Raw genomic sequence first — 461373 nt, forward strand, 5'->3', positions numbered from 1 at the left:
TCTTCCGCTGCGCCTGCGGCCTCGGCACCTGCCGCCAAGCCTGCGGTGAGCGCACTGGAGGCAGCTGCCGCTGCAGCGCGTGCCCAGGCACCGGCTACGGACATCAAGTTCTGCGCGATTGACGATCCAGGCTGCGAAGCATGTCAATAAACACCCCCTGAGGCGCTACACGCCTTCCCCCTCTCTCTACGCGCTGCGCGCTACGGGAGGGGGACGACACCTTCGCTGCGGGGCGGCCCTTGCTCGGTGTCTCTGGGTTGGATTGCGCCAGTTTTTAGTGGCGCTTATTAAATAGATAAATCAGAAGGCTGGATGTCGATCTCGCACCCAGCTTTTCCCTTCAAGGAATAACTCATGCTGAGCTTTGACGACGACACCTTTGCCTCTTCCGCGACCAGCGCAGAAGCCGGTGCATCCACCAGCACCCACAAGCGCGTGAATGCTGCTGACAAGCGCATCATCAACGCCAAGACCGACGTGAACCAGCTGGTTCCGTTCAAGTACAAATGGGCCTGGGAAAAGTATCTGGCCACCTGCGCCAACCACTGGATGCCGCAGGAAGTGAACATGACCCGCGACATCGCGCTGTGGAAGGACCCTAACGGTCTGACCGAAGACGAGCGCCGCATCGTCAAGCGCAATCTGGGCTTCTTTGTGACCGCCGATTCGCTGGCCGCCAACAACATCGTGCTGGGCACCTACCGCCACATCACAGCGCCCGAGTGCCGTCAGTTCCTGCTGCGCCAGGCGTTTGAAGAAGCCATCCACACCCACGCCTACCAGTACATCGTGGAATCTCTGGGCCTGGATGAATCGGAAATTTTCAACGCCTATAACGAAGTCCAGTCCATCCGCGACAAGGACGAGTTCCTGATCCCCTTCATCGAAGCGATCATGGACCCCAACTTCCACACCGGCACCCCCGAAACCGACCAGACGCTGCTGAAATCGCTGATCGTTTTTGCCTGCCTGATGGAAGGTCTTTTCTTCTACGTGGGCTTCACGCAGATTCTGGCGCTGGGCCGCCAGAACAAGATGACGGGCGCTGCCGAGCAGTACCAGTACATCCTGCGCGACGAGTCCATGCACTGCAACTTCGGCATCGATCTGATCAATCAGCTCAAGCTCGAAAATCCACATCTGTGGACCGCCGAATTCAAGCAGGAAATCACAGAGCTTTTCCAGAAAGCCGTTGAACTCGAATACCGCTATGCCGAAGACACCATGCCACGCGGCGTGCTGGGTATGAACGCTTCGATGTTCAAGGGCTATCTGCGCTATATCGCCAACCGCCGCGCCACCCAGATTGGCCTCGAAGAACTTTTCCCTGGTGAAGAAAATCCCTTCCCATGGATGAGCGAAATGATCGATTTGAAGAAAGAACGTAACTTCTTTGAGACACGAGTGATCGAGTATCAGACCGGAGGCGCACTTTCTTGGGATTAATTGCTTCTAAGCAGGCACAATGCGAGTCATGACTTGCTTCACTTCATTGCTACAAAAAACTGAGATTTTTGGCGTGAAGCAAATTTGTGTTCCTAGCGATGCGTAACTCCACATCGCTTTGAATCGCCCGGCCACAAAAAGCCGGGCGCTTTATGCAAATCAACGAAGGAGAAAATGATGGCAACTGCGAAGAAGACGGCCGCCAAGGCCACAACCGAGAAAAAGACACCTGCCAAAAAGGCGGCCGCACCTAAGGCTGAAGCCGTGAAGAAGGCAGCAACAACCAAGGCAGCGGCCCCCAAGGCTGCTGCAAAGACAGCGACCAAGGCTGCTCCCGCCAAGAAGGCTGCAGCTCCCAAGGCCGCTGCAAAGACAACAGCCAAGGCTGCTGCGCCTGCCAAGAAGGCTGCTGCAACCAAGGCAACAACTGCCAAGGCTGCTGCGCCCAAGAAGGCTGCAACTGCTGCCAAGGCCGCTCCTGCCAAGAAGGCTGCAACAACCGCCAAGGCTGCAGCTCCCAAGAAGGCTGCAACTGCGGCCAAGGCCGCCCCCGCCAAGAAGGCTGCTGCAACCAAGGCAACAACTGCCAAGGCCGCTGCACCCAAGAAGGCTGCAACTGCTGCCAAGGCCGCTCCTGCCAAGAAGGCTGCTGCACCTAAGAAGGCTGCAACAACCGCCAAGGCTGCCGCTCCTAAGAAGGCTGCAACTGCTGCCAAGGCCGCTCCCGCCAAGAAGGCTGCAGCACCTAGGAAGGCCGCAACAACTGCCAAGGCTGCCGCGCCCAAGAAGGCTGCAACTGCTGCCAAGGCTGCTCCTGCCAAGAAGGCTGCTGCACCTAAGGCAACAACTGCCAAGGCTGCTGCACCCAAGAAGGCTGCAACTGCTGCCAAGGCTGCTCCCGCCAAGAAAGCTGCTGCACCCAAGGCCGCTGCTCCCAAGGCTGCTGCGCCTGCCAAGAAGGCTGCAGCTCCCAAGAAGACTGCTGCGAAAAAGGCTGCCGCTCCTGCACCTGCACCAGCTGCTGCTGAAGCCGCTGCACCCGTGGCACAAACTCGCCTGGCACCTCAAGCCGCGTGGCCCTTCCCTACTGGCAACAAGCCCTGATCAGTTCGCTGACCAGCAAGCCATAAAAAAGCCCGGCCTCTTGAAAAAGAGGTCGGGCTTTTTTCATCTGCACCACATCAGCGGCGCAGGCATTTCAGGCAATCAGGGCTGAAAGTTCAGCGCATAGTTTTGCGGGCCACGATGAGCGATTTTGAGCGCGCCCATGCGATTGCCCAGCTCGGCGCAGCGCACCAGATCCCAGCCACGCTCCAGACCAAACAGGAACGCGCCGCGCCATGCGTCGCCACAGCCTGTGGGGTCCACCACGGCAGCAGGCTTTACGGGTGCAACCAGCGTCTTCTCGCCTTGTTGCCAGACTTCGCAGCCCTCAGCCCCCAGCGTCACGATCAAGCCCTTCACCTGCTGCGAGATCTGCGCAAAGCTCAGGCCTGTGCGCTCGCTGAGCATCTTGCCTTCATAGTCGTTCACCGCAACCCAGTCGGCTTGCTCAATGAATGCCTTGAGTTCCTCGCCGTTGAACATGGGCAGGCCTTGACCCGGGTCAAAAACAAAGGGAATGCCAGCAGCCTTGAATTGCGCCGCATGCTCAATCATGGCCTGACGACCATCGGGCGCCACAATGCCCACCTTGATTTCGCCAGCCATATCGGCCGTGATCTGGTTCTCATGCGCCTGCATCATGGCGCCAGGGTGGAAGGCCGTGATCTGGTTGTTATCACGGTCCGTCATGATCATGCACTGGGCCGTGTGCGTGCTCTGCAGCTGACCCACATGGCGAGTCTCAATACCCAGATCCTTGAAGCGCTGCACATAGTCAGCACCATCGCTGCCCACCATGGCCATGGGCTGTGCATCACCACCCAGCAGCTTCAGGCTGTAGGCAATATTGCCAGCGCAGCCGCCAAAATCGCGGCGCAGCGTGGGCACCAGAAATGACACATTGAGGATGTGCAGCTGGTCAGGAAGAATCTGGTCCGAAAAACGACCTTCAAAGGTCATGATGTTGTCGAACGCCAGCGATCCGCAGATCAAAGCAGCCATGATGTTGTTCTCTTTCTGTGAGGGATTAAGGGTAGAAGACCAGCGCGCGGTAACCCGCAACAGGCGCAGACAACTCCTGCACCTGCACTGGCACATTCACACTCCACTCCTGACGGGGCTGCAACTGCTCGGGCGCACCCAGAGGCTTGAGGTCCACAACGCGCCGCAGCAGCGGCTTGTCCTGTGCATCCGTCAGCGTCAGCTCGGCCACGGGGGTGGCCACCGGCGCATCGGAGCGGTTTTCCAGTGTCAGGCTCCACTGATATTCATGGGCATCGGCCAGTTGCTTGAAACCCGAGCCGCTGATCACCACATCGGCAATCTCACGGCGGGGCTGCAATTCACAGCCAACGGCCTTGCAAGCCTTGGTCAGCGCGGGAGCCAGGGCCGGGTATTCGGCTGCCAGCGTATCGCGCTGCTGCCATGCATGCTGAGCCAGCAGCCCGCCCGCAGCAACCACTGAACCCAGCACCAGTGCCACGCGCACGCCTGTGGATTGCCAGAAAGCCTGCCGGCGCGCCTGACGCACAAAGCCCGGCTCATCGGCAACTGGCAGTGGCTCATGCAACTCAGCACGTTCTTCATCAACAGGCTGGGCCGCATTGACCTCACTGCGAACGGCATCCACATCGGTGGAAAGCAAATGCTGGTCAGAGACGATTTCCACATCGCCGATTTCCGGCGGCTCAGAATCTGTAGTGCCCGGCTCTGCCGCTGCAGGTTCCGCGGCGACTTTATCCACCGCGTCCTCTGCACTGCTTTCAGCCTGCGGCAGCTCTTCGCTCACCTCATCCACCGCCGCTGCAGACGATGCAGACTGAACCTCGGCCTCAGCCACCAGCGGCTTGGCCTGATCAACGAACGATGGCTCAGGCGATTCTGCGTGAGCAGGCGTCTCAGCGCTCGCATCTTCAGCGACTGACTCCACAGGTTCAGGTACAGACTCAGGTGCAAGCTCTGGCTCAGGTGCCGCTTCAACCTCCGTCACAGGAGGTGAAACAGCGTCGGATTCATGCACAGCCGGCGTCACCGATTCATCATCAAATTGGCTTCCAGCGCTTTTTAAATCAGCGTCTGCAGCTTCTGAATCAGGAGCATCCGCGCGTTCAGGCTCAGCCAGCTCGGCAGGTTTGACCGGTTCATCGGTCTGGGCCTGCTCCATCGCAGACTGCAGCAAATCGTCGGATACGGTCTGCAAATCTTCAGAAGCGTCGAACACGCTCTGGCACATCCCGCAGCGCACCCAGCCCTGCGAAATACGCAGCTGGTCGGCAACCACTTTGAAGCGGGTTCCACAGGAAGGACAACGGGTGACTTGGCTCATCGGTTTGCAATTGTAGGCAGGCGCCGGGCTGATGTGCCTGCCAGTGTGACGATCAGGCTGCGCGCTGGGCAGTCATCAGAATCCAGCCGTCTTCGCTATCGGCCACTTCCAGCTTCACGTAGGGCGCATAAGCCTCTTTCAGCTCATCGGCCTGACGCTCCAGAATACCGGCCAGCACCAGATTGCCGCCCGCCTGCACATGGCCGCACAGCAGCGGGGCCAGTACCTTCAAAGGCGTGGCCAGGATGTTGGCCAGCACGGTCTGATATGCGCCAGTAGCCGCTTCGGGCAGGCCCGCGTTGACTTCCACATGGTTGGCGCTGGTGTTGTAGTTGGTGGACTCCACCGCTGCCGGGTCAATATCCACGGCATCAATCTGGGGCGCGCCGAACTTGGCGGCACCGATGGCCAGAATGCCCGAGCCGCAACCGTAGTCCAGCGTGCGGCCCAGTGCACCCTTGGACTGGCGTGCAATCCAGCGCAGGCACATGCGGGTTGTGGGGTGGGTGCCGGTGCCAAAGGCCAGACCCGGGTCCAGGCGGATGCTGACCTTGGCCTGCTCGGGCAGTTCATGCCAGGTAGGCACAATCCAGAATTCGGGGGTGATGTCCACAGGCTCGAACTGCGACTGCGTCAGGCGCACCCAGTCCTGCTCGGGCACGGGTTTGACGGCCAGAATCTTGCAGCCTTCAAAGAATTCCTGAGGTTGCAGCAAGTCACGCGCTTCGGTCGCAGCCGCTTCGCTGGGGAACAGCGCGATCACGCGGCTGCGGTTCCAGCCTTCCTTGGGAGCGGGCATACCTGGCTCGCCAAACAGCGCCTGCTCGGCATCGGTCTGGGCATCGGCATCTTCGACGGACACGCTCAGTGCATCCAGTGCATCCAGCGCATCGCTCATGGTTTCGACCCGATCTTCGGGGCACATCAGGCTCAGCTCAAACATGGCCCATCCTTTCTATCACCGCTCTGCGCTCGATCGTCATGCTCTGGCATGGCAAAAAACACAGAGAAGTTGTACTTTCCTGAAAAACGAAAATGCTGGCCTCCGTTTCCAGAGGCCAGCATGGAGCTCAGAGCAGCAAGGCTCCTGATCTCATCGCTTGTTGGTGTTGCGATGCGTCAGCCACTCTTCCAGATAGTGGATGTTGGTGCCGCCTTCCATGAACTTGGAATCGACCATCAAATCCTGGTGCAGAGGGATATTGGTGTTGATGCCTTCCACCACCGTCTCCAGCAGGGCGGTACGCATGCGGGCCATGGCCTGCTCACGGGTGTCGCCGTACGTGATGATCTTGCCGATCATGGAGTCGTAGTTGGGGGGCACAAAGTAGTTGTTGTACACATGGGTATCCACGCGCACGCCTGGACCACCTGGCGCATGCCACATGGAGATGCGGCCTGGCGAGGGGATGAACTTGTACGGATCTTCCGCGTTCACACGGCACTCGATGGCGTGACCCTTGAACTCAATCTGGCGCTGCGTGAACGGCAGCTTTTCGCCAGAGGCGATCATGATCTGGGTGCGCACGATGTCGATGCCCGTGATCAGCTCGGTGATGGGGTGCTCCACCTGCACGCGGGTGTTCATTTCAATGAAATAGAACTCGCCGTTTTCGTACAGAAACTCGAAAGTACCCGCACCGCGATAACCGATCTTCTTGCAGGCAGCAGCGCAGCGATCGCCGATCTTCTCGATCAGGCGGCGTGGAATGCCAGGAGCCGGAGCTTCCTCGATCACCTTCTGGTGGCGGCGCTGCATGGAGCAGTCACGCTCACCCAGATACACGGCGTTCTTGTGCGTATCGGCCAGGATCTGAATTTCCACGTGACGTGGGTTTTGCAGATACTTTTCCATGTACACAGCAGGATTGCCAAAGGCAGCTGCCGCTTCGGCCTTGGTCATCTGCACCGCATTGACCAGTGCAGCCTCGGTGTGCACCACACGCATGCCACGACCACCGCCGCCGCCCGATGCCTTGATGATCACCGGGTAGCCAATCGTCTTGGCAATGCGCTTGATGAGTGCGGGATCGTCAGGCAACTCGCCGTCCGAGCCAGGCACGCAAGGCACGCCCGCCTTGATCATGGCTTGCTTGGCCGAAACCTTGTCACCCATGGTGCGGATGTTCTCGGGAGTCGGGCCGATGAAGGTGAAACCGCTCTTTTCCACGCGCTCGGCGAAGTCGGCGTTCTCAGACAGAAAGCCGTAACCGGGGTGAATCGCCTCTGCGTCCGTCACTTCTGCAGCCGAGATGATGGCTGGCATATTGAGGTAGGACAGAGGAGAAGGAGCCGGGCCAATACACACGGCCTCGTCGGCCAGCTTGACGTACTTGGCATCACGGTCGGCTTCGGAATACACCATCACCGCCTTGATACCCAGCTCACGGCAAGCGCGCTGGATGCGCAGGGCGATTTCGCCCCGATTGGCAACCAAAATTTTCTTAAACATGAAGTTCCTCGCAGCTTGGTGCCTGTGCCGCAGCACAGACCACTGCCAATGACTCAGTCGCGCAGCCAGTGGCTGACGCACCTCGGCGTTGCACTGCAAAAGGCAAGCAACGCCTCATGACCTGTTACTCGATCACGAACAGAGGCTGGCCGTATTCCACAGCCTGGCCGTTTTCGCCCAGAACGCGAACAATGGTGCCGCTCTTGTCGGCTTCGATCTCGTTGAGGATCTTCATGGCTTCAACGATGCAGATGGTGTCGCCTTCCTTGACCTGGCTGCCCACATCCACGAAAGCCTTGGCGCCGGGGCTGGAAGCACGGTAGAAAGTGCCAACCATTGGCGACTTGACCACATGGCCTTCGATCGCGGCAGCAGCAGGTGCGGCGGCGGGCACTGCGGCGGCCGCAGGTGCGGCAGCCACGGGTGCAGCCATTACAGGGGCAGCCTGAATGGGAGCTGCAACGTACTGCTGCACCACACCTTCGCTCTTGACAATACGGACCTTGCCCTCTGCTTCGGTGATCTCCAGTTCCGAAACATTCGATTCGGACACGAGATCAATAAGGGTCTTGAGTTTTCGCAAATCCATGGGAGCTCCAGCGACGTATTTCTAAACAGGGCGCGAATTTACCTCAAATTCGGCCTTCTGCGTGCATTGGCGCATATTTTTCAATAACGTCGCCATGGAATTTGCTTACCTACACTTTTCTTACAGCAAGAGCAAGGCTCATTCGCTCTATTTGCTCCAACTTGCCAGATCTTCACTGGAAAGCTCACCTATTTTACGTTGTCGCACTTGACCCTTGGCATCGAAGAGAACGGTGAATGGCAGCCCCCCTTGCAGATTACCCAGGGTGCGTGATAGCACCAATCCCCCTTGATTTACAAGGGCAACGGGGAACTGCACAGGCTGACGCTGCAGAAACCGCTGAACCGCTTCCGTCTTGTCCACCGCCAGACCAACCACCTGTATACCCTGAGCCCCTTGCCGCGCTGCAAATTCACTGAGCATGGGCAATTCCTTGATACAGGGCGGGCACCAGGTTGCCCAGAAATTCACCAGCAATGGCCTACCCTTTAAGTCCGCCATTGCGAAGGATTTGCCATCTGGCGTTTCAAAGACTTGTGACCACAACTGTGTCTCTGTGTCCGGCCCCATCGCCTTGGGCTGGCTGCGCCACCAGGCCACACCTGCGCCAGCAGCAACTGCCGCAACAGCCACCCCGCCCGTAAGCCAGGCGCGGCGAGAGCTACCCTGACGTTTTGCTTGCGAGTTTGGAATTTCAGTCATCGCCGCGCTCCTCCAGCAACTTGCGCAGTGCCTTGGCGTCGCCACGCGGGCTGCGCCCCTGGCTGTCAGGCTTCATGGCGCCGCGCATATCGTCATGGTAGTAAATCATCAAATGCACACCCACGGTTTCATTGAGGGGCTTGCACAGGGAGTGAATGGACAGCGCCTCTACCGGCTTGCCCTGAAAACCCGTCACCGTACTGGGTTCGTACTGCACCTGGTTATTGATAAGCGCAATTTCTGCGGATTTGGGGTCATCGCAAAACAGCTGCAGATAGATATCCGAGAGCCGGGTGGCTGTGCCGCGCCAGACGGCACCCGCCAGATACGGGCGAAACTCCTGCAGCCTGTCCATCCAGACCAGTGCCAGCTCGCGCAGGGCCTGCAGCTCCTGCGGCTGGGTATCTGCGCAGAACAGCTCTATATATTCACGAATCGCCTCTTCCAGCTGATCGTTGTCTGGCAGCGCAGTACGGCCGGGCAGGCCCAGCTGGCGCACAGCCCGCTGCTTGGCCGGGCCCCATTCCAGCCCTTCTTCCACCACGATGCGAGCTGCCGTCTGAGCGATTTCTGCAGTCACGTTATCAAAACTCATAGCGCACTTCCATTGGGCCGGCGCAGTGTGCGCCAGGAGCCATGCGGTCATTGTGACCCAGATGACCGCAAGACCTTTTCCTATTCCTCACAAGCCAAGCAGTCTGCCCGCAAATTTCATAGCAGTCAGCGCACTATTGGCATCAGACCTCCATAAATTTCACATCAATCCGATGCGTAACAAGCGCAAACAGCTATCAATTTGATAAGAAATGTGACGCCCCATGCACCTGCAGCGCATACCTCGCTCCCAGGTCATGCCTGCAACCGTAGAATCCCGAGCCATGCACATACATATCCTGGGCATTTGCGGCACCTTCATGGGAGGTCTGGCCGCCTTGGCACGTGAAGCGGGGCACAAAGTCACCGGCTGCGACGCAGGCGTCTATCCGCCAATGAGCGATCAGCTGCGCCAGCTCGGCATCGAGCTGATTGAGGGCTACGGCGCCGACCAGATCGCGCTGCAGCCTGATATGTATGTGATCGGCAATGTGGTCAGCCGCAAGCGCCTGCCCGATGGAACGCCCAAGTTCCCGCTGATGGAAGCCATTCTGGACACCGGCGCGGCTTACACCAGCGGCCCACAGTGGCTGGCCGAGCATGTTTTACGCGGCCGCCATGTACTGGCCGTAGCGGGTACCCACGGCAAGACCACCACCACATCCATGCTGACCTGGGTGCTGGAATGCGCCGGCCTGCAGCCGGGTTTCCTGGTGGGCGGCGTGCCGCTGGACTTTGGCGTCTCTGCCCGCCTGGGCGCTGCCAAGCGCCCCACCCGTGGCCCCGGCCCCGTGGGCGATGAGCCTGTGTTTGTGATCGAAGCCGATGAATACGACACGGCTTTCTTCGACAAGCGCAGCAAATTCGTGCACTACCGCCCCCGTACGGCCGTGCTCAACAACCTCGAATTCGATCACGCCGATATCTTTGATGATCTGGCCGCTATCGAGCGCCAATTCCATCACCTGATTCGCACCGTGCCATCCACCGGCCGCGTGGTCAGCAATGGCCTGGAAGAAAGTCTGACCCGCGTGCTGGGCCAGGGCTGCTGGAGCGAAGTGCGCAATTTCGGCTCTGCAGTCAGTGATTTCAGCGCAGAAGGTGACCCCAGCGACTTTGCCGTGCTGCACTATGGCAAAAAAGTGGGCCAGCTCACATGGTCGCTGACGGGCGTGCACAACCAGCTCAACGCCCTGGCGGCCATTGCCGCCGCCGACCACCTGGGCGTCAGCGCCGAAGTGGCCTGCGAAGCCCTGTCGCGCTTTCAGAACGTGAAGCGCCGCATGGAACTGCGCGGCACCGTGAACGGCATCGATGTCTATGACGACTTTGCCCACCACCCCACAGCCATCCGCACCACGCTGGACGGCCTGCGCCGCAAAATCGGCCCCGAAGCCCGCATCCTGGCGGTCTTCGAGCCGCGCAGCAACACCATGAAGCTTGGCACCATGAAAAGCCAGCTGCCCTGGTCGCTGGAAAGCGCCGACCTCGCCTTCTGCCACACCGCAGGCCTGGACTGGGACGCCGCAGAAGCCCTGCAGCCCATGGCCGAGCATGCCAAAGTGGCTGACAACATCGACACCCTGATCCAGCAAGTCACCGCCGCCGCCCGCCCCGGCGACACCATCGTCTGCATGAGCAACGGCGGCTTTGGCGGCATACACGCCAAGCTGCTCGAAGCGCTGAAATAAAGCCAGAGCCCACACCAGAAACAAAAAATGCCCGCTAAAAGCGGGCATTTTTCTGAAACCTGGCGCACTCCATGCGAGAGGTGCCAAGCAAGAGCCGCCTCACGGCGAAGGCACCGTCCCCCTCCGCGAAGCAGAGAGGGGGAAGCCGCAAAGCGGCTCAGGGGGTGCTCAATAACTTATCGACATCGCCGGCACATCCACCCGAATCAAGGGCTTGGACAGCACAGCCTGCGCTGCCACCGCATAGGTGTTGCGCCAGTCTTCGTTATCAAACAGCTTGGTGCGGTTCTGCGCTTCACGCGCCACCACCACCAGCTTGTCGGCCAGCAGCACCTTGCCAGTAGCACGCAGGGGCTCGCAGTCCAGCGATACAAACTGCTGATCCAGCCAGCGGCGCCCTTCATCCGAGCTAACAGGTGTCAGCGCCTGGGTGTCCACTCGGTACTCACGATCGCCATCCAACACGACGATTACTTCATTACGCATAGATCTCCTCTCACTTCCCGGCGCTTGTGCCGCCAGTCGTTGTCATAGCCACAGCTTAAACGCGGCTGCGGGAGCTGAAAACGCAGCAAGCTGACTGCATGCAAGCGACCTGGGTCGCAATCGTGCGCATCATTGGCTCGCTAGACATCACAGCGGTTACAAAGAAACAGTCTGCTGCGCTCTCAATAAAATTCAAAACTGATAGCTAAGACCACTTATATATCACTGACATGGGGATGAAACAGCATATTTCAAGAACGTGATAACAAGCCGTAACTCCATGGTTACCCTTGAAATACCCCTGACTGAACTTATCTGACTGTTAATGCATATGCGCCTGACACCGTCAGGCTACCGGAGCCCATCAACATGACCGCCAACCCCATTCACCTAGAACTGCGTGACCATCTGCAGCAACTGGAGGCTGAACTACAAGTGCAAAAACTGTGGTCTGCCACTGCCCCGGACCCCAAGGCGCTGGAATCCACCATCCCATTCATGTTTGACACGCTCAAGATCCATGAATGGCTGCAGTGGGTTTACATCCCGCGCCTGCACGCGGTGATTGATGCCAATGGAGTGCTGCCTCACCAAAGCCACGTCTTCCCATTGGCCGAGCATGAATGGGAAAAGCGCACCGACTTTGACAAGCGCCATCTGCTGCGCCTTATCAACCGTATTGACGCCACGCTCAACGGCTGCGCAATGACGCCCGATACGCCGCCAGAAGAAAAGCACTGAACACGCTTTTGCCCCGTTCAGCAAAAAAGCCACGAGACGCAAGTTTCGTGGCCTTTTTTATCAGCGCTTATGCAGCTTGTGCCGTGGCACTTTGCATTCAGGCAGTGACTTCTGCTTCTTTTTTAGTAGCAGCTGCTGCTTCACGGCGCTTGAGAACAGCCTGCGACAGCTCTTCCAGCGTGGTCAGGGAATCATCCCAGCCCAGGCAGGCATCGGTAATGCTCTGGCCATAGGTCAGGTTGCAGACTTCGTCCTTGCCGGGGGTGAACTTCTGGGCACCGCCGACCAGGTGGCCTTCGATCATCACGCCGAACACGCTGTTGGAGCCACCGGCGATCTGGCCTGCGATGTCGCGTGCCACATCCTTCTGGCGCTCATGCTGCTTGCTGCTGTTGGCGTGGCTGCAGTCCACCATCAGGGTCGGCGTCAGGCCTGCGGCTTCCAGGTCCTTGCAGGCGGCAGCCACATGGTCGGCATCATAGTTAGGGGTCTTGCCGCCGCGCAGAATCACGTGGCAGTCCTGGTTACCGCCGGTGTGCACGATGGCGACCTGGCCGTTCTTGTGCACCGACAGGAAGTGGTGACCACGGCTGGCCGACTGGATCGCGTCGGTGGCAATGCGGATATTGCCGTCTGTACCGTTCTTGAAGCCGATGGGCGCCGAGATGCCCGAAGCCAGCTCGCGGTGCACCTGGCTCTCTGTCGTGCGGGCGCCAATCGCGCCCCAGCTGATCAGGTCGCCGATGTACTGGGGCGAGATAACGTCCAGGAACTCGCTGGCAGCAGGCACGCCCATGCGGTTGATGTCGATCAGCAACTGGCGTGCAATGCGCAGGCCTTCGTCAATGCGGTAGCTCTGGTCCAGGTAGGGGTCGTTGATCAGCCCCTTCCAGCCCACCGTGGTGCGAGGCTTTTCGAAGTACACGCGCATCACCACTTCCAGCGTGTCCTTGTACTGCTCACGCACTGCGGCCAGGCGGCGGGCGTAGTCCAGCGCTGCTGCAGGATCGTGAATCGAGCAAGGGCCGACGATAACCAGCAGACGATCATCCTGCGCACGCATGATGTTGTGAATGCTGCGGCGGGTATCGCTGATCAAGGTCTCCACAGCGGTGCCGCGGATGGGGAAGAAGCGAATGAGATGCTCTGGAGGGGGTAACACTGTGATTTCCTTGATACGTGCGTCGTCGGTCTGGCCTGTCTTGGGAGAACCGGGGCGATACCAGGAATCGGTGGAGGAAGTGTTCAGAGCAGTCATGGCAATCTTTCGTGAGAGTCGTTGATCGTTGGAAACCGGGGGTGCTGAAACGTCAGGGCCAAAAAAAAAACCGCCGGGCTTTGCAGCTTCGGCGGTTCTTTGGGAGGTGTTTGCAGGGTGCGCGCTATTACCTCTCAGCCGCCGGGGGCGAGAACCAAAAGTAAAAGAAATAGGCGCGTTGCGTTTGCATGTCTTTCAATGTAGCACAGCTCTTTTGCAATGCAACATCAACCACTGGCACAGCAGTCTTACCCTCCAGCCCCTTTCCCTCTGAAACAGGCTCATTTTTCAAAAAACCAATCACGCAATATTTATGCAAATTTCTTGTTTTTTTAGAATTTTATTGATTTAAACAAGTTTCAAGCAAGACTTAGTGCAATTTTCAATCAACTCCGCCGATTTCAAGGCAAACGCCCAAAAAGGCTTCAAAAACCCTTTCCAGATGCCTCTCCAGCGCAATGAGCCGACCCAAAAATGACAAAACCCCGGTCTGCCATGCAGAGCGGGGTTGAGGGTGGGGTTGAGAGTGACAGCGGGCAAACCCACTGAAACCGCTAAATCAGGCAGTACCGCCCACGGTCAGGCCGTCGATACGCAATGTGGGCTGACCCACGCCGACCGGCACGCTCTGGCCTTCCTTGCCGCAGGTGCCTACGCCCGAGTCCAGACGCATGTCGTTGCCGATCATGCTGATGTGCTTGAGCGATTCCGGGCCGCTGCCAATGATAGTCGCGCCCTTGACGGGGTACTGAATCTTGCCGTTTTCCACCCAGTAGGCTTCGCTGGCAGAGAACACAAACTTGCCGCTGGTGATATCCACCTGACCACCACCGAAGTTGGTGGCATACAGGCCCTTCTTGATGGAGCCGATGATTTCCTGCGGGTCCTTGTCGCCACCCAGCATGTAGGTGTTAGTCATGCGCGGCATGGGGATGTGCGCATAGCTTTCGCGGCGACCATTGCCCGTGGGCTTGACGCCCATGAGGCGGGCATTCATCGAATCCTGGATGTAGCCCTTGAGAATACCGTCCTCAATCAGCACATTGCTCTGGCTGGCATGGCCTTCGTCGTCCACGTTCAAGGAACCACGGCGGTCGGCAATCGTGCCGTCATCCAGCACGGTGACGCCCTTGGCAGCCACGCGCTGGCCGATGCGGCCGCTGAAGGCGCTGGAGCCCTTGCGATTGAAGTCACCTTCCAGACCGTGGCCCACGGCTTCGTGGAACAGCACGCCGGGCCAGCCCGAACCCAGCACCACGGTCATCACGCCAGCAGGTGCAGGACGCGATTCGAGGTTGACCAGGGCGGCGTGCACAGCTTCGTCCACATACTGAGTGATCTGCTCGTCACTGAAATAAGCCAGTCCGAAACGGCCACCACCACCAGAGGAGCCCACTTCGCGGCGGCCCTTTTGCTCGGCAATCACCGTCACCGACAGGCGCACCAGCGGGCGCACGTCGGCGGCCAGCGTGCCGTCGGCACGGGCGACCAGCACCACGTCGTATTCGCTGGCAAGGCCTGCCATGACCTGCACCACGCGCGGGTCCTTGGCGCGGGCCAGCTTTTCAACCTTGCCCAGCAGCTCAACCTTGGCGGTGCTGTCCAATGTGCTGATGGGGTCCAGACCGGGGTACAGAGAGCGGCTGGCGGCAATCTTGGGCGCACCAGCCTTGACTTTGCGTGTCTGCGATGCGGCCGAGATGGAGCGCACAGTGCGAGCGGCATCCAGCAGTGACGCTTCGGAAATATCGTCGGAATAGGCAAAAGCCGTTTTCTCGCCGCTGACGGCGCGCACGCCGACGCCCTGGTCGATGGAAAAGGAGCCGGTTTTGACAATGCCCTCTTCCAGGCTCCAGCCTTCGGCGCGGGTGTACTGGAAGTAGAGATCGGCGTCATCCACCTGGTGCGAGCGAATTTCCGCCAGTGCACGGGTCAGATGGGACTCGTCCAGGCCAAAAGGCTCAAGCAGCAATTGACGGGCCGTGGCCAGACGTTCGATGGTGGGTTCGCGGGAGATCATGGAATGCATTGTAGGCAGGCTTGCATGTCCTCGCGGATGGCAGGATGCCCTGACAAAAAAGAAAGAGCGGAATGCCACCCCACCAGGCTGGACAACATTCCGCTCCATTCACTCGCTTCACTGACCCGGTTTCTGCACCGCCCGCATGCCGTGCAGAAGCCGCCTTGGGTCTTGCCGCTCCCGCTTGATCGGTCTTGTGACCCACCCAGAGCCGTTTGTAAACCCTGTTTACAAGAGTGGCAAGAGGCCGCGCCAGGGGCTGACAATTTTCCATGATCGACCCGGGCGCAGACTTTAAGGAAAAAAGGCTTCAAGCGCTTATGCATCAAGTGCTTGCAGCTTCTTTATCAATAGCATCGCATATTTTGCGGGTCTTCACCCATGGGGTATGTGCCCATCCCCGCCCGGTAATTGCCGCTGCGCCTTGGAAACAGACATCAGCACACCCAGTGACAGGCCCAGCGTCACCATGGCCGTGCCGCCATAGCTGATGAAGGGCAAGGGCACGCCGACCACGGGCAGGATGCCGCTGACCATGCCCATGTTCACAAAGGCATAGGTGAAGAAAATCATGGAGACCGCTGCGGCCATCAAGCGGCCAAACAGCGAGTTGGCATGCATGGCAATGGCCAGACCGCGCCAGACCAGAAACAGGAAGCAGACGATGATGAAGAGGTTGCCCACCAGGCCGAACTCTTCGGAATAGGCGGCAAAGATGAAGTCGGTCGTGCGCTCTGGGATGAATTCCAGATGGGTTTGCGTACCTGCCATGAAGCCCTTGCCCCAGACGCCGCCCGAGCCAATGGCGATCATGCCCTGAATGATGTGAAAGCCCTTGCCCAGGGGGTCACGGGTGGGGTCCAGCAGCGTGCAGACCCGGGTGCGCTGGTAGTCGTGCAAAAAGTACCAGCTCACGCCATCGGCACACAGCTGCGGCTCATACCAGATGATGAGAAACACACCAATCACACCCAGCACCACGGGTGGCACGATGAGCTTCCAGGGCAGGCCCGCAAAGAAGATGACGGACAGCCCTGCAGCCATCACCAGCAGCGAGGTGCCAAGGTCAGGCTGCTTCATGATGAGCCCCACGGGCAGCATGAGCAGCACAAAGGCAATGACAAAATCCGAAGCGCGCAAATTGCCTTCACGGCGCTGGAACCACCAGGCCAGCATCAGCGGCGTAGCGATCTTGAGCAACTCGGACGGCTGAATCACCACCCCCACATTCACCCAGCGCGTGGCCCCCTTCTTGGTGATGCCGAACAGCGCCACCGCCACCAGCAAGGCCACGCCCAGCGTGTAAAGCGGCACAGCCACCTTCATCAGCTGCTGGGGGTGAATCTGGGCAATCACAAACAGCAGCCCCGCCGCAATCAGCATGTTCCGGGCATGGTCCGTAAAGCGGGTGCCGTGGTCAAAACCCGAGGAATACATGGCCAGCAGCCCCGCACTGGCCAGCAGCAGGACAAACAGGAGCAGCAGGAAATCAAAGCCGCGAAACAGCGGAACAATGCGCTGCAGCAGCGATGGCTTGTCGAATTCGGTGGTGGACATGGGCCGCAATTATCGTGGGAGCGCGCCACCGTGCGCATTACAGGGTTGAGCTTTGCTGACGGCGCACAGCCGTTACACCCTGGGCAAGCCTTCATAGGTCTTCTACGCTGCTAGGCTAGGCCTTGTCAGCCGCACAATGGGCTGCACATCCCCCGAAGGGCTTTCCCAAGGGCTGAAGACTGCTAACTAGATAGAGGAGATTGCCGCCATGACAACCACCCACCTGCTGTATCTGCACGGTTTTCGCTCCTCCCCGCAGTCCAACAAGGCCCGCATTCTGGGTGACCATATTGCCGCCACTCACCCCCGCGTGCGCTGGTGGTGCCCGCAACTGCCGCCATCGCCCCGCGAAGCCACGGCCCTGATTGCCGAAGGCATTGCCAGCTGGCCACGCCAGACCATGGCCGTGGTGGGCTCCTCGCTGGGCGGCTATTACGCCAGCTGGGTGGCGCAACTGGCCCGCTGCAAGAGCGTGATGATCAACCCGGCCGTGAACCCCGCCCGAGACCTGGAGCGTCATATCGGCGAGCAAAGCAACTGGCACGACCCGGAAGACGTCTTTTTCTTTCGCCCCGAATACATCGACGAGCTGCGCCTGCTGGACACCCGAAGCCTGACGGCAGCGGCGCCAGAGATGGTCCTGATTGCACAGGGCGATGAAGTGCTGGACTGGCAGGAAATGAGTGACCGCTACCCCCACGCGCTGCAGCTGCTGCAGGAAGGCGGCGACCACGCCCTGTCGAATTTCCCAGAATATCTGGACCGAATCGACGAATTTCTGGCCCTGGCTTGAGCTGCACCATGAACTCTGTCGGCGACGGATTGCCCTCTCGTGGGAAAATGCGCGGTTATGCACGCACTGTTTGAAGAAGCCGGCAAATTTCTGGCCGGTCGCATCCTCTCTGAAGCCGAATCCTCGGCACAGGTCGAACTGGACTCCGGCAAACGAGTCAAGGTCAAGGCCGCCAATATCCTGCTCAAGTTCGAGAAACCTGCCCCTGCCGAGCTGATGGCTCAGGCACAGGCGCAGGCCGCCGAGATCGAGCTGGACCTGGCCTGGGAATTTGCGCCTGATGAGGAATTCGGCTTTGCCGACCTGGCGCGTGACTATTTTTCTGAATCGGCCACGCTGGCTCAGCAGGCCGGTGCGCTGTTTTGCCTGTATGACGCACCGCACTACTTCCGCCGTGCGGGCAAGGGTCGCTTCAAAAAGGCACCTGCAGAAATCCTGCAGCAAGCCCTGGCCGCGATTGAAAAGAAAAAGCTGATTCAGGCACAGATCGACGGCTGGGCCGAAGAGCTGGGCCGCGGCGAATGCCCGCAGGCCATTCGCGAACAGCTCTACAAGATTCTGTTCAAGCCCGACAAGAACGCGCCCGAATACAAGGCCGTGGTCGAGGCCAGCCGCGCCACCAAAATGGCCCCGCTGGAGCTGCTGCACCGCGCAGGCGCCATCGACTCGGCCTACCAGTTCCACTGGAAGCGCTTTCTGTTCGACAACTTCCCCAAGGGCACGGGCTTCCCGGCCCTGCAGGCACCCCAGCCCCCGGCAGACCTGCCGCTGGCCGATGTGCAAGCCTTCTCTATCGACGATTCGGCCACGACCGAAATCGACGATGCGCTGTCTGTGACCGGACTGGGCACGGGCACCGTCACCGTGGGCATCCACATTGCCGCCCCCGGCCTGGCCATCACGCCCGGTGGCGAGCTGGACAAGCTGGGCCGCGCCCGCCTGTCCACGGTTTACATGCCGGGCTACAAGATCACCATGCTGCCCGACGATGTGGTGCACATCTACACGCTGGACGAAGGCCGCGCCAACCCCGCCGTGTCGCTGTATGTGCAGATCAACGAGGAGACGCTGGAGACCATCTCCAGCGAAACCCGTCTGGAGCGCGTGCCTGTGGAAGTCAACTTCCGCTACGACAAGCTCGACCACATCGTGACCGAAGAATGGCTGGCCGACCCCGCAATTGAGGTTGAAAACACGCCAGAGTCCTTGCTGAATAAGCGCAAGGAGCTCACCTTTTTGCAGCGCTGGTCCAAGTTCCTCAAGGCCAACCGCGAAGTGGTGCGTGGCAAGCCCGAGAACTTCAACCGCCCGGACTACAACTTCCGCCTTGTTGGCAACGACGGCGCCGAGCCCAATGGCAGCGAACAGGTGCAGATCACCGTGCGCAAGCGCGGCGCGCCACTGGATCTGATCGTGGCCGAGGCCGCCATTGTGGCCAACAGCACCTGGGGCCTGATGCTGGCCGAGCACGGCGTGCCCGGCATTTACCGCAGCCAGGCCAGCCTGGCGCCGGGCGTCAAGGTGCGCATGTCCACTAAGGCCCTGCCCCACGCCGGCATTGGCGTCAAAGCCTATTCCTGGGCCACCTCGCCACTGCGCCGCTATGTGGACCTGGTCAACCAGTGGCAGATCATTGCCTGCGCCCGCCATGGCAAGACCGCAGCCCTGGCTGCCCCGTTCAAGCCCAAGGATGCCGAGCTGTTCGGCATCATCAGCAGCTTTGACGGTGCCTACAGCGCCTACAACGGTTATCAGGCCGGCATGGAGCGCTTCTGGACGCTGAAGTACCTGGAGCAGAACGGCATTACCGAGCTGACAGCGAGCGTATTCAAGGAAGGCCCCAATGGCTCCTTCCTCGTGCGCGCCGACAATCTGCCGCTGGTGCTGCCGGTGCTGGGTGCGCAGAATCTGCCACGCGGCGCGCATGTGCGCATCAAGCTGGGCGAGATTGACGAAATCTCGCTGGATATCTCGGGCACGCTGATTGAGCGACTGGATACCGAAGCCCAAGCGCAGGTCGAAGGCGACGACAGCGGCGAAGACGATGATGACGACGCCGTGGCCGGCCCCATCTCCATTGCCGTGGACATGAATGACGCCGAAGCCCCTGCCGCCGACAAAGCACAGTCCTGATTCACATAGTTCCGTTCAAGCGCTGCCGTGAAACTGCCATCCTCACTTCAACGACTGAGCACGCTGCAACTGGCGCTGGGCGTCTCCATCGCCGTCCACGCCGTGCTGCTGACCGTCAAGTTCGTGGACCCGGAGCGCTTTGAGCGCGTGTTCCAGGACACGCCGCTGGAGGTCATCCTCGTCAACGCCCGCGCCAACGAAACGCCGGACAAGGCCCAGGCCATTGCCCAGACGGCGCTGGCCGGTGGCGGTGATGCCGACAAGGGCCGGGCGACCAGCCCCATGCCCTACTCGGCCCTTACCGCCGTGGGTGACGACTTCGAGGAAAAACAGCGCCAGATTGACGCCATGCAGCAGCAGCAGACGCAGTTGCTGACCCAGCTGCGCCAGCAGGTTGCAGCGCTGCCGCCGCTGGACCCGCGCCTGTCTTCAGATGCACAGGCCAAGGAGGCGCAGGAAGAAAAGCGCTTGCAGCTCATCAAGCTGCTGGCCGAGATTGAAAAGCGCATCAACGAAGAAAATGCTCGCCCCAAAAAACGCTACATCAGCCCCGCCACCAAGGAGGCGGTGTATGCCGTTTACTACGATGCGCTGCGGCGCAAAGTGGAAGACAAGGGCACGGAAAACTTCCCCGAAAACAAGGGCAAGAAGCTGTACGGCGAGCTGGTCATGATCCTGACCGTGAACCACGATGGCCGCGTGCTCTCCACCGAAATCGTGCAAGGCTCGGGCAACCGCATGCTGGACACCCGCGCCGAAGCCATTGCCCGCTCCGCCGGCCCCTACGGCCACTTTGGCCCGGCCATGCGCGCCAAGGCCGACCAGATTGCCGTGGTCTCGCGCTTCCGGTTTACGCGGGAGCAGACTTTGGAAACGGATGTGAGGTGATGGCGTGCACCCCCTGAGCGGCTGCGCCGCTTCCCCCTCTCTGGCTTTGCTTCGCAATGCCGGAGGGGGACAACACCATCGCTGCGGGGCGGCCCTTGCTCGGTGTTTCTTTGTTGGGTCGCGCCAGTTTTAGGGGCGCGGCCTGCCCAAGCTTTTCAATATGACAACGACTCTTGATTCCTACTGCGTTACAGGCAACCCTGTGGCCCATAGCCGATCGCCCTGGATTCATGCGCGCTTTGCCGAGCTGACGGGTCAGCCAGTGCAATATGACCGTGCGCTGGTGCCGCTGGACGGCTTTGCCGACTTTGTGCGCGACTTTGCGGCGCAAGGTGGCAAGGGCTGCAATGTGACCGTGCCTTTCAAGCTGCAGGCCGCCGAGCTGGCCACCAGCGCCAGCGAGCGTGTGCGACTGGCCGGTGCGGCCAACACCCTGGTCTTCAGCGACAGCGGCATTCATGCCGACAACACCGACGGTCTGGGCATCGTGGCCGATATCACCCGCAATGCTGGTGTGACGATTACCGGGCGCGATGTGCTGCTGCTGGGTGCGGGTGGCGCTGCTTCGGGCGCACTGGGTTCGCTGCTGGAGCAAAAGCCACGCCGTTTGGTCGTTACCAACCGCACGCATGCCAAAGCACAAGCGCTGGTGGAGCAACATGCCAGCATTGCCGCGCTACATAAAGTAGAGCTGATAGCGCTTGAAAGACAAGCACTGGAGGCCGATTTAACCCAGTGTTTCGACATCGTCATCAACGCCACGGCCAGCAGCCTGGCAGGCGCGGATGTGCCTGCCCCCGCCAGTGTGCTGCACGCACGCAGTCTGGCCTACGACATGATGTACGGCCCTGCCGCCCAAGCCTTTCTGGACTGGGCCAGCAGCCATGGCGCACTGGCGCGTGATGGGCTGGGCATGCTGGTTGAGCAGGCCGCAGAATCCTTTGCCCTGTGGCGCGGTGTGCGTCCGCCGTCCGCACAGGTTCTGGCCGAACTGCGCGAAGTGCTGAAAACCGAATCCGCCCACTGAACGCCGACCACCACCATGAAAGCTTTTGGCCGTCTGTTGCTGCTGGTGCTCTGTGCCGGGCTGCTGCTGCAACTATTTTTTGTAGCACGCATCGCAGTCATGGTGTGGGCTAACCCTGAATCCACCACTTATCAGCGCTCCGAAGCCTGGCAGCTTGCGCATAGCGAAGACGGCCTGCGCTGGCGCCAGCAGTGGGTGGACTACGGACAGATCTCCAGCAACCTTCCGCGCGCAGTGATTGCCTCAGAGGACGCTGGCTTCATGGAACACCACGGTGTGCAGTGGGATGCCATCCAGAAGGCTTACCAGCGCAACGCCAAGGCTGAAGCCAAAGCTGAGCAGAGCGACAACGGAAAGCCTGCCAAGGTCTATGGCGGCTCCACCATCACCCAGCAACTGGCCAAGAACCTGCTGCTTTCGGGCGAGCGCAATTTCCTGCGCAAGGGTCAGGAACTGGTACTGGCCCAGTTGCTGGAGCTGATGCTGGACAAGCGGCGCATTCTGGAAATCTATCTGAACAACGTGGAATGGGGCCAAGGCGTTTTTGGCGCCGAGGCTGCGGCCCAGCATTACTTTCGCAAAAGCGCCGCACAACTCAATGCCAGCGAAGCCGCCCGGCTAGCCGCCATGCTGCCCGCCCCCAAGCGCTTTGAAAAAATGACCCAGTCGCGCTACCTGGCTGCACGCACACGCACCATCACGCGCTATATCCCGATGATTACGCCCCCCTGAGGCATTTCAGGCGCCTTGCGTCTTTTCCCCAGGCCAGTCACCTTCGCCAAGCCAGCCATGACCGGCTGGCCTAGGGTCTGCCTAGACATGGATAATCCACAGCCATGCGTATTCTCGGAATCGACCCCGGCCTGCAGACCACGGGCTTTGGCGTCATCGACATGGACGGTCAACGGCTGTCCTATGTGGCCAGCGGCACCATCCGCACCAACAAGATGGAACTGGGCGACCTGCCAGGCCGCCTCAAAGTGCTGTTTGACGGCATCTCCGAAGTCGCAGCCCGCTACCAGCCCGAGGTGGCCTCGGTGGAAATCGTCTTCGTCAACGTCAACCCGCAATCCACCCTGCTGCTGGGCCAGGCCCGCGGCGCAGCGCTGACCGCACTGGTCAACGCCAATCTGAGCGTTTCGGAATACACCGCCCTGCAGATGAAAAAAGCCGTGGTTGGCCATGGCCGTGCGGCCAAGAGCCAGATTCAGGAAATGGTCAAGCGCCTGCTGCAGCTGCCCGGCCTGCCCGGCCCCGATGCCGCCGATGCACTGGGCCTGGCCATCACCCACGCCCATGCATCCGCCGCCATGAACCTGATGGCCAAATCCACCGAACTGCACCGCAAGCAACACGCCATGTACCGGGGCGGACGGGTGTATTGAGCTGCAACCGCTTCAACGGCACCGATATGTATGATGAATCAAGCATTCATTCATATGATGATTGAACCCAAAAACACCGCCATGCCCCCACCCAGCACCAGCAGCAACAAGGTTCACAACCAGACCGTTGACGCCATTGGCCAACTGATTGTTGCCCCACCCTTCGGCCCCAACAGCACCCTGCCCAACGAGGAAGAACTCTGCGCCCGCTTCGCCGTCAGCCGCACCGCCATCCGCGAAGCCATCAAGGTACTGGGCGCCAAGGGTCTGCTTGAAGCTCGCCCCAGAGCCGGCACCAAAGTTCGCCCCTTTGAGCAGTGGAGCCTGTTTGACCCCGATGTGCTGCGCTGGATCAACCAGAACAACCTGGGGCAGAGCCTTATCCCCCACCTCACCACCATGCGCGAGATCGTGGAACCCGCTGCCGCAGCCATTGCCGCCAGAATCCACACCCCCGAGCAGCTCAAGCAAATTGCACAAGCCTTTGCACACATGGAGCAAGCCACCAACCTGCAGCAATGGGTGGAAGCAGACCTGCAATTTCACGAAAGCATCCTCAACGCCACCGGCAACCCGCTGATTGCCTCCCTAGGTGGAATGATCGCTTCCGCACTGGAAACACTACTGGCCATCAATGCCCAGCAAGCGCGCAAATTCAACGAAGCCCTGCCGCAACACCGCAAGGTGTTTGAAGCCATTCAAGCTGGAAACAGCGACGACGCCCAGCTATGGATGCGCGCCCTTCTTGCCGACACTCGCGCCCTGCTTCCCCACAAAACCTAGAGTTAACCCCTAGTTTCAAGCAAGCCAATTTGTATGATGATTAAAGAAAGCGCTTTCCTATGGAAGCGCTTATTCACTTTAAGAATCTCTGGCTTGCTTTATGACTTCGCCTCTTGCTTCGGATGCACACCTGATTGGCCTCGACTGGGGCACCACATCCCTGCGCGCTTTTCTATTTGATGCAGCAGGCCGGGTTGTAGATCAGCGCCAGTCCCCCCACGGCATCACTCACCTGCCCTCAGAAGGCCCCGCAGGTTTTGCCCAGGCACTGGCGGATATTGCCCAGGACTGGCTGATTGCGAACCCGCAGGCCCCGCTGATCGCTTGCGGCATGGTTGGCAGCGCTCAGGGCTGGAAAGAGGCCCCCTATGTGCAGGTGCCCGCAGAGCCCACACAGCTCACCCAGCTGATGGCCCGCATTCATGTGGATGAAAACGCCAGCCATATGAGCGAGTCTCAGCAGGCTGCACTGCGTGGCAGAACCCTGCATATCCTGCCCGGTTTGATTGAGCGCGGCGAGTTTCCCGCTCTGCCCAATGTGATGCGCGGCGAAGAAACGCAGATTTTTGGTGCGCTGCTGGACAACACCCCGCCAGATCAGTTGCTGGTGCTGCTGCCCGGCACCCACAGCAAGTGGGTACAGGTGCAGCACCAGAAAATCACCCATTTCGACACCTTCATGACCGGCGAAGTGTTTGCCGCATTGCGCTCCAGCACCATCCTCGGGCGAACCATGGAGCCTGCTGCAGACTTTCAGGCTGCGGCCTTTGCCCAAGGCCTGCAAGTCGCACGCTCGCCCAGCGGCAAACGCGGCGTTCTGAGCACCATTTTCAGCACTCGCACTCTGGGGCTTGAAAAGCAGTTGCAGCCCACCGAGCAGGCCGATTATTTGTCTGGCCTGCTGATCGGGCACGAGGTGGAGGCCGCGCAGCAGATACAGCGCCAGTCAGACATGGCGCACGCCCCCATCTGGCTGATTGGCGAGCCCCATCTGTGCAAACGCTACACCCTGGCCCTTGAGGCCTTTGGTGTCACGAACTACCGCATTCTTGAACAGGCCACACAGCAAGGCCTGTGGCATCTGGCAATCGCCCAGCGCTTGATCCAGCACCCCGCCCATTGAACCGACTTCCAAGGACTACCCTCATGACCGAAAGCCAAGCCTCCAACCGCCTCAAGGGCATGATTGCCATCCTGCGCGGCCTGGGTCCGCAGGAATGCCTCGGCGTCACACAGGCTCTGTATGACGAGGGGTTTCGCCTGATCGAGATTCCGCTGAACTCGCCCGAGCCTCTCAAGAGCATTGAGATGGTGCGCAAGAGCCTGCCTGCCGACTGCCTGATTGGTGCGGGCACCGTGCTGACGCCCAAGGCGGCAGAGCAAGTCAAGGCCGCCGGCGGCGAGCTGATTGTGATGCCCCATGGCGACACCGCAGTGATCCGCCGCGCCAAAGAATTGGGCATGCTCTGCGCCCCCGGCGTAGCCACACCAACCGAGGCGTTCGCGGCGCTGGATGCCGGAGCTGACGCACTCAAGCTGTTCCCCGCCGAGCAACTGGGCCCCAAGGTACTCAAAGCATGGCGTGCCGTGCTGCCGCGAGAGTTGGGCCTGCTGCCTGTGGGCGGCATCACTCCAGACAATATGGACATATTCCTCCAGGCAGGAGCCAGTGGTTTCGGTCTGGGGTCTGCACTGTACAAGCCCGGCCAGAGCGCCGACGACACCCGCGTCAATGCACGCAAGTTCCAGCAGGCCTGGAAGCAATTGACACAAGCCCTCTGATTTTTTAGAGCGCCCCCATCCACCCCGTCTTGCTGCACGTTTGCGTGCAGTAAGGCCCCGCCGTTGCCTGAAAAACGCACAGCCGCTGTTTGCCTTACCAAGGAGCCACCAATATGAAAATCACCAAGCTCTCTACCTTTATCGTTCCACCACGCTGGTGCTTTCTGAAAATCGAGACAGACGAAGGCATCGTCGGCTGGGGCGAGCCCGTGGTGGAAGGCCGTGCGCACACCGTCGCTGCGGCGGTGGATGAGCTGTCTGACTATCTGATTGGTCAGGACCCTCGCAATGTGCAGGACCTGTGGAGCGTGATGTACCGCGCAGGCTTCTACCGCGGCGGCCCCATCATGATGAGCGCCATTGCTGGTGTCGATCAGGCGCTGTGGGATATCAAGGGCAAGGCTCTGGGCGTGCCCGTTTATGAACTGCTTGGCGGCCCGGTGCGCAACAAGATTCGCGTCTATTCCTGGATTGGTGGCGACCGCCCTGCCGATACCGCCGCCCAGGCCAAGGCTGCCGTGGCACGCGGCTTCTCTGCCGTGAAGATGAATGGCACGGAAGAGATGCAGTACATCGACACCCATGCCAAGGTCGCGCAGGCTGTCAGCAATGTAGCCACCATCCGAGAAGCGGTTGGCAACGATATCGGCATTGGCGTGGACTTCCATGGCCGCGTGCACAAGCCCATGGCCAAGGTGCTGATGCGCGAGCTGCGCGACATGAACCTGATGTTCATCGAAGAGCCTGTCCTCAGCGAATACCTGGAAGTCATCCCTGAACTGGCCGCCATTGGCGCAGCCCCCATTGCGCTGGGTGAACGCCTTTATTCGCGCTGGGACTTCAAGCGCGTGTTCGAGCAAGGCGGTGTGGACATCATCCAGCCCGACCCATCGCACGCGGGCGGCATCACGGAAACCATCAAGATCGCCGCCATGGCGGAAGCCCACGATGTGGCGCTGGCCCTGCACTGCCCGCTGGGCCCGATTGCGCTGGCCGCCAACCTGCAAATTGATGCCGTTGCCCACAACGCCTTCATTCAGGAGCAGAGCCTGGGCATTCATTACAACCAGGCCAATGACCTGCTGGACTATGTGCAGAACCGCGAAGCCTTCACCTATCACGAAGGCTTTGTCTCCATGCCCAAGGGCCCAGGACTGGGCATTGAAGTCAACGAGGCCTATGTGATGGAGCGCGCCAAGGAAGGCCACCGCTGGCGCAACCCCGTGTGGCGCCACGAAGACGGCAGCGTGGCCGAGTGGTAAGACGGCCACCTCTCCAATAGCGCAACAACAAACTGACGGAGACAAATCTCATGACCACCGCCGCACCCACAAGGCCTGCGGGCCAGCCGCGAGCCACACGCTCTCGCTACCTCATCATGGTGATGCTGTTCATCACCGTGGTCATCAACTACCTGGACCGCAGCAACCTCTCGATTGCACTGCCCGCACTCAGAGACGAGTTTCAGCTCAGCACCGTGCAGGAAGGCCTGATTCTCTCGGCCTTCGGCTGGACATATGCAGCCATGCAGATTCCCGGCGGCTGGCTGGTGGACCGCGTGGCTCCGCGCCTGCTGTATGCACTGGCGCTGATCTTCTGGTCTGCCGCCACCTTGCTCATGGGCTTTGGCACCAGCTTTGCCGTGCTGGTCGGGCTGCGCCTGCTGGTGGGTGCTGTAGAAGCACCGGCCTACCCCATCAACAACCGCGTGGTCACCGCCTGGTTCCCCGAGCGTGAACGCGCTACGGCCATTGGCTTCTACACCTCCGGCCAGTTTGTGGGTCTGGCGTTTCTTACACCTGTCCTTGCCTGGCTGCAACACAGCTTTGGCTGGCACATGGTGTTCGTGGTGACAGGCGCAGCAGGCATCATCTGGGGCGTGATCTGGTACCTGGTGTATCGCGAGCCGCGCGACTTCAAGGGCGCCAACGCCGCCGAGATTGCGCTTATCCAGGAAGGTGGCGGTCTGGTGGATCTGGGCGACCGCAAGCTCACACCCAAGCAGCCTTTTAACTGGGCTGATTTTGGACTGGTGCTGTCCAAGCGCAAGCTCTGGGGCGTCTATCTCGGCCAGTTCTGCCTGACTTCCACTCTGTGGTTCTTCCTGACCTGGTTCCCTACCTATCTGGTGAAGTACCGTGGCATGGATTACATCAAATCCGGCTTTCTGGCCTCGCTGCCCTTCCTCGCTGCTTTCATCGGCGTGCTGTGCTCCGGCTTCCTGTCAGACTGGATGATTCGCCGCGGTGCCAGCGTGGGAGCTGCCCGCAAGACGCCCATCATCACCGGCCTGCTGATCTCGACTGCCATGATTGGCGCCAACTACGCCGACTCCACCAACTGGGTGATCTTCTTCCTGGCCTTGGCCTTCTTTGGCAACGGTCTGGCATCCATTACCTGGTCTCTGGTGTCTGCGCTGGCCCCCACCCGGCTTCTGGGCCTGACAGGTGGCGTTTTCAACCTGATCGGCAATCTGTCGGCCATCGTGACACCGCTGATCATCGGCTTCCTGGTTCAGGGCGGCAGTTTTGCACCGGCCATCGCCTACGTCGCAGCACTGGCCTTGCTGGGCGCGCTGTCGTACATCCTGCTGGTTGGCAAGGTAGAACGAGTAACGGAAGACTAAAGCCCCCTCGCTCCACGAAAAAAGCCCTTGCTATTACGCAAGGGCTTTTTTCTTCATCAGCGCTTCAGAGCCAGCAAAGCGATGCCGCTAATACCTTCAGAAGCAGGACTTGCAAGCGTCGTGTCTGCTACTCTGCACTGGCATCAATACCCGCCACCCAGCACCAGAGAAGTAATCACACCCGTAGCGATAGCCACCAGAAGGTAGTCATTGCCATTCTGGATCCAGTGATAGCCCCGTGGAGGCGCTGACAGACGGTGGCCGCGCCAGTCGTTGACCACATAGTTGTACCCACGGTACTGCTGCGGCACGCGCGAGCCGCGAACCCAGTTATGGTCAGGGCCGGCACCGCGACGACCATCCTGGCGGTCATAGCGTGAGTCCTGCTGACGATCATTCCGGTCATTGCGATGGTTGTTGCGGTCATTCCGGTCATTGCGATGATCGTTGCGACCGCGATCGTCATGACGGCCTCCTTGGCGCGCATCATTCTGGCCATGGCCCGGAGGCGGTCCAGGTTGAGCGTAGGCAGCCAGGCTGCCCAGCCCCATACAGGCTGCAATGGATGCGGAAAGAATGCGGGTGCTCCAGCGAGATGTCATGGGATTTCCTCCTGATCAGTCCGGCAGGTAAAACACCTGCCTTGAACTGCATGATTACCGATCTGAAGCCCCGGGCAATGCAGGACAGCGCTGCTTTACCTTTGTTTTTCCCTCGCTTTACAAAGCAGATACATGCTTACAAAGCAACATCATTTTCATAGCAATCACCGCTTATTCTGCAAGCGCAAAAGCCAGTTTTATGGCTAAATAATGCGACCCACGAACATGACCGCAAAAAAGGCCAGGGCTGCAATCACCGTCCACTTGAACAGCAAAAAGCCAAAGCGCTTGTACTGCACCTTTCCGGTTCCCAGATAGAAGGCAAAGCTCAAGGCCGATGCCAGTATCAGCAGAGTGGCCAGCCAGCGAAAAATCAGCATTTTCCTGATCCCGTTACCAGGCCTGCGCGGGCCGCACAAAGCCCTGAGGCGCCTGGCGCTCGCTTTCAAAAGTCACTTCTTCCCAGGTCTCGGGCTGCTCCAGCATGGCGCGCAGCAGCTTGTTGTTCAGACCATGGCCAGAGCGGAAAGCACTGTAGGCGCCCAGAATGGGCTTGCCAATCAGGTACAGGTCGCCAATGGCGTCCAGAATCTTGTGCTTGGCGAACTCGTCGTCGTAACGCAGCCCGTCACTATTCAAGACTTTGTAGTCGTCCATGACGATGGCGTTATCCAGACCACCGCCCAGCGCCAGACCGTTGTTGCGCAGCATTTCCACATCCTTGGTAAAGCCAAAGGTGCGGGCACGGGCAATATCGCGGGTGTAGTTATCCAGACCCATGTCGAACTCCACGCACTGCCCTGTGGAGTCCACAGCCGGGTGGGCAAAGTCGATCTCAAAGCGCAGCTTGAAGCCGTGATAGGGGTCAAAGCGAGCCCACTTGAGGTTCTGGCCTTCGCCTTCACGCACCTCGATCGGGCTCTTGATGCGGATAAAGCGCTTGGGGGCCTTCTGCAGCTCAACACCCGCGCTCTGAAGCAGGAACACGAACGAAGAAGATGAGCCATCCAGAATCGGCACTTCCTCTGCGGTAATGTCCACATAGAGGTTGTCGATGCCCAAGCCTGCGATGGCGGACATCAGATGCTCAACCGTATGTACCTTGGCACCACCAGTGCCGATGGTCGAAGCCATGCGCGTATCGGTCACGGCTTCGGCGGAAATAGGAATATCCACAGGCTCAGGCAAATCCACCCGACGAAACACGATGCCGGTATCAGGCTGGGCAGGGCGCAGTGTCAACTCGACACGCTGGCCGCTGTGCAGACCCACGCCTACGGCACGGGAAATGGTCTTGATGGTGCGTTGCTGGAGCATGTCTCTATTTTAAATGGGACAACCCCGAGAAGGCATACACCGACTCAGGGTTGTCTTAATCACTGCGATACAGCGAACTGATGAAGGCCTCAGTGCTTAACGCGCCAGAGGGCTTTGCGGCTGACTCTCAAATACTGGCGCTGCCAAATATCAGAGATGCCGAGCAAGAGCCGCCTCGCGGCGAAGGCATCGTCCCCCTCCGGCGCAAAGCGCCAGAGAGGGGGAAGCGGCAAAGCCGCTCAGGGGGTGGCCGACAATCAGTCGGCTTGTTTTCTCAGGAAGGCGGGAATCTCCACATCATCCATGCCGCCAGAAGCCAGAGCGCTCACTCGCTCAGAAGCCTGAGTGCGGTTGGTGCGCCAGACGCTAGGCACATTGGTGTTGGCCGTGCCGTAGTCCACGCCAACGCCCGCGCCCAGAGGAGGCAGGCCGCCAATGGTCATATTGTCAGTACCGGTACGCAGACCACCCTGCACCACCTGGATGTTCTGGCGACGTGCGTTGGGGCGCGACAGGCCGGTGGCCACCACGGTCACACGGATTTCGTCACCCAGGCTGTCATCGTAGGCTGCGCCGTAGATCACGTGCGCATCAGGAGAAGCGTAAGCATTGATAGTGGACATGGCCAGACGCGACTCGGACAGCTTGAGGCTGCCCTTGGCGGCGGTCACCAGCACCAGCACGCCCTTGGCGCCGGACAGGTCAATACCTTCCAGCAGCGGACAGGCCACCGCTTGCTCGGCAGCGATACGGGCGCGGTCAGGGCCAGCAGCCTTGGCAGTGCCCATCATGGCCTTGCCGGGCTCGCCCATCACGGTGCGCACGTCTTCAAAGTCGACGTTCACATGGCCGTACTCGTTGATGATTTCGGCAATACCGCCCACGGCGTTCTTCAGAACATCGTTGGCATGGGCAAAAGCCTCATCCTGGGAGATATCGTCACCCAGCACGTCGAGCAGCTTTTCGTTGAGCACAACGATCAGCGAGTCCACATTGGCTTCCAGCTCGGCCAGGCCGTTGTCTGCGTTGGCCATGCGACGACCACCTTCCCACTCGAAAGGCTTGGTCACCACACCCACCGTCAGAATGCCCATCTCCTTGGCCACACGCGCAATCACAGGAGCTGCGCCAGTGCCGGTACCACCACCCATGCCGGCAGTGATGAAGAGCATGTGAGCTCCTTCAATCGCGGCACGGATGTCTTCCACAGCAACTTCAGCAGCTTCGCGCCCTTGATCAGGCTTGCTACCAGCACCCAGGCCGCTTTGACCCAGCTGAATGGTGCGATGCGCACGGCTGCGCAGCAGAGCTTGCGCGTCCGTATTGGCGGTGATGAACTCAACGCCCTGCACATTGCGTTCAATCATGTGGTCAACGGCATTGCCGCCGCCGCCGCCAACGCCGATCACCTTGATCTGCGTGCCTTGGTTGAACTCTTCAACTTCAATCATGTCAATGGGCATGGTGGTGCTCCTGTTCTTTAGTGGTGGTTTGTCGCTGCTGAGAAAAAGAAATCTGTGATTCGTGAGGCGGCCTCGGCCTTCGCCGCCTGAAACGCGCGAAGTCCATCATGGGTGGACCGGTGATGAACATGCGATGTGTACTCATGTCAGAAGTTCCCCACGATAAAGTCCTTGAACCGGCCAAAGGCGGTCTTCATGGAGCCGCTCTTCTGGGCCACTTTGTAGCCACGCATGCGTGCCAGGCGCGCTTCATCGAGCAGGCCCATCACGGTGGCGGCACGGGGCTGGGCGACCATATCGGCCAGCGCACCCGAATACTTGGGAAGACCACGGCGCACAGGCTTGAGGAAGATGTCCTCGCCCAGCTCGATCATTCCCGGCATGACAGCACTGCCGCCCGTGAGCACGATGCCCGAGGACAGCACTTCTTCGTAGCCAGACTCGCGGATGACCTGCTGCACCAGCGAGAAGATTTCTTCAACGCGGGGCTCGATCACGCCAGCCAGTGCCTGCTTGCTGATCATGCGGGGGCTGCGGTCACCCAGACCAGGCACTTCGACCTGGGCATCGGGGTCAGCCAGCAACTGCTTGGCATAGCCGCTTTCCACCTTGATGTCTTCGGCATCCTTGGTGGGCGTGCGCAGCGCCATGGCGATATCGCTGGTGATCAGGTCACCGGCGATGGGAATCACGGCGGTGTGGCGAATCGCGCCGCCGGTGAAGATGGCCACATCGGTCGCGCCGGCGCCGATATCGACCACCGCCACACCGAGTTCACGCTCGTCATCGGTCAGCACGGCCTGTGCCGAAGCCAGCGGATTGAGCAGCAACTGCTCCACTTCCAGACCGCAGCGGCGCACGCATTTGATGATGTTCTCAGCCGCGCTCTGGGCGCCGGTCACGATATGAATCTTGGCCTCAAGACGGATGCCGCTCATGCCAATGGGCTCGCGCACTTCCTGACCGTCGATCACGAATTCCTGCGCTTCCACCAGCAGCAGACGCTGGTCGGACGAGATATTGATGGCCTTGGCGGTTTCCATCACGCGGGCCATGTCCGTGGCGGAGACTTCCTTGTCCTTGATCGCAACCATGCCGCTGGAGTTCAGACCTCGGATATGGCTGCCCGTAATACCGGTGCACACGCGCTGAATCTTGCAGTCGGCCATCAACTCGGCTTCCTTCAAAGCCTGCTGAATGCTCTGCACTGTGGCATCGATATTCACGACCACGCCACGCTTCAAGCCGTTGCTGGGCGCAACACCCAGGCCCGCCAGCTTGAGTTCACCGTTGGACATGACCTCGGCCACCACCGCCATGACCTTGGCCGTGCCGATATCCAGCCCAACAATCACATCCTTGTATTCTCTTGCCATATCAGCATCCGCCCCCGGTAGGTTCTGTCTTGTCTTTGTGTGCGCCTTGCATAGGTCGTCCCCGTTCCTCTCTATCGCCGCGCCCGGGCAGGTGCTGCCGGTGCAGTGGAACCCGTGGTCACGCCCTTGAGTCGCAAGGCATAGCCGTCGTCGTAACGCAGGTCGGCCGACTCCAGAGCCTCCGCCGTGCGCTTGTATTGAGAAGTGATCTGAGGCAGCGTACGCACAAAGCGCTGCACGCGCAGCAGCACCTCGTCGGTGGTTCCACCGCCGAGCTTGACCTGCGCCTCGTTATCCAGCGTCATCTGCCAGCCACCGCGGTCATCCAGCGTCAGGTTGTCCAGGCTGACCTTGAGAGGCTCCAGCACGGGAGCCAGGGTGTGGTACATCTTCAGCACACGCTGAGCGGAGCCATCAGGGCCCTGCAGACGCGGCAGCCCTTCACGGTCGAGTTCTCCCAGGTTGGCCTCAAAGACCTCGCCGCTCTTGTCCACCAGACCGGTGCTGGTTTCCGGGCCCCAGAAGGCCTCGGCGACATGCTCCTTGAGCGCCACGCGCAGGCCATTCGGGTACTCGCGGCGCACCTGCGCCTCCTGCACCCAGGGCACTTGCTCGAATGCCTCCTGAGCCGCCTTGAGATCGACAGTAAAGAAATTGCCCTTGAGCACCGGCGCCACATTGGCACGCAGAGTCACGGCGTTGTTGTGCACCAGCTCGCCTTCCACCACGATACGGCCGATATTGAAGGCCGGAGTCCGCATCAGCCACCAGCCCACAGCCGCCACGCACGCAGCCAAGCACCCCATGAACATCACCGTTGCAGTGATGTTCATGAGCTTGACGTCGAACGGGACGTTGGCGGTGGGCAGATTACGGTTCATGACTGCTCCGCTGCTCCGTCCAGGGTGCTCATGGCCAGAATGCCAAGGCACAGGTTTTCGTAGCTCACGCCAGAGGCGCGCGCAGCCATGGGGACGAGAGAATGCCCTGTCATGCCGGGAGAGGTATTGATCTCCAGCAAGAAAGGCTTGCGATCACTGCCGCGAATCATGATGTCGGCACGCGCCCAGCCTCGGCAGCCCAGCGTGCGGAAGGCTTTTTCCACAATGCGCTGGATCTCGGCTTCTTCATCCGCAGGTAGACCGCTTGGGCAGTGGTACTGCGTGGTGTCGGTGAAGTACTTGTTCTGATAGTCGTAGTTGCCTTCAGGCGCCACGATGCGAATCACAGGCAGCGCACGAGCGCTGGCACCAGTGCCTAACACGGGGCAGGTGGTTTCGTCACCGGTGATGAATTCCTCGCACAGCACTTCTGCGTCGTACTTGGCAGCCAGTTCGTAGGCCTTGGCACATTCGTCAGCGTTCATGACCTTGGTCAGGCCAATGCTGGAGCCATCGCGTGCGGGCTTGACGATCATGGGCGCACCCAGTGCTGCAAAGGCTGCGCGGGTTTCATCGGCCGAAGCCACCATGCGCCAGTCAGGTGTGGGCAGTCCTTCAAAGCGCCAGATGCGCTTGGTCATGACCTTGTCCATGGCAATGCTGGAGGCCATCACACCGGATCCGGTATAGGGAATGTCCAGCAACTCCAGCGCGCCCTGCACTGTGCCATCTTCACCATAGCGGCCATGCAGCGCGATAAAGCAGCGATCAAAGCCTTGCACCTTGAGCTGGTCCAGACTTTGCTCTGCAGGATCGAACTTGTGCGCATCCACACCCTTGGACTGCAGTGCGGACAGCACACCGGCGCCGGACATCAGAGAGACCTCACGCTCGGACGAGCGGCCCCCCATCAGCACGGCAACCTTGCCCAGCGCCTTCACATCAATATCAGTGCCAAACTTGCTCATTGCGCTTGTCCTTTCTGCGCAGCCTGCTCACCATTCGAGAGCATCTCAACCAATTTACCGGGCACTGCACCAATGGAGCCAGCACCCATGCACAGCAGCACATCGCCCGCTTGTGCATTGCCCGCAATCGCTGCGGGCATATCGTTGATGTCTTCCACAAACACAGGTTCCACCTTGCCGGCCACGCGCAGCGCACGGGCCAGCGAACGGCCATCCGCCGCGACGATGGGTGACTCACCGGCCGCATAGACTTCGGTCAGCAGCACGGAATCTGCACTGCCGATGACTTTTACAAAGTCCTCAAAGCAATCACGCGTGCGGCTGTAACGGTGCGGCTGGAACGCCAGCACCAGGCGCTGACCCGGGAAAGCGCCACGGGCCGCAGCCAGCGTGGCCGCCATTTCCACGGGGTGGTGGCCGTAGTCGTCAATGACGGTGAACGTGCCGCCGTTGCTGGCAGGCAAGTCGCCATAGCGCTGGAAGCGCCGGCCCACGCCCTTGAAACCATCCAGAGCGCGCAGCAGCGCTTCGTCGGAAATTTCAAGCTCCATGGCCACTACGACGGCAGACAGGGCATTGAGCACGTTGTGCTCGCCCGGCAGGCTGAGCACCACATCCAGATCGGGGTAGACATGCTCACCCAGCTGACGCTTGACGGTAAAGCACATACGCCCAGCTTCGGCGCGCACATTGATGGCGCGCACCTGTGCATCTTCGGCAAAGCCGTAAGTGGTCACAGGACGAGCGACCTGGGGCAGGATTTCGCGGATGGCAGGGCTGTCGATACACAGAATGGCACGGCCATAGAAGGGCATGCGGTGCAGAAAATCGACGAAGGCCTGCTTGAGACGGCCGAAGTCATGGCCGTAAGTTTCCATGTGGTCGGCGTCGATATTGGTAACGACGGCCATCACAGGCAGCAGATTCAGGAAAGAGGCATCGGACTCATCAGCTTCAACCACGATGTAGTCGCCATGACCCAGCTTGGCATTCGCGCCTGCGCTGTTGAGCTTGCCACCAATCACAAAAGTCGGGTCCAGCCCGGCCTCTGCCAGCACGCTGGTGACCAGCGATGTGGTGGTGGTCTTGCCGTGCGCACCAGCAATGGCAATGCCCTGCTTGAAGCGCATCAACTCGGCCAGCATCAGTGCCCGGGGCACGACGGGAATTTTCTTTTCGCGTGCGGCAATGACTTCGGGGTTGTCGCCATGCACGGCGGTGGAGGTCACCACCGCATCAGCACCTGCAACGTTGTCGGCGGCATGGCCCACATATGTCTTGATACCCAGCCCCGCCAGGCGGCGCAGCGTGGTGCTGTCGGCCAGGTCAGAGCCCGAAATCACGTAGCCCAGGTTGTGCAGCACCTCTGCAATACCGCTCATGCCGGCGCCGCCAATGCCGACAAAGTGAATGTGATGAATGGCGTGTTTCATGCGGCCAACTCCTCACAAGCGGCGACCACCTTCTGGGTGGCATCGATTTTTTGCATTTTTTTCGCTAGTTCAGCGCGCTCCAACAGCGTCGCACGCTGCATATTTTGTAGCATTTCAGCCAACCCTTGGGGGCTCAAAGTACTTTGTGGCTGCAACCAGCCAGCACCGGCATCCACCAGGAAGCGCGCATTGGTGGTCTGGTGGTCATCCACCGCTGATGGGAAGGGCACATAGACCGCCGCAGCACCGACTGCTGCGATCTCTGTCACCGTGCTGGCACCAGCACGGCAGACGATGATGTCGGCCTCGGCAAAGGCTTTGGCCGTGTCTTCGATGAAAGGCGTCAATTCAGCCTGCACACCCGCAGCCTGATAGTTGGCACGCAAGGCATCAATCTGGGCAGTGCCGCTCTGGTGCGTCACCGAGGGGCGTTGATCTGCAGGAATCAGGGCCAGCGCCTTGGGCACGATCTCGTTCAAAGCCCTGGCGCCCAGACTGCCGCCCACCACCAGCAATTTCAGCGGACCGGAGCGCCCGGCAAAACGCTGGGCGGGAGCCGCCTGCTCGATAAAGGCCTGACGCAGTGGGTTACCCACCCATTCGCCCTTGGCAAACACATTGGGGAAGGCGGTAAACACGCGCTTGGCCACCTTGGCGACGACCTTGTTGGCCATGCCAGCCACAGAGTTCTGCTCGTGCAGCACCACGGGCACGCCCGACAGGCTGGCCATCAGACCGCCTGGAACGGTCAGATAACCGCCCAGACCAATGACCACATCCGGCTGCACACGCTTCATCACGGCACGCGCCTGAGAAAAAGCCTTGAGCAGCTTGAAAGGCAGCTGCAGCAGGGTCTTGGCGCCTTTGCCACGCACACCGCCAAACTCGATCAGCTCCAGTGCAAAGCCTTGCGGCGGAACGATGCGCGACTCCATGGAGCCTGGCGCACCCAGCCAGTGCACATTCCAGCCGCGCACGCGCAGCTCCTGGGCCACGGCCAGGCCGGGGAAGATATGGCCGCCAGTGCCGCCGGCCATCACCAGTGCGGTGCGTGGCTTGTTTTGCTGAACAGAAAGCGTCATGCGTGACCTCCCTTCATCAGCAGCTTGTTTTCATAATCGACTCGGAGCACCACAGCTATCGCAATCAAATTCATCAAAATGGCCGAACCGCCAAAACTCATTAACGGCAAAGTCAGGCCCTTGGTTGGCAAGGCACCCAGATTCACGCCCATATTGATAAAGGCCTGGAAGCCCATCCAGATCGCTACGCCCTCCGCCACCAGTCCGGCAAAGACCCGGTCCAGCGCGATGGCCTGGCGGCCGATCAGCATGATGCGGCGAGTCAGCCAGAAGAAAACTGCAGCGATCAGCAGCAGGCCCACCAGGCCGAACTCTTCACCGATCACCGCCAGCAAGAAGTCGGTATGCGCCTCAGGCAACCAGTGCAGCTTTTCCACACTTCGGCCCAGGCCCACACCAAAGATCTCGCCACGGCCAATCGCAATCAACGCGTGCGAGAGCTGGTAGCCCTTGCCCAGGGCGTGCTTTTCATCCCAGGGATCGAGATAGGCAAAAATGCGTTCACGACGCCATTCCGAGGTCGCAATAATCATTGCGAACGCCCCCACCACCAGCAGCGCGATGATGAAGAACATGCGCGCGTTCACGCCGCCCAGAAACAGAATGCCCATGGAGATCACCACGATCACCATGAAAGCACCCATGTCCGGCTCGGCAAGCAACAGCACCCCGACCACCACCACCGCAAGCCCCATGGGGAGGACGGCGCGGAAGAACCGCTCTTTGACTTCCATCTTGCGCACCATGTAGTCGGCGGCATAGATCAGCACAGAGAATTTCGCCAGCTCGGATGGCTGGAAATTCATGATGCCCAGCGACAGCCAGCGCCGGGCGCCATTGACCACGGTGCCCACGTGCGGAATCAGCACCGCCACCAGAAGCACGATGGAGACGATGAACATCTTGCGCGCCACGCGCTCCCAGACATTCATGGGCACCTGAAAAGCCAGCAGCGCCGCCACAAAAGCCATCCCGATCGACATGCTGTGGCGCAGCAGGAAGTGATAAGGCTCAATCTTGCCGAAACGGGGGTTATCCGGCATCGCAATCGAGGCCGAATACACCATGACCAGACTCCATGCCAGCAAACCGATGACCACCCAGATCAATGCCTGATCCAGCCCCAGCACACTGGCAGGGGTACGGGTGGGTCGGTCGTACTGCGGCCCGCCTACGCGCACGGGCAGCACATCAATGGGCTTGTCCTCCGCGCTGCGAAACAGCGAACGCATGCGTGTGGAGAGGCTGGTCATGAAGGAGGCTGTCATGCGCCCTCCTCCAGTTGCTGGCCGGCGTCGAGTGCCAGTTCACGCACCGCTTCCACAAACTGGTGAGCGCGGTCCGCATAGTCCTTGAACATGTCCATGCTTGCGCAGGCTGGCGAGAGCAGCACCGCATCATTGGCATGCGCCAGACGCGCTGCGTGCTGCACCGCTTCCTGCATGGAAGCGGCATCCACCAGCTTCACCCCGGTATCAGCCAACGCTTCTCGAATCTGCGGCGCATCCTGACCGATCAGCACAGCAGCGCGCACATAGCGCGAGACGGGGGCAGCCAGCGGCGCAAAGTCCTGCCCTTTGCCCAGGCCACCCAGGATCACCACGATGCGGTGATCGGGACCCAGTCCCATGAGGGCAGCGACCGTGGCGCCCACATTGGTGCCCTTGCTGTCGTCAAAGTATTCAACATCGCTGACGCGTCCTACCGGCTGCACGCGGTGCGGCTCGCCACGGTATTCGCGCAGCCCATAGAGCAGCGGTGCCAGAGAGCAGCCCACACCCGTAGCCAATGCCAGCGCCGACAAGGCGTTGATAGCGTTATGACGGCCGCGAATGCGCAGTGCATCTGCTGGCATCAGGCGGGTAATGTGAAGGTCATCCACATTCTTGCTCTTGCTGGTTTCATCGGCCTCATGGGCACGTACCAACCATGTCATGCCGTTGACAACTTCCAGGCCAAAGTCACCGGGCTGGCGCGGCATGTCTCCGCCAAAAGTGACATGGGGGCGCTGGAAAGTCTTGCCGCGCTTGCCGGGCACAGGAACCGGTGCTGGCAGCATGGCCATGACCACAGGGTCTTCGCGGTTCAGCACCATCAGGCCCTGCTCACCAAACACATGGGATTTGGCATCGGCATACGCCTTCATGCCACCATGCCAATCCAGATGGTCCTGAGTGATATTGAGCACTGTGGCCGCCGAAGGCTCAAAGCCGTGGCAGTCGTCCAACTGAAAACTGGACAGCTCCAGCACCCATGCCTGAGGCAAGGTTTGCGCATCAATGCGTTCAGACAAGGTATCAAGCAGCGAGGGGCCAATATTGCCAGCCACACCCACGCTCAAGCCCGCGTGCTCCAGCAGCTGACCGGTCAGCGAGGTCACTGTGGTCTTGCCATTCGTGCCGGTAATGCCCAGCACCTTGGGCGCATAGCCATGGGCTTCGCGCAGGCCTTTGAGGGCAAAGGCAAACAGATCCAGCTCACCACCTGTGGGCAAACCAATACTGCGTGCCGCATTGAAGACGGGAGCCACGCTGGCGGGGCTCAGGCCTGGAGAGCGATAAACGGAGCTCAGGCTTTGACCATCGACCAGGGCGGCGGTGAATTCACCCGCCACAAAGCGCACGCTGGGCAACTCTGCCTGCAATGCGGGCAGGAAAGGCGGTGCTTCACGGGTATCTGCCACTGTCACATCAGCACCTGCACGCACGCACCAGCGCGCCATGGCGATGCCAGAAATACCCAGACCCAGAATCAGCACTCGCTGACCCTGCAAATGCTGAGTCGCACCCTGAGGCCAGTGTGCAGGCACAGGCGGCAGCTCCACCACAGTCTCAAGCGGCTCTTCGGGCTGCTGCTCAGCAGCGGTCACCTCTGCATCCGCAGTATCAGAGACACTGGGGTCCGCAAAAATCTGCGCCACAAAGGCTGCAGCATCCTTGGCTGCGGTCAGGGTAGAAATATCCGGAATAGGCTCTGCACCCAGAGCCTTCGCCAGATCCACTGCTACAGCAGAATCTGTTGCTTGCTCTTCGACTGCTTCAATTTCAGAAGCAGTCACCGCTTGCTGTTCAACGACTTCAGCAGAATTTTCTTCTGAAACTGCGTGCACCGCTGCTTCAGACTCTTCCATCAGAGTCTGGGTCTTGGGCTGGAGGTCTTCGTCTTGCATGGCGATTACCTCAGCTTCAGAGTCGAAAGACCCAGCAGGCACAGCAGCATGGTGATGATCCAGAAACGAATCACGACCTGCGTTTCCTTCCAGCCACTCTTTTCAAAGTGGTGGTGCAGCGGCGCCATTTTCAGCAGACGGCGGCCTTCGCCGTAGCGCTTCTTGGTGTACTTGAAGTAAGTCACCTGCAGCATCACAGACACTGCCTCCGCCACAAAGATGCCGCCCATCACGGCCAGCACGATTTCCTGACGCACGATCACAGCAATCGTGCCCAGTGCCGCGCCCAGTGCCAGTGCGCCCACATCGCCCATGAAAACTTGCGCAGGGTGCGCGTTAAACCAGAGGAAGGCCAGACCTGCACCAGCAATAGCCCCGCAGAACACCATCAGCTCGCCCGTTCCGGGGATGCTGGGGAACAGCAGATATTTGGCATAGGTCGCGTTGCCCGTCACATAGGCAAAAATGCCCAGCGCGGTACCCACCATGATGACGGGCATGATGGCCAGTCCATCCAGGCCATCCGTCAAATTCACGGCATTGCTGGTGCCCACAATCACGATGTAGGTCAGGATGATGAAGCCCAGCATGCCCAGCGGATAGCTGATTTCCTTGAAGAAGGGAACAAGCAAGCCGGCCTTGGGCGGCAAGTCCATAGAAAAGCCAGACTGCACCCAGGAAATGAACAGCGCAAACACCTCAGAGTTGTTGTTCTCGGAAATGCAGAACACCAGATACAGCGCAGCCAGCAAACCAATGACGGATTGCCAGAAAAATTTCTCACCCGAGCGCATGCCCTCGGGATCTTTGTTCACAACCTTGCGCCAGTCATCTACCCAGCCAATGGCGCCAAAGCCCAGCGTGACCAGCAGCACAATCCAGACAAAGCGGTTGGACAGGTCAAACCACAGCAAGGTAGACACCGCAATCGAAAACAGAATCAGCACCCCGCCCATGGTGGGTGTGCCGCTTTTGACCAGGTGCGTTTCCATGCCATAACCGCGCACGGGCTGGCCGATCTTGAGTGCAGTCAGCATGCGAATGGCCTTGGGGCCCACCAGCAAACCAATCAACAGGGCAGTAAGCGCGGCCATCACGGCGCGCAGTGTTAGGTACTGAAAGACACGCAGAAAACCAAATTCCGGCGAGATACTCTGCAACCATTGAGCCAGCATCAGCAGCATGTGGAGGCCTCCCCGCAGTTGCCCTGTTTGCCATCTGCGCAGGCCTCAATGCTCTGCACTACTTGCTCCATCTTCATGAACCGCGAACCCTTGACCAACACACTACCTACCTTGGGTAAAACTGCGCACACCGCCTGCTGAAGGGCGGTCATGCTCTCAAAATGCTGAGCACCGCTGCCAAAGGCAGTCGCTGCAAACCTGCTCTGTTCGCCCAGAGCAAAGAAATGGGCAATACCCGCCTGTCTGGCCAGCTCACCGGCTTCGGCATGAAACTGCGGGCCGTTATCACCCACCTCGCCCATATCGCCCAGCACCAGCAACTGGGGTGCGGGCAGCTCGGCCAGCACCGCAATCGCAGCCGCAACCGAGTCAGGATTGGCGTTATAGGTATCGTCCACCACCGTAACGCTCTGAGCATTGACCTGCACAGCCAGCGCACGCGAGCGACCTGTCACCGGCTCAAAGGCCGACAAGCCCCTGGCAATCGCCACCAGAGATACGCCAGCCGCATGGGCACTGGCTGCTGCAGCCAGCGCATTGCGTACGTTGTGACGGCCTGCAATATGCAACTGCACGGAAGCTGCGCCCTGCAGCGTGTTCAGTTGCAGGCTCCAGGCACCGCTGTCCCAGCGCACATCGCTGGCAAAGACCTGAGCCCCATCGGCTGCCTCGCCAAACATCAGGCAAGTGCGACCGGCCGCCAGTTGCATCCACAGCGGCGTGTATTCATCACCTGCGGGAAAAATGGCCACGCCATCCTGAGGCAGAAAACCCAGTACCGAACCGTTTTCGCGGGCAACGGCCTCCACCGTTCCCATGAATTCCTGATGCTCACGCTGGGCGTTATTCACCAGTGCCACTGTGGGCTGACCGATGGCAGCCAGCTCGGCGATTTCGCCGGGGTGGTTCATGCCCATCTCCAGCACGGCAATGCGATGCTCGCCGCTCATGCGCAGCAGATTCAGCGGCATGCCGATGGAGTTGTTGAAATTGCCGCGCGTGGCCAGTGCTGCATCACCTGGCCCCCCCACATGGGCACGCAGGATGGAAGCAATCATCTGTGTCACAGTGGTCTTGCCATTGCTGCCGGTCACGGCAATCAGTGGCAAATCAAACTGCGCGCGCCATGCACGGGCCAGAGCGCCCAGTGCCAGCAAGGTATCGGGCACTTCAATGCCGGACATGCCTGCAGCCTCCAGCCCATGACTGGCGATAGCAGCAACAGCCCCGGCTGCCTGCGCCTGGGGCAGGAATTCATGGGCGTCAAAACGCTCGCCCTTGAGAGCCACAAACAAATCCCCGTTCTGCAGCGTGCGTGTATCCGTGTGCACGCGCGCCACCTCCAGCTTGCCGTTACCGACCAGCCTGGCTTGGGGGATATGCGTCTGGATCAGCTCCAGCGCTTTTTCCAAGGTCATCATGACCGCATCTTTCCTTCGCGAACTGACAGCGCCTTCTGCGCCTCGTCCATGTCGGAGAACGGATGGCGAACGCCCTTCGTCTCCTGATAATCTTCATGACCCTTGCCTGCAATCAGCACCACATCGCGGGCATCCGCACGGGCAATGGCTTCGGCAATCGCGGCTGCGCGGTCGGCCTGCACATGCAAGGCGTCGCCCTGCTTCATGCCAGCCAGAATCTGGTCGATGATGGTTTCGGGCACTTCGCTGCGTGGGTTGTCGCTGGTGACATACACGCAGTCCGAATAGGTCTGCGCGGCCTGGCCCATCAAAGGGCGCTTGCTGTTGTCACGGTCGCCGCCGCAGCCAAACACGCACCACAGCTTGCCGCCGCGCTGCTGCGCTGCGGGCTGCAAGGCACGCAGGGCTTTTTCCAGCGCATCGGGCGTATGTGCGTAGTCCACCGCAATCAGTGGCAGGTTGGCCTTGGCGATCTGCTGCATGCGGCCAGGAACAGGCTCCAGATGCGCGCAAGCTGCCACGGCCTCATCCAGTGTCAGCCCCAGGCTGCGCAATGCAGCCAGCACCCCCAGCAGATTGGAGACGTTGTACTGCCCGACCAGGCGTGTGTTCATGCGCAGGCTGTGACCCGCTTCCAGCACGGTGAAGCTCAGGCCCTGCTCACCCTGACTGATGTCCTTGGCCTGCAGACGTGCAGGGCCTTGAATGGAAACACTCCAGACATCCAGTTGCCTGGCTTGCAGCTTGGCCCAGAGCTTGGCGCCATGCGCGTCGTCAATATTGACCACCGCAGCCAGCAGCCCTGGCCAGTCAAACAGCTGAGCCTTGGCCTGCCAATAGGCTTCCATGCTGCCGTGATAGTCCAGATGGTCTTGCGTGAAATTGGTGAACAAGGCCACACGGATATGGCTACCGTCCAGACGGTTCTCGACAATGCCAATCGATGACGCTTCAATCGCACAGGCCGCAAGACCCCGATCGGCATAGCTGCGAAACTCACGCTGCAGCAGCACAGGGTCCGGCGTGGTCATGCCGGTGGATTCCAGTGCAGGTGGAACGCCCACACCCAGAGTGCCCACCAGCGCACAGCCCATGCGCTCATTCAGCTTCACTTTTGATAGTGCATGAGCCAGCCACCAGGCTGTAGTGGTTTTGCCGTTGGTGCCAGTAACCGCCAGCACGTCAATCTCGGTGCTTGGGTGGCTAAACCACTCATCGGCAATCAAGCCAGTTGCAGCCTTCAGACCCTTGAGGGCAGCGACTTTGTCGCTGTTCAGGCCAAACGCTTCCAGACCATCGGCCTCCACCAGCACGGCTGCAGCGCCCTGCTCCAGAGCCTTGGCGACATATGCGCGGCCATCGGTGGCGGCACCGGGCCAGGCAATAAAGGCATCGCCAGTCTTGACCTTGCGGCTGTCGGTCTGCAAGTCACCCTGCACGCGAGTACGCAGCCAGGCGACGGCCTCGGCTGCGTTGTTCAAAGTTTGAATAGGAGTGCTCATAGCACAGGCTCCTCAGGTGGTGCAGCCACAATCTGAGGCTTGACTTCCTTGTCGGGCTGAACGCCCATGAAACGCAATGTCTGCTGGACCACGTCCGCAAAAACAGGGCCTGCCACCGTACCGCCGTAGTAGGAGCCAGCAGTGGGCTCATCCACCATCACGGCCACGATGATGCGAGGCTTGTCGATGGGGGCGATGCCGGTGAACCACGCGCGGTACTTGCCCGCGGCATAGTGGCGCCCCACCTGCTTGCGGGCCGTACCCGACTTGCCGCCAATGGTGTAGCCCTCGGCCTGAGCCCTCTGGCCTGTACCGCCGGGCCCGGCAGCCAGGCGCAGCATGTGCAGCACGGCGGCGGCATTTTCCTTGGAGATCACACGCACACCCACGGGCGGCTCTGAGGTCTTCAAAATCGTGGACGGGATGACATTGCCGTCGTTAGAGAACACGGTATAGGAGCGCGCCATCTGGAACAGCGAAGCCGACAGGCCATAGCCGTAGGACATGGTGGCCTGCTCAATCGGCTTCCAGGTTTTCCAGGCACGCAGGCGGCCCGAGACCGCACCGGGGAACTGGATTTGCGGCTTTTGCCCAAAGCCCAGTGCACTGAAGTACTCCCACATTTCCTGCGGAGTCAGCTTTTGCGCCACCTTGGTCGCGCCCACGTTACTGGACTTCTGGATCACACCTTCCACCGTCAGCACGCCATAGTTATGGGTGTCGGTGATGGTGGCGCCGGTCACCGTATAGCGGCCGGGCGATGTATCAATAATGGTCGTGGGCTTGACGCGCTTGAGCTCCAGCGCCGCGGCCACGGTAATCGGCTTCATGGTGGAGCCTGGCTCAAAGGTGTCGGTCAGCGCACGGTTACGCAGCTGCTCGCCCGTCAGATTCTTGCGGTGGCCAGGGTCATAGCTGGGGTAGTTCGCCAGTGCCAGCAGTTCACCCGTATGGGCATCCATCACCACCACACTGCCAGCCTTGGCCTTTTGCTCCTGCACCTGCTGCTTGAGCTTCTGGTAGGCGTAGTACTGAACCTTGCTGTCGATGGACAGCTGAATATCCTGGCCGTCCTGCGGCGGCACCTCGTCGCCCACACCTTCCACCACGCGGCCCAGACGGTCCTTGATCACACGGCGTGAACCGGGCTTGCCCGCCAGATCCTTGTCAAACGCCAGCTCCATGCCTTCCTGGCCATGGTCTTCCACGTTGGTAAAACCAACAATGTGAGCTGCCGATTCACCCTCGGGGTACTGGCGCTTGTATTCCTTGCGGTTGTAAATGCCCTTGATATTGAGGGCAACGATCTGCTGACCGATATCCCAGTCGAGCTGACGCTTGACCCAGACAAAGCTCTTGTCCTCGTCATCGAGCTTGTCCAGCAGCGCTGGCAGCGGCATCTCCATCAGCTTGGCGACCTGCTTGAGCTTTTGCTGAACTTCTGGGTCCTTGAGATCCACGTCTTCAGGAATGGCCCAGATGCTGGCGGCGGGAACGCTGGAGGCCAGAATCAGGCCATTGCGGTCCAGCAGGCGACCGCGGTTGGCGGGCAGCTCCAGAGTTCGCGCAAAACGCACCAGCCCCTGGCGCTTGAAGAAATCATTGCCGAAGACCTGCACATAGGCCGCACGCGCACCCAGCCCGACAAAGCCCAGCGCCAGTGCCGCCACAATGAACTTGCTGCGCCACAGCGGCGTCTTGGACGCCAGCAGCGGACTGGTGGTGTAGAGCACGCTGCGTGTCATTGGGCAACTCCTGCGGGATTGCCGTCCTGCACATACTGCGTAATGGCCTGCGAAGCCTGCTTCATCTGCAGCTTGTCGCGCGCCAGCGTTTCAATGCGCTGCGGCGTCGCCTGGGCACGCTTTTCCACTTGCAGCCGCTGCTGGTCTGTTGCCAGGCGGCGCGCTTCGTTTTCCGCACGGTCAAGCTCGGTAAACAGTTTGCGCGATTCGTACTGAGTGCCCACCAGAAAGAGAGCGCTCATCATCACAGCCAGCAGCAGCAGCAGATTTATGCGCAGCATGGCAGGCCTTTCCCAGCCATGCTCAGCAAGGCATGGCTTTGCTTCATGCGGGCACCTCCGTGCGCTCAGCCACGCGCATCACGGCAGAGCGTGAACGCGCATTGCCATCCACTTCGGCAGCACTGGGCTTGATGCGCTCCAGCGCCTTCAGACGCATGGGTGTGGGCGCGGCAAACGGCGCACGGCGGTCATAGACCTCTTTGGAGTGCTTGGCAATGAATTGCTTGACGATGCGGTCTTCCAGCGAGTGAAAGCTGATGACCGCCAGACGCCCACCGGGCGCCAGCACACGCAGGCTGGCCTCTAGCGCTTGTTCAAGCTCCTGAAGCTCTGCATTGATGAAAATCCGAAAAGCCTGGAAGGTGCGTGTTGCCGGGTTTTGCCCAGCCTCGCGGGTCCGGACCTGGCCAGCCACGAGTTGGGCAAGCTCACCGGTGGTACGTAATGGCCCCTGGCTCTCGCGCCTAGCAACAATCGCCTTTGCAATGGGGCCAGCAAACCGTTCTTCGCCGTAGTCACGTATCACCTCCGCAATCTGATGCACTTCTGCATCTTCCAGCCACTCGGCTACGCTCTGCCCGCGCGTGGTGTCCATGCGCATATCGAGCGGCCCATCGAAACGGAAGCTGAAGCCTCGGTCAGGATTGTCGATCTGGGGAGAACTCACCCCCAGGTCCATCAACACACCCTGAATACTGCCTTCAGGCAAATCGCCGAGGTGACGAAACCCTTCATGCCGAATCGAAAAACGCGCATCGTTGATGCGCGCCGCTTCAGCGATTGCGTCCGGATCCTTGTCGAACGCAATCAGCCGGCCATCCGGCCCTAGTCGCTGCAAAATGAGCCGGGAATGTCCTCCGCGGCCGAACGTTGCATCCACCCAGTCACCCGCTGGCGGCTGGCTTGCGCCACCCAGCAAAGCGTCGACAGCTTCATCGAGCAGGACGGTGATATGTTGCAACGGCTGATTCACAAGCACGTCTCTTCCTAAAAAACAAAATCCTGGAAAGCTGCTGGCATTTCCTGCTGCATCGCTTCCACTTCACGCGCTTCATAAGTGGCTTTGTCCCAAAGCTCGAAGTGATCGCCCATGCCGAGCAACACCACTTCCTTGGTCAAACCCGCTCCCCCACGCAACTCGGGCGACACCAGCAAACGGCCAGTGCCATCCATCTCTGCATCCATGGCGTTACCCAGAAAAATCCGCTTCCACCACTGAGCACTCATGGGAAGCTGGGCGATGCGCTCGCGGAACTTCAGCCACTCGGGGCGGGGAAACAGCATCAGGCAGCCATGAGGGTGTTTGGTGAACGTCACCTGCCCCTCGGCCATGGACAACAGGGCGTCACGATGCCGGGTAGGCACTGAAAGCCTCCCCTTCCCATCGAGATTCAATGAAGACGCCCCTTGAAACACGGCCAGCTACTCCGGTCATCTGGAGCCACTCGCCTCCCGAAATTGGGCCGCGAGGGCAGTTTTCACCACTTAATTGCACTTTTTTGCACTGTATCAGCAATTTCGCAGCTCACCAAACCCGAAGGAACAATTATTTGCAATGAAATCAATCACTTAGAGCATTTCAAAAAGCCCCGTAAAAGCAAAATACCTTTCCTTTACAAGCACTTAGCAAAGTCTGTGCAAGTTACGCCTTAATAGAAAGCATCAATTGAAACCATTCAATTCAATGGAAAGAACGTATTTATCAAACGAACTTTTCCTACAAATACAAACTGCCCGCACAGGCGGGCAGTTCGCTGGAGAGCGCGCAAAAACTCAAAGAATGAAGCGCGACAGGTCTTCGTCCTTGCTCAGCACCTGCAGGCGCTGATCGACATAGTCTGCATCTATCACTACCGTCTGCCCGGAGAGCCTGGCGGCGTCAAAGCTGACTTCATCCAGCAAGCGCTCCATGACAGTAGACAGACGGCGGGCACCGATGTTTTCGGTACTTTCATTGACATCAAAGGCAATCGAGGCCAGCCGTGTAATACCTTCCGGCTTGAAATCCAGTGTCACGCCTTCTGTTTCCAGCAGTGCCTGGTACTGCTTGACCAAGGAGGCGTGAGTCTGCATGAGAATCGCCTCAAAGTCCTGCACCGAGAGCGAATCCAACTCCACCCGAATGGGGAAGCGGCCTTGCAGCTCAGGAATCAGATCGCTGGGCTTGGACAGGTGAAACGCGCCCGAAGCGATGAAGAGAATGTGATCGGTCTTCACCACACCGTACTTGGTGGAAACCGATGTACCTTCCACCAGCGGCAGCAGATCGCGCTGCACACCCTGACGGGAAACGTCGGAGCCGCTGGTTTCCTGGCGGGTGGCCACCTTGTCGATTTCGTCGATGAAGACAATGCCGTTTTGCTCGGCATTCGCTATGGCGCGGGTCTTGACGTCTTCGTCGTTGACCATCTTGGAAGCTTCCTCGTCGGTCAGCAGCTTCAGCGCCTCACCAATCTTGAGCTTGCGCGTCTTGCGCTTTTCCTGCCCCATGTGGCTGAACATGCCGCGCAGCTGCTCGGCCATCTCTTCCATGCCTTGCGGGCCCATGATCTGCATCTGGGGCAGTTGCTCGGCAATGTCGATTTCGATTTCCTTGTCGTCCAGCTGACCTTCGCGCAGTTTTTTGCGGAAAACCTGGCGCGCCGTGTTGTCAGCAGTGACTTCGCCGGTACGTGCCTGCGGCACCAGCACGTCAAGGATGCGATCCTCGGCGGCATCTTCGGCACGGGCACGCATTTTCTTCATGTCCGACTCTCGCGTCTGCTTGACAGCGACTTCGGCCAGGTCACGGATGATGGCGTCCACATCCTTGCCCACATAGCCCACTTCGGTGAACTTGGTGGCTTCGACCTTGATGAAAGGCGCATCCGCCAGCTTGGCCAGGCGGCGCGCAATTTCGGTCTTGCCCACACCTGTGGGGCCAATCATCAGAATATTCTTGGGCGTGATTTCGTGGCGCAGGCCTTCGGCTACCTGCTGACGGCGCCAGCGATTGCGCAGCGCAATGGCCACGGCGCGCTTGGCACCGTTCTGGCCAACAATGTGCTTGTCCAGTTCGGAGACGATCTCCTGGGGAGTCATGGCAGAGGACATGTGAATTCTCAGTCAAATTCGCCCCTAGCGCTTGAATATCAAGCGCTAGCAGCTATCAATTTCGATGATTGCAGCGCTTACAGCGTCTCAATCGTGTGATTCATATTGGTGTAGATGCAGAGCTCGCCAGCAATCGCCAGCGACTTACGCACCACCTCTTCGGCCGACAACTCGGTGTTGTTGATCAGCGCCTTGGCCGCTGAGTGCGCATACGCGCCGCCCGAACCAATGGCCACAATGCCCTGCTCCGGCTCCAGCACATCGCCGTTACCTGTGATGATGAGAGAGGTTGTGGCATCGGCCACGGCCAGCATGGCTTCGAGCTTGCGCAGCACGCGGTCGGTGCGCCACTCCTTGGTCAGTTCGATGGCCGCGCGGGTGAGATTGCCCTGGTGCTTTTCCAGCTTGGCTTCAAAGCGCTCAAACAGCGTGAAGGCATCAGCGGTAGCGCCCGCAAAGCCCGCCAGCACCTTGCCGTGATAGAGCTTGCGCACCTTGCGCGCTGTGCCCTTGATGACGATGTGACCCAATGTGACCTGACCATCACCACCGATGGCGACTTGCACGCCCTCGGGAGTCTGGCGGCGCACGCTCAAAATGGTGGTGCCGTGAAACTGTTCCATCTCTTGCAGATGGGGACACTAAAGCACAAGCTCAAGAGCACAAAAAAAGAAAATTTAGAGAAGATCGCCTCTCAAAAACTGGCGCAACCCATCTCAGAGACGCCAGGCAAGAGCCGCCTCGCGGCGATGGCGTCGTCCCCCTCCGCGAAGCAGAGAGGGGGAAGCGGCGCAGCCGCTCAGGGGGAGCTAGTCTCGTCGTGGTATCACCTGCGCATGCTCCTGAATGCCCACGACATTGAAGAACACCGCCACCAGTTGGTGCAACTGGCTGAACTGCAGCACATGCCCCAGCGATTGCATCTCGGCCGCCCAGTTCAGCACCGAACCTGCCGCGGCAAAGTCCATGCGCACCAGACGCGAGCAATCAATGGCAATGGCTTCGCCCAGCTTGGCCTTTTCCTGCACCTCGGCCAGCCAGGGAAGTGCATCGCCATCAATCACGCCTTGCAGAGCAAAGCGCGGGGCTTTTTCACGCCACAAAGCCTCTGGAGGGAGGGAGTCGGGGCCAAAAATTGAATTCTTATAGGCTTCAGTGGCTCTTTGCCCCTCTTGCAGGAACTGGCTGAGCGGCTCCACCCATGAGGGAGGAGAAAGCTCGTAAGTCACGCAGTAGTCCAGCGCAATCAGCTCGAAATCATCCTGCAAATGCATGAGACGCAGCAAGGCCAGGCGCAGATGCCACCAGTCCTGCCCCACATCGCCCTGACCGGACGGGCAGTGCTTGCCCATGACGGACAGAAGGCGTTCATGGCCAGCAAAGATCAGCTCGCCCTTTTCATTGCTCCACTGCTGCACGCTTGCCAGCATCAAGGGCAGCACTGCCGCCTCGATCTCTTCCAGCGCGCTCCAGTCCATGGTCCAGGGGCCAGGGCTGCGGGCCTTGCTTGCCAGCAGCGCCTTGAAGCTGGATTCACCCAGCGAGACAGGCGCCTGCCAGCGAAACCCAATCACTGCTGCAGCGCTGTCGCCAGCCGTATCGCGCAACTGGCCTGCTTCCTGCGGCATAGCAAACCATTGCGGTGCCGAGCGACCAAAACGCGAGGCAAAGTCCATGCCTGCATCGTCAAAACGATCCTGCCAGCCTGCTGCACGGTATAGATCCAGCAACGCCAGCCACAGCGGCAGCTGCGCTGGTGCATCCTGGCTGCGCCGCTCAATCAAGCCCTTGAGGCTCAGTTCCGCACCTTCCACATCGCCATTGGCAAACACGATGGCGGGCTCTTCCAGCGCAGCATCGTGCTCGAAGCGGATGAACGAAGGCGGCACCATACTGACCGATGCGGGGGCAGAGACTTCCGTGGGCGCAAAGCCCGGGGAAAAATCGGTATCGCCACGCATGCTGGTCAGCCCCGGAATTCCGGTGCCCGTAATCAGGGGGGGCTGCTGATGACCCGGCAGCTTCAAGTCGCTGGGCAAAGCATCGCTGAGCAAGGGAGGGGAGCTGCCAGGCGGTGGGGAGCGAAACGAGGACGGCAGCGCATTGCCGCCTTCCGGCAATTGCAGCGGCATGGTGGCGGCATCGGAGGCCTGTTTGCCACGCCACCACTGCTGCGCCATCTGCGCTTCGATCTCATCAATCTTCTTGATCGTGTCCGCGCGCTCTCCGTGCTCACCGCTGTGCACGGTCTGCATGAAGGACGTACCACCAACAGGAGCGGGCTGAGTCTGCCCGGCGCCCGGCTTGGCAGACTGCGCCAGTTGCGACTGGCGCAGCTTGCGCAGAGTGTCGAACTCACGTTTGCGCACAAAGTCGTTCTGGCGCTTGCGCTCCAGCATTTCCTTGAGCGCCTGCTTGCTGTACTGGCTCTCTTCGCTGTCCTGGCTCAGATGATCCAGCTCAGACCAATTGACCGTCGGGTGGCGCACAAAACGCACCACCTTGGACAACAAGCCACCAGATTTATTCTCTTCTTTTGCCATGGTCAACTACTTTGAAGCCAAGTGCACAGTCAGCGCTTGATGCAAATCAATCGCCGTACATCTTCTGTTTGAGTTCGCGGCGTTGTTGCGCTTCCAGCGACAGCGTAGCCGTGGGACGAGCCAGCAGGCGGCCAACGCCGATGGGCTCGCCCGTCTCGTCGCAGTAGCCGTAGTCGCCAGCATCAATGCGGGCGATGGACTGGTCGATCTTCTTGAGCAGCTTGCGCTCGCGGTCGCGGGTGCGCAGCTCCAGAGCGTGCTCTTCTTCGATGGTTGCACGGTCGGCAGGATCGGGCACCACCACGGTGTCTTCACGCAGGTTTTCCGCAGTTTCACCCGCGTTGACATGCATGTCGTTCTTGAGCGTCACCAGCTTGCGACGGAAGAATGCCAGCTGGGCATCATTCATATAGTCGTCATCAGACATGGCCAGCACGTCCGCATCGGTCAACTCCTCCACCGACTTGGTCTTCCAGGCATTGGCCAGCTTGGGATCCTTCTTGGTCGCAGCTTGCTTTGTGTTGGTCATAGCTTTCGTTTCGCTCTCGGTTGCCGCTTCGCTGGCCTGAATAGGGGCCAGCGGCGGAACTGTCGTTTTAGGCTGCCGCGCAGGAGGCTTTGCAGAACGTTGGTTTTGGGACGCTACAGATGCCTTGCGCGTTGCGCCAGTCACCAGCTCGGGGCTGCCCTCAGCTGCGTCCACCAAAGAGGTCTTGGCGCTGCTTTTAGCGCTGCGATTACGCGAAGCGGTCCCTGCAGCTTTGGTGGCTGCAGTCATGGGCTTGTTGGTTTTCACAGCGTTCACGTCCTGTCTCCTCACAGTACGGTGCACATTGCAGGGCTGGATTGCTCCAACCACCTCTTTAGGGGCGGCATTGTAGCCATGCAGCTTCCCCTGTCCCCTATGCGTTGTACATACCCCACAAAAGCGAGGTTGGTCTCTTCACCAAGAGTGGCAGTTTGCGAGAGTTATCGGACAAAAAAACGGCCTGCTTTGCAGGCCGTCAGTCATTGTCAGCAATGAGAAAGTCAGTGGGCAATTACACCAGACACTGATCCAGCCCCTGCTTGAAGATGTCCTGCGGCAGGTCGATGCCAATGAAGACCATCTTGCTCATTCGCTTTTCATCGGCTTCCCATTCGGGGCCCAGATCGCTGCCCATGAGCTGGTGCACGCCCTGGAAGATGACCTTGCGGCTGGTGCCCTTCATGTCGAGCACGCCCTTGTAGCGCAGCATCTTGGGGCCATAAATATTCACAATTGCGCCCAGGAAATCCTCCAGCTTGGCAGGGTCGAAGGCGCGCTCGGCGCGATAGACAAAGCTCTTTACATCATCGTCGTAGTGATGGTGGTGGGGGTGGTTGCAGTGCTCGCCATGCTCGTGGTCGTGGTGCTCATGACCGCAGTGTTCGTCGTGCTTGTGCTCATGGCCGTGATCGTGTGCGTGGTCATGATCGTGCTCGCACTTGCCGTGGTCGTGGTCGCAATGGCTGTGGTCGTGCTCATCTTCCTTGAGGAAGTCGGGGTCGATGTCCAGCTTGGCGTTCAGATTGAAGCCACGCAGGTCAAACACATCCTTGAGGGGCACATCGCCAAAGTGCACCGCCGTGATGGGTGCACGCGGGTTCATGTGCTTGAGGCGATGGATCAGCGCGTCTTTTTCAGCATCCGTCACCAAGTCGGTCTTGGACAGGAAGATCTGATCGGCAAAGCCCACCTGACGGCGCGCTTCCTGGCGGTCTTCCAGTTGCTGGTTGGCGTGCTTGGCATCCACCAGGGTGATGATGGAGTCGATCAGATAGGTCTCGGCAATCTCATCGTCCATGAAGAAGGTCTGAGCCACAGGGCCGGGGTCGGCCAAACCGGTGGTTTCGATGACGATGCGGTCAAAGTCCACCAGGCCCTTGCGGCGCTTGGCCGCCAGCAGTTGCAGGGCTTCGCGCAGGTCTTCACGGATGGTGCAGCAGATGCAGCCGTTGCTCATCTGCAGAATCTGCTCTTTGGATTCGGTCTTGAGAATGTCGGTGTCGATGTTTTCCTCACCGAACTCGTTCTCGATCACGGCAATCTTCATGCCGTGGGATTCGTGCAGCACGCGCTTGAGCAGCGTGGTTTTGCCCGAGCCCAGAAAGCCCGTGAGGATAGTGACTGGAATGAGAGCCATGCTTTGAAACCTCTTGCTGCGGTCTGTCGCCTGATGCGCCAGCCCTGAAAACATGCGCGGCGCCGTAGCACCGCCTTGGAACGTGGAGACGTTCCCATAACAGCTGGGGAGTGTAGCGGCGCTTTCAAGCGCTTATCGGCAGCAGGGCTGCCCGGAAAATCAATTCAAAACAGCCTGAACCCATTAAAGGTAAAACGCTGTCAGCTATCAAATCAGGAATTCTCTAATCTTCAGCATCTCGCCCCTGCCCGCGTTTGGAGGCTGGCTTGTCGCCGCCTTCCTGCCGCCGGGCACGCGGATGGGCGTTTTCATAGGCCTGGGCCAGATGCTGAAAGTCCAGCCGGGTATAGATCTGCGTGGTGGTGATGCTGGAGTGCCCCAGCAGCTCCTGCACCGCCCGCAAATCGCCACTGGACTGCAGCATGTGGCTGGCAAAGGAGTGGCGCAGCACATGCGGATGCACGCCTGATGCCAGGCCCGCCTGCTGCCCGCGCAGCTTAAGCCGCGCCCAGATGGACTGGGTGCTGAGCCGCTCTCCGCGGCGGCCAATGAACAGTGCGCTTTCCTGCTGTGCCTTGGCCTGCACCGCCCCTGCCAGAGCACTGCTGCGCTGGGCCAGCCATGCCTGCAGCGCCTGCACCGCCATGCGCCCCACGGGCACAATGCGGCGCTTGCTGCCCTTGCCCTGCACATGGGCATCGCCCGCTTCCAGATCTATCCAGCCATGCCCCAGCTGCAGGGTTTGCGAATCAGGCCGCACATCCAGGCCCGCCAGCTCGGCCGCACGCAGGCCACAGCTGTAGAGCAGCTCTGTCATGGCCGCATCCCGCGCTTCAATCCACGGATCGGCATCGGCGTTATGGAAGCTGGCCAGTTGCACAGCATCGTCCACCCCCAGCGCCTTGGGCAAGGGCTTGGGCGCCTTGGGGCCGCGCACGCCTTCCACCGGGTTGAAGGGCACCAGCTCCTGCTGCGCCGCCCAGCGAAAAAAGCTGCGCCAGCCAGAAAGAATCAGCGCAATACCGCGTGGGCTGCGTCCTGCGCTATGCATTTGCGCAGCAAAGCGGCGGATATGAGCGGGCTGCAGGCCCAGCAGCCCTTCTGCCCCCTGCTGCCCGGCCTGCTGGGCAAATTGCTGCAGCTTGATCAAGTCCAGCGCATACAGCGTGTGCGTGCGTTCGGCCAGCCGCTTTTGCACATGCACATGCTCCAGATAGCGGTGAGCCACTTCTGGCAGCTGTGCAAGCTGCTCCTCAAACGAGAGCTGCTCACCCTCTTGCGGCAAGCCCATGCGCGTGATTACCCGTGCGCCAGAGTCAGGGCAGGCAAGCGCATGCGCGACAGCGAGGCGCTGGCCAGCTCGGCAATGCGCGAGAGGAATTCCGTGCCCATCGTGGCATCAAAGCGATGCGCATCGGCGGAGCCCAGCACCAGCATGCCAAAGCTGTTGGAGGTGCTGTCCATGGCTCCGTCATGCAGGGTCAGCAGCGCCACAGACTGCACCGCGTTGGGGCTGGGCAACCAGTTGACGGGCTCAAACCCCATGTTCGGGCCGCAAAACGGCATGGTCAGCGATGCGGCAAAGGCCTTTGCATCCTCGCTCACACCCATGGTGTACACCGTGCCTGAATGCGCACCGGCCACATTCCACAGGCGCAGCGCGACCTGAGGCACATCGAAAATATGCTGCAGACTGGCCGTCAGCGCATGGGGTAGCTCGCGCAGGTCCTGCACCTTGACCAGCGCATGCGTCCACTGGTGAATCTTGTTGGCAATGGCCGCGTTCTCGCTGCCGTTGCGCATCATGTCCATGATGCGGTGCTCCAGCCCCTTGATCTTTTCGCGCAGCATCTCGGCCTGGCGCTCCTGCAGGCTCACGGCACGCGGGCCGTGACCGCTGACCAGGCGCGCGCCATTCAGCATCTCGGCATGACGCTCGAAAAACTCGGGGTTTTGCTGGAGGTAGTCGGCTATCGACTCTTCGGTCACTGCAATATCGGTCAAGCTGTTCATAGCGTCTCGGGTATGTCGATCTGGCCTTCAAAAACAAATTCTGCGGGGCCGGTCATGCGCACACGATCCTGCGCACCACCTGCCCATTCAATGGTCAGCAAGCCGCCGCGGGTGTGCACATCCACTCGTGAATCCAGCAGCCCCCAGCCAATGCCTGCCACCACAGCGGCGCAGGCACCTGTGCCGCAGGCCAGTGTCTCGCCCGCGCCGCGTTCATAGACGCGCAGCTTCACTTCGCCACGGTTGATGATCTGCATGAAACCGGCATTCACGCGCTGCGGAAAACGCGCATGGCGCTCAATCAGCGGGCCATGCAGCTCGACGGGGGCGGTGTTTACGTCCTCCACAGTCTGCACGGCATGGGGGTTGCCCATGGAAACAGGTGCTATCCATACAGTAGCAGCCTGCGCACCATCATCAAGGGCCAGAGGCCACTTTTGCGCAGATCCCAGCAATTCAGGCTGCAAGCTTTCGCTATTGAAAGGCACCTTGGCGGGGTTCAGCTCGGGCGCGCCCATATCGACGGTCACGCGGCCATTGCCATGAATTTCGGGGGCAATGACGCCCGACAGGGTCTGAACCTTGATCACGCGCTTGTCGGTCAGCCCCTTGTCATGCACATAGCGGGCAAAGCAGCGCGCGCCATTGCCGCACTGCTCCACCTCGCCACCGTCGGCGTTGTGAATCACATATTCAAAGTCCAGCCCTTCGGCTGGCGCCGGGCGCACAGTCAGAATCTGGTCGGCACCCACACCGAAATGGCGGTTGGCCAGATAACGGTACTGAGCGGCGCTCAACCCCAGGCGGCCCTGTGTTTCGTCGAGCACGACAAAGTCATTGCCCGCGCCCTGCATCTTGGTAAAGCGAATCTGCATGATGCCGGACATTATCGACGTATCCCGCACATCTGAGCAGCCTCATTACGCGGGCTGTGGCTGATTCAGCACCCTCTGCGTGCTGCTGCCGCACCTGTAGGCCTTGCCATTCCTCAGCGATAGAGTTTTTGCAGCAGGGCCATCAATTGCGCCTGCTCTTCAGCGCTGAGGTGGCTGAGCGAGGCCTGCTCGCTGGCCTTGAGCTGAGGCTCGGCCTGATCAACCAGCGCCCGCCCCTGCTCCGTCAGGTACAGGCCCATGGCGCGCCCGTCGTGCGGGTGGCGGCGGCGCTCCAGAAAGCCACGCCGCATCATGGCGTCGATCATGCCCACCATATTGGGCGGCAGCACATCAAGCTGCTGACACAGCTGGCGCGAGGTGATGCCGGGGTTGCTGCCCACTAGCGAGAGCAGGGAAAACTCCACGATCTTGAGATCAAAGCCTTCCATGCATTTGACGAACACCCCCACCAGCGACAGCGATGCGCGGCGTGCGTTGTAGCCCAGCAAGGACTCCAGAAAGCTGGCATTGACCTGCTCTACCGCAAAGACCTCGGCCTCCTGCGCGTCAGGCAGGACGCGCTTGCGGCGCGTAGTGGTGACTTTGGGGGCGGCGGTTCCGACAGGCTGACGAGCGGGCATGGAGGGCTTCAACTTCAGGAGCAAGAGATCGTTATCTTTGCTAGATTTTGCCGCTTTCGCGCGTTTTATGGGCAAAAATCGTCAATTCGCAGGTGTGAACGCCTGATTGCCGTGCACCAGTGACGCCTGCGTCCACTGCGCTTTCATCAGGTTCATGCGCCAGTCCATCTCGGGCAGGATGCGCTGCAGCACCTGCTTCAAAGGCCCCTGCCAGCGCGGTTGATCAGTGCCCGCTGTAGCTCCAATCTGCGCCCAGGCCCAGCCCATCAGCACCACGGCGATGCAGCGCAGATAGTCATCGGCCACACGCCAGGCCAGGGTATCGTCTTCCTTGCAGGCCTGCGCCAGCAGGGTGGTGAAGTAACGCAACTGCGCCAGGCAGCGCAGCACTTCGGCGTCCAGCTGGCGGCCTGCATCCAGACTCTTGCGCAAAAGCAGCAGCCACTGGCCCATGGACTGCCCTCCATCGGGCAGCACCTTGCGCACCAGCAGGTCAATGGCCTGAATTTCGTTCGTGCCCTCATAAATCATGGCCACACGCGAGTCACGCACGATTTGCTCAATGCCCCATTCGCGGATATAGCCGTGGCCGCCAAAGACCTGCAGGCAGGCGCTGGCACCTTCAAAAGCCTGCTGCGTCCATGCGGCCTTGAGCACGGGGGTGATGAGGCTACACCACTGCTGGGCCTGTTCACGCTCTCTGGCTGTTTCGGCGTGACGCGCCACGTCCAGATAGATGCCGGTCTGATAGGCCAGCACGCGGCCACCATCCACCCAGGCACGCTGCACATCCAGCGTGCGGGCAATGGCGGGATGTTCGATGATCAAATCCGCAGCATCGCCCGCGCCACGCGAGGCAGGCACTGCGCCCGGGGCGCGCATCTGGCGGCGCTCCAGCGCATAGGCATGGGCTTTTTGCCAGGCGGCATCCAGCAGGCCAATGCCTTGCAGCGCCACATGCAGGCGCGCCGCATTCATCATCACAAACATGGCGTTCAGGCCCGCACCGGGCTTGCCAATCAGCCAGCCTGTGGCGGCGTCAAAGCGCATCACGCAGGTGGGGCTGCCATGCAGGCCCATTTTTTCCTCGATGCGTTCGCAGACCACGGTGTTGCGCGCTCCATCCGGCAGCACCTTGGGCACCAGAAACAGCGACAAGCCCTTGGGGCCAGCCGGTGCACCGGGCAGGCGGGCCAGCACCAGATGAACAATGTTCTCGGTCAAGTCATGCTCGCCGCCCGAGATAAAAATCTTGCCGCCAGTGATCTGGTAGCGCTCGCCCAGCGCGGATTCACCCGCAGAAACAGCCTGCGTGCGCACCATACCCAGATCGCTGCCCGCATGCGCTTCCGTCAGGCACATGGTGGCCAGCCATTCGCCACTGGCAACTTTAGGCAGATAAGCCGCCTTCAGCGCATCGCTGCCATGGTGCTTGAGGCACTCATACGCACCATGCAGCAGGCCTGGCGCCATGGTCCAGCCATGGTTGGCCGCACTCAGCCATTCGTAGAGCACGCCTTCCAGCACCCAGGGCAGGCCCTGACCGCCATCTTCCTCAGCGCAAGCCAGTGCGGGCCAGCCTGCCTGCCAGAAGTCCTGGTAAGCCGCAGCAAAACCCGGCGGCACGGTCACCTTGCCTGCTGCAAACTGCGCGCCCACCTCATCGCCTTCACGCGACAGCGGAGCCACCACATCGCCCACCCACTTGCCCGCCTCGTCCAGCACCTGCTGCATCAAAGCCTTGTCGGTGGCGGCGTGCGCTGGCAAATGCTGCAGCTGCTCATCAGCCTTGAGCACATCGAAAAGAAGAAACGCGTTATCGGCACTGGTAGGCAAATAGGACATAAAAAAACCGCGACAGCAATCAAAGATAGGAGAAGGGGGCAACCGAATAAGCACTGACGTATGCCATCGGGGAATCGGGGGCGCCCAGCAAGGGCCGCCCCGCAGCGATGGCGCCGTCCCCCTCCCGCATTGCGAAGCAAAGCGAGAGAGGGGGAAGCCGCGAAGCGGCTCAGGGGGTGACTCGATCAACTCTCTGCAGTAAAGCCGATTTGCTTGACCAGCGGCCCCCAGCGCTCAAACTCTGCCTGCTGCGAGCGGGCCATTTCCTCTGGCGTGGAGCTGGTGGCAATCAGGCCCACCACACCCACGCTTTCCTTGAGCGCATCGCTCTTGAGCGCTGCTGTGATGGCCGCATGGGCACGCTGGCGCACCTCCAGTGGCGTCTTGGCGTTGGCGTAGAAGCCAAACCACTCTTCAGCCGTCAGGTCGGCAAAGCCCTGCTCGGAAAACGTGGGTACATTGGGCAGATAGGGGTTGCGCTGTGGGCCGCTGGTGGCCAGCACGCGCAGCTTGCCTGCCTTGTAGTAGCTCAGGAAGTCACCGCTTGGGCCCATGACGGCGGCAATCTGGCCACCGGCCAGATCAGACACCGCAGGCGCCGTGCCGCGATACGGCACATGGCTAAGCTTGATGCCCGAGCGCAGGCTGAGCAGCGAGCCCAGCAGGTGCGGCTGCGTACCCGCGCCGGGGCTGCCAAAGCTGGCCTTGTCGAGGTTGTTCTTGCACCAGGCCAGAAAGTCCTTGAGCGTCTTGACCTCGGCAGGCACAGCCGGGCCTACCGCCAGGCCGTGGTGCATGATGGCACCGATTGAAATCGGCTCGAAGTCCTTTGCCTGATAGGTCAGCTTGCTATAGATATGGGGGTAGATGGAGAAGGCCGACACCTGCGACAGCACGATGACCGAGCCATCACCCACAGCGTTGCGCAAGCTTTCCAGCGCGATACGGCCACCAGCGCCGGGCTTGTTTTCCACCACGCCCATGTTCTTGGTATAGCTGGTGCCACCCATTTTTTCGGCCACACGGCGAGCCACCGAGTCACCCGCGCTGCCTGCCGGGAAGCCGTACAGAATGCGCACCTGCTCCAGCGGGCCACCGCCCTGTGCGTAGGCGCTGCGGCTGGCGATGCCGCCGAAGGCAGCCAGCGCGGCACCAGCACTCAGGCTTTTGACGAAATTACGACGATCTTGCATGTTTGTCTCCTCTAGATTTTTTGAAATGCAGGCTACGGCCTGTCTTGAAATTCTCAGCCCCTGCCACCTGACCGGGGACTGAAGTGTGCACGCGATTCAGCCCTTGATTTCAGGAGTCGCCGGTAAAGCCGATTTGCTTGACCAATGCGCCCCAGCGCTCGTACTCAGCCTGCTGCGAGCGCGCCATTTCCTCGGGGGTTGAGCTGGTAGCAATCAGGCCCACCACCCCCAGACTTTCCTTGAGCGCATCGCTCTTGAGAGCCGTCGTGATCGCCGCATGGGCACGCTGGCGCACCTCTGCAGGTGTCTTGGCATTGGCATAGAAGCCAAACCACTCCTCAGCTGTCAGATCGGCAAAACCCTGCTCGGCAAACGTGGGAACACTCTGCAGATAGGGATTGCGCTGTGGGCCACTGGTGGCCAGTACACGCAGCTTGCCCGCCTTGTGATAACTCAGATAGTCGCCGCAAGGGCCCATGATGGCGGCAATCTGGCCGCCAGCCACGTCCGAGACCCCGGGCGCCATCCCCCGATACGGCGCATGGCTGAGCTTGACGCCCGAGCGCAGGCTCAGCAGCGCGCCCAGCAAATGGGGCTGGCTGCCTGCACCGGGGCTGCCAAAGCTGGCCTTATCGGGGTTGCTCTTGCACCATGCCAGAAAATCCTTGAGCGTCTTGACATCGGCAGGCACAGCAGGCCCTACGGCCAGACCGTGGTGCATGATGGCGCCAATCGAAATCGGCTCGAAGTCCTTGGCCTGATAGCTGAGCTTGCTATAGATATGGGGATAGATGGAAAAAGCCGAGACCTGTGACAGCGCAATCACCGAGCCATCGCTCGCGGCGTTGCGCAAGCTTTCCAGCGCGATGCGGCCACCGGCGCCGGGCTTGTTTTCCACCACGCCCATGTTCTTGGTGTAGCTGCTGCCTCCGATTTTTTCAGACACACGGCGCGCAACCGAATCTCCCGCGCTCCCCGCAGGGAAGCCGTACAGAATGCGCACCTGATCCAGCGGACCAGCGCCCTGTGCATAGGCGCTGCGGCTGGCGATGCCGCCGAACGCTGCCAGCGCAGCGCCAGCACTCAGGCTTTTGACGAAATTGCGACGACCTTGCATGACTTGTCTCCTCTTAGGAATAGGCGGACTCTGCGGTCCTGTGAAATCAATCAATACCTGTCTCAATCTTTGGCGCCGCCCCGGCTCTGGCACTCTCCAAGCCAGAGACACCAAGCAAGGGCCGCCCCGCAGCGATGGTGTCGTCCCCCTCAGGGGGAAGGCGCGGGGCCGCCCAGGCGGAGCGCCTCAGGGGGCACTCATCTAGGACTCATCCGCAGCGCCCCATCCAGACGAATCACTTCGCCATTGAGGTGATCGTTGTGCACGATATGTACGGCCAGATCGGCAAACTCCGAAGGCTTGCCCAGTCGCGACGGGAAGGGAATCGATGCTGCCAGCGACTGCTGCACAGGCTCAGGCAATTCCTGCATCAGTGGCGTGGCAAACAGCCCCGGCGCCACGGTGCAGACACGAATGCCGTGCTGGGCCAGGTCGCGTGCCATGGGCAGCGTCATGCCCACCAGCCCACCCTTGGATGCGCTGTACGCCTGCTGGCCCACCTGTCCATCAAACGCGGCCACCGATGCGGTGTAGAGAATCACGCCACGCGCACCGTCTTCCAGACCGGGCAGCTTGGCGCAACGTGCGGCAAACAGGCGGGTCATGTTGTAGCTGCCGATCAGGTTGACGCGAATCACGCGCTCAAAATCTTCCAGCGGCGCGGGCTCGCCATCACGGCCAATCACGCGCTTGGCCGTGCCAATGCCAGCCACATTCATCAAAATGCGCGCATCGCCGCCCCAGTGCGAGCGGATGGCATCCAGCGCCGCTGTCACGCTGGATGTGTCGCAGATATCGCATTCCAGCGCCAGCCCGCCAATGTCCGCAGCCACGGCTTTGGCCTTGTCCAGTTGGCGGTCCAGCACCGCCACTCTGGCGCCCGCAGCGGCCAGCGCCCGGGCCGTGGCCTCGCCCAGCCCGGAGGCGCCGCCGGTGACAATGGCAATCTGTTCCTGAACTTGCATTTCGCTATCCTTTTAAAAGCTTCTCGCGCTTATTGGTATTGCGCTTAGGCCAGATTTGGCTTCAAAACATGGGGCAGGTTTTCGGCATACAGCCCCTGCACCACATCGGCACGGTGCTGCAGCACGGCGCGCTGATTGATGGAGCCTTTGTCCGTCACCTCACCCAGATCCAGAGAAGGTGCGCGGGTGGATGCCACGGCACGCGCAATGCGTGTGGCGCTGCCGGTGGCGGTTTGCGCCAGCTGGTTGAGCACGGCTTGCAGATGCTGCTGCACAGGCGCGCTGTGCATGATCTGCTCCAGCGTGGCATCTGAGCCCAGGCCGCTGAGCGCAGCGCAGGCAGGCGTGCCAAAGATGATGGCGCCCACTTCCTTGCGGTCCAGACCGGTCACCACCACGTCCTGGATATAGGGCGCACCAGCGTGAATGATCCTGGCGCGCAGCGGCCCTACGTTGACAAAGGTGCCTGTGGCCAGCTTGAAGTCTTCGGCAATGCGGCCATCAAAACGCAGGCCCTGATGGTGGTCCTGCACATCACGCCACTGCACAGCATCACCAGTGCGGAAAAAGCCTTCTTCGTCAAAAGCCTCGGCCGTGGCCTCAGGTGCGCGCCAGTAGCCGGGCGTGACATTGGGGCCGCGATAACGCACTTCCAGCTTGCCATCGACAGGCGCCAGCTTCAGCTCCAGCCCCGGCACGGGCACCCCCAGATCGCCAGAGCGCACGTCGGTGCGGTTGATGAACAGGGCCGATGGCGAGGACTCCGTCATACCCAGGCCCGTGCCCATCACAATACGCTCGCCACATTCGACCTCCTGCGTGCGATGCAGGCTGTCCCACACCGGCTGCGCCAGCGAGGCCCCGGCATAGAAGAACATCTTGACCTTCTTGAGCAGGCTGGCGCGCAGCACGGCGTCCTCTTCCATGGCGCGGGCAATGTATTCAAAGCCCGTGGGCACGTTGAAGTACACGGTGGGCGAGATTTCGCGCAGATTGCGCAGCGTCTCAGCAATGCCTGCAGCGGTGGGCTTGCCTTCGTCGATATAGACCGTGCCGCCGTGGTACAGCGCCAGACCAATGTTCTTGTTGCCACCAAAAGTGTGGTTCCACGGCAGCCAGTCCACCAGCACGGGCGGGCCTTTGACCATATCGGGCATGGTCTGTGCAATCTGCTGCTGGTTGGCGCACCACATGCCATGGGTGTTGATGACGGCCTTGGGCAGCTTGGTCGAGCCCGAGGTAAACAGAAATTTGGTGATGGTGTCCGGCCCCGTGGCCTGCATGGCAGCATCGGCCTCGGGTGTGGGTTGCGTGGCCAGCAAATCGGCCATCAGCGTATGCGCTGTCGCATCCGCTGCACCTTTGCGATAGACCACTTCGCAGCCCGCAGGCAGAACGGCCCGCACAGCCTTGTCGTAGCGTGCGGCATCGCTGGCAAAGATCAGGCCAGGGGTCAGCGTATTCACCACATGGCGCAGCTTGGCGTAGTCGGAGCTGACCAGCGAGTACGCGGTCGAGGCCGAGCAGTAAGGCACACCGGCATACAGACAGCCCATGGCCAGCATGGCGTGGTCCAGATCGTTTTCGCTGAGGATGATGACTGGGCGCTCTGCCGACAGTTTTCTCTCCACCAGCGCCTGCGCAATGCTGCGTGCGGCGGCCAGCGTCTGGGCATAGCTGATGTGCTTCCAGTCGCCCGTGCTGCCATCGGCCAGGCGCACGCGCTGGGCGATAAAGGTTTGATCGGGCGTGGCCTGCGCCCAGTGCACCAGCCTGTCCGTCATGCGCTGCGCATGGGGGGCCAGATCCTGATCGGCGCGGGCGTAGAAAACGCCGCCCTCTCCCTCGCTCACCAGGATGTGGGCCACCCCAAATTCCAGCGCACGGTACCTGGGGCTTGTGCCCTCTTCTGTCTGCTCAACCCGCATGGCTGTGTCTGTCTCCTGCATGGTCTTTGTCTCCACCTCTTGGTTGTGATGCGCCAGGTTCAGTCTTTGCTGACTTTGGCGGCCCGCCCGGCCAGAAATTCCTGCAAGCGGAACTTGGCCTCGGGGGCGCTTTGCGCCACGGCGGCCATCAGGGCTTCGGTCATCAGGCCCTGATCGGCAGGCTGATCGGCGATGCGAGGCAGCGCATGCATCAGCGCGTAATTGGTCATGGGCGCGTTCTCGGCAATGCGCAGCGCCAGCTCTACCGCCTTGTCCAGCGCCTGACCTTCGGGCACCAGGTATTGCGACAGGCCAATGCGCTCGCCCTCTTCGGCCTTGTAAACACGGCCGGTGAACATCATGTCGGCCATGCGCGCAGCACCAATCAGGCGCGGAATGCGCACCGAGCCGCCACCGCCCACAAAAATGCCGCGAGAGCCTTCGGGCAGTGCATAGAAAGTGCTGCTGTCGGCCACGCGAATGTGGCAGGCGCTGGCCAGCTCCAGCCCGCCGCCCACCACGGCGCCGTGCAGGGCCGCCACCACGGGCACGGCACCAAACTGCACCTGGCGCAAGGCCTCGTGCCACATGCGCGAGTGCAGCACGCCCTGCGCGGCATCCCGCTCGCTCAGTTCGCTCAGGTCAAGCCCGGCGCAGAAATGCGGGCCGTCACCATCCACCACCGCTGCACGCACGCTGGCGGGCAGGTTCATGAACACATCGCGCAAGCCCAGCACCAGGCCGTCAGACAAGGCATTGCGCTTGGTGGCGCGCATCAGTCGAATGACCGCAACCTGCTGGGCATCACCACGAAATTCAACTGCAATTTCTTTATGAGTCATAACCATTCCTTTGCGCAATTATTGTTATTTCACATAACTAAAATCAAGCACTCAAACAAGGTTTGCGCTCAGTGCTTTCCCCAGTCTTTGTCATCTCTGCGCTGCACAAACACAGGCAGAACATGGATTGCAGGCCGCAACTTCGCATAATGCTGAGCATGAACCCACGTCCCAGCCAGCTCCTGAATCCGCAGCGCGAACCTGCCGCCGTGCGCGACGCCTCCACCATCTTGCTGCTGCGCGACTGCGCAGACGGCCAGGGCTACGAGATACTGATGACGCGCCGTGCCAATCAGGGCAACTTCGCCAATGCCTATGTATTCCCCGGTGGCGGGCTGGAAGCGCAGGATGCCGACCCTGCCAACCACGCACTGGCCCGCGTGCGCCAGACCATGCTGGACGCCGCAGGTGAAGCGGGCAAGACACGCATCACCCAGGCGCTGGCGGGCATTCGCGAGACGTTTGAAGAGCTGGGCATTCTTCTGGCCTATGACGAGACGGGTAACTCCGTCACACCCGCACAGGTGCAGCAGCTCGATCGCAAAGCCTCGCTGTACGAGCAATGCCGAGAACGCGGCTGGACGCTGGCCGTCGATCAGCTCTGGTATCTGGCGCACTGGACGGCAGCGCGTGATATTCCCAAGCGCTTTAACGTGCCATTTTTTGTGGCGCGCATGCCCGAAGGCCAGACCCCTGAGGCCGATGAAACCGAGCAGTTCGAGCCCACCTGGATTCGCCCGCAGGACGCGCTGCAGCGCTTTGCCGAAAAAAGCCTGTTCATCGTCTTCCCAACCGAGCGCACGCTGCAGCGCATGGTCGGCTACGCCAGCACGCAAGCTGTGATTGATGCTCTCAAAAGTGAGAAGCGCCTGTGGCGCAGCTGCCCGCGCACCGGCTACCTGAAAGGGGAAGACACCCGCCATATGGAAAGCGATATGGCGTATGGCGAGCTGGAAATGGTGCACCCCGATGGCCAGGCCGGACACCACCTGGACTGGCAGTTTGAAAAAGCCGTGCCTCTACGCAAAAACCTGATGCGCCTGACGGCCCCCAACCCCGGCATGATGACCGGCCCCGGCACCAATACCTATCTGATTGGCGATGCCAGCAGCGGCTATATCGTCATCGACCCCGGCCCGGACGAGCCCGTGCACCTGCAGCGCCTGCATGACGCCACGGACGGCGATATTCGCTACATCGTCTGCACCCACTCCCACCCCGACCATTCACCCGGCGCCGCGCCGCTGCAGGCGCTGGTCGTGCAGTCCGGCCATGCCAAGCCGCCCATCATGGGCCTGCCATCCGCCCCCACTGCGCGTGCCTACAGCCGCTTCAAACCAGAAGTGACGCTACAGGATGGAGAGCGCATTACGCTGACCAGTCAAGGGCCAGAAGGCGAAATCACGCATACCCTGCAAGCCATCTTCACCCCCGGCCATGCGGCCAACCATCTGTGCTTTTTGCTGGAAGAAGATGCGTTGCTGTTCAGCGGCGACCACATCCTCAACGGCAGCACCACCGTCATCAGCCCGCCTGACGGCAACATGATCGACTACATGGATTCGCTGGACCGGCTCACCGAGCTATGCGGTGAATTTGGCGTGAGCTACATCCTGCCCGCCCACGGCTATGTACTGGGATTTGCCCGCCAGCAGATTGCCAAGCTGAAAAGCCACCGTCTGGCCCGCGAAGCCAAGGTGCATGCCGCCATGCGCAGCAAACCCGACGGCAATATTCAGGACTGGGTGGCCATTGCCTATGCCGACACCCCGCCCGCGCTGTGGCCCGTGGCAGAACGATCACTGCTGGCCCATGTGGAGCGCATTCAGAAGCTGTGCCTGGGACGGTAGACTGGCGCTAGACCTGTAGGCCACTAGGACATGGCGGCGGGTTTAAGCTCTCGCCATGTCTGAATCTCTGCCTGAACAAGAAAGCATTCGCCTGGCCAAGCGCTTGGCGATGCAAGAACAATGCTCGCGCCGCGAGGCCGAACTCTATATCGAAGCGGGCAACGTCCAGGTGGACGGCAAAGTCGTGCTGGTGCCTGAGTCCCGCGTCACGCCCGATCAGGTCGTAACGCTGCGCAAGGGCGCCAAGCCCGAGGCCATTCCGCCCGTCACCATCCTGATGAACAAGCCAGCGGGCTACACCCAGGGCCCCGCCTATGGCCGCACCCGCAGCGCCCATTCGCTGCTCAATGAATCCACCAAGGCGGTGCTGGACACGCCCATGCCTCAGCTGGTGCTGGACCATCACTTCAAGAATCTGGAATCGTTTCTGACGATTCCCCTGCCCGCCAGCGGCCTCATCGTCTATACGCAGGACAAGCGCGTGGCACGCAAGCTGGCCGAAGAAGGCATGTGGCTGGAGCAGGAAATCATCGTCGGCGTGGAAGGCCAGATGGTGGAAGACGGCCTGGACATCCTGTACGAAGGCCTGCCCATTCCCGGTGGCAACGGCCACCGCCGCATGCCGCCCTGCCATGTGAGCTGGCAGAACGAAAGCCATCTGCGCTTTGCGCTCAAGGGCATTGCGCCTGAGGAGATTGAACGCATGTGCGCCGCCATCGGTCTGCAGGTGACCAGCATGCGCCGCCTGCGCATCGGCCGCGTGGCCATGGCCAAGGTGCCTGAAGGCCAGTGGCGTTATCTGATGCCCTGGGAACGCTTCTAAGCCATTTACTATCAAAAAAAGAGCTGCAGGTCATTGATTAACATAGACCTACAGCTCTTTTTCATGGGAATAAGTGTGAAGTGCGCCGATAAGCCGGATTCTGTGCACAACGGTTGCCCGCCATGTGACCGCCATTAATCTTGGCCATCAGTCGCCTGATGGCTCGGTGCTACCTACCCGCACACTCCGGGGGCCCCGTCAACGTGTGCCTACTTGGTATTGCTGCGCGTAGAGATTGCCCGTTTCACCCCCGGTGGTCTACCTTGCGGCACTCCCCCGGGACTCGTCTCTGTTGCTCTGATCCTCACCTCACGGTGGACAGCTGTTAGCTGCTACGCCGCCCTATGCAGTCCGGACGTTCCTCCAGTACGGCTTTTCAGCACTTGTACCAGCGGCGGTCTGGCGCACTTCACGGCGCGCATTATCCCGCGTTCACAAAGAGCTTGCACAGAACTCGCGCCGAAACTGCTCGGGCGGCAGGCCTGATTCACGCTGAAACATGGCAATAAAGGCCGATGGCGAGCTGTAACCCAGGTCATAGGCAATGCGCTGCACAGTGTGCCCAGCCTCCAGCGCATCGATGGCACGCAGGTATCGCATGCGCTGGCGCCACTCGCCCAGACTCATGCCCAGCTCGTTCTGGCAGTGGCGGGCCAGCGTGCGCTCGGTCATGTGCACGGTCTGCGCCCATTCGCTCAGACTGCGGTGATCGTCCGGGCTGGCCTGCATGGCGTCCAGCACCTGCACCAACGCCGGGTGCTGGGCCACGGGCAGAAAGCTCAGCTCCAGCGGCGTGGCGCACAGCTGGTCGTGCACCACCTGCGCCAGCCGCAGGTCTTGCGCCGTTTGCGGCACCTGCACGCCACGGCTGCCAAAGTCCAGCAAGATGGCTTTGATGATGCCGCCTATGGGCATGCAGCCTGCCACCGTGGGCAGTTGCCGGCACATCTCGGGGGCCAGATAGACAGAGCGGTACTGCACGGCATGGCGCAGATAGCAGCTATGCACCACGCCGGGCGGAATCCACACCCCGTGCTGGGGCGGGCACAGGATGTTGCCCGTGGGCACATCCATGCTCAGGCTGCCGTGCGATGCGTAATTCAGATGCCCCCAGCGGTGGCTGTGCGGCGGCGCCTCGCTGTGGGCACCGAATTCGTCATAGCGAAAGTAGTAGCTGCCCTGGACTTTTTCAGTATCCAGAATGGCAACTGGCTGGCGTTGGGCGGCGGGGGCACTGGCATTCATGGGTTTCGTCCGGCTTGCGCTATCAGATGTCTGAAATCAGATATGCACCTCAAAAGCGTCAGGCGCATGATAAATCCAGTCTAGGAGATGCATCATGGGTTCTTATTTACTGCCATTGGGCGCGGTTCTGATCTGGTCGGTCAACACCGTGGTCAGCAAGCTGGCGGCAGGCAGCATCAGCGCCGCCGAGATCGGCTTTTTTCGCTGGGCCGTGGCAGCCGCCCTGTTCACGCCTTTTGTGCTGCCCGGCATCTGGCGCCTGCGTGCGGCCATCAAACCGCTGCTGGGCCGCATCGTCATACTGGGCGTGCTGGGCATGGTCATCTACCAGAGCCTGGCCTACTACGCGGCGCACTACACCACGGCTACACATATGGGCATCATCGGCTCGCTCACGCCCATGATGGTGCTGGCCCTGGCCGTGTTTTTGCTGGGCCAGCCGCTGACGCGCGGCGGAGTCTGGGGCTCGCTGCTGGCGATTGTGGGTGTGGCGCTGGTGGTGTCTTCGGGTCAGCTCAGCCATCTGGCGTCCGAAGGCCTGAATCTGGGCGACGCCATGATGCTGCTGGCCATGCTGGCCTATGCCATCTACAACATCTTGCTCAAGCGCTGGCCCATGCCCGCCCTCAAGACCGTGCAGCTGCTGTACCTGCAGATTCTGGTGGCGGTGGTGGTGCAGTTGCCGCTGTATCTGTTCTCGCCCAAGACGGGGCTGAACGCCAGCAACCTGGGTCTGGTGGCCTACGCCGGCATCATGGCCTCGATTGCCGCGCCATTGCTGTGGATGAAAGCCGTGCAGACGCTGGGCCCGGGCCGCTCCAGCATGTTCTTCAACCTGATTCCGGTGTTCACCGCGCTGGTGGCCTTTGTCTGGCTGAACGAGCCACTGGCGCTCTATCACCTTGTGGGCGGTGTGATGACGGTTGCCGGCCTGCTGATGGCCGAGCTGTGGAAAACGCCGCTGCTGCGCCCCAGCGCCATGCAGCCCTCGCGGCCTAGCTCAGCAGATTGACGATGGAGTAACTCATCAGCGACAGCAGCCCCACCACGGCCACCAGCATGACCCAGGGGCCCCAGCGCTTTTCGCGTGCGGAAAAGCCCACCAGCAAAGTAACGCAGCTGATGGCCAGCAGCACCATGGTTGCATTGAAAGACAGCATGAACCCTCCCCCCTGAAAACTCGTTGCGTCCATTGTTCCCATCATTGGTGACACATTGGCAACTGTTCGCCCCGGTCTTGATCTGAGGCAAGAATATTCTTATTCCAACCAGGCAGATCAACTGCGCCACAATGGGTGTTTTGGGCCACTTATTACATCCGGCCCTTGTCCACGCCCGGAGGCTTCATGAAGTTCGACAACGTTCTGCAAACCATTGGCAACACGCCCGTCATTCACATCAATCGCCTGTTTGGCGACAACACCCAGGTGTGGATCAAGTCCGAGCGCGGTAACCCCGGCGGCTCCATCAAGGACCGCATTGCGCAGGCCATGGTGGAAGACGCGGAAAAGTCCGGCGCCCTCAAGCCCGGCGGCACCATCATCGAGCCCACCAGCGGCAACACCGGCGTGGGTCTGGCCTTGGTCGCGGCGGTCAAAGGCTACAAGCTGATTCTGGTCATGCCCGAGAGCATGAGCATTGAGCGCCGCCGCCTGATGCTGGCCTATGGCGCATCGTTTGACCTGACCCCCAAGGAAAAGGGCATGAAGGGCGCCATTGCCCGTGCCCAGGAACTGGCCGAGCAGACACCCGGCGCCTGGATTCCCCAGCAGTTTGAAAACCCCGCCAACGTGGCCGTGCACGCTGCCACCACCGCTCAGGAAATTCTGGCCGACTTCCCCGATGGACTGGACGCCTTCATCACCGGCGTGGGCACGGGCGGCCACCTGTCTGGCGTGGCCAAGGTGCTCAAGGCCAAGTTCCCCAACCTCAAGGTCTATGCGGTGGAGCCCAGCCAGTCGCCCGTGATCTCGGGCGGCGCCCCTGCGCCCCACCCCATTCAGGGCATTGGCGCTGGCTTTGTGCCCAAGAACTTGGACACCGGCTTGCTGGACGGCGTGATTCAGGTCGAAGCCGAACCCGCCCGCGAATACGCCCGCCGCATGGCGCGTGAAGAAGGTCTGCTGGTCGGTATCTCGTCCGGCGCCACGCTGGCGGCCATTGCACAAAAGCTGCCCGAGCTGCCTGCGGGCGCCAAGGTGCTGGGCTTTGCCTATGACACGGGCGAGCGTTACCTGTCCGTCGAAGGCTTCCTGCCCAACGCCTGATTGCCACCGCGCATGAAAAACGCCGCTGATTCAGCGGCGTTTTTTATTCAAATACTGCCAAAGCCCATCAGACACATGCGCTTTCAGCTATCAATTTCATTGCAAACCAATAGCAATCCAGGCCTACCAGGGGCAATCATCCAGCCGCACATATTCCTGTACCACCGTCAATTCAGACCCCGGCTTTTTGGCAGATACCTTGCCTGAGCCACTCTTGCTGCTGACCTGAAAACTGGTGTTGGAAAAGCGCCTGACTTCGATCAGCGTCGGCGCGGACTTCAGCAGGCTTTCCTCCACCGAAAGCTTCTGCCTTGAAGGCTGTGGCTGCGGGCAAATGACCTGCAGCACCGCCAGCTCATCGGTGTTGGCCTGCAGCACGCCCTTGCAGCTCATTCCGTCTTCCTGAGACAGAAAAGCACGCAAGTCCTCGGCCACGTTCTGAGAGCTCAGGCAGCCCTGATCTGGCTGCTGGCGCATTGCACCAGCCTTGGGTGCGGGCTCCATGCGGGTGCTGACCTGCCACAGCCCCGACTCAATGGATTGCAGCACCTTGAGTTGCTCCAAAGACGCGCCGCCGGTCGCCGCATCCGCCGTCTGCGCACACACAGCGCCTGCGCTGCAAAGTCCGGCGCCAAGCACAAGGGCAGGAAGAAGTCGCAAAGAGATGGTGAACATGCTGGAAGTCTAGGCCAGTGCGCTCTTGATCCGCGTCATCCTTTATCCAGCGCCACTGCAGCCAGCATGCGCACCACCTGCGCCATGCGCTGGTAGTCCAGCCGGTCCCAGGTATCGGTGCTCTGGTGGTAGTGCGGGTTGCGCATGAAAGAGGTGTCGGTAACCATGATGGCCGGGTAGCCCAGCCGCCAGTAATTGAGGTGATCGGAAAAATCCACACCCTGCACAAAGCGCGGCGAGTTCAGCGAATACACGCCCAGCGGCTGGCTTTCATCGCTGGATGCCCGCATCAGCGCCTTGGTGTGGCGCATGGCGCCAAAGTTTTTCATCTCGCCAATCAGCGCAATGAAGTTGGCCTGATCGGGGTAGAACCAGCCCAGCGGGGCCAGTGGATAACTCTGGCTGCCCGGCGCATCGCTGTAGTAGCCAATCATCTCCACCGACAGCATCAGGCGCACGGCGCGGCCACTGTCCTGCAGCGACTTGGCATGGCGATAGCTGCCCATATCGTCAGAGCGAAAGTTGGGCGGCTCCTCTAGCGTGTAGAACACCAGCTCCACGGGCTGCGTGGGCGGGCTGGCGGCAAGCACGCGGGCCAGTTCCAGCAGGCCTGCCACACCGCTGGCGTTATCGTCTGCGCCGGGGGTGTGGGTCTGCGGCGTCGGTTTTGCGCCTGCCGAAACGGCAGCGCCATGGTCGTGTTCAGTCAGTGCACTGTCGTAATGCGCGCCCATCACCAGCAGCGGCGCACTGCTGTCCACAGGGCCAAAGCGCACGATCAGGTTCTCATAGCTGCGGCCATCCACCTCAAAGCGCTGGCGCTCGGCCTTCAGGCCCGACTGAGCCAGCTCGGCAGCGATGTACTCCGCCGCTTTTTGCAGGGTCTCGGGCTGGTCAAAGCTGCGGCCCAGAAAATCCTCGCTCAGCGCCCGCACATGACTCTGCAGGCGCTGGGGCGATATCTGCAAGCTTGCAGGCATATCCAGCGGCACTTTCTTCGATGCCACTGGCTGGGCCAACACGCAGCCACTGATACCGGTCACAGCAGCCAGCGCACCCGTCAAAAGAGCCGCCCCCATCCATTTGCGGTATGTGCGCGCGGCGCTGCTGGGCGAGGATGTCGTACTGGGTTGAATCATTTGCGGCATGAAAGTAGTGTGTCCCGGTTCAAGAACCCATTGCATAAGCGGTCATCCGCGCAACTTTGCACCAACTGACGCCACTCCCCTACCATCGGCGCAACAAGTGCCACAAGCATGTACCGGGAGTATTGCCATCGTGTTCCGATTCTTTGAAAAACAGGTTCCCCCCTACCCTGCGCAGGAGCCCAGAGTTCCCCCCAAAGGCTTTTTTGCCTTTGTCTGGGCCTGCACCCAGGGCATGCGCGGCTGGATTGGGCTGATGACGCTGACATCGGCCCTGCTGGCCGTGTATGAAGCCGTGCTTTTTGCCATCATGGGCCGCGTGGTCGACTGGCTGGGCACGGTCACGCCCGCCACCTTCTGGGATGAGCAGCGCGGCATGCTGCTGGGCATTGCGGGCATTTTGCTGAGCAGCGTGCTGCTGCTGGCCCTGCACACCACCGTCATGCACCAGGTGCTGGCCATCAACTTTCCCATGCGGCTGCGCTGGGTGTTTCACAAGCTGATGCTGGGCCAGAGCATGTCGTTCTATGCCGACGAATTTGCCGGCCGCATCACCACCAAGATCATGCAGACCGCGCTGTCGGTGCGCGAAGTGGTCTTTATGGTGGTGGACGTGTTTGTGGGCGTGGGCGTCTACATGATCGGCATTCTGATTCTGGCCGCAAGCTTTGAATGGCGGCTGATGATTCCGTTTGCGCTCTGGTTCATTGCCTACACCGCTGCCTGTTTCTATTTTGTGCCGCGCCTGGGCAAGATCGGCAAGGAACAGGCCGATGCGCGATCGATGATGACCGGCCGCGTGACCGATGCGTACACCAACATCGCCACCGTCAAGCTGTTCGCCCACACCCGCCGCGAAGCCGAATATGCGCGCAACGCCATGGAGTCCTTCAAGGCCACGGGCTATGCACAGATGCGCCTGGTCAGCCTGTTTGAGATCACCAACCATTTGATGATTGCCCTGCTGCTGCTGGGCAGCGGCGGCACGGCTCTGTATCTGTGGACGCAAGGCCAGGCCAGCGCAGGCGTAGTGGCCGCCGTGATCGCCATGGCGCTGCGCCTGATGGGCTACTCGCACTGGGTGATGTGGCAGATGACAGGTCTGTTTGAAAACGTGGGCACCATTCAGGACGGCATCACCACGCTGACCAAGCCGCGCACCATCGTCGATGCGCCTGAAGCCAAGCCGCTGCAGATTACACAGGGCGGCATTGCCTTCGAGGATGTGAGCTTTGGCTATAAGGCTGATGGCAAAAAGGTGATGGACCACCTGAACCTGCACATCCGCCCCGGCGAGCGCATTGGCCTGATCGGCCGCTCGGGCGCGGGCAAGTCCACGCTGGTCAACCTGCTGCTGCGCTTTCACGAGGTGCAGGGCGGGCGCATCACCATCGACGGCCAGGACATCCGCAATGTCACGCAGGACAGCCTGCGCGGCGCCATCGGCATGGTGACGCAAGACACCTCGCTCTTGCACCGCTCCATGCGCGACAACATCCTCTATGGCCGCCCCGATGCCAGCGAAGAAGCCATGCGTGCCGCCGCCGACAAGGCCGAGGCCTCGGACTTCATCGCCACGCTGACCGACCTGAAAGGCCGCAGCGGCTACGACGCCCAGGTGGGCGAACGCGGCGTCAAGCTCTCGGGCGGCCAGCGTCAGCGCGTGGCCATTGCGCGTGTGATGCTCAAAGACGCGCCCATCTTGCTGCTGGACGAAGCCACCAGCGCGCTGGACAGCGAGGTGGAAGCCGCCATCCAGCAAAGCCTGGACGGGCTGATGCACGGCAAGACCGTGATCGCCATTGCCCACCGCCTCTCGACCATCGCCGCCATGGACCGCCTGATCGTGATGAACGAGGGCCATATCGTGGAAGAAGGCACGCACCAGCAACTGCTGGCCAAGGGCGGTATCTACGCCAAGCTGTGGGCCCACCAAAGCGGCGGCTTTCTGGCTGAACCCTCAGACCACTAACCATGAAATCGGGCTAAAGCCTAGATCCATCAATCGTAAGCAGCTATGACTATTGAACTACCCAAGCACGCCCAGCAACAGGCCATCACCTCCATCGAACGCTATTTCCGCGAGAACATGGACGAGCCCATTGGCAATATGCAATCGGGTGCGCTGCTGCAGTTCTTTCTGACCGAAATCGGCCCCAGCATCTACAACAAGGCCGTGGCCGATGTGCAGGAAAACCTGCAGGCCCGCCTGCAGGAGCTGGACTATGAAGTGGGCAAGGAAGAGTTTGGCTACTGGACAGCCAAGCGCACGGCTCGCCGCTAGGCACTTCCAATCTCCACTGAGCCATGACACCCAGCCACCGCCTGCAAGCTGCGCTGCAATCGCAATCGCCCGCACGGGCCGTTGCTGCGCTGGCCCGCGCACTGCGCGATGAAGGCATGCCCCAGGTCGCGCTCTACCGGCTGTACCTGGCCGCGCATGTGCGCAGCGATCTTTCCGAGCCGCAGCGCGATGCACTGGCCGACGCCATGGATCTGATCTGGGGCGGCGGCTGGGCCAAGGGCCATGCCTTGTTTGCGCAGACTCTGACGCAAGAGCGGCTCGACAGCGAATAAGAACAGCGCACGCGCCCTGTCAGCCCTTCTGTCTGACATACCATCACCGCATGCGTCTTCTTCACACCTCCGACTGGCATCTGGGCCAGCATTTCATGGGCCAGAGCCGCCAGGCCGAACACCAGGCGCTGATCGACTGGCTGCTGCAGCAGGTTCAAATCCATCAGGTTGATGCCGTGCTGATTGCCGGCGATGTGTTCGACACCGGCGCACCCGCCAGCTATGCGCGTGAGCTGTACAACCAGTTGATTGCACGCTTGCACCAGGCGGGCGTTGCCCTCCTGATTCTGGGCGGCAACCATGACTCGGTCAGCGTGCTGGACGAAAGCCGCGATCTGCTGCGCCATCTGGGCACGCAGGTGATTGCCTCCACTGGCGCACCGCAGCAGCATGCCGTCACCCTGGCGCTGCGCGGCTCCGGCCAGCCCGGCTGCATCGTCTGCGCCCTGCCCTTTATCCGCGCCCGCGATGTGCAGCAAAGTCAGGCGGGCCAGAGCGCACAAGACAAACAACAGGCGCTGCAAACCGCTATCCAGAACACTTATCAACAGGTCTATGCCGCCGCACAGGTTTTGCAGCAAGAGCTGCAAGCCACGCTGGGCCGCAAGCTGCCCATCATCGCCACCGGCCACCTGACCACCGTGGGCGCCAGCAGCAATGAATCGGTGCGCGAGATTTATGTGGGCTCGCTCGAAGCCTTTCCCACCAATGCCTTCCCGCCTGCCGACTACATCGCGCTGGGCCATATCCACCAGCCACAGAAAGTGGGTGGCTTTGACCATATTCGCTACAGCGGCTCGCCCATCGCCTTGGGTTTTGATGAGGCACGCCAGACCAAACAGGTGCTGCTGGTTGACCTGAACGAGAACGGGCTGCAGGCCATTGAGTCGCTGCCCGTTCCGGTCTTTCAAACGCTGGCGGCCGTGCGCTGCAGCCTGAAGGATTTGCCAGAAACTCTCAAAACCATAGCTACCAGCGCAAACCCAGAACGCGCTAGCTGGCTGGATGTCACGATTATTGAAGACGACTACTTGGCTGACCTGCCCGCCCGCGTGCAGGCGCTGGCCGATGGCTTGCCCGTGCAAGTGCTGCGCATCAAGCGCCAGCGCGGCACTGCTGCTGCACAACTGCAGAGCGAAGCCATGGAGTCGCTGGACGAGCTGACGCCGCAAGACGTGTTTGCACGCCGCCTGGCACTTGAAACGCTGGAGCCACCGCTGCAACAGGCGCTGACCGAGCGCTACCAGAGCGTGGTCGAATCGCTGAGCCACACCGAAAACATCTCTGGGGGGGCCGCATGAAAATCCTCAAGCTGCGCCTCAAGAATCTCAACTCGCTCAAGGGCGAATGGGAAGTCGATTTCAGCGCCCCCCCCTTTGCGGGCAACAGCCTGTTTGCCATCACTGGCCCCACAGGGGCGGGCAAATCCACGCTGCTCGATGCCATCTGCCTGGCGCTCTACCACCAGACGCCGCGCCTTTCCACCATCAGCGCCAGCAGCAACGATTTGATGACGCGGCACACCGCCGACTGTCTGGCCGAGGTGGAGTTCGAAGTCAAAGGCGTGACCTACCGCGCCTTCTGGAGCCAGCGCCGCGCCCGCGACAAGGCCAGCGGCACACTGCAGGCCCCCAAGGTAGAACTGGCGCGAGTGGCCGACGGCCATATCCTCAGCAACCACAGCAGTGAAAAGCTCAAGCAGATGGCCCAGATCACCGGGCTGGACTTTGCGCGCTTTACCAAATCCATGCTGCTGGCCCAAGGCGGCTTTGCGGCCTTTTTGCAAGCCAGCGCCAACGAACGCGCCGAGCTGCTGGAAGAACTCACCGGCACCGACATCTACAGCCAGATTTCTCAAACCGTGTTCGAACGCGCACGCGATGCACGCCAGGCGCTGGAGAAAAACAAGGCCCATGCCGATGGCATGCAGCTGCTGACCGAGCAAGAGCGCCAGCAACTGCAAACCGAAGCAGACCAGCTGCAAGCCCAGGTGGGCGAGATGCAAACCCGCCACAGCGCATTGCAAACGCTGCAGCGCTGGCAGGAGCAAACAGCGCAGGCCGAACAAGCGCAGTCACAAGCCCTGCACTCGCACACCCAAGCCCAGCAAGCGCTGCAGGCCGCTGCCCCTGAATTGCAGCGCCTGCAGGCCCACGCCCCGGCGCAAGCCATAGCCCCGCTGCATGAGCGCTGGCAGCAAGCGCAGACCCATTGCACGGCGGCAAATACGCAGCTCTCGCAATTGCAAACAGCGCTGCAACAAGCACGTGTGCAGCAGTGGCAGCTTCACCACCATGCCAGCAGTCTGGCAACACAATCGCTACAAAAAGCAGAGCTGCGTGCGCATGATCTGAAAGCGCAGCAGGCCGATTTAACCCAATGGCAACAACAAAATGCCGCCCATGCACAACTAGGCGAGCACCTGAGCGGCTGGCGCGAACAGTTGGAGCAAAGCCAGCAACAACAACTGCAGCTGCAGCGCGAACAGGCCGAGCTGGAGACAAGCCAGCAGCAAGCCCAGAAACTGCAGCAGCAAAACACTGCGCAAGCCACTGTGGTGCAGCAAGCGCAGGCCGCACTGCAACACACCCAGAGCGCTGCAGAGCAAGCGGCACAAACCCAGCACACGCTGCTGGCCGCCCATGGCGGCAGCCTGACCCAGTTGCGCACACACTGGCAAACTGCGCAGCAGCAAATGCAGGCCCTGCAGCAACTACAGCAGCACGCCAGCCAGCGCGATGCGCTGCAGCAGCAAGAGCAATCGCTGCGCACCGATCTGCAGGCCTGTAGCGAACGACTGCAGCAGCAAAGCACCGCACTTGTCAGCCTGCGCAGCCAGTACGCACAGCAAAGAGAAAAAGTCAGCGACAAACAAAAAATACTGGCGCAAGAGCAGCGCATTCAAAGCCTGGAAGCCCACCGCCACGCATTGCAAGCTGGTGAAGCCTGCCCGCTGTGCGGATCGCGGGAACACCCCGCCATCACCGCCTATGCCGCGCTGGATATCTCCGCAAGCGAAGCGGCGCTGCAAAGCGCCAGGGCCGAGCTCGAAGTGCTGGAGCAGCAAGGCAGCCAGCTCAAAGCCGATTACGCGGCCAGCACCACACAGCAGACCAGCCTGCAAAAGCAGCTGGACACGACAGCCGCCCACATCCAGCAATGGCAAACACGCTGGAACACATTACGACAAGCCTGCTCGGCCACACTGGCCGCTGATGCCTGGAGCCAGCCTGATGCACTGACGGCGCTGCAGCAGCAAAGTACGCAGCAGGCCCACACCCTGCAGCGGTTGCTGAACGACGCGGAAGCGGGTGAGCGCAGTGCACAAACCGCCAAAGATGCCGCCCAAGTTGCCGCGCAAAACCTGCAAAGCGCACAGCACCGGCAAGAGCGTGTGCAGCAAGTGCAGCACGACAATACGGCCTTGCAGCAGCGCCTGAGTCATGCCGTGCAAACGCTGCAAGACAGCACCGCTGCCGTAGATGCCCAGCTGCAGGCCGCCATAACGCAGGCTGGCTGGACGGTGCCCGATGCAGCGCACAGCAGCGCCTGGCTGCAGCAGCGCCAGCAAGACTGGCAGCAGTGGCAGCAGCACAGCACCGAGCAGCAGGCGCTAAGTCAGCAACTGCTGCTGCAGCAGCGCCAGGTAGAGCAAGCCACTCAAGACGCCCAGCACTGGCAGCAGGGCGCGGCACAGTTGCAGGCCATCGATGCCCCCGCGTCACCCTCGTCACCCTCGTCACCCACCTCCCCGCTGCCCGGCAATCTGGCCGAATGCGCTGCACAGCTTGATCGCACGGTGCAGCAACTGGCCAGCCTGCAAGGTCAGGCCCAGCAACTTGGCAACCAACTGGCCCAGTTGCAGCAAGCCAGCGCAAAAGCCCAAGCCGCCTGGAATGCCGCGCTGCAAGCCAGCCCGTTTGCCGATGTCACCGCTTTTACCCACGCCCTGCTTACAGCGGCCGAGCTGCAGCGCCTGTCCCAGCTCAGCGACCAGTTGCACCAAGCCGCGCAGCGCGCCAGCACCTTGCTGGCCGAAGCAACAGCGCACCACGCGCAATTGCAAGCACAGGCCTTGACGGATGAAGACCCCGCAGCCATCGCCCAGCAATTGCAATTACTGGAGGCCGAGCGCAGCACCACCACCGAGCAACTGGGTGCACAGCGGGCACGCCTGGCAGACGATGCGCAGCGCCGCACCGGCCAGCAGGCGCTGCTGGCCCAAATTGCCGCGCAGGAGCAGGACTGCGATCTTTGGCAGCGACTGGACAGCCTGATCGGATCAGCCAAAGGCGACAAATTCCGTAAATTTGCGCAGGGGCTGACGCTGGACCATTTGCTGCTGCTGGCCAACCGCCACCTCACGCGATTGCATGGCCGCTATCTGCTGCAGCGCAAGCCCACGGGCGAGCTGGAGCTGGACATTGTGGACAGCTGGCAGGGCGATGTGGCGCGTGACACGCGCACGCTGTCTGGGGGCGAGGCGTTTCTGGTCAGCCTGGCGCTGGCCCTGGCGCTGTCTGATCTGGTCAGCAGCAAAACCTCCATCGACTCGCTCTTCCTAGACGAAGGCTTTGGCACACTGGACGGCGACACGCTGGAAGTGGCTCTGGCCGCGCTCGATGCGCTCAACGCCAGCGGCAAGATGATTGGCATCATCAGCCATGTGGAAGCGCTCAAGGAGCGCATCCCCGCCCAGATTCGCGTGGAAAAAGGCGCGGGGGTCGGTTACTCAAGACTGGTGATCTGAACGCATCAGACGCCCGGTGGTGGTGGCGGCATCATGCCCGGACGCGGTGGGCGGCCACCCGGGCGTGGGCCACCGGGGCCGCCAGGCCCACCAGGCCCACCAGGAGGCATCGAGCCTTTGACCTGACACAGCTTGTCCTGCAGGTTGTTGCGCACCACCACGGTTTTACTGGCCAGCATGACGCCACCCACGTTCTGCACATCAAACAGATAAGGCGACTTGTCGGGCTCCTGCCCCACCACGTTGTCCACCGCCAGTTGCGTATCGGGCTGGCCTTTGTCCTTGTAAAACTGCGCCTGAGTGAAGATTTGCGCATTCAACGCATCGCTGAACAGCAACTGACTGGTCAGCCACGATGCAGCCCTGTCTGCTGGGTCATAACTGCCTTGCAAAATGCGAAAGTGCACATGCACGGCACGGCCCCGGTACCAACCGGGGTAGCAGCTATCAAAACGGGCAATACCGTCCTTGTCCGTGCGCTGGTAGCCACGGAAGAACTGCTTGTCCAGGTCCGCCTGGCTGTTGTTGCACATGCGTTGAATCTGCCCCGAATAGCCGCCTGTGTGGTTGGTGTGCCAGATTTCCACAATCGTGTCTGGTACGGGTTCGCAGCGTTCATTCACCACACGAATCTGCATGTGCACGGGAAGACCGTCCCAGCCATCGCTGACGTCAGATCGCTCGGGTGACAAGGTGTGGCAGGGGCCAATCGTCGCCTCACAGGTCAGGCGGCAACTGCCCGCCAGCCCCACTGCTGTAAACGGGTTCAGCCCGCGCACGGCAGCGGCAATGGCCTTGGTGCCGCCGCTGAGCCAGGGGCTTGCACCAGTGACACCGGTGGCACCGGTGGTGGCTGCTGCAGCCGCTGTTTCCGCCGACGTGGAGCAGCCCAGCAAAGGCAGGACGGGCAGCAGCCCAAGCATGGCGGCTGATTGCTGCAACCAGCTGCGGCGTGAAGCAGAGGTCAGACTTTGAGGTTCAATCAGTGGTGTGCGCATGGTGCGAGACCTTATTGCAGGTAATCCAGAAACTGCGCCCATGCTAACCACGCAGCCCAGCTGGCGGTGCGCTGTGCAGGCAACTTTACCCTTGCGAAACAAATCAGGCGCTTGCGCTTGATGGGAGAGCGCTGTGCGCTATGTTTTTTGAATTTTCCAAGCAAGCCCCAAGGTCACCCCCGCCGTACCTGGGCTGCCGGGCGGGCTTTGGCTTACCATCCAAGCCCTTGCTTGATAGGTACAAGCCATGATCCGGATCGCAGAACTCAAACTTCCCCTCTCGCAGGTTGAATACGACCCCGAGAACCACACCGAATTTCACCCCACGGAAAAGCTCACGCAACTGGCGGCAGAGCGTCTGGGGATTGCAGCGCAGGCCATTGCCAGCCTGCAGGTTTACAAGCGCAGCTTTGACGCACGCAAGAGCGAACTGCTGGCGGTCTATATCGCTGACATCACGCTGAGCAATGAAAAGCAGGAAGCGGCCCTGCTGGAAAAATTTGCCGACAACTCCCACGTCAACCCCACACCCGACCAGAGCTGGAAACCCATAGGCCAGGCCCCGGCGGATCTGGACGAGCGCCCCGTAGTGGTGGGCTTTGGCCCCTGCGGCATGTTTGCCGGCCTGGTGCTGGCCCAGATGGGTTTCAAGCCTATCGTGCTGGAGCGCGGCAAGACCGTGCGTGAGCGCACCAAGGACACCTGGCGCCTGTGGCGCAAGCGCGAGCTGACGCCCGAGTCCAATGTGCAGTATGGCGAAGGCGGTGCAGGCACTTTCTCGGATGGCAAGCTCTACAGCCAGATCAAGGACCCGCGCCATCTGGGCCGCAAGGTGCTGACCGAGTTCGTGACCTATGGCGCACCGCCCGAGATTCTGTACGCCGCCCACCCCCATATCGGCACCTTCAAGCTGGTCAAGCTGGTGGAAGGCATTCGTGAGGAAATCGTGCGTCTGGGTGGCGAGATCCGCTTCGAGCAGCGTGTGACCGATGTACAGATTGAGGAAGTGAACGGCCAGCGCCAGCTGACCAGCCTGCAGGTGCTGAACCAGGCCACGGGCGAGAGCTACACCCTGCCCACCCACCACGCGGTGATGGCACTGGGCCACAGCTCACGCGACACCTTTGCCATGTTTTATGAGCGCGGCGTGGCCATGGAGGCCAAGCCTTTCTCCGTGGGCTTTCGTATCGAGCACCCGCAAAGCGTGATTGACCGCGCCCGCTGGGGCAAGGATGCAGGCCACCCGCTACTGGGCGCCGCCGATTACAAGCTGGTGCACCATGCCAAGAATGGCCGCGCTGTTTACAGCTTTTGTATGTGCCCCGGCGGCACCGTGGTGGCCGCGACCAGCGAGCCAGAACGCGTGGTGACCAATGGCATGAGCCAGTATTCACGGGCCGAGCGCAATGCCAATGCAGGCATGGTCTGCGCCATCAGCCCCGAAGACTATCCGCAAGATGCCGAGAGCTTTGCCTGGGCCTTTGACGGCAAGACGCTGGGGGCCGAAAAGCTCAAAAAAGGTGAGCACCATCCGCTTTCTGGTGTTGTGCTGCAGCGCCAGCTGGAATCCAAAGCCTACCAACTGGGTGGCCAGAACTACAGTGCGCCCGGTCAGCTCGTGGGCGACTTTGTGGCAGGCAAGCCATCGACCGAATTTGGTGAAGTGCAGCCCTCCTACAAGCCCGGCATCAGCCTGGGCGATCTGCACCAGGCCCTGCCCGCCTATGCGATTGAAGCCATGCGCGAAGCCCTGCCCGCCTTTGGCAAAAAGATTCGCGGCTACGACATGAAGGACGCTGTGCTGACCGGTGTGGAAACCCGCACCTCATCGCCCGTCAAGATTGGCCGTGGCGCAGACTTCCAGAGCGATAACACACGCGGCCTGTACCCCGCCGGCGAAGGCGCAAGCTACGCGGGCGGCATTTTGTCGGCAGGTGTGGACGGCATCAAGGTCGGCGAAGCCGTGGCCTGCGCCATTCTGGGCGTTGCAGTTCCCGAATCGGGTTCACGCGGCTCGGGCGGCGCGCTGTAAACCGCTGCCTGCCTTTCCCCAAAGGCACGATGGCCCTTGCTGAGTGAAGGCTGCTGCAGACTGCCCTCACTCAGCCGCGTCGACTTCAAGCCTGCACTTTTTATGAACCACCGCTTCGTCAAAGCCACACGCCATCAGTTCATGCTCGCCGTATTGAGCATGGGCGTGGTGGTGCTGGCGTCCAACATCCTGGTTCAGTACACCATCAACGACTGGCTTACCTGGGGCGCCATCACCTACCCGTTTGCGTTTCTGGTCAGCGAGCTGGTCAACCGGCGCTTTGGCCCGGGCGAGGCCAGACATGTGGCCTGGTTTGGCTTTGCCGTGGCCGTTGCCGCCTCTGCGGTGCTGGCGCCTGCGCGCATTGCTGCGGCATCCGGCATGGCTTTTGTCTGCTCTCAGATGCTGGACATCTATGTGTTTGACAAACTGCGCCACAGCCGCTGGTGGCAGGCCCCGCTGATAGCCACCGTGCTGGCGGCCTGCCTTGATACCGCCGTGTTCTGGAGCATTGGATTTACCGGGGAAAACCTGCCCTGGGTCAGCCTGGCACTGGGTGATCTGGGCGTCAAACTGGTGCTGGGCATCTTCCTGCTGCTGCCCTTCCGCCTGTTGATGGGCCGCAGCAACAGTCTGCGCAGTTTTTAAAGCGTTGTCGTCTCATTCTGACAAGGCGTAAGCCTGCGCATGGCTACGCTGGTGGCTCTGCCGGAACGCCTTGCCATGATGAAATCTCTGCCCTCTTCCGTAAGCCACACCCTTGCCGCACTGGCGGTGCTCTGCACGCTGGCCCCTGCCGCCCATGCACAAGCCGCTGATGCGCCTGCCAGCGAAAAGCCGTCAGCACTTTCAGGCTGGATGTTTGGCTACGCCCCTTTCGACTGGCATTTTTCCGATGCCAAAAAGGAAAACGACTGGGAGCCCGACCAGCAAAAACATGCCTATGTGTGGCTGGTTCAGGCAGAAAAAGAGCTGGATGAGCGCCATATTGCAGGCTTTGCCTATTTCAAGAATTCATTCGGCCAGCCCAGCCAATATGCGTACTACGGCTGGCGTTTCAGGCCTTTTGACAGCATGCCGGGCCTGTTTTTCAAGCTCACCGGCGGCGTCATTCACGGCTACAAGTTTCCCTACAACAAGAAGATTCCGTTCAATAACAAACACGGCTGGGGGCTGACTGCCATCCCGGCCGTGGGTTATGACTTCAACAAGAACTGGGGCGGCCAGATCAATGTGCTGGGCAATGCGGGCGTGATGTTTCAGCTCAACTACACCGTGCGCTGACCGCGCGCCGCCCGTTTACGACTGGCTGCGCAGGCGAACATAGTCGGGCGCGCGCTTGTCCAGAAATGCGCCAATGCCTTCGCGCGATTCCTCGCTTCCCTGTGCCTCCACCATGTATTCGGCTTCCTGCTCCAGCTGCTGCTGCAGCGATTGATGCTGGGCCGAATGGCACAGGGTCTTGATGCGCGCCATGGCGTGCGCCGGACCTGTGGATAACTGCCCAGCCAGCGCCATGGCCGCCGCCAGTGCACCACCTGGCTCAGTCAGGCGGTTGACGCAGCCCAGCTGATGCATGCGCTCCCCGCTGACGCGCTCGCCCGTCAGGCACAGCTCGGTCAGAACCTGGCGCGAGACAAATTCAGACAGAAACGCCGTTGCGCCGCCATCAGGCGTCAGGCCCACTTTCACATAGGCCACCGAAAACACGGCATTGCGCGCCGCCACCAGCATGTCGCAGGCCATGGCCAGAGAAAGACCGGCACCGGCAGCCGCCCCCTCTACCGCGGCAATCACCGGCTTAGGGCAGTCTCGAATGGCGCGGATGAAGTGGTTGAGGTCTTCCAGCCGCTCGCGCCTTTGTGCAACAGACAGGTCACGGCGCTTGGCCAGCTGCCGCAGATCGCCGCCCGCACAAAAGTGCCCACCTTCACCAGTGAGGATGATGGCGGCAATCGACGCATCCGCAGCCGCATCGCGCAAGCCGTCCATCACCGCGTGGTAATACTCGGGCGACAGCGCATTGCGCGCATCCGGGTTGTTATTGGAAAGAATGAGAACCGCGCCATCGCGGCGTGTGATGAGTGCAGGATTCACAGCAAGCCTCCTGCAGACAATGTAGCGGCCAGCCCGCTCTGCGCCTAGCGGGGCAGCACGGGCTGGCCGATATTTCTGTCACATGTGCAGCATGTTCACACCTCGATCAGCGGCGCGGCCCCCAGTGGCCACCACCGCCACGCCAGCCACGGGGGCCGTGGTTCCAGCCACCGCCGTGCCATGCATAGCCCGGACGTGGCGGCATGGCCCAGCGACCGGGGCGCCAGTTGTAACGACCGCCACCCCAGCCCCAGGAGCCGCCGATCCAGACATAGGCGGGCGAAGGTGCCACAGGAATGATCTCTGTCTGCAGCGGAGGCGGCGCCATGGGCGCATAGACATCGCCTGCCACCATATCGCCGCCATAGCTTGCATAACCGGGATAAGGAGCCACCACGCAGCCAGTCAGCATGGCGGCAGCGCCACCCAGCACCAGGGCGGGCAGCATGCGGCGAGAAAAAGTTTGAGCGAGCAAGGACATCACAACTCCTGAAGTCTTGTCTCTACAACGCGAAAGCCCCGGCCAGTTGTTGACAGGGGCTTGTGAAGCGTGGGTAAAGACAGGCGGCTGTCGTTTACATATTCACCGCTCAGCGTGCGTTTTGCAGCGCAGCAATACGCTCTTCAATCGGAGGGTGGGTAGAAAACAGCTTGCCGATACCACCGGCAATGCCCATGGCTGCCACACTCTTGGGCAGCTCACCAGGATGCATGCCACCCAGACGGGCCAGCGCATTCACCATGGGCTGGCGGTTACCCATGAGCTGTGCCGCACCTGCGTCGGCACGGAATTCACGCTGACGCGAGAACCAGGCCACGATCATGGAGGCCAGGAAGCCCAGCAGCACATCCAGCACCAGAGTGGTAATCATGTAACCGATGCCGGGGCCGGAGCTGTTTTCATCGTTCTTGCGCAAAAAGCTGTCCACAGCGTAGCCAATCAGGCGCGACAGGAAGACCACAAAGGTGTTCATCACGCCCTGAATCAGGGTCATGGTCACCATGTCGCCATTGGCCACGTGAGCCACTTCGTGGCCAATCACGGCTTCCACTTCTTCGCGGGTCATGCCTTCGAGCAGGCCTGTGGACACTGCCACCAGAGCAGAATTTTTGAAAGCTCCCGTGGCAAAAGCATTGGGCTCGCCCTCATAGATGCCGACTTCGGGCATGCCAATGCCTGCTTTTTCAGCAAAGCCACGCACGGTGTTGACGATCCAGGCCTCATCGGCGTTGCGCGGCTCGTTGATGACCTGCACGCCCGAGGTCCACTTGGCCATGGGTTTGGAAATCAGCAGCGAGATGATGGCGCCGCCAAAACCCATGATGAAGGCAAAGCCCAGCAGGGCGCCCAGATTCAGGCCGTTGGCAGTGAGATAGCGGTTGACGCCCAGCAAACTGGCGACAATGCCCAACACCGCCACCACGGCGATATTGGTCAGAAGAAATAAGGCAATACGTTTCATCGAGGATGTTCTCCACACAGGGGGACAAAATGACCAAGACACCCTGATACACCGCCTGTGCTTGGCGAGTGCTGATCCAGCCAGGTCTCTTTCTGGCAGTACCTGTTGTTATGTTGCTTGTACGGTACGTGGGGCTCGGAAAACTAGAGAGTCATCATAGAAGGAAAAGTTCTGGTTTTCATGGCACCAGCCCGGGATTCCTAATATGGGAATAGGTAGATAGGGCTTGGATGCCAGATTGCAAGATGCGCCTTGAATCAAGGTGCTCAGCCATGCATCGGCTTCATCGTGCGACCTGGGCAGGGCCTGCGAATGCATCTGCTCCAGCGGCCAGCAAATGACATGAGCCGTAATCGCCTTGCGCGGCTGCACCAGCTTTTCCAGCAAAGCATGACCGATGGGCAGAAACTGTGCCTGCGCCCACAGCGCTCTATCCTGCACGAACAAATCCTGCCAGCGCTTTTCACGCAGTGCATCGCACAGCACTTGCGGCGCCAGCAGCAGGCCTCCGTTTTCATCCAGCACCGTGATGGCGTCCCGCAGCCGCCCGCGCTGCGCCCCTACGCCCTGGCGCGCAATCTCCGTGGCTTGCAGATGATTGAGCTGCTGCTTGAGCTGCGGCCAGTGCAGCCAGATGAGGCCATTGAAAAAGTCGTGCAGATTGTCACGCGTGGGTATGCAGCGCTGGGCGTGGATAAAGGCCTCATAGGCCATTCCCGGCGCCAGTTGCTGCTGATCGACAAAGCGCCAGCCCGGCAGCAGCCCGTGCGCCTTGGCTGTAGCCTGCAAAGCATTGGCCACGCTCGCGCCTTCCTGCACCCGTGCATGCGCCTGCTGCCCCAGATGCCGCACCGAAGTCAGCCACGGTGCATTCCAGTCCATCTGCCAGACCGCCTGCCAGGCCGCCTGCGACGCCCCGGCCTGTGCGCATGCTTCGCTCAATGCCCACCTTCATCGTGCACGGCGCGCAAATCACGAACGGCCACACGGGGCGATCCTTCATCGCGCAATTCAAAGGCCTGCGTGGCGGCCATCAGCCGGGTCAGCGATGCATAGCCGTAGTTGCGCGCATCGAACGAGAGCTTGTTGCCAATATGCGTGCCCACTGCCGCCACACGCGCCCAGCCTGCCTCATCCTGCGTGGCCTTCACAGCGTCGCGCAGCATGGCAATCAGCTGCTTATCCTCGCGCAGCAGGTGCGTGGGAACGCGCAGCGTGGTGCATGCCGGTATGGCCGCGCCCGTGCCACCAGCCACCTTGCCGTTGCCATTAGCGTTGGTAGCGCTGGCGGCACTACCGCCCTGCGGCGCCGCCGCCGCATTGCGCTGTGCTGCCTCGCCATCCTGCAGCTCACGGCGCTCGGCGCGGCTGGTAATGCCATCGCCCAGCTCCAGCAAGGCATCGAAATACAGAAAGCGCGAGCACGCGTTGACAAAGGCGCGGGGCGTTTGCGCAGCCCCAAAGCCATAGACCGCAGCCCCCTTGGCACGCAAATGCATGACCAGCGGGGTGAAGTCCGCGTCCGAGGAAACAATGCCGAATGCGTCCGGCTGCTCGGTATAGAGCAGCTCCATCGCATCCACCGTCATGGCCATGTCGGTGGCGTTTTTACCTTTGGAGTAATCAAACTGCTGCATGGGCCGCACGGCATATTCCAGCAGCTTGCTTTGCCAGCCGTGCAGACCGGGCTTGGTCCAGTTGCCATAGGCGCGGCGCACATTGATGAGGCCGAAGGTGGAAAGCTCGGTCAGGATCTCGTCGATCATCTCTGCGGGCGCATTGTCCGCATCAATCAGCAAGGCGATACGGGGCTGGGCATCGGTGGGCATGCAATCTCCTGAACATTTCAAGTGCACAAGACTAACCGAGCTGCCGCGCATCACAAAATAAAAAAGGGAGCAGCTTGCGCAACTCCCTTCTTGATTTCAGACACAAAGTACTTGCAACCAAAGCAAACACCAGCGCTATCAGCTCACTTTTTAATCCTGCATCTTCCAGGGCAGTGTTTCGCCAAAGCGCAGCGGCTTCAGTTGAGCGCCTTCGCCATATTCAAAGCTCACGGGCGGCATCCAGCTTTCCTTGACCAGAGTGATGGTGTCGGTATTGCGGGGCAGGCCATAGAAATCTGCGCCATTGAACGAGGCAAAGGCTTCGAGCTTGTCCAGCGCGCCAACGCCGTCGAACACTTCGGCATACATCTCGATAGCGGCATGGGCGCTGTAGCAGCCTGCGCAGCCGGTGGCTGCTTCCTTCAGGTGGGCAGCATGGGGGGCGCTGTCTGTACCCAGGAAGAACTTCTTGCTGCCGCTGGTCGCCGCCTGCACCAGGGCCAGACGGTGGGTTTCACGCTTCAGAACCGGCAGGCAGTAGAAATGCGGGCGCACACCGCCCAGGAAGATGGCGTTGCGGTTGAACAGCAAGTGCTGGGGCGTGATGGTGGCAGCCAGAAAGTCATCGGCGGCGGCCACGTATTCGGCGGCCTCCTTGGTCGTCACGTGTTCCATGACGATCTTCAGCGCGGGGAAATCCTTGCGCAGCGGCTTGAGCTGCTGCTCGATAAACACGGCTTCGCGGTCGAACAGGTCAATGCTCTGGTCGGTCACTTCACCGTGCACCAGCAGCACCAGGCCTTCACGCTGCATGGCTTCGAGTGTGGGGTAAATCTTGCGCAGATCCGTCACGCCATGGTCGCTGTTGGTGGTGGCACCAGCGGGATAGAGCTTGCAGGCCACCACGCCGGCGGCCTTGGCTCGCACGATCTCGTCAGGGCCCAGCTTGTCCGTCAGGTACAGCGTCATCAGCGGCTGAAACTTGCTGCCTGCCGGCACGGCAGACAGAATGCGCTCGCGGTAGGCGATGGCCATCTCTGCCGTTGTCACAGGCGGCTTGAGGTTGGGCATGATGATGGCACGGCCCATCTGGCGGGCGGTGTGAGGGACTACGCAGTGCATGGCATCGCCATCGCGCACGTGCAGGTGCCAGTCATCGGGGCGGGCGATCGTGAGGGTCTGAGTCATGACGGGTATTGTCCCATCAACCCCGATTACCCAGAACTGCCTTCAGTCACCCCAGCGGGCATTGTGCCTCGCACCCGCGCAGACAGCCTCGGCACTTTCCTGCACTGGCCCGCCGGTGCAAACTCCTGAAAAATGGCGGCAAGGAGGATGCCCCATGTCTATTCCTCAAACACAGGCTGCTGCTCAGTTGCAGACCGACTTTCTCAGCGCCAGCGATGCAGCCCGGCTGGTCATGCGCACAGGTATCACCCAGGTACTGCGCCTGATGAGTGAAGCCATAGAGGCTGATTTCATGCGCTGGCAGGACTTCGACAAAAGCGCTCGCACCGCCGCCCACTCGGCCAGTGGCGTGATCGAGCTGATGCCGGTGGCAGATGCGCAGGACTACGCCTTCAAATATGTCAACGGCCACCCGCACAATCCACAGCTGGGCTTGCCCACGGTGATGGCCTTTGGCGCGCTGGCCGATGTCGCCACCGGCATGCCGCGCTTTGTCAGCGAACTGACGCTGACCACCGCCCTGCGCACCGCCGCCACCTCAGCCATGGCCGCAAAGCACCTGGCCCGCAAGGACAGCCGCAGCATGGCGCTGATCGGCAATGGCTCACAAAGCGAATTTCAGGCGCTGGCTTTCATGGAGCTGCTGGATGTGCGCGAGCTGCGCCTGTTCGATATCGACCCCGCTGCATCGCAAAAGCTGCTGCGCAATCTGCAGCCGTTTCTGGCGCAGTTCGGTGCCAGCGTCAGCATTGCAGCCAGCGCGGCAGATGCAGTGAAAGACGCAGACATTGTGACCACCGCCACGGCTGACAAGACCCGCGCCACCATCATCCATGCGCCTCTGCTGCAGCCCGGAATGCATCTGAATGCCGTGGGCGGCGACTGCCCGGGCAAGACCGAGCTTGCCGCCGCCGTTCTGCACCGTGCCAGCGTCTTTGTGGAATACGAGCCGCAAACCCGCATGGAGGGGGAGTTGCAGCAAATGCCTGCAGACTTCGCCGTCACAGAGCTGTGGCGCGTGCTGCAAAAGCAAGCACCTGGCCGCACGAGCGCTGAGGAGATCACGCTGTTCGACTCCGTAGGCTTTGCACTGGAAGACTACTCGGCCCTGCGCACCATGCACCGCCTTGCGCGCCAGGCGGGCCTGCTGTCTCAGATTGAGCTGATACCCTCTCTGCCAGACCCCAAGGATTTGTTTGCCCTGCTGATGCAATCTCACCGCGCACAGGTCATTCAACTCTCTGGCCGCCAGACCGCCTGATGGAGATAGAGCAATGAAGACCCAATCGTCCCCACCTGTGTCCAAGCGCTTGACGCAAGCCACCCTGATCGGCCTGCCCACCGATGTCGGCGCCTCGCGTCTGGGCGCAGCCATGGGGCCTGACGCACTGCGCGTGGCCCAGCTGGCACCAGCGCTGGAGCGGCTTGGCGTGCGCGTCAACGATCTTGGCAATCTATCCGGGCCACCCAATCCGCGTGGTGCACGCGATATGCAGGGCCTGCGTAATCTGGCGGAGTGCCTGCGCTGGAATCAGATGGCGCACGATGCCGTGCTGCAGGTGCTGGAGCAAAACCGCCTGCCCATCATGCTGGGCGGTGACCATACGCTGGCCACAGGCTCCATCAGCGCCATTGCCAGACATTGCCGCACCACCGGCAAGCAATTGCGGGTGCTGTGGCTTGATGCCCATTCGGACTGCAACACGCCAGCAAGTTCCCCCACCGGCAATCTGCACGGCATGCCCGTCTCCAGCCTGTGCGGGCTGGGCCCGTCGGAACTGGCCTCTCTGTCGGGCAGTACACCCGCCCTTCCCGCATCTGCTTTTTGCCAGATTGGCCTGCGCAGCGTGGACGAAAGCGAAAAGCACATGATTCGCGAGCTGGGGCTTGAGGTCTATGACATGCGAGCCATTGACGAGCTGGGCATGCGCGAAGTCATGCGCCGTGCGCTGACTGGCCTGTTTGACGAAGACGGCAAGGATATTCACCTGCATCTGAGCTTTGATGTGGATTTTCTGGACCCCGACATTGCCCCCGGCACCGGAACCCCTGTACGCGGCGGCCCCACCTACCGCGAAGCGCAGCTGTGCATGGAAATGATTGCCGACACGGGGCGCCTGGCCTCACTCGATATTGTGGAACTGAACCCTGCGCTGGACATACGCAACCAGACCGCAGAGCTGGTGGTGGACCTAGTGCAAAGCCTGTTTGGGCAAAGTGTTTTGATACGTTCCCCCTGAGGCGCTTTGCGCCTTCCCCCAGAGGGGGACGACAGCATCGCTGCGGGGCGGCCCTTGCTTGCTGCCTCTGGGTTGTACCTCGCCGGTTTCAGGCATAAAAAAGGCGCTCTTTCGAGCGCCTTTTTTGGACAATCTACAGCATCAATGCTGCAGGATCTTGTTGAGGAATTCCTTGGTACGCGGCTGGCGGTTTTCGGGGTGGCCGAAGAACTCGTCCTTGCTGCAGTCTTCCAGAATCTTGCCACCCACGTCCATGAAGATCACGCGGCTGGCCACCTTGCGCGCGAAGCCCATTTCGTGGGTCACGCACATCATGGTCATGCCTTCGTGGGCCAGGCCCATCATCACATCCAGCACTTCGCCCACCATTTCGGGGTCCAGCGCCGATGTGGGCTCGTCAAACAGCATGACGATAGGATCCATGGACAGCGCACGCGCAATGGCCACGCGCTGCTGCTGACCGCCGGAGAGCTGACCGGGGAACTTGTCCTTGTGCGCCGTCAGGCCCACACGGTCCAGCATCTTCAGGCCACGGGTCTTGGCGTCTGCCGCACTGCGGCCCAGCACCTTCATCTGGGCAATGGTCAGGTTCTCTGTCACCGACAGATGAGGGAACAGCTCAAAGTGCTGGAACACCATGCCCACACGGCTGCGCAGCTTGGGCAGGTCAGTCTTGGGGTCGTGCACTGCCGTGCCGTCCACAAAAATCTCACCCTTCTGGAAGGGCTCCAGCGCGTTGATGGTCTTGATCAGCGTGGACTTGCCCGAGCCCGAAGGCCCGCACACCACCACCACTTCACCTTTGTTGATGTTGGTGGAGCAGTCGGACAGCACCTGAAAGCTGCCGTACCACTTGGAAACGTTCTTGAGTTCAATCATTGCAATTCCTCGATGGGAGCCGACTTAACGGATGATGGCTATCTTTTTATGCAGGCGCTTGACGGTCCAGGAGAGCGCAAAGCAGATCACAAAATAAATCGCAGCCGCTGCCAGGTAGGACTCAATCGGGCGACCCTCGTTCTTGCCTGCGAGCTCGAAGCCCTTGAGCATGTCATAGGCACCAATCGCATAAACCAGCGACGTATCCTGAAACAGAATAATGGTCTGCGTCAGCAGCACGGGCAGCATGTTGCGGAAAGCCTGAGGCAGTACCACCAGGCGCATGTTCTGGCCGTAAGTCATGCCCAGAGCCTGACCTGCAAAGACCTGACCGCGTGGGATGGACTGAATGCCAGCGCGCATGATTTCCGAGAAATACGCTGCTTCAAATGCCACAAAGGTAATGATGGCCGAGGTCTCCGCGCCGATGGGCTTGCCGATCAGCATGGGCATCAGCAGGAAGAACCACAGAATCACCATCACCAGCGGAATGGAGCGCATGCCGTTGACGTAGATGGTGGCAGGAACATCCAGCCACTTCTTGCCCGACAGACGCATCAGCGCCAGCAAAGTACCAAAGAAGATACCGCCCAGCGTGGCGATCACAGTCAGCGTGACACTGAAATAGAAGCCCTTCAGCACATAGTTGCTGAAAAGATCCCACGAGAAAAACGACCAGTCGAGGTTGAGATTCATATCAATGGCCTCCACCGCTGGCTGCAATCAGGCCCGGAACGCGAGAACGCTTTTCGATGACTGCCATGATGCGGTTGATGACGAAGGCGGAAATCACATACAGACCTGTGACGGCGAGATAGATCTCCACGCCGCGCGAGGTTTCTTCCTGCGCCTGCATGGCGAACATGGTCAGCTCGGCCACAGACACGGCAAACGCCACCGACGAGTTCTTGAACACGTTCATGGCTTCGCTGGTCAGCGGCGGGATGATGATGCGAAACGCCATGGGCAGCAGCACATAGCGATAGGTCTGAAAGGTTGTGAACCCCATGGCCATGCCCGCGTTGCGCTGACCACGTGGTAAAGCCTGAATGCCAGAGCGCACTTGCTCAGCGATACGGGCCGAGGTGAAAAAGCCGATTGCAAACACCACCAGCACAAAGCCCGGCAGGGACTTCATTGCAGGAATCACGGCTGGAATCACGTGATACCAGATGAAGACCTGAACCAGCAGCGGAATATTTCTGAACAGCTCAACCCAGGCGTTGCCCAGACGAACAATCCACGGACGATCAGGCAAGGTACGCAAAGTACCAATCACTGCGCCCAAAACCAGGGCGATGACCAGTGACAGCAGCGCCACCGAGACTGTCCAGCCCCATGCCGACATCATCCAGTCCAGATAGGTGATGTCGCCATTTTTTCCAAAACAGCTCTGCCCGACCTCTTGGGTAATGGTGTCCTGACAGAACACCTGCCAATCCCAACTCATACGAGCACCTCTTTCATTCTTGATTTAGAAGGGCAAACACTCACACCGGCCCTCGCCACAAAAAAGCCCCTTCAAACCGCTTGGCAGAAGGGGCGGTACACCTATAGAGCAGGATTACTTGACTTCGTAAGCTTCCATGGGCTTGTCATTGGGGTGTGCCCATGCATCCTTGGTCGCAGCCGACAGAGGCAGTCCCACCTTCACATTGTTAGGAGGGATGGGCTGCATGAACCACTTGTCGTACAGCTTGGACAGTGAGCCGTCCTTGATCTGACGTGTGATGGAGTCATCCACAGCCTTCTTGAAGGCAGGGTCGTCCTTGCGCATCATGCAGGCGATGGGTTCCACTGACAGCACTTCACCCACGATGTGGTAGTCCTTGGGAGCCTTGGACTTGGAGATGTTGGCCGCCAGAATGGAGCCGTCCATGATGAAGGCGTCGGCACGGCCGGTTTCCAGCATCAGGAAGCTGTCGGCGTGGTCCTTGCCCATGACTTCCTTGAAAGTCAGGCCATCGGCACGCTTGTTCTTGCGCAGTGTCTGCACAGACGTCGTACCTGTCGTGGTCACGATGGTCTTGCCGTTCAGGTCCTTGATGCCGTTGATGCCGGAGTTGGTGCGCGTAGCGATACGCACTTCTTCCACATAGGTGGTGAAGGCAAAGGCTGCGTCCTTTTGGCGAGCGGTATTGTTGGTGGTGGAGCCACACTCAATATCCACAGTGCCGTTTTGCACCAGAGGAATACGGTTTTGCGAAGTCAGGGGCTGGTACTTGACTTCCAGCTTGGTCAGGCCGAGCTGCTTCTGGATGTCGCGCAGAATCTGCTCGCCCATCTCGGTATGAAAGCCCACGTACTTGCCATTGCCCAGTGTGTAGCCAAGGCCCGAAGACTCGCGCACACCCAGCGTCACGCTGCCGGAAGACTTGATCTTGGCCAGAGTGTCATTGGCCTGAGCAAACACAGTGCCAGCGGCCAGTGCGGTAACGGCGATGGCCAACAATTGCTTTTTCATATCGATCTCCTATTGGTAAGGACCCAAAACGCTTGTCACTTAATTAACGCCCTGCCCCTTGTGAGGGTAGACAAGTTACGTCAAGAAATGTACTGCACCCATTGTGCAGCGCTAGCAGTGGCAGCAATGCAAACATTTCTAGGACTTTTCCCGTAGAAAAGTGAGCACGCAAGCACCTACTTACAGGCCAATGCAGACCTGAATACGCTGCACCTTAAATTGTGCAAGGTGCGAACTCTAATCCCTTCGAGATACGCCAAGCCAATGCCGATGACAAAAGGCCTTATGCACAACATGCATATTTAGAGGTAACCCTAGGCATAACATAAGGGTAATTACCTAGAAAATAGTAAAAACCCATCTATAGCGCCCGAAATATTAAAAAAGGGCCCTCAGGCCCCTTGGATAAAAAGCAACAAAGCAGCTGCTACACGGCCTTGATTTCAGCCCCCACAGTCTCGCCCTGTTCCTTGAGGAAGTTCCACAGCGCAGCTGCTCCGCCCTGCGGAGCATCATTGCTAGGCTTTTCGCGATAGGCGCGCACTTCCATGTCCATCTGAAAGCCTGGCATCCCTTCGGGGACGGCGCGCACCAGACGACCATTTTCCAGATCGCTGCGTACTGCGCTGTATGGCAAAAAGGCTACGCCGTGCCCTTCCAGCGCCATGGCCTTGAGGCCTTCGGCCATATCGGTTTCATACACACGTTCAAGGTGAACGGCCTCAGCCGACTCTTTGAGAATCAGTTCAGTCACACGGCCCAGATACGCGCCTGCGGCATAGCCGAGATACGGCAGTGGCTGGCCCTGGCGGCCTGGCAGCGTAAAAATCGGCTTTCCATCGGCGTCCGGCTTGGAATATGGTGCCAGCACCTCATGCCCCAGGCTCACCATTTCATAGCGAGAAGGGTCCAGCTGGAAAGGCTGAGAGGAGTGATAGTAGGCAATCAGCAGGTCACAGCCACCTTCAACCAGACGCATCACCGCATCGTGCACATTGAGCGCAAACAAACGGCTGCGGAAGGGGCCAAACTTCTCGTGCACCGCCGAAACCCAGTTCGGAAAGAAAGTGAACGCAAGAGTGTGCGGCACGGCAAAGCCCACCATGCCCTTGCCCGCACTGACGTGGGCGCGCAGCATGGTTCGCGTACTTTGCAGGGACTGCAGAATCTCCAGCGCCTGCTCGTACATGGTCTTGCCTGCTGGTGTCAGACGCGTCGGGTAAGAGCTTCTGTCGACCAGATCCGTTCCCGCCCAGGCCTCAAGCGCCTGGATGCGACGCGAGAACGCAGGCTGCGTGACGTGGCGCAGCTGGGCCGAGCGGCTGAAACTGCGGGTTTCAGCAAGGCTGACAAAATCTTCAAGCCATTTGGTTTCCATAGACCTCTATTATCCGCTGCCGCGCACCAAGGCTGTGCAACACCGGTCCGGGCGCCATCGCTACCCATGCCCGGATCAGGCCCAGACCTTAGGGTAATGCCTGCTACCGGACGTAAGCCCTGCGACATAGATACCTTGATAATGTCCACTTACATCTATCCGATGTGTTGACTCGCTCCATCCCATCCCGGTGCACAACACCGCGAAGGTCGAGGGACTACATAAGGGCGTTCACCTTGAAGTGCGCGCAGATCACGCCATCCCTGCGAACGGCCCTGACCCATGTGTGTTTTTCTGACTTCCCGCGTTCATGTCCTCCACTCCTCCCGAGACCGATGGTGCAGCCGATTCCGGCGTGCGCCCGGATGAGCCTCGCTCCCTGCGCATTGAAGACTGGCTGACGGTGATCATCATGGCGGCTCTCGCCCTGATCACCTTTGCCAATGTGCTGGTGCGCTATTTCACCAACTCTTCCTTTGCCTGGACCGAAGAGATCTCCGTCTTTCTGATGATCTTGCTGGCCCTGGTTGCAGGCTCTGCCGCTGTCGCGCGCAACCTGCATATCCGCATCGAATTTTTTGCCGATAGCGGCTCCAAAGAACGCCGCCGTGCACTGGCACGCTTTGGCTCGCTGATGATGGCCCTGCTGTTTGCCTTGATTGCTGTACTCAGCGTGCGCGTGGTCTGGGACGACTACCGCTTTGAAGAAACATCGCCCGGCATTGGCCTGCCGCAGTGGTGGTATTCCATCTGGCTGCCGGTTGTTTCCGCACTGATTACCTTGCGCGCTCTGGGCCTGTTCATTCGCCAGGGCAAGCCCGACGCCTTCAGCGAAGAGCCTGCCGAAAAAGACCATAGCAAGGAGCTCTCATGATCGCTACCTTGCTGTTTGTGGCCTTTCTGGGCCTGATGTTCATTGGCGTGCCCATTGGCGCCGCCCTGGGCTTGGCGGGTGCTGCAGCCATTGCACTGGCCAATGCCGACACCCAGTGGTTTGGCCTGCTGGCCGTGCCGCAAAACTTCTATGCAGGCCTTGGCAAATATCCGCTGCTGGCCATTCCCATGTTTGTGCTGGTCGGTTCCATTTTTGACCGCTCGGGCGTGGCGCTACGCCTCGTGAACTTTGCCGTCGCCATCGTGGGCCGTGGCCCGGGCATGCTGCCGCTGGTGGCCATTGCCGTGGCCATGTTCCTGGGTGGCATCTCTGGCTCCGGCCCGGCCAATGCGGCAGCCGTGGGCGGCGTGATGATTGCCGCCATGAGCCGTGCAGGCTACCCCAAGAGTTTCTCGGCCAGTGTGGTCGGCGCCGCTGCGGCAACCGACATTCTGATTCCGCCCTCAGTCGCCTTCATCATCTATTCGGTGCTGGTGCCGGGCGCCTCAGTGCCTGCGCTGTTTGCGGCAGGCATGATTCCCGGCATTCTGGCGGGCGTGGCACTCATCATTCCTGCAGTGTGGATGGCCCGCAAGCACAAGATGGGCGCGCTGGAAGCCTCCATGCCCCGCCCTCCTTTCTGGAAGAGCCTGAAGGAAGCCTCCTGGGGTCTGGCTGCACCGGTGCTGATTCTGGGCGGCATGCGCATGGGCTGGTTTACGCCCACCGAAGCCGCCGTGGTCGCCGTTTTCTACGGCTTGTTCGTCGGCATGGTGATTCACCGCACCATCGGCGTGCGCGACCTGTTCCCCATCCTGCGCGAAGCGGGCGAGCTGTCGGCGGTGATTCTGCTGGTGGTGTCGCTGGCTGGCATCTTTGCCTTCTCGCTGTCCACACTGGGCGTGATTGACCCGGTGGCCAACGCCATCGTGAACTCTGGCCTGGGTGAATATGGCGTGATGGCACTGCTGATCTTGCTGCTGATCACGGTGGGCATGTTCCTGGACGGCATCTCGATCTTCCTGATCTTTGTGCCGCTCTTGCTGCCCATCATGAATCACTACCAGTGGGACCCTGTCTGGTTCGGTGTGATCCTCACACTCAAGGTGGCACTGGGCCAGTTCACACCGCCACTGGCCGTGAACCTGATGGTCAGCTGCCGCATTGCGGGCGTGCGCATGGAGTCCACCGTGCGCTGGGTGGGCTGGATGCTGCTGTCCATGTTCGTGGTGATGATTCTGGTCATTGCATTCCCTCAGCTCGCTCTGTGGCTTCCCGCAAAAATGGGCTATTGATTCCAGCCATTGCGGCCTCACAGGCTGCAACGGCTGATTCCTGCTTTCCAGTTTTTCGTTTCTAAAAGGGAGACAAACCAAATGAAACTTCGTACCTTCCTCGCATCCGCAGTAGCCACCGCTGCCGCACTGGCTTTTGCATCGCCCATGGCCATGGCTGAGACCAAGTACAAGAGCGAATACCGCATGTCGCTGGTGCTGGGCACCGCCTTCCCCTGGGGCAAGGGCGGCGAGCTGTGGGCCGACAAGGTGCGCGAGCGCACCCAGGGCCGCATCAATATCAAGCTCTATCCCGGCACTTCGCTAGTGCAAGGTGACCAGACCCGTGAGTTCTCCGCATTGCGCCAGGGCGTGATCGACATGGCCGTGGGTTCGACCATCAACTGGTCGCCCCAGATCAAGTCGCTGAACCTGTTCTCCATGCCTTTCCTGTTCCCCAACTTCAAGGCCGTGGATGCGGTGACGCAGGGTGAAGTGGGCCAGGAAATCTTCAAGACCCTGGAAAAAGGCGGCGTGGTGCCACTGGCCTGGGGCGAGAACGGCTACCGCGAAATCTCCAACTCCAAGCACGCCATCAAGACGCCTGCCGACCTCAAGGGCATGAAGATCCGCGTCGTGGGCTCGCCCCTGTTCCTGGACACCTTCACTGCGCTGGGCGCCAACCCCACACAGATGAGCTGGGCAGATGCCCAACCAGCCATGGCCAGTGGCGCCGTGGACGGTCAGGAGAACCCCATCGGCGTGTACATGGCAGCCAAGCTGCAGTCCGTGGGCCAGAAGTACATGACCATGTGGGGCTATATGAACGACCCGCTGATCTTCGTGGTCAACAAGGACGTATGGGCCAGTTGGACGCCTGCTGACCAAGCCATCGTCAAGCAAGCCGCGCTGGATGCCGCCAAGGAAGAAATCGCCATTGCGCGCAAGGGTCTGATTGAAGCCGACAAGCCCCTGCTCAAAGACCTGGCAGGCCTGGGCGTGACCGTGACCACGCCCAACGCCGCCGAGCGCGAAGCCTTTGTGAAGGCCACCCGCCCTGTGTATGACAAGTGGAAGAGCCAGATCGGTGCACCGCTGGTGGAAAAGGCTGAGAAGGCTATTGCTGCGAGCCCAAAATAAGCTCCCCCTGAGCCGCTTTGCCTAGGCGGCCCCGCGGCTTCCCCCTCTCTCTTCGGGAGGGGGACGACACCCTCGCTGCGGGGCGGCCCTTGCTTGGTGTCTCTGGTCTGGGCCGCGCCAGTTTTGGTGCAGTGCAGACTAAAAAAATCCCCGCCCAGTTCGCTGTGGCGGGGATTTTTTCTTGCTATGAATTTCAAAGCTTGTTGCGCTTGATATGCAATGACTTCAACATCAAAACATACTCATTTCTTTATTTATCAAGCGCAAACAGCTACCTATTTTGTTGCACTCAGATGGGCGACACCAGCGGTTTGCCATCCAGACGGCAGCGCATATTGGCGATGAAACGGTCCACCGAGTTCTGCACCGCCTCGGGCGACCAGCCGCCCACATGGGGCGTCAGCACCACGGAGTCCAGATCCATCAGCTCTTGCGGCGGCAGCGGTTCGCTTTCGTAAACGTCCAGCCCGGCACCGGCCACTCGGCCTGCGCGCACGGCTTCGGCCAGCGCATGTGTGTCCACAACCGAGCCGCGAGCAATGTTCACCAGCACGCCTTTTTCGCCCAGCGCATTCAGCACTTCCGCGTTAATCAGGTGCTTGGTGCCCGTGCCTCCAGGCGTGGCTACCAGCAGCACATCGGCCCAGGTGGCCAGCGCCAGCAAGTCTTCAAAGTACTGATGGCTGACGCCCTCTTTGGGCTTGCGATTGTGATAACCAATGGGCATATCAAACGCCGCAGCGCGCTTGGCGATCTTGGCGCCAATCTGGCCCAGCCCCACGATGCCCAGTCGCTTGCCCGAAACATTGGGCGGCAGCGGCATGGCCGAGCGCCAGATGCCGGCACGCGTGGCCTTGTCCAGCTTGACGATGCCACGCACAGCGGCAATCAGCAGGCCCATGGCGTGGTCGGCCACGCATTCATCGTTGGTGCCAACGCCGTTGCCCACCGCAATGCCGTGCGCCTTGGCATAGGCCACGTCAATGTTCTCGTAGCCCGCCCCCATGGCGCAAACCAGAGAAAGCTTGGGCATGCGCTGCATCTGCGCAGCCGACAGACCCGTCGCACCAATGGTGCACACACATTGCACACGCGCACCGTGCTCGGCAATTGCGGCCTCGGCCTGATCGGCCTCGGGCGCGTAAATCACATCAAAGTCGGGAAAGCTCTGCTCCATCTGTTGCAGATGGGCAGGGACTTGCAGATTCAGAACTAACAGGGCTGGCTTCATGGCATACACAGTGCAGGGCCTTGACCCCGCGCACTCAGGGCAAAACGCCTATTTTGAGCATGTCGCGCCAGCCATGTGCAGACATGGTCAAGACACAAGCACACGGGCCTCACAGATCCAGCACCAGACGCCCGGACTTGGCGCGTGAGCAGCAGGGCAGAAACTGGTCATTGGCCGCCTGCTCTTCCTCGGTCAGATACATATCGCGGTGGTCCGGCTGGCCAGAGATCACGCGTGTCAGACAGGTGCCGCAAACGCCTTGCTCGCACGATGTCTGCACACAGACGCCAATGGATTCCAGCGCCTGCACCACCGTCTGCTCCGGGGTGACCCGCACGACTTTTCCGGTGCTGGCCACTTCCACTTCAAAGCTTGCATCGTCCGCACGGTGCTCCACTTCACCGGCAAAGAATTCGTAGTGCAACTGCTCCTGAGGCCAGCCTACGGCCCTGGCGGCCTCCAGCACGGCATCCATAAAGCCTTTGGGCCCGCAGACATACAGATGCACGCCGGGCTGCACAGGCTGCAAAAGCGCTGGCAAATTCAGAGCGGGCTTTCCTGTCTCCCCATCCACATGCAGCCTCAGTTGCTGCGCCCAGCTGGCGGCAGCAATCTCGTCAACAAAAGCCATGCGCTCACGGCTGCGGGCGCAGTAGTGCAGCTCGAACTCGGCCTGCTCACGCGCCAGTTGGCGGGCCATCGCCAGAATGGGGGTGATGCCAATCCCGCCCGCCAGCAACAAATGCTTTTGCACACCTTCTTGCAGTGCGAAGTGGTTGCGCGGCGCACTGATGGTGATTTGCTGCCCCGCCTGCAACTGCTCATGCACGGCGGCAGAACCGCCACGCGAAGCCTGCTCTCGCAACACGGCAATGACATAGCGATCTTGCTCAGCACTGTCATTGCTCAGCGAATACTGGCGCACCAGACCGCCGGGCAAATGCACGTCGATATGCGCCCCCGCACTGAAAGCAGGAAGTATCTGCCCCGGCAAGGCGCGCAGCTCCAGGCTGCAGATGTCCTGCGCTTCGGTCTGCTTGCGTGCAATCTGCACATTCATCGTGATGTTGTCGTTCATGCGAATCTCTTATTTGAAGAAAAGCTCAGGCACCGCGCACATGGCCAGCGGGCCATGCACTTATGTCCTGGAAGTGGGCGAGGCAATGCGGTGCAGGCTGACCACTACGGCCGCCAGCACAAACGCAATGCCATAACCCACATAAAGCTGGCTGGGCGACCAGGCGGCATCCAGCAAGCTGCCAGCCACCAGCGGCGAAACGATGGCGCCAATACGGCCAATGCCAATGCCCCAGCCCACGCCTGTGGCCCGCACATCACTGCCATAAACCATGGGGGCGATGGCATACAGGCCTGCCACGCAGCCGTTGGAGAACATGCCTATGCAAAATGCCAGGCTGTACGACATCCACAGCTGCTTGGAACCCGCAACCAGCACACACAGCAGCGCGGCAGTGATGAGCATGAAGACGGCCAGCGCCTTGTGAATGGCAAAGCGCGATGCCAGCAAGCCCAGCACCATGGCTCCCTGAATGCCCCCCAGACTCAGCAGCACACCCGTGGTCACCCCTTGCTCGGCCGTCAGACCCGTTGCGGCCAGCAGCTTGGGAGTCCAGCTCATGACGAAGTAGAAGCCGAACATCACGATGAAAAACGAAAGCCAGACCAGCACCGTGGGGCGGCGCAAATCCGCAGAGAACAGTTGCAGCGGGCCACGCTTGGCCGCCGCCGCCTGACTCTTGGGCTCGGGCAAAGATTTCAGTGGCTCCATTCCCAGACGGCGCAGCAAGACGTTCAAGCGGGACAGCGCAGACTTGGGACGACGGCCTTGCAAAAAGTCCAGCGATTCGGGCAAGGCGAACCAGCACACCACCATCACGACCAGTGTGCAAACACCGCCAAACATGAATACCGAGCGCCAGCCCTGGTGCCCCAGCAGCCACACAGCAATGCTGCCGCCAATGCTGGCACCCAGCGCATACCCGGTGGACTGCAAAGTCACCGCCAGACTGCGCCAGCGCAGCGATGCGTACTCGCTGGCAATCACATTGCTACAGGCCAGAATGCCGCCCACTCCCAGACCCGTAACGGCGCGCAGAACGCCCAGTTGAGCTGGCGTCTGGCTCCAGGCTGAGGCGATCATGCCCAGACCCGAAATGGCCAGACAAGCCAGAATCAGCGGACGACGCCCCAGCTTGTCAGCCCAGGGGGCCAGCAACAGTGAACCGGCAGCCATGCCAAACAGTCCAGCACTGAGCAAAAAGCCCAACTCGGAGCCGCTGAGCTTCCAGTGCGCAGACACCGCCGACGCCGTGAACGCCATCACCAGAACATCAAAGCCGTCGATCATGTTGAGCGCCATGCAGACGCCTACGACAGACCATTGAAAGACCGTCATGGGCCTTTGGTCGATTTCAGTGCGCAGGTCCTGGCTCATGCAGACACCTTTGGGTCAAGGCCTGGATTCTGGCTCCATGGAAAGTCAGTGTTCATGGTTGTCTCCGATGTTTTTATGAAGGCTCCGGGCAGGCTTGCGCCCACCCAGCAAGCCGAATGAATTTCAGATTTGAGAAGTAGCAGCCGCCGCAGCGGCACAGAAACGCTTCAGGCGGCGAACGCGATAGCGCCACCTGAAGCCATCTGCGCAAGATTCGCCACAAATGGCGAATCGCGCAGAGGCATGGCGAGATCAGGCAATGGCTGCTACGGGCGGCTGTACAGGCGCCTGCTCCTGCGCAATCAGCCGCTCAATCACGCGACGCGACTGCACACCACCAGCGTCGATATTGAGCTTGAGCAACTGGCGCTCAGGGTAGTCCGCCAGATTGCGCTGCTGCAGCTCCAGCATTTCCAGGTCTTCACTGAAGATCTTGTGCTGGCCCTGCTTGATGGCCTCGGTCACCGATGCATCACCGGGGTTGAACTTGCGAGCCATGCCCCAGAAGTACCACATGCTGCCATCGGTTTCTGGCGTGATGAAGTCCACCACCATGCTGTAGACCTTGTGCTCATCCGCCGCGTCGTATCCGCCCTTTCCGGCATGCGCCACCCCCACTTCAATCAGCACATGACTGGGGGGCGTGAAGCGGCAGATCTGCCAGCGATCCACCAGAACATCGTCGGCCAGACCATTGCAGCGAAGCGCCATTTTCCAAAATGGAGGAGCTTCGATGCTTTCCATGAAGCGGCTGGTGACCACCTCGCTGTCGCCGATGACTTCGGTCTTGCATGGCGTCTCGTCAATTTCGGTCTGGCCGATGCTGGTCGAGTGCACATAGGTCTCATGGGTCAGGTCCATGAGGTTGTCGATCATCAGGCGATAGTCGGCCTTGATGTGAAACAGCCCGCCGTCATAGGCCCATTCTGGGTTGTCATGCCACTGCAGATTCGGGATCAATGCCAGGTCTGCGGCTTCTTTATCGCCAGGCCAGACCCAGATAAAGCCATAGCGCTCCTCCACGGGGTAGCTCTTGATTGCAGGAAAACCACGCACGCGCTGGCCCGGCATGGCAATGGTCTTGCCGTCGCAGCCCATCTCCAGGCCGTGGTAGCCACAAACCAGCTTGCCTTCGCACACACGGCCCAAAGACAAAGGGGCACCACGGTGCGGACAGAAATCCTCCACCGCTGCAATCCTGTTCTCCAGCGCACGGTAGAAAACCATGCGTTCACCGCAGATCTGACGGCCCAGCGGCTTGTCTGTCACTTCAGCGGAACTGGCAGCGACATACCAGGTATTGCGCGGGTAAATCTGCTCTTGGGTGTTTGGCGTGTTCATCGTGGGTCTCTCCTTGTCTTTATGTCTGTCTATTTGTCTGTCTTTTGGCGCAAAAGCACAGGCTGCAACTACAACAGTGCGCCCCATCACTGCTAATGGCTGGCGCGAATCAGCTGCGCACCGGGAATGCGCGTGGTTTCTGGTGAGCGCATGGCTTCGCGCAGATTGCGCCGCGCAATGCGTGAGTGTTCTTTCATCAGTGCCTCAGCACGGGCACCTTCACGATGCTCAATGGCATCGATCACTTCTCGATGCTGCTCCTGCGCCAGGATCAAACTGCGCAGGGCACGCGGAGACTCAGAGTCCGCGACGACAAACCCCGAAGGGGAAGCAAATGGCAGGCGTTTGACGCGATCCAGCTCACGCTGCATGAAGCTGCTGCCCGACATTTCCAGCAACACATCATGAAACTCGGAGTTCAGCGCCACATACTTCGAGAAGGCTTCATCGCCCCATTTCTGCGCATCCAGCACACGGTCAATGGCATCCAGGCAGCGCGAGGCGCGAGTCAACAATGCCTGCTCCACGCCACGCTCCGCAGCCATGCGCGCCGCCAGACCTTCCAGCGTTCCACGCAACTCAATAGCGTCAGAGACATCGGCCTCGGAAAGCACGCGCACCTTGTAGCCGCGACCACCCGCCGTTGCCTCCAGCATGCCCTCCTGCTCCAGACGCATCAGCGCCGCACGAATCGGTGTGCGCGAGATGCCCAGACGCTCAGCCAGCACCAGCTCGGAAATACGCTCACCAGCAGCCATCTCGCCCGCAAGAATCATCTCGCGCAGTTGCAGCTGCGCCTTGACGACTTGGGAGTGGTTTTCTTCTGCGGCTGGAGCCGGTGCAATGCTTCGTGACATGTCTCGTATTCCTGGGAATCAGCGATGTCGAAATGTATACATATAAATCAAAAAAATATCGTTTTTATATTTTTTAAAGGGTAAACACCTACATTGATGTATACATAACAAAGCTGAGACTGCATCAAAAAAGCCACCTCACGGTGGCTTCAAGGGCGCTTTCAAAACAACCAATACGCTCAATTCACAGCAGACTCTGCATCTACTTGATTGCGCTGCATATTCCACATGCTGGCGTAACGTCCACCGCCAGCCAGCAATTGTTCGTGCGTGCCGCGCTCGATGATGTGACCGGCCTCCATCACCAGAATTTCATGCGCTTCCACCACGGTGGATAAACGGTGCGCAATCACCAGCGAAGTCTTGCCCTGTGCAGCGCTGCGCAGCTCGTTCTGGATGGCGCGTTCGTTGGCGCTATCCAGGGCCGATGTGGCTTCATCAAAAATGAGAATTGGCGGATTTTTGAGCAAGGTACGCGCAATCGCTACGCGCTGCTTTTCACCGCCTGAGAGCTTGAGGCCACGCTCGCCCACGCGGGTTTCGTAGCCTTGCGGAGTGGCCGCGATGAAGTCGTGAATGCGTGCAGCCTTGGCTGCGGCGACGACCTGCTCGTGTGTTGCCCCGGGCTGGCCGTAGGCGATGTTGTATTCCACCGTGTCGTTGAACAGCACCGTGTCCTGCGGCACGATGCCCACGGCCTGGCGCACGCTCTCTTGCGTCACATCGCGAATGTCCTGACCGCCAATGCGAACATGGCCGCTCTGCACGTCATAGAAGCGAAACAGCAGCCGCGCCAGTGTGCTCTTGCCTGAACCAGAAGGGCCCACCACCGCCACCGTCTTGCCTGCGGGAATCGTGAAACTCACATCCTTCAGGATGGGGCGGGACGGGTCATACGCAAACTGCACGTTTTCAAAGCGCACTTCGGGCGACTGACCGCTGATCTGCAGCGGCTGGGCGCCGGAGGCATCGGCCACTTCGCGCTCCTTGTCCATCAAGGTGAACATGCGGTTCAGATCGGTCAGGCTCTGCTTGATTTCGCGGTAGATCACGCCCAGGAAATTGAGCGGGATGTAGAGCTGAATCATGAAGGCATTGATCATGACCAGATCGCCCAGCGTCAGCCGCCCATCCACCACGCCCTGCGTGGCACGCCACAGAATGGCTACCAGCGCCGTGCCGATGATGAGTTGCTGCCCGGTATTGAGCATGGACAGCGTGGTCTGGCTCTTGAGGCGCACGCGGCGCAGGTTTTCTAGGTTGACGTCGTAGCGCTCTGACTCGAATTTCTCGTTGTTGAAGTACTTGACGGTCTCGTAGTTCAGCAGTGAATCAATGGCCTTGGTGTGGGCAGCAGACTCCTGCGCATTAGCTTCGCGGCGAAAGCGCGTGCGCCATTCCGTTACCGTGACGGTGAAGGTGATGTAGAACGCCAGCGCAGCCAGCGTGATGATGGCAAACCACACATCAAAGCGCACAGCCAGAATGCCCAGCACCAGCGCCATTTCAATCAGCGTGGGCAGGATGGAATACAGCGAATACGAGATCAGGGATTCGGTACTGCGCACACCACGCTCGATGTCGCGGGTCATGCCCCCCGTCTGGCGCTCCAGATGAAAGCGCAGGCTCAGCGCATGCAGATGCTCAAACGTGGTCAACGCAATCGAGCGCGATGCGCCCTGCGTGGCTTTGGAAAAAACCAGGTCCCGCAGCTCCGTGAACATGGTGGTGGAAAAGCGCAGCAGTCCATAGGCCAGCAGCAACCCCACGGGCACCACCAGCGCAGCACGTGCATCGCCAGACTTGATATCCAGTGCATCCACCAGATGCTTGAGCAAAATCGGCACGCCTACATTGGCCAGCTTGGCGCAGATCATGAACAGCAGTGCGGCCAGCGCATGCCATTTGTATTGCCAGATGTACGGAAAAAGACGGCGCAGCGTGGCCCCGTCGGACTGGTGGGCCGCTACTGCGGCTTCTTCAGGGGTTGCAGATAGTCGTGAACGCATTGTGGGGAAGTGTCGCCCTCCAGGCAGCCGGAGCCACGGTAGAGCGCATCTATTTCTATGACAGGAATCGGAGTACCCGCGAATTCTGCCTGCCCTGTCACTTTTCCGCTCACCCAGACCAGAGTGAACTGCCCCAGCAGCTGCCTGTCGTAAGGGCCGCGCCCACAGGCTTTGAAAAAGCGATTCTCCTGCGGCCAGCTCACGCCTGCTTTTTCACTGTTTTCAAACTGCAGCAAGACCATGCAGTCCCGCTCTTGGCTGATGGCTTTCAGCGTGCGCAAACCGCCGCCCCAGCAAACGCGCGCATTCAGCGTTTGCGCGGTCATCGCTTGCTTGGGGTTGATGTGGCTAAAAGGCCCCAGCATGGCCGCTGCACCTGTGAGAGGTTCAGGGTGACAGGATGGCTGAACTGCAGCTTGCACAGTCACCCCCTCGGCTTGAGACGACTGCGCTGCAGCAGGGTCAGCGGGATGGCTGCTGCAAGCGGCCAGCGCTGCACTGACCAGCGCTGAAACCGTCATATTTGCCCACCATAAATGCCGATGCATCGCTATCTCCTGTTTTCTTGCCTGAAGCGTCGCAAGTGGCTTTTAGGGTTGCAACATGGTAGAAACCCTAGATTGAGAGAAAATACAGTTTTCTTTAGCGTCAGAGTCCTCATGCCACCCCGTTCACCCGACCTTCCCAGCGTTGCCCTGCCAGCCGATAAGGAGCTGGTGCTCAAAGTCGTCCCCATGCCTGCCGATGTCAACGCCAATGGCGACATCTTCGGTGGCTGGGTCATGGCCCAGGTGGACCTGGCCGGCTCTGTGCTGCCCCAGCGTATCAGCCACACCCGCATGGTGACTGTGGCGGTGAATGAATTCATCTTCAAGCAGCCCGTGCGCGTGGGCGACATTCTGTCTTTCTACGCCGGTGTGCAGCATCTAGGCCGCACCTCGGTGGCGGTGGACGTGGAAGTGTTTGCCGAGCGCTTTTCCGATCAGGGCAAGTATGTGAAGGTCACCGAAGCCCGCCTGACCTATGTGGCCATCGATGCATCCGGTAAGCCCCAGGGCCTGCCTGATACGGAGCAAACCCGTGCCTGGCGCGAAAAGATTGCTGCGCAGGCAGCCCGCGCATAAGCGCTGACCCAACGCGCTGCCTCCAGCACCAAAAGCAAAGCGACCACATGGGTCGCTTTTTTCATGGCCGATGCAATCTCAGCAATCGATCATCACGCCACAGCCGGAGAATCCGCAGCCTCGGCGCTGCTGCTCACCACCGGAGTGCTGCCTGCAGGCTTGCCGCTCCATGCGCTGCCGGAGTTGCCTGCAGACTTGCTGCTTCCGGCTTCGATCTGGCCTGTCAGCTCCCCCCCCTCTTCAATGACCACCTTGCCATAGCGAATCTTGCCGCTGACCTTGCCCGAGCCAAAAATCACCAGCTTTTCACGCACCGTCAGCGTGCCGTCGAACTTGCCATGGATCTCGGCAATATCGATTTCTGCCGTGCCATGAAACGCCCCGTTCTCCGCAATCTTGATGACACGCGAGTTCATGGTGGCCTCCACCGTGCCCTCAACCACCAGCGTGTCGCAATCCGTGATCTCCACGCCTTTGAGCTTGATATTGGGGCCCACAGTCAGCTTGCTGCCGCCCGCCTCTTGCGCATCGGGCAGCGGCGCCTGCACGCCGCGCACGGAGGGGCTGCTGCTCTGCAGAGATGCATTGCTGCCCAGACCACTGCTGGCCAGGCTATTACCCGTGCTGGCCGTGCCTGAGGTCAATCCAGTGACGGAACTGCGAGACGAAAAATTGTCGCTATCGCGCTTGCCAAAAAACGGGTTTTGCACAGCCATGGCGGGAATCTCCTTGTCAGAAAACTCCGATCCTAGAGAGCCAAACAGCCTACATTTGCCCTTATCTCGCAAGAACCGTAAGCAAAGCTTTCATAAGTTTCATCCACTTTCAGGCATTGCCTGATCTCACAGAATGAAAGATTTGGCAGCATTCCTGCAAGCAACCACTTCCCCCATTTCAAGACTTTCAAGGCCATAGCGCTTTCTCATTCAGCGCCAGCAGCTATCTTTTCAGGAGTGTGCATTTCACGCTTTCAGGAAACGATGTAGGCCGCCGTTCCGGTCGAAAGCAATTCCCCATCTGCTGACAGAAACTCCATCTGGGTATTCGCCACCCGCGAACCCAGGCGCAGCACCTTTGCCGTCAACACAAACTCCTTGCCAATGCCGGGCCGCATATAGTCCACGCGCAAATCGATGGTTCCGAGCTTTGAGAAACGCTGCAGACGCTGCTGCGGTGGCTCATCCATATGCCTTGCCGCTATCGCCGCCATGACGGCCAGCCCACCCATGGAATCCAGGCCCGCGCTGATGACCCCGCCATGAATGCGCTGGTAGGCCGAATGACCAATCAGCTCGGGCCGCATGAGGATGTGACCGTGCACCAGCGCGGGCGTGATCTCTCCAATCTTCAGGCCAATGGTCTGATTGAAGGCCACGCGCTTTTCAAAGATCTCACGCAGGCCGGCAATGAATTCGGGCTCAAACTGCGCCAGCTCGGCGGCGGCTTGCGCGGCCTTGCGGGGCTGAGGAACAGAAGGCGTTCTGGAGGTCATAGGCTTGCGTGCAAAAGAATGAGGACAAAAAAATGCCCACCAGGATGAGCGGGCGGGCGATTCTTTCAGATCAGCACTTGCTGAAGTCGGGGTGTCTTTTCTCCATAAACGCAGTCAGCGCCTCCTTGGCGGCGGGCTCGCGCAGCATGCGGGCAAAAACCTCGCCTTCTTGCACAATGCGCTCACTCACGGCCTTAGCCTGACCACCCTTCATCAAGCGCTTGGTTTCCATCAGCGAAGACAGCGGCTTGCGCGCCAACTTCTTGGCCTGCATCTGGGCCAAGGTGTTGCATTCGCTGGGCGGCACAACACGGTTGACCAGACCCACTTCCAGCGCGGCCTCGGCCATGAAGGGCTCGCCCAGCAGCAGCGCTTCTGCGGCACGGTGGTAGCCCAGCATCTGGGGCAGCAGCAGACTGGAAGCCGCTTCGGGGCACACACCCAGGTTGATGAAGGGCAGAGAGAACGCAGCGTTGTCACCGCAATAGACCAGATCGCAATGCAGCAGCAGCGTGGTGCCAATACCCACGGCCGGGCCGCAGACAGCAGCAATCAGCGGCTTGGGAAAGGCCGAGACTTCCTGCAGAAAGCGCCACACCGGTGCATCTGCCCCCATGGAGCCGGGCGTGCTGGCCTGCTTGAGAAAGTCGCCAATATCGTTGCCAGCGCTGAAGATGGCGATGTCGCCCTGGAACACCACCACGCGCACGGCCGCATCGTCCTTGGCGGCTGCCAGGGTGCTTGCCATTTCGCTATACATGGCTTCGGTGAAGGAGTTCTTCTTGCCGGCACGGTTGAAGGTGATGGTGCAAACGCCTTCCTCGGTGTGCACGAGGATGTCTTGTTGGGTATCGCTCATAGTTGGGCTTGATGGATTAGGAATGGGGATGGAGCAGCTGCAATGCAGCTCACTCCTTGTAGTAAACGATTTGATGGCTGGTGGCCAGCATCACACCGGATTCGCTCCACAGCTGCGCGCTCTGGTCAAAGAACCCGTTGCGAAATTCCTGACCACGGGCCTGTGCCAGCAGCAGACCGGTGCCTGCCGCAGCCAGCTCTTCGCGGCCCGCATGAAAGTACACGGTGATGGAAACGGTTCCCGCCGGAACCCGCTTGGCGCGGCGCAGCCAGACACGCGGAAAGAACACATCGGAGACCGCTGCCAACGATGCAAAGTCCAGCGGACGCGGTGGATTGTCGCGCACCCAGAGCAGGCTTTGGCTGTCGCGCTCGGCGCCGTCTTCCTTCATGGGCAGGATGCCATCGACAAAACGCATCTCATAGCGGTTGAGCCACTCCACAGCCCCCACCAACGCTGGCACACGCGGAACATCGGCGGCAGCCCCGGCCTGCGGCATGGGCGTGTCCGTACAGCTCCAGGTTTCGCGGCGCACTGCCGTCACTGCAGTCGCGGTGGTCACCACCTGCATGACACCCGCTTCATCGGCCTGCTTGACTGTCAGCAGCCAATGCTGGGTAGAACGGTTGGTGCGCACCGGGTTGGCATCAATCTCAAATGCACCGGCACCCACAGCTGCTGCGTAGTTGACCGTGATGGAGACCGGGTCCCCCAGACATTGCGGATGCTGCAGCATGGCCTGCACCAGCGCAGCAGCGGTGATGCCACCATAAGGCCCGACCATATTCCAGTAATCCTTGGAGGCTTGCCCCTGGTACTGGCCCGGCACACCTGTCGCCACCAGGGCCACAGCGCGATCAAGAGGATGGTTGTCTATCGTCATAGGTCTCAGTGTTGCGCAAGGCCAGGAATGAAAGCCGTCAAGCAGGTGACTCTTGCGGCCCGAACAAGGGTTTGCCAGGGCTTCTGTCACCCCTACTCCATCGCTGCAGCAAAGGCAAAAGTGGCCGCCACAGTAGCTCACGCATTTCTTCTCGGAAATACCCCATATGGCCTATGCGCCCCGAGGGGACGATGGCCGGGTTCACCTTTTCGAGAATGCTGGGCGCGTTCCTGTACCAGCCCACCAGCGACTGCACGCTGGCCAGCGACATCATTTCGTCATCGTCAAAATACAGCGCATGCAGCGGGTAGTGGGCGGCAGCATAGGCGTCTGCAGCCCACTCGCCTTCCACGCCAATACCGTAGTGCGGGTTCAGACACCAGCGCCGCCACTGCCACAGCACGCCCGCGGGCAGGTCGCCAATGATGCCCAGCTTGCGCCCCGGAAAACCTCCGCACAAGGCTGTGGCCAACGGTGCAATGCCCCACCAGAACAGGCGCACCAGCCGCCGCGTAGGCGCAGCGTTGTCGCGCCAGTAACCGCTGCCGCTGCCTACGGACAGCAGACCGTTGATGGGCAATGCAATGGACGCCAGCCCGGGAAGCTGCGAACCCACGCTGTGCCCGATCCAGATCAAGCTTTGACCGGGAAACTGCTTTTTGATGTGCAGGGCCACCAGTTCACAGTCCTGCGCCCAGTCCAGCAGATCCGCTTTGGCATCGCGCAAAGGGCCTTGCAGCGACAGGCCATGGCCCCGGTAGTCAAACGTGGTCACGCCATAGCCTTGCTCGACCAGCCAGCGCGCAAAGCTCTGGTAGTAGCTTTGCAGCACGCCCATGGCGGGTGCCACCACAATCTGCGCCAATGCAGCGCCAGCACCGGGCTGGCACTGGCGCAAAGCCAGCGTTTTCTGGCTGCTGGAGATGGGCAGTGCCAGCTCCGTCCACTGCACATCGGCTGGTGCGGCAGTCTGCATGGCGATGCCCGCTCAGACGCGCTCGAAAATACCTGCAGCGCCCTGTCCCATACCCACGCACATGGTCACCATGCCGTACTTGAGCTGCTTGCGCTGCAGTGCATGCACCACCGTCGCTGCACGAATGGCCCCCGTCGCCCCCAGCGGGTGACCCAGCGCAATGGCGCCGCCCATGGGGTTCACCTTGCTCTGATCGAGGCCCAGGGTGTTGATGACAGCCAGCGACTGCGCGGCAAAGGCTTCGTTCAGCTCAATCCAGTCCATATCGTCCTGCTTGAGCCCGGCGTAACGCAGCGCGGCAGGAATGGCCTCAATCGGGCCAATGCCCATGATGGCGGGCGGCACGCCCTTGCTGGCGTAGCTGACAAAGCGCGCCAGCGGCGTCAGGCCAAAGCGCTTGACGGCATCACCACTGGCGACGATCAGCGCACCTGCGCCATCGCTGGTCTGCGAGCTGTTACCCGCCGTCACCGTGCCACGCGCCGCAAACACGGTGCGCAGCTTGGCCAAGCCTTCAAGACTGGTATCCGGGCGCGGGCCCTCGTCCAAATCCACCGTGCGGAAATGGGAGACAGTGCCCTCGGTGACAAAGTCATAAGTGCGATCGGTGACCCTGATGGGTGTGATCTCGTTGTCAAACTCACCCGCCTGCTGCGCCGCAATGGCGCGGCGGTGAGATTCGAGGGCAAACGCATCCTGCGCTTCACGCGAAACCTTCCACTGCTGGGCAACCTTCTCAGCGGTCAGGCCCATGCCGTAGGCGATGCCCACATCGCCATCACGCTCGAAGATGCTGGGCGACAGGCTGGGCGAATTGCCCATCATGGGCACCATGCTCATGCTCTCCACACCGGCGGCAATCATCACATCGGCCTCGCCTACGCGAATACGGTCTGCCGCCATGGCAACGGCGCTCAGGCCCGACGCGCAGAAACGATTGACCGTGATGCCGCCAATGCTGGTGGGCAGCCCTGCCAGCACCGCACCAATGCGCGCCACATTCAAACCTTGCTGACCTTCGGGAATCGCGCAACCGCAGACGATGTCTTCAATCGCTGCGGGGTCCAGACTCGGCGTCTGTGCCAGCACAGCTTTCAGCGTTTCAGCCAGCAGATCATCAGGACGATAGTTGCGAAAAACACCCTTGTGAGAGCGACCGATAGGCGTGCGCGTAGCAGCAACGATATAGGCGTCTTGTACTTGTTTCATGGAGGTTACTCCTGGATCTCAGTTATTCGTAGCCATAACTCAGGCATGTCCCAAGCTTGGGACTGCAAGCAAGGGCCGTCCCGCAGCGAAGCTGTCGTCCCCCTTGGGGGAAGGCGCGAAGCGACACAGGGGGGTCATATCAGTTACGTACCGGCTTGCCGGTGTTGAGCATTCCGAGAATGCGCTCGTGCGTTTTGGGGTGAGCAATCAGATGGCAGAAGGCCTTGCGCTCCAGGCTCATCAGATAGGCCTCATCCACCAGCGTTCCTGCATCCACATCACCACCGCAAACCACATTGGCAATCAGCCCTGCAATCTGCTGATCGAACTCGCTGATAAAGCCTCCGTCGCGCATATTGACCAGCGAGCCCTTGATGGTGGCCTGCCCACTGCGCCCCGCCACGGGGAACTTGCGCTTGAGCGGCGCACGCCAGCCGCTGGCAGCCATGGACTTGGCTTCGTTGATGGCGACGAACAGCACTTCATCCTTGTGGGCAACGACGATATCGCTGTCCAGCAGATAGCCCAACTTGCGCGACTCCAGCGCGCTGGTGCCTACCTTGGCCATGGCGGCGGCGGTGAAGCCTTCAGTCAGGAAGGGCAGCAAATCCTTGCCTGTGCTGGTGGCGGCATTTTCTGCCGCACGGCGAGCGATATAAGTCAGGCCACCGGCACCGGGCACCAGGCCCACACCCACTTCGACCAGACCGATATAGCTTTCCATATGGGCCACGCGACGGGCGGAATACACCGCCATTTCGCAACCACCACCCAGCGCCAGCCCGTGAATGGCAGACACCACGGGCACCTGTGCATAACGCAGGCGCAGCATCAGGTTCTGCAGTTCCTGCTCAATGCTTTCGATAGCATCTGCCCCGCCAATGACAAAGGCGGGCATGGTGGCTTCCAGATCAGCGCCCACGCTGAAAGGCGAGTCGCCGGACCAGATGACCATGCCATCAAAGTCGCTCTCTGCGGTATCCACAGCCTCCATCAGTCCTTCCATGACTTCGGGGCTGATGGCATGCATCTTGTTCTTGATGCTGGCGATCAAGACCTTTCCGTCCAGCGTCCAGGTGCGCAGCGCTTTGGTTTCAGCAATCGTCTCTCCAGCGCTTTGCCAGTCGGGCAGATTGGTTTCACCCAGCAGCTTTTCGGGGAAGATCTGACGCTCATACACGGGCAGCACACGGCGCGGCACAAATTTGCTCTGCGATGCGCTCCACGAACCATTGGCCGTGTGCACGCCACCGGCTTCGGCCACAGGGCCTTCAAAGACCCACTTTGGCAGCGGCGCTTTGCACAGCGCTTTGCCTGCGTCAATATCTTCCTGCACCATCTTGGCCACTTCCAACCAGCCTGCGTCCTGCCACAGCTCGAACGGGCCTTGCTGCATGCCGTAGCCCCAGCGCATGGCTTGGTCCAGATCGCGGGCGCAATCGGCAATATGTTCGAGGTGTACGGCGGCGTAGTGGAAGCTGTCGCGCAGAATGGCCCAGAGGAACTGGCCCTCCTTGCCCTCGGCATTGCGCAGCAGCTTCAGGCGTTCGGCGGCGGGCTTTTTGAGCATGCGGCCATAAACCTCATCGGCCTTGCCGCCTGCGGGAATGTAGTCTTCGCTGTCCAGCTCGAACTGCATGGTGTCGCGGCCCACGCGCTTGTAAAAGCCCTGCTTGGTCTTCTGGCCCAGAAAGCCCAGATCCAGCAGCTTTTGCAGCACCTTGGGCGTGCCAAAGTTGCCATAGAACGGATCGCTCTGCTCGTTCAGGTTCTCCTGCATGGTCTTGATGACATGGGCCATGGTGTCCAGGCCCACCACATCAGCGGTGCGGAACGTGCCGCTGGACGCACGGCCCAGCTTCTTGCCAGTCAAATCATCGACCACGTCAAAGCTCAGGCCAAAGTTTTCAGCCTGCTTCATGGTGGAGAGCATGCCGGCAATGCCGATGCGGTTGGCGATGAAGTTGGGCGTGTCGTGCGCGCGCACCACGCCCTTGCCCAACGTCGTGGTCACAAAGGCTTCGAGCTGGTCCAGCACTTCAGGCTTGGTGGTGGGTGTGTTAATCAGCTCCACCAGCTGCATATAGCGCGGCGGGTTGAAGAAATGGATACCGCAGAAACGGGGCTTGATCGCATCCGGCAAAGCCTCACTGAGTTTCGTGATGGACAGGCCCGAGGTGTTGGATGCCACCAGCGCGGTCTTGGCCACGAAGGGTGCGATCTTGTGATACAGGTCCAGCTTCCAGTCCATGCGCTCGGCAATGGCCTCGATGACCAGATCGCAGCCCTTGAGCAACTTCATATGCTCTTCGTAGTTGGCGGGCTGAATCAGCTCCACATCGTCGGCCACACCAATGGGCGAAGGCTTGAGCTTCTTGAGATTGGCAATCGCTTTTTCGGCGATGGCGCTCTTGCTGCCCTCTTTGGCGGGTAGATCAAACAAGATGACCGGCACCTTGACGTTGACCAGATGGGCCGCAATCTGCGCGCCCATCACACCCGCGCCCAGCACGGCGACTTTTTTCACATTGAATCGGGACATGGTTGCATTCATTTCAGTTATTCATATTGCTAACTGGCGCGCTCCAGCTCAGGGACACCGCGCAAGGGCCGCCCCGCCGCGCTGGTGTCGTCCCCCTCCCGCGAAGCGAGAGAGGGGGAAGGCGCGGAGCCGCCCAGGCGCAGCGACTCAGGGGGTGTTCAATTCACCCGAATCCAGGTCTGCGTACGCCAGAAGGGGCCTATGGAGCCGCGCACTTCCAGCTTCTTGCCATCGTCAACGGGAGTCAGGCGCACGGTGTAGGTCTTGCCGTTTTCGGGGTCGAGAATCTTGCCGCCCTCCCAGACGTCCTTGCCCTCGACCTTTTTGACGCCACTGATCAGCGTCATGCCCACCATGGGTTTGTCTTTCAGCTCGTCCTTGCACTCAACGCACAGCTGGTTCGGATCTGCCCCTTTGCGCAGCAAGGCCTGCACCTTGCCGGTGACCACACCACCGGTTTCAGTGATGTTGACCTCGGCCTTGGGTGTACCTTCTTTTTCGTCAATGCTGCGCCACACGCCTACTGGCGTCATCTGCGCCCAGGCAGCCGACATGCCCCCCACTACTAAAACCAGAGCTGCTACCGCTTGAATCTTCTTCATATCCGGGTCCTTTTCATTTGAACTTCAGGATGAATCAGCGCATGCAGCTTCTGTTTCAGTAGCAGCATGCGTTCGGTGACTTCAGGCCAGAGCGGCGTCTGTGTCCATCAGCGATTTGCTGCCAGCGCGGGCCGTGCGCATCAGCAAAGTGGTTTCAGGGAAGAGCTTGGCGAAGTAAAAACGCGCCGTCTGCAGCTTGCCCAGGTAGAAGGGGTCGGTATTGCCATTGCCAATTTCACGCAACGCGACTTGCGCCATGCGGGCAAACAGATATCCAAACACCAGGTGACCCGCCACGCGCAGATAGTCCACCGAGGCCGAACCCACTTCATCGGGGTTTTGCATGCCCTTGAAGCCGATTTCCGTGGTGAACTTGGTCATCTGGTCGCCCAGCATGGCGATGGGCGTGATGAACTCGCTCATCTTTTCATTGACGCCCTCTTCCTCCACAAGCTTGCCAATCAGCTTGCCAAACTTCTTGAGCGTCGCGCCTTGGTTGCCCAGAATCTTGCGGCCCAGCAGGTCCAGTGCCTGCACGCCGTTCGTGCCTTCGTAGATCATGTTGATGCGGTTGTCGCGCACAAACTGCTCCATGCCCCACTCGGTGATAAAGCCGTGGCCGCCATAAACCTGCTGACACATGGTGGTGGCAATCCAGCCGTTGTCGGTGGTGAAGGCCTTGACGATGGGCGTCAGCAGCGCAACCAGATCAGCGCTGTCCTTGCGCACCTTTTCATCGGGGTGGTTGAGTTCGGTGTCGATCAGCAAGGCACTGAAGGTGGACAGCGCGCGGCCGCCTTCGGCGTAGGCCTTGGCCGTCATCAGCATGCGGCGCACATCGGGGTGAACGATGATGGGGTCGGCAGGCCTGTCCTTGGCCTTGACGCCAGACAGCGAACGCATCTGCAGGCGATCCTTTGCATAGGCCAGCGCGTTCTGGAAGGCGACTTCGGTCAGGCCCAGCGACTGATTGCCCACCCCCAGACGGGCAGCGTTCATCATTACGAACATGGCTTGCAGACCCTTGTTGGGCTCGCCCACCAGCGTGCCAATGGCACCGTCGATATTGATTTGCGCAGTGGCATTGCCATGGATGCCCATCTTGTGCTCCAGCGCGCCGCAGAAGATGGGGTTGCGCTCGCCCAGCGAGCCATCGGCCTTCACATGGAACTTGGGCACCACGAACAGGCTGATGCCCTTGGAGCCGACAGGCGCATCAGGAAGGCGAGCCAGCACCAGGTGCACGATATTTTCGGTGAGGTTGTGCTCACCGGCCGAGATAAAAATCTTGTTGCCCGTGATCTTGTAAGTGCCGTCAGCCAGGGGCTCGGCCTTGCTGCGCAGCAGGCCCAGGTCAGTGCCGCAATGGGGCTCAGTCAGGCACATGGTGCCAGTCCACTCGCCGCTGGTCAGCTTGCCCAGATAGGTCTTCTTCTGCTCGGGCGTGCCATAGGCATGCAGGGCTTCATACGCACCGTGAGACAGGCCGGGGTACATGGTCCAGGCCTGGTTGGCGCTGTTGAGCATTTCGTACAGCGCCGAGTTCAGCACGATGGGCAGGCCCTGGCCGCCATATTCTGGGTCGCAAGACAGTGCGGGCCAGCCGCCTTCCACAAACTGCGCATAGGCATCCTTGAAGCCCTTGGGTGTGGCGACCTCGTGCGTGCTCTTGTCCAGCGTGCAACCCTCTGCGTCGCCGCTGATGTTCAGCGGAAAAGTCACATTGGCCGCGAACTTGCCCGCCTCTTCCAGCACTGCGTTGATGGTGTCCACATCCACTTCAGCATGCTTGGGCATCTGCTGAAAGGACTCGGTGACCTTGAAGACCTCGTGCATGAGGAATTGCATGTCACGCAGTGGCGGGTTGTAACTGGGCATTTGTCTTCTCCTGAGCTTTGGTGGTGTGGATGAATGCGCTAGCCGCTTTTAGGCGTCCAGCGGCTTGGTGGCGTAGCAGGCCAAAATATTGTTGAAGCCATTTTTGGCGCGCTGCATGGAGCCTTCGCTGCGCAAAAAGCGGGCCTCGTAGTGCAGGGCCAGAATCAAGCCGTGAATCTCGAACAGCAACTGGTTTTCATCCACGTCCGCGCGCAGATCACCGCACTCGCGGCTTTGCACAATCGTGCGGCGCATGGCGGCGTGCCAGGTGCTGACAGATTCGACCAGCGCATCGCGCACGGGGCCGGTGCGGTCATCAAACTCGACAGCGCCGCTGATGTAGATGCAGCCCGAATCAATTTCCAGAGAGCTGCGCTGCATCCAGTTATCGAACAGCGCACGCAGACGAGGAATGCCGCGCGGCGCCTCAATGGCGGGGTAGAACACTTCTTGCTCAAAGCGGTCGTGGTATTCATGCACCACAGAAATCTGCAGTTCCTCACGCGAGCCAAAGTGGGCAAAAACGCCCGATTTGCTCATGCCCGTCAGCTCGGCAATCGCGCCGATGGACAGGCCCTCCAGGCCAATATGCGTTGCCAAGCCGAGGGCCGCCTCCACAATCGTAGCCTTGGTCTGCTGACCTTTGGCAAGAGTGCGAGGAGCGGGTGCTGCAGAATGCGCCTTGGTGCTTTCGAGGCCTTGTGCAGAAGCAGCGTCTTTGACAGACTTATCCACAGCTGCAAGCGCTGCGACCTGTTTCACCGTAGATTTGGCCCCGTGCGCATTCCCCTTGGCACGTGCAGTGCGCACAGGGGTACGACCAACGCCCGCCTTAGGAGCGGAGCGAGAGGTCGAAGAACGGGTAACGGGAGACGAAGCCATGCAAAATCCAATAAAAACGAACGTTCGTTCTATTTTGCACAACTTCACCCCAGACACCGACGACTCCAAGGGTAAACACCTAGCAATTTAAAGCCAGGCTTTCCCTGATACCCACGCACCGAATCACGCGCATCACCATAAAAAAACGCCGCCAGTCAGAGACTGCGGCGTTTTTTTCTGGGGTACTGGTACTAGGCGGGTGCGATCAGACCACCACCATCATGGCCAGGCTGGCGTCCAGATGTTCGGTTGGCGAGCGACGGAAGCCCGAGCGCGCATAGCGCTGCAGACGACCCAGCGCAAACGAGGTGAGCACACTGGCCGCTACAGAGGCTTCCGCCGTAGGGGCCGCAGAACCCATGGCGCCTGCTGCAGGGCGCAGGCACTGGCGCAGCGTGGATTCGATGCGGTCAAAGAACTGGTTCATGCGGGCTTGCAGGCGCTCGTGCTCGAAAACGATGGCATCACCCACCATCACGCGCACCATGCCGGGGTTCTTCTCGCCAAACTGCAGCAGCAGGGCAATCACGCGGTTGGCGTTGCGCACGCCTTCAATGGGATCATGCGGTGCATCAGACACATCACGACCCACAATCTGCTGCACCAGCGAGAAGACCGACTGTTCGATGAACTCGATCAGGCCTTCGAACATCTGCGCCTTGCTGGCGAAATGACGGTACAGCGCAGCCTCACTCACACTCAGGTGTGCAGCCAGCGCGGCTGTTGTGATTCGATCAGCACCGGGCTTTTCCAGCATGGTGGCCAGAGCCTGCAGGATTTGCTCTCGACGCTCGCCAGGCTTTGGGCGCTTGCGTGCGGGTGCCATTGGGGGAGAGACAGTGGTGCCCTCCGCTGGATTTTCAGTGTTCGAAACAGGCGACAGGACTTCAGACTCAGACATAGGCGACTCAGTATTTGTAGCAATTTTCTCACAGCCACTTGCACTGTTAAGCACAGGACTGCCCTCTGTCGGCAGGTTGTCAGGTACGCCAAGCATGTCTCACGACATCTGGATATGTCTCCGCCCCCCGATTTACAACCTCCGCTCTCACCAACTCCTAAGGGTAACCGAGAAATCAGGGTTTCCGACCCTCAGATATATCAAGACTGCCTTCTGAAACTGCTTGGACTGGTAATTCAAGGCGAACCAGTAAACCCTTGCCATGGCTTCCATCCACAAAACTGAGTATTCCCTGATGCAATTGGGTAATCTCATCTGCAATTGCCAAACCCAGCCCAGTGCCCTCTTCCACAACCCCTTGGGCACGATAAAAGCGCTGGGTAATCTGGCTGCGCTCTTCTTCAGGAACGCCAGGGCCATCGTCATCCACTTCAATAAATGCCCATTGGGTTACCCCCGGCAAATTCAGCAAACTGATGTCATCCGTACCCAAAGGCTTGGTCCTCAAACCGCAGCCTAGCGTCACGCTGCCGCCCCTGGGTGTGTATTTGATGGCGTTTTCCACCAGATTGGAGACCAGTTCACGCAGCAGCCAGCTATGCCCCCAGACCGAGGCGCGCTGCACTTCCAGACCAAAATCCAGCTCCTTGCTGGATGCCCGGTCGATAAAAGTCTCCAGCATGCTTTCGCACAGCTCTTTGAGGTCAACCTCCTGCAACGGCTGCACCTCGGCGTTGCGGGCATCTGCGCGTGACAGGGCCAGCAGCTGACGCGCCAGTTGCGAGGTGCGGCGCGTGGCGTCACGCAACTGCTCAATCTGCGCCACGCTCAGCACCACCTGCGCCTGCCCACCGTTGCGCTTGGCAATGCGCTGCGCCTCCTGCCCGCTCAGCGCCCAGGCTTCAACCTGCGTCTGTAAAGCTGCCAGCGGTGTGCGCAGTTGGTGGGCGGCATCCGCCACAAAGCGCCGCTGCCCTTCGGCCTGCGCATTGACCAGAGAAAAAAGGCGGTTGAGGGACCTGACCAATGGGCGCACTTCGGCAGGGGAGGTCTCCTCGTTGATAGGACTGAGATCGCGTGGTGAGCGGCGCTCTACCGCCTTGGTCAGCTTGTGCAGCGGCTTGAAGGCCCGGCTGACAGACCAGTAAATCGCCACCGCAGCCCCTGCAATCAGCAGCAGATTGGGCAGCAGCACATGCATCAGCAACTGGCGCACCCATTGCTGGCGCACATCGGAGCTGTCGGCCAGCATGACGACCATCTCACCCGCGCCATAGGTTTCAGCCTTGAGCACACCTACGCGGTAAGTCACACCATCGTGTTCCTGGCTGTGGAATTCGGCCGTGCCGGTTGCCGGCACATCAAAGCGAATCCAGGTATCACCCGCCACCACATTGCCGCGCATATCGCCAACGGCGTAGCCCACTTCATCGCCTTGGCTGCGTAAAAAATCCTCAATAGCAGGCGTCAATGACACCAGCGGCGGCGTGTCATCGGCAATCGAGGGGGCCAGCACCGAATCTGCCAGCGCAGGCAGCAAGCGCAGCAGGCGCTGGTCATGCTGGGTCGATGCCTCATCCGCCGCGCTGTAGCTGAACCAGCCGCCCATGGCCGCCAGCAGCATCAGCGGCACCAGTAATAAAACCAGCAGGCGAAGGCGCAGATTGGCGGTCATTCAACAGGTGCTTCAGAAAAACGAAAAGAGATTGCTATTAATAGCAGAGCTGTTAGCGCCTGATAATCAAAGAGATCAATACAAAATGCATGGAAAACTTCCATTTATCAAGCGCAGGCTGCTACTGAAACTGTGATTTAGTGCCTGTAAAAACTACCCAGAAGATCACAGATTTGCGCTTGCAACAGGGCCAGGTAACACCGCAGTAAGAGTAGTTTTGACGATACTCATGAAGCGTATCAGGCGGATTCCGGCATCAGCTCAAGACGATATCCAAAGCCGCGAATAGAGCGCAGTGCCACACCATGCGGCTCCAGCTTGCTGCGCAGGCGCGAGACATAAACCTCTACCGCATTCGGCGTAATTTCCCGGTCCCAACCCGTCAGCGCCTGCAAAAGCTTCTCTTTGCTCGCGGGCTTGGGGGCGTTGAGCAGCAGATACTCCAACACCGTCCATTCGCGCGGCCCCAGGTCAATCGCCAGCAATTTGCCTTCGACCTCGCCTTCCTGCGGCAGCTGACGTGCACCCGCACGGCGGCCTGCCGTATCCAGCTCAATGCAGCCAAAGTTCAGCACTGCTGAGGTTGCGGCCTGAGAGCGGCGCATTAGCGCACGCAGACGCGCCAGCAACTCGGGCAGCTCAAAGGGCTTGACCATATAGTCGTCAGCCCCCCAGTCCAACCCCTGCACACGGTCCTGCAAGGCATCGCGTGCCGTCAAAATCAGCACCGGCATGGCCTTGCTCTCCACATCGCTGCTGCGCAGGCGGCGGGTCAATTCAAGCCCATTGATGCCTGGCAGACCAATATCGATCACCGCCACATCAAATGCTTCCTGGGCCAGCACTTCCAGTGCACGCTCGGCACTGCCCACCCAGTCCACCGCATAGCCCGCATCGGACAGACCCAGCTTGATACCGCTGGCCACCATCACATCATCTTCCACCAGAAGCAAACGCATAAAGTCCTACCTCGCTCAAAAACAAAAGCCGCCCAAAAGGCGGCTTGCGGCGGAGTCCTGAGCGCGGTTCCGCCCGAAAAGCCCTGCAGCGATGTTAACGCCTTATGCAAAAGGCTACCCGACAAGAGTAACCACCTGTCAGGGCCTGACAGACTTAACCGAGCAGCAAGATCAATGGCTGCGAATCATCGTGCCATAGGCCTGATCAGTCAGAATTTCCAGCAGCATGGAATGCGGCACGCGGCCATCAATGATGTGCACGGCATTCACGCCCGCCTTGGCGGCATCCAGAGCACCTGCAATCTTGGGCAACATGCCACCAGAAATCGTGCCATCGGCAAACAAACCATCGATTTCACGCGCGGTCAGGTCCGTCAAAAGCTGACCAGCCTTGTCCAGAACACCGGGAGTGTTGGTTAAAAGCACCAGTTTTTCAGCTTGCAACACAGTAGCCAGCTTGCTCGCCACCACATCGGCGTTGATGTTGTAGCTCTCGTTTTCCTCACCAAAACCGATGGGGCTGATCACGGGAATAAAGGCATCATCCTGCAGCGCCTTCACCACACTGGGATCGATGGCCACAATGTCGCCCACCTGACCCACATCATGCTCGATGCTCGGATCCTTGTTGTCCACCATCTTGAGCTTCTTGGCACGAATCAGACCGCCATCACGCCCCGTCAGACCCACGGCCTTGCCGCCAGCCTGGTGAATCAGGCCGACAATGTCCTGCTGCACCTCACCAGCAAGCACCCACTCCACCACTTCCATGGTCTCTTCATCCGTGACACGCATGCCCTGAATGAACTCGCCCTTCTTACCCAATCGCCCCAGTGCAGCTTCAATCTGCGGCCCACCACCATGCACCACGACAGGATTGATGCCCACCAGCTTGAGCAGCACCACATCTTCCGCAAAGTCGGCCTGCAGTGCAGGGTCCGTCATGGCGTTACCGCCATACTTGATCACCATGGTCTTGCCATGGAACTTGCGGATGTAAGGCAGCGCCTGAGCCAGGATTTCGGCTTTGTCGCGGGGGGCGATGTGGGTGATGGGGTCAATGGCTGTCATAGTGCAAAGCTCTGTCTCATGGGACAATGTTCAATGTAGATGCTTTATTGTGCCGCAATCAGGCCAATTCAACTATGTTGAACTAGGTTACCGGCAGTCTATATTTGTTCAACGCTTTACCTACTTCGCAAATTAAGAATTCCATGAGCGTAAGCACATTTTCATTATTTGAGTTAATCAGATATGATGCAATAGTTGCAGCTATTGCATCTTTTTTGACCTGCATTCTTCTTTTATCCACAAAAAAATGGCATGGCAGCCTGTCTATGGACACTACCAATGGGCTACAGAAGTTTCACACAACACCTACGCCCCGCATTGGCGGTATAGCAATAGCAATAGGTGTTTTGGCAGGATATGCAGCTTCAAGCCATGGTGTCGCCGCTACAGAGAAACGAGCTATTCTCAGTGCCATTCTTTTAGCCGGTATTCCTGCTTTTGTATTTGGTTTATTGGAGGATGTTACCAAGAAAGTCTCAGTTAAAACTCGTCTACTCGCCACCATGGCATCAGGTGTTCTAGGATGGGGTATTACTGGAACATCTGTCACTCATGCTGATATTTGGGGTCTAGACTGGCTGCTAGGCTTTACGTTTATTTCTATTTTATTTACTGCATTTGTTGTCAGTGGCGCTGCTAATTCAATCAATATTATTGATGGCTTCAATGGATTAACAGCCGGAACTTCAATAATAATACTTTTAACCTTTGGATTCATTGCTCGTCAAGTAGGAGATATTCCATTAGCTTTCACATGCATTATTATCCTAGGAGCCGTCTTCGGATTTTTTATTGTCAACTGGCCTAGTGGAAAAATATTTTTGGGAGATGGGGGCGCATATTTTCTCGGATTTACTTTAGCTTGGATTGCAGTTTTACTTCCTGAAAGAAACTCACAAATTTCCCCATGGACTAGCCTCCTTATTTTTTCCTATCCAATCATTGAGGTAGGATTCAGTATTGTGCGAAAATCTCTTCGAGAAGGTTATCATCCCAGCCAACCTGATGGTGTTCACCTTCATATGCTGGCCAATAAGCGCTGGGCTAGAAAAATTTTCTCCAATTTCTCGAAGCCTATTCAAAATGGATTAACTTCTCCATTTTTATGGATTTACACATCAATACCCTGCATTATGGCAATTTTTACTTATCAAAATAAATGGATGGCAATATTGAGTTTTTGCATAAGCATATTATGCTATTTGGCATTTTATAATAAATTAGCTCATTTCAGTTGGCTTCCTAGTCGTCGCAACTAGGGATGGCCTACATAAAGCAAATCCGAGCATGAGAGCACTTGGAATGGTTGCATAAAGGAAGCTCTGCATAAATCCTCAACGCATGTGCTTGCACATGCGTGGCGGGTGCGCCAGCATCCCGACCCATGCAACAAACTGATCTCGGCCTGAACCTCTCCACCAAGAAAAATCGCAAACGCGAATTCCTTGAGCAGGTAATCCCCCCGAAAATCCAGCACACTGAGAAGTAGAGACTCTCACAGGAGAATCTCTACCATGAAGAAATCACGTTTCACCGACAGCCAGATCATTGATGCGCCCAAGCGAGCAGAAGCTGGCCTGACGGTCCCAGAGCTGTGCCGGGAACTGGACATCAGCTCGGCGACGTTCTACAAGTGGCGGGCCAAATTCGGCGGCATGGATGCATCGCTCATGGCTCGCATGAAAGAGCTGGAGCAAGAGAACCAGCGGCTTCGCAAGATGTATGTCGAAGAAAAACTCAAGGCCGAGATCATCTCGGAGGCTCTCGCAAAAAAGTGGTGAAGCCATCTCGCCGACGCGAGATGGCTCATCGAGCGGTGCAACAACACGGCGCGTCGATCAAAGCTGCCTGCCAGGCGTTTCAGATCAGCCAAGCCTGCTATCGCTATGTGGCTCGCCGCAGCATTGAGGACGATGAGGTCGCACAGTGGTTGCTGCGCCTGACGGACAACAACCGTAATTGGGGCTTTGGCCTTTGCTTCCTTTACCTGCGCAATGTGCGAGGCTTCCGATGGAATCACAAGCGTGTTTACCACATCTACCGGGAGTTGGAATTAAACCTGCGTATCAAGTTGAGCATGCAATATGTGGCCGTCATACGGGTTGCCTGTAAAGCTGCGAGCACCGACCACCAAGCCTTGGCGGTGTGTGACGGCAATGCTCACCTTCACGCCAAACTCATAGGGCTTGCGGGCCTTGCCCTTGCCCTTGCATTCGACTTCGGGTGCGTGCAGGGCGTAGAGTTTGTGTTTGTCTTTAGGGCGCTGGCCATGCACACGCTAGGCACGTTGCACCACTGTGTGCAGGCGTTTGAGGGCTTTGTTCCATGCGGCAGTGGGCACTGTGATTGGTAAGCGATTGATTCCGCTCCCAGTTGTTGCAGCAGTGCATCAAGCCTGCGCTGGCTCTCACGCAGCAACACTCCAAGAATGGTGCGCTGGCGTTTGACGATACGCCGCAGCCTCCTGAATTGCCTGGCATGGGCATAGCCGCCCGCCTTGTGCCGCAAGGCTGCGCACTCTTTGGCATAGGACTGCTTGAAGATGATGCCCACAGCCTTGGCCGCTGCCACCAGTTGGCTGCGGGCCACCTCCAGCAAGCGGCTGTCCACCGGGTGAGCGATGGCCTTCTCCTGTACGGTAGTGTCCACGATCACACACTTGAACCCTTCAGGCTTGACCGCCTTCATCTGCACAGCCGCATCGATGCTGGCCTTGAGCAGCTCCTCTACACCGGCGTCACCGATGGCAGTGCGAAAGCGTCCGATTTGCGTGGCATCGCACAGCAGGCGTGGGCAGTAGTAGTCTTGGCCACTGAAGTATTGCCAGACCACGTTCTCGCTCCAGCGTTCGACGAGCTCTTCATCACTCAAGTTGAAGGCGTGTTTGAGATACAGGAGCGCCGCCATCAGGCGGATGGGCAAACGCGGGAGACCCGCTGCACTGATGCCCGAGCCAGCCAGTTGAAGGCTGGGGCCAAATAGATCGAAGCCTTCAATTGCTTTGCCAGCCCTGCTTGAGCGAGCGAAATGTGGAGCCAGTGCTGCTTCGATTTGTGCCCAAGGCATGCGCTGCGCCAGAACGACCAGAGGATGCGAAAGATCGATCATCTGATTGAGGCGAACACGGAAAAAGTCGTCAGTGGCCATGGGTGTGCGAATTCAAATCTCTGAGGTTTTGAAGAGTTTGAATGCGCTACCTAGGGGATGAAAAGAGATCAAACCCTGCGCTGAGCTATTTATTATAAAATTTTTAAAAATAAAGCAATTTTTGGAAATTTATTTCTTAAAACACCACGCACGGCATAATTTGAAAAATAATATAAAGATCTAAAAATTCCAATATTCTCTATATTTCTATAAAGAAACCAATTTTCTTTAGCCATTTTTAATTTATTTGATGAACTCTGACCATTATAAATTCGATAATTAGATAATACCTCTGGCAGTCCGTAGGCGAAATCAGTTATTTTCAATATATTTAGCCAAGTAGCATAATCTTCACGCCGAGTATTTTTTGGCATATAAATTTTCCCTAATTTCTCAGAATCATAGATCACTGTCAAACAACCAATAACACAGGTTTTCAATAAGTCTCCATATCCCACTTTCTGCGGAGCCTTCATAACCCCCTTATTTTCCCCAAATTCGTTTATTTTTGAATAAAATGTATATGAAAATTCAATATTTCTATTCAACATAAAATTTATTTGCTTTTCAAGCTTCCGAGGGTGCCACAAATCATCACTATCTAAAAATGCAATAAACCTACCAGATGCAACTTCAATTGCACAATTACGAGCTACCGCCGCACCAGAATTTTTCTCTAGTTTAATTACTTTAATTCTATTATCTTTTTTTGCATAATTTTCTGCAATGACTAAACTTCTATCCGTCGAACAATCATCAACTATTATCATTTCCCAGTTTTTATTTGTTTGTTCAAGTACGGATTTAATCGTTTCCTCCAAGAAATTTTCAGCATTATGCAAAGGAGTTATTATTGAACAAGATTTATTCATAAGATTTCCTTTAGGCAAGTAACAAATTCCACTTCTTTCTCCTCCCAAAGAGAGTCAATCTCATATTTCAAAAAATCCGTATTAGAAAAATTAATCGCTTTCAAAATTACATCTTTAATTTCAGAAACGGAATACTCATTCACCAAAAAAACGCCTCTATTTCCCGCCAAATCCTTTGCCATTTTTGTATTTTTTGAAAAAATTGGAACCTTACAAAAATATGAACATTCAAAATATTTGTTAGAAATTGCATAAATAGCATTAAAATCTTCTGTAGGATATGCAGCCCATACAACATCTGACAGCTCATATATAAAACTTAAATCAACCGAATCATATCGACCAAAAAAAATAACTTTATTTGAAACGCCCAATTCAGTAGCCCGCCTCTTCAAGCGCCCCAGTTCTGGACCATCTCCAAAAACAAAAAAATATAAATCCAAATCAACAATAGAATTTAATATATTATCCAGTACCTCAAAGTATCGAACAACACCAATCCACGCTATATTTTTTCTACTTTTTATAACATTCAAATCGTGCCCATCAAACCATTTTGGATTTATATTTTTATTTTCAACTATACTTCTTGAAGGATAGTTTTCAAATATATAGGATACGCAATATTTGGGATAAAGTGGTTTAAAGTGTCTAGATGCAAAAATTACCAAAGAGACAAACTTTAGATTAAATCTTTCAATTAGTCGAAGCAATATGCTTATACTTTTTCTTGAAGAAGTTGGCATATCAAGGCAGTCGTAAATTATAAAAATTCTCAAATTAAGAAATATTTTTATAAAAACAGCGCAAATCAATGAGTCCCAATGGCTGGCAAAAATAATTTCAGGCTTATTCTTTTTCGCCACCTTATATGAATGAAAAATAAATAACGGCAATGAAAATAATTTTTTTATTCTATTCCCATATCCCAATTTGCTTTTCAGAATAGCAAAATTATCTGGCACATTGCCGCTATAGTCACCTCTATCCCAAGCGCATACAAAAACATCTAAAAAAGTAGATAGTGTTTTAATAAATCTACTAGTTCTAGTATTAACAGGGAAAGTTGTATCTATTATTAATATTTTTTTCATACTATTTATAAAATTATTTAAAATTATAACTATTCACATCTACTCCAATAAATGTCTGATAAGGCAGGTATGGATTTTTATGCTCATTTTTATCAAAGAAGTAAAAATTAATGACAAATAAAATTGCGAAGCAAAAAAATACTGATATTTTTATGATAATTGATTTGCATTTAAAAACAATACTTGGAATCAATAATGTTAAAAATATTAAATAATAGAAACTTATTCTTGGAGCAACCTCTCCAAATTGAATAAATAAACAATATAAAAAAACTCCAACCAAATAGCTATTGTAAATAATAATGTCTTTTTCATTATTTATAAATTTTCTATTCACTATAGAAAATCCAAGAAAAAACAACATTAAATACATCATCGTCCATCCATGCCCCTGGCTAGAATCGAGATAAATTGAGTAATATGGAATATATGAATCAATTAAATTTCTACCCATTGCGGGCAAAAAAATAACAACCACAAACATAATAGCCATTATCCATATTGGTATTTTCTTATAACGCAATATATAAATAGGGAAAGCAACCAGTGCAGAAATATGAAACATTGATGCAATAGTTATACATATAAAAAATCTAAAAAGTCGCCTATGCAAAACATACTCTATTGAATAAAAAATAATAGCTACTGCAATAAACTGACGAATCAAGGAAAAAGAATATAAATAAAAAATTGGAATAACATAAAATACAATTATACTTATGAAAACATCATCACTATACTTTTTTATAGTTTGAATTATCAAATAAACAGTAAAAAAAGATGTAATGAAAAAATATAATTGATTTATTCCTACGTAATTGGTAAAGTCAATTAGTGACTTATCAATAAATCCAAATCTCTCATACTCATAAAAATTACTCCCTGTAATTACATGATAATATGTATCAAAGTCAAACCCGACATCAAATCTAATTGCAGAAAATAAAAAAAGTAAAAAAAATAAAATTTCACACCCATATTTTATTCGAGCAAATGAAATTATATATATAAATAAAAGAACAATAAAATATTGATACATTTATTTTTTCAAAAATTTAATTATATTTAAAGCCGCAGTACCATCTCCATAGGGATTATGAGCCCATGACATATTTTTATAGGCATCATAATCATCTAAAAGAACCTGAACTTCTCCTATGATAGATTTAGAGTTTGTACCAACTAATTTTACAGTTCCTGCTTCAATAGCTTCAGGCCGTTCTGTTGTATCACGCATCACCAAAACAGGTTTTCCTAACCCAGGAGCCTCTTCTTGAACACCACCACTATCAGTAAGAACTAGATAGCAATTTTGCATAAGAAGCACGAATGGCTCATAGGATAATGGCTTTATTAAATGTACATTATCCAATCCACCGAGAAGTCGTTTTACTGGTTCTTGCACATTAGGATTTAAATGTACAGGATAAACAAAATGAACATCTTTGTTATTCAGAGCTAGTTCACTCAAGGCGTGACAAATATTTTCAAAACCTTCACCAAAATTTTCTCTTCGGTGTCCAGTGATCAAGACATAACGTTTACACAAAATACTCAGAGATAATCCTGCCTCTTCAATTTTTTCTTCAGTAATGTTTTTTAAATCTTCGGATCTACCAATCTTTTTTACAACCCATTGCAATGCATCAATCACTGTATTTCCAGTAACGACAATACTTTTGCTCGGGACATTCTCACTAATTAAAGCCGCACGATTTCTCCCTGTCGGAGCAAAATGCAAGGATGCTAAACGCGCTGTTAATAATCTATTAGCCTCCTCTGGCCATGGTGAGTATAAATCCCCGGTTCGTAACCCCGCTTCTATATGAGCAACAGGAATTTTTTGATAAAAAGCAGCCAACGATGCTGCAAAAGTTGTTGCAGTATCTCCATGCACCAATACTAAATCTGGCTTAAATTCTCGCAGAACAGATCTTAATCCAAGTAAAACACCTGAAGTAATATCATACAAATCTTGTCCAGACTTCATCAAATTCAAATCATAGTCCGGAACTATCTCGAATAAATCTAAGACTTGGTCAAGCATTTCACGATGTTGCCCTGTAACTGCAACTTTAGATATGAAGAACTCATCACGTTCCAGTTCTTTAACCAAAGGGGCCATCTTTATAGCCTCGGGGCGGGTTCCAAATACTGAGAGTATTTTCATTTTATGAATCTCTTTATAAAATACCAATAGGGCTTACTGAATAAATTCAGACTGGCCATTTCTTGAAAATTTGAGTTTGCTTGCTGAATCGCAATTAATATTTTTTCTCTGAGAGTATCAATTGAATGGTATCGTCGAACATGAGCATAGCAAAGATTACGGATTTTTTCACCATCAATGATTAATTCAGAAAATATATCTTCGATTGTTTTTGTATTACCTAAGGTTTTATCGGGAGATGTATCTATAGAGCGTCCAATACAATACCCTTTCGACTCATATAGCCATTGATATCTATATGCTTTAGGAACCACCCCATAAGAGGCATCAAGTAATACCACAGGTGTTCCGCATGCTGAAATTTCCAATGCCGATGTACCCATCGCAAATCCCATATCATGAGAGCAAATGAACCTTCTTAGCTCCTCTCCACGCCTTTCACCAAGGAAATTTATTTCAATTCCCTCCAAAGATGAGGCTATATTTTCTGCATTTTTAAGACCCGGCCCATTTCCTATTACATTAAATATAATATTCTTATTATTTATTTTTGCATAATCTGAAATCTCAATAAGTATGTGATGAAGTATAGGATTTTTAAATTCTCCATCAAGTCTTCCGACCCAAACACATTTCAATATATCAGAAGGCTTCTCCATTATTTTATCTATTTCTAGAAATTTCTCTTCTGGAATCACGACAGGCAAATATCTATTTATTTTTCTTTTGAAATATCTATAAAAAACTTCATTACAAGCCTCGTCCATTGAATAAATAGAATTACTTTTATCAAGGTATAGAGTTAACTTGTCAATTTTTTTATATTCTGAATTCAATATTGAATTTTTAAATAAAAATTTAAAAAACCTATTGTATTGAAATGAACCTATTTTTGGAACTGCAGGTGTTAAATTATTAATCTGCACCATCCATGCTATTATTTTAAATTCACCATAAAAATACAGGTCCAATTTTCTAATTAAATTAGCGGTTGTGATCAGAACGGAATTTTCATCTAAATATATTTTTTGAAATTCATTGACATAAATCACAGCCACGTCAGAAACATTATTTGAAAGCCAACCATCTTTTATATCAACAATACATGTTCTCATTGAATTCTTAATAAAATCACACACAGTTTTCAACAAAAACTCTGCCCCGCCCGTGATTTCACTTGGATAATATATATATATTTTCTTCATAACAAATACTATATAATCTTATTTTTTAGAAAAATTAAATAAATAACTATCCAATATATAAAATAATTCATTGCATGTGCAACTACTGCAGACTTCATACCAAAATAACTCGTAAAAATCCAGGTCCAAGCAAAAAAACCAAATCCAAAAATAATTTCTGTTGTAATAAAAATCGATACTAGTGCTTTTCCAAGCATCAAATAAGCTAAAATCCAACTACCAATTTTCAGCGTATCCCCAAGCATTTGCCAAGCAAAAAGATCACGCATGGGATAAAAATCCTTGCTGAATAATGCACTCACAATAAAATCACGCAAAATATAAATACTAGCCCCGCCAATTATCGCTAGCGGCAAAATGATTTTGTACCCTTGTAGAATTTCATTCTTTATAGCCTTAGAATCTTTTAGTTCAGAAAGACGAGGCAAATAATACACACCCAATGTAGTAGTAACAAACATCAAGTATGCGGTACTTAAACGCCACATCGCATCCCAATATCCAGCCACAGTCCACCCAAATTCAGCAGCAAGATGGTTACGTACCATAATATGACTAAGAGGAACTGTTATAGCACTGACCAATGCCATAGCTGTATATTTCCCCAAATTAATGGCTGTAAACTTATCGACTCTTCCTATAATATATCGAAAATTAAACCATTTTTTACGATAGCACAAGCTCAAAGTAACAAAAAATGTTAGTGATTGATTAATCGCCAGCGTCAAAAGTGCTCCATACAATCCAAAACTAACAATCATTAGTGCACTTATAGCAAGAGAAAACAAGCTGCCGATTATATTAATAATCACATAATGAAAAACCTCCTTCTTCCCGTTGAGGATAGCCATTAACAATGCATTCAATACAAAAAATACCAGTGTCACTCCAAACCATATGAATACACTTCCATAATTTTCGTCCTTCAAAAACAATAAAGCCAAATATTTATTAAGAAATACAACAAAAACTCCAGTAAAAATAGATCCTACTAACGCGATTGTCCCTGCTGTTCTCCAAACTTTATGCTGCAGTGCTTCATCATGAAAGTACTCTGCTGTGTACTTAGTGACGCCAGTATTGATAGCCCCGCTACCAAAAGTGGTGATCATTTGAACTGCATTCTGAAACTGCCCCAAGGCAGCATAACCGCTGGGACCAACATAAACAGCTAGAATCTTATTGATGCCCAACATTGTGAGCATCTTGATTGCCACTGCAATGGCGTTGAGTAAGCTGGTTTTAATCAGCGTCATGCAACTCTAAACCCGTTTACGGCAGCAGCCACCCTCAACGCATCGTCCTCACTGAGCGTTGGTCCCATGGGCAGGCTCAATACCTCTTGGTGCATCGCTTCAGTAATTGGGTAGCTGCAATTCCACTCTTGGTACGCCTGCTGTTGATGGGGAGGAATGGGATAATGAATCAGGGTCTGGATGCCCTGCGCAGCGAGATGCTTTTGAAGGTCAACGCGTTGCTGGGAGCGGATAACAAATAGATGCCAGACATGCTGTTCAACATTGGCCACCAGTGGTAGTTGCACAGTAGGATTGCTGATATTTTCAAAATAGATATCTGCAATCACACGCCGACGCTGCGTCTCTTGTTCTAAATGCTGCAGCTTGACACACAACATTGCAGCTTGGATTTCATCGAGGCGGCTATTTACACCTTTGAAGAGATTTTTGTACTTTTCATGGCTCCCATAGTTACGCAGAGCACGTAAGGTCTGTGCCAACTCTGGGTCATTCGTTGTGATAGCCCCTGCATCACCTAATGCACCCAAATTCTTGCCAGGGTAAAAACTAAAGCCTGCAGCATCTCCCCAGCTACCCGCCTTTTTTCCGCCAACCGATGCGCCATGTGCCTGAGCTGCATCTTCCAACACCAACAAGCCAAATTCATGGGCCAATGCCATAATGGAAGGCATGTCAGCCAGTTGGCCATAAAGATGCACAGGCAGAATTACACGAGTTTTTTTAGTAATGACCGCACGAGCATTTTCAGTACTAAGGTTAAAACTATGCTCGTCAGGCTCTACCAATATAGGCTTTAGGCCATTCGCACTGATTGCCAAAATACTGGCAATATAAGTATTGGCGGGAACAATAACCTCATCACCGGGCTGCAGACGTCCCAACTCTAGCCAGGCACGCAGAGTCAAAATAAGTGCATCCAGCCCATTGGCAACACCAATGCAATATTCAACACCACAATAAGCAGAAAATGCTTGTTCAAATTGATTTAGTTCATTTCCGCCAATGTACCATCCTGAGTCAATAACACGAGTACATGCATCAATCAGTTCAGAACGGTATTGTGCATTGATAGATTGAAGATCGAGAAAGGGGATCATTATATTTTTGCACTCAGTTTTTGTTTAGCTTCCAGGACTGCTTCCTGGGATATATTGAAATATTCATTCAAATCATCTTCCAATATCTTTACAGCACCCATTTTTTTATGAAAAGAAATAACTTTTTCATTACCTTTTCGAACTTCAAAGTGTGATTTTTTTAGCCCCAACTCATTAAATCCAAACTGATATACAAGAAATGCACTTTCCAGGGCTGCATAACGGGTTTTATTTTCATTTAAAATCCAACTACCCCAGCAAAATGAATCTCCTTTAATATCGTAAATTCTTACAGTACCACATGGGACTCCATCATTGCGTTCAATAATGAAGTAGAACTGTTTTTTTAAAAATTCATCATTCTTATATTTTTTTATCCAATCCCTTTGCGCTTGCATATCCGGATTTACATCAGATAAAAATTGATTATATTTTTCATCGAGGCGTAGTTTCAGAATAAATTCAGCATCAGATTCTTCGACTAATCGAATATTTATTGTTCTTGATTTATTTATCATTTAACCAGCCTTAGAAAATCTTCATAATTACGAATATAATCTTTTTCATCATAATGCTCACTAGCGAGTACAAGCATTACACAGTCAGGACTAAATTCATGCATTTCATGCCAAACCATGGGCGGCAATGAAATCCCCTTGGTAGACGAATCCAGCCACACCTCTTCACGCTTCTGGCCATCGTCCAATAACATTCGGCAACGTCCCTTTACACAGACAGCTACTTGCTGCAATTTGTGATGTGCATGAAAGCCGCGAGAGACACCCAATTGGGTACCAAACAAGTAATACACGCGCTGTATAGCAAACGGTACGGTTTTTTCGCCCTCCAGCGCGACCAGCGAACCTCGGTCATCGCCTAATGGGGGGAAGTGGATCCATTGAACAAGTGACATGTAATGCGTCTTGTGAAAATTCGAAGTTTATTACATAGCGAGTTGCGAAAGGTCCGCAACTCGATTTACTGCTGCATGTAAATTCGCCAATAAGCTCAGGCGATTGGACTTTAGCGCAGCATCTTCCGCATTAACCATCACCTGCTCAAAGAAAGCATCCACAGGCGCACGCAAAGCAGCCAGTGCTTGCAAGTTGGCGGTGTAGTCACCTTCTATCAACAACTGCTCGGCCTTGAGTGCCACTTGCTGCAGCGCGGCATGCAAATCTTTTTCGGCTTGCTCCACCAGCAAGGCTTCATTGACCTGGGATTGAACCGCAGATTCCGCCTTCTTCAGGATATTGCCCACGCGCTTGTTGGCGGCGGCCAGAGAAGGGGCTTCAGGCAGCTCAGCAAACGCACGCACCGCTTCCAGACGCTTTTGCACGTCGGACAGACGTTGGGGATGCAGAGCCAGCACCGCCTCGATTTCCTGGGCGCTGTAGCCTTGCTCGCGGAACATATTGGCCAGGCGGTCGTAGATGAATTCGACCAGTTGGGGCGTTGCGTCCTGGATCTTGTCGCCAAAGGCGGGCAAGGTGCTGACCAAAAGTGTTTCCAGATCCAGCTCTAAGTCTTTTTCGACCAGCATGCGGATCACACCCAGGGCGTGGCGGCGCAGGGCAAACGGATCGCGGTCGCCAGTGGGCAGGTTGCCGATGCCGAACATGCCGACCAGGGTTTCCAGCTTGTCTGCCAGGGCTACGACCACGCCGACATCGCCGCGGGGCAATTCGTCGCCGGCAAAGCGGGGCTTGTAGTGGTCTTCGATGGCGTCGGCCACAGCTACGTCCAGCTTGTCGTTCAGGGCGTAGTAGCGGCCCATGGTACCTTGCAGCTCAGGGAACTCGCCCACCATGTCGGTGACCAGGTCGGTCTTGGCCAGCATGGCAGCCTGGTCGGCCTGACGGCCCAGCTCGGGGTTACCCAGTTGCTGGGCGATGGTCTTGGCAATGGCGCGCACGCGGGCGATGCGTTCGCCCTGGGTGCCCAGCTTGTTGTGGTAGACCACCTTGTCCAGCAGCTCAACGCGGCTTTGCAGCGTTTTCTTGCGATCTTGGTCAAAGAAGAACTTGGCATCGGCCAGACGGGGGCGCACCACGCGCTCGTTGCCGCCTGTCACGGCGCTGGCGTCCTGTGGGCTGATGTTGCTCACCACCAGGAACTGGTTAGTCAGCTTGCCATTGGCGTCCAGCAGCGGGAAGTATTTCTGGTTGGCCTTCATGGTCAGGATCAAGCATTCCTGGGGAACGTCCAAGAATTCCTTTTCGAATTCGCAGATCAGCACATTGGGACGCTCGACCAGGGCCGTCACCTCGTCCAGCAGCGCTTCGTCTTCGATAGCGCGCACGCCACCACCGATGCGCTCGGCAGCGGCTTGGAGCTGTGCAGCGATATCAGCACGGCGCTCGGTAAAGCTGGCGATCACGGCGCCTTCTTCACGCAGTTGCTCGGCATAGCTGTCGGCGTTCTGGATGACCACGGGGTCCACAGCGGCTTCAAAACGGTGGCCGTGAGTTGCGGAGCCAGCAGTCAGGCCCAGCGCCTTCACACCGATCAACACTTGCGTGCCATGCATTACGACCAGACCGTGGGCCGGGCGCACAAAGTGCACACTGGTCCAGCCGTCTTGCAACTGGTAGCGCATGACCTTGGGAATGGGCAGCTTGGCCAGCGCTTCGTCCAGCGCTTTTTGCACGCCGTCAGTCAGCAGCACGCCCTTTGCGGTGGATTCGTAGAACAGGGCTTCGGCCTTACCTTCGCCCTGACGCTTCAAACCTGCCACGGCGGATTCGTCTGCGCCCAGTGCTGCCAGCTTCTTGAGCAATGCTGCAGTGGGCTTGCCTTCCGCATCCAGGCCCACGGCCACAGGCATCAGCTTTTGCGAGACAGCCTTGTCTTCGGCCTGCGCCAGCACTTCGGTCACGTGCACAGCCAGGCGACGGGGCGATGCATAAGCCGTCAGGCGCGATTCGGAGGAGGCCAACAGGCCCTGGGCCTTGAGCTGGTCGAAGATGACGGAGGCAAAAGCGTCACCCAGCTTTTGCAGCGCCTTGGGCGGCAGCTCTTCGACAAACAGTTCAACCAGTAGATTCGATGCGTTCATGATGATTTTGATAGCTGCCAGCGCTTGATGGATAAGGGCTAGCGGCTGAAATTACTTATATATATGACGGTGTGAGCGTAATGTCTGGATTACGCAGCCTTCTTGGCAGCCTGCTCCGCGGCCTTGGCCAGCTCGGCCAGCACTTCGTCGGCATGGGCCTTGGGCGCCATGGGGAAGCCCAGGCGCGCACGGCTGTCCAGATAGCTCTTGCCCACGGCGCGGGCCAGGTTGCGAATGCGGCCGATATAGGCAGCGCGCTCAGTCACCGAGATGGCGCCACGGGCGTCCAGCAGGTTGAAGGTATGTGCGGCCTTGAGCACTTGCTCATAGGCGGGCAGCGCCAGTTGGGCGTCAATCAGCTTGTTGGCCGTGCCTTCGTGGGCGTTGAAAGCTTCAAACAGGAACTCGGCATTCGAGTGCTCGAAGTTGTAAGTGGACTGCTCCACTTCGTTCTGGTGGAACACATCGCCGTAGCTCAGGCCGTCGGTATAGACCAGGTCGTACACCGATTCCTTGCCCTGCAGGTACATGGCCAGACGCTCCAGGCCATAGGTGATTTCGCCGGTGGCGGGCTTGCAGTCAATGCCGGCCACTTGCTGGAAGTAGGTGAACTGGGTCACTTCCATACCGTTGAGCCAGACTTCCCAGCCCAAACCCCAGGCGCCCAGCGTGGGATTTTCCCAGTCGTCTTCGACAAAACGGATGTCGTTCTTCTTCAAATCAAAGCCCAGGGCTTCGAGCGAGCCCAGGTAGAGCTCCAAAATATTGTCGGGTGCGGGCTTCAGAACCACCTGGAACTGGTAGTAGTGCTGCAGGCGGTTGGGGTTCTCGCCATAGCGGCCGTCCTTGGGGCGGCGGCTGGGTTGCACATAGGCCGCCTTCCATGGCTCGGGGCCGATGGCGCGCAGGAAAGTAGCGGTGTGCGAGGTACCGGCGCCGACTTCCATGTCATAGGGCTGGAGCAATGCGCAGCCATGGTCGGCCCAGTAGGACTGCAGTTTCAGAATGATTTGTTGGAAGGTCAGCATGACTAAAAGTACGTTCGCTCGTCTGATGCCACAGACGGCATCTTTCAATGGATTGGTGTTCTGGGCAGCTCGCGCACAGGCGGCCGCGTAGGCAGTGATTCTAAGTCTGAGCTTCGAACGACGGGCGTAGTCTGTTAGCGCAGCCCCACATTGAAGATTTTCACGTCGCCGGATTCCATCGAGATTTCAAAATGTGAAATGACAAAAGACCTTTACAGCTCATATTCGCCAAGATTTCGGTCACTTATCCATATCCAGCGCCCATGGAGTCTGTGAAAGCTGCTCACTTTTTAACAATTTCCCTGCAATGCGCCGTGCTGCGGGAACTGCTGTGCCATGTTTGGCTCCTAGAATGACTCGCTTTCCGTCATCCACCTTTGGAGCACGCCATGGATTTCATGAAAATCATCACCAAGCAACTGATCGAAATCATCGAATGGACCGATGATTCGCGCGACACGCTGTCGTATCGCTGGCCCGATGAGGACAAAGAAATCAAAAACGGCGCCCAGCTGATCGTGCGTGAGTCGCAGCAGGTGCAGTTTGTCTCGGAAGGCCAGTTTGCCGACCTGTTCAATCCCGGCCGCTACCAGCTGACCACACAGAACATCCCGATTCTGTCCACGCTGCGCGGCTGGAAATACGGCTTCAACTCGCCCTTCAAGTGCGATGTTTACTACATCAACACGCGCTTGTTCACGGGCAACAAATGGGGCACCTCCAACCCCATCATGATGCGGGACAAGGACTTTGGCGTGATTCGTCTGCGCGCCTTTGGTACCTATGACTTCCGCATTACCAATGCTGCGCTATTCCTCAAGGAAGTGGCGGGCACGGACCAGAATTTCCGCATCGACGAGTTTGCCGACACCATGCGCTCGCGCATCGTCAGCATCTTCTCTGAAGCGCTGGCCAAGGCACAGGTGCCAGCTCTGGACGTTGCCCAGCGCTACAGCGAGCTGGGCGATGCGCTACTGCAACTCATCAACCCCGCTGTCAGCGAAAAATACGGCCTGGAAATCACCAGCTTCCTGCTGGAAAACGTTTCCGTGCCACCCGAGGTGGAGCAAGCCATCGACAAGCGCTCCAGCATGGGTGCGATTGGCAACCTCAACGACTATGTGAAGTACCAGATGGGCGCGGCCATGGCCAATGGCGGTGAAGGCGCGGCTGCGGCCACCATTCCCGCCACCATGGCCATGGGCTTTGGCATGGCGCAGGAAATGATGAAGGGCATGCAAAGCGGTGCAGCCGGTGGCGCTCCTGCAGCAGGATCGCCTGCCGCAGGAGCTGCCCCCGCAGACCCCTTCTCGCCTGCGGCTGCACAAGCAGCTCAAACCTCCGCTGCGCCTGCGGCAGCTGCTATGCAAGTCTTTACGCCCGCCCAGGCCGCACAGGTACTGGGTGTGGACGAGGCTGATGTGCTGGCCGAGATTCAGGCGGGCAACCTCAAGGCGCGCCAGATTGGCAGCCAGTGGCGGATTGCGCAAGCTTCTTTGGATGAGTTCTTGAAGGGTTGATACCCCTCCCCCTGAGCGGCTTTGCCTAGGCGGCCCCGCCGCTCCCCCCTCTCTCTCCGGGAGGGGGACGACGCCCTCGCTGCGGGGCGGCCCTTGCTCGGCGTCTCTCTGATGGATTGCGCCAGTACCAAAGGCTCAATGCAGTGCCTTTGAGAAATGCATGCCGTGACAGATAAAGCAGCCCCCTCCTCCAGCTACTCCCCCGCCCCTGAAGCAGCGCCGCCTTCCATGGTTGGCAAACATGTCTGCCCGGAATGCGGCGGCAACCTGGAGTGGAACCCCAAAGCGCAGTCGCTCAAGTGCCCGTATTGCGGCACCGTGGTGCCGTGGAGTGAGGAAACCCAGCCCGAGCTGGGCCAGCAGGTGGTCGAACAGGATTTGGCGCAGGCCCTGAAAAATCCGGCTTCCGGCCGCGGCTGGGGCACGGACGAGCGCTACGAGGTGCAGTGCCAGAACTGCCGCGCCATCTCGGTGTTTCTCAGCAAGAACGTGGCCCAGCGCTGCGACTTCTGCGGCTCGCCCTCCATCGTTGCGCATGAGGAGCGCAACGACGCCATCACGCCGCAAAGCATTCTGCCGTTCAAGATCAGCGATGGCCAGATCCGCGACAAAATTCGCGCCTGGTATGGCAGCCGCTGGTTTGCGCCGAATAAGCTCAAAAGCGCCGCATTGACCGACACCTTGCACGGCGTGTACCTGCCCTACTGGACGTTTGACGCCCATGCGGCCGCCCAGTGGTGGGCCGAGGCAGGCTATTACTACTACACCACCGAAACCTACCGCGACGCCAATGGCCAGGCCCAGACGCGCCAGGTGCAGCATGTGCGCTGGGAGCCCGCTTCGGGCAGCTTGCAGCATTTCTTTGACGATGAGCTGGTGCCCGGAACCGTAGGCGTGCAGCCCCAACTGCTGCGCCAGGTGGAGCCCTTCCCCACCACCACCGACCTCAAGCCTTACAGCCCCGAATTTGTGCGCGGCTGGACTGTGGAGCGTTATCAGGTGGACCTGTCCAAAGCCGCCCAGCTCAATGAGCAGGATATGGACGAGCAACTGCGCAATCTGTGCGCACGTGAAGTGCCCGGCGACACACAGCGCAATCTGCAGGTGCAGCGCCAATACTCGGGCCGCACCTTCAAGCACACGCTGGTGCCTGTCTGGCTGGTGGGCTATACCTATGGCAGCAAGACCTACCAGATCGTTGCCAATGGCTATACCGGCCAGATTGCAGGCGAGCGGCCCTATAGCTGGGTGAAGATCACCTTCGCTGTGCTGGCCGTGTTGCTGCTCCTCATGCTGATTGCGCCGTTGTTTGTGCAGCGGTGATGCTCATACATTAATAGCTGCTTGCGCTGGATAATTAACAAATTTGAGTGCATTTCCTTCAAATTCGATAACTAACAAGCGTCAGCAGCTATTCAATCTGTAGCAATTACCAGTTTTTCCAGACTTCCTCGGCCAAGCCAAAGGCCGTACTTGCGCCCGATCCGCTGGTCACCGCCACCACACGCGTCGCGTCATCAGGCGCTTTGACAAAGGCAGGAGCTTCCCCACACGAGGGGTAGATGCCCGTCCAGCGCTCTACCACCTGGGCATTCTCAATATGCAGCGCCTCGTTCATATGGCGCAGCATCAGCTGGTTGACTTCTTCACTGGCAAACGGCTGGGGCGCGCTGCCATAGTGGTGCGAATCGCCCACCACCAGCGAGCCATCGGCGCTTTGCACGGCAATCAGGTGGATGCCGTTCGCCAGACTTTCCGCCTCATCCCGCTCCAGCTCGGCGCGCAGCGCAGCCGCCTGGGGCAGTGCGCTATAGCCTTCGTAGCGGATCAGGCTCAGGTCACCCATGACCGAGCCTTCGAGCTTGAAGCCGGTTTGCGGCTTGACGCGTAGCATCTGCAACTGGCACAGTTGGACTTGGTGATTCTTCCATTCACCGGCAAACAGGCCACCTGGATCGGCGTTGTTGCAGACCACCACACGCTCGGCGTGGTAAGTGGCGCGCGAGGTGGTCACGCGCGGCGTGGCCACTTCGGTCACCGTTTCGCTAAAGCGGAAATCCACGCCCAGCGCGTTCTGCAGCCACAGCGCCAGTTGGGGGATGGCGGTGCGCGATTCCACACGCAGCTCGTGCGGGCTGTACAGCACGCTCTGCAGACCATCGGTGCGCAGCGCGGGGTGGCGCGCGGCGGCCTGCTCGGGTGTCAGCAGCACGCAGCCTTCGCCCATCTCGGTCTGCATAAAGGCTTCCAGCACCGCAGCAGCGGCGGGGCGGCGGGCCGTCAGCCACAGGCCGGAATGCACCACGTCGATGCCAGCCTGGGGCGCGACCTCGGCCCACACCTGGCGCGAGCGCATGGCGCGCTGCCAATGCGCCCCAGCGCGCTGGCCGGTGATGGTGACAAAGCCAAAGTTGCGAATGGATGCGCCCAGGCAAGCGGCATCGCGCTCGATCACCAGCACGGATTGGCCGCGCGAGGCGGCGGTATAGGCATGGGCCAGGCCGACGATGCCGGCACCGACGACGATCAGGTCGTAGTTTTTCATGAGAGAAGCGATCCAACAGACAAAGAAAATCCCTGCCGCAGCGCCGAGGCGGTGCGGAATCAATGGCTCAGGGAATAAATGGGGGGGAGAAAAACGGTCAGCGATAGCGCCAGTGCTGGGTGCGCTTTTGCATCCAGCCATCCAGCGCCGCAATCAGCAAGCGGCCCACGGCGGCGGTGGCAAAGATCAGCGTGGCCATGGCCGCAGCGGGGGCGATGTCGCCCGCGTCATCCATGGCCAGCACGGCGACCGATGCCAGCGTGGTCTCAGGCGAATACAGAAAGACAACCGCCGACACCGTGGTCATGGCGTTCACAAAGAAGTAGCCCGCCACCTGCATCACCGCCGGCAGGCACACCGGCAGGTGCACACGCCACAGCAGCGTCCAAAACGGCACGCCCATGGAATCGGCCACGCGCTCGTATTCCGCGTCCAGCTGCTGCAAGGCGGTCAGCTGGGTGATGTGCGCCACCGAGAAGAAATGCGCCACCGTGCACAGCACCAGGATGGACAAGCTGCCGTACATGAAATGCAGCGGGTTACTGCCGGCGTTGAAGAACAGGATGTAGCCCAGGCCCAGCGCCAGCCCCGGCACCGCCATGGGCAGCGTGGCCACGGCATGCAGCCACTGGCGGGCGCGCACCCAGCCCGTGGGTTTGGCCACCAGATAGGCGCTGACAAAGCTCAGCAGCGCGCCGATGACGGCCGTGGCTGCTGCCATGGTCAGCGAGTTGCCATAGCTGGCCCAGCCGCCGCCGTCCATCATGTCGAACTGGTAGTGCTTGAAGCTCAGGCTCAGGTTGTAGGGCCAGAACGTGACCAGCGATGCCAACATGGCCGTGCCCAGCACCGCCAGCAGCACCAGCGCAATCAGGCTGCAGTACGCCAGCAGCGCGCGGTCCAGCGGGGCATAAGGCTGGGGTTGCAGCGGTACGGCGCGCACGGCCATGGTGGCGGCCTGCTTGGCACGCAGATGGCGCTCTGCCGCAAAAGCCAAACCAGCAGGCACCAGCAGCAGCATGGCCACCACAGCGCCCATGCTCAGGTTTTGCTGGCCAATCACCTGTTTGTAGATGTCGGTGGCCAGCATTTGCGTGTTGCCGCCAATGACCTTGGGCACGCCAAAGTCCGTCACCACCAGCACAAACACCACAATCCAGGCAATCATCAGCCCGTAGCGGCTGGCCGGCAGCGTGACCTGGCAAAAGCTGCGCCAGCGGCCCGCGCCCAGCGTGGCAGCGGCTTCATACAGGCGGGCATCACCCGATGCCAGCGTGGTGCACAAAATCATCAGCGCATGCGGAAACGTCCACAGCACCGATCCCACGATGATGCCAAAGGGCCCGTAGGCCGTGCCGCCCATCAGCAGCTCTTTGAGCAGCCCTTGCGCACCAAACAGGTAGATCAGGCTGATGGCCATCAGCAGCGACGGCGCCAGCAGCGGCACCAGCGCCATGGCGCGAAACAGCTTGGCCAACGGCATGCAGGTGCGCATCACCCCGTAGGCATAGCCATAAGCCAGGGCCACGCACAGCGTGCTGCTGAGGGCCGACAGCCACAGGCTGTTGAACAGCGACTGGCCCACGCCCGGCATTTGGGCATAAGCGATGTACTGTGCCAGGCCCGAAAACTTACCGTCTGCCGCCCAGAAACTGTGGCCCAGCAGCGCGCCCACGGGCAGCGCAATCGCCACCAGCAAAGCGCCCAGCAGGCCCAGCACCAGCACGCCCAGCCAGAGCTTTTCCCAGTTAAAGAAGCGGGTCTGCTGCGGTGCAGCAGGGCCAGAGGCCTGGCGGCGTTGCTTTTTGTGTGGCACAGCCACCGGTGCAGACAGATCCATTCCTATTGGTCCGATCGGCAATGCAGGAGCGGCGGCCATCATGCAGCCCTCCGCAGCGTGTCCGGCGCGGCCAGCGGCTGCAGCGCGGCAGCGGGCAGCTCCACCAGCACCTCGCCCTGCAACCAGTCGGGCAGCTGCGCGTCGTGGCGCAGCGGCCATTGCACATCGATCTGGCATTGCAGCGTGGGGCTGAACACCCGCACCAGCACCATGGAGCCCAGGAACGAGGTCTCCATCACCCGGGCGCGGAACAGGTTGTGCAGCGCCACGGGCTGGGCCGGGTGCAGCACCACACTTTCGGGGCGCACGCCCACCAGCAGCGCGTCACCCGCTATGAATCCGGTAGTAGAGCAGTCCAGGCGCCCCTCGCCCACCCGCACCACGTTGCCGGCTTCGGCCACGGCGGGCAGCAGATTCATACGCCCCACAAAGCCTGCGGCAAAGTGGCTGACCGGCTGGGCGTAGAGCTGCTCGGGCGATCCCTGCTGCTCGATCCGGCCCTGGTGCATCAGCACCACGCGGTCGGCCATGGACAGGGCTTCCTCCTGGTCGTGCGTCACCATCACGCAGGCAATGCCCAGCTGGCGTTGCAGCTGGCGGATTTCGCTGCGCAGCTCGGTGCGCACCTGGGCGTCGAGTGCGGACAGTGGCTCGTCCAGCAACAACAAGCGCGGGCGCGGCGCCAGGGCACGGGCCAGCGCAATGCGCTGCTGCTGGCCGCCCGACAGCTGCGCCGGATAGCGCTGGGCCTGGGCGCCCAGGCCCACCAGCGCCAGCATTTCCTGCACACGGGCCTGCACCTGGTTGGCAGGCTGGCCCTTCAAGCCAAACGCCACGTTCTGTGCCGCCGTCAGATTGGGGAACAGCGCATAGCTTTGAAACACCACGCCAAAGCCCCGGCGCGCGGCGGGCCAGCGGGTGATGTCGTCGCCCTGGAACAGGATCTGGCCGGCATCGGCCTGCTCAATGCCACACAGAATGCGCAGCAGCGTGGTCTTGCCGCAGCCCGACGGGCCCAGCAGGCTGACGAACTCGCCCCCTTCCACGGCCAGGTCGATGCCGCGCAGCACCGGGGTGTCCTTGTACTGCTTGGCGATATGGTCAATGCGTAACATGGATTACTTCTTTTCCGCCTTGGCCTCGTAGCGACGACTCCATTCAGAAAGAATGCGATCGCGATTCGCCGCAGCCCAGTTGAAGTCGTTCTTGGCCAGGCGCTTTTCCAGATCGGCAGGAATGAACTCGTGCTGTTCCTGCGCTTCGGGCAGCGCCAGGATGGCGAAGTTGGCGGCGTACAGCTTGTTGGCCTCGGGCGTCACGGCCCAGTCGGCCAGGGCCTTGGCGGCGTCCTGCTTTTTGCTGGTCTTCAGGATGGCCGTGGCCTCCACCTCCCAGCCCAGACCTTCCTTGGGGAAGACGATGTCAATGGGCGCGCCGTCCTTCTTGGTCTTGTTGGCGCGGTATTCAAAGCTCAGGCCCACGGGGAATTCGCCCGCACCGGCCTGGCGGCAGGGCTTGGAGCCGCTGTGGGTGTAGACGCCAATGTTCTGGTGCAGCGCGTCCATATAGGCCCAGCCCTTGTCCTCGCCCATCATCTGCAGCCAGGCGGCCACCATCAGGTAGCCGGTGCCGCTGGAGGCGGGATGGGGCATGGTGACCGTGCCCTTGAAGGCGGGGTTGGTCAGATCGGCCCAGCTGGTGATGGCGGGCAGCTTGCGTTTTTGCGCTTCCACGGTGTTAAAGCACACGGCAGACGACCACAGGTCCATGCCCACCCAGGTGGGCGTGGCGGCCGCATCACGCATGGTGGAGCGCACCTTGGCCAGGTTCTTGGGAGCATAAGGCTGGAGCATGCCTTGCTTGTCCAGCAGCATCAGCGAGGTGGCGGCCACGCCCCAGATCACATCGGCCTGGGGATTGGCTTTTTCGGCCAACAGGCGGGCGGTGATGATGCCGGTGCTGTCGCGCACAAACTTCAGCTCAATCTCGGGGTGGGCTTTTTCAAAGCCGCTCTTGTAGGCCTTGATCTGGTCGGCTTCCAGGGCCGAATAAACCAGCAATTCGGTCTTGGCGGCGTGGGCCAGAGACACAAAGCCCAGCAAGGCCGAAGCAGCAACGGTCAGAGTGAATCGACGAGTTCCAAAAGCAGTGGCGTAGCGCATGAATCACGGTCCAAATGAAGTTGATGGACGCCATGACTTGCAACGCATTCATGGCATGCATGAACTGTAGAAACCGACTGTGAAACTGCCGTGTCACAGAACTGAAATTTGCCGCGGTCATCATCAGCAAACTTTGGAACTGCATGCCGCACTACACTGCACGCCCCAAAATCAAGAGCTAGCAGCGCTTGATCCAGCTCTTCATTTGAAGCAAACAGCTTTAAATCCTATGTAGAGCAACGCTGTCAGCTATCAAAAAATGAATGCATTCAGCACGGCATGAATGCCTGATTCCCTTGCTCGCGCCTTGCCATGTTTGTCACGCAGCTCAAATCATTCTTCTGGGTTGCCCGACTTGGCAGCATTACCCAGGCCGCACGCCAGCTGGGACTGAGCCAGCCCACCGTCACCGCACAGATCAAATCCCTGGAAGAGCTGTATGAGGTCGAGCTTTTTGCACGGCAAAGTGGGCGCCTTGCCATCACCGATGCAGGCCTGAAACTGCTTCCGCAGGTAGAGCAACTGCTGCTGCAAGCGGCACAGATCGAATCCAGCCTGGGCCAGTCAGGCACTGTGCAGCAAGGCCAGCTGCGCATTGGCGCGACGGCTCCTTATTACGTTCTGGACATCATCCAGCGATATCAGGCGGCCCTGCCACTGGTCGATATCAGCATCCAGAGCGGAAATTCGCGCCAGATGATTCAGGCGCTGGCGGAATATCAGGTCGATCTGGCCACATCCTCCCACCTGGATTCAGACCCGCGCCTGCTGCGCATCGAACTGGGCCGTGACCCACTGGCGCTGGTGGTGCATGCACAGCATCCGCTAGCTCGCTTCACCCATCCGATCCCACTCAAGGAGCTGGCAAGCGAGACCCTAATCCTCAGAGAGCATGGCTCTATGACCCGGCTGCTGACAGAACAGATGCTGGCTGCCGCACAGGTCACCCCCCGCAAAATTCTGGAAATTGCCAGCCGCGAATCCATACGCGAGGCCGTGATTCGAAACATGGGCGTCAGCGTGTTTGCGCGCCACGAAGCATCCACCCATCCCGACCTGGTGGTGCTGGACCTGGCCGATGATGTTCCCACCCTGCCCGAGTATCTGTACTGCCTGCGCGAGCGACGCGACGCCCAGTTGATTGAGCCATTTCTGCAAATGGCCCAATCCTTGAGAAGCTAGTTTCTTACTCGAGCACTTCAGCCTGTTTGAAAGCAGGCTGCTTCTGGTCTTTTTCAGACAGCGAGAACGGAATATCGAGTTGAGGCCACTCGATGCCGATATCCGGGTCATTCCAGAGAATGCCGCGATCTGTCTCGGGAGCGTAATACGCTGTGGTCTTGTAGACAAAGTCTGCGGTATCGCTGAGCACGACAAAGCCATGCGCAAACCCGGGCGGAATCCACAGCTGGTGATGATTTTCCGCCATCAACACCGAGCCCACCCACCGGCCGAAGGTCGGTGAGCTACGACGAATATCCACGGCCACATCAAACACAGCCCCCGTAATCACGCTCACCAACTTGCCCTGTGCATGCGGCGGCAACTGATAGTGCAAGCCACGCAGCACGCCCTTGCTGCTGCGGCTGTGGTTGTCCTGAATGAAGTGATACTGGGTGCCCGTGGCCTGATTGAACAGATCCTGCTTGAAGCTTTCAAGAAAGAAACCGCGTGAGTCACCAAAGACTTTGGGTTCGATCCGCACCACCTCAGGAATAGCAAGAGGCGTGAACTTCATGCTTAAACCTTTTCCTTGAGCAACTGCAGCAGATACTGCCCATAGCCATTTTTGGCCAGCGCCTGACCCAGTCTCTCCAACTGGGCAGCATCAATCCAGTGCTGGCGATAGGCAATTTCTTCAGGACAAGCCACTTTCAGGCCCTGGCGCTGCTGCAATGTGGCAATGAATTGCCCCGCTTCTAGCATGCTATCGTGGGTCCCAGTGTCCAGCCAGGCATAGCCACGCCCCATCAGTTCCACATTGAGCTTGCCTTGCTGCAGGTACAAACCGTTGAGGTCTGTAATTTCAAGCTCACCACGGGGAGAAGGCTTGACCTGCTTGGCCAGTTCAACAACCTGCTCATCGTAGAAGTACAGGCCAGTCACAGCATAGTTGCTCTTGGGCTGCTTGGGCTTTTCTTCAAGAGACAGCACCTTGCCATCTGCATCAAACTCAGCCACGCCATAGCGCTCGGGATCTTGCACACGGTAAGCAAATACCGAAGCGCCTTCGGTGCGCTGATCTGCACGCTGCAGCAGCTTGTGCAGTTCATGACCGTGATAAATGTTGTCACCCAGCACCAAAGCACTAGGGGCACCATTGAGGAACTTTTCCCCAATCAAAAAGGCCTGTGCCAGTCCATCAGGACTGGGTTGAACTGCATATTCAAGCTTCAAGCCCCACTGACTGCCATCACCCAGCAGTTGTTCAAAGCGCGGTGTGTCCTGTGGGGTACTGATGATCAGAATTTCACGAATTCCCGCCAGCATCAAAGTGCTCAGCGGGTAATAGATCATGGGCTTGTCATAGATCGGCAGCAGTTGCTTGCTGATAGCCAGCGTCGCCGGGTGCAGGCGTGTGCCCGAACCGCCGGCCAAAATAATGCCTTTGCGTGCTTGTGTCATTGTTCTGCTTTCGTGTTTGGGTTAGCGCTTACAGTATTTCCTGCAACATTCGATCTACGCCTTGTTGCCAGGAGGGCAAATGCAACCGCATGGCGGTTTGGAGCTTGCGTGTATCCAGTCGCGAGTTCAAAGGACGCTGGGCTGGCGTAGGGAAAGCTGCTGTGGGAACGGCTGCGATCTCCTGAACTTTCCATGCCAAATCGGGGCGCAGTACTCTCGCTTGGTCAATCACATGGCTGGCATAGGCATGCCAAGTGGTTTCGCCAGAAGCCACTAGGTGATACAGGCCCAGATCACCTTCATTAACCGCTGCATGCCGGATCGCATAGGCAGTCACATCGGCGATCAAATCGGACCCAGTGGGCGCACCCCACTGGTCATTGATGACGCTGAGCTTCTCACGCTCCTGCGCCAGACGCAGCATGGTTTTGGCAAAGTTACCACCACGTGCCGCATACACCCAACTGGTGCGGAAAATCAGATGTCGGCAACCTGTTGCAGCAATGCGCTGCTCACCATCCAGCTTGGTTACGCCGTAAATGGCTAATGGTCCTGTTGCATCGGTTTCCTTGCGAGGAGCCGTGCCACCACCATCAAAGACATAGTCCGTGCTGTAGTGCACCAGCAGTGAGCCCAGTTTGCGAGCCTCCTGCGCCATGACCTCCGGGGCTTCGGCATTCAGGCGCAGAGCCAACTCTCGCTCAGTTTCTGCTTTATCTACTGCTGTATGAGCAGCGGCATTGATGATGACATCAGGTCGCACTGCCTGAATCTGCGCGGCCAATGCAGACAGATCCGAGATATCGCCACCATTCGAGCGATCCAGCGCAAGCACTTCACCCAAAGGCGCGAGACTACGCTGCAACTCCCACCCTACTTGGCCGTTTTTGCCCAGCAGCAACAGCCTCATGCGGCGGCCCCATTCACATACTGCTTTTGCACCCAGTCACGATAGGAGCCAGACTGCACGTTCTGCACCCATTCAGGATTGTCCAGATACCACTGCACCGTCTTGCGAATGCCTGTCTCAAAAGTCTCTGCCGGCTTCCAACCCAGCTCACGCTCCAGCTTACGGGCATCAATGGCATAGCGGCGATCGTGGCCTGGGCGATCCGTCACATAAATGATTTGCTCAGCATAGGACTTGCCATCCTTGCGGGGACGCAATTCATCCAGCAAGGCGCACACAGTCTTGACGATCTCGATATTCGCCTTTTCATTCCAGCCGCCGACGTTATAGGTGTCGCCCAGCTTGCCTGAATCGAGCACACGGCGAATCGCGCTGCAATGGTCGCGCACATACAACCAGTCTCGCACCTGCATGCCATCGCCATAGACAGGCAGAGATTTGCCCGCCAGCGCGTTCACAATCATCAGCGGAATCAGCTTCTCGGGAAAATGCAGAGGGCCGTAGTTATTGCTGCAATTCGTTGTCAGCACCGGCAGACCATAGGTGTGATGCCAAGCCCGAACCAGATGATCGCTGGCTGCCTTGCTGGCCGAATAAGGGCTATTGGGTTCGTAGTTGTTGTCTTCCGTGAAGGCAGGATCGGTAGGCGACAACGTGCCATAGACCTCATCGGTCGAAACATGCAGAAAACGGAAATCTGCCTTTTTGCTGGACTCCAGACCACTCCAGTAGGCACGAACCGCCTCCAGCAATCTGAAGGTGCCAACCACATTGGTTTGAATAAAGTCTTCCGGGCCATGGATGGAACGATCCACATGGCTTTCGGCCGCAAAGTTCACCACCGCACGGGGCTGGTACTCTGCCAGCAATTGCGTCAGCTTCTCGCCATCGCCAATATCAGCCTGTACAAAGATATGGCGTTTGTCCCCATTCAGGCTTGCCAGATTTTCCAGATTGCCCGCATAAGTCAACTTGTCGATATTGACCACTGGTTCATCCACATTGGCAAGCCAGTCAAGCACAAAATTGGCGCCAATAAAGCCTGCACCACCAGTGACAAAAATCATAAAGCTACCCTAGATATTAGAAAGAAACCCGCTTGATGCTCAATCACGCTTTTTCCCAGCGCCTATGTGCAATGACCAGCAAGCCATCAAAGATAAGATTATTGATCAGCTGAAATGGTCTGGTCATACTCGGCGACATCTTCCAGCCTGCACCGCCCGCCATGATGCACATGGGATCGGCCTTGCAATGCTCGGCAAGGTGCTGATACATGCGCTCCACGGCCCCAGCGATTGCGTAAGTGCCGCCGCTGGTCAATGCGTCGCTGGTGTTCTTGGGGAAAAGCTTGACATCCCCTGTAGGCACATGAAGCCCTGCCGTTCCACCTTCAAGTGCACGCAGCATGATGCCATGCCCAGGAATGATGAGACCGCCCAGAAAATAGCCATCCGCATCCAGGGCATCCACGGTCACCGCCGTACCCACCATCACCGTGATCAGGGGACGCTGAGGTCCTTGTTGCAGCATATGGTGACGCGCGCCAATCATGGCAACCCAGCGATCTGCCCCCAAACGAGAAGGGTGGTCATAGCCATTGCTGACACCCGCCTCCTGCAAGGAGGGAACAACCCATTGCGGCTCAAAGTTCCAGCCGACCATCTGCTCGATCTGCTCATGTACCCGGCGCCTGGCGGTTTCCCCTGCCACCACACAGCCCAGCATGCGCTCAGGTGCAGGCAAGCCCGCCCAGGCGCCTTCCGCCAGACGCTCAATATGCTCCAGGAATTCCGCTCCGTGAGCCAGCAAGGCGGCCCCGGGCCTGTGATCTTCGTACATGGCCCACTTCAAACGAGTGTTGCCAATGTCTATGGCCAAAAATGTCATGCGGCGGATTATCAGTACTTTTGAGCACTGCGGGCCTTTCCTTGTCGCTTCCGGCATGGCATAGATGGAAATTGTCAAAAAACTGGCGCTGCAGCAATCCTTAACAGTCCGGGGCTCAATTAGCGTTACATTGTCCGAGTTCCATTCCGTCCATTCACACTTGAAGGAGTCAACACATGGGTTTGTTCAGCTTTATCAAAGAAGCCGGTGAAAAACTGTTTGGCGGTGGTGATGCCCACGCAGCCACCCCATCCGAGGACCTGAATGTCAAGGCCGCGCAAGCGATTGCCACCTACATCAACACCCAAAATCTGGGCGTTTCCGATCTGCAAGTGCAGTTTGACGGATCTCAAGGCAAGGTCACAGTGCAGGGCACAGCCCCCACACAGGCCGCCAAGGAAAAAGTCACACTGTGCTGCGGCAATGTGGCCAATGTGCAGTCGGTGGATAACCTGATGACGGTGACCAACCCTGAGCCAGAAGCCCAGTACCACGATGTGGTGCGTGGCGATACCTTGTCCGCCATTTCGAAGAAGTACTACGGCGATGCCAACAAGTACAACGCCATCTTCGAAGCCAACAAGCCCATGCTGACCAGCCCGGACAAAATCTACCCCGGCCAGAAGCTACGTATTCCGGCTCTGTAAAAGAGCCTTGCTAGAGAAAAGCGCTCATCCGAGCGCTTTTTCTATTGATAGCCCACTAAACTCACGATGATGAAAACCTTGCTCACAGGCGGCGCCGGTTATATCGGCAGCCATACCGCCATCGAACTGATTCGCCATGGCCGTGGGGTCGTGATTTTTGACAACTTCAGCAACAGCCACCCCGAAGCTGTGCAGCGTGTGGAACGCATCACTGGTCGCACCATCCCTGTGATTCAGGGCGATGTGCGCGATCAGCAAGCACTGGAATCCGCACTGGAACAGCACCGCATTGACAGCGTGGTGCACTTTGCGGGCAAGAAGGCCGTAGGCGAATCCGTCGCACAGCCCGTGGACTACTACGACAACAACGTCAACGGCACCTTGGTACTGCTGCGTGCCATGAAGAACAAAGGTGTGAGCAAGCTCGTCTTCAGCTCCTCGGCCACCGTCTATGGCTCCCCTCAATACCTGCCGCTGGACGAGAAGCACCCCACGTCGGTGACGAATCCTTATGGCCGCAGCAAGCTCATGGTCGAAGAGATCCTGACCGACCTCTACCACTCCGATCCTCAATGGTCACTGGCCGTGCTGCGCTACTTCAACCCTATCGGCGCCCATGAAAGCGGCCTGATTGGCGAAGACCCCTCCGACATTCCCAACAACCTGCTGCCCTATATTGCGCAAGTGGCTGTAGGTCGCCGCGAGCAGTTGCAGATCTTTGGCGGCGACTATGAGACCATCGACGGCACAGGCGTGCGCGACTACATCCACGTCGTCGATCTGGCTCGTGGCCACGTCAAGGCACTGGAAAAGCTAGCAAACCTCGCCAAACCTGAGCTGCTGACAGTGAACCTGGGAACGGGCAATGGCTACAGCGTGCTGGAAGTGCTGCATGCCTTTGAGAAAGCCTGTGGCAAGACCTTGCCTTACGCCATCGCGGACCGCCGCCCTGGCGATGTAGCCAGCTGCTACGCCAATCCCAGCCATGCACTGCAAACACTAGGCTGGCAAGCCCAGCACAGTCTGGACGAGATGTGCGCCGACACCTGGCGCTGGCAAAGCCAGAATCCCAATGGCTACCGCCAGAGCTAAACTGGCTTCTGCCCTGACGTCTTACTGATTCCAGGGCAGACCACGTTTGCGCCAGCCGCCTGTCTGGCCACGCTGGCCTTCGGCATTCACGTCGCCTTCAAAGCCTTCCAAGATGTTGTAGGCCTCCATACCAAGGCCTGCCGCACGCTGTGCAGCCACCACGGAGCGCACGCCACTGCGGCACAGCAGCACCGCCTTCTGCCCCTGGGGCACGGCGGCGCGCAGCTGGGCGTCAAAGTCGGCGTTCATAGCCATTCCCGGCCACTGCTTCCAGGCCACGGGCACAGCGCCAGGCACTTTGCCGACCCATTCACGTTCGGCATCGGTACGCACATCGACGAGAACGGCCTCGCCACCCTGCACCCACTGCCAGGCCAGTTCTGCGGAAATATTGCCGGCATAGCCCTCAGCAGGCTCAATGGTGTTGCTTGTCTGGTTCATGGTCTGTCCTTGGTCTTGTCCTGGCCGCATCACTCCCAGCTGGGCAGCGGCCTGTCTCTGAGTGTCTGGCGCAGTGATTTCCAGCCGGGCAGCACCTGCGCCACCACCGCCCAGAACTGCGCACTATGGTCCATGTGATGCAGATGTGCCAGCTCATGCACCACCACATAATCGATGATGAATGGCGTGTGCTGCATCAGCCGCCAGTTCAGGCGAATGATGCCTGCGCTGCTGGCACTGCCCCAGCGGGTGTTGGCACTGCTCAGGCGCAGCGCATTCCAGCGCACCCCCATCTGCGGCGCAAAGTGCAGCATGCGGGCGGTGAAATGGGTTCTGGCTTCACGCAGTATCCAGGCCTGCACTGCCGCACGCACCTGAACAGGCGGCGCGCCTGAGGGCAGCGGCAAATGCAGGTGCTGCGCACCATCGGCACCCTGCTCTCTGTGGGTCTGCCTTGTGCGTACCGGCTGATCCTCGCCACCGGTCAGGCACAGACGCATGGGCTGCCCCAGATAGTCCAGCGTGCCGCCCTCGCCCCAGTGAATACGAGCCTCTTCCTTGATTTGCTGACGCTGTCCGGCCTCTTGCAGCTTGCGCACAATCCAGCTGGACTTGGTCTGCAGCGCTGCTTCAATCTCGGTCATGCCAACCCAGCGCGGCGCCGTGACATCCAGACCGTGCGAGCTGACGGAAAAACCAATGCTGCGGCGGGCTGAGCGGCGCAGCAGATAGGCCACATGCCGCCCTTGCAACTGCACATCATGACTGGCCTGGGGGTGGGCCAGCAGCAAGCCCGGCTGCGCCATTAAATGGATAGCAACCTCCGCCTGTAAATCCTGGGCTTGACTCGTATTTTCCTCAAAATCCAGATCAGCCTGAGGCGGCGATTGCACGGATGGCATCCTGGCACGACGGCGCGGAATCAGCTGGCCCTGAGAGTCTTCCACCACGGGCGGCACCAGCCACTGCCAGACCTGTTGCAAGGAGTCATCCGTGGGCATGGCGCTGCGGCTTTCGTTTACTGCTGATAAGCCTCGGGGTCCAGGCGGCGCATTTCAGACTCGATCCAGGCCTCCACCTCGACCATCAGTTCATCATGCTTGCGGCCTTCTGTGGGAATCGGCTTGCCGATGGAGACATCCACCACACCGGGCTTTTTGATGAAGGCCTTGCGCGGCCAGCACTTGGCCGATGTCACGGCGATAGGCACCACGGGTGCGCCCGCCATGATGGCCAGACGGGTGGCGCCCGTCTTGTATTCGCCCACCTGGCCACGATCAATACGCGTGCCTTCGGGGAACATGATGACCCAGATACCTTGGTCCAGCAGGCGCTTGCCCTGCTCCACCACTTTATGGAAGGCACGCGAGCGCTGGGCGCGGTCGATGTGAATCATGTCCAGCGCGCCAATTGACCAGCCAAAGAATGGAACCTTGAGCAGTTCCTTCTTGAACACATAGGCCAGCGGGCGCGGCATGATGGCGGGCATCAGAAAGGTTTCATAGGTGGACTGGTGCTTGACCAGCAGCACCACACCCTGGTTGCTGTCAGTGGGCAGATTTTCCATGCCCTGCACGCGGTAGCGCACGCCCATGATGACACCCGCGCTGTCCACCGACAGCTTGAGCCATGCGCGTGCCACGCGGTATGCCTTGTCCGATGAGCGACTGACCCACTTGGTCAGCAGCAGCACAAGAGTGTAGGGAATCACAGTAACAGCCATCCACAGCATGTGGAGGACGGAGCGAATCAGGGCCATGAGAGCAATCAGTGTCAGTGCCCTGGCTCCTTCATACAGGCGCCAAAGCATAAAAAGTCAGCAAGAAACATAGCAGCTAGCGCTGAATTTTCAAGCGGTTGAAGCTATTTTTACTTGAAATCCGGAATCAATGCGAGAGGGGCGGTTCCTTGGGCAGCCCCTCGGACGTCTGCACCACCTCATCTTCTCCCAGTGGCAACAGCACATGGACCACGGCCTGCAGGTCGGCAAAACGCTCGCTCCCCTCGGGCAAGGCATCGGTGCTGCAGCTGTCCGGCCTTCCGGTGGACTCTACATACATCAGGTGCGCGCCCAGTGCCTGCCCTGCCTGCAAGTGCTCCACACCACTGCCAATAGCCCAGATTTCATGGCCTTCGGCGCCATAGCGCTCTGCCACTTGCTGGAACAAGGCTGGATGGGGCTTGCGGCAGCTGCAATCTTCATCCGGCGCGTGGGGGCAGAAAAACACGGCCTCCACACGCCCACCCGCGGCGGCCAGCTCCCGATGCATCTTGGCATGCACGGCATTGAGCTCAATCACATCAAACAGACCGCGCCCCAGCCCGGGCTGATTGGTCACCACCACCACATGCCAACCCGCACGATTGAGGCGAGACACCGCCTCCAGCGCGCCAGGGACAGCCACCCACTCATCAGGACGACCGATAAATCCCTGAGCACCCCAGCGGTTCAGGGTGCCATCACGGTCAAGAATTGCAATCTTCATGGAGGTGATGCATGTGCATGACAGAAAAAAGCCCGCCGACCAAACGGCCAAGCGGGCTGGCTTGCTCTGAGCGTGAGCTTATTGGCCTTCCCAGCGCTTGAGCACCAGAGAGGCATTCGTACCACCAAAGCCAAAGCTGTTGGACAGCACCGTCTTCAGATCGGCATCACGGGTCTTGGTGACCAGAGGCATATCGCCCAGCAGCGGATCGGGCGTCTCGACGTTGGCCGAGCCAGCGATGAAACCCTTGTTCAGCATGATCAGGCAGTAAATCGCTTCCTGCACACCAGTGGCGCCCAGCGAGTGGCCGGTCAGCGACTTGGTGGACGAGAACGGAGGCACCTTGTCACCAAACAGCTCGCGCATGGCGCGCACTTCCTGCATATCGCCCACGGGGGTCGAAGTGCCGTGCGTGTTGATGTAGTCGATGGGGGCGTCAATGGTTTCCATGGCCTGCTTCATGCAGGCAATGGCGCCGTCACCCGAAGGGGCCACCATGTCTTCACCGTCGCTGGTGGCGCCAAAGCCCACCACTTCGGCCAGGATGTTGGCACCGCGCGCCAGGGCATGCTCCAGGCTTTCCAGCACCACGGCACCGCCGCCGCCAGCGATCACAAAACCGTCGCGGTTGGCGTCGTAGGCGCGGGACGCTTTTTCAGGCGTCTCGTTGTACTTGCTGGACATGGCGCCCATGCCGTCAAACAGCAGCGACATGCCCCAGGACAGCTCTTCACCGCCGCCAGCAAACATCACGTCCTGCATGCCCCAGGCGATTTGCTGAGCCGCAGCGCCAATGCAATGAGCCGAGGTGGAGCAAGCCGAGGTGATGGAGTAGTTGATGCCCTTGACCTTGAAATTGGTCGCCAGGCACGCCGACACCGTGGAACTCATGCAGCGCGTGACCTGGTACGGTCCCACGCGGCGGATGCCCTTCTCGCGCAGCGTGTCCGCCGCTTCGATCTGGTTGGCTGGAGAGCCGCCGCCCGAACCCATGATCAGGCCGGTGCGCGGGTTGGACACCATCTCGGGCGTCAAACCCGCTTGCGCAATAGCGTCTTCCAGCGCGATCTGCGAATAAGCCGCAGCGTCGCCCATGAAGCGCAGCTGCTTGCGGTCAATACGCGCTTCGACATCGATCTCGGGAATGCCAGCCACCTGCGAGCGCATGCCCAGCTCGGTGAACTGGGGCATGGCCTTGATGCCGGTGCGGCTCTCGCGCAGCGAGGCCTCCACTGTGGCCAGATCGTTGCCGATGCACGAGACAATGCCCGCACCGGTGATGACTACCCGCTTCTTGCTCATGCTGCCGTTCCCTTGGCATCACCTTCGCGCAGAAAAAGGCCCACGCGCAGATCATTGGCCACGTAGATTTCCTTGCCATCGGCCAGCAGGCGTGCATCGCCAATGGCCATGTTCAGCTTGCGCTTGATAACTCGCTTGATATCAATTTCATATGTCACGAGTTTGACGTCGGGGCCCACTTCACCGGTGAACTTGACTTCACCCGCACCCAGAGCGCGGCCACGGCCGGGCAGGCGCAGCCAGGTCAGGTAAAAACCGATCAACTGCCACATGGCGTCCAGGCCCAGGCAACCGGGCATGACGGGGTCGCCCTGGAAGTGGCAGTCAAAGAACCACAGATCAGGCTTGACGTCCAGCTCGGCCACGATCTTGCCCAGGCCATGGGCGCCGCCGTCTTCGGAAATGTGCGTGATGCGATCAAACATCAGCATGGGTGGCAGGGGCAGACGGCCGCTATCGGCGCCAAACAGCTTGCCTTCACCAGAGGCGATCAGTTGTTCGTAGGAAAAAGATTCAGCCATTTACTCAATTGCTCCACGGCAGCCCACAAGAGCTACCCGTTACTTTATATTTGGGGATCTGCAACTCGCACCCCAGCGGGGCGGTACAACCGGGCATTATCAAGGCTGACGCACATGGACAGCCCACAATACCCATGATCAGGCCCAAAACTCTGCCACAAATACGGCAAACCCTGAGGCCTGCGCACTATTTTCCCGGTAGCTGACTACGCCATAGCCTGAACCTCAACGCTGGCGCCCACGCAGCCAGGCCGCAGCACAGACCAGCAGGCACAGCAAGGTCAAAGGCACCAGCCCCAGCATATTCACCCAGCGCGCATAAGGCGTCATGGCCTCGCGGCCCTGAACATGGCCAGAGAGCACGGCCCGCTCAAAAGGTGCCAGTGCGCTGACGACCTGGGCCTTGTGGTCAATCATCACGGTTGCTCCAGTATTGGTAGCGCGCAGCATAGGCCGTTCAAACTCCAGCGCCCGCATACGGCTGATATTCAGATGCTGGTCAATGGCCACGGAATCGCCAAACCAGCCAATATTGCTCAGATTCACCAGCACCGTGGGTGCGGTGGCGGCATTGCCAAAGTGCGCTGCAAGCTCTTCACCAAACAAGTCTTCGTAGCAGATATTGGGCGACAGGCGCTCGCCAGCCCAGCTCATGGACGGCTGGCCCAGGTCGCCACGGTTGAAATCTCCCAGCGGGATGTTCATCAAATCGGTAAACCAGCGGAACATGGGCGGAATGAACTCGCCAAACGGCACCAGGTGGTGTTTGTCGTACTGGTAGGGGCGGGTCTGACCGGGCTGCCAGCCTTCTACGGTATTGGTATAGCCCTCATCCAGATTGCCCAGTGGGATACCCACCAGCGCTGCCTGCTTGCCGCCTTCCTGCACAAAGGGCTGGCGCACAAAGTCCAGATACTCCTCAGGCAGTTGCTGGGGCAGCAGGGGAATGGCGGTCTCGGGCGCTACAACCAGCTGTGCCTTAGAGTCATGCAACTGCTGGGCATACCAGCGCAAGGCGACAACAACGCCAGAGCCCAGTTCAAATTTTTCATCTTGCGGAATATTGCCCTGCAGCAACTCCACACTCATACCCGGCTGCGCCGTAGGTGCCTGCAGGCTTTCACTGCGTGCCCACCACAGCCCGCCCCAGACCAGCAGCAATGCAGCAATGCTTGCCAAGGCCGGCTTGAAATTCAGCAAAGGCTGCTGCGCCTGCTTGCGCACCAGCCCTCGCACCAAGAGCAGCGCCAGCCAGGCGGCCATCCACGCAGCCACAAAGCCTGCGCCATACACACCAACCCAGCGCGGCAGCACGGACAGCGGGCCTTCCACATGGGCATAGCCCGATGCACCCCAGGGAAAACCGGTCCACAACCAGCCACGCGCCAGCTCAGCCAAAGTCCATAGCGCAGCAAAAACAATAGCAAGATGTCTGCTAGATACCTTGACTAGGCGCTTAAAACACCAAGAAACTATCGCGTAGTAGCTACCCAGAAATGCCGCCAGCGCCAGCACCGCAGCCACCGCCAGCGGCGCAGCCAACCCACCATAGGTGTGCATGGAAATAAACAGCCACCAGAACGTTGCTACCAGCCATGCCGTGGCAAAAGCCCAGCCGCGCAGTGCAGCCCGGCCCGCGCTGGGCGCCTGCAGCAAGGCATAGACCAGCACAGCCTGCGACAGAATCTGCAGCCACCACAGCGGACGGCCATAGCCGCCAATCATGCTCAGCCAGCCATCACCCTGCCCGCGCGCCCAGGGCCAGGCCAGCGAAAAGGCCTGCAATGCGCCTGCAATCACCAGCACCAGCGCACCCAGCCAGCCCTGAAGTCTGGAAGATGGTGAGTGGATAGGGGTTGGAGCAGTCTGGTTCATGGCAAAGGGCAAGGCACTAACAAAACACCCAACCGAGGGGTTGGGTGTGTTCAAGCATACGGGATATCAGTTTTTCACCAAGCTGTCGGGCGATGGGTCACGCACCACCTTGAACCAGCGCACGGCGCCGCCCTTGGTGTGCAGCACGGTGAACTCCAGCCCGCCCAGGTGAATTTGCTCGCCACGCTTTGGCACATGGCCTATTTCGTGGGCAATCAGGCCACCAATGGTGTCGAACTCTTCGTCCGGGTCGCTGGCGTGCAGGCTGGTCTCGAACTCCTGGCTCACATGCTCTACCGTGGCGTCGCCCGCCACGCGGTAGCTGTTGTCGGCCAGGGCAAAGATGTCGCCTTCGTCTTCGGGGATGTCGAACTCGTCCTCGATCTCGCCGACGATTTCTTCGAGCACGTCTTCAATCGTCACCAGCCCGGCCACACGGCCAAATTCGTCAATGACGATGGCCAGATGGTTGCGGTTGGCACGGAATTCGCGCAGCAGGTCGTTCAGGCCCTTGCTCTCGGGCACAAACACGGCAGAGCGCACCAGAGCCCGGATATTCAGGGTAGGAGAGCGCTGCAGCTTGAGCAAATCCTTGGCCATGAGAATGCCAATGATGTTCTCGCGCTCGCCCTGATAGACCGGGAAGCGTGAATGCGCCGTGGTGATGACCTGATGCAGGATTTCATCAAAAGGCGCATCGATATTGAGCAGATCCATGCGTGGCGCAGCCACCATGACATCACCGGCGCTCATATCGGCCATGCGGATCACGCGCTCCAGCATGACGCGGGATTCGGTGCCGATGACCTGGTTGTCTTCGGCCTCGGCCAGAGTTTCGATCAGTTCATCCGGAGAGTCCGGTGCCGGATGAATGAATTCAGCCACCTTTTGCAGGAAGCTTCGCTTGTCTTCCTTCTCGGGAAGTCGCGCAGGATGGGGGTCAGACACTGTCTTGGAGTGCAGGACGTGCGGTAGTCAAACAAGCCGCCAAGAATAGCGGATTGTGTTGACAACCGGCTGGCAACCCCGAAAAAGCCATGGGCCGCTATCGCAATGCAACAGCGGCCCATGGCTCCGAAACTATTATTTCAATAGCTGCAAGCGCCTATTGGTAAAGCGCTGCAGCCATTTTTTATGCAGATTACTCTGCCGACTGGTGGCGGCCTTCCTGCACACCTTTGCGCACTTCCTGCACGCCCGCCAGGAACGCCCAGAAGTTGACTGCCTGCTTTTTGAGCTGGTAGTCCATCTCGCCAATATGTTCGGTCATCAGCTCGCTGACATGGGTCTCGAAGCTGGCCGGTGGCAGCTCCAGATAGGCCTCGGACTCCGAGCCTTCACGCTTGACCGTGGCACCGGCGTTGCGCGCAATCTTGAGCATGGCCGTGTTTTCAGACAGCGCATGAATGAACATCATGCTCACATTCTTGCTGCGGGCATGCAGCACCGCGCGCTCGAACAATCGTGCGCCCAGGCCCTTGCCGCGTGCGCTCTTGAGCACGGAGACGCCAAACTCCGCGCATTTTTCATGCTCGGGGTGACCGGCAAACGCCAGATGGGCCATGGCAATCAGCTCCAGACGACGGTTGAAGACACCAAAGATATCGTCGCGCTCGAAGTCCAGATGCTCGACATAGCGCGCCACCTGCTCGTCGCTGGCGGCATAGCCAAAGCGCAGATAGCGGTCACGCGCATCCAGCTTGAGCAAATGCTTGGTGATGCGGTCGCGGTGACGCGGGCTCAGGGAACGGATGGGCACCAAGGACGGCGAGCGACGCTCGGCGCCCTGGGACTTGCCCATATCCCGCAGCCAGCCGGAGCCAGCTTGCCAGGGCGATTTCAACCAGTCTTTGGAGATGTTCATGGCCTGAAATATAGGTAAAAACCCGAATCCTCACAAGCTCTGTGTTGCATTGCAACAATTTTGTAAGGATTTTCCGTTAATTCAATACCTTAGCCAATTGTCAGACGTCAACCATGGTCCAAATGAAGGACGCCAGCCGTTACAACGGCACGGCCGTGGTGACTTTGACGCGGTCCATCACAAAGCTGGTCTTGCAGTCCTGCACGCTGGGGTGCTTGAGCAAGGTATCCATGATGAAGCGGCTGTAGTGCTGCATATCGGCCACCACCACGCGCAACAGATAGTCCATCTCGCCGGTCAGAGAGACGCACTCCACCACCTCGGGCCAGGTCTGAACGCTGGCGCGAAAGATGTCCATGGGGTTGCGCTTGCTGGTTTCGGTGTATTTTTCCAGGCGCACATTGAGGTAGGCCGTCAGGCCCAGGCCCACGGTCTCGGGCTGTACCAGCGCCACATAACGGTCAATCACGCCGCTTTCTTCCAGGCGTTTGACCCGGCGCAGCACGGCGCTGGGGGACAGGCCGACCTGCTCCCCGATGACGTCATAGGTTTCTCGGCCATTGGCCTGCAGACGGCGCAAAATAGCCTTGTCCAGTTTGTCGATGGTGTGCGTAGTGCTCATGACGGCAGATTATAAAAACAGAGCAATTTTTCTTCAGGGTTAACCCTTGATAACCATTTAAACTGCATGAAATCTAATTTTCGCGCAGTTTTCATGCATTCAATGGTTTGCAGGCACGGGCTTTTTGCATAAAGCCTGCCAGTGCTCCGCCCTACAGTGAGTCCCATCGTCGGCACCTGTTCCTCATGTGCCCCGCATTACCGGATGGAGACCCACGCTATGAACGCCCCCCTGACCCAGACCAGCAGCACCTTCCAGACTTGGGACAACCCCATGGGCACGGACGGCTTCGAGTTTGTCGAATACGCCGCGCCCGATCCTGTTGCCATGGGCCAGCTGTTCGAGCGCATGGGCTTCACTGCCATTGCCAAGCACCGCCGCAAGAACGTGACGCTGTACCGCCAGGGCGAGATCAACTTCATCATCAACGCCGAGCCTGACAGCTTTGCCCAGCGCTTTGCCCGCCTGCACGGCCCCAGTGTCTGCGCCATTGCCGTGCGTGTGAACGATGCCAAATACGCCTACGAGCGTGCGGTTTCGCTGGGCGCCTGGGGCTACGCCCAGCAATCGGCCCCGGGCGAGCTGAACATCCCCGCCATCAAGGGCATTGGCGATTCGCTGATCTACTTCATCGACAAGTGGCGCGGCAAGAACGGCGCCAAGGACGGTGACCTGGGCAATATCAGCTTCTTCGATGTGGACTTCGAGCCCCTGCCCGGCGTGCAGAACCTGCACCCCGAAGGTCTGGGCCTGACCTATATCGACCACCTGACCAACAACGTCTACCGCGGCCGCATGGCCGAGCTGGCCGAGTTCTACGAGCGCATCTTCAACTTCCGCGAAGTGCGCTATTTCGACATCGAAGGCCAGGCCACAGGCGTCAAGAGCAAGGCCATGACCAGCCCCTGCGGCAAGATTCGCATTCCCATCAATGAAGAAGGCAACGACAAGGCGGGCCAGATTCAGGAATATCTGGACATGTACAAGGGCGAGGGCATTCAGCACATTGCGCTGGGCTCGACCAATCTGTACGACACCGTGGACGGCCTGCAGATGAACGGCATCAAGCTGCTGAACACCAGCGAGACCTATTACGAGCTGCTGCCCAAGCGTATTCCCGAGCTGCAGGAACCCATTCCCGAGCTGCTGGCGCGCAATATTCTGGTGGACGGCGCCCCTGGCGAGCTGCTGCTGCAAATCTTCAGCGAAAACCAGCTGGGCCCCATCTTCTTCGAGTTCATCCAGCGCAAGGGCAATAGCGGCTTTGGCGAAGGCAACTTCAAGGCGCTGTTCGAGACCATGGAGCTCGACCAGATGCGCCGTGGCGTGCTGCAAAAATAAGCACGCACCTGCCGCCAGAGCGCTGCCATGACTGATACCCGCCACCATCGCCCGGCCGCACAGCGTGCCTGCGCTGGCGGCGGGAAAATTTCTTGCTTGCAACTGGTTGCCTTATGCATGGCTGTACGGCCAAACGGACCATATCCAGGCGGGTTTACCTGCCTATACTCAGGTTCACGCTGCATCAGAGGCCCTGAAGTCTGCAACCGATGCGGCGCACTGCCTCATCGTGAAAGCCACTGCCCCCCCTTCATCACCTCCATTGCTGCCTCTGCACGGCGGCGGGAAAGCGGGCGTTGCACCAGGGCCAGCGCCGCTGCTGACGCGGCGAAAGCTGCTGTCACTGACCGCAGCAGCAGCTTCACCTTTGATAGCAGCTACCGCTTATGCTCAAAGGACTCCCACAGGATTTACCACCAACTCCAGCAAAGCAGCAAGCGCGCTGACCGTGGTGGTTCCCTTTGCGGCGGGTGGCCCGCTGGATCGATCTGCCCGCAGGCTGGTGCAGGACACACCTTCCATGGGCCCCATGCAGGTGATGAATGTCACAGGAGCAAGTGGCGCCACGGGTGCCGCCATGGTGGCCCGGGCGGGCTCGCGCGAGCCCATGCTGCTGATGGGCGCTACCGGCACGCACGCCATCCTGCCCTGGATCAATCCCCAGCTGCCCTACGACCCGCTGCGCGACTTTCAGCCGCTGACGCTGGTGGCGCGCATGCCCCATGTGCTGGTCGTACGCAGCGAAATGGCGCTGCAGTGGCGCATCTCCACGCCCCACGATCTGCTGCGCCTGATGGGCAAAAGCCGTCAGCCACTGCGCTACGCCTCGGCGGGCAACAGCAGCATTGGTCATATCGCAGCCCAGCTGTTTCAAACCCTGACCCGCGTGCCACTGCAGCACCTGCCGTTTGCGGGCGCCCAGCCCGCCATGTCGGCGCTGCTGGATGGCACTGCCGATCTGATGTTCGACAACATCGCCTCCTGCCTGCCGCATATCCGCGCAGGCAGGCTCAAGGCGCTGGGCGTAACTTCGGCTTCGCCCCTGCCCATATTGCCGGGCGTGCCCGTACTCAACGAAAGCGTGCGCGGGCTGGAGCTGACCACCTGGTTCGGACTGTTTGCCACGGCAGGCATCTCGGACGCACTGGCCAGCCGCTGGGCCAATGCGTTTGCACAGACGCTGCAGCAGCCTGCGGTGCAGCAGTATTTCGATGCCATGGGCGTCATACGCGAGGATTTGCGCCTGCACGACTTTGCCAGTCTGGTGCAAAGCGATCACCAGTTCTACGGCCAGTTCATCAAGAACCGTCTGCGCCAGATCTGAGCAGACAAGCGCGGGCACCGGCAGCTGCATTTGTGCCCCCAGATGCCCTGAAACACCAGCCAGGGTTTCTATACTTCCGGGCGCCTTTTGAAGGCGGTTTTTTCCCGGAATCCATAGTGAAACGCTCCCTCCTGCTTGCTGCCCTGATGTGCGGCCCGGCCTTTGCTGCTTTTGCGCAAAACGCCAGCCAGCCCCTTTCCTTCGTCGTTCCCTACCCTGCGGGCGGCCCTCTCGATACCTCAGCCCACCTGCTGGCCCAAGGTGCCCAGCAAAGTCTGGGCAATATCTCCGTCACCAACAAGCCCGGCGCCGGTGGCGTCAAAGGGGTGGAGCTGATTGCCAAGGCCAAACCTCAGGAGAACCTGGTCGTCATGGGCGCCGTGGCCACCCACGCGGTGCTGCCCCATCTGGGCACGCCTCCGTCCTACGATGTGTACAAGGACTTCAAGCCGCTGATTCTGGTCGCGCGCGTGCCCAATGTTCTGGTCATCACCAAGGCCCGCGCCACCGAGCTCAAAATTCAGAACACCAGCGATCTGGTTGCCTTCATCAAGGCCAACCCCAACCAGCTCAAGATGGGCTCGGCGGGCAACGGCAGCATCGGCCATATCTCTGGCGAAATGCTCAAGTCACTGGCCAATCTGCGCCTGCCCAATACGCAGTTTGAAGGCGCATCGGCCGCGCAGAAAGCCTTGCTCAAGGGCGATGTGGACATGGTGTTCGACAACCTGGCCTCCGCCCTGCCGCTGATTGCGTCGGGAGAGCTGGTTGCCCTATCCGTCACCACCCCGGCCCGCAATGTGGCCCTGCCCAATGTGCCCAGCGTCAATGAAGCCGTACCCGGCTTTGACGTGGCTACCTGGTTCGGCGTGTTCGCCCCGGCCAGCCTGCCCGATAAAGATGCCCAGAAATATGCCAGCGCCTTCCAGGCAGCCCTCAGCAACCCCAGCTACCGCGATCAGTACCGCAAGATGGGCATTGCCCCGGAAGACATGCGGTTGCTGGAGTTTGCTGAATTCGTGAAACGCGAGAACCGCAAGTTTCAGTTTCTGATCAGCGCCACCAAGATCAAGGCCAGTTAAGCCCGCCCGCCTTCGGGCGGTCTGGCTGGCCAGTCAACAGACAAGGAGCCCATGATGGGACAAGCACCCGTGGTTTATGGTCAATCCGACCGCCCGCCGCGCGGAGATTACAGCCGCGCCAACGATGACTACACCTGCGCACAGGACTATGCGGCCTATACCGAAGCCGATCACCAGACCTACCAGCGCCTGTACGAACGCCAGTGTGCGCTGCTGCCCGGTCTGGCCAGCCAGCACTTCATAGCCGCTCTGCCCTCGCTGGGCGCCAAGGAGCGCATTCCACGCTTTGAGGAAGTCAACGAGCGCCTGTTCAAAGCCACGGGCTGGGAAATCGTCGGCGTGCCGGGACTGATCCCCGAAGTGCCGTTTTTCTCGCTGCTGGCCCAGCGCAAATTTCCCGTCACAGACTGGATTCGCAAGCCCGAAGAGTTTGAATACATCGTCGAGCCCGACATCTTTCACGACCTCTTCGGCCATGTACCACTGCTGTTCAACCCCGTCATTGCCGACTTCATCCAGGCCTATGGCCAGGGCGGCCTTAAAGCGGCAGAGCTGGGCGCCTGCGAGATGCTGGCCCGCGTGTACTGGTACACCATCGAATTCGGCCTGATTCGTGAAAACGGCGGTGTGCGCGCCTATGGCGCAGGCATCCTCAGCTCCGCAGGCGAGCTGGCCTACAGCGTGCAAAGCCCCGAGCCCCACCGCCTGCCGCTGCAGCTGGAGCGCGCCATGCGCACGCTCTACAAGATCGACACCTACCAGCAGACCTATTTCGTGCTGGACGACATGCAGCAGCTGCTGGACTTCGCCAGCACCGACTTTGCACCGCTTTATGCACAGCTGCGCCAGCAGCCCACCATAGGCGCCAAGGAACTGCTGCCCGGCGAAACACTGCTCAAGACTTAAGAAATTTATGGCCCCAGCGCTTATGCACCAAGCGCTAAACGCTATGTAATCAATAGCAAACTACAGCTTCTTTGCCAGACGCTGCGCACAGCCGTGGGGGCAGCTTGCTGAAACCCTGCTTGCCGCATTGCACCTATAGTTGCAGCGAGCAGGCGGGCAGAAAGTCCGCCAATCCGCGCCGCCATGCGGCCCTGCCCCCACTTGTGAACACCATGCAAAACACTTGCATCCGAATACTGCGCTGGCTCGCAGTGCTATCTCTTAGTCTGGGTATCGCCCTCGCTGCCGAACCGTCGGCCTCCGTGGTGGATGCGCAAACCGCATCGCTGCAGCAACTGGAGCAGGCCTCCAGTGCGCTGGATGCCGTGCACAAAGCGCTGGACGATGCCGACTCGTCCGAAACCCTTCAAGCCCTGTCTGACAAAGCCCTGCAGTCCAAGCGCGATGCCGACAGTGCTGCCACCGCACTGGAGCCTCTGCTCAAGCAGCTTGATGCCCGCATCGCCCAGCTTGGCGCCGTGGTGCAAGGCTCAGAAGAAAGCCCCGAGCTGACGCAGCAGCGCAAGGACTTGTCGCAGCAGCACAGCGATCTGGACTCCGCCATCAAGCGCGCCAAACTGCTGTCCGTTGAAGCCAAGCAGGCTGGCGACAACATCGAAAAAATCCGTACCCAGCAGTTCAACGCCCAGATTGCGCGCAAGGTGGCTTCACCGCTTTCGCCATCGCTGTGGAAACAGTTTGCGTCGGACCTGCCTACCGACTTGCAACGCATTCACGGTCTGGTGCGACAGGGCCAGAGCAGCTTTGGCGCAGCCATTGAAGAGCACGGCTGGAAAGTGCCCATGCTGGGGGCACTGGCGGCGCTGATTCTGATGTTTCCGCTGCGCATCTGGCTGCGCCGCCTGGGTCGCAACTTTGCCGCGTCTGAACGCGCACCCAACGGGCGCCTGCGCCGCTCGGGCCTGGCCGTCTGGATGCTGGTCGTGGGCACTGTTCTGCCCGGTCTGGCCAGTCTGGTCTTTATCGAATGCCTGCGCTCCATCGATGCCATCGCCCCGCGACTGCAACTGGTGGCGGATGCCTGGATCAAGGGCAGCTTTGTGGCGGCCTTTTTCCTGTCCGTCAGCGCCAGCCTGCTGGTGCCCAGGCGCCCTACCTGGCGCCTGCTGAATATCGATGACGAGGCCGCGCCAAAACTCACCCGACTGGCCTGGGGCGCGGCTGCGCTGACCTGGTTCTCGATGATGCTCAACGCCGTGAACATCGCAGCCCGCACCAGCGCAGTCACCAGCGTGGCTCTGGACGGCCTGATTGCCCTGACCTATGCAGGCCTGATCATGTCCGTGCTGCTGGTGATCAACAAGCAGCGCCAGCGCCAGCAGATCATTGACCTGGAAAAAGCCGCCCAGCATGGCGATGAACACCGCCCAGCCACCACCAGCAACTGGCTGATGTTTGCCTGGGTGGGCGGCCATCTGACAGTGCTGGCCGCCCTGATTGCAGCGCTGATCGGCTATCTCAACTTCTCTGTGTTCGTGGCCACCCAGATGGTGTGGATCACCGTGGTGGTGCTGGCCACCACGCTGCTGATGAAGTTTGCCGATGACTTCTTTGCCTGGCTGACCTCTCCGGAAAGCCGCATCGGCCAAAGCCTGGCCATTGGCACCGGCATGCGCGCCTCGCGTATCGAGCAGGTGGGTGTGCTGCTATCGGCCTTTACGCGTGTGTGCCTGCTGCTGCTTGGCCTGCTGGCCTTGACTGCGCCTTTTGGCAACTCCAGCAGCCTGCTGGCCCTGACAGACACGCTAACCAAGGGCCTGCCCATTGGCGACGCCGTGCTGCGCCCCATGACCATCGTGCGCGGCCTGATCGTGCTGGTGCTGGGCCTGACCATCTTCCGTGCGCTGCAGCACTGGCTGGTGGAAACCTATCTGCCCAAGACCGAGCTGGATATTGGCGCCCGCAACTCCATCAGCACCGTGGCCCGCTATGTGGGCATCACGCTGTCGGCGCTGTGGACGCTGGCGGCACTGGGCATAGGCTTTGAAAAAGTCGCTTTGCTGGCCAGTGCGCTGTCCGTGGGTATCGGTTTTGGTCTGCAGGCCATTACGCAGAACTTTGTTTCCGGCCTGATTTTGCTGGCCGAACGCCCCGTCAAGCTGGGCGACCGTGTGCGCATTGGCGATCAGGTGGGTGACATCCGCCGTATCAGCGTGCGCGCCACCGAGATTCAGACCGATGACAAATCCACCGTCATCGTGCCTAACTCCGAGTTCATCACCAAGTCCGTGCAGAACCTGACCATGGACGGCGCCATGGGCCGCATCTCGATTGCATTTTCCGTGCCGCTGAACACCGATATCGTCAAGCTGCGCGAGGTGCTGCTGGGCCTGTACGCCGAACATGAAGCCGTGCTTTCCACTCCCGCCCCGGCCATGTATGTGGACTCCATCAACGGCAGCGTGGTCAACATCACCAGCTTTGGCCATGTGTCCAGCTCACGCAATGTTTACAGCACGCGCAGCGATCTGCTGTTTGGCCTGCTGCAGCGCTGCGCCGAGCAAAACATCGCGCTGGTATCTGCCACCGATATTCACCTGATTCAAGACCCGCCAGCCCGGCGCGCAGCAGCCGAGCTGCCGCCAGAGCTGGACAGCAGCAGCCCGCGCCCCTCAGTCTGAAACCAGCCTCTGCACCCTGCCCTGCAACTGCGCCCGCAGTTGCAGGCAGTGCTGCCAGACCCGCTCATCAAACAGCAACTGCATATGCGCAGCATCTTCCACCTGGTGCTGCGCGGCTCCGAGCATGACGGCCAGCGGCGGCGGAAAAACAATGTTGTCGCTGCTGCTGCACCAGCAGCTCATGCCCACATCAGCGGGCAGCGGGCCCAGCGCCTGCAGCCACGCGCTGGCCTCACGCATGTCACGCGCAGGCAGGCTGTGGGCAAACCGCCCCAGCCACGTTCCGCCATGGGGCGTAGCCACGGTCACCACATGGGCCAGATACCGCGCCCGCTGCCGGGCACTCAAGGTCTTGAGCCAGGCTCGCACCACCAGTCCGCCCATGCTGTGCGCCACCAGCAGCGGCGGCTGGCCGGTCCTGTCCACCATCTGCAGCACGCTGCGGTGCAGATCTGCCACCATGGCATCCACCGGGTGCCCATGCGCAGGCTCCAGCGTCATTGCAGCGCAGGCAATGCCCTGCTTTTGCAACCTCTGCAGCCAAGGCGCCCACACTGCGCGGCTGCAGAAATAGCCATGCACCAGCACCACGCCCACCTGCCCTGAAGCGTCCGCCGGAAAGTAGTCAGGCACTGCATTCTGGCGAAATGGAATGCGCCAGCCAAAAATCTGCAGCGACAGCTTCCACTCCGCCAGCCAGGCGCGCAGCACCACCCCTGCAGAGGGCCGCGGCAGCCGTCTGCTGCGCAGCACATGACGCATCAGCAGCATCTGCAAACCCAGCTGCATACCCGCCGCACAGGCCAGCAACCCCACGCCCGCAACGGCCAGCCAGGGCTGATGCGGCCAGCACCAGTGCCACCACAGCAGCGCCGCAGCCAGATTGCCCACCACCACAAACCGCCAGAACCAGGTATTCACTGCCAGCCACTCCTTGGTGCGTTTTGACACTCACGACATTGCCTAGGACAAGCCCCGGTAGACCCCTGCATCGCCCATGCCCAGAATCAGCCGCACAGCCACGCTGGGCCCACTCCCCGCAACCCGCGCCAAAAACAACCACTCCCAAGGCGCCACTTCAAGGTTTCGCTATGGAAATCGAAGCACCCTGGTTCAAAAACTATCCACCGAATGTGCCGCATGAGGTGCATCCCGAGCAATACCGCTCTCTGGTTCATCTGCTGGAAGATGCCTTCACCCAGCATGCAGATCGGCCTTTTTCGGTCTGCATGGACCGCTGGATGAGCTATGGCGAGCTGGATAAGCTCTCCCTGCAACTGGCTGCCTGGCTGCAAAGCCTGGGGCTGGAGCCCGGAGCACGCGTGGCCATCATGCTGCCCAATGTGCCGCAGTTTGCGGTCAGCATGGCCGCAGTGCTGCGCGCAGGCTTTACCTGTGTAAACGTCAACCCGCTCTACACCGCACGCGAGCTGGAGCACCAGCTCAAAGACTCAGGTGCCACGGCCATCATCATTCTGGAAAACTTTGCCCACACCCTGGCCCAGGTGCTGGATAAAACCGCCATCCGCCACATCTGCCTGACCAGCATGGGCGACCTGCTGGGCGGCCTGTATGGCAGCTGGATCACTTTTGCCGTGCGCCATCTGGCCAAGATGGTGCCAGCGTTTGACCTCCCCCTCGGACAAGCGACCGCCAGCGGCGGCGAAGCCCGCCAGGTCACGCTCTTCAACAAGGCCTTGAATGCCGGAGCCAGCCTCAAGCTCACACCCAGCAATGCCGATCTCGACACGATTGCTTTTCTGCAATACACGGGCGGCACCACAGGCCTGTCCAAAGGGGCTGTGCTGACCCACCGAAACATCGTGGCCGCCACCTTGCAGGCGCACAGCTGGTTCACCCCGGCGCTCAATGGCCGGGTCAAGGCCGATGAAACCCACATCGTGGCCGCGCTGCCGCTGTATCACATCTTCGCGCTCACCGTCAGCCTGTTCGCCATGCGCCTGGGGGCCAGCCTGAGCCTGATTCCCAACCCGCGTGACATTCCCAAGTTTGTGAAAGTGCTCAAAAAGCGCCCCTTCCATGTGCTGCCGGCAGTGAACACCTTGTTCAATGCCTTGCTGAACAATGCCGAGTTTCGTCAGCTGAATTTCTCGCAGCTGTTCATCTCGCAAGCCGGGGGCATGGCTGCGTCTGAAGGCACGGCCCGCCAGTGGCAGCAAGCCACGGGCTGCGCCATGATCGAAGGCTGGGGCATGAGCGAGACCTGTGCCATAGGCACCAACAACCCCGTCACCAACCAGCAATTCACAGGCTCCATCGGCCTGCCGCTGCCCGGCATCTCTGTCGCCGTCAAAGACGACAACGACCAGAATGTCCCCATCGGCGAACCTGGCGAGCTCTGCATCAAAGGGCCTAACGTCATGATCGGCTACTACAACCAGCCCGCCGAGACCGCCAAGGCCTTCACAGCTGATGGCTATATGCGCACCGGCGATATCGGGGTGCTCGACGATCAGGGCTACACCCGCATCATCGACCGCAAGAAAGACATGATGGTGGTCAGCGGCTTCAACGTGTATCCCAATGAACTGGAAAACGTCATCTCCATGTGCCCCGGCGTGCTGGAATGCGCCGCGGTGGGCGTGCAGGACGAACGCCAGGGTGAAGCCATCAAGGTTTATGTGGTGCGCAGCGACCCGACACTGACCGAAGACCGCGTGCTGCGCTACTGCCATGAGCAGTTGACCGGCTACAAACGCCCTCGCTTCATCGAGTTCCGCGACGAACTGCCCAAGACCAATGTGGGCAAAATCCTGCGCCGCGAACTGCGCGACAAGCCCGCAACCTGAGAGCCCGCCGCCATCAATTTCAAAAAAATTACGAGTTTTCCCGAAGGCCTCAAAACTTGCTGCTACAATTGCGGTCTTCGGGGTGATTAGCTCAGCGGTAGAGCACTGCCTTCACACGGCAGGGGTCACATGTTCGATCCATGTATCACCCACCAGTTATTGCGCGATTAGCTCAGCGGTAGAGCACTGCCTTCACACGGCAGGGGTCACATGTTCGATCCATGTATCGCGCACCAAATACAAAACCCTCTTAGGTCATTGATTTAAGAGGGTTTTTTGTTTTTTGGCAACTCTCCCGATTCATCCCGTTGGAGCATGTTTGGCACCGCATTTTGTGACCCGGTGCCAATTTTGCGCCACTGAACTCCGCAACGTGCCAACGGCACACGGAGTACGAGATGGCCAGTATCACCAAACGCAGCTACGTATCTTGGCAAGTCGCTGCCAAAGACAGCACGCTCAAGATCAAGCGAACTTTTTTGAGCAAAAGCGAAGCGCTCGACTTCGCCAAACAGCTTGAAGGCGATGGCATTGCGGTGGCCAAATTGGCTAAAACCGAGACCCTTGCGTGGCAAGTCCGAGTACGCAAAAAAGGATTCCCAGAACTGGTGGAAAGCTTCGCAACCAAGACGGAGGCACAAGCCTGGTCGGTGGCTCGCGAAGCGGAAATGCATCAGCGCAAATTCGTGGATTACCGCGAAGCCGAACGCCATAGCTTGGGTGACTTGATGCGCAAGTACGCAAACAAGGTTCTCAAAGACAAGCGATCCGACCACCCAGACCTGGTACGCATTCACAAAATCTGCCGCCATCCGATCACCCAGATTGCGATGCACATGCTGCAACCAAGCGATGTAGCGGCTTATCGTGACCAGCGACTCGAAGGAGGCTTCGTCGAACCTGCAGACACCAGAAAGCTGAGCCTTGCCTTGCGAACCTGGTCACCCATCAAAGGTGCCAGCGTTAAAAAGGAAATGGAGCTGATCTCCCGAATCATCAGCATTGCCATGCGGGAATGGAACATCCATCTGCCTTTTAACCCGGCATCGGGCAAACACTGCACCCGCCCCGAGGCTCAAGAGGGCGACGAGCGCAACAGGCGCCTGGAAGACCGGGCGCCAGAGATCCTGGATTGCAGCGCCAAAGGTAACGTCGAGCGAAATCGCCGCAAGTATGCGGATCTTGAATATGTTCTCGATTCAGAAATTGAAACGCTATTGAAAGCCGCTGGCGGTGAGCAAATTAATTTGCTGCGTGCCTGCCGCTATCCTGAGTGGTTTCGCCCTCAGAAAAAAGAAGTGACTGCAGCCAGCTTGCGCTCACGCAAGCTAAAAAAAGTCAAGCCCAAAGTCAAAGCAAGACTGCGCCAAGGCTTGCGGCTCTGGGCGATCGTGAGTTTTGCGATTGAAACCGGCATGCGCCGTGGAGAGATGCTGGCCCTACAGTGGCAGCATCTGCATCACACCCCAGACGGCGCCTATCTGTTGCTGCCAGCGGCCATCACCAAGACAAAAACCGAACGAGTCGTGCCCTTGACCTTGCGTGCCGAGCGCATCTTAAAAACCCAGCCAAACGTCGCAGAGTTGATCTTCAACAGCAACTACGAAGCTCTCAAAACAGCGTATCGACGTGCCAAAGAAAAGGTCCAGATTCAAGACCTCAGACTGCACGACCTACGCCATGAAGCCACCAGTCGACTGAATCGCCCCGGATTCCCTAGACACTTTTAAGCCGTTGGGAATGGCGTTTCTCGAACTCTATCGGAGAAATATCTCCTGCAGTGCCGTGACGCCTTTTTGGGTTGTAGAACATCTCGATGTAGTTGAAGATATCTGCCCTTGCGTCCTCGCGCGACGTGTAGATCTGGCGACGAATTCGCTCGCGCTTGAGCAACTGGAAGAAGCTCTCGGCCACTGCGTTGTCATGACAGTTACCGCGGCGACTCATGCTGGAGACTAGGTTGTGATCTCGTAGGAAGTCCTGCCAGTCATGCCCGGTGAACTGACTTCCCTGATCCGAATGCACCATGACCGCCTGATCAGGTCGACGACGCCACAGAGCCATCAGTAGTGCATCGAGTACCAAGTCGGTATCGATGCGGCTGCCCATGGACCAGCCCACGACCAGACGGGAGAACAGATCAACCACCACTGCCAGGTACAGCCATCCCTCGTGAGTGCGGATGTACGTGATGTCGGTCACCCACGATTGATTGGGCTCATCCACAGCGAAGCGGCGCTGCAGGTGGTTAGGGGCAACTATGGCGGGCTTGCCTCCGCGCATCCCAGGGCGGCGCCGGTATCCCGTTTGCGAACGCAGCCCTTGGAGCTTGAGCAAACGGGCCACGCGGTGTTTACCGCAGCGCTCTCCCAGATCCCGCATGTCCAGTGTGAGCTTGCGGTAGCCGTACACACCACCACTTTCAAGCCAGGCTTGTTTGAGCAAACCTTGCAGTCGCAGATCATCCCGAGCCCGTGGGCTGACGGGTTCAGCTTTCCAAGCGTAATACCCGCTGGGATGTACCACCATGACTTTGCACATGCTACGAATGCTGTATTCGTGCTCATGTTTCTGAATAAATGCGTACTTCACCCGAGCTGCTTGGCAAAGTACGCTGCGGCCTTTTTTAGGATGTCACGCTCCTCGGTCACACGCTTGAGCTCGGACTTTAGTCTGCGCAACTCTTCTGTCTGCGTAAGTTGAGCTTGTCGCTCTGCGGGAGGCCCTGAATGCGTCTTCAGCCACTGATACAGGCTATGTTGACTAACGCCAAGGCGCTGTGACACGTCAGCGACCTTGTGGCCTCGTTGTGTGATCTGCTTGATGGCTTCGATCTTGAATTCGTCTGGATATTTAGGCTTACTCATGGCACCTCCTATTGGGCCTCGGGATTGAGGCTCAGAAGTGTCTAGAAAACCCGGGGCGATTCAAGAAAAGTTCGGTGCCAGCAATGATACGGTCGGCCCTTTGTTGAAACAATGGGAAGAGCTTCATGCACAGCAACCTGATTGGCCATTGCCCAATTCGGTCCGGGAGCACCTTGAAGAAACGATTCTGACGATCTGGCGCATTGCCTCCACCGCAGCCATGGGCCAGCTGCAAGTGCAAGCCCAATTGCTCAAGGATGAGGTCGAGCAGAAGTCGGGGCAAATGAAGGCGCTGCAGCAGGCGCTGGACCAACAAGTGGAATCGCTAGCCGCCAAGGATTCTCAGTTGCAGCAGTTGGAAGACCAACTGATGGCAGCCACGGATCTCGGCGTGCAAACGGAGCATGCCCTGGCCATCGAGAAGAACCAAACCCTGCGCCTCAATGAACAGCTGCAAACGCTGCAGGCACAGGAATCGCAGCACCGTCAAACAGAGAGAGAACTCGCCAAGCTTGAGGGGCAAAACGAAGAACTGCGCAGACAGATCGAGCAGTTGCAAGTCCAGCAAGGAGGTCACAAATGATCTCCTTGCCCAACTTCTGGCGCATCATGCAATTGCAACAGCAGTGGCGCAAATTGCATCGCCATCAGCTGCCGTGCGACATCGACACGCAGGCTCTCAAGCAGCCTGAGCGCAGCTCAGAGCTCATCTCAGAACCCATCTCTGGTAGCCCTCATCAACACATTATCAGGACCGAAGAAGCGAAGCTCTCGCAGGGTTCGGATAATGTGGTGCGTGTCACACCGGAACGGGGTGACTGGCGTAGCCAAGCACCGGCAAATGCGACGTCCGCTGAGGACGGCGAATTTGCTGCCCTGCAGCCAGCCCCAAGGCTGGATGAAGGGCTATCCAGCAGCAAAGCTGCTGGGGAGACCGCAAGGTCTCCAGAGGCATCACGCTCGCCATCCACGGAAGGATGGACTGGTGATGCAGATGCTGAACAACGAGCACTGTTCAGCACCGTGCGGCAGGCACGAGCCATGCTTGCAAAAAAGCAGATCACCAGCATGCAGCGGGGTGACGGCCCACCCAGTGCCAAGACCAGGGCTGACTATCGGCACAAGGGGATGCGGCTCAAAAAAGCGATGCGCCAAGTGGACTCGGATGCGCTCATTTCGATGACGCAAAGTGAAGTTGCCGCAGAGAAATATTTCTTGCACAAGGCCAGCATCGCCTTGGGTGAGTACGCTGCAAGCGGCAACTCTTTTTACGCCATGCGTGCTGCTCTATCTTGGCGATATATGCGCTTGCTGCAAAAGCTCCTTGCTCGGCAAGACAGGTTGCAAAAGCAGACCCAGAAAAATAAGTCGTTGAACCACGAGGAAGCGGTTCCCGCTTCCTCGCCAGTTAGGAGGTTTCTCGACGAAACCAGGATGCGAAGGTATAGAAACTTGCTTGAGCAAACGATGTCCCGGCTGAACGACATGGCGCAGATGACACGCGATACCTGCCAAGCCGCACATTTGGGTGCGGCCCGTCAGAGCATGGATGCAAGCCTCGACACTCAAGGTCCTTCTAAAACATCAAAGTCCGTCAAGGCCTTGGTTGGTCGGCTTAACAAGCGCCGCCCCGAGTGGCAAAACGAGTTTCGGCAGGCCAACAACCAGCCCAGCAAATACAGAGCACAGGCCCTGATTCAGTCGCTCACGGGCATACGTCCCACTGAGTTCGATCCCGACAAGACCATCCCCAAGCTTGCTAAAAACATCCTGGGTGCGAACGCGTCTCCAGGCGTCGTTGTCACTCTCACCAATAAAAACACTCTGCGGGTGCGTGTTCCCGGTGGCAAAGTGCGAGAAAAAGCTGGCCAAGTTGAGCGAAGCTTTGAGCTGCAGATTACTGAGGCCATCCCAGACTGGTTCATTCAAGAGCTCCAAGGTGCAGGAGGCAGCGTGCGTCTATTTGCTGATCCTGACGGCCTCGCCAAGCATTACCAGCGAGTGTCCAGGCGCATGTTCAGCGATCAAAAGTCAAAACGGAGGTTGCGCATCACACCGTACTGCTTCAGGCATGTGACAGCCACCAATCTACGGGAATCAGGCTGGGATGTAGAAGAGATCGCAGCACTGCTCGGAGAGCGCAGTGCCGATACTGTCTCGCACTACGGGTTCAGAAAATCCGGCAGCCGCAAGCCAAAGCATGTGACCAGTCACGCGGTCATCAAAGGAACGGTGAAATGCACTAGCGCAGTCAAACCAGCCAACAAATCAGGATTAAACACGGTTTTGGCGAGAGCATTTAAAAAACGGGCTCCTTGAGTGGTAGAAGTTTCAGGGGTCTAGTCGGCCGCTTCTGGGCTGAAAGCAACACGCTAGGCGATCTCTGTTGATACAGGGCGCCAAAGCAGCTGTGCTCACCGATAAATACAATCTTGATCCCATCTCCCAGTGGGCTATCGCACGGAGGCAACGCAGTGGATGGCAAAAGGCTGTTGTGGCCCTCGCTAATAAAAAATGCTCGCATCCTTTGGGCGCTGATGACACATCAGCGTAACTACGAGGCCAGCCACATCAGCACAAGACCACCCGAACTCATCGCCTAACCTCAATCTTTACTTGCCAGACGTGAAATCAAAGATGCAATAGACAGGTCAGACCAGCAGCAGACAAGCTCGCTTGTTGCATTGTGAGTCACAAGACATCACGAGATTTGAATGGAGCCCTACAGTTCGGCTTGCTCATAGGCCGGGATGCTGCCGCACCTGGTACGCATGTGCAAGCTATCTGCGCCTCGATACAATTGATACGCTGAACAATAACAAGGCCGACTCTGCGGGGAGATAGATATGGCATCACACATGGGTGTGCAAAAAATCGCTACTGAACGAAATTCAAATGTTGAGTATTTTGTCCATTACATATTAGAAGAATTTGCGAATTATTTAAAGAGAACTGGGGGCTGGTCTTCATTTGAGCTCGGCGCTCAACGTCAGTATTCATCAGAAATCGCTAGTGACGTATGGGATCACTGTTTAGTCGGCACTCAACGAAATGGCAAAAAACTGGAGTTGTGGTGCCAAACAACCTGCTATAAAGGCAATGGAACGGGAACCCCTGAACCAAACAAGACGTATGAGGTAAGAGAAACACTTGTTGAAGGTATCTCAATACGTAAGTATTTTTCTGAAAATGCTGGAGCCGACTATCGATCAATTCACTTTACGGTAGGTGATCGGCGCTACACCTATCAATGGTTTCTTGATCTGAAGTCTGCTGTTTACGATAAGTCTGTTTATATTGGTGATCCTGGGTACGATATATTTTCCGATATCGCGGCGGCACTTGGCTCAGTGTTCACAGAAGATGAAAAATCAAAATCACTTTCTGATTGCGTCAAGAAAAACTCAATCTTGGGTGCCTATATAAAAAAGGCAATCGAAGAGCTAAAAGATTGGTGGGGTGACGGGGAGTGCAAAAAATCAAACCTTGCTGACTGTCAGTGGTCATTGGTTGCAAATGAATTCAATTCTAACAATGGAAAATGGCCCGATCTCGCCAAGGTAAAGGGGGGCAATATTAAGGGACGGGTAAATGCTTCAATTTTTGAAGAAAATTCAAACGAGACAGATCCTCTGATTGCAAAAACTGCTATAAAACTTCTAAAGAAAAATCCATTTCTTCAGAGTGCAATAGATATAACATCCAATTGGGAGAGGTTTTGTGTTGAGATAAGAGAGGTGGCGTCAAGTACGACTGACACTAGATATTTCCTTGAAACTTTATGGTCGACACCACTTCCGAAAAGACTCGTCATTCGTCGCCTATTGCTTCGCATTCATACCAATGAATCTGTTGCTTATGTGCAAGATCGCGACATTGAAGGTGTCACCGAGCACAATATCTACAGTGGTGACCATAGTTCGATTCAAGCCAGTACGATTTGTGGCCAGATACTAAGCAAGCTTCAAACTGCTGATATTTTGACTGTTGAATCTGTTGCAGACAGAATTATTGCTAACGGCAAACGCCTTATAAACCAAGCTAGATGGTTTGAAGCAAAGAACGGTACAGAGTTGAAGCCAAGCTTTGACTATGTGGAATTGTCCCTGCTTGAGGCTGGTTATAAAGTTGTAAATCCAACGGCAGCTAGCATTAGAACAATTGGCTATCATTCTGAGATTTCAAGTGAGAATGTTAGACCTTATACAAACCTAAAAATCGTAAAGGATTCCACCGGTAAAATAGTGTGTTTTCTTAAGGCTAAGTTTTTTAGGATTCAGGAGTTTCCTCGTCGCTGTAAGGAACAGGCTTTTGTAGGAATCAGCCTCAAGTATCAGCTGTCGAACCAAACCTTCATCAAGCGATTTTCTGCCCCCTTGATTATGTATGTCGATATGGCGGAGGACTGCGTGCCACCGGAATACGCGATCAAAAGATTAATGAGTTTCGGATGGCAGGTTGTATTTTCTGTTGAAGATTTAATTCAAAGGCTATCAGGGAAGTCGGTGTAATTTGATGCGAAAATCAACCGACGCGACATTTATCAGAGAGTTGTCTTCAAAGTTATGTCCAGATCTGAACGATGTAATCTGGCACGAATCTGAGGTTACTCTCTCCACCTGGGGGCAGGGTTTAGAAACAGGAAAAGCTGTTGAGTTCTTGTCATTGTGCTCACTTATAAAAGCGTTCCAACATAGAGGTCAGGAAGTCAATATTCCAGATTTGTATAAAAATCATCCAGACTTATTCTACATTAGGAATATTCTTCCTCGTCATCATGGTGCACAAGCCGGGCATGACGCGGTTAATGGTGAGTCGCTTCCACTGAAGCTCAGGTTCCTTGGAGCTCTTACGCCTCGTGCGGTTATCCAGCAAAGTGATGGTTACCCTCTTCTTATTTTCAGAGAGGGGCATCCTATTCATTTCATAAACTATGCGAAGCAATACAACATCTATTACTTAGAGCGCCCTGATTTACTGATATCCAAAGCATCAATTGAAATTCAGCTGCTAAACGACAATGAGGTTTCATTTAGCTATAAATATCAAAATGGACTTACCTCAGGGAAGCTTAGAATCGCTAATCATGCCAAGCTTCCCTTGATATCTTTAAGTCACACTGGTGAGCTCGATATCCCAATTTCCGGGATTGTGGAGTGCAGTGTTGGCAAGGGTAGAGATAGGGCTAGCGAGCAACTTGAGGCTTATCGATTGTTGTGTAAAGCGCCGCTGATGCCAAAGTCGGTTCTTGTAAATGGCAGAAGTAAGCGCTGCAAAGAGTATGATTTCGAAATATATATTGATTTATCACTACCAGATACCACGACCGTGGAGCAGGCAATTGTTGGCGGAATGATTGATTTTTCCAATGTGCTTTTAGCAGAGCTAATTTAGGCAACAGTGCCGCTCAACACAGCTACTTGAAACGCTTAGGTAATCATAGCGTCTTAAAAATTTCAGCAAATAACTGGGATGAAAACACAGGAGGAACTGCGTTGCCTATTTGCCGTGCTTGAGAAGTCACTCGGCCTTCAAACTTCACCCAATCTGGAAATGTTTGAAGCCTAGCTTGCTCTTTTATGGTCAGCCTCCTTGTTCCCTCAAGCATCGGAGGTTTCTTGCGTCGAGTACGCGGCACCTTTTCTGGTTTAATCCACGAGGGGATGCTATTCCTTAGCATCTCCTGTAACTCGTTTTGTGGGTCTGCGTACACTATTTCGTCGGTCGGCATTGGGCCGGGTATAAAGGCTGACTCAGCAGGATGCTGGCATAACGCGAATTCGTCACCCCTTACACGCAATGTGAAGGCAGGCTCAGTATGTGCAAGTCTATTACGTGGACCTCTCATTTGTGCGTTTGCACGATGGGAAAAGTAGTTTCCCTGAGGCAACATTAGATCGCTTAGAGCACTATTTACAGAATTGAATGGCTGCAGGTCATCAAAAAATAGAGCTGGTTCTGATTTTTTCTTTCTTGTATCGAAATATCGAATGGTTGGCCAATTAAAAGATTGACCAGAATTATTTCCGACAAATATGGCTCTCTTTCGAAGCTGTGGTACACCATATTGGGCCATATTTATAATTTTGCACTCGACAAGATAGCCTACATTCCTAAAGTCCTCAAGTATTTGCTCTAGAATAACTCCGCCACCTATATTTGTAATGCCCTCTACATTCTCCATTACTATCCATTTTGGCTGGTACACGCCAACCAAATGGATGAAGTACTTATATAAATGATTGCGTGGATCATCTAAAAATCGGAGACCTCGAGCCAAAGAAAAACCTTGACAGGGAGGCCCGCCAATAATTACGTCCACCTTTCCCGGCTTTGTCGCTGGTTTCCATGACTCAATAGGGCAACATGCGACATCCTCCGCCATTGGAAAATTTCGTTTATATGTAGAAATTGAATCGGAATCAATATCTACCGCCCCCAAGGGCACACCACCTGCTATAGAAAATCCAACGCTTAGCCCTCCCGCGCCTGAAAACAAATCAAAACACGTAGGAGACGGACCGCTTGTGGAATACACTTCACGCCCTAAGATTTTATCAATCATTATTTTTCCTGATAAATTTTTTGTACGAGCTCATCAAGTTCTTTTTTCATGCCTTCCGTTTCACCTTTTTTAATCATTAAAGAAACTAGATTGGCAATTTTTTCTTGGAGATCCCCATTCGATAGACATTGACGTGGTAGCGGAAAATCTTTTACAAACTCTTTTTTAAATCTAAATCGACCCTTTGATTTCAGGTTGCCTACGCTAGAGCATCGATGGACAAAGTACTGCTTCGCAAGACTGCTATTTAATATCCCGAGCAGAACTAGATTTTCGCTATTAATGAAATAGGCCCCATCGGGAACGTAGATTCCCTGTTCGACAAGTGAAAATCGTTGGTGCGCAGACAAGTCAGGAAAGGCGATTTTTTTCTTTTCCATTTCTTTGTAATAGCTGCAAGATCGTAGTGTATACCACTGATCCTTATTCTTAATCTCTGCTCGCTTCGCAAGTGCGTCTTTATATGGAGCAAGGAAAGAGATGATCTCTTGATCGACTTGTATTGATCCCATGGGGATAACGATCATGTAATTTATGTTTTTGTGGCCAGTCCATTTTTTTATGTTCGATGGCAATAGCAGTGGCTTTATCCATTTGTCACGAATCTTAGGATCAAAACCTTCGTATTGATTGGTGTTCAGAACAAATGCTTTAGAATATCCAGGGCGTATTCCAGAATAAATTTTAATGTCAAGATCTTGCATTCTTACACAGCCCGCAAATACTCTAGAGTAATCATCAAGTGAGCTCTTTGATGCGTGAAAGGCCCAGCCGGCACTTAGAGGAGTATCAACTAAGGCAGAGTTCAGCGTAATTCTTCCATCAAGCAACGAATCAAGTTCTATTTCATCTTTGATATGGCGATACTGAACATTTTCTACAGAGCATCTTCTCTTTCTGAAAACATAAACGGCAGCATGCAAATCGGCATCTTCGAATACTTTTGTTTCATCAAGATCAATAAATGAATCTAAGCTTGCGTTCTTCAAAAGCCATTTTCGAAGTGGGGCGCAACTTTTTGCCCTTGTATATGCAGCTGGTGAAATGTATGTGAGAACTCCATTATCGGATATATTTGAAATCCCGGCGGCTATAAAATAGGTATAGAGATCAGCGCTGCCACCGTAAAGTCCAGGGAATTTCTGCTTGAGCTTTTTCTTGTACGTAGCAGAGAGCCTTGAAGCACGAACGTAGGGTGGATTTCCGATTATGATATTGAATTTGTCTTTTTCAGAGAATAAATCCTCTTCCTCATGAAATCTATCTAGCGTGTCGCCAAGAATTAATTTCAACTTCCCTGTCTTGATGTAATCAGGTACAGAAATTCCATATGCATTCAGGGCTACAATTATATTAATAAAAGAAACGGCCAACCCTAGCTCTGATATTTCAGAAATCGTAATTTTTGGGAGGCTCAATGGATTATTAGCACCTAGCTTCTCAAAATAGAATCGTAAAATCTCTACAGGGAATATTCCTGCACCCCCGCATGGGTCAAACCAGTGGATGTTGTGGTTCTCGATTTGTGTTTTATTTTTTTCAGACTTCCATCTGAAATAAGCCAAGGACACCATATACGCAGCCATCGGGCGTGGAGTTTCAACAATCCCGTTGGCCGTTCGCGACGCAATAGTTGATTCGTGCGCGAAGTAATGCCTTCCCTCTGACTCAGTTTTCCAGAATTTTTCTAAAACGCGCCTTATATGTGGAAGAACTGAATTGGTTGAGATATCGCACGCCATCACCTTCGATAAATAATCTTCGGCAATTTTTGCAATATGAATAGTGTTCAGCATCTACTGTTCTGATCTGTCTGAGGACGCCTTCATTTTGTGACCCCTGAGGTCGTTTTTTCAACGGATTGTTGTGCGTCACGCCAGTTTTGAATGAGCTGTACAACCGATTGGTTGTCCAGCATGCTGAGAAGATCCAGTACGACCCTCATCCCCACGGGGGAGTTTGTTCCTCGCAGGTACTCCAAGTACGTCCTCGCAGAAATCCCTAGGCGGTTAGCTATTGCTGCTTGACTGATCCGCGAGCGCTCTTTCGCTTCGATGCGATGATGCAACTCTCTGAGGAGTTCGCTGACCGATGGACCGGTCCGTTGCTCACACTTCATACATTATTTTGCGTAGTTTTGATATAATATTGCGTATATTAGCATTGAAACACGCCCCTTGGAAAGCCTTCCTCAACAAAAATGGCAAGCTAGGGAACCTCTGCACTAAGCAGTTCTGAGTGTGATAGGCGTTGTTGCATCACAGAGACTTCCCATAAAAGCAAGCACTGATGGGTTTTCTTTTTGATAGACCTGTCTGCCGTGGTGATCAGGGCGCGTAAAACGAGGAACAGACTGCACATCTACAGACGGGGTTGTGCACGCATGTGTGCGCCCCAAGAAACAAACCGCGCAGCCAAACCTCGTGATGTCTTGCGACTCACAATGCAACAAGCGAGCTTGTCTGCTGCTGGTCTGACCTGTCTATTGCATCTTTGATTTCACGTCTGGCAAGTAAAGATTGAGGTTAGGCGATGAGTTCGGGTGGTCTTGTGCTGATGTGGCTGGCCTCGTAGTTACGCTGATGTGTCATCAGCGCCCAAAGGATGCGAGCATTTTTTATTAGCGAGGGCCACAACAGCCTTTTGCCATCCACTGCGTTGCCTCTGTACGATAGCCCATTGGGAGATGGGGTCGAGATTGTATTTACCGGTGAGCACAACTGGTTTGGCGCCCTGTATCAACAGAGATCGCAGGTAGCCGTCGCTACGTTTAGTGATAGCGCCAAGGCTGGACTTACCTCCGCTGGAGTTTTGCCTTGGTGTCAGTCCCAGCCATGCAGCGAACTGTGTCCCATTCTTAAACTGCTTGAAGTCACCAACGGTGGCCACTACGGCCGATGCACTTAGTGGCCAGAGACCTTTGATGCCTGCTGCACGCTGAACTTGATCATCGTGTAGAAGTTCCGATCTGATCTGACAGTTGCTCCCGTTTCGGGCGGTACGGCTGTCAGATTAATTGAGCGCTTTTACCTTCTCATCCCAGACCTCCTTTGCATCAATCAACGTTTGCATCGGCGTCCTGCCACAGCACATCTTGCCTTGATGTGTTCGCTGCCCGTTGTAGTAATTGATCCAATCGTCCAGATCCGTTTGCAGCTCGTCGATGGAGCGGTAGATCTTGCGCCTGAATGCCACTTGGTAAAACTCCTGCAGGATCGTTTTGTGGAACCGCTCACAGATGCCATTGGTTTGCGGGTGACGCACCTTGGTCTTGGTGTGCTCAATGTCGTTGATTGCCAGATATAACTGGTAGTCGTGCGTCTCGGCCTTGCCGCAATACTCCGTGCCTCGATCCGTCAGGATTCGCAGCAGTCCCATGCCTTGCTCCGTCAGGAAAGGCAGGACTCGGTCATTGAGCAAATCAGCTCCCGTGATTGGTGTCTTGGTGGTGTACAACTTGGCGGCAGCCCACTTGGAATAGGTGTCCACGAAGGTTTGCTGGTAGATGCGCCCGACGCCCTTGATCGTGCCCACATAGAAGGTGTCTTGGCTACCAAGATAACCGGGATGAGTGGTTTCGATTTCTCCGCAGGCCAGGTCATCTTCCCGCTTTCTTTCCAAGGCTGTCACCTGGGATTCAGTGAGAACGGCGCCAGTCTTGGCGACCTCGGCTTCCAGGTTGGACAGACGCTGTTTGAAGCTGGCCAGTTGATGACGCATCCAGATGGAGCGCACACCGGAGGGAGACACAAAGATGCCCCGCTGGCGTAGTTCATTACTTGCACGTAACTGTCCATGCGCTGGCTGCTCCAGGGCATAGGCAATGACGGCCGTTTCGACGGCGTCATCAACCCGGTTCTTGGGATTGGGCTTGCGCCGAGATATCTGGATCAGGGCCTCTACGCCACCTTCTTCGTGGGCATGCTGATAGCGATAGAAAGTGTCACGGGAGACGCCCATGACTTTGCAGGCTTTGGATATGTTGCCCAGCTCACTGGCCAGATTGAGCAGGCCGACCTTGTGCCGGATGATGGTTTGGTTGAAACTGTTCATGAGGTTTCTCCGTTGGGCGCTTTGCGCCCGGATTGATAAAGATTCGTACCCTTATCAAAACGGGAAACCTCACCTGTTGGCAAGGCCCACTGTCAGATCAAGTCTGAACTTCTACACTTCACACGGCAGGGGTCACATGTTCGATCCATGTATCGCGCACCAGACAAAGCCTCTTGAATTTCGGTTCAAGAGGCTTTTTCTATTTCAGATCTTGCATCTGCCTCCCTCTTTTGCAGGATGCTGGCAGGCTTGCGGCTTGCATAATGACTTTCAGAGACAAGGTGCGCGCAGCGCATCGTTCAGAACAAGACACTGCCATGAGCCACACCGCCACCCTGGTCTGGGGAGACCACCTGCTGATGGGCCACGCGCCCATGGATGAATTGCACGAAGAGTTCGTGGAGATCATCGCCCTGCTTCAGACCGCCGAAGACAGCGAACTGCCCAAGCTGCTGCAAGATATGCAGACCCATTTACAGCACCACTTTGCCGAAGAAGACGAGTGGATGCTGAGCACCTCTTTTCCGCCCCGCGAATGCCATATTGACGAGCATGCAGCCGTGCTCAAGTCGGTGGCTGAGGTGCGCGAAAAGCTGGCCGAGGGCAATGTGGCGATTTGCCACGATCTGGTGCGTGCGCTGGCCGACTGGTTTCCCGGCCATGCCACGCACCTGGATTCCGCCCTTGCGCACTGGATGAGCAAGCAACGCTTTGGTGGCAAGCCGGTGGTGATTCGCCGCAATATCCAGACCTCTGCCAGCGACTGAGATGCGTTGACAAAAAAGCGCTGACGACAGGCCATGGCCTGCGCCTCTGCTAGTCTTGTGTTTGGCATAGCAACAAACACAAGAGACAAGCCGATGACCCAAGCTCCCCGCCCTTTGCCCCCCGGACTGACCGTGCTGGAGCGCGGCTGGCTGTCGGCCAACAACATCGTGTTTGCGGCCCAGCCCGGCGACCGCGAAGGTGCAGCCGTGGTGGACACGGGCTATGTCACGCATTCCGAGCAGACTCTGGCTCTGGTGGCTGACACACTGCAGGGCCAGCTACTGGCGCGCATTCTCAACACCCATCTGCACAGCGACCATTGCGGCGGCAATGCGGCGTTGCAGGCGGCTTACCCCGAGGTGCAGACCTATATCGCCCCCGGTCAAGCCCAGCAAGTACGGGTCTGGGATGAAAGCCAGCTCAGCTACGCCCCCACGGGCCAGGATTGCCCACGTTTTGCCATTACCGGCGTGCTGCAACCTGGCACCAGCGTGCAGTTGTCGGGCCGCGACTGGCAGATTCATGCAGCACCCGGCCATGATCCACATTCGGTCATTCTGTTTGAGCCTGACAGCCGCACGCTGATCTCTGCCGATGCGCTGTGGGAGAACGGCTTTGGCGTGGTTTTTCCAGAAATCGAAGGCCAGCACGCCTTTGACGAAGTCGCGGCCACGCTGGACTGCATTGAGCAGCTCAAGCCGTTGACCATCATTCCCGGCCACGGCAGCGTGTTCAGGGATGTCGATGCGGCCCTGGCCACTGCGCGCAGGCGGCTGGATGGTTTTGTGCAATCGCCAGAACGCCACGCAAGCTATGCAGCCAAGGTGCTACTCAAATACAAGCTGCTGGAGTGGCAGCAGATCAGCCTGCCTGCGCTGCATCTGTGGCTGCAGCAAACGCCTTATTTCGGCATGCTGCACCAGCGCTATTTTTCGCAGGAAACCCCGCAGCAATGGGCGCAATCTCTGGTGAGTTCACTCGTCGCCAGCGGCGCTGCCGAGCTGCAAGGCACAGACGATGCCACGCCGGTGCTGGTCAACCGCTGATCAGTGCCTGACCGTCAACGCGACCAGACGCATCACCAGCGGGCGCACCAGCAGCACACAGCAAAAAGCGGCAGGCATGGCCAGCACATAGGCCTGCAGCACATGCTGCACATAGTGACTGTTCAGACCATCCTTGGCGGCAACAATCACGCCGCACATCAGCAGCGCCATGATGGCCGCCATGTAAAAAGCAAAGACCAGCGGGGTAAAGCGCTTGTGCAGACGAAAACGGGATGAGCGGTCTGATGGAGAAGAAGTTGAGGGCATTCCTGTCAGTTTTTCAAAGGTGAACAACGCGGCATGAGGGTAAAGCCAATGGCATGCCGCAGGTCTTGGTCATGCTCAGTCTGCAGCGCTCAGCTCTTCGTGGTGTGCGGCTTCGCCCAGCTTCCAGTACGAGGCAATGCGCATGCGCTTGGGGTTGGCGCCGGGCTTGGCCAGAATGCGCTTTCGCAAATCGGCCATGACGCGATTTTCCCCCGCCGCCCATACAAAACCGTCACCCTCAGGCAGTTGCAGCGCATCGGCAGCGTCAGCCAGCGAAGCCACCCACTGCAGATCCAGTGCGGCGGCGCTGCGCCATGCACGCTGATCCGCCGCATTGGCCTGCACACGCACAATGGCCCGACTGCCCGCTGCCAGCTCGGCCAGACGGCGCTCAATCGCAGGCATGGCCGATTCATCGCCCAGCAGCACATGCCAGTCCAGGTCAGCAGGAATGACCAGGCTGCCACGCGGTCCGGCCAGGCCTAGCCACTGCCCCAGTGGTGCGCTGCGCGCCCATTCCACGGCTGGCCCCGTGCCGTGCACGGCAAATTCCAGCTGCAGCGTGTTGCGGGCTGCGTCATAGTTGATCGGGGTGTAGTCACGCATCTCGGGGCGTGCGCCTTCGATATGCGGACGGCCGTCGATGATCTGCGGCAAATTGGGCTTTTCCTGACCTGCCTGCGGCAGGATAAGTTTGCTGTGATCGTCAAAGCCTGCGCTGACAAAGCCCTGCAACTCGGGGCCACCCACGGTCAGGCGGATAAAGCCAGGGCTAATTTGCTCTCGTGCCAGCAATTGCACATGGCGAGCGCGGAATTCGTGGCGTACACGTTGCATGATGGCGGTTGTCTCGGTGTTGGACATGTTTTTTGATAAGTTGATAAAGTCCACCAAATATCCAACAATAAGTTGACTTAGTCAACAGATATCCTTTTTCCCCATGAGCTCATCCCTTTCTGCCGATGTGTTCGAGCTGCTGCACGACCTGATGCATCTGTTTCGCGCACGCCTGCTTCAGTCCATAGAAACGGCCCAGCCGGGGCTGACCTTCAACGAATTCCGCATCCTGATGCACACTGGCCGCAACCCTGGCATCACGCAAAAGGAACTGGTGGAGCACAGCCACACCGACAAGGCTCAGATGGCGCGCACCCTGGCCCAGTTACAGGACAAAGGCTGGCTGGAGCGATCCACCAGCGAGGCCGACAAGCGCGTGCGCTGCCTGCAGCTCAGCGCTCAGGGCCAGCAGCTTTATGCCCGGTTGCGCACTCTGCGCGAAGAGCTGGCAGTCGAGCTGCTGAAGGACTGTCCGCAAGAGATGCAAGCCCAATTGCAGACCCAGTTGCAGGCCATGCTCAGGCTGGTGAAGGACAGCGCCAGCGCAGCATGAATTTGCGGCAGCACGAAGACAAATCATGTCTTTTTTGTGTTTTTACGTGAATTTTTGCAAAGACGTATGTGAGAATAGTTATCATTTGCGATATATCGTTTGCAAAACGTTCTCAGCCAGCCACGGATAGCACCCAACGACCACACAGGTCGCACCGAGTCAAGACCGCCAAAGCCAGCCGCTGTCTTACTCCTATCCGTTCACAATGGCCTCTAGCACCCATATTCAAAGCCGCAAGCATTCCCGTCCACCCTCTAGCGCCAGCAGCCTGCTCGTCTGCGCCACAGCGCTAGCTTCGTTGGGCCTGTCTGCCGCTCAGGCACAGACCGCAGAAACCACCTTGCGTGAAGTCAAGGTGGAAGCCACCCAGGAAAGCGGCTACGAGCCAGTGAAAAAACTGGCATCGCCCAAGTACACTGCGCCGCTGGCCGAGACCACGCAGACCATTCAGGTCATCAACGAGCAAGTCATCAAAGATCAGGGGGCCACCACCCTGACCGAAGCCATGCGCAATGTTCCCGGCGCTGGCACGTTCGACGCAGGTGAAGGCCGTGGCGGCGCCATTCCGGGCGACGGGCTGTACATGCGCGGCTTTGATGTATCCAACAGCATCTACATTGACGGTGTGCGCGACATCGGCACGATCTCGCGCGACGTGTTCAATACCGAGCAGATCGAAGTCACCCAGGGCGCCGCAGGCACCGACTATGGCCGCACATCGCCAGCGGGCTCGATCAATCTGGTGACCAAGCAGCCCAAGCTGCAAAACAGCTTCGACGGCAGCCTGGGCCTGGGCAGCGGCAAGTACAAACGTGCCACCGCCGACATCAACCGCAAGATTGACGACACCAGTGCCATGCGCCTGAACCTGCTGGGTCAGGACGCAGGCGTGGCCGGGCGCGATCAGGTCAAGAACGACCGCTGGGGCATTGCCGGAGCCTACGCCTGGGGCCTGGGCACAGCCACGCGCATCAACCTGGATCTGGTGCACATCAAGCAGAAAAACACGCCCGAAAGCGGCGTATCGCTGGTCGGATTCCCCGGCTGGGGCGGCACCAACGCCTATCTGAGCAGCGCCGCCAAGGCCGACACCAGCAACTGGTACGGCACCACCGATGCGCATGACGACGTCAGCGTGACCATGGCCACCGCCCGCGTTGAACACGACATCAGCGCCGACACCACGCTGCGCAACACGCTGCGCTGGGGCCGCAACAAGCAGGACGCACTGATTCTCGCCACCGCTGGTGTAACCGGCAGCGCCACCACCGACCCCAGCACCTGGAAAGTCTCGCGCCTGGCAACGTTCCGCAACGTCGAAAACGAGATCCTGACCAACCAGACCAACCTGAGCACCAAGTTCAACACCGGCAGCGTGGCCCATAACCTGAGCACCGGCCTGGAGCTGACCCGTGAAAAGCAGACTGGTTATGGCAGCGTGGTCATGAACGTCGCAGCCGTGCCAACCACCAGCCTGTACAACCCCGGCCTGATTGCCAGCGGCATCGACACCAGCGGCGTGGACAAGGAATACAGCACCGACACTGCAGCGCTGTATGCCTTCGACACCGTCAAGCTCAGCGACAAGCTGCAGCTGAACGGCGGCCTGCGCTATGAGCACTACAAGATCAAGTACGCCAACCCAGCCGCAAGCACGGTCAAGCTCAGCGACAGCATGCTCACCTACAAGATCGGCGCGCTCTACAAGCTCACGTCCGAAGGCAGTGTGTACGCGAACTACGCCACGTCCAAGCTGCCACCGGGCGCCACCTCTGGCCTGCTGGGCACGAACGCCATCACGGCCACCGACAAGGCCAGCAAGTCCAAGATGTTCGAGGTCGGCACCAAGTGGGAGCTGATGAACAAAAACCTGCTGCTGACCGGCGCGGTCTTCCAGGGTGAAAACAATGTGCCCGTGGCGGACGACGATGGCCTGTACTACGGTGTCAAAAAGCGCGTCAGCGGCTACTCGGTCAGCGCCACTGGCCAGATCACCAAGGACTGGAGCGCCATCGCCGCCTTCACGCACCAAAACACCAAGGCCGTTGAGGTCAGCTCCGGCAACGACAGCGGCCTGGGCTACACGCCCAAAAACGCACTGTCTCTGTGGACGACCTACCGCACTCCCGTCGGCCTGACCATTGGCGGCGGCATGCGCTACTCCGACGGTTTCCGCATCAAGAACGCCTACGCCGACCGCCCGAGCGAAACCTCGTCCTATGTAGTGTTCGACGCGTTGCTCACCTACCAGGTCAACAAGAACTGGGATGTGCAGCTCAACGTCTACAACCTCTTCAACAAAAAGTACGTGACCGCCGTCAACCGCATGGCCCAGCGCTACACGCCAGGACTGGAGCGCTCGGCCCGCATTACGGCCAACTTCCACTTCTGATAACACGCATCGCGTAACCCTCTGCCCGGCCCTGGCCGGGCTTTTTTCTTGAAAGAAGCCGACACCATGCTACTGCACATCCCCAACGTGCTTTCCCGCGAACAGGTCGCATCCATGCGCACGGCCCTGGATGCCGCACAGTGGGAAGACGGCCGCGCCACCGTGGGCAGCCAAGGTGCGCAGGTCAAGCGCAACCGACAACTTCCCGAAGACTCGCCCGTGGCGCAGGAACAAGGCCGCGCCATCTTGCGGGCCCTGGCCGCCAGCAGCTTGTTCTTCAGCGCCGCGCTGCCCGCACGCACCATGCCGCCACTATTCAACCGCTATAGCGAGGTGGGCAACGAGACCTATGGCCTGCATGTGGATGGCGCCATGCGCACCGTGCCAGGCTCGCCGCTGTGGATGCGCACCGATGTATCGAGCACCTTGTTTCTCTGCGACCCCGAAGACTACGAAGGCGGCGAGCTGGTTGTGGTGGACACCTATGGCGAGCACTCGGTCAAGCTGCCTGCGGGCGATCTGATTGTCTATCCCTCCACCAGCCTGCACCGGGTCGAGCCCGTCACGCATGGCGAGCGTGTGTGCTCCTTCTTCTGGACGCAGAGCATGGTGCGCGATGACGCCAAGCGCACCCTGCTGTTTGAAATGGATCAGGCCATCTCCAGCCTGCGCGCCCAACACGGCGAAACCCCAGAGGCTGTGACCCTGACCGGGCACTATCACAACCTGCTGCGTATGTGGGCCGAGACCTGAGGCGCTGCCAAGCGCTCAAAGCTAGTGCTTCTCGGCGGCAGCTCTTTAGCTTCACTTAAAAAAGAGAGCTGTCAGCGATCACTTATCAAACGTTTCAGATATCAAACATATCCAATCCATTGGATAACGCTCACTGACAGCTCCTAACTCAGAAGCACTAAACCCGCAGCTTCAAAATTTCATGTTTGCCGTAATCCAGAAAGTACGACCAGCCTGCGTCACACCAGACACCGACGATCCGCCCTGGAAGTAGCTGTTGACCCAGGTTGGTGTGCCGTTCACATTGACCTGGCTGTACTTGCGGAAGTCCTTGTCGAACAGGTTGAAGATGTTGGCATTGATGCTCAGGTTTTTGTTGACCTGATAGCTGCCACCCAGGTGGAACAGCGCATAACCCTTGATATCGCCCACCGCGTCGTGGATGGCCTTGTTGCCTGCGCTCAGGTTCTCGTAGGAACCACTGAAACGCGGGCTCTTGCCACGATATTCACCGCGTGCCCACAGGCGCCACTGGCTGGAAGGCGTCCAGTCCAGCTGCACATTGGCAATGTGCTTGGCCGTGTTGGCCAACTGACCGTTCTTGCGGCCTTCTTCGATCACTTCGCTGTTCGTCCAGGTGTAGCCGCCCTTCAGCGCCCATTCCTTACTCAGCTGGGCGCGGCTGCTCAGCTCCAGCCCCCAGGTTTTAGCCTTGTCCACGTTGATGGAGTAATCGGCCGTGGGGTTGTAGCTGCAACTGGAGATGGCCGAAGTCAGACAGGATCCGCCCGAGGCAATCTTGTCCTTCACGTCGTTGTGAAAGAACGTGGCTGCGCTGGTCCAGCCTGCCTTGTTATCGAACAGCGCCGAGAACTCCACATTGGTGCTGGCCTCGGGCTTGAGGTTGGGGTTGCCGATGTTGATGGTCTGGCCCTGGCCGCTGATGCCGCTAACGCCGTCGATCAACTGGTTCAGGCGTGGCGCCTTGAAGCCCTGACTCACGCCCCCCTTGAAGGTCCAGTTCGTCGTCGCGTCCCAAACCATATAGGCGCGGGGGCTGAAGTGGCCGCCAAACGCATCGTGGTGGTCATAACGGCCACCCAGCGTGGCAGTCAGGCCCTGGGCCAGACGCCATTCGTCTTCGGCAAACAACGACCACATGGTCTGCTTGTGGCTTTGGGGCAGCAGTCCGTCCTTGAGCTTGGCATCCCAGAGCTGGCCACCCACAGTGACCATATGCGCATCGCCCAGCGGCGCCACCAGCTTGCTGTCCAGCACCACATTGGTGGTCTTCAGCTCGCGGTCAGCCCCCGCACGCGCATCGCCCTTGGGCACCGAAGCGCCGGGAATCGTGCGACCAATGGTCTCTGTTTCGGTATGCATCAGGCTGCTTTCCAGCGTGCCGAAGCCCAGACGGCTGGTATGACCGATGCTGACCTGATCGCGGTTAAAGCGCAGCGCATCGCGGTAACCAGGATACTTGCTGGGGTCGGTAATGACCGCATCGCGACTGCCCAGGCGACCATCTTCGTTGTTGTACCAGGTACGTGCCTGGTCCACATCCAGCCAGATGTCGTGATAGCGATTAGGCGTCAGCGTCAGCTTGGCACCCAGGCTGTGCTGGCGGCTCTGCGCTGGGGCAGGGTTGCGCGCCTGTGCGGGCTGGGTGGCACCTGGGGCCAGCACCCAGTCGGCGGCATCGCGGTTCATGGTGCTGCCGCGCACGGCCAGGCCCAGAACGTCCTGCTTGATAGGGCCGTTGATGTAGAAGTTGCCCTTGTACTGGTTGCCCCATTCGCTGTCTTGCGGAATGCCTGCGCCCACGCTGACTTCACCGCCCCACTCTTTGGCGACCTTACGCGTGATGATGTTGATTACGCCGCCCATGGCGTCCGAGCCGTACAGCGTGGACATGGGTCCGCGAATAACCTCGATGCGCTCGATGGCCGACATGGGCGGCATAAAGCTGGTCAGCGCCGCGCCAAAACCATTCGGTGTCACATCGCCCGCCACGTTCTGGCGGCGACCGTCAATCAGAATCAGCGTGTAGTCGCTGGGCATGCCGCGGATGCTGATATCCAGGCCACCGGTCTTGCCCGTGCCGCCCATTACATCAATGCCTTCCACGCCCTGCAGGGCTTCGGCCAGATCACGAAAGTTCCTGGTCTCCAGCTCCTTGCGGGTCACGACGGAGATCGAAGCCGGGGCGTTCTTGATTTCCTGCTCAAAGCCGCTTGCGGAAACCACCACCTCCTCCATGGTGGATTCCTTGGCCTGTGCCTGAGCATTTACGCCAGTGCTGGCACAGAGCGCGGCTGCGGCCAGTGCCAATAAACGGGGTTGTGCCTGCAAAATTGAGCGGCGTGTCACTGCTTTGGACATGATGACTCCTGACCCCATTTGCTGGGGCCACTATGAAAAAGTGAGTGAGAGTTGCGTTGGTCCGTGGGACCTGCGGATGCGCGGCGGCGGGTGCGCCAGCCTGGGGAGACAAAGCCGTAGATAGATTTGGATTTATGGGCTCTGACGGTTGCAATTATGTCTATTTTGTAAACGCAAACCAATCTCATTAGCTTTAACTTTGTAGGCTATATGCCTACGTCATCAAAAACCTGCTATCCACGCACGTGCAGGCAGCGCGCCTGCGCGGGCGTCTGCTGCTGCCATAAAAAAAGCGCTCAACCCCTTTCAGGTTGAGCGCTCTCAGATATCAATCCATGAGCAATTCGCTCATGCAGATAGCGCTTATGGCAAGTCCTTCATGGTTTCCGGATCGTTGGCCGGGCGTGGGCCAATCGTGCCCAGACGACCCTTGAGCGACTGGGGCTGGCCGGTAATCAGCGCCGCGTAGTTTGTGGTGTTGGACAGCACCTTCTTCACGTAATCACGCGTTTCGGTAAACGGCACGTTTTCGGCCCAGATGGCGGCCTCCAGCGTGGGGCCGTTGCGCCAGTTGCGCGGGCGGCCGGGGCCAGCGTTGTAACCGGCTGCAGCCATGGCCATGGAGCCTTCAAAATCATCCAGCGCCAGCTTCAGGTACGAGGTGCCGATGGTGATGTTGGTATCGCGGTCGTTGATCATGTCGGGCGTGAACCCCGCCATGCCAATCTTGCGCGCCGTCCAGCGCGCCGTGGCCGGCATGACCTGCATCAGGCCCGAAGCGCCCACGCCAGAGCGTGCATCCATGATGAAGCGGCTTTCCTGGCGAATCAGGCCATAGACATAAGCCGGATCGAGGCCAATATTGCGCGACTTGGCCAGCACGGTGTCGTGGTAGGGCATGGGAAAGCGCTGCTTCCAGTCGGCAAAGGTCTTGGTGCGCTCGCTGGTGTTGATGCAGCGGTCCCACACCTGACGCTCGCAGGCCAGATCGGCCGCCGCATACAGTTCGCGGTCTTGCATGCCGCCGGGCTGGTGCAGATTGGTGGCGTAGTTCCATTCGCGCACACCTTCGCTGCGCAGGCCCATGCCAATGGCATACAGGCTGCGGCGCAGCGAGGGGTTGGCACGGGCTGCGGCTTTTTCATCCACCGTCAGCGGCGCGGGGGCTGGCGGCACGGTAATGCGCTGGCCAATTTCTTCCAGCGCCAGCTGTTCGTAGAAGCTGCCCGTGCCTGCCGTGTCCTCCAGCAGCTGACGTGCTTCTGCCTTGTCTTCGGCATTGGGGCGGCCCGCCAGCATGGCCCTGGCCTTCCAGTAAGCCCAGGTGGGGTCGGTGCGCTCGGGGCCCATGGCATCCACAGCACGGCGCACGGCTTTCCAGTCACCGGCGCGCAGTGCGGCGCGGGTCTTCCAGCCCAGCAGGTCGTCGCTCAGGTCTTCATTGCGGCGCACCTTGCTGAAGTAGGTGTGGGCGTCTGGCGAGAGCTTGAACGCCGCCTGCTTGCCCGCCACAGCCCAGGCCCAGTTGCGCTCTTCACCGCTGAGCTGTGCGCCCCAGCCATCTTCGATCTGGGCGGCGGCCGCGTCAGGCGCCGTGGCGGCCATGCGAATCAGGGCCAGCAGCGCCAGCTCCTTGCGCTCGCGGCCGCGCACCTTGCTTTGTCCGGCCAGATATTTGGCGGGCGAAGCAAACACCTGCGCCACCTGGTCGGCAGATTCGGGTGCGATGATGGCCACCGCATCGCGGGCGGCCTTCTGGCGGTTGTTTTCTGCAGCCACGCGGGCACGGCGCCAGACGTCGTCTTCGCTGATCTGCTTGCTGGCATACATCTGGCCTGCGGCGGTGGTGCAGCCGTCATCGGCGTCTTTTTGCGCCATCCACAGATCGCGCACCTGCTGGCCCATATTCGGCGCGCCGCGACCTTGCTGAGCATCGGCCAGCAGGGCATAGCAGGCGACCGACTTGTCATCGCGCATGCGGAACCGGGAATAGACCTGAGCGAAATTGCCCCAGTCGCGCTGCTTGCCCAGCAGCAGCAGCCAGTCGTTGCGCATGCGGTCTTCCTGGTAGCTGCCCGCGTAGCGGCTCAGAAAACCCTGAATTTCATCGGGTGCAGCAGTTTCAAGACGGTTCTTGAGTTCCCAGTAAGCGGCCCAAGGTTCGAGAGGGTGACCGCTGGCCTGTGGCAGCAGCTGGGTCAGTGCGGACTGGTTGCGTGCACGGAATGCTTTTTGCATGTCCAGCAACACAGCATCGCCAGAATTTTGTGCATGCGCAAACGGAGCAGCTACAGTCAGCAGGGAAGCCGCACAAAGCGGTGTCAAAATCTTCAGCCAGTGCATGGAGGAAATTATCCGATGGACAAAGCAGCGTTACGCCGCAAGTTGATTGAACTGCGCCTCAACCTTCCTGACCGCTTGCAGCGCGCAGATGCCCTGCAGCAGGTGATGCGCTTTTGGCTGATGGAGCGACCCGATACCGTGATTGGTGCCTACTGGCCCATCAAGGGAGAGTTCGATCCGCTGCCAGCCTTGCATCGCTGGAAAGAAGATGGCGAGCTACAGGGTACTCCACAACGGCGCAGAATCGGGCTGCCGGTGATCGACAAACAGCGTAAGACACTGAGTTTTCACGCCTGGTACCCCGGTTGCCCCATGGAGGAGGACGCCTATGGCATTCCCAAGCCCAAGGATACCGAACTGCTGGTGCCCACACTGCTGTTTGTGCCCTGCGTGGGCTATGCCGCTGGCGGCTACCGCCTGGGCTATGGCGGCGGTTTCTATGACCGCACCCTGGCCGAACTGACCCCGCGCCCGTTTACCGTGGGCCTGGGCTATACCAATGGCTACGTCGATGATTTCCAGCCCGAGGCGCATGACCAGCCGCTGGACGCCATCCTCAACGACAACGGTGTTGTCTGGCCTGTCTAAATCTTTGAATCGTTTTCCATGTCCCGTCCGAGCAAGAACATTCCCCAGCGTCGCTTTCGTGCACGCCCGCCCCTGACCGTGATGCAGCAGCCGCTGACGCGCGAAGAGGTGCGGCGCCTGCAGTCTCATATGCGCCGCCACGGCCCGCGCAGCCTGACGCCCCACCAGCACGATGCGATCTGGGACTTTCTGTTTGACCTGCCCGAAAGCCACGCCTGGCTGGGCCAGATGACTGACCAGATTCAGGCCGGGCAACTGGCGCTGAGACCTGCGGGCAAGGTCAGAGACTCGTCGGGCGCTTTCGAGAGTCTCTGAATCAATCCCGCAGCTCCCATTAAAAAAGACTTCAAGGTCGAAACACCTTGAAGTCCTTTGTTATTAAAGACGTTCCGCTATCTTTTTTAATCTGACTGACTGGCACGCCAGTTCTTCCAGCCCGATGCGCGCAACTCGCAGGCCGGGCAGTTGCCGCAGCCATAGCCCCAGTCATGCAGCTGCGTGCGGTCGCCCTGGTAGCAGGTATGGGTTTCAACCCGAACCAGCTCCACCAGCGCGTCGCCGCCCAGGTCATGCGCCAGTTGCCAGGTCTGGGCCTTGTCCAGCCACATCAGCGGCGTGTCGATGCGCAGGCGGCGCTCCAACCCCAGGTTCAGCGCCAGTTGCTGGGCCTTCATGGTGTCGTCGCGGCAATCGGGGTAGCCGGAGTAATCGGTCTCGCACACGCCGGTGACGATCACCGTCAGCCCACGGCGATAGGCCAGCGCGCCCGCCAGTGTCAGAAACAGCAGATTGCGGCCCGGCACAAAGGTGTTGGGCAGGCCATCGGCCTGCATGGCAAAGGCCACATCATCCGTCAGCGACGAGCCGCCAATCTGCTTGAGCACATCCAGCGACAGCACATGGTCCTCGCCCAGCCGCGCAGCCCACTGGGGAAAGCGCTGCGCCAGTTGCTCGCGCACCGTGGAGCGCACAGCCATCTCGACGCTATGGCGCTGGCCGTAGTCAAAACCCAGCGTTTCCACACGCTCAAACATGGACAGTGCCTGCGCCAGGCAGGTCGTGGAGTCCTGACCGCCCGAGAACAGCACCAGCGCGCCCTTGTGATGGCCTGCACCGGCGACATTGGCGGGCGAATTTGCAGAAGAAGTGGATGTATTTGCCATAGGGCTGCGATTACATCACCGCTGCGCCACCCCTGCTGAGCCAGCGGCCTTGCAGCGCTGAGCCCAAATGCCTACATTCTGTAACTAGCACCCTTGCTAAGCTTTGTGTCACGCGAAAAAAGCAGAGGGACTCCATGCTCAAGCTCTATATCGGCAACAAGAACTATTCGTCCTGGTCCATGCGGCCCTGGGTGCTCATGCGTCAGTCGGGCATCAACTTCGAAGAAGTCACGCTGCGCTTTGACAGCTTCGCCCCCGACTCCAGCTTCAAGCAACAGGCGCTGACGCTCTCGCCCACAGGCAAAGTGCCGCTGCTGGTTGATGAGGGCCTCGTGATCTGGGACAGCCTGGCCATCTGCGAATACCTGGCCGAACGATTTGCCGACAAGCACCTGTGGCCGCAAAGCGTGGCCCAGCGCGCCCGCGCGCGCAGTCTGGTGGCCGAAATGCACAGCAGCTTCGGCGCCCTGCGCCGCCTGTGCCCCATGAATATCGAAGCCCAGTTACATGAAGTGGGCGCCAGGCTGTGGGCAGAACACGCCGACTTGCGCGACGATGTCAAACAACTGGAAAACCTGTGGCTGCCCCAGCTTGCCGCGGCCAGCGGCCCCATGCTGTTTGGCCAGTTCAGCATTGCCGATGCCTTCTTCGCCCCCGTCTGCATGCGCCTGAACAGCTACGGCCTGCCCGCCTCGGACGCCGTGCGCTCCTATGTGCAACGCATCTGCCTGCTGCCCGCCACCCAGGAGTGGATACAGGGCGCGCTGGCCGAGCATGACTTTCTGCAGTTTGAAGAGCCGTATCGTCAGCGGCGCTGAGGCGCACAGCCCCTCGCCAGCCACTACCATTGCGCTATGAGTGAATTCAAGGTTTACAAGGTAGGCGGCGCTGTGCGCGATCAGTTGCTGGGCCTGGCTGTCAACGATACGGACTGGGTGGTCGTCGGTGCCACACCAGAGCAGATGACAGCGCGCGGTTTCGTGCCGGTGGGCAAGGACTTTCCGGTTTTCCTGCACCCCCAGACCCATGAGGAATATGCGCTGGCCCGCACCGAGCGCAAGCACGGCATGGGCTACCGCGGCTTTGTGGTGCACACCGCTGCCGATGTAACGCTGGAAGAAGACCTGGCGCGGCGCGACCTCACTATCAATGCCATAGCTGGCCCCGCAGACTGGACCCAGGCTAGCGAGCTATTTGACCCCTATCACGGCCAGCAAGACCTGCAGAACAAGGTGCTGCGCCATGTCACCGATGCCTTTCGCGAAGACCCGGTGCGCATACTGCGCCTGGCCCGCTTTGCTGCGCGCTTTACCGACTTCAGCGTCGCCCCCGAAACCCTGGCGCTGATGCGCGAGATGGTGGCCGCTGGCGAGGTCGATGCCCTGGTGCCCGAGCGTATTTGGCAGGAAATCAGCCGTGGACTGGTGGAAGCCCAGCCGTCCCGCATGTTCAACCTGCTGCGTGACTGCGGCGCACTGGAGCGACTTCTGCCCGAGCTGAACAAGCTCTGGGGCGTGCCACAGCGCGCCGAATACCACCCCGAGGTTGATACCGGCGTGCACGCCATGATGGTGCTGGACATGTCGGCGCAGCTGCAAACCTCGCTGGCCGTGCGCTTTGCCTGCCTGTGCCATGACTTTGGCAAAGGCACCACGCCTGCCGATGTGCTGCCCCGCCATATCGGCCACGAGCAGCGCAGCGCCCGCCTGCTGTTGCAGGTTTGCGACCGCTGGCGCGTGCCCAATGACTGCAAGGAACTGGCCGAAGTCGTGGCGCGCGAGCACGGCAACATCCACCGCAGCCATGAACTCAACCCGGCTGCGCTGCTGCGCCTGCTGGAGCGCTGCGATGCCATTCGCAAACCCGGTCGCTTTGAAGAAGCCCTGCTGGCCTGCGAATGCGATGCACGTGGCCGCCTGGGATTTGAGCAAACGCCCTACCCCCAGCGCCAGCGCCTGAGCGGCGCGCTGCAAGCTGCACTGGCGGTGGAAACTGCCCCCGTGGCCCAGGCCGCCGCCCAGCGCGGCCTCAAAGGCAAAGCCATAGGCGACGCCGTAAGCAAGGCGCGTGAGCAGGCGATGGCGGACTGGCTCCAGACTTCAGCCTGATTGCCCATGCCTGCCCCGAAGCGCCCCTCCGCAACCACCTATTTACCGCCGCAGTGGCTGGACGAAGCCGGCCCTGCAATCATTACCCGTGGCACCCAGTACGCCCAAACGGGGGCCGTAACCCTCGCCCCCAGTCAACGCAACGGGAAAACGGGTTTTGTCGTGCAAGGCACGCAGCCATACACCGTGTACTTGCACGACAGCGACCTGTATCTGAATAGCTGCACCTGCCCCCATGCCAGCAGCGTGACCATTTGCAAGCACATGGTGGCAGCCAAGCTGTTCTCGCAAGGATTTCACCCTGAGACGGTTCATTCACCCAGCGTCGAAACCACCACGACCGCCCCAAGCAAGCCGTCTGCCAAGGTACAAGAGATTCAAGCCAATATCGACTTTCTGAAAAGCCGGTCTGCCGAGGATCTGAGCCATTGGATAGCGCTGCAGTGCGACAAAAACCTCGCCCTGGCCCAACAACTGAGCTTATGGCGTGGCCAGTCTCAAGACCTGCCACAGACACCCGCACAGTGGAAGCGTTACCTGACCCAGGCCATTCCGCAGCGACGCAATATGTGGGGAAGAGAGTTTCAGCGCTGGGAATCCCAAGCACTTGAGTCCTTGGACCTGCTGCGACAACAAGCTTCTCTGCAGCCCGCCAATATCCGGCTTGCGGTTGAAATTGCCCTGCGTCGCCTGTTCAAAATCTGGGAAAGCTGTGATGACTCCAATGGCGAAGGGCAAGAGCTTTATGCACAGTTGCAAGAGATTCTGCGACTGAGCGTGAGCGCAGAGTCTCCCCCGGCCAGCTGGCTCGGTGACTGGCTCCAACTGATAGAGGATGACCCTCTGGGATTCTCGGATGAAGCCGCCATACTGGCCCTGGCCGCAGAGCCACTGCGCCAAGCCTATTCACGCAGAGCTGCCGTCGAATGGCAAGCCATTACCAGTCAGCCTTCCCTTGCTTCAAATCGCCGACAAAGCAATGCAAATTGGGAACATCACTTTCAAAAGAGCCGATTGCGCCGCCTGTGGCGCAAGCGCTACCTCTTGTCTGTGCAACAGGAAAGCAGCACTGAAGCATGGCTGCACGTCATGCAGCAGACAGCCCATGAACAAAGTGAATGGATCGATCTGGTCGCCACTTGCGAACGCCACCAGCAGCCTCGTCTGGCGCTGCAATATGCACGCCAGGGGCTGACACTATTCAAAGACTGTGACCCATTGCAGCAACAGTTGCTGCATTGCTATCGGCGCGACGGATGGGACGAGGAGGCTTTCGCTCTCGCCCAAAAATGCCTGCAGCACAAAACGACCGATGTGCGCCGCCTTGATGAGTTGTTGGAGTGTGCAGTCGGCCTGGGTATGGACCGCGAACAGCAGTTTCAGGCCCTGCTGGAAACCGCCATCCAAACTGCCACGCCGCTTTACGGGGAGCAGCAAGGCAAGGACATTCATATCGCGCTGATCTGGCTGCTGCATGAAGACCGCTGGGAGCAGGCACTGGAGTTGCTGGCCCAGCCCGGCATGGGCTGCAGCTGGGAGTCTCTTATCAGGCAGTTGGCCCTGCGGTTGCCGGACTCTCACCATTCGCAAGCCGCACAGTTGTTGAAAAACCTGCTGGAGCGCAGCATGAAAACCGCGAAAAGCCCGTACAGCACCGAGTTGCAGCTAGTAAACCAGATTCGTGCCAGGCTTTCCGACGACGAACGCACGCAATGGCTGCAAACCCTGCACAAGAACTACCAGCGCAAGTCCAGCTTTGTGCAGGGTTTGGTGCAGTTGACCAACAGCTTCACTAGATCTAGCGGCTCTTAGCTGATGCAAGGAATGCTCAAGGCGCCAAGGGTGCGGTGGCGCCCAGCGCCTCTTTCTCCGCCGCGCAAGCCGCTTCATCGGGCTTCACGCCTTGTGCTCGCGCCCGCGCCACTTCCTGGCTGGCCCGCGCCAGCTGGGCCCTGAAAACCTCGCTGTTGTGCAAACTGGCCGCCACGGCCGAGCCCATCAGCCGACCCGCTTCCACATCACTCTTCCAGTGCGCGCCACACACGGCGCGGCTTTGGGAAAAGGCCCTGCCGCGCTGCAGCAAGGCATTGCTGCGATCGGGAGCCACCTCACTCAAGGCCAGCGCCCAGGCCCAGCCAATGGCAGAGTGCCCCGAGGGGTAAGAGCCATCGTTCACCAGCTTGGCATCATCCTTGGGGAAGCAGGTTGACTCTTTGAATACCACAAAGGGGCGCGTGCGCTGGTAGTGGTTCTTGGCCTTGTAAGTTGCCACACCGGTATCCATCAGCATGCGGCGCAGCAGCATGTGCAGGTGCGGCGTGGCTTGCTCAGAGATATCCACACCCAGCGCGCAGGAGAACGTGCTGGCCGCTGCGGGAAAGCGCAGCTCTGCATCTCTGGCAGCCAGCTCGCCGCGTGGCCCGCTCTTCAAGGCCGTCAGAGCGCGGTAGCTCTCGTCATCCGATGCCTGGGCAGCCGAGCCTGCGGCAGGTGGCGCAGGCAGCAAAGCCAGGCTGTCCGGCAGTTCGGCCATTGGCAAATAGCCTTTGGGGTAACCCGCTCCGGGCTTGAACTCTCCCACCTGCTCCAGTGTGGTGGGTGGCTGCACCGTGGTGCAAGCGGTGCACAGTACGGCAACGGCGGCCAGCGGCAGCCAAAGAGGCAATTTGCTCACAAGTCTTCCTGTGTGTCGTCAAAATATTCGAAAGAATATTGCGACGACACGGCACCGGCATCCTCCATCTGGCCTTGGGAACTTCCCGCAGATGAAAGGCAACGGCAATGCTCAAATTTGAGCTGCAATTACTTGCCACATATATCCAACATAGGGAGACAAGCCTTGAAGAACACCAGACTGCTGACTCTTGCTCTTTTGTGCACCGCACTGTCTGCCATGAGCCAGCAGGTTTACCGCTGTGAGGCCAATGGGAAGGTGACTTATTCACACGAGCCATGTCTGGGCGCCAAGGCCATCGACACCACTCCGACGCAAAGCACGGACAAGACGAGCGCACAACACAAAAAGGATATGGACGCCTTGAAGGCCGAGCTTGACCGCAGTAACGCAGCCAATGTCAGACCGCTGGCATCCAAAGCGCCCGATGACCCGGAAGTTGCCAAGCGACGGGAGAACCTGACGCCTCTGGCAAAGCACAGTTGCAGCCTGCTCGACCAAGCATTACCGCAACTGCGCCAGAATGCGGCTCAAGGTTCCACTGAGGACAAAACAAAAGCAATCGCTCAGCTTCATAAGGCACGAAAAGCCTTTCAAGACTTGCGCTGCTGAAAGGCTTTCGCCCAGAAACGTGCAAAGAACCAATCTGAGGCGTCAAGAAAGAGCCGCCTAAGTGACGACATCGTTCCATCCCGAAGAAAGAGGAGCAATAGCGCCTCAGGGCGTGACCGACTTGATCCAGCGCACGATTTCCCCTGCAGGCATGGCGCCCGAGATGCGGGCCAGTTCCTTGCCTTCCTGGAAGATCACCATGGTCGGGATGCTGCGAATGCCAAAGGGCGCCGAGACCTGTGGATAAGCCTCGGTATCGAGCTTGGTCAGTTGTGCCTGCCCGGCCAGTTGCTGGGCGGCCTGCTCAAAAGCAGGCGCCATCATGCGGCAGGGGCCGCACCAGGGCGCCCAGAAATCCACCACCACGGGCAGCTGGCTGCGGCCTGCGTGTTTGGCAAAGCTGTCTGCATCCAGCGCCACAGGTTCACCCGTCATCAGTGGCTGATGGCAGCTGCCGCAGTCCGGGTTATGGCTCAGCTGGTCTCTGGCAATGCGGTTGGTGGTGTGGCAGTGGGGGCAGACGTAGTGAACGGATTCGGACATGAGCAACCTTTCTTGAGATTCCAGCAGAGCGCAGTGGCTCTTTAAGGGTTCTTCGGGTTATTTGCAGCCAATGGGCCAGGATTCAAGTCGTCCAGCGCGCCATGGCTTGAACTACAGCTTCACAAAACGTGCAATCAGCGCGGCCACCAGACTGAGCACCACGGTGCTGGCAACGGGCAAAAAGAACTCGCGCCCGAAGATTTTGAAGCGAAAGTCGCCCGGCAGCCTGCCCAGCCCGATGCGCTGCAGCCAGGAGTGCAGACCATTGATGAGCAAAAGGGCCAGAAAAATGACGATCAACCAGCGAATCATGGCGGCAAGTGTACGAGTTGCCCGCTCGTGCCGCTGGCGTGAGGCGACATGGCACGTCACAGCGCAGACATAAAGCCTGCCTACATTGCAGCAGTCATTGCGGGAACTTGCTTCAAGAACAACACCAAGAGACGCTGGCCCGTTTTCTAGCCCTTGAACGACTAAAGACGGGCGTGTCCGAATTTTTGTGTAAACGGTTCGGACTTCAATTGATGGAAATGCGGTCTCCGAACTGAATGGTAAAGCGGGTCAGCGCAGCCTTCCAATCCCGGATGGGCATGGTCCACTTCTGGCTGATGTTGCGCAGGGCCAGGTAGAACAGCTTGGTCAGCGCCTCGTCGCTGGGGAACGAGCCCCGGTTCTTGGTCAGCTTCCTCAGGCCCATGTTCACCGACTCGATGGCATTGGTGGTGTAGATGACCTTGCGGATTTCCGGCGGGTAGTCAAAGAACGGGGTCAAGCGGCTCCAGTTCCTGCGCCAGGACTGGCCGATGGGCAGGTACTCGGCATCCCAGCGCTGCTCGAATTCACCGAGCATCAGCTCGGCCTCCTCGGCGGTGGCGGCCGTGTAGATGCGTCTCAGGTCTGCGGCCACTTCTTTGCGACGCTTCCACGAGACGTAGTTCAGGCTGTGGCGCACCATGTGCACGATGCACAACTGAACCACTGTCCTGGGAAACACGGCCTCAATGGCTTCAGGGAAGCCCTTGAGGCCATCGACGCAGGCGATGAAGATGTCATGCACGCCCCGGTTGCGCAGCTCGGTCACGACCTGCAGCCAGAATTTGGCCCCCTCGGTCTGCGCCAGCCACAGGCCCAGCACCTCCTTCTCGCCCGTCATGGTGATGCCGATGGCCAGGTACACCGCCTTGACCCGCACAGCGCCCTCGCGCACCTTCACATGGATGCAGTCCAGATAGACGATGGGGTAGATTGCATCGAGCGGGCGGGCTTGCCAGGTCTTGACCTCATCGGCCACGGCGTCGGTCACCGAGGAAATCAGGCTGGGCGAGACCTCGGTGCCGTACATCTCCTCTAGGTGGGCCTGTATCTCGCGCACCGTCATGCCGCGGGCGTACAGCGAGATGATTTTGTCGTCGAAGCCGGCCCAGCGGGTCTGGTGCTTGGGGATGAGTTGGGGCTCGAAGCTGCCATGGCGGTCACGTGGCACCTCGATGGGCAACTCGCCGAAATCGCCCTTGAGGGTCTTCTTGCTCTTGCCATTGCGGGTGTTGCCAGTGGTGTTGGCTACCGCTTCGTTGCGTTCGTGGCCCAGATGCTCGGTCAGTTCGGCGTCCAGGGCTCGCTCCACCAGCAGCTTGGTCAACTGTTTGAGCAGGCCGTTCTCGCCGATGAGGTCTTCGGGTTTCTTGTAGTTGGCCAGCAGGCCAGACAGCAGTTCTTCGGGTACGTCGTGTTTCTTGGTGCTCATTGTGCTTACGGATAGGCCGGCTTGCGCCGGCGGTGGATTGTCCGTTTACACAAAATTCTGCACACCCTCCTAAAGACGCGTCTCATGCACACTCCATCCTGGATTTCCTTGACCTCTGCACTGGCCCTGGCACTGACTTTGAGCGCCTGCGGCACCTCGCCAGCCTCCACTGCCGCCAGCAGCGGCAAGATTGACAACAGCGCGCTGAGCAGCGCCCAGTTCCGCGCCCACCACACCACTTACGGTCTGGTCTACCGCCTGCCTGCCGATGCCATGGTCATCATGGACAGCCAGGTCACGCCCGTCGTCAATGCCCAGCTGCACAAGCTCAAGCTCACGCAAGAGGCCAATACCTTCAACCTGCCCCATATCACCGTGGTGCATATCCACAGCGCAGACCCAGCCACCCCGCAGAAGATGCTGGCCGCCCTGCCAGCACTGCCGCCCGTGCTCAAGGATGTGCAGATGAAGACCTTCTACACCACCGAAGCCGCCAAGGGCGCGGGCAAGCCCTGGTGGCTGGACCTGGGCGTGGTCAAGAGCGGCGCGGCCTATACCGCCATGATGGATTTCAACACCCGCGCCACTGTGGCCATGGCACCGCTGCGTGACGGCCCGCTGCCCCGCGTGACCGGCCCTGTCTATGCGCGCATGGGCGATACAGCCAAGACCATGGTGCAGACCGTGGGCGTCAGCGGCATCAACCAGATGCAGGACGGCAAGCTGGTCAGCAGCCACAACCCGCACAACACACTGGTTTACAGCGAAACGCCTTTCACGCCAGAGATCGAACGCGCCATGAACGACACGGCGGCCCAGCTCAACAAAGTGCTGCCCGCCGGTTTTGCCACCACACTCGACACCTTGAGCGTGGTGGAGCTGAGCTTCTCCGGCAATGTGCTGCGCGAGATCTATCGCATCAACCTGGTGGATGGCAAAACCTACGATGTGCGCAACGGCAGCCTGGTCAAGCGCTGAATGTAAAACATCAGTGTTTTGAGCTTCTAGCCTAGAAGGAAAAAGCGCCAGCAGCTATCAATTTAGATAGTTACTGGCGCACTTCAATTCAGAGACAGCCGCCCCGCCGCGAGCTTGCCGTCCCCCTTGGGGGAAGCGGCGCAGCCGCGCAGGGGGTTACAGCCGATGCATGCGGTCGCCCTGCTCAAAGCCTTGCGGCACCCAGGGTTCCACGCCCTTGCTCAGGGCGATGACCTTGAACAACTCGCCCATTTCATGCTCCATCACCAGTTTGGAGGCCATGGAGCGTGCCTTGAGGCTGGCGGCGTCCAGCTTCGGGCCCAGGCCGCAGTTGATGAGGAAATAGGCCTGCGTGGTGTAGCCCAGCACTTCAAAGCCCGCATCCTGCGCGGCCACCGCTGTGCCGGTGAAATTAACGTGGGCCGTGATGTCTTTCAGACCCACCTGCACCAGCGGGTCGCTATCGACTTGGTGCTGATAGTGGCAGACCAGCGTGCCCATGTGGCGCTGCTCGTGGTAGTACTCGCTCTCGCCAAAGCCGTAGTCGATGAAAAAAGCAGCACCCCGGGTCAATCGCTCGCCAAGGGTGTGGATAAATGCCTCGCCCTGGCGATGAATCTCGGTCAGAAAATCATGCGGGCCGCCGATATCCACAGGTGCGCGCAAGTCGGTGGTGCGGTCTTCCCAGGCAAATTCCTCACCGTTCATGACCACGCCGCGCTCGTACCACTGCCCTTTGGTGCGCTGCAGCAGTTGCACCGGCATGGCATCCAGCACCTCGTTGCCGATGATGACGCCTTCCATGGCGTCCGGCAGCATGTCCACCCAGCGCACCAGATGCTCATACTTGGCCAGCGCCAGCTTCTGGCGCGCACGCAGCGTGCCGGACAGATCGACGATGGTGTAGCGCTGGGGCAATGCGCCCTGCGCTGCCAGCTCGTCCAGAATCTGCAGCGCCAGCGCGCCGGTACCGGCGCCGAATTCCCAGATCTCATGGGTATTCGTTTTTTGTAGCGCTTCACGCAGCTGGGACGCCACCAACTGGCCAAAAATAGGCGAAATTTCAGGCGCTGTCACAAAGTCGCTTCCCGACTCTGGCATGGCCCCGAATTTCGCCGTTTCATTGGCGTAATAGCCCAGGCCCGGCGCATAGAGCGCCAGCTCCATGAATCGGTCAAAAGGCAACCAGCCGCCCACGGCGGCAATTTCCTTGGCAATGCGGGATTGCAAGGCGCTCGTTAAACTTGAGGGTTCTGTCGTCACAAACCGCATTTTCCACGAATGTCCTCACCCACCCGACTACGCACAGTATTGGTGACTGGTTCTGCCCGTCGCCTGGGTCGTGACATGGCCCTGGCTCTCGCCCGCGCGGGATGGCAGGTGGCCGTGCATTACCGTGATTCGCACGATGACGCTATGCAAACCGTAGCTGAATGCGCAGCCATATCGGGCGATAGTGCGGCTTTTGATGCGGATTTCTTTGACGAAGACTCCGTGCGCTCACTGGTGCCCCGCGTGGTGGGGCACTTTGGCCGCATTGATGCCGTGGTCAACAACGCCTCGCTGTTCGAGCATGACGATGCCCAGAGCTTCAGCTATGTGGCCCTGGAGGCGCACCTGCGCAGCAACACGGGCGCGCCCATCCTGCTAGCCCAGGCGCTGCATGCCCACATGCAAGAGCGTGTGGCCGCTGGCGACGATGCCGCGCATGGTGCCGTGGTGAATGTGCTGGACCAGAAGCTGTGGAACCAGAACCCCGACTTTCTGAGCTACACACTCTCCAAAGCCGCACTGGAAGCCGCCAACACCATGCTGGCTCTGGCCCTGGCGCCGCTGGTGCGCGTGGTGGGCGTGGCGCCCGGCCTGACCCTGACCAGCCATATGCTGAGCCAGGAAAAGTTCGAGGCCCTGCACACCATGAGCCCGCTGGGCCGCTCGTCATCGCCCGAAGACATTGCCGCCGCCGTGTGCTTTGCACTGGAAAACCGTGCCATGACGGGTACCACCCTGCTGGTCGATGGCGGCCAGCACTTACAACGCTTTGAGCGTGATTTTTCGATGATGTGAGGCCTCTGGGCCGCACTGCTTTTTTCCATGACTTCCACTTCCGGTCAACAGATTCTCACGCTCAACGGGCTGCGCTTTGATGCCAGCCTGGGCATACTCGCTCACGAGAAACAGGAGCCTCAGCCCATCCAGGTCGATGCCGAACTCAACCTCGGCCCCCAGCCCCTGGCTCCACGCGATGACGATATTCTTCATGTGCTGGACTACCGCAAGGTGCGCCAGATCATCATCGACGAGTGCACAGCAGAGCATGTGAACCTGCTGGAGAGCCTGATCGGCAAACTGGCCCAGCGCCTGATGCAGCTGCCCGGCGTACGCGGCGTGCGTGTGAAAATTGCGAAGCTGGAAATTTTTGACGACTGCGAAGTAGCCATTCGCATCGAAACCGGACAATGGTGAACCCCATGAATGCAGTAAACGACAACCCCTGGATTGCCGAAGAGGCCGAAGCCGCTGACGCAGCCGCCGCTCAAACCGCCGCCGCTGGCGAAGAAGCCGCCAAGCCCGGCAAGATCAAGATCGAGCGCGAACAGATCAAGCTGGAAAAGCGCCTGTGCCGCGAAGTGGGCAAGGCCATTGTTGACTTCAACATGATTGAAGAAGGCGACAAGATCATGGTCTGCATGTCCGGCGGCAAGGACAGCTACACCCTGCTGGACATTCTGCGCAAGCTGCAAAAGCGCGCGCCCGTGAAGTTCGACATCGTGGCCGTGAATCTGGACCAGAAGCAGCCCGGCTTCCCTGAGCACATCCTGCCCGAGTACTTCGAGAGCATCGGTGTGGACTATCACATCGAAAATCAGGACACCTACAGCGTCGTCAAGCGCGTCGTGCCCGAGGGCAAGACCACCTGCGGCCTGTGCTCGCGCCTGCGCCGTGCCATTCTGTACAAGGTGGCCGACCAGCTGGGCTGCACCAAGGTGGCCCTGGGCCATCACCGCGATGACATCGTGCAGACCATGATGCTGAACATGTTCTACGGCGGCCGCATGAAGGGCATGCCGCCCAAGCTGGTGAGCGACGACGGCAAGCATGTGGTGATTCGCCCCCTGTGCTATGTGCCCGAGAAGGACACCACCCGCTGGGCGCAGTACCAAGGCTTCCCCATCATCCCTTGCAACCTGTGCGGCAGCCAGGACGGCCTGCAGCGCGTGGCCATTGGCGAGATGCTGCGCGAATGGGAAAAGAAATTCCCCGGCCGCATCGAAAGCATGTTCCGCGCCATGGGCAATATCGTGACCACGCACATGATGGACCCCCAGTTGCACGACTTCAAGGGCGCCAAGGCTACTGGCATTGCCGACCCGAATGGCGACATGGCGTTTGACCATGAAGAGCTGCCCACCATGGCTGCCCTGCCCGGCGGCATGCAGGTGGTACAACTGTCCTGAGCGGACTTTTGAACCAAAACCGGACTTCATAGTCCAAGCAAAGGCCCATCTTCATGGGCCTTTGTTGTATCGAAAGCATCACCATGAACCTGCGCAACACATCCTTTCGCTGGATTGGCGTTATTGCCCTGACTGCCACGGCCTTGCTTACTGGCTGCAGCACGGTGCGTGAAGTCAACAGCACGGTGCAAAGCTTTTCATCGCTGGGCGGCATTCCTCTGCCGCCCACGTATCGCCTGGAAACCCTGCCCTCTCAGCAAGGCCAGGTGAACTTTCCCGCCGTGGAAGCCCAGGCCCAGCAGGCGCTGGCCCGTGTGGGCATGACGCGTGATGACTCGCGCCCCAGCGTGGTGGTGCAGATCAGCGCCGTGGCCCGCTATGCCCGTGACTACGCCAGCTGGCCCTATTACGACCCCTGGGGCCCGCGCTGGGGCTGGGGCATGAGCTACGGCCGTGGCTTTGGTCGTGGTTTCGGCTTTGGCGGCAGCATGATGATGGACGGCCCACCGCTGGAGTACTACCGTGCCGTCAGCGTCGTCATGCGCGACATCAAGACCCAGCAGATCGTCTATGAAACCTCGGCCCAGCGTCAGGATGTGTGGACGGATGACCCGGCCATCTTCGGTATCTTGTTCGATGCTGCGCTGACCGGTTTCCCCAAGCCGCCGCAAGGTGCACGCAATGTGCGCACGGTGATTCAGCCCGCAGGCATGCCACCGGCCGCACCCGCAACAGCACCTGGAGCACCCGCAACACCGGCCCCATCACCCCAGCCCGTGCTGCCCGCAACGGTGACTCCGGTTCCTGCACGTTAATTTGCAATCTTCCACACCTGTATATTGGCCCGCGTGCTAACGTGCAGCCTCTTTGAACTGCAGCCCCGGCGGCTGCAAGCAATGGAAAGGATGATGGTCATGAAGAAATTTGCTCTCTCCACCCTGATCTGCGCAGCGCTGGCTGCTGGTGCGGTCAGCGCACACGCTGGCGGCCTGGGTGACGCACTGCGCGGCCAGTTGGGCGGCGGCAGTGCCGCGGAAAGCAGCAGCTCCTCGGGTCTGGGCGGACTGCTGGGCAGTGGTTCGGGTGGCAGCGCAGTAGGCGGCTCTTCCGCACTGTCGGCACTGGGCCTGGGTGGCCTCACCGGCTCTGGCACTGCCAGCAACGCAGCCGGCGTCATCACCTACTGCATGAAGAACAACTACCTGAACGCCGACAAGGCGGCCGAGGTCAAGAACCAGCTGCTGGGCAAGCTGGGCCTGGGCCAGCAGGAGCAACCCAAGGATCAGGGCTATCAGGACGGCCTGATGGGCATGATCAAGGGCAACAACGGCCAGAGCTTCAGCATGGACAAAATCAAGAGCAACCTGAAAGAAAAGGCTTGCGACTTTGTGCTGGACAACGCCAAGTCACTTATCTAAAAAAGATAGCAGATAGCGCTTGATACATAAGCGCTGCACCCCTAAAAGGCTTGCACTATTTGTTGCAGGCCTTTTTTTCATGGCGCATAAGATAAGCGGCCATGAGCCCTGCAAACTTTGAAATTTCCGCAGACCTGCTGGCCTTGCTGCGCCAGCCCTTGCCTCAGACCCCGGGGCAAGACCCAGCCCAGGCCTTCTTTGCCCAGCCGCAGATGCAGGCGTTCTTGCAGCAAGCCCACCAGCCTGCACAAACTGCCGCCGCTCTGCAGGCCTGCGCTGCATTGCTGCCAGAGCTGCCAGCCCAGAACGCGGCCTTGCTGGCACTGATGGGCGGCTCGCTGGTTGAAGATGGTGCAGACCCCAGAATTCTGTTTCCCGTCTGCCTGCAGTTGCTCGATCACTGGTTGCAGCAACTGCAGCCCTTTTGCGCAGCCGATACCCGCGCAGACCCGGAACCTGACCCGCAGGACATTGAAATCTGGCATCAGGTGCAGCAACGCCTGCAGGCTCTGCCCGCACCTCAGCGCGCCGGAATCGAAGCCTTGCAGCAGGCTGTTGAATGGCTGGTGCTGCCGGTGATGACCATGGTGCTGCGCGATGAAGGCAACCACGCGGCGTTCATTGCACAGACCCGTCTGCAAGCCATGCTTGAGCCCATGTACTGCAACGACAGCCTGCCGCTGGAGCAGCTGTACTACCCGATACAGGCTGCCGCCATCAGCTACGAGGACGAGCTGGTCGTGGTGCTGCCAACCTCCCGCACCGGCTTTGTGGCCAGAGTGCATGCGGCCAACAATGGGTTTCATGCGTTTTCAATGCTGCAAGGCGTGATTCGCGCACATGCCAAGGCGCTGAACATTCGGCCTGCGCTCCTGACCAGTCCAACCAGCCATGCGGAGGAAGAAGACTCAGACTCTGCACTGTTTCAGTGGCTTCAGGCCAGCGCTTATGCACAGGGCACACTGGTCAACCCCATGGCCTGGGCCTTTGGCGAAGCACCCCTGCGCAGCTTTGCCATGCGCCACGGCAAGCGTGTGCTGATTGCGCTGGACAGCGACAGCGGCCCGCGCCGCGGCTGGTCGGGCTTTACCAGCCCCTGCCATGATGCACAGAACCCGCATGCAATCTTCAAGCGCTATCTCAGCCCTGTGGAAGTCGCCGCATTCCTTGCGTAAGCCATCAGCACCCGCTGGCATTTGTGCAGCAAAGCCCAAAACATAGGCTAAGACACACTTTGTTTGCAAGACAATGGCAGCCTAAGAACAACTCACGCTGAACGCGTCATAGCCATGCATGCCACGCGCATCATTGCCATCCGGCACGGAGAGACAAGCTGGAATGTCGATGGCCGCATCCAGGGCCATCTGGATATTCCTTTGAACGACATCGGCCTGTGGCAAGCCGAGCAGGCCGCCCAGGCGCTGGCCGATGAAAGCATTGCCGCCATCTACAGCAGCGACCTGCAGCGCGCCCATGTCACGGCGCAAGCCATTGCCCGCACCACAAGCGCGCCGCTGCACACCGATGCCGGCCTGCGCGAGCGCTGCTTTGGCGACTTTCAGGGCCGCACCTTCAAGGATGTGGAAGCCAGCCAGCCTGAAGACGCCCAGCTCTGGCGCACCCGCAACCCCGCCTATGCCCCGCCCGGAGGCGGCGATTCCCTGCTGGCCCTGCGCGAGCGCATCAGCCGCACCGTGGACCGTATTGCCAGCCAGCATGAAGGCGAGCAAATTGTGCTGACCGCCCACGGCGGCGTGATGGATGTGCTGTACCGCATGGCCACACGCCAGGATTTTCAGACCCCGCGCACCTGGGAGCTGACCAACTGCGCCATCAACCGCCTGCTGTGGACACCGGAAGGCCTGTCTTTGGTAGGCTGGGCAGATACCGCACACCTTCAGCAAGGCAGCCGAGATGAAGCACATTCCTGAACACCTGCAAGCTCTGGTCGGCCAGGCCGTCAAACGCATAGACACGCCCGCCCTGGTCATAGACCTGGACGCCATGGACCGCAACATCGAGCGCATGGCCCGCTTTGCTCAGCAGCAAGGCGTGCTGTGGCGCCCGCATGCCAAGCTGCATAAATCTGCACATATCGCGCACCTGCTGGAGCACGCCGGTGCCATCGGCCACTGCGTGCAAAAAGTGAGCGAAGCCGAAGCCCTGGCCGCAGGCGGCATCACCAATATTTTCATCAGCAACGAAGTCATCGCCCCCGGCAAGCTGGCGCGCGTGGCTGCGCTGGCCAAGGCCTTGAATGCACAAGGCGGGCGTCTGGCCATTTGCGTGGACAGTGAAGAAGGCAGCACCCGCCTGGCCCAGGCCATGCAGGATGCGCAGGCGGGCGACGCGGCCATTGATGTTCTGATTGAAATCAACGTGGGGCAAAACCGCTGCGGTGTAGAGCCCGGCGTAGACGCCGTGCTGCTGATCAACGCCATCAAACCCCATGCCAGCCTGCGATTTGCAGGCCTGCAGGCCTACCATGGTGGAGCCCAGCATTTGCGCAGCGCAGAAGAGCGCAAGGCTGCCATCGAGCAGGTGCTCAAGCTCGTCAACCGCACCCGCCATGAGTGCGACCACGCCATGATTCGCATTCCGCTGATTACCGGCGCAGGCACCGGCACCATGGTCAACGAAGCGGCCAGCGGCGTGTATGGCGAAATCCAGCCCGGCTCATTTCTCTTCATGGATGCCGACTACGCCGCCAACCAGCGCGACGCGGCCCAGCCCATGTTCGAGCATGCGCTGTACGTCAAAACCCAGGTCATGTCCGTCAGCGCTGACCACGCCGTCTGCGATGCAGGCCACAAGGCCCACGCCATTGATTCCGGCCTGCCGCGCCTGCACGCTCTGCCAGCAGAAAACGCGCTGCGCTTTGCCAACGGTGGCGATGAACACGGCGTGCTGCACCCCGACGCCGAAGCAGGCAACACCAGCGGCTGGCTGCCAGCTCTAGGCGATACGCTGTGGCTGATTCCCGGCCACTGCGACCCCACCGTGAACCTGCACGACTACATGATTGGCGTGCGCGGCGGACGGCTCAAGGGTGTGGTCGAGCGCATCTTTACCGTGGATGGGCGTGGCGCTTTAAGCTGATTCAGTCCCAGCAGACGGACAGCACCGCATAACCGGCCGACGGCTCGGGCGCGTTGCAGGGTTTGCCATAGGGCCAGCCTTCGATGACGCCATCGGCCTCCAGCCCGCCTATCCATGCCTCAGCCTCGGCAGCGCTGGCCGTGGTGAAGATATGCACGTTTTCTGCAGGCGGGAAGCCATCGGCAAACAGCGGATGATTCCAATCGTCATGCAGCCCGACCAGTACGCGCTCCACCTCGGGGCGCTGCGCGATCTGTGCAAAGCGCGCATACAGTTCGGCCATGGGCGGACGACCGTAGCCCCATTGGTTGGGCGCCAGCGATTCCTCGTCGGCATTGCCGTCGAAGAACAGCCGATAGTCCACGGCCGGCGGCGGATCGCAGTCCTGCAGCGCAGCATCGGCCAGCAATGCCTTGAGTTCAGCAAGCATGAAAATCTCCTTAATGGGAGAAGCAGCTTAACGCAGCGCTAGCAAACCCATAGTAGCTAGCGCATACACATACTAAGTTTCAACATCAAACAACGATGAAACCCAGATTGCAATGGCACTGACAGCTATGCAATCAGGAGCCTTCGGGCCACCAGCCGTCGGCGCGGCGCTCCATGCGCGGGCAGTCATAAGCGCCCACCACGGGGATGGCGCTGCCATCGATGCGCAGCAGCTTTTGCTGCCACTGCGTGCCCTGACGCATGGCCACGGCAATTGCAGCCACTTCTGCGCCGCAACGCTCCAGCAGCTTGATGCCAGAGACCATGGTCGTACCGCTGCTGACCGCATCGTCCACCACCAGCACGCGCTTGCAGGCAATCAGGCTCAGCTGGTTCGGGTCGATATACAGCAGCTTGCCCTTGCCCGGCGTGGTGATGGAGCTGACGGGCTCCGACAACTCATCGCGGTACCAGTATTTGCGTGAATAACCCAGCGGCACATAGCGGCTGTGGCCCAGATGCTTGGCCACCAGCGGCGCAAAAGCCAGGCCCAGCGTGGGCAGGCCCACCACCACATCAAAAGCATATTGCTTTGCAGCCTCGGCCATGTGCAGCGCCAGCTGCTCCACCACTTCCATCGATGCCTGGTTGGCAATCAACGAGGCCACACAGCGCTCTGGACTGGAAGGCATGCCGCGCAGCGGCAGCACCAGATAACGGCCATCGGGCAAACGCGCCGGGTAGCTTTGGGCATAGGGCGGCAGCGGCGACTGGCTCAGCTCTGCCTCGGTAACGATGGATTGCCAGTAGTCGGTGGTGGCGTCAAAGCCGGGCAGGTTCTGGCCGGAGAGGTCGGCCACGGATGCAATTTCACTCATACAAAACTCAGTCGTGGCGCAGATAGGTCTCTGCCAATTTCACCCAGTACGAAGCAGTCACGGGCAGCAAGTTGTCGTTGAAGTCATACGCTGCGTTGTGCACCATGCAGCCACCTTCGCCCATGCCATTGCCCACGATGAAGTAGTTACCGGGGACTTGGTTCAGCATGATGGCGAAGTCATCGCTGGCCTGCAGCGGCTGCAGGTTGGGAATCAGCCATTCCTCGCCCAGAAATTCACGCGCCACGCCCACTGCAAAATCGGTAGCGGCCGGTTCATTCATGACGGGCGGGTAACGCCATTTGTAGTCCACCTCGGCCGTGGCGCGGTGCACAGCGGCCTGGGCATGGGCCATGGCGGTGATGCGCTCGCGCAGCTGCTGGCGCACTTCGGGGCAGCGCGCCCGAATTGTCACGCGCAGCTCGCAGGTTTCGGGAATCACATTCGGTGCATCGCCCGCATGGATGGCACCAATGGTGACCACCGCCATGTCATTGGGGTCGATCTCACGCGAGCGGATGGTCTGCAGCGCCAGCACCAGGTGCGAGGCCACGACGATGGGGTCCACCGCCACATGGGGCATAGCACCGTGGCCGCCCTTGCCGCGGATGGTAATGATGGCCGTGTCCGAGCTGGAATACATCACGCCCGCGCGAAAGCCGAACTGGCCTGCGGGGTAGCCGGGTTCGTTGTGAAAGGCGTAGAGCGCGTCGCAAGGGAACAGCTCAAACAGCCCTTGATCGACCATCTTCTGCGCGCCGCCATGGCCTTCTTCGGCGGGCTGAAAAATCAGATTGATGGTGCCGTTCAATTGGTCTTTGCACTCTGCAATCACCTTGGCTGCCGCCAGCAGCGTAGCGGTGTGGCCGTCGTGGCCGCAGGCGTGCATCTTGCCGTCGTGGCGGCTGGCGTACGGCAGGCCGGTGGTTTCACGGATGGGCAGCGCATCCATGTCGGCGCGCAGGCCCAGGCGTTTGCCACCTTCGTGGTTGCCACAGCGCAACTGTCCCACCACGCCGGTATCGCCCAGACCACGGTGCACGGTGTAACCCCATTCGGCCAATTTGGCGGCCACGATGTCGCCCGTGCGGTGCTCTTCATAGGCCAGCTCAGGGTGGGCATGCAGGTCGTGACGCAAGGCCAGCATGTCCTGCGCAATGGCGGCCACCTCAGGCAGCACGGGCGGGTGGATTTCGGCGTGGACGGGGTTCAGCGGTGCGGCCATGGCTTATTCCGCCTGGATATGGGCGGATTTCACGATCTGGGCATAGCCCGCTTTTTCCTTTTTCAGGAACTGCACAAAGCTGGCCTGCGTGCCGGAGCCTGGTGTGGCGCCGCCGTCTTCCAGTCGCTTTTTTACCTCGGGCAGCTTAAGCACGGCGTCCAGCTCAGTCGCCAGACGGATGACTACGGCCTGCGGCGTCTTGGCGGGCACAAACAGGCCTGTCCAGGTGTTGAGGTCAAAGCCCTTGAGTTCTGCTGTCTCGCCAAAGGTCGGCACATTGGGGATGGCATCGATGCGCCGGGCCGATGTCACGCCCAGACCTTCGAGCTTTTTCTGCTGAACCATGGGCACGGCGCTGACCGTGGTCAGCATGCCGATATCGACCTGACCACCCATCACATCGCTGGTGATCTGCGCGCCGCCGCGATAGGGCACATGCACCAGCTTGATCTTGGCGCGCTCCTGCAGCATTTCCATGGCCAGATGCAGCATGGTGCCCACGCCCGATGTGGCATAGGTCAGCGAGCCGGGCTTGGAGCGGGCCAGCGCAATCAGCTCGTTCAGATTGTGGGCAGGCAGGCCGGGGCGGGCCACAGCCACCACGGGCGCAATCGTGGTCAGGCCCACAGGAATCAGATCTTTTTCAGCGTCATACTTGACGGCAGAGTTCACCAGTTGGGCGATGCTGATGGGGCCATCAAAACCCATCAGCAGGGTGTAACCGTCAGCAGGAGCCTTGACGGCCTTGCTCACACCCAGCACGCCACCGGCACCGGGCACGTTGTCGATAACGACGGACTGGTGCAGCCGCTCGCCCAGCTTCTGGCCGATCAGTCGGGCCGTGGTGTCCACATTGCCGCCCGCGCTGAAGGGCACAATCAGCGTGATGGGCTTGGCTGCGGGCCATGCATTGCCCGATGCCATGGCGGCAGTAGCGGAGAAACCTGCTGCCAGCAAAGCGGCGGCAGCAACAAAAGTGCGACGAGGTGTGGGCATGGGCATGCAGCAAGAGATCAGTCCCGCTGGCGCCCAAGGCATGTCCTGGTATCGCAGCATCGCTGTACAGGCCGGTAAATTTGAATACGCCCTCCGGCAGATGGGCAGGCCTGCAATTATCCCAGAGCACCTCAGTGCTTGCCATAACAGGAAATACTTAGCAATCCTGATTCACCCTTGAGCCTTCAAACATTCCAACCCGCCACCCCATCGCGCTAGGGTTGACGCCAAGCCTGCAGGCAAGGCACGACCTCAGAATGGAGGTCCATGCCCACACCCAGCCAAATCATTGTTCTGGCCAGCCCGGTTTTTTTCGTTCTGATTGCGATTGAGTGGGCCATCAGCCTCAGACGCGGGCGCAACGCCTATGCACTGGCCGATGCCATCAGCTCGCTGAACCTGGGGGTGCTGAGCCAGACCAGCGCCGTCTTCACCAAACTGCTGACGCTGGGCATCTACACCTTCGTGGCCAGTCATGTGTCGTTGATAAAGGTCGATGTGTTCTGGACCAGCCTGCCCGGCTGGGTGCTGGCACTGGTCTTCTACGATTTCTGCTACTACTGGCTACATCGCATGGGCCATGAAGTGAGCGTGCTGTGGGCGGCCCATGCCGTGCACCACCAAAGCCAGGCCTACAACCTCTCCACCGCACTGCGCCAGACCAGCTCTGGCGCGCTGCTGGGCTGGGTGTTTTATCTGCCCATGGCTTTGGCGGGCGTGCCGCCGCTGGTGTTTGCCGTGGTGGGGCTGATTGATCTGCTCTACCAGTTCTGGGTGCATACCGAGCAGGTCAAGAAGCTGGGCTGGTTCGACCGCTGGTTCTGCGCACCCAGCAATCACCGTGTGCATCACGCCGTCAACGACCGGTATCTGGACAAGAACTACGGCGGCATTCTCATCATCTGGGATCGCATCTTTGGCACCTATAAAACAGAAGATGATGAAGAGCCCTGCGTGTATGGCACGCGCGGCCTGCTGCAGAGCTGGGACCCGCTATGGGCCAATGTCAGCGTCTACCGGCAGCTGGCGCATGACAGCTGGCATGCCCGCAGCGCGCTGGACAAGATTCGCGTCTGGCTCAAGCCGCCGGGCTGGCGCCCTGCCGATGTGGCGCAGCGCTTTCCCAAGCCAGTGTTTGATCTGGACGCTCACCGCATCATTTATTCGCCGCCCATGAGTGCGCCACTGCGCTGGTTTGCCAGCGTGCAGTTCACCGCTTTGATCGCGGGCACTGCCGTATTCCTGTGGCAAGCCGATCAGGCACCGCTTGCCACCAATCTGATCTGGTTTGCCGTGCTGCTGACCGGACAATGGGCTCTGGGCGCGGCCATGCAGGGCCGCATCAGCCTGTGGATGGCGCTGATGCTGCAAAGCGGCGCACTGGCCACCGCCACGGCTGCGCTGGAATTGCATGAATGGCACCGGTTTTTCAAGCCTGCCACCATGGTGTTTGCTCTTGTTTGCATAGCTGCTTGCGCTCAATCTGTAAGCACATCAGAGCAAAAAGCCTCGACAAGAAAGACTGCACTGCTGGCAGCAGCTATTGTTTTTTCACTCGGTGGTGATGTCTGCCTGATGCTGGATGGGCTGTTCATCCCCGGCCTCGTCAGCTTTTTACTGGCCCATGTCTGCTACATCGTGCTGTTTGGCAGCGATGCGCGCTGGTTCACCGACCGCCGGGCGCTGTGCGGGATTGCCGCCATTGGCATCGCCATGTATGCCTATCTCTGGACCCATGGCCTGCCCAGCGCCATGCGCGCGCCTGTGGCGGCCTATGTCTGTGTCATCGCGCTGATGGCCGCCCAGGCCTGGAGCCGCCATCAGCAGCTGTGCACACGCAGTTCATTGCTGGTGGCACTGGGCGCCAGCTTTTTCATGTTCAGCGACTCGGTGCTGGCCATCAACCGCTTTGTGCAGCCCCTGCCCTGGGCCGCCATCTGGGTGCTGAGCAGCTACTACATCGCGCAGGCACTGATTGTGGCGGGCTGCCTGATGAGTTACCTGAATGCACGAGAGAAAATTCAGCCCGCACATACCGCATCTGCAATATTGGCGAACGCCCCTGCGTCATAAGATTCGAACATGCTAATTGCCCAGCACCTTGCGCTCACCGATATCCTGGACTCGCTACTGAGTCTGGTGTTTGCATTCACCTTTGGCACAGCCATCGGTGTTGAGCGGCAACTGCGCCAACGCACCGCAGGCCTGCGCACCAATGCACTGGTCGCCATTGCAGCCGCCGCTTTTGTGGATCTGGGCCTGCACCTTCAAGGCCCTCAGGGAGCCAGCTATATCTCCGGCTATATCGTCTCGGGTGTAGGTTTTCTGGGCGCCGGCGCCATCATGAAAGAAGGCGCCAACATCATGGGCCTGAACACCGCCGCCACGCTCTGGGGCTCCGCCGCCGTGGGAGCCATGTGCGGCGCAGACCTGTGGGTGCAGGCGGGCCTGGTTACCTTCTTTGTGCTGGCCGCCAATACGCTGCTGCGATACCTGGTTCTCTACATCAACACCCGCCCCACCAGCACCGACGACACCGAGGCCAACTACCACCTCTATGTGGTGTGCGAGCGCGCCACGCTGGCCCAGACCCTGTCCAAACTCCAGCAGTTGCTGGACAGCTCCGGCTACGCCGCACGCTCCACCGAAAAGCATGCGCTGGGTGCCAACGACACCGAAATCGAGGTGCTGTTGATGACTACCATTGCCCGCGCCGAGCAGCTCAACGCCATCACCACCGAGATGGAGCAGGTCAGCGGCGTCAAAGGCGCTTTCTGGCACACCAGCCCCTTGAACGGCTAGGCCGCGCAGCACAACGCCGAGAGGCCCAAGGGTTGACCCCAGGCCTCTTGGCGGCGATAATCGCAGGATTGCAAATTCAGGAGTCCCCACGTGGACAGTGCCAGTTCAACCAGTGATTTATCGCCTGCCGCAATGGCTGCGAATCTGGTTCGCTGACAGACTCCCTCAGGATCGGGGAGTGGTCATCGACCCACCCGCTCCATGCTTCTCGCTCGCATCCTCCCCCCCTGCTTCCAGGCCTTCAGGTCTTGCAGACGCGTGCCATTCTTGATGGCAAGCTGCCAGCAGTGCTGATGCAACACTGAAAAATCGACATGTTTTGCGCGGCTGTTTCATGCCCGCAAGCGAAGCTGTTGAGAACTTGTGCGTTCCGTTCCTGCCCGACAAGAAGGAGTACGCCATGCGCCATCAACTCACACGCCTCATGTGCCAGTTTCGCCGCCCAAGCCAGACGCAGGCCACTGCCATGCCTGCGCCGCTGCGCACGCCCCAGGTTCTGGAGCAAGCGGCGGTGCTCGACGCCCAGACCCACTGGCCCACGCACCGCATTCGCAGCTTTTTGCTCACGCAGCGCGCTCACCGTCGCGCCGACTGAGCTGCGCACATGACCCGGCCCGCGCCCGTTTGGCTGCGGAGATTTTTCAATCTATCGAGGAACACGCATGGACCCCGACCCTAGCCGATCTTGCTGCACACCTGCTGCACACGCGCAGGTGTCTGCCATTGCTGCGTGCGTGTTCGCCGGCCAAAGCTGGTGCGCGCACCCATTGTTCTCACACGCCCTGAGGGCCGGTTGCATCAGCACCACGGACTGAAGTCCCTGGCTGACTCCGGCCGCCACGGCCTATAAAGAGCGGCTAACACCACCCAGCAAACCGCAGGTTTGCTTTTGAGACGAGGCGCGAAGCCGTAGGCAGTACAAGAGTACGACAAGGCGAAGCAACGACGTATCAAGGGTTGTGTTAGCGGCTCTAAGGAGTTAGCCCATGCGACACCTTCTGCAGCCCAGCCTGCGCTCAATTCATACCGCTGCCCATCCACAGCAAGGCCTGCAACAGGCTGTTGTTCGCGCACTGGAGCTTCGCCACACCGAGGTGCTGCGCCACCTGGGGTCGAATCGTGAAAATGCCGAGTTTGCCTCCGTACTCGCCGCCCTGCCCGCACGCCAGCGTGACGATGCTCTGTCGCTGCTGGAGCCGCGCCAGCGCGAATCCGTGCTGAACCAGCTGCCCCGCCAGATGCGCCACCAGTGGCGTGGCGCAGGCCTGTCCACAGGCACACGCAGCACCCGCCCCAAGACCTGGCTGCGCGGCCTCTATCGCGCATTCAAGGCAGATTGACAAAGCAGCCCTCCCAACTCAAAACCCAGCTGTCATCTGAAAGCTCTATGCTCCTTCCCCGAGCTGGAGCCCAGACAGCTCGCCTGTCACCCCAACGTTCAGAAGAAACCGCTCACCCCATGCAAGCCCTGCAAAACTTTCATCTGCTCTCAACGCTGAACACCATCCTGTGCCTGACGGTAGCCTTCATCTGCGGCAGCATCATTGGTCTGGAGCGGCAGATTCGCCAGCGCACTGCAGGCCTGCGCACCAATACGCTGGTTGCTGTGGGCGCTGCCGTTTTTGTGGATCTGGCCATGCGCATTTCGGGGGCTGACGGCTCCACGCGGGTGATCTCCTATGTGGTCTCTGGCGTGGGCTTTCTGGGTGCGGGCGCCATCATGAAAGAAGGCGCCAACATCACCGGCCTGAACACCGCCGCCACGCTGTGGGGGTCTGCCGCCGTAGGTGCCTGTGCAGGTGCGGGCATGCTGCCCGAGGCGGCCATTGCCACCCTGTTTGTGCTGGCCAGCAATACCTTGCTGCGCCCCGTGGTGAACTACATAGACCGCCACCCCGTGGCCGAGCATGCCAGCGAAGCCACCTACTACGTCTATGCCATCTGCCAGCGCGATGTGCAGGCTGATGTGCGCGAACGCATGCAGGAGCTGCTGGACACCGCCAACTACCCGGTACGCGCCGTTTCCAAGCACGATATTCCGCCGCAGAACTGCGAGATCGAGGCCGAGCTGTTTGCCACCGCCGTCCACGCTGATGAGCTGGACCAGGTGCTGACCCAGATCGAAGCCATGCCTGGTGTGATTCAGGCGTTTTGGAACGCGGGACCGCAGAACTAAGGCCCCCCCTGAGCCGCTTTGCGGCTTCCCCTGGCCGGGCGCCCCCCCGAGGGGGACGACATCCTCGCTGCGGGGCGGCCCTTGCTCGATGTCTCTCGCATGGGGCGCGCCAGTTTTTTGAGTTGCGGCCCTGCTTACGCCGCTGAATCGTCTGTGGGAGCCTGCAGGCCCAGATGCAGATACGCCGCCTTTGTCGCCATGCGACCGCGTGGTGTGCGCTGCAAAAATCCTTGCTGAATCAGGTAGGGCTCAATCACATCTTCGATAGTGCCGGACTCTTCGCCAATGCTGGCGGCGATATTGTCCAGGCCCACCGGGCCACCATCAAAGCGGTGCACCACGGCTTCCAGCAGCTTGCGGTCCATGATGTCAAAGCCTTGCGGGTCCACATCCAGCATGGCCAGTGCCTTGTCGGCAATCTCGCGGGTAATGCGGCCATCGCCCTTCACATCAGCATAGTCGCGCACGCGGCGCAGCAGGCGGTTGGCGATACGCGGCGTGCCGCGTGAACGGCGGGCAATTTCAAAGCAACCCTCTTCATCAATGGGCGCATTGAGCAAACCGGCGCTGCGCTTGACGATGCGCGACAGCTCCTCGGACGTATAAAACTCCAGCCGCGCCACAATGCCAAAGCGGTCACGCAGCGGGTTGGTGAGCATGCCCGCGCGCGTGGTCGCCCCCACCAGCGTGAAGGGCTGCAGATCCAGCTTGATGGAGCGCGCCGCCGGGCCTTCGCCAATCATGATGTCGATCTGATAGTCCTCCAGCGCCGGGTAGAGGATTTCCTCAACCACCGGGCTCAGGCGGTGAATCTCGTCGATGAACAGCACATCGTTGGGCTCAAGATTGGTGAGCAGCGCCGCCAGATCCTTGGGCTTTTCCAGCACCGGCCCGCTGGTCTGGCGCAGGTTCACCCCCAGCTCGGCCGCGATGATGTGGGAAAGCGTGGTCTTGCCCAGACCGGGGGGGCCGAACAGCAGCACATGGTCTAGTGCCTCGCTGCGCTTTTTGGCCGCGCCGATAAAGATTTCCAGTTGCTCGCGGGCTTTGGCCTGGCCCACATATTCGTCCAGCAGCTTGGGGCGCAGCGCACGCTCCAGCGCCTCTTCGCCCATGGTCGAATGCCCGGCCGACACCATACGCGGCTCGCTGGCCTCGGGTTCGGTCGCCTCACCTCGGGCCTTGCGCGTGGCTCTGGCGGGAGCGGGGCTGGCCGCAAATTCGTCCATTTGAATCGTCATGGCGGCAATTGTGCCCTAAGCCCGACATAAACACTGATTAAAAATACAGGGTTAAACAAAATCCCACAGTTGATATGCGCACTCGCGGCAAGCAGGCGCCTGACTTGCGCACAATGGCTGCAATGGATTTCAGGAGCCTTCCCATGCGCTTTCACACCCTGGCCTGCACGGCCGCTCTACTTTGCCTGTCTGCCGCCGCCCAGGCTGCGCTCAAGGTGGGCGACACCGCCCCAAATTTCAGCACGCCCGCCGCTGTGGCAGGCAAGGCGTTTGACTTTGATATGAGCGCAGCCCTCAAAAAAGGGCCGGTGGTGCTGTATTTCTTCCCCAAGGCCTTTACCCGTGGCTGCACGGTGGAAGCCCATGCCTTTGCCGAGGCCACGCCCCAGTTCAAGGCCATGAATGCCACGGTGGTGGGCATGTCGCACGACGATATCGACACGCTCAAGCGCTTCTCCACCGAAGCCTGCCGCGACCAGTTTGCCGTGGCCTCTGACCCCAAAGCCCAAACCATCAAGGCCTACGACGCCGCAGCCGCCGCCAACCCGGCCATGGCCGACCGCATCTCTTATGTGATCGGGCAGGACGGCAAGGTGAAATTTGCCCTCACCAGCAGCGACCCCATGGCCCATGTGCAGCAGACCCAGGCCGCCGTCAAGCAACTGCAGAGCAATATCAAAAAATGAGCTGCTACCGCTTACCCATCAAGCGTTTGATGGGTATTTCATGCTTGATGCTATGGGGTACGGTACAAGCCCAGAACGAGCACCAGCCATCCCCCGAAGCTCGCGCCTTTGCCGACCGCATGATCACCTGCAACAGCCATGCGCTTCTGCTTTATATGTACGCACAGGGTGAAGTTCCAGCCTCCGTGCCCCAACGTGCGAAGTACCGCGATCTGGCCGACGCAGCAGCAGGCGAGAGCTATGTGGCCGATCGCCTGGCCAGCGCAGACGAGATGAAAAAAGCCCTGCAAGAGCTGGAGCCGCTGCTCAACACCAAAAGCATTGAGGGCCTGACCGAGGAACAAAAAGACGAGCACACCTATGCCGTCTGGTCCAAAGTCATCGAACGCTGCAACGCCACAGCCGCCAAGCCCCCGGCAAAGAGCAAGTAAGCCCAGCAGACTCAACGCCACTCACCCCGGCCTGCTCACCAGCTAAGGCTTAAAGCCGCCCCTTTCGCAAGAGACAGCAAGCGCCGCCGCGCAGTAAGGTGACAACCGCCGCCCCCCCCGATCAGAGACGCCAAGCAAGAGCCGCCTCGCGGCGAAGGCGTCGTCCCCCTCCGCGAAGCAGAGAGGGGGAAGGCGCGCAGCGCCTCAGGGGGAGACCGTCATTTCGTCAAGGCTTTCAAAGCCAACTTGATACCTTCTGACACCCCCACATCCGGCGGCAGCTTTTTCAACGCCGCAGACGCTTCCTTGTCCGAGTAACCCAGCGCCATCAACGCCTGCTGAATATCGTTCTGGTCGTTGTTATTGCTGAACAGCGACTGCGCGCCCGTGTCGGCGCCAATCTTACCCTTGAGCTCCAGCAGCAGGCGCTCGGCCGTCTTCTTGCCAATGCCGGGCACCTTGACCAATCGCCCTGCTTCCTGCTGCGATACCGCATCCGCGAGATCATCAATGCTCATGCCGCTGAGCACCGCCAGCGCCATGCGCGGGCCAATGCCGGTGATCTTGATGAGTTCACGGAACGTCTGGCGCTCGCGGGCCGTGGCAAAGCCGAACAGCAGCTGCGCATCCTCACGCACCACAAAGTGGGTGAGCAGCGCCACCTTGCTGCCGTTGGCAGGCAGGTTGTAGAACGTGCTCATGGGCACTTGCACCTCATAGCCCACGCCGCCGCAGTCCACCAGCACCTCGGGCGGGTTTTTTTCCAGCAGCGTTCCAGTCAATTTGCCTATCATTGAAGTCCTTTGCCGCACCGTGCGGCCATTCTTTTGAGAAATTATCCGCGTGATCCTGCGCCATACATTCACACCCCATAACAACAACCGCCTGACGCACCTGTGCGGCCCGGCGGATGCGCATCTGCGCACCATCGAAGTCGCACTTGGCGTCAAGATCGCTCACCGCCATGAGCAGTTCAAGATCGATGGCCCCAAGGCCAAGGCCAACGAGGCGCTCGAGCTGCTGCAGGCCATCTACGAGATTGCCGATGACGTGGTCGCCGACGATACCCTGCAACTGATGCTGGCTGGCGACACCGACATGCTGGAAGCGCCGCTGGACGCCCCGCAGCTGACCACGCGCCGCGCCGACTTGCGTGCCCGCACGCCCAACCAGGCGCAGTACCTGGACAACATCGCCAAGCACGACATCACCTTCGGCATCGGCCCCGCAGGTACCGGCAAGACCTATCTGGCCGTGGCCTGCGCTGTCGATGCGCTGGAGCGCAGCGCCGTGCAGCGCATTGTGCTGACCCGCCCCGCCGTGGAAGCGGGCGAGCGCCTGGGCTTTCTGCCTGGCGACCTGAACCAGAAGGTGGACCCGTATCTGCGCCCGCTGTACGACGCGCTGTACGACCTGATGGGCTACGAAAAAGTGCAAAAGGCCTTCGAGCGCAATGCGCTGGAAATTGCCCCGCTGGCATTCATGCGTGGCCGCACGCTGAACAACGCCTTTGTGATTCTGGACGAAGCCCAGAACACCACGCCCGAGCAGATGAAGATGTTCCTCACCCGCATCGGCTTTGGCGCCAAGGCCGTGGTCACCGGCGACGTCAGCCAGATCGACCTGCCCAAGGGTGCGCCCAGCGGCTTGATCGATGCCGAGCGCGTGCTCAAGCGCGTCAAAGGCATTTCCATCAACCACTTCAACAGCTCTGACGTGGTGCGCCACCCGCTGGTGGCCCGCATTGTGGACGCCTACGACGCCCGTGGCCGCGTGACCGAAGGCACATCCGCGCCCAAGACACGCACCCGCACGGCCCGCCCGCTGCCTTCGGCGGACGAGCTTTAAGCAAACAGGACGGATGCCCGGAAACAGTCCGGGCATCCGTCGCTTCAAACTTCATAGCTGATTGCGCTTATTTAATAAGGGCTACAAGCCAAAATGTCTTTAAATCAACTGCAACTGTCGCTGCAATTCGGCCCCAGCGCCGAAGCCTCAGCCCACCGCGAGCTGCTGACGCGCAGCAAGGTCACCACCTGGATTCGCCATGCACTGGCCGTGGATGCCGAAATCACCGTGCGCATTGTCGACACCGAAGAGGGCCAGAAGCTCAACCTCGCGTACCGCAAAAAAGACTACGCCACCAATGTGCTGACCTTTGACTACCAGCAAGAACCCACCGTGATGGCCGACCTGGTGCTGTGCGCCCCCGTGGTGGAGCGCGAGGCCAAGGAGCAGAACAAGACGCTGGAAGAGCACTACGCCCACTTGCTGGTGCATGGCACGCTGCACGCCCAGGGCTGGGACCATGAAACCAGCGAGCAAGATGCCGAAGAGATGGAGGCCTATGAGACCGACATCATGAAAGAGATGGGGTTTGAAGACCCGTACGCGAAGTAATACGCCAAACGCGATTCGCTATCAAAAACAAAGCAGCCTGCGCAAAGTACACCTTGGCAGGCTGCTTTTTTATGCTTGAACGCTGCTTACTCGACGCTCAAGCCAATGGTGCGCACCAGCTGCGCCACGCGCACATCTTCAGTCTTGATCTGCTTGGCAAAGACCTGCTGGCCTTCGCCCACGGGCGTGATGCCTTGCTGCAGCAGGCTCTTGCGCAGCTCGGGGTCTTTCAGCGCCTTGTCGGTGTCCTGCGCAATAGCCTGCACCACGGCGGCGGGCGTGCCCTTGGGGGCAAACAGGCCAAACCAGGCACCTGCTTCAAAGCCCTTGTACGTTTCAGCCAGCGTCTGCACCTGTGGCAGCAGGGCGTGGCGATGCAGGCCAGACACAGCCAGCGCCGTCAGCTTGCCGCTTTGAATCTGCGTCAGCGCCGGAGCCACGGCAATCAGCATCACATCGACCTGACCCGCCAGCACATCCTGCAGCCCCTGCGGGCCGCCGCGATAAGGAATATGTGTGGCAAAAAAGCCTGCGCGCTGCTTGAACTGCTCCATGGCCAGATGCTGGGCACCGCCCGTGCCGGATGACGCGTAGTTGATCTTTCCGGGGTGGGCCTTGGCGTAGCTCACAAAGTCCTGCACCGTCTTAAAGCCCTTTTTCGGGTTGGCCACCAGCACAAAGTCGGACTGACCCAGCTTGGTCACCGGCACCAGATCGTTCTTGACGTCATAAGGAAGGTTGCGCTGCACATTGGGCATGATGGTGATGGCGCTGTCGCCGCCTACCAGCAGGGTGTAGCCGTCAGCGGGCGATTTGATGACCGAATCCACCGCCGAGACACCGCCCGCCGCGCCCTTGTTTTCCACCACAACGGCCTGCTTCCAGTCCTTGCTCACCACATTGCCCACCTGGCGCGCGAGCAGGTCAGGCGCGCTGCCCGCACCATTGGCCACCACCAGCTTGACGGAGCGAGCCGGAAAATCCTGCTGCGCCATGGCTGCACCCTGCACACAGGTCGCGGCCAGCAAGGCCCAGGCGGTGCGAGAGAAAAATCGGGGCAGATTCATGGCAAAACTCCTTAACAACAGGAGTGATTGTCAAAACAAGGCTTTATTTCTCAAAATATTTTTATTTGATTTTTAAATACCAAAAAATCATTAGAGAGGAACAAACCTCCCCGGAACCTCTAAGATTGGCAAATAAAACGGCGCTCAGCGCCAAAAAACCGGAGACAAAAACATGGAAAACCTGGGCCACCTCGCCCTGCTGCTGGCCGCAGCCTTCGCGGCAGGCGCACTCAATGCCGTCGCAGGCGGCGGCAGCTTTCTGACCCTGCCTGCGCTGGTCTTTACCGGCGTGCCGCCCGTAGTGGCCAATGCCACGGGCACCGTGGCCCTGTTACCCGGCTATATGGCCGGTGCCTGGGGCTTCAAGGACGATATGGCTGCGCCGCCCGGCCTGTCGATGAAGCAGGTGGTGGTGCTGTCGCTGATTGGCGGCTCCGCCGGTGCGGCGCTGCTGCTGTTCACGCCCGACGCCACCTTCCGCAAGGTCGTGCCCTGGCTGCTGCTGGCCGCCACCGCCATGTTTGCCTTTGGCCCGCAACTACGCGCCTGGGCCTCCCGCAAAACCGCTGACACAGATGCTGTGCCCTCCATCGCCAAAGCAGCCGTGGGCATGCTGGTGGTGGCTATTTATGGCGGCTACTTCAATGGCGGCCTGGGCATTTTGCTGCTAGCCCTGTTTGGCCTGCTGGGCCAGACCCAGCTCAACGCCATGAACGGCATGAAGAATCTGGTGTCCGCCCTGCTCACTGCGATTGCCGTGGTCATCTACGCCGTGGGCGGCATTGTGGAATGGAAGCAAGCCCTCATCATGATGGTGGCCGCCACACTGGGCGGCTACCTGGGCGCCCGCGTGGCGCGCAAGATTCCTGCACACATCATGCGCTGGGGCATTGTGGCGACGGGGCTGGTGATGGCGGGGTTGTTCTTCGCCAAGGGCTGATTCAGCCACCTCAAAACAAAAAGCCTTCTCTGTAGCAACATGGCTTTGAGAAGGCTTTTTTGTGAGCACTCCGCGCTTTATACATAAGCGCGAGAGGCCAATTTGACTTAGTTTTTAGAGCAGCCGCGCCTTCACCGTCTTACCCTTGACCTTGCCGTTGTTGAGCTTGGCGCAGGCGGCCGCCGCAATCTTGCGGTCCACCGCCACATAGGTGGAAAAGTCGTTGACGCTGATCTTGCCGATCTGGTCGCGGCTATAGCCGAAGTCGGCGCACATGGCGCCCATCACGTCACCAGCGCGAATCTTCTCTTTACGGCCACCAATAATCTGGATGGTCATCATGGGCGGCAGCAGCTCGCCACCGGCGGCAGGCGTGAGTTCGTCCAGCGGATAGAACTGCGAGGCGCGGCCTTGCAGCTGCTCAATCTTGCCTACGCTGCCCATCTCGTCCATGCTGACCAGATTCAGCGCCAGGCCTTCGGCATCGCCCCGGCCCGTGCGGCCAATGCGGTGGATATGCACTTCCGAGTCGGGCGTCACATCTACGTTGATGACAGCGGACAAGTCGGCAATGTCGAGGCCACGCGCTGCCACGTCGGTGGCGACCAGCACGCTGCAGCTCTTGTTGGCAAACTGCACCAGCACCTCGTCACGCTCGCGCTGCTCCAGCTCGCCAAACAGTGCCAGGGCGCTAAAGCCCTCGGCCTGCAGAGCTTGCACCACATCGCGACATTGCTGCTTGGTGTTGCAAAAGGCTATCGATGATTCTGGGCGGAAGTGGGCCAGCAGCTTTGACACCGTGCTCACTTTTTCTCTAGCGCCCACTTCGTACCAGCGCTGCTCAATCTTGCCCGCGCTGTGCTGCGCGGCGACCTTGACGGTCTGCGGGTCGCGCATGAAACGGTTGGCCAGATTGGCAATGCCTTCGGGGTAAGTGGCCGAGAACAGCAGGGTCTGGCGATCGGCCGGGCACTGCTCTGCCACGGTGACGATGTCGGCAAAAAAGCCCATGTCCAGCATGCGATCGGCTTCGTCCAGCACCAGGGTCTTGAGGTTGCTGATGTCCAGCTTGCCGCGTTCCATCAAATCCATCACACGGCCGGGCGTGCCGACGACGATGTGGGCGCCGTTTTCCAGCGAAGCAATCTGGTTGCGCGAAGGCACGCCGCCATAGACGGTGACGACCTTGATATTGTCCTGCGCGCGCGCCAGACGGCGGATTTCGGTGGCCACCTGATCGGCCAGCTCACGCGTGGGGCACAGCACCAGCGCCTGCACGGCAAACCAGCGCGGGTTCAGGCGGTCAACAATGGGCAGGCCGAAGGAAGCCGTCTTGCCGCTGCCGGTGCTGGCCTGGGCGATCAGGTCCTTGCCCTGCAGCGTCAGCGGCAGGCTGGCGGCCTGAATAGGCGTCATCTGCGCATAGCCCAGTTGCTGCAGGTTGGCCAGCATTTCGGGAGACAGGGGCAGCGTCGAAAAAGCGGCGGAATCAGTGGCCTTGACGGCGCTGGTGGAGGTGTTCATGGGCGCAATTATCCCGGGACTGCGTGCTCCAAGTTGTGCAGGTGACTATTCACGGCAGCACATGCGGGTTGACCCTCTCAAATTCATAGCAATCGCCCCCTAGCCTTGCAAGGCGGCCCTTCTGTAGCCATTTCAGTGCCGTATTTCAGTCCCCAAAAACATCGATAGAGACATGCACCCATTCCTCTCCCGCAGCTTCTGCGCTCTTGCTACCGCTGCTTCACTGATCGCACTGCCCACTCTGGGCGCAGAACTGGACCCACAACCCATCAAGCCCGAGCTGCAGCGCCTGATTGACCAGATGTATCCCAGCATGCGCAGCGTTTATGAAGACCTGCATGCCAACCCCGAGCTGGGCTTTCAGGAAACCCGCACCGCCGCCAAGCTGGCGACCGAGATGCGCAAGCTGGGTTTTGAGGTCACCGAGGGCATTGGCAAAACCGGTCTGGTCGCCATCTACCGCAACGGCACAGGCCCCACAGTCATGGTGCGAACCGAGCTGGATGCCCTGCCCATGGAGGAAAAAACCGGCCTGCCTTATGCCAGCAAAGCGAAGGCCCAGTACAACGGCAAGGAGAGCTTTGTCACCCACAGTTGCGGCCACGATATGCACATGACCAGCTGGCTGGGAACTGCGCAGGCTTTGCTGGGCATGAAGGACCAATGGAAGGGCACGCTGATGTTTGTGGCCCAGCCCTCCGAAGAAACGGTGACAGGCGCCAAGGCCATGCTGGCCGATGGCCTGTTCAAGAAATTCGGCAAGCCCGACTATGCGTTTGCACTGCATACCGGCTCCATGCCCTATGGAACCGTGGGCTATGTGGCCGGTGCTGCCACCTCCAACTCGGACTCGCTGGACATCACTTTCCACGGGCGCGGCAGTCACGGCTCCATGCCAGACAAAGGCATAGACCCTGTGCTGATGGCATCGCGCTTTGTGGTCGATGTGCAGGGCGTCATCAGCCGCGAAAAAGACCCCATGGAGTTTGGCGTGGTCACGGTGGGGGCCTTCAATGCGGGCAGCGCAGGCAACATCATTCCCGATCAGGCCCGCCTGCTGGGCACGATTCGCAGCTACAAAAGTGAGGTGCGCAGCAAGATGCACGAAGGCATCGAACGCACGGCCAAGGCCGAAGCCGCCATGGCCGGTGCGCCAGCCCCTGAAATCAAGCTGATCAAAGGCTCGGACGCCGTGGTCAATGATGCCGCCCTGGTGGGGCGCACCGTCAAACTGTTCAAGACCGCGCTGGGCGACAAGAACGTGATTCCCATCCCGCCCGCCACCGCCAGCGAGGATTTTTCGGACTTCATCAACCAGGGCGTGCCGTCCATGTTCTACATCCTGGGCGTGTATGACCCCAAGAAGGTGGCCGAGGCCAGCCAGCCCGGTGGCAAGCCCCTGCCCTTCAACCATTCACCGTTCTTTGCCCCAGACCCCGAGCCCACCTTCAAGACCGGCGTGCAAACCATGACGCTGGCCGTCATGAATGTGATGCAGTAAACCTCAGGCGCCCGCCTGCGGCTCCATGCGCATGGGAATGGTCACCGGCCCATCGTTGACCAGATGCACCTGCATGTCTGCGGCGAATTCGCCGGTCTGCACCACGGGGTGCGCGGCGCGGGCCTGGTCCACAAAGTAGTTGTACAGGCGCCGGCCTTCATCGGGCGCGGCGGCGGCAGTGAAGCTGGGGCGGTTGCCGCCCCTGGTGTCCGCCGCCAATGTGAACTGGCTGACGATGAGAAGGCCGCCACATCCGCCCTTGCCATCCACGTCCTGCACGCTTTTGTTCATCTTCCCGGCGTCGTCGCTGAAGATGCGCAGCTTGAGCATCTTGGCCAGCAGCTTGTCTGCCTCGGCCTCGGTATCGCCTTTTTCGGCGCAGACCAGCGCCAGCAGGCCTTGCTCAATCTGGCCAATGACCTGGCCATCGATTTCCACACGCGCACTTTTCACGCGCTGTATCACGCTGATCATGGTTTCAAACTCAATGAATTGCTATTGTTTTGATTGTCGCAGCGCTTGATATGCAAGGACTACGCGCTGTTTTTACCCAAATCCTCGGGCAAGCTGCCGTCCGCCACTTCGCTATGGGTTTCCATGCCCATGGGCAGCATTTCTATGCGCGCATACAGGCCAGGCACAACTTTCAGCAGGGCTGCTTCAATACCCGAGCGCACCTGGGCCGCATGCTGCACCGTCCAGTGCCCCGGCACATGCATGTGCAGGTCCACAAAGCTTCTCTCGCCCGCGCTGCGGGTTGAGACATTGTCAAAGTGCACGCCGGTCTGGGTGGCGAATTCCTGCAGCGCCGCGTCAATGCATTCGCGCTCCGAGCTGTCCAGCGCCTTGTCCATCAGGCCCTGCGAGGATTGCCAGACCAGTTGCCCGCCCTGAATCAGGATATTGAGTGCAACCGCGATGGCCACCAGTGGGTCCAGCCACAGCCAGCCCGTCCATTTGGCGGCCATCAGGCCCACCACCACGCCAACGGATGTCCAGACATCGGTCATCAGGTGCCTGGCATCGCCCTCCAGCGCCATGGAACGGTGCTCACGCGCCGAGCGGAACATGACCCAGGCCAGCAGCCCGTTGAAGCCGGTGCTGACCAGCGACAGCAGCAAGCCCCAGCTCAGTTGCTCCAGCGGCTGCGGCGCAAACAGTCGCGCAATGGCCGCCCAGAGGATGGCAATGCTGGCGCCAATGACCAAAATGCCTTCAAAACCTGCCGAGAAATATTCGGCCTTGTGGTGCCCGTAGGGGTGGTCCTCATCGGCGGGACGCTCGGCAATCGTCACCATGCCCAGTGCAAACATGGCCCCAGCCAGGTTGACAAAGGACTCCATCGCATCCGACAGCAAGCCGACTGACCCGGTCAGCCACCAGGCCAGGGTCTTGAGCACGATGGTGAGCAATGCCACCACCACGGAAATCCGCAGCAGGTTGCGGGGCTTCAGCCACACGGGAGAGTTCTTCGCCAAAGCGTTGCTCCTGTCAAAAAGACCTTTGCTGGATGCGTAAGGCAGAGCACTGGCAAATACGCCCTCAATCCTCCGGGGTCTGGAAGGATGGCGAGATATCCGCGACACTCTGCCTGTATTCGAATCCAATTCAATAAAAATGCTCCCAGAGAGGGAGGTGCATGCCCGATATATTTCAAACGCAGCGGCAGAGGGACGAAGATGCCATGCTGCAACTCATTGCTGACACCACATCAGCCATGTTGGCCTATTTTGAGGCCGGCACACAGATGTGTCGCTTTGCCAATGCCCGCTATGCCGGGTATTTTGGCAAGCTGCCGCACGAGGTCATAGGGCTGACGGTGCGCGAGATCGTGGGCAAGGATATCTGGGAGCAGATCAACAGCTATCTGCTGCCGCTGGAGTCCGGCATTTTCGAGACCGTGCGCTACACCCGCCAGGCACGGGATGTTGACGGGAATCTGCAATACATAGAAACCGTGCTGCGCCCCCATGTGTTTGAGGGCAAGCTAGCAGGCGTTGTGGCCCTGGTCAGTGACGTCACCCACCACCATCAGCTGACCCAGCAGATGCGCGCCAGCGAAGAGCGCATGCGCAAGTTTGCCGCGATTACGACAGAAGCCATCGTGCTGCACCGCGAAGGTCTCATCATCGACGGCAATGATGCGCTGGTGCGCATGACGGGCTACACCCTTGAAGAGCTGCGCGGCACCGCAATTCTGGACTACGTGGCGCCCCAGTTCCGCCTGCGCGCCCTGCAGTACATGCGCAGCGAGCGCGAGGACAGCTACCAGTCGGGCCTGATTCGCAAGAATGGCGAGTTCGTGCCCGTGGAGGCAGAAGCCAAGAGCATGCCGGGCGTCAATGACGACTACCGCATTGTTCTGCTGCGCGATATGACAGCCAGCATCCAGACCAGCCAGCGGCTGGACTATCTGACCCAGCATGACCTGCTGACCCGGCTGCCCAACCGCTCTCACCTGAATCAGTTGCTACAAAAATCATTGCAGCAAGCCCGCACCCAGCAATCAAGAATCGCTGTATTGAGTCTGGATCTGGACCAGTTCAAGGCGGTCAACGATTCGCTCAGCCACCATGCTGGCGACTTGCTGCTGAGCGAGATGGCGCAGCGTCTGCGCAATGCGCTGCGGCCCTCAGAGGTGGTGGGCCGCATCGGTGGCGATGACTTTGTCGTGCTGCTGACAGACAACCCCAGCCTGCTGGATGCCGAGGCACGGGCCACGCAGCTGCTGCAGGTGGTGGAGGCGCCTTATCAGATTGAGGGAACGCAGCTGGTCATCTCGATGAGCATAGGCATTGCCATGTTTCCCAAGGATGCCAGCAGCCCTGAAGAGCTGCTGAGCAATGCCGAGGCTGCCATGCACATGGCCAAGAGCCGGGGCCGCAGCTTTGTGCAGTTCTACACCCCGGCGCTGGAAGGCCGCTCCACCCGCATGCTGATGCAGGAGCAGATGCTGCGCATGGCGGTGGATCAGGGCGAGTTCGAGCTGCACTACCAGCCACAGATCCATCTGCAAAGTGGCGAGCTGGCAGGCTTTGAAGCGCTGGTGCGCTGGAAGCATCCGCACAGGGGGCTGGTGTCTCCCGACGAGTTCATTGGCTTTGCCGAGAACCGCGGCCTGATCGCCGCAGTGGACCGCTGGGTGCTGCACGAGGCCTGCCGTCAGGCCTACGCCTGGCAGAAAGCGGGCTACCCCAGCGTTCCCATTGCGGTAAACCTGTCGGCACAGGAATTTCGCCAGCGCGATGTGCTGCAGGAGGTTCGCCAGGCCCTGGAACGCACGGGGCTTGAGGCCCGCCTGCTGCACATCGAGCTGACCGAATCCACGCTGATGCAGTCGGGCGGCCAGACACCGGATGCACTGCACGCACTCAAGGCTCTGGGCGTGGGTCTGGCCATTGATGACTTCGGCACCGGCTACTCTTCGCTGGCCTATCTGCGCAAACACCCCATCGACCGACTCAAGATAGACCGATCCTTTATTTCCGACCTTCCGCATAATCCGGATGCAGCCGCCATCGTGGGGGCCATCGTTCAGATGAGCCACAGCCTGCACCTGGAAGTCGTTGCCGAGGGTGTGGAGAACCCTGCCCAGCAAGCCCTGCTCGAACAGATGGGTTGTGACATGATGCAAGGGTTTCTGGTGTCTGCGCCGCTGTCTGCCGACGGGGCGCAGCTCTGGATGTCGCGACACTGTCACCCTCTGCAAAGACAATAGTGCATGCCTCCCAAAACTCCAAATACCACTGACAAGCACAGCAGCACGTTCCACACCGAGGCCCCTCAGGCGTTGGCCCATGTGCAGCAGCTGTACAAGGAACAGATTGAGCATCTGCGCGCCGCCATGCAGCGCTTTGTCGCGGGCGAAACACCGGCAGCACCCATCCACGCCTACTACCCGTTTGTGCGCATCAAGACCACCACCGTGGCGCGCACCGACACCAAGCTGACCTATGGCTTCGTCGAAGGCCCGGGCACTTACGAAGCCACCCTCACCCGGCCCGACCTGTTCGCCACATACTATGGCGAGCAACTGCGCCTGCTGATTGCTCACCACCATGTGGCGATTGAAGTCGGCCTGAGCGACAAGCCCATTCCCATTCACTTCTCGTTCGCAGAAAACGATCACATCGAAGGCTCTCTGCCGCCTGAGCGTCGTCTGTTGATGCGCGATGTGTTTGATCTGCCCGATCTGGAATCCATGGACGACGGCATTGCCAACGGCACCTGGCGCCCGCAGCCCGGCGAGGCACTGCCGCTGTCGCTGTTCACCGCCCCGCGCGTGGATTACTCGCTGCACCGCTTGCGCCACTACACGGGTACAGCACCCGAGTGGTTCCAGAACTTCGTGCTGTTCACCAACTACCAGTTCTACATCGACGAGTTCATTCGCCTGGGCCATGCAGAAATGGCCAGGGAAGACAGCGAATACATCGCCTTCATCGAACCCGGCAATGTGGTCACGCGCCGCGCAGGCCTGCCCGCTGAAGCCGTCGATGAGCTGGGCGCCGCCCCGCCCCGCCTGCCGCAAATGCCTGGCTACCACCTGGTGCGTGCTGATAAAAGCGGCATCACCATGGTCAACATCGGTGTGGGCCCGGCCAATGCCAAGACCATTACCGACCATATCGCCGTGCTGCGCCCCCATGCATGGATGATGCTGGGCCACTGCGCTGGCCTGCGCAACAGCCAGCAACTGGGCGACTACGTGCTGGCCCACGCCTATGTGCGTGAAGACCATGTGCTGGATGAAGAGCTGCCGCTGTGGGTGCCCATTCCCGCACTGGCTGAAATCCAGCAGGCACTGCAGCAGGCCGTGGGCGATGTCACGCAGATGGAGCGTGTGGACCTCAAGCGCATCATGCGCACCGGCACCGTGGCCAGCACCGACAACCGCAACTGGGAGCTGCTGCCCAACAACCTGCCGCAACTGCGCTTCAGCCAGAGCCGCGCCGTGGCGCTGGACATGGAATCTGCCACCATTGCAGCCAATGGCTTCCGTTTCCGCGTGCCTTATGGCACTTTGCTGTGCGTGAGCGACAAACCGCTGCACGGTGAAATCAAGCTTCCCGGCATGGCCAACCATTTCTACCGGGAGCGTGTGGACCAGCATCTGCGCATTGGCATGCGCGCTGTGGACATCCTGCGCGAAGGCGGAACCGACCGTCTGCACAGCCGCAAGCTGCGCAGCTTTGATGAAGTGGCTTTTCAGTAAATTTCCGACCGCATGCCCGAGTTAGATTTTTTTGCCATGACCATGGCTGTCTCCGTCAACCTCATGGCCGTAGCCTTTGCCATGCCATGGTTCATGGGACAGCAAGTCAGCGCTTCAGCCCGCCGCAGCCAGCAGTTTCTGCTGCTGCAGGGGCTGTCGTGGGTCATGCTGCTGAGCTCCATCCTCATACAGTCGCCCATATGGAGCACCGTACTGGCACTGTTTTCGTTCGTCATCGCGGTGATTTCTCTCGTGCGGCTCAGTCGCGCTCTGCTCGGCTGGCTGGGCCCTCGCTCCAAAGCTCTGCAGCAGTTGCTCAACATCTCCTGCGTGCTGGGGGCATTGGGGTACATGGCCCTGGCCCAGTCACCCACGGGGCGCAATGCCTGGTTTTTTGGCAGCTACGGCATCAGTCTCTTTCTTGTCGGCAGCCTGGCTCTCAGACCCCATACCGAGGTTGGCCGCCTCTGGCGCTACATGCTGTTCGGCGTAAGCCTGTGCATGAGCCTGATCCTGCTGCTGCGCAGTTTTCTCACCCTCAATCCCGGCTGGCTGCTGCAGTACACCGTAGAAGATGATTCACTGAGCCTGCTGTGGACGACTGTGCCGCCCATTGGCAGCGTGGTGCTGCTGCTGGCCATTTTGCTGGCCTGGCATGACGAGGCGCAGCGCACCAAACGCGAGCAGCACCAGCAAGACCCGCTGACCGGGCTGCCACACCGGCACACCCTGACGCAGCAGGCGCAGACCATGTTGCAGCGTGCGCAGCGCAGCCATCAGCCGTTTTCCATCGTGCTGCTGGAGATGGATCAGCTCCAGCAAATCAATCGCCTGCGTGGCAACCAGGTCGGCAATGATGCGCTGCAGCTGCTGTCGCTGGTGCTGCAAAAGCAAATGCGTGGTGATGAAGTCGCCGCACGCTGGCGCGCTGAATCTTTTTGCCTGCTGGTTCATACCGATGCGGCAGGCATACGCGCTTTGTGCACCCGCCTCAAATCGGCCATTCAGCTGGGAATGCAGCATGAGCTGCACCTGCACCTGAGCTTCAGCGCTGGCTGCGTGCATGTGCCCGAAGTCTGGAGCGAGCTGGAATTCGACGATCTGGTGGATGAAGCCACCCGCGCCCTGAACCAGGCTAGAAAGACTGGCCCCGGTGGGCTCAAGATCATTTCGCTGCAGGCCCCGTTTCATGAGCAGGAGCCGCCCGCCATCCCGGCGCAGGCCGATGCCGCGCACACCTGAGCTGTCCCCCGCCTGATTTTTCAGCCGCCGAAGCCGTGCGGATGCCCGACCAAGAAAAAACCCGCACAGAACCCGGCTAACATTTTCCGACTCAAACGCACTCACCTCTCTGGAGACAAAAATTATGGCAATCCAAACCGTAGGCATCATTGGCGCAGGCACCATGGGCAATGGCATCGCACAGGCATGCGCCGTGTCGGGCATCAACGTGGTGATGGTGGATATTTCTGAAGCTGCCGTGCAAAAAGGCTTGGCTACCGTGGCGGGCAGCCTGGATCGCCTGATCAAAAAGGAAAAGATCAGCGAAGCCGACAAATCTGCAGCGCTGGCGCGCATCAAGACATCGACCAGCTATGACGATCTGAAGAGCACGCAGCTGGTGATCGAAGCCGCCACCGAAAACTTCGACCTCAAGGTCAAGATCCTCAAGCAGCTGGACGAAATGCTGCCCGCCGAAGTGCTGGTGGCCACCAACACCTCGTCCATCTCGATTACCAAGCTGGGCGCTGTGACCAAGCGCGCCGACAAGTTCATCGGCATGCACTTCTTCAACCCCGTGCCCATGATGGCACTGGTGGAGATTATTCGCGGCCTGCAGACCAGCGACGCCACGCATGATGCCGTCAAGGCCCTGGCCGAAGCGCTGGGCAAGAGCCCCATCACCGTCAAGAATGCCCCCGGCTTTGTGGTCAACCGCATTCTGGTGCCCATGATCAACGAAGCCTTCCAGGTGCTGAGCGAAGGCACCGCCACTGCCGAAGACATCGACGCCGGCATGAAGCTGGGCTGCAACCAGCCCATCGGCCCACTGGCTCTGGCTGACATGATTGGTCTGGACGTGTGCCTGGCCGTGATGGAGGTGTACCTGGAAGAGTTTGGCGACAGCAAGTACCGCCCCTGCTACCTGCTGCGCGAAATGGTGGCTGCGGGCCGTCTGGGCCGCAAGACCGGCCAGGGCGTGTACACCTACTGAGCCTAGTACAGGCCATGAACCCAGGGGCGCATGCAGCGGCATGCGCCTTTTTTTATTCAGCGTCTAGGGTCTGTTGAGATTTAGACGGGGATCGCGTTGCGCTGGATGCTAGGCGCATGACCGCAGCAATGCTCATGCCTTGCGAGGGCATGCAACAACGCAGACGGCCTCCTGTCGCAGCAACCCGAAGGGAAGGAATCTGGCCGCTCGCCACTCGTCGTTGCGCTTCCGTTATGGGGATACATCGGGTGAGCACCCGCACGGCGTCACGCGCCTAGATTGGCAAACGGCCAGAATCCTTCTCGCCCCCGCTTAATTCTCAACAGACCCTAGCCCTTCACCTCCGCCAGCAAGCGGCGCACGGCCATGGCCAGCGACTGGGTTTCGCCCACCCAGTAACGGGCATCAGCCCCCAGACTGCGCGCTGCCTGCTGCAGCCACTCCAGCGCCCACTCAGGCTCGGTGGTGGTTACCAGGACCTGGGCTGCGCCATGGTAGGACTCTTTGACTTCCAGCTGCCCCCTGCCCCAGAGGCTTTGCTGCAGCACATCGCGCAGCGCCTGAATATCGACCTGCGGCTGAATGACCCGCGCCCCTTTTTTCGCGTCTTTCGGCCTGGGCGGTGGCGGCAAGGAAATGCGGGCCTGCACCAGCAGCTGCGCCGTATCCAGCGCCGCCACATAAGCACCCTGCCGGTAGGCCAGCACCGCCAGCCGCTTGCGCCGCGTCAAACCAGAAACCAGCACACAGCCACCCGCCAAAACAGCCTTTCCCTCAGTCACCATCTGCGCAAAGCGCTCTGCTTTTTGAAGTGCCTTTTCAGGCTCCGCACTCCAGAACTGCAGCAGCAAGCGGGGAGTCTGCTCAATCGCTGTTCCCAGTCGTTTGAGGACTTCCAGCATCTGCTCCCTGGGCACCACATCTGACTGAATTTCAACCGCCAGTGGCCGCCCTGCAGCCAGTTGCTCCAGCCTGCGCTTGCAGTCGGCCAGCTCGCCGTCGCTGCCCATCAGGCCCATGCTCAGCAGCAGCGTATCGCCGTGGATATAGGTCTGCACCGGCATGCCCTCACCCAGATCGACCACCGCCAGCGCCCGAGCCTCTTCGGCGCTGGCGGTGCGCACGGCGGCCAGCAACGTCACTTCATGGCAATGCACGCCGTCGGCCACCACCGCTGCCCCCTGCTTCCAGGCCAGTGCGCGCAGTTCGGGAAACATGTCTTCCAGACCGTAGCCCATGGCCACAACAGAGCGGCCAATGGCTAGCAAATCGCGTGGCATCTCGCCATGCTGCACGCCCGGTCCGGCCACGGCCTGCGCCTTGAAAAGCTGCTGCCATGCGGGCGAATAGTCGGCCTCGGGCTTCCAGTCGGGCAGCAACTGAGCCAGATAACTTTCTGCATCCGCCACGGAATCAAAGCGGGCCACCATCACGCATTCGCCGCTGTTATTGCCCGAAAACGCCTGCCAGACGCGAATGGATGGCTCTGTGGACCTGTGCGGCGCAGCCCCACGCTTGCGCCCCATGCAGCCGTGGCGCAGGCTGGGCTGCGCCAGCCGCGCACGCTGCAGACGCCAGCCTTCCAGAATTTCCTGGGCATTGCGCGCAGGCAAGCCACCGTCGTGGAACGAGCAGCCCTGCATACGCTGGTCGGGCGTGATGGAGACAAAATCCACACCCGCCCCGCAGTCGCCGCTGCCATCGGCACCATCAAACAAGCGGGGCAGCGGCACGGTAGAGCCAAAGCACACAGAGAGGCGACAGGCCAGCGGCGCATCCTGCACGATGGCTGCCAGCTGCGCCTTGCCTTGCGGCCCCAGATGCCTGTGCAAGTCCGGGCCGATATACGACAGCAGCGACACATCGTGGCAACCCAGCGCCGCAAGCTCGGCCAGCCTCTGGGGCAGCGTGCTCAAAGCGACTGTATCCACCAGCAAATTGGCGCCCCAGACCTGCCCGTGGCTAGTCAGCACCTGCGCCGCATCGCGCCAGCGCGGGTCTTCGTAGATGGACAGCCGCACCTGGCCCAGCCGCCCCGCATAGCGCGCAAAGCTGCTGCTGCGAATCAGCAGACCATTGGTGGTGACATTGAGGGCCAGCGCCGTGGTTTCATGCAGTTCTTCCACCAGATCGGCAAAGCCGCGAAACGCAAACGGTTCACCGCCGCCAAAAGCCACTTCCAGCACCCCGGCTTCACCCAGATCGCGCAGCGTCTGGGCGGCCGATTGCACGGTCCACGCACTCTCGCGCTGCACATCACGCGAGCAGAAATCACAGCTCAGATTGCACTTGTTCGTAATGCCAAACATGGCCACGCGGGGCACCACGCGCCGCAGATGCTGGGTGGCAGCGCTCTGCAGCCGGACATGGGTTCCACTGGCCGGATGAAAGCGCAGCAGGGCGCCATCCAGCGCGTAGTCTCTGAACCCATGGCGCTGCGCCTTGCCTATCAGCGCCGCAGCCTGCCACGGCAGCGTTTCTTCAGTCTTCACCGCTGTCTCCTCTTCTATCATCGGGCGCATGTCGATTCGGCCTCAATACCATATCCGCCCCAGCCCGCAAGGCCCTCTGGCCTGGGATGTGCGCAAGCTCATCGCACATGCCGAGGCGCTGCAGCTTCAGCCCCGCCTTGTGCCCCTGAGTGCCATTGCCGAGCTGGACCAGCGCTACTGGTTCAGCGAACCGGGCGACGAACCCACACCGCGTGCCATTGCACAGCATATGCGGCTGGTGGAAGCCGCCGATACGGCCTACCCCATTTTGCTGGACGCCGAAGGCCGCCTGATGGATGGCATGCACCGCGCCGTCAAGCGGCTGGTGCAGGGCCAGCAGGACATCTGGGCGCTGCAGTTACCCACCACGCCCGCGCCAGACTTTATCGGCGTGGCGGCAGACGATCTGCCCTACGAGGACTGAGGGCAGCACCATCAAAAATAGTAGCTGACCGCGCTTATTGAATAAGGACCTGCAGCAGATTGCGCCTTGATTCGTGCATTCTCCGCACAAGCGCCCTCACCCCTGCGGGCGACTGGCGTCATCAACATGGGTTAGCGTATGCGCTTCACCAACCCAAGGAGATCACCATGGCCCAACTCGACAAGGTTCTGTACACCGCCCACGCCCACACCACCGGTGGCCGCGAAGGCGCATCGCGCACCGATGATGGTCGCCTGGACATTCAACTGACCTCCCCCGGTGGTGCGGGCAAGGGCACCAACCCCGAGCAGCTGTTTGCCGCTGGCTACTCTGCCTGCTTTATCGGCGCCATGAAGGCCGTGGCTGCCCGCCAGAAAATCACGCTGCCCGCTGATCTGTCGGTGGATGCTGAAGTGGACCTGGGCCCCGTGGGCGAAGTGTTCGGCATTGCCGTGCGCATGAGCATCCACCTGCCCGGCATGGACAAAGCCGCTGCGCAGCAACTGGTGGATGCCGCACACCAGGTCTGCCCCTACTCCAACGCGACACGCGGCAATATTGGCGTGACCCTGACGATCGCATGAATTTAAGGGCACTCCCCTGAGGCGCTGCGCGCCTTCCCCTCGCTCTCGCAGTGCTTTGCACTGCGGGCAAGGGGACAACACGGGCCGCCCATGCGGCTGAGCTGCGGGGCGGCGGGGCCGCCTAGGCCCTTGCTCGGTGTTTCTGGCTTGGGCAGCACCAGTTTTTAAGTTATCACCCCGAATCGGACCTTGCGTCCGTTTTTTTAGGCCCTGTGCTGCGCCCACAGCGCACCGGGTTGCGGCTGGTATTGCTGCAGCTGCAAATCCCACAGCCCTTCCACCACCAACGGGCCCGCAATATCGTGGCTGGCATAGCGCACCAGCGCCAGCTGCTGCACGTCTATCGATAGCTGGGGCGAGCCGATGCCAACGGCCTGTAGCTGATCCACCGCCCATAGCAGCGGCAGCTCTCTGGCGTAGTGGCCCAACGTCACATGCGGCTGGTAATGCCAACCCTCCATGGGCGGCCAGGGCTGCAGCGCATCATGCAGCAGGGTCAACACCTCAGCGCCCTGGGTAACGGCCAGATAAGGCACGGTGGTGAAGCTGCCCACGCCCTGCAGTTGCACGGCAAATGGCGCGGCGGCCAGTTCTTTCAGCGTGGCCAGATCGGCCTGCAGGCGCTCTGGCCCAAATTCGGCCACGGCATGGGGCGCTGCATCGCACAGGCCGCGGTAGGCCAGCGTCAGGTGCGGCTGACGGGTGTAGCGCGCCAGCAGCGCATCGCCCAGCGCATGGCGGGCGGCCTGCACCGTGGCGTTGACCGCCTCAGAATTCACCAGCACCACCCAGACCGCACACCAGGGGCAGCCTTGGTGCCACTCGGCAAAATCGCGGTCTTCGCAGGGCTGGGACAAGTCATGGCTGGTGTTCATGAACCGCAGTGTGCCAGCTTGGCCTTAGCGCCTCGCAAAGTCAGAGATTCAGTCAAATCGCACTCCAGCCTCCATCAGTCATGCGCCTTCAGCTATCAAATCAAAAGCAATGTGCGCAACATCAAAGCCTCGTCAATTGCCGCCCGCGCATGGATTTGCGCATCACAATGGCTGCATGAGCGAACTGCAAGACCCCTCTCACCCCTATGCCGATCTCACGCCGGACTGCGTGATTGATGCGCTGTGCGCCACGGGTCTGCTGCCGGACGGGCGCCTGACTGCGCTCAGCTCCTACGAGAACCGCGTCTATCTGGCCCATCAGGACGATGGCGACAAGGTCGTGGCCAAGTTCTACCGCCCCGGCCGCTGGAGCCGTGCGCAGATTGAGGAGGAACACGCCTTCTCGCAAGAGCTGGCCGCCAAGGAGATACCCGTCGTTGCGCCGCTGGTGCTGCAAGGCCGCACCGTGCATGAGCACGCAGGCTTTCTGTTCAGCGTCAGCCCCTGGCGCGGCGGGCGCAGGCCTGAGCTGGACGACTGGGAAGTGCTGGAGTGGATTGGCCGCTTTCTGGCGCGCATCCACACCGTGGGCTCGGCCCAGCCCTTTGCCCACCGCCCCGCGCTGGACTTGCAAAGCTTTGGCCATGAATCCATGCGCTATTTGCTGGACAACGATATCGTCGCCATCGAGGTGCGCAGCCGCTGGCAGCAAGCCTGCGAAACCGCTCTTGCCTTGATAGCACCTGCCGCAGATGGAATGAGCGCTGCGGGCCATTTTGGCTTGCAAAGCGCCAAACAGATTCGCCTGCACGGCGACTGCCACCCCGGCAATATTCTGTGGACGCCGCTGGATGACAGCGGCCACGGCGGCCCGCATTTTGTGGATCTGGACGACGCCCGTAGCGGCCCTGCCGTGCAGGATTTGTGGATGCTGCTGTCGGGCGACCGGGGCCAGCAGACCCAGCAACTATCGGCCCTGCTGGAGGGCTATGAGCAGTTTCGCCCCTTTGACCGGCGCGAGCTGGCCCTGATCGAGCCACTGCGCACGCTGCGCCTGCTGCACTACAGCGCCTGGCTGGCGCGCCGCTGGCAAGATCCCATCTTTGCCATCAACTTCCCATGGTTCGGCACGCTGGACTACTGGCAAAGCCAGGTGGACATGCTCAACGAGCAGATCGAAGCCATGCAGGCCCAGCCTCTGTACGCCTGATTTGCCTTTGATTTGTAGCAGGCTCCCGCAGAAGCGGGCCTGAATCCCGCCCGCCAGCGTCAGACCAGACGCTGCGCACCACCCGCCATCACCCTACCCAATTGCATTGAATAGCGTGGGGTGAGACCACCAGCCCGGCCCGGCCTGTTTTACAGCCTTGCCGGGCTTTTTCATGCGCGTCTGATTTCAAGCCAAAAGCCGCCATAGCCTTTATTGAAATTGCGAATACAGCTTCTGTTTTAGTAGCAAAAAACCTGCGTCAAACGGCCCAAGCGCTGTCGCCCACAGGCTATTTCGCAGCCGCGTTATTTGTAAGAACTCATTGCATTGTGTATTTGCACCGCTGTTTTCAGCGGCTCGCCTTACACGCCACCGCACTGCTCCCAAGGAGAGCAGGCCGGCTTCGGGCCATCCACCTACCAAACAAAAGATCAAATACTACCAACTGTAGGAATTTGATAGACAAACGCTATGCACCAGTGCGCACAAAAACGGCTGCGATAGCTCCTACATATCGAATTAATTGAATTAATTAAATTCTCCTCACTTACACAAATTGCTTTTTTAAATGAGGAGACGGAAATGAATAGCAGCAAACAAACTGTGATCCAGCAAGCCACCGTTCTGGCTATTTCCGCTCTCCTGGCTGCCTGTGGTGGTGGCGGCGGTGGTGGCAGCAGCACCCCTGCATCCAGCCCCGCACCGGCTCCTGCAGCTTCTGCACCCGCACCTGCGGCAGCAACTCCGGCTCCTGCGCCCGCCCCAGCTCCCGCTCCAGCAGCGACCTCGGGTGTCTTCATCAGCGAAGTGGCCAACAATTTCTATAACAACAGCGTCAGCTGGTTCGAGCTGCACAACAGCTCTGACAAGGCCATCAACCTGGCCAGCTACCAGCTGCGCAGCCCCTCCATCGACCCATCCCCCACGGTGACGAACCAGACCATGGTGGAGTCCCAGACCTTCCAGCTGCCCAGCCTGGAAGTGCCCGCAGGCGGCTATGTCGTCATCAGCGCCCGCGCCACCACCGACCTCAAAGATTCCGCCAGCAACGTCTATGTGGCAGGCAGCGACAGCCGCGTGCCTTACTGGCAAGGCAGCACCGGTTTTGTGGAACTGCTGTCCGACGGCCAGACAGTGGACTTCATCCGCTTTGGCAGCAGCGCTGCAACGCCCACCACCGCAGGCAGCTGGACGGGCCCCAGCGTCACCGCCATGGATACCAGCGCCACCAGCTACAACAACGCACTGGTGCGCCCCGCAGGCAACTTCCGCCAGACCCGCTCTGCCAGCGACTGGATTCAGGTGAACTTCGCCACCCCCGGCGGCCCCAACGATGTACCCGCCGGTGTGGTGGACAGCGACAACGACGGCATTCCTGATTCGGCCAAGGTGGCTGGCGGCACTTACGCTGGCATGGACCTGTACGCCATGGGCGCACGCCGCGGCCAGCGCGATATGTTCATTCACGTGGACTATATGGACAGCAGCGATGCAGGCATCACCCCCAATGCCGATGCGCTGACCAAGGTGGCTCAGGCTTTTGCCAAGCACAACATTGCCGTGCACTTCGACGCTGGCAACCTGTTTGCCAGCGGCATCAGCCCTGCGCAGCACAATCTGGACGGCAACGTCAGCCACAAGCGCGCCTTCAGCCGCTGCACCATGCTGGTTCCTCCCAGCCAGGTGACGGCAGGCTGCAACAGCGCCTACAGCATCAAGTCCGCCAATATGGACATTCGCCGCAAGCCCATCTTCCGCTACCTGCTGCTGGCCAATTCCCAGCAAGCCAGCGGCAATGCCAGCGCCTCCGGCTCTGCCGAGCTGATTGGGGACGACTTCATGGTCACGCTGGGCAACTGGAACCTGAAGGCTGGCACCATCGCCCAGGTGAACTACCAGGCTGCGACCATCATGCATGAGCTGGGCCACACCCTGGGCCTGCGCCACGGCGGTGACGAAAACACCAACAACAAGCCCAATTACTTCAGCGTGATGAACTACTTCTACCAAATCACCGGTCTGCCCAGCCCCACCGGTGCCGGTGTGAACCAGCGCTACTACTACTGGCAGTCCAACTACCAGAACCAGTCCTTCCTGGGCTACTCGGGCGCCAACCCCTACCCTGAAGCCAAGATTGACGACGGCCCTCTGTCGGCCTCCTTCAAGATCGACTTCTCCAACGGCAGCGGCCAGGTTCTGGATGAGCGCAATCTGCAGGAAACACTGATGATTGGCCGTGGCGCGGATGCAGGCCAGTACGCAGACTGGAACCTGAATGGCCAAAGCGAAAGCAGCGCCCAGGCCATCGACCTGGACAAGAACGGCGTGCAATCCACCCTGCATGACCACGATGACTGGAGCAACATCATCCTCAACAGCCGCCGCTACCAGTTCGCCAACAACTCCGGCGTGCAAAAGCCCGGTCAGCGCACGCTGCTGACAGCTGTCACCGCAGCAACCGCAGCCTTCGATCCTCTGACCCAGCCTTTCCAGCGCACAGTGGAGGAAATCCTGCCCCCCAGCAGCCTGCTGCAGCGCCTGAGCCAGTCGCGCTGATCGCGTCAGACCACCCTCTCCAACCCAGGCCGCCTCCATTCAGAGGCGGCCTTTTTTACCCATCACCTGAATTTCACCTACACAGCGTAAGCAACCGCCTTCTTATCAATCCCCGCTCTATCCGACAGAAACCGCCCCGGCGCCACCTACGCAGCGGCCAAACATTGATTCATAAAGTTACTACTCACACAAATCTAGACAGAGGGAGCCCCTATGCATCGCCAACCATCGACCATCGCAGGTCACGCGGCGCTGTACGCCAGCTTGATAGTGGCAGGGCTGCTTTCCGCCTGCGGTGGCGGGGGCGGAGGCGAGTCGGCCGCTTCCACCACCTCCACAAGCACGCAGACCACGCAAGCGTCTCAAAGCACACAGACGCCGCAGGCATCTGCCGCAGAAAATTCCTCGGCCAGCACGTCGCAAAGCGTCACCCTCCCCTCTGCCGCACCCGCCGCCAGCGCTGTGCGCCTCAATACCCCCGCGGGTGCCCCTTCAGGCCTGTTCATCAGCGAAGTCGCCAGCAATGTGCACAGCAACACCGTCAGCTGGCTGGAGGTTTACAACAACACCGGCGCAGCGGTGGACCTGAGCCAATACAGCCTGCGCACACCCGCCATCAATCTTGGCACTCAGGCCGTCAGTGACAGCGTGAGCTTTGCCCTGCCGCAGCTCACACTGCCGGACAACAGCTACCTCGTCATTGGTGCGCAGGCCAGCACCGATCTGCAAAACGGCAGCGACCACATCTATATCGCCAATGCCAGCCAGCAAGCCCCTTACTGGCAAGGCCTCAACGGTTTTGCAGAACTGATCAGCAATGGTGCGACGGTGGACTTTGTGCGCTTTGGCAGCAGCACAGCCCAGCCCACCACGTCCGGTGCATGGTCCGGGCCTGCTGTGGTCGCCCTGCCCAACAGCGCCACCGACTACAACACGTCCATCGTGCGTCCTTTTGCGCGCTTTACCCAGACCCATACCGCCGGTGACTGGAGCGCCGTGAACTTCGCCACCCCCGGCGGCATCAACGATGTGGCAGCCGGTGTGAGCGACAGCGATGGCGACGGCATCCCCGATTCCGCCAAGCTCTATGGCGGCACCTATGGCGGCCTTGACCTGTACGCCATGGGCGCGCGCCAGGGCCAGCGCGATCTGTTCATTCACCTGGACTACCTCAGCAGCAGCGACCCCGGCGTCACGCCCGACATTCGCGCGCTGGACAAAATCGTGCAGGCCTTTGCCAAGCGGAAGATTGCCGTGCACTTTGATGCAGGCAATCTGTTCAGCACCAGCCTGCAGCCTGCACAGCACAACCTCAGCGGCGATGTCAGCCACCAGCGCCCAGCCCAGCGCTGCTCACAGCTGCGCCAGCCTTCTCAGCTGCTGGCGGGCTGCACCAGCGTCTATGCCACCAAGACGGCCAGCATGGATATCCGCCGCAAGCCCATCTTCCGTTATCTGCTGATGGCCAGCTCCCAGCAGCCCAGCGGGCTGTCTGGCGCATCCGGCTCGGCAGAGCTGGTGGGCGACGATTTTCTCGTCACGCTGGGCGGCTGGGGCCTGCAAAAAGGCAGCTGGCTGCTGGCCAACTACCAGGCCGCCACCATCATGCATGAGCTGGGTCACACCCTGGGCCTGCGCCACGGCGGCAATGAGGACGAGGTGGCCAAGCCCAACTACTTCAGCACCATGAATTACCTCTACCAGATCAGCGGACTGCCTTCGCTGACGGGCAACAGCTTCAATCAGCGCTATTACTACTGGCTGACCAACTATCAGAACCAGAGCGTGCCCGGCTATTCACCCAGCAACCCATTCCCCGAGTCGCTGCTGGACGACGGCCCACAAAGCGCCAGCTTCCGTATCGACTACTCTGACGGCAGCAGCCTTCCGCTCAACGAGAACAACCTCAATGAAAGCGTTCTGATTGGCCGCGGCACCGTGGCGGGCAGCTTTGCCGACTGGAACACCAATGGCACGCAGGACTCTGCGAACTACGCCATGGACATCAACCAGTCCGGCAGCAAGACAGAGCTGCGCGACTACAACGACTGGGCCAATCTGGTGATCAACCCGCGCCGCCAGAGCAATGCCAACAACTCCGGCATCATGCTGCCTGGCAGCGGCCACAGCGGCAGTTTCGACCCGCTGACCACACCGTTTCAGCCGCTGCAGTCGGATTGCCACCCCCTGCTGCGCCCTGGCCAGATTCAGCATTCGCATTGAACAATGAGCAGACCTCTGCAGGAAATGACTGTCATGCCTTATTTGCTTCGCTCCCTCATCGCTGTGCTGGCGGCCAGCGCAGCCCTGTGCCACGCCGAAAATCTGCAAATCACGCCTCAGCAGCGCCAGCAGGGGCTCAGCACAGCCATGCAGGTGGACGCGCAGGGCACGCTTAACTTCGAGCTACAAGGCCAGCACTGGCAAGTGCAAGGCTGGCCCGCCGATCTGCCGCGCCAGTTGGGCGCGCAGCAAGTGCAGTCGCTGTTTGCGCAGCATCCCGCCGGGCCCGTGCAGGCACTGCGCCTGAGCGAGCCGCGCCAGTCAAAACCGTGGCTGGAGGTGGTGAAGTCCGGGCGCACCGGCCGCCAGATTGCGCAGGGCTGGACTCTGCACGCCATCAGCCAGCAAGGCATACAGATCATGGATGCGCAGCAGAAGCTACATGCCCTCAGTGCGGGTCAAAGCCTGAAGCTCAAAGGCAGCGGCTGCCAGAAGCTGCATCTGCTGGCAGTGGATATTCCAGCCGAGTCTGCGGGCACCGCAACCGAGCAGGAGCCGCGAGCAGACTGGTACCTCAGGACAGCACCTCAATGCTGATTCAGCAGCGCCCCTCGGCCCTGCAGGCGGGCACGGGTTGACCACGGGAATCGCGCCACTGCACCGCGCCGTCCTGCGCTGATGGCTCGGCCGCCTGCACCGGATAAGTGGATGGCGCTGGCGAAGCGGGTGGGTTCTGCGGCTGGTTGGGGTCATGCAGCACCTTCGATGTGCCCACGCCCACACCCACGCTGGCCCCGCCCACGCCGGTGGAAGCGCCCACGCCTGCCGAGCCCAGGACCTGGCCTCTCTGGTTCACGCCCACGCCAACGCCCACAGGCCCCACGCCTGTGCCAACGCCTGCGCTGAGGCCACCACTGCCCAGCCCCACGCCCAGCGAAAACGGGCCGATGGGAATACCAACGCCCACACCCGCGCCGACCGAGCCGCAACCCGCCAGCACAGCGGACAGCGCCACCGCAGAGACAGACAGACAAAGGTTTTTGCGCAGACTCATGACTTGGATTCCTTGGACGTTTTCACCCCCGCATTGTCCCGCACCCTGGCGGCAAACAGGGTTTCGATCAGCAACTCGACCAGCGGCCGTATGGACAGCTGCTGCCTAGGGTCTGAAATCAGCAGCCCGTTATGCACCATGCCCATCCAGAAAGGGCTGGCCAGCAACTGCGCGCAGAGGCTGATGGAATCCGTCTGCAGCTCCCCCTCATCCACAGCCAGCTGCAGCAAATCAAGCACATGCTGCTGCCAGGCATCAAAAGCCAGCTCTTTGTACAGCCGCGCCAGCTCTGGCACATGGCGGCCCTCGCTCAGAATCAGCTGCGCCAGCACACCGCGCTGCGAGCCTTCCACGGCCTGCAGCGTCGGCAGCAGGCTGCGGCGCAGCAGCGCCTTGACCGACTCCCCTTTTTTGCGGCGCAAAGGCCGGTAGGCCGCTGACTGCTGCAAGGCATGCTCCACCACGCCGCGCAGCAATTCATTCTTGGACGGGTAGTACAGATAGAGCGTGCCCTTGGCCACCTGTGCCCGGCTGGCAATGCGGTCCATGGTGCTGCGTGCCAGGCCATGCTCTGCAAACTCGGCCAGCGCCGCCTCGGTGATCTGCTGAAGCGTCTGCGCAGTCTTGTCCAGACTGGGGCCTCGCCCACGCTTTGCAGCGGCAGCGCATTCCGCCTGCGTTTTTTTATGTACAGACATTTCCGTGTAATCACCATGGACACATCACATCAGACGTGACCCGGTCATCCATCCTTTCTACAATCACAGAACTGACTAAATAGTCATTTATAGTTATTGTAGGCAGGCCCTAAAACCCTGACACAAGGGCCGCCACAACCTTCCATCACATCATGCAAACCAAATGGACGCCCTACCCCTGGGTGTGCTTTTCCATGTGCGTGGGCGTCATGGGCACTGCCCTGGCCAGCCCTCTGTACCCTCTGTACCAGCAGGCCTGGGGCCTGCTGCCCAGTCACATCACCCAGATCTTTGTGGCCTATATGTTTGGCGCGCTGGCCAGCCTGCTGTTTCTGGGGCGGCTGACCGACCGCTTCGGCTTTCTGGCTGTACTGCGCCTGGGGCTGGTGCTGATGACGCTGGGCATCATCAGCTCGGCCCTGGCCTGGAATGTTCCCAGCTTTGCCATCTGCCGCTTCGTGATTGGCGTGTCTTCGGGGCTGATTACCACCTCGGCCTCAGTCGGCATGACCCAGCTCAACAACAAGGGCGATCTGCAGCGCGCCGCCGCCACCACCAGCCTGACGATTGCCTTTGGCTTTGGTCTGGGGCCGGTGCTGGGCGGCCTGATGGCGCAGTGGCTGCCCATGCCTCTGAAAACGGCATACATGCCCTCCATCGCGCTCAGTTTTCTGGCCATCTATGCCCTGTTTCAGGTGCGTATTCCTGCGCCAGCCAGCGCCGCACCCGCCACGCCAGCCGCTGGCGGCCTGTCTCTGCGTGATGTCATGCCCGTGCTGTCCCAGCCGCGCAAGCCCTTCATGCGCCACTACATGCTGGGCTGCATGGCAGCGTTCTCGGCCTTTGGCATGTTCAGCCTGTTTGCCGCGCTGGCCCCCAGCTTCATGAAGGACATGGTGCCCTGGCACGGCCCTCTGGTGTCAGGCCTGTCCATTGGCGTCATCCTGTTTCTGTCGGCAGGCATACAGCTGCTGGCGCGGCCAGTTGCTACCAAAAAGGTAGCTATCAGCGGTTTCTTTGCGCTGGCTATCAGCAATATCTTGCTCATGCTCAACATTCAGCTGGGCTCGCCCTGGCTGTTCTTGCTGTGCGTGCTGACCACGGCCTGCGGCCATGCGCTGTGCAATCTGGCGGGTATGGCCATCGTCAACAAAGTCTCCAAGCCAGCCAACCGCACAGGCCTGCTGTCCACCTATCTGATCATTGGCTATCTGGGCACGATTGTTCCCATTCTGGGGCTGGGCTGGCTGTCTGATGTCATGGGACTGACCCACGCGCTGCAAGTGTTCTGCCTGTGCCTGTGCCTGTTGACCACGGTGCTGGGCTTCTTGAGCCTGCGTGCGCGGGTGCTGCCCATTCCGCGCCAGTAAACCCAAGCATTTACCGAAAATGCGGGCCAGCCCCCTGGCTGGCCAGACAGTCCTTGTCATTGCGCAGCGGGCATGCCTTGAGCGAGAGGCAGCCGCAGCCAATGCAGGAATCGAGCTGATCCCGCAGCAAGGTCAGTGTCGCAATGCGCTCGTTGAGCTGATCCCGCCAGCGCGCTGACAGCACCGCCCAGTCTTTCTTCTCGGGCACGCGATTGCCGGGAAGACAGGCCAGCATCTGCGCAATCTCGGACAGCGGCACCCCCATGCGCTGTGCCACTTTGATGACCGCCACCCGCCGCAAGACTGCGCGGGCATAGCGGCGCTGATTGCCTGCCGTGCGCGCACTCTCAATCAGGCCCTGTTTTTCGTAGAAATGCAGCGCCGAAACCGCCACACCGCTGCGCTGAGCTACCTCGCCAACGGTCAGCTCAGGCACCCCTGATGCCTGCACGCACAGCGCATCTTCCGTTGAGATTTCAAAGTCTTTTTCCATGCCACCCCTTGCTGAAAGCGCGCAAGCTGCTATTACCTTTGATTGATAAGGTTATGTCAGGCGCTTGACCTCAAGCATAGTTGAGGTTGAAGAATTTGCCGGCAATCCTGGCACAGCCCTTTGCTATGCCGATGCGCCTGAAAGATCTTCATGCCACCTCTCGCACGCACCGCCTTGCAAGCCCCAGCCCCACCCATCCAGCACCTGCACCCGGCAGGCCTGTATGACAGCACCAGCAATGGTTACACCCACGTCGTCACGGCCGAGGAGCCGCTGCGCTGGCTGTTTGTCTCCGGCCAGGGCGGCGAGGACGCCGATGCCAACCTGCCCTACAGCTTTGCGCAGCAGGCCGATCAGGCCTTGCGCAATGTGAAGACTGCGCTGGCCGCTGGCGGTGCCTGTATGGCCGATGTCACCAAACTGACCGTATTGATCGTCGATCATGACCTGCAGCGCTTTGAGCAATGGCAAAACAGCATCCGCCAGCACTGGGGCGGCTCTGGCCAGCCGCCTTTTCCGGCCTGTACGCTGATTCCGGTGCCCAAGCTTGCGCTGCCCGGCATGCTGATCGAGGTGGATGCCATTGCAGCAATGAAAGCCATTTCATCCAGTGCCCCCATGGCGCCCGCACCAGTCGCCAGACTGCCCGTTTCCGCCTGATTTCGACAGACTGCCCGCCCATGACCCCAACCACCACAACACTCCCTCAGGCGTCCACCGTTCTACCCCAGTCCACCCTGCTGCTCATGGCCACGGCCTGCGGTCTGTGCGCGGGGGCCAATTACTTCAACCAGCCACTGCTCAACTCCATGGTGCAGCACCTGCACATCAGCGATGCACAGGCTTCCAGCACCGTCACCATGGCCCAGGTTTCCTACGGCCTGGGCCTGCTGTTTCTGGTGCCGCTGGGCGATATGCTGGAGCGCCGCACACTGGTGCTGACACTGATGCTGCTGGCCGCCTGCGGCATGCTGCTATCGGGCATCAGCGGCGTGGCGGGCAGCTTTGCGCTGCTGGCCGCTGGCACGCTGATGGCGGGCGTGTTCTCCGTCGCCGCGCAGGTGCTGGTGCCCATGGCCGCCACCTTTGCCGCACCCGGCACCAGCGGCCGCGCCGTAGGGCTGGTGATGAGCGGCCTGCTGGTCGGCATTCTGGCCTCGCGCAGCGTGGCGGGCATTCTGTCGGAACTGGGCGGCTGGAGCACGGTGTACTGGGCTGGCGCCGCAGCCACCGCCCTCATGGCCGTGCTGCTGGCCCGCGCCTTGCCCAAGGCCGCGCCCACGGCGCCGGTCAGCTATGGCGAAGTCATGAAATCGCTGGGCGCACTGCTGCGCCAGCACCCACGCCTGCGTAGCCGCGCGCTGATTGGCGGCACTGGTTTTGCCACCGTCAGCGTGCTGTTTTCCAGCATGGCGCTGCTGCTGGCCGGGCCGGGATTTCATTTGTCTGATCTGATGATTGGGGTCATCGGCATCGTCGGCATCGCGGGCGCGCTGACGGCCAATGTGGCGGGCCGCATGGCCGACAAAGGGCTGGAGCAGCACACCACCATGGCGGGAGCCATTCTGATGCTGCTGGGCTGGCTGTGCCTGTGGCTGGGCGGCAGCAGCATCTGGTGGTTTCTGCTGGGCCTGCTCGTGGTCGATGGCGCGCTGCAGGCACTGCACATCAGCAACCAGAATGTCATCTACGCGCTGGCCCCCGAAGCGCGCTCGCGCATCAACGCCGTCTATATGACCACCTACTTCATGGGCGCGTCCATAGGTTCGGCCCTGGGCTCCTGGGCCTGGCTGCACCATGGCTGGAATGGCACCAGCCTGATGGGGGGCGTGCTGGGTTTGATCAGTTTGGGCACGGTACTATGGGATCGACGCCTGCTGGCAGCGCAGGCCCAGAAACTCTGAAATTGATAGCTGTCAGCGCTTATTCATAAAGCGCTACAGCTCAAAATCACTGAAAATCCATCCGCCACGGGAGCCTTCACGATGGCCAATCGCAGCTACCTCTATTCATGCAACGTCGTCCCCGGCCCGGACGCCGTGGAGCAAGGCCGCAAGCTGGTCGGTATTTCAGAGTACCGCTACGACATTCCCATCGTTTTCAAGCTGCTGCTATCTGGCAGCCCTCGCACCTGCCCGTCGTCCATCTGGGACTGCGACGACGATATTGCGCTGCTGGGTGACTACGGCGCAGGCCTTTCCAGACTCGAAGCGTTTCTGGCTCAGATCAAGACCCCAGCCGCTCAGCCCTTGCTGGAAGAGGCGCTTGCGTTCTTGCGAAATCCCGAAAACCAAAGCACCTACTTCGTGCTGGAAAGCGGCGAAATTTTCGAGATGTCGGACCCTGAACCGGGCGCGCAAAATCTGCAGCTTCTGCACAGCATCCAGAACCTGCAACCCGAAATCGACGCCGCGCTGCAATCGCTGCATTCACCTGCGCCAGCACCTGTCCCTGTGCCACCACCCAAGCCCGCAGGCTTTCTGGTCCGACTGTTCGGACTGGCCCCGCCACCACCACCCCCTGCGCGTCCTGCACCTGATCCTTTGCAGGCCTTTCACCAGCTGGGCCTGGGGCACTGGTCCAACTATCTGTACTTTGACTTTTCGCCCCAGGAACCGAAAAATCCATAAAAAAATCCCCGCAGAGCCACCACTCTGCGGGGATTTTTATTTCACTTGACGCTGTTTAAGCCAGCAGCGCATTCACACGCTTGACGTAAGCGGCGGGGTCTTCGGGCATGCCGCCTTCGGCCAGCACAGCCTGGTCAAACAGAATCTGCGCCAGATCGTGGAAGTGCACGGAGCCGTCCAGCTTCTTGACCAGCGCGTGCTCGGGGTTCACTTCCAGCACGGGCTTGGATTCAGGAGCAGCCTGACCGGCTTGCTTGAGCAAACGGGCCAGTTGCAGGCTCATACCGTCATCGCTGACCACCAGGCAGGCGGGCGAATCCACCAGACGGCTGGTTGCGCGCACGTCCTCGGCCTTGTCCTTGAGGGCTTCCTTGAGCTTGGCCAGCACGGGCTTGAAGGCTTCGGCAGCTTCTTCAGCCGCCTTTTTCTCTTCTTCGTTTTGCAGCTTGCCCAGGTCCACAGCGCCCTTGGCGACGGATTGCAGCGGCGTGCCGTCAAAGTCGTGCAGATAGTTCAGCGCCCACTCGTCCACGCGGTCGGTCATCAAGAGCACTTCAATGCCCTTTTTCTTGAACACTTCCAGCTGCGGGCTGTTCTTGGCGGCTGCCAGCGTGTCGGCCGTGATGTAGTAAATCGCGTCCTGGCCTTCCTTCATGCGTGCCTTGTAGTCGGCAAACGAGGTGTTCAGGCCTTCGTGCGTGGTGGTGGCAAAGCGCAGCAGCTTGGCAATACGTTCCTTGTTGCCAAAGTCTTCGCCCAGGCCTTCCTTGAGCACGGCACCGAACTCGGCGTAGAACTGGCTGTACTTGCCTTCCTTGGCCTTGTCGTCGGCATCCACCACATCGGTGACTTCGCCATCAGCACCTTCAGTCGTGGCTTCGTGCTTGTCGTGGCGGGCCAGGTCTTCCAGCATGCTCAGCACGCGCTTGGCCGAGCCGTCGCGGATCAGCTTCACATCGCGGCTTTCCTGCAGCAGCTCGCGGCTGACGTTCAGCGGCAGATTGGCCGAGTCGATCACGCCCTTCACAAAGCGCAGGTACTGGGGCATCAGCGCTTCGGCATCATCCATGATGAAGACGCGCTTCACATACAGCTTGATGCCAGCGCTCTTGTCGCGCTGGTACAGGTCAAACGGAGCCTTGCCGGGGATGTACAGCAACTGCGTGTACTCGGTATTGCCTTCGACGCGGTTGTGGCTCCAGGTCAGCGGGTCTTCAAAGTCATGGCTGATGGCCTTGTAGAACTCCTTGTACTGCTCTTCGGTAATGTCCTTCTTGGCGCGGGTCCACAGAGCGCTGGCCTTGTTGACGGTTTCCCATTCGCCGGTCTTGACCATCTCGCCGGGCTGATCGTTCTCGCCTTCCTTCCACTCTTCCTTTTCCATCAGGATGGGCAGGCTGATGTGGTCGGAATACTTGCCGATGATTTGCTTGAGCTTGTAGCCGTTGAGGAACTCTTCAGCATCGTCACGCAGGTGCAAGATGATGCTGGTGCCGCGCTGGGCACGTTCGATCTGCTCGATCTGGAAGTCACCCGTGCCGCCGCTGATCCAGCGCACGCCTTCGGAAGCCGATGCACCGGCGCTGCGGGTCTCCACCGTGATCTTGTCGGCCACGATAAAGCCCGAATAGAAGCCCACGCCAAACTGACCGATCAGCTGCGAATCGGACTTCTGGTCACCCGAGAGCTTTTCCATGAAAGCCTTGGTGCCGCTCTTGGCGATCGTGCCCAGGTTGTCAATGGCTTCCTGCTCGGTCATGCCAATGCCGGTGTCGGTAATGGTCAAGGTCTTGGCGGCCTTGTCAAAGGACACACGCACTTCCAGATTGGGCTGGTCGCCATACAGGCTGGCGTCGTTCAGCGCTTCAAAGCGCAGCTTGTCGCAAGCGTCCGAAGCGTTGGAGATCAGCTCACGCAGGAAGATTTCCTGGTTGGAATACAGCGAATGCGTGACCAGGTGCAGCAACTGGGCCACTTCGGCCTGGAAGGAATGGGTTTGCTTTGTCATGAGCGTTCTATGAAATTCTGAAAAAACCGCAAAAATTTATCGCCAGAGGCGATGCGCTTTATTAACTTGGGACAGCCCTGCCGATTTCAAGGGCTTTGGCTCAGCAATGAAAAAAGCGCAAGCGCCATTCAAAAAGAATAGCTGCTTGCGCTTATCTATCAATGGCTACAGGCCAATTTCACTTAAAACTGGCGCACTACACGCCAGAGATGCCGAGGAAGGGCCGCCCCGCACCGAAGGCATCGTCCCCCTCCCGATGCAACGCATCGAGAGAGGGGGAAGGCGCAAAGCGCCTCAGGGGGTTAGAAAGTCTCATGCGGAGCGAGGTAACGCCATTGGCCCGTGGGCAGATTGCCCAGCGTCACGCCGCCGATGCGGATGCGCTTGAGGCCCACCACGCGCAGACCCACCAGTTCGCACATGCGGCGAATCTGGCGCTTCTTGCCTTCGGTCAGCACAAAACGCAGCTGCTCGGGGTTCTGCCAGTCCACCTTGGCGGGCTGCAGAGGCTGGTCGTCCAGCGACAGGCCATGGCGCAGCAGTTCCAGCTTCTCTTCAGGGAAGACGGACTGCACATCCACGTCGCGGTCCCCAAAGGTCACGCGCACCAGGTATTCCTTGTCGACTTCGGAGTCCTCGCCAATGATGTGGCGGGCCACACGGCCGTCCTGGGTCAGCACCAGCAGGCCCACGGAGTCGATGTCCAGACGGCCGCAAGGCGCCAGGCCCTTGAGCTGGCTAAAGTTGAAGCGCGTCTTGCTGCGGTCTTCGTTCCAACGGTTTTCGTTGGTGATCAGCACCACAGCTGGCTCGTGACCGTCTTCGGCCTGGCCGCTCACATAACCCACAGGCTTGTTCAGCAGGATGGTGACCTGCTGGTCCTGGCGGTCCTGGGCCTTCTGATCGATCTCGATCTTGTCGCCGGGCACCACGTTCTGGCCCATTTCAGCGATTTCGCCGTTGACCTTGACCCAGCCGTTTTCCACCCACTCATCGGCCTCGCGGCGCGAGCACATGCCCATATCGGCAATGCGCTTGTTGATGCGGATAGCACCGGGACGGTCATCCTGGCGCGCTTCCACCTCAGGAGCGCGCTTCACAGGAATGGCGCGGTCAGAGCCGTCCGCTGCCGGACGGTAAGTGCGAATGCCTGTGGTGGGGCGACGGGTTGCTTCCGACACAAACGAGCCGGGGATATGGCGCTTTTCAGGCTCGCCACCACGGTCATCGCGGCGTTCACCACGGCGCTCGTCATTGCGGGGGCGATCGCCATAGCTGCGGCGGTCATCATCACGCGGGCCACGCTCACGGTCACCAAAATTGCGGGGACGGTCACCAAAGTCACGGCCTTGGGGACGATCATCACGGCGGTCATCGCGACGGCCTTCAAAGCGGTCACGCGGTTGATACTCGCGGCGCTCGCCATCGCGAGGCTGGTATTCGCGGCGTTCACCGCCCTGACCCGGGCGGCCCTGATCCGGGCGACCAAAGCCGCCGCTACGAGGGCGGTCACCAAAGTCACGGCCTTGTGGACGATCATCACGGCGGTCGTCACGACGACCTTCAAAACGGTCACGTGGTGGATACTCGCGGCGCTCGCCATCGCGAGGCTGGTATTCGCGGCGTTCACCGTCGCGGGGACGGAATTCACGACGCTCACCGCCCTGGTCAGGGCGGCCCTGATCCGGGCGACCAAAGCCGCCGCTACGAGGACGGTCACCAAAGTCACGGCCTTGAGGGCGATCATCGCGGCGGTCGTCACGGGGACGGAAGTCACGGCGCTCGCCACCCTGGTCGGGACGGCCCTGATCCGGGCGACCAAAGCCGCCGCTACGGGGACGGTCGCCAAAATCACGGCCTTGTGGACGGTCATCACGGCGGTCATCACGGGGACGGAATTCGCGGCGTTCACCACCACGGTCGCCGCCTTCACGCGATTCGCCATAGGGGCGGAAACCACGGTCACCGCCGCCAAAGCGACGCTCGCCCCCTTCGGCAGAGCGGTCGTCGCGGCTAAAGCGGGGACGATCATCGCGCTGCGAGAAGCCGCCACGGCGTTCGCCGTCGTCACGCGCAGGACGAGCGCCATCAGGACGACCAAAGCCGGAGGCGCGTGGACGATCGCCACGGTCGCCACCACGGCCGCGGTCATCACGCTGAGGACGGGCACCACGATCACCACGCGGGCCATCGCCGCGTGGGCCGCGATCCGAACGGTCACCACCAGCGGGGCGCTCTGCCTTGGCTGGTTTGGAAGGTGCACGCAAAACAGGGCGCGCCGACGAGGAATCGGAGGGCGCGGAGGAATTGCCAGCACCTGGGGTGCCGGGCTCTTTAGGAGGATTGACTGACATTTGGCCGCAATTGTCTCGCGACGCGCGGGCGCGAGCCGGAAGTTATCCACAATTCCAGCGCGGTCCTAGGTTATAGGGCTGCTGTCAAGCAACGGCTCTGCGAGGTGGGCTGAATTCCCCGTGACGCAGTGCATCCAGGTCCAGCACGCGCAGCCCGCCATATTCGATCTGAATGACGCGCTCACGCTGCAGCACCGAAAGCGCCTCGTTGACCCGCTGGCGAGACAGGCCCACCAGGTTGGCCAGCTCCTGCTGGGTAATGCGCAGCACGGAACCCACGCCAGGGTAGAGCAAGGGGTTGAACAGCACCGCCAGGCTGCGGGCTACGCGCAGATCGGGGTTGTTCATGCGATCGATCTCACGCGCGGCAATGAACTGACCCAGCCGTTCGTTGAGCTGGTTCATCACAAAGCGGTTAAAGCCGATGGAGTGATCGAGCAACCAGTGAAACATGTCGATGGGCAGCCCGCCCACCACCGATTTGCGAATGGCCTGCACGTTGTAGCGATAGGGCTCGCGCTTGATGGCCGTGCCTTCCCCAAACCAGCCCCCCGGCGGCAGGCCTGCCAACGTCATGCTGGCGCCATCCGCGCTTTCGGTGTTCATCTTGAGAAGGCCATCGACCACGCCAAACCAGTAGGTTGGCGCGTGCCCGGTACGGCACACGTAGTCGCCGGGCTCTGCATCGCCCACGACCAGTACACGCAGCACGTTTTCGCGCTCCAGCGGCTGCAGCACCGGCCACCACGGTATTCCCTCAAGCTCGACGTCCAGGGGCTTGCGTCGCCTCTGGTGCAAAGACAGTTCTTGACTCATGGGCTGCAAGCATTGCCAAAGCCGGGCCGTAATAACAGCGGGATTTCCACGAGGCAGCAAATGCGCCGTTTTCAGCAGTATTTGTTACAGCGGATATTCACTATGAAGGCTTTCCCTCAAATTGTCGTCAAACAGACATCTTGACGTCAAAGTCATCCATAGCATGCCTGCAAGACTTTCGAGAACAGGTGCAGAACACCCGTTTTCGCCCAAGACTCAAAGGACCCGGCATGACAACCACGTTCCCGCAACTGCTGATCAAGCACGCGACAGAACGCCCTGATGCACCTGCTCTGCGAGAGAAGGAATACGGCATCTGGCAAACCTGGAGCTGGCGCGAAGCCGCGCAATCCGTTCGCCACATGGCCTGCGGCCTGCGCGCGCTTGGCCTGGAGCGTGGCCAGAATCTGGCCTTCATCAGCGACAACCGCCCTCATGTGTATCTGGGCTTTCTGGCCGTGCAAAGCTGTGGCGCGGTGCCGATTCCGCTCTACCAGGATGCTGTGGCCGCAGAAATGATGTTCGTCATGGAAGACGCCGAGATCGCGTTTGCCTTTGCCGAAAACCAGGAACAGGTGGACAAGCTGCTGGAAGTGCGCGAATCCATTCCCGGCATTCGCCACATCATCTATGACGACCCACGCGGCCTGCGCAAATACGACCAGCCCGACCTCATCAGCACTGAAGAGCTGCTGGCCAAGGGCAAGGAGTGGGATGCGCAGCACCCAGGCGCCTATGACGCCATGGTGGCAGCCGTTCAGCCCGACGATGTCTCGGTCATCCTCTACACATCAGGCACCACCGGCAAGCCCAAAGGCGTGTGCCAGACCCACGCCAGCTTTGGCGAATCGGCCCGTGGCGGTGCGCAGACGGACAAGCTCAACGCTTCGGACAATGTGATCTGCTACCTGCCTCCGGCCTGGGTGGGCGACCATCTTTTCTCGTTTGCGCAATGGCTGGTGGCGGGTTTCACCATCAACTGCCCGGAGTCATCTTCCACAGTGTCCATCGACCTGCGCGAGATCGGCCCCAGCTATTACTTTGCGCCGCCCCGCATCTTTGAAGGCATGCTGACCTCGGTCTCCATCCGCATGGAAGATGCGTCGCCCCTCAAGCAATGGATGTATGCCAAGGCCATGGACGTGGCCCGCCGCGTGGGCGGCGACATTCTGGACGGCAAGAGCGTTGGCGCCATGGACAAGCTCAAATACCAGCTGGGCAACTTCTTTATCTATGGCCCGCTACGCAACGCCATGGGCCTGTCGCGCATCCGCGTGGCCTACACCGCAGGCGCTGCGATTGGGCCTGAGCTGTTTCGCTTCTTCCGCTCCATCGGCATCAACCTCAAGCAGCTTTACGGCCAGACCGAAACCTGCGCCTATGTCTGCCTGCAGCGCGACCGCCAGGTGGAACTCTCCAGCGTAGGCCAGGCTGCGCCGGGCATTGAGCTCAAGATTGCCGAAAACGGCGAGGTGCTGGTCAAGGGCGTTTCCGTACTCAAGGAATACTACAAGCGCCCCGACGCCACGGCCGAAGTGATTGACGCCAACGGCTACTTTCACACCGGCGATGCAGGCGTGATCGACGCCAGCGGCCAGTTGCGCATCATCGACCGTGCCAAGGACGTGGGCAAAACCAGCCGCGGCGCCATGTTTGCGCCCAACTACATCGAAAACAAGCTCAAGTTCTTCCCGCATATCAAGGAAGCCGTGTGCTTTGGCCATGGCAAGGACGAAGTCTGCGCCTTTATCAACATCGATTACGAAGCCGTCGGCAACTGGGCCGAGCGCCAGGGCCTGCCCTATGGCGGCTATGTCGATCTGGCCAGCAAATCCAAGGTGCTGGAACTGGTGGCCGACTGCATTGGCAAAGTCAATGCCGACCTGGCCAGTGAAGCCGGCATGGCCGACACCCAGGTGGCGCGCTTTCTGGTGCTGCACAAGGAACTGGACCCCGACGACGACGAGCTGACCCGCACCCGCAAAGTGCGCCGCAACTTCATCGCCGACAAATACGGCGTGCTGATTGACGCGCTGTACACGGGCAAGAAAGAGCAGTTCATCGAAACCGTGGTGAAGTTTGAAGATGGCCGCACTGGCAGCGTCAGCGCCACGCTGTCCATCGTGGACGCAAAGCTCCACCCTGCCACTGCCCGCGCCGCCTGAGAGGAACACCCATGACAAGAAAAACCGGCGACGTCATTCTGGACATCAAGAACATCAGCCTGCGCTTTGGTGGCGTCAAGGCGCTGACCGACATCTCGTTCAATGTGCGCGAGCATGAAATCCGCTCCATCATCGGCCCCAATGGCGCGGGTAAAAGCTCGATGCTCAACTGCATCAACGGTGTCTATACGCCGTCCGAAGGCTCCATCACCTTCCGTGGTCAGACTTTCAGCCACATGAACAGCCGACAGGTCGCCGAGATGGGCGTGGCCCGCACCTTCCAGAACCTGGCGCTGTTCAAAGGCATGAGCGTGATCGACAACATCATGACCGGCCGCAACCTCAAAATCAGGAGCAACATCCTGATGCAGGCTCTGCGCATCGGCCCTGCACAGCGGGAAGAGATTGCCCACCGCGAGTTCGTCGAACACATCATCGACTTTCTGGAAATTCAGGCCTATCGCAAGACGCCTGTGGGCCAGTTGCCCTACGGCCTGCAAAAGCGCGTGGACTTGGGCCGCGCTCTGGCCATGGAGCCGCAGGTGCTGCTGCTGGACGAGCCCATGGCGGGCATGAACGTCGAGGAAAAGCAGGACATGTGCCGCTTCATTCTGGATGTCAACGAAGAGTTCGGCACCACGATTGTTCTGATCGAACACGACATGGGCGTGGTGATGGATATCAGCGACCGCGTCGTCGTGCTGGACTACGGCAAGAAGATTGGCGACGGCGAACCCGAAGAAGTACGCAACAACGAAGACGTGATCCGGGCCTACCTGGGCGCAGGCCACTGAGATGAAGTACCCCCTGAGCCGCTTTGCGTCTTCCCCCAAGGGGGACGGACAGCCTTTGCTGCGGGACGGCGCGGCCGGCACAGGCCCTTGCTGGCTGCCCCTCGCTAGGACAACGCCACAGATAACTGACTAGGAGCTTTAGTCATGGGATTTTTTCTAGAAACATTATTTGGTGGACTGATGGTGGGCACGCTGTACGCGCTGATCGCCATTGGCTTTGTGCTGATCTTCAAGGCCTCGGGCGTCTTCAACTTTGCGCAGGGCGCGATGGTGCTGTTCTCGGCCCTGGCCATGGCGCGCTTTTCGCAGTGGATTCCCGGCTGGCTGGGCATGGAGCCAGGACTGGTTGGCAATCTGCTGGCCATCGTCGTCACGCTGGCCTTGATGGTGGCGGTGGCCTGGGTGATTGAGCGGCTGGCCTTGCGCCATCTGGTCAATCAGGAACCCATCACCCTGCTGATGGCCACACTGGGCATTGCCTATCTGCTGGACGGCCTGGGCCCGCTGGTCTTTGGCTCCGAGGTTTACAAGATTGATGTGGGCATGCCCAAGGACCCCGTGTTCATTCTGGACAGCCTGTTTCAGGGTGGCGTGATGATCAGCCTGGAAGACCTGTACGCAGCCTGCATTGCAGCCGTCATGGTGATTGCTCTGAGCCTGTTCTTCCAGAAAACCAAGACCGGCCGCGCCCTGCGCGCTGTGGCCGATGACCATCAGGCCGCGCAATCCATCGGCATTCCGCTGTCGCGCATCTGGGTCATCGTCTGGTCGGTGGCCGGTGCTGTGGCACTGGTGGTGGGCATCATCTGGGGCAGCAAGCTGGGTGTTCAGTATTCGCTGTCACTGGTGGCGCTCAAGGCCCTGCCCGTGGTGATTCTGGGCGGCCTGACATCGCTGCCCGGCGCCATCATCGGCGGCCTGATTATTGGCGTGGGCGAAAAGCTCTCCGAGGTTTACATCGGCCCCATGGTGGGCGGCGGCATCGAGACCTGGTTTGCCTATGGTCTGGCCCTGTGCTTCTTGCTGGTACGGCCCCAAGGCCTGTTCGGCGACAAGATCATCGACCGCGTCTGAACGAGGGAGAGCAAGAATATGTTTTATCGTGAAAACGGCCAGTTCAAGACCAGCTACGCCAGCGACCAGCAAATCTTTGGCGTGACGCAAGACCGCTGGGCCATTGTGCTGGTGCTGGCCTTCGCCTTTCTGGCCATCCCCTTCATCGCCAGTGACTACACATTTCAGGCGATTCTGATTCCCTTCGTCATCATGTCGCTGGCGGCGCTGGGGCTCAATATTCTTGTCGGCTACTGCGGTCAGATCTCGCTGGGAACCGCCGCCTTCATGGCGGTCGGCGCCTACGCCGCCTACAACCTGCAGGCCCGCATCGAAGGCATGCCTTTGCTGGTAGCCCTTATTGGTGGCGGGCTGATAGCTATGATTTTTGGGGTGTTCTTCGGCCTGCCCAGCCTGCGCATTCGCGGCCTGTATCTGGCCGTGGCTACGCTGGCCGCCCAGTTCTTTGTGGACTGGCTGGCCACCCGCGCAGCATGGGTGACGAACAACTCCTCATCCGGCTCCGTCAGCGCCAAGCCTCTGGCCATCCTGAGCTGGCAGATCGACACCCCCATGGAGAAATACCTGCTATGCCTGGCCCTGCTCTGCGTGCTGGGTCTGGCCGCCAAGAATCTGGTGCGCAGCTCCATCGGCCGTGAATGGATGGCCATGCGCGACATGGACGTGGCCGCTGCCGTGATCGGCATTCGCCCCACTTACGCCAAGCTCTCGGCCTTTGCCGTCAGCAGCTTCATCGTCGGCGTGGCCGGTGCGCTATGGGGCTTTGTGCACCTGGGTGCCTGGGAGCCCGCAGCCTTCAGCCTGGACCGTTCGCTGCAGCTGCTGTTCATGATCATCATCGGCGGCCTGGGCTCAGTCGTTGGCAGCATCTTTGGCGCGGCGTTCTTCGTGCTGCTGCCCCTGCTGCTGAATCAGGTTCCGCACTGGCTGGGCCTGCCGCTGTCCACCGCCACGGCAACTTATCTGGAGCACATGATTTTTGGTGCGCTGATCGTGTTCTTCCTGATTGTGGAACCGCACGGATTGGCCAAGCTGTGGTCCACAGCGCGTCAGAAACTGCGCGTCTGGCCATTTCCACACTGATATGCACCTCCTGAGTCGCTACGCGCCTTCCTCCTCTCTCGCTTCGCGGGAGGAGGACGACATCCTCGCTGCGGGGCGGCCCTTGCTCGATGTCTCTGAGCTGGCTCATGCCTTTTCAAAGACAGTTCAACCCAACAAGTTATCGCTTTTCTACAAGACACCGCAGAGTGCCTGCAACCGGGACAGCGTCCCAAACAACCCAAGGAGACAGTCGATGATGTTCAAGAAAATCGCGATCGCCGCCGCTACCGTGGCTGCCGGCATGGGCGCACTGGTCGCTTCGCCCGCTGCACAGGCACAGGAGCAATTTGTGCCGCTGCTGGTGTACCGCACCGGCCAGTTCGCGCCGCTGGGGATTCCATGGGCCGACGGCAAGCAGGATTACCTGAAGCTGGTGAATGCCAAGGGCGGCGTCAATGGTGTGAAGATCAAATTCGAGGAATGCGAAACCGCGTACGACACCGCCAAGGGCGTGGAGTGCTATGAGCGCCTGAAGAACAAGGACGGCGGCGCATCGGGCTTTGACACCCAGTCCACCGGCATCACCTTTGCCGTGACGGACAAGGCTCCTGGCGACAAGGTGCCTGTGGTCACCCCCGGCTACGGCCTGTCCCAGTCTGTGGATGGCAAGGTCTTCGAGTGGAACTTCCCGCTGCTGGGCAACTACTGGACCGCCGCTGACTCCATCGTTCAGGACATCCTGAAGAAGGAAAAGGGCAACCTCAAGGGCAAGAAGATCGCGCTGGTCTATCACGACTCGCCTTACGGCAAAGAGCCTATCCCGCTGCTGGAAAAGCGTGCGGCCAAGGATGGGTTTGAACTCATCAAGCTGCCTGTGACAGCCCCCGGCGTAGAGCAAAAATCCACCTGGCTGCAGATTCGCCAGAACCGCCCGGACTACGTGCTGCTGTGGTCTGCAGGTGTGATGACCCCCACCGCCGTGCGTGAAGCACAGGCCACCGGCTACCCCCGCGAGAAGATGTATGCCGTGTGGTGGGGCGGCTCCGACCATGACGTCAAGGACATCGGTGCAGGCGCCAAGGGCTACAACACCGTGACCATTCACAACACCGCCGAGAGCGACAAGGTGCACGCCGATGTCAAGGCCATGCTCTATGACAAGGGTCAGGGCACGGCCAAGGACGCCAAGGAACTGGGCCAGCTGGCACACACCCGTGGCATGGTGATTTCCATGCTGCAGGTGGAAGCCATCCGCACCGCACAGGAAAAGTTCGGCAAGGGCAAGGCCATGACACCCGAGCAGGTTCGCTGGGGTCTGGAAAACCTGAACATGACGCAGGAGCGCCTGAACGAGCTGGGCTTTGGCAAGATCATTCGCCCCTTCAAGACCAGCTGTGACAACCACCTGGGTGCCGACTGGGCGCGTATTGCGACCTGGGACGGAGCCAAGTTCAAGGTGACCTCTGACTGGTACCAGGCCGACAAATCCATGGTGGACCCGCTCTACAAGGAGTTTGCGGAAAAGTACGCCAAGGAAAAGAACGTCAAAACACGTAGCTGCAGCTAAGCAGCTAGCAGGCCCTCCCGCAAGGGCTGGGCCTGCCTTCCGATCAAATCAGCCTCAAGCGCTTATCCATCAAGCGCATATAGCTATCTATTTTGAGTTTCAGGTGACAGCATGAGCGATACCCCGCAAACCGTTTCCGCCCCTGCCCAGACCGCGCCACTGGTGGAAGTCAATGGCATCGAGGTCATCTACAACCATGTGATCCTGGTGCTCAAAGGTGTGTCGCTGCAGGTGCCGCACCAGAGCATCGTCGCCCTGCTGGGCGGCAATGGTGCTGGCAAGACCACCACGCTGCGTGCCATCTCCAACCTGCTCAAGGGCGAGCGCGGTGAAGTCACCAAAGGCGGCATCACACTGGAGGGCGAGCAGATCGCCAACCTCTCGCCTGCCGATCTGGTCAAGCGCGGCGTGGTTCAGGTCATGGAAGGCCGCCACTGCTTCGCCCACCTGAGCATTGAAGAAAACCTGCTGACGGGCAGCTACACCCGCACGGACAAGGGCGAAATCGCCGCCAATCTGGAGAAGGTTTACAACTACTTTCCCCGCCTCAAGACCCGGCGCACCAGCCAGGCCGCCTACACCTCGGGCGGCGAGCAGCAGATGTGCGCCATTGGCCGCGCGCTGATGAGCAACCCGCGCATGGTGCTGCTCGATGAGCCATCGATGGGTCTTGCGCCGCAGATCGTGGACGAGGTGTTTCACATCGTCAAAGACCTCAACAGCAAGGAAAAAGTCACCTTCCTGCTGGCTGAGCAGAACACCAATATGGCCCTGAAATATGCCGACTACGGTTACATCATGGAAAGCGGCCGCATCGTGATGGACGGCAAGGCGAGCGACCTGGCCAGCAACGAAGACGTCAAGGAGTTCTACCTGGGCGTGGGCGGCGGCGAGCGCAAGAGTTTCAAGGATGTGAAAAGCTACAAACGTCGCAAGCGCTGGCTGGCCTAACGGATACCCCCTGAGCGGCTACGCCGCTTCCCCCAAGGGGGACGACAGCCTCGCTGCGGGGCGGCCCTTGCTCGCTGCCCCTGCCTTTGAGGTCGTGCCAGTTTTTTACGTCTCTGTCCCCTATTGATCTCGTTTTGCTTGCAGATTTTTCGACAGGATTTGCCATGAGTGCCTTCTACGATTCTCTGGAAACGCGCAGCCCTGAACAGCGCGAAGCTGACTTCATGGCCCAGTTGCCTCAGCAGGTGGCCCATGCACAGCAGCGCTCTGCGGCCTTTGCTGAGATTCTTCAGGGTGTGGATGCGCGCAGCATCACCAGCCGTGCAGCGCTGGCGGCTTTGCCCGTCACTCGCAAGAGCGAGCTGCTGGAGCGCCAAGCGGCTCAGCGGCCTGCACAGATTTTTGGTGGCTTCAATGCCATCGGTCTGGGCCACGACATGCCCCGGCTGTTTGCCAGCCCCGGCCCTATTTATGAGCCTGAAAGCCGTCGCTCTGATTACTGGCGCATGGCGCGCTCCATGTTTGCCGCAGGCTTTCGTGCGGGCGAGCTGGTGCACAACTGCTTTTCCTACCACTTTGTGCCTGCGGGCTCGATGATGGAAACCGGTGCACACGCCATAGGCTGCACGGTGTTTGCGGGCGGTACGGGCCAGACCGAGCAGCAGGTGCAGGCCATGGCCGATCTGCGTCCCGCCGCGTATGTAGGCACACCCAGCTTTCTGAAAATCATTGTGGAAAAAGCCCTGGAAATGGGCGTGAAGCTGCCCAGTCTGACCAAGGCCATGGTCAGCGGCGAAGCCTTTCCACCATCGCTCAGCCAGTGGATGCGCGAGCACGGCATTGATGCCTACCAGAGCTACGGCACAGCCGATCTGGGCTTGATTGCCTATGAAACCAGCGCCCGTGAAGGGCTGGTGCTGGACGAAGGCGTGATTGTGGAAATCGTGCGCCCCGGCACTGGCGACCCGGTGGCCGAGGGCGAAGTGGGCGAACTGGTCATCACCACCCTCAACCCCGACTATCCGCTGATTCGCTTTGGCACGGGCGACCTCTCGGCATTCATGCCCGGCCAATGCCCTACGGGCCGCACCAATGCCCGCATCAAGGGCTGGATGGGCCGCGCTGACCAGACCACCAAGGTACGCGGCATGTTTGTGCATGCCAAGCAGGTAGCCGAAGTCGTCAAACGCTTCCCGCAAATCGGCAAAGCCCGGCTGGTAGTTACCGGCGAGATGGCCAACGACCAGATGCAGCTGCTGGTGGAAACCGTGGAAACCGCACCCGGTTTTGCCCAGCAGGTGGTGGAGGCTCTTCGCGAAGTCACCAAGCTGCGTGGCGACGTTCAGATGGTGGCGCCTGGCAGCCTGCCCAACGATGGCAAGGTGATTGAGGACGCCCGCCCTTATCAGTAACGGCGGTCACTCAGGTTTTTCCGCCTGCATCCCGTTTGTCACAGCACAAACCCAGTGCAAGTACACGCTATTCTTTCGGGATAACACCTAGAAAATTGATAAAACCCTACGACTTTACTCTTCCTAGAATCCAGCCCTACATCCAGTTTGCGCTGTTGTCTTAGTCCAAACGGATGCGACTTTTCACCAGGGAGACACCATGAAGACGTATTTCAAAATCGCCGCCGTTGCACTGGCCGCTACCGCAGCCATCAGCAGCCACGCCGACAGCAACTACCCCGTTGCTGGCAAGACGATCACCATCATCGTTCCCTTCACCGCTGGTGGCCCCACAGACAAGGTGGCCCGCGATCTGGCCGAGTCCATGCGCAAGCAGCTGAACAACGCCACCATCGTCATCGACAACGCGGACGGTGCTGGCAGCACCATTGGCACAGCCAAGGCCGCACGCGCCCGCAATGACGGCTACACGCTGCTGCTGACACACATCGGCATGTCCACCATCCCGACGCTGTATCGCAAGCTCTCGTTCAACGTGCTCAACGATTTTGAATACGCCGGCATCATCAACGACGTGCCCATGACGCTGATTGGCCGCCCCACCCTGCCCGCCAAGAACTTCGCGGAAGTCAAGGACTGGGTCAGCAAGAACCAGGGCAAGGTGAACCTGGCCAACGCTGGTGTGGGCTCTGCCTCGCACCTGTGCGGCCTGATGTTCCAGTCGGCCCTGCAGCAGGACATGACGCCCGTGCCTTACAAGGGCGCTGCTCCCGCGATTGCCGACCTGATGGGCAACCAGGTGGACCTGCTGTGCGACCAGACCACCAACACCACTTCGCAGATCGCGGCCAAGAAGGTGCAGGCCTATGCTGTGACCACCGCCAAGCCGCTGACAACGCCAGCCCTCAAGGACCTGCCTACGCTGCAGTCTCTGGGTCTAAAGGACTTCAACGTGACCATCTGGCACGGCCTGTACGCCCCCAAGGGCACACCTGCTGATGTGGTCAAGAAGGTCAATGAAGCCATGAAGGCTTCGCTGAAGGACCCCGAGTTCATCAAGCGCCAGGAAGCCCTGGGCGCCGTGATCGCCTCTGATGACCGCGTCAACCCCGCTGGCCACAAGAAGTTTGTGGAAAGCGAAATTGCCAAGTGGGGCAAGGTCATCAAGGCCGCAGGCATCTACGCCGACTAAGCCAGGCCTTCACCCCTGAAGCAAAAAGCCCGCAGTGTGAACTGCGGGCTTTTTTGTTGGACGACCTGTGCAGGCCAAATCACCAGACGACTTCCTTGCCTTCGGCAGCGCTGCGGCGCAGCATGTCCACAAAGGGGGCGATACGCTGGCTCAGGCCCACGCTTTCATTGCTGGAAGCGGTTGCCCCCTCTTCCTCGGACGCGTCTTCTGGGGTGGCGCTGCGCTTGGTCACATCCTCTGCGGATGCAGCTTCCAGCGCAGAGATAGCGGCAGGAATTTGTTCCACGGTAATGATTCCGTGCTCATCATCTGGCGTTTTGCCAATGATTTCCAGCACCTGACGCCCATTGGCCTCCAGCATGATCAGATCTGCCGTGGCACGCGACTTGAATTTGTAGAGCATGTTCTGTCCCTTCAGCGGTAGATATATTCGCGGTTGAAAGGATAGCTGCTCTGCGCACCCTTCATCACGCCGGTTTGTAGGTCTCCGTCGGGTTTGCTGCACAGCATCTGGTGCAAGGCAATCCAGCCGCGCTCAAACGCCATGGCGCAGCCCGCCAGATACAGGCGATAGGCACGCAGAGCACGCTCTGCCTTGTCCACGTCGTACTGGGCCTCCAGAATGGCACGGGCAGGCTCCATCTGCGCTTCCAGCCCATCGGACCAGGCCCACAACGTACGCGCATAGTGCGGCCTGAGGTTTTCGGTATCCACCATCTCCAGCCTGCTGGCAGCCAGATCGTGCAACACACGGCTCACATGCATCAGCTCGCCGCCGGGAAAGATGTAGCGGTTGATGAACTCACCCATGCCCGCGCCCAGCTCTGCATTGCCCACGCCACCCGCCGTGATGCCGTGCACCAGCGCCAACCCGCCGGGCTTGAGCATGCGGTAGATGGTCTGAAAATACTCGGGCAGATTGGCGCTGCCCACATGCTCAAACATGCCGACCGAGCCGATCTTGTCAAAGGGCTGCACGCCATCCATCTGGCGGTAGTCGCGCAGCTCGACCTTGACCTGGCCCTGCAGCCCTTTTTCCGTAATGCGCCGCTGCACATATTCGTACTGGTTGCGCGACAGGGTAATGCCGTGGGCTTGCACGCCGTAGTGCTCTGCCGCCCAGAAGATGAGGCCACCCCAGCCAGACCCAATATCCCAGAAACGTTCACCCGGCTGAAGCTTGAGCTTTTTGCAGATGTGATCGAGCTTGGCCTCCTGCGCCTGCGCGAGGTTCATGCTCTGATCTTTGTAGTAAGCGCAGGAATAGACGCGGCGCGGGTCCAGCCACAGCGCGTAGAAATCGTCAGAGAGGTCGTAATGGAACTGAATCTGCTCGGCATCACGGCTCAGCGTATGCATGGCTAGAGACTTCGCTTTGGAGACTGTCTGCTCCAGCCAGGTAGGCCGGTGCTGCACCGGGTCGCCCTGCAAAAGCACTGCAGCGGCGGCCATGATGTCTCTGGGCTTTCCATGGATATCAACCCAGCCCTCAACCACCGCCGAGCCGACCGAGCCCACCTGACCATCCAGCAGTGCAGCCAGTGCCTTGGGCGAGCGGAAAATCAGCTGTACGGCACTGTGCTCCGGACCGATACGCTCGCCAGAGGCCAGCTGAATCGAAGCAGTCACAGGAAGTTTTGCGAGAACCGGCTCCAGTGTGCTCAACAGGTTTTTCATGAAACCCATTGTTCACGCGCAATATGTCAGGTCAAGCCTTGATCCCGCAGACTTCTGTGAGCAAATGTCTCACCCCTAGGCCTGCTCAGCTGCGTGCCTGCACCAGCTTCTCGTAGGCCTTGCGGGTGGCGGGCGCGATGGAGTCCAGCACCTGCTCATAGGCAGTCTTGTGGCGTGCAATCAGGCGCATGGCCGCAACCGTGCGGCTTTTGCAGAACCAGTGGCAGGTGTGCTGCATCAGCATCAGCTCGGCCGTCATGGTGAAGGCGCGGCGCTTGCGCTCTTCTTCATCCTGGGCCTGGCCCACCTGCACTGCGGCAATGGCCTGTGCATGCAGCTTCATGGCGGCACGCACATCCAGCGTGGCCGATGGCACCAGCCTGTCCATATAGGGCAGCGCCAGCGGCAGCGTGCTGGCCCGGGTCTGTTCGGCAGGCAGGCTGGCAAACTCATCCGCAAACCGCTGGAACTGGCTGGCCAGACTGGTTTCGGTGTTCTCCAGCACAGTCCAGATCTGCTCGCGGCGCTGGGCGTCGGTCTCGCCAATCACACGCAGATACCCCTCCATCAAGCCAGCCATGAGCTTTTCGATCTGAAAGCGCGAGAGATGCTGTGCCAGCAACTGGGTGTGCTGCCTTTGCTCCTGCTTCTTGAGCATGTAGAGCACGGTGGTGACAATGATGGCGAGCGTTAAAAAATCCATGAACTAGAACCCAACCGGCGAACCAGGGCGATGCAAAAAAGAATGAGTGTAGTCAGCTTGACGGCCATCACGGCCCTCGGGGCAGCAATTGTCACACTGGCTGGCTGCAGCAGCACCGCCTATTACTGGCAGGGCTTCAGGGGGCAGATGCAGATCATCCAGGCAGCGCGGCCCATTGACGACTGGCTGGCCGACCGCAGCACCAGCCCTGCGCTGCAGCAGCGTCTGCGCGCCGCGCAGCAGATGCGCCGCTTTGCCAGCGAGCAACTGGCCCTGCCCGATAACGCCAGCTACACCCGCTACGCGGCACTGGAACGCAAATACGCGGTCTGGAACGTGGTGGCGGCCCCGCCAGACAGCCTGAAGATGCATCAATGGTGCTTTCCCATCACGGGCTGCATCAGCTACCGAGGCTACTTTGCCGAAGCCGATGCACAGGCCAAGGCCTATGAAATGCATGAGCAGGGCCTGGAAGTCAGCGTCTATGGTGTGCCCGCCTATTCCACGCTGGGCTATCTAAACTGGCTGGGTGGCGATCCACTGCTCAGCAGCTTTATCGGCTGGCAGGAGGGCGACTTTGCCGGTCTGATGTTCCATGAGCTGGCCCACCAGCTGATCTACATCAAGAACGACACGGCCTTCAACGAATCATTTGCCACGGCGGTGGAGCGCATTGCCACACCGCTATGGCTGCAAACCCATGCCAGCGAAGCCACGCTGCAGCGCTGGCAACAGGCACAAACGCGCAGAGCACTCTGGCAGCACCTTACCCGGCAAACACGGGCCAGACTTCACTCCATATATGAGAGAAATACTACTCAACCCCTTGATGAAAAAGCGCTGGCAGCTATCAAAAAAGAAGTTTTTTCTGACTTTCAAGCGCAGTATGCCCAGCTGCGTGCGCAATGGGTGGCGGCAGACGAGCCCCTGCTGACCAGCGACACCCTGCGCCAGCAATACCTTGAGCGGCTGGCCCAAACCGATGACTGGGTGGCCCGTGCCAACAATGCCAGCTTTGGCGCTCTTGCCGCCTATGACGACTGGGTAGCCGCCATGACCCACTGGTGGACACAGTTGCAAGACCGCCAGCCTGCATCTCCCGAAGGGTGGAAGCGCTTTTATGCCCAGATGCAGGAGCTGGCCAGCATGCAGCCGGAGCAGCGCACCCAGCAGCTGTGCGCCCATCAGCCTGAGCAGCTTGCGCCGCCAGCCGCCTGCCAAGCCAGCACAGCCCGTCCATAGTCCTTCCATGGGCCGACCATAGCTCGCTAATAATCAGCGCCCGGCCAGGCCCATCGACTAGGACAGAACCTGATAGACGGCTTCAGCGTGGTTTAAGAAAGTCTGGGCAAACTTTTAGCAACATCCATTTCCTCGCTCTCTGTTTTGTCTTCCTCCGACTTTGCCTCCACCGCGTCTGGCTCCGGCAGACGATTCTTCAAACCCCGCTCCCCCCAGTTCATCGCCTTCTGGCTGGCCGTCTGGATGACGGCCACCGCCAACTGGGCGCTATGGCTGCGCCTGCCCTCCATAGAGGGCTATCAGGGCAGCCATGCCGTGCTGGCCCTGCGCGTCATTCCTCTGGTTCTGGGGGCGGTGATGCTGCTCACCAGTCTGTTTGCATGGCCACGCTGGATGAAGCCGTTCTGGATTGCCCTGCTGCTGGTTGCCGCAAGTGCCCAGCACTTCATGATCTCCTACGGCACCCTGATGGACCGGGGCATGATCAACAACATCCTGCAGACGGACATGCGCGAGAGCTCCGACCTCTTCAACCCCAAGCTGCTGCTGGAGTTGCTGATCGTGGCCATCCTGCCAGCCATCTGGCTGTGGAAAACGCCGATTCGTGGCGCAGGCAAGGTCTGGCGCAATGTGCTGCGCACCGTGATGCTGATGGTGGGTGCCGCGGCACTGGTGGGTGGCTCCATCGCCGTCTCATACAAAGACCTGGCCCCCGTGGTGCGCAACAACCTCTGGCTGCGCTTCATGATCAACCCGGTCAACCCCGTGCTGTCCAGCGCTGGCGTCTTCCTCGCGCCCATTCTTCAAAAGCCTCGCCCCTTTGTCAGCACGATAGAGGGAGCGGCCCTGGGCAAAAGCTATGAAGCTGCGCAAAAGCCACCGCTGCTGATCCTGGTCGTGGGCGAAACTGCCCGCGCCAAGAATTTCAGCCTCAACGGCTATGCCCGCGACACCAACCCTGAGCTTTCCAGGCAAGACGTGCTGAGCTGGCGCAACGCCACCTCCTGCGGCACCAGCACCCGCGAATCCGTGCCCTGCATGTTCTCCAGCCTGGGCCGCGAGGGCTTCTACAACTCCAAGGCCGAGCACAGCAATCTGCTGGATGTGCTGCAGGCCGCAGGCCTTGCCGTGCTGTGGGTGGACAACCAGGCAGGCTGCAAGGGCGTGTGCAAGCGCATTCCCATGGCCGATACAGCCGACAGGGTGAACACCCCTGAAGGCAAGGCCTTGTGCGCTGCTGATGGCGAATGTCTGGACGGCATGCTGCTGGTCGGTCTTGAAGAACGCATCACCCAGCTGGACCCCGCACGCCGCGCCAAGGGCGTGGTGCTCGCCATGCACCAGATGGGCAGCCATGGCCCGGCCTACTACAAGCGCTCCACGCCCGACCTCAAGGCCTTCAAGCCCGAGTGCGAGACCAATGCCCTGTCCAGCTGCCCGCAGGAGAACGTGGTCAACGTCTATGACAACTCGATTCGCTATACCGACCATTTCCTGGCCCAGACGATCAGCTGGCTCAAGACCCAGCAAGACCAGTTTGAAACCGGCATGTTCTACATGTCCGACCATGGCGAATCGCTGGGCGAGATGGGCGTCTATCTGCACGGCATGCCCTACTCCATGGCTCCCGCAGATCAAAAACATGTGCCCATGATTCTGTGGCCCGGCACACTGGGCGCGCGCACCCATGTGGATGCCAGCTGCCTCCGCAAAGAGCTGGACAAGCCTGTCTCGCACGACAACCTCTATCACACCATTCTGGGTCTGGTGGATGTCAGCACCCCCACTTACAAGCCTGCACTGGATGCGCTGAAAGGCTGCCGCGGCGCGGGCTGAGTGTTCACTGAATGACAAAGCAAACGGCCTGCCGGGTTTCAAAGCCCGGCAGGCCGTTTTCACTGATGGAATAAGCGCAGTCAGCTATCAAATTGATTGCATCACTCGCCTTGCGACCCGCGATGCGCCCAGCCCGTGGTGTGCTTTTCCACCAGGTTGAACAGCTCATACATCACCATGGCCATGGCGCCCACCACAATCAGCCCGGCAAAGGCCAGCCCCATCTGCATGGATGAACCGGCAGAGACCAGCAGATAGCCAATGCCCTCGTTGGCCGCCGTCATCTCGCTGACCGTGGTGCCCACGAAAGCCAGCGTAATCGCCACTTTCAGCGAGCCATAGAAATACGGCAATGAGCGCGGCAGGCCCACCTTCATCAGCACATCCCAGCGCTTGGCGCCCAGCACGCGCAGCACGTCTTCCAGTTCAGGCTCCAGCGTGGCCAGCCCCGTGGCGATGTTCACCATGATGGGGAAAAAGCTGATGAGAAAGGCCGTGAGAATGGCCGGGCCCGCGCCAATGCCGAACCAGACCACCAGAATCGGCACAAACGCCGCCTTGGGCAGGGCATTGAAAGCCGTCATCAGCGGGTAGAACGCCGCATAGGCCAGCCGCGAGGAGCCAATCAGAAAACCGAGCAGCACGCCCACCACAATCGCCAGGCCAAAGCCCGCCATGGTCACCCAGTAAGTGCGCCAGGCATGCAGGGCAATCGTGCCTGCAAACTCATAGAGCTGGTGGCCTATGGCTCTGGGGCTGGGGAAGATGAATTCCGAAACGTCGAACGCCGAACAGATGACCTGCCAGAGCACGATCGTCAGCAGCAGCAATAACCAGGGCGCCCAGCGCTCTGCAGTTTTTTGATGTTTCATGGTGCGCCTTATTGAGGGATTGCAGCAGCATCAGCGCCGCTTTTACGCAGTGCACCGATATGGCCACGCAGTTCATAGACGATGTCTGAGAACTCTGGCGTGTAAGTCACTTCCAGATCACGCGGGCGCGGCAGGTCGATGTCGCGGCGCACGACAAAGCGCCCCGGGCTTTTGCTCATCACATAAACGGTATCGGCCAGAAAAACGCTCTCGCGCAGGTCGTGCGTGACCAGAATCACATTGAATTTCTGCTCGGCCTGCAGGTCACGCAGAATGCACCACAGCTCCTCACGGGTGAAGGCATCCAGCGCGCCGAAGGGCTCGTCCAGCAGCAGCATTTGCGGCTCGTGAATCAGGGCGCGGCAGATGCTGGCGCGCTGCTGCATGCCGCCAGACAGCTGCCAGGGAAATTTGCGTTCGTACCCCGCCAGCCCCACCTTGCCCAGCAGTTCAATGGCACGCGCCTCGTATTCCTTGCGCTTTTGCTTGAACTGCGAGCGGTGCGGCTCCACGATCTCCAGCGGCAGCAGCACATTGTCCAGCGTGGTGCGCCAGGGCAGCAGCGACGATGACTGAAACGCCATGCCCGAGATCTTGAGCGGCCCCGTCACGCGCTCACCATCCACCGTGATGCGGCCCATGGACGGCATCTTCAGCCCCGTGGTGAGCTTCATGAAGGTGGACTTGCCGCAGCCCGACGGGCCGACGATGGCGATGAACTCGCCACGCTGCACCGTCAGGTCAATCGCCTCCACCGCAAAGTGGTTGGCTTGCAGCAGCTCTTCGTTGTACGCCAGCCAGACGTCTTTGAATTCGACAAAGGGTCGGGCGGATTCTGTATCTGATGATTTCATAAAAGCAGGCTGCAGCGCCTGTTAATCAAGCGCTTTCAGCTATCAATCAATGAGCATTTACTTCTTGGGAAGCACATCAAGTTCGGCGGCCGGTGGCAGGAATTTGCCGCTCCAGACTCCCTCAGGATTCACGCGCGTCTTGGTTGCATAGACATCGGAGACCTGAGAGGCCATCAGCGCCATGCGTGTGGGGCTGACCTGACCAAAGCCTTCGGCACGCGCATCGGCGGTGTTGATGACCGTGTCGATCGCCAGCTGCAGGCGGCGCGTTTCCAGAGCGGTGTTGACGATGCCATCGCGCTCCTTCACATGGGCAATGGCGGCACCGGGGTTGGCCATAACTTCTTTGGCCCCCTTGGTGAAGGCCTTGAGGAAGGCGCGCACGGCATCGGGGTTCTCGCGCACCAGCTTGGCGCTGGCAATGATGGCGTTGCCATATAGCTTGACGCCGTTGTCGGCAAACGGCATGACTGCCACATCCGCCGCCTTCACGCCACGGGCCTCCAGGTTCAGCAGCGAGGTGAAGGTGAAGCCCGTGATGGCATCGACATCGCCACGCACCAGCATGGTCTCGCGCAGCGGCGGGTCCATGGTGGTCCATTGCACATCGCCCACCTTGTTGGCCTTGGCAAACAGCGGAAAACCGCGACGGCCCGCATCAAACACGGGCGCACCCAGCTTTTTCCCCGTCAGATCGGCAGGCTTGGCAATGCCGCTTTTCTTGAGCGACATGACTGAAGCTGGCGTGTTGTTGTAGACCATCATCACGGCCACGGGCTTGTCTTTGACATCGGGGTTGTTGGCGTGGAACTCCATGAGCGCCGCCAGATCGGCAAAGCCCATGTCGTAAGAGCCAGAAGCAACGCGCTGAATCGCGCCGCCGGAGCCACTGCCAGCGTCCACGCTCACATTCAGACCGGCGGCCTGAAAGTAGCCTTTAGCAACGGGCTGCAGAAACAGCGCTGCGGGCCCTTCAAAGCGCCAGTCCAGCTGGAATTTGATGGGCGTTGCGGCAAAAGCAGCGGTGGCGCTGGCAAAGCTGCCCAGAGCCAGAATGGATTGCAGAAACAGACGCTTGGTTTGCATGGTGAACTCCCTCTCTTTAGTCAATGAATGGCGCTTGGATTCGTGTGGAGGCTCAGGTCTTCCAGGCCCCCTGGTGTGAGCTGCTGGCTTCCTCAATCAGGGCCGGGCCTATGCATTCGATGGCGTGCGAAGCGGCCTGAAACACGTCGCGGCAGGACAATTCGGCATCCTTCTGATCCAGCCGCTCGCCACGAAACACGCGCAGCCGTTCGGCATCAATGCCATAGACCACGCGGCCAATGGCTGACCAGAAAATGGCGCCCGCACACATCACGCAGGGCTCGGCAGATGAATACAGCGTGGCGCGGGCCAGCTCATCGCGTGAATGCAGGGGGCTGGCCAGGCGAATGGCAGACAGTTCGGCATGGGCCGTGCAGTCACCGCTTTCGCCATTGGCGTTGCTGGCAGCGGCCAGCACGCGCCCATCAGCTGCCACAATCAGCGCGCCAAACGGACGGTTGCCGCGTTCGCGGGCCGTATCGGCCAGTGCAATGGCTTCACGCAGATGGCGGCCATCGGTGTCATTGAGGGTCTGGGCTTGAGGCAGAGACATCGTCTTCTCCCCTCAGGCCTTGAGCATGCGGGCCGCTCTGGCGGGCAGCATGCTGCTGTTGAAAAGGGCATCGGCAGATGGCGTGGTCTTGAGTGCAAAGGTCTGCACCACGCTGTCCACCTGCTGCTCCATCAAGCGCTTGCTGAAGTCGCCAAGCCCGTGGCTTTTCGTATCCGCCGCCGCGACGTACTGCGCAGTGATGGACCAGCGCTCCAGCTCCAGCTTCTCATCCAGAATCGACTCGCGCTGGCGCACGGCGGCAATGCCTGCAGCGGGGTTGGCCAAGCATTCCACAATGGCGCGGTTGGTGGCGCGCAGGAAGGCGGCCACGACTTGCGGCTTCTCGGCAATCAGATTGCTGGACGCCAGGATGGCATTGCCATACAGATGAACGCCCGCATCGCTGTAGCGCAGGATGGAAAGCTCCTCGGGCTTGATGCGCGCAAACAGCGACACGGCCGAGTCATGGAAATAAGTGGCCGCATCCACATCGCCACGCACCATGACGTTGTCGCGGGCCGAGAACTCCGTGGTGGACCAGGCAAACAGATCGGCCGGCAGGCTCTTGCGCCGCGCCACCATGGGCCAGGCACGGCGTGTGGACTCCACGGCGGCGGCGGCCACTTTTTTGCCCTTGAGGCTGGCGAAGTCCGAGGTGATGCCTCTGTCCTTGCGCCCGATGATGACAAACGGCGCCCGGTTGTAGTACTGATAGACGGCCTGCACACGCGGTGTACCGGCGTTTTGCGCATTGAACTCGATCAGCGAACTGATATCGCCCAGACCCATCTGGTAGGCACCGCTGGCGATGCGCGTGATCGAAGCCACCGAGCCAGAGCCCACGTCCAGACTGACATCCAGCCCTTCATCACGGTAGTAGCCGTTTTGCTGCGCCAGAAAGAAAGGTGCCGTCTGACCATTGACACGGAAATCCAGCGTGAATTTCAGCGGAGTCAGCGACTTGCCCTGGGCATGTACCCAGGGCGCAGCGCAAAGAGGCAGGGCAGCAAGGAAATGGCGACGTTGCATGGTGGAACTCTCAGGTCTCTGGCGGCAAAAACACCAGCAGCAGCGCCGCTGGCAGGACATGAGCAATTTCCGGGCGCTGCACAGATGCAGGCTGAACGCTTCTACTCGTAAAGCTATCTAGCAATTGGCGTGCCTGCTTTTTGTTACGCCTTGTCGGGCATCCGCAAGGTGCATGCGCCACGCAGCCGTGCATGGATTCATGCACACCCATGCACCAGATTGAAGCCGCGCACCAAAACCAAGATCGCCACGCCCATGGCAGATGGCTGGCACGCTGTTTGCTGCACTAGTGGCAAGAGTAGAAGCGTTCAGCACGGTGCAGTGGTCGGTTCCGGCCATTAGCTTCGCGGGTCATTGCTCTTGAAGTGGGTGCGGCCGTCGTCGCACCTGATATCCCCGCTTCAGATGCCAGCACCTGCTCACCAGTAGCGCGGGTGTCTGAAGTCATCGCAAGAGAAACTCTTATGCAGACCACGACCAGCCACTCTTACAGCCTTGGCGAACTGGACAAGGAAGCCCGCATGGGCGGACAAGGCGCAGAAACCTCGACGCGCGAAGTTCGCGTCATAGACATCAGCGACTTCGAGCAGCGCAAGCAGGAGATTGCCGACCAGATCTGGAACGCGTCGGTAGAGATCGGCTTCTTCCAGGTTTGTGGCCATGGCATTGCGCAGGCCGATATCGACGCCGCATTCAGCAGGGCTGAGCAGCTGTTTGCACTAGCGCCAGAAACCAAGGCGCAATGGCCTCTGTCGCGCAACGCCGGCTGGGAGCACAAGGCGCAGATTCGCCCCTCCACCCGCACCCCGGACCAGAAAGAGTCTTATCAAGTCACGCGCCCGCGCATGGAAGGTCTGTGGCCCAGCGAGCAGGAGCTGCCCGGCTTTCAGCAAGCAACGCTGGCCTTTGAACACCAGTGCTGGCAAGTGGGCATGCAGCTGCTTTCCTGCTTTACCTACAAGCTGGGCTTTGATGAGGAGTTCTTCACCCGCGCCCACGACCCCGCCGTGCCCAGCTACCAGAGCACGCTGCGCATGCTGCACTACTTTGCGGTGGACCCCGCACTCAAAGATGAGCTGGGCCTGTGGCGCGCAGGCGCGCATACGGACTTTGACTGCCTGACGCTGCTGTTTCAGCGCGCCGGTCAGGGCGGGCTGCAAGTGCTGCCCGGCAAAGAGGCTGATGCCCAACAATGGACACCGGTGGAACCCGTGGATGGCGTCATCACCTGCAATATCGGCGACATGCTGACACGCTGGAGTGACGACCAGCTACCCAGCAACTTTCACCGCGTACGCAACCCTCAGCCCCACGAATACCAGGGCGCACGCTACAGCCTGGCCTTTTTCTGCCAGGCCAATGAAGATGCGGTGATTGAAGGCCCCGCCCAAAAATATCCGCCCATCACCGGGGCGGAATATTTGCGTCAGCGTATTTCTGCCAACTTCTCGAACAGGTATTGATCCCCCCTGAGCGGCTGCGCTTGCTTGCTGTCTCTGGTTGGGAGGCTGGCCCGCCATCTTTAAAACAACAAGGCCCCGGAACACGGGGCCTTGTTGTTGTTCAAGGGCAGCGCAGATCAGCGCAGCGATGCGATGAGGTCGATGTATTGCTGCTTGGCTTCATCGGCTGTGGTGCCTTCCAGCTTGGTCCAGGCATCCCATTTGGCGCGTGCGACCATGTCGGTGAAACTGGGCTTCTTGCCTTCGTTGTCGCCTTCTGTGGCCTGTTTGTACAGGGCATAGATCTTGAGCAGCGTGGCGTTGTCAGGGCGCTCGCTGATCGAGGTGGAATTCTTGACGGATTCTTCAAACGTGGCGTTCAGATCGGACATGGCAGGTCTCCTGTGCTTATAGAAATCCAGACCAGTGTAGCGAAAAATCAAAGAAATTAGAACGACCGTTCTTTTTTTATCTGCGCGCAACAAAAAAGGCTGCCTCGCAGGAAGTAGCCTTTTCACGATCCGCAGGCCATCAGGCCCGCGTGGGTTCAGCCAGCCAGCGCTGGGCCAGCTTGACCCAGAAGGTCGCCCCCAGCGGAATCAGTGCGTCGTTGAAGTCGTAGCTCGGGTTGTGCAAAGTGCAGGGGCCGCCGCCATGGCCCATGGCGCGGTGGTCGCCGTCGCCGTTGGCGATAAAGCAGTAAGCCCCGGGCTTTTCCATCAGCATGAAGGCAAAGTCTTCTGCGCCCATGGATGGCTCCTGCGGCACCACGCCCGCATCGCCCAGAATGTCGCGCATCACGCTTTGCGCGAACGCAGCTTCCGGGGCAGTGTTGATGGTGGGCGGGTAGTTGCGCACAAACTCGAATTCGCACTGCGTGCCATGGGCGGCGCAAAGGCTTTCGCTGATCTGCTTCATGCGTTGCTCGATCAGGTCCAGCACCTCCAGCGTGAAGGTGCGCACCGTGCCTTGCAGCTCTACGCTGTCGGGCACCACATTGGTGGCTTCACCGGCGTGCACCATGGTCACGGACACCACGCCCGCCTCGATGGGCTTGACGTTGCGGCTGACGATGGTCTGAAACGCCATGATGAGCTGGGCCGCCACAGGAACGGGGTCCACCACCATATGCGGCATGGCCGCGTGGCCGCCCTTGCCGCGCACCACGATCTTGAATTCGTTGCTGGATGCCATGGCCGGGCCTGCGCCCACGGCCATGGTGCCGGCCTTCATGCCGGGCCAGTTGTGCATGCCAAACACGGCCTGCATGGGGAACTGGGTGAACAGTCCGTCCTTGACCATCTCACGCGCGCCGCCGCCGCCTTCTTCGGCGGGCTGGAAGATGGCATAGACCGTGCCTTCAAAGCTGTCGCGGTGTGCAGCCAGATATTGCGCGGCAGCCAGCAGCATGGCGGTGTGGCCATCGTGGCCGCAGGCGTGCATCTTGCCTGCATGGCGGCTGGCATGTTCAAAGGTGTTGAACTCCTGCATCGGCAGGGCATCCATATCGGCGCGCAGACCGATGGCGCGGCCACTCTTGCCGCCATCGCGGCCATGGATGATGCCCACCACACCGGTCGCACCCAGACCGCGGTGGGTGGCGATGCCCCATTGTTCCAGCTTGTCGGCCACCAGATCCGAGGTGCGAATTTCCTCGAAACACAGCTCAGGGTGGGCGTGGATATCGCGGCGCAGCGCGGCAATGTCAGGGGCGCTTGCTTGAAGTTCGGGCAGCAGGGCCATGCGCTCTCTCCTTGGGGTCATCGGTGGCAAAGATGCCATGATGACCCAAGTCTCAAAGCGCTGCGCCCTGCGGGCTGCAAAGCCTCAAACTCTAACCTTGCCGTCGCCCGTCAGCATGGAAAGCTCCACAAAACGGGGCTTGCCCGCCTGCGGCCGGAAGGCGATGGGGAAGCCAGCCACTTGCTGGCCGTTCAGGCTGTCCAGTGCGGCAATCAGGCTTTCGCGCTGCAGCTTGCCACCTGCGGCTGCGGCCTTCAGCGCTTCACCCACCACGCGGGCGGCCAGGTAGCCTTCCATGCTGGAGTAGTTGGGCTGCAGCGATGCACCGCCCTTTTGCAGCGCCGCCTGAAACTCTCGCGCCAGCGGGTGTGATGTCTTGTAAGGCGACGGCACAACCTGCGTCACCACCACGCCTTCGGCTTCCTTGCCCAGCTCCTGCGCCAGTGCCGAAGTGCCCACAAACGACACGTTGTAGAACTGACCGCCATAGCCAGACTGCCGTGCGGCGCGCACAAAGGCAGCGCTGGCGGCATAGGTGCCCACCTGCACGATCACGTCGGCACCCAGCGGCAGCAGGGTCTTGATGGCTTTGCTCACATCCTGAGAGTTGCGCTCCACCGTGGCCGTGCCAACGGGCTTGAGCCCATGGGAGTGCAGAGCCTGCGTCACGCCATCCAGACCCGACTGACCATAGGCATCGTTCTGGTGGAACACCGCAATTTTCTTGAGACCCAGCGCCACCAGCTGTTTGACCATCAGCGCGGTTTCATCGGCATAGGAAGCGCGCAGATTGAACACGGTCTGCGCCAGCTTGGGGTCACGTAGGCCCGCACCACCGGTCAGCGGTGCAATCAGCGGCACCTTGGCTTTCTGCAACAGGGGTAAAGCCGCCATGCTGGTGGGCGTGCCCAGATAGCCAAACAGCGCCATCACATCGTCATTCAGAAACTTCTGGGTATTGGCCACGCAGCGCTCGGGCTCGTAACCATCGTCCAGCGTGCGCAGCTCTACCAAGCGGCGACCCACGCCACCCTGGGCATTGAGCTGGTCGAAGTACAGCTTCGCGCCCTGCGAAAACTGCGTGCCCAGCTGGGCCGAGGGACCGCTGAGCGCGCAGGACTGACCCAGCACGATAGGCGCTGAGGCATCCTGCGCGAGACTGCTGCCGCTCCATGCTCCCGCTGCTGCCGCACCCGCAGCAGTCACAAACTGACGACGATTCCACCGAATTGACTTGTCTTGCATTGCTCTCGTTCTTCCTACTTGGTGCTGATTGCAGCGGACGCGGTCCGACCGCTCTTGTTATGGTGCATTTAACGTTTTTTGACATTGATGCGAGTCGCATAATAGGCCGACACGCTGTCACTGGTGTGAATTTCCCTTCGCCTCAGAGCTTTCACATGCCCCACATTGCACAAGTACGCGGCGCCTGTCCGCATGACTGCCCGGACACCTGCGCCCTGGTCACCACCGTGGTGGACGGCACTGCCACCCGGGTGCAAGGCAATGCCGAGCACCGGCACACCGGCGGCGTGCTGTGCAGCAAGGTCAGCAAATACACCGAGCGCAGCTACCACGCAGACCGCGTGCTGCAGCCGCTCAAGCGCAGCGGCCCCAAAGGCTCGGGCCAGTTCACCCCGGTGAGCTGGGAGGAAGCCCTCAGCGACATCGCCCAGCGCCTGCACCAGATTGCGCAGCGCAGCCCCGAATCCATCCTGCCCTACAGCTATGCCGGAACCATGGGACAGGTGCAGGGGCAAAGCATGGACCGGCGTTTTTTCCACCAGCTGGGCGCCAGCCTGCTGGACCGCACCATCTGCGCCAGCGCAGGCAGCGAAGCGCTGGCCGCGACCTATGGCGGCAAGCTGGGCATGCGGGTGGAGTTCTTTGCCGAAAGCCAGCTGATTCTGATCTGGGGCAGCAACAGCATCACCAGCAATCTGCATTTCTGGCGCTATGCCCAGGAAGCCAAGCGCAACGGCGCCCGGCTGGTCTGCATTGACCCGCGCAAGAGCGAAACCGCCGACAAATGCCATGAGCACCTGCAACTGCTGCCCGGCACCGATGCGGCCCTGGCCTTTGCGCTGATGCATGAGCTCATCGTCAACGACTGGCTCGATCACAACTACATCGCCCAGCACACACAGGGCTGGGACGCTCTCAAAGCCAGAGCACTGCAATGGCCGCCAGAGCGCGCCGCGCAGGTCTGCGGCCTGCCGGTTGAGCAAATTCGCCAGCTGGCACGCGACTATGGCCGCAGCCAGCCTGCAGCCATTCGCCTGAACTACGGCATGCAGCGCGTGCGCGGCGGTGGCAATGCCGTGCGCGCCATTGCCTGCCTGCCCGCGCTGATTGGTGCCTGGCGCAACCGCGCAGGCGGCCTGCTGCTGTCCAGCTCTGGCGTGCTGCCGTTTGACATGGCTGCGCTGCAGATGCCCCAATTGCTGGGCCAGCGCCGCCCCCGCACGCTGAATATGAGCAGCATTGGCGGGGTGCTGCTGCACCCTGGTGACGCCGCCTTTGGCCCCAAAGTGGAAGCCTTGGTGGTCTACAACAGCAACCCCGTGGCCGTGGCCCCGGAATCGGCCAAGGTGGCCGCTGGCTTTGCGCGAGAAGACCTGTTCACCGTGGTGCTGGAACACTTCATGACGGACACGGCCGACCACGCCGACTATGTGCTGCCCGCCACCACACAGCTGGAGCACTGGGACATTCACGGCAGCTACGGCCACACCGATGTGCTGCTGAACCGCCCCGCCATTGCCCCCGAGGGCCAGGCCCGCAGCAATGCACAGATCTTTCGCGACCTGGCAGCGCAGATGGCACTGCTGGACCCCGCCTTTGCCGCCAGTCACTTTTCAGACTCTGATGAGGCTCTAGCCCGGCAAGCTATTGCGCATACAGCTATCAGTTTTGATGAACTGCTGGAGCGCGGCTTTGCCACCATCGCCCTGCCCGATGCACCGTTTGCCAACGGTGGCTTCACCACACCGTCCGGCAAATGCGAGTTCGACAACCCGGCGCTGGCGGCCCTGGGTGTGAGCACGCTGCCCGACCATCTGCCCAATTACGAAGCGCCCACGGCCGACTATCCGCTGGCCATGATTTCGCCGCCAGCGCGCAACTTTCTCAACAGCACCTTCACCAACGTTGCCAGCTTGCAGCGCATGGAAGAAAGGCCGCTGCTGGAAATGCACCCCGATGACGCCGCTGCACGCGGCATTGCCGATGGGGATTTGCTGCGCGTCTTCAACACCCGGGGTGAGCATGTCTGCCATGCCGCCGTCAATGGCCGTGCGCGCCAGGGCGTGGTGGTGGGCCTGGGCATCTGGTGGCGCAAGCAGGGCGTGAACGGAACCAACGTCAATGAGCTGACGCACCAGCAGCTCACCGACATTGGCCGCGCCCCCTGCTTTTATGACTGCACCGTGCAAGTGGCCAAAGCAGCCAAAGCGGCAGCCACATGCTGAATTCCGCCAACGCGCCAGTGCGGTATTCCACGTGCAGCCAGTGCGCCTGACACCAGATAATGCGAACCAGCCACGAATAACAACGGCAGAAATCGACAGTCCTTGGGGAGAGGGCTGCCGCCCATCTGCTGCCTTGACCGAATGCAATCACCGAAGATACCCGATGCCAACCGCAGCGCTGCCCGGCTGGATCTGCGCCGCCTGATTCTGGTGCTCACGATCTGCAGCGCCCTGATTCCGTTTGCCAACACCTTCTACGCCGGCTACCTGGTGCAGCGCCAGCAGCTGATAGACACCACGCTGGACGGCCACTACGCCTATGCCACCAAGCTGGCGCGCAGCACGGATGACTTTCTGCAATCGGCCCTGCAACAACTGGACTACAGCGCCAAGCTGATGGCCGGGCACATGAAGGACAACGTCTTCCTGGGCGAAGAAGCCACGCGGCTGCGCCTGCAGACCAAGAGTTTCAACTCCGTCACCATCATCGACAACACCGGCTATGTGCTGGCCACATCGCCCGAGACACTGCAGATCGCAGGCAAGACGCTGACCACCAGTGGCATTGTGGAAACCCTGCAGACCAAAGGCCCGGTCATCAGCCAGCCTTATATGGCGGTTACCGGCAACTTCATTGTCTTTATCTCGCAGCCTGTTTTTGCGGAAGACGGCCAGTACCTGGGCGCCGTGGGCGGCAGCATCTACCTCAAGCAGGAAAGCATGCTGGATACGCTGCTGGGCTCGCACTTCTATGAAGACGGCTCCTATGTCTTCGTCGTGGACAAGAACAAGCACATCATCTACCACCCTGATGGCAAGCGCGTGGGCAACCAGGTGAACAACAACGACGCCATCAACCAAATCAGCCTGGGTGAATCCGGCAAGATGCCGCTGATCAACAGCCAGGGCCGCGAAATGCTGGCGGGCTATGCCATCGTGCCGTCCACAGGCTGGGGCATCGTGGCCCAGCGCCCCAAGGCGGCAACACTGGCGCCCCTCAACGATCTGATGCGATCCGTGCTGTACAAGACACTGCCTATCGCCATTTTGATGCTGCTGCTGATCTGGTGGAGCGCCCGCCGCATTGCCAGCCCGCTGCGCCAGCTGGCCAATGGTGCGCGTGACATGGACAGGCCCGAAACCGCTGACAAGATTCAGTCCGTCAAGTCCTGGTACTTTGAATCGCACGAGCTGAAAAAAGCCATGCTCAAGGGCATTGACCTGCTGCAGCGCAACATCACCAAGCTGCGCGAGGACGTGAACACCGACCCGCTGACTGGCCTGGGCAACCGCCGCCACCTGGAGGCCGCCATCACCGCCTTCCAGGCGCAGGAGACACCATTTGCCGTGCTGGCCATAGACATCGACCACTTCAAGAAGGTCAACGACAACTTTGGCCACGATGCGGGCGACAAGGTCCTCAAGCAACTGGCCCGGCAGATGCGCGATGTCTCGCGTGCCAATGACGTGCCCTGCCGCGTGGGGGGTGAAGAGTTCTTGCTGCTGCTGCCCGGCGCACCGCTGCACAGCGCCGCCCAGGTGGCAGAGCGCCTGCGTGCACTGGTTGAACATACCGAGCTGCCCGTGGTGGGCCGCATCACCATCTCACTGGGCGTGGCGCACTGGCCCGACAGCGATGACGATATGCAGGCCGTGTTCAAGCAGGCAGACGCCATGCTCTACGCCGCCAAACGTGGCGGGCGCAACCGGGTGGAAGTGGCAGCCACGGTGGAGCCTGCCTGAGTACGGCTTCAAGGGTTGACCCACAGCATCAGCGCCACCACCACGCCCAGCAGCAAGGGCGTGGCAGCTATTAGCAGCTCCAGCACCCGCCACACGGGCCGTGGTGCGGGCTGCGCCCTGAACGCCAGCACGTTCAGCACTGTCGCCGCCAGCGACAGCACCCCGGCCACCAGCACTGCCAGCAAATACAGCGCCAGCACTGGCATGCCGCAGGCATAACCACCCTGCCCGCGCTGGGCCTGAATGCTGGACTCTGCCATCCAGTACGCGCCGAACGGTATGACGACCAGCGCCAGCAGCGTCAAAACCCAGGATATCTGGCGCTTCATGACACCCCCTCCTTTTCAGACTGCCGCTTGCCCTGCTGCTGCACACGCCGCGCCTCGGCGGCACGCTCGCGCTCTTTGCGCCTGCAGGCATTGCAGCGGTTGGCCCTGGTGAAGACCTGGCCCTTGGCCACCTCGTACCACCACTTCTGCCGCGTGGCGGTCCACACCTCCTGCTTGCCGCAGTCCTTGCAGCAAAACGGCTCGTCCACGTAATAGCCACGCGCCACAAAGTCGGGCTGGCCGTAGCTGTTGTAGGCCGCCAGTTGCAAGGGGTTGCAGGCGGCCATTGCCGCCGTCAGCGCAGGGGGTGCAACTGCCTGCGCTGCAGCAGACGCGGCCGCCCGGGCCGCCTTCCCCGCGCGCTGCAACTGTATTTCTGCCTTGCGTTGTTTGCCGCTTTTCATGCACTCCACCTTAACCCAGCAGGCATTCCCGGCACCCATGCACCAATCTGAACTTGCATGCTTCAAATTAGTGAGCATGCACCGCAACAGGGATAAGCGCTGCAAGCCACACACCTCTTAGAAATTAACAAGTCATTGATTTTTAGGAACAAAACATTTGTAGGACATATCTGGCACACCTCTTGCAAAGAACGCTTGCGCTGCCGCCATGCCAAGGCAGCACCAGTTCTTCAGAAAGGGAATCTCAGATGCCAGAGCCAAGCCAACATTTCAGCCGCAGACAGCTGCTTTCCATGATCGGGAAAGTGGCGGGCGGCAGTGCCATGTACCAAGCCATGAGCTCGCTGGGCTATGCCGCTGAATCGCACTACAACGGCCCCGTCAAACTGAGCAATGCCAAGCCCGGCTCCAGCGTTCTGGTGCTGGGTGCAGGCCTGGCGGGCATGGTGGCCGCCATTGAATTGCGCGCTGCGGGCTACAAGGTGCAACTGCTCGAATTCCAGGGCCGCGCCGGTGGCCGCTGCTGGACGCTGCGCGGCGGTGACGAGTTTGCTGAACTCGATGGAACGCGCCAGAAAGTGGGCTTTGCCAAGGGCAACTATTTCAACCCCGGCCCCTGGCGCGTGCCCTACCACCACCACGCGATGCTGGATTACTACAAGCGCTTTGGCATCAAGCTCGAAGCCTTCAACCAGGTCAACTACAACGCCTATCTGCACAACAGCAAGGCCCTGGCGGGCAAGCCCCAGCGCTTTCGCCATGTGCAGACCGATGTCTATGGCCATGTGGCCGAGCTGCTGTCCAAGGCCACCAACCAGGGCGCGCTGGACCAGGCCATCAGCAAAGAGGACAAGGAACGCCTGCTGGAAGGCCTCAAGGCCTGGGGCGTGCTGGACAAGGAATACCGCTACCGCTCAAGCAACGCCGTCAGCGACTTCCGGGGCTACGACATTGACCCCGGCGGCGGCCTGATGGCGCAGGCCAAGCCCTCCACCCCTATGGGTCTGCATGATCTGCTGGAATCCAACCTGTGGCGCCAGATGGGCACCGGCAATGTGTATGAGTTCCACAGCGCCATCTTCCAGCCCGAGGGCGGCATGGACATGCTGGCCCAGGCCATGGCGCGTGATCTGGGTTCGGCCATCCGCTACAACACCAAGGTCACCAAGATTGCCCAGAACGACAAGGGCGTGACCGTGGACTATGTGGACGCCCTCAAGTCCGGCGCCACCCAGCAGGCCCGCGCCGACTGGTGCGTGTGCACGATTCCGCTGTCCATCCTCAGCCAGATCGAAGTGCAGGCCAGCGCGCCCATGCAAAACGCCATTGCCAGCGTGCCCTACGGCAGCTCCATGAAGGTCGGCCTGGAATTCAAGCGCCGCTTCTGGGAAGAAGACGAGCGCATCTACGGCGGCATCAGCTACACCGACCTGCCCATCCAGCAAATCTCCTACCCCTCCACCGGCTATATGAGCGGTGGCCCCGCCGTGCTGCTGGGCGGCTACGCCTTTGAAAACAGCAACGCCTACCGCTTCTCGGCACTCAAGCCGGCCGAGCGCATTCGCCTGGCGCTGGAATACGGCGCGCAGATTCACCCGCAATACAAGCAGGAGTTCCTCAACGGCGTATCGGTGGCCTGGCACCGCATGCCCTGGATCAACGGCTGCTTTGGCAACTGGACCGACGCCCTGCGCGAGCAGCACTACCAGAACCTGGCCCAGGTCGATGGCCGCCTGGTACTGGCGGGCGAGCATGTCTCGTACATCCCCGCCTGGCAGGAAGGTGCCGTGCTGTCCTCGCTGGACGCCATTCAGCGCCTGCACGCCAAGGCCTCCAGCCTCTGATCGACAACGTCTCAAGGAACCACACCATGCACACATTGCACCGTCTTTGCGCCGCCACCGCCCTGGCTCTGAGCCTGGCCGGAGGCGCCATGGCCCAGTCACAGGGCACACAGGATGTGAAAAACCTGCAGCCGCTGCAGTCGGCCGCCATCCTGGCCATCTCGGCAGCAGATACCCAGGCGCTGATGAGCAACTTCTCCTCCCTGCGCCCGCGCTTTTCGCAAACCGGCGGCGAAGCCCTGTACCAGGCCACCTGCCAGGGCTGCCACATGGCCAAGGGCGAAGGTGCCAAGGGTGCGGGCTTTTACCCCGCCCTCGCCTCCAACCCCAAGCTGGCCGCTGCCGCCTACCCTGCCTCGGTCGTCATGAACGGGCTGCACGGCATGCCCTCCTTTGCCAGCAAGCTGTCTGACGACCAGATTGCCGACGTCGTGAACTATGTGCGTAGCAACTTTGGCAACCAGTACCCCGACAAGCTCTCGGCCACCGACGTCAAAGCCTTTCGCGTCACGCAATAAGCCACCCGATCAATTCATTCAGGAGATCGCATGAACATTCCATCCATCCTCAAGACCACCGTCACCGCTTCCGCTCTGGGTGCAGCCACCCTGCTCACCGGCTGCGCCGCCACCACTGCGGGCGGCGGCGATGTGGTGCGCTACAAGACACCGGGCTCCACCTTCCCCATCGCTGCGGCGGTAGAAATTCCCACCGATGCCCGCACCGTCTATCTCTCGGGCAAGGTGCCGCCCGTGGTGGACAAGTCCAAGCCCGCCACAGACCCTGCTGCCTATGGCGGCGACACCGAAGGCCAGACCGTGGCCATTCTCAAGGGGCTGGAAGAACAGCTCAAAAGCATGAACCTCACCATGAGCGATGTGGTGAAGATGCAGGTCTTCCTGGTCGCAGACCCGGCCAAGGGCGGCAAGATGGACTTTGCTGGCTTCATGCGCGGCTACACCCAGTTCTTTGGCACAGCAGCCCAGCCCCATCTGCCCGCACGCTCGGCCTTCCAGATCGCCGCACTGGCCAACCCCGCCTGGTATGTAGAAATCGAAGTGGTGGCCGTTCGCGCCGCCAAAGCAAAACCCTAAATTTGATAGCTGATAGCGCTTGATGGACAAGCGCTTGAAGCATTTTTAGCTCATAAAAAAGGCCCGGAAAACCGGGCCTTTGTGCTTCAGAGAAAGCAATCAATCCAGCTTCACGCCAGCGGCCTTGATGACCTCGCCCCAGCGCTTGGCTTCGGCGCGGGCCATGGTGTGGAACTGCTCGGGCGTGCCGGGCAGGGCTTCCATGCCGAAGTCGGCCATGCGCTTGACCACATCGGGGTCCTTGAGCGCTTTTTGCAGGTCGGCATTGATGCGCTGCACGATGGCGGGTGGCAGACCCTTGGGGCCCAGAATGCCCTGGAAGGCATAGACCTCGGAGTCCTTCAAGCCCAGCTCGGCCAGCGTGGGCACATTGGGCAGGTTGGGCACGCGCTTGGCGGTGCCGATGGCCAGTGCACGCACCTTGCCGGACTGAATCACGGGCAGGCCCGAAGCCAGGTCCAGGAACATGCAGGGCACCTGGCCGCCCATCACATCGGCCAGCGCGGGGGCTGCGCCCTTGTAGGGGATGTGGGTCAGGCTGGTGCCGGTGCGGTTCTTGAACAGCTCCATGGCCAGATGGTGGGGCGAGCCGTTGCCGGGCGATGCGTAGTTGAGCTTGCCGGGGTTGGCCTTGGCGTAGGCCAGGAATTCCTTGAAATCCTTGGCTTCAAAAGCGGGGTTGACCACCAGAGCCATGGGGAAACGGCTGATGCCGCCGACATAGGTGAAGTCCTTGTCGGGGTTGAAGGGCAGCTTGCTGAACAGGTGTTCGTTGTAGGCAAGGATGGCGTTGTCAGCCGACATGATGGTGTAGCCATCGGGCTTGGCCGAGGCCACCATCTGGCCACCGATATTGGTGGAGGCGCCGGGGCGGTTGTCCACCACGATGGTCTGGTTCAGCGTCTTGCGCATGGCTTCTGCCACGGTGCGGGCCAGCACATCGGTGCCGCCTCCGGGTGGGTAGGGCACAACCCAGCGCACGGGGTTGGCAGGCCAGTCCTGCGCCATGGCAAAGGGGGAAGCGGCTGCAGCAGAGCCTGCGGCCACAGCGGCCAGAAATTGACGGCGATCCATCGGTTTTGTCTCCTTGTGTTGAAGGGTTGGTTTTGGTTTTATGGCGCTGCAGCTTTTATATTTTTGATAGCTGTCAGCGCTTATATTTATTGGGCTTCCATCGGTTTTGATGGCTTGGATTTGAAGGGCACCCGTTCGACCTTGTAGCCTTTTTTGCGCAGCAAGGTGGGCAGGCCGTTGGGCCCCACCATGTGCAGCGCGCCCACGGCGGCAAAGACGGAGTCACCTTCCTTGAGCAGGTTGACGATGCCGTCCGCCATGCCAGGGTTACGGTCGTCGATCAGGCGTTTGAGCTGGGCACGCTCACGCGGGGTGTTGGCGCAGTCGCACCAGTCGGCGTATTTCTCCAGCTTCTCCTGTTTGCCATCGGCCCACAGGTCGGCGATCAGGTGGACTTGCTCGGATGCCTTGCCGTTTTCCAACTGTTTGAGGCCATCGTCCACGCTTTCAGCCACTTCCTGGGGGTCTTCGGAAAACAGTTCACGAATCTGCAGCTCTGGCGTTTCAAGGCCCACCACCGGCTTTTTCAGGCCTGCGGCCATCCCGGCCAGCAGCATGTCCACGCCATAGTCTGGATACACGCCCTGACCACGGGCAGACATGGCCTGCAAGGCAATCACCTGCGCATCGGGGCGCAGCACCGCTATGTCCTGTGCACAGGCCTTGTCGCGCTGCACCTGCAGCCGCGCCGCCAGTGCAGCTTCCAGCTCGGGGGCGTCGTCACGCGCTTTCATGCCTTGGGCAATGCCTTTGACGACTTCCGGGTCCATCACATTGAGCTCCAGCGCCAGCTTGTCGGCCTTGCCCATGGCCTCCATCACCGTGCGACCGGGCACCAGCCAGGTACGGCGCCCCACATGGGATGTGCCATACAGCCAGCTCTCGCGCCCGCCATTGCTGACACGCCAGAGCAAGCCCCTGTCCTGCGCGGCGCGGGCTATCGCTTTCATCTCGCCGGAACTGGGCATGCTGGCCTTGGTCGGGCAGCTGGCGGCCTGTGCCACTGCGGGCATGGGAATGTCCTGCAGCGATTTATCGGCTTCGGGGGCTGCCTGGGCCCAGCCGCAGCACAGCGTCAGGCTCAGGGCCAGCAGTCGGCGTTGCATTACAGATGTCGGCATCACACGGTCTCCGCAGTGGTTTCAATCCTGCGCAGTATCCCCGACCGGGTTCTGCTCACCCTCATCGCGGTCATCGCGGTCGTTGCCACCCGGAGGGGCAATGTTCTGGTCGATGGCGCCAAAGATGCTCTGGCCGTCCTTGCCCTTCATCTCGATGCGGATGGTGTCGCCAAACTGCATGAAATCGGTCTTGGGCGCGCCGTCCTGAATGGTCTCGATGCAGCGTTTTTCGGCGATGCAGCTATAGCCCTTGGGCCAGTCCATGCGCTTGTTCTTGCCGCTGCCGGTTTCCACGCCCTTGTTGCTCACCGTGCCGCTGCCCACGATGGAGCCTGCGCGCACATTGCGGGTCTTGGCAATATGGGCAATCAGCTGACCGAAGTGAAAGGTCATATCGTCACCCGCATCGCACATGCCCACCTTGCGGCCGTTCCAGGTCGATTGCAGCGTCAGGTGCAGGCGGCCGCCCTTCCAGGCGTCACCCAGCTCGTCCAGCGTCACCGCCACGGGGCTGAAGGCGGTGGCGGGCTTGCTCTGGAAAAAGCCAAAGCCCTTGGCCAGTTCGTTGGGGATGAGGTTGCGCAGGCTCACGTCGTTGACCAGCATCACCAGACGGATACCGTCCAGCGCATCCTTGGCGTCCGTACCCATGGGCACATCGCCGGTGACCACGGCAATCTCGGCCTCGAAATCAATGCCCATGGCCGTGCTGGGCACGATCACATCGTCACAGGGGCCGATGAAGTCATCGCTGCCGCCCTGGTACATCAGCGGGTCGGTGTAGAAATTGGCGGGCACCTCGGCATTGCGCGCCTTGCGCACCAGTTCGACGTGGTTGATATAGGCCGAGCCATCAGCCCACTGATAGGCGCGGGGCAGCGGGGCCATGCAGCGCTGGGGGTCGAACGGGAAGGCGTGGCGGGCCTTGCCGTGGTTGAGTTCGTGCGACAGATCCTGCAACTGGGGCGCCATATAGCTCCAGTCGTCCAGCACCTGCTGCATGCGGTTGGCAATGCCGGTGGCATAGCAGGCCTGGCTCAGGTCACGCGAAACCACAACCAGTTGCCCGTCGCGCGAACCATCTTTGTACGTTGCCAGTTTCATGCCTGCTCCCTGTCATGATGGCGGCTGCGACTGGCACAATGCCATCCAGCCTAGCCAAATTACGATTGGTTAAATTGATTTAACTAAACAAAACACGATTCTATATTGCAATGGACAAGGAACGCGCAGGGATTCAATCGGTAGAAGTCGGTTTCTCGCTGGTCGAGGCCCTGGCGCAGGCGCATGGCCCACTGATGCTCAAGGACCTGGCCGCCGCCGCCGGCATGAGCGCGGCCAAGGCCCACCGCTATCTGGTCAGCTTTCAGCGCATCGGGCTGGTGGCGCAGGATGAGCGCAATTCCCGCTATGACCTGGGGCCAGCGGCGCTCAAGATTGGCTTGGCCTCCATCGCCCGGCTGGACCCGGTGCGCCTGGCCCGCGAGCGCATTCCGGCATTGCTGGAGACACTGAACCACACGCTGGCCATTGCCGTCTGGGGCAACCACGGCCCCACCATCGTGCACTGGGAAGAATCGGCCCAGGCCGTGACCGCCAATCTGCGCCTGGGCGATGTCATGCCCATGCTGGCCTCGGCCACAGGCCGCTGCTTTAGCGCATGGCTACCCCGCGAGGTGACTGCACCGCTGCTGGAGCCTGAAATTGAACGCGCCCGCAAGGCCCGCCGCCAGGACCTGCCGCAAACCGAAGAAGCCGTGGCCGCCATGCTGGCCGAGGTGCGCGAGCGCGGCACGGCCCGCGTGGTGGATACCGTGCTGCCCGGTATCGTGGCCTTTTGCGTGCCGGTCTTCGATGCATCCGGCCACATCGTGCTGGGCCTGATGACCCTGGGGTCGCTGGCGACTTTCGACCCGGAATATGGTGGAGCCATAGACACGCCGCTGCAGGCCGCCGCCCGCCAGCTCTCCAGCGACCTGGGCTGGGGCGCCGCCGCCAGCTGAGTGACGACCGACCACCCTCGCAAAGACCTTCGCATGGGCAGCCCCCGCAAGTCCTACAAAGCACTGATTCCCGTCACCGGCGTGGTGCTGACTGCCCACGCCGTCGTGCTGCTGGGCCTGCCAACGCTGCCCCAGCCACAACCACCGGCACCGCCGCCTGTGGTCATGGACACCCGCATGGTGGAGCTGGCACCGCCGCCGCCCGCTCCGGCATCCCCTGCTCCCCCTGCCCCTGAGCCAGCGCCACAACCGGCCCCGGCGCCCAAACCTCGCCTCAGGCCCAGACCTGCGCCTGTGCCCGCACCAGCCCCATCAGAGTCACCAGCACCTGAAGAAACTCAGGAAAATCAGCCTCAACCCCAGGAAAAACCTGCGCCAGCCGCTCCTGAATCAGAAGCACCACCTCCTGCGCCGCAACCACCAGCACCCGCCCCGGAGCCTCCAGCCGATCCGCCCGAAGCCAATGGCAGCGACACAGCACGCCCCCTGCAAGTCACCCCCGCAGGGGCTGCGCCACTGCCGCCGGGCACGGTGCTGCCCGTGACGCTGCCCAACTCAGCCACGCTGGAGTTCAATGCCTCGGGCCAGGTCAAAGGCTTTCAATACTCTGCGGGCGCCCAGTTGCAGTGGCAGCACGATGGTCAGTACTACCAGGCACGCCAGTCCATCAGTATGTTTTTGATGGGCGAGCGCTCCCAGACCAGCGAAGGCCTGATTACGCCGCAAGGCCTGCAGCCACTGAACTTCACCGACAAGGGCCGCAAAACCCAGTCGGCCAGCTTTGACGTGGCCGCTGGCAAAGGCCACTACAGCGGCGGCACGGCTGACGCCGCAATTTCCGACGGCATTCAGGACCGGCTCAGCGTCTTTCTGCAGCTATCGGCGCTGATTGCGGGTTCCCCCGAAAAATACCCGCCCGGCACCGTCATTGAGCTGACCTCCAGCAGTGCCCGCGCCGCGGCGCGCTGGCAGTTCCGCGTGGGCGCAACCGAGGCGCTGGAGCTGCCCATTGGCAGCGTCATGGCCGTGCGGCTGGACAAGCTGCCCAGCAAAAGCAGCGACCAGCATGGCGCCGTCTGGCTGGCCCCGGCCATGCAATACCTGCCCGTGCGCATCAAACTGACGCAGGGACACGACGACTTTGTGGACCTGCAGCTCAAGAGATACGCCCCCGCGCCGCAGTGAAAGCCGCCCTCATGCACGGCATAAACCCTGAGAAGACGGCATCCAGAGCGCTTTTCGTAGCGCTCACACACCGGCAAGACCACGCCCTGCCATCGCCACACCAACCGGCGCGATGGACTACTGCGGCTTCGGAATACCGGTTCGTCGTTGGCGGCGCAAATCCATGGAATACTGCATAGAACGTGCTGGCGTAGAGATCGTCAACACGTTCTCAGATGTCCTGGGCGGGCGCTTCACCCTTGAAATGCCGCATCTGGCCACCATCTCAGGATGGCAGGCATGCCCATAACGGAAGTGAAAGGAGGAACACCATGCAAATGCTTTACGACTCGGAATCCTTTGCGGTGCTCCATCTGCGTCCAGACATGGAAGCAGACGCTCCGGCAGGCACCGCCGTGGCTGAGCCCAAAATCCAGGCCCATCAACTGCCTCGCCACGGTTTTGAAATCGTGGACAAGCGCTCCGGCAAAGAGGTTTATCTCGATGGATCCTGGGCTGAAATGTTCCAGAAGCAGATTCTGGCCTGGCAGCAAGATGCGCCGACCGAAGAAGAGGTAGAGGAAATCCTCGACACCTATACCGGTCTGGCCCAGCAACCTGTCATCGTCCACTGAGCCCTTCGCTTCAATCACAAAAGCCACTCAATACTCTGAGTGGCTTTTTTCATGGCTTTCGTAGCCCCCTCAATCGCTGGCAGCTATCATTTTCTAAGCAGCAGTGTCGCAACACTGGCTGGCAGCATGCAGGCCACAAAGCCCAGCAGCCAGCCACCGGCACCCAGCGTCAGCCAGTAAACCCAGTCAATGCCCTGCTCGGCACAGTGAATCTCGCATTGCGGGTTGTGCTGCCAGGCCATCCACATCACCAGCCCACCGACCAGACAGCCTGCACACAGGCTGATGGCGAAGCAGATAAGCCAGGGCTTTTTCATGCAATTAACGGCACCACTGCTTTTCGCATGGCACTCCATCTCCGTTGCCATCCATCTTGGTGCCAGGACAGTTACGCAAGAAATAGGTTGCCTCTTCACAAGAAGTCATCTGCGAACAATGGGTACGGCCATCACATTTGAATTTGGACGTGCTTGTCCCCACGTCAACGGCGCGGGGCCTTGGCTCCGATAGAAGCAACGCAGGCGCGCTCTCCACGCTCTCTGCCAGCTTTCGTTTGCCATCAAAGTGCGTATATGCCTGCCAGGCACCTATCGCAACCACAACCCAGAAAATCAGTCTGAACACTCATCCCCTCCTGTTTTTCGTTTAATCGCCAGGATCGTATCAATATTCAGAACTTCGGCTCCAGCCCGCTGCCGCTTCCTCACGTAGCTTTCAGATTCAGCCACCGGTACAGCGGGGCCACCAGCAGCAGCACGGCAATCAGGCGGCAGACCTGAAAGGCGGTGACCACGGGCACACCCAGTTGCAGCACCTTGGCGGTAATCGCCATCTCGGTAATGCCGCCCGGCGATGTTCCCAGCAGCAGCGTGACCCAGGGCAGGCCCGTGCCCCCGTGCAGCAGCCAGGCAAAGCCTGCACAAAGCACCATCAGCCCCACGGTGCCCAGCGCCACCATGCCCAGCCAGCGCGGTGCAGTGTGCAGAAACTCGCGCCGGAAACGCACGCCCAGACTGACGCCAATCACCAGCTGCGCTGCATTCATCAGCCATTGCGGCACGGCAGACAGCTCAATGCCCGCCATGGTCAGCCCCATGGAGACCATGAGTGCGCCCAGAAACCAGGGGTTGGCACGCTTGAGCCATAGCATCAGCAGCGCCCCGGCCCCTGTGGCCAGCGCCAGCCATGCAAAGCCCGGCCATTGCACGATGCGAATGCTGGGCGCCGTCAGGCCGGGGTCGCCATGCAAGCCCGCCCATTGCAGGGCAAACGGAATCGTCACCGTCACAATCACCAGCCGCAGACTGTGGCTGGCGGCCACCAGATCGGTCCGCGCCTGTTCGCGCTCGGCCAGCAGTGTCATCTCGGAAGCCGCGCCAATCGCGCCTGAAAAATACGTGGTGGCGCGCAGCCGCTCTTCGGTCATGCCCGGCAGTTGCAGCATGCCGGGCGCCTGCACCCGATACAGCCAGCGCCCAAAGGCCCAGCCCAGAAGCAACGCCCAGGCAATAGCCAGCGCAATGGCCCACCACAGGCCTGCCACCAGCGCCGTCACCGCGGGGGTGAAGTACAGACCCAAGGCGCCGCCAATCGTCCACTGCCCCAGGTTGCGCAGCCAGCCCCAGCTTTGCGTGGGCGCCCCAGCAATCGAGACCAGCGACACCGAAATCAACGGCCCCAGCATCCACGGCAGCGGCGTGTGCAGCATCAGACATAGCTGCGCCGCCAGCCAGGCCAGCAGCAAGGTGGCGGCAACATGCAGCAAAAAGCGAGGGGAAGGCAAAACAGACATGTGCACAGGGCACCGGCAAGGCACGACAATGGCGAATGCCGCAGTATCGCGGCAAAACTCGGTGGGCAAAGCCATAGCTACAAAGCCATGCCCCGTCTTTCAACAGATTGGACTGGTTGATATTTATGTGGATGGCATCACAGGCGCTGACGCGCCCTGCACTCTCTTCCCTGGCACGGGCTGGCGCACTGACTGGTGTGCTGCTGGCAGCGGGCTGCGCCCACCAAAGCCCCGCCCTCACCACAGATGCCGAATGGCAGCAGACGCTGACCCAGTGGCACGGCGCCAAGATCATCGCCTTGGGTGAGCAGCACGACCAGATCGCCCATCACCAGTGGGAAGCGCAGACCGTCCAGCAACTGGCGGCGCAGCAACGGCTGAGCGCACTGGTCATTGAGATGGCCCCTGCGGGCGGCAGCACGGCAGGCTTGCCCGCCACTGCCAGCGAAGAGCAGGTGCAGCAAGCCCTGCACTGGCAAAGCGGCAGCGCGGGTGGCGGCTGGCCCTGGAAGGACTATGGCCCCATGGTGATGAACGCCGTGCGCGCCGGTGTGCCTGTGCTGGGCGGCAACCTGCCGCGTACGCAGATGAAACAGACCATGGGGGAGACCCGCTATGACAGCCATCTGCCTGCCGCAGGCTGGCAGGCGCAGCTGGACGCCATCAAGGAAGGCCACTGCGGCCTGCTGCCCGAATCGCAGTTCGCACCCATGGCCCGCATTCAGCTGGCGCGTGATGAATCCATGGCCAAAGTCACGGCATCCGCCGTGCAGCAACAGGCTCAGCCTGGGCAGGCGGTGCTGCTGGTGGCAGGACGCGGCCATGTGCGCAGCGATATTGGCGTGCCCACCTGGCTGCCCAAGGATTTCCAGCAAAAAGTGGCAATAGCCCAGTCAGATAAAGCGCAAGCAGCTATCAATATGCAAGCAGACAAACTGCTGACGCTGACAGGTAACGCCTCCAAAGACCAATGCGCCGAACTGCGCGAGCAGTGGAAGAGCCGCCCTGCGCCCAGGCCTCAGGCCAACTGACGGCTCGGCTCAGTCCAGCAGGCCCTTGTCCTTGAGGGCCTGCTGCAACAACCGGGCCACCTGCGCATCTGGCAGGCGGGCGGTGTAATTCAGAGTGTGGAACCAGGGGTTGGGGTGGTCTGTCTCGAAGTCGCAGTCCACCACCAGCCGGTAACCTGGCGAATGGGGCGGGTGTGCAGCCAGATATTCGGCCAGCCAGTCCCGCACCCAGTCGCCACAGTCGTCAAAGTTTTCTCTGCCAAAGACCTCTTCAACCCGCCGCAGCGGCAGCTTGAAGCAGAAGCTGGTGGCGGGTTGGTACACGCGCTTAAATCACCACGCCGTCTTCAACGCTCAGCAAATCCACCAAAGGCTGCCCGGCACCCGCTTTTTCCAGCAGGCGCGTGAACTCTTCGGCAGGCAGCGGACGGCTGCAGAAATAGCCCTGGAAGAAGTCACAACCCTTGTCTTGCAGAAACTGCAGCTGTTCGCGGGTTTCAACGCCTTCGGCCAGCACTTTCAGGCCCATGGCATGGCCCAGCGCAATCACGGAGCTGCTGATCGTCATGTCATCGCAGCTGTGAGGAATGTCGCGGATAAAGCCTTGGTCGATCTTGAGCAGGTCGAGCGGGAAGCGCTTGAGGTGAGCCAGCGATGAATAGCCGGTGCCAAAGTCATCAATGGCCAAGCGCAGACCCAGCCCACGCAGGCGGTTGAGCACCGCCAGCGCCTCTTCGGGCTGCTCGGCCAGAGCGCTTTCGGTGATCTCCAGCTCCAGCGACTGCGCTGGGAAGCCGGAAGCCGCCAGCACCTGCGCTGTTTCCCCCGCAATATCCGTCAGCAGGAACTGGTGCAGCGAGACATTGACCGCGATGGTCAGCTCCGGCAGGCCTGCAGTGCGCCATTGCTGGCCCTGGCGGCAGGCCTCGCCCAGCACCCACAGGCCCAGCTGGCCGATGATGCCCGAGCTTTCCGCCACAGGAATAAAACGGGCGGGCGAAATCAGCCCCTCTTCAGGGTCCAGCCAGCGAACCAGGGCTTCCGCCCCCATCAGCTGGCCTGTGCGCAGGTCAATCTGCGGCTGGTAGTACAGGCGCATATGGCCCAGCTCCAGCGCCTTGCGCAGTCGCGCCTCCAGCGCCAGTCGTTCACGGGCCGCCTGCGTCATTTCTTCATGGAAGAAGCACCAGGCATTGGAGCCGCGGCTCTTGGCGCCGTACACCGCCGCATGCGCGCCCTGCATCAGGTCTTCGGTGCTCAAGGCATGGTCGGGGTACAGGCAGATGCCCACGCTCACGCTCACCACCACGGACAGGCCATCCGGCGTAGTCCAGGGTTTGGCAGCCGCGGCCATCAGGCGCTCGGCCACCTCGACCGCGTCGTCATTGTCATTCAGGTTTTGCGCCACCACGCACAGCTCGTCACCCGCCAGTCGGCCAATGATGTCTTCAGCGCGCAACGCACCCTGCACCTGGGCCGTGATGTGCTTGAGCACCTCGTCGCCGATGGAGTGACCATAGCTGTCATTCACATCCTTGAAGCGGTCGATATTGAGCAGCATGACCGCCAGGCGGCGGCTATCGACCTTGGAGCGCGCCACGGCATTGCCCAGCAGGCGCGCAAACTGCGCCCGGTTGGGCAGGCCCGTCAGCACATCGCGGTGAGAGAGGAATTCCAGCTGCTTTTCACGCGCCTTCTCGGCAGAGATATCCGTGAACATGCAGACGTAATGCGTCACCACGCCTGCCGCATCCTTGACCGCACTCAGCGACATGTGCTCGGGGAAGACCTCGCCGCTCTTGCGCTTGTTCCAGATTTCGCCCTGCCAGTGGCCCGTGGCATGCATGCTGGCCCACATGGCGTCATAGAACTCCTTGCCATGACGGCCGGACTTGAACATGCGCGGCGTCTGGCCCAGCATTTCTGCCTCGGTAAAGCCCAGCAGGCGCGTAAACGAGTTGTTGACCGAAAGAATACGGCTGCGTGCATCGGTCACGACCACGCCTTCAATCGTGTTGTCCACCACCGTCGCCGCCAGACGGCGACGTTCGTCGGCCTCCCGGCTGGCGGTCTGGTCGGTCAGCAGGCCTGAGATGCGCAACAGCTTGCCATCGGGGTCCTTGTGCGCCTGTCCACGCGCACGGAACCAGCGGTACATGCCGTCAAAGCACAGCAGTCTGGCATTGAGCACCAGCATACTGCCCTGCGTCACCGTCTCCTTGAGATCCAGACGCGCGGCCTCGGCATCCTCAGGGTGCACGCGGGTGTAGAAGTCAAAGTCGCGGGCCAGATCCTGCCCCTTGTAATGCAGCAATGCGCCCATCCCGGAGGAAAGGTTCAGCTTCTGCTGCACCGCATCCCATTCCCAGACGCCGCTGCCACTGCCTTCCAGTGCCATGCGCAGCATGGTTTCGCTGCGGGTCAGGGCATTGCGGGCATTGACCATCTCGCTCAAGTCCTGCAGCACACACACCAGCGCCACAGGGCCGCGCACGCCAGAAGCAGCCACGTGGCTGATGGTGCACAGCACTGGCGTGACCTTGCCTGTCGTGGCATGGGTGCAGTGGCGCAGGGTCTGAAAGTGGTCCAGACTGCCGTCAAGCAGGCGCTCGATCTGCAAAGCCACTTCTGCGGGGTCGTCAGCGGGCACCAGCGCTCTGAAGTCCTTGCCGCGCAAGGATTCCACGCTGCAACCCAGCCAGCCAGCCAGCTTGGCATTGGCCCAGGAAATCTCGGCGCCGCCCACATGCACGCGCGCCATGCCCGCCGGGGCATAGCGCACGACCAGTTCCAGCTCCTGCGCTGTCTCCTGGCGCACCTGGTCCGCGCGTTGCTTGCGCGCAATCAGCCTGGCCGCCACTGCCGAAGAGATGAGCAACCAAGCGATAAACAGGCTTATCTGCCAGCGCACGGACTGCTGGTGCGTCGATACATCAAAATAATCGAGCACCCAGGCCTGCGCGCCCAGCCATATCACCCCAGCGCACACATAGAGAGTGATAAACACCCAGGGTGCGATGCGAGAGTTCCCCCTCTCGTTTTTCATGAATTTCCTTTGTCCGCAGGGTCGTCGCCTTGCTGCGACAATTGCCCAGCTATGACCCAAGCCTATATTTTGACTCTATCCTGCCCAGACCGCCTGGGCCTGGTTCACGCCGTTTCGGGCTTTTTGCTCGAACAAGGCGGCAATATCGAAGAAGCTGCGCAGTACAACGACCCGGTAACCGGCCTGTTCTTCATGCGCGTGCAGTTTGCCTGCGACGGCAAAGACGCCACTTCCCTAAAGGCATCCGTTGCCGAATTAGCTGACCAATATCAAATGAAGTGGAGTTTGCACTCCAAAGCAGAGCGGATGAACACCGTCATCATGGTCAGCAAGGAAGGCCACTGCCTCAACGATTTGCTGTTCCGCTGGAAGTCCGGCCTGCTGCCCATCGAAATCAAGGCGATCATCAGCAATCACCGCGAGTTCTATCAACTGGCCGCAAGCTACAACATCCCCTTCCACCACATTCCCGTCACTGCCGCCACCAAGGCTCAGGCCGAAGAGCGACAGTACGAAATCATTCAGGAAGAAGGCGCAGAGCTGGTGATTCTGGCTCGATACATGCAAGTTCTCTCCAACGACCTGTGTCAAAAATTGTCAGGCCGTGCCATCAATATTCACCACAGCTTCCTGCCCAGCTTCAAGGGTGCCAAGCCCTACTACCAGGCACATGACCGTGGCGTGAAACTGATTGGCGCCACCGCCCACTATGTGACCGCTGACCTGGACGAAGGCCCGATCATCGAGCAGGACGTGGCCCGTGCCGACCACACCGACACCGTGGAAGACCTGACCTCGCGCGGGCGCGACACCGAAAGCCAGGTGCTGGCCCGTGCCGTGAAGTGGCACAGCGAACGCCGCGTGATCCCCAACGGTCACAAGACCGTCGTGTTCCGCTAAGCCTGCCTCAAGGCTTGGGAGCTTTTTCGGCATGAGCAGCAGCCACAGCGCCTGGACCAGCATCACGGCTCGGCGGATTCCGCCGATTCAGTGCTTGCTCACTTTCGAGGCGCTGGCGCGGCTGCGCTCGGTCACGCAGACGGCCGAGGAGCTGTGCGTCACGCCCAGCGCCGTCAGCCACCGCGTCAAGCAGCTGGAGCAGATTCTGGGCACACGCCTGTTTGGCCGGGCGGATTTTTCGCTGACGACCGATGGCAGCTCCTATCTGGCCCATGTGCGCGAAGGCCTGGGCGCCCTGCAGCGCTTTCCCGGCGCATCGGCCGCACCCGGACGCAGACGCCTGAAACTGGCCGTCACCCCCACCTTTGCCCGCGTGATTCTGATTCCGCGCCTGCGGCAGTTCACCAAGGCCTATCCCGAAATCGATATTGCGCTGCAGGTCTCCATCCCGCTGCTGGATGTGATTGGCGAGGACGCCGATCTGATGGTGCGCTTTGGCGCTGGCCACTATGCCGATGTGGAGCATATCGAGCTGGCCCGCGACGCCATCACGCCTCTAGCTTCGCCCAGTTTCATCCGTGAACACGGCCCCTTCGAGCGCCCCGAAGACCTGGAAGGCATGCCACTGCTGCGCAGCCCGCTGGAGCCCTGGCGCACCTGGTTTGCTGCCACAGGGCTGGACATGGCCGAGCCCAACGAAGGCTCGCAGTTCAACGATATCGGCCTGATGTGCGACGCCGCATCCGCCGGCATGGGCGTTGCCCTGGTACGCCACAAGCTGGGCGCGCCCTGGCTGGAAAACGGCACGCTGGTGCGCCTGTTCGACATAGACGCCCCCAGCCCCCACGCCCATTACCTGTGCTGGAAGACCGGCATCATGGACCGCTGGGAATGCTCGGCCTTTGCCGAATGGCTGCACAAGTCCATGAGCTGAACTGCTTCAAAAAGCATAGCTATCAGCGCATTTTTTAAAAGGGCTTGAAGCCTTTTTTACCCATAGAGCACATCTTCAGCAAGACGACTTGCTCCATATCAAAACGAGCTGCACTCCTGAAGTCATAGCTGCCTAACGTCGCCCCTGTGCGACATAGCGGTGTTCCTCCTCATCTGCCTGACCACAGGCCTTGCCCACCATGGATGCACAACATTCATGACAGCAGGAGGAGACCCATGCATTTGCCACGCCCCAACACCCTTCAACACCTGCTGCAGGTGCTGGGTCTGAGTGCTGCACTGACCGCTGGCGCGGCATCGGCGCAGGAAGCGCTCATCATCGGCGCCAGCCTGCCGCTCAGCGGCTCACAGGCTGCTGCAGGCAAAGAAGGCCAGGCCATCATGCAGGCCCAGATTGACGCTTTCAACCGCGAAGGCGGTATCGGCGGGCGCAAGCTCACGCTCAAGCTTCTGGACGATGGCTATGACCCACAGCGCACCGCCACCAATACCCGGCTGCTGACAGAGCAAGGTGCTGTGGCCCTGCTCAACTGCTGGGGCACTGCCAGTTGCGCCGCCATGCAGCCCGAGCTGGAACGCAGCCAGACGCCACTGATCGGCGCCATTGCCGGTGCGGGCGCGCTGCGCCAGCAACCGGGCCGCATGGCCTACCCGCTGCGCGCCACTACGCGCACCGAGATCAATGCCATGCTGCAGCAGATTCAGACGCTGGGGCAATCGCAGGTGGCCATCGTCTATCAGCAAGACAGCTTCGGCCAAAGCAGCCTGGATGTGGCCCGCGCAGTGCTGAAAGAGCGCGGCATGGGCGCTGCGCAAGAGCTGGCGATTGACGCATCAGGCAGCAATGCGGCAGCCCTTGCCCAGCAGCTGACGCAGGCCAGCCCTGCGCCTCAGGCCATCATCGTGCTGGCCGGTGCATCTGCCACCGTAAGCCTGGTCACGCAGGCGCGCCTGGCCCAGCTGCAGCAGTCCATCTACAACCTGGCAGCACAGGCCAATCAGGCCGTGGTCAAGGGTCTGGGCAGCCACACCCGCAGTATCGTCTTCACAACGCTGGTGCCCAGCCCCTGGCGCAGCTCGGTGCCAGCAGTCAAGTCCTATCAGCAGCTGCTGAGCGCCAGCGGCATGCCGCCGCCCTCGTATCTGGGGCTGGAGGTCTTTATCAACACCCACGCACTGCTGGAAGGGCTGCGCAAGGCTGGCCCCGGCGTGCAGCGCAGCACCCTGCCTGCCGCGCTGGAAGCACTGGGCGAGCTGCGCTACGGCCATATGCATGTGCGGCTGACCGCCCCGGCGCGCACAGGCTCCAGCTATGTGGGCCTGGCCATGATTGACCAGTCCGGCCAGTTCCGCGAATAGCGCATAGCAAAGCGCAAAACACTCTTGCGCGGTGTGGCATCCAGCATGGTTTTTTATAAAAACTGCCTCAACCCCAGTAAATAAAAGCGGTTGCAGCTATCAAAATTGATAATCCTGCAATCGCTTTTCAACGAATGCTGCAATAAAGCTCACACCGCAGCGCGGGCGCATCCTCTACATTTGCAGACATGACGCCCGCCAGCACCTTCACCGATCTTGTCGCCACTTCCAGCGAGGCGGCCAACGCCGCGCACCGCCAGCCCGAGCTGTCCGAGCGCGCCCGGCGTCAGGCCGAGGTGCTGGCCGCCCTGCGCCCCCATGTGCCAGCGCATGCGCTGCTCTACCAAAGCGAAGACACCACGCCCTATGAGTGCGACGGCCTCACGGCCTATCGCCAGCGCCCGCTGCTGGTCTGCCTGCCGGAGACTTATGCACAGGTGCAGGCCGTACTCAAGGCCTGCCACGCCATCAACGCGCCCGTGATTGCACGCGGCGCAGGCACGGGCCTGTCGGGCGGTGCCATGCCCCACCCCATGGGCGTGACACTGTCGCTGGCCAAGTTCAACAAGATTCTGAATGTGGATGCCGCCAGCCGCACAGCCCTTGTGCAATGCGGCGTGCGCAACCTGGCCATCAGCGAAGCCGCTGCACCCTACGGCCTGTATTACGCGCCTGACCCCAGCAGCCAGATCGCCTGCACGATTGGTGGCAACGTGGCCGAAAACTCGGGCGGCGTGCACTGCCTGAAATACGGGCTGACGGTGCACAACGTGCTCAAAGTGAAGGGCTTCACCATCGAAGGCGAGCCTGTGGAGTTCGGCTCGGATGCCCTCGATGTGCCGGGCCTGGACCTGCTGGCCATCATGATCGGCAGCGAAGGCATGCTGGCCGTGGTCACCGAAGTCACCGTCAAGCTCGTACCCAAGCCCCAGCTGGCGCGCTGCATCATGGCCAGCTTTGACGATGTGCGCAAAGCGGGCGATGCCGTGGCCGCCGTCATTGCCGCAGGCATCATTCCCGCAGGTCTGGAAATGATGGACAAGCCCATGACTGCCGCCGTGGAAGACTTTGTGCGTGCAGGCTATGACCTCACCGCCGAGGCCATTTTGCTGTGCGAGAGCGACGGCACGCCTGAGGAAGTGGAAGAAGAAATCGCCCACATGAGCCAGGTGCTGCGCAACGCTGGCGCCACAGCCATCACGGTAAGCGAGAGCGAGGAAGAGCGCCTGCGCTTCTGGAGCGGGCGCAAGAACGCCTTCCCCGCCAGCGGCCGCATCAGCCCCGACTACATGTGCATGGACTCCACCATTCCGCGCAAACGCCTGGCCGACATCCTGCTGGCCATTCAGGAGATGGAAAAGAAATACCAGCTGCGCTGCGCCAACGTGTTCCACGCAGGCGATGGCAACCTGCACCCGCTGATTCTGTTTGATGCCAACAACCCCGACGAACTGCACCGCTGCGAACTGTTCGGCGCGGACATTCTGGAAACCAGCGTACAGATGGGCGGTACGGTGACGGGCGAGCACGGCGTGGGCGTGGAAAAGCTCAACAGCATGTGCACCCAGTTCACGACGGCCGAAAACGCCCAGATGTTTGCGCTCAAGGCTGCGTTTGACCCGCAGGCCCTGCTCAACCCAGGCAAGGTAATCCCCACGCTTAACCGCTGTGCCGAATACGGCAAGATGCTGGTGCGCGGCGGGCAGATCAGCCACCCCGATCTGCCACGTTTTTAAGCAGTGGCTTGGCGCTTATGCAGAGAGATTGAGAGCCTGGCCCCGCGCCAGAAACTTGGCATATTCCTCATCCGGCACAAACAAGCCGCCCGTGGTCCAGACAATATGCGTGGCGTTTGCCATATGCGGCAGCAAATTCTGGCGCTGCAGATAGTCCTGCCCCGCAGCGCTTCCCAGCAAGGCACGCGGGCCGCTAAAGCCTGCCGCCGCCGATGGCTCGATCTGCAAGCCCTCGGTTTGCTGCAGCAGGGCTAGGTGGCTAAACAGCGTCTCGTCTTCCACCGTGAACACCCCGCCCAGAAAACCGCGCACCACATCGGCAGCCAGCTCTGATGCGGCAGGCACGGCCAGGCCATCGGCTTCGGTCTGGTTGCTCAAGCCCAGCTCATAGACCGATGGATGCTGCGCCATGCCGGGCAAGGCGGCCGTGCCCGCCAGCATTTCCACCATAAAGCAAGGCGACTGCACGGGCTCGGCAAAAAAGCAGTGCACGTTCGCACCAAAGGCCTGCTGCAAGCCCAGCGCCACACCACCAGGTGCGCCACCCACGCCGCAAGGGATATAGACAAACAAAGGATGATTTTCATCCACAACGCGCTTGTGCTCAGCGAGTTGCGCTACCAGATACGGAGCAGAAGCCGCATAGCCCAGCAGCAGAGACAGCGAATGCTCGTCATCCACAAAATGACAATGCGGGTCTTGCTCGGCCAGCGCACGGCCTGGGCATAGTCGCCCTCGTGCTCCACCACATCCACGCCACGTGCACGCAGGCGCTGCTTTTTCCATTCCTTGGCATCAGACGACATATGGACCGCCGCCTTGAAACCCAGGGCAGATGCCATGACGCCAATCGACAGGCCCAGATTGCCGGTGGAACCCACCGCCACCTGATACTGGGCAAACACGGCACGCGCCTGCGCGCAAGCCAGTTGCGTGTAGTCGCCATCAGCCAGCAAGCCATGCTGCTGCGCGACCTGCTCGGCATATTCCAGCACCTCATGCACGCCGCCGCGTGCCTTGACCGAGCCAGCCACCGGCAGGCTGTGATCGGCCTTGACCCACATATGGCCCATGGCCTCAGGCAGGCCCAGCGACTGCTGCATGGCAGGCACGGCCAGCAAATCAGACTCGATGCGCCCCTCAGAGGCTTGCAGTTCAGGGAACAGCACTTTCAGCAGCGGCGCAAAGCGCGCCAGCCGGTCCACGGCCTGCTGAACCTGGTCCGTGCTCAGCGCTTGCGTCGATTGGCAATGCTCGGTGCGACCGGCCCAGAAGGCTGGCTTGGCCTGACGCAGTGCGTCCACGGCCTGCTGGGTCAGTTGCGAGCGGGATGAGGCTTCAATACTTGGCATGATGGCGGGATTCAGATCAACGGCCTGCATGGTAGCGAGCTGTGAGAAACACATCATGAGTCCAGTATTTCTTCAGGCGGTAGAGCAGCTCAAGGAGTGGATAGCAGCAGGCTCGGTAGACCTCACACGCCAGCAGGTGCGCAAAGGCGTGATGCACAGCAGCACCGAAACGCTGCGTTTCAGAGTCAAGTCTTTGTCTGAAGCCGAGCTGCAAGACATCAACCAGCTGTGCCCGGAACCTCTGCCTCCCGCCTACTTTCACTTTCTGCGTGAGGTGGGTTGCGGCGAGTTCTTCATCGACGAACTTCGCGCGGCCTTTGACATCTTTGGCCTTGATGAACTGCACCAGGCCGCAAGCCATATCGCTCAGGAAATCGCCGAAGAAGATGAGCCCACTGTGGACAGCTTCTTTATGATCGGTGTGCACAACAGCATGGGCGACTGGATGGGTTTTTGCACCTCCAGAAAGGAGGCGGACAACTACGAGGTCTTCAACCACGAAGTGCCGATCTACTGCTACGCCGAAGACGCCTTCTGGAAGAACTTTGAAGACTGGGTGATTGCCGCTGTCAAAAGCAAGGGGCAGGAGACTTTGTAAGTCTGCTGCCCCTTTTCAACACGCACTGCCGCCCGATCAGGCCTGCGCTATTTCTCGCCGGTAACCCAGTCGGTACAGCAGCGGCAACACCAGCAGCGTCAACGCCGTGGAAGACAGAATGCCGCCGATCACCACCGTGGCCAGCGGTCGCTGCACCTCGGCACCCGTGCCCGTGGCAATCGCCATGGGCACAAAGCCCAGCGAAGCCACCAGCGCCGTCATCAGCACAGGGCGCAGACGGGTCAGCGCACCTTCCGTCACGGCCTGCTCCAGCCCCATGCCCTGCTCACGCAGCGAGCGGATATAGGAAATCATCACCAGACCGTTGAGCACGGCCACGCCGCACAGTGCAATAAAGCCAATGGCCGCCGAGATAGACAGCGGAATGCCGCGCAACCACAGCGCCACAATGCCGCCCGTCAGCGCAAACGGAATGCCGGTAAAGACGATCAAGCCATCCTTGACGTTGCCGAACATGGCAAACAGCAGCGTGAACACCAGCGCCAGAGCCACGGGCACCACAATCATCAGGCGCTGGCGTGCGGACTCCAGGCTCTCGAACGTGCCGCCCCAACGCGTCCAGTAGCCCGATGGCAGTTGCACGCCCTCCAGTGCCTGCTGGGCATCCGCCACAAACGAGCCCATATCCCGCCCGCGCACATTGGCGCTGACGACGATGCGGCGCTTGCCGTCTTCACGGCTGACCTGGTTGGGGCCCGGCGCCAGCTCTACCGAAGCGATGGTGGACAGCGGCACAAAGCCCTGGCGTGCATCGCCCACACGGGGCAGCGCCACGGGCAGGCGACCAATGCCGTCCATATCGTTGCGCAGCACCTCGGGTAGGCGCACCTGGATGTCGAAGCGGCGGTCGCCCTCGAACACGGTTCCCGCCTCACGACCGCCGAGCGCTGTACTGATGGCGTCCTGCACATCGCCCATATTCAGTCCGTAGCGCGAGGCTTTTTCACGGTCAATCTGAATCGTCAGCATGGGCAGGCCCGTGGTCTGCTCGACCTTGACTTCCGATGCACCGGGAATCTTTTGCAGCATGGCCGCCACGCTTTGCGCGGACTTCTCCAGCACCTGCATATCGTCGCCAAAGATCTTGATAGCCACATCGCTGCGCACACCAGAAATCAGTTCGTTGAAGCGCAGCTGAATCGGCTGCGAGAACTCGTAGTTGCTGCCGGGAATCTTCTCAACAGCCTCTTGCACAGCCGCCAGCAGATCGTCACGCGAACGTGATGGATCTGGCCACTGGTCACGCGGTTTAAGCATGATGTAGCCGTCCGAAATATTGGGCGGCATGGGGTCCGAGGCAATCTCGGCCGTGCCGGTGCGCGCAAACACGCGCTCGATCTCGGGGAACTGGCGGGTCAGTTCGCGCTCCAGTTGCATCTGCATTTCCACTGACTGCGTGAGACTGGTGCCGGGAATGCGCAGCGCCTGAATCGCAAAATCGCCTTCATTCAGATTGGGCGCAAACTCGCTGCCCATGCGGGTTGCCAGCAGCAGACTCAAGGCGACAACCACGCTGGCCGCCGTCAGCACCACAGCAGGCGCATGCATGACCTTTTCCAGCACCGGCGCATAAGCGTGGCGCGCCCAGGTCATGAGGCGGTTTTCTTTTTCTGCCACCTTGTCGCCCATGAACAGCGCAATCGCAGCCGGGATAAAGGTGATGGACAGCAGCATGGCCCCCAGCAGCGCAATCACTACCGTCAGCGCCATGGGGTGGAACATCTTTCCCTCCACGCCAGTCAGCGCAAAGATGGGCAGGTACACCACCATGATGATGAGCTGGCCGAACAGCAGCGGACGGCGTGCTTCTTTGGCAGCGGCAAACACTTCTTCAAAGCGTTCGCTGCGTGTCAGCGGCCGCCCTGCAGCAGCTTGCGCATGGGACAGACGCCGCACGCAGTTCTCCACAATCACCACCGCACCGTCGATGATGATGCCGAAATCCAGTGCCCCCAGGCTCATCAGATTGGCGCTGACGCGCAGTTGCACCATGCCCGTAAAGGTGAACAACATGGACAGCGGAATGATGAGCGTCGTGATCAGGGCAGCCCGCAGATTGCCTAGGAAGAGGAACAGGATGACCACTACCAGCGCTGCGCCTTCCACCAGATTCTTCTTCACTGTGGCAATGGCCTTGTCCACCAGATTCGTACGATCGTAAACGGTGACGGCTTTCACCCCTTGCGGCAGGCTTTTGTTGATCTCCTGCATACGCGCATGCACGGCCTGCGATACCGAACGGCTGTTCTCGCCAATCAGCATAAAGACGGTGCCCAGCACCACTTCGCGCCCGTTATCGGTGGCCGCACCTGTGCGCAGTTCGCGGCCCAGCTCCACATCGGCCAGATCACGCACGCGAATCGGCTGGCCCTGGGCCGTGCCGACAATGACTTCACGGATATCGGCAATGCCGTGGACCTGGCCCGGTGCACGGATCAGGTACTGCTCGCCCTGGCGCTCGATATAACCAGCGCCAACGTTGGCATTGTTGCGCTCCAGCGCCGTCACGATCTCGGCCAGAGTGATGCCGTAGGCAAGCAGTTTTTCTGGCTTAGGCGCAACCAGATATTCCTTGGCAAAGCCGCCAATGGAGTTGATCTCGGTCACGCCGGGCACGTTGCGCAGCTGGGGCTTGATGACCCAGTCCTGAATCTCGCGCAGGTCCATGGGCATGTAGGCAGAGCCATCGGGCTTTTTAGCGTCGTCATCGGCTTCCACCGTCCACAGATAGATTTCGCCCAGGCCTGTGGAGATCGGGCCCAGCGTGGGCGTCACGCCTTGCGGCAGCGCATCACGCGCCTGCTGCATGCGCTCATTGACCAGCTGGCGGGCAAAGTAGATATCCGTGCCGTCCTTGAAGACCACGGTGACTTGCGACAGGCCATAGCGCGACAGCGAACGTGTCTGCTCCAGATGGGGCAGGCCAGCCATCACGGTCTCGACCGGAAAGGTCACGCGCTGCTCGGTCTCCAGCGGCGAATAGCCTGGCGCCGAGGTGTTGATCTGCACCTGCACATTGGTGATGTCAGGCACAGCATCAATGGGCAGGCGCTGGTAGTTGTAGATGCCAAGGCCTATCAGCGCGATGGTGGCCAGCATGACCAGCCAGCGCTGTGCAATGGCAAAGCGGATGATGCGCTCAAACATTCAGCGCCCCTTAATGCACATGTTCGGCGGAGGCTTTGCCGAGTTCAGATTTGAGAATAAAGCTGCCGCCGTTGACATAGCTCTGCCCCGCTGTCAGCCCCTGCAGCACTTCGGTGTTCTGCGCATCGGCCTTGCCCAGCTTCACGCTCTGGGCCTTAAAACCACCCTCCACAGGCACAAACACCACAGGTTTGTCTCCGTCAATCTTCTGCACCGCAGAAGTCGCCACGCTCACCGCCACCTGCTGTGACGAGGCCGTCAAATCCACATTCACAAACAGGCCCGGGCGCCAGATGCCTTCGGGGTTGTCCAGCGTGATGCGAGCAGGTGCCGTGCGTGTGTCCTGCCCGATCAAGGCGCCCACATAGGCCACGACTCCCGTAGCCTTGGATTCAAAGGCCGTGGCCTGCACCACGGCTTTTTCGCCCACGCGCACAAAGGGCAGATCGGAAGCCGCGACCTTCATCTCAGCCCAGACCGAACGCAGGTCGGAGATGGTGAACACCGCCGTGCTGTCCTGCACGGCCTCGCCCACGGACAAATGCTTTTCCACCACCACGCCATCAAACGGCGCACGCAGCTCAAAGCGATTGAGGCCGCCCGCAGAACCGGCTCCTGCACCAATGGCTGCCAACTTCTGCTGGGCATTGGCCGCTGCGATTTCGGCCTCGCGCATGGCCTGCTGGGCCTGCAGATAGTCCTGCTCTGCCGATATCTTTTCCTGCCACAGCTGCTTTTCACGCTGGTAGGTGGTGCGCGCCAGCGCCAGGCGCTTTTGCGCGGCCATCAGCTCGCTGCGCTGCTCTGAAACTGCAGGGCTGCTGAGCACGGCCAGCAACTGGCCTTTCTTCACCATCTGCCCCAGATTGGCGGCGACACTTTCGACCACACCTGCGACGCGCGGCACCACGTGGGCGGTGCGATCTTCGTTGAAACGAATTTCACCAGGCAGTTGCAGGCTGCTGCCAATGGCTGCGGGGCCGGCTTGCAGCAGCGTCACGCCTGCGGTCTTGGCACGTGCAGCATCAAGCTTAAGCACACCCTCTTCGTGTTCTTTATCCTGTTCTTTCTCTGCGTGCTCGCCTTCTTCATGCGCATGCTCTTTTTCATCGTGCTTGTCGTCGTGTTTAGAGTCGTGCTTGTGCTCTGACTTGGCATCATGCTCATGCGATTCACCCGCATGTTCATGACCATGCGCCTCGGCAGCAGGTTTGGCGGGCTGGGTGCCATAGACAATGCCCGCAGCGGCGGCTGCGCCCAGCACCAGAATGGCGGCAATCGCGATGGCAGTGCGGCGCCTGGAGGAAGAGGTCTGATTCATGGGTGAAGGTGCTTATTCAAGGCCGGGAATGTCGCCAAGCTGGCGCGTGATATCGGCTGCCGCACGGTGCGTAGCCACCAGTTGATCGAGATAAAGGCCACTTGCCTCGGCCAGCGTGCGCTGCGCATCCAGCACATCGAGATAGCTGAATTTGCCCAGAGCAAAGCCCTTGGCCGCCACCTCATAGGCCGACTGCGCACCGGGCAACACCTTGCTTTGCAGCTGCTGGGTCTGCGCACGGCTGGTCTGCAGTTGCTCGTAGTTCTGCAACAGCTGCGCCTGCGCCAGCTGGCGAGCGGCCAGCAGCTCATCTTCGGCCTTGTCAGCCAGACGCAGAGCCTGCAACTGGTTGCCTCGGTTGCTGTCCAGAATCGGTAAGGGGATGGAAACACCCAGCAGCAGCTGATTGCGCCCAGCCTCCTCGGCACGCTTGACGCCCACGCTCACTGTGGGATCCGGCAGGCGCTTGGCGCGCTCCAGCTCTGCAGTAGATCTAGCCTGAAAATAGGCCTGCTGGGCTCTTACCACCTGCGCTGAATGCTCTATTTTTTGAAGCAACTGTTCCTGTGGTGGCAGTTGCGTAAGCTGGTCCATATCGCCCATGGCCTCACCAACAGCCAAGCCCGAGCCTCCCCATAGCAAGGCCAGTTGCTGCCTAGCCACGCGCAAGCCGGACTGCGCCTGGTTCAGTGCCAGTTGCGCACTGGACTCTGCCACCTGGGCCTTGGTTTCTTCCAGCGGTGCTGCCTTGCCTGCAATCACGCGCTTGGCTGCTGCATCGCGGGCCTGCGTGGCAATCTGCAGCGTCTTTTCATTGAGCTGCACACGCTGCTGGGCCGCCAGCAGGTTCACAAACGCGGTGCGCACATCGGCACGCAGGGCAGCACGGGTGGTGTCCAGCTCAGCCCGGGCCAGCTCCACGCCATGCTCGGCCACTCTCATACGCGCAGCACGTTTGCCGCCCACCTCAATGGGCTGATTCCACTGCAGTGATGAAGAACGCGTCGTGCGCCTTGTGTCTTCCTGCGAAAAAGCCAGCTCCGGGTTGGGTCTGGCCTGACTCTGGATCATCGCGCCTTCGCTGGCAGCCACTGCCTGCTGGGCTGCACGCAGGCCAGGGTTGCGCTCCATGGCCTGCGCCAGAGCGGTTTGCAGAGTGACTGCGGGCAATGTGGCACTGGCATTTGAGGCTTGCGCCCAGGCGCTACCACCGGCCAGCAGCAAGCTGGCACCCAACCAGCAGGCCGGGGCTTGCTTCAAGAATTTCATATCCGACTCCGCCCCGCCAGCCCTGACACGATGACAGCAGACTCTGGGAGCCGTCACACTCTAGTCCCGGCTGCGCGACACCGGCCCAACGCCAAGATGACAAATTCGTCATCTTGGGCGGCAACGGCTTTGCCGGACAATGGCAGCCATGAAGCTTTTGGTCATTGAAGACGAGATCAAGCTCGCCGAATATCTGCAAAAAGGCCTGAGTGAAGAAGGCTTTGTGGTGGATGTCGCCCATAACGGCATTGATGGCCTGCACCTGGCCACCGAGCAGGCCTACGACCTTATCGTGCTGGACGGCATGCTGCCCGGCATCGACGGCCTGGCCGTGCTGGCGGCGCTGCGCCAGTCCAGGCAGACGCCTGTGCTGATGCTCACAGCGCGTGCCCAGGTGGAAGACCGGGTCAAAGGCCTGCAAGGCGGGGCCGATGACTATCTGGTCAAACCGTTCGCGTTTTCAGAGCTGGTGGCCCGCATCCATGCGCTGCTGCGCCGTGGTCTGCAGACGCAGACCACACCCGAAGCCACCGTGCTGCGCATGGCCGATCTGGATCTGGACCTGATTCGACGCAAAGCCACACGCGCTGGTCAGCGGCTGGATCTGACAGCCAAGGAATTCAATCTGCTGAGCCTGCTGCTGCGCCGCCACGGCGAAGTGCTGTCGCGCACCGAGCTGGCATCGCAAGTGTGGGACATGAATTTCGACAGCGAAACCAATGTGGTCGAAGTGGCGGTGCGCCGCCTGCGGCTCAAGCTTGATGCACCGTTCGAGCAGCCACTGCTGCACACCGTGCGCGGCATGGGTTATGTGCTGGAACTTCGGCCCATGCCCTGAGGGCTGCGCCAGACTTCAGCATTCAGACAAAAATCACGCCGTGACTTCTCAACCCATACAGCACCTGGGCAAACGCCTGTCCCGCTCCCTGGCCCTGCTAACCATGCTAGGCCTGGGCCTGGTCTGCGTTGCCGTGTACTGGGGCAGCTGGCTGGCGGTGATGCAGCGCCAGCAGGAAAGCCTCAAGCACAAGCAGCAGGCCGTGCAGCACTTGCTGCAAGAAGGCCGGGCCTCGCACACACCAGGCGTGATGCTGCATATGCTCAGCGACTTTCTGACCGGGCATGACGAGCTGTCTCTGCGCATTACCAGCAGCAACGGCCAGTTGCTGTTCGAACAACTGCGCCAGCCCGTGGATGACAAACGCAGTGAACGCCGCAGCTTTGTCATTGATTTGCCCGCTGTTCAGGCAGAGGCACCGAAGCAAGCCGTGCAGGTATTGCTGATGCTGGACCGCCGCCCTGACGATGCACTGCTGCGCCAGCTGGCCTGGATCCTTGGTATCGCTGCCGTCAGCAGCTCTTTGCTGGTCTCCACAGCCAGTGCCTTTCTGGTGCGACGGGGCCTGGCGCCGCTGCATTCCCTGGTCGAACAAACCAGCCAGCTGGGCGCGCAAGACCTGAGCCGCGACTGGCAAAAGCGCCTGGACGATACCGACCAGCCTCAAGAGCTACGCCCGCTGATTGACCAATTCAATGCACTGCTGGAGCGCCTGGCCGTGGCCTACCGGCAGATGGAAGCCTTCAACGCTGACGTGGCCCATGAGCTCAACACCCCGCTTACAACGCTGATCAGCAGCTGCGAGCTGGCCCTGCGCAAGCCCCGCAGCGCAGAAGAACTGCGCGACATACTGGCCTCTAACCTGGAAGACCTGCAGCGCATGGCAGGCATTGTGGCGGACATGCTGTTTCTGTCTCACGCCGACCGCGGCGAGAGTGCGCGCCGCATTCAGGTTGCCAGCATTGCTGCGCTTGCATCCGAGGTGATTGACTATCACGAAGCATCGCTGCAGGAAGCCGGTCTGCAGGTGCAGATTGAGGGCGACGCCAGCGCCCAGGTCGATGCACGCCTGCTGCGCCGCGCCCTGTCCAATCTGCTGGGCAATGCCACCCGTTATGCCCGCTCTGGGTCAACCATAGAAGTGCTGATAAAGGAGGTGCCGCAGAAGCACAGGCTGCATCTCAGCGTTCGCAATCATGGGCAGCAGATTGAAGCCGCCCATTTGCCAAGGTTGTTTGACCGCTTCTATCGATCTGATGCTTCACGCAGCCAGGCAGATCGCAATCACGGACTGGGTCTGGCCATCGTGTCGGCCATTGCCCGCATGCATGGCGGCGAGGCCTTTGTCACCTCTGATGAACAAGGCATCACCACCATCGGCATCAGCCTGGCCATTTAAAGATCAAGCACCAGGCGTGCACTGCGCGAGCGGGAGCAGCAGGGTGTGAACTGGTCGTTGCAAGCCTGCTCAGCCTCCGTCAGATAGACGTCCCGGTGATCTGGCGTACCCTCCAGCACACGGGTGAGGCAGGTGCCGCACACGCCCTGCTCGCAGGAGTAGGGAATCTCGACTCCGACTTTTTCCAGCGCATGAATGATGGAGACACCAACCGGAATCTGAACCCGTTGTCCGGTGCTGGCAAGCTGCACCTCGAACGCCTGATCGCCATCCTGCACCTGGGGCGCATCCACCGTAAAAAACTCGCGGTGCAGGCAATCCTCACTCCAGCCCAGCTCGCGTGCTTTTTCCAGCACTGCATTCATGAAGCCACCGGGACCGCAGACATACAGATGCGTACCTGCATCATGTGCAGCCAGAACTTCCGACAGTTTCAGCTCACCCGCAGCCTTGTCGTCATCGCAGTAAAAACGAACATGGCTGGCATAGGCCGAATCGCGAATGCGGCGCACAAATGCCATGCGCTGCTCTGAACGGGCAGCGTAATGCATTTCAAAATCGGCGCCCAGCGTGTTCAGCCGCTCCGCCATGGAAAGCAGGGGCGTGATACCAATGCCCCCCGCCAGCAACAGGTGCTTGCGCGCTTCGTGCTGCAGCGCAAAGTTGTTGCGTGGTGCGCTGATGGAGAGGGTGTCGCCCTCCTTCAGCAGCTCATGCACTGCTGCAGAACCTCCACGCGAATCCTCGCAGCGCAGCACCGCGATCTGGTAGCGATCTGTTTCCTGAGGGTGGTTGCACAGCGAATACTGGCGCACCAGTCCATTGGGCAGAAAAACATCGACATGGGAGCCCGCCGAAAACCCGGGCAACGCTGCGCCGTCCAGCGACGCCAGCTCCAGCATGCAAATGTCCTGCGCCTCTTCGGTCTTGCGTGAAATACGCACATTCAATTTTGCGACCTGTGTACTCATATCGTCTCCTTGCTGATCCGGACTTTTGCCGAATCAATGCGCCGCTGCCATCTGTGCGGTGTTCGCTGGCTTGCGCCCTGCAGACAGCGCCGCCAGTGCCAGCATTGCCACAAACAGAGGCAGGGCGAACACGTAGTAGAGCTTGTTCGGCGTCCAGCCCGCATCAATGAAAAAGCCTGCGCACAGCGGCGCCAGGATGGCACCCAGACGCCCCACTCCAATCGCATAGCCAATGCCTGTGGTGCGCACCTCAACGGGATAGCTGCTTTGCGTTACCGCGTACAGGCCTGCCATGGAAGAGAACAGGAAGATGCCAATGGCAAATGCCACGGTGAAAGCCGCGTACAAGCCACCCGACACAGCCCCAAACAGTGCCAGGTTCACCCCAGCCAGCAGCATGGCCAATGCCGTCAGTCGCCCCAGATTCATCCGCACGGAAAGAGCGCCAAAGATCACGCCGCCAACCATGCCACCCAGATTCAGCAGCACACCGCCAGTGATGCCCTGTGTTGCGGAAAGACCGGCAGAGACCAGCAGCTTGGGAGTCCAGCTCAGCGCAAAGTAAAAGCCGAACATCAGCATGAAGAAGCCACACCAGATCAGCGCTGTCTTGCCAAGCAATCCATTGCGAAACAAACCCGCAATGGCGTTGCCAGTTTGCGCCTGCGTCTGCACAGAAAGTGCAGGCAGCTGAGCCATTGGCGCACGCCCCATCTTCACCAGCAGTGCATTGAGTTTTTGCAGCGCCTGCGCAGGGCGCCTGGAGATCAGAAAATCCACCGATTCCGGCAGGCGCCACAGCACCACGGGAATCATGACGGCAGTGGCAATGCCACCGGCAATGAAGACTGAGCGCCAGCCGTAATGCGTCAGCATCCAGGCAGCGGCCAGCCCGCCAATCGTGGCGCCCAGCGGGTAGCCAGCGGTGTAGAGTGCGATATTCATGCCCCGCCATTTATCGGATGAATACTCACCAATGATGACGGTCACGCTGGCCAGCATGCCGCCAATGCCAAGCCCTGTGACAACGCGCATCAGCGCCAGTTCATGCTGGCTGCGCGTATAGCCTGACAGCAGCATGCCAGAGGCAATCAGCACCAGACTCAGCAGCGTTACCCGCTGGCGCCCCCATCGGTCAGCCAGCGGGGCCAGCAGCAGGGAACCCGCAGCCATGCCCAAAAGCCCCGCACTGAACAGCACGCCGAGCTGCGCACCATTGAGCTTCCACTCTGCAGACACGCCCGCCGCCGTAAAGGCCATCACCAGCACGTCAAAGCCATCAAGGGCGTTGAGCAGGATGCAGACCACGATGGCACTCCACTGAAATCGGCTCATCGGCGCTTCATTCAGCTCTTTTCTCAGATCACTACTCATTCTTGTCTCCTGTTCGGAAGCTCCAGGCATTCAAGCCTTGGCATCTCTCTGGCAATGAGGTTTCGCGCTGCTCTAAGAGCCGCTAACACCACCCAGCAAACCGAAGGTTTGCGTTTGAGACGAGGCGCGAAGCCGCAGGCAGTACAAAAGTACGACAAGGCGAAGCAACGACGTATCAAGGGTAGTGTTAGCGGGTCTAAAGGCAATTACATGGAAAGTTCTGGCGTGGTGTCTTCGATCATCAACGCCGGTTGATAGATGAAGCCTGGCTCTTGCTCTTCGCGCTTGATAAGTGCATCCAGCATGCGGCGAGCACGAATCGGGGCTTCATCGACTTTGAGAGCCACACGAGGCACAGGGCCGCCGTATTCCTGCACCTGCTTTTGCTGCAGGGAAAGCACCACCGCGTCTTCATCAAACGTGTGCACGATGGCCTGGCGAACAGACTCGGTCAAAGCCTCATCGTCAAGGCGCCGATTGCGCGCCACGGACCAGAAATAGTGCGTGGTGTTTTCCGTTTCCGGCGTCAGCATGTGAAGGACGTGGCTGCGGTAGGCGTTGTCAGCCGAAGTGCCCACGGGGTACACGCCGAAGTCCGTCATGCAGATGGAAGGAGAAGAGCTCACCGCCGTCTGCCAGCGGTTGATGCGGCCCTGGTGATCGAGCACCATGGCAAAGAAAGGCGGCGCATCGATGTTGGGCATTTCACGGTGGGCACGTACCGCGCCATCGCCATGCACAGTCACCTTGACGGGATAGCTGGGAATGGCCTCCTCGTCTTCCTGACCAATGGTGCGCAGATGCACCCAGCTTTCATGCCCCAGGTCCATGAGGTTGTCCACCGCCAGACGGAAATCTGCATCCACATGGTGGTAGCCGCGAGAGCAGGCCCAGTCGTCGCTTTCATTCCAGTGAATATTGGGAATCAGATCGGAGTTTGCTGGTGCATCACCCAGCCAGATCCACAGCAGGCCATGACGCTCTTCCAGCGCGAATTTGCGCACGCAGGCTTGCTTTGGAATGTGCACCTGCCCCGGGGCCAGCGTGCAAGCGCCATCCACCGCAATGCGAATGCCGTGATAGCCGCACTGCAGCTCATCCCCCACACGGGTGCCCGCAGACAGCGGCAGCAGGCGATGCGGGCAGACATCTTCCAGCGCCGCCACACGGCCATCGGAATGGCGCAGCATGACGACCGCCGTATTCAGCAGCCTGCGCGCAACCACGGCGCCACCATCAAGTTCGGACTTGAACCCCGCCACATACCAAGCGTTCTTCAACCAGTTCATCGTGATCTCCTGTGCATCGAGGCAGGCATGCATTCGTCAGATGCAAGCCAGCACCAAAATTAGCGCATGCAAATATTTAGCGTTGTGATGATTAGTATGCGTACTATTTAAAAAAGTAAGATTGGGGAATTCCCTTGAATGAAAAACATGAAGAACAAAACAGACAACCTGAGCCTCTACACCTTGCCTGGTCACCACGCCAGACGCGTGCATCAGGCTGCGGTTGCTCTTTTCACGGAAGAAGTGGGCGAGCTGAAACTCACCCCCGTGCAGTACGCCGCTTTGCAGACCATCTGCAACACCCCGGGAATTGACCAGACCACGCTGGCCAAAGCCATTGCTTTTGACACCTCCACCATCAATGGCGTGATTGACCGGCTGGAAGCACGCGGCTTGCTTGAACGCAATGCCTCTGCAACAGACAAGCGTGTGCGCCTGATCACTCCCACCGCACAGGGCCAGGAAGTGCTCAAGGAAGCGATTCCCTGCGTTCTGCGCTCTCAAACGCGCTTGCTGGCGCCACTTACAGAGAAAGAGCGCAAGGAATATCTGCGCCTGACGCAGTTAATCATCTCCGCAGAAACCGGGCCTGAAAAAGGCAGCCGATAGCCAAACGTCTTACCAATTGCCCTGTCAAGCCACATACAGGGCACCAGCCCGGACTGCGGGTTTTAGACCCCGCCAGAGGGACATGAGCCCGGCAACGCTCTCAGCTTTTGCGCAATGGCGACAATTTGGCCATGCCCCAAGACAGCAACACCGATTATCAAAACCACCTTCAGGCAGGCAATGCGCTGGTGACCCAGGCCCAGAAGCAGGCAACCGAAGATTTCTCTGCGGCCCGCTCTCTGTGGCAGGCCGCAGGCAAGGAGTTCTATCTGGCCCACAAAGCCGATATGAACGAGCCCGAAGCAGCGTTCAGACTGGCTCAGGCCTGGATGGCCGAGGCCCATGCGCTGCAAAAAGAAGAGAACAACAATGCGCTGGTGATGTGGGCCAATGCAGCAGCGCAGTGCGAACTGGCCTTTGATCTGGAGCCCGAAAACGGCCGCATCGCCATGACAGCCGCCAGTTGCCATTACTTTGCGGGCCAGATGGATGCAGCCAAGGCCTGGCAACTGATTGGCAAGCAACTGCTGCCGCCAGAGCCTTCTGAAGAGCAGGCTTGACGCTTCTGTTTTGATAGCTGACAGCGTTTTTCAGGCGTCGAATTCAAAGAAATACCTGCTGAACTCAAGACCAGTCAGCCGCTGAAAGCTACATCTTTCAGAGCAGGAATCTCGGAATCAGCCCAGCGCCTGCATCGCGCTACGCCACAGGCTGCCCGCGTGGGACAGCAAGAACAGCAGCAAACCAATTGCCCCGCCCACCAGCGTGCCGTTGATGCGTATGTACTGAAGGTCTTTGCCGATATGCGCTTCGATCAAGGTGGAGAGTTGCTCCGCATCCCAGCGCTTGACGGTGTCTGCAATGTGCTGCCCGATGAACTGCGACACATCAGGCGCCAGCGTCGTCGCCCAGCGCTTGAGGCGCTCGTTCATGGAAATGCGCAGCGCCTCGTCATGCGCCAATGCCTGCCCCAGCCAGCGCCCCATGACAGTAGCGCGCCGCGCCAGGGCCGAGTTTTCATCGGCCAGATCGCGCTGCAGCCGGGCGCGCCAGCCTTGCCACAGCTCGCGCAGATAGGCGGCCAGCTTTTCATCGTGCAGCAGGTAGTTGCGCAGCTTTTCCACGCGCTCGGCATATACGGGATCGGTTTGCAAGCCTTCAATCAAACGCTGCACGGAATCATCAAACGCCTCACGCAAACGATGATCCGGGTGATGCGCAATATCCTGCAGCAGGCTGTCGAGCGCACTGGCAATCATGCTGGCCCCCTTGTCGCTGAGCCAGTCGGTGGGCAACATTTTTTCCTTGATGGGGTGCTCGCGCTTGAGCCACACCACAATCGTCTGCGCAATCAGCACATGGGTTTGCTCCTGCCTCAACACACCGCTGATGCGCGCCAGCACATCGTCGAGCACCTCCTGATGGCGCCCGCCAGACGTCAGCCCTGACAGCAGCGATGCAGCAGTGCGCGACAAATCAACATGCTGCATCACCGCCTTGAGCGACTGGGTCAGAAACTTCTCGACCTGCTTGTCCTGCACCATCTCCAGCGCGGCCAGCGCCAGCCGCGCTACCTGCTTGCCCAGTAGCTGGCTATTGGCAGGTGCGGTGAGCCAGTCGGCCAGCGCCTGCGCCGGGTTATGCCGCTCGATCAGCGCCACCAGCGACGGCGCATCCAGAAACTTGTCGCGCACAAAGACAGCCAGGTTCTCGCCAATGCGGTCCTTGTTGCGCGGGATGATGGCCGTGTGCCGCCCCACCATGGGCAGCGGAATATGGCGGAACAGGGCCGTGACGGCAAACCAGTCGGCCAGTGCGCCGACCATGGCTGCCTCGCAGATGGCACGCAGGCAGACCAGCCACAGCGGCACCTCCAGCCCGTCAATGGCCCAGCGCGAACCCGCCAGCGCCGTAGCAATGAAGCCGGCTGTGACGGCCAGCAAGAGAATCAGTGGCAAGCGCTTGGCTTGTTGCAGCGACAGGCGTTGTTCTGGCGTAAGCATGACAGCAAGCATAGGGCAGGCCATGCGCCGTGCCAATCGCGCAAAGCCCGAAAAGTCGTAGCCCTAAACCTGCAGCCAGGATCGTGTTTACGATTACGCCGAAAATATCGCCCTTTGTATCCGGAACTCCAAGAACATCATGACCGACGCTATCCGCCCCGAACTGCCTGACCATCTGTCCATCGACCCTCGCAGCCCCCATCATGTGGCCGCCGTGTTTGAATACGACATCGGCATCCGCTTCAATGGCAAGGAGCGCTTTGACGTTGAGGAATACTGCGTCAGCGAAGGCTGGGTCAAAGTCCCTCACGGCAAGGCGATTGACCGCAAGGGCAAGCCTTTGCTGATCAAGCTCAAAGGCACGGTCGAGGCCTACTACCGCTAAACAAGACATGGCCGCACAGCGCCTGAACAAACGCCAGCTCAAACGCCTGATTGAACGCGAGCGAACGGCTGTGCGGCCTTACTCTCGCAGCCAGATAGCCAACGCTCTGCATTCCAATGCACAGTTGAACCGGAAAATCACCGCAGGCGCTGTGAACTGGCTCGAGCCCTATCTACCGGCGGAATGGAAGGCCTGGGCGGAGCAGGTCGTGCCAAGGGATCCGCAGCAGATTCCGCCACAGCTGCATAGCAGCATCGTGCAAGGCATGGACATGCCCTTGCTGCAGCGCTTTGCCGCTGAAGTGCCCGAATCCAGCAATGTCTATGCGCACAGTCTCAATGACACGCAAGCCCTGGTTTTCAACGATGCTGGCCGCTGTTTTGAAGCCCGGCTACAGCAAGGCGAGATCGTGCAATGGTGCAGCAGTGCACAATTACCCCAGGTGTTTGAAACCCAGTTGTGCGCTGCAGATGCCGCTGCCCTGCATGCCGCCTGGCAGCGATTTGCGCAAGAAATGAACTGCCCGCCCAATCTGGGTCAGTTCTATGCCCTGGTCTTTGATGCCGGGCTGGGCAGCCAGAGGCTGGTATACATCCAGTCCATCTTGCTGGACTGGATGGACAACTACGGCAATATCCATACCCAGTGCCGCTGGTTCAACGGCATCAGCCAGATCATGGATGGCGCAGAAATTCTCCACACCATGGGGCATGGCAGAGACTGAAGGCCCGGCTTCAAGCCTTTTCAACCTCTAGCGCTTACCTATCAAGCGCAAGCAGCTCTTTTTTTATGAGCATCCATTGGCTTATATATCGCAGTGCTCCAACCGGAACAAGCCAAAGCGAGGTGCTCCGAACAAGGGCCTGGGCGGCCCCATCGCCCCGCAGCGACGGTGTCTTCCCCCTCCCCTAGCGTGCAGCGCGTAGAGAGAGGGGGCAGCGGCGAAGCCGCTCAGGGGGTAGTCAACGCTTCAGCCGGGCCAAAGAACTCGTAATGCACCTGTGTCTCGGGCACGCCCAGCGTCTGCAGTGATTGCTTGACGCTGCGCATGAAGTCACGCGGGCCAAGGAAATAGACATCAGCGTCACGCGATTCGGGCAGCCACTGTGCCAGCACTTCGGTGCTCAGGCGGCCTTGCATGGCCACACCATCTGCCGCCTGAGCTTGGTCGTGACGGTCATAGCAATAGCGGCGGGTTAGCTGTGTGTGGGCGGCTGCCAGCGCATCCACCTTTTCACGGAAGGCCTGCACGCCGCGATCGCGTGCGCAGTGAATAAAGGTGATCTGGCGCCCCGTGGGCAGCGCCGCCTGCAGCATGGGCAGGGTGGGAGTAATACCCACGCCGCCACTGATCAGCACCAAAGGCCTGGCGCTGGCCTGCAGCGTGAAGTGGCCCGAAGGTGCAAACAGCTGCAGCACATCCCCAACCTGAACCTGATCGTGCAGATAGCCCGAGACCTTGCCACCCTGCTCGCGCTTGACGCTGATGCGATAGCTCTTGCCATTGCTGGCGGCAGACAGCGAATAGTTGCGGCGCTGCTCCACACCATCCACGACCGCCGTGAGGCCAATGTACTGACCGGGCAGATGGGCAATGACGGCACCGCCATCCACTGGCTCCAGATAGAAGGAAGTAATCTCCGCACTCTCAGCTTCCTTGCGCACCACCTTGAAGTCACGCGCGCCGCGCCAGCCGCCTTCGGCAGCTGCAGTCTGGTCATAAATGCTGCGCTCGGCCGCAATCAGAATGTCTGCCAGTTGCTGGTAGGCGGCCCCCCAGGCGGCGATGACTTCGTCGGTCGCAATCTCTGCACCCAGCACCTCACGAATGGCACGCAGCAGGCACGCACCCACCACGGGGTAATGCTCGGCCTGCACCTGCAGCGCCACATGCTTGTTGATGATCTGCGCGGGCAGGTTGCCCAGACCTTCCAGACGGTCGATATTCTTGGCGTACATCAGCACGCTATGGGCCAACGCACGCGGCTGGGCACCGCTTTGCTGGTGCGCCTGGTTGAACAGCGGGCGCACCTCGGGGTGCTCGGCCAGCATGGTCTTGTAGAAATGGGTGGTCAGGGCTTCGCCGCCGGTTTCCAGCAGGGGGACGGTGGCTTTGACAATCTCGCGTTGACGTTCGGTCAGCATGTAACTCTCCATATTCCAGCCCGGCCAATTGCGGGGCTTGCTCTGTTCAACGCAAACCACATGCCAGCTTTGCAGCCCTTTTCCGACAAGGGCTTGGCGAAACATGAGTCAATATGACTCTGATTTTTTGAAGTCCTTTTGACCTCAAAAAGAGTCGTTATGACAACAAGCCACATCCTCAATGCCGTTATCCCGCTGGTCGCAGACCTGGCCCAGGACATGCCTGAGCGCGAACGCATGCGCCGCCTGCTGGCCGCCCTGCGCACGCTGCTGCCTGCAGATGCCGTGGCCCTGCTGAAACTGGAAGGTGAATGGCTGCGCCCCATGGCCATTGACGGTCTGGTGCCAGACACGCTGGGGCGGCGCTTTCGCCTCAGCGATCATCCACGTCTGGCCCAGTTGCTGGCCGCAGGTCAGGCCATGCGCTTTGAGCCTGACAGCCCTCTGCCCGATCCGTATGACGGGCTGGTCGCCCATCAGGGCCAGCCCATGGCAGAGCTGCATGTGCATGACTGCATGGGCTGCGTGCTCCAACTGGGCGGCATGCCATGGGGCCTGCTGACGCTGGACGCCATGCAGCCCGGGCGCTTTGCAGATGCCAGCTCTCTCGCGCTGCTTCAGGCTTTCAGCAATCTGGCTGCCGCCACCGTGGCCACCGCAGAGCGCGTGCATCAGCTGTCGCAGATAGCCCGCAACACACAGGGCGCGGCCTGCTACATTGCCGCGCCGCAGCGCGAGCTGCTGGGCAACAGCCCGGCCATGCGCAGCCTGCAAAAAGACATTGCACTGATTGCCAGCAGCGACCTCAGCGTGCTCATCACCGGCGAAACAGGCACTGGCAAAGAGCTGGTGGCTCAGGCTGTACACGCCCAGTCCTCCCGCGCCAGGCGCCCTCTGGTCAGCATCAACTGCGCCGCCCTGCCCGATAACCTAGTGGAAAGCGAGCTGTTCGGCCATGTGCGTGGCGCTTTCACGGGTGCACAGACCGAACGCAGTGGCAAATTTGAGCAAGCCCATCAGGGCACATTGTTTCTGGACGAGGTCGGCGAGCTGTCTCTGCCCGTGCAGGCCAAGCTGCTGCGTGTGCTGCAAAGCGGCCAGCTGCAGCGCCTGGGCTCTGACCGCGAACACCATGTGGATGTGCGCGTCATCGCCGCCACCAACCGTGATCTGGCCGCCGAGGTTGCTGCCGGGCGCATGCGTGCCGACTTCTACCACCGCCTCAACGTCTATCCGCTGCAGCTGCCTTCGCTGCGCGAGCGCGACAGCGATGTGCTGCTGCTGGCGGGCTACTTTCTGGAAGAGAACCGCTCCCGCCTGCAACTGGGCGGGCTGCGGCTGGATGCTGCAGCGCAAGCGGCCTTGCTCAGGCACGACTGGCCCGGCAATGTGCGCGAGCTGGAGCACCTCATCAGCCGCGCCGTGCTCAAGGCCCTGAGCCGCCAGGATACGGGCCGGGCCCGCATTCTGACGATACTGCCCGATGATCTGGAAATACACGCGGCCCAGCCACAGCCACTGCAGACAGCACCGGGGGAAACATCAGCGCCAGCAGCAACCGCACCCGCAGGCCTGCGCGAATCAGTGGCCGAGCATGAAAGACAGCTGATTCTGGCCAGCCTGCAGCGCCACCAGGGCAGCTGGGCCGCTGCAGCGCGTGAACTGCAGCTGGACAGAGCCAATCTGCAGCGTCTGGCCAAACGTCTGGGAATCGAGAAACCTTGAGGCCCGAGCGGCACTACGCCCCAAGTCAGCGGCCCTGAATGCCCAGCAGCTCCACATCAAAGCTCAGGGTGGCATTGGGAGGAATCACCCGCCCCGAGCCGCGTGTGCCGTAAGCCAGCGATGGCGGGCAGGTAAAGCGCGCCTTGCCGCCCACCCTCATACGCTGCGTGCCTTCGCGCCAGCAGGCAATCACACTGTGCAGTGGAAACTCGATGGGCCGATTGCGCTCGTAGGAGCTGTCGAACTCCTTGCCGGACTCCGGAAAATAGCCACGGTAGTGCACTTTGATGACGTCCGAAGCCGTGGGGCTGGGGCCAGTGCCCTGCACCAGACTTTCAAAAATCAGACCATTGCTGCTCGTCTCGGCCTTTGCATCTTCCAGACCAGAAACCAGCGCGGTCAGAGCCATCAGAAAAAAACTTGCTACTTTCATCGCTATCCACATGACAAAAGAAAAGTGGATGAACTGTAGCGAAGCGCTTGCTGATTTTTATGTCACTGGCAGGGGCGCAGCCGGCTGGCAGTCCAGTCCCATGTATCCCCCTGCTTGTTTCTGGCCTGGCCCTGCATCCTGTCGTACTGGCTGTTCAGCATCCCGGTATAGATGGCATAGCCGTCATTTGTTCTGAATGACCCTAATAGTTAGTAATGTATCCCCCAGTGGACATAGCCATTTTCCGTCACTAACACTTTCACCGATACTGAAAAGATGGCAGACCTCTTTCTTCCACATTTTTCACTTGTTGACCGTTGTTGTCGTCCGTGACTTGCGGTAATCCCCCCGAATTCCTTCGCTCCGAGAAGTAGAGCTATGCGGCCATGGCCAACCGCTGTTTCGGGGTAATACCGCCCAAGGCCATGTTTGGGCGTTCATGGTTGTAGCGCCACATCCATTGCGTAGCGAACTCCCGCACCCCGTCGAGGTCGCCCCAATAATACTGGGACAACCATTCGTAGCGAACCGTTCTGTTGAAGCGCTCCACGTAGGCATTCTGCTGGGGCTTTCCAGGCTGGATGTGTTCAATGCGAATGTCCTGGCTGCGAGCCCAATTGAGCAATGTGGCGCTGATGTACTCCGGCCCGTTGTCACAACGAATCACTTTGGGTTTGCCTCGCCAGGCTATGACTTGTGCCAATACTCGGATCACTCGGTGCGATGGCAGCGAGAGATCCACCTCGATGCCCAGCGCTTCGCGGTTGAAGTCGTCGATGACATTGAGCAGCCGAATGCTGCGCCCATCTTCCAACTGGTCGTGCATGAAGTCCATCGACCAGACTGCGTTGCTGTTTTCTGGCACCGTCAGTGGCTCAGGCCTATCTCGCACCAACCGTTTGCGGGGTTTGATACGTAAGCGCCAATTTCTACCCCTAGTGAGGTCTTGCGTCCGGATATTCCGCGTTTACAAGCAGCATCCTTCGAACTTGGGCACTCAATCAATCCTTGCTCAAACAGCGCCAAGACGGCATTGACAAGACGGGACGTTGAGCTCTCGTAGACCTCCACCAATCGATCAGTGAAATTGGCTAGTCTTCTCGCAATATTAGACAATCAGGTCCATGTCAGGCGCTTACCTCATTGCAAACCATATGAATGTTCCATACGGGCCCATCGTGAGTTCGTCGGATGTGATTGCATCGTTTTGCAATGGTCGCTTAAGTGCAAAAAATGAATGGGCGAATGGAGTTCTAGCTCCCTTTTTTAACGAAATCGAGCCTAGTTTGATCTTGCGTTGCGCGCACGAGGTCAACGCATCTTTGGATATGGTCAACAGCCTGTACGCGCACACATTAAGCTTAGGTTTTATGCCATCGCCCGAATGGGAAAAGGCCGCAGCCTTTCTTCAAAGACAGCTTTAGGCTGTCAGCTGTCTTTCACAACATCTGTCTATGACTGCTAGAGACGACATAGCAGCCATACGTAAGCGCAACGATTTTTGTACTCAAGCAAGCTTGCAAACACTGTTCGATGCGGCATAGCCGAGGTGTCTCGCCATCAACAGAGTGAATTTGGAGGCCCGGATATGCCGATTGCGTCATATCTCACACAGCAGTAATACGCTCCTTTGCCAGCTTCGCGCCAGCTGCTAATGCCTCTAGCTTGCGCCATGCTACATCCCGCGACATAGGGGCCAAGCCGCAATTCGTGCATGGGAGCAATCGCTCCTTGGGTACAAACTCCAGCGCGCGGCCAATGGTGTCGGCGACTTCCTCTGGTGTCTCGACCACATCGCTGGCCACATCGATCACACCAACCATCACGTCCTTGCCAGCCAGCAGTTTCATCAGATTTGGCGGCACATGGGAGTGAATGCACTCCAGGCTTACCTGATCAATGCTGCTGCGGGCCAGCGCCGGGAACACCGTTTCGTACTGGCGCCATTCTTCACCCAGGGTGCTCTTCCAGTCGGTATTGGCCTTGATGCCGTAGCCGTAGCAGATATGAACTGCTGTTGTGCATGTCAGCCCCTGCGCCGCCCGCTCCAGCGCTTTCACTCCCCAGTCGGCTGCGTCCTTCATGTAGACGTTGAAGGCTGGTTCATCAAACTGGATGATGTCCACGCCATCGGCCTGCAGCGCCAGGGCTTCTTGGTTGAGTAGCTCTGCAAAGGCGAAAGCCATCTTGACTTTGTCACCGTAGAAGCGGTCTGCTACGGTATCGATGATGGTCATCGGGCCAGGCAGGGTGAACTTGAGCTTTTTCTTGGTGTGTGCACGCGCCAGTTGCGCTTCAAAGGCATGGACGCGACCTTTCAGGCGCAGGGCTGAGACTACCTGAGGCACCATGGCGTCATAGCGGTTGTCGCGGATGCCCATTTTCACTTTGTTGTCGAAGTCAATGCCCTCGACTTGCTCCAGAAAGCCATGCACAAAGTGCTGACGCGACTGCTCGCCGTCGCACACGATGTCCAGGCCCGCGTCTTCCTGAGCCTTGATCCACAGAAGGGTGGCATCGGCCTTGGCTTGCAGTAGGGCATCGCCTTCTGCTTTCCACTGGGGCCAGAGCTTGTTGGTTTCAGCCAGCCACTCGGGTTTGGGCAGGCTGCCGGCGATGGAGGTTTCAAACATGGGAGGATTTCTTTCTGCGAATGATGGGAGTCGTTTTGTATTGGCGCGGGTCAATGAGAGAACTTGCTGGCCCATTGTTCCAGCACGCTCTTGTAGGGCTTGATGAAACACTCCTCGGCAAACTTGCCCTGCTTCACGGCCAGCTGGCTGCGCTCTTCACGGTCATAAACAATCTGCGTCACCGAGTAATCCTGGTTATTCAGGCTCGGCTGATAGCGTTTTCCGGCCGCAGAGTTGGCGTTGTAAATCTCGGGGCGATAGATCTTCTGGAAGGTCTCCATGGTGCTGATGGTGCCGATCAGCTCAAGGTTCGAGTAGTCGCCCAGCAGATCGCCGCGGAAGTAAAACGCCAAGGGCGCGACGCTGTTGGGCGGCATGAAAAAGCGCACCTGCAAGCCCATCTTGGCGAAGTAATGGTCCGTAGATGACAGCTCGTTTTGCAGATACTCGACGCCCAGCACAGGGTGCTGATTCTCGGTGCGCTGATAGGTCTTGCTCGTCGAGACGCTGATGCAGATGACTGGCTGCTTGCTGAAGTGCTGGGCATAGGTGCTGGAGCTGGAAAACTGCTTGAACAGCTTCCCATGCAGGTCGCCAAAATCGGCGGGCACGCTGAATTGCGCGCGGTTCAGGTTGTAGTCGGGCAGCAGTACGCTGAAGTCATAGTCACGCACATAAGAGGAAAAGTTGTTGCCCACAATGCCTTCGATACGTTTGTTTTCTTTCTTGTCGAGAAAGCTGGTTTTCAGAATCTCGATCAAGGGAAATGCATCGCTGCGGCCTTGAGCCGCAATATTCATTTCTACCGAGATGATCTCCAGCTCCACCGAGTAGCGGTCCCCGGTCGGGTTGTCCCAATGCGCCAGATCATTGAAGCGGCGGTCAATCATGCGCAGCGTGTGGCGCAGGTTTTGCTGGCGGCTGGAGCCACGGGCCAGGTTGGCAAAGTTGGTGGTGATGCGTGTGCTGTCCGATGGGAGATAGTTTTCATCGAAGCAAATGCTCTTGAGGTTGAAGCTCAGTTCATTGTTCATGGTGTTCTGCTAAAAAATTTGAAGGAAAAGGGCGATGCTTGTCTCAGGCCGCAAGCAATGGCTCGGATGAAGCGGTGCAGGTCTGGCGCGACAGGCCGATCAAGGGCAGGGCCCGCTGCACGGCCAGGTGGGCACGTGCGATCAGGGCATCGTCTTGCAGGCGGTAGTCCACAAAATTCTTGTCAGTGGCATAGACGCCCAGCGGCAAAGTGCGCGCCTGAAAGAAGCTGAACAGAGGCCGCAGTTGCTGGTCAATCACCAGGGCGTGGCGCTCGCTGCCGCCGGTGGCGGCCAGCAGCACGGGCTTGTCGATCAAGGCGTCCTGATCGATGAAGTCGAAGAAATGCTTGAACAATCCGGTGTAGGCACCGCGAAAGACCGGCGTAGCCACCACCAGCACATCGGCTTGCTCAGCGGCGGCAAGCGCCTGCTCCACCGCAGCAGGAAGATGACTGCGCCAGACAGCACCCACCAGTTGTGGCGCGATCGCGCCGATTTCGATCAGGCGTTGCTGGCACGGAACTTCGTTTGCGATCAGGTCCAGCAGATGCTCTGCCAACGCTGCAGATTTGGAGGGGCGTTGCAGTCCGCCGGAAACGGCGACGATGCGCAGTGTTCGTGTTGTTTTTAGCGTGCTCATGGAATGGCTCCCCTCCGTCAAAGAAACTAGGGCGAATGCTAGAGACGCAAAGCCATGAAGTAAAATGGTTAAATCTCACATATCCATGAGCTGAATTCATACATGTTGGAGCGCATCCACCTCGCCATCGTTCAAGAGGTTGAAAAACAGGGCTCTTTGACAGCCGCTGCCGATGTGCTGTGCGTTACCCAGTCGGCGCTCAGCCACAGCATGAGAAAGCTGGAAGGCCAACTGGGCACCGATATCTGGTTGCGCGAGGGCCGCAGCCTGCGCCTGACGCAGGCCGGCCACTATCTGCTGGCCGTGGCCAACCGTGTGCTGCCCCAGCTGGATCTGGCGGAGACCCGCCTGAAGCAATTTGCGCAGGGCGAGCGTGGTGCGCTGCGCATTGGCATGGAGTGCCACCCTTGCTACCAGTGGTTGCTGAAGATCGTCTCGCCCTATCTGGCCGCTTGGCCCGATGTGGAAGTGGACGTGAAGCAGAAGTTTCAGTTTGGCGGTATTGGTGCGCTGTTTGGCTATGAGATTGACCTGCTGGTCACGCCCGATCCGCTCTACAAACCGGGGCTGGAATTTGTGCCGGTGTTCGACTACGAGCAGGTGCTGGTGGTCTCCAGCCAGCATGCGCTGGCCCAGGCGGACTATGTGCTGCCCCGGCACCTGAGCGACGAGGTGCTGATTACCTACCCCGTGGCCACCGACCGGCTGGATATCTACAACCAGTTCTTGCTGCCCGCAGGCATTGCGCCGCGCCGCCACAAGACCATCGAGACCACGGACATCATGCTCCAGATGGTGGCCAGCGGCCGCGGTGTGGCTGCGCTGCCGCGCTGGCTGGCGCTGGAATACGCGGCCAAGATGCCCGTGGTGCCGGTGCGCCTGGGCAAAAAAGGCATTGCCAAGAAAATCCACCTGGGTGCGCGCGTGGCGGATTTGAAGACGGACTATCTGCAGGCCTTTATCGCACTGGCACGCGAGCCGCTGGCTGTTTGATGGCTGTTGAAATACTATGAAAAAAGAGCTTCTAGCGCTTTATGGGTAAGCGCTGGCAGCTCTTTTTGTGAAAAATTCAGAAGTGCTGCCCAATTCAGGTGAGCGCTTCAGGTGCATGCTTCTGATGCGTGCCTCTTATTTGTACTTCTGCTCTAGCGCATCCCAGAAGTCCTTGTTGACCAGACGCTGGCGCTCCAGGAACGGGGCGACGATGGCGGGGTCTTCGTCCACCTTGTGCTCGTCGCGCAGCAAGGTCAGGCATTTCTGCATGCCGGCCACAGCGCCTTGCAGCGCGGCGTTGGCGTAGAGCACAAAGCCAAAGCCCAGCGCACCCAGTTCGTCGGCATTGAAGATAGGAGTTTTGCCGCCGATGACCATGTTCATTAGCTGCGGGGCCTTTAGGCGCTGGGGCAAGGCACGCACTTCTTCCGCCTTGGTAACAGCTTCAACAAACAGGATGTCGGCACCGGCTTCCTGAAACTGCTGTGCGCGCTCGATGGCAGCTTCAAAACCGTGGACAGCAGCGGCATCGGTGCGGGCCATGATGAGCGTGCCGCTGTCGCGGCGAGCATCGACGGCGGCCTTGATCTTGCCCAGCATCTCGCTGGTTTCAATCACGGCCTTGCCGTTGAAGTGGCCGCAGCGCTTGGGCGAGACCTGGTCTTCCAGCTGAATGCAGTCGGCCCCGGCGCGCTCCAGTGTGCGCACGGCGTGGTACGTGTTGACGGCGTTGCCAAAGCCGGTGTCGGCATCGACCAGCAGCGGCACATCCACAGCATCGCGGATGCGTGCCGTGTGGTCGGCGATATCGGTCAGGCCCATAAAGCCTTGGTCGGGCATGCCAAACCACATATTGGTGACACCGGCACCGGTCACGTAAATGGCTTCAAAGCCGAGGTCCGCAATCAGCTTGGCGGACATGGCGTTGAACGCGCCGGGCACTAGAACGCCGCGGCGCGCATCGGCCAGGGCCTTGAGTTTTTGCTTGGAATTCATTTTCTGTCTCTGTAATGCTTTTGATAGCTGCTTGTGCTTTTCCAGCATGCGCTGCATGCTTGATTTGGTGTTGATGGGTTGCTTATTTGGCGTCCAGCACTTCGCCGGGTACGCGCACCCAGCCTTCCATCAGAATGCGGGCGCTGCGGCTCATCAAGGCCTTGGTGACCTGCCATTGCCCATCGACCAGTTGTGCCTCGGCACCCACGCGCAGCGTGCCGCTGGGGTGACCAAAGCGCACGGCATTGCGCTTACCGCCGCCGGCCGCGAGATTGACCAGCGTGCCGGGCACTGCCGCTGCGGTACCGATCGCCACCGCCGCCGTGCCCATCATGGCGTGGTGCAGCTTGCCCATGGACAGGGCGCGCACCACCAGGTCAATGCCCTTGGCATCAATCGCCTTGCCACTGGACGCGGTGTAGCTTTGCGCTGGCGCGACAAAGGCAATCTTGGGCGTGTGCTGGCGCGTGGCTGCCTCGCTCAGCTCCTTGATCAGGCCCATGCGAATGGCACCGTGGGCGCGGATGGTTTCAAACTTGGCCAGCGCTTCGGCGTCGTTGTTGATGGCGTCCTGCAGCTCGCAACCGGTGTAGCCCAGGTCCTTGGAGTTCAGAAAGATGGTGGGAATGCCAGCGTTGATCAGGGTGGTGGCAAAGCTGCCCACACCGGGGACGTCAAGCCTGTCTACCAAATTGCCTGTCGGGAACATGGTGCCACCATCCTCGCCATCGTCGGCGGGGTCGATGAATTCCAGCGGCACTTCGGCGGCAGGGAAGGTCACGCCGTCCAGCTCAAAATCACCGGTTTCCTGCACCTGGCCATCGGTAATCTGCACATGGGCCACGATGGTCTTGCCGATATTGGCCTGCCAGATGCGGATGGTGGCCGTGCCGTTGTACGGAATCTTGGCCGCGTCAATCAGGCCCATATGGATGGCACAGGGGCCGACGGCTGCGCTGAGGTTGCCGCAGTTGCCGCTCCAGTCCACAAAAGCCTTGTCAATGGCAACCTGACCGAACAGATAGTCCACGTCATGGCCTTCGCGACCGCTCTTGGACAGGATCACACCCTTGCTGGTGGAGGACGAGGCATTGCCCATGCCATCAATCTGCTTGCCGTAGGGGTCGGGGCTGCCTAGAGTGCGCAGAAAAATCGCGTCGCGCACGGCGCCGGGCTGCTGGGCAGCTGCGGGCAGGTCCTGCAGCTTGAAGAACACGCCTTTGCTGGTGCCGCCGCGCAGATAGGTGGCTGGAATTTTTATCTGAGACGCATGGTTCATTGCGCAGCCTCTATAGATTTCATAGCTTCCTGAACGCGCTGATATTGCGCAGCAGGTGAATCGGATGCTGCATTCTGGGCCAGGAAATCCTGGGCAAAGCGTTGCAGAACACCACCTGCTTCATAGATGCTGACTTCTTCGGCGGTATCGAGGCGACAGAGCACGGGTACTTCAGTTCGGGCACCGGTGGTGCGGTAGATATGCAGCGTCAGCTCGGCGCGGGGCTTGCGCTTGCCGATGACATCGAAGGTCTCGGTGCCATCCAGGCCCAGGGTGTGGCGTGTGGTGCCGGGCAGGAATTCCAGCGGCAGCACGCCCATTCCGATCAGATTGGTGCGGTGAATGCGCTCAAAGCCTTCGGCTGCAATCGCTTCCACACCCGCCAGGCGCACGCCCTTGGCGGCCCAGTCGCGGCTAGAGCCCTGGCCGTAGTCCGCACCCGCGATGATGATCAGCGGCTGCTTGCGCTCCATATAGGTCTCGATGGCTTCCCACATGCGCATGACCTGGCCTTCGGGTTCGACACGGGCCAGAGACCCCTGGCGGACCTGGCCGCTGCCGTCCACCACCATTTCATTGAAGAGCTTGGGGTTGGCAAAGGTGGCGCGCTGGGCCGTCAGGTGGTCGCCACGGTGGGTAGCGTAGGAGTTGAAGTCCTCCTCGGGCAAGCCCATTTTGTGCAGGTATTCACCGGCGGCGCTGTCCATCATGATGGCGTTGGAGGGAGAGAGATGGTCGGTGGTGATGTTGTCCGGCAGGATGGCCAGAGGCCGCATGCCGCGCAGCGTGCGCGCTCCGGCCAAAGCGCCTTCCCAGTAGGGTGGGCGGCGGATATAGGTGGATTGCGGGCGCCAGTCGTACAGCGCTTTCTCCTGCTGGCCGTTATCGGCGTGGATGGCGAACATGGGCTCGTACACCTTGCGGAACTGCTCGGGTTTGACGGCGGCTTTGGCCACGGTATCGATTTCCTCATCGCTGGGCCAGATGTCCTTGAGGCGAATCTCGCGGCCCTGGAAAGTACCCAGCACATCGTTTTCAATGTCGAAGCGGATGGTGCCCGCAATGGCGTAGGCCACCACCAGCGGGGGCGAAGCCAGGAAGGCCTGCTTGGCATAGGGGTGGATGCGACCGTCGAAGTTGCGGTTACCCGAGAGCACGGCTGTGGTGTACAGATCGCGGTCAATGATTTCCTGCTGGATGACAGGGTCCAGCGCACCGCTCATGCCGTTGCAGGTGGTGCAGGCAAAGGCAACCACGCCAAAGCCCAGAGCTTCGAGGTCATGCAGCAGCCCGGCTTGCTCCAGGTACAAAGGCACGGTCTTGGAGCCGGGCGCCAGCGATGACTTGACCCAGGGCTTGCGTGTCAGCCCCAGATTGCGGGCATTGCGCGCCAGCAGGCCGGCGGCGATCACATTGCGTGGGTTGCTGGTGTTGGTGCAACTGGTGATGGCTGCAATGATGACGGCGCCATCGGGCATCTGGCCCGGGGTTTCGGTCCATTCACCGGCAATGCCCTTGGCAGCCAGATCGCTGGTGGCCAGGCGTGCATGCGGGTTGGAGGGGCCCGCCATATTGCGCACCACGGTGGACAAATCGAACTGCAGCGTGCGCTCGTACTCAGCGTGCTCCAGGCTGTCGGCCCAGAGACCTGCCTGCCTGGCATAGGTCTCCACCAGTTGCACCTGTGCGGGCTCGCGGCCAGTGAGCTTGAGGTAGGCGATGGTCTGCTCATCGATCGCGAACATGGCCGCCGTGGCACCGTATTCGGGTGCCATGTTGGAGATGGTGGCGCGGTCGCCAATGGTCAGGCTGCGTGCGCCTTCACCAAAAAACTCCAGATAGCCGCCCACCACTTTTTGCTGACGCAGAAACTGGGTCAGGGCCAGCACGATGTCGGTGGCGGTGATGCCGCTCTGGCGCTGGCCCGTCAGCTGCACGCCCACGATCTCGGGCAGGCGCATCCACGATGCGCGGCCGAGCATCACGTTCTCGGCCTCCAGACCGCCCACGCCCACGGCGATCACGCCCAGCGCATCCACATGCGGCGTGTGGCTGTCTGTACCCACCAGGGTGTCGGGGAACGCTTCACCATTGATAGCGTGGATCACAGGACTCATGCGCTCCAGGTTGATCTGGTGCATGATGCCGTTGCCCGGGGGAATCACATCCACATTCTTGAACGAGCGCTTGCACCAGTCGATAAAGTGAAAGCGATCCTCGTTGCGGCGGTCTTCGATGGCACGGTTTTTCTCGAAAGCCTGCGGGTCATAGCCGCCGCATTCCACGGCCAGCGAATGGTCCACGATCAGCTGCACGGGCACCACGGGGTTCACTGCTGCGGGGTCGCCGCCCTGGTCAGCAATGGCGTCACGCAGACCGGCCAGATCGACCAGCGCCGTCTGACCCAGGATGTCGTGGCAGACCACGCGCGCCGGGAACCAGGGAAAGTCGCGCTCGCGCTTGCGCTCAATGATCTGGCTCAGACATTCGGTGAGGATAGCCGGGTCGCAGCGGCGCACCAGGTTTTCGGCATGCACACGGCTGGTATAGGGCAGCGTGACCCAGGCGCCGGGGCGAATCGCTTCGACAGCGGCTCGGGCGTCAAAGTAGTGCAGAGCGGTGCCGGGCAGGGGCTTGCGGTAGTGATGGGGTTGGGGTGTGCTCATTGTTCTGATTTGTCTCGGGTTTCAAAGCGCCATCGCGGTATGCTGGCGCACGGCTTGAGGGGTAGAAAAGCTCAAGGTTGTGTGCGGTACAGGCCCCAGTGCCAAATGCAACCTTGCGTATGCCACAGAATGCAGGCGCTCTGTCAACTCTGTGCAACGGTTGTGCTGCTGAGCCTTTAACTGTTCCAGATGCTGGGTCAACAGGTGGCATAGCAGTCGAGCCTCTGCAACCTGCGCAGCGGTGAGCTGGGTGACGGTCATGCCTCGCCTTGGTTGCGCCGTAAGCAGCCCTTCGTGACACAGCAGCTTCATGGCTTCGCGCACAGGGGTACGACTCACACCAAACTCCTGGGCCAGCGCGCCATCATTGATGTCACTGCCTGGAGGCATCTGGTGGCTCAAAATGCGTTCACGCAGTTTGTCGGCGATGGCGATGCACAGGGATTGGGCTTGCATGGGCTGGGCGTTCATGGGGCTTACTGGCGTTCGTCGATGGGCACAAACTGCAGATCGTCCGGGCCGGTGTAGTTGGCGCTGGGGCGGATGATCTTGTTGTCCTGGCGCTGCTCGATGATGTGCGCCGCCCAGCCGCTGGTACGGGCGATCACGAACAGGGGTGTGAACATGGCGGTGGGCACACCCATCATGTGGTAGCTCACAGCGCTGAACCAGTCCAGGTTGGGGAACATGTTTTTCACTTCCCACATCACCGACTCCAGGCGTGCGGCGATGTCATACATCTTGGTGCTGCCCGCTTCGTCGGCCAGGCTTTTGGCCACGCCCTTGATGACCACATTGCGGGGGTCGCTCACGGTGTAGACGGGGTGACCGAAGCCGATTACCACTTCCTTGGCATCGACGCGGCGGCGGATATCGGCCTCGGCCTCGGCCGGGTTGTCGTAGCGTTTCTGGATTTCGAAGGCCACTTCATTGGCGCCGCCATGCTTGGGGCCGCGCAATGCGCCGATGGCACCGGTGATGGCCGAATACATATCGCTGCCGGTGCCAGCCACCACGCGGGCTGTGAAGGTGGAGGCATTGAACTCGTGCTCGGCATACAGGTTCAGCGAGGTGTGCATGGCGCGCACCCAGCTCTCGGATGGCTTGGCGCCGTGCAGCAGGTGCAGGAAGTGACCGCCGATGGAGTCGTCATCGGTCTCCACTTCGATACGGCGGCCCGAGTTGCTGAAGTGGTACCAGTACAGCAGCATGGAACCCAGGCTGGCCATCAGGCGGTCGGCAATGTCACGCGCGCCTGGCAGGTTGTGGTCGTCTTTTTCGGGCAGGGCGCAGCCCAGGGCCGATACGCCGGTGCGCATCACATCCATGGGGTGGCTGGCGGCGGGCAATTGCTCCAGCGCGGTCTTCACGCTGGTGGGTAGGCCGCGCAAGGCCTTGAGCTTGCCTTTGTAAGCCTTCAGCTCGGCACGCGTGGGCAGCTTGCCGTGCACCAGCAGGTGGGCAATTTCTTCAAATTCACAGACTTCGGCAATGTCCAGAATGTCGTAGCCACGGTAGTGCAGATCGTTGCCGGTTTTGCCAACGGTGCACAGCGCGGTGTTGCCGGCCGTCACGCCCGACAGGGCCACGGATTTCTTGGGCTTGAATGCGCCTGGGGATGTGGAAGGAACAGTAGTGGGTGCGGCAACGGTAGTCATGCGTGTCTCCTGAAATGTGGGGAAGGCCGATCAAGCCATTTTTGTCTTTGGTGATCTGCCATACTTCGCAATCTACGCATTTGCATTCCCACCGGGTAGGGCTGAATTGGCGAATCATTGCGAAGTAAAAAAAGCAGATTTGCGAAGTTTGCAAATTTGTGAATCACGCTAGGAGCAATCACGATGGCCAAGACTTTCATGGGCGTGCGCCTGCGCAGCCTGCGTGCCGAGCGCGGCATGACCCAGGCGGCGCTGGCGCAGGCGCTGGAGCTGTCGCCCAGCTATCTGAACCAGATCGAGCAGGACCAGCGCCCGCTCACGGTGGCGGTGCTGCTCAAGATTCACCGGGTGCTGGGCGTTGACATCCAGCAGTTTTCGGAAGATGAAGAGGCGCGCCTGCTGTCCCAGTTGCGCGATGCGCTGGCGGCCATGCCCCAGCCTGAAGGCGCTGTACCCTTGCCCGAGTTGCGCGAAGTGGCCTCGCGTTTGCCGCAGCTGGCCCGGGCACTGCTCGCCATGCACCAGCGCCATGCGGCCAATACCGAGCGGCTGGAGGCGTTAACTGCCAGACTGGGTGACGGGCGTGCGGAACTGGAGGATGGGGCTTCAGGCAAGCTGGTGCCAGAGCCAGCACGGCAGATGCCGTTTGAAGCAGTACGCGATTTCTTTTTTGCCCATCGCAACCATTTTGATGCGCTGGACCGTGCCGCCGAAACTCTGGCCCGGCAGGCGAGCGAGCAGGCCAGCAGCCAGGGTGGCAGTCTGCAGGAGTGGCTGCAGTACCGGCTGCAGGCCAGGCATAACGTGCTGGTGTTGCGCAGTGCGGGCAGCCAGGGCAGTAAGGCTGCCGCAGCCTCTGCTGTGCAGGGGGAAGTGGAAAAAGGGCAAAGCCATCGCCGCTTTGATGCGGCCACGCGCACGCTGTACGTGGCGTCGCAGCTGCGCCCGGCCCAGCAGGCGTTTCAGCTGGCCACTCAGCTGGCGCTGCTGGAGTTTGATGCGCTGATTGAGGAAGCGCTCAAATCCACAAATTGGCAGGACGAGGCCACGCGGCGCCTGGCACGCATGGGGCTGGCCAACTATGTGGCGGGTGCTTTTGTGCTGCCTTATGGCGAATTTTTGCAGGCCGCCGAGAGCCTGCAGTACGACATAGACTTGCTGGCGCGGCGCTTTGGCGTCGGCTTTGAGACCGTGTGCCACCGGCTATCGACCTTGCAGCGGGCCGAAGCCCCGGGCGTGCCGTTTTTCTTCATCCGTGTGGACCGGGCAGGCAATATCAGCAAGCGCCAGTCGGCCACGCATTTTCACTTTTCCAAGACTGGCGGAACCTGCCCGCTCTGGGTGGTGTACGAGGCCTTTACCCAGCCGGGGCGCATCGTGCCGCAGCTCGCCTCCATGCCCGACGGACGTGTCTATCTGTGGATTGCCCGCACCATCAGCCACGCAGGCCAGGGCTGGGGCGCGCCGGGAAAGACTTTCTCCATTGGCCTCGGCTGCGATTTGCAACATGCCGCGCGGCTGGTGTATTCCAAGGGGCTGGATTTGCGCAAGGTTGAGGCCGCCACTCCGATTGGCATGGGCTGCAAAGTCTGTGAGCGCAATGCCTGCCCGCAGCGCGCCTTCCCGTTTGTGGGCAAGCCTCTGCGGGTCAATGAAAACGAAAGCGGCTTTGTGCCTTACGGGTAGGCTTGCCATGTGAGGTCGGCATGCAACAAGGTAAGAAATACGCGACGATATCTTCAGCTGCGTCGAGATGTTCAACAACCCCATCCGCAGACATTTTCCTGCGGATGGCCTGTCTTCGATAGAGTTCTAGAGGCGTAATTCTGTGAGGCTTGACGCAGTCTAGGAAAGGCTGGTTGATTCACATAAAGCAAGCTGCATATGAATGGTTTGCCACAGCGGATCGGCTTCTCGATCAATGACCTCAAAGTGGTGCTTCTGCCAGAACTCCAGAGCGCCAGGCAAAAACGGATGTGTGTGCAGGTAAAGAACGTCCACGTTTTGAGACTCTGCATGAGTGCGCAGCCTATGCAGCATCCGCCCGGCCAGCCCGGAGCGCCGATGCTCTGGCGCAACAAACAAGCGCACGACTTCCATGACTTTGTGCTGTTGGAAATTTAACTGCGGAAATCTGCCGTCATAGACACGGCATGCAATTGTTGCCTGAACGCTTTGTCGAGAATCGAGAGCCGCCAGCATGCAGCCACTGCCTGAGAGATAGGTCGCTTCGAATTCACGCAGGTCTTCAGGTGTCTCCTGTGCGTTGATGCGCCCGGCGAACATGGAAATGCGCACGTTTTGCAGAAAGCTTTGGACTTGATGCAAGTCACGAACGCGCTGAATGGAAATGGAATTTGAAGTGGGCATGAACAGAGAAAACTAGCGCATTCGTCCAACGGGCCTGTGACTGCTGCTACAAAATCAGCTACATTACCGCAACTTTGGTTTCGCAAGAACATGTATTCGCTGTGGTGAATGCATGAGGGAATCCAGTGGTCCGGCACTTTGCTTGCCGGCCCGTGAAATGGAACTGCCCCCGCAACTGTAGGCAATGAGCCAGCCATCCAATAGCCACTGAACATCTCTGTTTGGGAAGGCGATGCGCCAGCGATGATTTGCCAGTCAGGAGACCTGCCAGAGCATCTATCAATCATTGCCGGCGGGGTGTCCGGGGAGTGTGCATCTCATCGTTCCAGTACTGCGCTGCCTACCCAGGCAGATGCGAAGGCGCGTGGCTTGCCATATCTTCCAGAGTGCTTCTCGCCGCTTCTGGAAAGTTATTCCGATGCTGCTTAGAAGCCTTGCCAGCGCTGCCCTGATCGCCACCTCTTTTTCTGCGTACGCCACTGACTATCCGGTGCGGCTGCAGAACTGCAATTACACCGTCAAGCTCGACAAAGCGCCTGCATCGGTGGTCACCATCGGCCAGGCTGGTACCGAGATGCTTTACGCATTGGGTCTGGGCGACAAAGTGGTGGGCACAGCCCTCTGGTTCAACCCGGTGCAGCCGCGCTTCAAGGCCATCAACGACAAGGTGCCGCGCCTGTCGGACAACATTCCCAGCTTTGAATCGGTCATCGGCAAGCGCCCGGCCCTGGTGGTCTCGCAGTTTGAATGGATGGTGGGCAAGGACGGCGTGGTTGGCACGCGCGAGCAGTTCCATGACCTGAACATCGCCACCTATGCCATGCCCGCAGACTGCGAAGGCAAGAACAATCTGGTGGGCTCGGACGGCACACGTACCGCCAGCTACGACGTCAAGGCTTTGTACAAAAGCATTCGCCAGCTGGCTCAGGCCTTTGATGTGGAATCGCGCGGTGAAAGCCTGGTCAAGGAGTTGAGCGATCGTCAGGCCCAGGCGGTGGCCAAGGTCAAGTCTTCCAAGCTGCACAACCTGTCTGCCGCACTGTGGTTCTCTAGCGCAGACCTGGCGGCTGACCCCTATATGGCTGGCAAGAACGGCGTGGCGGGCTACATGATGCAGACGCTGGGTCTGCGCAACGTGATCGAATCGACAGAAGAGTGGCCACAGTGGGCTGGGAAACCATTGCCAAGGCCAACCCTTCGGTGCTGATCATCGCCCGCATGGATCGTCGCCGCTTTCCTGCGGATGACTACCAAAAGAAGCTGGAATTCCTCAAGAAAGATCCCGTCACCCAGCACATGGATGCCGTCAAAAACGGCCGTATCGTGATCGTGGATGCCGATGCGCTGCAGGGCTCGATTCGCCAGGTGGACGGCATGGAGCAGATCGCCAATGCCGTGCTGAAGATTGAAGGCATCGCTAAGTAAGCTGAGCGGAAATGGGCGCCATGCACTTTGCGTGCACTTTGCATGCGCCCCTGCTGTGTCATGAACACCTTCACGCTGAGTCAGGGGCGCTCACGCATTCCGCTGGGCCTGCTTTTGCGCATGGCCTTGCTGGCAATCGCTGCCGCAGCTTTGCTGTTGCTGGCGGTGGTGCTGGGCATTGCCATTGGCGAGACCGATATCTCGGCCCGCATTGTGTATGAGGTGCTGGCCAATCAGCTTCTGGGTGCCAGCTACGCTATAGACCCCATCAACGCAGGCATTGTCTGGAACTACCGGCTGACCAGAGCTTTGGTGGCCGCCAGCTGCGGCGCGGGCCTGGCGGTTTCCGGGGTGATCTTGCAGTCGCTGCTGCGCAATGCTTTGGCCGAGCCCTATTTGTTGGGCATTTCTGCCGGTGCTTCCACGGGGGCGGTTCTGGTGTCGGTGGCGGGCCTTGGGGCTGGCCTCATCTCCATGACCACAGGGGCATTCCTTGGTGCCATCTGCGCATTTGCACTGGTGGCCTTGCTCGCCCATGCCGCAGGCAATGGCGGGCTGCGTAACGGCGGCCAGATTGTGCTGGCCGGTATTGCTGGCTCGCAACTGTTCAATGCACTGACCTCGCTCATCATCACCAAGTCGGGAAGTGCCGAGCAGGCGCGCGGCATCATGTTTTGGCTGCTGGGCAATCTGAGTGGCGTGCGCTGGCCAGACACCTTGCTGACGGCCTCGGTGGCCGTAGCGGGGATGCTGGTCTGCCTGATGCATGCCCGCTCTCTGGATGCGTTTACCTTCGGTGGGGAGTCTGCCGCTGCTTTAGGCGTTCCCGTGCGCCGCGTGCAGCTGACGCTGCTGCTGGCCGCAGCCTTGATGACGGCGGTGATGGTGTCAATCGTCGGCGCCATCGGCTTTGTTGGTCTGGTGATTCCGCATGCAGCGCGCTTGTTGGTGGGTGTGCGCAACCGGCGTCTGATTCCCGCCAGTGCCTTGATCGGTGCCATCTTTCTGATTGCGGCTGATGTGGTTTCACGCACGCTGATTGCGGGGCAGGTTCTGCCCATTGGCGTCATTACCGCCTTGGTCGGTGCACCGGCTTTTGCCTGCATCTTGCTCAGAGGCCAGAAAAGAGGGCCCGCATGAATACTGACGCCCTCAAGCATTCGCCAATTAGTTCGCAAATTGATCGGCAAATTAGTCCACTGCCGCCAGTGCTGCACGCACGCGATATCAGCTGGAAGGTTCGCGGCAGCCCAATCGTCAAACCGGTTTCGTTATCGGTCTTTGCTGGCGAGATGCTGGGCCTTATTGGGCCAAACGGCTCGGGCAAATCCAGCCTGTTGCGTTTGCTCTCGGGCGTGCTCAAACCTAGCTCGGGCGAGGTCTTGCTGAGCGACCAGCCACTGCGTCAATTGCCACGCCGTGCGGTGGCGCGGCAATTAGCTTTTGTGGCGCAGACGGCCGATACCGCAGACGCCATCAGCGTGAGTGAAGCGGTTGAGCTGGGGCGCACGCCCTGGTTGTCTGCGCTGGAGCCGCTATCAGCGCTTGACCAAGAAATTGTTCGCGATGCGCTGCGCGATGTGGGTCTGTCAGCTAAGGCAGATAGCCGCTGGAACTCCTTGTCTGGTGGCGAGCGCCAGAGGGCGCATATCGCCAGAGCGCTTGCGCAGCAGCCCCAATTGCTGCTGATGGATGAGCCCTGCAACCATCTCGATATTCACCAGCAACTGTCGTTGATGCAGCTGATTCAGGCTTTGCCCATCACCAAGGTGATTGCGCTGCATGACCTCAATCAGGCCGTGGCTTGCGACCGTCTGGCGGTCATGCATCAAGGCCAGCTGGTGCAGCTTGGCACCCCTCATGAAGTATTGACCCCGGAACTGATTGAGCAAGTCTTTCAGGTTCGGGTGCACACCTTGCTTGACCCCCAGGACGGTAGCCGCGTGCTGCGCTTTCAACCCATGGCCAGTCTTTAAAACAGGAAATTTTCATCATGCCAGCTCCCCATTTCGTCCGATGTGCCGCGCTGCTGCTGTGCAGCTTTGCCGCTCCTCTCATGGCTGCAGAAACCGTCGAAATCAAGATGCTCAACCGTGGCCCACATGGCGCCATGGTGTATGAGCCAGAGTTCGTCAAGATCGCGCCCGGCGATAGCGTCAAATTCCTGGCCGCCAGCAGCGGCCACGATGCGGTTTCCATCGCAGGCATGTCGCCCGCGAGTGCGACACCCTTCAGAGGCAAAACCAACCAGGAAATCACCGTCACCATGACCGAGCCCGGCCTGTACGGGGTTAAGTGCCAGCCTCACTATGCAATGGGCATGGTGATGCTGATCCAGGTCGGTGACGACGCCAAGCTGTCTCAGCTCTCGGTTCCCGGTGATATGCCAGAGCAAGCCAAGCAGCGCTTTCAGATCATCGTAGGTCGCGCACAGGCAGCGGCGAAGTAAAGCATGGCAATACCTGTCACACCCAACAATGCCTGCGCATCTCGCAGCCATTGGAACTTGCACCTGAACTGATATTGCTACTGCTGAGATTGATTTGATGAGAGTCCGTATTTTTCGCCTTCATGTATACGCTGCCCTGCTGTGTGGAAGCGGTGTCGCCAGTGCTGGCGCACAAGATGATGCAAAAGGTTTTCTGGAAGGAAGTGCACTCAAGCTGCAAAACCGCGTGCTTGTAGAGCAGCTCGACTATCAAAAAGGAAGCAGCTTTCGCGCTGCCAACGGGCAAAGAGGGCAGATTCTTTCACGAGAGTCGGCTTATGGCCTGATGCTCAATTACGAGTCTGGCTACACGCGCGGCGTGTTGGGTTTCGGACTGGATGCCCATGCCTACGGCGCGATTAACCTGGGTACACAAGCTGATCAGACCCGCGCCACACCGCGATATGTGGCTAAGAATGGGCAGGAGATTGCCGATAACTTCGGGCGCATGGGCGGCGCGCTCAAGGTTCGCATGTCATCGACGGAGTTGAAGGTTGGCGAGATGCGAACCAAGACGCCAATTTTCAGCTCATCCGACACACGGCTGCTGCCGGAAAGCAATCGAGGCTGGCAAGTCATCAGCCAGGACATTCCTTCGCTGACACTGCAAGCCGGACGCTTTACCGGCTGGGCCGACCGCAATGCGCGCAAGAATGGTGCGGACCTGCTGGCCAACTACTCTGGCGTGACCAGCGGCGCTTTCAGCTTTTTTGGCGGTGCATGGGTCACGCCGGTCACGAATCTGACGCTCAGCAGCTATTACGGGCAGTATGAAGACAACTGGAACACTGCTTATCTGGGTGGCTTTTACAAGCTGCCTCTGGCGGACAAGCGAGCCCTGTCGTTCAGCCTGAATATCTATCGCAGCACTGATACGGGCAAGGCAAAGTCTGGCGAAATCGACACCACCACCTGGAGCCTGATGAGCAGCTATGTCATAGGTGCGCACAAATTCGGAATCGGCTACCAAAAGGTCAACGGCAACAACCCGTTTGACTATGTGAACCGGGGCTCCATCTGGCTGGAAAACGCCATGCAGCTCTCCGACTTCAATGGCCCGCACGAAGCTTCCTGGCAGCTCAAATACGATGTGGATCTGGCATCCATTGCAACGCCCGGACTGAGTGCTGGCGTGGCTTACACCCGAGGTTCCGGCATCGACAACAGCCATCTCAATTCCGTGTATGCCAGCTATCTCGGCTATTCGGGAGTCAATGGCAAGCACTGGGAGCGAGACCTGATGCTGCGCTACATCGTGCAGCAGGGTGCCGCCAAGAATCTTTCCTTGCAACTGCGCTATGGCGTGCATCGCACCAACAAGGCGCAAGGAGAGGCCAATATGAATCAGCTTCGACTCCAGGCGGAGCTCCCGTTAGGAATACTGTAATTTTTTACAGTTTCGCGAGTTCGACTCATGTTTGCGGCTGAATCACGCTTCGTTCTGTGGGGGCTAGTTGATTGAAGTGAACCGACCAAGTTTTCCTGCATGGTTTCAGATCTCGGACAACTACCTCTTCAGTTCACGATATGAGCACTCTTGGGCATATAGCAGTCATTCATGTCGGGGGCTTGATAGGCCGCAATCGCTGCACAGCAGTCATTTGTTGACGTTGTGCGGACGACAGCACCGGGTCGACAGCACCTATTCGCGGGCCGAGCTAGCGGACTTCCAGCATTCCGAGAACGCGGGCCTGCTGCTGACCTGAAAAAAAGTCATTGGAGAAGCGACTGCCTTGGCACGCTGAATGACCGCAGTAAAGCAATGACCGATAGTTCACCCATGAGGCCATGAGCTGCAGCAACCGCTGCAAAAGAGTTAAGTCGTTTGCGATGGCCTGCTCCGAGCCTCCATTTCCCCTCAACAAAGTCGACAGGACTACGTGCGAGGTTTATCAAGTCCGGTGTTCCTTGCCGCGCAAACATCGTTCCCATGGCACGTCGTTGGGAGATGTTTAGGTGCGATTTAGGGGGTTGACCGGGCGATTCGAAGCCGTACCGCCTTTACTAAGTCCTCAGGCTCCACTGCCAAAGCTTTGGCCAACTGGAACGTGACACTAAGTGACGGCTGCGTACTAGCCACTTCGAGCCTCGCGATGTACGTGCGATGAACACCTGCCCTAAAAGCGAGTTCTTCTTGACTGATCCCGATCAGGCCACGAAGCGCTTTTACTTCAGCGGCGACTGCTTGACGGAAATTGAGATCGGAAACACTTGGCACCCGCGGACTATCGCGGCCATGAATCACTTGTGCACCAGCATTAATGATACATAATCACCGCCCGCACACCGAGCCAAGGTCCTCTTGGCTTGGATGTGCAAGTTATCTGCGCAATTTCATGTTTCTTACTACAGACGCCAACAAGCATCCTCTTTCAACAATTTACGGTAAAGGCAAACATCTTTGGACAGGTATCGATGTTCAGATACGTCGCCCATGGCTTCTTGTCGATTTCCGGTTAACGCTACGCGACGAAGATGGCGACCAGATCACATGTACGAACACCGTTCTACTCTCCGATTCAGAGGATGTGTTGGGCTTGGCAGCGCAGAACGTCAGAATACTTGCAGTGCAATTGGTGACCCCACGCCATAATTTCCAAAGTGGTGGTTGGGCTATAGATCGCCTGACAGGTATCTGGGAGTGTGACGATCCGGCAGACATTCGCATCAAGGCCAGGGTCTATGCAAAGGAAGACGGCAGCAACCACCTAGACTCTCTGTTTGGAGGGGCAATCGATCACGCTGATGGCTGGAAATTACTTCTGGATCTACCAGCATGCGCTGCGGATGATGAAGGCGACGTCAAAGAGTTTCACTGAGCATTTGTGCTGTAGCTAAAAAATTCTCGTCCATTGCACTTCCGCCCGCGGATCTTTGGCGGTATGGCTAGACGTGTGCATGTGCTGGTTGATACACGGTGCCAAGGCAGTCGTGTTAACCGGCAAACACAACCTTGATCCCATCACTCAGTGGGCCACCGCTCTAAGACAGAGAAGTGGCTAGAAAAAGGCAGTGGTTGCCTTGACCAATAAAAATTCTCGCATCCCGTGGGCACAGATAACACTTGAGCGATCCTACGAAGCTGCGCAAATCAGTCTCGCCCCATGCAGCCAGCTTCGGCGATGGCACTAACGCCGCGCGGAACTTGAAGTGTCCGAAGTAGATACGCTTGGATTCAACTGTAGAAGAACCGAACTGCCCCTTTGTCTGAATCCTGGAAGGGGGTCAACTTAACGCCTTACTGGTCATGACCAGATTTTTTGTTTTTTTTGGTCACCAATATCCGGAACAGGCGGTCAAGTGAACCGGAATACGCACTCCAGGGCGTAGGCTATGACTGCTGCTTCAATGGCGTCATCGACACGATTCTTCGGATTGGGTTTGCGTCGAGAGGTCTGGATCAGGGCCTCTACGCCACCTTCTTCGTGGGCATGCTGATAGCGATAGAAAGTGTCACGGGACACGCCCATGACTTTGCATGCCTTGGAGATATTGCCCAGCTCACTGGCCGAATTGAGCAGGCCGACCTTGTGCCGGATGATGGTTTGGTTGAAACTGTTCATGAGGTTTCTCCGTTGGGCGCACTGCGCCCGGATTGATAAAGATTCGTACCCTTATCAAAACGGGAAACCTTACCTGTTGGCAAGGCCCACTGTCAGATCAAGTCTGAACTTCTACATCTGATCACTCGCGGATTTTTTAGGTTCACAAATCGACTTTGTTCTGCATCGTCTGCACTTACATTTTGCATCATTAACGCAGCGATCACCGTGCGGGACTATGTATCCGAACCTTTCGCGTGAAGAATTGAGACCACTTTCCCAGTGGCCATGCCGTTGAGCAAGGCCACTTCGTTCAGAAGCCTTTGGTTGATCGATGCGAGCTTGGCGAGGTCCGCACGCGTCTCAGCTAGTTCTCGACGCAATGAGCGGTTGATCTCACGCTCGTGAACGAGCTCATCACGCTTGGCATCGCGCTGGGTTCGTGTCGCTTTTCCAATCAGACCTCTGATCTTTTCAGCAAAGTCGGGGTAAGTGTTGTGAATCAAGGCAGGGGTGATCCCGGCCATTTTCGCAACGGCAGAAATGGACACCTTGCCACGGCCAGCTTGCAGCTCTTCAATGGCCCGCTGGATCTCATCGATGGTCTTTTTGCGGCTACGCGCCTTCGGGGCATTCATGTGAAGCTCCATTCATATCAGGCCGTCTGACGTGTTCGGCAGCACGCCAAGGTCCTCCATGACCTGACGCGCCCACTGAACGTCACGCTCAGCACGTTGCTTGACCGCCGGGCCAGCATCGTCAATGTCCAGCAATTCGGTTTGCTGCGCATAGATGCCTTTCCAGGTTTCGGTGAATGACTCATCAATGACGCCGTTTTTGCATCCAACACACCTGGTTGCCTCATATAGGCCTGCGCCACCGCAACCCTTTTCCTGTGCCAGGCACCACCCGTGACCTGTGGCGCGGATATGAACCTGAGCTGCCGTCTCAGCCAACAATGCAGTTCGACTCTCCAAGGCGATGACGCGCAACTTTTTGATTTCATGTCCCGCGCCACCGCTCAAGGGTTGCCCGCCAAGCCAGGATTCAATCAAATCCACCTTGAACTCGGTCATCTCTTGCAGCACCTCATCAAATAGTGATGCATCCTGCATGGGGTTGGACGCATACAGTTGGGTCATGCTGATGCTGGAATGTTTGAATTGCCATTTCAAAAAGACTAGCGACGCGCGCCCCATGCGTGACTCCACAATATTGCGCGCATAGGTCCTTCGGCACTGATGGGGAGTCAATAACCAATCCGTCTGCGCCGCCCGCGCCAATCGACGGAAAGAGACCTTCGAGCCACCACTGCACAAAGCATCAACGTGATAGCCCGCTGATTTGCTCTGCCCAGACTCGCTTGTGCAAAGAAATAGTTTTCGGATGTCTTTCCTCGCCTTTGCCAACCGCAGCATTCGCCCCTTGACGACCCGAGTCTCTGCACTGGACTCTAGCTCCGCAATTTCATGGGCCAGCTTTTCTTGAAGGGGCTTTGCATATCGGTTCATTAGCTCCAGAACTTTGACCGTTAGCGCTGGTATCAGAAACTCCACTTTTCCTTTTCCGGTCTTGTGTTCGGTGGTGGCCACCCAGTGGAATTCGATACCCTCCCTCACTTCGCTGCGCCATGACCCGGTCTCGATCCCGATCACCTCCTCATTGCGCATGCCACTGGTTATCGACAATACGTAAAGCGCTGCATCTCGAATGCGGATCAGATTGGGATTCCTTAATCGCAGCTTGCCGGCGTCATGTTGGTCCAGAGTCTCCGGCGCCTTTGCTAGAACAGCTTCACAATAATTGAATATCTTGGACTGCACGTCAGGCGGGATGACGGGTGTCTTTCCCGCTTCAGCTCTCCTGGATTGGCTGCCTGCTTGCCTTGCTCGTCCACTAATACGCCAAAGCGAGCTGTCACCCCACGGGCAAGCGGCCAGCTGGAACGAGGTCTCGTTACGAAACACCCAGAGAAAGTCCAATATTCGCAAGCTTTCGGAGACGCTATGAGCGCTACGAGTAAGCCGTGATTTGGTGTGATGAACATAGTTCGCAACGTGAATCGGCTTCACTTGATCGAATCTTTTGATATTCAACGTCTTCAACCACCGCATCAGTGGAGTGGCCGAGACGATGGCCGTCTTACACACCCCCCCCGCTACGGGCGGCTTGGAGCCTGGTAGCCCGCGTTTGAACCATGCATACAAGACGGCTTTGCAGTCATCGACCAAATCTGGCGAGCAATCCTGTGGCCAGCGGATGTACTTCTGACTATCGGCTACGTTGGATTGCTCAAAGTAGGGCCTGAAGTCCCAAACAGAATCGCCGAATCTGGATAGAACGTGGCTACTTCCATCCGAACCAACTACGGCACTGACCACGATACTGAACCGGTCTTGATTAGACAGCCCTTTTGTGGAAACGGGTTGGACAGCTAATAGGTCATACGCCTTAGGGGTTACCTGCACGGCGGCTGCGTTAACTGCCATAACGTACCTCTTTTCTCATTCGCGATTGAAGAATGCGGATTGCCCAGAAGGGATGAGGCTCCTTCTGGGCGAGCGCCTTGGCTTGCTCCACCATTTCTGGGAAGAAGCTCTCAACCGCCAATCGGTCGATTTGCGCAATGAGATCTTGATGGTGGCTTCGCCACTCATGCCACTCCCCCATGGCGTAGTAATCCATCTCTGACATTAAGAAGCGCTGGAAGCTGAAGAGCCGGTGCAAGTCCTTGACGGTCCCTACAATGGCATAGCTTGGGCATCCAAAGCAATGCGTGAATTCCGCACAGTGTGTAGTGCCGTCTTTGGGTGCAAGCGCACCTTGCAAACTATCCTTGCAACTGCCCGAGGGTGTTGGCACGAGGTCGTTCCCTCGGAGCTTGGCTGGCAATGTTTCACCAACGAATTTCGCGCCTTCCGCTTTGGAGCGCTCATCGAGACGCAAGTAATGGTTATCTGCAACCTGAGGGGAGTGCCCCATCACTTCAGAGACGGCAAGCAAATCACCATCACTGAGTTTCCAGAGGCGGTTTTCCATTGTTTTGCGCAGGCGCCCAGGGGTCAGCCGCAATGGTGTTCCATCATCTGCCATCAGTCCGTGGCGTTGGACGATAGCTCTGGTTTGTTCGGATAGGCTACCCGTATTCAGGCAAAGCGTTTGCCCATTTCGTTGTCCGCGTCGAGCTGAGCGGTAAAGCCAAACACGATCTCTTATGGCATCAGGGGCAGTGGGAACGAGGATCTGCGTCATTTCCAACGCCTTTTTGAGCACCGCGACTCCATCCATGGGAATTGATGCTGCAAGGTCATGAATATGGGTCTGACGCAATGACGTTGACTGCGCGCCCTTTCCTCTGCGTTTGAAGGTTCTGACCACCATCAGGTTCGGCATGAAAGGGTGTTGACCCAAACAATCCCGCTTCATTTCCAGAAGAGGGGTGGTGTTGATTCCCGAGCGCATACTAATGATGAGTATCAGAACCACAATGGCTTCTGATTCCAAACCATCGAATCTTCCATGGTGAATTGCAATAAGATCTGCCTTGAGTGATGCGGCCAATTGCTGCATTTCGGAGTGACTTAGCGGGAAGTCACCGCGCGTCACTTTTGCATTCATCGGAAATGGGTTGGCTGGCAGCAAGATCTCATGTTGTTGGTCGATGAATCCGTAATCTATCAGGCCGACCACCACCGACTTGAAAGCGGAGTAATAGTTCTTGGCAGTGGATCCGTTTGGGTATTTGAGCCTGAGCCACGCGATGTAACGTGTGACATCCTCCGGGCCTAAATCCGATGGACTCGATGGCATGCCGCCAATGCAATTGCCTGTGAGGTATGGTAGAAACACTTTAAGTCCATTGGACGCAAAGCTCACGATGGTCGCCACCGAATAATTCCCACTGTGGAGCCGTGCCTTTAATACCGTAGTTGCCGCCCGAACCCAATCGTCGAAGCCAAGCCCCAACCATGGACGCAAGTCAATTAGGTGGTGGCCCCTTGGATTGGGAGGCAGCGCGACCATCGCCTCGGTCTTTCCCTGGTCAGCGACTAGGTCGGTGGCAATTTTGGATACGTTTGCTTTATAGTTCTTGACGCGAGCCATCATTAACGCCTCATCGCGATTGGATCGCCGCCATGGGCGAACAGCATGTCCATCTCATCTTCGTGCGCTAACACGATTTGTGCGTCCAACTGATTGATCAAATGCAGGTAGATCGCAGTGGTTTGCACATCAGAGTGGCCCATTCGGTCACGGACATAGAGCAACGGCTCACCCTGGAAGACCGTGCTTTTGCGAAGGGCTGACAGTGTGTAAGTTCCATAGGTATGCCGCAGCATATGCGCTCTCACTGGGAACCCAACTTTTTTTTCGATAGCTTTCATCGCATCGACGACTGCGCCTTTCGAGAACTCCGTTCCAAGCTCGGTCAGTACGAGGGCAGCAGGGGCCTGCCCCGTTCTTTGCCGTCGCACTTCTCGCTTGTGCAGAGAATAGGTCCACATATCCTCCATGAGCGACCATGGAACGTCCACACTTCTAGGCTTGCCATACTTGATGTGCATGTCAGCGGGTTCCAAATTGATGCGGATCATCTGCCCAGGCGTCAGCCCCCTTCGAGTCCTGGGGTTGAAGACATATGTGAGTGGAAAGGTTCGCGCCTCGCAGGATCGCATCCCGGTCCGCACCATCAGGTTGAACAAAAGCGCATGGCTCGGGTCGAGCTTTACCCCAAGGCATTCCCTGACTTGTTCTTTGATCAAGAATTTGATAGATGTCTTACGCTCGCGAGCCAGCACTGTCGGTTTTGAAATCACTCCATTCGAGCGATCCACATGGGCAAGAAAGCCCTGATGCAATGGCGTGCGAACGTTGCGTATGCCAAACGGTAGATGGGTGATGTGACCCTGGTGTTTGCACCAATCGTAGAACCGCACCACCAGATTCAGTCGTTTATTCACGGTGCTGGGATTCAGGCCTAGTTCGCCGAGCGACCAGTCGCGATACCTGGCCACAACGCTCAGTCCGTGTGGCTTGAGGCCCTCATTCCAGGTCAGTTCATTTGCAGACAAGAACGCAAAGTAGTCGTATAGCCTGCGGCCATACGCTTCCCAGGTGAGCTTGCTCTCAATGCCTCCATGGGTAATCAATGCGTGCCACAGGAACGACTGTGCAGGCTCCAAGGGCCACCCGTCATTGGAGAGAAGCAGCGGGAAGCCTGCAAAGGATCGCCCCTCAAGCATGAAATCCGCAGTGGCCATGACAAGCCTCACAGACCCCTCTCTTTCAAACGCTTAGTTGCGGCCTTGAATTTAAGGCCATAAATGCGCATAACCAATTCGATCGCGCTACCGCAGCCACAGTCATTGTGCACATCCAAAAACGTTGGTCCGATGCACAAGAATTTCCAATCATAGCCAGCGACATAGCCAAGCCATGAGATAGCCCCCTGAATCTCCGGACACGGTCCGTCGTTTATCTTTGAGATAGGCATAGGACTGTGCGTATGACTAGACATACAGAGACGATTGAGGTCATCACCCGGGACCAGCGCAGGCGACGCTGGTCGGCTACCGAGAAGGCGGCTTTGGTTCGCAAAACTTATGAGCCAGGCATGAGCGTGTCGCTCGTGGCACGCCAGGAGGGTGTGTCAGCGAGCTTGCTATTCACTTGGCGGCGACTGGATCGTGAAGGCGCGCTGGTGGCCGTGAGCGTAGGCGAAGCGGTTGTGCCGGCTTCGGAACCGGCCGCAGCTCGCGCCGAGATCGCCAAGCTGCAACGTGTGCTGGGCAAAAAGACCTTGGAGAACGAGATACTCAAGGAAGCCGTGGAGCTCACTGCCGCAAAAAAGTGGATTGCGCGCTCGCCCTTGTTGCCGGGGGACGAGCAATGAAGTCGGTCTGCTCAGTGCTGGGCGTGGCGCGCTCGAATCTGTATGTACGCCATCGCAGGCCCAGTGACTGGCGAGATGACCGCAGTGGCCGTGCGCCAGCCCAGGATGAGGCATTGCTGGTCGATATTCGCCGCCACATTGCAGAGTTGCCCAGCTATGGCTATCGCCGCGCCGGTGCGCTGCTCAATCGAGAGCGACGCTCGCAAGGTCAACAGGTGCTGAACAACAAGCGCATCTATCGGGTCATGGCCCAGCATCGACTGCTGTTGCCCAAGGCGCCCAAGCGCCGGAATTCGAGCCGTGTTCACGATGGCCAGGTCAGTGTGCCGATGAGCAACATGCGCTGGTGCTCTGACGGCTTTGAGATCAAGTGCGATTCGGGCGAGACGGTCACAGCCACCTTCGCCAAGGACTGCTGCGGACCGGGAGATCCTGGCCTGGCGAGCTTGGAAGGGCAAGGGGCTTGCGGGAGAGCCGGTGCGCGATATGCTGGTGGAAGCCGTGCCCCTGGAGCATGAATTGGAGTTCCTCACCGACAACGGCAACGCCTACATCGCGCACGAGACGCGTGGCATTGCCAGATCGCTGGGCTTGAAGCCGATCAACACGCCCGTGTGTAGCCCGCAGAGCAACGGCATGGCCGAGAGCTTCGTGAATACCTTCAAGCGCGACTACATGAGCCGTATGGACCTGCGTGACGCGACGGTGCTGGCGCAATTGCCGGATGCGTTCGAGCACTTCAACGAAATCCACCCGCATTCGAGTTTGAAGATGATGTCGCCCAGGGAGTTCCGACGACGGCAGAATCACCCCGCCCATCAGGGCTAACTTAGCGACTGGATGGTGTCCGGAACTATGGGGCAAGATCAGCCATCGGGTGGTTAGATCACTCGGTCTTGGAAGGAGCGAGGGATGTTCTTTGATGTGATTAGCAAACAGGCGCAGGACGTGGATGGAATCCATCTCCCGCCACTGCGCCAGTTCCAAGTTATCTACAGATTCCATTGCGCCCCAATTCCTCTCCCAGCCCCTGATACTCGTCTCAAAAAGACGATGAATCCGAATGCCAAAATGCAGGAAGACATGGCGAGTCATGCTACTAACAATCTTGCTCCGTAAGATCATTGAAGCTCAGCTCCACCTTCCGTCCGCTGGATTTCCAGCGATCGTTATCCCGCGTGCTGTCATTGGGATGTGCATTGAGCATGCGTCCGCCAGAAAGCAGTCTGAACACATAGCGGCGCGCAGCCTCGCCTGCCGCGCTGTACTGAATCATCCAGCGGCTTTCCGTCAGAACTTCACCGCCATCCGCAGGCTTCTGGTCAGTTGCCACGCCTCGTTCACACAGATCCCCCTGCGTCACTCCGGGGCGTGCAGGCGCGCGTTTGGCCTGCGCCACCTGCATGGATGCAGTCACCAGCAGCGCCATCACACAAAGGGTTTTTAAAGGCAGTTTCATGCAGCTTCCTTTTTAACGCTGGTGACTGTGCTTTCGGGTATCAGACGCCAATATCGTCCAGCGCCTTGCGCAGATGGCCGGTGGTGCGTTCGGTGTTGTGCCACTTTTCCAGCCCGAACAGGCCCAGGCGGAAGGTCTTGAAATCAGGCCCTTCATCACACATCAACGGTACGCCCGATGCGGTTTGCAGCCCCACCTTGGCAAAAGCACGGCCGCTTTGAATTTCAGGGTCTGTGGTGTAGCTGACCACCACGCCCGGCGACTTGAAGCCCTCTGCCGCCACACTGGGGAAGCCGCGCGACTCCAGCAATGCGCGCACGCTTTGGCCCAGTGCAATCTGTTCATCGCGCACCTTGGCAAAGCCATATTCACGCGTTTCCAGCATCACATCGCGCAGGCGCAGCAGTGCATCGGTAGGCAAGGTCGTGTGATAGGCATGCTGGCCTTTTTCATAGCCTTCGGCAATCTGCATCCACTTCTTCAGATCGCAGGAGAAGCTGGAGCTTTGCGTGTGCTCAATCGCCTCACGCGCACGCTGCGACAGCATGATCATGGCGCAGCAGGGAGAGCTGCTCCAGCCCTTTTGCGGCGCAGAGATCAGCACGTCCACGCCGGTCTTTTCCATGTCTACCCACATCGCACCCGAGGCCACGCAGTCCAGCACAAACAGCGCGCCCACTTCGTGCGCCGCATCGGCGATGGTGCGCAGGTACTCGTCGGGCAGCAGGATGCCGCTGGCTGTTTCCACATGCGGGGCAAACACCACCTTGGGGCGCTCCACGCGAATGGTCTCGGCCACATCGGCAGCGGGGCATGGTGCCCAGGCGTCCTGCGCACCTTCGCCCTGCTTGCGCGCCTTGCAGACGACAGAGCCGCCGCCCAGACCGGCATCGGCGTCGAAAATCTGCGTCCAGCGGTAGCTGAACCAGCCATTGCGCACAATCAGCACTTTTTCGCGATTGGCAAACTGGCGCGCCACGGCTTCCATGCCAAAAGTGCCGCTGCCCGGCACCAGCACGGCGGTGTGGGCGTGGTAGACCTCTTTGAGCACGCCCAGAATGTCCTGCATCGCACCGACAAACTTTTTGGACATGTGATTGAGCGCCCGGTCGGTGTACACCACCGAGAATTCGAGCAGGCCATCGGGATCGACGTCGGGAAGCAGTCCAGGCATGAAATATCTCCATTCACCCGGGCCAAACGCCGGGTTTTGTTCTCTTGATAACCCAGCTTATCACGCGTTTTAAGGCTCCCAAAAATTCTCAAAAAACATAGCTTCAAGCGCCTTCAGATAAAGCGCTTGAAGCCATTTTCATCATCGTTGAACACTTACCAGGTATCGACAAAACCTGCGGCCACATCGCGCAGGCGCGCCCCCGCCAGCCCCTGCACCAGCCAGACACGGGTATCGGCGGGGTCAATCACGGCATCAATCTCCAGTGTGGCGGCCATGTGCATGGCTTCGCCGTGCGCATACTGCTGGGCCAGCAGCTTCTGAAACAGCGCTTCGCGCTCAGGGCCTTCGGGCAGGGCTTCCAGCTCTTTGCGAAAACCCAGCCGCACCGCGCCTTCCAGCCCCATTGCGCCAAATTCACCCGTGGGCCAGGCCACGTTGAAGATGGGCGCGTGAAAGCTGCCAGCCGTCATGCCCATCGCCCCCAGGCCGTAGCCCTTGCGCAGCACCACGCTGAAGTACGGCACGCGCAGCTTGGCGGCCATCACAAACAAGCGGCTGACATGGCGCACCTGGGCGGTTTTTTCAATCTCCGGCCCCACCATGAAACCGGGGGTATCAACCAGGCTGATGATGGCAATGCCATGCGCATTGCACAGTTGCATGAACCGCGCCGCCTTGTCCGCCGCGTCGGCATCAATCGCGCCGCCCAGGTGGCCGGGGTTGTTGGCCATCAGGCCCACAGGCCGCCCTTCGATGCGGGCCAGCGCGGTGTGAATACCCAGGCCAAAGCCGGTGCGCAGCATCAGCAGGCTGCCTTCATCCACCAGACCCGACATGGCCGCACGCGTGTCGTAAACGCGCAAACGGTTCTCTGGCACCACATGCCGCAGCTGGCGCGAATCGGGTGCAGACCATTGGCTGGTGCGCCCCTGAAAGAACGACAGATAGTGCCTGGCAGCGGCCACGGCCTGCGCTTCATCGTCCACCAGAATGTCGATCACGCCGCTGGCATGCTGCACGCTGGCCGGCCCCACCGCTTCGGGCTTGAAAACACCCAGCCCGCCGCCCTCAATCATGGCCGGGCCACCCATGCCGATATTGCTGCTGCGGGTGGCGATGATGACGTCGCTGCAGCCCAGCAGCGCCGCGTTGCCCGCAAAGCAGCGCCCATGCGTGATGCCCACTACGGGCACCACGCCCGACAGCGCGGCATAGGCCGCAAAGGTGTGCACATGCAACCCCGCCACCACGGGCGTATCGGTATCGCCGGGGCGGCCACCGCCGCCTTCGGCAAACAGCACCACGGGCAGCTTTTGCTGCAGGGCAATACCCAGCATGCGGTCGGTCTTTGCGTGGTTGCGCGCACCTTGCGTTCCAGCCAGCACCGTGGCGTCGTAAGACATGACGATGGCACGCGATTTTTCTTCACCAAACTGCGCCGCGTTGATGGAGCCAATGCCTGTCACCATGCCATCGGCTGGCGTGTTGGCAACCAAGTCCTCCAGACTGCGGCGGCGCGTTTGTGCGGCAATGGCCAGCGCGCCGTATTCGATAAAGCTGCCTTCATCGCACAGGTCGGCAATGTTCTCGCGGGCACTGCGACTGCCCTGTGCATGACGTTTGGCCATGGCTTCGGGCCGCGCCGCATCCAGCGTGAAAGCATGGCGATCTTTCACGCGCTGCAAGTCTGCGCGGATGTGCGCCGGGTCTTGCACCTGCTGGGCCAGTTCGGCATGGGCGGCGTCGCCCTGCGCAGCATCCAGCAGCAGCAGGGGCTGGCCCTGCACCACATAAGAGCCCGGTTGCACCAGACACTGCTGCACGGTTCCCGCACGCTCGGCCAGCAGCACATGCTGCATCTTCATGGCTTCGAGAATGCCTAGCTCTGCGCCCTTGGCCACCACATCACCGGCGGCCACCGACCACTGCACCACCTTGGCGGGCATGGGAGCGAGCACTGCATTTTCAGGAGCTGGCTGCGCTTGATCTGTAATGCTTTCCAGAGAGTTTTGCGTAGATTCAGAGACAGAATAAGCGCTATCAGCTATTATTTTTGCAGCATCCAACAGCTCTGGCAACACCTCTTCCAGCCAGCGCGTATGCACTTGCTGCGTCTGCATCTCGGGCCGCTGCGCCAGCGCTTGCAGCAAGTGGACATTGCTTGCCAGGCCGCCAATACGTGTGTCGGCCAGCGCACGCTGAGAGCGGCGCAGCACATCCTCAAAACGTGGCGCGTTGCTGTGCACGATGAGCTTGGCCAGCAAGGTGTCGTAATGCGGCGAGGGGCTTGCGCCCTGCTGCGCATGGCTGTCGATGCGAATGCCCGGCCCTTGCGGCCAGCGCAGATCGCTGATGCGGCCGCTGCCGGGGCGCGACTGCCCTTGTGCATCCAGCGTTTCAGCGTTGATGCGCCACTGCATGGCATAGCCGCGCGGCTGCGGTGGCTGGCTCACATTCAGGCCCAGATCGAAAAAATGATCGCCCGCAGCAATCGCAATCTGCGCCTGCACCAGATCCACACCAAAGACCTCTTCGGTAATCGTGTGCTCCACCTGCAGGCGCGGGTTGGCTTCGATGAAAACATAGGGCAGAGACGGGCTGTTCAAATCCACCAGAAATTCAAACGTACCCAGGCTTGCGTACCGAATTTCGGAGGCCATGCGCAGCGCATCTTGCGTAATGCGTTCGCGCAGCGGCTGCGGCAAGCTGGGGCTGGGCGCAATTTCCACCAGCTTCTGAAAGCGCCGCTGCAGCGTGCATTCACGCTCGCCCAGCGCCAGCGGCCATTCGCTGCCGTCGCCCAGAATCTGCACCTCGATATGGCGCGCGCCAGTCATCAGCCGCTCGACATAGACCCCATCAACACCAAACGCAGCCTGCGCCTCGCTACGGCAGCGTTCATAGGCAGCAGCCACCTCATCCGCACGGGTCACGGCGCGCATGCCGCGACCGCCGCCGCCGCCAATGGCTTTGATCATGATGCCGCAAGCACCATCGGCCTGCTGCTGCACAAAAAAGTCTTGCGCCTGCGCCAGCGTCACCGCCTCCTGGCTGCCGGGCATCAGCGGCACACCGCACTGCTGGGCCAGCGCACGGGCTTTGGCCTTGTCGCCCAGCAGCGCCAGTTGTGTGGGAGTGGGGCCAATAAAGCGCACATTCGCTGCTGCACAGGCCCGCGCAAAGTCTGCGTTCTCACTCAGAAAGCCATAGCCGGGGTGCAGTGCTTCACAGCCATGAGTTTGGGCAATTTCCAGCAAATGCGCGCCATCCAGGTAGGCTGCGGGGCCACTTGCGTTCAGTGCCACTGCCTCATCGGCGGCTTTGACATGCGGGGCATCCGCATCGTCTTGCGCATACACGGCCAGACTGGGAATGCCCAGTTCGTGCAGCGCACGAATGACGCGCAGGGCAATCTCACCACGGTTGGCAATCAGGACTTTTTCAAACATAGAACTTTCGTTTTGATAGCTGCTTGCGCAATCTTTTCAAGGGCTTGAGACCTGTTTCACTCAATACTCAGGGAATGTCTTTGAGCAAACGCCTGAGCACTTTGCCCGCCCCCGTGGCAGGCAGCGCATCGATAAAACGCAGCTCGCGCGGCGCCTTGTAGCTGGCCATGTGTTCTTTGCACCAGGCCAGCAGTGCATCGGCCTCCACGCTCTGGCCCGGCTTGCGCACGATGAAGGCGCGCACCACCTCGCCTTTTTGCGCGTCTGGCACGCCAAGTACAGCCGCCTGCGCAATGGCGGGGTGCTTGATGAGAATGGTCTCAACCTCTTCAGGGAAGACGCTGTAGCCCGAGACCTTGATCATTTCCTTGAAGCGGCCGATGAAGGTGAGGTAACCGTCCTCATCAAACTTTCCCATGTCGCCGGTGTACACCCAGCCGTCCTTAAGCGTCTTGGCCGTGGCCTCGGGCTTGTTCCAGTAGCCCTTGAAATTGCCAGGACCGCGAATGATGATTTCGCCCACTTCACCCGCAGCCAATGGAGCGCCGGTTTCGGGGTCGATCACTCGAATTTCATTGCCCGGCACGGGCTTGCCATGCGTGCCCCAGCGAATGGCATCGCCGGGCATGAAGGTGTCCATGGTGTGGGTTTCGGACAGGCCGTAGGCCGCCTCGGCAGAGATGGCATGGGGTGCAAATTGCCGCCATTTATTGGCCAAGTCTTCGGTATAGCTGATGCCAAAGCTGGTCACCGTATTGCGGCGCAGTGCGCTGAAATCCATCTTTTCCACACCCGGCACCTGCATGACAGCCACATTCATAGGCGCAATGCTGTACCACCAGCTGACGCGGTAGCGCTCTATGGCCTGCGCCACGGCCAGCGGGTCAAAGCGGTGCAGCAGCACGCAAGGCGCGCCAGAGTGCACGGGCATGTTCACGCCCATGGACATGCCAGCGATGTGATAGAGCGGCGCCACTGCCAGCAGTACATCCTGCGCGGTCACCTCTGTCACCTCGGAAGCGCCTGCCGTCTTGTACGCCGCGCTGCCAAAGCTCAGCATCGCACCCTTGGGCAGGCCGGTGGTGCCAGAGGTATAGGTCATCAGCGCCACATCGTCCATCCTCACGGCCACGGGCTCAGGCCTTGCGCCGCTGTGCATCACATCCCAGACTGACTGCACGCCTTGCGGCAGCGGCTGCATGGGCGCTTGCAGCTCGGGCGGCAAGGCCAGCGTGGGGCTGGCGGGCAACCATTCGGCATAACGCACCGCCAGCACATGCGTCAGCGACGTGGTGCTGCGCACCTTGTCCACCACCGGCAGCAGCACATCAGCCGCGATGATGATGCGCGCCTGCAGGTCGTTGAGCTGATATTCCAGCTCATGCTCCTTGTTCAGCGGCCCGCAGGGGCAGACGATGGCCCCGATTTTCTGCACCGCGTAATGCGCCACGATGTACTGTGGGCAGTTGTTCATGAACAGCGCCACAGGCTCACCTTTTTTCACCCCCAGCTGCTGCAGATGCGCGGCCACGGCATCGCTGTAGTCATCCATTTGCTGCCAGCTGATGTGCTGGCCGTACCAGATGTAGGCATCGCGCTCGGGATGCTTTTTTGCATTACGACGCAAAGCCTCAAACAAGGGTGTGAGGGACGCAGAATCAGCCATGGGTGTCTCCTGGGTGTCTTTCTGAAACCGAGTCCTGGCGCCAATTTTCTGACTTTCTCAGGGATTGCCTTAGGTCAATCTTCGCCTCGGTGTCTTGTCAATGTATACCCACTGGTAGAACATTACTACCCATCGGTATAACGAATGCGACACACGAAAACCCTCATGCCCGCAACGTCCAAAAAGACAGGCCAACCCCCTTCTGCACCAGCGGCTCCGCGTGGTCGCCAGCGCTTTCCCACAGCGGGTTCTGACGAGAAACGCGAGCGCATTCTGAAAGCTGCAGAAGCGCTGTTTGACCGCAACGGTTACGCCAACACCACCATCGAGCAGATCGTGCAATCGCTGGGGGTGACCAAGCCTTTTGTGTATTACTACTTTCGCAACAAGCAGGAGATTTTCGAAACGCTGTGCTGGACGCCCACCGAGGCCTGTTTCACCGTGCTGGACTTCGCGGCAGACGCCCCTCGCCCCGCGCATGAAAAAGCGGTGGACGGGTTGCAACGCCTGATTGCCGCCACCATCGCGCATTACCCCGCAGGCTTTTTCCCCTACCGCGAACCGCAGGCCTTCAGCCCCACCTATCTCAAGGCATCGCGTGCGGTGGCGCAGAAGTTCTACCGCGATTTCTGCGAACTACTGGAGCAAGGCCGCGCCAGCGGGCACTTTGACTTTCGTGAAACACGCATCACTGCCCAGGCCGCCTGCAGCCTGCCCGGTTTTCTCTACAACTGGTACCAGCCCGGCGGACGCCTGGGCCCCGCCGAAATGGTGGTGGAACTGACCGAGCTGGCCACACGCGTGCTGGGCCTGCGCATCAAGCCCATCCCGCCCGGCGCAACAACTGCTGCGCGCAAAACGACCAAGCGCAAACCATCAGCCACCCTTTGATTTATTGCCCCTTTTCCCTGCCGTAAAGCCGCCACACCACCACCCTTTCCTCATCTTCAGGAGACACCGTCATGTCCATTCGCTTCACAGCCATCGCTGCAGCGCTTTGCGCCACTGCTCTCAGTGCCGCCCATGCGCAGACCGCAGAGCCCTTCAAGATTGCATTCATTGACCCACTCTCAGGCCCATTCGCCAATGTGGGCGAGCTGATGCGCAACCATGTGCTGTATGCCGTTGATGATGTGAATGCCAAGGGCGGGCTGTACAACGGTGCCAAGTTTCAGATGCTGCAGTTCGACAGCAAGCTCTCGGCCCAGGAAAGCCAGAGCGCGCTGCAAGCCGCCATTGACCAGGGTGCGCGCGTGGTGGTGACGGGTGGCTCAGGCTCATCGGTGGTCACGGCGCTGGTGCAGGCTGCGTCGCGCTACAACCAACGCAATCCGGGCAAGGAGGTGCTGATCCTCAACCACAGCTCCATCGACCCCGAGCTGACGGGCAAGTCCTGCAGCTTCTGGCATTTCATGTTCGATGCCAACACCGCCATGCGCATGCAGGCGATCTCCAACTACATCAAGACCCAGCCAGAGATCAAGAAAGTCTTTCTGCTCAACCAGGATTACGCTCACGGCAAACAGTGGGCGCACTATGGCCGCGACATGGTGGGCAAGGCCCGACCTGACATCCAGTTTGTGGGCGAAACCCTGCACCCCATGGGCCGCATCAAGGACTTTGCGCCCTATGTCTCCAAGATGAAGGAGGTGGGAGCCGACACCGTCATCACCGGCAACTGGGGGCAGGATTTGACGCTGCTGCTTAAATCTGCCGGCGATGCGGGCTACCCACTGCGCTATTTCAACCATAGCGCGGGAGGCTTTCCTGGCACCGTCACCGCTGTTTCTCAAGCCAAGATTGGCCAAGTCACCTGGGTGGCCGAATGGCACCCCGGCATGGCCGATCGCCCTCTGGCCGAAGCCCGCGCCAAGGAATACAAGGCCAAGATGAACCAGGACTTTCTGGCCCCGCGCATGGACCTGGTGCCCCGCATGCTGGCCGCAGCCATTGCCAAAGCACAGTCCACCGAGCCCGTGAAAATTGCCAAGGCGCTGGAAGACATGCCCATGGACACCGTCTTCGGCCCCGTAAAGATGCGCGCCAAAGACCACCAGTTGCTGCTGCCTCAGGTGGTCAACACCATCGCCCCCGTGGATGGCAAAGCCGTCAAGACAGGCTGGGAAGGCACGAACTACGGATTCAGAACCGATGCGGCTTACGCCATGCAGCAGGTAGACCTGCCCACCGAATGCCAGATGAAAAGGCCATAAGCACAAGCCTAAAAACTGGCGTGACCTGACAAAGAGACAGCGAGCAAGGGCCGCCCCGCAGCGAGGCTGTCGTCGCCCTTCCTTAGCGCGCAGCGCGTAGAGAGAGGGGGAAGCCGCGCAGCGGCTCAGGGGGTGTCCTCAAGTTCTTCAGGGGGTGGGCGCACCGTAGGTACGCCTCCCAAATATCCCGCTCCCCACTCGCACCATGGAACTGCCCGCCACCACAGCAGCCTCCAGGTCACCCGTCATGCCCATGGACAGGGTGTCGAACTGCTCCAGACCCGGTAGATTACTGGCCTTTATTGCATCAAAAACGGCTGCAGCTCTTTTATGAACTGCGCATTGCGCTTCAAAATCAGGAGCATCATCCGGAATACTCATGATGCCACGCAGCACCAGATGGGGCAGCTTGACAATGGCCTCGGCCAGCGCCAGTGCGTCCTGCGGCATCACGCCAGACTTGGTCGCACCACCATCCACATTGACTTGAATGCAAACATTGAGCGGCTGCATTCCCGCAGGGCGCTGGGCCGACAGGCGCTCGGCAATCTTGAGCCTGTCCACGGTCTGCGCCCAGTCAAAGTGCTCGGCTACCAGTTTGGTCTTATTGCTCTGAATCGGGCCAATGCAGTGCCATTGCAGTTCGTCGCCACCCGGCAGCGCCATGGCGCGTACGGCGGCAATTTTTTCCACCGCCTCCTGTATATAGTTCTCACCAAAGCTGCGCTGGCCTGCCAGCACCGCTTCGCGCACAGCATCCGCACCAAAGGTCTTGGACACCGCCAATAGTTGCAGCGATGTCACGGGGCGGCTTGCCTGAGCGCAAGCCGCAGCCATGCGGGCATGAATCTGCCCCAGATTGTTTTCAATCGTCGTCATAATTGCCGCCAGAGTATCAAATCAGGGAGGGCTGTCCGTGGACATCACGCAATTGCTGGCATTCAGTGTCAAGAACAAGGCTTCGGACTTGCATTTGTCCGCAGGGCTGCCGCCCATGATCCGTGTGCACGGCGATGTGCGCCGCATCAATATCGATCCGCTGGACCACAAGACCGTGCACTCCATGGTGTACGACATCATGAGCGATGCCCAGCGCAAGCAGTACGAAGAATTTCTGGAAGTGGACTTTTCCTTCGAAATTGAAGGGCTGGCACGTTTTCGTGTGAATGCGTTCAACCAGAACCGTGGCTCTGCCGCCGTCTTTCGTACCATTCCCAGCAAGATTCTGACGCTGGAGCAGCTCAACGCGCCCAAGATTTTTGGCGAACTGGCCCTGAAGCCACGCGGCTTGGTGCTGGTGACTGGCCCCACGGGTTCGGGTAAATCCACCACGCTGGCGGCCATGGTCAACTACCTGAATGAAACCGAATACGGCCACATTCTGACGGTGGAAGACCCTATCGAATTCGTGCACGAATCCAAGAAGTGCCTGATCAACCAGCGCGAAGTCGGCCCCATGACGCTGTCGTTCGCCGCCGCGCTGAAATCTGCACTGCGTGAAGACCCAGACGCCATTCTGGTTGGTGAAATGCGTGACCTGGAAACCATTCGCCTGGCCATGACCGCTGCCGAAACTGGCCACCTGGTGTTTGGCACGCTGCACACTTCATCAGCCGCCAAAACCATCGACCGTATCATCGACGTCTTCCCCGCCGAAGAAAAAGAAATGGTGCGCGCGATGTTGTCCGAATCGCTGCAGGCCGTGATTTCGCAGACGCTGTGCAAGACCAAGGACGGCCAGGGCCGCGTGGCCGCGCACGAAATCATGCTGGGCACGCCCGCCATTCGTAACCTGATTCGCGAGGCCAAGGTGGCGCAGATGTACTCCACCATCCAGACCAGCCAGAACGTGGGCATGCAGACGCTGGACCAGAACCTGACGGACCTGGTGCGCCGCAACGTCATCAGCGCAGCCGAGGCACGCAGCAAGGCGAAGATTCCTGAGAACTTCCCTGGGTAGGCTATTACCCCCTGAGCGGCTTTGCCGCTTCCCCCTGAGGGGGACGACAGCCTTTGCTGCGGGGCGGCCCTTGCTGGCTGTCTCTCGATTGGGTTGTGCCAGTTTTTAAGAGTGGCTCCTGCTTGGAGCCACTGCCAAAGGAGTGATCATGGAACGCGATCAGGCCAGTAAATTTATCAACGATCTGCTCAAGCTCATGGTCAGCCGCAACGGCAGTGACCTGTTCATCACGGCGGAGTTTCCGCCCGCTATCAAGATTGACGGCAAGGTGACCAAGGTGTCGCCGCAGCCGCTGTCGCAGTTGCACACGCTGGCACTGGCGCGCTCCATCATGAGCGACAAGCAGGTGGCCGACTTTGAACACACCAAGGAGTGCAACTTCGCCATCTCGCCCGCTGGCGTGGGGCGCTTTCGTGTGAATGCCTTTGTGCAGCAGGGCAAAGTGGGCATGGTGCTGCGGACAATTCCGACCACGTTGCCTACGATTGATGGCCTGGGCGTGCCCCAGATCCTCAAGGAAGTGACCATGACCAAGCGCGGTCTGTGCATTCTGGTGGGTGCCACGGGCTCAGGCAAATCAACCACGCTGGCGGCCATGGTGGACTGGCGCAATGAGCAATCCTTCGGCCACATCATCACCGTGGAAGACCCCGTGGAATTTGTGCACCCGCACAAGAACTGCGTGGTGACCCAGCGCGAAGTGGGGCTGGATACCGAGAGCTGGGAAGCGGCGCTCAAAAACACGCTGCGCCAGGCCCCTGATGTGATTCTGATGGGCGAAATTCGCGACCGCGAAACCATGGAGCACGCAATTGCGTTCTCGGAAACCGGTCACCTGTGCCTGGCCACACTGCACGCCAACAGCGCCAACCAGGCGCTGGACCGCATCGTCAACTTCTTCCCCGAAGAGCGCCGCCCGCAGTTGCTGATGGATATCTCGTTGAACCTGCGTGCCATCGTCTCCCAGCGCCTGATTCCCAAGCAGGATTCCAAGGGGCGCGTGGCCGCGATTGAGGTGATGCTGAACTCTCCCCTGATTGCCGATCTGATCTTCAAGGGCGAGGTCGCCGAGATCAAGGAAATCATGAAAAAGAGCCGCAACGTGGGCATGCAGACCTTTGACCAGGCGCTGTTTGACCTGTTCGAGTCCAACCTGATTACCTATGAGGATGCACTGCGCAACGCGGACTCGGTCAACGACCTGCGCCTGCAGATCAAACTCAACAGCCAGCGTGCGCGCACACAGGATCTGGCCGCGGGCACTGAGCACTTGACGATTGTTTAATCCCCCTGAGGCGCTTCGCGCCTTCCCCCGAGGGGGACGACGCCATCGCCGCGAGGCGGCTCTTGCTCGGCCTCTCTCCGTTTAGAGTGCGCCAGTTTTGTAGCCTGGGCGCTAACATCGTGGCTTCGTTCCGCAAGCATTCGAGGATTGTCATGACTGCCACCATTGCCCCACGTAACTACGAGCCTTGCGCCCCCACGCCTGTCGCCTTTCTGGGTCTGGGCGTCATGGGCGCCCCCATGGCTGCGCACTTGGCTGCCGCGGGTCATCAGGTCACGGTCTATAACCGTACCACCGCCAAAGCCGCGCAGTGGGCCGAGCAATGCAAGGGGCAATATGCGGCAACCCCGCGTGAAGCCGTCAAGGGCGCGCGCATAGTGTTTTGCTGCGTGGGCAATGATGATGATCTGCGCTCCGTCACTCTGGGTGAAGACGGTGCATTTGCGGGCATGGAGCCCGATGCCATTTTTGTGGACCACACCACAGCATCCGCCCAGGTGGCGCGCGAGCTGTACGAGCAAGCGCTGCAGCGCGGCCTGCATTTCATGGATGCACCGGTCTCCGGCGGTCAGGCCGGGGCGGTGAACGGGCAGTTGACGGTGATGTGCGGCGGCGATGAAGCTGTCTTTGACCAAGTCGCGCCTGTGGCTGCGGCTTTTTCACGAGCCTTCACCTATATGGGCGCCAGCGGCAACGGCCAGCTGACCAAGATGGTCAACCAGATCTGTATTGCAGGACTGGTGCAAGGCTTGTCTGAAGCCATTGCCTTTGGACTGCGCGCCGATCTGGACGTGAACAAGGTGATGGACGTCATCGGCAAAGGCGCAGCCCAGAGCTGGCAGCTGGACAACCGTGGCAAAACCATGGCTGTGGGCAAGTTTGACTTCGGTTTTGCCGTGGACTGGATGCGCAAGGATCTGGGACTGGTGCTGCAAGAAGCCCAGCGCAATGGCGCACGCCTGCCCGTGACAGCGCTGGTCGATCAGTTCTATGCCGACGTGCAGGCCATGGGCGGCAATCGCTGGGATACATCCAGTCTGATTCAGCGCCTGCGCTGAGTCTGCTGCCGCTGCTTCAGACGCAAAAAAGCCGGTTCAACGTCCGGCTTTTTCATACTGCGGCGCTTATTACGGCTCAATGGCTGCCGTTCGCGGCGGAGTCATCAGTCACAGGCGCTGCCTTTTGCACCATATTGGCCAGCTCGTCCTCAGAGACAACCTCAAAAAGACGCACAACCTTGGTCACATCGTTGACGCCGCGTGCAATCTCTGCCGTACGCTTGGACTCACGCGGAGTCACGATACCCATCAGATAGACCACATTGTTCTCGGTCACTACCTTGATGGCAGACGAGGAAATGTCCTTGGCATTGACCAGGCTGGCCTTGACCTTGGTGGTGATCAATGAATCCTGAGAACGCTGGCCCAGTGTCGCGGTGAAAGGGGCCACTTCGATCTCGTTATAGACCTGGCGCACGGTGCTCTGCTCGCGCACCAGCTTTTCGATGGTGGCCTTGTCCGTGGCATTGCCGGCCTGCCCGGTCAGCAGCACCACACGGTTATAGCTGGTCACGCTGGCGCGGGCCTTGTCGCCCATCACCTCGCCAATGCGGTTGCCAGCGCGCAGCTCAATGCCCTGGTCTTCTACCTGCGTGCCCGTTGTGCGGCGATCCACGGCAGACATGCCTGCCACAGCGGCGCCACCGCCCACCAGAGCCACGCAACCGCTCAACGCTCCACCCAGGGCCGCCACGGTCAGGACGGCACATGCAATACGGCTCGATTGCGACTTCAGCAACTTCATAAAGGCATCTCCTGGTCACCAAGCAATTGTGAGTCCACACCATCGGCCAGACAGTGAAGAATCAGAGTATGGGTTTCGCGCACACGGGCCGCACGGTCGTGGGGCACACAGATGAGCACATCGGTTTCCCGCACACGGGCCGACAGGTGACCACCCGTACGCCCTGTCAGCACCACGGCCATCATGTCGCGCTCATGGGCAGCCTCCAGGGCTTCCTGCACCACCACGTCGTTGCCGGTGACGGACATCAGCAGCAACAGGTCGCCGGGCTGGCCCAGCGCACGGATCTGGCGCGCCAGATACTGCGTGGCGTTGCCGCCGGAGCCCGTGGCGCCCACGGTTCCCAGCAGGCCGCCATCAGAGGTCAGGGCCAGCGCCGCCAGTTCTGGACGGTCACGTTCAAAGCCTGCCACGCAAAGGGAGGCAAATAATTGGGCATCGCTGGCCGAAACGCCTGAGCCGCAGGCCAGCACCTTGCCGCCACCGGTCACACAGGCCAGCATGGCCTGCACTGCGGATGCGATGGGTTGGCTCAGCGCCTGGGCGGCCTGGTACTTCAGGTCGGCACTGTCGATGAAATGCTGTTGGATTCGTTGCTCTAGCATGGAGGCCCGATGATACCTGCGAGCTGTTATCTCTTTGGTAGCTAAGAGTTATTTGCGCATCTATGTTGTAGCCCGGATTCACTCTGCCTCGAACGCTGCCTTGAGCCATTGCAGCTCTGCAGCCTCCACCAGCACCACGTCAAAGCGGCATGCCGGCGGCGCGGCAAAGCGCATCAGATAGTGCCTCGCCGCCAGAACAATGCGCTGCTGCTTGACGGCACTGATGCTGCCACCGGCGCCGCCATAGCGCTCCGTATTGCGGCTGCGCACCTCTACAAAGACCAAAGACCCGTCGCGGTCACGCAGGATCAAATCGATTTCGCCGCCACCACGGCCCGGCGTCCGATAATTGCGATCAACCAGCTTCAAGCCCTGCCGCTGCAGATAGGCCAGCGCTGCATCCTCGGCCAGTTGGCCGCGTGCGGTGGTGCTTTGCGCCGGCTTAGGCCGTTTTCCAAGGAAATCCATTGACTACCTCTTTCGCCTCTGCACTGACTGCCGCCAGAGATGCGGCCGCTTCTCAGCATTATCCGCAAGGCGCTTTGTATGTGGTGGCCACCCCCATCGGCAATCTGGCCGATATCAGCCTGCGCGCCCTGCATGTGCTGCAGATGGTGGACTGCATCGCCTGTGAAGACACCCGCCACACCCAGGGCATGCTGCGCAGCTATGGGCTGGAGCGCCCCGGCAGCCAGTTGCTGGCCGTGCACCAGCACAATGAGGCAGAGGCGGCCCAGACGGTGATTGATCGCCTGCAGCAAGGCCAGCGCATTGCCTATGTCAGCGATGCGGGCACGCCCGGCGTCAGTGACCCTGGTGCGCGCCTGTGCGCAGCCCTGCAGGCCGTGGGCCTGCGCAGCATTCCGCTGCCAGGTGCCAGCAGCGTGACCTCCGCCATCAGCGTGGCCGGAGCCATCACACCCGCACAGGGCGAAAGCGGTTTTCTGTTTGCGGGCTTTCTGCCCACCAAGAATGCTGAGCGCCTGAGCGCCGTGCAAAAACTGGCCGATCAGCCGCGCTGCACCGTGCTGCTGGAAGCACCACACCGAATCATTGAACTGGCGCAGGCGCTGGCTCTGCTGGGCGAGCGCCAGGTCACGCTGGCACGCGAGATCACCAAGCAGTTTGAAGATATTGCCACCATGCCCGCCAACGAGCTGGCGGCCTGGCTGCAAGCCTCACCCCAGCGCGTCAAAGGCGAATTTGCCATCGTGCTACACCCGGTTGCCGTGCAGCAGGAATCAGGGGAGTCAGAGCGCGTACTCAAGCTGCTGCTGGCGGAATTGCCCACCAAAACCGCCGTCAAACTGGCCGCCGAAATCACCGGAGCCAGCCGCAACACGCTGTACGACCGCGCTCTGGAACTCAAACGCGAAGCGGAAGAATAAGCATCAAAAGTGTGGATAGTGCTTATTTAATAAGCGCTATCAGCTCACTTTTTGATATCAGGCATATGCCAGACCCGTTGCCACGCCACCAAACAGATCGCCTTCGACCTGCGGCACGCCGGGGAAAGCCACTGCCAGCGCATCGCGCAAAGTGCGCAGGGCCGATGAGCCGCCCGTCAGGTAAATCGCATCTGGCGCAGCCACGCCCGCCAGGGTCACGCATTCCTGCGCGCACTCCACCACCTGCAGCAGCAGGGCCTGCAACTGCTGCTGCAGCACCTCGGGAGATATCTCGGCGGGCAAGCCATCCTCCAGCCAGTCCAGCGCAATGCTGGCTGCGGCATGGCTTTGCGACGCGGCAATCTTGGCCTGCTCTACCGCATCAGCCAGACGGTGGCCTTCGCGCCACTCCAGCACCTTCATCAGGCGCTGGTGCAATTGCGGATCGCTGTAGTCGCTCTTGAGGTCGCGCGCCGCCGCCATGGACTTGGCCGCGTACAGCCACTGAATCAAATGCCAGGTGGACAAATCAAAGAATACGCCGCTGGGCACCTCGCGCCCGCGTGGGCCAATGTGCTTGTAGCCCAGCAAAGGCATGACCTGTGCCACATTCAGGCGATGGTCAAAGTCCGTGCCGCCGATATGCACGCCGGTGGTCGCCAGAATGTCCTGTGTGCGATCAGCGTGCTTGGCCTGCTCTGGCCCCAGACGCACCACGGTGAAGTCCGAGGTACCGCCGCCAATGTCTACCACCAATACCAGTTGCTCCTGAGTCAAGCGCTGCTCATAGTCCAGCGCGGCAGCGATGGGCTCCAGCTGAAAACTCACCTCACCCAGCCCCGCTGCACGGGCAGCAGCCGCCAGCGAATCCTGCGCCTGCTGGTCGCGCTCCGGGTGAGCATCCACAAAGTGCACCGGGCGGCCCAGCACCACGCGCTGTGGCAATTTGCCGTCAAGGGATGCGCGGGCCTGATCGGCTACCCGCTTGAGGAAAATGGCGATGATGTCCTGATAGCTCATCAACTGCTGATGCACCGCCGTCTTTTCCATCAGCAAACTGCTTCCCAGCAGACTTTTGAGCGAGCGCATCAGCCGCCCCTCTTCGCCTGCCAGGTACTGCTGCATGGCATCACGCCCGAAATGTGTGCTGTGCTCTTCTGTGTTGAAGAACAGCGCGGTAGGCATACCAGTGGCGGCCCCCTCAAGCGGCAGCAGACGCGCAGCTTGCCCTGGCGCGCGGAAAGCCGCCGCCGAGTTGGAAGTACCGAAGTCAATACCCAGAGTGCCGGGAACAGTCAGAAGAGATGCCATGGGAATTCAAAAACAGGAGCGCCTGGCGCTTGTTATTTAGAGCAGCCAACGCAAGCCAGCAAACCCAGAGATTTGCGATGGATACGACATGCAGAGCCGAAGGCAGTACAAAAATAGCGCAAGGCGAAGCAACGATGTATCAAGGGCTGCGTTAGTGGCTCTTATTGGATTCGTGATGTTTCAACACCATTGACAAGGCCAGCGCTGCGATAAGCGCTCATGTTTTCGCAGCAGCCGCAAAACACATGCCTTGTATAAAAGGGAAATCCAAAAACAAAAACGCCCGCTGTTGTCAGCGGGCGTTTTCAATTTGGTTGCGCGAGAAGGATTTGAACCTCCGACCTTTGGGTTATGAGCCCAACGAGCTACCAGACTGCTCCATCGCGCGGTAATTCCAAATTATAGCAGGCTTTCAGCCTACCATGCAAAGCTTATTCAGCCTTTGCAGCTTCTTCAGCTTGCTCAACCAGTTCCACATAGGCCATGGGAGCGTTGTCGCCCACGCGGAAGCCCATCTTCAGGATACGTGTGTAGCCGCCAGGACGCTTTGCGTTGCGGGGGCCCAGCACGTTGAACAGCTTGGTCACGCTGTCACGGTCGCGCAGACGGTCAAAAGCCAGACGGCGGTTAGCCACGGTGTCAACCTTGGCCAGAGTGATCATGGGCTCGATCACGCGGCGCAGTTCCTTGGCCTTAGGAACGGTAGTCTTGATGGCTTCGTGTTCGATCAGCGAATTCATCATGTTCTGCAGCATAGCCTTGCGGTGTGCAGAAGTGCGGTTCAGTTTGCGGAGTCCGTTGCCGTGACGCATGGTGCTTTTCCTTTGACCAGGTGGTCATTTCTTAAAATTAAATCAGGCAGCCGTATCAGGTACTGCCCGAGGCACTTGAGTTCCTCGCCAAAATCTTGCGATTTCAGCAAAGCCTACGATTATAGCAATTAGCGCTTTTCCAGGCCAGCTGGTGGCCAGTTTTCGAGCTTCATGCCGAGTGTCAGACCGCGGGAAGCCAGGACTTCCTTGATCTCGTTGAGCGACTTACGACCCAGGTTAGGCGTCTTGAGCAGCTCGTTTTCGGTGCGCTGGATGAGGTCACCGATGTAGTAGATGTTCTCTGCCTTGAGGCAGTTAGCAGAACGCACGGTGAGTTCCAGCTCATCCACGGGACGCAGCAAGATAGGATCGAACGAAGTGGCAGCACCACGGCCACCGGCAGGAGCGTCGAACACGCTGGCGATATCGCCACCGTCCAGCTGGGCAAAAACGGCCAGCTGTTCCACCAGAATCTTGGCGGATGCGCGCACTGCGTCCTCAGCGGTGATAGCACCGTTGGTTTCGATTTCCAGAACCAGCTTGTCCAGATCGGTACGCTGTTCCACACGTGCGGATTCGACAGCGTAGCTCACGCGCTTGACAGGCGAGAACGAAGCGTCGAGCACGATACGGCCGATCGACTTGGTCGATTCGTCACCGTAGCGGCGCACGTTGCCGGGCACATAGCCACGGCCTTTTTCCACCTTGATCTGCATGTCCAGCTTGCCGCCTTGCGACAGATGGGCAATCACATGATCAGGGTTGACGATTTCAACGTCGTGGGGGGTCTGGATGTCACGGGCAGTGACAACACCTTCACCATCCTTGCGCAGGCTCAAGGTGACTTCGTCACGGTTGTGCAGCTTGAACACCACACCCTTGAGGTTCAGCAGGATGTTGGTCACATCTTCCTGGACACCGTCGATGGAGGAGTACTCATGCAGCACTCCAGCAATCGTCACTTCAGTCGCTGCGTAACCCACCATGGAGGAGAGCAGAACACGGCGCAGGGCGTTGCCCAGCGTATGACCGTAGCCACGCTCAAACGGCTCCAGAACCACCTTGGCACGGTTGTGACCAAGCTGTTCGACATTGATTGTCTTGGGCTTCAGCAAATTCGTTTGCATGCAGACTTCCTCTCAATACCCCCGGCTCGTTACACCGGTAAGGCTGGTGAAGCACCCACGGCGCGATGCCTCGCGCCGTGGGAACGGTTTACAGAAATGTCGCTGCTAAAGATTAACGCGAGTACAACTCAACGATCAGGGATTCGTTGATGTCAGCTGCGAACTCGTCGCGGTCAGGAGACTTCTTGAAAGTGCCTTCTGCCTTGTCAGCAGCCACTTCCACCCATGCGGGGAAGCCAACTTGACCAGCCAGTTGCAGAGCTTCGACGATACGAGCTTGCTTCTTGGACTTTTCGCGCACTGCAACCACGTCGCCTTCCTTCACAGAGTAGGAAGGAATGTTCACGGATTGACCATTCACAGTGATGGCCTTGTGGGAAACCAGCTGACGGGCTTCCGAACGTGTGGAGCCGAAGCCCATGCGGTACACGACGTTGTCCAGACGCGATTCCAGCAGGGTCAGCAGGTTCGCACCGGTGTTGCCGCGCTTGCGCTCAGCAGCTTCGAAGTAACGGCGGAATTGCTTTTCCAGCACGCCGTACATGCGCTTGACCTTCTGCTTTTCACGCAGTTGCAGACCGTAGTCGGAAGTGCGCTGACCGGAAGTGCGGCCATGCTGACCAGGCTTGGTGTCAAACTTTGCCTTGTCTGCGATGGAGCGGCGAGCGCTCTTCAGGAACAGATCAGTGCCTTCGCGGCGGGAGAGCTTGGCCTTGGGGCCGATATAACGTGCCACTTGATTTCCTTTGTGTCATCTACCGTGCGCAAACACGGGAGCCGCCCGCGATGCTAAAGCACCTGGGCGGCGGTGGGCTTGATAAAAATTAGATACGACGACGCTTTTGAGGGCGGCAGCCGTTGTGGGGAACCGGTGTCACGTCCGAGATGGAAGTGATGCGGATACCCAGAGCACCCAGGGCGCGAACCGAGGATTCACGGCCAGGACCGGGACCCTTGATTTCGACGTCCAAGTTCTTGATGCCCTGTTCGATAGCAGCACGACCGGCCACTTCCGAAGCAACCTGAGCTGCAAAAGGAGTCGACTTACGCGAACCCTTGAAGCCCTGGCCACCCGACGATGCCCACGACAGAGCATTGCCCTGACGGTCGGTAATCGTGATGATCGTGTTGTTGAACGAAGCGTGAACGTGAGCGATGCCATCCGAAATGTTCTTGCGAACTTTTTTGCGAACGCGTGCTGCAGCGTTGTTTTGTGCCTTAGCCATAGTGATCTCTCAATCCCTTATTTCTTCAGAGCCGCTGCACCCTTGCGCGGACCCTTACGAGTACGAGCATTCGTGCGGGTACGTTGACCGCGCATGGGCAGACCGCGACGATGACGGAAACCGCGATAGCAACCAATGTCCATCAAACGCTTGATGTTCATGGTGGTTTCGCGACGCAGGTCACCTTCCAGAGTCATGGGATTCAGGAAGTCACGGATCTTTTCCAGATCAGCGTCCGTCAGGTCTTTGACCTTCTTGGAATACTCAATACCGCATGCTTCGCAGATCTTGCGAGCTGTAGTACGACCGATGCCATAGATGGCGGTCAGGCCGATTTCAGCATGCTTGTGCGGCGGGATGTTAATGCCAGCAATACGTGCCATATTAGTCCTCTAATGCTTTCAATCAACCTTGGCGCTGCTTATGGCGCTGGTCAGTGCAGATCACGCGCACGACACCTTTGCGGCGGATGATCTTGCAGTTACGGCAGATTTTCTTGACCGAAGCCGAAACTCTCATTCTATTCTCCTAAAACTTTCCATCCACTATCGGCCTATCGACCGGGAAACAATGCCCGCGATAGATCGATGGGCGTCTACTAACTTTTGGCAGGCTGCCCACCTGGGCAGCCTTGTCATCAAATACCAGCCTTAAAGTTCGCTTTTTTCAGGAGCGACTCGTATTGCTGCGACATCACGTAGTTCTGCACTTGCGCCATGAAGTCCATCGTCACGACCACAATGATCAGCAGCGATGTACCACCGAAGTAGAACGGAACGTTGTACTTCAGGATCAGGAATTCGGGCAACAAGCACACGAAGGTAATGTAGATCGCACCAGCCAGGGTCAGGCGAACCAGAATCTTGTCAATGTAGCGGGCTGTCTGTTCGCCAGGACGAATCCCGGGGATGAAAGCGCCACTCTTCTTCAGGTTGTCGGCAGTTTCCCGGCTGTTGAAGACCAGGGCCGTATAGAAGAAGCAGAAGAAAATGATCGCGGCAGCATAAAGGATGACATAGATTGGCTGACCAGGGGTCAACGTGCTCGAAATATCCTTCAGCCAGCGCATGGATTCTCCCGCACTGAACCAATTCACCACCGTTGCTGGCAGCAAGATGATCGAAGAAGCAAAGATGGGAGGGATGACTCCTGCCATGTTCAGCTTCAGTGGCAAGTGCGAAGACTGACCACCATACACCTTGTTGCCGACTTGCCGGCGTGCGTAATTCACCAAGATCTTACGTTGGCCTCGCTCGACATACACGACGAAATACGTCACGGCTGCCACAACGAAGACAATGAAGATAGCCGCCAGGATGCTCATGGCACCGGTGCGCACCAGTTCCAGCAGACCACCAATAGAGCTTGGCAGACCTGCAGCGATACCGCCAAAGATCAGTATCGAGATACCGTTGCCCAGACCACGTTCAGTGATCTGTTCACCGAGCCACATCAGGAACATGGTACCGGCCGTGAGGCTGACCACCGCAGTCATGCGGAAGCCAAAACCTGGGCTCAGAACCAAGCCTTGAGAGCTTTCCAAGGCGACGGCAATTCCCAGAGATTGGAAGATCGCCAGGCCCAGAGTGCCGTAGCGGGTGTACTGGGTAATCTTGCGACGACCCGATTCACCTTCCTTTTTCATCTGCTCAAATGTAGGAACCACATAGGTCATGAGCTGCATGATGATCGATGCCGAGATGTACGGCATGATCCCCAGTGCGAACACTGTGAAACGCGAGAGCGCTCCACCCGAGAACATGTTGAACAGATTGAGAATGCCGCCCTGCTGGCCAGAGAACAGCTGCTGCAGCTGCGCTGGGTCGATGCCCGGCACGGGGATATGTGCCCCGATTCGGTATACGACCAGCGCAAGCAACAGAAAAACCAGACGACGACGCAGGTCGCCGAATTTTCCAGTTTTTGCAATTTGAGCTGCGCTAGTAGCCACGGATGTCTTCTTTCAGAACTTTAATCAGGCGATGCTGCCACCGGCAGCTTCGATGGCAGCCTTGGCGCCGGCGGTAGCGCCAATGCCGTTGAGCTTGACAGCCTTGGTGATTTCACCGCTCTTGATGATCTTGACGACCTTGGCGATAGAACCAACCAGACCGGCTTGCTTCAGAGCAGCCAGATCGACTTCAGCCAGGCCGAGCTTATCCAGCTCAGACAGGGCCACTTCTGCATTGAACTTCAGCAGATGCGACTTGAAGCCACGCTTGGGCAGGCGACGCTGCAGAGGCATTTGACCGCCTTCGAAGCCTACCTTGTGGTAGCCACCCGAACGCGACTTCTGACCCTTGTGACCGCGACCGGCAGTCTTACCCAGACCAGAACCGATACCGCGACCCACGCGACGCTTGGCGTGCTTGGCGCCGTCTGCAGGCTTGATGCTATTGAGTTCCATCATCAATCCTTTCAGAGAACCTTCACCAAGTAGGCGATCTTGTTAATCATGCCGCGCACTTCAGGAGTGTCCTGCAGTTCGCTGATGCTGTTCAGCTTACGCAGACCCAGGCCACGCACAGTCGCACGGTGCGACTCTTTGGTACCGATGGGGCTACGAACCAGCTGAACCTTGACAGTTTGTTGTGTTGTCATGTGCTGGACTCCGATCAGGCGGTGAAGATGTCTTCAACCGACTTGCCGCGCTTTGCTGCCACGTTCGCAGGGGTCGTGGAGTTCTTCAAAGCGTCGAAAGTTGCGCGAACCATGTTGTAGGGGTTCGACGAACCGTGGCTCTTGGCCACGATATCGGTGATACCCACCACTTCGAACACAGCGCGCATTGGGCCGCCAGCGATGATGCCGGTACCCTTGGGAGCTGGGTGCAGTTCAACCTTGGCTGCGCCGTGATGGCCCTTCACCGAGTGGTGAATGGTGCCGCTCTTCAGCGCAACCTTCATCAGGTTGCGACGGCATTCTTCCATCGCTTTTTGCACGGCAGCAGGCACTTCCTTGGATTTGCCCTTACCCATGCCAACGCGACCATCACCGTCGCCAACCACGGTCAGTGCAGCGAAGCCGAGGATACGACCGCCCTTCACAACCTTGGTGACGCGGTTGACCGCGATCATTTTTTCGCGCAGACCGTCGTCATTCGCCTGGTCTTGCACCTTGGGGGAAAATTTAGCCATTTTTATCCGCTCCGCTTAGAACTGCAGGCCCGCTTCGCGAGCGGCTTCTGCCAAAGCCTTCACGCGGCCATGGTATGCAAAACCAGCGCGGTCGAAAGCCACTTTCTCAACGCCAGCAGCCTTAGCCTTTTCAGCAATGCGCTTGCCGATCAAGGTGGCGGCAGCCACGTTGCCACCCTTGCCAGCGGCGCCGATTTGCGAACGCACTTCGGCTTCTGCAGTGGAGGCCGAAGCCAGCACCTTGGAGCCGTCTTCCGACACCACGGAGGCGTAGATGTGGAGGTTGGTACGATTCACGCTCAGACGTGCAACGCCTTGCTGGGCAATGCGGATGCGAGTCTGACGGGCACGGCGCAGACGCTGCTCTTTCTTGTTCAACATCATGCAGCTCCTTACTTCTTCTTGGTCTCTTTGATCACGACCTTCTCATTCGCATAGCGAATGCCCTTGCCCTTGTAAGGCTCGGGAGGACGAACGGCACGGATCTCAGCAGCCAATTGACCGACCACTTGACGGTCAGCACCCTTGATCACGATTTCAGTCGGAGTGGGGGTAGCGACGGTGATGCCAGCAGGCATCTCGAAGTTGACGGGGTGAGAAAAGCCCACAGCCAGGTTCAGCTTGGAACCTTGAGCAGCAGCCTTGTAGCCCACGCCAATCAGCGTCAGCTTCTTCTCGAAACCTTCGGTCACGCCCTTGACCATGTTGTTGACCAGCTGGCGGATGGTACCGGCCAGAGCGTCAGCTTCACGGGAGTCATTAGCGGGTGCGAACGACAGCTTGCCGTCGTTGTTGCTAACGTTCACCAGACCGTTCAGAGCCAGGGACAGATCGCCGCCCTTGCCCTTGACCTTGATGGAGTTAGCATTCAAAGACACATCCACGCCAGCGGGGATGGTCACATTTGCTTTTGCTACGCGAGACATTTCAGTATTTCTCCTTAATGTCCGTTAGGCCACATAGCACAGCACTTCACCGCCGACACCGGCAGAGCGTGCTTTGCGATCGGTCATCACGCCTTGAGGCGTAGTGACGATGGCCACACCCAGGCCGTTTTGGACCTGAGGGATTGCGTGACGACCCTTGTAAACACGCAGGCCAGGACGGCTCACGCGCTCAATACGTTCGATCACAGGGCGACCGGCGTAGTACTTCAGGGTAATTTCGAGTTCGGACTTGCCACCTTCGGTCTTGACTTCAAAACCGTCGATATAGCCTTCTTCCTTCAGCACTTGTGCGATGGCAACCTTGACCTTGGAGGAAGGGGCCGACACGGTGGCCTTGGAGACCATTTGTGCGTTGCGGATGCGGGTCAGCAAGTCAGCGATGGGATCACTCATGCTCATGTTTAATCTCTCCTGCTTGCTTACCAGCTGGCCTTGGTGACACCGGGGATGTCGCCAGCGAAGGCCAATTCACGCACCTTGGCGCGGCCCAGACCGAATTGACGGAATGTGCCACGGGGACGGCCCGTGATCTCGCAACGGTTACGTTGGCGAGTGGGGTTCGAGTTACGGGGCAGCTTTTGCAGGCCCAGGCGAGCGGCATCGCGCTCTTCGTCGGAACGCTTAGCGTCGCCGGCGATTGCCTTCAGTTCTGCATACTTGGCAGCGTACTTGGCTGCCAGCTTTTCGCGCTTCAGTTCGCGCTGAATCATTGCTACTTTAGCCATGCAGTGCCTCAGTTCTTGAAGGGGAATTTGAAAGCGGCGAGCAGTGCCTTGCACTCGTCGTCGTTCTTCGCTGTTGTCGTGATGCTGATGTTCAGACCACGCAGAGCGTCCACCTTGTCGTACTCGATTTCGGGGAAGATGATTTGTTCTTTGACGCCAACGTTGTAGTTGCCGCGACCATCGAACGAACGACCCGAGATACCACGGAAGTCACGAACGCGGGGCAGAGCCACGGTCACGAAACGGTCCAGGAATTCGTACATCTGAACGCCACGCAGGGTCACCATGCAGCCGATAGCTTGGCCTTCGCGGATCTTGAAACCAGCGATAGCCTTCTTGGCCTTGGTCACCACAGGCTTTTGACCAGCAATCTTGGTCAGGTCAGCCACGGCGTTGTCCATCACCTTCTTGTCGGCCACGGCTTCGCTCACACCCATGTTCAGGGTGATCTTGGTCAGACGGGGCACTTCCATAGCGGAGGTGTAGCCAAACTTTTCTGTCAGTTCAGCCGCGATCTTTTCGCGATAGAGTTTTTGCAGTCGTGCCATGTGTTACTCCTCAAGCGGCCTTGATTTCGGCGCCGCTGGACTTGAACACGCGAACACGTGTACCGTCGGCGTTCACCTTGATGCCCACGCGATCGGCCTTGCCAGTCGCTGCATTGAAGATAGCCACATTGGACTGGTGCAGAGGCATAGCCTTCTCCACGATACCGCCAGTGGTGCCCTTCATGGGGTTAGGCTTGGTGTGCTTCTTGACCAGATTGATACCGTCCACGATCACGTGGGAGTCATCCTTGCGCAGAGAAACCACGCCACGCTTGCCCTTGTCACGGCCGGTCAGCACGATAACTTCGTCGCCCTTGCGAATCTTGTTCATGGTGCTTTCCTTTAGAGAACTTCAGGGGCCAGCGACACGATCTTCATGAACTTTTCGGTACGCAGTTCACGAGTCACGGGGCCAAAGATGCGGGTGCCGATTGGCTCCAGCTTGGCGTTCAGAAGAACAGCGGCATTGCCGTCGAACTTCACGAGCGAACCGTCTGCACGACGGATGCCCTTGGCAGTGCGCACCACCACAGCACTGTAAACCTCGCCTTTTTTGACGCGGCCACGTGGAGCTGCTTCCTTGATGCTCACCTTGATGATGTCGCCAACGCTCGCATAGCGACGATGAGAACCGCCCAGCACCTTAATGCACTGAACAGACTTCGCACCGGTGTTGTCGGCAACCTCTAAACGAGATTCTGTTTGGATCATTTCATTATTCCCAACTTGCTCCAGCAACGCCCGACAGCCCCAGAGTCTTCTCAAGGGCCGATCAAGCAGCCAGTCAGTCTTGGGCCCGTCGTCCACCTCCCGGACCATTCCGAAAGGCTTCCACTGGGCAGAACACTTCACGCTTTTTACACGTGAAGCATGAGATTGTCGCAGGATTTCCGTTTAACGTCAAGCCTTTAGCCTGCAATAACCGCACCCTTGCCGCGGCTTGCACAGATCGGAGCATCACTCGCGGATCGCGCACTCAAAACAATAGCACCTAGCGCATGCACCACATTGATTTCAAACGATATTTACCTTGAAATCTAATGAAGCCATGCGCTAACAGCTCATATTTTTAAAGTGCAGCAGATGAATGAACTGTTGCCGTCCAGCCACGCCCAGCGACCAGCATGGAATGGCAAAGCCTTGCTCCTCAGTGCTGGGCAGGCAGGTATTGCTGCGCCAGGGCCAGAAAGTCCGCCAGCTTGGGATCACGACCCAGCTCCTGCTCCAGGATTTCAGCCACGCGCAGCGCGACTTCTGCGGCCTTGCGGGCATCAAGGAACAACAGGCGGCTGCGGCGGGCCAGCATGTCTTCGACCGTGCGCGCATATTCAAAGCGGGCCGCAAAGCGCACCATGGCCTCGGACAGGCCATCGGTCAGCCAGACATCAGCACCAGGCAGCGCCGTCACGCTAGGAGCATCTGTTCCGTAGGAGTGCAGGCCTTGGGCCTGGCTCATGCGATGCTTCACCGCCGACTCAGCCGGAGCCCCCACCAGAGGCAGGTGCACGGTCACGCCTGCGGGACGGGATGGCAAGCTACCAATATGGAAGCACTCAGCCAGCACGTCTTCGGCCATGGCTCGATATGTGGTCCACTTGCCGCCAGTCACCGTCACCAGACCCGTTTTACTGGACATCACGGTGTGCTCGCGGCTGATTTTCTTGGTGTTCTCACCATCGTCGTCCTGCGGCTTGACCAGCGGACGCAGGCCCACCCACATGCTGCGCACATCAGCCAGTGTGGGCTGGCGGCTCAGGTACTTGCCCGCTTCTGACAGGATGAAATCCAGCTCTTCCTTGAAAGGCAGCGGCTCGCGTGCCAGATCATGACGCGGTGTATCAGTAGTGCCCAGAATGACTTTACCCAGCCATGGCACGGCAAACAGCACGCGGCCATCGGCCGTCTTGGGTACCAGCAGGGCATGGTCGGTGGGCAGGAAGTCTCGGTCCACGACGACATGCACACCCTGACTGGGGGCCACCATGGGCTTGACGGGCTTGCCCTGTGCCTCAGCATCCTGTTGACGGAACAGATCGACCCACGGGCCAGTGGCATTGACCACGCACTTGGCGCGAATGGTGAAGGATTGGCCAGACTCTGCATCGCGGCAGATCACACCAGCAACGCGATTGCTTTCGTACACCAGCTTTTCAGCGGGGCAGTAATTGACCAGCAAAGCGCCTTTGGCTGCCGCCGTGCGGGCCAGCGCCAGCGCCAGACGCGCATCGTCAAACTGACCGTCCCAGTATTTAACGCCGCCTTTGAGGCCCTTTTGCTGCACGGTAGGCAAGTATCTGACGGTCTTGCTGCTGGACAGAAATTCGGTGGAACCCAGACCTGCCTTGCCCGCCAGCGCGTCATACATCTTGAGGCCGATGCCATAGAAAGGCGTATCCAGCATCTTGTAGGAAGGCATCACAAAGGCCAGAGGCTGTGCCAGATGCGGGGCGTTGTGCAGCAGCGTGGTGCGCTCGTGCAGCGCCTCGCGCACCAGCGAGATATTGCCCTGCGCCAGGTAACGCACGCCGCCATGCACCAGCTTGGTAGCGCGCGAGGACGTGCCCTTGGCAAAGTCCATGGACTCCAGCAGCACGACCTTGAAGCCACGCGCCGCTGCGTCAACTGCCACCCCCAGACCGGTGGCACCACCACCAATGATGGCCAGGTCATACATCTCGGGCTGAGCCAGACGATGGAGCAGCTCTGCGCGGGTTGTGGACTGGGGTGACGGTGCAGCGGACATGAGTTCCTCGTTGATATCAGCATCGCCCCATGGCGGCCCACTATGCAAGTCGATGCAGTGCGCAGGCAGGGGCGGGATCGGCGTGCCCGAGATTTTCGCTCTTTTTTCAAATCTATGCGCGTTTTAAGTTGATTTCTTTCGTTTTAGTTCGATAAGAGGAATCAAGCACCTTTTCATCCTCAGCACACCAGCTTTTCAGCGATTTATGACATCAGCGTGACCCCTGGTGCCCGGGCTGTCGGCGAATGCACCCCTGGAAAAACCTCTGCCCTTGCAAAAAAGTGAACAAATACAAGCCTCAAGCTGCAAAGTTAGCCTGCATGCGAGCGAACCCGCTCGGGTTTCCTTTGGTTTCGGTTTAAAGTGCCGACTGCCGCGCCTTAGTTGTACCAACGGGCTTTTCCCCTCCTCACACCCAACGACGCCGTGAACTCCAACCCCCGCCAACTGCAACTCGTCGAAGAAGTCCGCGCCCGCCAGTCCACGTCAGTGGAGCAACTGGCCGAAACACTGGGCGTGACCCTGCAGACCGTGCGCCGCGATATTCAGAAGCTGGCCGACGCCGGACTGCTGGTGCGCTTTCATGGCGGTGTGCGCGTGCCCAGCGCCACGGTGGAGAACCTGGCTCACACCCAGCGCCAGGTGCTGCATGCCGAAGGCAAGATGCGCATTGCCCGCGCCGTGGCCGAGGCCATCCCCAACGGTTGCTCGCTGATTCTGAACATTGGCACCACCACCGAGGCCGTGGCCCAGGCGCTGCTGCAGCACAAGGGCCTGCGCGTCATCACCAACAACCTGAATGTGGCCGCCATTCTCAGCAGCAACGCGGACTGCGAAGTCATCGTCGCAGGCGGCGTGGTGCGCACGCGTGATCGCGGCATTGTGGGTGAGGCGGCGGTAGATTTCATGCGCCAGTTCAAGGTAGACATTGCCGTGATTGGCATCTCTGCTATCGAACCTGATGGCAGCCTGCGCGACTTTGACCTGCGCGAGGTGAAAGTGGCTCAGACCATCATCGGCCAGTCCCGCGAAGTGTGGCTGGCGGCCGACCACAGCAAGTTCAGCCGCCAGGCCATGGTGGAACTGGCCCGCCTGAACCAGATTGACCGCCTGTTCACCGATGTGCAACCTTCTGCGCCCTTCGACGCACTGCTGCGCGACGCCGAAGTGCAGTGCACGATTGCCCAATGAGAGCGCAATGAACTCCTCCCCGCCGTCGAACACCATTCGCCCCGCCCTGCCCAGCGATGCGGCGGGCATCAGCGAATTGCTGCACGGTATTGGCTGGTTCAAGGCCTATGAAGGCCGCAGCATTGCGCAGAACACCGAAGCTATCCAGTCCCTGCTGACCAGCGCCCACGCAGAGCCTGAGCGCAGCCTGCTGCTGGTGGCCGAAGACGCCCGCCAGCGCATCAGCGGCTATTGCGCCATTCACTGGCTGCCCGTGGCCGTACTGCAGGGCTGGGAAGGCTATGTGAGCGAGTTGTTCATTGCCGAAAGTGCGCGCGGCCTCGGCCTGGGCCAGCAGTTGCTGGACGCGGCCACCGACGCAGCACGCCAGCGCGACTGCCTGCGCATCTGGCTGGTCAACAACCGCGAGCGCCCGTCCTATGTGCGCGGCTTCTATTCACAGCAGGGCTGGGCCGAGCAAGCCGAGATGGCGCGCTTTGTCCTGCCCCTCAGAACAAACAACCATTCTTCATGACGACTTATCTGCTTGCTCTGGACCAGGGCACCTCCAGCTCCCGCTCCATCGTGTTCGATGCGCAAGGTCGCATCGTAGCTTCGGCGCAGCTGGAGCTGCCCCAGATCTACCCCCGTCCGGGCTGGGTGGAGCATGACCCGCTGGAAATCTGGCGCACCCAGCTGACCACCGCCAAAGAAGCACTGGCCAAAGCGGGCCTTACGGCCCGCGACATTCGCGCCGTGGGCATTACCAACCAGCGCGAAACCACAGTGGTGTGGAACCGCAAGACGGGCGCGCCCATTCACCACGCCATCGTCTGGCAAGACCGCCGGGCCGAGCCGATCTGCGCTGCGCTGCGCGAAGCGGGCATGGCCGACACCATCCAGCAAAAGACGGGCCTGCTGATCGATGCCTATTTTTCAGGCAGCAAACTGCAATGGCTGCTGGACCATGTCCCCGGCGCCCGCGCTGCAGCCGATGCAGGAGAGCTGGCCTTTGGCACGGTGGACTGCTGGCTGATCTGGCAGCTCACCGGCGGCGCATCCGGCACAGGTCGCCATGTCACCGATGTCAGCAACGCCAGCCGCACCATGCTGTTCAACGTCCACACCAACCAGTGGGACGAAGAACTGCTTGCCGCGCTGCGCATTCCCAAAAGCCTGCTGCCCGAGGTTCTGCCTTCGGCGGCCGACTTCGGCAAGACCGCTTCCGATGTGCTGGGTGGTGAAATCGCAATTGGCGGCGTGGCCGGCGACCAGCAATCCGCCCTCTTCGGCCAGGCCTGCTTTAGCGCTGGCATGGCCAAAAACACCTACGGCACCGGCTGCTTCATGCTGATGCACACGGGCGACCAATTTCAAACCTCGGCCAATGGCCTGCTGACCACATCTGCCGCGCAAGCGACCGCCCAGCCGCAGTTCGCGCAGGAGGGCAGCGTGTTTGTGGGCGGCGCCGTGGTGCAGTGGCTGCGTGATGGTCTGCGCGCCATTGAACACAGCGGCCAGGTGCAGCAATTGGCCGAGTCCGTGCCCGACAGCGGCGGCGTGATGATGGTTCCCGCCTTTACCGGCCTGGGCGCCCCGTACTGGAAGCCCGATGCACGCGGCACCATCACCGGCCTGACGCGTGGCACCACCATTGCCCACATCGCCCGCGCCGCGCTGGAATCCATCGCCTACCAAAGTGCCGCCCTGCTGCTGGCCATGAGCCGCGACGCCGTTGCCCGTGGCGGCACGCCCGTGAGCGAGCTGCGCGTGGACGGCGGCGCCTGCGTGAACAACCTGCTGATGCAGTTCCAGGCCGACCTGCTGGGCATTCCCGTGGTGCGCCCCGCCTGCGTGGAAACCACGGCCCTGGGCGCGGCCTATCTGGCAGGCCTGTCCAGCGGCGTGTACCAGAGCACCGAAGAGCTGTCCGCGCTGTGGAAGGCCGAGCGCCGCTTTGTGCCCACGCTGGGCCACGACCGCGCCCAGGAGCTGATGGCGCGCTGGGAACATGCCGTGGCGCAGACCACGCTGCCCCCCGCTGCCTGATACTGGGCATTGCTGCCCCCGGTGATTCGTGCTTACCCTGAGCAATCTGTACCACTGCAGACCTTAGGCAGAGAATGTCCAGCGGGCACCCTGCTCTGGCGAGCAGACAAGACGGCATGGACATCGCACAAACAATGAGTGCCCACAGAGGAGCAGGACGGAGCCGCTGGCGTCGTGATGACATTCAGGGTTCCGATTGGTTCAGCCAGCCCATGCTTTCCGGGAGGATTTCAGATGCGACATCCTGATGTGACCGGGCCTTTGACCCGGCTATTGATCGTCCTGTGCCTGTCTCTCTTTGCCATTGCTGCCCCGACTGCTGCGCACAGTCAGGTCAATCCCGAGATCGCCAATTGCAGCGAACTCAAGGACGAAGCCACGATTACCCAGGCCGACCTGTGCTCGGCGCATATTGGCTGCCGCTTTGTACTGGGCGTGCAAAAGACCTGCGCCCGCGCCAAAAGCTATCTGGAGCGGCTGCGTACGGCGATTGGCGAAGGAACGCCCACGCTTTTCGGGCTTCTGGGCAACCGCAAGGAAGTCACGCCTGACGCTATCTTCACCGCCGCTCTGGGTTCAGACAATATGGCGCAGCAGCGCAACCTGGCAGGCAACACCAAGTTCCAGCAACAGGCGCAGGATGTTTCGGCCCGCGTGCGTGAAGTTGGCAACAGCAGCGCACTCACGGGCCGCGCGCCTTCAGGAACGGACTGGGTCTACTACGGTCAGGCCTCGGGCGGCAAGGCCAGCGGAACAGGCTCCTTTATTTACTCTACTGGCGAAATCCAGCGCGGTCAGTTCAAGAACGACAGTCTTGACGGCCCCAGCGAGGTGCTGTTCGCCAGTGGCACGCGGTTCGTTGGTGTGATCAATGAAGACTCGGGGCGACGCGAAGGTCTGCAGGTCGACGAAGCAGGCTTTGTGCGTGATGGGGTCAGATACTCCGACGGCACATTTATCGGCGTTATGACACGCCCTGATGGCAGCAAGTTTCGCGGCACCATCGACAAAACCGTGCTCAAGGAAGGGCGTAACTACCGACCCGATGGCAGTCTGAATGAGGAAGGCCGCTACGAAGGTGGCAAGCTCTCCGTCGGCACCCGATACGACGCGGCAGGCGTTGCCACTGTCGTCAACCTGCCCGCAGAACGTGAGGCTGCCAAACGCGCAGCCGCTACAGAGCAGCAGCAGCGCAAACAGGACGAAGAGCAGCGCAAGCGCGAGGCCGCAGCGCAGGCAGAGCAGCAGTTCCGCGCCAGCCTGCAGACCATGAACCCTGGCCAGCTATTTGCCAAGGCCGATGAGCTGAATGCGCAGGGCGACCGTAACCACTCACGCGAGGTGCTGCGCACGCTGGTAAGCCGCTTCCCGGACCATGCACTGGCAACCACCGCTGCGCGGCAATTGTCCGGAGAGACTGGTGCAAGCCCTGCCCCCTCCGGCACATCCACAACCAATACGGCACCCAGAAGCGCTGGCGGTGCCCTGTCTGCCAAGGCCTGCTCGGACATGAAACAGGCCGTGATTGCAACCCAGGTTCCGACCAATGCCTCGGTCACTACCAGCATGGAAATCGTCATGTTCATGACCAAGACCACGCTGGACATGATTGCGGGCAACTGCCCCACCGAAGGCGCAACACCTGCACAGATCGAGGCCGAGCGGCAGGAGCGCACCCGCCAATACAAGGCCGCCGAAGATGCCTGCAATGCCGTGCAGTCTGGCGGACGCCGATGTGTTGCGCAGCGCCATTGACAGACAGCACACTCAATTACTACTAAATCAATAGCAAACTACTTTTAAAGTACATAGGCATACGGCCAGAAACATAAAAAAAGGATGCCCTAGGCATCCTTTTTTGTCACTGCGATCGACCTACTCAGTCGTCATCGCCCAGCAGCGCCTTGTGAATCAGCGCGCCGATGATGGCGCCCACGATGGGAGCCAGCCAGAACAGCCACAGCTGCTCCAGCGCAATCGAGGGGCCAAACAGCGCAGGGCCTGTGCTTCGGGCAGGGTTGACCGAGGTGTTGGTCACGGGAATCGAAATCAGGTGAATCAGCGTCAGGCACAGGCCGATGCTCATGCCAGCAAAGCCCACTGCGGCCTTTTTGGTGGTGGAGCCGAGAATGACCAGCAGGAACACCGCCGTCAGCACCACTTCCGTGACCAGCGCAGCCGTCATATTGAACTTGCCGGGGGAATGCTCACCAAAGCCATTGGTGGCCAGGTCCGTCACATTGGCACCCGCCTTGCCTGTGGCAATCAGGTACAGCACCGCCGCTGCTGCAATCGCGCCCAGCACCTGGGAAATGATGTAGCCAGGCAGCTCTGCTGCACGAAAACGCCCGGCCACCGTCAGCCCCACAGAGACCGCCGGGTTGAAGTGGCCGCCAGAGACGGGGCCAAAGGCATAGGCGCCCGTCAGCACCGTCAGACCAAACGCCAGCGACACCCCCAGCAGGCCGATGCCCACCTCAGGAAAGGCCGCCGCCAGCACTGCGCTGCCGCAGCCACCAAACGTGAGCCAGAACGTGCCCAGAAACTCCGCAGACCACTTTTTGACATTGGATGCCATGATTGCTATCTCCCGCTCTCTTAAATTGAATGCAAGCCAATGCAGCCCTGCACCGCACAGAGCGCACCGCTGCGCATCTTAGGAATTGCCTTGCGAAATGCACAAGACACAAATGTGAACAATCTGCGGCAATGCGCGCTGATTCCAGCCTTATTGGTCACGGCTTTGCTCGCCGGCTGCGCTGCGGGCCTGCCAGCCTCCAAGCGGATCTGCAGCAGCCCTGAAGCCAGCCCCTGGACGCTGCTGGGCGAGCTGCGCTGGCCGCATGACCTGTTGTTTGCGGGCACCACGGTGGGCGGCATTTCAGCCATCGACTACGACCGCGCCAGCGGCCTGTACTACCTGGCCAGCGATGACCGTTCCACGCACGACCCCGCACGCCTGTACACCGCCCGCATCCGCTATGACGCCACAGGCCTGCACACCGTCAGCCTGCAGCAGCGCATTACCTTGCTTAGCGCCAGACAGCAGCCGTTTGCTCCCGGCAAAAATCCAGAGCCCGGTGTGGCAACACCCGATGCCGAAGCCCTGCGCGTGCTGCCAGACGGGCAGTCTTTGCTATGGAGTTCGGAGGGTGACTTTGCACGCGGCTTTGGCCCACAGCTGATTCAATCGGGCATGGACGGGCAATGGCTGCGCGAATGGCCACTGCCGCCCGGCCACGCTCTCAGCAGCGCCAAGGGGGAAGGCCCGCGCAACAATTTCACGTTGGAAGGCATGGCGCTGAGCGAAGACGGCCAAACGCTGTGGACGGCCATGGAAGCGCCGCTGCAGCAGGATGGCCCCATGCCCGCCCCCGGCAAAACCGGCGGGCCCATCCGCATCACCGCCTATGACGTGGCCACGCAGCAGCCGGTGCGCCAGCTGGCCTATGTGCCCGATGCTTTGCCATCGAACCTGTGGATACAGCGCCGTGCCCTCAACGGCGTCAGCGAGATACTGGCCGACAGACCCGACCACCTGCTGGTGCTGGAGCGCTCTTTTGCGCCGCCGCTGCGGTTTGGTGCGCGCATCTACCGCATCAGCACACGCCCAGATATCAACACGCTAAACACGCCACAACTCCATTCAGATAAGCGTGAGGCGCTATCAAAAACGCTAGTACTGGATCTGGCCGATGCAGGCCTGCAATCGGTGGACAACATCGAGGGCATGAGCTGGGGACCGCCCCTGCCCGATGGGCGCCGCGTGCTGCTGCTGGTCAGCGACAACAACTTCAACCCCGCCGAGGTGACGCAATTCGTTGCGCTGCGCCAAGAAGCTGGCAGTTGCGCCGCAGGTTTATAGTGCCAGTCCGGGCCTGATGTGCAGACCCATCTTTGCAGACCGAATCACCAGATCATGAGCCAGACGAACACCTCGCACACCGCATTCCCTCCCATCGCTTTCATCGGCGGCGGCAATATGGCCAGCGCCATCATGGGCGGACTGATCCGCCAGGGTGTTCCGGCCAGCCGCATCACCGTGGTCGAGCCTTTTGAAGCAGCACGCGAAGCGCTGAAAACCCACTTCGGCATCGATGCCCTGCCCGCTGCAACCGATGCGCTGCAAAGCGCGCAACTGGTGGTCTGGGCCGTCAAGCCCCAGACCTTCAAAGACGCGGCCGCCCCCGTCGCCGCCTTCACCCGCAATGCCCTGCACCTGAGCGTGGCCGCAGGCATCACCACCGAAAGCGTGGCCGGCTGGACGGGCACGCAGCGCATCGTGCGCGCCATGCCCAATACGCCAGCACTGGTGGGCAAGGGCATGACCGGCCTGTTTGCCCGCCCCGAGGTGGATGCTGCCAGCAAAGCTCTGATTGAAGCCGTGATTGGCAGCACGGGCGAGCTGACCTGGGTGGACCAGGAAGAGCACCTGGACGCCGTGACCGCCCTGTCCGGCTCCGGCCCCGCCTATGTGTTTCTGTTCCTGGAAGCCATGACACAGGCGGGTGTGGACATGGGCCTGAGCGCCGAGCAAAGCTACAAGCTGGCCGTGGCCACGTTTGCAGGCGGTGCGGAACTGGCAGCGCGATCGACCGAAAGCGCCGAAGTGTTGCGCCAGCGCGTGACCAGCAAGGGAGGCACCACCTACGCAGCCATCACCCATATGCAAGAGAACAAATTGCCCGAGACCTTTATCGCTGCGATGCGAAAAGCCGAAAAGCGCGCCCAGGAACTGGCCGCAGAATTTGGCAAATAAAAAAACCGGCCCAGGCCGGTTTTTTTGAGTCTTTTATGTCTCTAGCGCTTATTCATCAGTCGCTAGCGGCTATCAAAACAGGACTACTTCAACGCAAAGCCCAGCGCTACGCCTGCAAAAATCACAGCCCCAATCCAGTGGCTTTTACTGAAGGCGACAAAGCAGCCCTCACGCGTGCGGTGGCGAATCAGCGTGTAGTGCCAGCCAATCTGCGCCGCCGCCACAGCCATGCCCAGCCAGAAGGGCCAGCCCAGCTGGTACGGTGCCAGCACCCAGGCAATCAGGGCCCAGCACAGCACAAAAAAGCCCATCACACCCACCACATCAAAGCGGCCCAGGGTGATGGCCGAGGTCTTCATGCCGATTTTCAGGTCGTCATCACGGTCCACCATGGCGTATTCGGTGTCATAGGCCAGCACCAGAAACATATTGGCCAGCCACAGCGTCCAGGCCGTGGCGTTGACCTCACCCGTCACCGCAGCAAAGGCGATCACGATGCCGAAGTTGAACGCAATGCCCAGAAAGGCCTGGGGCATGGCAAAAAAGCGCTTGGTAAACGGGTAGAGGATGGTGAACAGCACGGCAGGCACCGACCAGGCCACCGCCTCCCAGCGGGTGGAAAGCACCAGCGCGAACGAGATCAGCGTCAGCACCAGGCCGACCATGGCAGCTTCCTTGACCGAAACCTGCCCGCTGGTGATGGGGCGCTTGGTCGTACGCTTGACGTGCTTGTCAAAGTCGCGGTCGGCAATGTCATTGATGGTGCAGCCCGCGCTGCGCATCAGCACCGTGCCCAGCACAAACACCACCAGCAGGTGCCAGCCCGGAAAGCCATTGGAAGCCACCCACAGCGCCACCAGCGTGGGCCAGACCAGCACCAGCCAGCCAGCGGGCCGATCAAAGCGAATCAGGTCCAGATACAGCGAAAGACGGCTGCGCTGAGGCGCAGGTGCTGGCGATGTGGGAGTGGAAGCAGTCATGACAGGGGCAAGTTCAAAGTTCGGCGCAGCTCCATTGTGCCGCGCATGGCGGCAATCCTCTCTGGCGTGCGCAACCCACCCCTCTCGCGGCCATGAAAAAAGGCCGCATGCGCGGCCCTTATTCGTGGATGTCTGCCGATTATTCCGACAGGCGCTGCACGCCGGGCAGCGGGCAGGCATAGACGGCGTTGCGCAGTGCAGCAATCGCCTCATAGCGCGTGAAACTGCGGCGCCATGCCAGCACCACACGGCGCGTAGGCGGGGCGATGCCGTCTTCCTCATGAATGGGCAGATAGCGAATATGTGGCTCATCGCCCTTGCGGCGACGTTCCGTAGGCGCCAGCGCGTCTTCAGGCACGGACAGGCGCGGCACCAGGGTCACGCCCATGCCGGCGGCCACCATGTGCTTGATGGTCTCCAGCGAGGAGCCTTCGAACGTGCGGCGAATGCCTTCCGAATTGCTGGCGCAGCGCGCAAATTCGGGGCAGACCTCCAGCACGTGGTCGCGAAAGCAGTGGCCCGCGCCCAGCAGCAGCATGGTTTCGTTCTTGAGGTCTGTGGTGGACAGGCTTTTTTTCTGTGCCAGCGGGTGACCACTGGGCACGGCGGCCATGAAGGGCTCGTCGTACAGCGGCGCCAGCGCCAGACCGGTGTCCGGGAAGGGCTCGGCCATGATGGCGCAGTCAATTTCACCGGTGCGCAGCATCTCCAGCAGCTTGACAGTGAAGTTCTCCTGCAGCATCAGCGGCATCTGCGGCGTGTTCTTGATGGAGTTGCGCACCAGCTCAGGCAGCAGATAGGGGCCGATGGTGTAGATCACACCCAGCGTCAGCACGCCGGACAGAGGATCCTTGCCGCGCTTGGCAATTTCCTTGATTTCGTTGGCCTGCTCCAGCACGCTTTGCGCCTGTCGCACAATTTCCTCACCCAGAGAGGTCACCGAAACCTCACCAGCGCTGCGCTCGAAGAGCTTGACGTCCAGCTCTTCTTCCAGCTTCTTGATGGCCACGGACAGCGTGGGTTGAGAGACGTAGCAAGCCTCGGCAGCTCGGCCAAAGTGCTTTTCACGCGCCACGGCCACGATGTACTTCAATTCGGTAAGGGTCATAGAGACTTTGTGATGGGGGCCATCAATAACAGCAGGAATTGTGCAATTGCGGGCCGCCTGCCTGCAAGATATATGGAGGCAGACACTCCCAATACAGGCATTCAACCACAAATCCATTCGGCGAAGGATTACAGAAGGTTCGTAAATTGCTTTGGAATTTACGTTTTAAAACATCCTTTTACAAGACTTCATGCTTTTAGATATTCCGCCTTGCCGCCCAGCCAGCGGCTGACATGGCGCGCAGCCAGCGCCGGATACTGCTCCAGCATGTGCGGCGCCAGCTCACGCGCCCAGTCCAGCAGCAGCACATCCTGCTCCAGATCCGCAAAGCGCAGCATGGCAGCGCCCGACTGGCGTGCGCCCAGAAACTCGCCGGGGCCGCGAATTTCCAGGTCGCGCCGGGCGATCTCGAAGCCGTCGTTGGTCTCGGCCATGGCGCGCAGTCGCTCTTTGCCAGTATCTGACAACCGCCCGTTATCGTTGACAGAGTAAAGAAGCACGCAGGCTGATGCTGCCGCCCCACGCCCCACGCGGCCACGCAACTGGTGCAGCTGGCTCAGGCCAAAGCGTTCGGAATGCTCAATCACCATCAGCGATGCGTTGGGCACATCCACCCCCACCTCAATCACAGTGGTAGATACCAGCACGCCCATGATTCCGGCGGAAAACAGTTCCATCACCGCTTTTTTCTCGGCCGTGGGCATGCGCGAGTGCAGCAGGCCGACCATGACGCCGGGCAGCATCTCGCTCAGATACTCATGCGTTGCCGTGGCATTGGACAGGTCCAGCGCCTCGCTCTCTTCAATCAGCGGGCACACCCAGTACACCTGGCGGCCACTGGTGACCTGCGCGCCGATGCGCTCGATCACCTCATCCTTGCGGCTGTCCGAGATCAGCTTGGTGACGATGGGCGTGCGCCCCGGCGGCAGCTCGTCGATGGTGGATACGTCCAGATCAGCGTAATAGCTCATGGCCAGCGTGCGCGGGATGGGCGTGGCGCTCATCATCAGCATATGGGGTTCTAGCCCGGTGGCTGCCAGCTTTTGCCGCAGCGCCAGGCGCTGGGCCACGCCAAAGCGGTGCTGCTCGTCAATCACGGCCAGCGCAAGATTTTTGAACTGCACTTGGTCCTGAATCACCGCATGCGTGCCCACGACCAGCGCGGCTTCACCGCTGGCGACCAGCGCCAGCATTTCGGCACGCTCTTTCTTCTTTTGCGCACCTGCCAGCCATGCAACCTTTTTGCCCAGGGGCGCCAGAATCGGCTCCAGCCAGCCCACCAGCTTGCCAAAGTGTTGCTCGGCCAAGATTTCGGTAGGCGCCATCAGCGCACATTGCCAGCCTGCCTCTATACAGGCCACGGCGGCTAGCGCGGCCACCACGGTCTTGCCCGAGCCCACATCGCCCTGCAGCAGCCGGTGCATGGGTATCTGGCGCACCATATCAGCGCAGATTTCACGCACCACACGCTGCTGCGCACCGGTCAGGCCAAAGGGGAGTTGATCGAGAAACTGTTGGGTGAGGTCTGCACTGCCCGCCTGCGGCGTCAGCACGGGCGCCCGCAAACGCGCCCGCTCGCGCTTGGCCTCGTATTGCGACAACTGCTGGGCCAGCAGCTCTTCGGCTTTCAGCCGCTGCCATGCAGGGTGAGAATGATCTTCCAGCGTCACCAGCGCCACGTCGGGCGTTGGATGATGCAAAAAAGTGAGCGCATTGCGCAAGTCATAAAAGGGCTGCAGGCCATTTTGACCATAGAACTGTGCCACAGGCGGCTGCTCGCCGGGCGGCAGCGTTTCGGACAGGTCTGCACGCTGCAGGGCCGTGACAATGGCGCGGCGCAGATACGCTTGCGGCAGGCTGGCCGTGGCCGGGTAAACCGGCGTCAGCGCCGTGGGCAGCTCGCCACCTGCAACCCTGAACGTGGGGTGCATCATCTGCCGCCCCCAGAAGCCACCTTTGACCTCGCCCCGAATGCGCAGGCGGGCACCTACCGCCATGGTTTTCTGCTGCGATGGGTAGAAACTGAAGAAGGTGAGCACGCAACTGGCCGAGCCATCATCCACCGTCACCTTGAGCATGCGCCGGGGGCGCAGTTGTACCTCGCACTGCGTGACAGTGGCTTCAATCTGCACGGTGTCGCCCTCGCGGGCATTTTTCAACAGCGTGATGCGGGTTTCGTCCTCATAGCGCAGCGGCAGATGCAAGGCCAGATCAATGTCGCGGCGCAGGCCCAGCTTGAGCAGGGCTTGCTGCGCCGGGCTGGGGGCTTTCTTGGCGGTCGCAGCAACATCTGCAGCGGGCACCGGCTTTTTGGCCGGCTTGGTTCCAGCCGCCTTGCCTCCCGCCCCTTGGCGGGCGTTGGGAGTCTCTTCACCAGACAAAGAGGAAGCTGCGGGCTTACGAGGCATGCGAAAGGTGTTGTCGGTGCGACCCAGCACAGCTGCATCGCACCTCATCAATAAAACAGTGTATGAATATACAGCTCTCCGTGGGGAATTGAGCGTCTGACATAAAGGAATTCTGCGATGCATTTATGATGCTTTTAGTTACATCATGCGTTCCTTCATCGAATTGTGTTAAAGCGCATACGCGTCGAGCAGGCCATAGTGGGCATGTTTGTGCATGAGCTCTGTGGCCCATGGATGAAGCATCCCTTCTGGCGCAACCGCTTTCTGCTCTCCACCGAACAAGATCTGGATCGGCTTCGCTCCACCCAGATCGAATACCTGTGGATAGATGGCAGCAAGGGACTAAGCGCACCCGATTCAGAGCCCGTGCAGGCCATCGTCGAAGCACCTGCGGCTGAAGCGCCACCTGCACCAGAGGCGCCCAAGACAACACCTCTGCTACAAGAACTGGAGCGCGCAGCCCATATCTGCGCTAGAGCTGGCCTGGTTCTGCAGTCCATGTTCAGCGATGTGCGCCTGGGCCGCCCTGTTGAGCGCGACAGTGCGGACCGTCTGGTGCAGCAGATGCATGCCTCCATCAAGCGCAATCCGCATGCGCTGATCAGTCTGGCCCGCATCAAAACCGCCGACAACTACACCTATCTGCACAGCATGGCCGTCTGCGCGCTGATGATGGCTCTGGCCCAGCGCATGCAGATGAGCGAGGAAGAGGTGCGGCTGGCGGGCCTGGCAGGCCTGCTGCACGATGTCGGCAAATGCCGCATCCCGCTGCATATCCTGAACAAGCCTGGCGCACTGACTCCCGAAGAGTGGCTGACCATGCAGGATCACTCCCGCCTGGGTGCGCAATTGCTGCGCCCAATGGATGTGCCCGATCTGGTTCTGCAAGCCTGTCTGCAGCACCATGAAAAAATGGATGGCAGCGGCTACCCCGGCAAGCTCAAAGGCACGCAGATTCACCCGCTATCGCGCATGACGGCGATCTGCGACATCTATGACGCGGTGACCTCGGACCGCCCCTACAAAAAAGGCTGGCCGCCCGCACAGGCGCTGCAGCGCATGGCTCAGTGGTGCGGCGACCATCTGGACAAAGTCATCTTCGAGCAGTTCGTGCAGACGGTGGGGATCTACCCTGTCGGCTCGCTGGTGCGCCTGAGCAATGAGCAGCTGGCAGTGGTGATTGACGCCACCTCAAACAGCCTGCTGACTCCCAAAGTTCGGGTCTTCTACTGCGCGCAGACACGCCAGCCACTCTCTCCCGCAGAGCTGGAGCTGCACCAGAGCGAGATTCGCATCATTTCGCGCGAAGACCCTGAAAACTGGGGGCTAGGACCGCTGAATTCGCTGTGGCAGCCCTGACGCCTGCAGCCTTAAAGCCAATTTGAGACAATCGACAACCTGTTTGATTGAACTTGGAACGGGCCTCGTTCGGCCCTCAAGCCCCGCATGTCTTCCTGCTCTCGTGAATTCACCCTCAGCGATTTCGACTTCAACCTTCCCGAATCGTTGATTGCTCAGCACCCCACCGCAGTCCGCAGCGCCTCGCGCCTGCTCGATGGTCGCGAAATGCCGCCCACCGACCGCATCTTCCGCGAACTGCCAGACCTGCTCCAGGCAGGTGACCTGTTGGTCTTCAATGACACCAAGGTCATCAAGGCCCGCGTCTTCGGCGAAAAAGCCAGCGGTGGCAAGATCGAGCTACTGGTCGAGCGCGTGCTTCAGAACAATGAAGTTGTGGCCCATATGCGCGTGAGCAAGAAGCCATTGCCGGGCGCCAAGATTCACCTCTGCGGCGGCCTGAAAAACGGCGGCTTTGAAGCCACCCTGCTGGGACGCTGGCCTGACGAAAACGGCCCCCTGTTCCACCTGTCCTTTCAGGGCAACAGCGGCCAGACGCCTTATGAATTGCTGGACCAGTTTGGTCATCTGCCACTGCCTCCGTATATCGAGCGCCAGCAAAACAGCGAGCACGATCCGGACGAAAAAGAAGACAGCGAACGCTACCAAACCGTATTCGCCGCCCACCCTGGTGCAGTCGCAGCGCCCACAGCCGCGCTTCACTTCGATGAAACCGTCCTCGCCGCGCTGCAGGCCAAGGGCGTGGAACGCGCCAGTGTCACCCTGCACGTAGGCGCTGGCACCTTCCAGCCGGTCAAGACCGAAAACCTCGCCGAGCACAAAATGCACAGCGAGTGGTATGACATTCCCCTGCCCACACTTGCCGCCATGGAACGCTGCCGCCAGCGCGGCGGACGCATCATCGCCGTTGGCACCACCACTGTGCGCACTCTGGAGTCATGGGCCAAATACGGCAACACCACAGGTGACACCAGCATCTTCATCACCCCAGGTTTCGAATACCAGGTGGTCGACATGCTGATCACCAACTTCCACTTGCCCAAAAGTACCCTGATGATGCTGGTCAGTGCTTTTGCGGGTTACGAGCACATCATGAAGCTGTACGATCACGCCATCGCCCAGCACTATCGCTTCTTCAGCTATGGAGATTCAATGTTGCTGCAGCGCAAGCGCTGAGTCGGCTCGGCGCGACCATTACAAATAGCCACACTACCCTTCCTGCATGTCCTGCACTTCAGGGTTAGATTTCGCCAATGCCCAATAACGCTTCCAACGTAACTGTCGACCCTCACAATCCATCAGATGACGAACTGGATTTACTTGATCTCCTGGTCACGTTTGTCGAGAACTGGAAACTCCTGATTCTGGGTCCCATTGCTGTTGGACTGATCGCTCTGGGCATCAGCTTCGTCGTACCCAAAACATATCAGAGTGAGTCCTCTGTGCAGGTTGAGCGCTCGGGCTCCGGCTTTTCTGCCCCAGTTGCAGCAAGCCTTGCGCTGTCTGCAGACGTGTTGCACACGATTGCACCAGTGGCGGGGCTTGATGATGGACTGACGACAGAAGAAATCTATAAGCAACTCAGCAAGCGTATCTCTGTCAGTGTTGGCAAGCAGGACAAACTGCTCAATGTGGTTACTCAAGCAAAAAGCCCGGAAGCAGCACAAAAACTCAACCAGGCCTTGCTGGACACACTGTTTCCCTTCAGCAAACCTCGTGGCACTGAAAAAGAACAATTGCAGTTGCAACTGGCAAGTGAAAAGAAGCGCTTGGAGGAATCTCTGAAACTGGAGCAGGACACCGCAGCCAGTATCGCTGCAGGCAAAAGCGTGACAGAGGCAACCAGTCGCCTTTATGGAGAGTTGCTGTCAGCGAACAGCACAAGACAGCAAACTATTCTTGAAATGGAGCGCCGCCTTCAAGGTCTGGACAATGACGACGTGGTTCAGACTCCCACACTGCCCGAGTCAGCCATCAAACCGAAAAAATCGCTCATTGCCATCGGCGCAACCATTGCATCAGGCTTTCTGCTGCTCGTGTTTGTTTTTGCAAGACAGGCCTTGCGTTCTGCACAGGAAGCCTCGCCTGAACAAGCTGAGAAAATTGCCCGTATCCGCAAGGCTCTGCCCTGGTAAGCTCAGCAGCATGCATTCATGAGCCCGCTGACGCGGGCTTTTTTGCGCCTCATTGCAAAGCTTTGTCTGACAGAGCATCGATCAATGGCAATGGCAATGGCAATGGCAATGGCAATGGCAATGGCAATGGCAATGGCAATGGCAATGGCAATGGCAATGGCAATGGCAATGGCAATGGCATTGCCATCGTGCTGCTGACGTGCTTGGCCGGTGACAAAGAGTGTCAATAGCCATGCGCGTGCCTGAACTCCCGAGCCTTGCCAAAGTGCCCATTGCCAATAAATGGCACAGGCGGCCGCAGCGCAGACAGCGGTGAGGGGTGATTGCTCATCAGCACCAGATGCCCTCGGTCCTGCGGAATGAAGACCCGTTTGGATTGAGCGTGTGCGCCCCAAAGCATAAATACAGTGGGACGTCCCTGCTCGGCCACATGGCGAATGATGGCGTCCGTCAAGGCTTCCCAGCCTTTCTTGGCATGGCTGGCCGCTTGGCCTTCTTCCACCGTCAGGCAGGTGTTGAGCAACAGCACACCATGCTGTGCCCAGCCCACCAGGCTGCCTCCAGGCTGCGGAAACGGTGGAAACGGCGTGCCCAGATCGCGCTGCATTTCCTTGAACATATTCAACAGCGAAGGCGGCACGCGCACGCCGGGTGCTACAGAAAAAGCCAGGCCTTCCGCCTGCCCGCGTCCGTGATAGGGATCCTGCCCGAGGATGACCACTCGCACCTCTTGCGGCGGTGTCAGCTCCAGCGCACGCAGTGGCTTGGGGGGGAAGATCACCGCACCATCATTCAGGCGCTGCTGCAAAAAGCCCAGCAATTGCTGGCCGGTCTTGCCCGCAAAGAACTCATCCACCACAGACTGCCAGCCAGAAGCCACAGGCCATGCCGCAGGGTCTGCGACTATCAGTTGCGTAGAGGAAAGGTCTTGACTGGGGCTGAAGGAACTCATGCGCTTATTTTCTCTGTGTTTGATGGGCATTTGCGCCCAAATAAAGGGTTAACCCTTAGCCTCTGACACTCAAAATACCTGATTTCAGTGAGTGACCTGAAGTGCCTAACTGCAAAGAATTGCAACCAACGCCAACACATGGCGATGGAGGATCTTATGCACAGCACCTATCACACTCAGTCTTCGTCCGTTACCAGCATGTTTGCCAGCGCGCGCTCGGCCTTCAGCCTGGGCCCCAAAGGCTTTCGGTTTGCCGGCTGGGAACTGCGCCTTCGCTCACGCAGCCTGATCAACTTTGAAGGCAAGGAAGTGGGCTTGACCAAGACCGAATGTGCGCTGCTGCAGGCACTGCTGCACCGCCCCCGCCAAATCATGAGCCGTGAGCAGATCATGGACATGACCCAGGCCGAAAGCGATGTCTTTGACCGCGCGATCGATGTGCAGATGCTGCGTCTGCGTCGCAAAATTGAGGCATCCAGCCATGCACCCGCCTTGCTCAAGACCAAGCGCGGCGCGGGCTACTTTCTGGATGCCGACGTGCAGGTTCTGAACTGAGCCTGCAGCCAGAGCTTGCGCTTAGCCAAACAGCTTGGCCAGCGCATCACCTGGATCGGCGGCGCGCATAAAGGCCTCGCCCACCAAGAAGGCATTGATGCCAGCATCGCGCATGGTCTTCACATCAGCGGCAGTCAGAATACCGGACTCAGTCACCAACAAGCGATCTGCAGGCACATTTTTCTGCAACTCCAGCGTGGTTTCGATATGGACTTCGAAATTGCGCAGATTGCGGTTGTTGATGCCCACTAGCTCCGTTTTGAGCTTGAGCGCGCGGTCCAGCTCGGCACCATCATGCACCTCGACCAGTACGGCCATATCCAGGCTGCGTGCGATCTGCTCCATCTCGGCCATTTGCGCGTCTTCCAGGCAGGCAGCGATCAGCAGGATGGCATCAGCGCCCATGGCGCGCGACTCATAGATCTGGTACGGATCGACCATAAAATCCTTGCGCAGCACGGGCAGCGTGGTGCTGGCACGGGCCTGCTTCAGATAGTCGGGCTGGCCCTGAAAGAACTGGCGATCCGTCAACACCGACAGGCAGGCAGCGCTGGTCTTGCCATCACCCACCATATAGCTCTGCGCAATCTCGGCAGGGTCGAAGTTGGCGCGAATCACGCCCTTGCTGGGGCTGGCCTTTTTGACCTCGGCAATTACCGCCGCCTGGTTCAGCGCAATCTTGGCACGCAGCGCGCCCACAAAATCGCGGGTCAGCACACGGCTTTCAGCATCGCGGCGCATGTCCTCAAAGGACAGCTTTTTCTTCGCGGCCGCTACTTCCTGCACTTTGACGTCGCAGATTTTTTTCAAGATGTCAGACATTCTTATTCCTTGGATTCAGGGGCCGGAGCACGCACCACCTTCATGATGAAGTGATGCATGGCGATGCCAACCACAATGAACAGCAGCGAGACACCCAGAACAATCCAGGTTCCCGCATCATTCCAGATAGGCGCGTGCAGCAGGCTCATGCCTGGGCGCTCAGCTTTTGCGTATAGCCCACCAGCTCATTGAGCTTGGCCAGCGCCGCACCGCTGTCAACAGCCTTTTGCGCACGCTCCAGCCCGTCTTCGATAGAGCTGGCCACATTGGCCGCATACAGCGCAGCGCCTGCATTCAGGCAAACGATGTCACGCGCCGGGCCTTGCTGACCTTGCAACACGCCCATCAGCATGGCTTTGGATTCTTCGGGGTTCTCGACCTTGAGCGAGCGCGTACCCGCCATGCGCAGGCCAAAGTCCTCGGGGTGGATTTCGTATTCGCGCACCACACCGTCTTTGAGCTCGCCCACCAGCGTGCCAGCGCCCAGACTGATTTCGTCCAGACCATCGCGGCCATAGACAACCAGCGCATGCTCGGCGCCCAGACGCTGCAGCGCACGCACCTGGATACCCACCAGATCTTCGTGAAACACACCCATCAAAATGTTGGGAGCAGACGCCGGGTTGGTCAGCGGCCCCAGAATATTGAAGATGGTGCGCACACCCAGTTCCTTGCGTACGGGTGCCACGTTCTTCATGGCCGGGTGGTGGTTGGGCGCGAACATAAAGCCGATACCCACATCGCGGATGCAATCGGCAATCTGCGCGGCGTTCAAGTTGATGTTGACGCCCAGCGCCTCCATCGCGTCCGCGCTGCCCGACTTGCTGCTGACACTGCGCCCGCCATGCTTGCTGACCTTGCCGCCCGCGGCCGAGATCACAAAGGTCGAGCAGGTGGAGATATTGAAGGTGTTGGCGCCGTCGCCACCCGTGCCCACGATATCGACCAGATTCTTTTTGTCATGCACGTTCACCTTGTTGGAGAACTCGCGCATTACCTCGGCCGCGGCCGAGATCTCGCCAATCGTTTCCTTCTTCACGCGCAGGCCGGTGAGGATGGACGCCGTCATGACGGGCGACAGCTCGCCACGCATGATCATGCGCATCAAGTGCAGCATCTCGTCGTGGAAGATTTCGCGGTGTTCGATCGTGCGTTGCAGCGCTTCCTGGGGAGTAATCATTGCCGTATCTCTCTATGATTTTGTGAGCTGCTTGCGCTTGTCATTCATGGGATTTGAATAGTTTTCTAAGTAAAACCCATGAATAAGAAGCGCTGACAGCTATCAGTGAATGAGTGAACCTTGCTGATAAAGCGGACTTACTTTTGCTCAAGAAAGTTCTTCAGCATGGCATGGCCATGCTCGGTCAGGATGCTCTCGGGGTGGAACTGCACGCCCTCGATGGCCAGCGTCTTGTGGCGCACGCCCTGAATTTCACCATCTTCGCTGGTCGCGGTGATTTCAAGGCAGTCAGGCAGCGTGTTCTTGTCAATCACCAGCGAGTGATAGCGGTTGACCGTGAACTCTTGAGGCAAGTCCGCAAACACGCCCTTCTGGTCGGTATGGATCACGCTGGTCTTGCCATGCATTTGCTGGGCTGCACGGATGATGTCGCCACCCAAGGCTGCGCCAATGCTCTGGTGGCCCAGGCAGACACCCAGAATCGGCATCTTGCCCGCGAAATGTTTGATGGCAGCGACCGAAATCCCCGCCTCATTGGGCGAGCAGGGGCCGGGCGAAATCACCAGGCGCTCAATGCCTTCACGCGCCATCAGCGCCTCGACTTCGGCCACCGTGGTTTCGTCATTGCGCACCACGGTCACCTCGGCGCCCAGTTCACCAAAGTACTGAACGATGTTGTAGGTAAAGCTGTCGTAGTTATCGACCATCAGCAGTTTCATGGTCCTTACTCCCCGGCGATTTCTGCAAAGCCGCCAGATCCGCGCAAGCGCGCGAACTCACGGTGTTCATAGGCAATGCACTCTTCCATCAACTGGCGGTACACGGCTTCCATCACGTCGGGCTGGCCGCCCTCTTGTGCAGTGCGCTCACGCACGCGACTGACGATGGCTTCGATACGCGCTTCATCGCGCACCTGAGTCACGTCGCCCTTGATACGAGCGGCCTGCGTCATATAGCCAATGCGGGTAACCAGCAGCGGCACCAGCACATCGTCCAGCGCATTCACATTGCGGCGCACATCTTCCATGGTGGTGCAGTGCTGAACAAGATCAATAGAACGGATCACTTCATATCTCCAAAGCATTGGAAATCGCGCATGGCGTCGAATACTGGCAAAGCACTATGCGAGGGACGGCCAGCAAGGGCCGCCCCGCAGCGTGGGCTGCCCCAGCAAAGGCCGTCGTCCCCCTTCAAGGGGGAAGGCGCGCAGCGCCACAGGGGGTGGTCATTTTTCATTCCAGACCTTCCTCAACCAGTTCTGCAGCACGCAGCAAGGCGCGGGCCTTGTGCTCGGTCTCTTTCCATTCCAGCTCGGGCACAGAATCTGCCACCACACCCGCTGCGGCCTGCACATACAGCACGTTGTCTTTGATAACGCCGGTGCGAATCGCAATCGCCAGATCCATATCACCCGCAAAGCTCAGGTAACCGCAGGCGCCGCCGTAGATGCCGCGCTTGGTGGGTTCGAGCTGGTCGATGATTTCCATGGCATGCACCTTGGGCGCCCCCGTCAGCGTACCGGCGGGGAAGGTGGCCTTGAAGACGTCCATGTTCTCCATGCCGTCCTGCAAGATGCCTTCCACATTGCTCACGATGTGCATGACGTGGCTGTAGCGCTCCACGGCAAAGGCTTCGGTCACCTTCACGCTGCCAGTCTTGGCAATGCGGCCAATGTCGTTGCGCGCCAGATCGATCAGCATCACATGCTCGGCACGCTCCTTGGGGTCGGCTACCAGTTCTTTTTCCGTGGCCTTGTCGCTCTCGGGCGTGTTGCCGCGTGGGCGGGTTCCGGCCAGCGGGCGAATCGTCACCTTCTCGCCATCGGGCGTGCTTTCCTGGCGCACCAGAATCTCGGGGCTGGCGCCCACCACATGAAAATCTCCAAAATGGTAGAAGTACATGTAAGGGCTGGGGTTGAGCGAGCGCAGCGCACGGTACAGGCTCAGCGGCGATGCGGTGAAGCGCTTGTGAATGCGCTGGCCCACTTGCACCTGCATGAAGTCGCCCGCAGCAATCAGGTCCTTGGCCTTTTGCACTGCGCTCAGATAGTCCTGCTTGTCAAAGCTGCGCTCTGCAGGGTAGCTCTCACCTGCGCGAATCTGCGGTGCGCTGACGGAGTAGCGCAGTTGATCCTTCAACTGACGCAGACGCTTTTTGGCGCGGGTATAGGCTTCGGCCTCGCCGGGGTTGGCATAGACGATGAGATAGAGCTTGCCCGAGAGGTTATCGATGACGGCGACCTCTTCGCACTGCAGCAGCATGATGTCGGGCGTACCCAGGCTATCGGGCGGGCAGGAGTTTTCGAGTTTCTTCTCGATATAGCGCACCGCGTCGTAGCCAAAGTAGCCCGCCAAGCCACCGCAAAAGCGCGGCAGGCCAGGGGTCAGCGCCACTTTGAAGCGTTTTTGATAGGCCGCGATAAAGTCCAGCGGGTTGCCGCTGGCGGTTTCGACCACGGCCCCATCGGTCACCACTTCGGTCCTGGCTTCGGCACCGAAGCCAGAAGCGCGCACAAAACTGCGAGCGGGCAGGCCGATAAAGCTGTAGCGGCCAAAGCGCTCGCCACCGACCACGGATTCCAGCAAAAAGCTGTACTTGCCGTCGCCATTGGCGTGAGCGAGCTTGAGGTAGAGGGAAAGCGGGGTTTCGAGGTCGGCAAAAGCCTCGATCAGCAAAGGAATGCGGTTAAAGCCTTGGGCCGCAAGCGATTTGAATTCCAGTTCCGTGATCACGGGAGACACTCCGGGAGTCATGGCGCATGGCACACCTGTGAGAGGTTTGGTACAGGTGACGCGAGAGTGCGTGAGAGATGCGCCGGTTCATTCCAGTTGGCCTGAGATATGCAGCAGTGCATACAGGCCGCGGGTGCACGCCGGGCTCGTGCCGGGTGCGTTAGCAGTTCAGTTGGGCAGGCTTACGCCAGGGCCAGGCTCCCCGGTCTCCACAACCTGCATTGAACGTGCGATGAATGAACATGATTCGAACAGTGTAGCGCATACCGCTGCCGCACAAGGCACTGGCGCATTTTTCAGTGCCATTCACCCACCGAGTGCAAAGACTCACATGCTGGGGACAGCCCTTATTGCCATAAATATTTACAAATTTAAACATACACCTCCTTCACGCCTGACAGGTGGAAGTGCCAAGGTCGCCAGCAGAGCGGTCTGGCGAACAACATGAGGAGACATATCCATGCCCAAGCCACACTGGACAACTGCGTTGCTGCTGACCGCTGCGCTTGCCACTTTCGCCACCCATGCCCAGGATCGCCCCGCTGAAGCCACCCAGGTACAAGGCGTGAGCTATGCGCCCACCTTGCAGTTGCAAGGAAAAGCCCTGCAACTGAATGGCGCAGGCACGCGCTACAAGGCGGTGTTCAAGGTCTATACCGCCGGGCTTTATCTGGAAAAGCCCGCGCACAGCCTGCAGGACATTGCCGCACTGCCCGGGCCCAAACGCATCAGCGTCACCATGCTGCGCGACATTGATTCCGCCGAACTGGGCAAGCTGTTTGCGCGTGGCATGGAGGACAACATGGAGCGCGCCGCTTTCTCTAGGCTGGTGCCCGGCGTCATGCGCATGAGCGACATCTTCACCCAGCACAAAAAACTGCTGACTGGCGAGACCTTCACCGTGGACTGGATTCCAGGCCAGGGCACAGTGGTCACCGTCAAAGGCCAGCCACAGGGCGAAGCCTTCAAGGAACCCGAGTTTTTCAACGCCCTGCTGGGAATATGGCTGGGGCCTAAACCCGCCGATCAGCAATTGAGGAAAGCGTTGTTGAGCACAAATTAATACAAAGCGTTTCCTTTAGACTACGGCCCCAATGCCTAGTCTCGCCCACTCTTTCCTGAGCCATCGGCTCCGCTCTCTTCCTCTGCTTCTGGGCTCTGCGTTCTTATTGACGCAGGGTCATGCCCAGTCTTTGCCGCCTGCAAGCGCCCCAGCCGCAGCGCCAGGAATGAAGGCCCCTGAGAAGGTCATTACCGACATCGAAAACTATGGTGCGGCATTTGAGGCGAACTGGTCGCCGATCACCATGCCGACCGGGCAAAAAACAGCGCTGCTGGGCGCCAGCTACATGGTTGCGCTGGATGAGGACTGGGCCATTGGCCCCGCCGCCTATGGTGCGGCACAGGGCCAGTTTGGCGGTTTATTCACCGTAGGCTTCAATGTTCAGAAGCGCTGGCGCCTTGCCAAGGACTGGCATCTGGCGACCAGCCTTTATGCCGGGGCTGGGGGGGGCGTAAGCTCTGACAAAGTCCGCGCAGGCGGTGGACTGATGCTGCGGCCAGAGCTTTCGCTGCGGCGCGAGTTTGGCGACTGGTATGCCGGCGTCGGGGTCTCGCATGTCACCTTCCCGAATGGCAGAGGCAATATCAAAGACACCGGTGTGACATTTACCGTGGGCATGACGGACCGATTTTTGAGCTTTGCACCCAGCAGCTCTGGCTCGCTGGGCCGCACGTCTTACAACACCGGCATCGGATTTGATGAAATCGCGCTAAGCGTAGGCGCCGAAAAGCCGCGCAGCGGCAGCTTTACCCGTAGCGGAGAGCCACTGACCACGCGCAAAAACAAGGCAGGTGCAGACCTGCGCCGCTATTTCGACTCCGGCTCGGCATGGTGGGGCATGGAAGCATCTGGCGCCGCATCTGGCGGTCACGATGGCTACATGGAAATTCTGGGCAATATCGGCAAAGACTGGGGAATCGGCAGCGAACGCCTGCGTCTGGGCGTGCAGGCATCCGCAGGTCTGGGTGGCGGCGGCAACATGGATACCGGCAGCGGCTGGCTGCTGCGCGTAGGCCCCACGCTGCGCTGGATCACCCCTTGGGGACCCACATTGCGTCTGGATGCCGGTTACATGAAGGCCCCCTGGGGGCACTATGACTCTCTGCAGATCCGCGGCTCGCTGGCTGTGCCGCTGGAAAAAGGCTCACGCATCCCCGGAAGCAACAACCCCATGGAACTGGGCCGCATCAGCACCCAGACCTGGTTTCTCAACACGCCACGATTCAACAACTTTGTATTCAAGGACGGCTCCCGCGAAAGCGTGACAGGCCTGGGCCTTGGTATGACGCGCAGCTTTGGCGACACCTGGTACGGCGTGGGCTATGCGGGCAGTGCCGCCTTGGGCAAAGCCGGTGCCTTCTCTTACGGCATGTTTGGCCTGGGCGCACAGACGCCGAAATGGAACGGCATCCGCTTTGGCGCTGAAGCACTGGTGGGTGCAGCAGGCGGTGGTGGTGTTCAGGTGGGCGGCGGTGCCGTCTCTCAGGGTGAGCTGTGGGCCCAATGGGAAGGCGGCAGTCAGGATCGACTGCGCGTGCGCCTGGGTATCGGCCAGTGGAAGTCTTTGGGGGGCGACAAACACAGCACCCCCATGGTCAACGTCAACATTGGCTGGGCTTTCGGCACTCTGGGGCCAGCCAACTGACGCAGGCCCAACCGCTCAATCTGATTGACTCATCCCATTTGCACCCCGGTTGAACTGACAAGTCAGTTGTGCGGTGCCAGCAGATCCCGGTAGTAGCCTGGCAACGCAAACAGCGCGCCATGGGTCTGTGCGTTGTAGTACTGCAGCTCTCGCACCCGGCGCTGCTCAATGCGCTGCGCGGCTTGGGCTGCGGTCAAGGCCTTGGCATCCAGACTGTCAGACGCCACGGCCAGCCCCCAGTACGCGCCGTAGAGCGGGATATACAGGCCGTAGCAGCGCACCACCGCAAACTGTTCGCGCAAGCTGCGTGCAAGCTCTGCCACCTGCGGGGCATGAAAGACGGGGCTACCCAGGTGCAGCACCAGTGCCCCGCCTGGCGCCAGCACCCGTTTCATTCGCGCCAGCGATTCCGGGGCATACAGTGCGCTGGCGGGTGTATCGGGGTCGGTCAAGTCCATGAAGGCCAGGTCAAAGCGCTCATCCGTGCTATCCATCAAGGCCATGCCGTCGCCAATGCAGACTTGCACGCGCGGGTCGTCCAGCGCGCCACGGTGCACGACTTGCAGGTGCTGGCGCGAGAACTGCACCACAGCTTCATCCAGCTCGGCCAGCACCACGCGCTCGATGCTGGGGTGCTTGAGCAACTCTTCCGCTGCGCCGCCATCTCCGCCCCCCAGAATCAAGGCTTTGCGCGGTGATGGGTGGGCCATGGCGGCGGGGTGCACCAGGGCTTCGTGATAGAAGAATTCCTCTTTTTCAGAGGTCATGAAACGGCCGTCGATGCGCAGCACCTTGCCAAATTGCGACGTTTCCAGCAGCTCCAGTTGCTGAAATGGCGTCTGTACCTTCTCGCCAGCGGTGGCGCGATAGCCAAAGCGGCTGTGAGGGGTGAGATGTTCTTGCTCCCAGCCCATTTCCTGCTCAGGCACAGTGTCCAGCGCAGCCTCATGACTCGCTGTTGCCATGCTGATGTCGCCGCGCATCAGCTGCTGGCGCAGCACGCGCTTGGGGGCAAAGGCTTCGATGACGCTCTCCATCAGTTTGCGCGCCTTGCCCGAGTTGTCATCAGAGAAATTGCAGACATAGACGTCGATGGTGACGCTGCCTGTCTCTGGCCAGGTGTGAATGGCCAGGTGCGACTCTGCCAGCAGCACGGTTCCTGTCACCCCGCCAGGCTGGCCCTCATAGGGCGGAAACTTCACCCATGTGTCATCCACCAGAGTCAAACCAGAGGCCGCAGTCTGGTCGCGGCATAGCTGGGCGATGGCGTCGGCGTCGAGCATGTAGCGCTCGTGGCCCGAGCATTGGTACAAGTCAGCGGTCAGGTGCAGTCCGTGCATGTGGCGTGAGTCCCCCTTCGTTCTCTGCCGGGCCTTCAAGGTGATGGGCACCGGCATGGTTCAGACAAAGCAAACGACTCTAGCAAACATGCTTATCCGCACTCATCTCTGCCAGAAATGCGGATAACGCAACACCATCACGCAATAAGTTGAGCCAAGGAATCCAGGTGCGCATTCGCCTTCACCAAGGTGATGGGCTGACCGTGGTTGTAGCCATAGCTCACCAGCACCACAGGGCAGCCTGCGGCATGTGCGGCCTGCGCGTCATTGCTGGAGTCGCCCACCATCAGCGTGCGTGCGGGGTCACTGCCCAGTGCCTTGCAGGTTTCAATCAGCGGCATGGGGTCTGGCTTTTTGCGGGGGAAGGAATCGCCGCCAAACACGCAGTCAAAAAAGCCATCCAGTCCCTTGGCGGTCAGCAGTGGCTGGGCAAATGACAGGGGCTTGTTCGTCAGGCAGGCCATGCGCAGCCCCATGGATTGCAGCTGCTTCAATCCCAGCAGCACACCGGGATAAACATCCGCAAACTGGCCATTGATGGCCAGATAGTGATGCTCATAACGCTGCCAGGCCTGCGGGTACAGCGCGTCGATATCCTGCGCGCCGACATGGGCCAGCACGGAGCGAATCAGGTGCTCGCTGCCTTTGCCCACCATGTTCTCAATGGCCTGCGGCGCGATGGCGGGCAGTTGCAGATCCGCCAGCATGCGGTTCAGGGCCTCGGCGAAATCGCCCAAGGTGTTCACCATGGTTCCGTCCAGGTCAACCATGACGGCATCGATATCCAGAGCTTGGGCGGGTGCAGGCAGATTCAGCTTCATACAACTATCAATTCAATAGCTGCATGCGCTTACCATATTGGGCTTGCAGCCAAAAACAATAAAAAAGCCTGCATGAGGTTCGCATGCAGGCTCGTGGTTTGACCGATCTCAGGCAGCCAGGTTCTTGCGCATGATGTCGATCACTGCCTTGTAATCAGGCTTGCCAAAGATGGCGCTGCCAGCCACAAAGGTGTCGGCACCGGCATCGGCCACGGCGCGGATGTTGGCCTCCTTGATGCCGCCATCCACTTCCAGGCGAATGTCCTTGCCCGATGCCTCAATACGCTTGCGAGCGGCTTCCACCTTGCGCAGCGTGCTATCAATAAAGCTTTGACCGCCGAAGCCAGGGTTGACGCTCATCAAGAGGATCAGGTCAATGTCTTCAATCACCCAGTCCAGCACGTCCAGCGGCATGGCGGGGTTGAAGGTCAGGCCTGCCTTGCAGCCGCGGCTCTTGATGTTCTGGATGCTGCGGTGCACATGCTGCGATGCATCAGGGTGGAAGCTGATGTAGTCCGCACCGGCCTTGGCGAAAGCGGTGGCCAGATCGTCCACGGGCTGCACCATCAGGTGCACGTCGATGGGCACAGGCTTGCCGTCGGGGGTCACGGCATGGGGCTTCAGTGCCTGGCAGATCATGGGGCCGAATGTCAGATTCGGCACGTAATGGTTGTCCATCACGTCAAAGTGGATCCAGTCAGCGCCAGCAGCGATGACATTTCGCACTTCTTCACCCAGACGGGCGAAGTCGGCTGACAGGATGGAGGGGGCAATACGGTAGGTGGGGCTCATGGTGGGCAATTGTCGCAGTTACCATTGCGCCATGCCAAAGAACGAGTTTCTGGTCCAAGTCCAGCCAGCCTACCTGCCCGAGCAATCTGCTCCCTCAGCGGGCGTCTACGTCTTTTCCTACACCATCACCGTGACCAACACGGGCGATGCGCCCGCGCAATTGATTGCGCGGCACTGGATCATCACCAACGAGCTAGGCCATGTCGAAGAGGTCAAAGGCCTGGGCGTGGTGGGCCGCCAGCCGCTGCTGCAGCCCGGCGAATCCTTTGAATACACCAGCGGCAGCCAGCTGCGCACGCCCACAGGCACCATGCAGGGCAGCTACCTCTGCGTGAACCATGAGGGCGAGACCTTCCAGTGCGAAATTCCTCTGTTCGTGCTGCAGATGGATGAAACGGGCAGCGCCATGCCCGCCAGCGAAAAACGCGTTCTGCACTGAAGCCGTGTCGCGCATGAAGAAAACCGCCTCAGACCTTCCGCGCCTGCTGCAGGCGCTGGATCCTCATGCCGATCTGGCCCAGCGCCACCTGTGGCTTATCCATCTGGTGGAATGGATTAGAGCAGCCCAGCCTTCTACCGATCTGGCCGTGCGGCGCGTAGAGGAAATCGTCTCCGCCTTCGAGGCAGACCCCGACGCCCGCCTGCGCCTTTGCCAGTGGTGGCAAAAGCTGCTGGAGACGATTGACATCACCGCCCTGCTGGCCGACTTTGGCTTTGCACCGCGCACCGCCATGGCCAGCGAGGTGGCCGAGCGCCTGCGCTACAAGCTGCTGCCCAGCACGCCTGAGACGGTGGATGCCTCCGAGCTGTTCATGCTGGTCTTTCCCGACCGTTTTGACGCTCGCTGGCTGCATGCACTGGACAGCGCACTCATGGCCCGCATTGCGGCCTTGGTTGCTCCGCCACCAGAAGAAGGCACCAGCTTCTGGGAACGCAATCTGCTGGACGCCATCACTTACTGTTCAGGCCAGATTCTGTCCACCGGCTTCGCGCCTGAGCTGCGCATGCGCATGAGCGACGAGGCGCGCGAAGAAAAGCCTTTTCACGCCCTGATTCACGACGTGGAAAACCTGCGCGTGGAAGTCATGCTGCCGCTGCGCACCACCGATCGGCGCGATGCCGCAGCGGCGCAGCTGCGCGAACGACTGGAAGCCTGCCGCTCTGCCATCTCTTCGGTGTATTCCTATGTCGAAGCCGAAGGCATCTCCGTCGGTCTGATCTTCCGCCTGCGCCAGGTGCGTGCCCGTATTCTGCGCATTCGCCGCCTGCTGGACTGCCTGCTGTCCAACGACCGAGCCTACGAAACGTCCGAGCTGCTGGCCAATCTGGTCGCTGTAGGGCTGGAGCGCCGCAGCGTGCGCGCCCTGCTGTCCACCAATTCCTCGCTGCTGGCCGCCAAGGTGGCCGAGCGCAGCGCTGAAACCGGCGAGCACTACATCACCCGCGACAAGGGCGAATACCGCAACATGATGGCCAAGGCCGCTGGCGGCGGCTTTGTGATGGCCTTCACCACACTGGGCAAGTTTGCGCTGTATGCGCTGGGGCTGTCCGTCTTCTGGTCGGGCCTGGCCGCAGGCATGAACTATGCGATCAGCTTTGTGCTCATCCAGATGCTGCACTTCACCGTGGCGACCAAGCAGCCTGCAATGACGGCCCCCGCCATGGCCGCCAAGCTCAAGGACATCCAGTCCGACAACTCGATTCAGGAGTTTGTCGATGAAGTGGCCCATCTGGTGCGCTCTCAGGTGGCAGCCATTCTGGGCAATGTACTCATCGTTTTCCCAGCCGCCATGGCGCTGACCATGGGCTACGCCGAACTGGTCAAGCACCCTGCGCTCAGCCCCTCGCACGCCACCCAGGTGCTGCAGTCACTGAGTCTGCTGGGCCCATCCGTGCTGTTTGCCGCCTTTACCGGCGTGCTGCTGTTTGCCAGCAGCCTGATTGCAGGCGGTGCGGAAAACTGGTTTGTGCTGCGCAATATCGACTCTGTGATTCGCTACAACCCGCGCATCACCCGGTTTCTGGGCACTCAGCGCGCAGACCGCTGGGCGCGCTTTCTGCGCAAGAACATCTCGGGGCTGGCGTCCAATATTTCGCTGGGCTTCATGCTGGGACTGGTACCGGCTTTCGCCACCTTCTTCGGCCTGGGGCTGGAGGTGCGCCACGTCACCCTGTCCACCGGTCAGCTAGGTGTGGCCGTGCCTTCGCTGGGCTGGGATGTGCTGCACTCCAACCTGCTGTGGTGGGCCGTGGCCATGCTGCCCTTCAACGCCGCGCTGAATGTGGGCGTGAGCTTCTACCTGGCCTTCCGTGTGGCCTTGCGGGCCCACAACGTCAGTGGCGTTGACCGTTCGCGCATCTACAAAGCCATACGCCAGCGCTTCTGGCGCAAGCCGTTCAGCTTCTTCTGGCCATAAATCAGAAGCTGCGTCTATCAGACAGGGTAGATTGCAATACTTCTAGGGCAGACTTTTTCCATAATCTGGAAGTCTGCCCTACCGTATTGCTGCCATGCCCACAGCCCCAAATGCTCTCACACGCCGTCAATGGATGGCCTGTGGCATGACTGCTGCCGCTGCAGGCCTGTGCAGCGCCTGGGCAGCCAGCAGCCCTGCGGCAAAGGTGCAGGCAAAACAGAACAAGCGCTTTCGCGTGCTGATGGTGACCTACCGCGGCACCACCGATGTGGACCACGGCTTTCAGGCCAGCCTTCAAGATGCAGGCCTGAATGTGGAGTTCATACTGCGCGACGTCCAGCAGGATGTATCGCGTGTGGCAGACATCCTCAATGCGCTGCCAGACATTGCCCCCGACCTGATTTACACATGGGGCACCCCCGTCACACTGGCCATGGCTGGCACGGTGGAAAAACCCAATCCGCACCCGGCGCTGCGCAACATCCCCATTGTTTTTGCCCTGGTGGCTGATCCGCAGAAGGCAGGCCTGGTGCACTCGCTGGAAACGCCCGAGCGCAACCTCACCGGAGCCATCCATGTCGTGCCACTGCAGCGGCAGTTGCAGCATATGCGCAGCTACCGGGAATTCGACAAGCTGGGTGTGCTCTACAACCCTGCCGAGGCCAACTCACAGGCCATTGTGCAAAGCCTGCGCCAGTACGGTCAGGAGCATGGAAAGCAGATTCTGGCCCTTGGCGTATCCCCCTCTGCGCAAGAGCTTGAAGCGCAGATTGACCAGCTTCACCACAGCGGTGCGCAATGGCTGTACCTGCCGCCCGACACGTTTTTAGGCACCCTCTACCACCGCATCACACCACAGGCCATGGCGCGCGGGCTGCCGCTGTTTGCCTCGACCGAGCTGGCCATGCGCACCGGCAACGCCCTGACTGGCGTTGTCAGCCGCTACTACTCCGTGGGCCAGCTCGCGGGCGTCAAGGCCTCCGACCTGCTGCTGGGCAATAAAACGGTTCAGCAAACGCCTGTGGAGTCGCTCAAGCGCTTTTCTCTGATGGTCAATATGCAAATGGCGCAGCAGCTGGACATGTTTCCACCGCTGCCGCTGCTCAACTATGCAGAAGTGGTTGCAGGCACCTCCGCAGGAGCGCAGTCATGAACGTTGATACCTCTCTGCGCCCCCATCACCTTGCACAGCGCGAACTGACACCCGAAGACCTGCCCCAGGTGCTGGCCCTGCACCAGCTATGCACACAGGGGCTGAGCGATGACCTCGTTCGCAAAGAGACCATGGCATCGCTGCAAAGCCTGATGCAGCGCGGCCAGTTCATCGGTCTGTTCGACCAGCAGCAGCTCGTCGCCTACGGGGTGCTGCTCAACAACCTGCAGCCCCATGAACGACTGCCCGAGAGCATTGCGCCAGACTCACAGCGCCCGCAGTCACTGCTGTGCGGCATTTCCGTCGCCCCGGCATGGCGGGGGCACGGACTACAGCGGCGGCTGATCATGCAACGCCTGGCCATGGCGCCAGCAGATGCGCTGGTGTTTTCCACTGCCGCACCTGCCAACCGGTACAGCTGGAACAATCTGCTGGAATGCGGCTTTCATGTGCGCGCCATCACCGATCAATATGGCGGCCACACCCGCTTTCTCATGGTGGCCGAGCCCCTGCCTGCCTACGCCCTGTATCCCGACCTGTCCAAAGAGTTCCACGGGCAGGACCTCAAACGTCAGCAGGAAGCGCTGAGCGAGGGCTGGCGCGGTGCCCAGCCCGGGCACACCCCTGAATTCCTGCGCTACGTTCCCACGCGGCGAGGCAAAACTGCATGAGTTCACGCACGCAGATCGCGGCTTTGATGGCGCTGGGCATGGCCTTGCTACTGGCCACCCTTACTGCTTTGTGCTGGCAATTTGCCAACACGCAAAGCGCCCGCCTCGCCAGCGAGCGCAACCACTTTCTGCTGACCAGCCTGCGCCGCACGGCAGAAGACTTTCTGGCCACCGGAATGACGCCCGAGCAGATGCCCGCCATGCAGGATGTGATCGATCGCGAAAAAGCCAGCTTCACCCAGTTGCTGTCCATTGACTTGTTCACGCCATCTGGCCGCATTACCTACAGCACAGACGCCGGAGCGTTCAACGCGCAGGTGCCCGCTGACTGGGTAGAAAAGCTGGCCCAGTCTGGCGCCTGGGAAACGCTAGACCCCTTGCAAGACCAGCTGGGCATGCGCTTTGAAAACAATCTGGGCCGCGCAGCGGGCGGCATTGTTTTGACGCTGCAGCCCCAGGGCAGCAGCCAGTCTCTGGAGCAATGGCGGCAAACCGGCCTGCAACTGCTGCGCTGGATGGCTCTGGCCGCCATCAGTTGCGGCGCAGTGATGGTGCTGGGCCTGCACCAGCTGCGGCGCAGCCTCAGCCCCTATCAGCAGGTTCAAAGCATTCTGACCGGGGCTTTGGCCAGCGATGACGCTCACCCCGTCACTGATCTGCAGCAAAGCGCCGCACAGGCCGACATCACGCTGCACCAGCAAGCGGCGCAAGCCCGTAGCGCACTGCAGCAACTGCAGGATCTGGATCATGGCAGCTGACGCCGTGCCCCACACACCACGCAGCCTGCGCACCAGCCTGGCCATGCGCTGCGCGGCCGTCATGCTGATTGTGGGCATGGTCGCGGCCGCAGCCCTGCTGTGGGCATTGAATCACCACAACCAGCAACTGGCCCAGCAGGGCCAGCAAGCCATTGCCAGATCAGTGGCCCAGACGCTGGCAAGCCAGACGGCTCGGGCCATACGTCTGGGGATTCCGCTGCAGAAGCTGCAGGGCGTGGAAACCTATCTTCAGCAGACCATGGACAGCACGCCGCAACTGGCCTACCTGGCACTGACCGATACCAAGGATCAGCCACTGCAGGCGGTTTCACGCGGCAAGGCACTGCCCTTGATCAAGCTGCCGGTTGTGGTCAGAGGCCAGACCGTGGCCATGATTCATGCAGGCGCTGCCAGCACCAAGACGCAGGGCCTGCTGATGCCCGCGCTGGTCTGCATGGGAGCCGTGCTGCTGATGGCCTTCATGACAGGCTGGTGCATTCATGCCTGGCCCGCCAGCCGCCTGCAGCGCAGGCATGAATTACTGCTCAGCGCGCTGCATCAGGGGCAGACCTTGCCCGTTCAGGAAGGGCAGGCAAGCGATGCGCTGCAAGCCGCCTTGCAGGCACTGGCCATGCGGCAGCAGCGCAATCTGCAAGCACAGCAAGCCGTGGCGGACTACGCCGCCGAGCTTCACGCCGTGGATTTCGATCAAAAAATGCGTCAATCCATTGATGAAATTGCGCAAGCAACTATAAAAAACGGAGCAAATCAATGACTTTGCGGCTGCGCATCATCCTGATCGTGGCTGCGGGGCTGCTGCTGACCTCACTGGCCCTGCTGGGCTCTGGCTGGATTGCGCAGCAGTTGCAGCAAGAGCGCATTGCCCAGCTGGCACAGCAGGCTCAGTCATCCCTCTGGGAGCAAATTCTGGCGGCGGAAGAGCAGGACATGGATGCCGGGCTGGACAAGCTGGCCGCAATGCCTGCCTTTGTCAAAGCAGCGAAAGCTCTGGACAGCAATGCGCTGGACGGAAAGGCGCTGGAAAAAGCCCTGATTGCCCAGAACCTCTACCCCGGCGAAGACCAGCAGATTCAGCTCATCGCCGTGCTGCGCCCCGGGCGCGAGCCGTTCAGCCTGGGTCGCGCCGCCCCGCAGCCGCTGCTGGACAACAGCAGTCTGGAGCAGTTGTTCAGCGGCGAAGTCATCAACGGCCTGCGCCTTGGCAGCGGCAATATTGCAATGGTGATCTCGGCACGCCTGTTGGCGGTCGATGGCGAGCCCGTGGCCATCGTTGCAGGTCGCCATATCGGCGGCGCATTGCATCGTCTAGGGCAGCGCGGTGGCTTGCAGGCCAGCCTGATTGATCTGCGCGGCAGCCTGATAGCCACCACCAACGCCGACCTGTGGCAGCAGATAGAGCCGCGCATAGCACCGCGCCAGAGCCAGTATTTCGAAGCCGATATAGGCCAGCGAATTCACACCGTCACCAGCCACCAGGTACGCGATCTGGCCCAGCATGATGTGGGCTCTCTTGTGACCATCAAGGATCAGACCGAGCAGTCTCAGGCCAGCCGCTTTCTGAACCGCCTGACTGCAGGCGTGGCACTGGCGCTGATTGCCTGCGGGCTGCTGGGCCTGTCCTGGTATCTGCGCCATAGCTTCAAGCCCCTGGAGCAGGCCATTGCCGCCCTGCAGGCACTGGCAACGGGCAACACCGATGTGCTGCTGCACCATGCACGCAATGATGAAATTGGCCGCATTGCCAAGGCCGTCACCAGCTTTCGCAGCAGCGCCCGTGAACTGGCACGCACCCGCAGCCTGCACGACAGAGTGCGCCGCCGTCAGGAACAGCTGATTCACCAGCAACTGCAGCAACTGGCCGACGCCACCGACATGACCAGCCGCGAAGAAGTGCTGCAGCTGCTGCAAAGCGGCAGTGACGCGCAGAGCGCTGGGCCGGGCGAAGACAACCAGTTGCGCCAGTTGGCACTGGTGATGTCCGACCTCACGCGGCGCATCGTCGATCAGCACCAGCGCCTGTCCAGCATGGTGGTGGAACTGCGCGAAGCACTGGTCACCAAAACCCGGCTGGCGGGCCTGCAGCAAGAGCTGCAGATCGCCGCCGAAGTGCAGCGCAGCATCCTGCCCCAGCAAATGCCCGAAGACCCGCGCCTTCAGATGCATTGCCACATCACACCGGCACGCGAGGTGGGAGGCGACTTCTACGACTATTTCATGCTGGACGATGAGCACCTGGGCATGGTGGTGGCCGATGTGTCCGGCAAAGGCATTCCCGCCGCACTGTTCATGGCCATCACGCGCACGCTGCTCAAGTCCACCGCGGCGTTTGTGACGGCCCCCAGCCCCTGTATCCGCAGGCTCAACGACCTGCTGGCGGCTGAGAACGAGCAGATGATGTTTGTCACCGTGTTCTACGGCGTGCTTCACCTGCCCAGCGGCCAGTTGCGCTATGTGAACGCCGGGCACAACCCGCCTTATCTGCTGAGCGCCAGCAACCAGGTTCAGACACTGGCCCGCACCGGTGGTGTTGCCGTGGCGGTGAGCGAAGAGTTTCCCTATCAGGAAGCGGTGCTGCAGCTGCACCCGGGCGACCGCCTGTTCCTGTTTACCGATGGCGTGACCGAGGCCTTCAACGCCGAGCAGCAGGAGTATGGCGACAAGCGGCTTGTCAGCACACTGCAATCGGCCGCCGCACATTGCCAGCAGCCCGAAGAGCTGAACCGCGTGGTGCTGCAAAGCGTGCGTGACTTTGAAGACGGCGCACCACAGGCCGATGACATCACCTGCGTCAGCCTGCGTTACTGCGGTCCGTAACCCCCATCAGCAGGCAATTCCAGCCGCCCATTCGCTGGTATTCAAAGCGCTGCAGATAGTGGCGCATCAGCCGCAGGCCATGCCCGCCAGCTTCCGCCTCATCAAGACTGTCCACCAGCGCGGCAGAGGCCTTGGCCGTGGGGTCAAACGCCTCACCGTTATCGGCAATGCACAGGGCTGGGCCGTCATCCATCAGGCCCAGCGAGAGCCAGATCTGCAGCGGCTCACCAGCAGGCACCATGGCGTGGGTTGCGATATTGGTCAGCGCCTCATCGGCAGACAGGCTGAGCGCAAAGACCTGCTTCATGGCCCATTGCTGCTGTTCGCCCACCGCCTCCAGCCAGGCAAGGATGTCGGCAATGGCTTCGCAGCTTGCAGGCATCTGCCGCTGCTCCAGCAAGTGAAGCGCAGGCCACGGCAATGACGGGTGATGGGGTTGCACCATGGGATGAAATTCAGTGGGCAAAGTGAAGCTGCAGGCCAGAAGGCTGACCCGATTGCGCATCATAGGTACTCACTCTATCCGCAATATGTCGCAGCAGCTGCGAGGAGACCTGGGACAGCGCGGCTTCGAAATCTGCATCATCAGCTTCCAGCAGCTCCTCGGGCGACAAGGCTTTGCTGCTGCCCTTGGCCGCCAGCGGCAGGGCTGCGCCACTGTGCAGCAACTCCAGATCGAAATTGAATTCGTCAAAGCTGCCGCGAATTTCCATGAGCTTGCGACCCGCCGCCTCTATGCCCTCTGCTGCTTCCAGCGCCGCAAGCGCTGCACGCTGCACCACATCACGGCGTGCGCCCCAGGCCGCACCCTGCATTTCTACAAAGCTGGTGATGTCCTGATGCAGATTGCCGCTGCCGCCGGCGGTCAGATCGAGATGCGCCTTGCGCGAGGTTCCCAGGCGAAACAGCAGATTCAGCGCAATGACCAGCAAGCCCGCCACCACCAGTGCGTTGCCAAACAGCGAACGCCAGTAGGCAGGCACCGAATTCATCATCTGCGGCATGGCCATGACGGCAATGCCCGCACTCATGGCCAGGCCCACGGCAAAGGTGGAGCGGCTATCCATGGCGCGTGAGGCAATCAGCTCCATGCCCGCGACGATCAGAAACGCCGAGGCATACAGCTCCACCGCGCCCAGCACGGGCACGGGTATCTGCATCAGGCTGACGGTGATCTTGGGCACAAATGCGGCCAGCGCCAGCACCACTGCAGTCACCAGACCGATGATGCGCGACGTGGCATGGGTTGCATGGGCCAGCGCGATATTGGTGGAGCAAGTGCAGGTCGGAAACCCGCCAAACATGCCTGCCACAAAATCGCCCAGCGCATGGGCACGCATGCCGCCCGATACGGCGGGCATATTGATGCGGCGCCAGTCAGCGTCTTCCAGCTTGTCCATCATGCTGACGTTGCCCAGCGTGTCCAGCTGGGTCAGCATGGCAATCAGGCCAATGGCCACCAGCGTACCCACATCCCCCTGAAAGCTGGGCATATGCAGCGCGGGCAGTTGCAGCCAGGCGGCCGCGCCTATGGCCTGCGCCCCTTGAAGCTGGCCCAGCCATGCAGACACCAGCAAACCCGCAGCAATACCCAGCAGCAAGGCCATCAGGCTCAAGCGCTTGCCACCCCAGACCGAGGCAACCACGATGGTCAGCAGGGTGCAGGCCGCCACCGCCGCGCTTTCACCATGGATCTGCCACTGCGCATTCAGCCCCAGCGAATGGCGCACCGCGCTCTCCACCAGCGCCAGCCCACCCATGGCCACCACCACACCCACCACGATGGTGGGAAACACCGAACGCATTCGCGTGACCAGCGGCGCCAGCCCCAGCGTAATGGCGCAATACACCAGCGCAATCAAGGGCATTCCGCCAGGCCCGAAAGCTGCCAGCGTGGTCGCCACAAAGGAAATGACAAAGGGGTTGGGTACATGGGATAGCAGAAACCCGCTACCCCAGCGCCCGCCCCAGGCCTGCAGTGCCGTGCAGATCGCCATGCCAATCAGGGTCATGGCCAGCATGCTCTGCGTCCCCTCGGCATCCAGCCCCGCAGCCCGTGTGGCAACCAGTACATAGGACAGAAAGGCAATCGCCGTGGCACTGTGCTGCGCAGCCAGCAGCAGCAATGTGCCCAGCGGCGGGCGCTCGTCAGCCCCATAGATCAGCGCAGGGGAACGTCGTCGAACCACGGAAGGAGGAAAACGAAGAGTGGGCATAACTACAATGCAGCTGAAGTGCCCTGCAATGACATAAGCATTCACTGCGGGCCTGTTATTCTCGAAAAGTTCGTCCAGATTTCATCACAAGTGCTCTCTATGACTATTGCAATCGAGCCCTCAGAAAAAGCCCAGATCATCAGCCTGCAAGGCCAGGTGAACAGCTCCAACGCGGCCACGGTCGAAAGCGAAGTGCTTGCCGTAGTTCAGGGCGGCGCCAAAAACGTCCTGCTCAATATGACGGAGCTGAGCTACATCTCCAGCGCAGGCCTGCGCGTGGTGCTGGTGCTGGCCAAGCGCCTGAAGCAGGCTGGCGGCAAGCTGGTCATCTACGGCATGCAGCCCCATGTGCGCGAAGTGTTCGACATCAGCGGCTTTCTGGCCATCCTGAACGTTGCCGCCAGCCGCAGCGAGGCGCTGGAACAGTTTTAACCACGGTCGCGCTGTAGCGGCCCATAGCGCCGCCCTGTGTGCGGCCAGTGATCTTCATGGGTGAATTTGATCTGATCCGCCGCTATTTCCAGCGGCCTGTGCAACGCGCTGCGCTGGGCGTGGGCGACGACTGCGCACTGCTGGCCCCGGCACCCGGCATGCAGCTGGCCATCTCCAGCGACATGCTGGTGGAAGGCCGCCACTTCTTTCCCGACGTCAACCCGCGTCTGCTGGGCCACAAGGCTCTGGCTGTCAACCTCAGCGATCTGGCCGCCAGCGGCGCCAGGCCCCTGGCCTTCACACTGGCCCTGTCGCTGCCGCGTGCCGATGAAGCCTGGATCAGCGAATTTGCGCAGGGCATGTTCGCCCTTGCTGATGCGCATGAATGCGAGCTGATCGGTGGCGACACCACGGGCGGCCCTCTCAATATCTGCATCACCGTGTTTGGCGAAGTGCCTGCCGGACAAGCCCTGCTGCGTAGCGGTGCACGCGCAGGCGATGAAATCTGGGTCAGTGGTCAGCTGGGCGATGCGCGCCTGGCGCTGGAAGCTATGCTGGGCCATGTGTCACTGCCCGCCGACTTGCTGCGGCAAACACGCCAGCGGCTGGAAGCCCCCTCCCCGCGTGTGGCACTGGGCCTGGCCCTGCGCGGCATTGCCAGCAGCGCACTGGATGTAAGCGATGGTCTGCTGGGCGACCTGGGCCATATTCTGGAGCTGTCTCATGCAGGCGCCACGGTGGACAGCCGCCTTACTATGCCTTTGATAGCTGCCAGTGCATATCCATCAAGCGCTGCATGGCAGTTAGATGCAAAACTCCAGCAGCTGTGCACGCTGGCGGGCGGCGATGATTACGAGCTGTGCTTTACCGCACCCGCCGCACGTCATGCCGATGTGCTGGCCGCCGCTCTGGCCAGCCACACACCTGTGCACTGCATTGGCCGCATCGATGCACAGCCAGGCCTGCGCGTGCTGGGGCCCGATGGTGCGCTGATGCCCAACGACTGGAAGTCTTTCGACCACTTCGGCGCCTGACCCCCCGCACAGAGGCAGCCAGGCGACTGGGTTAAGCTCAAACTCTGTTCACCAGAGACGAAAGCTGCCCACCATGCACCCTCGCCGCCTTCTGCCTGCACACTGCACCCCACTGCTGCTGGCCAGTCTTGCTGCAGCACTGCCAGCGCTGGCAGCGGCAGACAGCACCCGCCTCAGCGTCTCGGGCAGCCGCGCTCCCATCACGGAAGTGACGCTTTACCCCGGCATTGCCGCCGTGCAGCGCGAAGCGCGCATTGAAGCCCAGACGCGCCAGCTCAGCTTTGAATGCCTGCCTGCCAGCGTGGATGCGCAAAGCCTGCAGATCACCAGCGACGAAGGCGTGCGCATCGGTGAAATCAAAACACTGATGCAGGCCCGCCACATGGCCAAAGACTGCGCCAGCCCGCTGCATCAGCAGATACGCACACTGGAAGACCAGCTGGCCGCCATCGAAGCCGAAGAAAACGCCGCCAAGCTGGTGGGCGAGTTTCTGCAAGGCGTCAGCAAACCGGGCGATGAAGCCAGAATCAGCGCCGCGCAGATTGCCAGCACCAGTCAGGCCCTGCGCCAAAGCAGCCGCGACAACAGCGTGCGCACCCACCAGATTCAGCGCCAGAAGCAAGACCTGCTGACCCAGCTGCAGCCCCTGCGCGAGGACCGCGACCGCACAGGAGCGCAGCAGGCGCAGGTGATGAAAGTCACCGTTCAGCTGGCCAGCGCACGCGCGGCCAATGTGCGGCTGAGCTACCAGGTGCGCGGCCCCAGTTGGCAGCCCAGCTACCGCGCCCAGCTGAGCACCGTCAAAAGCCAGGTGCAGCTGGAACGTCAGGCCCTGGTCGTGCAAGCCAGTGGCGAGGACTGGAGCAATGTAAGCCTGCGCCTGTCCACAGGCCAGCCCACCCGCAGCACACAGGGCGCACTGCCACGCCCATGGGTGGTCGATGTTGTCCAGCCCCACCCGCCCATGGCGCCCGCCCCCGCACCTCTGGCTCGCGCAAGCAGAACTGTTGAAAAAAAGATGAACGCGGAGATTGCCATGGCCCCCGCGCTACCGGAACTGGATGTCTCCAGCATCGATACCGCCTACGCCACGCAGTTTGTCGTGCCCTACAAGATCACCGTGCCCTCCAGTTCGGAGCGCATCACCCTGTCACTGGGTCAGGAGCGGCTGGGCACCAGCCTGCTCACCCGCACAGCCCCCGCCATGGAAGAGGCTGCCTATCTGATTGCCACGCTGCAAGCGCCGCCCGGCATCTGGCCCGCAGGCCCGGTCACGCTGTTTCGCGATGACGCACTGGTTGGCACCGGGCGGCTGGACTTTGGCAATGCACAGGCGCTGGCCCAGGGCCTGTCTTTTGGCCGCGATGACAAGGTCGTTGTGCGCCGCCTGCCTGCACAAAACAACACTGGCAGCAGCGGCTGGGCCAGCAGCAAGACGGAGCGCACCATCGTGCGCAGCTACGCCGTGGAAAACCGCCATGACAGCGCCATTGCCCTGCAGGTGCTGGATGCATCGCCCACCTCCAGCAACGAGCAGATCAAGGTGCAATCGCAGTTCAGCCCCACGCCCAGCACCACCCGCTGGAATGCGCAAAACGGCATGATCGCCTGGGAGCAAAACCTGGGCGCAGGCGCCACCGCACAATTCCAGGCCACGCACCAGATTCGCTTCCCGGAAAACCTGCCCATTCAGGGGCTGCAGTAAACCGCCACGCGTATCATTGAGCCATGACGGATTCGGAACAAAACAACGCTGTAGCGCTTGAAAATAAAGCGCTTTCAGCTATCAATAACAAAGCAAAAGGCACCGCAGCGGCGGGCAGCATCGCCCACCCCAGCGTGAAATTCATGCTGCAGCACCCCGCGCACATGATTGCACTGGGCTTTGGCTCGGGCCTGCCTCGCATTGCGCCCGGCACCGTGGGCACACTCTGGGCCTGGCTGGCCTTTCTGGTGCTGCAGCTGTGGCTGGATAAAACGCAGATCGGCTGGCTCATCGCTGCCAGCATTCCCATAGGCTGGTGGGCCTGCACCGTCACCGCCCAGCACATGCGCGTGGCCGACCCCGGCCACATCGTCTGGGATGAAGTCGTTGCCATGTGGATCATTCTGTGGCTGTGCATGCCCATGGGCTTCTGGGGCCAGTTGGTGTGCTTTGCGCTGTTTCGCTTCTTCGACGCAGCCAAGCCCCAGCCCATCAAATGGGCCGACCAGTTATTCAAAGGCTTTGGCCCGCGCGGCGGCTGGGGCATCATGTGGGATGACCTGGTGGCGGCCTTCTGCTCGCTGATGGTGATCGCGCTGTATAAGCATTTTGTAACCCCCTGAGTCGCTTCGCGCCTTCCCCCAAGGGGGGACGACGGCCTCGCTGCGAGGCGGCTCTTGCTCGCCGCCTCTGACCTCACACACGCGACGATGCACACGCTGCAAGGAACACCCATGATGTCCACAGAGCCGCACAACATTGAAGAACTGGTCAAACAACTGGCGGCCAAGCTGATGGAAAAAGGCTGGATGCTGGCCACCGCCGAAAGCTGCACCGGCGGCATGATCGCCGCAGCCTGCACTGATCTGGCAGGCTCCAGCCAATGGTTTGACCGCGGCTTTGTAACCTACTCCAACGAAGCCAAAACCGAAATGCTGGGCGTGCCCGCTGAGTTAATTGCCAAGCACGGCGCCGTCAGCGAAGAAGTCGTGCGCGCCATGGCCGAAGGCGCGATTCGCCACTCACGCGCTCAGGTCAGCATTGCGGTGACGGGGATTGCCGGGCCTGGGGGCGGATCGAAGGAAAAGCCTGTGGGGACGGTTTGGGTGGGGTGGTGTGTGGATGGCAACACCCTCACCAACTGTCTGCACCTGGATGGAGGGCGAGCAACCATACGCACAAGCACCCTGACCAACGCTTTGCAATATTTGCTGCATCGCATCTAAGCGATGCACAGCCTCAGAACACCAGTTCTGGATGAACCCCACAGGTCATCCTTGCACCCACTTCCGTCTGTGCCAGGTCAATGCCCAGGGCTTTGAGCAACACATTGATCAGTGGGTCCAGCAACGGCGACAGCAACCCTTGAATAATGCCCTGCACCAGGGCCAGCAGGCTGCCAAGAATGCCCTTGATCGCGTTGAAAAGCGCCTGAAGTCCACCCGGGCTTGCACGAGGATCCGGTGACAGCGTCTGCAGTGCATTCAGACTGTTCACCGTATCCGAAAGACTTCCAATAATGTTCTGGGCCGACATGGCTTGCCACAGCGGATCCTCATCCAGTCTAGGAGGATTGGAGAACGTAAATTGAGGATTGGTATTAGCAGCCACAGGCGTATTCACCAGAACCCCGAGACCTCCAAAATACTGCGGCGTGCGCTTGCCAAAGCCATCGCACCCAATGCAATCGAGCCGCAATATCGGCAATGGTGACATTTGAACCGGCGCCCTGGTTCCAAAAGCCTGAGCCTTGGCTGCAGCCAGCGAATCACCTAGTCGCCCCAGCCGAATATCAGCAAGCGCAGTGCGCGTGTTGGTGACCAGTTTCTTGCTCCCCGTGTTGCAATCGTAGTCCGTGACATAAGACTGCCCTCCACCAACATCCAGACTCAAGTCAATTCTGGTTGGCGATGGAAGAATCGTCATGTCGGCATAGCCATCCACATTGCCCAGCAGCACATTGAGCAACGCAATCGCAGGAGACAGCGGCTTCAGCAAAGCATCCACCGTCTGGAATAGCCCGCCAAGAACAGGGGCCTCAATCGACACCAGAACCCGCACCTGCGCTGTACGCACATAGATGCGATTGGGCCCCAAGGGGTCAATCTTTGCCAGTTGCGGATCACCCACGGCAGATAGCTGAGGAGGCTCAATGACCTTGAGAAACACATTCAGGTTCACCAGCCCTGGAATAGGCACAGCAACAGCCCCCGCCAGCGCACTATTGCCATTGCCGACCTGAATCGCGCCCTGCACCAGGTCAAAGACATTCAGGCCAAGGTCTAATGCCGACGAATCCAGCCCAGTCTGCAAATTCAGAAGCTGAGACAGCTTGAGCGTCAAGGCGGGAACACCTAAAGCCGCTGTCACCAACTGATTCAACGCCTGCACCGCCACATTGGCAGTGTTGCCGCCTTGCTGAACAGCATCAACCATCGCCTGCAGCAATACGCCCACCGAGACATCGGCATTCACCAGTTGGTCGTAATTACCCACATTGACGCCCACACGGGGAGCCAGAAAATCCAGGAACTGCAGCAGATTGATCTGCGTGTTCACCAACCCGTTCCAGCCCACCGCGTCAAGGCTGAGGTTCGAGCCAAGCAAGCCTCCCAGAACAGCATTGAGAATGGGAGAGTTTTTCGAATCCACCTTGAGCAGCGTTGTGCGAATGGACAGCGCTGCCGCAGGCTGAGGACGCCATGCAACCGCTTGGGCCTCCACCGTTCTGGAGGAATTGCCAGAGGTCTGCCACACAAAAAGAAATGGGACTGCACGCGTCATCCGCACCCGGCTTGCATTGAAAGGGTCTTGGCCCGCTACAAACATATCGCTGGCGGTAGTGCCTGCACGAGACTTGCTCCAGTTACCGCATTCCGCATTCACTTCACTGGTCAGGGCCCCATTGCGCACTGCATTCTGCTGAGCACTCGGGCCGCACTCCTGCCGCGTTGTAACGGAAGCCCCCGCCAGCGCCGCCAAATCCGCGATCTTCTGCAATTCCCGCTTTTGCCAGAACACATTGCCAATATCAATGGTGGCCAGGCAAATCACCGCCACCATCAGCCATAGCGCGCCCAGCGTCGCCACAGAGCCGGACTGGCGATGGATGCGTTTGCGGCTCAAGCCCTTTGCAAAAGACTGCATGCAGATACACCTTCAGACAGCGACTGTGGCGCTTTAGCGGCCACCGCCGGATTTGTTGCCGACCTGCGTTTCCGAGCTTTCGGGAATCTTGTGGGTGAAGCTTTCCAAGTAGCGCTGATAGGTGCGCTGCGCCACGTCGCTGGTCACGGGGTAGTTGTTGCGCGATGCGTACTGGCCGCTGGCCTGCAGCGCCAGCAGGTAGCTGGTGGCATCACCCACGCGGTTGGTGGCGGGCGGGTTGAGCGTGGCTTGCGTTGGCGCGGGCGTCTGCGTGACTGCGGCGGAAGCTGGTGCGGTAGCGGGTGCAGGCGTTGCGGCAGTGCCTTGGGGCACTGAAACATTGGTGACCTTGCCGCTTGCGCCCGCATTGCTTGCGGGGCTGCTGCTCTGTGCCACCGCGGCAGTGCTCAGCACCAGCATCATGATGACGGCCATCATTGCCTTGGTTTGCGTGGCGGTGGAAATTCGGGTGTTTTTCATAAAAATTCCTTGAGGTTCACGCAAGCAGATCAGGGCCAGACACGCTCTGAGGCCGTGGCTTTGAATGCGGTGGCAGGTTTGCTGTCTTCCACATCCGGGGTTTCAAAAAACAGGCCGCCAGCAGCGGCAGATCGCGGCAGCATGGCTTGCACCTGCTTGTTGCCTGCTGCGGCCCCTACCTGGCGTACCGCAGCGGGGCTTGCGACAGCCATCACGACAGCCCCCTCCTGCAGAGAGCGCGCAGGCCCTGTGGGCTGGCGTGGCACTGCAGCAGGAGGCGCGGGTTCTACGCGCTGCACGGGAACGGCCTGCACCGGTGCGGGCTGAACTCGCTCCACAGGCTCCTGCTTCACAACAACGGCTTTACGCGCTGGTGCAACTGGTGCGGGCTCTGCCGCCTTGGCTGCGGAAGCCATTGGCATCGTTTCCAGCGGCACCTGCTTTGCTACAGATACAGGAGCTTCTTGCGTAAGCTGAATACTGGGTTGAGGCAGCTTATTCTGCAAATCAGGCTGAGGTTTCCCGGCCTCTGCCCTTGGCACAGCTCGCGGCTGAACGGAGGCCACAGCCGGGGCCGTCAATGAGGGCTGCGGGGCTTCGACAACCGCAACCGCAGCGGGCGCCGGTGCAACAGGCGCCGCATAGGCATAGCTGGAAGAAACGCTGGGGGCGAACTGCCCAGGAAAACGCGGGCGGGCAGAGTCAAAGCTGCTGCCAGACACCATCCACTGACCGCCACCGGCTGCCCTCTCCACATTCTGCGGCAGCGCAGGCGGCGACAAAGTGACGGGCTGCGGAAGTGGCGCTGCGACGGCGACTTCTGCTGCAGGTTTTGGCGCAGATTCAGCGACGAGCGCTGCAACAGGTGTTGCTGCAGATGCCTGCACCGCAGCAAGGGCTGGCGCCTTGGCCACCTCAGGCTCTGGCGCGGGCTTTTGAGCTGCGGGGGCTGGCTTTGCAGGCTCAGGCTCTGCCTGCGCAGCAGGGGTTTCCGCCTTGGCCACTGATGCCTGAGGCGCTGCACTGGCACGAGACACGTTCACCACCTTGCCCGTGGCCTGGGGGGCCGGCTCGGCAGCCGCCTGCCTCGATTTTTGCTGCCACTGCGCGGCCTGCTCTCTGATGGCCTGCTGGGTCTGGGCATCCATCTTGCGCTGACGCATGAAATTCTCGGCCTCCGCACTCTGGCCGCTGACCATCATGAACAGGCCCAGATTCACATTGGCCTGTGCATCTTCAGGATTGAGCTGTGCCGCCTGCATCAATGGAAGGCGCGCCGCATTGAGGTCACCTGCACGCAGATAGGCATAGCCCAGATCGCTGAGCAGCCGTGGATCTACAGGGTTGGAGACACGGGCCTGCTCCATCTGCTGCGCGGCTCTGGGAAAGTCACCCAGCTCTGCCGCCACACGGCCCAGCCCATAACGTGCAGCGCCATCCTTGGCACTGCCCAGAAGCCCCTGATAAATGGGCACTGCCGCATTGAGCTGGCCGACCTGGCGCAGCGCATCCGCACGCAGCAGGCGCGAATCGCTGGAGGCGCCCCATTGCTTGTCCAGCGCATCGAGGTGAGCGATGGAGGCGTACCACAGCGACTTGCTCTGCATCTGGCGCACCAGCGCCAGATAGGTTTCCTGAGTGTTGACGACGGGGTCTTTTTCCAGCGGCATTTCCGCAGCAGCCTTGGCCGCTGGCGACAGCACTGGCTGGTTCTGTCCCATCAATGAACCCATGCCGGAGCAACCCGAAAGCATGGAGACGGCCAATGCGGCCAGCGGCAGCATGCGAGATGGCTTGTTTTTCATTTTGTCATCGCTCCCAACGCGCGGATCACGGCCAGAAAGCCGGGCCCCGCCGTAATGATGATCAGGGCTGGAAGCAGGGTCACCACCATGACGCCTGTCATCTTCACCGAGATCTTCCCTATCAGCTCTTTCATCTTGGCCTTGCGCTGTTCACGCAGGCGCTCGCCAAACACGCGCAAAGGCTCCTGCACGGCGCCACCGTATTTGTCGATCTGCGTCATCAGAGAGGTCAGTGCAACCAGGTTTTCGTTCTGATAGATCTCGCTCATGCGACCAAACGAGCGCTCCCGCGTGCCGCCCCGGCTGTATTGCAGATTGGCCAGCTGAATCTCCCGCGAAAGCACGGGCATGACGTTGCCAAAATCCTGACCAATCACCTGCAGCGTCTGATCCAGACTCATGCCGGTGCCCTGCAGCAGGCCCAGCAGGTCAATCAGCAAAGGCAGCTCCTTGGCCACGCTGGCACGGCGACGCGAAGCCACGCTGCGCAGCACCCATTTGGGCAGCAAAAAGCCAATCGTGAATGCTGCAAACAGCCACAGCAAAAACTGTTTGCTGCCGGAAAAAACCATTGCGGCCAGCACAGGCAACACCAGCGCACACACACAGCGGGCCACCAGGTATTGCAGCTGCGCACGCGGGGTTCCCCAGCCGCATTTGCCCAGCAAGGCACGGTCTTCATCAGCCACCAGTGCTTTGCCGAATGAGGTGTTCAGCCAGTGCACAGGTGCTTCTTCTTCCCCGCTGAAACTGCGCAGCAAATCCACGGGCTTGATGGGTGCAGGGCGGTTTGCAGCCCCTGCCTGACCTGCGCCAGCGCGATCCAGCGCAGACTGCAGCACCTGGCTGCTGCGCTCGCGGCGCTGGTGCGCATAGGCAATGATGCCGGCAGCAATCAGCGCTGCCAGTGCCAGCAGAGCCACGCTGATGAGCAATAGAAGGCGTGAGGTATCCATTACTCAGCCCCCTCATCGAGTTTCGACATGCGGTACAGCAGCACCACGCCCACCATCTGCAGCGCGGCAGCGGCCCAGATGATGTTGCGCCCGCTGGGGTCTTCCCACATGCGCAAAAAGTATCCTGCGTTGAACGAGATGATGAGGCCGCACACCGCGATGGGCAGCAGACTTAGCACCCAGGCCGACATGCGTGTTTCCGCCGTCATGGCAGACAGATCCTGCTCGGCCTGCTCACGGTCGCGCATGAAGTTGGCGACGCGCTCCATCAGCACATCCACACGCCCGCCATAGCGCACGCTGATGCGCAGAATGGCCGCCAGCAGATGCAGCTCATCCAGCCGCGTCTGCTTGGCCACGTGGGCTACGGCGTTTTCCAGATCCATGCCTGCGCGGGTCAGGCTGGCAGCGCGCTCCATCACCGGTTGCAGCGGCGCCTTGCTGCTGGCCGCAGCCAGCTGAAACGCAGCCTGCACCGCATTACCCAGCGTGACCAGGCGCACCATATTGTCCAGAAAGCCTGGCAACTGGCGCGAGAGCTGGCGGCGATATTTCTGCGCCCGTGTCATCAGCAAAAAGAAGAAAGCAATGCTCAGCACCACCACGGCTGCGCTGGCGGCCAGCCAGCCAGCGGTGAAGCCTACCACCAGAAACACCAGCGCAATCGCACCCAGCCCGCCATAGAACAGCTTGTCGCTGACCGTACCGACCAGGAACGCTGGCACGGGCAAGCCCGCTTTTTTCCCTTCAGAAAGCAGCGCATCGGCCACCGAGGTATCAAAGGCAGATCCAGCGGGGTCGCGCACATTGAAGCCTGCTGCCGCCGCAGCGCTTTTTTCCAGGCTTTGCTGCAAGTGGTCGGCCATCTTGCGCGTTTGCTGCTGCTTTCCAGCAAACACCCACAGGGCCACAGCGCCCGCTGCCAGCAGCAGGGCCAGGCTCAGCATCAGAAATGCGTTGCTAGCCATGGCGAGCCCCCGCAGGGCCGCCCGCGTGCTGCAACACCGAGCGAAAGCGTGCCAGCTTGGGGGTGTGCGGCGTGATGCCCATGGTGCTCCAGCGCTCCAGGTCTTCCCCGTTGGGCTGCGGCAGCAACTCGTGGCGATACAGCTCCTGCGTGGCAATCACGCTGTCGATGATGCCGGTGACTTCCGTAATCGATGTGATGCGCCGCTTGCCATTGGGCAGGCGGCTGATCTGCACGATAAAGTCCAGCGCATTGGCGATCTGGCGGCGCAGGCTGACTTCGCTGCCTTGAAAGCCTGCAAAGCCCGCCAGCATCTCCATACGGTGCAGGCATTCGCGGGCCGAGCTGGCGTGAATCGTGGCCATCGAACCATCGTGGCCGGTGTTCATGGCCTGCAACATTTCCAGCACTTCTGCGCCACGCACTTCCCCCACAACAATGCGGTCCGGGCGCATGCGCAGGCTGTTGCGCAGCAGGTCACGAATGGAAACCACACCCGCGCCTTCAAAGCCACCGGGGCGGCTTTCCATGCGCACCACATGGGGGTGCGGCAGGGTCAGCTCAGCCGTGTCTTCAATCGTGACCACGCGCTCATTGGGCGGGATGAATCCCGCAATGGCGTTGAGCATGGAAGTCTTGCCGCAGCTGGTGCCGCCGCTAATGAGGATATTGCAGCGCTCACGCACCGCCAGCTCCAGCAAGCGGGCCATGCCCTCGTCCATGGTGCCGAACTCGACCAGGTCCTGCACGCGCAGCGGGTCATTGCGGAACTTGCGGATGGACACTGCCGGGCCATCCAGTGACAGCGGCTCAATCACCACATTGATACGGCCCCCATCGGGCAGACGCGCATCCACCATGGGCGTGGATTCGTCCAGCCGACGCCCCAACGGCGAGATGATGCGACGCACGATGCGCAGCACATGGGCGTTGTCGGTGAAGTGCATGGTCTCCTGCTGCAGCACCCCCTTGCGCGAGACAAATACACGCTGATAGCCGTTGATCAGAATGTCTTCTACTTCGGGGTCGGCCATCAGGTCATCCAGCGGTCCCAGTCCCGACAGCTCCTTGTTCAGCGCCTGTGCAATCCACTGCACTTCCTCGTCATTGACGGGAAAGCGCTGCTGGCGCACAAACTGCTCCAGCTCCTGCTGCACAAACTGGCGCACACGCCCTGCAGACCACTTGGCAAAGATGGAGCCCAACTCTTCCACGCGTGTGAGCAAATGCTCGTGCGCTACGTTTTTGATGAGCAGCAGCTGCTTGGAATCAGAAAAATCGTTGCTCTTCTCGGCAAAAACAATATCCATGCTCATTCGCCTCTCCTCAGGCGCTTGGCCCACTGACTCAGAATTCCAGGTGCCGGGGCTGCAGGGGCCGGGCCCGCCATGGGCTCGCCCAGCAATGCACGCGCCATGGTGCGCACCGATGTAACGTAGGGGTCTCCGCGCAAGGTCTGCGACAGCAGCTGCCCTGAGCTGGCCGCCGCAAGCAGCGCTGTGCCGCGGTCTGGCACCACATGCAAAAGCTCCAGCCCCAGACGTTGCGCCACTTCCTTGGCTGGCAAACCCGCCTGAGCGTTGAAGCGGTTGAGCACCAGCTTGAGCGAGCTGCGCTCAATGCCTTTGGACTCCAGCTCGCGAATCATCTGAGCGGTAGAAACAATGCCGCCCAGTGACTGATCGCACACCACCCACGCCTGGCCACATTCACGCAGCACCGGCGCCAGAAAATCCGCCTGCACCATGCCGCCCAGATCAATGACCTGGGCCTTGAGCAAAGCCTTGAAAGTACGAATCACATTGGCCGCCGCCGTAGGGCTGACTTCCCGCAGCAGGCTCAGATCAGCGGGCCAGGCCAATGCCGCCGCGCCTGTGAAGTGCTTTTCCACCGCCGAGTCCAGCAGCGTTGCATCCAGACGGCGCAAGTTCTGAACCGCATCCACAAAGCTATAGCTGCCCGCGACGTCCAGATACAGCAGCCCATCGCGGGCTGGCAGCCCAAGATCGAGCAGCGCCGCATGTGCAGCCTCTTCAGGCGGCAGTTGGCTCGCACCGGCCTTGCGCGCAACCTGATGGCGACGCACCGCACCGCGTACATCATGGGCCTGCATCTCCTGCAGCATGACGGCCAGATGCACTGCCAGCGTTGTCACCCCCATACCCACGCGCCCGCCCAGCAAGGGGATGGCAACGCTGGTGTCTTCCACAGAAACAGCCGCAGGCACTGGTGCGGCAGCAGGTGCTGCTGGGGCATACAACTGCCGCTTGAACGCAGTGCGTGCATCGGCTTCGCTGGCATCCCAGTTCACAAATTCCGTCACCCCGCAGCGCAAGGCGGCGAGCATGGATGCGGCGTCCACCGCAGAGCCAGCGCCCATCAGCACAACGCCGGGCCAGCCGCTACGCAGATCGGCCGCCAGCAGCGCCGCTGCCTCTGTCGCAGGTGCAGAGAAATCCACCATCACCACGCCCAGACCAGACTCCGAGAGATGCGGCTCCAGGTGCAGCATGTCGAGAGCAACGGGGACTACTTCAGCTTCATCGCCCAAAGCACCTGCCAGCCAGAAGGCATGGGCCGATGACTGGGTCAGCAGCAGAACGCGCACAGATCCGCCAGAGCTATCCGTCTGTGCAGCTTTCAGATGAGAAGAATCCATGCGCATGGTCATACCTCATGGCCTTTCTCAACGCGAGAATCCTGGTGCCACGCTGCGGGACAAACCACCCGCCAGCCACGGCCCCCAGACAGTGCCGTTGCGCTGTTCTGTACGGCCTGGCAGCAAGGGTTCCACATCCACATCACGCGCCAGCGGTTTGACCAAGCGGGGCGTGACAACGATGGCAATTTCCTTTTCTTTCTGGCTGTATTCCTGCTGCTTGAACAGCACGCCCAGAATCGGGATATCGCCCAGCAGCGGTACCTTGTTCGTGTTGGAAGATGTTGTGCGGCTCACCAGCCCACCAATCACAAAGCTCTCGCCGTCACCCAGCTCTACCGTCGTATCAGCGCGGCGCGTAGAAATAGATGGCACGGATGCGCCATTGAGCGTCAGTACATTGGCATAGTCCAGCTCGCTGGCCTCAGGCGCAACCTTCAGCACAATGCGGTCGTTTGACAGCACCGTCGGCGAAACAGTCAAGCCAATACCGTATGGCTTGTACTGAATCGCCACCATGCCTGTACCTGCAGGCACAGGAACAGGCACTTCGCCCCCCGACAGGAAGTTGGCGCTCTGCCCGGACAGTGCCACCAGCGTAGGGGCAGCCAGCACGCGCGCCAGACCGTTGCCTTCCAGCATGCCCAGATTGAGACCAATGCCCGCTTTGTCAAACTGCATCAGCAGATTGAACGCCGCACTCATGGGTGACGTCGTTGCATTAGCGCCGAAGCCGCCACTGGTAGTGGTAGTTGTGCCGGTGCTGGAGTTGGAGCTGCTATCAACCTTGTAAGCGCCCTTGCTCAAAATTCCAAAGCTAAAGCCGTGACTGTTGGCAGCCGTGCTGAACAGGTTGATGCCAACGTTTTTCATCAGCGTCTTGTTGAACTCCACCACCTTCACATCAACCTGCACCACATTGCTTTTGAGCTGCACGCTGGACAGATCCACGGTCTTGATCTTGTCGCCAGACTGCGCATTCGCCAGCTCGTTAGAGAACTGCTGCTCAATCAGGCTGCTGGATTTGGCGGTGCGCAGCTCCACACGCTGCTGCACATTGAGCCAGTAGGTCTTGGGGTGAGCCTCGCCACGCGGCCAGACCATAAAGCTGGTCGCACCAGGCTTGAGCGGGTTGAGCAAAATCTTGGCCGCCTGGCCCTTGCCTACGCGCTTGATATGCACACCTGCCACCGTGTCGTCGCCAATGGCAATGCGCTCCACGCCCGCAGGCAGGTTCAGCTCATGCTGGGCGCCCATGACCAGCTTGATCTCCGTCGCGCCGCTGGGTTGAGACGCTACATTTTCCGAAGCAGAAGCCGTATTACTTGTCTGCGCTACGGCGCCAAAAAGCATCAGAGAAACACCGCAAGCCACCGGCAGTTTCAGCACAGAGATTGCGCGGCCAGAGATAGAGAACATCTTGTTTTTCATATCAGTACCGCACGGTTTGGCTGTTAGCGCCGCGCACAAATTCCACGGCCAGAGAAGAGTCAGAAGATGCGGTACGCACCCGAGGGGCGGCTGGCTTTGCAGTGCCTGCATTCATGGGCGCAGCAGGCCTTGCACCCAGATTGCTGCGATTGACGCCCGTGGCACCTGCCAGGCTGCTCATGGCTACACCAGCCTGCGCAGCATCAGCGCCTTCAAGCGGTGTATTGGCAACCGCCCCCTTGGGCAGCGATACCGCCAGCACGCCGGGCAGTGGCGAGAACTTTTCCATATCCGGCTCGCTGGTGTCTGCAGGGTTGCGCAGCGCCAGCAGCAGACTGCCATTGCTGCCACCCAGTGCAAGGCGGCTGACCTCTGCCACAGGCACAGACAGCACCGCAGTGCGAGCACTTTCAGGACTATTGGCCTGCTGCTTGCCATCCGCCTTGTCCTGCTGGCTGGTCAAAGCATCCACCGATGCCGCACCATAGGCCAGCACACGCTTGCGCGACAGCAACAAACGCGCCTGGCTCTGGTCAATCTCATTGCCATCGCGGCGCAGCACAAAGAACACATCGACAAAATCACCGGGACGAATGCGGTTGCCCGCGCCCACGCTTTCATCGACCTTGACTGCAACGGCACGCTCACCTTCTGGCACCTTCAGCGCCAAACCAGTCACCAATTGGCCTTTCAAAATCGGAGCGCCTTGGGGAATATCGACAGCGGGGACTGAACCGACAGCCGCAGGTACATCGTCATACGCCCCATCGGGGCGAGCCGTCAGACCCGCCATTTGCAGGTCTTCAGCCTTGAGCGCCTGACCAGCCACCAAAGCCTTCGCAGCCACCACTACATTGATCGTGGAGGCTGGCTGGCCTTCACCCGCTGCAATCTGCGCCTGGGGGTCTGCCGACTTGGGCGCTTTGGCCAGCATCCACCCATAAACACCTAAAGCCAGCGCTATGGCCAGCAATGTCCCAACTGCTATTTTTGCGATATTGACCATCTCGCTCTCCCTTCCTGATACCAAGCTTTTTTCAACCTGGCTTTATTAATATTTATTCAGTCCAGCAAACTAATCTGTGCAACCGCCTGGCCTTGTAAAAGACTGGGGGTGGGCAAGCTCATTAACGGCCCTAGTAACTTTGGTACTAGTGGCGCTTTGTCGTAGTCATAGGTCACTAGCACCTTGATACAAGTGACTCCGTTTAAAGCAGAGCACAAGGTGTTATCCGCAGTAACCACTGTTTTTGTCGTACCAGTTGCACAAGAGCCAGACGTACCTGCCTGTCCTGAACCTGTTTTCATCAACCATGCCAGCACTTGATTGGACATATCACATGCAGCAGCAATACGGGCATTTTGTCGATCCACTTCATTGCTTCCACTTTGATAGCGAACAGCCGCCCGGGCACCTTCTGCTGCTGCCAAAGTAATAGTTTGCTGCGCAGCAAAAATTAATCCATAAGTCACTACGGCATAAAAAATAATAAAAAATATAGGAAAGATGATGGCAAATTCAATGGCTGCTGCGCCTTTTTGTTTTATTTGAATTTTCATACATCCTCCTTTCATTGATTTTTATAAAATCCTAAAACAATCACTGTTGCCACACTCAAGTAAGTAACATAGGGAATAAATTTTGTATTTCCTGCTTCTGTTCCATCTTTCATGGATGAAGTCGTCACAAAGAAATATTTCAGAGCACTACGAGAAAAAAGACCATGAGCTATCGCAAACAGACAACTCAATGCCCAGATTGGTAACAACAGCTTCCAACCAACCCATAGACCCAATACGACTGCGAACTTGACGTCTCCCGCCCCCATCATTTTCATTTTATAAAAAATTAATAATACAAAAAATGCGATTGCGGCACCAAAAAACGAATCAACAATTTTAATATTTAATGGATGCGAATTGGGATAGACTGAAATAGATAAAATCGCAATCAATCCACCCAATATCGCAAGCCAGTTAAAAAATTTTCTATACGTAACATCGATCGCTCCCGCCACGCACAGAAAAATCAAAAATAACAACATGACTTTGGTTATTTTGCGCCCTGCAAAGAGGCCAAAACCAATCCAAAAATTCTCTTCAATTCTGAGCCAACACTGGTCAGCGTTGCCAAAATACCAACCGCAATCAACCCCGCAATCAGCCCATACTCAATAGCCGTTGCACCTTCTTCATCGCGCCAGAATTTAACGATTTGGTCTTTCATGGTCAGCTCCTTCAACAGTCAGGTTTAAGAATCGCTGTGGCTGCTTTTCGACCACCGCGGAACTGATCTTACGGACACAGATACAATTTGAAATATTTGAAATAACTATCAACAACAAGTGCAAATAGCCAATCTCTAGATCTTTTTTAAGAAATGCCGGCACTCACTAAAAATAATTCATTTGAAAACAATGACTTACATTTCAACTTGATTAGTGAATCATTTTTCAAGACTCATTTCACGCTCATCACTGCTCTTTGGTTTACAGAATAATCATTCTTTTCCTACACGTTAATGGAATTTGTCCTACAGGCATAAATCGGGGAAACCCTTGAATTGAAATGACAGACGTAAAAAAGGCCTGCCATTGGCAAGCCTTTATGCAACACAAGGAATAGTGGCTATTGCAGCCAGCCCTCAGATCATCATTGCAGCGCTTTAATCAGTTTCAGCGCAATATCTCTGAGTGGAAAGTCCAGATTTCGATAGCATTCCAACAAGCGCTGCTCATCGTTTGGCAGCGTTATGGTTTCGGTTTGCAAACCCGCCATCAGCTCCAGTGCCGTGATATCCAGCGCCTGGGCCAGGCGGCCCAGTGTGTCGTTCTTGAGAGTGCGTATCGCACCCGATTCAATCTGCGAGATCGCCGATGCGGTGAGTTCCGCCATCTGCGCCAGCTTGCCCTGACTCAACCCCAGCTCTTTCCGCCTTGCGCGTATGCGCTCACCCAAATCTGTCATCTAACCACTGACCAAACTATCGCTGCACGAAAAAGCGGCCTAACCGCCGCTGGAAGCCCAAGCCAAAGAAAAAACCATCCCGAGACCCGCCCCATCAGGAGCAAAGCCTACGTCACCGCTCAAAAACGAGAGGCAGCCAGCAAGAGCCGCCTCGCGGCAATGCTGCCGTCCCCCTCAGGGGGCGCCCGGCTAGGGGAAGCTGCAAAGCCGCTCAGGGGGAGACAGTTACGCTCCGTGGCACTTCTTGAACTTCTTGCCGCTGCCGCAGTGGCAAGGGTCGTTGCGGCCCAGTTGTTCTCCCTTGACGATGGTTTCCTGGCGGGGGCCCATGCTCTTCCACAGGCGGTACAGGTCATACACGGCCCAGATGGCTTCGCCGAAGGCGTCCACACGTTCCTGGCTGGTCGATGCGGGGCCCGATTCTTCGTACAGGTTCAGAGCGGGCTCGTCGGTGTCGTCTTCGGTCAGCTTGACGATGAACTCCATGGCGGCGTCCAGCAACTGTGCAGCTTCCTTGTCGCGGGGGGCAGCCCAGTCGTCCGACCAGTTTTCCACCACAAACATAAAGCCCAGCGCCCAGACTTGCGAGAAGGAAGGCACTTCTTCGCCTTCCAGCTCGGCCTGCTCTGCTTCGGGCAGCATGGCAATGGCGCCACGGGTATCCAGCGCTTCGGGCTGGAAGGCCATGTCGTCGGCCAGAGACTTGACGTCCGTGTCCAACTGCTCGCGCACTTCGTTCAGGCGCAGCTCGAACAGTTCCATGAAGCGGGCCTGCTGGGCTTCGTCCTTGAAGGCTTCCAGCTTGGGCAGGGGCTGACCGGCGGGCACTTGCAGCGCTTCGCCATCGCCCAGCAGCATGGGCATGTATTCGGCCGCTTCGATGGGGCGGCGTGTGCAGACCAGAGCGGTCAGGAAGCCGTCGCAGAATTCCCACTGAGGGATTTCATCGCCACGGGTACGCAGCTCGTCCAGCATCGCGTCCAGCTCTTCCAGCTGGTCGTTGCTCAGTGCGCCCTGAGGCATGTCGGAGAGGGCCGCATCTTCGGCTGCGGGAGTGCTTGTTGGGTCTTGCATGGGGAAAGGCTTCTATGATGGCCCGGACTGTTTTTCATCACTATCGATGTGCAGGGCCGATGATGGAACGCGGGAGACTGTTGCATCCAGTCAGGATGCTCCCGTACTGGTTCGAATTTTAGCGGGCCACCATCAACATACCCTGCCAGGGGAGTATCTGCAGTGCGTCGCTTTCTGACCAGTTTGCCTTTGCGCTACAGCGCACTGGCCATTTCCGCCGTGGTGCTGTGCATCTCGCTCTATTCCTTTGTGACCGTCGGCAAGGGCCTGTGGTGGCTGATTGCCGCAGCACTGCTGGTGCTGCTGGGCCTGTGGGATATGGCGCAAAAGCACCATGCCATCTTGCGCAACTACCCCATCATGGGGCATTTCCGTTTTCTGTTTGAGTTCATCCGCCCCGAGATTCGCCAGTATTTTATCGAGGGAGATACCGAGGCCCAGCCCTTCTCGCGCGCCCAGCGCTCGCTGGTCTATCAGCGCTCCAAGGGCCAGGTGGACAACCGCCCCTTTGGCACGCAACTGGATGTGAGCCAGCAGGGTTATGAGTGGGTCAACCACTCCATGCAGCCAACCAAGCTGCCATCACACGACTTTCGGGTCTGGATTGGAGGCTCGCCCGATGAAACCCAGCAGGGCACAGATCCCTGCACCCGCCCCTATCACGCCAGTGTGTTCAATATCTCGGCCATGAGCTTTGGTGCGCTGTCTGGCAATGCCATTCAGGCGCTGAACCAGGGCGCCAAGATGGGCGGATTCATTCACGACACGGGCGAAGGCTCCATCAGCCAGTACCACCGCATGCATGGTGGTGACCTGATCTGGGAAGTGGCCTCGGGCTACTTTGGCTGCCGCAATGCGGATGGCACGTTCAGCGAAGAGAAATTCATCGTCAACGCCACCGATCCGCAGGTCAAGATGATCGAGCTCAAGCTCAGCCAGGGCGCCAAGCCCGGCCACGGCGGCATGCTGCCGGGCGCCAAGGTCACTCCTGAAATTGCAGCAGCACGCGGTATCCCTGTGGGGGTGGACTGCATTTCGCCATCCAGCCACAGCGCGTTTTCCACGCCGGTCGAGCTGATGCATTTCATCGCCAAGCTGCGCCGTCTGTCGGGCGGCAAGCCCACAGGCTTCAAGTTCTGCGTGGGCCACCCCTGGGAATGGTTTGCCATGGTCAAGGCCATGCTGGAGACGGGCATCACACCCGACTTCATCGTGGTCGATGGCGCTGAGGGCGGCACGGGCGCTGCCCCTGTGGAGTTTGTTGACCATGTGGGCGTGCCGCTGCAGGAAGGCCTGCTGCTGGTGCACAACACGCTGCTGGGCGTGAACCTGCGCCACCGCATCAAGATCGGCGCGGCGGGCAAGGTCATCACAGCCTTTGACATCGCCCGCATGATGGCTCTGGGCGCCGACTGGTGCAATTCTGGGCGTGGCTTCATGATGGCGCTGGGGTGCATTCAGGCGCAAACCTGCCACACCGGCACCTGCCCCACAGGCGTGACCACGCAGGACACCGTGCGCCAGCAGGCGCTGGTGGTACCCGACAAGGCCACACGCGTGGCCAACTTCCATAAAAACACGCTGCATGCACTGCAGGAACTGGTGCAGGCGGCGGGCCTGAAGCACCCCAATGACATCTCGGCCCACCACATTGTGCGCAGGCTGGATGACAATCAGGTCAGCCTGCTGTCCAACCTCATTCTGCGCGTAGAGCCGGGCAGCCTGCTGCAGTCGCTGGAGCCGCAGCACCAGGTCTTTCGCAGCTACTGGCCGCTGGCCGACGCCCACAGTTTCCAGCCGCTGCACCAGCCCATCCTCAAGCCATCAGCCCCGGCTGCGGCAGAAGCGGCACAATCGCAGGCTTTGCCTTCGCGCAGCGGCATCTGGACCTGATGAGATCCTGATGGTGCGCGCAGACGCTTGACGAACTTCAGCCCAACGTGCAATCACAGGATTTTTCAGCTCCAACCCAAGCGCAGCATGCGCAAACAGCTATCGATTACGAAGCGTTTTTGCAGCAGCATCTGCAGCAGCCCCACAACATCATGCGCTACCCGCTGGCGCATGAAACGCTGTGGGTCAAGCGCGCCAGCCAGGGCAACCCGGCCCTGAACTACTGGCTGCTCAGCACGCTGGCGGGCCTGTTTGGCACGCCTGTGCTGCGCCCTGTGCCCAACCCCGGCGGCGCCGCCACCCTTCAGACGGAAGTGCGACGCCTGCGCAGCTTTCATGCGCACGGCCTGCGCGTGCCAGAAGTGCTGGCCAGCTGCGATCAGGCGTTTGTGATGCGCCACCTGGGCCGTCCCGGTGAAGAGTCTCCGTCTCTCAGCAACGCCATTGAAGACGCCATTCCTCGGGGCGCAGACGCCACGCTGACCCTGTGGCTGCGCGGCCTGCAGGCACTGCAGACGGTGCATGCCAAAGGCGAGGTGCTGAGCCAGGCCGTGGCCCGCAATATGGTGGTGTGCGCCGATGGGGAAATTGGCTTTATCGACTTTGAAGACGACCCCGCAGCCCACCTGCCCCGCGCCGTGTGCATGGCGCGGGACGCGCTGAACTACGCACAATCGACCGCCTTGTTCTTGCAGCAGGCGGGGGCCATGCCCGCTGCGCAGCAGCACTGGGCCGCGTTTGTGCGGCAGCTGCCCGATGACGCCCGGCTGGTGTTGCAGCGCACGGTGAAAAAACTGGGCTGGGTGCGCTTTCTGCCCCGCAGCCCCCGCCTGGGGCGCGACACGCTGCGCGTGCTGGCAGCCTATGATTTGCTTCAAGCCATCTAAAACCATAGCTTGCAGCGCTTGATAAGCATAGGCTACAGGCCAAAAACACCATAAAAAAGCCCCGATCTGAATCACTCAGACCGGGGCTTTTGTTTGAGCTTTGCCGAAGCAGAACTCAATCAGGCATGTGTATGCGCTACGGCAGGTTCATCCACCGACTTGCCGGCCAGTGCAGCGTCCAGCGCGTCGTGGTCCAGCGCGTTTTCCCACTTGGACACCACCACGGTGGCCACGGCGTTGCCGATGAAGTTGGTCAGCGAGCGGCACTCGGACATGAAGCGGTCCACACCCAGAATCAGGGCCATACCGGCCACAGGCACTTCAGGCACCACAGCCAGCGTAGCAGCCAGGGTGATGAAGCCAGCGCCCGTCACGCCGGCAGCGCCCTTGGACGACAGCATGGCAACCAGCAGCAGCGCAATTTGGTGACCCAGCGTCAGGTGCGTATCCGTAGCCTGAGCGATGAACAGCGCAGCCAGCGTCATGTAGATATTGGTGCCGTCCAGGTTGAAGGAGTAACCAGTAGGAACCACCAGACCCACCACAGACTTGCTGCAGCCAGCCTTTTCCATCTTGTGCATCAGCGAAGGCAGAGCCGACTCGGAAGAAGACGTGCCCAGCACCAGCAGCAACTCGTCCTTCAGGTACTTGATGAGCTTGGTGATGGAGAAGCCGCAGAAACGTGCCACCGCACCCAGAATCACCAGCACAAAGATGGCGGAGGTGATGTAGAAGGTCAGCACCAGCTCGGCCAAATTGACCAGCGAGCCCAGACCAAACTTTCCGATGGTGAACGCCATGGCACCAAAGGCGCCGATGGGAGCGAACTTCATCACGATGTTCACCAGCTTGAAGATGGGCTTTTGCAGCGCTTCAAAGAAGTTCAGCACGGGCTTGCCAGCCTCACCCACCATGGCCAGAGACACGCCGAACAGCACGGCCACCATCAGCACCTGCAGGATGTTGTCACCCACGAACGGGCTGATCAGCGTCTTGGGGATGATGTCCATCACAAAGCCGGTCAGCGTCATCTCGTGCGACTTGGCCACATAGCCCTTGACGGCAGTCTGGTCCAGATCGGCAGGGTTGATGTGCATGCCAGCGCCCGGCTGCATCACGTTGGCCACCACCAGACCAACGACCAGCGCCAGTGTGGAGAAGGTCAGGAAGTACGCCATGGCCTTGCCGAAAACACGGCCCACGGCGCTCAGGTGCGTCATGCTGGCAATGCCGGTCACGATGGTCAAAAAGATCACCGGGGCGATGATCATCTTGATCAGCTTGATGAACGCGTCACCAAACGGCTTCATCGCTTCGCCGTAAGCAGGCTCGAAGTAGCCCAGCAGCACGCCGATGATGATGGCGAACACCACCTGAAAATACAGCTGGCGGTAGAAGGGCAGATGCTCGCGAGGAGCAGTTTCAGTAGGCAGAGCTTGCACGCTACGTCTCCTGGTACAAAGGTATGACTGCTGCAAATCAGGTGCGGGCAGAGCCCTCGCCTCAAGGAAGCCGTCTCGGCGCCACCTTGTTCACATCAGTCTTGAAAAAGAAAACGCACCACGGTGGTGCGCTGTGTTGTGTCCGTTTGTACCGCTGGCCTTTTTTTGTGCCGATAACCTATTGGTATTAGATGCGCTGCCGTCCCTATAGGGTAAAGACAAAACCTAGGGTAAGCACCTAGACTTCATCACCACGACCGCAACCGCTTTCACGCACCCCGCCATGCGTTTTATTCGCCACCGCCTGTTCTGGACTGTTCTGATCATCCTGCTTGGCACGCTGCTGAGCATGCTGGCCGCCAGCCAGATTGCCCTGCGCACCTCGCTGCAGCAGGAGGGCCAGAGCGTGCAGCGCCAGCTCAATCTGTACGCCCAGGCGCTGCTGCAGCGCATTGACCGCTACCGCACCCTGCCCGAGGTGCTGGCACTGGACGCCCAGCTCAAGGATGCGCTGAGCCACCCCTTGAGCGCCGTCGAAGTGGACCGCCTCAACCGCAAGCTGGAGCAGGCCAACGGCGCCAGCCAGGCCTCCACACTGACGCTGATTGACCTGCAGGGCAAAGCCATTGCCGCCAGCAACTGGCGCGACAGCCACAGCAATGTGGGCGAGGACTACAGCTTTCGCCCCTATGTGCAGCAGGCGCTGGCCAGCGGCTCGGGGCGCTTTTACGGCATTGGCATGACCACCGGCGTGGCAGGCTATTTTCTGTCCAAGGCAATTTTCGCCAATGACGGCAAGGTGCTTGGGCTGATAGCTATCAAAATTGCATTGCAGGAGCTGGAGAGCGAGTGGCAGATATCGCCCGACACCGTGCTGGCATCCGACTCTCACGGCGTGGTGTTTCTCGCCAGCAGCGATGCATGGCGCTATCGGCTGCTGCACCCGCTGACAACGCTGGATCTGCAGGAGCTGGAGGCCACGCGCCAATATGCGGATCAGCGCCTGCAGCCGCTGCAATACCGCATAGACCGCGTCACCAGCGACCACGCCCGGCTGACGCAGTTCAGCGAGCCACGCCTGCAGCGGCCCGTGCTCTGGCAAAGCCTGGCCCTGCCCGATCTGCAGTGGCAGCTGCACCTGCTGCACAACACCGACAGCAGCCTCACCGCCAGCCGCTGGGCCGGGCTGGCCGCCGCTGCACTATGGCTAGCCTTGTCCCTGCTGGTGCTGTTTGTACGCCAGCGCCAGCGCATGGCCACGCTGCGCCAGCGCAGCCGCCTGGAGCTGGAAACCGTGTTGCACCAGCACGCGCAGGAACTGCGCACCGCGCAGGACGGCATTGTGCAAGCCGCCAAGCAGGCGGATACCGGCCTCTCGCGCAGCCTGCAGCACTTGCCGCAAGGCGTGGTGGTGGTGGATTCGCACCTCAGGCTGGTGGCCTGGAATTCACGTTATGTGGAGCTGTTTCGCTACCCGCCAGAGCTGATGCGTGTGGGCCAGCCCATCGAAGTACTGATGCGCCACAACGCCCGGCGCGGCCTGCTGGGCAAGACGGATGTGGAGCAGGCCATTGCGCGCCGGCTAGAACATCTGCGCAATGGCAACCAGCACCTGCACGAAAGCGCCAAGGGCGATGGCACGGTGCTGGAAATTCGCGGCAACCCGCTGCCCGATGGCGGCTTTGTCACCAGCTACGCCGACATCACCAGCTACAAAAATGCCGCGCGGGAACTGCGCTCCTTGGCCGATACGCTGGAGCAGCGCGTGGCCGAGCGCACCAGCGACCTGGACGCCGCACGCCGCGAGGCCGAGCGCGCCAACCGCTACAAGACCCGCTTTGTCGCATCTGCCGTGCACGACTTGCTGCAGCCGCTGAACGCAGCACGCATCTTCACCAGCCTGCTGCCCGGCTATCTGCAAGATGACGAAAGCCGCCAGCTGGTGCAGCGTGTGGACAAGGCGCTGGCTTCGCAGGACGCCATCCTCACCAGCCTGCTGGACATCTCGCGCATGGAATCCGGCCAGCTCGAAGTCCATATCCGTGACTTTGCCCTCAGCTCGCTGCTGGAGATCGTGCACAACAACTTCGCGCTGCAGGCCCAGAGCGAGGGACTGACGCTGCGCTGCATTCCCAGCCAGCTCATCGTGCGCAGCGATGAGGCTCTGCTGCGCCGCATCTTGCAGAACTTTGTCTCCAACGCCATCCGCTACACCCGCAAAGGCCGCATCGTCGTCGGCTGCCGCCGCATGGGAGAGCATGTGCGCATCGAAGTGCACGACCAGGGCCCCGGCATCCCGCCCGGTCTGCAAAAAGAGGTGTTCGAAGAGTTCCGCCGCCTGGACGAAGGCCATGCCGACGACCGTGGAACCGGCCTGGGGCTAGCCATTGTGGAGCGTCTGGGCAAGCTGCTGGGCCATGAAATCGGCCTGCGCTCGCACATGGGCAAGGGCACGGTCTTCTGGGTCGTCGTCCCCCTGGGTCAGGCCACGGCCATGGTGCCTGCATCGCAGGAGCCCTCACCCAGCGCCCGCAGCGACAGCCCCCTGCATGGCGGCACCGTCTGGTATGTGGAAGACGACCCGGCCACCCGCGACGCCACCTGCGCCCTGCTGCAGCGCTGGGGCTGCGAAGTGCCGCTGGCCGCCAACGCCCCCGAAGCCCTGGCACACGCCGCGCCCGGCAATGCCCCGCAACTGGTGCTGCTGGACGTGCACCTGGGCCAGCTCTACGGCCCCGAGGTCTATACCCAGCTGTGCGAACGCTGGGGCCAGCAGCCGCCAGTCATTCTGCTCACCGCCGAAGGTGACAGCACCCTGCGCCGCCAGGCCGCCGAGCGCGGCTGGGGCTTTCTGGCCAAGCCCGTGCGGCCACCGGCGCTGCGGGCGCTGATGAGCCAGACGTTTTTGCGCGGGCAAGAGGCAAGTCAGCCCAGCAAGGAACCTCCCGCAGAAAATAGCAATCGCTGATGGATTGTGCCTCTAGCGCACGATGGACAAGCGCATCGCGCTATCAAATCAAAAGCATCCTCCACGCACTCTTCTTTTGAGGCTGGCCGGTTGCATCCGCAAAGAACGGTTGCCGCCTGCGGGGGGGGACGGCACTACACCAAGTCACCCCCATTCGCAACGCGAGTGACCGCTAGTTCTCAACAGCTCTCCCATGGGCTGCCATGGAGCGCCTTCTAAAATGTATCTTCTTGAAACAACTGCGCCGTCTTGCCTGCGACCTCTTGTACCAGGTTGCAAACCACACAACGGCCTCTCTCCATGAAGACTCAAGTGCGAAACGCATCCTGGCGCTATTGCGCATTGGCATTGATCTCTGCAGCCGCACTGACTGGCTGCGAAACCATCTCTCAGCAGCCTGCTGCCCCACAGGGTGCGCCGTCCCGCGCCCCGGCAGTCAGCCCGCCAGCCAGCGCACCGGCACCAACTGCGGCAGCACCATTCAGCGGCCCAATCCCGCTGCAAACCTATGCCTCATATCTGTCTTACGGAATTGCTTTTTCATACCAGCTGCAACCTGGTGGCAAGCTCATCTTCCGTGACTACAACGAAGGCAAACTGGTAGAGCGCCGCAACGGCACCTGGACGCAAACGGGCAACCGCATCACGCTGTCCCTTCCCCGCGCCAAGTCCCAAAAGGCACTCAGCTATGTTTACGAATACCGTAATGAGTTGCGCTCTCCAGACCCCGACTTTGAAGGTTGCAGGCAATTCGCTCCCGGCCTCTACCCCATCAGCGACAACGGCAAGCCCATCAAGAAAGAGTTCTTCACGGCCTTGTTCCTCTGGCCAGACCGTTACACCCTGGCCAAAGGCCCCTGCCTGTCGCGGCGCTGAGACAGCTTCAACCTGAAAGGGTACGAACCATTTGCATCAGCAGCAACGCCGATTGCGCAGGAAAGCACCTTTGACAATCGCCGCCTCGGTGTCGAGGGGCGTCAGAGTCGTCACACCTCATGATCGTTTTCCAGGCTCTTGACCAGCACCGCAGCCTGGGTGCGTGAATAACATTCGAGCTTTTTGAGAATCGCCGTCACATGCACTTTGACGGTGTTTTCAGCTAGGCCCAGTTCGTGCGCGATCTGCTTGTTGAGCAAGCCATCGGCAATGCACAGCAGCACACGGAACTGCTGGGGTGTGAGCTGGGCCAAGCGTGCAGCCAGCGCCGCATCAGCCTCAGATCGCTCTGCCACCATCGATGGGAAGCTGATGTCTCCATTGAGCACATCATCAATGGCGGCGCTCATGTCTTCGGCCGCGGCCGACTTGGAAATAAATCCCGCCGCGCCAAACTGCTGGGCGCGGCGAATAATGCGCGGATCATCGTTAGACGAAATGATGATGACCGGCACCTGTGCATATTCCCCGCGCAGATGCAGTAGCGAGGAAAAGCCACGTGCGCCGGGCATGGCCAAGTCCAGCAGCACCAGCTCTATCTCCGGATGCTCCTGCATGGCTGCACCCACCGTCTGGGCGCTGGCGGCCTCAACAATGCGGAACTGCGGAAAGCGGTCGTGCAGTACCTGAATCAGCGCTGCGCGAAACAGCGGATGATCGTCAGCAACGAGAAGAGTGGGGGCAGACATGGGCCGAGTCTGCCATGCCAGCGCTTTACCGGGGGCGAGCGAGGATTCTCACGACTGCGCTCTGAAACCCAGACTGGCGCTAACCGTACGCGCCTCGGCACACAAGGCCTGGGCCACAGCGCCCTGCGGGTCAGGGTCGAAGCCGCCGCTGGCCCCCAGCGCGCACAGCACGGCCACCACATGACCGGTGTAGTCGTACAGCGGCGCAGCCACGGCGCTGATACCTGGCAAATTGGTGTCTCGTATGGAGGCGCAGCCAGCCGCACGAATCTCGGCCTGCAACTGCTCCAAGGGCTTTTTGCCGGGAAGCTGGGCGCGACGTGAAGGGCTGGCCTGGGCCAGTTCCTGCTGCACCAGGCTTTCGACTTGCGGGCTGCTGTCCATAAACGCCAGGAAAGCTCTGCCCGTCGCCGACCAGAGCATGGACATGACCGAGCCCACGCGCACATTGACGGTGACCGGCAAGCTGGGTTCCTCAAAGCGAACAATCACCGGCCCCATATTGCCCATGACGGCCACAAAGCTGGTGACCTGCAAGGCTTCTCGCAAATGAATGAGAGCAGGCTCGGCCACCCGTATCGGGTCGCACTGGCGCATGGCCGCCAGCCCCACGCGAATGGCTTCGCTGCCCAGCGCGTACTGCGTGCCACCACGGTCTTGCTCCACCAGCCCCTCAGCCATCAGGCTGGCCAGATAGCGGTGCACCTTGGCCGGACTTTCATCAACGGCTGCGCCAATGGCCGTCAAGCTGGCCCGCCCGCCTAGATTGGCCAGCGCCTTGAGCACGGCCAGACAGGTCTCCGCCGCCTGCACGCGCTGACGGCGCTGATCCGACGCGGGCTGACTCTCTTCAATCACAGCGCTATCTGCCACTTGAAAGACGGCAGATTTCGATGCTTTAGAGGCGGTTGTTTTATCAATTTTCATAGCTGATTACGTATGAATGACCTAGGCAGAAGGCCATTTTCATTGAAATTCTTATCGCAGTCTGGGGAAATCCCTTGAGTCAAAATTACGCTATGCGTATAAAAATTACGCAAATCAATAAAGCGTATTTGAGCGCATTCACCGCAGGTCTTGCACCTCGGATACCCGCAAACAACACCCGCCAAGGAGACAACCCGATGAACAAACGCCTTTTCACCGCCTCGGTTCTGGCCACCAGCATGCTCTGGCTGGCTAGCGCCCCCACAGCCGCAGTGGCACAAGACAAGTTCCCCGCCAAGAGCGTGCGCTGGATCGTGCCCTATGCAGCAGGCGGTGGCTCGGACTTTCTGGCCCGCACCATTGGCCAGGCCTGGAGCGCCCAGGTGCATCAGCCCGTCGTGGTGGACAACCGTCCGGGCGGCAACACCGCGATTGGCGCATCGGAAACCGCACGCGCACCGGCTGATGGTTACACCATTGTTTCGGCCGACAACGGCACGCTGATCTTCAACCCCGTGCTCTATAAAAACCTGAGCTACAACCCCAGCAAGGACCTGACCCCGGTCACGCTGATGGGGCGCTTCCCCATGATTTTGGTGGCCGGCCCCGGTGAAAAAGCCAAGACCGCCAAGGAGTTCATTGCCGAAGTCAAGGCCAGCAAGGACGGCGTGAACTACGCCTCTGCCGGTGCAGGCAGCCCCCACCATCTGGCCATGGAATTGCTCAAGAGCGAAGCCGGCCTGAAGCTGACCCACGCTCCCTATCGCGGTGCGGCCCCCGCACTGGCCGATGTGGCGGGCGGCCAGATCCCTGTGATGATGGTGGACATGGCCGCTGGCGCCGGTTTCATCAAGGGCGGCAAGGTGCGCCCCCTGGCCGTAGCCAACGCCACGCGCCTGCCGCAACTGCCCGATGTGCCGACCTTTGCTGAACTGGGCCTGCCCAGCGTACAAGCCGCTGCACTGGTCGGCATGGTCGCCCCGGCCAAGACGCCTGCCCCCATCATCGCAGCGCTCAACAAGCAAGTGGTGGCAGCCATCAACGAGCCAGCCGTCAAGCAAAAGCTGATCGACTTTGGCGTCGAGCCCGTGGGCAATACGCCAGAGCAGTTCCAGGCCCTGATCAACAGCGAAAGCACACGCTGGCACAAGCTCATCAAAGACTTGAACATTACGCTGGATTAAATAGCTCCCCCTGAGTCGCTTCGCGCCTTCCCCTAGCCGGGCGCCCCCAGGGGCGACAGCCTCGCGGCGAGGCGGCTCTTGCTTGCTGTCCCTCGTCTTAAGACAGGGGGCCGCTAACAACTGCCATGCAGTTGTTCAACACATGGATTTGAAAAGCAGAGGCTGGCGGCAGGCCGCCTCTGCACTCTGTTGTGATGGCAAGCCCGCCATCGCCCTGCCACCCGAGTTAGCGAGAGAGTCATGACTGTTTCCACCGCCGCACGTTGCCCCATCGATCACAGCCAGTTCACCCAACCCACTGACGCCAAAGGCCCGACCGGCTGCCCCATCAGCCATGGCGCTGCCGCTTTCGATCCGTTTGGTGATGGCTACCAGCAAGACCCGCCCGAATATGTGCGCTGGGCACGCGAGCAGGAGCCTGTGTTCTACAGCCCGCAACTGGGCTACTGGGTGGTGGCACGCTTTGACGACATCAAGGCGATTTTTCGCGACAACATCACCTTCAGCCCCTCCATTGCGCTGGAGAAAATCACACCTACCGGCGACGAAGCCAACGCAGTACTGGCCAGCTATGGCTTTGCACTGAACCGCACGCTGGT

At 59.6% G+C, this 461373-nt stretch carries 419 protein-coding genes, 3 tRNA genes, 1 other RNA gene, 10 pseudogenes and 1 riboswitch (2 of these 434 only partly in view); of the genes and pseudogenes, 177 read left to right on the forward strand and 256 right to left on the reverse strand.

Going from position 1 to position 461373, the window contains the following annotated elements:
* The 3 genes from JDW18_RS18535 to JDW18_RS18545 all read left to right on the forward strand — a co-directional run.
* Positions 1–150: the final stretch of a ribonucleoside-diphosphate reductase subunit alpha gene (locus JDW18_RS18535; protein WP_218241057.1), read on the forward strand. 2763 nt of this gene lie to the left of the window's left edge; the window shows 150 of its 2913 coding nt (coding positions 2764–2913); its start codon lies off the left edge, out of view; the stop codon is at positions 148–150.
* A 204-nt stretch (positions 151–354) separates the two neighbouring features.
* Positions 355–1446 carry a ribonucleotide-diphosphate reductase subunit beta gene (locus JDW18_RS18540; protein WP_003070968.1) on the forward strand — a complete coding sequence of 364 codons (1092 nt, stop codon included), beginning with the start codon at positions 355–357 and terminating at the stop codon, positions 1444–1446.
* A 177-nt stretch (positions 1447–1623) separates the two neighbouring features.
* Positions 1624–2550, forward strand: a complete 927-nt coding sequence (locus JDW18_RS18545) for a hypothetical protein (RefSeq protein WP_218241058.1) — start codon at positions 1624–1626, stop codon at positions 2548–2550.
* A 102-nt stretch (positions 2551–2652) separates the two neighbouring features.
* Here the strand turns inward: JDW18_RS18545 and JDW18_RS18550 are convergent, their stop codons facing one another.
* From JDW18_RS18550 to JDW18_RS18580, 7 genes are all read right to left on the reverse strand, one after another.
* The gene (locus JDW18_RS18550) at positions 2653–3552 is read right to left on the reverse strand and encodes a carbohydrate kinase family protein (RefSeq protein ID WP_218241059.1); all 900 of its coding nucleotides are present in this window, start codon (positions 3550–3552) and stop codon (positions 2653–2655) included.
* Positions 3553–3577: 25 nt separating this feature from the next.
* Entirely contained in the window at positions 3578–4876 is a 1299-nt protein-coding gene (locus JDW18_RS18555; RefSeq protein WP_218241060.1) for a zinc-ribbon and DUF3426 domain-containing protein, read from the reverse strand.
* A gap of 52 nt (positions 4877–4928) precedes the next feature.
* The gene (gene prmA, locus JDW18_RS18560; protein WP_218241061.1) at positions 4929–5819 is read right to left on the reverse strand and encodes a 50S ribosomal protein L11 methyltransferase; all 891 of its coding nucleotides are present in this window, start codon (positions 5817–5819) and stop codon (positions 4929–4931) included.
* Between the two features lie 150 nt (positions 5820–5969).
* Positions 5970–7328, reverse strand: a complete 1359-nt coding sequence (accC, locus tag JDW18_RS18565; RefSeq protein WP_218241062.1) for an acetyl-CoA carboxylase biotin carboxylase subunit — start codon at positions 7326–7328, stop codon at positions 5970–5972.
* Between the two features lie 124 nt (positions 7329–7452).
* On the reverse strand, positions 7453–7917 hold the full coding sequence (gene accB, locus JDW18_RS18570) for an acetyl-CoA carboxylase biotin carboxyl carrier protein (protein WP_218241063.1): 465 nt from the start codon (positions 7915–7917) through the stop codon (positions 7453–7455).
* Positions 7918–8064: 147 nt separating this feature from the next.
* On the reverse strand, positions 8065–8619 hold the full coding sequence (locus tag JDW18_RS18575) for a TlpA family protein disulfide reductase (protein ID WP_218241064.1): 555 nt from the start codon (positions 8617–8619) through the stop codon (positions 8065–8067).
* Positions 8612–9214, reverse strand: coding sequence for a hypothetical protein (locus tag JDW18_RS18580; protein WP_218241065.1), 603 nt, complete (start codon positions 9212–9214; stop codon positions 8612–8614). Before JDW18_RS18580 ends, JDW18_RS18575 begins: the two co-directional genes overlap by 8 nt.
* Before the next feature lie 283 nt (positions 9215–9497).
* Between JDW18_RS18580 and mpl the strand changes: the two genes are divergently transcribed.
* Positions 9498–10904: a UDP-N-acetylmuramate:L-alanyl-gamma-D-glutamyl-meso-diaminopimelate ligase gene (gene mpl, locus JDW18_RS18585; protein ID WP_218241066.1), complete on the forward strand. Its 1407-nt coding sequence runs from the start codon at positions 9498–9500 to the stop codon at positions 10902–10904.
* Between the two features lie 168 nt (positions 10905–11072).
* Here the strand turns inward: mpl and JDW18_RS18590 are convergent, their stop codons facing one another.
* Positions 11073–11390 carry a hypothetical protein gene (locus tag JDW18_RS18590; protein WP_218241067.1) on the reverse strand — a complete coding sequence of 106 codons (318 nt, stop codon included), beginning with the start codon at positions 11388–11390 and terminating at the stop codon, positions 11073–11075.
* A 369-nt stretch (positions 11391–11759) separates the two neighbouring features.
* Between JDW18_RS18590 and JDW18_RS18595 the strand changes: the two genes are divergently transcribed.
* The gene (locus JDW18_RS18595; protein WP_218241068.1) at positions 11760–12131 is read left to right on the forward strand and encodes a YqcC family protein; all 372 of its coding nucleotides are present in this window, start codon (positions 11760–11762) and stop codon (positions 12129–12131) included.
* A 97-nt stretch (positions 12132–12228) separates the two neighbouring features.
* On the opposite strand, the gene JDW18_RS18600 is transcribed toward JDW18_RS18595, so the two are convergent.
* The 3 genes from JDW18_RS18600 to rodA all read right to left on the reverse strand — a co-directional run bounded on the left by JDW18_RS18600 (position 12229) and on the right by rodA (position 16966).
* Complete coding sequence (locus JDW18_RS18600) at positions 12229–13389, reverse strand: 3-deoxy-7-phosphoheptulonate synthase (protein WP_246610072.1); 1161 nt, start codon at positions 13387–13389, stop codon at positions 12229–12231.
* 559 nt (positions 13390–13948) lie between these two features.
* Entirely contained in the window at positions 13949–15409 is a 1461-nt protein-coding gene (tldD, locus tag JDW18_RS18605; protein ID WP_218241069.1) for a metalloprotease TldD, read from the reverse strand.
* A 375-nt stretch (positions 15410–15784) separates the two neighbouring features.
* The gene (rodA, locus tag JDW18_RS18610) at positions 15785–16966 is read right to left on the reverse strand and encodes a rod shape-determining protein RodA (RefSeq protein ID WP_218241070.1); all 1182 of its coding nucleotides are present in this window, start codon (positions 16964–16966) and stop codon (positions 15785–15787) included.
* A 208-nt stretch (positions 16967–17174) separates the two neighbouring features.
* On the opposite strand from rodA, the gene JDW18_RS18615 reads away from it, so the two are divergent.
* The 11 genes from JDW18_RS18615 to JDW18_RS18665 all read left to right on the forward strand — a co-directional run bounded on the left by JDW18_RS18615 (position 17175) and on the right by JDW18_RS18665 (position 28383).
* Positions 17175–17759 (forward strand): YqiA/YcfP family alpha/beta fold hydrolase, encoded by a 585-nt coding sequence (locus tag JDW18_RS18615; protein WP_218241071.1) that lies wholly within the window; start codon positions 17175–17177, stop codon positions 17757–17759.
* A 57-nt stretch (positions 17760–17816) separates the two neighbouring features.
* Positions 17817–19892: a ribonuclease catalytic domain-containing protein gene (locus tag JDW18_RS18620; protein WP_218241072.1), complete on the forward strand. Its 2076-nt coding sequence runs from the start codon at positions 17817–17819 to the stop codon at positions 19890–19892.
* Positions 19893–19919: 27 nt separating this feature from the next.
* Entirely contained in the window at positions 19920–20780 is an 861-nt protein-coding gene (locus JDW18_RS18625; protein ID WP_218241073.1) for an energy transducer TonB, read from the forward strand.
* Positions 20781–20940: 160 nt separating this feature from the next.
* The gene (gene aroE / locus JDW18_RS18630; protein ID WP_218241074.1) at positions 20941–21807 is read left to right on the forward strand and encodes a shikimate dehydrogenase; all 867 of its coding nucleotides are present in this window, start codon (positions 20941–20943) and stop codon (positions 21805–21807) included.
* Positions 21808–21822: 15 nt separating this feature from the next.
* On the forward strand, positions 21823–22539 hold the full coding sequence (gene mtgA / locus JDW18_RS18635) for a monofunctional biosynthetic peptidoglycan transglycosylase (RefSeq protein ID WP_218241075.1): 717 nt from the start codon (positions 21823–21825) through the stop codon (positions 22537–22539).
* A 104-nt stretch (positions 22540–22643) separates the two neighbouring features.
* A complete protein-coding gene (gene ruvC, locus JDW18_RS18640; protein WP_218241076.1) occupies positions 22644–23192 on the forward strand; it encodes a crossover junction endodeoxyribonuclease RuvC in 549 nt (182 codons plus the stop codon).
* 54 nt (positions 23193–23246) lie between these two features.
* The gene (locus JDW18_RS18645; RefSeq protein WP_218241077.1) at positions 23247–23975 is read left to right on the forward strand and encodes a FadR/GntR family transcriptional regulator; all 729 of its coding nucleotides are present in this window, start codon (positions 23247–23249) and stop codon (positions 23973–23975) included.
* 100 nt (positions 23976–24075) lie between these two features.
* The gene (locus JDW18_RS18650) at positions 24076–25098 is read left to right on the forward strand and encodes a 2-dehydro-3-deoxygalactonokinase (RefSeq protein ID WP_218241078.1); all 1023 of its coding nucleotides are present in this window, start codon (positions 24076–24078) and stop codon (positions 25096–25098) included.
* A 23-nt stretch (positions 25099–25121) separates the two neighbouring features.
* The gene (locus JDW18_RS18655) at positions 25122–25757 is read left to right on the forward strand and encodes a 2-dehydro-3-deoxy-6-phosphogalactonate aldolase (protein WP_218241079.1); all 636 of its coding nucleotides are present in this window, start codon (positions 25122–25124) and stop codon (positions 25755–25757) included.
* A gap of 113 nt (positions 25758–25870) precedes the next feature.
* On the forward strand, positions 25871–27019 hold the full coding sequence (dgoD, locus tag JDW18_RS18660; protein ID WP_218241080.1) for a galactonate dehydratase: 1149 nt from the start codon (positions 25871–25873) through the stop codon (positions 27017–27019).
* A 50-nt stretch (positions 27020–27069) separates the two neighbouring features.
* The gene (locus JDW18_RS18665) at positions 27070–28383 is read left to right on the forward strand and encodes an MFS transporter (RefSeq protein WP_218241081.1); all 1314 of its coding nucleotides are present in this window, start codon (positions 27070–27072) and stop codon (positions 28381–28383) included.
* A 143-nt stretch (positions 28384–28526) separates the two neighbouring features.
* On the opposite strand, the gene JDW18_RS18670 is transcribed toward JDW18_RS18665, so the two are convergent.
* The 33 genes from JDW18_RS18670 to JDW18_RS18830 all read right to left on the reverse strand — a co-directional run bounded on the left by JDW18_RS18670 (position 28527) and on the right by JDW18_RS18830 (position 66027).
* A complete protein-coding gene (locus tag JDW18_RS18670; protein WP_218241082.1) occupies positions 28527–28985 on the reverse strand; it encodes an RcnB family protein in 459 nt (152 codons plus the stop codon).
* A 203-nt stretch (positions 28986–29188) separates the two neighbouring features.
* Entirely contained in the window at positions 29189–29365 is a 177-nt protein-coding gene (locus JDW18_RS18675) for a hypothetical protein (protein ID WP_201742891.1), read from the reverse strand.
* A gap of 13 nt (positions 29366–29378) precedes the next feature.
* Positions 29379–30302, reverse strand: coding sequence for a UDP-3-O-acyl-N-acetylglucosamine deacetylase (lpxC, locus tag JDW18_RS18680; RefSeq protein ID WP_218241083.1), 924 nt, complete (start codon positions 30300–30302; stop codon positions 29379–29381).
* A gap of 257 nt (positions 30303–30559) precedes the next feature.
* Entirely contained in the window at positions 30560–31765 is a 1206-nt protein-coding gene (gene ftsZ / locus JDW18_RS18685) for a cell division protein FtsZ (RefSeq protein ID WP_218241084.1), read from the reverse strand.
* 146 nt (positions 31766–31911) lie between these two features.
* Positions 31912–33141, reverse strand: coding sequence for a cell division protein FtsA (gene ftsA, locus JDW18_RS18690; RefSeq protein WP_158383602.1), 1230 nt, complete (start codon positions 33139–33141; stop codon positions 31912–31914).
* 71 nt (positions 33142–33212) lie between these two features.
* A complete protein-coding gene (locus tag JDW18_RS18695; RefSeq protein ID WP_218241085.1) occupies positions 33213–34022 on the reverse strand; it encodes a cell division protein FtsQ/DivIB in 810 nt (269 codons plus the stop codon).
* The gene (locus JDW18_RS18700) at positions 34019–34990 is read right to left on the reverse strand and encodes a D-alanine--D-alanine ligase (RefSeq protein ID WP_218241086.1); all 972 of its coding nucleotides are present in this window, start codon (positions 34988–34990) and stop codon (positions 34019–34021) included. Before JDW18_RS18700 ends, JDW18_RS18695 begins: the two co-directional genes overlap by 4 nt.
* Positions 34987–36423: a UDP-N-acetylmuramate--L-alanine ligase gene (murC, locus tag JDW18_RS18705; RefSeq protein WP_218241087.1), complete on the reverse strand. Its 1437-nt coding sequence runs from the start codon at positions 36421–36423 to the stop codon at positions 34987–34989. The genes JDW18_RS18700 and murC overlap by 4 nt, the downstream gene beginning before the upstream one ends.
* The gene (gene murG, locus JDW18_RS18710) at positions 36420–37505 is read right to left on the reverse strand and encodes an undecaprenyldiphospho-muramoylpentapeptide beta-N-acetylglucosaminyltransferase (protein ID WP_218241088.1); all 1086 of its coding nucleotides are present in this window, start codon (positions 37503–37505) and stop codon (positions 36420–36422) included. The genes murC and murG overlap by 4 nt, the downstream gene beginning before the upstream one ends.
* Entirely contained in the window at positions 37502–38773 is a 1272-nt protein-coding gene (gene ftsW, locus JDW18_RS18715; protein ID WP_218241089.1) for a putative lipid II flippase FtsW, read from the reverse strand. The genes murG and ftsW overlap by 4 nt, the downstream gene beginning before the upstream one ends.
* Positions 38770–40674 (reverse strand): UDP-N-acetylmuramoyl-L-alanine--D-glutamate ligase, encoded by a 1905-nt coding sequence (gene murD / locus JDW18_RS18720; protein ID WP_218241090.1) that lies wholly within the window; start codon positions 40672–40674, stop codon positions 38770–38772. Before murD ends, ftsW begins: the two co-directional genes overlap by 4 nt.
* Positions 40675–40679: 5 nt before the next feature.
* Positions 40680–41858: a phospho-N-acetylmuramoyl-pentapeptide-transferase gene (mraY, locus tag JDW18_RS18725; protein WP_218241091.1), complete on the reverse strand. Its 1179-nt coding sequence runs from the start codon at positions 41856–41858 to the stop codon at positions 40680–40682.
* Positions 41849–43279, reverse strand: coding sequence for a UDP-N-acetylmuramoyl-tripeptide--D-alanyl-D-alanine ligase (locus JDW18_RS18730; protein WP_218241092.1), 1431 nt, complete (start codon positions 43277–43279; stop codon positions 41849–41851). Before JDW18_RS18730 ends, mraY begins: the two co-directional genes overlap by 10 nt.
* Complete coding sequence (locus JDW18_RS18735) at positions 43276–44781, reverse strand: UDP-N-acetylmuramoyl-L-alanyl-D-glutamate--2,6-diaminopimelate ligase (RefSeq protein ID WP_218241093.1); 1506 nt, start codon at positions 44779–44781, stop codon at positions 43276–43278. Before JDW18_RS18735 ends, JDW18_RS18730 begins: the two co-directional genes overlap by 4 nt.
* Positions 44778–46526: a peptidoglycan D,D-transpeptidase FtsI family protein gene (locus tag JDW18_RS18740; protein WP_218241094.1), complete on the reverse strand. Its 1749-nt coding sequence runs from the start codon at positions 46524–46526 to the stop codon at positions 44778–44780. The genes JDW18_RS18735 and JDW18_RS18740 overlap by 4 nt, the downstream gene beginning before the upstream one ends.
* Positions 46523–46807, reverse strand: coding sequence for a cell division protein FtsL (gene ftsL / locus JDW18_RS18745; protein WP_218241095.1), 285 nt, complete (start codon positions 46805–46807; stop codon positions 46523–46525). The genes JDW18_RS18740 and ftsL overlap by 4 nt, the downstream gene beginning before the upstream one ends.
* A 43-nt stretch (positions 46808–46850) precedes the next feature.
* Positions 46851–47780: a 16S rRNA (cytosine(1402)-N(4))-methyltransferase RsmH gene (gene rsmH / locus JDW18_RS18750; RefSeq protein ID WP_218241096.1), complete on the reverse strand. Its 930-nt coding sequence runs from the start codon at positions 47778–47780 to the stop codon at positions 46851–46853.
* Between the two features lie 14 nt (positions 47781–47794).
* Positions 47795–48223: a division/cell wall cluster transcriptional repressor MraZ gene (mraZ, locus tag JDW18_RS18755; protein ID WP_218241097.1), complete on the reverse strand. Its 429-nt coding sequence runs from the start codon at positions 48221–48223 to the stop codon at positions 47795–47797.
* A 357-nt stretch (positions 48224–48580) separates the two neighbouring features.
* Positions 48581–49900, reverse strand: a complete 1320-nt coding sequence (hslU, locus tag JDW18_RS18760) for an ATP-dependent protease ATPase subunit HslU (protein ID WP_218241098.1) — start codon at positions 49898–49900, stop codon at positions 48581–48583.
* Positions 49901–49977: 77 nt separating this feature from the next.
* Entirely contained in the window at positions 49978–50523 is a 546-nt protein-coding gene (gene hslV / locus JDW18_RS18765; protein ID WP_218241099.1) for an ATP-dependent protease subunit HslV, read from the reverse strand.
* A gap of 186 nt (positions 50524–50709) precedes the next feature.
* Positions 50710–52443, reverse strand: a complete 1734-nt coding sequence (locus JDW18_RS18770; RefSeq protein WP_218241100.1) for an STAS domain-containing protein — start codon at positions 52441–52443, stop codon at positions 50710–50712.
* A 46-nt stretch (positions 52444–52489) separates the two neighbouring features.
* Positions 52490–53248, reverse strand: coding sequence for an RNA polymerase-binding protein DksA (gene dksA / locus JDW18_RS18775; protein ID WP_218241101.1), 759 nt, complete (start codon positions 53246–53248; stop codon positions 52490–52492).
* Positions 53249–53483: 235 nt separating this feature from the next.
* Positions 53484–54608 carry a CobW family GTP-binding protein gene (locus tag JDW18_RS18780; protein WP_218241102.1) on the reverse strand — a complete coding sequence of 375 codons (1125 nt, stop codon included), beginning with the start codon at positions 54606–54608 and terminating at the stop codon, positions 53484–53486.
* 223 nt (positions 54609–54831) lie between these two features.
* A complete protein-coding gene (locus JDW18_RS18785; protein ID WP_218241103.1) occupies positions 54832–55899 on the reverse strand; it encodes a tyrosine recombinase XerC in 1068 nt (355 codons plus the stop codon).
* An 8-nt stretch (positions 55900–55907) separates the two neighbouring features.
* Entirely contained in the window at positions 55908–56621 is a 714-nt protein-coding gene (locus JDW18_RS18790; RefSeq protein WP_218241104.1) for a DUF484 family protein, read from the reverse strand.
* Entirely contained in the window at positions 56618–57496 is an 879-nt protein-coding gene (gene dapF, locus JDW18_RS18795) for a diaminopimelate epimerase (RefSeq protein WP_218243980.1), read from the reverse strand. Before dapF ends, JDW18_RS18790 begins: the two co-directional genes overlap by 4 nt.
* A 113-nt stretch (positions 57497–57609) precedes the next feature.
* The gene (locus JDW18_RS18800; RefSeq protein WP_218241105.1) at positions 57610–58137 is read right to left on the reverse strand and encodes a MarR family winged helix-turn-helix transcriptional regulator; all 528 of its coding nucleotides are present in this window, start codon (positions 58135–58137) and stop codon (positions 57610–57612) included.
* An 81-nt stretch (positions 58138–58218) separates the two neighbouring features.
* Positions 58219–59982, reverse strand: coding sequence for an acyl-CoA dehydrogenase family protein (locus JDW18_RS18805; RefSeq protein WP_218241106.1), 1764 nt, complete (start codon positions 59980–59982; stop codon positions 58219–58221).
* Between the two features lie 185 nt (positions 59983–60167).
* Positions 60168–61175, reverse strand: coding sequence for a Bug family tripartite tricarboxylate transporter substrate binding protein (locus JDW18_RS18810; RefSeq protein WP_218241107.1), 1008 nt, complete (start codon positions 61173–61175; stop codon positions 60168–60170).
* 109 nt (positions 61176–61284) lie between these two features.
* Positions 61285–62292, reverse strand: a complete 1008-nt coding sequence (locus JDW18_RS18815) for a Bug family tripartite tricarboxylate transporter substrate binding protein (protein WP_218241108.1) — start codon at positions 62290–62292, stop codon at positions 61285–61287.
* 197 nt (positions 62293–62489) lie between these two features.
* On the reverse strand, positions 62490–63257 hold the full coding sequence (locus tag JDW18_RS18820; RefSeq protein ID WP_218241109.1) for an SDR family NAD(P)-dependent oxidoreductase: 768 nt from the start codon (positions 63255–63257) through the stop codon (positions 62490–62492).
* 44 nt (positions 63258–63301) lie between these two features.
* A complete protein-coding gene (locus tag JDW18_RS18825) occupies positions 63302–65206 on the reverse strand; it encodes a feruloyl-CoA synthase (protein WP_218241110.1) in 1905 nt (634 codons plus the stop codon).
* A 38-nt stretch (positions 65207–65244) separates the two neighbouring features.
* Positions 65245–66027: a crotonase/enoyl-CoA hydratase family protein gene (locus JDW18_RS18830; protein WP_218241111.1), complete on the reverse strand. Its 783-nt coding sequence runs from the start codon at positions 66025–66027 to the stop codon at positions 65245–65247.
* 158 nt (positions 66028–66185) lie between these two features.
* Between JDW18_RS18830 and JDW18_RS18835 the strand changes: the two genes are divergently transcribed.
* Together JDW18_RS18835 and JDW18_RS18840 are read left to right on the forward strand one after the other, a co-directional pair.
* Entirely contained in the window at positions 66186–67877 is a 1692-nt protein-coding gene (locus tag JDW18_RS18835; protein ID WP_246610074.1) for an MBL fold metallo-hydrolase, read from the forward strand.
* Between the two features lie 55 nt (positions 67878–67932).
* Positions 67933–68700, forward strand: coding sequence for a pseudouridine synthase (locus JDW18_RS18840; protein WP_218241113.1), 768 nt, complete (start codon positions 67933–67935; stop codon positions 68698–68700).
* A 73-nt stretch (positions 68701–68773) separates the two neighbouring features.
* Here JDW18_RS18840 and rnpB read toward each other — a convergent pair.
* An RNA gene (gene rnpB / locus JDW18_RS18845) (RNase P RNA component class A) lies at positions 68774–69111 on the reverse strand.
* Positions 69112–69132: 21 nt separating this feature from the next.
* Complete coding sequence (locus JDW18_RS18850; RefSeq protein ID WP_218241114.1) at positions 69133–69945, reverse strand: AraC family transcriptional regulator; 813 nt, start codon at positions 69943–69945, stop codon at positions 69133–69135.
* Positions 69946–70039: 94 nt separating this feature from the next.
* On the opposite strand from JDW18_RS18850, the gene JDW18_RS18855 reads away from it, so the two are divergent.
* A complete protein-coding gene (locus tag JDW18_RS18855; protein WP_218241115.1) occupies positions 70040–70957 on the forward strand; it encodes a DMT family transporter in 918 nt (305 codons plus the stop codon).
* Here the strand turns inward: JDW18_RS18855 and JDW18_RS18860 are convergent.
* Entirely contained in the window at positions 70941–71105 is a 165-nt protein-coding gene (locus tag JDW18_RS18860; RefSeq protein ID WP_246610076.1) for a hypothetical protein, read from the reverse strand. The two genes, JDW18_RS18855 and JDW18_RS18860, sit on opposite strands and share 17 nt — an antisense overlap.
* A gap of 186 nt (positions 71106–71291) precedes the next feature.
* Between JDW18_RS18860 and cysK the strand changes: the two genes are divergently transcribed.
* Entirely contained in the window at positions 71292–72212 is a 921-nt protein-coding gene (gene cysK, locus JDW18_RS18865; protein ID WP_218241117.1) for a cysteine synthase A, read from the forward strand.
* A 123-nt stretch (positions 72213–72335) separates the two neighbouring features.
* Here cysK and JDW18_RS18870 read toward each other — a convergent pair whose 3' ends face one another.
* Together JDW18_RS18870 and JDW18_RS18875 are read right to left on the reverse strand one after the other, a co-directional pair.
* Positions 72336–72887, reverse strand: coding sequence for a hypothetical protein (locus JDW18_RS18870; RefSeq protein ID WP_218241118.1), 552 nt, complete (start codon positions 72885–72887; stop codon positions 72336–72338).
* A gap of 35 nt (positions 72888–72922) precedes the next feature.
* On the reverse strand, positions 72923–74026 hold the full coding sequence (locus JDW18_RS18875; protein WP_218241119.1) for a M28 family peptidase: 1104 nt from the start codon (positions 74024–74026) through the stop codon (positions 72923–72925).
* A gap of 139 nt (positions 74027–74165) precedes the next feature.
* Here JDW18_RS18875 and JDW18_RS18880 point away from each other — a divergent pair, with 139 nt between their 5' ends.
* From JDW18_RS18880 to JDW18_RS18900, 5 genes are read left to right on the forward strand one after another with little or no spacing between them, the layout of a single operon-like run.
* Positions 74166–76004, forward strand: a complete 1839-nt coding sequence (locus JDW18_RS18880) for an ABC transporter ATP-binding protein (protein ID WP_218241120.1) — start codon at positions 74166–74168, stop codon at positions 76002–76004.
* Positions 76005–76049: 45 nt separating this feature from the next.
* The gene (locus tag JDW18_RS18885) at positions 76050–76316 is read left to right on the forward strand and encodes a DUF2164 domain-containing protein (RefSeq protein ID WP_218241121.1); all 267 of its coding nucleotides are present in this window, start codon (positions 76050–76052) and stop codon (positions 76314–76316) included.
* Between the two features lie 23 nt (positions 76317–76339).
* Positions 76340–76609 carry a hypothetical protein gene (locus JDW18_RS18890; RefSeq protein ID WP_218241122.1) on the forward strand — a complete coding sequence of 90 codons (270 nt, stop codon included), beginning with the start codon at positions 76340–76342 and terminating at the stop codon, positions 76607–76609.
* A gap of 50 nt (positions 76610–76659) precedes the next feature.
* Positions 76660–77910 (forward strand): exonuclease subunit SbcD, encoded by a 1251-nt coding sequence (sbcD, locus tag JDW18_RS18895; protein ID WP_218241123.1) that lies wholly within the window; start codon positions 76660–76662, stop codon positions 77908–77910.
* Positions 77907–81359, forward strand: a complete 3453-nt coding sequence (locus tag JDW18_RS18900; protein WP_218241124.1) for an SbcC/MukB-like Walker B domain-containing protein — start codon at positions 77907–77909, stop codon at positions 81357–81359. Before sbcD ends, JDW18_RS18900 begins: the two co-directional genes overlap by 4 nt.
* 5 nt (positions 81360–81364) lie before the next feature.
* Here JDW18_RS18900 and JDW18_RS18905 read toward each other — a convergent pair whose 3' ends face one another.
* The gene (locus JDW18_RS18905; RefSeq protein WP_246610078.1) at positions 81365–82357 is read right to left on the reverse strand and encodes a dioxygenase family protein; all 993 of its coding nucleotides are present in this window, start codon (positions 82355–82357) and stop codon (positions 81365–81367) included.
* Between the two features lie 247 nt (positions 82358–82604).
* Here JDW18_RS18905 and JDW18_RS18910 point away from each other — a divergent pair, with 247 nt between their 5' ends.
* From JDW18_RS18910 to JDW18_RS18920, 3 genes are all read left to right on the forward strand, one after another.
* Complete coding sequence (locus JDW18_RS18910) at positions 82605–84389, forward strand: NAD(P)/FAD-dependent oxidoreductase (protein WP_218241125.1); 1785 nt, start codon at positions 82605–82607, stop codon at positions 84387–84389.
* Positions 84390–84491: 102 nt separating this feature from the next.
* Positions 84492–85037, forward strand: a complete 546-nt coding sequence (locus JDW18_RS18915; protein ID WP_218241126.1) for a VUT family protein — start codon at positions 84492–84494, stop codon at positions 85035–85037.
* Between the two features lie 75 nt (positions 85038–85112).
* On the forward strand, positions 85113–85673 hold the full coding sequence (locus JDW18_RS18920) for a hypothetical protein (RefSeq protein ID WP_246610080.1): 561 nt from the start codon (positions 85113–85115) through the stop codon (positions 85671–85673).
* 15 nt (positions 85674–85688) lie between these two features.
* On the opposite strand, the gene JDW18_RS18925 is transcribed toward JDW18_RS18920, so the two are convergent.
* From JDW18_RS18925 to pyrC, 6 genes are all read right to left on the reverse strand, one after another.
* Entirely contained in the window at positions 85689–86486 is a 798-nt protein-coding gene (locus tag JDW18_RS18925; protein ID WP_218241127.1) for an oxepin-CoA hydrolase, alternative type, read from the reverse strand.
* A 106-nt stretch (positions 86487–86592) separates the two neighbouring features.
* Positions 86593–86967, reverse strand: coding sequence for a YXWGXW repeat-containing protein (locus JDW18_RS18930; RefSeq protein WP_218241128.1), 375 nt, complete (start codon positions 86965–86967; stop codon positions 86593–86595).
* A 109-nt stretch (positions 86968–87076) separates the two neighbouring features.
* Positions 87077–87949, reverse strand: a complete 873-nt coding sequence (htpX, locus tag JDW18_RS18935) for a protease HtpX (protein ID WP_218241129.1) — start codon at positions 87947–87949, stop codon at positions 87077–87079.
* A 108-nt stretch (positions 87950–88057) separates the two neighbouring features.
* A complete protein-coding gene (locus JDW18_RS18940) occupies positions 88058–88831 on the reverse strand; it encodes a DUF3025 domain-containing protein (RefSeq protein ID WP_218243983.1) in 774 nt (257 codons plus the stop codon).
* Positions 88832–88887: 56 nt separating this feature from the next.
* On the reverse strand, positions 88888–89778 hold the full coding sequence (locus tag JDW18_RS18945; RefSeq protein ID WP_218241130.1) for an NYN domain-containing protein: 891 nt from the start codon (positions 89776–89778) through the stop codon (positions 88888–88890).
* A 150-nt stretch (positions 89779–89928) separates the two neighbouring features.
* Positions 89929–90966, reverse strand: a complete 1038-nt coding sequence (gene pyrC / locus JDW18_RS18950) for a dihydroorotase (RefSeq protein ID WP_425514750.1) — start codon at positions 90964–90966, stop codon at positions 89929–89931.
* A gap of 154 nt (positions 90967–91120) precedes the next feature.
* On the opposite strand from pyrC, the gene JDW18_RS18955 reads away from it, so the two are divergent.
* Positions 91121–92227, forward strand: a complete 1107-nt coding sequence (locus tag JDW18_RS18955) for an ornithine cyclodeaminase (protein ID WP_218241131.1) — start codon at positions 91121–91123, stop codon at positions 92225–92227.
* Between the two features lie 13 nt (positions 92228–92240).
* Positions 92241–93206, forward strand: a complete 966-nt coding sequence (rocF, locus tag JDW18_RS18960) for an arginase (RefSeq protein WP_218241132.1) — start codon at positions 92241–92243, stop codon at positions 93204–93206.
* A gap of 141 nt (positions 93207–93347) precedes the next feature.
* Here rocF and JDW18_RS18965 read toward each other — a convergent pair whose 3' ends face one another.
* The 5 genes from JDW18_RS18965 to JDW18_RS18985 form a co-directional block, all read right to left on the reverse strand.
* Positions 93348–94085 carry an amino acid ABC transporter ATP-binding protein gene (locus tag JDW18_RS18965; RefSeq protein ID WP_218241133.1) on the reverse strand — a complete coding sequence of 246 codons (738 nt, stop codon included), beginning with the start codon at positions 94083–94085 and terminating at the stop codon, positions 93348–93350.
* A 24-nt stretch (positions 94086–94109) separates the two neighbouring features.
* A complete protein-coding gene (locus tag JDW18_RS18970) occupies positions 94110–94781 on the reverse strand; it encodes an amino acid ABC transporter permease (RefSeq protein ID WP_218241134.1) in 672 nt (223 codons plus the stop codon).
* Position 94782: 1 nt separating this feature from the next.
* Positions 94783–95535 carry an amino acid ABC transporter permease gene (locus JDW18_RS18975; RefSeq protein ID WP_218241135.1) on the reverse strand — a complete coding sequence of 251 codons (753 nt, stop codon included), beginning with the start codon at positions 95533–95535 and terminating at the stop codon, positions 94783–94785.
* 114 nt (positions 95536–95649) lie between these two features.
* Complete coding sequence (locus JDW18_RS18980) at positions 95650–96549, reverse strand: transporter substrate-binding domain-containing protein (protein ID WP_218241136.1); 900 nt, start codon at positions 96547–96549, stop codon at positions 95650–95652.
* Between the two features lie 427 nt (positions 96550–96976).
* Complete coding sequence (locus tag JDW18_RS18985; protein ID WP_218241137.1) at positions 96977–97927, reverse strand: LysR substrate-binding domain-containing protein; 951 nt, start codon at positions 97925–97927, stop codon at positions 96977–96979.
* Positions 97928–98237: 310 nt separating this feature from the next.
* Between JDW18_RS18985 and JDW18_RS18990 the strand changes: the two genes are divergently transcribed.
* From JDW18_RS18990 to JDW18_RS19000, 3 genes are all read left to right on the forward strand, one after another.
* Positions 98238–98801 (forward strand): TRAP transporter small permease, encoded by a 564-nt coding sequence (locus tag JDW18_RS18990; protein WP_218241138.1) that lies wholly within the window; start codon positions 98238–98240, stop codon positions 98799–98801.
* A complete protein-coding gene (locus tag JDW18_RS18995; protein WP_218241139.1) occupies positions 98798–100096 on the forward strand; it encodes a TRAP transporter large permease in 1299 nt (432 codons plus the stop codon). Before JDW18_RS18990 ends, JDW18_RS18995 begins: the two co-directional genes overlap by 4 nt.
* An 81-nt stretch (positions 100097–100177) precedes the next feature.
* The gene (locus JDW18_RS19000; protein ID WP_218241140.1) at positions 100178–101215 is read left to right on the forward strand and encodes a DctP family TRAP transporter solute-binding subunit; all 1038 of its coding nucleotides are present in this window, start codon (positions 100178–100180) and stop codon (positions 101213–101215) included.
* Positions 101216–101504: 289 nt separating this feature from the next.
* Here JDW18_RS19000 and JDW18_RS19005 read toward each other — a convergent pair whose 3' ends face one another.
* From JDW18_RS19005 to JDW18_RS22705, 7 genes and pseudogenes are all read right to left on the reverse strand, one after another.
* Complete coding sequence (locus JDW18_RS19005) at positions 101505–102446, reverse strand: 2-hydroxyacid dehydrogenase (protein WP_218241141.1); 942 nt, start codon at positions 102444–102446, stop codon at positions 101505–101507.
* Between the two features lie 109 nt (positions 102447–102555).
* Positions 102556–103524, reverse strand: coding sequence for a PDR/VanB family oxidoreductase (locus tag JDW18_RS19010; RefSeq protein ID WP_218241142.1), 969 nt, complete (start codon positions 103522–103524; stop codon positions 102556–102558).
* A 60-nt stretch (positions 103525–103584) separates the two neighbouring features.
* Positions 103585–104901, reverse strand: coding sequence for an MFS transporter (locus JDW18_RS19015; protein WP_218241143.1), 1317 nt, complete (start codon positions 104899–104901; stop codon positions 103585–103587).
* 252 nt (positions 104902–105153) lie between these two features.
* Positions 105154–106242: an aromatic ring-hydroxylating oxygenase subunit alpha gene (locus JDW18_RS19020; RefSeq protein ID WP_218241144.1), complete on the reverse strand. Its 1089-nt coding sequence runs from the start codon at positions 106240–106242 to the stop codon at positions 105154–105156.
* Between the two features lie 245 nt (positions 106243–106487).
* Positions 106488–107099, reverse strand: a pseudogene (locus JDW18_RS19025) (GntR family transcriptional regulator); the annotation flags it as partial.
* Between the two features lie 179 nt (positions 107100–107278).
* Positions 107279–109108, reverse strand: a complete 1830-nt coding sequence (locus tag JDW18_RS19030) for an ABCB family ABC transporter ATP-binding protein/permease (RefSeq protein WP_218241146.1) — start codon at positions 109106–109108, stop codon at positions 107279–107281.
* Positions 109066–109629 carry a hypothetical protein gene (locus tag JDW18_RS22705; RefSeq protein WP_246610082.1) on the reverse strand — a complete coding sequence of 188 codons (564 nt, stop codon included), beginning with the start codon at positions 109627–109629 and terminating at the stop codon, positions 109066–109068. The genes JDW18_RS19030 and JDW18_RS22705 overlap by 43 nt, the downstream gene beginning before the upstream one ends.
* Before the next feature lie 138 nt (positions 109630–109767).
* Between JDW18_RS22705 and JDW18_RS19040 the strand changes: the two genes are divergently transcribed.
* The gene (locus tag JDW18_RS19040; protein ID WP_218241147.1) at positions 109768–110232 is read left to right on the forward strand and encodes an acyl-CoA thioesterase; all 465 of its coding nucleotides are present in this window, start codon (positions 109768–109770) and stop codon (positions 110230–110232) included.
* Between the two features lie 92 nt (positions 110233–110324).
* Here the strand turns inward: JDW18_RS19040 and JDW18_RS19045 are convergent, their stop codons facing one another.
* The 14 genes from JDW18_RS19045 to argB form a co-directional block, all read right to left on the reverse strand.
* On the reverse strand, positions 110325–110948 hold the full coding sequence (locus JDW18_RS19045) for a bactofilin family protein (protein WP_218241148.1): 624 nt from the start codon (positions 110946–110948) through the stop codon (positions 110325–110327).
* A gap of 254 nt (positions 110949–111202) precedes the next feature.
* Positions 111203–111724 carry a thioesterase family protein gene (locus JDW18_RS19050; protein WP_246610084.1) on the reverse strand — a complete coding sequence of 174 codons (522 nt, stop codon included), beginning with the start codon at positions 111722–111724 and terminating at the stop codon, positions 111203–111205.
* A 70-nt stretch (positions 111725–111794) separates the two neighbouring features.
* Positions 111795–112583 (reverse strand): enoyl-CoA hydratase, encoded by a 789-nt coding sequence (locus JDW18_RS19055; RefSeq protein WP_218241149.1) that lies wholly within the window; start codon positions 112581–112583, stop codon positions 111795–111797.
* Between the two features lie 49 nt (positions 112584–112632).
* Positions 112633–113466 (reverse strand): acyl-CoA thioesterase, encoded by an 834-nt coding sequence (locus JDW18_RS19060; protein ID WP_218241150.1) that lies wholly within the window; start codon positions 113464–113466, stop codon positions 112633–112635.
* Between the two features lie 37 nt (positions 113467–113503).
* A complete protein-coding gene (locus JDW18_RS19065) occupies positions 113504–114442 on the reverse strand; it encodes an alpha/beta hydrolase family protein (protein WP_218241151.1) in 939 nt (312 codons plus the stop codon).
* A gap of 12 nt (positions 114443–114454) precedes the next feature.
* Complete coding sequence (locus JDW18_RS19070; protein ID WP_218241152.1) at positions 114455–115651, reverse strand: acetyl-CoA C-acyltransferase; 1197 nt, start codon at positions 115649–115651, stop codon at positions 114455–114457.
* Between the two features lie 139 nt (positions 115652–115790).
* Complete coding sequence (locus JDW18_RS19075; RefSeq protein ID WP_218241153.1) at positions 115791–118193, reverse strand: 3-hydroxyacyl-CoA dehydrogenase/enoyl-CoA hydratase family protein; 2403 nt, start codon at positions 118191–118193, stop codon at positions 115791–115793.
* A 158-nt stretch (positions 118194–118351) separates the two neighbouring features.
* Positions 118352–118795: a DUF2147 domain-containing protein gene (locus JDW18_RS19080; protein WP_218241154.1), complete on the reverse strand. Its 444-nt coding sequence runs from the start codon at positions 118793–118795 to the stop codon at positions 118352–118354.
* 81 nt (positions 118796–118876) lie between these two features.
* Complete coding sequence (locus tag JDW18_RS19085; RefSeq protein ID WP_218241155.1) at positions 118877–120673, reverse strand: acyl-CoA dehydrogenase C-terminal domain-containing protein; 1797 nt, start codon at positions 120671–120673, stop codon at positions 118877–118879.
* A 48-nt stretch (positions 120674–120721) separates the two neighbouring features.
* Positions 120722–121408: a TetR/AcrR family transcriptional regulator gene (locus JDW18_RS19090; protein ID WP_425514815.1), complete on the reverse strand. Its 687-nt coding sequence runs from the start codon at positions 121406–121408 to the stop codon at positions 120722–120724.
* A 352-nt stretch (positions 121409–121760) separates the two neighbouring features.
* Positions 121761–122456 carry a nucleoid occlusion factor SlmA gene (gene slmA / locus JDW18_RS19095; protein ID WP_218241156.1) on the reverse strand — a complete coding sequence of 232 codons (696 nt, stop codon included), beginning with the start codon at positions 122454–122456 and terminating at the stop codon, positions 121761–121763.
* A gap of 175 nt (positions 122457–122631) precedes the next feature.
* On the reverse strand, positions 122632–124131 hold the full coding sequence (locus tag JDW18_RS19100) for a sensor histidine kinase (RefSeq protein ID WP_218241157.1): 1500 nt from the start codon (positions 124129–124131) through the stop codon (positions 122632–122634).
* A 239-nt stretch (positions 124132–124370) separates the two neighbouring features.
* Positions 124371–125090 carry a response regulator transcription factor gene (locus JDW18_RS19105; RefSeq protein ID WP_218241158.1) on the reverse strand — a complete coding sequence of 240 codons (720 nt, stop codon included), beginning with the start codon at positions 125088–125090 and terminating at the stop codon, positions 124371–124373.
* Positions 125091–125261: 171 nt separating this feature from the next.
* Complete coding sequence (gene argB, locus JDW18_RS19110) at positions 125262–126161, reverse strand: acetylglutamate kinase (RefSeq protein WP_425514751.1); 900 nt, start codon at positions 126159–126161, stop codon at positions 125262–125264.
* 143 nt (positions 126162–126304) lie between these two features.
* On the opposite strand from argB, the gene JDW18_RS19115 reads away from it, so the two are divergent.
* Positions 126305–127420, forward strand: a complete 1116-nt coding sequence (locus JDW18_RS19115) for an MraY family glycosyltransferase (protein ID WP_218241159.1) — start codon at positions 126305–126307, stop codon at positions 127418–127420.
* Between the two features lie 255 nt (positions 127421–127675).
* Positions 127676–128232, forward strand: a pseudogene (locus tag JDW18_RS19120) (transposase); the annotation flags it as partial.
* Here JDW18_RS19120 and JDW18_RS19125 read toward each other — a convergent pair.
* From JDW18_RS19125 to glyQ, 12 genes and pseudogenes are all read right to left on the reverse strand, one after another.
* A pseudogene (locus JDW18_RS19125) lies at positions 128227–129308 on the reverse strand (IS5 family transposase); the annotation flags it as partial. The pseudogenes JDW18_RS19120 and JDW18_RS19125 sit on opposite strands and share 6 nt — an antisense overlap.
* A 92-nt stretch (positions 129309–129400) precedes the next feature.
* Positions 129401–130180 (reverse strand): glycosyltransferase family 2 protein, encoded by a 780-nt coding sequence (locus JDW18_RS19130; protein ID WP_218241160.1) that lies wholly within the window; start codon positions 130178–130180, stop codon positions 129401–129403.
* Entirely contained in the window at positions 130177–131274 is a 1098-nt protein-coding gene (locus tag JDW18_RS19135; RefSeq protein WP_218241161.1) for a glycosyltransferase, read from the reverse strand. The genes JDW18_RS19130 and JDW18_RS19135 overlap by 4 nt, the downstream gene beginning before the upstream one ends.
* A 13-nt stretch (positions 131275–131287) precedes the next feature.
* On the reverse strand, positions 131288–132313 hold the full coding sequence (locus JDW18_RS19140; RefSeq protein WP_218241162.1) for an EpsG family protein: 1026 nt from the start codon (positions 132311–132313) through the stop codon (positions 131288–131290).
* Positions 132314–133444, reverse strand: a complete 1131-nt coding sequence (gene wecB, locus JDW18_RS19145; protein WP_218241163.1) for a non-hydrolyzing UDP-N-acetylglucosamine 2-epimerase — start codon at positions 133442–133444, stop codon at positions 132314–132316.
* Positions 133441–134649 carry a glycosyltransferase gene (locus JDW18_RS19150; RefSeq protein WP_218241164.1) on the reverse strand — a complete coding sequence of 403 codons (1209 nt, stop codon included), beginning with the start codon at positions 134647–134649 and terminating at the stop codon, positions 133441–133443. The genes wecB and JDW18_RS19150 overlap by 4 nt, the downstream gene beginning before the upstream one ends.
* Before the next feature lie 8 nt (positions 134650–134657).
* Positions 134658–135905: an O-antigen translocase gene (locus JDW18_RS19155; RefSeq protein WP_218241165.1), complete on the reverse strand. Its 1248-nt coding sequence runs from the start codon at positions 135903–135905 to the stop codon at positions 134658–134660.
* Complete coding sequence (locus tag JDW18_RS19160) at positions 135902–137005, reverse strand: DegT/DnrJ/EryC1/StrS family aminotransferase (RefSeq protein WP_218241166.1); 1104 nt, start codon at positions 137003–137005, stop codon at positions 135902–135904. Before JDW18_RS19160 ends, JDW18_RS19155 begins: the two co-directional genes overlap by 4 nt.
* Positions 137005–137523 (reverse strand): GNAT family N-acetyltransferase, encoded by a 519-nt coding sequence (locus JDW18_RS19165; protein WP_218241167.1) that lies wholly within the window; start codon positions 137521–137523, stop codon positions 137005–137007. Before JDW18_RS19165 ends, JDW18_RS19160 begins: the two co-directional genes overlap by 1 nt.
* The gene (locus tag JDW18_RS19170; RefSeq protein WP_218241168.1) at positions 137520–137918 is read right to left on the reverse strand and encodes a sugar 3,4-ketoisomerase; all 399 of its coding nucleotides are present in this window, start codon (positions 137916–137918) and stop codon (positions 137520–137522) included. The genes JDW18_RS19165 and JDW18_RS19170 overlap by 4 nt, the downstream gene beginning before the upstream one ends.
* Before the next feature lie 30 nt (positions 137919–137948).
* Complete coding sequence (glyS, locus tag JDW18_RS19175) at positions 137949–140063, reverse strand: glycine--tRNA ligase subunit beta (protein ID WP_218241169.1); 2115 nt, start codon at positions 140061–140063, stop codon at positions 137949–137951.
* Between the two features lie 89 nt (positions 140064–140152).
* On the reverse strand, positions 140153–141091 hold the full coding sequence (glyQ, locus tag JDW18_RS19180; protein WP_218241170.1) for a glycine--tRNA ligase subunit alpha: 939 nt from the start codon (positions 141089–141091) through the stop codon (positions 140153–140155).
* A gap of 389 nt (positions 141092–141480) precedes the next feature.
* Between glyQ and JDW18_RS19185 the strand changes: the two genes are divergently transcribed.
* On the forward strand, positions 141481–142611 hold the full coding sequence (locus JDW18_RS19185) for an SPFH and helix-turn-helix domain-containing protein (RefSeq protein ID WP_218241171.1): 1131 nt from the start codon (positions 141481–141483) through the stop codon (positions 142609–142611).
* Positions 142612–142839: 228 nt separating this feature from the next.
* Positions 142840–143934, forward strand: a complete 1095-nt coding sequence (locus JDW18_RS19190) for a TFIIB-type zinc ribbon-containing protein (protein WP_218243989.1) — start codon at positions 142840–142842, stop codon at positions 143932–143934.
* Between the two features lie 106 nt (positions 143935–144040).
* Here the strand turns inward: JDW18_RS19190 and JDW18_RS19195 are convergent, their stop codons facing one another.
* From JDW18_RS19195 to JDW18_RS19210, 4 genes are all read right to left on the reverse strand, one after another.
* On the reverse strand, positions 144041–145156 hold the full coding sequence (locus JDW18_RS19195; protein ID WP_218241172.1) for a TIGR03364 family FAD-dependent oxidoreductase: 1116 nt from the start codon (positions 145154–145156) through the stop codon (positions 144041–144043).
* 97 nt (positions 145157–145253) lie between these two features.
* The gene (locus JDW18_RS19200; protein ID WP_246610090.1) at positions 145254–146996 is read right to left on the reverse strand and encodes a putative 2-aminoethylphosphonate ABC transporter permease subunit; all 1743 of its coding nucleotides are present in this window, start codon (positions 146994–146996) and stop codon (positions 145254–145256) included.
* Positions 146997–147034: 38 nt separating this feature from the next.
* Entirely contained in the window at positions 147035–148111 is a 1077-nt protein-coding gene (locus tag JDW18_RS19205) for an ABC transporter ATP-binding protein (protein ID WP_218241174.1), read from the reverse strand.
* A gap of 3 nt (positions 148112–148114) precedes the next feature.
* Positions 148115–149158, reverse strand: a complete 1044-nt coding sequence (locus tag JDW18_RS19210) for a putative 2-aminoethylphosphonate ABC transporter substrate-binding protein (RefSeq protein WP_218241175.1) — start codon at positions 149156–149158, stop codon at positions 148115–148117.
* Positions 149159–149470: 312 nt separating this feature from the next.
* On the opposite strand from JDW18_RS19210, the gene JDW18_RS19215 reads away from it, so the two are divergent.
* The gene (locus JDW18_RS19215; RefSeq protein WP_218241176.1) at positions 149471–150340 is read left to right on the forward strand and encodes a LysR substrate-binding domain-containing protein; all 870 of its coding nucleotides are present in this window, start codon (positions 149471–149473) and stop codon (positions 150338–150340) included.
* 4 nt (positions 150341–150344) lie between these two features.
* Here the strand turns inward: JDW18_RS19215 and rfbC are convergent, their stop codons facing one another.
* From rfbC to JDW18_RS19240, 5 genes are read right to left on the reverse strand one after another with little or no spacing between them, the layout of a single operon-like run.
* Complete coding sequence (gene rfbC / locus JDW18_RS19220) at positions 150345–150896, reverse strand: dTDP-4-dehydrorhamnose 3,5-epimerase (protein ID WP_218241177.1); 552 nt, start codon at positions 150894–150896, stop codon at positions 150345–150347.
* Between the two features lie 2 nt (positions 150897–150898).
* The gene (gene rfbA / locus JDW18_RS19225) at positions 150899–151783 is read right to left on the reverse strand and encodes a glucose-1-phosphate thymidylyltransferase RfbA (RefSeq protein ID WP_218241178.1); all 885 of its coding nucleotides are present in this window, start codon (positions 151781–151783) and stop codon (positions 150899–150901) included.
* Positions 151784–151811: 28 nt separating this feature from the next.
* Complete coding sequence (gene rfbD, locus JDW18_RS19230; RefSeq protein ID WP_218241180.1) at positions 151812–152693, reverse strand: dTDP-4-dehydrorhamnose reductase; 882 nt, start codon at positions 152691–152693, stop codon at positions 151812–151814.
* Positions 152690–153760, reverse strand: coding sequence for a dTDP-glucose 4,6-dehydratase (rfbB, locus tag JDW18_RS19235; RefSeq protein WP_218241181.1), 1071 nt, complete (start codon positions 153758–153760; stop codon positions 152690–152692). Before rfbB ends, rfbD begins: the two co-directional genes overlap by 4 nt.
* A gap of 43 nt (positions 153761–153803) precedes the next feature.
* The gene (locus tag JDW18_RS19240; RefSeq protein WP_218241182.1) at positions 153804–154583 is read right to left on the reverse strand and encodes a type III pantothenate kinase; all 780 of its coding nucleotides are present in this window, start codon (positions 154581–154583) and stop codon (positions 153804–153806) included.
* A gap of 176 nt (positions 154584–154759) precedes the next feature.
* Here JDW18_RS19240 and lysM point away from each other — a divergent pair, with 176 nt between their 5' ends.
* Together lysM and galE are read left to right on the forward strand one after the other, a co-directional pair.
* Complete coding sequence (gene lysM, locus JDW18_RS19245) at positions 154760–155230, forward strand: peptidoglycan-binding protein LysM (RefSeq protein WP_218241184.1); 471 nt, start codon at positions 154760–154762, stop codon at positions 155228–155230.
* 69 nt (positions 155231–155299) lie between these two features.
* Complete coding sequence (gene galE, locus JDW18_RS19250; RefSeq protein ID WP_218243990.1) at positions 155300–156322, forward strand: UDP-glucose 4-epimerase GalE; 1023 nt, start codon at positions 155300–155302, stop codon at positions 156320–156322.
* Between the two features lie 21 nt (positions 156323–156343).
* On the opposite strand, the gene JDW18_RS19255 is transcribed toward galE, so the two are convergent.
* The 10 genes from JDW18_RS19255 to JDW18_RS19300 form a co-directional block, all read right to left on the reverse strand.
* A complete protein-coding gene (locus JDW18_RS19255; RefSeq protein ID WP_218241185.1) occupies positions 156344–156763 on the reverse strand; it encodes a rhodanese-like domain-containing protein in 420 nt (139 codons plus the stop codon).
* A gap of 29 nt (positions 156764–156792) precedes the next feature.
* Positions 156793–157764, reverse strand: coding sequence for a M48 family metallopeptidase (locus JDW18_RS19260; RefSeq protein ID WP_218241186.1), 972 nt, complete (start codon positions 157762–157764; stop codon positions 156793–156795).
* Between the two features lie 17 nt (positions 157765–157781).
* Positions 157782–158522 (reverse strand): lysophospholipid acyltransferase family protein, encoded by a 741-nt coding sequence (locus tag JDW18_RS19265; RefSeq protein WP_218241187.1) that lies wholly within the window; start codon positions 158520–158522, stop codon positions 157782–157784.
* Between the two features lie 127 nt (positions 158523–158649).
* Positions 158650–159249: a D-glycero-alpha-D-manno-heptose-1,7-bisphosphate 7-phosphatase gene (locus JDW18_RS19270; RefSeq protein WP_218241188.1), complete on the reverse strand. Its 600-nt coding sequence runs from the start codon at positions 159247–159249 to the stop codon at positions 158650–158652.
* 78 nt (positions 159250–159327) lie between these two features.
* Positions 159328–160551: a beta-ketoacyl-ACP synthase I gene (fabB, locus tag JDW18_RS19275; RefSeq protein ID WP_218241189.1), complete on the reverse strand. Its 1224-nt coding sequence runs from the start codon at positions 160549–160551 to the stop codon at positions 159328–159330.
* Positions 160548–161072, reverse strand: a complete 525-nt coding sequence (gene fabA / locus JDW18_RS19280) for a bifunctional 3-hydroxydecanoyl-ACP dehydratase/trans-2-decenoyl-ACP isomerase (protein ID WP_003068017.1) — start codon at positions 161070–161072, stop codon at positions 160548–160550. The genes fabB and fabA overlap by 4 nt, the downstream gene beginning before the upstream one ends.
* A gap of 225 nt (positions 161073–161297) precedes the next feature.
* A complete protein-coding gene (gene lnt / locus JDW18_RS19285; RefSeq protein WP_218241190.1) occupies positions 161298–162947 on the reverse strand; it encodes an apolipoprotein N-acyltransferase in 1650 nt (549 codons plus the stop codon).
* A 66-nt stretch (positions 162948–163013) separates the two neighbouring features.
* Positions 163014–163895, reverse strand: coding sequence for a CorC family transporter (locus JDW18_RS19290; protein ID WP_218241191.1), 882 nt, complete (start codon positions 163893–163895; stop codon positions 163014–163016).
* A gap of 193 nt (positions 163896–164088) precedes the next feature.
* Positions 164089–164811 carry a GNAT family N-acetyltransferase gene (locus JDW18_RS19295; RefSeq protein WP_218241192.1) on the reverse strand — a complete coding sequence of 241 codons (723 nt, stop codon included), beginning with the start codon at positions 164809–164811 and terminating at the stop codon, positions 164089–164091.
* 139 nt (positions 164812–164950) lie between these two features.
* Positions 164951–165433 (reverse strand): Lrp/AsnC family transcriptional regulator, encoded by a 483-nt coding sequence (locus JDW18_RS19300; protein ID WP_218241194.1) that lies wholly within the window; start codon positions 165431–165433, stop codon positions 164951–164953.
* A gap of 219 nt (positions 165434–165652) precedes the next feature.
* Here JDW18_RS19300 and hppD point away from each other — a divergent pair, with 219 nt between their 5' ends.
* The 5 genes from hppD (at position 165653) to JDW18_RS19325 (ending at position 172767) form a co-directional block, all read left to right on the forward strand.
* Positions 165653–166774, forward strand: coding sequence for a 4-hydroxyphenylpyruvate dioxygenase (gene hppD, locus JDW18_RS19305; protein WP_218241195.1), 1122 nt, complete (start codon positions 165653–165655; stop codon positions 166772–166774).
* A gap of 448 nt (positions 166775–167222) precedes the next feature.
* A complete protein-coding gene (locus JDW18_RS19310; RefSeq protein WP_246610092.1) occupies positions 167223–168098 on the forward strand; it encodes a Bug family tripartite tricarboxylate transporter substrate binding protein in 876 nt (291 codons plus the stop codon).
* Positions 168099–168214: 116 nt separating this feature from the next.
* Positions 168215–169180 (forward strand): Bug family tripartite tricarboxylate transporter substrate binding protein, encoded by a 966-nt coding sequence (locus tag JDW18_RS19315; protein ID WP_343216758.1) that lies wholly within the window; start codon positions 168215–168217, stop codon positions 169178–169180.
* Positions 169181–169234: 54 nt separating this feature from the next.
* A complete protein-coding gene (gene phhA / locus JDW18_RS19320) occupies positions 169235–170086 on the forward strand; it encodes a phenylalanine 4-monooxygenase (protein WP_218243993.1) in 852 nt (283 codons plus the stop codon).
* 212 nt (positions 170087–170298) lie between these two features.
* Entirely contained in the window at positions 170299–172767 is a 2469-nt protein-coding gene (locus JDW18_RS19325; RefSeq protein ID WP_218241196.1) for a DUF3772 domain-containing protein, read from the forward strand.
* On the opposite strand, the gene JDW18_RS19330 is transcribed toward JDW18_RS19325, so the two are convergent.
* Positions 172759–173718, reverse strand: a complete 960-nt coding sequence (locus JDW18_RS19330; RefSeq protein WP_246610093.1) for an esterase/lipase family protein — start codon at positions 173716–173718, stop codon at positions 172759–172761. The two genes, JDW18_RS19325 and JDW18_RS19330, sit on opposite strands and share 9 nt — an antisense overlap.
* A gap of 140 nt (positions 173719–173858) precedes the next feature.
* On the opposite strand from JDW18_RS19330, the gene JDW18_RS19335 reads away from it, so the two are divergent.
* The 4 genes from JDW18_RS19335 (at position 173859) to JDW18_RS19350 (ending at position 177307) form a co-directional block, all read left to right on the forward strand.
* The gene (locus JDW18_RS19335) at positions 173859–175577 is read left to right on the forward strand and encodes an AMP-binding protein (protein ID WP_218241197.1); all 1719 of its coding nucleotides are present in this window, start codon (positions 173859–173861) and stop codon (positions 175575–175577) included.
* An 80-nt stretch (positions 175578–175657) separates the two neighbouring features.
* Positions 175658–175732 (forward strand) — tRNA-Val (locus JDW18_RS19340).
* A gap of 6 nt (positions 175733–175738) precedes the next feature.
* Positions 175739–175813, forward strand: a tRNA-Val gene (locus JDW18_RS19345).
* A 162-nt stretch (positions 175814–175975) separates the two neighbouring features.
* Positions 175976–177307: a site-specific integrase gene (locus JDW18_RS19350; RefSeq protein WP_218241198.1), complete on the forward strand. Its 1332-nt coding sequence runs from the start codon at positions 175976–175978 to the stop codon at positions 177305–177307.
* On the opposite strand, the gene JDW18_RS19355 is transcribed toward JDW18_RS19350, so the two are convergent.
* A protein-coding gene (locus JDW18_RS19355) for an IS3 family transposase (RefSeq protein WP_218239616.1) occupies positions 177294–178444 on the reverse strand; the annotation gives its coding sequence in 2 pieces (ribosomal slippage) (positions 177294–178198 and positions 178198–178444; 1152 coding nt in all). The two genes, JDW18_RS19350 and JDW18_RS19355, sit on opposite strands and share 14 nt — an antisense overlap.
* 37 nt (positions 178445–178481) lie before the next feature.
* Here JDW18_RS19355 and JDW18_RS19360 point away from each other — a divergent pair.
* The 5 genes and pseudogenes from JDW18_RS19360 to JDW18_RS19375 all read left to right on the forward strand — a co-directional run bounded on the left by JDW18_RS19360 (position 178482) and on the right by JDW18_RS19375 (position 183838).
* Positions 178482–179027 carry a hypothetical protein gene (locus tag JDW18_RS19360; RefSeq protein ID WP_218241199.1) on the forward strand — a complete coding sequence of 182 codons (546 nt, stop codon included), beginning with the start codon at positions 178482–178484 and terminating at the stop codon, positions 179025–179027.
* The gene (locus JDW18_RS19365) at positions 179024–180763 is read left to right on the forward strand and encodes a site-specific integrase (RefSeq protein ID WP_218241200.1); all 1740 of its coding nucleotides are present in this window, start codon (positions 179024–179026) and stop codon (positions 180761–180763) included. Before JDW18_RS19360 ends, JDW18_RS19365 begins: the two co-directional genes overlap by 4 nt.
* Before the next feature lie 58 nt (positions 180764–180821).
* Positions 180822–181047: pseudogene (locus JDW18_RS22710) on the forward strand (IS110 family transposase); the annotation flags it as partial.
* 243 nt (positions 181048–181290) lie between these two features.
* The gene (locus tag JDW18_RS19370; RefSeq protein WP_218241201.1) at positions 181291–182955 is read left to right on the forward strand and encodes a hypothetical protein; all 1665 of its coding nucleotides are present in this window, start codon (positions 181291–181293) and stop codon (positions 182953–182955) included.
* A gap of 4 nt (positions 182956–182959) precedes the next feature.
* Positions 182960–183838 (forward strand): hypothetical protein, encoded by an 879-nt coding sequence (locus tag JDW18_RS19375; protein ID WP_218241203.1) that lies wholly within the window; start codon positions 182960–182962, stop codon positions 183836–183838.
* A gap of 43 nt (positions 183839–183881) precedes the next feature.
* Here the strand turns inward: JDW18_RS19375 and JDW18_RS19380 are convergent, their stop codons facing one another.
* From JDW18_RS19380 to JDW18_RS19395, 4 genes and pseudogenes are all read right to left on the reverse strand, one after another.
* Positions 183882–185009 carry a DNA cytosine methyltransferase gene (locus JDW18_RS19380; protein WP_218241205.1) on the reverse strand — a complete coding sequence of 376 codons (1128 nt, stop codon included), beginning with the start codon at positions 185007–185009 and terminating at the stop codon, positions 183882–183884.
* A complete protein-coding gene (locus JDW18_RS19385; protein WP_218241206.1) occupies positions 185009–186805 on the reverse strand; it encodes an Eco57I restriction-modification methylase domain-containing protein in 1797 nt (598 codons plus the stop codon). The genes JDW18_RS19380 and JDW18_RS19385 overlap by 1 nt, the downstream gene beginning before the upstream one ends.
* Positions 186806–187534: 729 nt before the next feature.
* Positions 187535–187961: pseudogene (locus tag JDW18_RS19390) on the reverse strand (transposase); the annotation flags it as partial.
* A 60-nt stretch (positions 187962–188021) separates the two neighbouring features.
* Complete coding sequence (locus JDW18_RS19395; RefSeq protein ID WP_218241207.1) at positions 188022–189062, reverse strand: IS481 family transposase; 1041 nt, start codon at positions 189060–189062, stop codon at positions 188022–188024.
* A gap of 317 nt (positions 189063–189379) precedes the next feature.
* Here JDW18_RS19395 and JDW18_RS19400 point away from each other — a divergent pair, with 317 nt between their 5' ends.
* Both JDW18_RS19400 and JDW18_RS19405 read left to right on the forward strand, forming a co-directional pair.
* Positions 189380–189829: a bacteriohemerythrin gene (locus tag JDW18_RS19400; RefSeq protein ID WP_218241209.1), complete on the forward strand. Its 450-nt coding sequence runs from the start codon at positions 189380–189382 to the stop codon at positions 189827–189829.
* A 93-nt stretch (positions 189830–189922) separates the two neighbouring features.
* Positions 189923–190876, forward strand: a complete 954-nt coding sequence (locus JDW18_RS19405) for an MBL fold metallo-hydrolase (protein WP_218241211.1) — start codon at positions 189923–189925, stop codon at positions 190874–190876.
* Here JDW18_RS19405 and JDW18_RS19410 read toward each other — a convergent pair whose 3' ends face one another.
* Together JDW18_RS19410 and JDW18_RS19415 are read right to left on the reverse strand one after the other, a co-directional pair.
* Positions 190877–191143 carry a DUF2798 domain-containing protein gene (locus tag JDW18_RS19410; RefSeq protein WP_218241213.1) on the reverse strand — a complete coding sequence of 89 codons (267 nt, stop codon included), beginning with the start codon at positions 191141–191143 and terminating at the stop codon, positions 190877–190879. It abuts the gene before it with no gap.
* A gap of 75 nt (positions 191144–191218) precedes the next feature.
* Positions 191219–192007 (reverse strand): siderophore-interacting protein, encoded by a 789-nt coding sequence (locus JDW18_RS19415; RefSeq protein ID WP_218241214.1) that lies wholly within the window; start codon positions 192005–192007, stop codon positions 191219–191221.
* Positions 192008–192083: 76 nt separating this feature from the next.
* Here JDW18_RS19415 and JDW18_RS19420 point away from each other — a divergent pair, with 76 nt between their 5' ends.
* The 3 genes from JDW18_RS19420 (at position 192084) to JDW18_RS19430 (ending at position 195678) form a co-directional block, all read left to right on the forward strand.
* Complete coding sequence (locus tag JDW18_RS19420) at positions 192084–192533, forward strand: MarR family winged helix-turn-helix transcriptional regulator (protein WP_218241216.1); 450 nt, start codon at positions 192084–192086, stop codon at positions 192531–192533.
* Positions 192534–192738: 205 nt separating this feature from the next.
* Positions 192739–194925: a catecholate siderophore receptor Fiu gene (locus JDW18_RS19425; protein ID WP_218241217.1), complete on the forward strand. Its 2187-nt coding sequence runs from the start codon at positions 192739–192741 to the stop codon at positions 194923–194925.
* Positions 194926–194991: 66 nt separating this feature from the next.
* A complete protein-coding gene (locus JDW18_RS19430; protein ID WP_218241218.1) occupies positions 194992–195678 on the forward strand; it encodes a Fe2+-dependent dioxygenase in 687 nt (228 codons plus the stop codon).
* A gap of 171 nt (positions 195679–195849) precedes the next feature.
* Here the strand turns inward: JDW18_RS19430 and JDW18_RS19435 are convergent, their stop codons facing one another.
* Together JDW18_RS19435 and JDW18_RS19440 are read right to left on the reverse strand one after the other, a co-directional pair.
* Positions 195850–198039, reverse strand: a complete 2190-nt coding sequence (locus JDW18_RS19435; protein ID WP_246610095.1) for a TonB-dependent receptor domain-containing protein — start codon at positions 198037–198039, stop codon at positions 195850–195852.
* A gap of 363 nt (positions 198040–198402) precedes the next feature.
* Positions 198403–200382 (reverse strand): lytic transglycosylase domain-containing protein, encoded by a 1980-nt coding sequence (locus JDW18_RS19440; protein WP_218241219.1) that lies wholly within the window; start codon positions 200380–200382, stop codon positions 198403–198405.
* Positions 200383–200397: 15 nt separating this feature from the next.
* Here JDW18_RS19440 and JDW18_RS19445 point away from each other — a divergent pair, with 15 nt between their 5' ends.
* Together JDW18_RS19445 and JDW18_RS19450 are read left to right on the forward strand one after the other, a co-directional pair.
* A complete protein-coding gene (locus tag JDW18_RS19445) occupies positions 200398–200970 on the forward strand; it encodes a 5-formyltetrahydrofolate cyclo-ligase (protein ID WP_218241220.1) in 573 nt (190 codons plus the stop codon).
* 18 nt (positions 200971–200988) lie between these two features.
* The gene (locus tag JDW18_RS19450; protein WP_218241221.1) at positions 200989–201285 is read left to right on the forward strand and encodes a hypothetical protein; all 297 of its coding nucleotides are present in this window, start codon (positions 200989–200991) and stop codon (positions 201283–201285) included.
* Positions 201286–201371: 86 nt separating this feature from the next.
* On the opposite strand, the gene queC is transcribed toward JDW18_RS19450, so the two are convergent.
* Positions 201372–202133, reverse strand: coding sequence for a 7-cyano-7-deazaguanine synthase QueC (gene queC / locus JDW18_RS19455; RefSeq protein WP_218241222.1), 762 nt, complete (start codon positions 202131–202133; stop codon positions 201372–201374).
* Positions 202134–202267: 134 nt separating this feature from the next.
* Here queC and JDW18_RS19460 point away from each other — a divergent pair, with 134 nt between their 5' ends.
* The 3 genes from JDW18_RS19460 to JDW18_RS19470 are packed head-to-tail and all read left to right on the forward strand — an operon-like array spanning position 202268 to position 206053.
* Positions 202268–202951, forward strand: coding sequence for a glutathione S-transferase family protein (locus JDW18_RS19460; protein WP_218241223.1), 684 nt, complete (start codon positions 202268–202270; stop codon positions 202949–202951).
* Between the two features lie 36 nt (positions 202952–202987).
* Positions 202988–204241, forward strand: a complete 1254-nt coding sequence (locus JDW18_RS19465) for a multifunctional CCA addition/repair protein (RefSeq protein ID WP_218241224.1) — start codon at positions 202988–202990, stop codon at positions 204239–204241.
* A gap of 6 nt (positions 204242–204247) precedes the next feature.
* Complete coding sequence (locus JDW18_RS19470; protein WP_218241225.1) at positions 204248–206053, forward strand: SWIM zinc finger family protein; 1806 nt, start codon at positions 204248–204250, stop codon at positions 206051–206053.
* A gap of 16 nt (positions 206054–206069) precedes the next feature.
* Here the strand turns inward: JDW18_RS19470 and JDW18_RS19475 are convergent, their stop codons facing one another.
* Positions 206070–206915, reverse strand: a complete 846-nt coding sequence (locus JDW18_RS19475) for an acid phosphatase (protein ID WP_246610097.1) — start codon at positions 206913–206915, stop codon at positions 206070–206072.
* 165 nt (positions 206916–207080) lie between these two features.
* Here JDW18_RS19475 and JDW18_RS19480 point away from each other — a divergent pair, with 165 nt between their 5' ends.
* Positions 207081–207527, forward strand: coding sequence for a DUF4124 domain-containing protein (locus JDW18_RS19480; protein ID WP_218241227.1), 447 nt, complete (start codon positions 207081–207083; stop codon positions 207525–207527).
* Positions 207528–207632: 105 nt separating this feature from the next.
* Here the strand turns inward: JDW18_RS19480 and trxC are convergent, their stop codons facing one another.
* From trxC to JDW18_RS19495, 3 genes are all read right to left on the reverse strand, one after another.
* Positions 207633–208070, reverse strand: a complete 438-nt coding sequence (gene trxC / locus JDW18_RS19485) for a thioredoxin TrxC (RefSeq protein WP_218241228.1) — start codon at positions 208068–208070, stop codon at positions 207633–207635.
* A 111-nt stretch (positions 208071–208181) separates the two neighbouring features.
* Positions 208182–208382, reverse strand: a complete 201-nt coding sequence (locus JDW18_RS19490; RefSeq protein WP_218241229.1) for a DUF2905 domain-containing protein — start codon at positions 208380–208382, stop codon at positions 208182–208184.
* A 205-nt stretch (positions 208383–208587) separates the two neighbouring features.
* Entirely contained in the window at positions 208588–209814 is a 1227-nt protein-coding gene (locus tag JDW18_RS19495; protein WP_218239608.1) for an IS256 family transposase, read from the reverse strand.
* Between the two features lie 84 nt (positions 209815–209898).
* Here JDW18_RS19495 and JDW18_RS19500 point away from each other — a divergent pair, with 84 nt between their 5' ends.
* Positions 209899–210792: a hypothetical protein gene (locus JDW18_RS19500; protein WP_218241230.1), complete on the forward strand. Its 894-nt coding sequence runs from the start codon at positions 209899–209901 to the stop codon at positions 210790–210792.
* A 156-nt stretch (positions 210793–210948) separates the two neighbouring features.
* Here JDW18_RS19500 and JDW18_RS19505 read toward each other — a convergent pair whose 3' ends face one another.
* Positions 210949–212064, reverse strand: a complete 1116-nt coding sequence (locus JDW18_RS19505; RefSeq protein WP_218241231.1) for a class I SAM-dependent methyltransferase — start codon at positions 212062–212064, stop codon at positions 210949–210951.
* Between the two features lie 9 nt (positions 212065–212073).
* On the opposite strand from JDW18_RS19505, the gene JDW18_RS19510 reads away from it, so the two are divergent.
* From JDW18_RS19510 to JDW18_RS19545, 8 genes are all read left to right on the forward strand, one after another.
* Entirely contained in the window at positions 212074–212859 is a 786-nt protein-coding gene (locus JDW18_RS19510) for an SDR family oxidoreductase (protein WP_218241232.1), read from the forward strand.
* Positions 212860–212886: 27 nt separating this feature from the next.
* A complete protein-coding gene (locus tag JDW18_RS19515) occupies positions 212887–213258 on the forward strand; it encodes a dihydroneopterin aldolase (protein WP_218241233.1) in 372 nt (123 codons plus the stop codon).
* Positions 213252–214250 carry a tRNA 2-thiocytidine(32) synthetase TtcA gene (ttcA, locus tag JDW18_RS19520; RefSeq protein WP_218241234.1) on the forward strand — a complete coding sequence of 333 codons (999 nt, stop codon included), beginning with the start codon at positions 213252–213254 and terminating at the stop codon, positions 214248–214250. The genes JDW18_RS19515 and ttcA overlap by 7 nt, the downstream gene beginning before the upstream one ends.
* An 83-nt stretch (positions 214251–214333) precedes the next feature.
* Positions 214334–215065: a DUF4136 domain-containing protein gene (locus JDW18_RS19525; protein WP_218241235.1), complete on the forward strand. Its 732-nt coding sequence runs from the start codon at positions 214334–214336 to the stop codon at positions 215063–215065.
* 99 nt (positions 215066–215164) lie between these two features.
* Positions 215165–215668, forward strand: a complete 504-nt coding sequence (locus JDW18_RS19530; RefSeq protein WP_218241236.1) for a YjjA family protein — start codon at positions 215165–215167, stop codon at positions 215666–215668.
* A gap of 101 nt (positions 215669–215769) precedes the next feature.
* On the forward strand, positions 215770–216843 hold the full coding sequence (locus tag JDW18_RS19535) for a hypothetical protein (RefSeq protein ID WP_246610100.1): 1074 nt from the start codon (positions 215770–215772) through the stop codon (positions 216841–216843).
* 114 nt (positions 216844–216957) lie between these two features.
* On the forward strand, positions 216958–217599 hold the full coding sequence (locus JDW18_RS19540; RefSeq protein ID WP_218241238.1) for a histidine phosphatase family protein: 642 nt from the start codon (positions 216958–216960) through the stop codon (positions 217597–217599).
* Complete coding sequence (locus JDW18_RS19545) at positions 217583–218767, forward strand: DSD1 family PLP-dependent enzyme (protein WP_218241240.1); 1185 nt, start codon at positions 217583–217585, stop codon at positions 218765–218767. Before JDW18_RS19540 ends, JDW18_RS19545 begins: the two co-directional genes overlap by 17 nt.
* 1 nt (position 218768) lies before the next feature.
* On the opposite strand, the gene JDW18_RS19550 is transcribed toward JDW18_RS19545, so the two are convergent.
* The 4 genes from JDW18_RS19550 to JDW18_RS19565 all read right to left on the reverse strand — a co-directional run bounded on the left by JDW18_RS19550 (position 218769) and on the right by JDW18_RS19565 (position 222295).
* On the reverse strand, positions 218769–219197 hold the full coding sequence (locus tag JDW18_RS19550) for a hypothetical protein (RefSeq protein ID WP_218241241.1): 429 nt from the start codon (positions 219195–219197) through the stop codon (positions 218769–218771).
* A 133-nt stretch (positions 219198–219330) separates the two neighbouring features.
* On the reverse strand, positions 219331–220074 hold the full coding sequence (locus JDW18_RS19555; RefSeq protein WP_218241242.1) for a phosphoribosyltransferase: 744 nt from the start codon (positions 220072–220074) through the stop codon (positions 219331–219333).
* Between the two features lie 7 nt (positions 220075–220081).
* Entirely contained in the window at positions 220082–221299 is a 1218-nt protein-coding gene (locus JDW18_RS19560) for a M20 aminoacylase family protein (protein ID WP_218241244.1), read from the reverse strand.
* 3 nt (positions 221300–221302) lie between these two features.
* Positions 221303–222295, reverse strand: a complete 993-nt coding sequence (locus JDW18_RS19565; protein ID WP_218241246.1) for a Bug family tripartite tricarboxylate transporter substrate binding protein — start codon at positions 222293–222295, stop codon at positions 221303–221305.
* 267 nt (positions 222296–222562) lie between these two features.
* Between JDW18_RS19565 and JDW18_RS19570 the strand changes: the two genes are divergently transcribed.
* From JDW18_RS19570 to JDW18_RS19590, 5 genes are all read left to right on the forward strand, one after another.
* Positions 222563–224368, forward strand: a complete 1806-nt coding sequence (locus JDW18_RS19570) for a lysoplasmalogenase family protein (RefSeq protein WP_218241247.1) — start codon at positions 222563–222565, stop codon at positions 224366–224368.
* Between the two features lie 9 nt (positions 224369–224377).
* Complete coding sequence (locus JDW18_RS19575; protein ID WP_218241248.1) at positions 224378–225097, forward strand: MgtC/SapB family protein; 720 nt, start codon at positions 224378–224380, stop codon at positions 225095–225097.
* 400 nt (positions 225098–225497) lie between these two features.
* A complete protein-coding gene (locus JDW18_RS19580; protein WP_218241249.1) occupies positions 225498–225692 on the forward strand; it encodes a hypothetical protein in 195 nt (64 codons plus the stop codon).
* Positions 225693–226083: 391 nt separating this feature from the next.
* The gene (locus JDW18_RS19585) at positions 226084–226437 is read left to right on the forward strand and encodes a hypothetical protein (RefSeq protein WP_218241250.1); all 354 of its coding nucleotides are present in this window, start codon (positions 226084–226086) and stop codon (positions 226435–226437) included.
* A 119-nt stretch (positions 226438–226556) separates the two neighbouring features.
* Complete coding sequence (locus JDW18_RS19590; RefSeq protein WP_218241251.1) at positions 226557–227273, forward strand: MgtC/SapB family protein; 717 nt, start codon at positions 226557–226559, stop codon at positions 227271–227273.
* A 134-nt stretch (positions 227274–227407) separates the two neighbouring features.
* On the opposite strand, the gene ruvB is transcribed toward JDW18_RS19590, so the two are convergent.
* Positions 227408–228514 carry a Holliday junction branch migration DNA helicase RuvB gene (gene ruvB / locus JDW18_RS19595; protein ID WP_218241252.1) on the reverse strand — a complete coding sequence of 369 codons (1107 nt, stop codon included), beginning with the start codon at positions 228512–228514 and terminating at the stop codon, positions 227408–227410.
* 143 nt (positions 228515–228657) lie between these two features.
* On the opposite strand from ruvB, the gene JDW18_RS19600 reads away from it, so the two are divergent.
* Positions 228658–229200 carry a peroxiredoxin gene (locus JDW18_RS19600; protein ID WP_218241253.1) on the forward strand — a complete coding sequence of 181 codons (543 nt, stop codon included), beginning with the start codon at positions 228658–228660 and terminating at the stop codon, positions 229198–229200.
* On the forward strand, positions 229197–229631 hold the full coding sequence (locus JDW18_RS19605; protein ID WP_218241254.1) for a hypothetical protein: 435 nt from the start codon (positions 229197–229199) through the stop codon (positions 229629–229631). The genes JDW18_RS19600 and JDW18_RS19605 overlap by 4 nt, the downstream gene beginning before the upstream one ends.
* Positions 229632–229849: 218 nt before the next feature.
* Here the strand turns inward: JDW18_RS19605 and ruvA are convergent, their stop codons facing one another.
* Positions 229850–230425 carry a Holliday junction branch migration protein RuvA gene (gene ruvA / locus JDW18_RS19610; protein ID WP_218241256.1) on the reverse strand — a complete coding sequence of 192 codons (576 nt, stop codon included), beginning with the start codon at positions 230423–230425 and terminating at the stop codon, positions 229850–229852.
* Between the two features lie 49 nt (positions 230426–230474).
* On the opposite strand from ruvA, the gene JDW18_RS19615 reads away from it, so the two are divergent.
* Positions 230475–231479, forward strand: coding sequence for a PhoH family protein (locus tag JDW18_RS19615; RefSeq protein ID WP_218241257.1), 1005 nt, complete (start codon positions 230475–230477; stop codon positions 231477–231479).
* 93 nt (positions 231480–231572) lie between these two features.
* Positions 231573–232031 carry an rRNA maturation RNase YbeY gene (gene ybeY, locus JDW18_RS19620; protein ID WP_218241258.1) on the forward strand — a complete coding sequence of 153 codons (459 nt, stop codon included), beginning with the start codon at positions 231573–231575 and terminating at the stop codon, positions 232029–232031.
* Positions 232032–232117: 86 nt separating this feature from the next.
* On the opposite strand, the gene JDW18_RS19625 is transcribed toward ybeY, so the two are convergent.
* On the reverse strand, positions 232118–233098 hold the full coding sequence (locus JDW18_RS19625; protein WP_218241259.1) for a Bug family tripartite tricarboxylate transporter substrate binding protein: 981 nt from the start codon (positions 233096–233098) through the stop codon (positions 232118–232120).
* A gap of 172 nt (positions 233099–233270) precedes the next feature.
* Between JDW18_RS19625 and JDW18_RS19630 the strand changes: the two genes are divergently transcribed.
* A complete protein-coding gene (locus JDW18_RS19630; RefSeq protein ID WP_218241260.1) occupies positions 233271–234038 on the forward strand; it encodes a sulfite exporter TauE/SafE family protein in 768 nt (255 codons plus the stop codon).
* A gap of 114 nt (positions 234039–234152) precedes the next feature.
* On the opposite strand, the gene dbpA is transcribed toward JDW18_RS19630, so the two are convergent.
* Entirely contained in the window at positions 234153–235562 is a 1410-nt protein-coding gene (dbpA, locus tag JDW18_RS19635; RefSeq protein WP_218241261.1) for an ATP-dependent RNA helicase DbpA, read from the reverse strand.
* 172 nt (positions 235563–235734) lie between these two features.
* On the opposite strand from dbpA, the gene JDW18_RS19640 reads away from it, so the two are divergent.
* On the forward strand, positions 235735–237063 hold the full coding sequence (locus tag JDW18_RS19640) for an amidohydrolase (protein WP_218241263.1): 1329 nt from the start codon (positions 235735–235737) through the stop codon (positions 237061–237063).
* A gap of 3 nt (positions 237064–237066) precedes the next feature.
* On the opposite strand, the gene dtd is transcribed toward JDW18_RS19640, so the two are convergent.
* Both dtd and JDW18_RS19650 read right to left on the reverse strand, forming a co-directional pair.
* Positions 237067–237537 (reverse strand): D-aminoacyl-tRNA deacylase, encoded by a 471-nt coding sequence (gene dtd / locus JDW18_RS19645; RefSeq protein ID WP_218241264.1) that lies wholly within the window; start codon positions 237535–237537, stop codon positions 237067–237069.
* A gap of 59 nt (positions 237538–237596) precedes the next feature.
* A complete protein-coding gene (locus tag JDW18_RS19650; protein WP_246610102.1) occupies positions 237597–238541 on the reverse strand; it encodes a cation diffusion facilitator family transporter in 945 nt (314 codons plus the stop codon).
* Positions 238542–238747: 206 nt separating this feature from the next.
* Here JDW18_RS19650 and JDW18_RS19655 point away from each other — a divergent pair, with 206 nt between their 5' ends.
* From JDW18_RS19655 to JDW18_RS19670, 4 genes are all read left to right on the forward strand, one after another.
* Complete coding sequence (locus JDW18_RS19655; protein ID WP_246610104.1) at positions 238748–240781, forward strand: putative bifunctional diguanylate cyclase/phosphodiesterase; 2034 nt, start codon at positions 238748–238750, stop codon at positions 240779–240781.
* A 3-nt stretch (positions 240782–240784) separates the two neighbouring features.
* Positions 240785–242278, forward strand: coding sequence for an AMP nucleosidase (locus JDW18_RS19660; RefSeq protein ID WP_218241267.1), 1494 nt, complete (start codon positions 240785–240787; stop codon positions 242276–242278).
* Between the two features lie 12 nt (positions 242279–242290).
* Entirely contained in the window at positions 242291–243520 is a 1230-nt protein-coding gene (locus tag JDW18_RS19665; RefSeq protein WP_218241268.1) for a GGDEF domain-containing protein, read from the forward strand.
* A gap of 124 nt (positions 243521–243644) precedes the next feature.
* Positions 243645–244493: a 3-hydroxybutyryl-CoA dehydrogenase gene (locus tag JDW18_RS19670; RefSeq protein ID WP_218241269.1), complete on the forward strand. Its 849-nt coding sequence runs from the start codon at positions 243645–243647 to the stop codon at positions 244491–244493.
* 329 nt (positions 244494–244822) lie between these two features.
* Here JDW18_RS19670 and JDW18_RS19675 read toward each other — a convergent pair whose 3' ends face one another.
* The gene (locus tag JDW18_RS19675; RefSeq protein WP_246610106.1) at positions 244823–246985 is read right to left on the reverse strand and encodes a radical SAM protein; all 2163 of its coding nucleotides are present in this window, start codon (positions 246983–246985) and stop codon (positions 244823–244825) included.
* Positions 246986–247013: 28 nt separating this feature from the next.
* On the opposite strand from JDW18_RS19675, the gene JDW18_RS19680 reads away from it, so the two are divergent.
* Together JDW18_RS19680 and JDW18_RS19685 are read left to right on the forward strand one after the other, a co-directional pair.
* On the forward strand, positions 247014–247409 hold the full coding sequence (locus tag JDW18_RS19680) for a hypothetical protein (protein WP_218241270.1): 396 nt from the start codon (positions 247014–247016) through the stop codon (positions 247407–247409).
* Between the two features lie 167 nt (positions 247410–247576).
* Positions 247577–247993 carry an organic hydroperoxide resistance protein gene (locus JDW18_RS19685; protein WP_218241272.1) on the forward strand — a complete coding sequence of 139 codons (417 nt, stop codon included), beginning with the start codon at positions 247577–247579 and terminating at the stop codon, positions 247991–247993.
* Between the two features lie 203 nt (positions 247994–248196).
* Here JDW18_RS19685 and JDW18_RS19690 read toward each other — a convergent pair whose 3' ends face one another.
* The gene (locus JDW18_RS19690) at positions 248197–248868 is read right to left on the reverse strand and encodes a 2'-5' RNA ligase family protein (protein ID WP_218241273.1); all 672 of its coding nucleotides are present in this window, start codon (positions 248866–248868) and stop codon (positions 248197–248199) included.
* 175 nt (positions 248869–249043) lie between these two features.
* On the opposite strand from JDW18_RS19690, the gene JDW18_RS19695 reads away from it, so the two are divergent.
* From JDW18_RS19695 to JDW18_RS19710, 4 genes are all read left to right on the forward strand, one after another.
* On the forward strand, positions 249044–250078 hold the full coding sequence (locus JDW18_RS19695) for a serine/threonine protein kinase (RefSeq protein WP_218241274.1): 1035 nt from the start codon (positions 249044–249046) through the stop codon (positions 250076–250078).
* Between the two features lie 582 nt (positions 250079–250660).
* On the forward strand, positions 250661–252634 hold the full coding sequence (locus JDW18_RS19700; RefSeq protein ID WP_218241275.1) for a lamin tail domain-containing protein: 1974 nt from the start codon (positions 250661–250663) through the stop codon (positions 252632–252634).
* 213 nt (positions 252635–252847) lie between these two features.
* Positions 252848–254857 carry a lamin tail domain-containing protein gene (locus JDW18_RS19705; protein WP_218241276.1) on the forward strand — a complete coding sequence of 670 codons (2010 nt, stop codon included), beginning with the start codon at positions 252848–252850 and terminating at the stop codon, positions 254855–254857.
* Positions 254858–254890: 33 nt separating this feature from the next.
* Positions 254891–255454 (forward strand): hypothetical protein, encoded by a 564-nt coding sequence (locus JDW18_RS19710; protein ID WP_218241278.1) that lies wholly within the window; start codon positions 254891–254893, stop codon positions 255452–255454.
* Between the two features lies 1 nt (position 255455).
* On the opposite strand, the gene JDW18_RS19715 is transcribed toward JDW18_RS19710, so the two are convergent.
* On the reverse strand, positions 255456–255911 hold the full coding sequence (locus tag JDW18_RS19715; RefSeq protein WP_218241279.1) for a hypothetical protein: 456 nt from the start codon (positions 255909–255911) through the stop codon (positions 255456–255458).
* Positions 255908–256609 (reverse strand): TetR/AcrR family transcriptional regulator, encoded by a 702-nt coding sequence (locus JDW18_RS19720; RefSeq protein WP_218241280.1) that lies wholly within the window; start codon positions 256607–256609, stop codon positions 255908–255910. The genes JDW18_RS19715 and JDW18_RS19720 overlap by 4 nt, the downstream gene beginning before the upstream one ends.
* A gap of 152 nt (positions 256610–256761) precedes the next feature.
* Here JDW18_RS19720 and JDW18_RS19725 point away from each other — a divergent pair, with 152 nt between their 5' ends.
* Entirely contained in the window at positions 256762–257979 is a 1218-nt protein-coding gene (locus tag JDW18_RS19725) for an MFS transporter (protein ID WP_218241281.1), read from the forward strand.
* A 10-nt stretch (positions 257980–257989) separates the two neighbouring features.
* On the opposite strand, the gene soxR is transcribed toward JDW18_RS19725, so the two are convergent.
* A complete protein-coding gene (gene soxR / locus JDW18_RS19730) occupies positions 257990–258472 on the reverse strand; it encodes a redox-sensitive transcriptional activator SoxR (protein WP_218241282.1) in 483 nt (160 codons plus the stop codon).
* Positions 258473–258622: 150 nt separating this feature from the next.
* On the opposite strand from soxR, the gene JDW18_RS19735 reads away from it, so the two are divergent.
* From JDW18_RS19735 to JDW18_RS19745, 3 genes are all read left to right on the forward strand, one after another.
* Complete coding sequence (locus JDW18_RS19735) at positions 258623–259132, forward strand: RidA family protein (RefSeq protein WP_218241283.1); 510 nt, start codon at positions 258623–258625, stop codon at positions 259130–259132.
* 20 nt (positions 259133–259152) lie between these two features.
* On the forward strand, positions 259153–260376 hold the full coding sequence (locus JDW18_RS19740; protein WP_218241284.1) for an MFS transporter: 1224 nt from the start codon (positions 259153–259155) through the stop codon (positions 260374–260376).
* An 81-nt stretch (positions 260377–260457) separates the two neighbouring features.
* Positions 260458–261102: a DUF7822 domain-containing protein gene (locus JDW18_RS19745; protein WP_218241285.1), complete on the forward strand. Its 645-nt coding sequence runs from the start codon at positions 260458–260460 to the stop codon at positions 261100–261102.
* A 55-nt stretch (positions 261103–261157) separates the two neighbouring features.
* Here the strand turns inward: JDW18_RS19745 and htpG are convergent, their stop codons facing one another.
* The 3 genes from htpG to JDW18_RS19760 all read right to left on the reverse strand — a co-directional run bounded on the left by htpG (position 261158) and on the right by JDW18_RS19760 (position 266280).
* Entirely contained in the window at positions 261158–263110 is a 1953-nt protein-coding gene (htpG, locus tag JDW18_RS19750; RefSeq protein ID WP_218241286.1) for a molecular chaperone HtpG, read from the reverse strand.
* 302 nt (positions 263111–263412) lie between these two features.
* Complete coding sequence (locus tag JDW18_RS22715; RefSeq protein WP_246610108.1) at positions 263413–265464, reverse strand: pseudouridine synthase; 2052 nt, start codon at positions 265462–265464, stop codon at positions 263413–263415.
* A gap of 84 nt (positions 265465–265548) precedes the next feature.
* The gene (locus tag JDW18_RS19760) at positions 265549–266280 is read right to left on the reverse strand and encodes a Crp/Fnr family transcriptional regulator (RefSeq protein ID WP_218241288.1); all 732 of its coding nucleotides are present in this window, start codon (positions 266278–266280) and stop codon (positions 265549–265551) included.
* A 230-nt stretch (positions 266281–266510) separates the two neighbouring features.
* Between JDW18_RS19760 and JDW18_RS19765 the strand changes: the two genes are divergently transcribed.
* The 8 genes from JDW18_RS19765 to JDW18_RS19800 all read left to right on the forward strand — a co-directional run bounded on the left by JDW18_RS19765 (position 266511) and on the right by JDW18_RS19800 (position 276479).
* Positions 266511–268445, forward strand: a complete 1935-nt coding sequence (locus JDW18_RS19765) for an AMP-dependent synthetase/ligase (protein ID WP_218241289.1) — start codon at positions 266511–266513, stop codon at positions 268443–268445.
* 11 nt (positions 268446–268456) lie between these two features.
* Positions 268457–269239 carry an ABC transporter ATP-binding protein gene (locus JDW18_RS19770; protein ID WP_218241291.1) on the forward strand — a complete coding sequence of 261 codons (783 nt, stop codon included), beginning with the start codon at positions 268457–268459 and terminating at the stop codon, positions 269237–269239.
* 144 nt (positions 269240–269383) lie between these two features.
* Positions 269384–270313 (forward strand): branched-chain amino acid ABC transporter permease, encoded by a 930-nt coding sequence (locus JDW18_RS19775; protein ID WP_218241292.1) that lies wholly within the window; start codon positions 269384–269386, stop codon positions 270311–270313.
* Positions 270314–270331: 18 nt separating this feature from the next.
* Positions 270332–271396 carry a branched-chain amino acid ABC transporter permease gene (locus JDW18_RS19780; protein ID WP_218241294.1) on the forward strand — a complete coding sequence of 355 codons (1065 nt, stop codon included), beginning with the start codon at positions 270332–270334 and terminating at the stop codon, positions 271394–271396.
* 214 nt (positions 271397–271610) lie between these two features.
* Positions 271611–272924 (forward strand): ABC transporter substrate-binding protein, encoded by a 1314-nt coding sequence (locus tag JDW18_RS19785; RefSeq protein ID WP_218241296.1) that lies wholly within the window; start codon positions 271611–271613, stop codon positions 272922–272924.
* Between the two features lie 111 nt (positions 272925–273035).
* Positions 273036–273875, forward strand: a complete 840-nt coding sequence (locus JDW18_RS19790; RefSeq protein ID WP_218241298.1) for an ABC transporter ATP-binding protein — start codon at positions 273036–273038, stop codon at positions 273873–273875.
* Positions 273876–274039: 164 nt separating this feature from the next.
* Positions 274040–275287, forward strand: coding sequence for a phenylacetate--CoA ligase family protein (locus JDW18_RS19795; protein ID WP_218241300.1), 1248 nt, complete (start codon positions 274040–274042; stop codon positions 275285–275287).
* A 199-nt stretch (positions 275288–275486) separates the two neighbouring features.
* Entirely contained in the window at positions 275487–276479 is a 993-nt protein-coding gene (locus tag JDW18_RS19800) for a tripartite tricarboxylate transporter substrate-binding protein (protein ID WP_218241301.1), read from the forward strand.
* A gap of 79 nt (positions 276480–276558) precedes the next feature.
* On the opposite strand, the gene JDW18_RS19805 is transcribed toward JDW18_RS19800, so the two are convergent.
* From JDW18_RS19805 to JDW18_RS19815, 3 genes are all read right to left on the reverse strand, one after another.
* Positions 276559–276882, reverse strand: coding sequence for a DUF1840 domain-containing protein (locus tag JDW18_RS19805; protein WP_218241302.1), 324 nt, complete (start codon positions 276880–276882; stop codon positions 276559–276561).
* 11 nt (positions 276883–276893) lie between these two features.
* A complete protein-coding gene (locus JDW18_RS19810) occupies positions 276894–278165 on the reverse strand; it encodes an SAM-dependent methyltransferase (protein ID WP_218241303.1) in 1272 nt (423 codons plus the stop codon).
* Between the two features lie 76 nt (positions 278166–278241).
* A complete protein-coding gene (locus JDW18_RS19815; protein WP_218241304.1) occupies positions 278242–278859 on the reverse strand; it encodes a hypothetical protein in 618 nt (205 codons plus the stop codon).
* Positions 278860–278901: 42 nt separating this feature from the next.
* Between JDW18_RS19815 and JDW18_RS19820 the strand changes: the two genes are divergently transcribed.
* Together JDW18_RS19820 and JDW18_RS19825 are read left to right on the forward strand one after the other, a co-directional pair.
* Positions 278902–280101 carry an aminopeptidase gene (locus JDW18_RS19820; RefSeq protein ID WP_218241305.1) on the forward strand — a complete coding sequence of 400 codons (1200 nt, stop codon included), beginning with the start codon at positions 278902–278904 and terminating at the stop codon, positions 280099–280101.
* 144 nt (positions 280102–280245) lie between these two features.
* Positions 280246–281937 (forward strand): phosphoethanolamine transferase, encoded by a 1692-nt coding sequence (locus tag JDW18_RS19825; RefSeq protein WP_218241306.1) that lies wholly within the window; start codon positions 280246–280248, stop codon positions 281935–281937.
* Positions 281938–282038: 101 nt separating this feature from the next.
* Here JDW18_RS19825 and JDW18_RS19830 read toward each other — a convergent pair whose 3' ends face one another.
* Genes JDW18_RS19830 through JDW18_RS19850 form a run of 5 tightly spaced genes read right to left on the reverse strand, consistent with a single transcriptional unit; the run spans position 282039 to position 286331 of the window.
* On the reverse strand, positions 282039–282809 hold the full coding sequence (locus JDW18_RS19830) for an ABC transporter permease (protein ID WP_218241307.1): 771 nt from the start codon (positions 282807–282809) through the stop codon (positions 282039–282041).
* 8 nt (positions 282810–282817) lie between these two features.
* Positions 282818–283663, reverse strand: a complete 846-nt coding sequence (locus JDW18_RS19835; protein ID WP_218241308.1) for an ABC transporter ATP-binding protein — start codon at positions 283661–283663, stop codon at positions 282818–282820.
* A gap of 57 nt (positions 283664–283720) precedes the next feature.
* Positions 283721–284749, reverse strand: a complete 1029-nt coding sequence (locus tag JDW18_RS19840; RefSeq protein WP_218241310.1) for an ABC transporter substrate-binding protein — start codon at positions 284747–284749, stop codon at positions 283721–283723.
* Positions 284750–284801: 52 nt separating this feature from the next.
* Positions 284802–285302, reverse strand: coding sequence for a nucleoside deaminase (locus tag JDW18_RS19845; protein WP_218241311.1), 501 nt, complete (start codon positions 285300–285302; stop codon positions 284802–284804).
* Between the two features lie 12 nt (positions 285303–285314).
* Positions 285315–286331 (reverse strand): ABC transporter substrate-binding protein, encoded by a 1017-nt coding sequence (locus JDW18_RS19850; protein WP_218241312.1) that lies wholly within the window; start codon positions 286329–286331, stop codon positions 285315–285317.
* A 464-nt stretch (positions 286332–286795) separates the two neighbouring features.
* Between JDW18_RS19850 and JDW18_RS19855 the strand changes: the two genes are divergently transcribed.
* Positions 286796–287794 carry an isopenicillin N synthase family dioxygenase gene (locus JDW18_RS19855; protein ID WP_218241313.1) on the forward strand — a complete coding sequence of 333 codons (999 nt, stop codon included), beginning with the start codon at positions 286796–286798 and terminating at the stop codon, positions 287792–287794.
* A 116-nt stretch (positions 287795–287910) separates the two neighbouring features.
* On the opposite strand, the gene JDW18_RS19860 is transcribed toward JDW18_RS19855, so the two are convergent.
* The 3 genes from JDW18_RS19860 to JDW18_RS19870 form a co-directional block, all read right to left on the reverse strand.
* Positions 287911–288165: an acyl-CoA-binding protein gene (locus JDW18_RS19860; protein ID WP_218241314.1), complete on the reverse strand. Its 255-nt coding sequence runs from the start codon at positions 288163–288165 to the stop codon at positions 287911–287913.
* A 139-nt stretch (positions 288166–288304) separates the two neighbouring features.
* Positions 288305–289516, reverse strand: coding sequence for a M20 aminoacylase family protein (locus JDW18_RS19865; protein ID WP_218241315.1), 1212 nt, complete (start codon positions 289514–289516; stop codon positions 288305–288307).
* Positions 289517–289600: 84 nt separating this feature from the next.
* On the reverse strand, positions 289601–290761 hold the full coding sequence (locus JDW18_RS19870; RefSeq protein WP_218241316.1) for an ABC transporter substrate-binding protein: 1161 nt from the start codon (positions 290759–290761) through the stop codon (positions 289601–289603).
* A 155-nt stretch (positions 290762–290916) separates the two neighbouring features.
* Between JDW18_RS19870 and JDW18_RS19875 the strand changes: the two genes are divergently transcribed.
* Positions 290917–292986, forward strand: coding sequence for a molybdopterin-containing oxidoreductase family protein (locus JDW18_RS19875; RefSeq protein ID WP_218241317.1), 2070 nt, complete (start codon positions 290917–290919; stop codon positions 292984–292986).
* Between the two features lie 141 nt (positions 292987–293127).
* Complete coding sequence (locus JDW18_RS19880) at positions 293128–294729, forward strand: sensor domain-containing diguanylate cyclase (RefSeq protein ID WP_218241319.1); 1602 nt, start codon at positions 293128–293130, stop codon at positions 294727–294729.
* Between the two features lie 8 nt (positions 294730–294737).
* Here the strand turns inward: JDW18_RS19880 and JDW18_RS19885 are convergent, their stop codons facing one another.
* Entirely contained in the window at positions 294738–295058 is a 321-nt protein-coding gene (locus JDW18_RS19885) for a hypothetical protein (RefSeq protein ID WP_218241320.1), read from the reverse strand.
* Entirely contained in the window at positions 295055–295462 is a 408-nt protein-coding gene (locus JDW18_RS19890; RefSeq protein WP_218241321.1) for a zinc-ribbon domain containing protein, read from the reverse strand. The genes JDW18_RS19885 and JDW18_RS19890 overlap by 4 nt, the downstream gene beginning before the upstream one ends.
* A 248-nt stretch (positions 295463–295710) precedes the next feature.
* Here JDW18_RS19890 and JDW18_RS19895 point away from each other — a divergent pair, with 248 nt between their 5' ends.
* Genes JDW18_RS19895 through JDW18_RS19905 form a run of 3 tightly spaced genes read left to right on the forward strand, consistent with a single transcriptional unit; the run spans position 295711 to position 298400 of the window.
* A complete protein-coding gene (locus tag JDW18_RS19895; RefSeq protein ID WP_218241323.1) occupies positions 295711–297306 on the forward strand; it encodes a flavin monoamine oxidase family protein in 1596 nt (531 codons plus the stop codon).
* 26 nt (positions 297307–297332) lie between these two features.
* A complete protein-coding gene (locus tag JDW18_RS19900) occupies positions 297333–297824 on the forward strand; it encodes a c-type cytochrome (RefSeq protein WP_218241324.1) in 492 nt (163 codons plus the stop codon).
* Positions 297825–297854: 30 nt separating this feature from the next.
* The gene (locus JDW18_RS19905) at positions 297855–298400 is read left to right on the forward strand and encodes a RidA family protein (protein WP_218241325.1); all 546 of its coding nucleotides are present in this window, start codon (positions 297855–297857) and stop codon (positions 298398–298400) included.
* A 99-nt stretch (positions 298401–298499) separates the two neighbouring features.
* Here the strand turns inward: JDW18_RS19905 and JDW18_RS19910 are convergent, their stop codons facing one another.
* The 3 genes from JDW18_RS19910 to JDW18_RS19920 all read right to left on the reverse strand — a co-directional run bounded on the left by JDW18_RS19910 (position 298500) and on the right by JDW18_RS19920 (position 301699).
* Positions 298500–299474 (reverse strand): Bug family tripartite tricarboxylate transporter substrate binding protein, encoded by a 975-nt coding sequence (locus JDW18_RS19910; protein WP_218241326.1) that lies wholly within the window; start codon positions 299472–299474, stop codon positions 298500–298502.
* An 86-nt stretch (positions 299475–299560) separates the two neighbouring features.
* The gene (locus JDW18_RS19915) at positions 299561–300595 is read right to left on the reverse strand and encodes a TraB/GumN family protein (RefSeq protein WP_218241327.1); all 1035 of its coding nucleotides are present in this window, start codon (positions 300593–300595) and stop codon (positions 299561–299563) included.
* Between the two features lie 21 nt (positions 300596–300616).
* Entirely contained in the window at positions 300617–301699 is a 1083-nt protein-coding gene (locus tag JDW18_RS19920; RefSeq protein WP_218241328.1) for a fumarylacetoacetate hydrolase family protein, read from the reverse strand.
* Positions 301700–301809: 110 nt separating this feature from the next.
* Here JDW18_RS19920 and JDW18_RS19925 point away from each other — a divergent pair, with 110 nt between their 5' ends.
* The 3 genes from JDW18_RS19925 to JDW18_RS19935 all read left to right on the forward strand — a co-directional run bounded on the left by JDW18_RS19925 (position 301810) and on the right by JDW18_RS19935 (position 304397).
* Entirely contained in the window at positions 301810–302598 is a 789-nt protein-coding gene (locus JDW18_RS19925) for an IclR family transcriptional regulator (RefSeq protein ID WP_218241329.1), read from the forward strand.
* Between the two features lie 33 nt (positions 302599–302631).
* Complete coding sequence (locus JDW18_RS19930) at positions 302632–303783, forward strand: DUF3108 domain-containing protein (protein ID WP_218241330.1); 1152 nt, start codon at positions 302632–302634, stop codon at positions 303781–303783.
* Positions 303784–304094: 311 nt separating this feature from the next.
* On the forward strand, positions 304095–304397 hold the full coding sequence (locus JDW18_RS19935) for a BTH_I0359 family protein (RefSeq protein WP_218241331.1): 303 nt from the start codon (positions 304095–304097) through the stop codon (positions 304395–304397).
* An 86-nt stretch (positions 304398–304483) separates the two neighbouring features.
* On the opposite strand, the gene JDW18_RS19940 is transcribed toward JDW18_RS19935, so the two are convergent.
* The 3 genes from JDW18_RS19940 to JDW18_RS19950 form a co-directional block, all read right to left on the reverse strand.
* A complete protein-coding gene (locus tag JDW18_RS19940; protein WP_218241332.1) occupies positions 304484–304714 on the reverse strand; it encodes a hypothetical protein in 231 nt (76 codons plus the stop codon).
* A gap of 4 nt (positions 304715–304718) precedes the next feature.
* Positions 304719–304823: an excalibur calcium-binding domain-containing protein gene (locus tag JDW18_RS19945; RefSeq protein WP_218244001.1), complete on the reverse strand. Its 105-nt coding sequence runs from the start codon at positions 304821–304823 to the stop codon at positions 304719–304721.
* 277 nt (positions 304824–305100) lie between these two features.
* Positions 305101–306189, reverse strand: coding sequence for an AbrB family transcriptional regulator (locus tag JDW18_RS19950; RefSeq protein WP_218241333.1), 1089 nt, complete (start codon positions 306187–306189; stop codon positions 305101–305103).
* Positions 306190–306314: 125 nt separating this feature from the next.
* Here JDW18_RS19950 and JDW18_RS19955 point away from each other — a divergent pair, with 125 nt between their 5' ends.
* Positions 306315–307220 (forward strand): ChaN family lipoprotein, encoded by a 906-nt coding sequence (locus JDW18_RS19955; protein ID WP_246610110.1) that lies wholly within the window; start codon positions 306315–306317, stop codon positions 307218–307220.
* 9 nt (positions 307221–307229) lie between these two features.
* Here the strand turns inward: JDW18_RS19955 and JDW18_RS19960 are convergent, their stop codons facing one another.
* The gene (locus tag JDW18_RS19960; RefSeq protein WP_218241335.1) at positions 307230–307523 is read right to left on the reverse strand and encodes a hypothetical protein; all 294 of its coding nucleotides are present in this window, start codon (positions 307521–307523) and stop codon (positions 307230–307232) included.
* A gap of 4 nt (positions 307524–307527) precedes the next feature.
* A complete protein-coding gene (locus JDW18_RS19965) occupies positions 307528–310245 on the reverse strand; it encodes a sensor domain-containing protein (RefSeq protein ID WP_218241336.1) in 2718 nt (905 codons plus the stop codon).
* Between the two features lie 51 nt (positions 310246–310296).
* On the opposite strand from JDW18_RS19965, the gene purU reads away from it, so the two are divergent.
* The 4 genes from purU to JDW18_RS19985 all read left to right on the forward strand — a co-directional run bounded on the left by purU (position 310297) and on the right by JDW18_RS19985 (position 315194).
* Positions 310297–311145 (forward strand): formyltetrahydrofolate deformylase, encoded by an 849-nt coding sequence (gene purU, locus JDW18_RS19970; protein ID WP_218241337.1) that lies wholly within the window; start codon positions 310297–310299, stop codon positions 311143–311145.
* Positions 311146–311176: 31 nt separating this feature from the next.
* Complete coding sequence (locus JDW18_RS19975; RefSeq protein WP_218241339.1) at positions 311177–312079, forward strand: LysR substrate-binding domain-containing protein; 903 nt, start codon at positions 311177–311179, stop codon at positions 312077–312079.
* A gap of 236 nt (positions 312080–312315) precedes the next feature.
* Positions 312316–313458: an ABC transporter substrate-binding protein gene (locus JDW18_RS19980; RefSeq protein WP_218241340.1), complete on the forward strand. Its 1143-nt coding sequence runs from the start codon at positions 312316–312318 to the stop codon at positions 313456–313458.
* 188 nt (positions 313459–313646) lie between these two features.
* Positions 313647–315194 (forward strand): FAD-linked oxidase C-terminal domain-containing protein, encoded by a 1548-nt coding sequence (locus tag JDW18_RS19985; RefSeq protein ID WP_218241341.1) that lies wholly within the window; start codon positions 313647–313649, stop codon positions 315192–315194.
* Between the two features lie 15 nt (positions 315195–315209).
* Here the strand turns inward: JDW18_RS19985 and dsdA are convergent.
* Positions 315210–316546, reverse strand: a pseudogene (gene dsdA / locus JDW18_RS19990) (D-serine ammonia-lyase).
* Positions 316547–316601: 55 nt separating this feature from the next.
* Here dsdA and JDW18_RS19995 point away from each other — a divergent pair.
* On the forward strand, positions 316602–317144 hold the full coding sequence (locus JDW18_RS19995; RefSeq protein ID WP_218241342.1) for an SMI1/KNR4 family protein: 543 nt from the start codon (positions 316602–316604) through the stop codon (positions 317142–317144).
* A 36-nt stretch (positions 317145–317180) separates the two neighbouring features.
* On the opposite strand, the gene JDW18_RS20000 is transcribed toward JDW18_RS19995, so the two are convergent.
* The 3 genes from JDW18_RS20000 to JDW18_RS20010 are packed head-to-tail and all read right to left on the reverse strand — an operon-like array spanning position 317181 to position 322902.
* Positions 317181–320312 (reverse strand): efflux RND transporter permease subunit, encoded by a 3132-nt coding sequence (locus JDW18_RS20000; RefSeq protein ID WP_218241344.1) that lies wholly within the window; start codon positions 320310–320312, stop codon positions 317181–317183.
* 10 nt (positions 320313–320322) lie between these two features.
* Complete coding sequence (locus JDW18_RS20005) at positions 320323–321633, reverse strand: efflux RND transporter periplasmic adaptor subunit (protein ID WP_218241346.1); 1311 nt, start codon at positions 321631–321633, stop codon at positions 320323–320325.
* A gap of 12 nt (positions 321634–321645) precedes the next feature.
* The gene (locus tag JDW18_RS20010) at positions 321646–322902 is read right to left on the reverse strand and encodes a TolC family protein (protein ID WP_218241347.1); all 1257 of its coding nucleotides are present in this window, start codon (positions 322900–322902) and stop codon (positions 321646–321648) included.
* Positions 322903–323050: 148 nt separating this feature from the next.
* On the opposite strand from JDW18_RS20010, the gene JDW18_RS20015 reads away from it, so the two are divergent.
* Positions 323051–323740 (forward strand): heavy metal response regulator transcription factor, encoded by a 690-nt coding sequence (locus JDW18_RS20015; RefSeq protein WP_218241349.1) that lies wholly within the window; start codon positions 323051–323053, stop codon positions 323738–323740.
* 40 nt (positions 323741–323780) lie between these two features.
* Positions 323781–325139 carry a heavy metal sensor histidine kinase gene (locus JDW18_RS20020; protein WP_246610112.1) on the forward strand — a complete coding sequence of 453 codons (1359 nt, stop codon included), beginning with the start codon at positions 323781–323783 and terminating at the stop codon, positions 325137–325139.
* Here the strand turns inward: JDW18_RS20020 and JDW18_RS20025 are convergent.
* The 3 genes from JDW18_RS20025 to JDW18_RS20035 form a co-directional block, all read right to left on the reverse strand.
* Positions 325136–326110 carry a PDR/VanB family oxidoreductase gene (locus tag JDW18_RS20025; RefSeq protein WP_218241353.1) on the reverse strand — a complete coding sequence of 325 codons (975 nt, stop codon included), beginning with the start codon at positions 326108–326110 and terminating at the stop codon, positions 325136–325138. The two genes, JDW18_RS20020 and JDW18_RS20025, sit on opposite strands and share 4 nt — an antisense overlap.
* Before the next feature lie 33 nt (positions 326111–326143).
* Complete coding sequence (locus JDW18_RS20030) at positions 326144–327484, reverse strand: MFS transporter (RefSeq protein WP_218241354.1); 1341 nt, start codon at positions 327482–327484, stop codon at positions 326144–326146.
* Positions 327485–327690: 206 nt separating this feature from the next.
* Positions 327691–328773, reverse strand: a complete 1083-nt coding sequence (locus JDW18_RS20035; protein WP_218241355.1) for an aromatic ring-hydroxylating oxygenase subunit alpha — start codon at positions 328771–328773, stop codon at positions 327691–327693.
* Positions 328774–328920: 147 nt separating this feature from the next.
* On the opposite strand from JDW18_RS20035, the gene JDW18_RS20040 reads away from it, so the two are divergent.
* Positions 328921–329382, forward strand: a complete 462-nt coding sequence (locus JDW18_RS20040) for a MarR family winged helix-turn-helix transcriptional regulator (protein ID WP_246610115.1) — start codon at positions 328921–328923, stop codon at positions 329380–329382.
* A gap of 131 nt (positions 329383–329513) precedes the next feature.
* Positions 329514–329942, forward strand: a complete 429-nt coding sequence (locus tag JDW18_RS20045; protein ID WP_218241358.1) for a hypothetical protein — start codon at positions 329514–329516, stop codon at positions 329940–329942.
* Between the two features lie 117 nt (positions 329943–330059).
* On the opposite strand, the gene JDW18_RS20050 is transcribed toward JDW18_RS20045, so the two are convergent.
* Positions 330060–331385 (reverse strand): DUF445 domain-containing protein, encoded by a 1326-nt coding sequence (locus JDW18_RS20050; RefSeq protein ID WP_218241359.1) that lies wholly within the window; start codon positions 331383–331385, stop codon positions 330060–330062.
* 139 nt (positions 331386–331524) lie between these two features.
* Between JDW18_RS20050 and JDW18_RS20055 the strand changes: the two genes are divergently transcribed.
* Complete coding sequence (locus JDW18_RS20055; protein ID WP_218241360.1) at positions 331525–331770, forward strand: DUF3297 family protein; 246 nt, start codon at positions 331525–331527, stop codon at positions 331768–331770.
* Positions 331771–331777: 7 nt separating this feature from the next.
* Positions 331778–332494 (forward strand): hypothetical protein, encoded by a 717-nt coding sequence (locus tag JDW18_RS20060; RefSeq protein ID WP_218241361.1) that lies wholly within the window; start codon positions 331778–331780, stop codon positions 332492–332494.
* A gap of 227 nt (positions 332495–332721) precedes the next feature.
* On the opposite strand, the gene hmpA is transcribed toward JDW18_RS20060, so the two are convergent.
* On the reverse strand, positions 332722–333915 hold the full coding sequence (gene hmpA / locus JDW18_RS20065; protein ID WP_218241363.1) for an NO-inducible flavohemoprotein: 1194 nt from the start codon (positions 333913–333915) through the stop codon (positions 332722–332724).
* A gap of 159 nt (positions 333916–334074) precedes the next feature.
* Here hmpA and norR point away from each other — a divergent pair, with 159 nt between their 5' ends.
* Entirely contained in the window at positions 334075–335640 is a 1566-nt protein-coding gene (gene norR, locus JDW18_RS20070; RefSeq protein WP_218241364.1) for a nitric oxide reductase transcriptional regulator NorR, read from the forward strand.
* 25 nt (positions 335641–335665) lie between these two features.
* Here norR and JDW18_RS20075 read toward each other — a convergent pair whose 3' ends face one another.
* From JDW18_RS20075 to msuE, 5 genes and pseudogenes are all read right to left on the reverse strand, one after another.
* Positions 335666–336049 (reverse strand): FKBP-type peptidyl-prolyl cis-trans isomerase, encoded by a 384-nt coding sequence (locus tag JDW18_RS20075; RefSeq protein WP_425514816.1) that lies wholly within the window; start codon positions 336047–336049, stop codon positions 335666–335668.
* A gap of 400 nt (positions 336050–336449) precedes the next feature.
* Positions 336450–336995: pseudogene (locus JDW18_RS20080) on the reverse strand (IS3 family transposase); the annotation flags it as partial.
* A gap of 685 nt (positions 336996–337680) precedes the next feature.
* Entirely contained in the window at positions 337681–338706 is a 1026-nt protein-coding gene (locus JDW18_RS20085) for a methionine synthase (RefSeq protein ID WP_218241367.1), read from the reverse strand.
* Between the two features lie 50 nt (positions 338707–338756).
* Entirely contained in the window at positions 338757–339740 is a 984-nt protein-coding gene (locus tag JDW18_RS20090; protein ID WP_218241368.1) for a DUF1852 domain-containing protein, read from the reverse strand.
* 43 nt (positions 339741–339783) lie between these two features.
* Positions 339784–340380 carry an FMN reductase gene (gene msuE, locus JDW18_RS20095; RefSeq protein ID WP_218241369.1) on the reverse strand — a complete coding sequence of 199 codons (597 nt, stop codon included), beginning with the start codon at positions 340378–340380 and terminating at the stop codon, positions 339784–339786.
* A gap of 102 nt (positions 340381–340482) precedes the next feature.
* Between msuE and JDW18_RS20100 the strand changes: the two genes are divergently transcribed.
* On the forward strand, positions 340483–341373 hold the full coding sequence (locus tag JDW18_RS20100) for a LysR family transcriptional regulator (RefSeq protein WP_218241371.1): 891 nt from the start codon (positions 340483–340485) through the stop codon (positions 341371–341373).
* A gap of 135 nt (positions 341374–341508) precedes the next feature.
* Here the strand turns inward: JDW18_RS20100 and JDW18_RS20105 are convergent, their stop codons facing one another.
* From JDW18_RS20105 to prpC, 5 genes are all read right to left on the reverse strand, one after another.
* Positions 341509–342369 (reverse strand): isocitrate lyase/PEP mutase family protein, encoded by an 861-nt coding sequence (locus JDW18_RS20105; protein ID WP_218241373.1) that lies wholly within the window; start codon positions 342367–342369, stop codon positions 341509–341511.
* Positions 342370–342451: 82 nt separating this feature from the next.
* Positions 342452–343648 carry a 2-methylaconitate cis-trans isomerase PrpF gene (gene prpF, locus JDW18_RS20110; protein WP_218241374.1) on the reverse strand — a complete coding sequence of 399 codons (1197 nt, stop codon included), beginning with the start codon at positions 343646–343648 and terminating at the stop codon, positions 342452–342454.
* Positions 343645–346314 carry a Fe/S-dependent 2-methylisocitrate dehydratase AcnD gene (gene acnD / locus JDW18_RS20115; RefSeq protein ID WP_218241375.1) on the reverse strand — a complete coding sequence of 890 codons (2670 nt, stop codon included), beginning with the start codon at positions 346312–346314 and terminating at the stop codon, positions 343645–343647. Before acnD ends, prpF begins: the two co-directional genes overlap by 4 nt.
* Positions 346315–346335: 21 nt before the next feature.
* Positions 346336–346770, reverse strand: coding sequence for a GntR family transcriptional regulator (locus JDW18_RS20120; protein ID WP_246610117.1), 435 nt, complete (start codon positions 346768–346770; stop codon positions 346336–346338).
* A gap of 20 nt (positions 346771–346790) precedes the next feature.
* A complete protein-coding gene (gene prpC, locus JDW18_RS20125; RefSeq protein ID WP_218241377.1) occupies positions 346791–347972 on the reverse strand; it encodes a bifunctional 2-methylcitrate synthase/citrate synthase in 1182 nt (393 codons plus the stop codon).
* 183 nt (positions 347973–348155) lie between these two features.
* On the opposite strand from prpC, the gene JDW18_RS20130 reads away from it, so the two are divergent.
* Positions 348156–349658 (forward strand): short-chain fatty acyl-CoA regulator family protein, encoded by a 1503-nt coding sequence (locus tag JDW18_RS20130; RefSeq protein WP_218241379.1) that lies wholly within the window; start codon positions 348156–348158, stop codon positions 349656–349658.
* 159 nt (positions 349659–349817) lie between these two features.
* Here JDW18_RS20130 and JDW18_RS20135 read toward each other — a convergent pair whose 3' ends face one another.
* On the reverse strand, positions 349818–350342 hold the full coding sequence (locus JDW18_RS20135) for a GNAT family N-acetyltransferase (RefSeq protein ID WP_218241380.1): 525 nt from the start codon (positions 350340–350342) through the stop codon (positions 349818–349820).
* Positions 350343–350400: 58 nt separating this feature from the next.
* A riboswitch (cobalamin riboswitch) is annotated at positions 350401–350628 on the forward strand.
* Between the two features lie 288 nt (positions 350629–350916).
* Here JDW18_RS20135 and JDW18_RS20140 point away from each other — a divergent pair.
* The 5 genes and pseudogenes from JDW18_RS20140 (at position 350917) to JDW18_RS20160 (ending at position 355642) form a co-directional block, all read left to right on the forward strand.
* Positions 350917–351767, forward strand: a pseudogene (locus tag JDW18_RS20140) (ABC transporter substrate-binding protein).
* Positions 351768–351827: 60 nt separating this feature from the next.
* Entirely contained in the window at positions 351828–352907 is a 1080-nt protein-coding gene (locus JDW18_RS20145; protein ID WP_218241381.1) for a FecCD family ABC transporter permease, read from the forward strand.
* Positions 352904–353743 carry an ABC transporter ATP-binding protein gene (locus JDW18_RS20150; RefSeq protein ID WP_218241383.1) on the forward strand — a complete coding sequence of 280 codons (840 nt, stop codon included), beginning with the start codon at positions 352904–352906 and terminating at the stop codon, positions 353741–353743. Before JDW18_RS20145 ends, JDW18_RS20150 begins: the two co-directional genes overlap by 4 nt.
* A 17-nt stretch (positions 353744–353760) precedes the next feature.
* On the forward strand, positions 353761–354216 hold the full coding sequence (locus JDW18_RS20155) for a pseudoazurin (RefSeq protein ID WP_218241384.1): 456 nt from the start codon (positions 353761–353763) through the stop codon (positions 354214–354216).
* Positions 354217–354442: 226 nt separating this feature from the next.
* Positions 354443–355642 carry an OprD family outer membrane porin gene (locus JDW18_RS20160; RefSeq protein ID WP_246610119.1) on the forward strand — a complete coding sequence of 400 codons (1200 nt, stop codon included), beginning with the start codon at positions 354443–354445 and terminating at the stop codon, positions 355640–355642.
* Positions 355643–356218: 576 nt separating this feature from the next.
* Here JDW18_RS20160 and JDW18_RS20165 read toward each other — a convergent pair.
* Entirely contained in the window at positions 356219–356500 is a 282-nt protein-coding gene (locus tag JDW18_RS20165) for a helix-turn-helix domain-containing protein (RefSeq protein ID WP_343216759.1), read from the reverse strand.
* A gap of 91 nt (positions 356501–356591) precedes the next feature.
* Here JDW18_RS20165 and JDW18_RS20170 point away from each other — a divergent pair, with 91 nt between their 5' ends.
* Positions 356592–357074 carry a hypothetical protein gene (locus JDW18_RS20170; protein ID WP_218241386.1) on the forward strand — a complete coding sequence of 161 codons (483 nt, stop codon included), beginning with the start codon at positions 356592–356594 and terminating at the stop codon, positions 357072–357074.
* Between the two features lie 501 nt (positions 357075–357575).
* Here JDW18_RS20170 and JDW18_RS20175 read toward each other — a convergent pair.
* From JDW18_RS20175 to JDW18_RS20195, 5 genes and pseudogenes are all read right to left on the reverse strand, one after another.
* A pseudogene (locus tag JDW18_RS20175) lies at positions 357576–357818 on the reverse strand (helix-turn-helix domain-containing protein); the annotation flags it as partial.
* A gap of 215 nt (positions 357819–358033) precedes the next feature.
* Positions 358034–358435, reverse strand: coding sequence for a TetR family transcriptional regulator (locus JDW18_RS20180; protein WP_218241387.1), 402 nt, complete (start codon positions 358433–358435; stop codon positions 358034–358036).
* Positions 358436–358447: 12 nt separating this feature from the next.
* Positions 358448–360286, reverse strand: a complete 1839-nt coding sequence (locus JDW18_RS20185; protein ID WP_218241388.1) for a site-specific integrase — start codon at positions 360284–360286, stop codon at positions 358448–358450.
* Positions 360276–361901, reverse strand: a complete 1626-nt coding sequence (locus JDW18_RS20190; protein ID WP_218241389.1) for a hypothetical protein — start codon at positions 361899–361901, stop codon at positions 360276–360278. Before JDW18_RS20190 ends, JDW18_RS20185 begins: the two co-directional genes overlap by 11 nt.
* A 2-nt stretch (positions 361902–361903) precedes the next feature.
* Positions 361904–363058: a tyrosine-type recombinase/integrase gene (locus tag JDW18_RS20195; RefSeq protein WP_218241390.1), complete on the reverse strand. Its 1155-nt coding sequence runs from the start codon at positions 363056–363058 to the stop codon at positions 361904–361906.
* Positions 363059–363303: 245 nt separating this feature from the next.
* Here JDW18_RS20195 and JDW18_RS20200 point away from each other — a divergent pair.
* A pseudogene (locus JDW18_RS20200) lies at positions 363304–364518 on the forward strand (IS3 family transposase).
* A gap of 271 nt (positions 364519–364789) precedes the next feature.
* Here the strand turns inward: JDW18_RS20200 and JDW18_RS20205 are convergent.
* The 4 genes from JDW18_RS20205 to JDW18_RS20220 all read right to left on the reverse strand — a co-directional run bounded on the left by JDW18_RS20205 (position 364790) and on the right by JDW18_RS20220 (position 371441).
* Complete coding sequence (locus JDW18_RS20205) at positions 364790–365149, reverse strand: hypothetical protein (protein WP_218241391.1); 360 nt, start codon at positions 365147–365149, stop codon at positions 364790–364792.
* Positions 365150–365189: 40 nt separating this feature from the next.
* Complete coding sequence (locus JDW18_RS20210) at positions 365190–366323, reverse strand: aminotransferase class V-fold PLP-dependent enzyme (protein WP_218241392.1); 1134 nt, start codon at positions 366321–366323, stop codon at positions 365190–365192.
* 155 nt (positions 366324–366478) lie between these two features.
* Complete coding sequence (locus JDW18_RS20215; protein ID WP_218241394.1) at positions 366479–369775, reverse strand: acetyl-CoA carboxylase family protein; 3297 nt, start codon at positions 369773–369775, stop codon at positions 366479–366481.
* Between the two features lie 67 nt (positions 369776–369842).
* Complete coding sequence (locus tag JDW18_RS20220; protein WP_218241395.1) at positions 369843–371441, reverse strand: AMP-binding protein; 1599 nt, start codon at positions 371439–371441, stop codon at positions 369843–369845.
* 165 nt (positions 371442–371606) lie between these two features.
* Here JDW18_RS20220 and JDW18_RS20225 point away from each other — a divergent pair, with 165 nt between their 5' ends.
* Together JDW18_RS20225 and JDW18_RS20230 are read left to right on the forward strand one after the other, a co-directional pair.
* Positions 371607–372332 carry a TetR/AcrR family transcriptional regulator gene (locus JDW18_RS20225; protein WP_218241396.1) on the forward strand — a complete coding sequence of 242 codons (726 nt, stop codon included), beginning with the start codon at positions 371607–371609 and terminating at the stop codon, positions 372330–372332.
* Positions 372333–372403: 71 nt separating this feature from the next.
* Positions 372404–373654, forward strand: a complete 1251-nt coding sequence (locus JDW18_RS20230) for a branched-chain amino acid ABC transporter substrate-binding protein (protein ID WP_218241397.1) — start codon at positions 372404–372406, stop codon at positions 373652–373654.
* A gap of 147 nt (positions 373655–373801) precedes the next feature.
* On the opposite strand, the gene JDW18_RS20235 is transcribed toward JDW18_RS20230, so the two are convergent.
* On the reverse strand, positions 373802–374533 hold the full coding sequence (locus JDW18_RS20235) for a YggS family pyridoxal phosphate-dependent enzyme (RefSeq protein WP_218241398.1): 732 nt from the start codon (positions 374531–374533) through the stop codon (positions 373802–373804).
* Between the two features lie 37 nt (positions 374534–374570).
* Here JDW18_RS20235 and JDW18_RS20240 point away from each other — a divergent pair, with 37 nt between their 5' ends.
* The 3 genes from JDW18_RS20240 (at position 374571) to JDW18_RS20250 (ending at position 377957) form a co-directional block, all read left to right on the forward strand.
* A complete protein-coding gene (locus JDW18_RS20240) occupies positions 374571–375614 on the forward strand; it encodes a type IV pilus twitching motility protein PilT (RefSeq protein WP_218241399.1) in 1044 nt (347 codons plus the stop codon).
* Positions 375615–375762: 148 nt separating this feature from the next.
* Positions 375763–376899: a PilT/PilU family type 4a pilus ATPase gene (locus JDW18_RS20245; protein WP_218241400.1), complete on the forward strand. Its 1137-nt coding sequence runs from the start codon at positions 375763–375765 to the stop codon at positions 376897–376899.
* 152 nt (positions 376900–377051) lie between these two features.
* Positions 377052–377957 carry an NAD(P)-dependent oxidoreductase gene (locus JDW18_RS20250; protein ID WP_218241401.1) on the forward strand — a complete coding sequence of 302 codons (906 nt, stop codon included), beginning with the start codon at positions 377052–377054 and terminating at the stop codon, positions 377955–377957.
* 76 nt (positions 377958–378033) lie between these two features.
* Here JDW18_RS20250 and JDW18_RS20255 read toward each other — a convergent pair whose 3' ends face one another.
* The 3 genes from JDW18_RS20255 to JDW18_RS20265 all read right to left on the reverse strand — a co-directional run bounded on the left by JDW18_RS20255 (position 378034) and on the right by JDW18_RS20265 (position 379775).
* Positions 378034–378702 carry a BON domain-containing protein gene (locus tag JDW18_RS20255; RefSeq protein WP_425514753.1) on the reverse strand — a complete coding sequence of 223 codons (669 nt, stop codon included), beginning with the start codon at positions 378700–378702 and terminating at the stop codon, positions 378034–378036.
* A complete protein-coding gene (locus tag JDW18_RS20260; RefSeq protein WP_218241402.1) occupies positions 378699–379307 on the reverse strand; it encodes an SIS domain-containing protein in 609 nt (202 codons plus the stop codon). Before JDW18_RS20260 ends, JDW18_RS20255 begins: the two co-directional genes overlap by 4 nt.
* Positions 379308–379385: 78 nt before the next feature.
* The gene (locus tag JDW18_RS20265) at positions 379386–379775 is read right to left on the reverse strand and encodes a YraN family protein (protein WP_218241404.1); all 390 of its coding nucleotides are present in this window, start codon (positions 379773–379775) and stop codon (positions 379386–379388) included.
* Here JDW18_RS20265 and rsmI point away from each other — a divergent pair.
* The gene (gene rsmI / locus JDW18_RS20270; RefSeq protein ID WP_218241405.1) at positions 379775–380695 is read left to right on the forward strand and encodes a 16S rRNA (cytidine(1402)-2'-O)-methyltransferase; all 921 of its coding nucleotides are present in this window, start codon (positions 379775–379777) and stop codon (positions 380693–380695) included. The two genes, JDW18_RS20265 and rsmI, sit on opposite strands and share 1 nt — an antisense overlap.
* A 57-nt stretch (positions 380696–380752) precedes the next feature.
* Here rsmI and JDW18_RS20275 read toward each other — a convergent pair whose 3' ends face one another.
* The 20 genes from JDW18_RS20275 to JDW18_RS20370 all read right to left on the reverse strand — a co-directional run bounded on the left by JDW18_RS20275 (position 380753) and on the right by JDW18_RS20370 (position 393271).
* The gene (locus JDW18_RS20275) at positions 380753–382006 is read right to left on the reverse strand and encodes an Hsp70 family protein (protein ID WP_218241406.1); all 1254 of its coding nucleotides are present in this window, start codon (positions 382004–382006) and stop codon (positions 380753–380755) included.
* 311 nt (positions 382007–382317) lie between these two features.
* Positions 382318–382394: transfer RNA gene (locus JDW18_RS20280), tRNA-Met, on the reverse strand.
* 43 nt (positions 382395–382437) lie between these two features.
* Positions 382438–382818 carry a 50S ribosomal protein L17 gene (rplQ, locus tag JDW18_RS20285; RefSeq protein ID WP_218241407.1) on the reverse strand — a complete coding sequence of 127 codons (381 nt, stop codon included), beginning with the start codon at positions 382816–382818 and terminating at the stop codon, positions 382438–382440.
* A gap of 128 nt (positions 382819–382946) precedes the next feature.
* Positions 382947–383945: a DNA-directed RNA polymerase subunit alpha gene (locus JDW18_RS20290; RefSeq protein WP_003050542.1), complete on the reverse strand. Its 999-nt coding sequence runs from the start codon at positions 383943–383945 to the stop codon at positions 382947–382949.
* Positions 383946–384057: 112 nt separating this feature from the next.
* Complete coding sequence (gene rpsD / locus JDW18_RS20295) at positions 384058–384681, reverse strand: 30S ribosomal protein S4 (protein ID WP_218241409.1); 624 nt, start codon at positions 384679–384681, stop codon at positions 384058–384060.
* Between the two features lie 88 nt (positions 384682–384769).
* On the reverse strand, positions 384770–385171 hold the full coding sequence (gene rpsK, locus JDW18_RS20300) for a 30S ribosomal protein S11 (RefSeq protein ID WP_042417426.1): 402 nt from the start codon (positions 385169–385171) through the stop codon (positions 384770–384772).
* A gap of 17 nt (positions 385172–385188) precedes the next feature.
* On the reverse strand, positions 385189–385554 hold the full coding sequence (gene rpsM, locus JDW18_RS20305) for a 30S ribosomal protein S13 (protein WP_003068424.1): 366 nt from the start codon (positions 385552–385554) through the stop codon (positions 385189–385191).
* A gap of 22 nt (positions 385555–385576) precedes the next feature.
* Positions 385577–385690: a 50S ribosomal protein L36 gene (rpmJ, locus tag JDW18_RS20310; protein WP_003050535.1), complete on the reverse strand. Its 114-nt coding sequence runs from the start codon at positions 385688–385690 to the stop codon at positions 385577–385579.
* 118 nt (positions 385691–385808) lie between these two features.
* Positions 385809–387122: a preprotein translocase subunit SecY gene (gene secY, locus JDW18_RS20315; RefSeq protein WP_218241410.1), complete on the reverse strand. Its 1314-nt coding sequence runs from the start codon at positions 387120–387122 to the stop codon at positions 385809–385811.
* Positions 387123–387146: 24 nt separating this feature from the next.
* The gene (gene rplO / locus JDW18_RS20320; RefSeq protein ID WP_218244005.1) at positions 387147–387578 is read right to left on the reverse strand and encodes a 50S ribosomal protein L15; all 432 of its coding nucleotides are present in this window, start codon (positions 387576–387578) and stop codon (positions 387147–387149) included.
* Between the two features lie 11 nt (positions 387579–387589).
* Positions 387590–387772 carry a 50S ribosomal protein L30 gene (gene rpmD, locus JDW18_RS20325; RefSeq protein ID WP_218241411.1) on the reverse strand — a complete coding sequence of 61 codons (183 nt, stop codon included), beginning with the start codon at positions 387770–387772 and terminating at the stop codon, positions 387590–387592.
* A 14-nt stretch (positions 387773–387786) separates the two neighbouring features.
* Positions 387787–388308, reverse strand: coding sequence for a 30S ribosomal protein S5 (gene rpsE, locus JDW18_RS20330; RefSeq protein ID WP_218241412.1), 522 nt, complete (start codon positions 388306–388308; stop codon positions 387787–387789).
* Positions 388309–388323: 15 nt separating this feature from the next.
* Positions 388324–388689, reverse strand: a complete 366-nt coding sequence (rplR, locus tag JDW18_RS20335; RefSeq protein WP_218241413.1) for a 50S ribosomal protein L18 — start codon at positions 388687–388689, stop codon at positions 388324–388326.
* Positions 388690–388700: 11 nt separating this feature from the next.
* Positions 388701–389234, reverse strand: coding sequence for a 50S ribosomal protein L6 (rplF, locus tag JDW18_RS20340; protein ID WP_218241414.1), 534 nt, complete (start codon positions 389232–389234; stop codon positions 388701–388703).
* Between the two features lie 24 nt (positions 389235–389258).
* Positions 389259–389654 carry a 30S ribosomal protein S8 gene (gene rpsH / locus JDW18_RS20345; protein WP_218241415.1) on the reverse strand — a complete coding sequence of 132 codons (396 nt, stop codon included), beginning with the start codon at positions 389652–389654 and terminating at the stop codon, positions 389259–389261.
* A gap of 20 nt (positions 389655–389674) precedes the next feature.
* Complete coding sequence (rpsN, locus tag JDW18_RS20350) at positions 389675–389980, reverse strand: 30S ribosomal protein S14 (RefSeq protein ID WP_158383722.1); 306 nt, start codon at positions 389978–389980, stop codon at positions 389675–389677.
* 8 nt (positions 389981–389988) lie between these two features.
* A complete protein-coding gene (gene rplE, locus JDW18_RS20355; RefSeq protein WP_218241416.1) occupies positions 389989–390528 on the reverse strand; it encodes a 50S ribosomal protein L5 in 540 nt (179 codons plus the stop codon).
* Between the two features lie 10 nt (positions 390529–390538).
* On the reverse strand, positions 390539–390859 hold the full coding sequence (rplX, locus tag JDW18_RS20360) for a 50S ribosomal protein L24 (protein ID WP_218241417.1): 321 nt from the start codon (positions 390857–390859) through the stop codon (positions 390539–390541).
* Between the two features lie 11 nt (positions 390860–390870).
* Positions 390871–391239, reverse strand: a complete 369-nt coding sequence (gene rplN, locus JDW18_RS20365; protein WP_120971765.1) for a 50S ribosomal protein L14 — start codon at positions 391237–391239, stop codon at positions 390871–390873.
* Between the two features lie 436 nt (positions 391240–391675).
* The gene (locus JDW18_RS20370) at positions 391676–393271 is read right to left on the reverse strand and encodes a glycerol-3-phosphate dehydrogenase/oxidase (protein WP_218241418.1); all 1596 of its coding nucleotides are present in this window, start codon (positions 393269–393271) and stop codon (positions 391676–391678) included.
* A 426-nt stretch (positions 393272–393697) separates the two neighbouring features.
* On the opposite strand from JDW18_RS20370, the gene JDW18_RS20375 reads away from it, so the two are divergent.
* The 4 genes from JDW18_RS20375 (at position 393698) to JDW18_RS20390 (ending at position 398245) form a co-directional block, all read left to right on the forward strand.
* Positions 393698–394462 (forward strand): DeoR/GlpR family DNA-binding transcription regulator, encoded by a 765-nt coding sequence (locus JDW18_RS20375; RefSeq protein ID WP_218241419.1) that lies wholly within the window; start codon positions 393698–393700, stop codon positions 394460–394462.
* Between the two features lie 7 nt (positions 394463–394469).
* Positions 394470–394976, forward strand: coding sequence for a GNAT family N-acetyltransferase (locus JDW18_RS20380; protein WP_218241420.1), 507 nt, complete (start codon positions 394470–394472; stop codon positions 394974–394976).
* Positions 394973–396490 carry a glycerol kinase GlpK gene (glpK, locus tag JDW18_RS20385; RefSeq protein WP_218241421.1) on the forward strand — a complete coding sequence of 506 codons (1518 nt, stop codon included), beginning with the start codon at positions 394973–394975 and terminating at the stop codon, positions 396488–396490. Before JDW18_RS20380 ends, glpK begins: the two co-directional genes overlap by 4 nt.
* 234 nt (positions 396491–396724) lie before the next feature.
* Positions 396725–398245, forward strand: coding sequence for a hypothetical protein (locus tag JDW18_RS20390; protein ID WP_218241422.1), 1521 nt, complete (start codon positions 396725–396727; stop codon positions 398243–398245).
* 124 nt (positions 398246–398369) lie between these two features.
* Here the strand turns inward: JDW18_RS20390 and aqpZ are convergent, their stop codons facing one another.
* Positions 398370–399068, reverse strand: a complete 699-nt coding sequence (gene aqpZ / locus JDW18_RS20395) for an aquaporin Z (RefSeq protein ID WP_218241423.1) — start codon at positions 399066–399068, stop codon at positions 398370–398372.
* 114 nt (positions 399069–399182) lie between these two features.
* Here aqpZ and JDW18_RS20400 point away from each other — a divergent pair, with 114 nt between their 5' ends.
* Both JDW18_RS20400 and proC read left to right on the forward strand, forming a co-directional pair.
* Complete coding sequence (locus tag JDW18_RS20400; RefSeq protein WP_425514817.1) at positions 399183–400355, forward strand: esterase-like activity of phytase family protein; 1173 nt, start codon at positions 399183–399185, stop codon at positions 400353–400355.
* A 54-nt stretch (positions 400356–400409) separates the two neighbouring features.
* Complete coding sequence (gene proC, locus JDW18_RS20405) at positions 400410–401249, forward strand: pyrroline-5-carboxylate reductase (RefSeq protein ID WP_218241425.1); 840 nt, start codon at positions 400410–400412, stop codon at positions 401247–401249.
* Between the two features lie 83 nt (positions 401250–401332).
* Here proC and ubiA read toward each other — a convergent pair whose 3' ends face one another.
* The 3 genes from ubiA to recG all read right to left on the reverse strand — a co-directional run bounded on the left by ubiA (position 401333) and on the right by recG (position 405745).
* Positions 401333–402229, reverse strand: a complete 897-nt coding sequence (ubiA, locus tag JDW18_RS20410; protein ID WP_218241426.1) for a 4-hydroxybenzoate octaprenyltransferase — start codon at positions 402227–402229, stop codon at positions 401333–401335.
* A 139-nt stretch (positions 402230–402368) separates the two neighbouring features.
* Positions 402369–403337, reverse strand: a complete 969-nt coding sequence (locus JDW18_RS20415; RefSeq protein WP_218241427.1) for a LysR substrate-binding domain-containing protein — start codon at positions 403335–403337, stop codon at positions 402369–402371.
* Positions 403338–403525: 188 nt separating this feature from the next.
* Positions 403526–405745, reverse strand: coding sequence for an ATP-dependent DNA helicase RecG (recG, locus tag JDW18_RS20420; protein WP_246610124.1), 2220 nt, complete (start codon positions 405743–405745; stop codon positions 403526–403528).
* 204 nt (positions 405746–405949) lie between these two features.
* Here recG and JDW18_RS20425 point away from each other — a divergent pair, with 204 nt between their 5' ends.
* The 3 genes from JDW18_RS20425 to JDW18_RS20435 all read left to right on the forward strand — a co-directional run bounded on the left by JDW18_RS20425 (position 405950) and on the right by JDW18_RS20435 (position 409239).
* Entirely contained in the window at positions 405950–407104 is a 1155-nt protein-coding gene (locus tag JDW18_RS20425; RefSeq protein ID WP_246610127.1) for a cyclic di-GMP phosphodiesterase, read from the forward strand.
* Between the two features lie 87 nt (positions 407105–407191).
* Positions 407192–408280 carry a tRNA preQ1(34) S-adenosylmethionine ribosyltransferase-isomerase QueA gene (gene queA / locus JDW18_RS20430; RefSeq protein WP_218241429.1) on the forward strand — a complete coding sequence of 363 codons (1089 nt, stop codon included), beginning with the start codon at positions 407192–407194 and terminating at the stop codon, positions 408278–408280.
* Between the two features lie 77 nt (positions 408281–408357).
* Positions 408358–409239, forward strand: a complete 882-nt coding sequence (locus JDW18_RS20435; RefSeq protein WP_218241430.1) for a Wzz/FepE/Etk N-terminal domain-containing protein — start codon at positions 408358–408360, stop codon at positions 409237–409239.
* A gap of 2 nt (positions 409240–409241) precedes the next feature.
* Here the strand turns inward: JDW18_RS20435 and JDW18_RS20440 are convergent, their stop codons facing one another.
* Both JDW18_RS20440 and JDW18_RS20445 read right to left on the reverse strand, forming a co-directional pair.
* Positions 409242–409466 carry a hypothetical protein gene (locus JDW18_RS20440; RefSeq protein WP_218241431.1) on the reverse strand — a complete coding sequence of 75 codons (225 nt, stop codon included), beginning with the start codon at positions 409464–409466 and terminating at the stop codon, positions 409242–409244.
* Entirely contained in the window at positions 409463–410191 is a 729-nt protein-coding gene (locus tag JDW18_RS20445) for a uracil-DNA glycosylase (RefSeq protein ID WP_218241432.1), read from the reverse strand. The genes JDW18_RS20440 and JDW18_RS20445 overlap by 4 nt, the downstream gene beginning before the upstream one ends.
* Positions 410192–410347: 156 nt before the next feature.
* Between JDW18_RS20445 and JDW18_RS20450 the strand changes: the two genes are divergently transcribed.
* Positions 410348–410746 carry a winged helix-turn-helix domain-containing protein gene (locus tag JDW18_RS20450; protein WP_218241433.1) on the forward strand — a complete coding sequence of 133 codons (399 nt, stop codon included), beginning with the start codon at positions 410348–410350 and terminating at the stop codon, positions 410744–410746.
* 21 nt (positions 410747–410767) lie between these two features.
* On the opposite strand, the gene trpC is transcribed toward JDW18_RS20450, so the two are convergent.
* The 6 genes from trpC to trpE form a co-directional block, all read right to left on the reverse strand.
* Positions 410768–411568 (reverse strand): indole-3-glycerol phosphate synthase TrpC, encoded by an 801-nt coding sequence (trpC, locus tag JDW18_RS20455; protein ID WP_218241434.1) that lies wholly within the window; start codon positions 411566–411568, stop codon positions 410768–410770.
* 2 nt (positions 411569–411570) lie between these two features.
* On the reverse strand, positions 411571–411717 hold the full coding sequence (locus JDW18_RS20460; RefSeq protein WP_218241435.1) for a hypothetical protein: 147 nt from the start codon (positions 411715–411717) through the stop codon (positions 411571–411573).
* The gene (gene trpD, locus JDW18_RS20465; RefSeq protein WP_218241436.1) at positions 411714–412748 is read right to left on the reverse strand and encodes an anthranilate phosphoribosyltransferase; all 1035 of its coding nucleotides are present in this window, start codon (positions 412746–412748) and stop codon (positions 411714–411716) included. The genes JDW18_RS20460 and trpD overlap by 4 nt, the downstream gene beginning before the upstream one ends.
* A 137-nt stretch (positions 412749–412885) precedes the next feature.
* The gene (locus tag JDW18_RS20470) at positions 412886–413467 is read right to left on the reverse strand and encodes an anthranilate synthase component II (RefSeq protein WP_218241437.1); all 582 of its coding nucleotides are present in this window, start codon (positions 413465–413467) and stop codon (positions 412886–412888) included.
* Positions 413468–413472: 5 nt separating this feature from the next.
* Positions 413473–413775: a chorismate mutase gene (locus tag JDW18_RS20475; RefSeq protein ID WP_425514818.1), complete on the reverse strand. Its 303-nt coding sequence runs from the start codon at positions 413773–413775 to the stop codon at positions 413473–413475.
* Between the two features lie 205 nt (positions 413776–413980).
* Positions 413981–415480 (reverse strand): anthranilate synthase component I, encoded by a 1500-nt coding sequence (gene trpE, locus JDW18_RS20480; protein ID WP_218241439.1) that lies wholly within the window; start codon positions 415478–415480, stop codon positions 413981–413983.
* 460 nt (positions 415481–415940) lie between these two features.
* Between trpE and JDW18_RS20485 the strand changes: the two genes are divergently transcribed.
* Together JDW18_RS20485 and JDW18_RS20490 are read left to right on the forward strand one after the other, a co-directional pair.
* On the forward strand, positions 415941–416543 hold the full coding sequence (locus JDW18_RS20485; RefSeq protein WP_218241440.1) for a chalcone isomerase family protein: 603 nt from the start codon (positions 415941–415943) through the stop codon (positions 416541–416543).
* Positions 416544–416709: 166 nt separating this feature from the next.
* Positions 416710–418188, forward strand: coding sequence for a hypothetical protein (locus tag JDW18_RS20490; RefSeq protein WP_218241441.1), 1479 nt, complete (start codon positions 416710–416712; stop codon positions 418186–418188).
* A 62-nt stretch (positions 418189–418250) separates the two neighbouring features.
* On the opposite strand, the gene speE is transcribed toward JDW18_RS20490, so the two are convergent.
* The 3 genes from speE to rpe form a co-directional block, all read right to left on the reverse strand.
* Positions 418251–419528, reverse strand: a complete 1278-nt coding sequence (gene speE / locus JDW18_RS20495) for a polyamine aminopropyltransferase (RefSeq protein ID WP_218241442.1) — start codon at positions 419526–419528, stop codon at positions 418251–418253.
* 137 nt (positions 419529–419665) lie between these two features.
* Positions 419666–420349 (reverse strand): phosphoglycolate phosphatase, encoded by a 684-nt coding sequence (gene gph / locus JDW18_RS20500; protein ID WP_218241443.1) that lies wholly within the window; start codon positions 420347–420349, stop codon positions 419666–419668.
* A 108-nt stretch (positions 420350–420457) separates the two neighbouring features.
* Entirely contained in the window at positions 420458–421141 is a 684-nt protein-coding gene (gene rpe, locus JDW18_RS20505) for a ribulose-phosphate 3-epimerase (protein ID WP_218241444.1), read from the reverse strand.
* A gap of 31 nt (positions 421142–421172) precedes the next feature.
* Between rpe and apaG the strand changes: the two genes are divergently transcribed.
* From apaG to JDW18_RS20540, 7 genes are all read left to right on the forward strand, one after another.
* The gene (gene apaG, locus JDW18_RS20510; RefSeq protein WP_218241445.1) at positions 421173–421580 is read left to right on the forward strand and encodes a Co2+/Mg2+ efflux protein ApaG; all 408 of its coding nucleotides are present in this window, start codon (positions 421173–421175) and stop codon (positions 421578–421580) included.
* Between the two features lie 13 nt (positions 421581–421593).
* Complete coding sequence (locus JDW18_RS20515; protein WP_218241446.1) at positions 421594–423558, forward strand: site-specific recombinase; 1965 nt, start codon at positions 421594–421596, stop codon at positions 423556–423558.
* A 241-nt stretch (positions 423559–423799) separates the two neighbouring features.
* The gene (locus JDW18_RS20520) at positions 423800–424711 is read left to right on the forward strand and encodes an ABC transporter substrate-binding protein (RefSeq protein ID WP_425514819.1); all 912 of its coding nucleotides are present in this window, start codon (positions 423800–423802) and stop codon (positions 424709–424711) included.
* On the forward strand, positions 424708–425382 hold the full coding sequence (locus JDW18_RS20525) for a GNAT family N-acetyltransferase (RefSeq protein ID WP_218241448.1): 675 nt from the start codon (positions 424708–424710) through the stop codon (positions 425380–425382). Before JDW18_RS20520 ends, JDW18_RS20525 begins: the two co-directional genes overlap by 4 nt.
* Positions 425379–426140: a hypothetical protein gene (locus tag JDW18_RS20530; RefSeq protein ID WP_218241449.1), complete on the forward strand. Its 762-nt coding sequence runs from the start codon at positions 425379–425381 to the stop codon at positions 426138–426140. Before JDW18_RS20525 ends, JDW18_RS20530 begins: the two co-directional genes overlap by 4 nt.
* Positions 426130–426915: a hypothetical protein gene (locus JDW18_RS20535; protein WP_218241450.1), complete on the forward strand. Its 786-nt coding sequence runs from the start codon at positions 426130–426132 to the stop codon at positions 426913–426915. The genes JDW18_RS20530 and JDW18_RS20535 overlap by 11 nt, the downstream gene beginning before the upstream one ends.
* Positions 426912–428975: a PP2C family protein-serine/threonine phosphatase gene (locus JDW18_RS20540; protein ID WP_218241451.1), complete on the forward strand. Its 2064-nt coding sequence runs from the start codon at positions 426912–426914 to the stop codon at positions 428973–428975. Before JDW18_RS20535 ends, JDW18_RS20540 begins: the two co-directional genes overlap by 4 nt.
* Here JDW18_RS20540 and JDW18_RS20545 read toward each other — a convergent pair.
* Together JDW18_RS20545 and JDW18_RS20550 are read right to left on the reverse strand one after the other, a co-directional pair.
* Positions 428950–429357: an ATP-binding protein gene (locus tag JDW18_RS20545; protein ID WP_218241452.1), complete on the reverse strand. Its 408-nt coding sequence runs from the start codon at positions 429355–429357 to the stop codon at positions 428950–428952. The genes JDW18_RS20540 and JDW18_RS20545 overlap by 26 nt on opposite strands.
* Before the next feature lie 73 nt (positions 429358–429430).
* Positions 429431–431191: a solute carrier family 23 protein gene (locus JDW18_RS20550; RefSeq protein WP_218241453.1), complete on the reverse strand. Its 1761-nt coding sequence runs from the start codon at positions 431189–431191 to the stop codon at positions 429431–429433.
* Between the two features lie 99 nt (positions 431192–431290).
* On the opposite strand from JDW18_RS20550, the gene JDW18_RS20555 reads away from it, so the two are divergent.
* The 5 genes from JDW18_RS20555 (at position 431291) to JDW18_RS20575 (ending at position 435588) form a co-directional block, all read left to right on the forward strand.
* Positions 431291–431623: an STAS domain-containing protein gene (locus JDW18_RS20555; protein ID WP_218241454.1), complete on the forward strand. Its 333-nt coding sequence runs from the start codon at positions 431291–431293 to the stop codon at positions 431621–431623.
* A 56-nt stretch (positions 431624–431679) separates the two neighbouring features.
* Positions 431680–432657, forward strand: a complete 978-nt coding sequence (gene thiL / locus JDW18_RS20560) for a thiamine-phosphate kinase (protein ID WP_218241455.1) — start codon at positions 431680–431682, stop codon at positions 432655–432657.
* A 73-nt stretch (positions 432658–432730) separates the two neighbouring features.
* Positions 432731–434362 carry a DUF4139 domain-containing protein gene (locus JDW18_RS20565; protein WP_218241456.1) on the forward strand — a complete coding sequence of 544 codons (1632 nt, stop codon included), beginning with the start codon at positions 432731–432733 and terminating at the stop codon, positions 434360–434362.
* A gap of 23 nt (positions 434363–434385) precedes the next feature.
* Entirely contained in the window at positions 434386–434985 is a 600-nt protein-coding gene (locus JDW18_RS20570; RefSeq protein WP_218241457.1) for a phosphatidylglycerophosphatase A family protein, read from the forward strand.
* Between the two features lie 114 nt (positions 434986–435099).
* Positions 435100–435588: a CinA family protein gene (locus tag JDW18_RS20575; protein WP_218244007.1), complete on the forward strand. Its 489-nt coding sequence runs from the start codon at positions 435100–435102 to the stop codon at positions 435586–435588.
* Between the two features lie 13 nt (positions 435589–435601).
* Here the strand turns inward: JDW18_RS20575 and JDW18_RS20580 are convergent, their stop codons facing one another.
* From JDW18_RS20580 to JDW18_RS20645, 14 genes are all read right to left on the reverse strand, one after another.
* Entirely contained in the window at positions 435602–437509 is a 1908-nt protein-coding gene (locus JDW18_RS20580; protein WP_218241458.1) for a pilus assembly protein TadG-related protein, read from the reverse strand.
* 33 nt (positions 437510–437542) lie between these two features.
* A complete protein-coding gene (locus tag JDW18_RS20585; RefSeq protein ID WP_246610129.1) occupies positions 437543–437989 on the reverse strand; it encodes a DUF3613 domain-containing protein in 447 nt (148 codons plus the stop codon).
* 29 nt (positions 437990–438018) lie between these two features.
* Positions 438019–439794, reverse strand: coding sequence for a tetratricopeptide repeat protein (locus JDW18_RS20590; protein WP_218241459.1), 1776 nt, complete (start codon positions 439792–439794; stop codon positions 438019–438021).
* Positions 439791–440750 carry a type II secretion system F family protein gene (locus JDW18_RS20595; protein ID WP_218241460.1) on the reverse strand — a complete coding sequence of 320 codons (960 nt, stop codon included), beginning with the start codon at positions 440748–440750 and terminating at the stop codon, positions 439791–439793. Before JDW18_RS20595 ends, JDW18_RS20590 begins: the two co-directional genes overlap by 4 nt.
* Positions 440750–441718: a type II secretion system F family protein gene (locus tag JDW18_RS20600; RefSeq protein WP_218241461.1), complete on the reverse strand. Its 969-nt coding sequence runs from the start codon at positions 441716–441718 to the stop codon at positions 440750–440752. The genes JDW18_RS20595 and JDW18_RS20600 overlap by 1 nt, the downstream gene beginning before the upstream one ends.
* The gene (locus JDW18_RS20605) at positions 441711–443033 is read right to left on the reverse strand and encodes a TadA family conjugal transfer-associated ATPase (protein WP_218241462.1); all 1323 of its coding nucleotides are present in this window, start codon (positions 443031–443033) and stop codon (positions 441711–441713) included. The genes JDW18_RS20600 and JDW18_RS20605 overlap by 8 nt, the downstream gene beginning before the upstream one ends.
* Entirely contained in the window at positions 443030–444376 is a 1347-nt protein-coding gene (locus tag JDW18_RS20610; protein WP_246610131.1) for a CpaE/TadZ family protein, read from the reverse strand. The genes JDW18_RS20605 and JDW18_RS20610 overlap by 4 nt, the downstream gene beginning before the upstream one ends.
* A 27-nt stretch (positions 444377–444403) precedes the next feature.
* Positions 444404–445795 (reverse strand): type II and III secretion system protein family protein, encoded by a 1392-nt coding sequence (locus JDW18_RS20615; protein ID WP_246610133.1) that lies wholly within the window; start codon positions 445793–445795, stop codon positions 444404–444406.
* A gap of 13 nt (positions 445796–445808) precedes the next feature.
* The gene (gene cpaB, locus JDW18_RS20620; protein WP_218241465.1) at positions 445809–446813 is read right to left on the reverse strand and encodes a Flp pilus assembly protein CpaB; all 1005 of its coding nucleotides are present in this window, start codon (positions 446811–446813) and stop codon (positions 445809–445811) included.
* A gap of 56 nt (positions 446814–446869) precedes the next feature.
* Positions 446870–447367 carry a TadE/TadG family type IV pilus assembly protein gene (locus tag JDW18_RS20625; protein ID WP_246610135.1) on the reverse strand — a complete coding sequence of 166 codons (498 nt, stop codon included), beginning with the start codon at positions 447365–447367 and terminating at the stop codon, positions 446870–446872.
* An 11-nt stretch (positions 447368–447378) separates the two neighbouring features.
* Positions 447379–447852, reverse strand: a complete 474-nt coding sequence (locus tag JDW18_RS20630) for an A24 family peptidase (protein ID WP_218241466.1) — start codon at positions 447850–447852, stop codon at positions 447379–447381.
* A gap of 8 nt (positions 447853–447860) precedes the next feature.
* Entirely contained in the window at positions 447861–448034 is a 174-nt protein-coding gene (locus JDW18_RS20635; protein WP_218241467.1) for a Flp family type IVb pilin, read from the reverse strand.
* Positions 448035–448459: 425 nt separating this feature from the next.
* Complete coding sequence (locus JDW18_RS20640; RefSeq protein WP_246610137.1) at positions 448460–448726, reverse strand: helix-turn-helix domain-containing protein; 267 nt, start codon at positions 448724–448726, stop codon at positions 448460–448462.
* 273 nt (positions 448727–448999) lie between these two features.
* Positions 449000–449797 carry a YecA/YgfB family protein gene (locus JDW18_RS20645; RefSeq protein ID WP_218244010.1) on the reverse strand — a complete coding sequence of 266 codons (798 nt, stop codon included), beginning with the start codon at positions 449795–449797 and terminating at the stop codon, positions 449000–449002.
* Positions 449798–450010: 213 nt separating this feature from the next.
* Here JDW18_RS20645 and JDW18_RS20650 point away from each other — a divergent pair, with 213 nt between their 5' ends.
* Both JDW18_RS20650 and JDW18_RS20655 read left to right on the forward strand, forming a co-directional pair.
* Entirely contained in the window at positions 450011–451741 is a 1731-nt protein-coding gene (locus JDW18_RS20650) for an FMN-binding glutamate synthase family protein (RefSeq protein ID WP_218241469.1), read from the forward strand.
* A 47-nt stretch (positions 451742–451788) separates the two neighbouring features.
* Positions 451789–452628: an RIO1 family regulatory kinase/ATPase domain-containing protein gene (locus JDW18_RS20655; protein ID WP_218241470.1), complete on the forward strand. Its 840-nt coding sequence runs from the start codon at positions 451789–451791 to the stop codon at positions 452626–452628.
* Positions 452629–452747: 119 nt separating this feature from the next.
* Here the strand turns inward: JDW18_RS20655 and JDW18_RS20660 are convergent, their stop codons facing one another.
* Positions 452748–454070 carry a dicarboxylate/amino acid:cation symporter gene (locus JDW18_RS20660; protein WP_218241471.1) on the reverse strand — a complete coding sequence of 441 codons (1323 nt, stop codon included), beginning with the start codon at positions 454068–454070 and terminating at the stop codon, positions 452748–452750.
* A 283-nt stretch (positions 454071–454353) separates the two neighbouring features.
* Here JDW18_RS20660 and JDW18_RS20665 point away from each other — a divergent pair, with 283 nt between their 5' ends.
* Both JDW18_RS20665 and JDW18_RS20670 read left to right on the forward strand, forming a co-directional pair.
* Positions 454354–457038, forward strand: a complete 2685-nt coding sequence (locus tag JDW18_RS20665) for a hybrid sensor histidine kinase/response regulator (RefSeq protein WP_218241472.1) — start codon at positions 454354–454356, stop codon at positions 457036–457038.
* Positions 457039–457350: 312 nt separating this feature from the next.
* Positions 457351–457914 carry a hypothetical protein gene (locus JDW18_RS20670; RefSeq protein WP_218241473.1) on the forward strand — a complete coding sequence of 188 codons (564 nt, stop codon included), beginning with the start codon at positions 457351–457353 and terminating at the stop codon, positions 457912–457914.
* Positions 457915–458024: 110 nt separating this feature from the next.
* Here JDW18_RS20670 and JDW18_RS20675 read toward each other — a convergent pair whose 3' ends face one another.
* Together JDW18_RS20675 and JDW18_RS20680 are read right to left on the reverse strand one after the other, a co-directional pair.
* The gene (locus JDW18_RS20675) at positions 458025–458663 is read right to left on the reverse strand and encodes a response regulator (RefSeq protein ID WP_218241474.1); all 639 of its coding nucleotides are present in this window, start codon (positions 458661–458663) and stop codon (positions 458025–458027) included.
* Positions 458664–458711: 48 nt separating this feature from the next.
* The gene (locus JDW18_RS20680) at positions 458712–459536 is read right to left on the reverse strand and encodes an IclR family transcriptional regulator (protein WP_246610139.1); all 825 of its coding nucleotides are present in this window, start codon (positions 459534–459536) and stop codon (positions 458712–458714) included.
* A gap of 251 nt (positions 459537–459787) precedes the next feature.
* Between JDW18_RS20680 and JDW18_RS20685 the strand changes: the two genes are divergently transcribed.
* Positions 459788–460774 (forward strand): Bug family tripartite tricarboxylate transporter substrate binding protein, encoded by a 987-nt coding sequence (locus JDW18_RS20685; protein WP_218241476.1) that lies wholly within the window; start codon positions 459788–459790, stop codon positions 460772–460774.
* A gap of 240 nt (positions 460775–461014) precedes the next feature.
* Positions 461015–461373, forward strand: the 5' portion of a protein-coding gene (locus JDW18_RS20690; protein ID WP_218241477.1) for a cytochrome P450/oxidoreductase. 1993 nt of this gene lie beyond the right edge of the window; only the first 359 of its 2352 coding nucleotides appear in the window; it begins with the start codon at positions 461015–461017; its stop codon lies beyond the right edge, outside the window.

This window comes from Comamonas fluminis, from assembly GCF_019186805.1.
Classification (GTDB): domain Bacteria; phylum Pseudomonadota; class Gammaproteobacteria; order Burkholderiales; family Burkholderiaceae_C; genus Comamonas; species Comamonas fluminis.

Bases quoted from the DNA above. Each gene is read 5' to 3' on its own strand.
- JDW18_RS18540 (WP_003070968.1), top strand. From the start codon at position 355: ATGCTGAGCTTTGACGACGACACCTTTGCCTCTTCCGCGACCAGCGCA.
- JDW18_RS18545 (WP_218241058.1), top strand. From the start codon at position 1,624: ATGGCAACTGCGAAGAAGACGGCCGCCAAGGCCACAACCGAGAAAAAG.
- JDW18_RS18550 (WP_218241059.1), bottom strand. From the start codon at position 3,552: ATGGCTGCTTTGATCTGCGGATCGCTGGCGTTCGACAACATCATGACC.
- JDW18_RS18555 (WP_218241060.1), bottom strand. From the start codon at position 4,876: ATGAGCCAAGTCACCCGTTGTCCTTCCTGTGGAACCCGCTTCAAAGTG.
- prmA (WP_218241061.1), bottom strand. From the start codon at position 5,819: ATGTTTGAGCTGAGCCTGATGTGCCCCGAAGATCGGGTCGAAACCATG.
- accC (WP_218241062.1), bottom strand. From the start codon at position 7,328: ATGTTTAAGAAAATTTTGGTTGCCAATCGGGGCGAAATCGCCCTGCGC.
- accB (WP_218241063.1), bottom strand. From the start codon at position 7,917: ATGGATTTGCGAAAACTCAAGACCCTTATTGATCTCGTGTCCGAATCG.
- JDW18_RS18575 (WP_218241064.1), bottom strand. From the start codon at position 8,619: ATGACTGAAATTCCAAACTCGCAAGCAAAACGTCAGGGTAGCTCTCGC.
- JDW18_RS18580 (WP_218241065.1), bottom strand. From the start codon at position 9,214: ATGAGTTTTGATAACGTGACTGCAGAAATCGCTCAGACGGCAGCTCGC.
- mpl (WP_218241066.1), top strand. From the start codon at position 9,498: ATGCACATACATATCCTGGGCATTTGCGGCACCTTCATGGGAGGTCTG.
- JDW18_RS18590 (WP_218241067.1), bottom strand. From the start codon at position 11,390: ATGCGTAATGAAGTAATCGTCGTGTTGGATGGCGATCGTGAGTACCGA.
- JDW18_RS18595 (WP_218241068.1), top strand. From the start codon at position 11,760: ATGACCGCCAACCCCATTCACCTAGAACTGCGTGACCATCTGCAGCAA.
- JDW18_RS18600 (WP_246610072.1), bottom strand. From the start codon at position 13,389: ATGACTGCTCTGAACACTTCCTCCACCGATTCCTGGTATCGCCCCGGT.
- tldD (WP_218241069.1), bottom strand. From the start codon at position 15,409: ATGATCTCCCGCGAACCCACCATCGAACGTCTGGCCACGGCCCGTCAA.
- rodA (WP_218241070.1), bottom strand. From the start codon at position 16,966: ATGTCCACCACCGAATTCGACAAGCCATCGCTGCTGCAGCGCATTGTT.
- JDW18_RS18615 (WP_218241071.1), top strand. From the start codon at position 17,175: ATGACAACCACCCACCTGCTGTATCTGCACGGTTTTCGCTCCTCCCCG.
- JDW18_RS18620 (WP_218241072.1), top strand. From the start codon at position 17,817: ATGCACGCACTGTTTGAAGAAGCCGGCAAATTTCTGGCCGGTCGCATC.
- aroE (WP_218241074.1), top strand. From the start codon at position 20,941: ATGACAACGACTCTTGATTCCTACTGCGTTACAGGCAACCCTGTGGCC.
- mtgA (WP_218241075.1), top strand. From the start codon at position 21,823: ATGAAAGCTTTTGGCCGTCTGTTGCTGCTGGTGCTCTGTGCCGGGCTG.
- ruvC (WP_218241076.1), top strand. From the start codon at position 22,644: ATGCGTATTCTCGGAATCGACCCCGGCCTGCAGACCACGGGCTTTGGC.
- JDW18_RS18645 (WP_218241077.1), top strand. From the start codon at position 23,247: ATGATGATTGAACCCAAAAACACCGCCATGCCCCCACCCAGCACCAGC.
- JDW18_RS18650 (WP_218241078.1), top strand. From the start codon at position 24,076: ATGACTTCGCCTCTTGCTTCGGATGCACACCTGATTGGCCTCGACTGG.
- JDW18_RS18655 (WP_218241079.1), top strand. From the start codon at position 25,122: ATGACCGAAAGCCAAGCCTCCAACCGCCTCAAGGGCATGATTGCCATC.
- dgoD (WP_218241080.1), top strand. From the start codon at position 25,871: ATGAAAATCACCAAGCTCTCTACCTTTATCGTTCCACCACGCTGGTGC.
- JDW18_RS18665 (WP_218241081.1), top strand. From the start codon at position 27,070: ATGACCACCGCCGCACCCACAAGGCCTGCGGGCCAGCCGCGAGCCACA.
- JDW18_RS18670 (WP_218241082.1), bottom strand. From the start codon at position 28,985: ATGACATCTCGCTGGAGCACCCGCATTCTTTCCGCATCCATTGCAGCC.
- JDW18_RS18675 (WP_201742891.1), bottom strand. From the start codon at position 29,365: ATGCTGATTTTTCGCTGGCTGGCCACTCTGCTGATACTGGCATCGGCC.
- lpxC (WP_218241083.1), bottom strand. From the start codon at position 30,302: ATGCTCCAGCAACGCACCATCAAGACCATTTCCCGTGCCGTAGGCGTG.
- ftsZ (WP_218241084.1), bottom strand. From the start codon at position 31,765: ATGCCCATTGACATGATTGAAGTTGAAGAGTTCAACCAAGGCACGCAG.
- ftsA (WP_158383602.1), bottom strand. From the start codon at position 33,141: ATGGCAAGAGAATACAAGGATGTGATTGTTGGGCTGGATATCGGCACG.
- JDW18_RS18695 (WP_218241085.1), bottom strand. From the start codon at position 34,022: ATGAACCGTAATCTGCCCACCGCCAACGTCCCGTTCGACGTCAAGCTC.
- JDW18_RS18700 (WP_218241086.1), bottom strand. From the start codon at position 34,990: ATGAGCAAGTTTGGCACTGATATTGATGTGAAGGCGCTGGGCAAGGTT.
- murC (WP_218241087.1), bottom strand. From the start codon at position 36,423: ATGAAACACGCCATTCATCACATTCACTTTGTCGGCATTGGCGGCGCC.
- murG (WP_218241088.1), bottom strand. From the start codon at position 37,505: ATGACGCTTTCTGTTCAGCAAAACAAGCCACGCACCGCACTGGTGATG.
- ftsW (WP_218241089.1), bottom strand. From the start codon at position 38,773: ATGACAGCCTCCTTCATGACCAGCCTCTCCACACGCATGCGTTCGCTG.
- murD (WP_218241090.1), bottom strand. From the start codon at position 40,674: ATGCAAGACGAAGACCTCCAGCCCAAGACCCAGACTCTGATGGAAGAG.
- mraY (WP_218241091.1), bottom strand. From the start codon at position 41,858: ATGCTGCTGATGCTGGCTCAATGGTTGCAGAGTATCTCGCCGGAATTT.
- JDW18_RS18730 (WP_218241092.1), bottom strand. From the start codon at position 43,279: ATGATGACCTTGGAAAAAGCGCTGGAGCTGATCCAGACGCATATCCCC.
- JDW18_RS18735 (WP_218241093.1), bottom strand. From the start codon at position 44,781: ATGAGCACTCCTATTCAAACTTTGAACAACGCAGCCGAGGCCGTCGCC.
- JDW18_RS18740 (WP_218241094.1), bottom strand. From the start codon at position 46,526: ATGACACGCAGCGTGCTCTACACCACCAGTCCGCTGCTGGCGTCCAAG.
- ftsL (WP_218241095.1), bottom strand. From the start codon at position 46,807: ATGCTGCGCATAAATCTGCTGCTGCTGCTGGCTGTGATGATGAGCGCT.
- hslU (WP_218241098.1), bottom strand. From the start codon at position 49,900: ATGTCCTCTGCCATGACTCCCCAGGAGATCGTCTCCGAACTGGACAAG.
- hslV (WP_218241099.1), bottom strand. From the start codon at position 50,523: ATGGAACAGTTTCACGGCACCACCATTTTGAGCGTGCGCCGCCAGACT.
- JDW18_RS18770 (WP_218241100.1), bottom strand. From the start codon at position 52,443: ATGGCAAAAGAAGAGAATAAATCTGGTGGCTTGTTGTCCAAGGTGGTG.
- JDW18_RS18780 (WP_218241102.1), bottom strand. From the start codon at position 54,608: ATGGCTCTCATTCCAGTCACTATCCTCACGGGCTTTCTGGGCTCGGGC.
- JDW18_RS18785 (WP_218241103.1), bottom strand. From the start codon at position 55,899: ATGGGCTTGCCGCAAGAGGGTGAGCAGCTCTCGTTTGAGGAGCAGCTT.
- JDW18_RS18790 (WP_218241104.1), bottom strand. From the start codon at position 56,621: ATGAACAGCTTGACCGATATTGCAGTGACCGAAGAGTCGATAGCCGAC.
- dapF (WP_218243980.1), bottom strand. From the start codon at position 57,496: ATGCAGATTCGCTTTACCAAGATGCAGGGCGCGGGCAATGACTTTGTC.
- JDW18_RS18800 (WP_218241105.1), bottom strand. From the start codon at position 58,137: ATGCCCGCTCGTCAGCCTGTCGGAACCGCCGCCCCCAAAGTCACCACT.
- JDW18_RS18805 (WP_218241106.1), bottom strand. From the start codon at position 59,982: ATGTCCTATTTGCCTACCAGTGCCGATAACGCGTTTCTTCTTTTCGAT.
- JDW18_RS18810 (WP_218241107.1), bottom strand. From the start codon at position 61,175: ATGCAAGATCGTCGTAATTTCGTCAAAAGCCTGAGTGCTGGTGCCGCG.
- JDW18_RS18815 (WP_218241108.1), bottom strand. From the start codon at position 62,292: ATGCAAGGTCGTCGCAATTTCGTCAAAAGCCTGAGTGCTGGCGCTGCG.
- JDW18_RS18820 (WP_218241109.1), bottom strand. From the start codon at position 63,257: ATGCAAGTTCAGGAACAGATTGCCATTGTCACCGGCGGCGCCTCCGGG.
- JDW18_RS18825 (WP_218241110.1), bottom strand. From the start codon at position 65,206: ATGCAGGAGACAGACACAGCCATGCGGGTTGAGCAGACAGAAGAGGGC.
- JDW18_RS18830 (WP_218241111.1), bottom strand. From the start codon at position 66,027: ATGACTCATAAAGAAATTGCAGTTGAATTTCGTGGTGATGCCCAGCAG.
- JDW18_RS18835 (WP_246610074.1), top strand. From the start codon at position 66,186: ATGAACCCACGTCCCAGCCAGCTCCTGAATCCGCAGCGCGAACCTGCC.
- JDW18_RS18840 (WP_218241113.1), top strand. From the start codon at position 67,933: ATGTCTGAATCTCTGCCTGAACAAGAAAGCATTCGCCTGGCCAAGCGC.
- JDW18_RS18850 (WP_218241114.1), bottom strand. From the start codon at position 69,945: ATGAATGCCAGTGCCCCCGCCGCCCAACGCCAGCCAGTTGCCATTCTG.
- JDW18_RS18855 (WP_218241115.1), top strand. From the start codon at position 70,040: ATGGGTTCTTATTTACTGCCATTGGGCGCGGTTCTGATCTGGTCGGTC.
- JDW18_RS18860 (WP_246610076.1), bottom strand. From the start codon at position 71,105: ATGCTGTCTTTCAATGCAACCATGGTGCTGCTGGCCATCAGCTGCGTT.
- cysK (WP_218241117.1), top strand. From the start codon at position 71,292: ATGAAGTTCGACAACGTTCTGCAAACCATTGGCAACACGCCCGTCATT.
- JDW18_RS18870 (WP_218241118.1), bottom strand. From the start codon at position 72,887: ATGTTCACCATCTCTTTGCGACTTCTTCCTGCCCTTGTGCTTGGCGCC.
- JDW18_RS18875 (WP_218241119.1), bottom strand. From the start codon at position 74,026: ATGATTCAACCCAGTACGACATCCTCGCCCAGCAGCGCCGCGCGCACA.
- JDW18_RS18885 (WP_218241121.1), top strand. From the start codon at position 76,050: ATGACTATTGAACTACCCAAGCACGCCCAGCAACAGGCCATCACCTCC.
- JDW18_RS18890 (WP_218241122.1), top strand. From the start codon at position 76,340: ATGACACCCAGCCACCGCCTGCAAGCTGCGCTGCAATCGCAATCGCCC.
- sbcD (WP_218241123.1), top strand. From the start codon at position 76,660: ATGCGTCTTCTTCACACCTCCGACTGGCATCTGGGCCAGCATTTCATG.
- JDW18_RS18900 (WP_218241124.1), top strand. From the start codon at position 77,907: ATGAAAATCCTCAAGCTGCGCCTCAAGAATCTCAACTCGCTCAAGGGC.
- JDW18_RS18905 (WP_246610078.1), bottom strand. From the start codon at position 82,357: ATGCGCACACCACTGATTGAACCTCAAAGTCTGACCTCTGCTTCACGC.
- JDW18_RS18910 (WP_218241125.1), top strand. From the start codon at position 82,605: ATGATCCGGATCGCAGAACTCAAACTTCCCCTCTCGCAGGTTGAATAC.
- JDW18_RS18915 (WP_218241126.1), top strand. From the start codon at position 84,492: ATGAACCACCGCTTCGTCAAAGCCACACGCCATCAGTTCATGCTCGCC.
- JDW18_RS18920 (WP_246610080.1), top strand. From the start codon at position 85,113: ATGATGAAATCTCTGCCCTCTTCCGTAAGCCACACCCTTGCCGCACTG.
- JDW18_RS18930 (WP_218241128.1), bottom strand. From the start codon at position 86,967: ATGTCCTTGCTCGCTCAAACTTTTTCTCGCCGCATGCTGCCCGCCCTG.
- htpX (WP_218241129.1), bottom strand. From the start codon at position 87,949: ATGAAACGTATTGCCTTATTTCTTCTGACCAATATCGCCGTGGTGGCG.
- JDW18_RS18940 (WP_218243983.1), bottom strand. From the start codon at position 88,831: ATGGACTGGAATGCACCGTGGCTGACTTCGGTGCGGCATCTGGGGCAG.
- JDW18_RS18945 (WP_218241130.1), bottom strand. From the start codon at position 89,778: ATGCCCACCGATGCCCAGCCCCGTATCGCCTTGCTGATTGATGCGGAC.
- pyrC (WP_425514750.1), bottom strand. From the start codon at position 90,966: ATGACTCAGACCCTCACGATCGCCCGCCCCGATGACTGGCACCTGCAC.
- JDW18_RS18955 (WP_218241131.1), top strand. From the start codon at position 91,121: ATGTCTATTCCTCAAACACAGGCTGCTGCTCAGTTGCAGACCGACTTT.
- rocF (WP_218241132.1), top strand. From the start codon at position 92,241: ATGAAGACCCAATCGTCCCCACCTGTGTCCAAGCGCTTGACGCAAGCC.
- JDW18_RS18965 (WP_218241133.1), bottom strand. From the start codon at position 94,085: ATGATTGAACTCAAGAACGTTTCCAAGTGGTACGGCAGCTTTCAGGTG.
- JDW18_RS18970 (WP_218241134.1), bottom strand. From the start codon at position 94,781: ATGAATCTCAACCTCGACTGGTCGTTTTTCTCGTGGGATCTTTTCAGC.
- JDW18_RS18975 (WP_218241135.1), bottom strand. From the start codon at position 95,535: ATGAGTTGGGATTGGCAGGTGTTCTGTCAGGACACCATTACCCAAGAG.
- JDW18_RS18980 (WP_218241136.1), bottom strand. From the start codon at position 96,549: ATGAAAAAGCAATTGTTGGCCATCGCCGTTACCGCACTGGCCGCTGGC.
- JDW18_RS18985 (WP_218241137.1), bottom strand. From the start codon at position 97,927: ATGGAAACCAAATGGCTTGAAGATTTTGTCAGCCTTGCTGAAACCCGC.
- JDW18_RS18990 (WP_218241138.1), top strand. From the start codon at position 98,238: ATGTCCTCCACTCCTCCCGAGACCGATGGTGCAGCCGATTCCGGCGTG.
- JDW18_RS18995 (WP_218241139.1), top strand. From the start codon at position 98,798: ATGATCGCTACCTTGCTGTTTGTGGCCTTTCTGGGCCTGATGTTCATT.
- JDW18_RS19000 (WP_218241140.1), top strand. From the start codon at position 100,178: ATGAAACTTCGTACCTTCCTCGCATCCGCAGTAGCCACCGCTGCCGCA.
- JDW18_RS19005 (WP_218241141.1), bottom strand. From the start codon at position 102,446: ATGAAGCCAGCCCTGTTAGTTCTGAATCTGCAAGTCCCTGCCCATCTG.
- JDW18_RS19010 (WP_218241142.1), bottom strand. From the start codon at position 103,524: ATGAACGACAACATCACGATGAATGTGCAGATTGCACGCAAGCAGACC.
- JDW18_RS19015 (WP_218241143.1), bottom strand. From the start codon at position 104,901: ATGAGCCAGGACCTGCGCACTGAAATCGACCAAAGGCCCATGACGGTC.
- JDW18_RS19020 (WP_218241144.1), bottom strand. From the start codon at position 106,242: ATGAACACGCCAAACACCCAAGAGCAGATTTACCCGCGCAATACCTGG.
- JDW18_RS19030 (WP_218241146.1), bottom strand. From the start codon at position 109,108: ATGCGTTCACGACTATCTGCAACCCCTGAAGAAGCCGCAGTAGCGGCC.
- JDW18_RS22705 (WP_246610082.1), bottom strand. From the start codon at position 109,629: ATGACGGTTTCAGCGCTGGTCAGTGCAGCGCTGGCCGCTTGCAGCAGC.
- JDW18_RS19040 (WP_218241147.1), top strand. From the start codon at position 109,768: ATGCCACCCCGTTCACCCGACCTTCCCAGCGTTGCCCTGCCAGCCGAT.
- JDW18_RS19045 (WP_218241148.1), bottom strand. From the start codon at position 110,948: ATGGCTGTGCAAAACCCGTTTTTTGGCAAGCGCGATAGCGACAATTTT.
- JDW18_RS19050 (WP_246610084.1), bottom strand. From the start codon at position 111,724: ATGACCTCCAGAACGCCTTCTGTTCCTCAGCCCCGCAAGGCCGCGCAA.
- JDW18_RS19055 (WP_218241149.1), bottom strand. From the start codon at position 112,583: ATGAGCGATACCCAACAAGACATCCTCGTGCACACCGAGGAAGGCGTT.
- JDW18_RS19060 (WP_218241150.1), bottom strand. From the start codon at position 113,466: ATGACGATAGACAACCATCCTCTTGATCGCGCTGTGGCCCTGGTGGCG.
- JDW18_RS19065 (WP_218241151.1), bottom strand. From the start codon at position 114,442: ATGCAGACTGCCGCACCAGCCGATGTGCAGTGGACGGAGCTGGCACTG.
- JDW18_RS19070 (WP_218241152.1), bottom strand. From the start codon at position 115,651: ATGAAACAAGTACAAGACGCCTATATCGTTGCTGCTACGCGCACGCCT.
- JDW18_RS19075 (WP_218241153.1), bottom strand. From the start codon at position 118,193: ATGTCCCGATTCAATGTGAAAAAAGTCGCCGTGCTGGGCGCGGGTGTG.
- JDW18_RS19080 (WP_218241154.1), bottom strand. From the start codon at position 118,795: ATGAAGAAGATTCAAGCGGTAGCAGCTCTGGTTTTAGTAGTGGGGGGC.
- JDW18_RS19085 (WP_218241155.1), bottom strand. From the start codon at position 120,673: ATGCCCAGTTACAACCCGCCACTGCGTGACATGCAATTCCTCATGCAC.
- slmA (WP_218241156.1), bottom strand. From the start codon at position 122,456: ATGTCTGAGTCTGAAGTCCTGTCGCCTGTTTCGAACACTGAAAATCCA.
- JDW18_RS19100 (WP_218241157.1), bottom strand. From the start codon at position 124,131: ATGACCGCCAATCTGCGCCTTCGCCTGCTGGTTTTATTACTGGTGCCG.
- JDW18_RS19105 (WP_218241158.1), bottom strand. From the start codon at position 125,090: ATGCGTTTGCTTCTGGTGGAAGATGATGTGATGGTGGCCAGCGGTATC.
- argB (WP_425514751.1), bottom strand. From the start codon at position 126,161: ATGACAGCCATTGACCCCATCACCCACATCGCCCCCCGCGACAAAGCC.
- JDW18_RS19115 (WP_218241159.1), top strand. From the start codon at position 126,305: ATGAGCGTAAGCACATTTTCATTATTTGAGTTAATCAGATATGATGCA.
- JDW18_RS19130 (WP_218241160.1), bottom strand. From the start codon at position 130,180: ATGAATAAATCTTGTTCAATAATAACTCCTTTGCATAATGCTGAAAAT.
- JDW18_RS19135 (WP_218241161.1), bottom strand. From the start codon at position 131,274: ATGAAAAAAATATTAATAATAGATACAACTTTCCCTGTTAATACTAGA.
- JDW18_RS19140 (WP_218241162.1), bottom strand. From the start codon at position 132,313: ATGTATCAATATTTTATTGTTCTTTTATTTATATATATAATTTCATTT.
- wecB (WP_218241163.1), bottom strand. From the start codon at position 133,444: ATGAAAATACTCTCAGTATTTGGAACCCGCCCCGAGGCTATAAAGATG.
- JDW18_RS19150 (WP_218241164.1), bottom strand. From the start codon at position 134,649: ATGAAGAAAATATATATATATTATCCAAGTGAAATCACGGGCGGGGCA.
- JDW18_RS19155 (WP_218241165.1), bottom strand. From the start codon at position 135,905: ATGACGCTGATTAAAACCAGCTTACTCAACGCCATTGCAGTGGCAATC.
- JDW18_RS19160 (WP_218241166.1), bottom strand. From the start codon at position 137,005: ATGATCCCCTTTCTCGATCTTCAATCTATCAATGCACAATACCGTTCT.
- JDW18_RS19165 (WP_218241167.1), bottom strand. From the start codon at position 137,523: ATGATAAATAAATCAAGAACAATAAATATTCGATTAGTCGAAGAATCT.
- JDW18_RS19170 (WP_218241168.1), bottom strand. From the start codon at position 137,918: ATGTCACTTGTTCAATGGATCCACTTCCCCCCATTAGGCGATGACCGA.
- glyS (WP_218241169.1), bottom strand. From the start codon at position 140,063: ATGAACGCATCGAATCTACTGGTTGAACTGTTTGTCGAAGAGCTGCCG.
- glyQ (WP_218241170.1), bottom strand. From the start codon at position 141,091: ATGCTGACCTTCCAACAAATCATTCTGAAACTGCAGTCCTACTGGGCC.
- JDW18_RS19185 (WP_218241171.1), top strand. From the start codon at position 141,481: ATGGATTTCATGAAAATCATCACCAAGCAACTGATCGAAATCATCGAA.
- JDW18_RS19190 (WP_218243989.1), top strand. From the start codon at position 142,840: ATGGTTGGCAAACATGTCTGCCCGGAATGCGGCGGCAACCTGGAGTGG.
- JDW18_RS19195 (WP_218241172.1), bottom strand. From the start codon at position 145,156: ATGAAAAACTACGACCTGATCGTCGTCGGTGCCGGCATCGTCGGCCTG.
- JDW18_RS19200 (WP_246610090.1), bottom strand. From the start codon at position 146,996: ATGGATCTGTCTGCACCGGTGGCTGTGCCACACAAAAAGCAACGCCGC.
- JDW18_RS19205 (WP_218241174.1), bottom strand. From the start codon at position 148,111: ATGTTACGCATTGACCATATCGCCAAGCAGTACAAGGACACCCCGGTG.
- JDW18_RS19210 (WP_218241175.1), bottom strand. From the start codon at position 149,158: ATGCGCTACGCCACTGCTTTTGGAACTCGTCGATTCACTCTGACCGTT.
- JDW18_RS19215 (WP_218241176.1), top strand. From the start codon at position 149,471: ATGTTTGTCACGCAGCTCAAATCATTCTTCTGGGTTGCCCGACTTGGC.
- rfbC (WP_218241177.1), bottom strand. From the start codon at position 150,896: ATGAAGTTCACGCCTCTTGCTATTCCTGAGGTGGTGCGGATCGAACCC.
- rfbA (WP_218241178.1), bottom strand. From the start codon at position 151,783: ATGACACAAGCACGCAAAGGCATTATTTTGGCCGGCGGTTCGGGCACA.
- rfbD (WP_218241180.1), bottom strand. From the start codon at position 152,693: ATGAGGCTGTTGCTGCTGGGCAAAAACGGCCAAGTAGGGTGGGAGTTG.
- rfbB (WP_218241181.1), bottom strand. From the start codon at position 153,760: ATGATTTTTGTCACTGGTGGTGCAGGCTTTATTGGCGCCAATTTTGTG.
- JDW18_RS19240 (WP_218241182.1), bottom strand. From the start codon at position 154,583: ATGACATTTTTGGCCATAGACATTGGCAACACTCGTTTGAAGTGGGCC.
- lysM (WP_218241184.1), top strand. From the start codon at position 154,760: ATGGGTTTGTTCAGCTTTATCAAAGAAGCCGGTGAAAAACTGTTTGGC.
- galE (WP_218243990.1), top strand. From the start codon at position 155,300: ATGAAAACCTTGCTCACAGGCGGCGCCGGTTATATCGGCAGCCATACC.
- JDW18_RS19255 (WP_218241185.1), bottom strand. From the start codon at position 156,763: ATGAACCAGACAAGCAACACCATTGAGCCTGCTGAGGGCTATGCCGGC.
- JDW18_RS19260 (WP_218241186.1), bottom strand. From the start codon at position 157,764: ATGCCCACGGATGACTCCTTGCAACAGGTCTGGCAGTGGCTGGTGCCG.
- JDW18_RS19265 (WP_218241187.1), bottom strand. From the start codon at position 158,522: ATGGCCCTGATTCGCTCCGTCCTCCACATGCTGTGGATGGCTGTTACT.
- JDW18_RS19270 (WP_218241188.1), bottom strand. From the start codon at position 159,249: ATGAAGATTGCAATTCTTGACCGTGATGGCACCCTGAACCGCTGGGGT.
- fabB (WP_218241189.1), bottom strand. From the start codon at position 160,551: ATGAGCAAGAAGCGGGTAGTCATCACCGGTGCGGGCATTGTCTCGTGC.
- fabA (WP_003068017.1), bottom strand. From the start codon at position 161,072: ATGGCTGAATCTTTTTCCTACGAACAACTGATCGCCTCTGGTGAAGGC.
- lnt (WP_218241190.1), bottom strand. From the start codon at position 162,947: ATGAACCAGACTGCTCCAACCCCTATCCACTCACCATCTTCCAGACTT.
- JDW18_RS19295 (WP_218241192.1), bottom strand. From the start codon at position 164,811: ATGAACATCTCCAAAGACTGGTTGAAATCGCCCTGGCAAGCTGGCTCC.
- JDW18_RS19300 (WP_218241194.1), bottom strand. From the start codon at position 165,433: ATGAGCACTACGCACACCATCGACAAACTGGACAAGGCTATTTTGCGC.
- hppD (WP_218241195.1), top strand. From the start codon at position 165,653: ATGAACGCCCCCCTGACCCAGACCAGCAGCACCTTCCAGACTTGGGAC.
- phhA (WP_218243993.1), top strand. From the start codon at position 169,235: ATGGGACAAGCACCCGTGGTTTATGGTCAATCCGACCGCCCGCCGCGC.
- JDW18_RS19325 (WP_218241196.1), top strand. From the start codon at position 170,299: ATGCAAAACACTTGCATCCGAATACTGCGCTGGCTCGCAGTGCTATCT.
- JDW18_RS19335 (WP_218241197.1), top strand. From the start codon at position 173,859: ATGGAAATCGAAGCACCCTGGTTCAAAAACTATCCACCGAATGTGCCG.
- JDW18_RS19350 (WP_218241198.1), top strand. From the start codon at position 175,976: ATGGCCAGTATCACCAAACGCAGCTACGTATCTTGGCAAGTCGCTGCC.
- JDW18_RS19365 (WP_218241200.1), top strand. From the start codon at position 179,024: ATGATCTCCTTGCCCAACTTCTGGCGCATCATGCAATTGCAACAGCAG.
- JDW18_RS19370 (WP_218241201.1), top strand. From the start codon at position 181,291: ATGGCATCACACATGGGTGTGCAAAAAATCGCTACTGAACGAAATTCA.
- JDW18_RS19375 (WP_218241203.1), top strand. From the start codon at position 182,960: ATGCGAAAATCAACCGACGCGACATTTATCAGAGAGTTGTCTTCAAAG.
- JDW18_RS19380 (WP_218241205.1), bottom strand. From the start codon at position 185,009: ATGATTGATAAAATCTTAGGGCGTGAAGTGTATTCCACAAGCGGTCCG.
- JDW18_RS19385 (WP_218241206.1), bottom strand. From the start codon at position 186,805: ATGCTGAACACTATTCATATTGCAAAAATTGCCGAAGATTATTTATCG.
- JDW18_RS19395 (WP_218241207.1), bottom strand. From the start codon at position 189,062: ATGAACAGTTTCAACCAAACCATCATCCGGCACAAGGTCGGCCTGCTC.
- JDW18_RS19400 (WP_218241209.1), top strand. From the start codon at position 189,380: ATGAGCCACACCGCCACCCTGGTCTGGGGAGACCACCTGCTGATGGGC.
- JDW18_RS19405 (WP_218241211.1), top strand. From the start codon at position 189,923: ATGACCCAAGCTCCCCGCCCTTTGCCCCCCGGACTGACCGTGCTGGAG.
- JDW18_RS19410 (WP_218241213.1), bottom strand. From the start codon at position 191,143: ATGCCCTCAACTTCTTCTCCATCAGACCGCTCATCCCGTTTTCGTCTG.
- JDW18_RS19415 (WP_218241214.1), bottom strand. From the start codon at position 192,007: ATGTCCAACACCGAGACAACCGCCATCATGCAACGTGTACGCCACGAA.
- JDW18_RS19420 (WP_218241216.1), top strand. From the start codon at position 192,084: ATGAGCTCATCCCTTTCTGCCGATGTGTTCGAGCTGCTGCACGACCTG.
- JDW18_RS19425 (WP_218241217.1), top strand. From the start codon at position 192,739: ATGGCCTCTAGCACCCATATTCAAAGCCGCAAGCATTCCCGTCCACCC.
- JDW18_RS19430 (WP_218241218.1), top strand. From the start codon at position 194,992: ATGCTACTGCACATCCCCAACGTGCTTTCCCGCGAACAGGTCGCATCC.
- JDW18_RS19435 (WP_246610095.1), bottom strand. From the start codon at position 198,039: ATGTCCAAAGCAGTGACACGCCGCTCAATTTTGCAGGCACAACCCCGT.
- JDW18_RS19440 (WP_218241219.1), bottom strand. From the start codon at position 200,382: ATGCACTGGCTGAAGATTTTGACACCGCTTTGTGCGGCTTCCCTGCTG.
- JDW18_RS19445 (WP_218241220.1), top strand. From the start codon at position 200,398: ATGGACAAAGCAGCGTTACGCCGCAAGTTGATTGAACTGCGCCTCAAC.
- JDW18_RS19450 (WP_218241221.1), top strand. From the start codon at position 200,989: ATGTCCCGTCCGAGCAAGAACATTCCCCAGCGTCGCTTTCGTGCACGC.
- queC (WP_218241222.1), bottom strand. From the start codon at position 202,133: ATGGCAAATACATCCACTTCTTCTGCAAATTCGCCCGCCAATGTCGCC.
- JDW18_RS19460 (WP_218241223.1), top strand. From the start codon at position 202,268: ATGCTCAAGCTCTATATCGGCAACAAGAACTATTCGTCCTGGTCCATG.
- JDW18_RS19465 (WP_218241224.1), top strand. From the start codon at position 202,988: ATGAGTGAATTCAAGGTTTACAAGGTAGGCGGCGCTGTGCGCGATCAG.
- JDW18_RS19470 (WP_218241225.1), top strand. From the start codon at position 204,248: ATGCCTGCCCCGAAGCGCCCCTCCGCAACCACCTATTTACCGCCGCAG.
- trxC (WP_218241228.1), bottom strand. From the start codon at position 208,070: ATGTCCGAATCCGTTCACTACGTCTGCCCCCACTGCCACACCACCAAC.
- JDW18_RS19490 (WP_218241229.1), bottom strand. From the start codon at position 208,382: ATGATTCGCTGGTTGATCGTCATTTTTCTGGCCCTTTTGCTCATCAAT.
- JDW18_RS19495 (WP_218239608.1), bottom strand. From the start codon at position 209,814: ATGAGCACCAAGAAACACGACGTACCCGAAGAACTGCTGTCTGGCCTG.
- JDW18_RS19500 (WP_218241230.1), top strand. From the start codon at position 209,899: ATGCACACTCCATCCTGGATTTCCTTGACCTCTGCACTGGCCCTGGCA.
- JDW18_RS19505 (WP_218241231.1), bottom strand. From the start codon at position 212,064: ATGCGGTTTGTGACGACAGAACCCTCAAGTTTAACGAGCGCCTTGCAA.
- JDW18_RS19510 (WP_218241232.1), top strand. From the start codon at position 212,074: ATGTCCTCACCCACCCGACTACGCACAGTATTGGTGACTGGTTCTGCC.
- JDW18_RS19515 (WP_218241233.1), top strand. From the start codon at position 212,887: ATGACTTCCACTTCCGGTCAACAGATTCTCACGCTCAACGGGCTGCGC.
- ttcA (WP_218241234.1), top strand. From the start codon at position 213,252: ATGGTGAACCCCATGAATGCAGTAAACGACAACCCCTGGATTGCCGAA.
- JDW18_RS19525 (WP_218241235.1), top strand. From the start codon at position 214,334: ATGAACCTGCGCAACACATCCTTTCGCTGGATTGGCGTTATTGCCCTG.
- JDW18_RS19530 (WP_218241236.1), top strand. From the start codon at position 215,165: ATGAAGAAATTTGCTCTCTCCACCCTGATCTGCGCAGCGCTGGCTGCT.
- JDW18_RS19535 (WP_246610100.1), top strand. From the start codon at position 215,770: ATGAGCCCTGCAAACTTTGAAATTTCCGCAGACCTGCTGGCCTTGCTG.
- JDW18_RS19540 (WP_218241238.1), top strand. From the start codon at position 216,958: ATGCATGCCACGCGCATCATTGCCATCCGGCACGGAGAGACAAGCTGG.
- JDW18_RS19545 (WP_218241240.1), top strand. From the start codon at position 217,583: ATGAAGCACATTCCTGAACACCTGCAAGCTCTGGTCGGCCAGGCCGTC.
- JDW18_RS19550 (WP_218241241.1), bottom strand. From the start codon at position 219,197: ATGCTTGCTGAACTCAAGGCATTGCTGGCCGATGCTGCGCTGCAGGAC.
- JDW18_RS19555 (WP_218241242.1), bottom strand. From the start codon at position 220,074: ATGAGTGAAATTGCATCCGTGGCCGACCTCTCCGGCCAGAACCTGCCC.
- JDW18_RS19560 (WP_218241244.1), bottom strand. From the start codon at position 221,299: ATGGCCGCACCGCTGAACCCCGTCCACGCCGAAATCCACCCGCCCGTG.
- JDW18_RS19565 (WP_218241246.1), bottom strand. From the start codon at position 222,295: ATGCCCACACCTCGTCGCACTTTTGTTGCTGCCGCCGCTTTGCTGGCA.
- JDW18_RS19570 (WP_218241247.1), top strand. From the start codon at position 222,563: ATGCCCACACCCAGCCAAATCATTGTTCTGGCCAGCCCGGTTTTTTTC.
- JDW18_RS19575 (WP_218241248.1), top strand. From the start codon at position 224,378: ATGCTAATTGCCCAGCACCTTGCGCTCACCGATATCCTGGACTCGCTA.
- JDW18_RS19580 (WP_218241249.1), top strand. From the start codon at position 225,498: ATGCGCCATCAACTCACACGCCTCATGTGCCAGTTTCGCCGCCCAAGC.
- JDW18_RS19585 (WP_218241250.1), top strand. From the start codon at position 226,084: ATGCGACACCTTCTGCAGCCCAGCCTGCGCTCAATTCATACCGCTGCC.
- JDW18_RS19590 (WP_218241251.1), top strand. From the start codon at position 226,557: ATGCAAGCCCTGCAAAACTTTCATCTGCTCTCAACGCTGAACACCATC.
- ruvB (WP_218241252.1), bottom strand. From the start codon at position 228,514: ATGACGATTCAAATGGACGAATTTGCGGCCAGCCCCGCTCCCGCCAGA.
- JDW18_RS19600 (WP_218241253.1), top strand. From the start codon at position 228,658: ATGCGCTTTCACACCCTGGCCTGCACGGCCGCTCTACTTTGCCTGTCT.
- JDW18_RS19605 (WP_218241254.1), top strand. From the start codon at position 229,197: ATGAGCTGCTACCGCTTACCCATCAAGCGTTTGATGGGTATTTCATGC.
- ruvA (WP_218241256.1), bottom strand. From the start codon at position 230,425: ATGATAGGCAAATTGACTGGAACGCTGCTGGAAAAAAACCCGCCCGAG.
- ybeY (WP_218241258.1), top strand. From the start codon at position 231,573: ATGTCTTTAAATCAACTGCAACTGTCGCTGCAATTCGGCCCCAGCGCC.
- JDW18_RS19625 (WP_218241259.1), bottom strand. From the start codon at position 233,098: ATGAATCTGCCCCGATTTTTCTCTCGCACCGCCTGGGCCTTGCTGGCC.
- JDW18_RS19630 (WP_218241260.1), top strand. From the start codon at position 233,271: ATGGAAAACCTGGGCCACCTCGCCCTGCTGCTGGCCGCAGCCTTCGCG.
- dbpA (WP_218241261.1), bottom strand. From the start codon at position 235,562: ATGAACACCTCCACCAGCGCCGTCAAGGCCACTGATTCCGCCGCTTTT.
- JDW18_RS19640 (WP_218241263.1), top strand. From the start codon at position 235,735: ATGCACCCATTCCTCTCCCGCAGCTTCTGCGCTCTTGCTACCGCTGCT.
- dtd (WP_218241264.1), bottom strand. From the start codon at position 237,537: ATGATCAGCGTGATACAGCGCGTGAAAAGTGCGCGTGTGGAAATCGAT.
- JDW18_RS19655 (WP_246610104.1), top strand. From the start codon at position 238,748: ATGCTGCAACTCATTGCTGACACCACATCAGCCATGTTGGCCTATTTT.
- JDW18_RS19660 (WP_218241267.1), top strand. From the start codon at position 240,785: ATGCCTCCCAAAACTCCAAATACCACTGACAAGCACAGCAGCACGTTC.
- JDW18_RS19665 (WP_218241268.1), top strand. From the start codon at position 242,291: ATGCCCGAGTTAGATTTTTTTGCCATGACCATGGCTGTCTCCGTCAAC.
- JDW18_RS19670 (WP_218241269.1), top strand. From the start codon at position 243,645: ATGGCAATCCAAACCGTAGGCATCATTGGCGCAGGCACCATGGGCAAT.
- JDW18_RS19680 (WP_218241270.1), top strand. From the start codon at position 247,014: ATGTCGATTCGGCCTCAATACCATATCCGCCCCAGCCCGCAAGGCCCT.
- JDW18_RS19685 (WP_218241272.1), top strand. From the start codon at position 247,577: ATGGCCCAACTCGACAAGGTTCTGTACACCGCCCACGCCCACACCACC.
- JDW18_RS19690 (WP_218241273.1), bottom strand. From the start codon at position 248,868: ATGAACACCAGCCATGACTTGTCCCAGCCCTGCGAAGACCGCGATTTT.
- JDW18_RS19695 (WP_218241274.1), top strand. From the start codon at position 249,044: ATGAGCGAACTGCAAGACCCCTCTCACCCCTATGCCGATCTCACGCCG.
- JDW18_RS19700 (WP_218241275.1), top strand. From the start codon at position 250,661: ATGAATAGCAGCAAACAAACTGTGATCCAGCAAGCCACCGTTCTGGCT.
- JDW18_RS19705 (WP_218241276.1), top strand. From the start codon at position 252,848: ATGCATCGCCAACCATCGACCATCGCAGGTCACGCGGCGCTGTACGCC.
- JDW18_RS19710 (WP_218241278.1), top strand. From the start codon at position 254,891: ATGCCTTATTTGCTTCGCTCCCTCATCGCTGTGCTGGCGGCCAGCGCA.
- JDW18_RS19715 (WP_218241279.1), bottom strand. From the start codon at position 255,911: ATGAGTCTGCGCAAAAACCTTTGTCTGTCTGTCTCTGCGGTGGCGCTG.
- JDW18_RS19720 (WP_218241280.1), bottom strand. From the start codon at position 256,609: ATGTCTGTACATAAAAAAACGCAGGCGGAATGCGCTGCCGCTGCAAAG.
- JDW18_RS19725 (WP_218241281.1), top strand. From the start codon at position 256,762: ATGCAAACCAAATGGACGCCCTACCCCTGGGTGTGCTTTTCCATGTGC.
- soxR (WP_218241282.1), bottom strand. From the start codon at position 258,472: ATGGAAAAAGACTTTGAAATCTCAACGGAAGATGCGCTGTGCGTGCAG.
- JDW18_RS19735 (WP_218241283.1), top strand. From the start codon at position 258,623: ATGCCACCTCTCGCACGCACCGCCTTGCAAGCCCCAGCCCCACCCATC.
- JDW18_RS19740 (WP_218241284.1), top strand. From the start codon at position 259,153: ATGACCCCAACCACCACAACACTCCCTCAGGCGTCCACCGTTCTACCC.
- JDW18_RS19745 (WP_218241285.1), top strand. From the start codon at position 260,458: ATGGCCAATCGCAGCTACCTCTATTCATGCAACGTCGTCCCCGGCCCG.
- htpG (WP_218241286.1), bottom strand. From the start codon at position 263,110: ATGACAAAGCAAACCCATTCCTTCCAGGCCGAAGTGGCCCAGTTGCTG.
- JDW18_RS22715 (WP_246610108.1), bottom strand. From the start codon at position 265,464: ATGTCAGTCAATCCTCCTAAAGAGCCCGGCACCCCAGGTGCTGGCAAT.
- JDW18_RS19760 (WP_218241288.1), bottom strand. From the start codon at position 266,280: ATGAGTCAAGAACTGTCTTTGCACCAGAGGCGACGCAAGCCCCTGGAC.
- JDW18_RS19765 (WP_218241289.1), top strand. From the start codon at position 266,511: ATGACAACCACGTTCCCGCAACTGCTGATCAAGCACGCGACAGAACGC.
- JDW18_RS19770 (WP_218241291.1), top strand. From the start codon at position 268,457: ATGACAAGAAAAACCGGCGACGTCATTCTGGACATCAAGAACATCAGC.
- JDW18_RS19775 (WP_218241292.1), top strand. From the start codon at position 269,384: ATGGGATTTTTTCTAGAAACATTATTTGGTGGACTGATGGTGGGCACG.
- JDW18_RS19780 (WP_218241294.1), top strand. From the start codon at position 270,332: ATGTTTTATCGTGAAAACGGCCAGTTCAAGACCAGCTACGCCAGCGAC.
- JDW18_RS19785 (WP_218241296.1), top strand. From the start codon at position 271,611: ATGATGTTCAAGAAAATCGCGATCGCCGCCGCTACCGTGGCTGCCGGC.
- JDW18_RS19790 (WP_218241298.1), top strand. From the start codon at position 273,036: ATGAGCGATACCCCGCAAACCGTTTCCGCCCCTGCCCAGACCGCGCCA.
- JDW18_RS19795 (WP_218241300.1), top strand. From the start codon at position 274,040: ATGAGTGCCTTCTACGATTCTCTGGAAACGCGCAGCCCTGAACAGCGC.
- JDW18_RS19800 (WP_218241301.1), top strand. From the start codon at position 275,487: ATGAAGACGTATTTCAAAATCGCCGCCGTTGCACTGGCCGCTACCGCA.
- JDW18_RS19805 (WP_218241302.1), bottom strand. From the start codon at position 276,882: ATGCTCTACAAATTCAAGTCGCGTGCCACGGCAGATCTGATCATGCTG.
- JDW18_RS19810 (WP_218241303.1), bottom strand. From the start codon at position 278,165: ATGGGTTTCATGAAAAACCTGTTGAGCACACTGGAGCCGGTTCTCGCA.
- JDW18_RS19815 (WP_218241304.1), bottom strand. From the start codon at position 278,859: ATGGATTTTTTAACGCTCGCCATCATTGTCACCACCGTGCTCTACATG.
- JDW18_RS19820 (WP_218241305.1), top strand. From the start codon at position 278,902: ATGAGTGTAGTCAGCTTGACGGCCATCACGGCCCTCGGGGCAGCAATT.
- JDW18_RS19830 (WP_218241307.1), bottom strand. From the start codon at position 282,809: ATGAAACATCAAAAAACTGCAGAGCGCTGGGCGCCCTGGTTATTGCTG.
- JDW18_RS19835 (WP_218241308.1), bottom strand. From the start codon at position 283,663: ATGAAATCATCAGATACAGAATCCGCCCGACCCTTTGTCGAATTCAAA.
- JDW18_RS19840 (WP_218241310.1), bottom strand. From the start codon at position 284,749: ATGCAAACCAAGCGTCTGTTTCTGCAATCCATTCTGGCTCTGGGCAGC.
- JDW18_RS19845 (WP_218241311.1), bottom strand. From the start codon at position 285,302: ATGTCTCTGCCTCAAGCCCAGACCCTCAATGACACCGATGGCCGCCAT.
- JDW18_RS19850 (WP_218241312.1), bottom strand. From the start codon at position 286,331: ATGCAACGTCGCCATTTCCTTGCTGCCCTGCCTCTTTGCGCTGCGCCC.
- JDW18_RS19855 (WP_218241313.1), top strand. From the start codon at position 286,796: ATGCAGACCACGACCAGCCACTCTTACAGCCTTGGCGAACTGGACAAG.
- JDW18_RS19860 (WP_218241314.1), bottom strand. From the start codon at position 288,165: ATGTCCGATCTGAACGCCACGTTTGAAGAATCCGTCAAGAATTCCACC.
- JDW18_RS19865 (WP_218241315.1), bottom strand. From the start codon at position 289,516: ATGGCCCTGCTGCCCGAACTTCAAGCAAGCGCCCCTGACATTGCCGCG.
- JDW18_RS19870 (WP_218241316.1), bottom strand. From the start codon at position 290,761: ATGCAAGACAAGTCAATTCGGTGGAATCGTCGTCAGTTTGTGACTGCT.
- JDW18_RS19875 (WP_218241317.1), top strand. From the start codon at position 290,917: ATGCCCCACATTGCACAAGTACGCGGCGCCTGTCCGCATGACTGCCCG.
- JDW18_RS19880 (WP_218241319.1), top strand. From the start codon at position 293,128: ATGCAATCACCGAAGATACCCGATGCCAACCGCAGCGCTGCCCGGCTG.
- JDW18_RS19885 (WP_218241320.1), bottom strand. From the start codon at position 295,058: ATGAAGCGCCAGATATCCTGGGTTTTGACGCTGCTGGCGCTGGTCGTC.
- JDW18_RS19890 (WP_218241321.1), bottom strand. From the start codon at position 295,462: ATGAAAAGCGGCAAACAACGCAAGGCAGAAATACAGTTGCAGCGCGCG.
- JDW18_RS19895 (WP_218241323.1), top strand. From the start codon at position 295,711: ATGCCAGAGCCAAGCCAACATTTCAGCCGCAGACAGCTGCTTTCCATG.
- JDW18_RS19900 (WP_218241324.1), top strand. From the start codon at position 297,333: ATGCACACATTGCACCGTCTTTGCGCCGCCACCGCCCTGGCTCTGAGC.
- JDW18_RS19905 (WP_218241325.1), top strand. From the start codon at position 297,855: ATGAACATTCCATCCATCCTCAAGACCACCGTCACCGCTTCCGCTCTG.
- JDW18_RS19910 (WP_218241326.1), bottom strand. From the start codon at position 299,474: ATGGATCGCCGTCAATTTCTGGCCGCTGTGGCCGCAGGCTCTGCTGCA.
- JDW18_RS19915 (WP_218241327.1), bottom strand. From the start codon at position 300,595: ATGCCGACATCTGTAATGCAACGCCGACTGCTGGCCCTGAGCCTGACG.
- JDW18_RS19920 (WP_218241328.1), bottom strand. From the start codon at position 301,699: ATGAAACTGGCAACGTACAAAGATGGTTCGCGCGACGGGCAACTGGTT.
- JDW18_RS19925 (WP_218241329.1), top strand. From the start codon at position 301,810: ATGGACAAGGAACGCGCAGGGATTCAATCGGTAGAAGTCGGTTTCTCG.
- JDW18_RS19930 (WP_218241330.1), top strand. From the start codon at position 302,632: ATGGGCAGCCCCCGCAAGTCCTACAAAGCACTGATTCCCGTCACCGGC.
- JDW18_RS19935 (WP_218241331.1), top strand. From the start codon at position 304,095: ATGCAAATGCTTTACGACTCGGAATCCTTTGCGGTGCTCCATCTGCGT.
- JDW18_RS19940 (WP_218241332.1), bottom strand. From the start codon at position 304,714: ATGAAAAAGCCCTGGCTTATCTGCTTCGCCATCAGCCTGTGTGCAGGC.
- JDW18_RS19945 (WP_218244001.1), bottom strand. From the start codon at position 304,823: ATGACTTCTTGTGAAGAGGCAACCTATTTCTTGCGTAACTGTCCTGGC.
- JDW18_RS19950 (WP_218241333.1), bottom strand. From the start codon at position 306,189: ATGTCTGTTTTGCCTTCCCCTCGCTTTTTGCTGCATGTTGCCGCCACC.
- JDW18_RS19955 (WP_246610110.1), top strand. From the start codon at position 306,315: ATGTGGATGGCATCACAGGCGCTGACGCGCCCTGCACTCTCTTCCCTG.
- JDW18_RS19965 (WP_218241336.1), bottom strand. From the start codon at position 310,245: ATGAAAAACGAGAGGGGGAACTCTCGCATCGCACCCTGGGTGTTTATC.
- purU (WP_218241337.1), top strand. From the start codon at position 310,297: ATGACCCAAGCCTATATTTTGACTCTATCCTGCCCAGACCGCCTGGGC.
- JDW18_RS19975 (WP_218241339.1), top strand. From the start codon at position 311,177: ATGAGCAGCAGCCACAGCGCCTGGACCAGCATCACGGCTCGGCGGATT.
- JDW18_RS19980 (WP_218241340.1), top strand. From the start codon at position 312,316: ATGCATTTGCCACGCCCCAACACCCTTCAACACCTGCTGCAGGTGCTG.
- JDW18_RS19985 (WP_218241341.1), top strand. From the start codon at position 313,647: ATGACGCCCGCCAGCACCTTCACCGATCTTGTCGCCACTTCCAGCGAG.
- JDW18_RS19995 (WP_218241342.1), top strand. From the start codon at position 316,602: ATGAGTCCAGTATTTCTTCAGGCGGTAGAGCAGCTCAAGGAGTGGATA.
- JDW18_RS20000 (WP_218241344.1), bottom strand. From the start codon at position 320,312: ATGTTTGAGCGCATCATCCGCTTTGCCATTGCACAGCGCTGGCTGGTC.
- JDW18_RS20005 (WP_218241346.1), bottom strand. From the start codon at position 321,633: ATGAATCAGACCTCTTCCTCCAGGCGCCGCACTGCCATCGCGATTGCC.
- JDW18_RS20010 (WP_218241347.1), bottom strand. From the start codon at position 322,902: ATGAAATTCTTGAAGCAAGCCCCGGCCTGCTGGTTGGGTGCCAGCTTG.
- JDW18_RS20015 (WP_218241349.1), top strand. From the start codon at position 323,051: ATGAAGCTTTTGGTCATTGAAGACGAGATCAAGCTCGCCGAATATCTG.
- JDW18_RS20025 (WP_218241353.1), bottom strand. From the start codon at position 326,110: ATGAGTACACAGGTCGCAAAATTGAATGTGCGTATTTCACGCAAGACC.
- JDW18_RS20030 (WP_218241354.1), bottom strand. From the start codon at position 327,484: ATGAGTAGTGATCTGAGAAAAGAGCTGAATGAAGCGCCGATGAGCCGA.
- JDW18_RS20035 (WP_218241355.1), bottom strand. From the start codon at position 328,773: ATGAACTGGTTGAAGAACGCTTGGTATGTGGCGGGGTTCAAGTCCGAA.
- JDW18_RS20040 (WP_246610115.1), top strand. From the start codon at position 328,921: ATGAAGAACAAAACAGACAACCTGAGCCTCTACACCTTGCCTGGTCAC.
- JDW18_RS20045 (WP_218241358.1), top strand. From the start codon at position 329,514: ATGCCCCAAGACAGCAACACCGATTATCAAAACCACCTTCAGGCAGGC.
- JDW18_RS20050 (WP_218241359.1), bottom strand. From the start codon at position 331,385: ATGCTTACGCCAGAACAACGCCTGTCGCTGCAACAAGCCAAGCGCTTG.
- JDW18_RS20055 (WP_218241360.1), top strand. From the start codon at position 331,525: ATGACCGACGCTATCCGCCCCGAACTGCCTGACCATCTGTCCATCGAC.
- JDW18_RS20060 (WP_218241361.1), top strand. From the start codon at position 331,778: ATGGCCGCACAGCGCCTGAACAAACGCCAGCTCAAACGCCTGATTGAA.
- hmpA (WP_218241363.1), bottom strand. From the start codon at position 333,915: ATGCTGACCGAACGTCAACGCGAGATTGTCAAAGCCACCGTCCCCCTG.
- norR (WP_218241364.1), top strand. From the start codon at position 334,075: ATGACAACAAGCCACATCCTCAATGCCGTTATCCCGCTGGTCGCAGAC.
- JDW18_RS20075 (WP_425514816.1), bottom strand. From the start codon at position 336,049: ATGGCTCTGACCGCGCTGGTTTCTGGTCTGGAAGATGCAAAGGCCGAG.
- JDW18_RS20085 (WP_218241367.1), bottom strand. From the start codon at position 338,706: ATGTTTGAAACCTCCATCGCCGGCAGCCTGCCCAAACCCGAGTGGCTG.
- JDW18_RS20090 (WP_218241368.1), bottom strand. From the start codon at position 339,740: ATGAACAATGAACTGAGCTTCAACCTCAAGAGCATTTGCTTCGATGAA.
- msuE (WP_218241369.1), bottom strand. From the start codon at position 340,380: ATGAGCACGCTAAAAACAACACGAACACTGCGCATCGTCGCCGTTTCC.
- JDW18_RS20100 (WP_218241371.1), top strand. From the start codon at position 340,483: ATGTTGGAGCGCATCCACCTCGCCATCGTTCAAGAGGTTGAAAAACAG.
- JDW18_RS20105 (WP_218241373.1), bottom strand. From the start codon at position 342,369: ATGAATTCCAAGCAAAAACTCAAGGCCCTGGCCGATGCGCGCCGCGGC.
- prpF (WP_218241374.1), bottom strand. From the start codon at position 343,648: ATGAACCATGCGTCTCAGATAAAAATTCCAGCCACCTATCTGCGCGGC.
- acnD (WP_218241375.1), bottom strand. From the start codon at position 346,314: ATGAGCACACCCCAACCCCATCACTACCGCAAGCCCCTGCCCGGCACC.
- JDW18_RS20120 (WP_246610117.1), bottom strand. From the start codon at position 346,770: ATGCAAGCCCAATCCCTGTGCATCGCCATCGCCGACAAACTGCGTGAA.
- prpC (WP_218241377.1), bottom strand. From the start codon at position 347,972: ATGACTACCGTTGCCGCACCCACTACTGTTCCTTCCACATCCCCAGGC.
- JDW18_RS20130 (WP_218241379.1), top strand. From the start codon at position 348,156: ATGGCCAAGACTTTCATGGGCGTGCGCCTGCGCAGCCTGCGTGCCGAG.
- JDW18_RS20135 (WP_218241380.1), bottom strand. From the start codon at position 350,342: ATGCCCACTTCAAATTCCATTTCCATTCAGCGCGTTCGTGACTTGCAT.
- JDW18_RS20145 (WP_218241381.1), top strand. From the start codon at position 351,828: ATGAACACCTTCACGCTGAGTCAGGGGCGCTCACGCATTCCGCTGGGC.
- JDW18_RS20150 (WP_218241383.1), top strand. From the start codon at position 352,904: ATGAATACTGACGCCCTCAAGCATTCGCCAATTAGTTCGCAAATTGAT.
- JDW18_RS20155 (WP_218241384.1), top strand. From the start codon at position 353,761: ATGCCAGCTCCCCATTTCGTCCGATGTGCCGCGCTGCTGCTGTGCAGC.
- JDW18_RS20170 (WP_218241386.1), top strand. From the start codon at position 356,592: ATGTTTCTTACTACAGACGCCAACAAGCATCCTCTTTCAACAATTTAC.
- JDW18_RS20180 (WP_218241387.1), bottom strand. From the start codon at position 358,435: ATGAATGCCCCGAAGGCGCGTAGCCGCAAAAAGACCATCGATGAGATC.
- JDW18_RS20185 (WP_218241388.1), bottom strand. From the start codon at position 360,286: ATGGCAGTTAACGCAGCCGCCGTGCAGGTAACCCCTAAGGCGTATGAC.
- JDW18_RS20190 (WP_218241389.1), bottom strand. From the start codon at position 361,901: ATGGCTCGCGTCAAGAACTATAAAGCAAACGTATCCAAAATTGCCACC.
- JDW18_RS20195 (WP_218241390.1), bottom strand. From the start codon at position 363,058: ATGGCCACTGCGGATTTCATGCTTGAGGGGCGATCCTTTGCAGGCTTC.
- JDW18_RS20205 (WP_218241391.1), bottom strand. From the start codon at position 365,149: ATGAAACTGCCTTTAAAAACCCTTTGTGTGATGGCGCTGCTGGTGACT.
- JDW18_RS20210 (WP_218241392.1), bottom strand. From the start codon at position 366,323: ATGCCTGGACTGCTTCCCGACGTCGATCCCGATGGCCTGCTCGAATTC.
- JDW18_RS20215 (WP_218241394.1), bottom strand. From the start codon at position 369,775: ATGTTTGAAAAAGTCCTGATTGCCAACCGTGGTGAGATTGCCCTGCGC.
- JDW18_RS20220 (WP_218241395.1), bottom strand. From the start codon at position 371,441: ATGGCTGATTCTGCGTCCCTCACACCCTTGTTTGAGGCTTTGCGTCGT.
- JDW18_RS20225 (WP_218241396.1), top strand. From the start codon at position 371,607: ATGCCCGCAACGTCCAAAAAGACAGGCCAACCCCCTTCTGCACCAGCG.
- JDW18_RS20230 (WP_218241397.1), top strand. From the start codon at position 372,404: ATGTCCATTCGCTTCACAGCCATCGCTGCAGCGCTTTGCGCCACTGCT.
- JDW18_RS20235 (WP_218241398.1), bottom strand. From the start codon at position 374,533: ATGACGACGATTGAAAACAATCTGGGGCAGATTCATGCCCGCATGGCT.
- JDW18_RS20245 (WP_218241400.1), top strand. From the start codon at position 375,763: ATGGAACGCGATCAGGCCAGTAAATTTATCAACGATCTGCTCAAGCTC.
- JDW18_RS20250 (WP_218241401.1), top strand. From the start codon at position 377,052: ATGACTGCCACCATTGCCCCACGTAACTACGAGCCTTGCGCCCCCACG.
- JDW18_RS20255 (WP_425514753.1), bottom strand. From the start codon at position 378,702: ATGAAGTTGCTGAAGTCGCAATCGAGCCGTATTGCATGTGCCGTCCTG.
- JDW18_RS20260 (WP_218241402.1), bottom strand. From the start codon at position 379,307: ATGCTAGAGCAACGAATCCAACAGCATTTCATCGACAGTGCCGACCTG.
- JDW18_RS20265 (WP_218241404.1), bottom strand. From the start codon at position 379,775: ATGGATTTCCTTGGAAAACGGCCTAAGCCGGCGCAAAGCACCACCGCA.
- JDW18_RS20275 (WP_218241406.1), bottom strand. From the start codon at position 382,006: ATGGCATCTCTTCTGACTGTTCCCGGCACTCTGGGTATTGACTTCGGT.
- rplQ (WP_218241407.1), bottom strand. From the start codon at position 382,818: ATGCGTCACGGCAACGGACTCCGCAAACTGAACCGCACTTCTGCACAC.
- JDW18_RS20290 (WP_003050542.1), bottom strand. From the start codon at position 383,945: ATGCAAACGAATTTGCTGAAGCCCAAGACAATCAATGTCGAACAGCTT.
- rpsK (WP_042417426.1), bottom strand. From the start codon at position 385,171: ATGGCTAAGGCACAAAACAACGCTGCAGCACGCGTTCGCAAAAAAGTT.
- rpsM (WP_003068424.1), bottom strand. From the start codon at position 385,554: ATGGCACGTATTGCTGGCATTAACATCCCGCCGCACAAGCATGCTGAA.
- rpmJ (WP_003050535.1), bottom strand. From the start codon at position 385,690: ATGAGAGTTTCGGCTTCGGTCAAGAAAATCTGCCGTAACTGCAAGATC.
- rplO (WP_218244005.1), bottom strand. From the start codon at position 387,578: ATGGAACTCAATAGCATCAAGCCTGCAGACGGCGCCAAGCACGCCAAG.
- rpmD (WP_218241411.1), bottom strand. From the start codon at position 387,772: ATGACAACACAACAAACTGTCAAGGTTCAGCTGGTTCGTAGCCCCATC.
- rpsE (WP_218241412.1), bottom strand. From the start codon at position 388,308: ATGGCTAAATTTTCCCCCAAGGTGCAAGACCAGGCGAATGACGACGGT.
- rplR (WP_218241413.1), bottom strand. From the start codon at position 388,689: ATGTTGAACAAGAAAGAGCAGCGTCTGCGCCGTGCCCGTCAGACTCGC.
- rplF (WP_218241414.1), bottom strand. From the start codon at position 389,234: ATGTCTCGCGTAGCAAAAGCAAATGTGACCATCCCCGCTGGCGTGGAT.
- rpsH (WP_218241415.1), bottom strand. From the start codon at position 389,654: ATGAGCATGAGTGATCCCATCGCTGACTTGCTGACCCGCATCCGCAAC.
- rpsN (WP_158383722.1), bottom strand. From the start codon at position 389,980: ATGGCTAAAGTAGCAATGATTCAGCGCGAACTGAAGCGCGAAAAGCTG.
- rplE (WP_218241416.1), bottom strand. From the start codon at position 390,528: ATGGCACGACTGCAAAAACTCTATCGCGAAAAGATCGCGGCTGAACTG.
- rplX (WP_218241417.1), bottom strand. From the start codon at position 390,859: ATGAACAAGATTCGCAAGGGCGACGAAGTTATCGTGCTGACCGGCCGT.
- rplN (WP_120971765.1), bottom strand. From the start codon at position 391,239: ATGATCCAAACAGAATCTCGTTTAGAGGTTGCCGACAACACCGGTGCG.
- JDW18_RS20370 (WP_218241418.1), bottom strand. From the start codon at position 393,271: ATGTCCGCTGCACCGTCACCCCAGTCCACAACCCGCGCAGAGCTGCTC.
- JDW18_RS20380 (WP_218241420.1), top strand. From the start codon at position 394,470: ATGAACTCCTCCCCGCCGTCGAACACCATTCGCCCCGCCCTGCCCAGC.
- glpK (WP_218241421.1), top strand. From the start codon at position 394,973: ATGACGACTTATCTGCTTGCTCTGGACCAGGGCACCTCCAGCTCCCGC.
- JDW18_RS20390 (WP_218241422.1), top strand. From the start codon at position 396,725: ATGCGACATCCTGATGTGACCGGGCCTTTGACCCGGCTATTGATCGTC.
- aqpZ (WP_218241423.1), bottom strand. From the start codon at position 399,068: ATGGCATCCAATGTCAAAAAGTGGTCTGCGGAGTTTCTGGGCACGTTC.
- proC (WP_218241425.1), top strand. From the start codon at position 400,410: ATGAGCCAGACGAACACCTCGCACACCGCATTCCCTCCCATCGCTTTC.
- ubiA (WP_218241426.1), bottom strand. From the start codon at position 402,229: ATGACTGCTTCCACTCCCACATCGCCAGCACCTGCGCCTCAGCGCAGC.
- JDW18_RS20415 (WP_218241427.1), bottom strand. From the start codon at position 403,337: ATGACCCTTACCGAATTGAAGTACATCGTGGCCGTGGCGCGTGAAAAG.
- recG (WP_246610124.1), bottom strand. From the start codon at position 405,745: ATGCCTCGTAAGCCCGCAGCTTCCTCTTTGTCTGGTGAAGAGACTCCC.
- JDW18_RS20425 (WP_246610127.1), top strand. From the start codon at position 405,950: ATGTTTGTGCATGAGCTCTGTGGCCCATGGATGAAGCATCCCTTCTGG.
- queA (WP_218241429.1), top strand. From the start codon at position 407,192: ATGTCTTCCTGCTCTCGTGAATTCACCCTCAGCGATTTCGACTTCAAC.
- JDW18_RS20435 (WP_218241430.1), top strand. From the start codon at position 408,358: ATGCCCAATAACGCTTCCAACGTAACTGTCGACCCTCACAATCCATCA.
- JDW18_RS20445 (WP_218241432.1), bottom strand. From the start codon at position 410,191: ATGAGTTCCTTCAGCCCCAGTCAAGACCTTTCCTCTACGCAACTGATA.
- JDW18_RS20450 (WP_218241433.1), top strand. From the start codon at position 410,348: ATGCACAGCACCTATCACACTCAGTCTTCGTCCGTTACCAGCATGTTT.
- trpC (WP_218241434.1), bottom strand. From the start codon at position 411,568: ATGTCTGACATCTTGAAAAAAATCTGCGACGTCAAAGTGCAGGAAGTA.
- JDW18_RS20460 (WP_218241435.1), bottom strand. From the start codon at position 411,717: ATGAGCCTGCTGCACGCGCCTATCTGGAATGATGCGGGAACCTGGATT.
- trpD (WP_218241436.1), bottom strand. From the start codon at position 412,748: ATGATTACTCCCCAGGAAGCGCTGCAACGCACGATCGAACACCGCGAA.
- JDW18_RS20470 (WP_218241437.1), bottom strand. From the start codon at position 413,467: ATGAAACTGCTGATGGTCGATAACTACGACAGCTTTACCTACAACATC.
- JDW18_RS20475 (WP_425514818.1), bottom strand. From the start codon at position 413,775: ATGGAAGATGTGCGCCGCAATGTGAATGCGCTGGACGATGTGCTGGTG.
- JDW18_RS20485 (WP_218241440.1), top strand. From the start codon at position 415,941: ATGCCCAAGCCACACTGGACAACTGCGTTGCTGCTGACCGCTGCGCTT.
- JDW18_RS20490 (WP_218241441.1), top strand. From the start codon at position 416,710: ATGAAGGCCCCTGAGAAGGTCATTACCGACATCGAAAACTATGGTGCG.
- speE (WP_218241442.1), bottom strand. From the start codon at position 419,528: ATGCACGGACTGCACCTGACCGCTGACTTGTACCAATGCTCGGGCCAC.
- gph (WP_218241443.1), bottom strand. From the start codon at position 420,349: ATGAAGCTGAATCTGCCTGCACCCGCCCAAGCTCTGGATATCGATGCC.
- rpe (WP_218241444.1), bottom strand. From the start codon at position 421,141: ATGAGCCCCACCTACCGTATTGCCCCCTCCATCCTGTCAGCCGACTTC.
- apaG (WP_218241445.1), top strand. From the start codon at position 421,173: ATGCCAAAGAACGAGTTTCTGGTCCAAGTCCAGCCAGCCTACCTGCCC.
- JDW18_RS20515 (WP_218241446.1), top strand. From the start codon at position 421,594: ATGAAGAAAACCGCCTCAGACCTTCCGCGCCTGCTGCAGGCGCTGGAT.
- JDW18_RS20520 (WP_425514819.1), top strand. From the start codon at position 423,800: ATGGTGACCTACCGCGGCACCACCGATGTGGACCACGGCTTTCAGGCC.
- JDW18_RS20525 (WP_218241448.1), top strand. From the start codon at position 424,708: ATGAACGTTGATACCTCTCTGCGCCCCCATCACCTTGCACAGCGCGAA.
- JDW18_RS20530 (WP_218241449.1), top strand. From the start codon at position 425,379: ATGAGTTCACGCACGCAGATCGCGGCTTTGATGGCGCTGGGCATGGCC.
- JDW18_RS20535 (WP_218241450.1), top strand. From the start codon at position 426,130: ATGGCAGCTGACGCCGTGCCCCACACACCACGCAGCCTGCGCACCAGC.
- JDW18_RS20540 (WP_218241451.1), top strand. From the start codon at position 426,912: ATGACTTTGCGGCTGCGCATCATCCTGATCGTGGCTGCGGGGCTGCTG.
- JDW18_RS20545 (WP_218241452.1), bottom strand. From the start codon at position 429,357: ATGCCTGCAAGCTGCGAAGCCATTGCCGACATCCTTGCCTGGCTGGAG.
- JDW18_RS20550 (WP_218241453.1), bottom strand. From the start codon at position 431,191: ATGCCCACTCTTCGTTTTCCTCCTTCCGTGGTTCGACGACGTTCCCCT.
- JDW18_RS20555 (WP_218241454.1), top strand. From the start codon at position 431,291: ATGACTATTGCAATCGAGCCCTCAGAAAAAGCCCAGATCATCAGCCTG.
- thiL (WP_218241455.1), top strand. From the start codon at position 431,680: ATGGGTGAATTTGATCTGATCCGCCGCTATTTCCAGCGGCCTGTGCAA.
- JDW18_RS20565 (WP_218241456.1), top strand. From the start codon at position 432,731: ATGCACCCTCGCCGCCTTCTGCCTGCACACTGCACCCCACTGCTGCTG.
- JDW18_RS20570 (WP_218241457.1), top strand. From the start codon at position 434,386: ATGACGGATTCGGAACAAAACAACGCTGTAGCGCTTGAAAATAAAGCG.
- JDW18_RS20575 (WP_218244007.1), top strand. From the start codon at position 435,100: ATGTCCACAGAGCCGCACAACATTGAAGAACTGGTCAAACAACTGGCG.
- JDW18_RS20580 (WP_218241458.1), bottom strand. From the start codon at position 437,509: ATGCAGTCTTTTGCAAAGGGCTTGAGCCGCAAACGCATCCATCGCCAG.
- JDW18_RS20585 (WP_246610129.1), bottom strand. From the start codon at position 437,989: ATGAAAAACACCCGAATTTCCACCGCCACGCAAACCAAGGCAATGATG.
- JDW18_RS20590 (WP_218241459.1), bottom strand. From the start codon at position 439,794: ATGAAAAACAAGCCATCTCGCATGCTGCCGCTGGCCGCATTGGCCGTC.
- JDW18_RS20595 (WP_218241460.1), bottom strand. From the start codon at position 440,750: ATGGATACCTCACGCCTTCTATTGCTCATCAGCGTGGCTCTGCTGGCA.
- JDW18_RS20600 (WP_218241461.1), bottom strand. From the start codon at position 441,718: ATGGCTAGCAACGCATTTCTGATGCTGAGCCTGGCCCTGCTGCTGGCA.
- JDW18_RS20605 (WP_218241462.1), bottom strand. From the start codon at position 443,033: ATGAGCATGGATATTGTTTTTGCCGAGAAGAGCAACGATTTTTCTGAT.
- JDW18_RS20610 (WP_246610131.1), bottom strand. From the start codon at position 444,376: ATGGATTCTTCTCATCTGAAAGCTGCACAGACGGATAGCTCTGGCGGA.
- JDW18_RS20615 (WP_246610133.1), bottom strand. From the start codon at position 445,795: ATGTTCTCTATCTCTGGCCGCGCAATCTCTGTGCTGAAACTGCCGGTG.
- cpaB (WP_218241465.1), bottom strand. From the start codon at position 446,813: ATGGTCAATATCGCAAAAATAGCAGTTGGGACATTGCTGGCCATAGCG.
- JDW18_RS20625 (WP_246610135.1), bottom strand. From the start codon at position 447,367: ATGAAAATTCAAATAAAACAAAAAGGCGCAGCAGCCATTGAATTTGCC.
- JDW18_RS20630 (WP_218241466.1), bottom strand. From the start codon at position 447,852: ATGTTGTTATTTTTGATTTTTCTGTGCGTGGCGGGAGCGATCGATGTT.
- JDW18_RS20635 (WP_218241467.1), bottom strand. From the start codon at position 448,034: ATGAAAGACCAAATCGTTAAATTCTGGCGCGATGAAGAAGGTGCAACG.
- JDW18_RS20645 (WP_218244010.1), bottom strand. From the start codon at position 449,797: ATGCCTCAGGGCGCACTGAGCAACGACCAGCTGGAAGAGCTGGACGCG.
- JDW18_RS20665 (WP_218241472.1), top strand. From the start codon at position 454,354: ATGCGTTTTATTCGCCACCGCCTGTTCTGGACTGTTCTGATCATCCTG.
- JDW18_RS20675 (WP_218241474.1), bottom strand. From the start codon at position 458,663: ATGTCTGCCCCCACTCTTCTCGTTGCTGACGATCATCCGCTGTTTCGC.
- JDW18_RS20685 (WP_218241476.1), top strand. From the start codon at position 459,788: ATGAACAAACGCCTTTTCACCGCCTCGGTTCTGGCCACCAGCATGCTC.